Origin of the sequence: Dactylosporangium sp. CA-139066 (assembly GCF_050936175.1) — a bacterium.
Lineage (GTDB): Bacteria > Actinomycetota > Actinomycetes > Mycobacteriales > Micromonosporaceae > Dactylosporangium.
This window is the reverse complement of sequence record NZ_JBNJNH010000001.1, coordinates 3,298,988-3,751,245: the sequence shown is the minus strand read 5'-3', so window position 1 is coordinate 3,751,245 and position 452,258 is coordinate 3,298,988. Positions and strand designations below refer to the sequence as shown.

Below are 452,258 nucleotides of genomic sequence, written 5' to 3'. Positions count from 1 at the left end.
TGGCCGCGCCGCCGATCAGCAGCACCCGGTCGACCGGGGTGCCCTGAGCGCGGAGCGCGTCGAGGGCGTCGGCGAGGCCGCCGAGCATGCCCTCCACCGCGGCCCGCGCCAGGTTCGCCGCCGACGCGTTCGCCCGTGTCAGCCCGGCGAGCAGACCGCGCGCGCCGGGCAGGTTGGGGGTGCGTTCCCCGTCCAGGTACGGCAGGAGCGTCAACCCTCCCGCGCCCGGCGGCGCCGACAGCGCCAACTCGTCGAACTCGGCCGGCGACCGGCCCAGCAGGTCGGCGACCGTGCCCAGCACCCGGGCCGCATTGAGCGTGCACACCAGCGGAAGGAACCGGCCGGTCGCGTCGGCGTAGCCGGCCACCAGCCCGCTCGCGTCGGCGGTCGGAACCTCGCTCAGCCCGAACGCGCACCCCGAGGTGCCCAGCGACACCACCACGTCGCCGGGCCGCAGGCCGACGCCGAGCGCTGCGGCCATGGTGTCACCGGTGCCGGCGGCGAGCACCGCGCCGGACGCGGTCTCGCCGACCGTCTCGGCGGGCCCGGCGACCCGGGGCACCGCCAGGTCCCGGCCGAAGGCGAGCTTCACCAGATCCCGGCGGTACTCCCCGGTCGCCGGCGACCAGTACCCCGTACCGGATGCCTCGCCGCGGTCGGTCGTCGGCTCGCCCCCGTCAGCGCGCAGCCGGTGGGTGAGCCAGTCGTGCGGCAGCAGCACCGTGGTCGTCCGGGCCGCGAGCTGCGGCTCGGCGTGGGCGAACCAGCGCAGCTTGGTGACCGTGAAGCTGGCCACCGGCACCAGCCCGACCGCGTCGGCCCACGCCTGCGGGCCGCCGAACTCGTCAGTGAGGTCGACCGCGGCGCGCGCCGAGCGGGTGTCGTTCCACAGCACGGCGGGACGCACCACTTCGCCGGCCTCGTCGAGGCAGATCATGCCCTGCTGCTGCCCGGCGACGCCGATCGCGGCGACACCGTCCAGCAGCCCGGCGCTGGCCTGCTCGTACGCGGCCCACCACAGGAGCGGATCGGCCTCGGTACCGTCGGGGTGTGGCGCGCGGCCCTCCCGGAGTACCTCGCCGGTGTCCGCGTCGCACACCACGACCTTGGTCGATTGGGTCGACGAGTCGACCCCGGCCACCAGTGTCATCGCACGCCCAGCAGACGTTCCATGGCCGGTTGATTGAGACGCTCGAACGCTTCGACCCGGTCGAGCGGGGCGCGAGTGGCCTCATCGAAGTCGTCGCGGGCGGTCCGGCCGACCGTCCGCAATCCACACGAGAACCTGTCCTGCGCAGCAGGCGTGAAGCCACTCATGGCGGTGCCTCCGTTGTCGGCTGAGGCCGACTTTACGCACTCCAACCGGGTTAGTTCAATACCATTCCAAACCTCCCGGCTGCGCCGGGTGAAGTCGACGACGCTTCATCCGCACCAGCGCCTGCAGTGGGCGGGTGATGCCCGCCCGGATCCGGGAAGGCCTGCTCGCGACGGCCCTCGCCGTGGTGATGGCCGGGGGCACGGGCCGTCATGCTGGGGGCGCTGGCCACCGCCACGACGCTGCCGGTGTTCAAGCCGTGGGGCCGCACCGGGCGCGGCTACGCCGCGGCGCGCAGCGGCGGTAAGGCCGCGGGCATTGCGGGCGCCGCGGCGGCGGCGAGGACGGATTCGGCGTGACGGGCCGGCGGGCACGGGCCCGGCCACCCGCAGGCGGGGCACGGGCCGCCGTCGGCGCCGGGGGCGTGCCGGGCGAGAAGCTCGGCGGCGGTGCCGGCCAGGATGCTGTCGGATCGGATGATGGCGGACACCAGTGCTCCCGGGGGTAGATCAACTGTGACGGCGGGGCACATACCCACCGTACGGTCGAATCAACCAAAATCACTGAACTGCGCAAGGCCGGCCACTCACGGTGACCGGCCTCGGCATCGTGCCGGGTCAGCGCTGGGTCTTGCCCTGGCCCGTGTGCTGCTGGGCGTAGTCGACGCCCTTGTCCACCTGGCTCGAGTACTTCTCGTCCGTGCGCCGGTTCGCCTCGTCGCCCGCCTTGCCGATGGCCTCGTCGACCTTGTCGTCGTGCTCGTCGGCGACCTTCTTGGCCTTCTTCAGGAAGTCGTTCACGACGTCGCCACCTTTCGTTGGACGGGGAATGTCACCCCGAATACCCGCGACGAACGGCGGTAACCAACCACGCGGCGCGGCGGTTCACGGCCCCGTGTGCGTGAACGGCGTCCAGACGCTCGGGCGGTCGGGGTCGCGCCGGCGCAGCTCGCGCACCGCCTCGTGCAGGGCGTGCGCCGAGCGCTCGGGCCGCAGCGCGGCGCCGTCGCGGATGTGCCGGTAGACGGTCTCGGTGACGTCGGCCGCGCTGTCGTCCCACACGGACCACAGCGTGGCGATGACGTGGCGGTACCCGGTGTAGTGCAGCGCGGCGGCGAGCGTGATCGCCTCGTCGGGCAGGTTCAGCCCGCCGGTCGCCGTCTTGCACGCCGACAGGAAGGCGAGGTCGCCACGGTACTGCCGGGAGCTGATGTCATTGACGGTGAGCATCCCGTCGTACAGCAGCAGCCCGCCCCGCGACGGGTCGTCCAGGTGCTGCTGGCCGTGGCAGCTGAAGTGCACCCACCGGTGCGACGGCAACGCGGCGCCAACACCGGCCACGGTGGCGGCGGAGCCCTCCAGCACGACCGGCGTGCCGAGCCGCGACAGCATCTCGACCTCCCGCCGCACGTTGGGCAGCGACGGCTGCCCCGGCGTGTCCGGCAGCGCGACCACGAGCAGCGCGTCGCCGGCCGTGACCTCGGCGTCGGGCCGCGGCCGGCGGGCCTCCAGCAGCGCGCGCAGCGTCGGGGTGTACGACGAGATGACCCGGTCCATGACCGCGGCCCCGTCGGTGCCGTGCCGCCCGGCGGCGTGCAGCGGCAGCAGCGTGAGCGGCCCGGTCGGGCACCACCACAGCTTCGGCCACGGGGCCCCGTCGGCCGGCGCCTCGGTCAGCCCGAGCCGCTCGAGCACCGGCGCGGCGATGCTGTCCCAGCACCACGCCAGCACGTCGCCGAGGTCGGTCTCCAGCCCGCGCAGCTCCCGCGCCACGGCGTCGCGCGAGTTCCCGTCGCGCCCCTTCCCGGCGTCCTCGAAGTGCCCGACGGTGCGAAGGTAGAACCCGACCCGCTCGACCACCTCGTCGAGGCTGAGGTGCGGCAGCGGCACGAGCTCGACGCCCTCACGGGTCACGATGAGCGCGTCGCACCGCCACCGGCTCACGTTGACGATCACCACCGGCCCGTCGGCCGCGGCCGGCAACAGCGTCTCCAGCGACGGCGGCCGCAGGAAGTCCTCGAAGCCCGGCAGCCGCCGGACCTCTTCGACGAGCTCATCCCACTCGCGCGCGAGCGCCATCCGCCGGTCGATCTCGCGCGACGGCCCGCCCCACGCGGGATCGTCAGACGTCACGCCGCCATTCTTCTGACTCGATCCACCCCCGCACAGTCGGCCGAACGTCCGGCCTCTTTCCGGATGCCGGCGTGCGCCTCGTCGGGACCACCGCGCGAAACCGGCTCGGCGCAGCAACCGGACCATCCGACAACGGGCGATCATTGCAGTTGCGGCCCGCCGCAGTGGCGAGCCATGCGGGTCACGCCCCAGCGGAGGCCGCGGCGTGCGCGGCCGGCGGGGTGACCACGTGGTGGTTGCCGCCGTCGACGGCGAACTGGTGGAAGCTCATCGACGCGCTCACGTCCAGTGCCTCGACCCAGTGCCACCAGCCCGCTGGTATGAACAGCATCTCGCCCGGCTGCAGCACGGTCTCCAGCACGGTGGCGCGGGCGAACAGCGGATGGCGCCCCAGGTCCGGGTGTGCGGCGTCGACGGCGCTGAACGTGCCGCCGCGCGGGTACACCAAGTGCCGCTGGAACGACGGCACGAGCCGGACGTGCTTACGGCCCAGCACCTGACCCAGCAGGACGCTGGCGGCGTCGACGTGCAGCGGGGTGACCGTGCCGGCCGGGCCGAGCAGGAGATTGGTCATGTCGGCCGGCCCATTCGGGTCGACGATGCCGGCCGGTGCCCGCACGTCTGAGGCGAGGCCCCGCAGCGCGCCACGGGTGTTGTCATTGCGCGGCACCATGTAGTAGTCGTTGGTCCGCCGGCCGGTGCGCAGCAGGTCGAGGTACTGCCGGAACGGCATGCGTGTGCGGTGCCGGTCGTACTGCCAGGCGTGGTCGGGATTGGCCTCCCGCCCGGTCATCACCTCGACCTCCTCGTCGCCGAACCGTTCGGCGAGGCTGTCGAGGGTCCAGGCGCGCGCCGGCCAGTCCTCCATCAGTCCACACAGGACGACCGGGCGGTGACCGAAGTAGTAGCGGCCGAAGAACTCCTGCGGGTCGATGCCCGTGCGTCGGTCGAGCCGCCGTCCGCCGTCATGGTCGCGCAGCTCAGCATAGAGGTCCATCAGCGCGGCCGCCCAGTCGCTGCGCAGCGCGAGCGTGCGGCACGCGCGGAAGTACGGATGGGCAAGCACGGCCGACAGCTCCTCCTCCACGGCAGCCGAGTCGATCCCGGCGGCAGCGGCGGTGGCGCGCACCTCCTCGGCGGCCGCGCCCAGCGCCAGGTTCTCCGCCATCCAGGCGCGCCAGGTCGCGTCGAGTGCGATCGTGTCGGTGAACGTCACGTGGATTCCTTCCGGGCCGCCCCGGTCAGGTGCCGCCAGGGCACCCGACCGGGTGTGTTGCTTGGGTTTGCGAAACACTTCGGCGACGCCAAGGTCAGCCAGGGTTCTTCTCCGGCGGGGTGTCCTTGGGGTCCACCATGGACAGTGGCGGCGTCTGCTGCGGCGCGGCGCCGAATCCGCCGGGGTCCGTGCCGATGAACAGGGCGGTCGCGGCGGCGAACGCCAACGCCAGCGCCACGACGAACCGCCGCGTCCGGTGTGGGACAGTGCTCATCGGGCGTCCGCCGCCGGCGGCGGCGACGCCGGACGGGTGCGCGGCGTCAGTTCGCAGGTGGGGTAGTTGTTCTTCACGTGGGCCGGAATATGGTCCGGTTCCGGGGGCCCGCCGTTGGGCGGGATCGCGCGGACAGGGCGCATGGTGCACCTTTCGTGTGTCGGGCCGGATGGTCCCGGCGTCGGTCTTCGGGTCGGGACGGTGTCGTTCAGCGTCAGACGGTTCACCCGGCTGACGACCGTGGCTGGTGCGCGGCGGCGGTCGCCGGGTGCACGGCTACCAAACCCAGTCCCAGCCGGCGGTGACAGAGCCGATGCAGGTGCTCATACGCCGCCGGCCCGATCAGCGCCGTCAGCTCCGCGGCGTACCGGTCGACGAGCGGCTCGTCGGCCACGTGGGCGGCCGGAGCGGACGTGCACCACCAGTGGTGCTCCCGGCCGGCGTCGCCCCACGAGCGGCGGCTGTACTCGGTGAGCGTCGTGAGCACGACGGTGGTCCCGTCCTCCTGGATCACCGGGCCGCGCCGCCATCGGATCGGCAGCTGCCAGCACACGTCCGGCTTGTACGTCATCGCCGCAACGCCGTCGTGCTCGGCCAGGACGTGCAGGGCGCACCCGCCGCCACCGGGAAAGTCGGCGTCGTTGAGCAGCACGCACGGCCCGTCCGGGAGGGTGGCCGTCCGGGTCGCCGGCTGCTCGCCCAGCACCGACTCCACGGCGTACCCGTCCACCCCGACGGCGTGGTGCTGCCACGTCCGAGGGGTGAGCCGCCGCACGACCGATCCGACCCGTCGCAGGTCGGCCGGGCCGCTGAAGTAGGCGCCGGTGGAGCAGCAGCCCTCCGCCGCGCGGCCGGGCCGGACACCGGCGCAGCCACGGCCGTAGACGCACGCCCACCGCGACAGCAGCCACGTCAGGTCGGCGCGCACGACGCGCCCACGGTCGGCCGGGTCGACGAACTCCACCCACTCCCGGTCACAGACGGAATCGACCTCCGTCATGCCGTTGTGCTGCATCGCCCTCCCCTCGTCACGCGGCCCGTCGCCGCCTGGGCAACAGAATGCGGTACGGCGCTTGGGAACCGCTGAGAAATCCCCGCCGACCAGCGCGAACGGGCAGGGCTCCGGCGCTCGGGCGATGACGTCGGGCTGTGCTCGCCTCCGCCGCACCCCGGCTCCGGCAGCGCTCAGGCGGTGTGAGGCGCCAGCAGCTCGGCGACCTGCGCGCCGGACAGCCGTCGCCCCTGGGCGACCAGCCGCGCCAGCTCCGGCGGCGACAGCCGCTCGCGCACCGCCGCCTCCCAGCGCGACGCGTCGATCGGGTCCATCCGCCCGGGCACGAACCCGATCCGTTCGCCACGCCCGGCGACCACACCGAGCAACCGCGCACCGGTCTCCGGGTCACCGCCGAGCGCCAGCACCCCGGCGGCGGTATGCAGCATGGCCAGCCACGCGGTGGTGTCACCGGCCCGGCCGGCGGCGAGCGCGGCACCCGCCGCCTGCCGGACCGCCCACGGCAGGTCGTCGAGGTCCACGGCGTTCTTCACAGCCGCCCACGTCGCGGACAGCGCCGCCCAGCCGTACCCACATCCGCCGGCCACCTCCCGCGCGGCGGCGAACGCGGCGTGCGCCTGCTCGTACCGGCCGGCCAGCCGCGCCACCAGCCCGATCGTCGCCTCCACCTCGGCCCGCAGCCACGCCGGACCGCCCGCCCGGGCCAGGTCACCGGCCTGCTCGGCGCGGGCCACGTCGATCGGCCCACCGGCAAGCGCCGCGAAGTACGCCCCGTAGCTCACCGCCTTGGCCAGCGTCACCACATCGCCGACCGCGCGGGCCGGCGCGACGGCCGCCTCGAGGTCCCGCGCGGCGGCGGCCGGGTCACCGGCCAGGTAGTGCAGCCCGCCGAGGGAGATCCGCGCCTTGGCCCATCCGCCCGGGTCGAGGTCCACGGCGACCTTCGCGGCGCGGCGCAGCCACCCGATGCCCTCGCCGATGCCCCCGCTGCGGTACCAGAACAGCCCGAGCGCCGCAGCCAGTCGCAGGTACGACCCGTGGTCGCCCGCTGCCCACGCCGACGTCAACGCCGCACGCAGATTGACCCGTTCCACCCCGAGCCGGACCAGCCACCTGGCCGCGTCCGTGGTAACGAGCCCGGCGTCGGCGCGTTCGGCGAGCGCCGTCAGAGCCTGCCGGGACCGCGCAGCCGCCCACTCCGCGTCGTCGTCGCCGAGCTGCCCTCGGGCGTGCTCCCGGACCAGGTCCAGCAGCACGTACCGGCCGTCGTAGCGGACGTCGCGGGTCAGGCACGACGCACCGGCCAGCCGGGCCACCGCCGGGTCGGCCAGGTCGCCCAGCAGTTCCCGGGCCAGCGCCAGGTCGAACCCGCCGGGCAGCGCGCCGAGCAACCCCAACGCCCGCCGGTCCGGCTCCGACAGCAGCGCCAGCATGTCGTCGAGCATCGTGCGCAGCGTCGCGCGCTGCGCCGGCGCGGGCCCCTGCCGCCGCCTCCAGCAGCAGCACCGGCTCGCCGAGCCGGGCGGCCACCTCATGCACCGGCAGCGTGCGGCACAATCCGGCCAGCAGCTCCACCGCCAGCGGCAGGCCGTGCACGTGCGTGCATACCCGCCGAGCCGCGGCGAGGTCCGCCGCGTCCGGGGTCCGTCCGCCGCTGACCGCCTGCAGCCGCTGCAGGAACAGCTGTACCGCGTCCGGCCGCACCGGCAGCGGAGCGACGTCGAGGACCGCCTCCCCGGGTACGCCCAACGCGACTCTGCTGGTGGTGACGATCCGCACGTGCGGGCTGCCGCGCAGCAGCGCTCCGCATAGCCGGGCCACGGCCTCGGGCGCGACCTCGCACGCGTCGAGGAACAGCATCAGCCGTCGCTGCCGCAGTGCCTCCACAAGGTCTGCCACGTCGTGTGCGGCGCTGAGCCGCAACGCCCGGCCAACCTCCGCGGCCAGGAGCGCCGGGTCGGGCAGCTCCGACAGCTCCACGACCCATGGTCCGTCGTCGTCGCTGCGGGCCCGCGCGAACTCCAGTGCCAGCCGCGACTTGCCCACTCCGCCCGGCCCGGTCAGCGTCACCAGCCGATACCGGCGCAGCAGCTCCCGCAGACGAGCCAGCTCGTCGCGGCGCCCGACGAACGAGTCCAGCCCCGCCGGTACGTTGTGCCGGGGAATACGGTCGGCCGGGACGGGCTGGATCAGCGCCGGATCCTGGGTGAGGATGCGCCGCTCCAGCCGACGCAACGCCGGGCCGGGGTCGACGCCCAGCTCTCGCCGCAACTCGTCGCGCGCCTCGCGCAGGGTATGCAGCGCGTCGCCCTGCTGGCCGGCCCGGTACTCAGCCAACGCCAGCAACTCCCAGCCCCGCTCCCGCAGCGGATGCTCCCGGGTGTGCCCGCGCAGAGCCCCGACGAGCGCCGGATCGTGCCCCAGCACCAGCAGCGCCGCGTAGCGATCCTCGACCACGGCCAGCCGCAGCTCGTGCAGCCGCGCTACCTCAACCGCCGCGAAGTCCTCCGCGTCGAGGTCCGGATACGGTCGGCCCCGCCACAGCCTCAACGCCGCGTCGAGCGCGCGGACCGCCGTCTCCGCGTCGCCGTCGGCGAGGCTCCGCCGGCCACGCCGCCCCAGGTCGGCGAAGCGGGTCGCGTCGACAGCGTCCTCCGGGACCCGCAGTGCGTAGCCGTCGCCGTGCAGCAGCACGCCGTAATCAGCGCCACCGAGGCGGAGCGCCCGGCGCAGCACGGTCACGTACCCCTGGACGGTGTTGACCGCCGTCCGCGGCACCCGGCCCCGCCACAGCAGGCCCACCAGCGCATCGACCGGCACCGGCCGCCCGCCCGCGGCGGCCAGCGCGGCGAGCACCTTGCGCGGCTGCGGCCCGCCGATCGGCAGCGGGTCTGCGCCCCGAGCCACCACCAGGGGGCCCAGGACCCCCACCGTCACGTCCCGCTGCGGCGTCGTGCTATCGATCATGGTGTTTAGACTTCGGCCTGCTGCGATCCGTTGCACGTCGATCGCAGCGATCTGGGTGATGGTTTCCTAGCGCACGGCGAGTCGAGCCGGGTGGCACCGCGCGGGCAGGTCGCATCCACCTCGTGGATTGGCCCCACCGAAGCCGGCGCTGTCCACCTCGTGCCGAGCTCCGTCCCGGACGAAGAGCGTTGCACCAGGTTGCCGCGAGCTACCGAACCGCCCGCGATGCCGGTCGCGCACGGCGACAAGGGAGCACCATCGGAACGCCAAAGTCCTGGTATGCGGAAGATCGCGACACATGCCGGGAAACGTCAAGGCCGCGGCCCGCGTTTTCGCTGGCCACAGCCTTGATCGTGTTGCGCGCCCGAAGGGACTCGGAGCCCTGACCTTCCTTATCCATGGTCGATGCGAACCGAACCGCGCAGGTCGAAACCTTGATCAAACAATGCCACAAGTATCCGATTTCCGTGCAAAAATGACGTTTTTTGTCTGTGACAAGAAACTTCTTGCAGATTTGTCACTTATTGACGCGGTCCCGACGGAGGGGGCAGTCGTCGAACCGACCGAGCACAACGTTGTAAACACACTTCTTTACAACGTCGTAAATCGCCGGTAACGTGGCGCCCGCGGTCAGCCGTCGTGGGTGCCCGGCCATTCACCGAAGGAAGGCAGTGACAACCTTGCAATTGCGTAAAAACTTCCGAAGGGCTCTGATACCAATCGCGGCCGGCGCTCTCGTCGCGGGGCTGGGGCTGAGCCTGCCGAGCGTGGCGTACGCCGAGGACGGGGTCGACCTGACGCCAGGCCCGCACATCATCGCGGATCCCAACTCGCCGACGGGTTACACGGGGCACTTCGTGTACTACAACCCGACTGCGACCAGCGTGCGGTTCGACGCCGACATCCTGCTGCGCAACTGGGCGGACCCCACCGACACGACGGTCTACCAGCCGCAGCAGTACCGCCCGGGTCTGATGCGCGGCGCCGGCGCCTATGACGTACAGATGACAAACGCCGGCAACGGCTACTGGGTCACCGACGTGCCCCTGGCCGCCGGCCCCAACCAGTACTGGTTCTACGTCAACAACAACACGAACCTGTGGGTCACGGATCCGGCGAACTCACCGATCTATGCTCCGGACGGACTCACCGGCACCGCCCGGCGCGCCTTCAACAAAGTCAACGTGCCGTACGACGCGGAGAAGCAGAACTACGCACCGATGGCGGAGCGTGTGATCGCGAACCCGCGGCCGGACACGCCGAAGGGCACGTGGAGCTATGTGCCGGTCCAGATCGGCACGGCCACGCGGACGCTGGGCGTCTACCTGCCGCCCGGCTACGACCCGGACCGCGCCGAGCCGTACAAGACGATCTACCTGCAGCACGGCAGCGGTCAGGACCAGTCCGACTGGATGAACATCGGCAGCGTTCCCGTCATCATGGACAACCTGATCGCCGACGGGCAGACCGAGCCCGCGGTCATCGTGACGACGAACTCCGCATACATGGGGGCCTCGCCGTACACGACCAACCTCGAAGGCATCATCATTCCGTTCGTCCAGAGCCACTACAACGTCTCGACGAACCGGATGGACAGGGCGTTCGCCGGCCTGTCGATGGGCGCGTCGATGACGATCAACATCATCAACAACAACCCACTGCGCTTCGGCTACTACGGCGTCTTCAGCTGGACGCCGCCGCCGCGCACCACAACGCCGAACATCAAGCAGGCCTACATCTACATGGGCTGCGGAGCGTGGGACAATCTCAACCTGTGCGTGACGCCGACACAGCTGAACGCGCTGAACGGTTTTGTCAATTACAAGTTCGACAAGATCGCGGGTGGCCACGACTTCAACGCCTGGCCTCAGCTCTTCGCGAACTTCGCGAGGAACTATGCGTGGCAGCGCGGGGCGTTTGTGAACGGTGCCCCGGTGTTTGCTACCGGTGGCGAGTCGCAGTCGGTCGATGAGAACCGGACGCTCACGTTCGGTGTCTCGGCGACCGATCCCGACGGTGACGCCCTGACGTACTCGGCCAGCGGCCTGCCGGCCGGCGCCGGCTTCGATCCCGCGACGCAACAGTTCTCATGGACGCCGGACTACACCCAGGCGGGAACCTACACGGTCACCTTCACAGCCAGCGACGGGACGAAGTCCTACAGCCTGTCGGGAACCAAGCAGGTCACCATCACCGTGCGAGACGTCACCGTTGCCGAGCAGATCTCGGGCCTGAAAGCATCCGTCGCCGCCCTCAACGTCAACGGCGGCATCAAGAACGCCCTCACCGTCAAGCTGGACCAGGCAACCAAGCTGCTCGACAAGGGCCAGACCGCCAACGCCGCCAGCGTGCTCTCCAACGACTTCATCGGCCAGGTCAACGACCTCAGCGGCGGCAAGCTCACCAAGGCCGACGCCGACGCACTCATCACCGCCGCAAAAGAAACGATCCAGAACATCAATTCATAGCAACCGCTCTCCAATGGCGGGGTTGCCGGCAGTCACAAGCTGCCGGCAACCCCATCGTGCTGTTTTCAGCCCGGTTCGAGAACGCGAACGGATATCGCGATTACTCCTCTGGAAAACGTTGTAGATGACTTCTTTACAACGTCGTAAATCGATTGTAGCGTGACGCCAGGGAGCGCCGCTCGGCGCTCACCGGCCATTCAAGGAGGAACGGTAATGCGCGTTCTGCAATTGAGTAAGCGCTTTCGAGGGGCTCTGAAACCAATCGCGGCTGTCGCTCTCGTCACGGGGTTGGGGCTGGGGCTGCCGAGCGTGGCGCACGCCGAGGACGGGGTCGACCTGACCCCGGGCCCGCACGTCATCGCGAATTCCAACTCGCCGACGGGTTACACGGGGCACTTCGTGTACTACAACCCGACCGCGACCAGCGTGCGGTTCGCCGCCGACATCCTGCTGCGCAACTGGGCGGACCCCACCGACACGACCATCTACCAGCCGCAGCAGTACCGGTCCGGTCTGATGCGCGGAGGCGGCGCGTATGACGTGCAGATGACCAACGCCGGCAACGGCTACTGGGTCACCGACGTGCCCCTGGCCGCCGGCGCGAACCAGTACTGGTTCTACGTCAACAACGACACGAACCTCTGGGTCACGGATCCGGCGAACTCACCGATCTACGCTCCGGATGGTCTCACCGGCACGGCCCGGCGCGCCTTCAACAAGGTGTACGTGCCGTACGACGCCGAGAAGCAGAACTACGCACCCTTGGCGGCGCGGCAGATCGAGCTTCTGCGACCGAACGCGCCCCACGGCACGTGGAGCTACGTGCCGGTCCAGATCGGCACCACCACGCGGACCATCGGGGTCTATCTCCCGCCCGGCTACGACGCCAACCGTGCCGAGCCGTACAAGACGATCTACATGCAGCACGGCAGCGGTCAGGACCAGTCCGACTGGATGAACATGGGCGACGTCCCCGTCATCATGGACAACCTGCTCCAGGATGGTCTCACCGAGCCCGCGGTCGTCATCACGACGAACACTAACTACCTTGGCAGCGCTGCCCAGGGGTACCCCAACCTGCGTGACACCGTGATGCCGTTCGTCGAGCGCAACTACCACGTCTCGACGCAGGCGAAGGATCGGGCGTTCGCCGGCCTGTCCGCGGGCGCCGCGGTCACATCCAACCTCATCAACTTCGACGCGACGAAGTTCGGGTACTACGGGGTGTTCAGCGGTGGCGTGGGAGTCCGCAACACCACACCGAATCTCGGGGTGCCCTACATCCTCTTCGGCGGCGGGGCATGGGACTTCGGGTTGCCCAACCCGAGCCAGGTGGCCGCACTGACCAACGCGCACGTGAAGAACGTCGTGGTCGCCGGCGCTCACGACTTCAACACGTGGGACCAACTGTTCACGATCTTCGCGAGGGACTATCTGTGGCAGCGCGGGGCGTTTGTGAACGGTGCCCCGGTGTTTGCCGCCGGTGGCGAGTCGCAGGCGGTCGATGAAAACCGGACACTCACGTTCGGTGTCTCGGCGACCGATCCCGACGGCGACGCCCTGACGTACTCGGCCAGCGGCCTGCCGGCCGGCGCCAGCTTCGATCCCGCGACGCAGCAGTTCTCATGGACGCCGGACTACACCCAGGCGGGAACCTACACGGTCACCTTCACAGCCAGCGACGGGACGAAGTCCTACAGCCTGTCCGGGACCAAACAGGTCACCATCACCGTCCGAGACGTCACCGTTGCCGAGCAGATCTCGGGCCTGAAAGCATCCGTCGCCGCCCTCAACGTCAACGGCGGCATCAAGAACGCCCTCACCGTCAAGCTGGACCAGGCAACCAAGCTGCTCGACAAGGGCCAGACCGCCAACGCCGTCAGCGTGCTCTCCAACGACTTCATCGGCCAGGTCAACGACCTCAGCGGCGGCAAGCTCACCAAGGCCGACGCCGACGCACTCATCACCGCCGCAAAAGAAACGATCCAGAACATCAATTCGTAACAACCATGGTCCAACGGTGGGTTGCCGGCAGTCACAAGCTGCCGGCAACCCCAATTCCGCGGTGTCCATGAACGTTTGTCAAGGGCAGCTCCCACAAGTGGGTCGAGGCGGCCGCACCGCTGATCTGCCGATCGGGATCGCCTACGACGAGTAAGCGGAAAGAATCACGGGTCTAGTCAGCCAGCGCCGATGGGCTCACGGCCGACGCGAGCGTCGGCTCCGGGTCCAGGAATCCGGTGGACTCGCGTGCCGCGACCTTGAAGTCGGCCAGGACCCGCCGAGGCGGCGCCTTGTCGCCCTTCTCGTTGATCCGCTCGATCAGGAGGTCGACGGCAACCTCGGCGATCTGGTCCCGGCCGGGATCGACGCTCGACATCGACGGAACCGAGAAGCGCGCCTCGTCGATGTTGTCGAACCCGATCACCGCCACGTCTTCCGGGACGCGAACTCCCGCCTGTCCCAGCACTCGGAGCGCTCCCAGCCCGAGCGTGTCATTGAGCGTGAACACGGCGTCGAACTCGACGCGGTCCGCCAGGAGATCGCGCATGGCGGCGGCGCCGTTCTCGCGATGCCACGGGGCGGCGACCCTCACGAGCGCCGGGTCGTACGGGACGTGGGCCGCGGCCAGCGCCTCCCGATATCCGCGCACGCGAAGGTTCGCGGACCGGATGTCGTCCTGATGGGTCGGATGCGCTCCGATCACCGCGATGCGCCGGCGGCCGATCTCGAGCAGGTGCTCGGTGGCCGCGCGTGCCGCGCCCACGTTGTGCATCGTGACGTGGTCGGTGGGGCCGTCAAAGATGCGCTCGCCGAGCAGCACCAGCGGGAAGGGCACCTGCAGCACCGCGACGTCGTCCTGACCGAGCTGCTCGGGACTGAAGAGGAGCCCGTCAGTCAGCCGCAATCGGTGTCCGGACAGCACCGCGATCTCGCCTTCGCGAGTGGCGCTCGTCTGATCCACGAGCACCTCGACGTTCCGCCGGTCGGCCGCGCGGATGACGGCGTCGGCGAGTTCGGCGAAGTAGCTCTGACGCAGCTCCGGGATCGCGAGCCCGATTACGCCGGTCCGGCCCGAACGCAGCCCGCGCGCCGAGAGATTGGGGCGGTAGTCGAGCGCGGCGATCGCTGCGTGCACCCGGGCCCGTGTGGCCGGGCGCACGTACGGATAGTCGTTGATGACGTTCGAAACCGTCTTGATCGATACTCCGGCGACGCGCGCAACGTCGTGCATGGTAGCGGCGATTGCAATCTCCCCTCATCGCGCGGCCACCGCAGAGAAGCGGTTTTGATTCAGTGTAGCGGCGTGGTGTCGGCCATCGGCCGAGCGGGGAACAAGGCCCCCTAGCCGCGACCAACGCCATTGACGACCCTGTTGATGCCTCGGCCCGGCTGTTGGTAAGGCCAGTCTTGGGGGAATAGTACGCTTTCCGGCGCCGTGCCTCGGTCGCGCGGTGAACGTGCGGGCCTCGGGAATGTGCGGCCGCCGGCGGATGCCCCGGCTCGGCGCGGCGACCAGGATCAGCACGGTCGGATGTGGGCCGGGCGGCCCCGTCCGCATCTTCGGCACGGCGGCCGGGCGCAGGCGCTCGCGGCCGGTGAGCAGGCGGTGGCGGTCGGCCCACTCTCGGCCGGCCTTGCGGCCGCGACCGTTTGCGCAGCTCCCACGCGACACCCCGGCGCATGGCGGCGGTGAACGTGATGCGGTGCTCGCTGCGGTAGCGGGAGCTCGGACCCACTTCTCGGCCTTGTTCTGCACGGGACCGGTGCCTCTACGCGAGGCAACCACCCGGCGCGCGGGGAGGTCTCCGATGGTCACTGCGCAGTCTTGACAGCGCGGGCGCGCTCCGCGATAGTCATTTCCTACAACGATGGAAATGCAATGGGAGAAGGCGTCCAGGACACGGAGCGGGTGACTGAAGTAGCCCACTTCGCGGCACGAGGGTTCCCGGATTGCGCCTGCACCGACAATTATGTCCGCATCCGAAAGGAATCGAACAGTGAAGACGAAGCAAGTCCTCGCTGCGTCGCTGCCCCTCCTGCTGATGGGCGCGTTAGCAGCATGCTCGAGCGGAGGAGACGACGGCGGCAATCAGGCGACGAACTGCACCAATACCATCCCGAAGCCCAACCTGCCCGTTGTCACGCTTTGGGCCTGGTACCCGAACACCCAGAAGGTAGTCGACAACTTCAATAACGGGCACGACGATGTCCAGGTTTGCTGGACGAATGCCGGCGCCGGTGGCGACGAATACGACAAGTTCCAGACGGCGGTCACGGCAGGCAAGGGCGCTCCCGACGTGGTCATGCTGGAGGCGGACCGGATCCCGACCTTCCAGGTGCAGAAGGCCCTCGTGGACCTCAAAGACCTCGGCTACAAGGACGTCAAGGCGAACTACAGCGATGGCGCCTGGAAGGACGTCTCGGTCGGCGACGGCGTCTACGGTGCTCCGATCGACGGCGGGCCGATGGGGATGATCTACCGCAAGGACATCTTCGGCAAGTACGGCATCACGCCTCCGACCACCTGGGCCGAGTACGAGGCGGCGGCGCAGAAGGTGAAGGATGCCGGCGGCCCGCTCTTCGGCGACTTCCCCGCGAACCAGCCGGCCTACGTCACGGCGCTGCTGTACCAGAACGGCGCGAAGCCGTTCACGTACGACCCCGCCAACAAGGGTGAGATCAGCATCAAGCTGAACGACGACGCCACCAAGAAGGTGCTCGACTACTGGGCCGGACTGGTCAAGAAGGGCCTGGTCAGCACCCAGGACCAGTTCACTCCCGAGTACATCTCGGGCGTGATCGGCGGCAAGTACGCCACCTACCTCTCCGCCGCGTGGGCGCCGGGCTACCTGCAGGGTGCCGGCGTGGGTAAGGGTGCCGACGCGGACGTGTGGGCGACGGCCCCGCTGCCGCAGTGGGACCCGGCCAACCCGGTCGCGGTGAACTGGGGCGGCTCCGCCTTCTCGGTGACCAGCAAGGCGAAGGACCCGGCGCTCGCCGCCAAGGTCGCGTTCGGAGTCTACGCCGACGACGCCTCGCTGAAGGACGGCTGGCAGAACCAGATCATCTTCCCGCTCAACCTCAAGGTGCTGCACGACCCGACCTTCGTCGACGCCAAGGTCGCCTTCTTCAGCGGCCAGCAGGCCAACAAGGAGGTCTACGTACCCGCCGCCAATGCCTACCAGGGCATGACCTACACCCCGATCGGACAGTACTTCTACTCCGCTTTCACGAAGCAGATCGCCGCGATCAACAGCGGGTCCAAGACCGGGTCCGCCGCCGCGGACGCGCTGCAAGCGGATGTCGTGGCCTACGCGAAGCAGCAGGGTTTCACCGTCAAGTGACCTGACACGGCGGGCCGGTCCGTGAACACACGGACCGGCCCTCCGTCGTACTTCCCAGACCCGGAGGCATCATGACCGGCTCGACCACCGACCCCGTCCGGAACGAGGGGGCAACGCCGATCCACGACCTTCCCAGCTCCGGCGACAGCACGGCCGCCTCGACCGCCGGCCCCGTGCCGTCGAGGGGGCGCCGCCGATCCACGACCTTGCGGCAGAACGTGGCCGGGTGGCTCTTCGTCGGACCCTTCGGCATCATCTTCCTCGCCCTCCTCGTGCTGCCGATCGGCTACGCGCTCTACCTGAGCCTGTTCCAGAAGAGGCTGATCGGCGGGACGACGTTCGTCTTCCTCGGCAACTACCTCAAGGCCTTCAGCGATCCCTCGTTCCTGCACGGGGTGTGGTTCGTCGTCCGGTTCTCGCTGGTGCTCATCCCGATCCAGATGGCCATCTCGTTGGCGATCGCGCTGATCCTCGACATGGTGACGAGCAAGTTCGCACGGTTCTCGCGCCTCATGATCTTCCTGCCGTACTCGATTCCCACGGTCATCGGTGCGCTGATGTGGGGGTTCCTGTACAGCAAGAACTTCGGTCCCATCGCGGACATCTTCGGCGCCTTCGGCGCCACGGGACCGGACTTCCTCAGCAACGGCATGGTCTTCTACGGCCTGCTGAACGTCGTGACCTGGCAATGGGCCGGGTACTACATGATCATCCTGTACGCCGCGCTGCAGGCGATCGATCCGAGCCTCTACGAGGCGGCCCGCATCGACGGCGCATCCCAGTGGCAGATCATCAGCCGGATCAAGATCCGGCTGGTCGCGCCGGCGCTCGTCCTCATCCTCGTGTTCGCCCTCATCGGAACGCTGCAGTTCTTCAACGAACCGAAGATCCTGCAGCAGCTTGCGGCCGGGGCCATCCCGGATGACTTCACGCCGAACATGTACGCGTATCAGCAGGCGTTCACGCTGGCGAACAGTAACTACAGCTCGACGATCTCCTTCGCGCTGGGCGCCGTCGTCTTCATCTCCGTCTACATCTTCATGTTCGCCACCCGCAAGCGAGGGAACTTCCTGTCATGAGCGCTACCGACATCGAGCGCCGGCGAGCTCGCCGGACACCGAGGCACATCCCGCTGCATCTCGTGCTCGCGCTGCTGGTGCTCTACTTCCTGGTCCCCTTCTGGTGGGTCATCGTGAACAGCTCGAAGGACTCGGCCGCGCTGTTCGGGGGTACCAACGCCCTCTGGTTCGCTCCCCACCTCAACTACGGCGAGAATCTGGCGCAGCTCTTCACCTACAACGGCGGCCTCTACGCGCGCTGGCTGGCGAACTCGGCCCTGTACGCGTTCGCCGGGGGCATCGGGGCGACGGTGCTGGCGGTGCTCGCCGGATACGGTTTCGCGACGTACCGGTTCGCAGGCCGTCGTGCCGGATTCTCGATCCTGCTCGGCGCGGTCATGGTGCCGACGACCGCGCTCGTCATGCCGACCTTCATCCTGTTCTCCCAGGTCAATCTGACGAACACGATCTGGTCGGTGATCCTGCCGACCTTGCTCAACCCGTTCGGTGTGTTCCTCATGAATCTGTACGCGCGCGATGCGTTGCCCGAGGAGCTGTTGGATGCCGCACGCGTCGACGGTGCCGGAGAGTTCAAGGCGTTCGTCAAGGTCGCGCTGCCGATCCTGCGGCCGGCGATCGTCACGGTGCTGCTGCTGTCGGTCGTGTCGTCGTGGAACAACTACTTCCTGCCGCTCGCGATGCTCACGGACAACCGCCTTTTTCCGGTGACGGTCGGGATCGGGCTCTGGCAGTCCACCGCATCCACCTACGGGGCCGCGGGAACGAATTTGTGGAGCATTATCATCCTCGGCTCGCTGGTCTCGATCATCCCGCTGATCATCGCGTTCCTCTGCCTTCAGCGCTATTGGCGAGGCGGCCTGACCGTCGGCGCCCTGAAATAGCCCGCTCGCATCCCCGACATCGAACAGCAACTGAGGAAACTGAGGAAACCTTGATCTCCGCGAATCTCACCGTCGACCCGCATTTCGTCGTGGGGCCGATCAACCGCAGGCTCTTCGGCTCCTTCGTCGAGCACCTCGGGCGATGCGTCTACGACGGCATTTACGAGCCGTCGCACCCCGACGCCGACAAAGAGGGGTACCGGCGCGACGTGATCGCGCTCGTCAAGGAACTCGGTGTGAGCACGATCCGGTATCCCGGAGGCAATTTCGTCTCGGGTTACCGCTGGGAGGACGGCGTCGGGCCGCGCGAGAACCGCCCCCGGCGTCTCGACCTCGCCTGGCACTCCACGGAGACGAACGAGATCGGTCTCGACGAGTTCGCGAAATGGCTCAAGAAGGTCGGCAGCGAGCTCATGTACGCGGTGAATCTCGGCACGCGCGGAGTGCAGGAAGCGCTCGATGTGCTCGAGTACACGAACATCCGGTCGGGCACCACGCTCTCCGAGCAGCGGATCGCGAACGGCGCGTTCGAGCCCTACGACATCCGCATGTGGTGCCTGGGCAACGAGATGGACGGCCCCTGGCAGCTCGGACACGGCACTCCGGACGAGTACGCCAAGCTGGCGGTCAAGACCGCACGCGCGATGCGGCAGCTCGACCCGACGCTGGAGCTCGTGGTGTGCGGGAGCTCGAACGCGCAGATGCCGCTCTTCGCGAACTGGGAGCGGGTCGTGCTCGCGGAGGCGTACGACGAGGTCGACTACATCTCGTGCCACGCCTACTACGAGCCGCGCGACGGAGACTACGCGAGCTTCCTGGCGTCCGCGGTGAACATGGACCGGTTCATCGACTCGATCGTCGCCACCGCCGACCACGTCAAGGCGGTACACGGCAGCCAGAAGAGCATCAACATCTCGTTCGACGAATGGAACGTCTGGTACCACTCGCGCTATGCCGAGGTCGACCGCATCACCGGCATCGACGACTGGCCGGTCGCCCCGCGCCTGCTCGAGGACGCCTACTCGGTCGCTGATGCGGTGGTCGTCGGCGGCCTGCTCATCTCGTTGCTGCGGCACGCAGACCGGGTGAAGTCCGCGAGCCTCGCACAGTTGGTGAACGTGATCGCGCCGATCATGACCGAGCCCGGGGGTCCGGCCTGGCGTCAGACGACGTTCTTCCCCTTCGCCCTGACCTCACGGCTCGCCCGTGGAGTGACCCTGGAGCTCAAGCTGGAGAGCCCGACTTACGAAACCGCCCTCTACGGTGAGGTCAGCGTGGTGGACGCCGTCGCGACGCACGACGCGGGCATGGGCGACACCGCGATCTTCATGGTCAACCGCAGCCTCACGGAGGCGGTGGAGCTGGCGGTCGACGTCAGCAACCTCGGCCAGGTGTATGTCGTCGACGCGCAGACCCTCCACGACGACGACATCCACGCGAAGAACACGCTCGATGATCCGGAGCGCGTCGGCCTCAAGCCGAACACCTCCCACTCCATCGGCGACGGCACGCTGCGGATCACGCTGCCGCCGGTCTCCTGGACCGCGGTGACGCTGCGATGACCGGCCTGGGCGGGCGTGGACGCCGGCGTCCATGCCCGCCCAGCCGGGTGCGGCACCGCGCCGCTGTACCGCTGTCGTTTCTGTACAAGACGGCCGCAGTGGGCGCTTCCTAGGGTGAGCAGGCCGGCCTGCCACCGTGCACCAATGTGGTGCACGGCCTGCCTTGTCGGCCTATTTGACCGCTCGTCACGTGCCAACGAGGAGAATCAGTCACATGCGTGAACTGGTCTACACCGGATTCGTGTCGCTCGACGGCGTTGTGGATTCCCCAGGCGGTGGGCCGAGCGAAGAGCACCGCAGCGGTGGCTGGGTGTTCAAGGACGTCGAATTTCTGCCCGAGGCGTTTTCACTCAAGGGCGAGGAGCTTGCGGACACGACGGCGCTGTTGTTCGGCCGCCGAAGCTACGAGGTGTTCGCACCGGTCTGGCGCGACTCGGACGACCACGCCGTCTACAAGGAACTGCCCAAGTACGTGGTCTCGACCACGCTGCCCGACGACGCCCTTGTCGAGGGATGGGGCCCGACCGCGATCCTGCGCTCGACTGACGACGTCGCCGAACTCAAGAACAGCGAGGGCGGCGCGATCTTCATCCACGGCAGCGCGGAACTCGCCCGCCGTCTGTCGGACGCCGGCCTGATCGACCGGTACAACCTTCTCGTCTTCCCAGTGCTGCTCGGAGCCGGGAAGAGCCTGTTCAGCACGAAGGACAAGGAGAAGCAGATGCTGAGCCTCCGGGCTTCCACGGCCTATCCGAACGGTGTCGTCAAGCTGATCTACGACGTCGGCTGATCCAGACTCAGGCCCAGCGCGCCGCCGGCACCCTCGCGGAGTTGTCGCGCTGTACGGCCGACGAACCGGCGCAGTGCGTGGGCCAGATGCGGCTCGTCGAAATACTCCAGCCTGCTGACGACATCGGCGACGTGGACACCGGCGGCCAGGAGCGTTGAGGCCGTGCGCGCACGTTCGATCTGCCGCACGGCCCCCTGGGTGAGCCCGGTCGCCGCTCGGAACCGGCGTTCGACCGTGCGTCCCGAGGCCGCTGGTCGGCGGCCGCGGCGGATCTCGGTCACGAACGGGTCACGGACCACGGCTCCCGCGCGGACGAGACGGTCAACCAGGGCCTCGGCGTCGTCGGGACCGGGGGTCTCCCAGCGGACGCCGTCCAGCCAGAAGCTCTTCCTCGTGGTCCTGGAGAGCTCGGTGCCCCCGTCGACCAGGGACGACATCGGCACGGCCCGCAATGACGTGCCCACGGCGAACTCGATGCCGACGAAGGTCGCGCCCTCCGGCACCGGCGAGGTGCCGCTCCTGGTCGCGGGACCGGAAACGCTCGCGTACGCCCGTCCCCCGCGCTCCCAGAACACCAAGCCCCAGTTCACCGCCGCAACGGACGTCATCTCCGCGACCCGCTCGCTCGTACAGGTCCACACGGTGTCAACCCATGGCGAATCCGATGCGCGCGTCTCGAACCGCAGTCCCACGCGAGCAGGATACGGCCCCGCGCCATCCGCGCCGAGGCCCGAACGCGACGCCGGGGCGGTCAGGCCACGGTGCAGGGGATGCCGTTGAGGGTGAAGGCGGTCGGTTTGGCGGTGTTACCGGTGTGGGTGGCCTGAAAGCCGATGTCGACGGCGGCCCCGGGGGCGAGGGTGCCGTTGTAGCTGACGTTACGGGCGCTCACCTGGCCGCTGGAGGGCGAGAAGGTGGCGTTCCAACCCGAGGTGATGGACTGGCCCGAGGGCAGGGTGAAGCCGAGCGTCCAGCCGTTGATCGTCGAGGTGCCCGTGTTGGTGATGGTGATGCTGGCCGTGAACCCGGAGTCCCAGGTGTTCATCGTGTAGGCAACCCGGGGGCCCGCGCCGGCCGTAGGCGACGGGCTCAGCGTGGCGGTGGGTGTGGTGGAGAGGGAGGGCGACGGACTGGGCGACGTGGTGTCGCTCACGCTGGTGACGAAGGTCATGATGCTTTGAGCGGGGAGCGTGACGGTGAGCGTGCCGTTCGACATGCCGAGCGCACTTTGCGGTGCGACGTTCCTGCTGCCGTCGGTCAGCCAGTTCGAGACACTGCCGGACGCGGTGGTGCTCGCGAGCGTGAACTGCTGGCTCACCGCGGAGGTGTTCTTGTTGACGGCGACGATGACGACGGTGCTGCCGCCCCGGTACGCCGAGACGTAGACGTTCGACGCCGGGTTCGCCGTCGCATCGATCCGCGCATACCCGGGGCGGACGAACCTTGCGAAGTGGGCCATCATGGCGCCGCGCTTGCTGATCTGACCGTCCTCCCGCATGGGGCCGTAGCTGCGCCGGATGGTCCACCAGATGTATGCCTGAAACTCGGCGTCCACCATGGCGTGGTGGATGTGCTCCCCCACGTCGAGCGCCTGGGGCCAGAGGTCCCCCGAGTCGCTGCTGTTGGGGTAGTAGACCTCGGTCATCCAGAGTTCTTTGCCCGCGCCCTTCTGCTTGAACAGGGGGTAGGCGAAGTTCGCGTACGGGGTACCGTAAAGATGCGCCCCGATGATGTCCACATTGGCCAGCGCCGCGGAGTCGTTGAGGATCGGGTCCGACATAGCCTTCACGTACTGGAACGACTCGGGCGCGATGACCCGGGTGCTGATCGAGCCGGCATTCTCCCGCAGGAACCGGACGATCTCCGCGGAGGTCCACCACGTCCAGTCCGTCGCGTAGTCGGGCTCGTTCTGCACCGATATGCCGTAGAGGTTCACCCCGTTGTTGCGCATGTACGCGGTGAAGTCGTTCAGGTGCTGGGCGTAGGCGCCGTACGAGCTGTACCTGAGGCGCTTCGCGTTGGTCTGACTGCCGCGGGTGAAGGTCTCGATCATGCTGGCGGGCGGGTTCCACGGCGACGCGATGACGGTCGCCCCGAGTTCGACCGCGCGCTTCGCCGTCGCCAGATCACGGCTCCAGTCCGACTGATTCTCGCCGACCGGGATCCTCAGCACGGAGAACCCCAGCCGGCCCTCTCCAGCGCCGAACGCCGTGTCCCGCTGGGCTGCTGTGAGGTCACCGATCCAGGCCGCGTGGGCCATGCCACCGAAGCCCCGGATCATCTGCCGCGGTGCCGACGGATTGATGTTTGCCGTCGCGGCCGCGGCTTCCGTGGCCCCCAGGACCGACGCCGCGACCGTGAGGACCGGCACGGCCCCCATCGTGGTCAGCACGGCCCTGCGGCTCAGCAGACTCCTCTCGCCGCTCCCCGGCTTCTTCTGCTCTTGCGTCATGTCCCGTCCTTCTCGTCGTTGGTACGGGTCCGCGGCCCTCTTGGCGCCAACCGCCCGACCGGCCCCCGTCTCCTGCGTCCTGCCGCGATTGACCTGCACCACGGTGTCACGAGGTTCCCGACCGTTCGACTGCCGTAATTGTCGACGCCAATAACTTCACGCATGCACCGACACGGCCGATGAGTGTATTTGCACCGCGCCGCACTGCCGAAGTACCTGCTCAAGCGGCATCGCGGCGGAATACAGCCGCGAATGGCGACCACGGTGGTGAGGTCTGCACTCAGAATCGTCGAGCATTGAAAGTTCCAAATCCGGCGTCACGCGACTTTTCGACACTCGATGCATAACGCTTTCCGCGCTGATCGCCGCACACGGCCCCGAGCGGCGATTCACTCGGTGGGAGTGATCCCACGGCCGAGCGTGCCGTCGCTAAGGTCGCCCCCGTGCTGGCCGTTGTCTGGAGTGCCATCCGCGCCCGCCGCGGGCCCGCCCTCGTCATGGCGCTGCTCGTCGCGGGCACCATCGCCGGATTCGGCGCCGCCGGGTGGGCCGCCGACCGCGACGCCGCCCGCGTGGCCGCCGCGGTCATCGCCGCCGCGCCGCCCGCCCAGCGAACCGTCGCCGTCCGCGGCGGCATCGCGCTCGGCGCGGACCCCGAGCAGGCCCTGACCGGCTTCCGGGCCACGGCGGAGTCGGCGCTGGCGCTGCCGGCGGAGCGGGCCACCGCCGGGGTACAGCTTCCGGGCACCCTCGCCGCCGGCCCGCAGGAGCGCACCATGCTCGTCACGGCCACCGTCGAACCGAACAGCGCCGGGACGATGGACGACGCCGGGTGGAGCCGGCGGCAACCGTGGCGCTGGTGGCCGTCGCCCTGGTCGCCGGGGCGAGCGCGGCGGCCGTGGCGTGGTACGCGATCGGTCGCTACCTGTAGCGCCTCCTCGCGGCGGACGTCGGCGCCGAGGGCGGTGAACTGGGCGCCCAAGGCGGTGAGCAGCGCGACGACGTCGAGGACCTCGGGCTCCAGGGCGGCGTCCCGGCGCCGAGGCGGGCGAAGCCCCGGTAGTGGAAGTCGAGCGCGCGCGTGCCGAGGGCGCAGCCGCCGCAAAATCGGGTGCGGCGCGGCGGGAGGGTCCGTAGCCTGCACGAATCATGCTTGGTCTGGAACGGCTGCTGCCTGCGCGTCTCGGGAGGCCGTTTCGCTGGCTGCTCGGCGCGGCGTGGCTGACCAACCTCGGCGACGGGATCGCCGTCGCGGCCGGGCCGCTGCTCGTCGCCTCGCTGACCACCGATCCGCTGCCGGTGGCGCTGGCCGCGCTGCTGCGGTGGGCGCCGCCGCTGCTGTTCGGGATGCACGCCGGCGTGCTGTCCGACCGGCTCGACCGGCGCCGGATCGTGCTCGTCGCGCACACGTTGCGGGTCATGGTCCTCGGCGGGCTGGTCGCCGCGCTCGTCACCGGCGCGGGCACCGTCCCGGTCGTGCTGGCCGCGCTGGCGCTGCTGGCCACGGCCGAGGTGTTCGCCGACAACACCACGGCGACGCTCGCGCCGATGCTCGTGCCGCGCGAGGACCTCGCCGTCGCCAACGCGCGGCTGGGGGCCGGGTTCATCACGCTCAACCAGCTGGTCGGGCCGTCGCTCGGGGCCGTGCTGTTCGCCGCCGGGCGGGTGTGGCCGCTGCTGGCCCAGCTGCTGCTGGTGGTCGCCGGGGTGCTCATGCTGCTGCGCATGCGCCTGCCGGCGGCGGCCGGGCGGGCCGATGCGAGCGGGGCCGGGATCTGGCGGGACATGGTCGAGGGGTTCCGGTGGACCGCCGGCCATCCGGCGGTGCGCACGCTCGTGCTGACCATCCTCATCATCAACATCGCGTTCGGGGCGGCGTGGTCGGTGCTGGTGCTGTACGCCACCCAGCGCCTCGGCCTGGGCGCGGCCGGCTTCGGGCTGCTCACCACGGCGTCGGCGGCCGGCGGGCTGCTCGGCACCGTGCTCTACGGCCGGCTGACCCGCCACGTCAGCCTCGGCAACATCCTGCGGGCCGGCCTGCTCATCGAGACGTTCACGCACCTCGGGCTCGCGGTCACGACGTCGCCGGGCGTCGCGCTTGCGATCATGTTCGTGTTCGGCGCCCACAACTTCGCCTGGGGCACGACGTCGGTCACCGTGCGGCAGCGGGCGGTACCGTCGCATCTGCAGGGGCGGGTCAACAGCGTCAACACGGTGTGCATGTACGGCAGCCTGGTCGTCGGGTCGGCCATCGGCGGCGTGCTCGCCGGCCGCTTCGGCGTCGCGGCGCCGTTCTGGGCCGCGTTCGGCGGCACGGCGGTGTTCGTCGCGCTGCTGTGGCGGCAGCTGTCCAACGTCGCCCACGCCGACAGCGCCGCCACCGCCGACGCAATGTGACGTCCGATTACCGCGAGCAACCGCGGCCGGCGTCCGGGCACGATATCGGTTGTGAGCACCATTGAGGCCCGCGTGGCCGCCACTGACTGGCCGGAGGTCGCCGCCGGCCTCGACGACGTCGGCGGGGCGAGGACCGGCCGGCTGCTCGAGGACGCCGAGTGCCGCGAGATCGCCGCGCTGTTCGAGCGGGAGGAGTGCTTCCGCTCGACCGTCGACATGGCCCGCCACCGCTTCGGCTCCGGCCGCTACCGCTACTTCCGGCGGCCCTACCCGCCGCTCATCGAGCAGCTGCGGGCGCAGCTGTACCCGCGGCTGCTGCCGATCGCCCGCGACTGGGCCGGCCGCCTGGGGCGCCCGGCGCCGTGGCCGGACGCCCTCGATGAGTGGACGGCGATGTGCCACGCGGCCGGTCAGCGCCGGTCCACCGCGATCCTGCTGCGCTACCGGGGCGGCGACTGGAACGCGCTGCACCGCGACCTGTACGGCGAGCTGGTGTTCCCGCTGCAGGTCGTCATCGGCCTGGATCGGTACGGCACCGACTACACCGGCGGCGAGTTCCTCCTCGTCGAGCAGCGGCCGCGGGCGCAGTCGCGCGGCACGACGGCCGTGCTCGACCAGGGCCACGGCCTGGTGTTCACGACCCGGGACCGCCCGGTGCGCTCGGCCCGGGGCTGGGCCGCCGCCCCGGTGCGCCACGGCGTGAGCGTCGTGCGGAGCGGGACCCGCCACGCGCTGGGGCTGGTCCTGCACGACGCCGAGTAGCGAGTGGCGGCGCGGGGGCCGCGCCGCAACGGTACGCCGGACTTGACAGCTTTCGCGGCGGGGGTGAAGCTCTCGGGAGAGCGCTCTCCCATCACGTCCGGCCACCGCCATCGTCCGGGCGACACCCCATCCCGGCGGTCGCCGCGCGGCCGCACGATCGGAGCCTCATGCTGTCCCGCAGACGTGTGCTGCTCAGCGCCGCCCTGGCCGCGGTGCTGACCGGCGGCCTGGTCGTCGGCGTCCACGCCGCCGACGCCGCCGACCAACCGTGGCTCGATGCCACCCAGACCCCCGCGCAGCGAGCCGACGAGCTGCTCGCCGCGATGACCCAGGCCGAGAAGCTCACCATGCTGCACGGCGGCGCCGGCTGCGGCTTCGCCGGCTGCGTCGACGCCAACACCCGGCTCGGCATCCCGCAGATCCGGCTGCAGGACGGCCCGGTCGGCGCCGGAGACGGGTTCACCGGCGTCACCCAGCTGCCCGCCCCGGTCGCCGGCGCGGCGAGCTGGGACACCGCGCTGCTGCGCCAGTACGGCGAGGTCCTCGGCTCGGAGCAGTGGGGCAAGGGCACCAACGTGGTGCTCGCGCCGACGGTCAACATCCTGCGCGACCCGCGCTGGGGCCGGGCCTTCGAGTCCTTCGGCGAGGACCCGTACCTGGCCGGGCAGAGCGCCGCCGCCGACATCCAGGGCATCCAGAGCCAGGGCCCGATGGCCCAGGTCAAGCACTACGCCGTGTACAACCAGGAGACGAACCGCAACAACATCTCCGACAACGCCGTCATCGCCGCGCGCACCGAGCGCGAGATCTACCTGCCGGCGTTCGAGGCGGCCGTCAAGCAGGGCCAGGTCGACTCGGCCATGTGCTCCTACTCGGCGATCAACGGGGCCTTCGCCTGCGAGAACGGGCCGCTGCAGAACGACACGCTCAAGCGCGACCTCGGCTTCACCGGCTTCATCACCTCGGACTGGGGCGCCACCCACTCGACGGTCGCCTCGGCCAACAACGGCCTCGACATGGAGATGCCCGGCAGCCAGTACTACGGCGCGCCGCTCACCACCGCCGTGGGCAACGGCCAGGTGTCGACGGCCACCATCGACGACCACGTGCGGCGCATCCTCGTGTCGATGTTCAAGCGCGGGCTGTTCGACAAGGCCCAGAGCGTCGACACCGCCGCGGTGGTCACCACGGCCGCCCACGCCGACGTGGCGAAACGGGTCGCTCAGGAGGGTTCGGTACTGCTGAAGAACGCCGGCAACGCCCTCCCCCTCGCCGCGAGCGCATCGGTCGCGGTGATCGGCCCCGGCGGCGGCACCCGCGCCATGGTGCAGGGCGGCGGCAGCGCGGCGGTCAACGCCCCCTACCTCGTCACGCCGTACGACGCGATCCACGCGCGCAACGCCTCGGCGACGTACGCCCCCGGCATCGCCGCCGCCGACGGCGCGCTCCCGCCGGTGCCGGCGAGCGCGTTCACCGGGCTGCAGGCGTCGTACTACAACAACACCGGCATGACCGGCACGCCGGTGCTGACCCGGGCCGAGTCGAACATCGACAAGGTCTGGGGCGGCGCGTCGCCGGTGGCCGGGGTGGCCGCCACCAACTGGTCGGCGAAGTACACCGCCACGCTGCACCCGAGCGTCACCGGCACCTACCAGTTCTCGCTGACCAGCGACGACGGCAGCCGGCTCATCGTCAACGGGCAGCAGGTCATCAACAACTGGTTCAACCAGGGCAGCACCACGCGCACCGGCAGCGTCGCGCTGAGCGCCGGGCAGAACGTGAGCATCGAGGTCGACTACTACCAGGGCGGCGGCGCCAGCAACCTCACCCTCGGCTGGAGCGTGCCCGGCCAGACCGTCCACGACCAGGCGATCGCGGCCGCCCGCGCGGCCGGCACGGCCGTGGTGTTCGTCGACAACTTCGAGAGCGAGGGCTCCGACCTCGCCGGCATCGACCTGTCCGCGGCCCAGAACCAGCTCGTCACCGACGTCGCCGCGGCCAACCCCAACACCGTCGTGGTCGTCAACAGCGGCTCCGCGGTGACCATGCCGTGGGCGGGCTCCGTCAAGGCCGTGGTCGAGGGGTGGTACCCGGGCCAGGAGGACGGCAACGCGATCGCCGCGCTGCTCTACGGCGACGTCAACTTCAGCGGCAAGCTGCCGGTCACCTTCCCGCAGCGCCTGTCCGACGGCCCGGTGACCACCGCGGCGCAGTGGCCGGGGCAGAACGGCCAGGTGCAGTACTCCGAGGCGCTCAAGGTCGGCTACCGCTGGTACGACAGCCAGAACATCGCGCCGCTGTTCCCGTTCGGCCACGGCCTGTCGTACACCACCTTCGGCTACGCCAACCTCGCCGTCGGCGCCCCCGACACGGCCGGCAACGTCACCGTCGCCTTCGACGTGACCAACACCGGCAGCCGCGCCGGCACCGAGGTCGCCCAGGTCTACGTCGGGCAGCCGGCCTCGACCGGCGAGCCGCCGAAGAACCTGCGCGGGTTCTCGCGGGTCACGCTCGCCGCGGGACAGACGCAGCGGGTCAGCGTCACGCTGGATGCGCGCAGCTTCCAGTACTGGAACAACGCCTGGACGACCGCGAACGGCACCCACCAGATCTACGTCGGCTCGTCCTCGCGCGACATCCGCCTCACCGGCCAGGCGACGATCAACGGCGGCAGCACCCAGAACCCGGGCGAGACGCCGCTGCCGCGCACCGGCTGGACGGTGACCGCGTCGGCGACCGGCGGCGCGGACGTGCCGGCCCGCATGATCGACGGCGACGCCGCCACCCGGTGGACCAGCGGCACCCCGATGGCCAACGGCCAGTGGGTCACCGTCGACCTCGGCTCGGCGCAGACCTTCGACCAGGTGCGGATGGACTCCGCGGGCAGCGCCAACGACTACGCCCGCGGCTACCAGATCCTCACGTCGGCCGACGGCACCACCTGGAGCGCGCCGGTGGCCACGGGGGCCGGCACCGGGGCGCTGGTCACGGCCCAGTTCACCGCCCGCACGGCGCGCTACCTGCGCATCGTGCAAACCGGCACGGCGAGCAGCTGGTGGTCGATCGCCGAGCTCAACGTCGACACCGCGGGCACGGTGCAGACGGGCGGCCCGCTCCCCCGGACCGGCTGGACGGCCACCGCATCGGCGACGGGCGGCGCCGACGTGCCGGCCCGCGTCCTGGACGGCGACACCGCCACCCGGTGGAGCACCGGCACCCCGATGGCCAACGGCCAGTGGCTCACCGTCGACCTCGGCGCGCCGCGGACGTTCAAGCAGCTGCGGATGGACTCCGCGGGCAGCGCGAACGACTACGCCCGCGGCTACCAGGTCCTGGTCTCCAACGACGGCACCACCTGGAGCGCCCCGGTGGCCACCGGCACCGGCACGGCGGCGCTGATCACCGCCGCGTTCCCGGCCCAGACCGCCCGCTACGTGCGCGTCGTGCAGACCGGCACGTCGAGCAGCTGGTGGTCGATCGCCGAGCTCAACCTCGACAACTGAACCGGTGACGCGGGCGGGCCGGCGACGGGCCGGCCCGCCCGCGCCCGCTCGTTACGCCACCACGTAGAGGTCGGCCACCGAACCGCGCACGACGCAGTACGCGCCGTAGCCCTGCGAGTTCCACCAGTAGACGTTCCGCGCGGGCGACGCGGCCCGGGCCCGGCGGTTCATGGAGGCCGTCATGGAGCAGGCGCCGCCGGGCCCCGAGCGGGCCGCGGCGGCCTCGGAGCCGGCCGTCATCGTGTTCTTCGAGGGCGGCCCGGCGCAGGCCGGCGAGCTGTGCCGGCGGGCGCTGGAGGAGATCGAGCCCGACACCGTCCTGGCCGCGACCCTGCACCTGCGGCGGGCGTGGTTCAGCACCCACGACGCGCCGCAGCAGTGTGGGTCGGCATCTCCGGCACCGTGCGCAACTGCGCCGGCGGCGCTGGTCACGTACTTCCCGCACAACCCGGCCTCGGAGTCCGAGTCCGGCGCCGCCCCGAAGTACACCGACATGGTCTTCGACGGCCCGGACAACGTGACCGTCACCCCGTGGGGCACCCTCGTGCTGGCCGAGGACGGCGTCAAGGCGTCGCACGTGCTCAGCTCGGTCCCCGGCGGCCCGACCTACGCGATCGCCCGCAACCAGGTCAACATCGCCGCGGCCGGCGCCGCGCCGGTGTACTCGGAGTTCACCGGCCCGACCTTCTCGGCCGACGGCAAGGTCCTGTTCGTGAACATCCAGGACCCGGGCATCATGCTCGCGATCACCGGCCCGTGGGGGAAGTACCTGCGCGGCTGAGCAACATCCGCAGAAGGGGGCCCCGCGAGGGGCCCCTTCTTCGTCTACGCGGGGATACGGCCGATCCGGACCCGCTGCGGATGGTCGCCGACCGGCACGCTCACGACCTTCTGCCCGGTGGCGAAGCTGATCGCCGTGATCTGGTCGGCGCCGGACTCCGAGATGATGCAATCGCGGCCGTCGCCGCTGACCGTGGCCCAGTACGGCTTGCTGGCCGCGATCAGCGCGCCCTCCTGCAGCGTGGAACGGTCCACCACGGTCGCGTAGTCGTCCATCGTGCCGGCCACGCACACCTTCGTGCCGTCCGGGCTCATCGACAGGCCGTGGTGGCGCGAGTCGTTGACCCAGGTGGTCCGGTCCGGGCTGGTCGCCGGGTTCTTCGGCAGCTCCTTGACGCGGGTGATCCGGTCGGCGTTGACGTCGTACTCGACGATGCCGTTGAAGAACGACACCTGGAAGTACAACGTGCGCTCATCGGGGGTGAACACGGCCGGGCGGACCGCGTCGGAGAGGTCGGAGCGGCCGAACGCGTCCAGCCGCGGGCGCATGTCGATCGTGCGCACCACCTGGAACGTGTGCGCGTCGGCGATCGTGATGTGCCGGTCGCCCTTCGTCCAGTCCAGCCACGGGTCGTCCAGCGACGTGTTGACCTCGCCGATGGACATGTTCCACAGGTACCGGCCGTCGCGGGTGTAGATGTTCTCGTGCGGCTTGTCGCCGGCGCCGAACGAGCCGAGCTGCCGGCCGGTGTTGATGTCCAGCACGTGCACCGTGTTCGACGTCGACGCGGACACCGCGACCTGCGTGCCGTCGGGCGAGACGGCCATGTGGTCGGCGCGGAAGCCCGACACCGGGAAGCGCCAGCGCAGGGCTCCGGTCCGGATGTCGATGGAGACGACGTCGGCGAAGCTCGGGCGGGACACGACGAGCGCGGAGCCGTCCGGGGTGGTGTACATGTCGTCGACGAGCTGGTCGTGGCCCTCGCCCGGCCCCTGCTGGATGCCGAGGTAGAAGGCGAGCTTGACCGGGTTGAGGTAGATCTCCAGCAGCCGCTGGCTCTTGTCCGGCACCACGTTGAGCCGGCCGAGCCTGGCGTACGTGCCGCTGGAGCGGACGATGTCGACGGTGCCGTCCCAGTTGTTGCCGACGAACATCACCTCCTGCAGCGCGGGCGCCGCGGCGGCGGGCCGGATCGGGACGAGGACGGCGGCGAGCAGTGCGAGGCCGGCGATGGCGGCGCGCCGGCGCCTGGCGGGGTTCGGTGTCACGCGGGCTCTCCCTGGATGCGTTACCGGGCGGTAGCCTTCAGGAAATCGCCGATCGGCGCCGCTCGATAGGCCGCCGCCCACAACGCGGGGCCGCCCGGTTGTCGCCCGCACACAAGCACCGCAGGGAGAGGGTCATGCTCGCGCCGCTGCTGGCCGCCCTGTCCGGCGACGAGGGCCTCGTCGACGAGCTCGTCGCCGCCGCCCGCGACGCCTCGCCGGAGATCGCCCGCCTGCCCGTCGAGGAGAGCCGCCGCCACGTCGCGCTGCTCTTCGCGGCCGGCCTGGCCGCCTTCCGCCGGCCCGCCGACGGGCTGCCGCCCGCCGACGGGCTCTCGTTCGCCGACGGGCTGTCGTTCGCCGAGGCGGAGAAGCTCGGCGCCGACCGGGCGGCGCAGGGCGTGCCGATCGCCGGCCTGCTGCGCGGCGTGCAGGCGGCCCGCACCCGGCTGCTGGAGATCGCGGTGGCCCGCGGCCGCGCCGCCGGGGTCGCCGACGAGGTGCTGCTGTCGGCGGCGCTGGACTTCGACCGGTACGTGTCGGCCCTGGAGCGGCACGTCGTGGACGGCCACCACGCCGCCGAGCGCACCCTGGCCCGCGGCCGCCGCGACCAGCGCGGCGCGATCCTGCGGGCGCTGCTGCTGCCGGGCGGGCCGCCGGCGTCCGCCGAGGACCTTGCGGCGGTCGGGCTGCGGGAGCACATGGTGTACCGCTGCATGGTCTTCGACGTCACGGACCCCGGCCGGGCGGAGGCGCTCGAGGCCCGGCTGGCGGCATGCGGCGGGGTCTTCGGCACCGTCGAGGGGCGCCTCGCCGGCCTGGTCGCGCGGACGCCGGCCCGGGTCGACCCGGCGGTGCTCGTCGTCGCCGGCCCGCCCCTGCCGCTGCCCCGGGCCGCCGCCGGCTATCGGCTGTGCGTGGCCGCCCTGGCCGGCGCCGCCCGCTTCGGCGGCCCGGGCGGGCGGGTCGCGGCCCTGGACCTGGCCGGTGAGGCCGCCCTGGCCGCCCAGCCGGAGCTCGCCGGGCTGCTCGCCGACGAGCTGCTCGCGGCCCTCGACCCGGGCGACGCGTTCCACCGCGAGCTGGCCGCGACCGCGCTGTCCTATCTGGACCACGGCCAGCGCCTCGACCGCACCGCGGCCGCGCTGCACGTGCACCCGAACACCGTCCGCTACCGCCTGCGGGCCCTGCAGGAGCGCACCGCGCTGCCCCTCGACGACGAGACGGTCCTGGCCACGCTGCGCTCGTGGTGGGCGCTGCGGGCCTGGCTGGACCGCCCCTAACCGGTGAGGCCGGCGCCGGACTCGAGGACGCGCTTCATCGCGCGCAGCACGATCACCGCGTCCCGGCCGTTGACGATCCGGTGGTCGTGGGCGAGGCCGAGGGTGAAGCGGGCCGCCCGCGGCGAGCCGCCGAGGGAGAACATGCACGCCGTGCCGGGCGGGATGATCGGCTGGGTGAGCACCACGTCGGCGTAGTCGGTCACCGACAGGCCGATGTTCGCCCCGGCGAGGTCCCCGGCCCGGAACGTGCCCGCCCGGGCCGCGGCCGGCATCGCGGCGAGCGCCGCGCCGACCTGCGCCAGGGACAGCGCCGCGACGTCGCGCACGACCGGCAGGTACAGCCCCCGCCCGGCGTCGACGGTGACCGCCACGTGCGCGCCGTCGGCCACCACGACGGCGCCGTCGTCCACATAGGACCCGAAGCACAGCGGATGGCGCTCGCGCAGCGTGCCGATCGCCTTCACGACCAGCGCCGTGAGGCTCGCCCCGCCGAGCTCGCGGCGGACCCGGGCGCACGCCGCGCCCTCGATCCACATGGCCGTGAACGCCGCCGGGATGCTCGCGTGCGAGCGGGTGACGACGTCGGCGACCGCGCGCTGCTGGCGGGGCAGCTCGTAGCGGCGCGGCCCGGCGCTCAGCGCCTCGATGTCCGAGCGCTTGACGATCGCCTTGCCCAGGCCGCGCACGAGCGCCGGGTCCAGGCCCAGCTCCTCGATGAGCAGCCGCGCCGGCTCGGTGATGACGGGCACCGGCTCCTCGGGCGCCGCGCTCACCGTCACCCGCTCGGCCTCCGAGTCGAGGAGGTACCCGATGATGTCCCCCGGAGCGCACTCGTCCTTGACCGCGGCCACGCGCTGCAGGACGCCGCCGGCCGGTGCGAGCAGGTCCTCGGCCGTCTTGGACGTCTCCACCAGGGCGAGGACCGCGCCCTCCGCGATCGTGTCGCCGTCGGCGCCGTACCACTGCAGCAGCGTGTATGTCACGTCGTTCGTGTTGAGCTTCGGCAGCCGGATCTCACGCATCGAGGGCCGCCAGGATCCCGCGGCGGATCGCCGCCTCCGACAGCAGCACGCCCGCCTCCAGATGCATGGCGGCCGGGATGACGCTGTCGGCCGACGTCAGGCGCACGACGGGCCGGCGCAGGCGCCCCCAGGCCCGCTCGTACAGCGCCGCGGCCACGTCGGAGCCCCACGTGCCGCCGGGCGTGCTCTCCTCCGCGACGGCCACGACGCCGGCCCGGGCCGCGAGCTCGACCAGCGGGCCCACGTCGAACGGGTACAGCTCGAACGGCACCACCACCTGGCACACCAGCTCCCGCTCGAGGAAGAGCCGGCGGGCCGCGGTGACGGCCCGCCCGGCGACGCCGCCGGGCGCGATGATGAGGACGTCGACCTGCTCCGGGTCGAGGTACACCCGCGCGCAGTCGCCGAGGAAGTCGTAGCGGAACAGCTCGTCGACGACGCCGTCGCCGTGCATCCGCTGCGGGTACAGCGTCTTGTCCTCGAACAGCAGGCACGGCTCGCCCCGCGCGAGCAGCCGGGGCAGCCACGCGACGTGGTCGTGGAACGGGGACGCCTCCGCCACGCGCAGGTGCGGTACCCCCAGGAAATGCTTCTGCAGGCTCTGACTGTGCGTCGGCCCGTAGCCGCGCCCGCCCCCGGTCGGGCAGCGCACCAGCAGCGGCATGGGCACCCGCCGGCCGTACATGCCGACCGACTTCGCCGCGAAGTTCACCAGCTGGTCGAAGGCGAGCGTGGCGAAGTCGGCGAACATCATCTCGACGACCGGCCGGGCCCCGCCCAGCGCCATGCCGATCGCCAGCCCGGTGAACCCGCCCTCGCTCAGCGGCGTGTTCAGCACCCGGCCGGGGAACCGGGTCGACAGCCCGCGCGTGACCTTGAACGCGCCGCCGTACGGGTCCTCGATGTCCTCGCCGAGCAGCACCACGTCGGGGTCGCCGGCCAGCAGCGCGCCGAGGGCCTGGTTGAGGTCCTCGGCGACCCGGGCGCTCACCGCGCGCCCCAGGTCGCCGGCGGCCGCCCCCGCACGTCGGCGACGACGGCGTCGATCCGCTCGCGCGCCGCCCGGTCGAGCCGCTCGAACTGCTCCGGATGCTCCCGCGCGTAGGCCGCGCCCCAGTCCCGCTCCCGGGCGGCCGCGACGGCCTCGGCCGGCCGCGCGTCGTCGCCCTTGCTGTGCGGCCCGAGCCGGTTGGTGCGGAACTCCACGACGAGCGGCGCCGGCTCGCGCCGCGCCCGCTCGAAGCCGCCACGAAGCCGGTCGCGGATCTGGGCCAGGTCGTGGCCCGTCACGAGCAGGTGCGCGATGCCGAACGCCGCCGAACGCTGCGCGATCGAGCCGGCCATGTGCGCCGCGGTCGGCGTCGACTGCGCGATCCCGTTGTGCTCGACGACGACCACGAGCGGCAGCCGCCACAGCGCCGCCATGTTGAGCGCCTCGTAGACCGCGCCCTCGCCCCAGGTACCGTCGCCCATGAACACCACCGCGAGCGCCCCGGCGTCCGTACGCTTGTGCTGCAGCGCGATCCCGGCCGCGATCGGCAGCGTCTGCCCCTGCACGCCGCTGGTCAGGAAGCCGTCGCGGTGCAGGTGCTGGCTCCCGCCGACCCCGCCGCACAGCCCGCCCGAGCGCCCCATGATCTCGGCGAGCAGCCCCTCGGGATCGTCGTAGCGCGCGAGGTAGTGCCCGTGCCCGCGATGGTTGCTCACCACGACGTCGCCGGGCTCCAGCAGCGCGGCGACCGCCACCGCCACGTACTCCTGGCCGAGGCAGGTGTGCGTCGTGCCGCCCAGCTCCCCCTCGTCGAACAGCTCCAACAGCCGGCGCTCGAAATGCCGGATGACCAGCAGGGTGCGCAGGTCGTCGTCGGTCCACATCATGCGCCCGACGCTATGGCGGCGCGCCGGGCCGGCCGAGGGCCGAAGGTCCCGACTTCAGCGCCGGGTGCCCGGGACCTCCAGGCGGTATTCGGCGTCGTCCTGCGCGGCCATCGCCGCCATCGCTGTGTGGTAACGCGCCCGCGCGATCCGCCCGGCCAGCAGCAGCCGCACGGCGTCACGCTCGAACCGACCGCGCCGCCGCTCGCGCCCGCTGGCCAGCCACACGGCCAAGCGCGGGCGATGCCGGTCGTCGGCCGCGCCGCGCCCGCGGATCGCGATGACGTGCATGACGATCACCGCGGCATAGGCACCCGCGCCGATCGCGGCGAACCCCAAGGCCAACCCCACCGGCGCACCCCTTCCATCCGTCGCGCCCTATACAAGATTAGGCGGCGACCGCCACCATCCGCCGCCCCGACATTCGTCGTGTCACCTAGGCGATATCGATCCGAGCTACCGCGACGCCCGCCGTGGGCACGGTCCGTGACTCCCGGGCCTCACCGTCCGCGGCTAGTCGCCCTTCCCCTGCGGCGCGTCCACAAACATTCAGATCCGCATGACAGCGCCGATGATCCGAACGGAAACGCTCACCGGTCTCGGAGTCGGGGCGGGGAAGATGGACGGTGCGGAAGCGGCCGAACAGCGGCGCCGGTGGTTCGGCGACCTTCGCGTCGGCGTGAAGATCTCGATCGCCCTCGGCGTCTCGCTGCCGGCCTGATCGCGGCGGGTGCCGGGTTCGCCGGGCTGCGCTCGGTCGACGGCGCCGCCGCCCCGCTCGTCGACCCGTCAACGCCGCGTTCGAGCAGCTCACCGCGTACGAGGTGGCCAGCGCCAGCCGGGCCGCCGAGCACAGCGGGAGCATCTACCGGTCCAGCAGCGGGCCCGGCGCCACTCGCTTCGGACCTGACGCCTCACCCGGTCCGGGCGGGCCGCCGTCCGATCGCGGTGTCGTCGACGCGCCAGTGCAGCCGGTCCGCGACCGCGGCGACACCGTCGACGGCCCGCACCCCCGCCGCCAGCCGCATCGCGGCGCTGCGCCGCTCGACGTCCCCGCTCAGCGTCACCGTGCCGTCGGCCACGTCGACCGCGATCCGCTCCGGATCGACCCCGAACGCCGGCATGATCACCTCATCGACCACCTGGTGCTCGATGGCGACGTCGCTGCGCAGCGTGCGGCGGATCAGGTCGCCGCGGGTGACGATGCCGACCAGCCGCCCGGTGCCCTCCTCGACGACGGGCAGCCGCTTGACGCGGTGGCGCCCCATGAGCCGCGCGGCCACGGTCAGCGGGGCGTCCGGCCCGATCGTCACGGCGGGCGCCGTCATGAGCTCGGCCGCGGTCCGCTGCGTCACAGCTCCCGCGCCCCCGGCCGCCGCCTCGTCGACGGCGCCGAGCAGCTCGGCCTCGGACACGACGCCGATCACCCGGTCGCGCGCGTCGACCACCGGCAGCCCACTGACGCCGAAGTCGGTGAGCACGTCGATGATCTGCCGCGTACGGCATTCCGCGGTGGCGACGACGACCTCGGGCGTCATCACGTCAGCGACGGACAGCTTCTTCATCGCGCACCTCCTACCGCCACCATCCTCCCGCGGCGGCGCCGCCACCCAGGCCTGAAGTCCCACCGCCCCGGGACCGTCCGTCCCGACCTCCGCGACCGCGCCCGCCCGGGCCGGGTGGCGGTCAGGCGGGTGTCACGGGCAGGTCGGCGATGAGCCGCTCGACGCGGACACGGATCTCGTCGCGGATCGCGCGGACGGCCTCGATGCCCTGCCCGGCCGGGTCGTCGAGCTGCCAGTCGAGGTACCGCTTGCCGGGGAACACGGGGCAGGCGTCGCCGCAGCCCATGGTGATGAGCACGTCGGAGGACTCGGCGGTCTCCCAGTCCAGCTTGCGCGGGACGTTGGCGGTGATGTCGATGCCGACCTCGCGCATCGCCTCGACCGCCACCGGGTTGATCCGCTCCGCCGGCTCGCTGCCGGCCGAGCGGACCTCGACGGCGTCGCCGGCGAGGTGGCGCAGCCAGCCGGCGGCCATCTGCGAGCGGCCCGCGTTGTGCACGCACACGAACAGGACGGTGGGCCGACGGCTCATCGGTGGCGCTCCTCGATCGGACGGACGACGACGTCGCCGGCGGCGGTGCCGGCGGACGGGTACAGGGCGAGCACCAGCCCGGCGCCGACGACCAGGCCGGCGAGCTGGGCGGCCACGAAACCGGGCACGGAGCCCGGGGCGATGCCGGCGAAGGTGTCGGTGAACGCGCGGCCGATCGTCACGGCCGGGTTCGCGAACGAGGTCGACGAGGTGAACCAGTACGCGGCGCCGATGTACGCCCCCACCGCCGCCGGGGCGGCCGCCGCCCGCCCGGACCGGGCCAGCGCGAAGATGAGCAGCAGCAGCCCGGCGGTCGCGACGACCTCACCGAGCCACAGGTCGCCGCCGGCGCGTTGCCGGGCGGAGAGGTCCACGGCGGGCAGCCGGAACATCAGGTCGGCCAGCACCGCCCCGCCGATCGCCCCGCCCACCTGGGCCACGACGTAGCCGGCGAGTTCGCGGCCGGACAGGCCGGTACCGGCGCGGCGGCCGAGAAACCAGTCCGCGGCCGACACGACCGGATTGAAGTGCGCCCCGGAGACGGGCCCGAACGTGAGGATGAGCGCGCCGAGCGCGAACGCGGTCGCGATCGAGTTCTCCAGCAGCTGCAGCCCGGCGTCGGCGCTGAGCCGGGTGGCCATGATGCCGGAGCCGACGACGGCGGTGACGAGCAGCGCGGTGCCGGCGAACTCCGCGAGGAGCCGCCGCCACAGGTTCGGGCTCACGGGCGCGGGTCCCTGTCCGGGGTCATGCGCTGCCCGGCCGGGACGACCGCGGGCGCCAGGCGGGTGATCCGGCCGGCGAGGTCGCTGTAGGCGGCCTCGAACGCCGCGTCGGTGCCGACCCGGGCCGGGTCCGGCACCGACCAGTGCAGCCGCGGGTGCACGGGCGCGCCCGGCCCGGCGAGGTCCTCGTGGGCGTTGTCGCAGACCGCGATGACGAGGTCGCCGTCGTGGACGACGTCGGCGACGTGCGCGGTAGCCGCCGGGTCGAGGGTCAGGCCGTGCCGGTGGGCCACCTTCACCGCCCGCGGGTGCACCCGGGCGGCCGGGTGCGTCCCGGCGGAGGCGGCCGTGCCCCCGACCCGGTCGCGCCACAGCGCGGCGGCCAGCTGCGAGCGGGCGGAGTTGTGCGTGCACACGAACACCACCCGATCGGCCGCATCCAGGGCCGGCGGGGCGAGCGAGGCGAGGACCTCCGGGACGAGCCGCAGGTAGGTCCGGCGCCGGTCACCCTCCGAACGGGCCCGGACGACCAGGCCGGCGTCCTGCAGCACCTTCACGTGGTGCGCGACCAGGTTGGTCGGCAGCCCGAGCCGCTGCCCGACCTCGCCCGGCGAGGCGTCACCCAGCACGAGCGAGTCGACGATGGCCAGGCGCGCCGGGTCGCCGAGCGCGGCGTGCACCTGGGCCCGCCGCCGAAGGTCGTCATTCATTGACTCAATATTGGCTGACCTATCTCGCCCGGTCAAGCGGCGGGATCCGCCACGGCCAGCAGCGCGGCCAGCTGGCGCAGGACCTCGGCCCGGGCGCGGTAGTACACCCACGTGCCCCGCCGGTCCGCGTCGACGAGCCCCGCCTCGCGCAGGGTGCGCAGGTGGTGGGAGATGGTCGGGCCGGACAGGTCGAACGCCGGGGTCAGGTCGCACACACAGATCTCGCCGCCCTCGGCGGAGGCGATCATCGATATGAGCCGCAGCCGGACCGGGTCGCCGAGCGCCTTGAACGCCGGCGCGAGGACCGCGGCGGTCTCGGCCGGCAGGCGCCGCTCGGCGAGGGGCGGGCAGCACGGCTCGGCCGCGTTGAGGTCGGTGAGGGTGAGCACCGCCGGCTGTTTCGACATGCCTCTAGGTTGACAGATCTCAAAACAGCGTGCAACCGTTGATTAGACGAACGTCGAGACAGCCTCGGCGTCGCGACCAGGAGGTCGTCATGTTCCGCACGTTGCGCCGCCCCCGGCCACCGGCCGGGGTCCGGTTCTGCGACGGCTGCGCCTCGGTGTCCACGCCGGACCAGCGCGCCGGCGCCCGGATCGAGCGCACCCGCACCCACCTCACGGCCCTCGCCGGCCCGCGCTGACCCTTCAGAGCTGACCCTTGAGAAAGGACACGATCATGAGCGAGACCAGCCCCACGCCGGCCGGCGGGTTCACCGGCGACCCGGCCGCCGCGCCGACCGTCACCGGAACGGGCGGCTGCTGCGGCAACCCGCCCGCCACCACCCTCACCCCGCCCGAGCCGGCCGCCGCCGGGGCGCCCTGCTGCGGTACCGCGGCCGATGCCACCGCCGAGGGCGCGTGCTGCGGCGGCGCGGCCAAGGCCGGCGCGGTCGCCGCCGGCGAGGGCTGCTGCGGATGAGCACCCCCGCCCGGCCACCCGTCGCGGCCGCGCCCGGCGCCGAGCACCCCGACGCCAGGCGGCTCGACGCCGAGCACCCCGACGCCGGACGGCTCGACGCCGGACGGCTCGACGCGGCACTCAGCCGGATCCGCGGCTACCGGACGGCGGCGACCGTCGCCACGCTGGCCGGCGACCCGTTCGCCGGCCGCCGGGTTGGCAGCCATCGCCGTCCGATACTCTTCATCGCAGATCGGCGATGGACGATGAAGCGGGTGGATGATGGCTCAACTGCTCGAACGGGCGGCCGCGGAGATTTACGCGTCGTGGTTCCGGGCTCTCGCGGACCCCACGCGGGTGCAGCTCGTGGAGTACCTTGCCCGGCAGGGACGGCCGATGAGCGTCGGCGAGCTCGTGGCCGCGGCCGGGCTGGCGCAGTCGACCGTGTCGCAGCACCTGAAGATCCTCACCGCGGTCCGGTTCGTCCTCGTCGAGCCCGTCGGGACGGCCCGGCACTACCGCATCAACGAGGCGTGCATCGGATGCTTCCCGTCCGCCGCCGATGTCGTCATGGGCCGGCCGGCCCCGAACCCGATCGGAGCGTGCGCATGATCCGGCCGATGACCGCCGCCGACGCCGAGCAGGTGCTGGCCATCTACCAGGCAGGGATGGACGAAGGCAACGCCAGCTTCGAGCACACCGCGCCGGACTGGGCGGCGTTCGACGCGGCGCGGCTGCCCGAGCACCGCTTCGTCGCCGTCGACGACGACGGCGCCGTCCGCGGCTGGGTCGCCGTCTCCCCCACCTCGACCCGGGCGGTCTACGCCGGCGTCGTCGAGCACTCCGTGTACGTCGACCCCGCCGCGCAGGGCCGCGGGATCGGGCGGGCGCTGCTCGCCGCGCTCATCGCCTCCACCGAGGCGGCCGGCATCTGGACCATCCAGTCCGGCGTGTTCCCGGAGAACACCGCCAGCCTCGCCCTGCACCGCGCCGCCGGGTTCCGCATCGTCGGCACCCGCGAGCGCGTCGGGCGCCACGCCGGGCACGGCGACCGCTGGCGCGACGTCGTCCTCGTCGAACGCCGCAGCCCTCACGTCATGTAACGCGAAAGGGACCACAGACATATGACCAGCCAGCTCGACGGCCTGCCGGTCGTCGTCATCGGCGCCGGGCCGGTCGGCCTGGCCGCCGCCGCGCACCTCGCCGAGCGCGGCATCGCGTTCACCGACCTCGAGGCCGGCGACCGGCCGGCCGCCGCGATCCGCCGGTGGGGCCACGTCCGGCTGTTCTCGCCCTGGCGGTACAACGTCGACGCCGCCGCCCGCCGCCTCCTGGCCGGCGCCGGCTGGGTCGAGCCCGACCCGGAGGTCCTGCCGACCGGCGCGCAGCTCGCCGGCGACTACCTGCAGCCCCTCGCCGACGTACCGTCGCTGAAGCCGCACGTGCGCTACGGCGCCCGCGTCCGGGCGATCACCCGGCCCGGCGGCGACACCGCGCCCTTCCTCGTCCGCCTCGACGGCGGCGAAGACGTGCCCGCCCGGGCCGTGATCGACGCCTCCGGCACCTGGAACACGCCGAACGGGCTCGGCGCCTCCGGCGAGGACGGCGTCGCCGCCGGCATCGAGCCGGCGCTGCCCGACGTGCTCGGCGCCGACCGCGACCGGTTCGCCGGCCGGCGGACCCTGGTCGTCGGGGCCGGGCACTCCGCCGCCAACACGCTGCTGCTCCTGGCCGAGCTCGCCACGCGGGCGCCGGGCACGTCCGTGGTGTGGGCGATCCGCTCGTCCAGCCCGGCCCGCACGTACGGAGGCGGGGCCGCCGACGCGCTGCCGGCCCGCGGCGCGATCGGCACCCGGCTGCGCGAGCACGTCGAGGCCGGCACCGTCGAGCTGGTCACCGGCTTCACCGTCCGGGCCCTGACCGCCACCGCGGACGGCCGGGTGAGCGCCGCCGACGGCAGCCGGGAGATCACCGCCGACCGGATCGTGTCGGCGACCGGGTTCCGGGCCGACCACACCATCGGCGGCGGGCTGCGCCTCGACCTGGACCCCGACCTCGGCTGCACCCGGGCGCTGGCCCCGCTCATCGACCCGGACCGGCACTCCTGCGGCACCGTCCCGCCGCACGGCGTCGACGAGCTCGCCCACCCCGAGCCCGGCTACTACGCCGTCGGCGGCAAGTCCTACGGGCGGGCGCCGACGTTCCTGCTCGCCACCGGCTACGAGCAGGCCCGCTCCGTCGTCGCGGCGCTGGCCGGGGACTGGGCCGCCGCCCGCGACGTGCGGCTCGACCTGCCGGAGACCGGCGTGTGCAGCAGCAACGTCCCCCTCGACGCGACCACCGTCACCGGCGGCGGCTGCTGCGGCCCGGCTCCGGTCACCACCGCGCTGACCCTGCTGCCGCTCGCCGGCTCGGGCGGGCCGCAGCCGTCCGGCGACGCCTGCTGCGGCTGACCGCGCGGCCGATGGACGCCGCAGCGGCGGTGACCGCGGAGTCGAACGGGCGGCGGATCGTCGCCGCGTTCGCCGTCACCCAGACGGTCGGGTACGGCTGCCTCTACTACCCCTTCGCCGTGCTGCTCCACCCGATGGCGGCGGACCTGCACACCGGCCCGGCCGCGGTCACCGGCGCGCTCACCGTCGCCGTCCTGGCGTGGGCGGCCGCCGCGATCCCGGTCGGCCGGTGGCTGGACCGCCACGGCGGCCGGGCGCTCATGACGGGCGGCGCGATCGCCGGCGCGCTGCTGCTCGTGGCCTGGTCGCGGGTCGGGGCGGTGTGGCAGCTGTACCTCGTCTTCGCCGGGCTCGGCGGGGCGATGGCCATGGCGCTGTACGACGCGGCCACCGCCGTCATCGTCTCCTGGTTCGACGCCGACCGGCGGCCCCGGGCGATCCTGGCGATGATCGTCGTGGCCGGGTTCGCCTCCACCATCTTCATGCCCCTCACCGCCCTGCTCGAGCACCGGTACGGCTGGCGCCCGGCGCTGCTGGTCCTCGCCGCGCTGTATGCCTCGGCCGCCGTGCCGCTGCACGCCGCCGTCGTCCGCCGGCCACCCACCCGGGCCGGCGACCGGCCCCGCCCGGGCCCTGCCGAGCGGGCGGCGGCGGTGCGGGCGGCCCGCCGGGACGGCCGGTTCTGGTGCCTCGCCGTCGCGTTCGTCGCGCACAGTGCGGCGATGAGCGCGATGACCGTCCACCTCGTCGGGTTCCTGGTCAGCCGCGGCCACCCGGCCACGTTCGCGGCCGCCGTGGCCGGTCTGCTCGGCGTGCTGTCGGTGACCGGGCGGCTGCTGCTCACCGGGGCGGGGCGGCGCCGGCCGCTCACCACCGTCGTCGCCGGGATCTTCGCCGTCCAGGCCGTCGCCGCGGCCGCGCTGCCGCTGATCGCGGGCGAGCGGGCCGGCGCGGCCGCCGGGGTGGTCGCCTTCGGCCTCGGGTTCGGCGTCGCCTCCCTCGCCTCGCCCGCGCTGCTCGCCGAGCGCTACGGCACCACCGCGTACGCGACCATCGCCGGCACCCTCAACACCCCGGTCACCCTCGCCAAGGCCGCCGCCCCGCTGGGCGCGGCCGCGCTCGCCGCCGCCGCGGGCTACACCGCCACGCTGACGGCGATCGGCGGGGCCTGCGCGCTCGCCGCGATCGGGATCGTCGCCGGCACCGGCCGGCCCGACCCCGCGCCTGATCACACGGCCTGATCACGCGACGACGGTCACCGGGCAGTCGGCGTTGCGGACGAGGACGCCGGCCCGCCCGGAACCGTGATCGCCGACCACGAGCAGCGCCGCCCCGGCCGCCGCGTCGAGCAGCCGAGCCGCCGGGTCGATCCCGGCCAGCACGTCGACGGCCACCGCAACGTCGGGAAACGCGGCCCGCCAGCCGGCCAGCGCCTCGCTGACCTCCCGCCGCACCTCGGCGTCGGGCGCCCGCCCGTCGTCGTCCGGCCCCCGCACGTGACACACACGCAGCCCGGCGCCGCGCGCCTGGGCGGCGCGGAACGCGTGCGGCACCGCGGCCGCGGCGTGCGCGCCCGCGCCGTAGCCGAGCACGACCGGCCGCCCCGGGTCCCACGTCGGCGCGACACCCGCGCCGACCACCGTGACCGGGCAGGAGGCCCACCGCAGCACGTGCGCCGAGACGCCGGCCGGGCCGGTCCCGCTCCGCCCGACGATCAGCAGGTCGGCTCCGCGGGCCACACGGACCAGCGCCGCGCCGGCGCCGGCCGTGGAGACGACGGCCCGCACGTTCAGCTCCGGATGCTCCCGGCGCACCAGCCCGCGGACGCCGTCCACGAGCCGCCGGGCCTCCTCGTCCGCCGAGCGGACCACGCCCGGCGGCCGCAGCAGCGCATACGCCGGCCGCTCCAGCCGCGCGTGCACGATCCGCAACGCGCCGCCCTCGCCCGCCTCGGCGGCGGCCAGCCGCACGGCGGCCTGCGACCCGGCGGTTCCGTCGTACCCGGCGACGATCCGGCGTCCGGCCATGTCGACTCCCTCGAGGCTCACACGTCGAACGTGTAGCGGTGCTGCAGCGTCGTGTCGTCGAAGCCCCACTCCAGCTCGTCGGTGAGGCCGACGACGCCGTCGAGGGCCCGCACGAGCCGGGCCGCGATCTGCGCCGTACTGCGGCGGTCGACCTTGCCGGTCAGGGTCACGTGCCCGCCGGCGACCGCCACCTCGACCTCGACCGGGTCGAGCCACAGCACGCCGAGCAGCACGCCGTCGATGACGTCGCCGCGGATGTCCTCGTCGGTGCGCAGGTACCGGCGCAGCAGGTCGCGCCGGGAGACGATGCCGGCGAGGTTGCCCTCGTCGTCGACGACCGGCAGCCGCTTGACGTCGTGCTGCTCCATGAGCCGCGCCGCCGCCGTGAGCGTCGCCGTCGCCGGCACCGTGACCGCCGGGCTCGTCATGAGCTCGGCCGCGGTCTCGCCGGTCGCCTTCTCCTTGGCCCGCCGGGTGCGCCGCCGCTCGAACAGCCCGGCGTGCACGTCGGCGCCGTTGTACTCGACCTTGTGCAGCAGGTCGGCCTCGGACACCACGCCCAGCACGCGGCGGTCGCCGCCGACGACCGGCACGGCGCTGACGCCGAACTCGATGAGCAGGTCGGCGATCTGCTTGTACCCCAGGTCCGGCGAGACGGTGACGGGCGTCTTCGTCATCACGTCGCGCACCACCAGTGCATGCATGGTCATCGGCCCCTTCCCGCTGGTCGCGATGCCGCCGTCGAGCGTGCGGTCAGCCGGGCCAGCGCGCCGCTCAGGCCGGCGCCGACCGCGGCGACGGCGAGGCCGAGCAGGACCGGGTGCAGGTTTCGTGACTGTCGCATCGTCGTACCTCCATTCACCCTCGTCCTCACCGTCGCACCCGGCGCCGCCGCGCGCGTGAGGCGGAAGACCCGAACCGTCCGGGCCGCACGCCCCTGTTCGCACCCGGTGCCGCCGGTCGATGCTCGTGATCGAAGGATCTCGCCGAAGGAGCCGACCATGCTCGCCACTCAGCAGAAGACCATCGTCGAGGCGCACGCGATCGAGCACGCCACCGAGCGCCTGATCCAGCGCTACGCGGGCCGGCGCGACCCGGAGACGGTCCGGCGGATCGTCGCCCGCCTCGTGCAGCGCTACTCGACCGCCGACGTCCACGCCTTCGTCCCGGTGCTCGTCGAGCGCGACGCACGCCGGATCCTCGACGCGACGACCGTCGACGGCCCGGCGGCGGATCAGAGCTCGATGACGTCGGCGACCGGGCGGCGGTTGGTGTAGCAGGTCGTCGGCGCGTACCCGAAGCGCAGCACCAGCTGCGGCAGGTCCGGGCGGCCCAGCAGGCGGCGCAGCCGTTCCCGTATCGGCGGCACCTCGATCGGCTGCGAGAACATCCCCGCGGCCAGGCCCAGGTCGGCGGCGGCGAGCAGCACCCGCTGCAGCACCATGCCGGCCCGGACCTCGTCGGCCGGGCCGTCGCCGTACGCGCCGAGGACGGCCACGAGCGGCGTCCGGGCCGGGTCGCGGGTCGCGTCCCGCTCGGGGCCGCCGAAGTCGCGGCGGGTCAGCACCTCGGCCGGGTGCGGCGCGGGTCCGGCCGCCGCGGCGCCGACGCCCTCGACCCGCTCGTCGGCGCCGCTGCTCCAGGCGCGCAGCTCGGCCACGTAGGCGGGGTCCGCGCTCAGCTGCGCGTCCGCGCTGCGGACGAGCGCGGCCACCTCGTACAGCTCCTGCTCGCCCGACATGAACTCGAGCCATCCGCCCTCCTCCCCGGCCCCCGCGGCGAGTACGGCGATGACCCCGGGCTCGACCGGCCGGTCGGCGAACGGGAAGCGGTTGGTGTGCCGCCGCAGGATCTGCCGGTGCAGCCGCACCTCGGTGGGCGTGGCGGGCCGGGGCGGGCCGGGCGTCAGGTGCACCAGCACGTCGTCGCGCCCGAAGGTGTACTCCGCCGGCTCGCCCGCCGCGGCCAGGGCCAGCCGCAGGTTGTAGGCGGCGGCCCCGCACGAGACCCGGGCGGCACGTCCGTGCGGGTCGCAGGCCGGCAGCGCGCGGCCGGCATCGGCGAGGACGTCCACACTCTGCGCGGTACGCCGGAACCGCCACGGCTGGGTGTTGTGGATCGACGGCGCCCACACGGCGTCGCCGACCGTGGCAATGAAGGTCTCCCGGTTCCAGGTCATGGCTGTCCTCCCTTCGGGACACCGATCCGCCCGGCCGGCGCGATGCCGACGACGACCGCCGCCACGCCGGCCCCGGCGGGCAGCCAGGCGGCCGATCCGGCCGCCTCGGGCGCGGTCAGGAACCGCTCGACCGACGTGGCCAGCCCCTCGGCGGCCGCGGTGAGCAGCACCGCCGAGAGCGCCTCCCCCGCGGCGAGCCAGGCGTGCGGCCCGTCGCCACCGGCGGCGATCGCGAACCGCGTCGGGCGGGGGCCAAGCGGCCAGAGCGCCGCCCCGGCACCCTCGGCGGCCTCCCGCAGCGACTCGACGGTCGCGCCGGAAACCAGCCCGTCGGTCGGGGCGCGCCGGTCGCTGTGGCGCAGCGCGATGGCCCGGTGCAGGCGCAGCGCCCGCGCCGGGCGCTCGGCCGGGCCCGTGTGGTGCACGATCGCGAGCAGATCCGGCTGGGCCGCGTCCGGCAGGCGACGCACCGCGACCCCGACGCCGTCCCCGGCGAGCGCGACCGTCGCGTGGTGCAGCGCGGCGCCGCCGCTCACCGTCACCAGCCGGCCGTCGGGGTCGTCGGGCAGCCAGCCGGCCCGGTCGGCGCGCAGCTCCGCCCGGTCGCCGTCGATGCGCCAGCGCCACGGCCGGGCGTCGTGGACCGACGGCGCGTCCATGGCGGCGAGGGCGGCCCGCGCCAGGGCGCTGCCCGCGGCACCGACGCGCACGGCCGGGCCGGAGTCGGTGTACTGGATCGCCACCATGGCGGGCTCCTCGACGATCGGGACGGGTTCCTCCTTCCAACGGTGCCGCGCCCGGGGTGGCCGTGGTCAGGGGCGAAGGTCCCGCGTTGCACCGGGACCGCGACCGCCGGCGTAGCCCCGTGCCGGGCAACCGAAGTCCCGGCCGCTGCGGGACTTCGGTCCCCACCGATGCGGGTGGTTCAGCCCTGCCGCACCACCCGCGCCGACCGGCACGCTTCTTGCGTCGGACATCGATGCAACACCCGAGCCCCGGAGGGCACCCATGAAGCGCAAGACGCTCGACGTCATCGTCGGCCTGGGCCTGGTGATCCTGGCCGGGCTCCTGCTGATCGCCGGCCTGGTCCTGACCAGCAACGCGAACTTCGCCAACGACTATGTCAAGAGCCAGCTCAGCCAGCAGCAGATCACGTTCAAGACGGCGGACACGCTGACCGCCGAGGAGAAGCAGTCCGCGTGCCTGGTGAAGTACGCCGGCCAGCAGCTCAACAGCGGCAAGCAGGCCGAGTGCTACGCCAACGAGTTCATCGGCCTGCACCTGCAGTCGATCGCCGGCGGCAAGACGTACGCCCAGCTCGGCGACGTGCAGACCGACCTCAAGGCGAAGGTCACCGCCGCCCAGCAGGCCAACGACCCGGCCGCCGCCGACCTGCAGAAGCAGCTGACCGACGTCACCGCCCAGCGCGAGACCGTCTTCAAGGGCGAGACCCTGCGCGGCCTGCTGCTGACCTCGTACGGCTTCAGCGAGTTCGGCGCCAAGGCCGGCCAGGCCGCGCTCGTCGCCTACCTCGCCGCCGGCCTGCTGTTCCTGCTCGGCGCCGCCGGCCTGCTCCACGCGGCCCGCACCCCGCGCAGCGAGGGCTTCGCGGTTCCCGAGCCGGCGACCGGCGAGCTCGCCAGCGCCTGAACGGACAGCACGCCGATCGGCCGATGAGACATCGGCCGATCGGCGTCGTCGTTTCCGGCCATGGCCCTGCGCCGGTCGGCCCGGGCGTGGGCCGAACCGGCCGCCCAGCTGCCCGAGACGCACCCGATGCGGGCCGGCGCCGGGAACGAGGCGGCGACCCGGCTGCTGCGGTGCGACGGGACCTGCGAGCACGAGCCGGACCTGGCCGGTGTAGGACGCCGGCACCGCCCTGCTGATGCGCCGCTTCGACCAGCTCCGGCCGGCCGAGGGCCGCTCGCCCGCGACCGCGCTGCGGGCGGCCCAGCAGTGGCTGCGCGACACGCCGCCCGAGCGAGCCCCGCTGCGTGACGCCGTACCGCGGGAGCCAGCACCATCCACTTCGGACGGTCACGAGCATCCGGTGCACTGGGCCGCGTTCAGGTACGTCGGCGGTCAACAGACCGCGAGGCCCGCGGACGTGAACCGGTCGCGGACGCGCTCGACCAGGTCGGCGTCCGGCGGCGCCGTGTCGCGCAGCGGGAACGGGATGCCGAGCCGGTCGTACTTCGCCGCGCCGAGCCGGTGGAATGGCAGCACGTCGACGCGCTCGACGTTGCCCAGCCCGGCGGCGAACGACGCGACGCCGTCGACGTCGCCGGGGTCGTCGGTGACGCCCGGCACCAGGACGTAGCGCAGCCACACCGCGGTACCGCGGAGGGACAGCCGGCGGGCGAAGGCCAGGGTCGGTGCGATCTCACCGCCGGTGAGCCGCCGGTAGCGGGCCGGGTCCCACGACTTGATGTCGAGCAGCACCAGATCGGTGGCGTCCAGCAGCGCGTCGTCGGCCCGGGCGCCGAGCGCGCCCGAGGTGTCCAGCGCCGTGTGCAGGCCCAGCTCCCTGGCCCCGCGCAACAGCGCCCGGGTGAACGCCGGCTGCAGCAGGGGCTCGCCCCCGCTGACGGTCAGGCCGCCGCCGGCGGTGCGCACGAAGCCCGCGAAGCCGGAGGCGGTGGCCAGCACGGCGCCGGCGGTGGTGCGCTCGCCGTCGCGCATGTGCCAGGTGTCCGGGTTCTGGCAGTACAGGCAGCGCAGCGGGCAGCCGGCCAGGAACGCCACGAACCGGGTGCCCGGGCCGTCCACGCCCGTGGAGAGGTCCCACGAGTGCAGACGGCCCGGGACGTCGGCGTTCATCTCGCGCCGTGGAAGGTGCGGCCGATGACGTCGCGCTGCTGCTCCGGGGTGAGCCGCACGAAGTTCACGGCGTAGCCGGAGACGCGGATCGTCAGCTGCGGGTGGCGTTCCGGGTGCTCCATCGCGTCCAGCAGCGTCGCCCGGTCCAGCACGTTGACGTTCATGTGGAAGCCGCCCGCGCCCATGTAGGCGTCGAGGATGCCGGCCAGGTTGGCGGCCCGCTCCCCCGGGGTGCGGCCGAGCCCGTCCGGCGTCACCGTGCTGGTGAGCGAGATGCCGTCGCGGGCGGCGGCGTACGGCAGCTTCGCCACCGACAGCGCCGAGGCCGCCATGCCGTGCACGTCCCGGCCGTTCATCGGGTTGGCGCCCGGCGCGAACGGCTCGCCCGCCCGCCGGCCGTCCGGGGTGTTGCCGGTGTGCTTGCCGTACACCACGTTGGAGGTGATGGTGAGCACCGACTGCGTGTGGATCGCGCCGCGGTAGCTGGGGTTGTCGCGCACCTTCTCCATGAACGTCTCGACCAGCCACACCGCGATGGAGTCGGCGCGGTCGTCGCCGTTGCCGTACGCGGGGTACTCCCCCTCCACGGCGTAGTCCACGACCAGGCCGGTGTCGTCGCGCACCGGCCGTACCGTCGCGTGGCGGATGGCGGCGAGGCTGTCCACGGCCACCGACAGGCCCGCGATCCCGCACGCCAGGAAGCGGCGCACCGGGTAGTCGTGCAGGGCCATCTCGATGCGCTCGTAGGCGTACTTGTCGTGCATGTAGTGGATGATGTTCAGCGCGTCGACGTAGGTGCGGGCCAGCCAGTCCAGCGTGCGGTCGAACGCCGCCAGGACGGTGTCGTAGTCGAGCACCTCGCCGGTGACCGGCGGGCTGGGCGGGGCGACCTGCACGCCCGACATCTCGTCGCGGCCGCCGTTGATGGCGTACAGCAGCGCCTTGGCCACGTTGACGCGGGCGCCGAAGAACTGCATGTCCTTGCCGACCCGCATCGCCGAGACGCAGCACGCGATCGCCGTGTCGTCGTCGCCGTGGCCGCGCAGCAGGTCGTCGTTCTCGTACTGGATCGCGCTGGTGTCGAGCGACACCTGGGCGCAGAAGCGCTTGAACGGCGCGGGCAGCGACGGCGACCACAGCACCGTCAGGTTCGGCTCGGGCGCCGGACCGAGGTTGTACAGCGTCTGCAGGTAGCGGTACGACGTGCGGGTGACCAGGGTGCGCCCGTCGGCGCCCATCCCGCCGATCGACTCGGTGACCCACGTCGGGTCGCCGGAGAACAGCTGGTCGTACTCGGGCGTGCGCAGGAACCGGATGATGCGCAGCTTGATGACGAAGTCGTCGACGAGCTCCTGGGCCTGCGCCTCGCTCAGCGTGCCCTCGTCGAGGTCGCGCTCAAGGTACACGTCGAGGAACGTCGAGGTGCGCCCGAGCGACATCGCGGCGCCGTTCTGCTCCTTGGTGGCGGCGAGATAGCCGAAGTACAGCCACTGGATCGCCTCGCGCGCGGTCGCGGCCGGTTTCGAGATGTCGTACCCGTACGAGGCCGCCATCGCCTTGAGCTCACGCAGCGCCCGCAGCTGCTCGGCCAGCTCCTCGCGGTCACGCACCACGTCCGGCGTCGCGGCGTGGTGGTCCAGCGACGCCTTCTCGCGGCGCTTGGCCTCGACGAGAAAGTCGGCGCCGTAGAGCGCCACCCGCCGGTAGTCGCCGATGATCCGGCCGCGGCCGTAGGCGTCGGGCAGGCCGGTGATGACGCCGGCCTTGCGCGCGGCGAGGATCCGCGGCGTGTAGGCGTCGAACACGGCGTCGTTGTGGGTTTTGCGGTACCGCGTGAAGATCTCCCTGACGAGCGGGTCGAGCTCATAGCCATAGGCCCGCAGCCCGTTCTCCACCATGCGCAGCCCGCCGAAGGGCATGATGGCCCGGCGCAGCGGCGCGTCCGTCTGCAGCCCGACGATGAGCTCCCGGTCGCGGTCGATGTACCCCGGCGCGTGCGCGGTGATGGACGCCGGCGTGCGCGCGTCGACGTCGTACACGCCGCGCTCGCGCTCGGCCGGGAACATCGCGCTCAGCCGCGCCCAGACGTGCCGGGTCCGCTCGGTCGGGCCGGCGAGGAAGTCCCCGTCGCCCTCGTACGGCCGGGCGTTCGCGCGCACGAAGCCGGCCACGTCGACCTCGTCGCGCCACCCCCCGCCCTGAAAGCCGCGCCAGGCGGCGAGTTCGGTGTCAACGGGAATGCTCACGGTGGTCATGCCCCTAGCGTCGTCCGGGCCACCGCGGACGGGCAGGGCCGGAGGTCCCTTGCCCGCGGGACGTCCGCGCCCGCTCCCGGGCTCTACGCTCGTTGTAGACGCCGAGGGAGGTACGTGGTGGAGCAGCCGATGGACGCCCCGCTGACGCCGCTCGGCCCGGCGGTGGGAGCCCATCGACCCTGACCGGGCGCCCGCGACCGTCCTAGCGTCGGCCGCGGACCCCTGTGGAGGTGTGCGATGACCAAGTACGTCTACGACTTCGCCGAGGGCAGCGGCAAGCTCAACGACCTGCTCGGCGGCAAGGGCGGCAACCTCGCCGAGATGGCCCGCCTGGGCCTGCCGGTGCCGCCCGGCTTCACGATCACGACGGATGCGTGCCGGGCGTACCTGCGCACCGGCCGCGAGCCCTACGGCCTGGCCGACGAGATCGGCCTGCACCTGGAGCGGCTGGAGCGGCGGGCCGGCCGCCGCCTCGGCGACCTGCTGGTCTCGGTCCGGTCCGGCGCCAAGTACTCGATGCCGGGCATGATGGAGACGATCCTCAACGTCGGCCTGACCGATGCCACCGTCGCCGGTCTCGCCGCCCGCACCGGCGACGAGCGCTTCGCGTGGGACTGCTACCGCCGCCTCGTGCAGATGTTCGGCCGGACGGTCCGCAACATCCCGGCGGAGGCCTTCGAGGCCGCCGGCGACGAGTCCCCGCGCGAGCTGACGATGCGCTACCTTCGCGTGTTCCGCGAGCGCACCGGCGAGCAGTTCCCGCAGGACCCGCGCGAGCAGCTCGACCAGGCGGTGCGCGCCGTGTTCGGCTCCTGGAACTCCGAGCGGGCGGTGCTGTACCGCCGGCAGGAGCGCATCCCCGCCGACCTCGGCACCGCCGTCAACGTCGTCGCGATGGTCTTCGGCAACCTCGGCGCCGACTCCGGCACCGGCGTCGCCTTCACCCGCGACCCCGCCACCGGCGAGCGCGGCGTCTACGGCGACTACCTGGCCAACGCCCAGGGCGAGGACGTCGTCGCCGGCATCCGCAACACCATGCCGCTGCAGGACCTCGAGGCCCGCGACAAGCACAGCTACGACGAGCTCATGTCGATCATGGCCACGCTCGAGGAGCACTACAAGGACCTGTGCGACATCGAGTTCACCATCGAGCGCGGCAAGCTGTGGATGCTGCAGACCCGCGTCGGCAAGCGCACCGCGGCCGCCGCGTTCGTCATCGCCACCCACCTCGTCGACGAGGGCGTCATCGACCTCGACGAGGCACTGACCCGGGTGAACGGCGCCCAGCTGGCCCAGCTGATGTTCCCGGCGTTCGACCTCTCGCACGGCGCCCGGCCCATCGCCGCCGGCGTCGCGGCCTCGCCGGGCGCGGCCGTCGGCGCCGCCGTCTTCGACGCCCGCCGCGCGGCCGACGCGGACGCACCCGTGATCCTGGTGCGCCAGGAGACCAACCCGGACGACCTGCCGGGCATGATCGCCGCGCAGGGCATCCTGACCAGCCGCGGCGGCAAGACCTCGCACGCGGCCGTCGTGGCCCGTGGCATGGGCAAGCCGTGCGTCTGCGGGGCCTCCGGCCTTGACGTCGACCTCCGCACGGGACGGTTCACCGTGGACGGGCACGTCGTGTCCGAGGGCGACGTCATCTCCATCGACGGCACGAGCGGCCGGGTGTACCTCGGCGAGGTCCCCGTCCAGCCCTCGCCCGTGGTGCGCCACTTCGAGGGCGAGCCGGCCCCCGGTTCCGACCCGCTGATCCGCGCCGTCGACCGGCTGCTCACCCACGCCGACAAGCGCCGACGGCTGGCCGTGCGCGCCAACGCCGACACCGCCGAGGACGCCGCCCGGGCCCGGCGCTTGGGCGCGCAGGGCATCGGCCTGTGCCGCACCGAGCACATGTTCCTCGGCGAGCGCCGCGTCTTCGTCGAGCGGCTCATCCTGGCCCGCTCCGCCGCGCGGCGCGACGCCGCCCTGGCCGACCTGCTGCCGTTGCAGCGCAACGACTTCGTCGAGCTGTTCCGGGCGATGGCCGGGCTGCCGGTCACGATCCGGCTCATCGACCCGCCGCTGCACGAGTTCCTGCCCCCGCTGGAGGAGCTCGCGGTGAAGGTCGCCCGCGCCGAGGAGCGCGGCGAGAACCCTGGCCACGACCGGGAGCTGCTCGACGCCGTGCACCGCATGCACGAGGAGAACCCGATGCTGGGCCTGCGCGGGGTGCGCCTCGGCCTGGTCGTCCCCGGCCTGTTCGCGATGCAGGTGCGGGCGATCGCCGAGGCGGCGGCCGCGGTCCCGGGCGCCCGGGCCGAGATCATGGTGCCGCTCGTCGGCGCGGTGCAGGAGCTTGAGGCCGTCCGCGACGAGGCACAACGCCTCCTCGACGAGATCGGCGTCGACGCCCGCATCGGCACGATGATCGAGGTGCCGCGGGCCGCGCTGACCGCCGGCGAGATCGCCCGCGCCGCCGACTTCTTCTCCTTCGGCACCAACGACCTGACCCAGATGGGCTGGGGGTTCTCGCGCGACGACGTCGAAGGGGCGTTCTTCACGCGGTACCTCGACCTCGGCATCTTCGGCGTCTCGCCGTTCGAGTCGATCGACCGCGACGGCGTGGGCCGGCTCATCCGCATCGCGGTCGACGAGGGCCGCGCCGCCCGCCCGGACCTGCACATCGGCGTCTGCGGCGAGCACGGCGGCGACCCCGCGTCCATCCGGTTCTTCGCCGAGGCGGGCCTGGACTACGTGTCCTGCTCGCCGTTCCGGGTGCCGGTCGCGCGCCTGGAGGCGGGCCGCAGCGCGGTCACCGCCGAAGGCTCCGACACGCGGTGACCGCCGACGGGCTCGCACCGTCGCGGTCCGCCCGGCAACGGGTCGCGCCGGGTGAAGGCCGCGGCGGCGGCAGAGCGCCCGGCGGGACCTAGGTCCCGGCCGGTTGCGCCGATGTCCTCTGCCGAGTCGATGCCGCTCGATCAATGCTGAGGCCAGAAGCCCACCCGAGGAGGACGGGATGAACGCCAACATCAGTGCGCAGCGGATCGTCGTCGGCTACGACGGCTCGGACGAGGCCCGCTGGGCGGTCGACTGGGCCGCCGCCGAGGCCGAGCGCACCGGCGCCCAGCTGCAGATCGTGGACGCGTACCAGATCACCTGGCCGGGGGCGTACTACGCCGTCGCGGCCGAGCAGTTCGAGGCCGCCCGCGAGTCCGCCGAGCAGTGCGTCGCCGAGATCGTCGATCGTGTGCGCGAGCGCGGCACCGGCGTCGACGTCTTCGGCACGGCCGTCGAGGGCATGGGCGCGGCGACCCTGCTCGAGATCGCCGAGGCCGGGGCCCGGCTGGTCGTCGTCGGCAGCCGCGGCGCCGGCGGCCTGGCCAACCTGCTCATGGGCTCGGTCAGCCAGCAGGTCGCCACCCACTCGCCCGTCCCGGTCGCCGTCGTGCGCGGCCGTTCGGCGGCCACCGACGGTCCCGTCGTCGTCGGCGTCGACGGCTCGCCGTCCAGCGACGCCGCGCTCGCGATGGCCTTCGAGGCGGCCCGCACCCGCGGCACCGAGCTCGTGGCGATCCGCGCCCACGCGACGCCGCCGCAGCCGGCGGTCCCGCTCGCCGACCTCGAGGCGCACGAGCGGGCCGCGCTGACCGCGTCGCTGGCCGGTTGGGTGCTGAAGTACCCGGACGTCAAGGTCGAGGCCCTGGTCGCCGCCGGCCGCGCGGCCAAGGTGCTGGTCGGCGTGTCGCACACCGCCCAGCTCGTCGTCGTCGGCAGCCGCGGCCACGGCGGGTTCGCCGGCCTGCTGCTCGGCTCGGTCGGCCAGCAGCTCATGCACCACGCCGAGTGCCCGGTGCTCATCGTGCACCAGCGCAAGGCCGCATAGCCTCGTGCGCGCGATCGCCCGGGTGCCGGGGCCGGGACCTCGGTCCGCCCGGGCGGGACCGAAGACCCTGGAGCAACCCCCGCGGCGGAGATCAAATGATCTCAGGCGGCCGGATCTCACCGTCCGGCCCGGCGAAAGGACGACGACGATGTCCCGCACGCACGACGAGGTCGAAGTCAACGTGCAGCTGCAGCCCGGCATGGAGCCCGCGGTGCAGCGGTACGCCCGCGACAAGGTCAGCGCGGTCCTCGGGCACACTGCCCGGCCGGTGCTGTTCGCCCGTGTCCGGCTGGACCGCACCGCCAACCCGGCGGCCGAGCGCCCGGTGAAGGCACGCGCCGAGATCGACCTCAACGGCCGGGTCCTGCACGCCGAGGCGTGCGCCGACACGCCGTACGAGGCCCTGGACCTGCTGCAGGACCGGCTCCAGGTGCGCCTCGACCGCCAGGACGACCACGCGCGGGCGTACCGGTAGTCCACCGGACCGGCCCGCGGGGGACACGAGGAGGTTGCCATGATGTGGCACCACTACGGCATGCAGGGCTTCATGTTCGACGGCGCCCTGCTCACCCTGCTGCTGCTCCTCGGCGCGGCCGCGGCCGTGCTCTGGGCGCTGCGCCGCCCCGGCCCGCCGGCCCACCGCGACGACGCGGGCGCGATCCTGGCCGAGCGCTACGCGCGCGGCGAGATCGACGACGAGGAGTTCCAGCGCCGCAAGAGCCGGCTGCGCATGCCCTGACGCGCTGCGGGAAGGTTGCTGCCGCCACTTTCCCGGAGGGGGTCGCGATGCCCGGTAACGCCGGCCGGCCGAGCGGCGCGCTGCCGGCGGCCGGGCGAATCGCCGAGCTCCTGCGCACTGAGACCGTCGGCGGCCTGCTCCTGCTGGCCGCCGCGGCCGCCGGCCTGATCTGGGCGAACTCGCCCTGGTCGGCCGCGTACCGCCGCCTCGCCGACAGCCACGTCGGCCCCGGCGTGTGGCACCTGCGGCTGACGGTGGCCGAGTGGGCCGCCGACGGCCTGCTCGCGATCTTCTTCTTCGTCGCCGGCCTCGAGCTCAAGCGCGAGCTCGTCGCCGGCGACCTGCGCGACCGGCGGCACGCGCTGATGCCGGTGGCCGCGGCCGTCGGCGGCATGGCGGCGCCCGCGGTGCTGTACGTCGCGGTGAACGCCCGCGCCCCGGCCGGCGACCTGCGCGGCTGGGCGGTCCCGACGGCCACCGACATCGCGTTCGCGCTGGCCGTCCTGGCCGTCGCGGGTTCGGGCCTGCCGACGGCGCTGCGCACGTTCCTGCTCACCCTGGCGGTCGTCGACGACCTGCTGGCCATCACCGTCATCGCGGTGTACTACACGGCCGCCCTGGCCCCGCTGCCGCTGCTGCTGTCCCTGGTACCGCTGGCCGCCTTCGCCTGGCTCCTGCGCCACTCCCGCCGGTTCCTCGGCGCGCTCACGGCCGCGGCCGCCGCGGCGGTGTGGCTGCTCGTGCACGCCTCGGGCGTCCACGCAACGGTGGCCGGCGTGCTGCTCGCCGCCACCGTTCCGGTCCACCGCCACGAACCGGGCGGCGAGGCCGTCGCCGACCGGCTCGAGCACCGCTGGCGCCCCGTGTCGGCCGGCTTCGCGGTGCCCGTGTTCGCGTTCTTCGCCGCCGGCGTGCCGCTGGCCGGCGCCGGTTCGCTCGGCGCCGCCGCCCGCGACCCGGTGACCGCCGGCGTGGTCGCCGGCCTCGTCGCCGGCAAGCCGCTCGGCGTGCTGGCCGCCGTGTGGCTCGTGCGCCGCGCGACCGGTGCCCCGCTGCCGGCCGGCCTGGGCTGGTGGGGCGTGGTCATCGTCGGGCTGCTGTCCGGCATCGGCTTCACGGTCGCCCTGCTCATCGCCGAGCTGGCCTTCGGCGCCGGCACCCCCGCCGACGACCACGCCCGCCTGGCCGTCCTGGCGGGCTCGTGCGTCTCGGCCGCCGCGGCTTCGGCGTTGCTGTGGCTGCGCCGCCCGCGTCGGGCTTGAGCGCAGCGTCCGCGCAGAGGCGGCCGCCGATCCGGGGATCGGCGGCCGCGCCGGTCACGCGTCGGGGGGCTCGACCGCGATGACCTCGTCGGCCGGCAGCCGCGGGGTGTGCGGCGGCCCGGCGTGGTCCGGGTCGGCGGTCCCGAGCCGCAGGACCAGGTACGGGTAGCCGAGCTCGCCGAGCATCCGCCGCAGGGCCTGCCGCGTGAAGTCCAGCTCCACCGGGCTGCTCAGGGGCAGTACCGCCGCGCCGTGCTCGGTGGCGGTCAGCCACAGCTGCGACAGGGCCTCGCCCGCCCGCAGCCAGTCGGCCGGCTCGTCGCCGTCGCCGTACAGGATGGCGTACGACGCGGCGGTGTCGTGGCCCGCGCCGGCCGCCAGCGTGCCGGAGACGCCGAAGTCGCGCTCGGCGACGGTGGTGAGCGGCAGCTCGGACGGGATGACGGCGTCGGGCAGGCCCGTGCCGCCGGGGCGGTCACCGCCCACCCAGGCCTCCGTCTCGGCCCGCATCCGCTCGTCGTGCCGCTCCGCCTCGCCCGAGTGCTCGATCATGACGGCGAGCTGCAGCACCTGGTCGCGGTTCAGCACGTGCAGGCGGGCGCCGGCGGCGCGGGCCGCTTCGGTGAGCGCCTCGCGCACGGCCTCCGGGACCGGCTCGTCGCTCACCACGCGCCGGTCGGTGTGCCGCACGCGCAGCAGCTGCATGCGCTGCATGGCGTGCGGGTCGGCGTCGGACCGGCCGACCGCGTGCACGACGGCCAGCGGCGCGCCGGCGGGGCGCTCCACGCGGGCCTGCCAGCCCTCGGCGGCCAGGCCGACGAGGGCGTGGTGCAGCGCCGCGCCGCAGCTGAGGGTCATGAGGCGGCCGTCGGGGTCCTGCTCCAGAAGCTGCCTTTGCGGTACCGCATAAAGCTCCGAAGCATCCCCGCGGACCACCCAGCGCCATGGTTGCGTGTTGTGCACCGACGGCGCCAGCCGGGCGGCATCGGCCGCCGCGGCCAGCGCTTCGGTCGCGGTCACGGTCATCACAGGCTCCAGTCCCGCACGTCCGGCATGTCCTCGAGGTGCTCGACCACGTACGTGTCGTGGTCGGCCAGCTTGCGCTCGCACCACGCCTTGAGGTCGGTCGCGCCCGGCGGCAGCCGCTTGGCGTTGTTGATGGCGTCGATCACGAGGTGGTACCGCGAGACCCGGTTGCGCACCGTCATGTCGAACGGCGTCGTGGTCGTGCCCTCCTCGATGAACCCGCGCACCCGGAACCGGTCGGCGTCGGGCCGGCCGTGCACCAGCTGGTGGATCGCGCCCGGGTAGCCGTGGAAGGCGAAGATGACGTCGACGGTGTCGGTGAACAGCTCCGTGAACTGGGTCTCGCTCATCCCGTGCGGGTGGTCCTTGCGCCGCGGCAGCGTCATCAGGTCGACGACGTTCACGACGCGCACCCGGAACTTCGGCAGCCGCTCCCGCAGGATCTGCGCCGCCGCCACGGTCTCCATCGTCACCACGTCACCCGCGCAGGCGAGCACGATGTCGGGGTCGGAGGTGCCGTCGTCGGTGCCGGCCCACTCCCAGATCCCGGCGCCGCGGGCGCAGTGGGCCGCCGCCGTGTCCATGTCGAGCCACTGCAGCTGCGGCTGCTTGTCGATGACGATCAGGTTGATGTACGAGCGGGAGCGCAGGCAGTGGTCGGCGACCGACAGCAGGCAGTTGGCGTCCGGCGGCAGGTAGACGCGGGCCACGTCGCCGCGCTGCGTCAGCACGACCTGGATCAGGCCCGGGCCCTGGTGCGAGAAGCCGTTGTGGTCGTTGCGCCACGCGGTCGAGGTGAGCAGCACGTTGAGGCTCGGGACCTTCGCCCGCCAGGCCAGCCGCTTGGCCTCCTGCAGCCATTTTCCGTGCTGTACCGTCTGCGACGCCGACACCATCGCGAACGCCTCGTAGGTGGCGAAGATGCCGTGGCGGCCCGTGAGGTTGTACCCCTCCAGCCAGCCGTGGCAGTTGTGCTCCGACAGCACCTCCATGACCCGCCCGTCGCGGGAGATCGCCACGTCGTCGGCGGTGACCCGCTCGGCGAACGCGCGGTCGGAGACCTCGAACACCGCGCCGAGGCGGTTGCTGTTGGTCTCGTCGGGGCAGAACAGGCGGAAGCGGTCGGGGTTGTCGCGGTACACGTCGCGCAGCAGTTCGCCGAGGCGGCGCGTGGACTCGGCGCGCCGGGTGCCCGGCTCGGGCACGTCGACGGCGTACTTGCGGAAGTCCGGCAGGTCCAGGTCCTGCGTGAGCACGCCGCCGTTGGCGTGCGGGCTCGCGCTCATCCGCAGGTCACCCTCGGGGGCGAGGTCGCGCACCAGCGGTACCGGGACGCCGTGCTCGTCGAAGAGCTCCTCCGGCCGGTAGGAGCGCATCCACTGCTCGAGCAGCGCCAGGTGCTCCGGGTTCTCCTTGACGCCGGCCAGCGGCACCTGGTGCGAGCGCCACGTGCCGGTCACCTGCACGCCGTCGACCTCGGCCGGGCCGGTCCAGCCCTTCGGGGACCGCAGGATGATCATCGGCCAGCGCGGGCGCGTGCCGTCCCACGCGCCGTCGCGGGCCGCCCGCTGGATCGCCCGGATCCTGCTCCAGGCCTGGGCGAGCGTCTCGGCGAAGCGGTGGTGCATGCCCGGCAGGTCGTCGCCGGACACCTCGAGCACGTCGTAGCCGTGCCCCTCCAGCAGCGAGCGGACCTCGGTCGGGTCCTTACGCCCGAGCACGGTCGGACCGGCGATCTTCGCGCCGTTGAGGTGCAGGATCGGCAGCACGGCGCCGTCGCGGGCCGGGTTGAGGAAGGAGATGCCCTTCCACGAGCCCTCCAGCGGGCCGGTCTCGGCCTCGCCGTCGCCCACCACGGCGATGCTGAGCAGGTCGGGGTTGTCCATCACGGAGCCGAACGCGTGCACCAGCACGTAGCCGAGCTCGCCGCCCTCGTGGATGGAGCCGGGCGTGGTCACCGAGACGTGGCTGGGGATGCCGCCGGGGCTGGAGAACTGCCGGAACAGCCGCAGCATCCCGGCCTCGTCCTGGGAGACCGCGGGGTAGATCTCGCTGTACGTGCCCTCCAGGTAACCGGCGGCGACGAGGGCCGGCCCGCCGTGCCCGGGGCCGGCGAGGTAGATCGCCTGCTGACCGGTGAGCTTGATGAGCCGGGAGACGTGGGCGTAGATGAACGACAGGCCCGGGCTGGTGCCCCAGTGACCCAGCAGCCGCGGCTTGATGTCGCCCGGCTCGAGCGGGCGGCGCAGCAGCGGGTTGGCCTGCAGATAGATCTGTCCGATGGTGAGGTAGTTGCCGGCCCGCCACCACGCGTCGAGCCGTGCGACGTCGTCGTCGCTGAGCTGACCGACCTGGTGTTCCGCGACAGTGGTCACCGCTGTTTCCTTCCGTCGGATTCGGTACCGCCCGGGCCCGGAGGGCCGCGGCAGGCGTCATGATTCGATGCACGGCTGTCCCGGCAGCCGGACCACGTCGGTGCCGGAGCGCCGCGCGGCGGCCGGAACAGGTTCAGTCTCGGCGACGGGGACCCCGATGCGCATCGCAATCGCCGGACTGCTCACGCCGCCGAGCAGGCGCCGCAGCGCGCCGCGCACGGCGTCCACCTCGATCACCTCGCAGATCGGTGAGGCGGCCAGGCCGCGCGCCGTCAGCGTCAGCCACACCTCGGACAGCGCCTCGCCCGCGGCAAGGGCGCGCAGGGCCGCGAGCGACGCCTCGGCGACCTGGTCGACTTCGGCGCGCGGTGGCTGTGCCATGACCTGCTCCCCTCGGCGGCGTGCCTCACTTGCTCCGGATCCAGGATCCCGCCGCGCCCGCACCCGCCGGCAGGGCCGGACGTCACGACCTCACGGGGCCGAGGGTCCCATGGCCGCCGGTGCCGTGCTCGGCGATCGCGGCGGCCCGGGTGCCGTCACGCGCGGCCGTAGTAGGCGGCGCGCATGAGTTCGCGCAGGTCGGCCAGCATCGGCAGGCGCGGGTTGGCCGGGGCGCACTGGTCGAGGTACGCGTTCATCGCCTGCTGCGGCAGCGCCTCGAGGAACGCCCGCTCGTCGACGCCCACCGCCTGGAAGGACGGCTCGATGCCGACGTCGGCGCGCAGCCGCTCGACCGCGCCGGCGAAGGACTCCACGCCCTCCTGCGGGGTGGCGGCGGGCAGGCCCAGCATCCGGGCGATGTCCTGGAACCGTTCCGGCGCGACATAGCGCTCGTACTTCGGCCACGCCGTCAGCTTCGCCGGCACCCGGCCGTTGTGGCGGATGACGTGCGGCAGCAGGATCGCGTTGGTGCGCCCGTGCGCGATGTGGAACGTCGCCCCGAGCGTGTGCGCGCACGCGTGCACGATGCCCAGGAACGCGTTGCCGAACGCCATCCCGGCGATGGTGCCCGCGTTGTGCATCTTCTCCCGGGCCCGCGGGTCGGCGCCGCCGCGGTGCACGGCCGCGGGCAGGTTCTCGAACACGAGCCGGATCGCGTGCAGCGCCAGGCCGTCGGTGTAGTCGCTGGCGTACACCGAGACGTAGGCCTCGATCGCGTGCGTCAGCGCGTCGAAGCCGCTGTCGGCGGTGACGGCCGGCGGCAGGTCGGCGGTGAGCACCGGATCGACGATCGCGACGCTCGGGGTCAGCGCGTAGTCGGCGAGGGGGTACTTCATCCCGGTCCTGGTGTCGGTGATGACGGCGAACGGCGTGATCTCGGCGCCGGTGCCCGACGTCGTCGGGATGCACACCAGGCGGGCGAGGCGCCCCAGCGTCGGGAACGTGAAGGCGCGCTTGCGAATGTCGAAGAACTTCTCGCGCATGTCGGCGAACTCGGTGCCGGGGTGCTCGTACAGCAGCCACATCACCTTCGCCGCGTCCATCGGCGAGCCGCCGCCGAGCGCGATGATGGTGTCGGGCCGGAACGCGCGCATGAGCTCGGCGCCGCGCTCGACGGTCGCCATCGTCGGCTCCGGCTCCACGTTGTCGAGGATCTGCACCGTGACCGGGTTGGGGCCCTGCCGCAGCGCGCCGCGGATGCGGTCGACGTACCCCAGCCGCGTCATCGTCGGGTCGGTGACGATGGTGACCCGGTGCACGTCCGGCATGTCGGCGAGGTAGCGGATCGCGTTGGGCTCGAAGTAGATTCTCGGCGGGATCTTGAACCACTGCAGGTTGTTGGTGCGCCGCCCGACCCGCTTGATGTTGAGCAGGTTGAGCGCCGAGACGTTGCCGGACACCGAGTTGCGCCCGTAGCTGCCGCAGCCGAGGGTCAGCGAGGGCACGAAGGCGTTGTACACGTCGCCGATGCCGCCCTGGGACGAGGGCGAGTTCCAGATGATCCGCACCGCCCTCACCCGCCGCCCGTACTCCTCCGCGGCGGCCGCGTCAGCGGCGTGGATGGCGGCGCTGTGGCCGAGGCCGTCGAGCTCGACCATCCGCTCGGCCAGCGCGAAGCCGTCCTCGCGCGAGGCCGCGCGCAGCACGGCGAGCACCGGGCACAGCTTCTCGCGGGTGAGCGGCTCGGCCGGCCCGACCTCGTCGCACGGCACGAGCAGCACGGACGTGTCCGGCGGCACCTCGAAGCCGGCGGCCTGCGCGATCCACGCGGCCGAACGCCCGACGACGTCGGCGTTGAGCCGGCCCTTGCCGAAGACGAGCTCCTCCAGCCGCTTCTTCTCCTCGGCCGTGGCCACGTGGGCGTGCAGCCGCCCGAACTGCTCCAGCGCCGCCTCGGCGATCGGCTCGTCGAGGATCACCGCCTGCTCGGAGGCGCAGATCATGCCGTTGTCGAACGTCTTGGACACCACGATGTCGTGCACGGCGCGGACCACGTCGGCGGTGCGGTCGACGTACGCGGGCACGTTGCCCGGGCCGACGCCGAGGGCCGGCTTGCCGGCCGAGTACGCGGCGCGGACCATGGCCGCGCCGCCGGTGGCCAGGATGACCGCCACGCCGGGGTGGGCCATCAGCGCCTGCGTCGCCGCGATCGACGGCTCCTCGATCCACTGGATGCAGTGGCGTGGTGCCCCGGCGGCCACGGCGGCGTCGCGCACGACGCGGGCCGCCTCGGCGCTGCAGCGCTGCGCCGACGGGTGGAACGCGAACACGACCGGGTTGCGGGTCTTCAGCGCGATGAGCGCCTTGAACACCGTCGTCGAGGTCGGGTTGGTCACCGGGGTGACGGCGCACACGACGCCGACCGGCTCGGCGATCTCGACGATGCCGTTGATCTCGTCCCGGGCGACCACGCCGACGGTACGCAGGCCGGCCAGGCTGTGCGCGATGTGCTCCGAGGCGAAGACGTTCTTGACCGCCTTGTCCTCGAACACGCCGCGGCCGGTCTCCTCGATCGCCAGCTCCGCGAGCGGCCCGTGCCGGCTCAGCGCGGCGACGGAGGCCTTCTTCACGATGTGGTCCACGCGCTGCTGGTCCAGTCCGGCGTACTCGTCCAGGGCCTCGAGGGCCCGGCTCACCAACCGGTCGATCACCGCCGTCACGTCCCTTTCCGTGTCTGTCAGCGCCGCGGCGATACCGCGGGCCAGCTGCCCCGTATCCGTCGCCCTCACCGTGGCACCGCGCACCGTGCGCCGCCCGGGCCGCAGGTCCCGTCCCGGCGGGACCGCCTACGCGGCCGGCGCGAGCTCGTACCCGGTCACCAGGTCGCAGTCGATGCCGATCACGCAGTTCATGGGCTCGTCGACCCACGGCTCCAGCTCCCGCTCGTAGCGGGCCAGCCGCGCCTCGTCGAGGACCAGCCGGGCGGCGCCGGTGACCACCACCGTCCAGCCCGAGCGGCGCTCGAGGTCGATCACGTCGGCCTCATAGGCGACGACCACGGCACCGTCGGTCGTGGCCGACGCCGCAAGGCTGGTCGCGAGGCGGCTGCGGATCACGATCGTGTCGCCGTCGACGAGATGGTTCACCGGCCGGATCGCGGGCAGCGCGCGCAGTGTGAACACCACCCGGCCGACCGGCACCGAGGCCAGCAGTTCCAGGCAGCGTTCCCGGCCGAGCGGTCGTAACGACGTCATGGGTTTCCCTCCTTGGTACCGCGGCACTCTGCTCCGTGCACGCCCGGCCCGCCAGGGGCGAAAGTCCGCTCCGCACCGGGACCTCGCGACCGCGCGGGCCGTTGCGGCCGGCCCGGAGGGACCAATGCCTCTGCCGCCGGGTGGACGGCCGGACGACGCTGGGCGCATGAACGAGCGGTTGTCCGACAGCGCGGCCGCCGCGGCCCTGAAAGCGGCCGCCGCCGCGCCCTCGATCCACAACACCCAGCCCTGGCGGTTCCGCTTCGACGGCACCGCCTTCGACGTCTTCGCCGACGAGCGGCGCGGGCCCGTGGGTGTTCAGAACATGACGGCCGGGCGGAATGGCCGCGGCTCGTCCTCGATCACCGCCGACAGGTGGCTGACCACGTCCACGACGCCGTCGACCCGCTCGACCTGGCGGACCACCGACGGGATGACCACCGCGTGCTCGACCTGCCCCAGCAGCGTCACCACGCCGTCGTCGACCTCGACGCGCACCTGCGACGCCTCGACGCCGACCAGCCCGTGCAGCGCCTCCTGCCGGATCTCCCGGCGGATGTCGTCGTCGGAGCGCAGGAACACCTTCAGCAGGTCCCGCCGCGTCACCATGCCGATCAGCCGCCCCAGGTCGTCGACCACGGGCAGGCGCTTGAGCTCGGCCGACTCCATGACCCGGGCCGCCGCGACGAGCGACGTCGTGCCCATGACGGTGATGGCCGGCGCGCTCATGAGCTCCCCCGCGGCCGTCGCGTGCGCCTTGCCGCGGGCCTGCCGCGTGTGCCGGCTCTCGAACAGCCGCGGCCGGTCGTCCTCGCCCGCGAACTCGATCTTCGGCATGAGGTCGGCGGAGGAGACCACCCCGACCACCCGCTCGAACGCGTCGACCACCGGCACGGCGTTCACCCCGTGCGCCTCGAGCAGGTCGACGATCTCCTTGAACGGCGTGTCCTCCTGGACCGACACCGCCCCCACGGTCATCACGTCCGCGACGTTCCAGCGGCTCATCTGTGGCCTCCTTCATCGTGTCCTCACGTCACGCCCCGACCGTACGGTCGCCCCGTGCCGCCAGGCAGGGCCCAACGGCACCGTCGCGGCGAGCCGTTGTCCCCTGCCGGGCGGCCGCCGCCGGTGGCAGCGTCCAGAGTGGACAACTCCACCGATGGCAAGGAGGACGGCCATGAACGGCACCGATGTGATCGTCGGCATCGACGGCACCGCAGCGAGCGATGCGGCCCTGCGCTGGGCCGCGGCCGAGGCGGCCCGCGAGGGCGCGCGGCTGCGGGTCGTCCTGGCCGCGCCCCGCGCCGGCGAGTGGGCCACGCTCACCGTCGCGGCGGCCGTGCACGCGACCCGCGCCGCCCGGCCCGGGCTCGAGGTCACCGGCCGCACGGTCGTCGGCGACCCGGCCGACGTGCTCACCTGCGTTGCGGCCGGCCCCGCGCTGGTCGTCGTCGGCAGCCACGACCGCACCGCGCTGGCCGAGGCGCTGCACGGCGCGACCGGCACCCGCGTGGCCATGCGCGCCCGCGGCCATGTCGTCGTGGTGCGCGGCCGCGCCGACGCCGGCACCGGCCCGGTCGCCGTCGGCGTCGACGGCTCGCACACCGACAACCGGCTGCTCTCCACCGCGTTCGAGCACGCGGCCCGGCACCGCTGCGAGGTCGTCGCGGTCCGCGCGGTGCCGGCGCCGGACCCGGACCGGGTGACACTGCTGGCCGAGCTCACCGACGACCTGGAGCGGTGGCACCAGAAGTACCCCACCGTGCCCGCCTTCGCCCGCACGCCCGCCGGCGACCCGGCGAGCGCGCTGGTCGACGTCTCCGGGGAGGCCCGCCTGCTCGTGGTCGGCGGCCGCGCCCACGGACCCGCCGCCGCGCTGCTGGCCGGCTCGGTGGGCCAGCGCCTGCTGTACCACTCGCGGTGCCCGCTGCTGTTCGTCCACAACGGGCTGCGGGACTGACGACCGTACCCCTGGTGGGTCTTCGGTCCTTCCGGGTGGGGCGTTTCGGCACAGGCGCGGACGCGGCGCGGCGGGCAGGCTGAAGCCATCGAAGAGAGCCGAACAGGAGGCCGGAGCCATGAGCACCTCGCACATCCAGCACACCGCCGCCAACCACCTCGAGCGGGTCGAGGCCCCGGGCAGCATGCTCACCCGTACCGCCGCGAAGGCGCTCGCCGTCGTCCGGTACGCCACCGGCTTCGTGTTCCTGTGGGCGTTCGCCGACAAGCTGCTCGGCCTCGGGTACTCGACCCCGTCGGCCAAGGCCTGGATCAACGGCGGCAACCCGACCAAGGGCTTCCTGAGCTCGGTGAAGGCCGGACCGCTGGAGTCCGCGTTCCACTCGATGGCCGGCACCTGGTGGGCCAACGCCCTGTTCATGTTCGGCCTGCTCGGCGTCGGCCTGGCCCTGATCGCCGGCGTCGGCCTGCGCATCGCCGCCGCCTCGGGCACCCTGATGATGGCCATGATGTGGCTGGCCGAGTTCCCGCCGGCCCAGCACACCTCGGCGGGCGCGCCCACCGGCTCGACCAACCCGCTGACCGACTACCACTTCATCTACGCTGCGGTGATGATCGCGCTGGCCGCCGCCTACGCGGGCCACACCTGGGGCCTGGGGCGGCTGTGGGCGAAGCTCCCCTTCGTCCAGCGCAACCGCTGGCTCATCTGATCGCGCCGCTCCTTAAGGCCCGGGCCATACGGCCCGGGCCTTGCGCTGTCGTGTTGCGCCGCTCCTTGCGCCGTCCTCTGCGCCTTCTTCCGCGCCGCTCCTTGCGCCGTCCTCTGCGCCTTCTTCCGCGCCGCTCGTTGCGCCGTCCTCTGCGCCTTCTTCCGCGCCGCTCGTTGCGCCGTCCTCTGCGCCTTCTTCCGCGCCGCCCTTCGCGTTTTCGTTCGCGCCGCCCTTCCCGCAGCCACTCGCGCGGCCACTCGCGCGGCCACTCGCGCGGCCGTCTGCGCCGCTCCTTGCGCTGTTGATTGCGCTGGCCGACCTCACGTCTGGGCGAACTGAACCGCTCGACCGGCCTCGCCAACACCGCCCGCCCCGTCGGCTTTCCGATGCCCCGCGATGGGATGATCCGAACAATTACGGACATTTGAGTCCTCGATCCGTCCCTCCCGCGGGACGACCGGACGCGGGTTGACAGAGAAAGTTTGTAAGTGTGTACTGACTTACATGCGAAGCACCGCCGAGGCCCGCCGGGCCGCCGTCCTCAACGCCGCAGTGGCCACGTTCGCCCGAACCGGCTACCACGCGACCCCGGTGACCGCGGTCGCCGCCGCGGCCGGCATCTCGGAGGCGTACGCACTGCGCCTGTTCGGCGGCAGCAAGCAGGGCCTGTTCGTGGCGGCGGTCGAGGCCTGCTACGACCGCATCTACACGACACTGGAGCGCGCCGTCGCGGAGTCCGGCACGGAAGATGTGGAGCAGCGCATCGAGGCCATGGGCGAGGCCTACGCCAAGCTCATCGCCGACAAGGACCTGCTGTTGCTGCAGGTCCACGCCCAGGGCGCCAGCGACAACGAAGAGGTCAGGGCAACGGTGCGGGCCGGCTACAAGCGGCTGGTGCTCTTCATGGCCAACCTGGGCGCCACCGGTGCACAGATCCAGGAGTTCATCGCGTACGGCCAGCTGTGCCACCTCATCGTCACCGCCGGCCTCGACGACGTGCGGGACTCATGGGCCAAGGCGGTGACGTCCGGCATGCGCCACGTGAAGTAGCCGGCTCGTCCTGTCACCCACGCTTGTAAGTGAGTGCACACAAACAAACCGGACGACCCGGTCCCGAACGCGCAACGTGCTCCACCTTCGACTGCCCGCGGATGTAAGTCAGTCCACACTTACAAACAAGAGCTACGACCCGGACCCCGCAACCAACTGCGACGACAAGCACCGCGAGCCTCGACCAGCCACGCGGCGCCGCAACACCAGCACGACGTGCAGGCACAACACCGACCACCAGCAGACGCAACACAGCGACGAGCAGGCACCACACCGACCACCAAGCAGGCGCGACGACAGTGCCGACTCGCGCCCGGAGTTGTAAGTCAGTACGCACAAACAAACTAAGCAAGCGTCAGGCGGCAAGCGATCAACGCGACACCGCCGGCCGCCGCCCGCCCATGTAAGTCAGTGCACACAAACAAACAAGCAGCGTCGGGCGGCAATGATCAACTCTGCTGGCCGCTGGCCGCTGGGCGCCGATGTAAGTCAGTACACACAAACAAACCAAGCGACGTCAGGCGGCGAGCGACCAGCGCGAGAGAGAGACCGCCGGCTGCTGGGCGCGGATGTAAGTCAGTACACACAAACGAACCAGGCGACGTCAGGCGGCGAGCGATCAACGCGAGAAAGAGACCGCCGGCTGCTGGGCGCCGATGTAAGTCAGTACACACAAACAAACCAAGCGACGTCAGGCGGCGAGCGATCAACGCGAGAAAGAGACCGCCGGCTGCTGGGCGCGGATGTAAGTAAGTGCACACAAACAAACTTGGAGGTCGAGAGGCATGAACGGGATCACCGCCGTTACCGAGGTCGTGTTGCCGGGGGTTGTTGAACCCGAAGGGCTCATCGTGCGAGAGAGGGCGATCGAGGCGCCGGGCGCCGGGCAGGCGCTCGTGAGCGTTGAGGCCACTGGCGTCTCGTTCGCGGAGCAGCAGATGCGGCGCGGCAAGTACTACGACCAGCCGGCGTTTCCGTTCACCCCCGGGTACGACCTCGTGGGGCGGGTCGAGGCGGTCGGCGACGGCGTCGATCCGGGGCTGGCCGGGCGGCGGGTCGCGGCGGTGACCAAGATCGGCGGGTGGGCGACCGTGGCGGTCGTCGACGCCGGGGACCTCGTGCCGGTGCCCGACGGCGTCGACCCCGCGGCCGCCGAGACCGTCGTCGTCAACGGGGTCACCGCCTGGCAGATGCTGCACCGCAGCGCGAAAGTCCAGGCGGGCGGGACGATCCTCGTGCACGGGGCCAACGGCGGCGTCGGCTCCACGCTCACCCAGCTTGCCCGGCACCACGGCATCCGCGTGGTCGGCACCGCCTCGCCGCGCCACCACGACAAGGTCCGGGCGCTCGGGGGCGAGCCGCTCGACTACCGCTCCCCCGACCTCGCCGCCCGCGCTCGGGAGCTGGCGCCGGACGGGTACGACGCCGTGTTCGACCACGTCGGCGGGCCGGGCATCGTGGACTCCTGGCGGCTCGTCCGTCGCGGCGGGGCGCTCGTCTCATACGGTACGGCGGCCACCCGCGACGTCGCCGGCAACGCCCGCCTGCCCGTGCTCGGCCTGTTCGGGCGGCTGCTGTGGTGGAACCTCCTGCCCAACGGGCGCCGCGCCACCTTCTACAACCTGTGGGCCGGGCGGCGCCGGCGCGCGGCGTTCCAGGCGCGGCTGCGCGAGGACCTGACCAACGTGTTCGCGCTGCTGGCCGACGGCTCGCTGACGGCACAGGTCGCCGCCCGCATCCCGCTGCGCAACGCCGCCGAGGCGCTGCGGCTGGCCGAGTCGGGAACGACGGCCGGCAAGGTCGTCCTGGTCCCCGGCGCCTGACCCGCCCTCCGACGTACACGTCCTGCTCGCCCGGCTGCGGTTGCGGGGCTGATCACCCAGGGCGGCGCGCCGAGGCGAGCAGGCCCACGCCCGGGAGGTTCAGGGCGCCGGACGCCTCGGCGTAGGGCGCGACCGCGACCCGCAGGCGGCCTACGATCTCGGCCCGGTCCACCGGGGACAGGCCGGCCATCACGCGGACGAGCGGGCCGGCCAGTGCGGGAGTGCGCGACCACCACTCGTCGAACGACGCGACCCGCATCGGTATCGGCTCCTCGCGGACCTCGACGTCGCTCAGGCCGGCCGCCGCAAGCAACTGCGCCAGACGGCCGGCATCGTCGAGGGCGAACGGGCCCGGACGGCCGGGCGGCGGCAGGGGGCGACCGGCGACCGCGCTCACCGCGTCGAGCACCAGGCCCAGCCACGGGTTCGCGGACCTCGGGCCCCAGGTGGCGAGGGCTACGCGGCCGCCGGGGCGCAGTACACGAAAAATCTCGGCCGCCGCTCGCGAAGGGTCGACCGTGAACTGCAGGCCGTCACGGCACAGCACCGCGTCGAACGTGGCGTCCGGCTCGGCGATCTCCTCGGCGTCGAGGACCTTGGACGTGACCTTCGCGTGTTCACGAGCACGGGCCGCGGCCGCCGAGACCATCGGCGGGGCCACGTCGGAGAGCACCACCTCGGCGCCGAGCGCCGCGGCGGCCAGGCCCGTGCCGCCGGCGCCGCAGGCCAGCTCCAGCACGCGGCGGCCGGGCGCCACGGCGGCGGCGGAGAGCATCGCGGCGGTCAGGGCGGCGGCGCGGGCGTCGACGTACGACGCGTGCTCGGCCCAGCCGGAAGCCACTGCGGACCACATGCCATGGATCTCGGAGCGCACCTCGGTCGTCATCGCTGACCTCCTCGTGATTTGGCTACTCGTAACGAGTAGTGAATACTGTGAGATAGTAGCCAAATGACGAGCGGGGTCAACCCCAAGCGCCGATATGAGTCACCGCGGCGGCGCGAGCAGGCCGAGGCCACCCGCCGGCAGATCAGGCTGGGCGCGCAACGGCTGTTCGAGGAGCAGGGGTACCTCGCCACGACCATGGCGGCCGTCGCCACCGAGGCCGGCGTCTCGCTCAAGACCGTGTATCTGGCGTTCGACACGAAGAGCCGGCTGCTGCGCGCGGTGTGGGACGTGCTGCTGCGCGGGGAGGAGGACCGGCCGGTCGCCCAGGTCGAGTGGTTCACCGAGATGATGGCCGAGCCCGACCCGGTGCGGCAGCTGCGGCTCAACGCGCGCAACTCGCGGCGGGCCAAGGAGCGCATCGGGCCGCTGCTGCGGGCGATCCGCAATGCGGCACCGCAGGACCCGGACGTGGACGCGTTGTGGGAGCTGATCCAGACCGACTTCCACGCCAACCAGCGGGTGATCGTGGAGTCGCTGAAACGCAAGCACGCGCTCAAGAAAGACGTCGACGAGGCGACCGACATCCTGTGGGCACTCAACCATCCCGACGTCTGGCACCTGCTGACCGGGCGGCGCGGATGGACGCCGGAGCGGTACGAGCAATGGTTCGGCGACGCCAGCATCAGTGAGCTCCTGGGGACGCCTGTCGGATGAGCGACAGGGCCCGGCTCTGTGTCGTACGACGCGGAGCCGGGACGCCACGCGCGGTGTCATCGATGCGCATCCGAGCGGAGAGGACACCCCCATGAGACGCACCCTTCTTGCCGCCGCCGTCGCGATCACGCTGGCCGCCCCGGCGCCGGCGTGGGCGGGCGGGCCGGTCGGCACGCCGGCGCTGGACTGTTTCGGCCACCCGTACAGCCCCGCCCGAGCCATCTTCGCCGCCACCGACGGCACGCCGGCCACCCACGGCAAGAACGGCTACGAGGTCCACGGCACGACCGGTGACGACGTCATCTTCGGCTCCGACCGCAGCGACGACATCTACGGCGAGGGCGGTACCGACGTCATCTGCGGCGGCGACGGCGACGACTACATCGCCGCCGGCAACAGCGGCGACTGGCGCGACTACGCCACGATCGACGGCGGGAACGGCGACGACGACATCGACGGCGGCGACGGTGGGGACATCCTCTACGGCGGCCGCGGCAACGACATCATCTTCGGCTGGGACGGCGACGACGACCTGCACGGCCAGGGCGGCATCGACTCGCTGTTCGGCGGGGCCGGCCGCGACACCCTGCACTGCGGCAGCGACGGGGACAGCGGTACGACCCCCTACGGCATCACCGGCGACTACGGCGACGGCGGCATCGAGACCCCATTCGGCATCGACCCGCCAACCGGCACAGACTGCGAGAATCTCTACAACGTTCCATAAATCCCCTGTCAGGGTATAAATCCGAAATGTCGGGCGCGCCAGCGCCCGACATTTCGCGGACAAGCTCCTAGAAGCCGAGCACCAAGCTCCCAGAAGCCGAGCGACAAGCTGTCAGAAGCCGATCGCCGAGCGCAACAGCAGGATCGTCACGCGCGACGGGCGGTGCTCGAAGTGCGAGATCAGCAGGTGGTTCACGGCGCTGGGCTGGCCGTACGCCACCTGGGCCCGCTCGCTCTCCAGCGGCAGCGCGTGCTCCGACAGGCGACGCAGCGCCGTCTCGAGGTCCGGGACCACCTTCTGCCCGCCGACGATCCAGATCGCCCGGGCCGCGCCGCCGGCGTAGGCGGGCAGCTGGCTTCCGCTGGCCGAGGCGACCACCACCGAGCCCGTCTCGGTCACCGCGGCCACGCTCGCCACGACGAAGTCGGGGACGGCGCACTGCCGGCGGATCTCGTCCGCCTGGGTGGCCCGGTCCATGGCGAGGACCCGCGGCCGGACCGCGTCGTACCGGTCGCCGCCGTTGAGGTCCGCCTCGATGCCGGACAGCCGCAGGGTCTCGCTGGCTCCCGTGAACACGCTGGCTCCGGCCGGGATCAGCTCCCGCACACGGGCCCGCGCCGCCGCGGCGTCGTCGAGGAGCTCGGTGGTGAAGCCGTTCGCGGTGAGCGCCTTCGCGGCGCGCTCGAGCCGGTCGGAAGACGCGGGCTCTGCAAATTCAGACATACTCCGACGACGACGCGGGGGCCCAAAGTGTGAGGTCGCTGCCGCGCTTGCCGGCGGCCTTCGCGCGGTACATCGCGACGTCGGCCCGGCGCAGCACCTCCGTCGCGGCACCCGGCGCGTCGCCGACGAAGGCCACGCCGATGCTGGCGCCGACGCGGACGCGGCCCGCGGGCAGGTCGGCCGGGGTGGACAGGGCGGTCACGAGGCGTTCGGCGAGGTCGGCGGCCGCCGCGCGGGTCGGGTGGCCGACCAGCACGACGAACTCGTCGCCGCCGAGGCGGCAGACGACGTCGTCCGGGCCGACCGAACGCCGCAGCCGCGCGGCGATCTCGCGCAGCAGGGCGTCGCCGGCGTCGTGGCCGAGCGTGTCGTTGACCAGCTTGAAGTCGTCGAGGTCGATGAGCAGCACGGCGGTGTCGGTGCCGTCGGCGGCGTGGCGCTCGACCGCGGCGGCGATCTCCCGGGCGTACAGGGCGCGGTTGGCCAGGCCGGTGAGCTCGTCGTACCAGGCCTGCCGCTGCAGCTGGACGTTCAGCGCGCGGTTCTCGGCCAGCAGGCGGTCGTTCTCGCGCAGAGCGACGAGCTGGCGGACGGTCACGAAGCACAGCAGCAGGCCCACGGCGACGAGCACGCCCCACTGCCGCCAGTCCAGGGCGGGCTGCACGACGACGGCGAGCAGGACGAACGCCGCCGCCGAAGCGCCATAGGGCAGCACCGAGAACGAGCGGCGACCGGACCGCTGCGCCGTGCCGCCGGTTGCGGTGGCATTGACGGTGTACTGCAGGACAGCCCCCGTCAGCGAACACAGCTGCGACAGCAGGAGCATCGCGTTGGCCACGACCGGCACGGGCCCGCCGCCGTCGGGCATGGTGGTCCCGGCCGCCGAGAGGGCCACGCACAGCGCGTAGCAGATCAGGGGCCGGCGGGCGAGGACGCCCACGCCCACGAAGGCGATCTTGAGGATGCCGAAGCCGGCGACGAGCAGCATCGAGGGCAGCGCGAGCAGTTCCGACAGCTCGAGCCAGCCGTGGCTTGTGTCCCAGCGGGCGCCCACCACGAAGTACCAGATGAAGGAAGCGCCGCCGAGCAGCACGACGGCGGTGTCCAGCGCGACCGTGATCTTGTCGCCCCGGGTGCGGGCGGTCGTGGGGTAGCGGAACACGGCGTACATCGTGAGCAGGCCGGCAACGGGGTACACCAGCTGCGAGCCGAGCATCGGCACGGGCCGCCCGGACATGGTCTGCGCCACGGCGGCGGCCAGGTCGGCGGCTATGCCGAGGCCGTAGACGGCCAGGGCCAGCGCGAGGCTCGCCCAGAACCGGGCTGTGGCGCGCGGCAGGTCGCTCAGGCGCGACGTGCGGTGTACCACCCATGTCAGCAGCCCGATGAGCACCAGGTTGGCGGTGACGAAGACGATGCGGCCGCCGTCGCGGGGCACGGCTGGGCCGATCGCGGCGGCGAGCACGGCGACCGCGCCACCGGCGGGCACCAACCGCTGTATCCGCATCTGCTTACCTCCCCGGTCACGCTCCGACCGATTCTTATCGGCAGACCGGGCGCCGACTGAACCGGGGCCGACCCGGCGCACAAATGCTCAGGTTCCGGGCGCGACGGCCGATCCGTCGGGCGCACGGAAGGAGTGCCATGGTTCGCAACCTGCCGATCGCCGCGAAGCTCGCGTCCACAGTGGCCGTGGTGTGTGTCCTGCTGGTCGGGGTGGGTGCGCTCGGCATCCACCAGCTCGGCGCGGCCCAGGACCGGCTGCACTGGATGTACTACGACAACCTGCAGGACGTCAGCGACCTCGACGACGTCGCGCTGCAGTTCCGCACGGTCCAGTACCAGGTCGCGAACCTGACGCTGGTGACCTCGCCGGCCGACACGCAGGAGGCCCTCGCCGCGATCGACACCGCCAACAAGGCCCTCGACCAGGCGTGGAAAGAATTCAGGGCGCTGCCGACGGCCGGCGATCCGAGCGACCGCCAGGCGTTCGAGAAGGCCCTGGCCGACTACCGCGCCGTCCTGGACCGGGACCTCATGCCGCTGGCGACGGCGGAGGTGCCGGACGTGAACGCGTTCATCTCGGCGCGCAAGGCGAAGGCCGACCCGCTCAGTGACGCCGCGCAGCGCTCGCTGGACAAGCTCGACGCGAGCGTCGTGAGCAAGGCCGAGGGCACGCTGCGTGACGCCCAGAGCTCCTACACGCGCTCGCGGGCGCTGATCATCGGCCTCATCATCGCGGCCGTACTGCTGGCCGCCTTCCTGGCGATGGCGGTCAGCCGCATGATCTCCCGGCCGCTCAGCGCGACCGTGCGCGTGCTGGAGGCGCTCGCCGACGGCGATCTCAGCGGCCGGCTCGACGTGTCCGGGCGCGACGAGGTCGGCCGCATGGGCGGCGCGCTCAACCGCGGTCTGGAGCGCCTCGGCGCCTCGCTGCGTGAGGTCGACGGCAACGTCGCGCGGGTCTCGACCGCGGCCGAGCAGCTCACCGCGGCCGCCGGGTCGATGAGCGCCAGCGCGGTGCGCTCCTCGGGTGAGGCGCGCACGGCGTCGGCGGCGACCGAGGGGATCAGCCAGGACATCGGTACGGTGGCGACCGGCTCGGAGGAGATCGGCGCCTCGATCCAGGAGATCGCCCGCAGCACCTCCGACGCCGCGGCGACCGCCGACCGCGCCGTGCGCCAGGCCGCCGACGCCGCCGGGGTCCTCGGCCGGCTGGGCCAGTCCTCCGGCGAGATCGAGACGGTCGTACGGCTCATCACGTCGATCGCCGAGCAGACGAACCTGCTCGCCCTGAACGCGACGATCGAGGCGGCCCGGGCCGGCGACGCGGGCAAGGGCTTCGCCGTCGTCGCCACCGAGGTCAAGGATCTCGCCCAGGAGACCGCCCGGGCGACTGAGGACATCGCCACCCGGGTCGGGGCGATCCAGCGCGACTCCGCCGCCGCCGTCGCGGCGATCGAACAGATCAGTGACGTCATCAGCACGATCCGCGACGCACAGGCGAGCATCGCCGCCGCGGTGGAGGAGCAGTCGGCCACCACGTCGGAGATGAGCCGGACGGTCGGGCAGGTGGCGGGGCGGGCCCAACAGATCAACGACAACGTCACCAGCGTCGCCGCGGTGGCCGAGGAGACCACGGGGGTCGCCCGGGGCACCGCCGAAACCGCCGCCGAGTTGAACGGTATAGCTGGCGATCTGCGCCGGACCGTGGCAGTGTTCCGCTACTGAGCGGTGGGCGATTCCATCGCGTAACCGTCGGTCGGATAAGGTCCGGTCGTACGGAAAGATCGGGACCGAAGACTCTCGATACGCGGCGTGCGCTAGGGGACTGACGAGTGCGAGACGAGTTGCAGAAGATCACGGTTGTCGTACCGACCTACAACGAGCGGGACAACCTGCCGAAGCTGGTCGCCGAGCTGGCCGCGCTGGCTATGCCAAACCTGCACATTCTGGTCGTGGACGACAACTCGCCCGACGGCACGGGCGATGTGGCCGACAAGCTGGCCCTCGAGTCCAACGACACGCTCGGTGTCCTGCACCGCACCGCCAAGGACGGCCTCGGCCGCGCCTACGTCGCCGGCATGCTGCGCGCGCTCGACGAGGGCGCCGACATCGTGATCCAGATGGACGCGGACCTGTCCCACCCGAGCTCCGCGATCCCGGCGATGGTCGAGGCCCTGCAGGACCCGAGCGTCGCCGTGGTCCTCGGGTCACGCTACGTGCACGGCGGCTCGGTCGCCGGCGACTGGGGCCTCTACCGCAAGGCGCTCTCGGCGTGGGCCAACTTCTACGTCGGCGCGATCCTGCGCATGAAGGTCAAGGACGCGACCGCCGGCTTCAAGGCGTGGCGCGCCGAGACGCTGCGCCGCATCGACATCGCCTCGATCACGAGCAACGGCTACTCGTTCCAGGTCGAGATGAACTACCGCACCGTCCAGCGCGGCGGGCGGATCGTCGAGGTGCCGATCCGCTTCAGCGACCGGGCCCTCGGCAAGTCGAAGATGAGCATCAAGGTGCAGCTCGAGTCGGCCATGGTGCCGTGGAAGCTGCGCTTCGGCAAGAACGCCGTCAAGTAGCCCCCCAAGCGTCCACTGTGGACGCTCAGCCGCGACCGTGCGCGCCGGGTCGGCAAGCAGGACGACCCGGCGCTCCCACTGGTCCACAGTGGACGATACGCGTCTAGTTCGCGGGACGGACCAGGCCCGACTCGTACGCCAGGACGACCGCCTGCACGCGGTCGCGCAGGTTCAGCTTCGTCAGCAGATTCGACACGTGGGTCTTCACGGTGTGCTCGGTGACGAACAGGGCGGCGGCGATCTCCGCATTCGACTGACCGCGGGCGACCTCGCGCAGGATGTCGCGCTCGCGCGGCGTGAGCGCGTCGAGGCGGCGGTCCGGGGCGGGCGGGACGGCCGCCGTGCGGCGGTGGCGCAGGACGTCGGCGATGAGGCGCCGGGTCACCGCCGGGGCGAGCAGCGAGGAGCCGGCGGCGACGGTGCGCACGGCGGCGACGAGCTCGGTGCGGTGCATGTCCTTGAGCAGGAAGCCGCTGGCGCCGGCGAGGAGGGCGTCGTACACGTACTCGTCCAGGTCGAACGTGGTGAGCACGAGCACCTTCGCCGGTGTCGCGGCGCAGATCTCGCGGGTCGCCGCGATGCCGTCCATTACGGGCATGCGGACATCCATGAGTACCACATCCGGCTCCTGGGTTTTGGTCCTCTCCACGGCCTGGAGGCCGTCGGAGGCCTCGCCCACGACGGTGATGTCGGGCTGCGATCCGAGGATCATGCACAGCCCGCCACGGACGAGGTCCTGGTCGTCGGCGACCACCACACGCAGGGTCACGGCTCAGCCGCCCGCGGGCAGGGTCGCGGCGACCTCAAAGCCGGGGCCGTCGTCACGGGGGCCGGTCTGCAGGCGGCCGCCGACGCTCGCCACCCGCTCGCGCATGCCGGACAGGCCGTGGCCGAAGACGGCGTCGCCGCCCCGCCCGTCGTCGCGGACCGTCACCCGCAGTCCCTCCTCGGTCGCGCCCAGCGTGACGAGCACCTTGCGGGCGCCGGCGTGCTTGACCACGTTGGTGAGCGCCTCCTGCACGACCCGGAAGGCGGTCGCGCCGACCTGCGGATCCAGCGGCGGCACCCGTCCCCGGTCGAGGCTCACGTCCAGGCCCGTGCGGCGGGCCCGCTCGACCAGCGACGGGATCGCCTCCACGCCGGCCGACTCAGGCGCCTGCTCGCGCAGCAGCCCCAGCGCGTGGCGCAGCTGGACGAGGGCCTCCCGGCCGGTCTCGGCGATCGCGTCGAAGGCGGCCTCGGCCCGGTCGGCGTCGGCCCGCACCACGGACGCGCCGCCCTCGGCCTGGACCACCATCAGCCCGACCGAGTGGGCGAGGACGTCGTGCATGTCGCGGGCGATGCGGGCCCGCTCGGCGCCGGCCGCGGCCGCCTGCTCCTCGGTGAGCCGGCGGGTCCGCTCCTCGAGGAACGCGATGCGGTCACGGCGGCCCCGCACGCCGGCGCCGAGGGCGTAGGCGGTGACGAACATCATCCCGACGTACCCGAACGACGGCGGGTTCTCGTCCGGCACGATCAGCGAGAGGGTGACGCCGGCCGCGGTGAGCGCGACGCACGCCACCCGCCAGGCCGGCGTGGCCAGCTCGGCCCACGTGTAGGTGGCCACCAGCTGCCCGTACGGCATGTCCGGCAGCCGGTCGAGCACCGACAGCCACGTCGTGCCGATGCCGGTCATGAGTGCCACCACGATCGGCGCCCGCCGCCGCCAGACCAGCGGCACGGAGGAGAGCAGCGCGAGGACGAGCAGGCCGGCGTTGAAGGGCCAGTAGCAGACGACGGGGTACACCGTCGCGGCGGTGACGGCCGCGGCGATGAGCAGGTCCACGGCCCGTTCGCGCATGGGCTCATTCTGAACTCCCCCGCGCCGGGCCGGCCTCCCTCTTGAGAGCCAGATGCGGGTACGGTCGGATCATGGCCCGAAAGATCGCGACCAACGACCGCGTCGACCGCGAGGCGCTGCTGGCGTTCCTCGCCGAGCGCCACCACGGCATCGTCATCACCACCCGCGCCGACGGCCGCCCGCAGGCCTCGCCGGTGTCGTGCGGCGTCGACGCCGAGGGCCGGATCGTCGTGTCGACGTATCCGGAGCGGGCGAAGGTGCACAATCTTCGCCGCGACCCGCGCTGCTCGGTGCTCGTGCTCTCCGACGAGTGGAACGACGCCTGGGTCCAGGTCGACGGGGTCGGCGAGGTCCTCGACCTGCCGGAGGCGCTCGAGCCGCTGGTGGAGTACTACCGCTGCATCGCCGGCGAGCACCCGGACTGGGACGAGTACCGCGCGGCGATGACCGCCCAGGGCAAGTCCCTGCTGCGCATCACGATCGAGCGCTGGGGCCCGGTCGCGACGGGCGGCTTCCCGGCCCGCCTGGCATGAGCCACGGCGCGCTCGACGCGGCGCTGCGCCGCTGGGCGCCGATCCCGGACGCGGAGCTGGCCCGGGCGCACCGGGTCTTCCGTCCGCACCACGTCCCGGCCCGCACGCTGCTGCAGCGGGCCGGCGAGCCGTCCGACCGGGTGTCGTTCATCGTCCGCGGCCTGGTCCGGCTGTACCTCACCGCCGCCGGCGGCGCCGAACGGGTCCACGCGTTCCGGGCCGAGGGCGAGCTGGTCTGCGCCTACGCGGCCGCGCTGCGCCGCGCCCCGTCGGCCGAGCACATCGAGACCCTCGAGGACTGCGACCTGCTGACCGCGTCGCGCCCCGCGTTCGACGCGCTGTGCGCCGGCCACCCGGCGTGGGCCTCGATGCTGGCCGCGATGAACGAGCGGCTGTTCCTCGACGAGGAGCGCCGCTCCCGCGACCTGCTCGGCGCCGACGCCGCGGCCCGCTACCGCGCGTTCCTGGCCGAGCGGGCGTCGCTGGTACCGCGGCTGACCCAGCGCCAGATCGCCGCCTACATCGGCATCACGCCCGAGGCGCTCAGTCGCCTGCGTCACTCGCTGGCCTTGATGTAGGTCAAGGCCCCTGTTCGGGCCCGCTCCTAGCGTCTGCTTCATGAGTGACGAGTTCATGAGAGCCGCCGGCGTCGAGGCGTTCGGCGCGCCGTTGCGCGATTTGACGGTACCGATGCCGGCCCCCGGCCCCGACGAGGTCGTCGTGCGGGTCGGGGCGGCGGCGGTGAACCCGGCCGACCTGGGCATGGTCGCCGGCCGGTACCGCTGGGCCGACCCCGTCCGCTTCCCCCTGGTCCCCGGCTACGACGTGGCCGGCTGGCGGGTCGACACCGGCGCGCCGGTCGTCGGGTTCACGCTGCACAAGGCGACGCAGCGCGGCGGGTACGCCCAGTTCGTCGCCCTCCCGTCGGCCCTCGTCGCGCCGCTGCCCGCGTCGGCCGACATCACCGCGGCCGCCGCGCTCCCCCTCGCCGGCCTGACGGCGCTGCAGTCGCTGGACGCGCTCGGCCCCGGCATCCGCACGCTGCTGATCAACGGCAGCGCGCGCGGCGCGGTCGCCGGCTTCGCCGCCCAGCTGGCCACCGCCCGCGGCATCACGGTTGTCACGGATGTTTCGGACTTGTCGGTCACGGTCGACGCCGCCCTCGACGTCGCCGGCGGCGCCGCGGCGCGGGCCGCGTTCGACCGGGTGCGCGACGGCGGCCGTTACGTCACGGTCGTCCCCGAGTACTGGATCCCCGGCGGCCCGTTCGCCCCGTCGCGCGGCATCGCCCCGCACGTGGTGTCGGTGGCGTTCGACCGCCCGGCGTTCCTGCAGCTGGTACGCGCATTCGGCGACGGCACGCTGCGCCCGGCGGTCGGCACGTGCTGCCGCTGTCGTCGGCCGCCGAGGCCCATCGCATCGCGGCCCGGGCCCCCGGCGCCCCGCGCATTACCGGAAAAGTGATCCTGGCGCCAGACTTGTGACCGCCGGGCTCAATGCCGATCCTGTGCCGATGGACCTGACTCCGGTCGATGTTCCGTTCTCCGCTGCGGACTCCGGCGAGGGCGAGGCCGCGGTCGTCGCGGAGCTGACGTGGGGCCAGCGGGCGATGGTCGCGGCGATGCGGCGGGAGCGCTCGTGGATGCCGATGGGCGGCCACCGCCCGGTCCCACCCGGCACAACGGTGGCGGACGTGGCGGCCGAGCTGCGGTACACGCTGGAGCGCTACCAGTCCTTCCGCACCCGCCTCGTCGCGCCGCAGGGCCATTCCGCGTGGTCACACCAGGTAGTCGCCGCGTCCGGCGTGGCAAGGCTGGACGTCGCGGAGGCAGACGGTTCGGACCCGAACGACGTCGCCGCCGTCGTGGAGTCGTTCTACCGCAGCACAACCCCGGATCTGACCACCGACTGGCCGTCGCGAATGGCGGTCATCTGCCAGCACGGCACCCCCGCGAGGATGGTCGCGATCATGCCCCACCTGGTCACGGACGGCCTGGGCGCGGCCATCATGATCGACGAGGTGACCCGCCGCCTGACGACCCCGGTCGAGGGCCTGCGCCCGCTGGACATCGTCGAGTGGCAGTCCTCCGCGGCGGGAATCCGCCAGCACACGGCCGCGCTACGCCACTGGGAGCGCCACGCGCCGTCGCTCGGTTCGTTCGCCCCCGAACGTGACGCACCCGCCCCCCGCTACCGCAAGTGCGTCCTCGAGTCCCCCCGCCTGGCCGCCCGCCTCCCGCAGATCGCGGCCCGCACCGGCGTCGACGAGTCCACGGTCCTGCTCGCCGCCTACTTCGCGGCGCTGTCCCAGGTGACCGGCCACGCCACGATCGCGGTGCGCCAGGTCGTCAGCAACCGCTTCCGCCGCGAACTGTCCACAGTGGTCAGCCCGATCACGCAGCTGGGCCTGTGCGTCGTCGACAGCGCCGCCGGCTTCGACGACGTGATCGCCCGCGTCGCCCGCGCCGCGCTCCCGGCCCGCAAGTACGCCTACTACGACCCGTTCGCGATCCCGGACGTCGCCACGGCGTGCTTCAACGACCGCCGCACGACGGGCGCCGCCGCCACCGCCTTCGGCGACCCCGCGAAGGCCGACCGCCCCGGCGTCGCCGAGTGGCTCGCGCCGCCGCCCGGGCCCACGGAGCCGCTGTTCCTGCACGCGGATGACGTCCCCGGCGCGGTCCGGCTCACGCTCGACGTGGACACGGCCTGCTTCTCCCCCGCCGAGATCGAGGCGGTCGCGTACGGCATAGAGGCGGTGGTCGGTTCCACGCCGGTTCGCTCCGAAAAACCGTAGCACGGCCCACATAATCGATCTCCGGACCGATCACACAGCGTCAAGGGCCAGTGGCTCGCGCTGGGTGAGCCAGTCGGGCGGGATGCCGTCCCGGCCGGTGTAGGCGGCGACGACCCCGCCGACGATCGCCGCCGTGGTGTCGACGTCGCCGCCGGCCTCGATGCAGGCGCGGATCGCGGCCGGGTAGTCGTCCAGGCGCGTCGCGGCGACCCACAGCGCGAACGGCACCGTGTCGTAGGCCCGGACCTGCGCGCCGTTGCCCAGCTCCCAGGCCGCCTCGGTCACGCTCGCGCCCAGCAGCCGCCGCGCGCGCCGCAGGCCGTCGCGGACGAGGCCGTCGATGAGGTACCCGAGCACCGCGTCCAGCAGCTCCGCCGGCGTCGGGCGGTTGCGCACCCGGCGGGCCCAGCCGGCCTCGGCCGCGGCGACCGCGACGGCGACCGCGCCCAGGATGCCCTCCGGGTGCGCGTGCGTGACCTCGGCCGAGCGCATCGCCTCGAGCGCCGCGGTCCGCGCGTCGCCGGCGTGCAGCGCGCCGAGCGGGGCGACCCGCATCGCGGCGCCGTTGCCCATGGAGCCCTGCCCGCCGAACGCGTCGCGCGCCACCTCGCGCCACGGCTCGCCGTCGCGGATGCGGCGCAGCACGACCACGGCGCCGCCGCCATATCCGCGATACGGCTCGAAGCGCTCGGCGAACGCCCGCGCCAGGCGGTCCTGGTCGACCCGGCCGTGCGGGCGCAGATGGGCGGCGAGCGTGCACGCCATCTCGGTGTCGTCGGTCCACGGCCACGATCCCGGCGGGGCCGTGCCGTCAAGCAATGTTTCGAAGGTGGTCCCGGGGACGAAGAACTGTGCACCCAGCGCGTCCCCCACGCTCAGCCCGTCGAGGCTGTCGGCGCAGAGCTCGAAATCCGTCATGTCTGACCGCGACGATACCCGTCCGGCTCGACGGCCGCCGTCCCCCTCCCGGGATGCTCCGAAGGCTCCGCTCGCTCCTGATGCAGCGCGAGCCCCGCGGCGACCAGGCCGATGCCGAGCAGGTCGCGCCAGGTCGGCAGCTGGCCCAGCACCACCAGGCCGATCACGGTGGCCGACGCCGGCAGCGCGCTGAGCAGCAGGGCGAATGTGGAACGGCGCACCCGGGCCATGACGAGCTGATCGGCCACGTACGGCACCACCGACGAACACACGCCGACCCCGATCCCCGCGGCCAGCCACACCGGATGCGCGAACGCCGGCGCGGCCGCCGGCAGCCCGAAGGGGGCGGCCACGACCGCCGCGACGAGCATCGCGCCCGCCAGGCGGTCGATGCCGTCGCCGTCCGCGGCGATGCGATGCCCGATGGCGATGTACGCCATGAAGAGCGCACAGTTGGCAAAGGCGAACACGAAGCCGAGCGGCTCGCCGGCCAGGCGCACCTCGGTGAGCGCGGCGACGCCGGCCACGGCGAACCCGAGCGCGGCGGCGTTGCGGCGCGTGCGCACCCCCGCGGCGGCGAGCGCGATCACGCCGAGAAACTCGATCGCGCCGACCGTCGCCAGCGGCAGCCGCGCGATCGCGAGGTAGAACACGGTGTTCATGGCGGCGAGCACGACGCCGAGCGCGAGGGTGGCCCGGCTGCGTACCCACGCGCGGCGCCAGGCGGCGAAGACGAGCGCGGCGGAGGCGATGCGCAGCCACAGCACGCCGGGCGCGGCGATGTGCGCGAACAGCAGCACCGCCAGCGCGGGGCCGAGGTAGTGGAAGACGGCGCTGACGACGATCGGCACGAGGACCGGGATCCGGTTCACGCCGCTATCCTCGCGGGGCCCGAAATTGTCGTACCCCCCGGTTAGCCTCTCCCCGTGAGCGTTGTCCAGGAGTACCGCTATCTCGCCCCGTCCACCGCCGGCGCGGCCGGCGTCGACCTGCAGACCTGCGGCGGCCCCGCGGCCAACCCACGCTTCTTCTCGGGGTTCCTCACGACACCCCCGGCGGCCGCGGCGGGCCTGCTCGCCGTCGCCGACGTGGCCCGCACCCGCTACTACCAGCAGATCAACCTGGCGAGCCTCGACCCTGTCGTCACGGGGAGCTCCGACCGGCTGCGGTTCGAGTCGTTCTCGGGGTGCTGCGGGGTGTACGCGCGCCTGGACGCGCTGCCGGCCGGCCTCGACGGCGACCTCCTGGAGCACGGCACCACCAACATCGACGTCAACCCGCCGCTGCGCGAGGCCCTCGCCCGCATCTCCGGCATCGACCCGCTGCACCTGTCGGTCGGCCCCGACGAGCTCACCGCGTCCACGCTCGACGGCACGGTGGTGGAGAAGAAGGTCCCGCTGCCGGCCCGCTGGCTGCGCGGGTTCGCCGAGGTGCACGTGCTCTCCGCCGCCTTCGACCTGCGCGCGGAGCTGACGCCGGCCGAGGCGACCGCGTTCCTGCGCCGCCTGCCGGGCGCCAACGACCGCTCGGTGCTGTGGGCGGTCCCCGCGGGCCGCAGCCTGCGGCTGACGTCCAGGCCCGTCCCGGGCGCGGTCTGTCTCGCCGGTGCGGGCCGTCTGGCCTCGCTGCGAGCCCTTCTTCGGTACTCCAAAGGCCTCCGCGTCTACGGCCCGCCCATCAAGGCGGGGTCACAACCGGTGGCGAGCGCCTGGGAGCTGGACACCGGCGCGCTGCGCTTGACCCTGACCCTCTCCCCCGAGCCACACCGCGGCTTCTCCGGCGAGGGCGCCGCCCTGACGTCCCTGGCCGGCGACGAGGTGGCCGACGACGCCGACCTGGTCGGCACCCTGCTGTCGTGGGACCCCACGATCGACGTCGCCACGCTCGCCGACGGCGCCGGCATCGACCCCGCGCGCGTCCGCGCCGCCCTGGCCCAGCTCGGCACCGCGGGCCGCGTCGGCTACGACGTCGCCGAAAACGCCTACTTCCACCGCGTCCTGCCCTACGACGCCTCCCGCGCCGAGCGGGACAACCCCCGCCTGGTCGGCGCCCGCACCCTGGCCGAGTCCGGCGCGGTCGCCCTCGACGGCGAGTCGGCCGCGACGGTGCGCAGCGCCGACCAGACGTATCGGGTGCGCCGCCACCCGGACGGCGCGCTGAGCTGCACCTGCCCGTGGTGGGCGAAGCACCGCGGCGGCCGCGGCCCGTGCAAGCACGCCCTGGCCGTCACGATCGTCACCAATGCCCCGGTCCGGCACAAATGACCTTCACCATGAACGCGCTCGATCTTGATCTCGTCCGGCGCGGCCGGGTCGCCGAGGTGTCCGCCGCGGTCGCCGGGCTCGACGACGCGCAGCGCGCGGCGCTGGCCGCCGAGCTGCTCGCGTGGGTCAGGCGGCGCTCCGACAACTCCTGGTCCGGCGACGAACTGACCGCGCTCTGCGTGGCCGTGGCCGCGTCCGCGCCGTCGGCGGCCGCGGCGGCCCGCATCCTCGCGGCCGCCCGGTGGGTGGCGCCGACCCCGGCCATGGCCGACGCCATGATCGAGGCCGCGTCCGCCCGCGGCGTCGACTGGATGCCCGACCTCGCCCACCGCATGGCCGAGCAGCTCATGCGGCGGACCGGTCAGCCCGACCCCCACCTGTGGGGCTTCGTCGCGCGGCTGCTGGGGCACGCGGGAAGCCCGCCGCCGACCCACGACGCGTTCGTCCGCGGCTGGCTGAGCGACCTCGCGTTCCCGTCGATCCCGCGGCTGCGCTCCCGTCCCGTGGCCGAGCGGCTGCGCGACGACCCGTTCCTGGACACGCTGCTGCCGCACGTGTTCACGATCGACGGCGGCGGCGAATGGCTGGCCGAGCTCGAGGCCCCGGGCACCGGCGGCCGGTTCGCGATCGTTCTGGCCATCGCCGGGCTCGCCGCCGAGGGCCGCGCCGACCGCGCGATGCTGCTGCGCGGCTGCCTGAGCCGCCTGCTGCGCGGCGACCGCCCGGCGTCGCTGCGCGGCATCGTCGCCCTGCTGACCGAGCTGGCCCCGACCCCGGACGAGGTCACCGCCGCGGCCGACGACTTGTTGCGCCTGCTCGCCGACGCGCCGCCCTCGGTGGCGACGGCGGCGCAGAAGCTCCTGCGCGCCGCGCCCGGCGTCGAGCTGGACGCGATCCTCGAGGCGTCCCGGGCCGTGCTGCGCCGGCCCGACAAGGGCCTGGTCCGCGGCCAGCTCACGTGGCTGGACGCCCTGGCCCGCCGCCACCGCGACCGCGCGGCCGACATCGCCGGCGTGCTGGGCGAGGCGGCCGATCATCCCGCGATCGAGCTGCGCGACCGGGCCGCCGCCCTGGCCGTCAAGCACGGTGGCGCCGTCCCGGCCGTCACGGCCGCCGGTTCGGTCGTGGCGCGGGACGACGACCTGCCGCCGCCGGCGCCGGCCGCGGCCGCCCCGCCGCCGATCGCCGACCCGGACGAGCTCGCCGAGGAGGTCGCCGCGTTCTACGGCGACCGGCCGTTCGCCGCGCTGCTGCCGCTCGAACGGATCCTCGACGCCGCGGTGCGCCTCGCCGCGGCCGACCGCCCGGGCCTGCGGGCCGCGCTGATGCCGGTGCTCGAGCGGCACCGTCAGGGCATGGGCGAGCACGGCTGGGACCCGCGCTGCCTGTGCGGCGCGTTCACGGGGCTGCTGCACGCCGCCGCCGACGCCGAGCAGGCGAACGCGCGCCGGGGCGGCTGGGCGACGGTGCTCGCCAACGCCCGCCGCGAGCTGGTCCTCGGCGAGGGGCACCCCGACCGCCGCGTGCCGCCGATCCACCGCCTCCTGCGGGCCCGGCTCGCCGAGATCGGCTCCAACGCGGGCGCGCTGCTGCCCGGCGGCCCGCTCTCCGCCCCGACGTCGGCCAACGGCGCCCTCGACGTCGACGCGCTGCTCGACCGCGTCGGCGCCCTCGGCTCGATCAAGCCGTGGCCGTGGGACCTGGCCCAGGCGCTGCTGCGCATCCCGCCCGACCCGGACGAGCCGTCCGCGGCCCGCGCCGAGGCGATCGGCACGCCGACCGCCGCCCGCGTCGCCGCCCGGCTGCGCGAGGGCGGCCTGCCGGCGCCGCAGTGGCACGTCGAACTGGTCGCCCGCCGCCCCCGCGAGCGCGACTGCGATTACGGCTATGACGAGCTTCCCGTCGCCCGCCTTCAGGTCACCACGGGCCCGCCGCCGGCCGGTGCCGAGACCTACGGGCTGCTGGGCGCCCGGCCCGGTCCGGCGGGCGAGAGCGGGTTCGGCTGGCACGAGCTGTGGCCCGGCATGCTGCCCTGGCATCGCGGGCTCGCCGCCGCGTTCGCGCTGCCCGACATCGCCGCCGCCGCCGACATGGACGTCCGCGGCCAGGCCGGCGCCCTGCCGCTGCTCGCCGAGACCGCCGGTGATCCGGGTCCGGCGCTGCCGATCGCCGTCGCCTACGCGCTCGCGGCCCGCCACGAGCAGGACCGCCTCGCCGCCATCGACGCGCTGCTGCTGCTCGCCGCGGCAGGCTCGTTCGACGCGGAGGCGGCCGGCGCGCACCTGGGCACGCTGTCGGCTGCCGGCGCCGTGACCGTCGGCCGCGCCGTCCAGCCGCTGCGCGACGCGGCGTCGGCCGGCGCGCCGCGCACGGTGTGGCGGCTGCTGGGCGCCGCGCTGCCGGCGCTGCTGGCCGCGAAGACTCCCCCGCGCGGCACGCCCGACCTGCTGACGCTCGCCGCCGAGACCGCGGTCGCGGCCCCGGGGGCGGCGCGGATCGAGGGCCTGGAGGCGATCGCCGCGAAGCGCGGCACGTCCCGCCTCGCGACGGAGGCCCGCCGCCTGGCCGCGGCGCTACCCCCACCGCCCTGACCCCCGCGCCGCAACCACCAGGCCCGGACGGCCAACGGCCCGACGGCGACGGCCCGCCGCCTGACCGCGGCGCTACCCACACCGCCCTGACCGCCGCGCACGGCAACCGCCGGGCACGGCCGGCCAAACGCAAGATATCCACAAATCGCGATTCGCCGCGCCCGGGCAGGGTTCCTGGTGGCTCGGCGAAACGCTAATGTCGCAAGCCGCGTGGTGGACAACGGGGAGGTCGGGCGATGCCGCACAACCTGACGCGTCGCCGGATGCTCATCGGGGCGGGCGCGCTCGCCGTCGTGCTGGCCGCCCTCATCACGTGGCTGGCGTGGCCCGAGGACGAGGCGCCGCCGCCGCGGGAGCGGCAGTACAAGGCGACCACCGCCTGCCTGCTCACCGACGACCAGGACCTCAACGGCGAGCTCGCCAGGGCGGCGTGGGCCGGCATGCAGGACGCGTCGGTTGCGACGCTGATCAAGGTGCAGCACCTGGCGATCACCGGGCCGCAGACCGCCGCGAACGGGCTCACGTTCTACAACACCCTCGGCGTGCAGCGGTGCACGGTCATCATCGCGGCGGGAGACGTGCCGGTCGCCGCGATGGCCGCCGGCTACGCGAACTTCCCGTCGGCCAAGCACGTCGCCGTCGGTGGCGGCGACGTCAGGAACAAGCCCATCACCGTCGTCGACGCCTCCACGCCCGACGCGATCCGCAGCGGCGTCAAGGCGATCGTCGCGGCGGCCGCTTGACCGAACCAGCGGCCGCCCATCGTGCCGGCGGCCGCATCGACCTAACCGGCGGCCGCCACATCGTGCCGGCGGCCGCATCGACCTAACCGGCGGCCGCCCGCATCGTGCCGGCGGCCGCATTGACCTAACCGGCGGCCGCCCGCAATCGTGACGTCCTCGTGCTCCGGCCGGGGGCACCACGTCAGAAGCGGCGCTCCGAGTCGAACCAGGGCTCGGCCGAGGCGGCGGGGACGCCGAGGCGCGCGGCCAGGTCGCGGTACGCCAGCCAGGCCTGCTCGCGCAGGTCGGTGTCGATGAGGTCGTAGGCGTCGTTGATCGCGCTCAGGTCCGCGATCAGGCCCCGCAGCGCGCGCTCGGCCGTCTCCGGGGTCGGGTCGGCCAGCGCGCGGGCGGCGCGGCGGTACGCGGCGCAGGCCTCCTCGGCGAACGGGCGCGAGCGGTCGATCCAGTCGCGGAACGGGTTGTCGAGGTTGGAGGTCAGCCACATCGCGGAGCGGGCGCCGCTGATCTCGAGCGCGACGGGGCCGTCGGCGAAGCGGCGGGTGAGGGTGGTGGCGATCGTGCGGCGGGTGAGGGCCAGCACGAGGTGGCGCAGCGCCGGCAGGTCGGGCAGGGCCGCCGGGTCGAGGCCGTAGGCGGCGTCGAGCCACAGGCTGGCGAGCCGCTCGTGGCCGGCGATCGCCGGAAGGTCCACAAGGGACCCGGGGCCGGCGGTGAAGGTCAGGCGCAGCCGCTCCAGGTCGTCGAGGGCGGCCAGCGGCGCGGCCGACATGGTGCCGCCGCCGGTGATCCAGAGCCGGCGCACGCGCCGCAGGCCGGGTGGGACCGCATCGCCCGGCGCGTCGCGCAGGCGCAGATCCAGTTGGTACCCCAGGTCGGGCGCCCCGACCAGGAACCCGGCCCGCGGCGCGAAGAGTCGCAGGACGCGCAGCGTTTCGGGCAGCTCGACCGCCCCGTCGGCGTCGTCCCAGCGCAGCGACGTGATGGCGGGGTGCGCGGCGAGGGCGGCGCACAGCCCGCGGTCGGGGCCGGACCAGTCGATCGCGATGCAGGAGGGCAGCCGGTCCAGCTGGGACCAGTCGACGTCGCCGCCGGCCGGGACCGCCACCGTGGCGTCGCCGCCCGGGCGGAGGTCCAGGTGACGCTGGCCGCGCGCCAGGCGCCGCGGGCCGGCGCCGAGGTCGATCTCGACGTATTCGTCCTCGATGCGGCGCACGTCACGGACGGACCGGAACGAATCCCACGGCGACGGCATGCACGACACGATACGGCCGCCGCGCGGCCGCAGCGCCGCGCGTCGCCCGGACGATGCATCAGGCGATCCGCCGTATGGCGTCGGCGGGCGGGGCGGGAGCGGCGCCGGGATGCAGCGCGGCCGCCAGGGCTTCGACGCCGTCGACGAGCCGGGGGCCGGGGCGCACGACGAGGCCGTCGGCGTCGATCGCCCATACCGGCGTACCGGGAAAATGGGCCGCAACCGGGACGGCCTGCTCGGCGGCGCCCTCGAGGTGGTAGCCGCATGGGCTGACGACGACCAGGTCGGGGTGGGCGGCCCGGAGATCGGGCCAGGCCGCCTCGACCGAACGGGCCCCGGGGTGGGCGGCGACGGGCTCGCCGCCGGCCGCGGTGACCAGGTCGGGGATCCAGTGGCCGGCGGTGAACGGCGGGTCGGCCCACTCCACGACGAGCACCCGCGGGCGGGGCCGGCCGGCGACCCGGGCGGCGACGGCCGACAGGCGGGCGCGCAGGCCGGCGACGAGGGCGGCGGCCCGCTCCGGCACGCCGGCCCGCTCCGCCACGGCGACGATCGTGCCCAGGACGTCGTCGAGGGTGTGCGGGTCGAGCGAGAGCACGTCGGCGCGGCAGCCGAGGTGCTCGAGGGCGTCCTCGACGTGGCCGGACGGCAGCGCGCACACCCGGCACAGGTCCTGGGTGAGGATGAGGTCGGGGGCGAGGGCGGCGAGGGCGCCGGCGTGCAGGGTGTACAAATCGGCGCCCGCGGCGAACTGGGACCGCACGTAGGCGTCGATCTCCGCCGGGGCCATGCCCTTGGTGTCGCGGCCGCCGACGACGACGGTCTTCTCGACGCGGGCCGACGGCGGCTCGTCGCACTCGAACGTGACGCCGACGAGCCGCTCGCCGAGGCCGAGGGCGTAGACGATCTCGGTCGCCGAGGGCAGCAACGACACCAGGCGCATCCCACGACCGTAGCTCGATGGCACGTTTCCGGGATTTGAACCGGCCCGGGGGTCCCTAACGTTCATGTCAACAAGCGACGCCGAAACAGCGGAAACCAGGGGGATACCAAGATGAGCGACATCGACACCGGCTCGTACGACGGCGGCCACGACGTGGACTACGGCCACTACGAGGCCGGTCAGGAGCACGCGGGTCTCGACCAGCTGCACCAGGCCCACGGCTCGGAGTCGGACTACGGCAACCAGTACGGCGTGTACGAGAACGACCACCACGCCGACACCTCGACCGACTTCTCGCAGGGTCACCACACCGAGTTCGACCAGGGCCCGGCCGTGCACTACGAGTCGGACGACTACACCAACTACAGCCACGACGGCTCCGTCGACGACCACGTCTTCGCCGCCGAGGGCAGCGAGCACGCCCACCAGGCCGAGTTCGGCGAGCTCGACGCGCTGCAGCAGCGCTTCGACGCCGCCTTCGCCGAGGGCACCCAGTACCACGGTGGCGACGCCGGCCTCGGCATCGCCGCGAACTAAGACCTGCAAGGCCGACGGCCGGTCACCCCGCGACGGGGCGACCGGCCGTCGCCGTGTTCAGTTCGGGCGGACCTGCAGCTGGTCGTAGGACGCCACCAGCCGGTCGCCGAAGATCAGCGCCGCGTACGTGCCGGAATGCCCGTTCAGCCCGGCCTTCTCGTCGGCCGTCCACTCGTACCGCAGCGTGAACGTCCTTACGGCGCCCGGCGCCAGCGTGTCGATGTGGCACCGGTTCACCTGGTCGTTGCCGCCGGGATCGATCGGCACGATCGGGCAGTCGCCCGACGTCGCGAGCGTGAAGTCGAGCAGGACCCGCACGGACACGTCGTCGACGGCGCCGCTGCCGGTGTTGCGGACCGTCACCGTCAGCGTGCCCGGCCCGGGCTGCGCTGCTGGGCGATCTCGCCGATGGTCAGGTCGGCCAGGTGATGGAGCACGACCGCCCTGCGGTGGTTGACCGGCAGCTTGGCCAGGGCCGCGGCGAGGGCGACCCGGTCGGGGCTCGGCCCGGCCTCGGTGTGCAAGACGTTCACACCGTTCCTCGCCCTCGTGACGGCGGCCGGCATTCAACCGGCCCGATGCCATCCACACGCTCCGGGGGGCCACGACGTTACAGGCGTCAGGCGGCCATATTCCTGGTGGTCTTGGCGAAGGTGTTCTTCGCGGCGGTGATCATCCGGTCCCGCACGTCGTTCTTCTGCTTCTGCGACCAGGCGGCGCCGTCGTTGCGCTGGCCGTTGAAATACTCGTGCAGCACCAGGTTGCTGTCGCGCAGCACCAGGTCGAACTTGAGCGTGCCCTTGGTCTGCTCGGTCGTGCTCGGCGTCTCGTAGATGACGGCCTCCTCGCCGAGGCCGGGCACGGTGTTGTTGGGGCCGGCCAGCTTCGCGGTCTCGGTGTCGGTTTTCTGCTGGTTGACCGCCAGGGAGACGTCGTTGTAGGCGAGCACCTGGAACATCACATACATCGTCTGCGCCTCGGGCTGGCTCAGGTTGTGCGCGTGGCTGTAGACGCACGTGCTGCCGTTGGCGGTGGCGTTGGGCTGGCGCTGCGCGGTCGGCTTGGTCATCTCCGCCTCGAACAGGTCGTACAACGGGGTCGCGTCGGAGGCGTCGCACTCGTTCTCGGGGAGCTTGCTCAGGTCGTACTTGCCGGGGCCCTTGGCGTTGACCGGTGCCTGTCCCCCGCCGGTGGGACCGGAACCCGCCGGCCCGTTCGTCGGGCCGTCCTTGAACAGCAGGGCGGCCCCGACGGCGCCGCCGCCGAGGATCAGCACGCCGATGAGGGCGAGCACAACGATTAACGCGGGCGCCATTCCCTTCCGGGCGGGGCGCGGCGGCTGCGGGAAGACGGGCGGCGGGGCGTACACCGGCGGCGGCGCAACGGGCGGCACGCCGGGCGACACGGGCGACGGGGCGTAGGCCGGCGCGGAGATCGGGGTGGGCGAAGCGGCGAAGGTCTGGGTCGACGGGTACGGCGCGGTGGAGACAGGAGCGGCGGAGACCGGCGCGGCCACGGCTGCGGCGGCGTTGGGCATGCGGTTGACGTAGAGGGAGCCCTCGGCGACGACCAGCTCGGGCTGCTCCGCGACGACGGGGGCGATGCCGAGCGCCTCGTGCAGCAGCGTGGCGACGAGCGGGATGCGGCTGGAGCCGCCGACCAGGAACAGCCCGGCGATCGCGGCGGTGCCGACGCCGGACTCGTTGACCAGCGCGCGGGTCATCGCGATCGTGGGGCGCAGCACCGGGCGGGCCAGGCCCTCGAGCTGCTCGCGGCCCAGCGGCACCTCCTTGCCCAGGGCCGGGACCATGACGACGGTGCCGCTGGCCCGCGACAGCATCTCCTTGGCCGAGCGCACGTCGTCCCACAGCTGGCGGCGCGTCGCCGGGGAGGTCCACAGCTCGCCGTACGTGGCCTGCAGGAAGGCGATGACGGCGGCGTCGACGTCGAGGCCGCCGACGTCGTTGAGGCCGTCGGAGGCGACCGGCTCGAAGCCCGTCGGGGTGCGCCGCAGCAGGGTGACGTCGCAGGTGCCGGCGCCCAGGTCGTACACCAGGACGCACGAGCCGATCGGCAGCGCCCCGCCGCGGGTGTACGCGAAGTAGGTGGCGGCCGCCGTGGGCTCCCCGACGAGCTCGACGGTGACGAAGCCGGCCTGGCGGGCGGCGTCGACGAGCATGGCGCGGCGGCCCTGGCCCCAGCCGGCGGGGTGGGTGAGCACGGCGTCGCGGACCGGCCCGGCGACGCGTTCGGCCTCGCGGGCGACCCGGCTCAGGACCGAGGCGATGAGCTCGCGCACGCCGACCTCGCCGGCGCCGAGCAGCACCACGCCCTCGTCGATGCGCCGCTTCGGGTTGGGCTCGAGCCGCTCGGGGGCGCTGCGGGACAGGTGCGCGGCGTCGCGGCCGGTGTGCAGCTGGCCGTCGGGGCCGAGCAGGACGGCGGAGGACAGCAGCGGCGAGCCGTCGAAGAGCAGCGGCTGCACGCGCGCGTCGGGTCGCTGGAGCATGGCGATGGTGGTGGACGTGCCGAAGTCGACCCCGAGGCGCACGCGCGCAGCTGTCATGGTCGGCGAGCGTAACAGTCGGCCACCTGGCGGAATGCCGGAAGTCTGCCGGCGCCCGGACGAACCGGAGCAACACCTCCGGTCCATCACTACACTTGTAGTCCGCGGTACTACGGATGTAGTCTGGCGGCGTGCCGACGCGCCGCGAACAGCTGCTCGACGCCGCCATCGAGGTCATCGGGGGCGGCGGCATCCGCGCGCTCACCCACCGGGCCGTCGACGCCGCCGCCGGGCTGCCGGCCGGATCGGCGTCGAACCTGTACCGCACCCGCGACGCGCTCGTCGACGGCGTCGTGGAGCGCTTCGCCGAGCGCGAGCGGGCCAACTGGGAGGCGATCGCCGCGGAGGTGGTGCCGACCACGCCGGCCGAGCTCGCCGAGGTGCTGACCCGGTTCGCCCGGCTGAGCACCGGGCCGCAGCGGTCGCTGACCCTGGCCCGCTACGCGATCCTGCTCGAGGCGGCGATCCGGCCCGCGCTGCGCGCCCGGCTCCTGGCCACGGGCGCCCGCGTCAACGCGTGGGCCATGAACTGGATGCGCGCCAGCGGCTCCGCCGACCCGGCCCGCGACGCGCCGATCATCATGAACCACTGGACCGGGATCATGCTGCACCAGCTCGCGATGCCCGACCTGGCGTTCGACCCGTCGGCCCAGGTGCTGCAGCTCGTCCACGCCGTCCTCACCCCGGAGGCTTGGTCATGATCTTCTGGCCCGTCATCGACCAGCAGCGCACCGCCGTCGCGGACCTGCTCGAAACGCTCACCCCCGACGAGTGGCGCCGGCCCTCGCTGTGTGCACAGTGGACGGTCCGCGAGGTCGCCGCGCACCTGACGCTGCAGCAGCTGCGCCCGCGCGACCTGCTCACCGCCCTGCCGGTCCTGCTGCGCGCCCGGGGCGACATCGACCGCCTGACCCACGACCTGGCCGCCGGCACGAGCGACGCGGAGCTGCTGCGCCGGCTTCGCGCCACGATCGGCTCGCGGCGGCACAACGCCGGCGTCACCCCGATGGAGACGCTCACCGACATCCTCGTGCACGGCCAGGACATCGCCATCCCGCTCGGCCGCGACCTGGCCGTGCCGCCCGGCGCCGCGGCCGCTGCCGCGACCCGCAACTGGACGATGCGCTGGCCGCCCCCGTTTCCGATCAAAAAGACGCTGCGGCGGTACTCCCTGAGCGCCACCGACACCGACTGGCGCGCCGGCGACGCCGCCGGCCCCGCGGTCGAGGGCCCGATGAGCGCCCTGCTGCTGCTGACCTGCGGCCGGCTGGTCGCCCTGGACCGCCTGTCCGGCCCGGGCGCGGAGGCCTTGCGGGCCGCCCTGGGCGACGCTCAGGCGGCCTCGACGTCGACGACGGACACGGAGCCGCCGCCGCGATTGGGCTCATAGCGCACGTCGGCGTCGTTGGCCAGGGCCAGGCTGCGCACGATGTACAGGCCAGGGCCGCAGCCGGCGCCCACCAAACTCCGACCGGCAGTCCGGCCGGCGATGTGAGCCCGCGGGGTCAGTCGAGGCAGAACTCGTTGCCCTCCGGGTCGGTCATCACGATGTGCCCGGCCGCGAACGGCGGCGCCGGCTCGTGGCGCACCACGCGGGTGGCACCGAGCTTCACCAGCCGCTCGGCCTCGGCCTCCAGCGCCGCCATCCGCGCCTCCCCCTGCAGCCCGGGCGCGGCCCGCACGTCGAGGTGGGCGCGGTTCTTGACCTGCTTGGGCTCCGGCACCCGCTGGAAGAACACGCGCGGGCCCGCCCCGCCCGGGTCGACCACCGCCGAGGCATCGTTCCAGCGCTCCCGCGGTACACCCCAGGCCTCCAGCGCCTCGTCCCACGTGGCGAAGCCGGCGGGCGGAGCCTGGACCTGGTATCCGAGGGCCGCGGCCCAGAACTCGGCCAGCGCGCCCGGGTCGGCGCAGTCGAACGTGAACTGCATTTCACGGCGATCCGTCATGCCCACAGTCTGCCGCGGATCCCGGACAGTTGCGGTCCGTAATCCGTGGAAAGATCGGAAGGGTGAGCGTCGAGGGGACCACGGAGCGGGTGCTGCGGCTGCTCGCCCTGCTCCAGCGCCGCTCGTCGTGGACCGCGACCGAGCTCGCCGAGCAGCTGCGGGTCACCGACCGCTCGGTGCGCCGCGACGTGGAGCGGCTGCGCGCGCTCGGCTACCCGGTGCACGCGACCCCGGGCGCCGGCGGCGGCTACCGCCTCGGCGCCGGCACCCGCCTGCCGCCCCTGCTGCTCGACGACGAGGAGGCGATCGCGACCGCGGTGTCGCTGCGCCTGGCGTCGGCCGGCACGGTCGCCGGCGCGGGCGAGGCGGCGCTGCGGGCCCTGGCCAAGCTCGACCAGGTGATGCCGCCGCGGCTGCGGGCCGAGGTCCGCGCGGTGCACGGCGCCACCGACACCCTCGTCGGCCCCGGCGTCCAGATCGACGCCGAGCTGCTCGTGACGCTGGCCCGCGCGTGCCGCGACGCGGTGCGGGTCCGCTTCCGCTACGCCGCCCGCGACGGCGCCGAGCGCGAGCGCACGGCCGAGCCGGTGCGGCTGGTCACCACCGGCCGCCGCTGGTACCTCATGGCCTGGGACGTCGACCGCGAAGACTGGCGCACGTTCCGCCTGGACCGCATGCGCGAGCCGGCGGCGACCGGCTGGCACTTCCGCCCGCGCGAGCACCCGGACCCGGTGGGGTACGTGCAGCGGTCGGTGGCCGAGTCGCCGTACCGCCACGTCGCCCGCCTGCGCGTGCACGCCACGCCGGAGCGCGTCCGCGACATGGTCCCGCCGCAGGTCGGGCGCGTGGAGCCCGACCCGGCCGACGGCTGGTGCACGCTGCACCTCGCCGCCGACCACCTGGACTGGCTGGCCGTGTACGTGGCCCGGCTCGAGCGGTTCGACGTGCAGATTCTCGAACCGCCCGAGCTGCGCGAGGCGGTCGGCGCGCTCGCCCGCCGCCTGACCGCGATGGCCCGGCCCTGAGCGCCTTCGAAGCCCCGGCACCGGATTTACGGCCGTCTGATTCCAACTCGTCAATGGCTAGAATGACGCCTGTCCATTCGGGAGGGTGATCGGCTTGTCGCAGGTTGTGACGTACGACGTCGGTGACGTGGCGGTGTCATTCGAGATCGATCCGGTGCCGGGTTTCGTGCCAGCCGGCATGTCCGACGAACTGGTGGGGCGCGTACGTGACGCGGTGCAGCCGGCGGTCCTGGCGGCCCGGGAGGTCCTGGAACAGGTGCGCCAAGCAAGACCTGACCGCGTCGAGGTGAAGTTCGGCGTCAAGGTGACCGGGACGGCGAACTGGCTGGTTGCGAAGGCGGCGACCGAAGGCAACTTCGAGATCACGCTGGCCTGGGGACGGGACTCGGGCGAGGCTGCGGCAGCCGCGTCATGAGCCGCCGCCACCGGCGCGGGCCGCGGTGACCACGGCCGCACCGCGCCGGCAGCCGGAAGACCGCTGGACGGTCGTCATCGAGGCGGTCCGGGCGGAACGCAGGACCCTCGGCGCCGGCGTCGTCATCGATCGGGATCGGGTGCTGACCTGTGCGCACGTGGTGCGGGGCACGCTCGACGCGGGTGTGGCGGTCAGCGTCCGGTTCCCCAAGGCCGGCATCGCCAGGTCGGTGGAGCGGCGCGTGCGCGACGTGCGCTACGCGGCCGACCCGGAGACCGACGTGGCCGTGCTGATCCTGGCCGAGGACGTCCCGGATCAGGTGGTCGCGGCGCCGCTGCGCAGCCCGGCGGCCGCCGACCTGGTGGACGAGCAGTGGTGGGCCTTCGGCTTCCCGCAGGACATGCCGTACGGTGCCGAGGCGCACGGCGTCGTCGGCACCGATCTGGCCTTCGGCTGGCTGCTGCTGCACACCGAGTCGCGCTATCCGGTCCGTCCCGGATTCAGCGGCGGCGGCCTGTGGTCGCCGCGATACGCCGCGGTCGTCGGCCTGGTCGGGCTGGCCAACCAGTCCGGGCAGAACGTCGGCGACGCGATGGCGGTGACGATCCGCCAGGTCATGGCCGAACTGCCGACGGAGATCCGGCCCACGGCGACGGCGTGGCAGCTGCCGGAGGCCGGCGAGGCGGCGCTGGCGGCGTGGGGATGGTCGCTCGACCGCGACAGCGAGGCCGGTCGGCACTGGCGGCCGCGAGGGCGCGGCGTCTCCGTCGACAGCGAGCAGGGTTACCGGTTCCGGGGCCGGACCCAGGCCCTCAGGCGGCTGGTGGCCCACCTTGAGCGGCCGAAGGTCGACGGCCGGGTCCTGGTCGTCACCGGCTCGCCGGGCGTCGGCAAGTCGGCGGTCCTGGGCCGGATCGTCACCACCGCGGATCCCGGGGTACGGGCGCTGCTGCCACCGGAGGACACCAACGTCCGCGCCGTCCTGGGGTCGGTGGCGTGCGCCGTGCACGCCAAGGGCAAGACCGCGATGGACGTCGCGATGGAGATCGCCCGGGCCGCGTCGGCACGGCTGCCGGACGAGGTCGACGAGCTCGTGCCCGCGGTTCGCGAGGTGCTCATGCTCCGGGCGGGCGAGCGGTTCAACGTGGTGATCGACGCGCTCGACGAGGCCGTCGACGCCACCCAGTCACGACAGATCATCACCCGCGTGGTGCTGCCGCTGGTGCAGACCTGCTGGGACGTCGGCGCCCAGGTGGTGGTCGGGACCCGGCGCGGCGACGACGGCGGGCCTCTGGTCGGCGGATTCGGCAGCGCCGCCGACGTGATCGACCTCGATCTCGAGCGGTACTTCGAGCAGGACGACCTCGCCGACTACGCCCTGGCGACGCTGCAGCTCGTCGGAGCGGAACGGCCCGGCAACCCGTACTCGGACGAGGCGATCGCGCGGCCCGTCGCGGTGCGCATCGCGACGCTGGCCGAGCGGAACTTCCTGATCGCCGGGCTCGTGGCCCACGCCCGCGGGCTCTACGACGAGGTGGCGATCGAGCCCACCCGCCTGTCCTTCGACGCGACCGTCGAGGGCGCGTTCAACGACTATCTGCACCGCCTGCCGAACCTGGGCGCCACGCCGGCCCGGCTGGTTCTGGGCGCGTTGGCGTTCGCCGAGGTACCGGGCATGTCGGCCGACATCTGGTCGGTCGTGCTGTCCGCGGTCGGCGCCCACATCGCGCCGGCGCAGCTGGCGGCCTTCGCGGACACGTCCGCGGCGAACTTCCTGATCGAGACCACCGACGACGCCGGTGTCGGCCAGTACCGCCTGTTTCATCAGGCCCTCAACGACGCGTTGCTGCGGGCGTGGGACCGCCGACCGGGCGGGCGGCGCACAGCCGAGCGGAGAATCACCGGCCGGCTGATCACGCTGGGCCAGTCGACCGGCTGGGTCGGCACCGACCGCTACCTGCGCCAGTCGCTGCCCACCCACGCCGACCGCGCGGGCGTGATCGACGCGCTGCTCAGCGACGACGACTACCTCCTCGCCACCGACCTGACGCGGCTCGTCATGTTCGCCGAGCGGGCCGCCACCGGGCCCGGCCAGTCGCGGGCGCGCCTGCTGCAGCTGACACCCCGCGCGATCACCGCCGCCGCCGGGGAACGGGCGGCGTTGTTCAGCGTCACCCAGGCGCTCGAGCAGCTGCACCTGCCCAGCTTCGGCCTCCGCGAGCAGGTGCCCTACCGGGCCCGCTGGGCGGTGGTCGCCTCGCGGGTGGAGCGGTCCGTGCTGGAGGGGCACACCGCGACCGTCTACTGCGTCTGCCCGATCACCGTGGAAGGCGTCACCCAGCTCGCCAGCGCCGGCCGCGACGGCACCGTGCGGGTCTGGGACGTCACCACCGGACGGCAGGAGCGGGTGCTCACCGGGCACCGGGGCGCGGTCAACTCCATCTGCCAGGTCGTTGTCGACGGCTCGTCCCTGCTGGCCAGCGGCGGGCAGGACGGGTCCGTCCGCATCTGGAACCCGGCCACCGGCCACGAGATCCGCACCATCCGGGCCCACGCCGCGGAGGTCAACGCGGTCTGCTCGATCGTGGTCGCGGGCTCCGTGCGCCTGACCAGCGCCGGCCAGGAGGACGCCATCTGCGTGTGGGATCCCGCTACGGGCGCACGCGAGCAGCTGCTCTTCAGCGACCACGGCGGAGAGGTCAACGCGCTGTGCACCGTCGTCGTCGCGGGTACCACCTATCTGGCCAGCGGCGGCGCCGCCGGCCAGGTGAAGCTCTGGGATCTCACGACCGGCACCGCGGTGATGGTCCGCCCGGACTCGCGCGAAGCGCGGCAGAGGGCCGGCACGACCGGGCAAGGCCCTGTGCGTGCTGGAACACGGCGGCGCCTATCACCTCGCCGCCGCGAGCTACGCCGGCGTGGTCTACGTCGCCGAGCCGGGAGGCGAGGGACCGGCGCTCGAGTTCGCCACGCACACCGGGACGATCAACGCCCTGGCCGCCGTGCGCAACGGCCGCCGCCAGTACCTGGCCGGCGCCGGCCAGGACGGCGCCCTGTGGTGCTGGGATCCGCTCGCGGGCCGCCGGGCATCGGCGCGCGTGCGCCGCCGGCAGCTCAACGGCGGGCCGGTCGGCGCGCTCGCCGTCGTTGCGGCCCCGGAGGGGGACCTGATCGCCGCCGGCACCGACCGCACGATCCGGATCGTCGATCCCGTGAAGCTGGAGGTCCGCAGCACGCTGGCCGGCCACGGCCGGGAGATCAAGAGCATCACCGGCTTCCGGCTGGGTGACCGGCAGTACCTGGCCAGCGGCGGCGCGGATCGTACCGTCCGGATCTGGGACCTCCAGGACGATCAGGAGGTCGGGACGCTCGTCGGTCATACCGGCACCGTGAACGTCGTCACCAGCCTGACCTTCGAGGGTCAGGCGTACCTGATCAGCGGCGGCTCCGACCGCACACTGCGGGTCTGGGACCCGGCGAGCGCAACGACGGTGCTGTCCATCCCGCTCTACCACCCGGTCCTGGACTGCACCTGCGTCGGCCTCACGGTCGCCACCGCGCTGTCCGCCGGCGTTCTCGCCCTGGACCTCCACGCCGCGGGGCTCCAGCATCGCCCCGAGCACCGGCGCCGAGGCTGACGCGACCGGCCGAGGCGAAAAGCAACCTGATCGGGCGCTCGTTCCGTCCCGCGGTTAGAGGCAACGGAAGGGAACGGGCGTGCAGCGAAGCGACGAGGCGGCGTACCGCGAGTACGTCACGCTGAGGATGGATGTCCTGCGACGGACCGCCTATCTGCTGTGCCATGACTGGCATACCGCAGACGACCTGGTGGCCACGACGATGGCGAAGCTCTACGACAAGTGGCGGCGGGCCCAGCAGGCCGACAACGTCGACTCCTATGTCCGGGCGATGCTGGTCAACGCCTACCTGGACGAACGGCGCCGGCCATGGCGGCGCGAGGTGTCGACGGACCGGCTGCCCGACGTGGCCGAGGTCGCGCCGGCACCGGCCGGCGAACACGGGGACCTGCTGGCGCTGGTCCGCACGCTGCCGAAGAAGCGGCGCGCCGTGCTCATCCTGCGCTTCTACCTCGACCACTCGGTCGAGGAGACCGCGGAGATGCTGGGCATCTCCACCGGCACCGTCAAGAGCCAGACCGCGCGTGGGCTGGAGACGTTGCGAGCGGCCATCTCCAACGTGTCAGGGGTGCAATCATGAAGACAGAGTTCGATGATGCGATCGGGGTCGTGCCGGCGTCGCCGATCGACGTGGACCGGCTGATCGTCCAGGGGCGCCGGCGGGCGATGGTCCGCCGGCTGGCCGTGGCGGGTGCCGGCGGCGGCGTGGCGGCCGTGGCGGTCGGCGTGGCCATCGCCGCCGGCACCGCCACCGGCAAGAACGGCGGCTCGGCCGTCGCGGACCGGCCGAGCGTGGCCCCGTCCGCGGCCGTGTCCGTGCCGGCCTCCCCGTCCGCATCCGCGGGCCGCAGGCCGCCGCAGCCCGCCGGCACCAACTCGACGCCGGCCGACGTCGCCCGGGAGACCGAGAAGCATCTGTCCCAGGTCGTCAAGGACGTGGTGCAGCAGCACGCGCCCGGGTACACGCTGTCGGCCGGCGCGGACGGCCCGGCGTTCAAGATGAAGTACCTGTACTACTCCGGCAACGACAGCTACTACGGCTCGGCGAACCTGCACGGCCCGACCGGGCAGGGCAACGTGGCGATCAACGTCGGGCGCCGCAGTACGCAATGGAACCCCATGAACCCGTGCACCACCGGCGAGACCGGCGCGTGCACGGACACCACCCAACCGGACGGCACGCACGTGCTGCGCCGCGTCATCCACGAAAACGGCATCGCGGACAACTACGTGATCGTGGACCGCCCGGACGGCATCACCATCTTCATCGTCGCCGCGAACCAGGGCGGGCAGACCGACGTCAACCCGGGCAAGCAGCCCGACCCGGTGCTGCCGTTCGACACGCTGGTGGAGATCGCGCGGGACCCGCGGCTGACCGTGTAGCACCACTCACCGCGGGATCGGCGGCGTGCCCTCGCAAGCGGCCAAGTGCCCGGCGGCCACCGGCGCGGCGGCGACGAGGCCCATGGTCTTTCCGGGAGTCGTTGCCGCCGCCGGGCGCCCGTGATGTTGCGACCGGCGTGCCGCGGGTAACGGACGGGGCTGAACCGACTTGCACCGCAGGAGGGGAGTTCACCATGTCTGAGCGCACAACGGTCCTGCGTTCGATGCACGACACGGGCCTCGCCGCCTGGTTCGGCGGTTCGCTGATGGGCGCGGTAGGCCTCAACGGCGCCGCGGCCAAGGCCCCGCTGCCGGGGGAACGGCTGCAGATCTCATCCGCCGGCTGGGACCGGTGGGCGCCGGTCAACCTCACGGCGATCGGCACACACCTCGTGGGCGCCGCCGGCCTGCTGGTCGACAACCGGGGCCGGATCGCCGGGCAGCGGGGCGTGGGGACCATGAGCGCGGTGAAGACGGGACTCACCGCGGCCGCGCTCGCGGCCACCGCCTACAGCCGCCACCTCGGCCAGCAGCTGGAGGAGGCGGGTGACGTCCCGGTGACCGGGCCGACCGAGCCGGCCGCCGCCACGCCGGCGCCGGTGCGCACCGCGCAGCGCCGGCAGCAGGCGGTCCAATGGGCGATACCCGCGCTGACCGGCGCGCTCATCGCCGTCTCGGCGCTGGCCGGCGAGCAGCAGCGGCCGCGCTCCATCGTGCGCGGCGTCGCCGGCCGGCTGCGGGGCGCCCTGCCGTTCGGCTGAGCCGCGGCCGGCCCTGCCCGATAGCGGATTGCACCCCGGCACCGCCGTGGCGCACACTTTGAACGTGTTCAAGAACCCTGTCGAGGACGCCCCGTGGTGCCTGTGGGTGTTTCTCCACCTCGCGCTGTACCTCGCGCTCGACCTCGGCACCCTCGCCGTCCTGGTGGCGGCGGGCGGCACGGGCGCGCCGGAGGTGTTCGGCGGCGCGCTGGTGACGTTCGTGTGGACCCTGCCGTTACACGTCGCCATGCTCGTCGTGGCCGTCGTGCAGCTGATGGTGCTGGACGTCGTCTCCGCCGACCTGGGCCGCCTCGCCTTCCGCCTCACCGCGCTCGGCGTGTTCGTCGTCCCCGCGTTCGGGTACGCCGCGCTCATCGCCGACCCGGGCTACGGCGACGCGCTGCGGTTCGTCCTGCCGATGCACATCGCGATGGGCCTGCTCGTCGCGCACCGCAACTACCGCTACGCCAACTCGATCGGCCCGTGGTCCTAAGATCGGTCGATGGACACGGGGGTGGTGCCGGCCGTCGTACGGCGGCGGCTCGGCGGGCCGGGGCGGTATCCGGCGGCGTTCTGGTGGGCGGCGGCCCTCGTCACGGGCATCGCGCTGGCCCTGCGGCTCGTCGGCCTCGACCGGCCCCGCGACGTCATGTTCGACGAGGTCTACTACGCCAACGAGGCGCAGGACCTGCTGCAGCGCGGCGTGGAGTGGGTGCCGGAGCAGGGCACGCCCGAGTACGTCGTGCATCCGCCGCTCGGCAAGTGGATGATCGCCGTCGGGGAGGAGGTGTCCGGCTACAACGCCTTCGGGTGGCGCATCATGGCGGTGCTCATCGGGTCCGCCTCGATCCTGCTCGTCACCATGGCCGCGTGGCGGCTGCTGCGCTCCACGATCCTCGCCGCCGCCGCCGGGCTGCTCATGTCGCTGGACGGCATGCACTTCGTGCTGTCGCGGGCGGCGCTGCTCGACGTGTTCCTGATGTTCTGGATCGTCGTGGCGTTCCTGCTGCTGGTGCTCGACCGCGAGCAGCGCCGCCGGCGATGGCTCGCGCTGCTGGAGGCCGGCGGCGACCCCGAGTCCCGGCCGCGGTTCGCCCTTCCGTGGTACCGCATCGCCTGCGCCGTCTCGCTCGGGCTCGCCTGCGGCGTCAAGTGGAGCGGGCTGTGGTACCTCATCCTCTTCGCGCTGCTCGTCGCGGTCTTCGACATGAGCGCGCGCCGCAGCGCCGGCGTGCGGCACTGGGTCGCCGACAGCCTCGCCCCGGCGGCCGGGTGGGGCCTCGCCTTCGCCGCCCTCGCGGCCGTGGCCTACCTGGGCACCTGGACCGGCTGGTTCACCTCCGACGACGGCTATTTCCGGCATTGGTACGCCGAGTCGCACGGCCTGCCGCACGACCGCACGTTCGACGCGCTGGTCAACCTGTGGCACTACCACCAGGAGGCCTACGGCTTCCACTCCACGCTGCAGTCGCCGCACCCCTACCAGTCGTGGCCGTGGCAGTGGCTGCTGCTGGGCCGGCCGGTCCTGTTCGCCTACGACCAGACCGGCCCGTGCGGCGCGGCCAACTGCGTGTCGTCCGTGCTGCTGCTCGGCACCCCGCTGCTGTGGTGGTCGTTCCTGCCGGCGCTGGTGGCGCTCGGCTGGCTGGCGACCGCCCGCCGCGACGGGCGCGCCTGGCTGTTCATGGCCTGCGCCCTCGCGGGGATCCTGCCGTGGTTCCCGTCGATGCTGGCGCACCGCACGATGTACTACTTCTACGCCCTGCCCGCCGAGCCGTTCCTGGTGCTGGCCGTCGTCTACGTGCTCGGCGCGATCATCGGCCCGCCCCGCCGCGAGCGCCGCGTCGTCGGCGCGTGGATCGCCGGCATCTACGTGCTGCTCGTCGCCGCGTGCTTCGCCTACTTCTACCCGATCTACGCCGGCTCCCCCATCACGTACGCCCAGTGGCTGGCGAGGATGTGGCTCGGCAACCGCTGGATCTGAGCCCCTACGCGGTGATCGGGTGCAACGCCGGCTCGGCCAGGCGCTGGTAGTCCTCAGTGGACAGTGCGAGGGAGCGGTCGAGGCGGGCGGCGTTGAAGTACAGCTCAGGATGCTTCAGCAGCGCCGGGTCGGCGATCAGCGTGAGGTCGGGGTGGAAGCTGAACGGCAGGATCGTCCCGCTCGCGCTGCCGGCGAGCGTCTCGGCCTTGTCGGTGGAGGCGAACGCGGCGTAGGTGCCGCCGGCGAGGGCCTTGAGGGCCTGCAGGTCGACCCGGGCGTCGCCGGGCACGACGGCGAGGTAGTAGCGGCTGGTGCGCTTGTCCAGCTTCACCATCACCACGAGACACTTGGCCGCGCACGCCGGGTCGTGCCCGCGCAGCGCGCTCACCTCGTCGGTGCGCCCCTCGGGGTCGTGGTCGATGACGCGGTACCGCGCACCGCCCGCGTCCAGCACACCCATCAGCCGTTCGTACGCGCTACCGGCGTCCACCGGTCACCACCCTCCGCCGAGCATTCGCTGGACCGCCGCGATCCGCTCCTCGTCGCGGCGGTAGAACGTCCACTGCTTGATCCGCCGGGCCCGCAGCAGCCCGGTCGCGGTGAGCAGCCGCAGGTGCTCGCTGGCCGTCGGCGCGCTCACCCCGAGCTTCCCGGCGATGTACACCGAGCAGACCCCGTCCTCGACAAGGTCCCCGTCGCGTTGCGCCGGAAAGTGCGCCACCGGGTCGACGAGCCAGCCGAGGATGGCCAGCCGCTTCTCGTTCCCCAGCGCCTTGAGCACCTCGACGTCGAGCACGGTGAGGGAGTTTGCCAACTCCCTAATTGCCCTGTCAAGCCGGGTGAGATGCGGCCTGCCCCAGCATGAACCGGGGTGGTGGCCCCAGTGGCACGGGCGCCCGCGCCCGGCAGCCTGGAGAGATGCTGCGGTGGCGACTGTTCAAGGCGGCGCTCCTCGGGGCGCTGCTGGCCGGGTCCGGCGTCGTGGGGCCCCGGCCCGCGCCGGTCGAGGCGGCCGATCTGGGCGGCGGCGCGGACGGCGGCGAAACGCTCGCCGAGCGGTGGGCGCCGATCCACCACCAGGCCGTCGACCGGCACGGGCGCCACGCGGCCGGCGGGCGGGCCGACGAGATCACCCGCGTGGACTTCGACGGCGACTGGGACGCCCGCGACAACTGGGCGGACGCGGAGCGGTTCCCCGCCGCGCCGGCCGCCTACGCCTCCGTCGTGCAGACGCCGACGCACTGGTTCGTGGTGTACATGTACTTCCACGCCCGCGACTGGACCAACCGGCCGCTGCTGGACACCGAGCACGAGAACGACGCCGAGGGCCTGCTGCTGGCGGTGCAGCGAGACGGCACGCCGTACGGACGGCTGCGCGCGGCGATCACCGTCGCGCACGACAACTTCTACTCGTACGTCCCGGCCGGCAGCCCGTGGGGTCGCGGCCGGGAGACGATCGACGGGGTGCTGCCGATGCGGGTGTCGCCCGCCGACGGCCGCCCGCACCCGGTCACGGAGCAGGAGGCGCACGGGCACGCGCTGAGGGCGTACTCGGGCTTTGCGGGCGGGACCGTCTACAGCGGGTACCGAATCATCGATCTTCTGGGTCCGGGCGGGCTCTGGGACCGCCGCGCGGACCCGGCGTTGTTCGCGGCCCCCGGCACCTTCGCCGGCGGCTGCGAGCACGGCAGCCTTCGCTGCCGGCGCGACGCCGCGCACGCCCCGTGGGGCTGGGACGATCACGACGACCGCCTGGGCCGCGGCGCCCTGGCGACCGATCCGGCCGCGGTGGTCGCCGACTACTTCACGATCCCGGAGCCGCTGTCGCGCACGTACACCTCGAACGGCTACCGCGGGTCGAAGTGCTGCACGGCGAACGCGATCGCGGCCTCGACGTCCTCCTCGCTCGTACCCCAGGCGGCCTGCACCACCGCGCCCCACGCGCGGCAGGCGTGACGGGCGAACTCGCGCACCTCCGGGTCGTCCTCCCACGTCTCGGCGTCGAGGTCGGCGCCGCGCAGGTGGTGGTCGAGCCCGAGCAGCGCCAGGTCCCAGCCGCCCCCGATGCCGATCGTGCCGCCCGGCCCGTAGGCGCGGACCAGCTCGTCGACGATCCCGGCCGGGGAGGCGTGCTCGAGCTCCAGCACGGTGCGCTGCGGCCCGTCGTCGCTCAGGCGGACCTCGACCTCGGTGGGCATCCCCTCGCCCATCTCCCACGTCACCTTCAGCAGCCGCGGCGGCTCGCAGCGCAGCACCTCGCCGCCGGCGTTGCCCTTCAGCTGGTACCTCCCGCCGAGCCGCAGCTCGCCCTCCACCGGCGCCAGCCAGCGGCCGAGGCGCTCCGCCTCGGTGCAGGCGCTCCACACGTCCTCGATGGGCGCGTCATAGGTGCGCCGCAGCAGCAGCGAGCGCCCTTCGCCCGAGGCGACCGGCGCGTTGCCGAGCTCCCGGTGCGCCGCATTGACCTGGTTGACGATGTCGATCACGAGTCCTCCTCTTCGTTGCCTGTGGTGTTGGTGGCCCGGCGCGCGCGACGGCCGCGGGCCAGCTCGGTGGCCAGGGCGTCGAGGCGCTGGTCCCAGAACCCGCGGAAGCGCTCCAGCCACGCGTCCACCTCCCGCAGCGGCGCGGCGTCGACGGCGTAGAGCCGCCGCGTGCCGTCCGCCCGGACGGTGGCGAACCCGGCCTCCCGCAGCACCTTCAGGTGCTGCGACACGGCCGGCTGCGAAATCCCGAACTCCGCCCGGACGACGTCGCTGACGGCGCCCGCCGGCTGCTCACCATCGGCGAGCAGCTCCAGAATGCGGCGCCGCACCGGGTCTCCGAGCACGTCGAACGCGTGCACGCCCCGAGAATGTCACCGGCGGCTTATATAAGTCAAGCCTGAAAAAGGCTCACGCCGGGCCGATGTACGCCAGCGCGAACCCGATCGTCGGGATACCGAACAGGATCGACACCGCGGCCATCTTCGTGATCGTGGGGCGCACGGTGAGGACCGCGTAGCCGGCCAGCAGGACCGGGACCATGATGAGCTGCGGCACCAGCGTCGAGCGGGGCACCAGCACGCCGAGCCAGGCGCACAGCATCGACACCGCGAGGCCGGCGCCCCACAGCGCCACGCCCAGCCGATGGGCGAAGCGCGCCCCGAAGCGCACCGCGAACGTCGTGCAGCCGGCGCCGCGGTCGGCGGCCAGGTCCGTCACGGTCGTCGGCACGTAGAGCGCCGCCGCGAACAGCAGCCCGATCACCGCGAACAGCCACGGGAACTCCCACGGCGGCCGGCTGATCGCCCAGCCCGCGGCCGGGGACACCACGCCGACCACGAGCGCGTTGACCGCGACGTCCCAGCCGGGCCGGGTCTTCAGCCGCAGCGGGGGCACGCTGTACGCCCACCCGAGCGCCAGCACCCCGGCCACCCCGAGCACGAACAGCGGCCCGACGAACATCGCGGCGCCGACGGCGGCGAGGGCGATCATGCGGTACCACCGCCGGAGCCGCTGCGCCGAAACCGCGCCGGTCACCAGGGGCGCGCTCGCCTTGCGCGGGTTGACGAGGTCGCTGGGCAGGTCATACAGGTCGTTCTGGGCCAGCACGGCGCCCCAGATCAGCGGCCCGAGCACGAGCAGCGCCACCACGGCCCGCGGCGCGTCCTGCGCGGCCGGCAGCCACGAGTGGCTCGCCAGGACGGTGCCCATGTAGGCCGGCACCCAGGAGACCGGCCAGAACCAGGGCCGCGACACGGCAACCAGCAATGCGGTGGGACGTTCCAGCACCCCCGTCATACTTCGCATCATCGTCCTCGATGCCTGTGCGCGCACTGAGAGCCCCGTCATGGACGCGCGCCACAGCACCGGCCCGAAAATCATGGCGCGCCCGGGTCCCGGAAGGGTTGAATTCATCGACATGATTTTGTCCGCGTACCTAGGCTGGCGTCCGTGGTCGTGACGAGCCGCCAGGTGCGGCGCACCTACCTCGTGCTGATGCTGCTGAGCTCGCTGGCGATCTCATTCATCTGGGGGATCAACTCGCTGCTGCTGTACGACGCCGGGCTGTCCAACACCCAGGCGCTCGTGGCCAATGCGTGCTTCACGCTCGGGTGGGCGCTGTTCGAGGTGCCGACCGGGACCATCGCCGACACGTGGGGGCGGCGGGTCTCCTACCTGCTGGGCGGCGTGACCCTCACCGCCACGACGCTGCTGTACTGGCTGGCCTGGCGGCTGCACGCCGGGGTCGCCGTGTGGGCCGGCGTCTCCGTGCTGCTCGCGATCGGGTTCACCTGCTTCTCGGGCGCCACCGAGGCCTGGCTGGTCGATGCGCTGCACTTCCTGCAGCACCCCGGGCCCCTGGAGGACGTGTTCGCGCAGGGGCAGGTGTACAACGGCATCGGCACGCTGACCGGGTCGCTCGCCGGGTCGTTCCTCGCGCAGCTGACCAACGTCGGAGTGCCCTTCCTGGTGCGGGCGGGCCTGCTGCTGATCCTCACGGCGGTGGCGTGGCGGATGATGCACGACATCGGGTTCACGCCGGCGCGCGGCGGGCGGCCGGTGCGGGAGATGCGGCGGGTGCTCAGCGGGTCGATGCAGCACGGGTGGCGCCGGCCCGCGGTGCGGTGGGTGATGCTGGGCGCCTCGCTGACCGTCGGCGTGGCCTACTACGTCTCGTTCACCATGAAGCCGTACTTCCTGAAGCTCGCCGGCGACGAGCACGCCTACGCGCTGCTCGGCGTCATCGCCGCGCTCAACGCCGCCGCGCAGATGGCCGGCGGGTTCCTGTCGCGGGTCTTCCGGTCGCTGTTCCGGTGGCGCTTGTCGGTGGTCATCTCCGGTGTACTGGTCAATGCCGCCCTGCTCGTCGGTTTCGGGCTGACCAGCAACGTGCCGGCGGCGATGGCGCTGATGGCCGGCTACAGCCTCGTCGCGGCCGGGATCATGCCCTCGCGGCAGGCGTACCTCAACGAGATCCTCCCGACCCGGCAGCGCGCGACGGTGCTGTCGTTCGACTCGATGGTGCAGTCGGCGGGCGGGGTGGTGCTGCAGCCGGTGCTCGGCCGAGTCGCCGACGTGTGGCGGTACCCGGCGTCGTACGTGCTCGCCGGCCTCATACAGCTGCTGGCGCTGCCGCTGCTGGCCCTGGCCCGCCGCCACGAGACGAGCCGCGCGGCCGCGCCCGCGCGTTACGAGGCGCCCGCCACGACCCGCTGAACGTAGTCGGCGAAGTCCGCCACCGAGTCGCCGACCCACACCATGCCGTGCTCGCGGATGATGAACCAGTCCCCGCCGCGGAAGCGCAGCTCGGCGAAGTAGCGGCGGCCGGCCGAGAAGTGGCCGCCCTCAATGGTCGAGTCGGTGACCAGCTCGCGGTACCGCGGGCCGCGCGTCAGCTCGCGGTGGTGGAAGTGCACGATCAGCCGCGGGCGCCGCGCGTGGCGGCTCAGCAGGGTGCTCAGCATGAGCAGCTCGGGGGCGTCGGAGGTGGGCAGGCGCGGGCCGGTGTAGGTGACGCTGCGGCGGCCCTCGTCGAACGACGTGATGAGGTCGAAGTCCTCGGCGGTCATCAGCGTCTTGTCGGTGACGGTCTGCGAGGCCAGCCAGGTGCGCCCCTCGTGGCTGAAGAGGATCGCGCCGTCGGTGTAGGGCTTGCGCTGCCACAGGTTGTACTCCCGGTGCAGCCGGGCGAGCTCGGCGATGTCCTCGGCGTGCTCGGCGCGCAGCCGCTCCAGCGCGGCGAGGTCGGCCGGGTCGCGGCTCTCGACCGGGTGGTACTTCACGCGGATCGTCTCGCCGACGACATTGACATAGACGTCATGCCAGGTGTTGGTCCGGATGCCCCGCGCCCGGTCGATCGCATCGGGGTAGATCGCATTGATGTCGAGCTCATCGCACAACCGGGGAACATCTGTTCGGGCCCGCTCGTACCCCGGCTGATCGGTGCCGGCCGCGGTGAGCGGATAGGCGGAGATGATGTTTGTGCGCACCCCGGCAATGGCGAGCGAGGAGAGATAATCGCGCTCCTCCTCGCCCATTTCCAATGGGTTGGTCGGGCCGTATATCGCGTAGGTGACCAGGTCCGGCCGGGTCGCCGGGAGCTCCCCGAACAGCAGCGGCTCGGCGACCAGCCCGTAGTCCCCGCGCAGCGCCCGAAATGCGGGAAGCATGATCTCACGCCACGCCCATTCACCATGCGGTGAATACGGGTTGATAACGAAGTGGCACCGAACTTCCGATGCACGTCTTTTGTATGAGTAGTCCGATGAGAGCGAGATTCCCGGAGCCATCGCGCTGAGCACGGCGGCCACTTTACATTGAGCTACGGTTGGATGTCGCCCCGGTGAACCGGAGTAGACAGCGGCCGCGTCGAATCACAAAACGAAAACGGCTCAGGGTGCCTCGACGCCGCAGATGCGGTACTTTTGCACGTCCGCCGAGCGCAGCGGCGGGAGATCCGGCAGCGGCCCGCCGGAGCCCCGGAAGCGGTGCAGGTCCTCGTCGGACTCCCACCGCTCGTAGACGTTGATCCGCCCGGCGTCGATCGGATCGGCCGCCTGCACGAAGTCGAGGCACCCGGCCGAGGCGCGGGCCAGCCGCGCCACCCCGTCGACCGCGGCGAGATAGGCGTCACGATCCTCGGCGTCGACGTCGAGCCGCCCGGCAATGATGATCACCGCCGGGATTCTACCGGCGCCCGCCCGCGAACTCCTCCGGGTCGCGCCCGGCGGCGAGCGCCACGAGCACCAGGATCACGAGCATCGGCGGCACCGCCGGGGCGATGTCGGACCACTGGAACCGCCAGCCCCACACGTCGGGCGGCCACGTCCACGCGGCTCGCCGGACCGGCTCGTCCGGCTCCTGGCCGCCGTAGACGAGGCCCGGGCCCGCCACCGTCCGATCGTTCGCCACGGCCACGGCCACCACCGCGTCCAGGTCCACCGTCTGCGTGACGGAGTACAGGCCCGGGCGGTCCAGGAACAGGTTGCCGTAGCGGTCCGCCCAGACCGGGTCGCCGTAGCGGTGCATCGCGGCCAGATCGCGGTGGCGGTCGGGCGTGGTCCACGACGCGAGCGGCACGACGGCGACGGCGACGACAAAGGCCACCGCCAGCGCGGCCGCCGCATACGCCCCGGGCCGGCGGCGCAGCACCCAGCCGGCCGTGAGCCCGGCGGCGGCGAGCAGCAGCAGCCCGGCCCAGACGTAGCGGTTCGACTCGCCCGGCTCGGCGCCGAGGGCCGCGAGCGTGGCGGCGCCGACCCCGATCCGCCGCGCCCACCGGGCGATGCGGCGGCCGGGGGCGTTCCAGGCGTACACCAGCAGCGTCAGCAGCGTCAGCGATAACGTCCCCGGGACGGGCGAGCCGACCAGGACGCCGCCGACGTGTACCGTCGCGAGCCCGACGACCGCCAGCCGCAACCATTCCCGCACTCGCACGGCGGCCATCTTGCCAGTGCTTGGCCCGGTCGCGCGTCCCCCTGTCGATCAGAGCCGGGCGGCGCGCTACCGCTTCTCGGGCCGGCTCGCGGCCACCCTGCCAGCACGGGCCGGGCCGCACGCTACCGCTTCTCGGGCCGGCTCGCGGCTATCCTGCCAGCACGGGCCGGGCCTCGCGTCCCCCCGTCGTTCAGAGCCGGGCGGCGCGCTACCGCTTCTCGGGCCGGCTCGCGGCCATCCCGCCAGCACGGGGCCGGGCCGCGCGTCCCCTCGTTGTTCAGAGCCGGGCGGCGCGCTCGATGAGGTACCGCTTCTCGGGCAGGCTCGCGGTCCGCGCCGCCGCGGCCCGGTAGTGCTCGGCGGCCCCCGCGGCGTCGCCGGCCATCTCGAGCAGGTGCCCCCGCACCGCGTGCAGCCGGTGATGATCGCCGAGCCGCGCCGCCAGCGGCTCGAGCAGGCGCAGCCCCTCCGGCGCCCCATACGCCATCGCCGCCGCCACCGCCCGGTTGAGCGCGACGACCGGACTGCCGGTCATGCGCTCCAGCATCTCGTACAGCGCGTGGATCTGCGCCCAGTCGGTATCCTCGACCCGTTCGGCGCGGTCGTGCACGGCCGCGATCGCCGCCTGCAGCTGATACTCCCCCACCGCCCCGGAGCGCACCGCCGCGTCGAGCAGCGCCGTCCCCTCGGCGATGAGCCCCCGGTCCCAGCGCGCCCGATCCTGCTCGTCGAGCGGCACGAGCCGCCCGTCGTCCCCCACCCGCGCCGCCCGGCGCGCGTCGGTGAGCAGCATGAGCGCGAGCAGCCCCGCGACCTCCGGGTCGCCGGGAAGCCGATCGCGCAGCATCCGCCCGATCCGGATGGCCTCCCCGGACAGCTCGACGCGGTGCACCTGCGCCCCGCCGCTGGCCGCATAGCCTTCGTTGAAGATGAGGTACAGCACGTGCAGCACCGACCGCAGCCGCGCCGCCCGCTCGTCGCCGCCCGGCATGCGGAACGGCACCGCGGAGTCCTTGATGGTCTGCTTGGCCCGCGTGATCCGCCGCGTCATGGTCGCCTCGGGCACGAGAAACGCACTGGCGATCTCGGCCGTGCTGAGCCCCCCGACGGCCCGCAGCGTGAGCGCGATCGCGGAGGCGGGCGTGAGCGCCGGATGGCAGCACAGGAACAGCAGCGTCAGCGTGTCGTCGCTCGCGCCCGGCAGGCTGCCCCCGAACAGCACCCCCTTGTGCAACGCTTCATCCTGCGCCGCGGCCACGCTCTCGCGCCGCCGCCGGGCCTGCTCGCTGCGCGCGTTGTCGACCAGCTTGCGCGAGGCGGTAACGACGAGCCACCCGCGCGGATTGTCGGGCACGCCGTCGCCGGGCCAATGCAGCGCCGCGGCGAGGAGCGCTTCCTGCACGGCGTCTTCGGCCGCGGCGAAGTCCCCGTACCGCCGCACCAGCGCCCCCAACACCTGCGGCGCTATCTCTCGCAGCAGATCCTCAAGCTGTGTGTGAGTGTTCACTTACAACTCCCACTCCGCCCTCTCGTCGCCGCCCACCGCCACCTTGCAAGTCAGTGCACACTCACAACCCGCTCCACGCCGCCCCCAACAGCGGCAGGCCGGCGCAGCGCTGCTTGTAAGTCAGTACACACTCACAACCCGCACCACCCCACCCACAACAGCGGCAAACGTCGCGCGCCGCTGCTTGTAAGTCAGTGCACACTCACAACGTGCGCCACGCCGCCCCCAACAACGGCAGCCCGGGCCGCCGCCACGTTGTAAGTCAGTGCACACTCACAACCTGCACCACCCCACCCACAACAGCGGCAAACGTCGCGCGCCACTGCTTGTATGTCAGTGCACACTCTCAACCTGCGCCACGCCGCCCCCAACAACGGCAGCCCCGGCCGCCGCCACGTTGTAAGTCAGTGCACACTCACAACCTGCACCATGCCGCCGACAACAGGGGCAGCCCCGGCCGCCGCCACGTTGTAAGTCAGTGCGCACTCACAACCTGCACCATGCCGCCGGCAACAGGGCAGCGCCGCGCGGCGCCGCTTGTAAGGAAGTGTGCACTTACAACCTGCGCGACGAACGCCGGAGCGCCTGGCCGATGGTTTGTAAGTCAGTGTGGACTTACAAACCGACGTAGAAGCCAACCAACTCCGCGAGTGGTGGTATGTATGTGAGTCCGCACTTACAAACTTGGCGGCGGCCGCGCGGCGAAGCAAGCCCGGCACGCGCACGGCAAGGCAAGCTCGGCACGCGATCCCGACAGGCGCATGGCGAGGCAAGGCCGACGCGCGCGCGGCGAAGCGAGGCCGGCAGGCGCACGGCGAAGCAAGGCCGACGCGCGCGCGGCGAAGCGAGGCCGGCAGGCGCACGGCGAAGCAAGGCCGACGCGCGCGCGGCGAAGCGAGGCCGGCAGGCGCACGGCGAAGCAAGGCCGACGCGCGCGCGGCGAAGCGAGGCCGGCAGGCGCACGGCGAAGCAAGGCCGACGCGCGCGCGGCGAAGCGAGGCCGGCAGGCGCACGGCGAAGCAAGGCCGACGCGCGCGCGGCGAAGCGAGGCCGGCAGGCGCACGGCGAAGCAAGGCCGACGCGCGCGCGGCGAAGCGAGGCCGGCAGGCGCACGGCGAAGCAAGGCCGACGCGCGCGCGGCGAAGCGAGGCCGGCAGGCGCACGGCGAAGCAAGGCCGACGCGCGCGCGGCGAAGCGAGGCCGGCCGGGGCCGCCGAGGCGGGGGCGGCCTAGCGGCTGGGGACGATCAGGTCGAAGTCGGCGTCCGTCATGATGCGGCGGACGCTCACCGGCTGCTCCAGCGGAACGCCGCCCGGCCCAGGAACGCGGGAAAGCGCAACAGCAATCTCCACCGCCCGCTCCTCAGTGTCGACATCCACGACCTGAAACCCGGCCAGCATCTCCTTGAACTCGGCGAACGGGCCGTCCGTGATGACCGGAGCGCCGGCGCCGGCCGTGACCACCTTGGCCACGTCCGGGCTGGTCAAGGCGATGCCGTCCACATGCTCGCCGCGCTCGATCAGGTCCTGGATCAGCGCGCCGTAGTAGTCCATGTGGGCCTTGACCTCTTCCGGCTTCCACTCCTCCATCGGGGCCTCGATCACGCCGCCGTTGTAGTCGATCGACAGCAGGTACTTCGTCATGGGCTCGGCTCCTCCAACGATCACTGCGCAAGCGTGGCGCATTCCGACCGTGGACGGTGCCCGGGGTGGGGACCGGACACCGGAACCAGAGAAAAGCCGAAAAATCCGAGGGGTCAGGACGTGATCAGGTCGAACTTCTCCCACTGGCCGATCGCGGTGCGGTTGGCGATGAGCGCGGCGGCGCCCGCGTTCTCGGCGCAGACGTAGCGGTTGTTCACCGTGGCCAGGAGGCTCACGGTGCCGTCGGGGTTGTTGATGAGCTTGAACGTCTCCCACGGGCCGGCCGCGGTGCGGTTGGCGATGAGCGAGGCGGCGCCGGCGTTCTCGGCGCAGACGTAGCGGCTGTTGACCCGGGCGCGCAGGGCGATGTTGCCGCCGCCGAGGTCGATGCGGTCGAACAGTTCCCACGCGCCGGCCGAGGCGCCGGAGGCCTGCAGCGGCGAAGCGCCGGCGTCGCGGGCGGAGACGAACAGGTTGTTGGCCTTCGAGCGGAACGAGACGGCGCCGGTGGGGGGCGGGGGTGTGGTGGTGCCGCCCATCGGCTGGGTCGGGCGGGTCGCGGTCAGCGGGATCTGGCCCTTGAACATCTTGCCGCCGTCGGCGGTGATGCGCAGGTAGTAGTCGGAGGAGCAGGCGGTGCCGTCGGCGTCGAGGGCCGGGTGGCCGAAGTTCGTCGGCTGCATCGAGGCGTTCTCGGCGGTTTTGGCGATCTGGTTGCCCTCGTTGAACTCGTCGAACATCGACACGTACAGGGCCTGGGCGCCGAGGCGGGTCATGTTGTAGATGTGGTGCCAGTAGAAGTCGCCGTGGGCGCGGGCGCCGGCGGACAGGTCGCCGGGCATGACGCACGGCTGGTAGTCGATGCCGCGGGCGTTGCAGTCGGCCTGGTCACCGACGTTGACGTTGTTGTAGTACGAGTCCAGGCCCGCGATGTCGCCGGTGCGGCCGACCATCCACGGGGAGATCATGTTGAAGGCGTGGTAGACGTCCAGGAACCCGGGCCGGGAGTCGTTGACGCCGGTGCGCCACCAGGTCGGCACGCCGCCGATGACGTAGCAGCCCTGGGCCTTGAACCAGTTGATGACGTCCAGGCAGGGCGCGGGGGCGAACGGGCGGCCGGGGTCGTTGAAGCCGAAGCCCCAGATGCACACGACGGGCTTGCCGTTCTGGCGGGCGTAGGCCGACGACGACGTGTACGCCGACATCTTGTTCGTCCAGTCGGTCTTGATCTCCGACTGCATGTTCGTCCACGAGGTGACGTCGTACATGATGTAGAACTTGCGGCCGTAGGCCTCGGCGGACTGGCGGACCTTGGCGGCCATCGCGTCGCGGGTCGGGCCCTCGCCGCCGAACGGGTTGAAGCGCTGCAGCGCGGCGGTGTCGACGCCGTACTGCTGCATCCACTTGAAGTGGGTGTCCACGGTCTGCTGGTCGTAGGACGAGAACAGCTGGGCGGGCTGTCCGTTGCCGAGGTTGGCGTAGGCGGTCGTGTACTTCTTCGTGAACTCCCGCATGTCCGGCCACGACACGATCGTCGTGTTCGACGGCGACGGGGGCTGGCCGCCGTTGCTGCTCCAGTGCCACCACTGGTTGATCGGCGCACCGTCGCCCGGGCAGGCGAACCAGCCCTGGTAGCCAACGGTGATCTTGCCGACCACGTCACCGGGGGCGCTCGCCGCCTCGGCCGAGCCCATGGTGAGGTAGCCGGTCGCGCCCAGGCCCGTGGCGGCGAGCCCGGACACGATCAGCTGGCGTCGGGTGAGACTCATGAGGTGTAGGTCCTTTCGGCGGGACAGGAGCGCGCCGATCGCACCTGCAGACGTCTAACCTCACGAATTTCGCCGACGTCGATGCCGACTGTCAACATCTTTCATCGGATGATTCGGTACCCGACGCAGAAATAATGACCCTTTAAGGTGCCGCTACGGGATCCAGAGATCGGATCTGCCCGCCCTCGGGGGCGATCGCCGGCGGTCGCGACGGCCACCAGTTGGCCCGGCCGAGCAGCGTCATCGTCGCCGGCACGAGCAGCATCCGCACCACGGTGGCGTCCAGCACGATGGCGAGCACCAGGCCGAGGCCGATCTCCTTGATCGGGGCGAACCCGCCGACCAGGAACCCGGCGAACACCACGACGAGCAGCAGCGCGGCCGAGGTGACGATCCGGCCGGTCTGCTGCAGGCCGACCGCGACCGAGGCGCGGGCGTCGCCGGTCTGGAGGTACCGCTCCCGGATGCGCGCGAGCAGGAACACCTCGTAGTCGACGGAGAGGCCGAACGCGATCGCCGCCACGAGCACCGGCACGGTCAGGTCCACGGCGTCCAGCCGCTGGCTGCCGAACCAGCCGGCGAGGTGGCCGTCCTGGAACACCCACACGACCGCCCCGAACGCCGCGGCGATGCTCAGCAGGCTGGTGAGCACCGCCTTGATCGGCAGCAGCACCGAGCGGGTGAACGCGGCGAGCAGGACGAACGTCGCCACCAGCACGACCAGCGCGGCCCACGGCCCGTACTCGGCCAGCATCGCCCGGTAGTCCACCAGCCGCGCGGCGTCGCCGGCCACGAGCACCTCGAACGGTGCCGGCACGTCCCGGACCGCCTGCAGGGTGGCCCGCCCGGCCGCGGTCCACGGCTCGTGCGCCGGGGTGGCCCGCACGATGCTCACCGCGCCGGACACCGGCACGACCTCGACCCCGGTCACGCCGGGCACCGAACGCACCCGCTCGGCGAACGCCGCGGTCTGCGGCGCCGCGGCCGGCGAGCGCACCACGGCGGCGATGACGTCCGGGCCGACCAGCTGCGGGAAGTGCGCGGCGAGGGCGTCGTACTGGCGGCGGGTCTCGGTCGAGCCCGGCAGCGCGCGGGCGTCGCTGTTGGCCAGCCGCAGGTGTACCGACGGGATCGCCAGCACCAGGACGGCGGCCGCGGTGACGACGGTGGTGAGCAGCGGGCGGCGCTGCACGGCCAGGGCGAGCCGGGCGAAGACGCCGGTGCCGTCGCGGGCGGGTGCGGGCTTGATCCGCTTCCCGGCCAGGCGCAGCACCGCCGGCAGCAGGGTGAGCACGGCCAGCATGTCGACCACCACCACCCCGGCGCCGGCCAGGCCCATCGAGCGCAGGAACGCGTCGGGGAACACGGTCAGGCCGAGCAGGCTGGCGGCCACCGTCAACCCCGTGACCGAGATGGTACGGCCGGCCCGCGCAACGGCGCGGCGCAGCGCCTCGTCGCGCTCGCCGGTGTCGGCGAGCTCGGTGCGGTACCGGCTGATGAGCAGCAGCCCGTAGTCGACCGCGAGGCCCATGCTCAGCATGGTGGCGACCTGGATGGCGTAGACGCTGATGTCGGTGGCGAAGCTGCCGAGGTACAGGATGCCGAACGTCGCCCCGGTGCCGGCGACCGCCACGATCAGCGGCATCACCCCCGCGACGAGGCCGCCGAAGACGACCACGAGCAGCACCAGCACGATCGGCAGGGTGAACAGCTCGGCGCGCTGCACGTCGGACTGGGCCTGCCTGCCGAACTCCAGGTCGGTCAGCGGGCCGCCGGCGACCGTCACCCCCGGCCCGGCGGCGCGGATGTGTTCGGCGACGGCGTCGGCCTGCTCGTCGCTCGCCCCGGGCGTGAGCGCGATGTCGACGAGGACGGCGCGGCCGTCGGCGCTGGGCACCGGCGCCCCGACGGCGGCGACCCCGGGCATGGCGCGCGCGTCCTGCAGTACGCCGTCAAGACCGGTGCCGACCACGGTGAGGTGGGCGCCCTGCGGACCGGCGGCGGCGTCGCGCAGCGCGAGCGCCCGCTCGTTCTCGCTGCCGGGCACCGTGGCGACCTGCGCGGTCAGTTTCGCGAACACCCCGCCGCCGAAGCCGAACCCCAGCCCGACCACGGCGACCCAGAAGACGATGACGAGCACCGGCCGGCGCAGCGCCACATGCGTGAGAACTCGGAACATGCGTCGATGCTCTCGACGGGCGGCCCGGCCGCGCATCGCCGACAGGAGCGGGGAAACCCCGAGTCCCCCTACCTCCTGAGAGTGAGGCGGCCCACCCCCGCCGCGCGCCACAGTGGCGGCGTGCTGCTGGTGCCGGTCCTCGTCGATGCCGGCCTGCTCGTGCTGTACCTGGGCGCGCCGCTGGACAACCCGCTCTCCCCCGGCGGCGTGTTCGTGCTGATGGCGGCGGCGCTGCTCGTCCTGGTGATGGTGCTGTGGGAGCTACGGGCCATGATGGCCGCCCCGCACCCGCGGCGGCGGGCGCTGGGCATCCTCATCAGCTCGTTCCCGATGGTGATCCTGCCCTTCGCCGGCGCGTACGTGTGGCTGGCCAGCCGCGATCCGGCGCACTTCGGCCGGCCGATCTCGCACGTTGCCGGGCTGTACTTCGCGATGACCGTCTTCACCACCACGGGCTTCGGCGACATCGCTCCCCGCACGGAGCCCGCGCAGCTGATGGTGCTCGCGCAGATGCTGGCCGACGTGCTGTACGTCGGCCTGTTCGCCCGCCTGCTCGTCGCCGCCGCCCGGCGGGCTCAGGCCGGCGAGTGAGCCGGGCGCAGCCGGCGCGGGTCGACCTCGCGGTCGGGGAAGCGGCGCAGGTACTCGGCCTCGAGCTCCGCCGTGCGGTCGTCGTGGTTGGCCAGCGCGCGCGACGACGCGTGGCGCAGCGCGTCGTCGCGGGTCTCGTGCAGGTGCCGCAGCTCCCGGCTCAGGTCGTCCGGGGACAGCGCCGAGCCCGGCACCCCGGTCGCGACGGGCGGGCGCTCGTGCAGCTGGACGAGGGCCTCGCCGGCCTCCTCCTGCGCGTAGTCGCCCTCCGGCAGCGTCTCGAGCGCGTTGACCACCTCGGCGGGCAGGTCCATCGCGACCGCCCGGCGGTAGATCTCGCTGCGGCTGACCCGTGTGCGACCGCCGTACAGGTCGTCGAGCAGCTCCTCGATGTCGTGCATGGCGACGGTGCTACCCACCCGGGTTAGTTGTACGCCACCCGCTTCGGCAGCCGGACCGGGTCCGGGCGCGCCGCCACTGACAGGCGCCGCCAGGCCAGGACCGCGGTCAGGGCGAAGCCGAGCGCGTTGGCGGCGCCGTGCGTGGCGACCATCCACGACGCCGGCAGGTGCGGCCACCCGGCCGCGCGGCCCAGGGCCCAGTCGAGGGCGAGCAGCATCGTCGCGACGAGCACGAGCGCCGAGGTGTACAGCAGCCCGCGCGTCAGCCGGTCCGCCGCGATCGGGGCGACCTCGCGCACGGTCAGCCAGGCGGTGATCCACATGCCGGCGGTGAGCACCGCGGCGCCGGCGAGCTGGACCCAATCGCCGAGGAAGAAGCCGGCCAGGACCAGGCCCGTGCCCGCCGGCACCGTCAGCGCCGCGACCTGCCCGGCCCGCCGGGCGGGGTCGAGCCGGCAGACGAGGGCGTCGACCAGGGCCGCGGTGAACCCGGCGTAGTGAAAGTGGGCGACGGTCAGCCCGAGCACGTCCAGCGGGAAGCCGAAGAGGCGGAAGCCGGCCCGCTCGGCGACCAGCGCGCTCGCCGCCACCGTGGGCGAGGCGAGGGCGGTGCACAGGGCCAGGTTCGCCGGCGACCAGTCCCGCCACCGGGGCAGGACGGCCGCCGCCAGCCAGACCGCGGCCAGCACGTAGGGCACGGCCAGCAGCGCCGATCCGCCGCGCGGCAGCCACAGCGAGGCCGCCCCGGCCGCGGCGGCGAGCAGCCATCCGGCCCGCCGGCGATGCACAAGCTGCATTCCCAGCGGTACCACCACCAGCATCCCGACGCCGATCAGCACGTTGAGCAGCACATGTGCCCAGTCCGTCAGCCGCACCGCGATCCCCTCCTTGAACGTGTTCAAATCTCAGGCTAGCGACGAATTTGAACACGTTCAAGTCTCAGGTTAATTTTGAGTGACTCCAGAAGATTTTCTTGACTTACTCCAGAAAAGGGGGCCAGACTCTTCCCCGTGCGCGCTACGTTCGATGCGGAACCCATGCTGCGCGGGGCCGCGCTGCGGGTCACCCGGCCCCGGCTGGCGGTCCTCGCCGCGGTCCACGAGCAGCCACACGCCGACGCCGACGCGATCGCCCGGCGCGTGCGCGCCGAGCTCGGCGAGGTGTCCACCCAGGCCGTCTACGACGTGCTGCGCGCCCTGAGCAACGCCGGCCTGCTGCGCCGAATCGAGCCGGCCGGCTCACCCACGCGCTACGAGACCCGCGTCGGCGACAACCACCACCACGTGGTGTGCCGCCGCTGCGGCGACATCGCCGACGTCGAGTGCGCCGTCGGCGACGCGCCCTGCCTGATCGCCTCCCACAGCCACGGCTACGTCATCGACGAGGCCGAGGTCGTGTACTGGGGCACCTGCCCTGCCTGTTCCTGATTGCCCTTTCGCCCGCACCCACAAGGAGAACAACCGTGAGTGAGCACGCCGCCCGGGCCGCCCGGTCGAACCGGGACTGGTGGCCGAACCAGCTGGACGTCACCGTCCTGCACCAGAACTCGCCCAAGGCCGACCCGATGGGCGACACGTTCAACTACGCCGCCGAGTTCAAGACCCTCGACCTCGACGCCGTGAAGGCCGACATCGTCGCGGTCATGACGACCTCGCAGGACTTCTGGCCGGCCGACTACGGCCACTACGGCCCGCTGTTCATCCGCATGGCGTGGCACAGCGCCGGGACCTACCGCATCAGCGACGGCCGCGGCGGCGCCGGCTCCGGCGAGCAGCGCTTCGCCCCGCTCAACAGCTGGCCGGACAACGGCAACCTCGACAAGGCGCGCCGGGTGCTGTGGCCGGTCAAGAAGAAGTACGGCAAGAAGCTGTCCTGGGCCGACCTCATGGTCCTCGCCGGCAACGTCGCGCTCGAGGACATGGGCTTCACCACGTTCGGCTTCGCCGGCGGCCGCGAGGACGTCTGGGAGCCGGAGCAGATCAACTGGGGCACCGAGGACACCTGGCTCGGCGACGAGCGCTACAGCGGCGACCGCCAGCTGTCCAACCCGCTCGCCGCGGTGCAGATGGGCCTCATCTACGTCAACCCCGAGGGCCCCAACGGCAACCCCGACGCCCTCGCCGCCGCCCGCGACATCCGCGAGACGTTCCGGCGCATGGCGATGAACGACGAGGAGACCGTGGCGCTCATCGCCGGCGGCCACACGTTCGGCAAGGCGCACGGCGCCGGCCCGGCCAGCCACGTCGGCGCGGAGCCGGAGGGCGCCTCGATCGAGGAGCAGGGCCTGGGCTGGAAGAGCACTCACGGCACCGGCAAGGGCGGCGACGCCATCACCTCCGGCCTCGAGGGCGCCTGGACGCCGACGCCGACCAAGTGGGACAACACCTTCTTCGAGACGCTGTTCAGCTTCGAGTGGGAGCAGACCACCAGCCCGGCCGGCGCCAAGCAGTGGAAGCCGACCGACCCGGCCGCCGGCGACCTGGTGCCCGACGCGCACGACCCGGCCAAGCGGCACGCCCCGATGATGCTCACCACCGACCTCGCCCTGCGCGTGGACCCGATCTACGAGCAGATCTCGCGGCGCTTCTACGAGAACCCGCAGGAGTTCGCCGACGCGTTCGCCAAGGCCTGGTTCAAGCTCACGCACCGCGACATGGGCCCGATCTCGCGGTACCTCGGCCCGTGGGTCCCGGCCGAGCCGCAGATCTGGCAGGACCCGGTCCCGGCGGTCACCGGCGAGCTCATCGGCGACGCCGACGTGGCCGACCTCAAGGCCCGCATCCTCGCCTCCGGCCTGACCACCGCCGAGCTGGTGTCCACGGCGTGGGCGTCGGCCTCGACGTTCCGCGGCACCGACAAGCGCGGCGGCGCCAACGGCGCCCGCATCCGCCTGGCCCCGCAGAACCAGTGGGAGGTCAACGAGCCCGCCCAGCTGCGCAAGGTGCTCGGCACGCTCGAGGCGATCCAGCGCGACTTCAACGCCTCCGGCGCGCAGGTGTCGCTGGCCGACCTGATCGTCCTGGGCGGCGCGGCCGCCGTCGAGCAGGCCGCGAAGGCCGCGGGCGTCGACGTCACCGTGCCGTTCACCCCGGGGCGTACCGACGCGAGCCAGGACCAGACGGACGAGGAGGCGTTCGCCGTCCTCGAGCCGACCGCCGACGGGTTCCGCAACTACCTCGGCAAGGGCCAGACCCGCCCGACCGAGCAGCTGCTGATCGACAAGGCCCAGCTGCTCACCCTGACCGCCCCCGAGCTGACCGTGCTCGTCGGCGGCCTGCGGGTGCTCGGCGCCAACTACCAGGGCGCCAAGCACGGTGTGTTCACCGACCGCCCGGGCGTGCTGACCAACGACTTCTTCGTGAACCTCCTCGGCCTCGCCCCGGTGTGGAAGGCCACGGCGGAGGACCAGGAGACGTTCGCGGCCGGCGAGTGGACGGGCACCCGGGCCGACCTGGTGTTCGGCTCCAACTCGGTGCTGCGCTCGCTCGCCGAGGTCTACGCCGCCGACGACGCGCAGGAGAAGTTCGTGCGCGACTTCGTGGCCGCGTGGGCGAAGGTCATGGACCTGGACCGCTTCGACGTCGCCTGATCTCGCGATATCGCGTTGCGGGCCCCGCCTTCCGAGGCGGGGCCCGCGCCGTTTCCGGCCGAAACGGGCATGATGGGATCATGACCGTTCGTGCCGGGCTGCTGCGCGGCGCCGGCCTGCTGGCGCTGGTCGCGATGCTCGTGGCCGCCGCGCTGCTCGTCGGGGTGCCCGACCAGCAGCAGCTGCGCGGCGATGTCGCCGCGCTCGGCCTGTGGGCGCCCGTGGCCTTCAGCGCCCTGTACGCACTGGTGTCGCTCTCGCCGCTGCCGAAGACGGTCTTTACCCTGGCCGCCGGCGCGCTGTTCGGGCTGGCGGCCGGCGTCGTGGTGGTCGTGACCGGGGCGATGCTCGGCGCCGTCGCGGCGTTCTACCTGGGCCGGCTGCTCGGCCGCGACACCCTGCGGTGGCTCACCCGGGGACGCCTCGACGGCATCGACGCCCGGCTGGCCGGTCACGGACTGCGCACGATCATCCTGGCCCGGCTCATCCCGATCGTGCCGTTCACCGCCGTCAACTATCTCGCCGGGTGCACCGCGGTCCGGCTGCGCGACTTCACCGCGGGGACCGCCATCGGCATCCTCCCGACCACCACCGCCTACGTCACGGTCGGCGCCTACGGCTGGCAGCCGGGGGCGTGGCCGATGTGGGCGGCGCTGGCCGCGCTGCTGGTGCTCACCGTCGGCGGTCTGGCCGCCGACCGGTACCGCCGCCGGGGTTCGTTTCCGCGGCCGAATCGAGACACTCCGTAAAGCTACTCGCCAGTACGATCTCCCACACGCCGCCTTCAAGCGAGTGGAGGGAATCGATGGCACCGCCGGCTCGTCGCGCCCGCTCCGGATACTGGCTGCTGACCGTCCCCACGGTCGCGCCGCTGCTCACGCCGCTGTACGACCGCGCCACGCCCATGCTGTGGGGCATCCCGTTCTTCTACTGGTACCAGATGGCCTGCATCCTGCTGGCGATCGTCATCCTCGTCGGCGTCCACCTGGCCAACCGGTCGGCGCGGGAGTTCCCGCGGTGAGCGTCGAGACGGCCGTCTTCACCGCGCTGATGGCCTTCATGCTGCTGCTGGGCGTCGTCGCGGCCCGCTGGCGGCGGCCCCGGGACATCCACAACCTCGAGGAGTGGGGCGTCGGCGGGCGCGCGTTCGGCAACTGGACGACGTGGTTCCTGCTCGGCGGCAGCATGTACAGCGCCTACACCTTCGTCGCCGTCCCGGCCCTGACCTACGGCGTCGGCGCGATGGGCTTCTTCGCCGTGCCGTTCGCCACGATCACCACCCCGCTGTCGTTCGTGTTCACCACCCGGGCCTGGTCGGTGGCGCACCGGCACGGGTTCCTGACCCCGGGCGAGTTCTCCGCCGCCCGGTTCGGCTCGCGCGGGCTCGGCGCCGCCGTCGCCGTCACCGGGATCGTCGCCACCATGCCGTACATCGCCGTGCAGCTCGCCTCGCTGCGCGCGGTGCTGCAGACCGTCGGCATCCCGGGCGAGTGGCCGCTGCTGGCCGCCGTCACCATCATCTCGCTGAGCACGTTCCGGTCGGGGCTGCGCGCCCCGGCGCTGCTGTCCATCGCCAAAGACGTGCTGCTGGGCTGGGTCGTCGTCGCCGCGCTGCTGGTCGTGGCCATGTCCGGCGGCTGGGGCGACGCGTTTCGCAAGGCCGGCGAGCACTTCGCGGCGACGCCGTCGAAGACCGACGGGCTGCTGCTCGGCGGGTCGTCCGGCCAGGCGGCGTACCTCACCCTCGTCATCGGCTCGGCCCTGTCCATCTTCGCCTACCCGCACGCGCTCACCACGATGCTCGCCGCGAAGGACCGGGCGACGGTCCAGCGCAACGCCGCCGCCCTGCCGATCTACTGCCTGGTGCTGGGGCTCATGGCGATGCTCGGCATCTTCGCGCTGTCCCAGGGCGTCCGGCCGGCCGGCCGCGACCTCAACACGGTCATGCCGCAGATGTTCCAGAGCCTGTTCCCGTCGTGGTCGGCCGGGATCGCCCTCGCGGCGTTCGGCATCGCGGCGCTCATCCCCGCCGCCGTCATGTCGATCGCGGCGGCCAACGCGTTCACGCGCTCGATCTACCGTGCCTACCTGCGCCCGGCCGCCACGCCGGCCGAGGAGGCCCGGGTCAGCCGGTGGACGTCGCTGGTGGTGAAGCTCGGGGCGGTCGCCTGCATCCTGCTGCTCGACCCGGCGTTCTCGGTGGACATGCAGCTCATCGGCGGCGTCATCATCCTGCAGACCATCCCGGCCGCGTTCGTGGGGCTGATGACGAACTGGTTCCACCGCCTCGCGCTGGTCGCCGGCCTCGTGGTGGGGCTCGGGGTGGGCGTCTTCCAGCTGTACGGCATCCCGCAGCTCGGCGCCGGCGGCACCGTGGTCAAGGCGCACTTCGGCGGGTCGATCACGACGGTCGGCGGGACCCCGGTGTACGTCGGGGTGACCTCCCTGCTCGTCAACCTCGCGGTCGTCGTCCTGGGCACGGCGATCCTGCGCCTGGCCCGGGTGCGCGCCGGCCGGGACGCGACCCGGCCCGACGACTACGACGCGGACGCCGACGACCCGATGGTGAAACGGCTCGAGGCCCTGCTCGACGGCCTGCCCGCCAATCAGGCCGGCGTGCACGCCGCCGGCCGCGGACCGGGATACCGGCGCAATTTCGGGTAGACGGGCGGTCGTGGAGGAACGAAACAGCGCGCCGGCGACCGGCGTCACCCCGAACCTCTTCGGCGTCGCGTACGGCCTGTCCGGCCTCGCGATCGGCTGGCGGTACGCGGCGCAGGTGGGCCTCGCCTCGGGGCTCGTGTCCGACGTCCTGTTCGTCATCGCCGCCGCCGTCTGGCTGGCGCTGCTGGCCGGCTACGTCGCGCAGGTGCCGCACCGGCCCGGGGGCTGGCGCGCCGAACTGGCCCATCCGATCTTCGGGCCGTTCGTCTCGCTGATCCCGATCGTCGGCATGCTCCTGGCGATCGGCCTGCTGCCCGCCAGCCCGGACGCCGGGCGCTGGCTGCTCGGGCTGTTCACCATCGTCACCATCGCCCTGGCCGGCTGGCTGACCGGCCAGTGGGTCACCGCCGGCATCGAGCCGGAGCGGCTGCACCCCGGCTACGTGCTGCCCGCCGTCGCGGGCGGGCTCATCGCGGCCATCGGGGCCGCCCAGGCCGGCTGGCCCGGCCTCGCCCAGACGTTCTTCGGCTTCGGCCTGGTGTCGTGGCTGGTCCTCGAGGCGATCATCGTGGCCCGGCTGTACCTGCGGGGCCCGCTGCCGCCGCCGTTGCGCCCGACCCTCGCGATCGAGACGGCGCCGCCCGCCCTCGCCGGCCTGGCGTACCTGGCCATCACGCGCGGCCGGGCCGACACCATCGCCTTCGTGCTGGCCGGCTACACCCTGCTCGCCGTCCTGGTCCAGGTGCGGCTCATCGGGATGTACCGGAAACTGTCGTTCACGCTCGGGTTCTGGTCGTTCGCCTTCCCCTACGCCGCCGTCGCCACCTTCACGCTGCACTGGATCCAGTACGCGCGCCCGCCCGGCTACCAGGTCTGGTCCTGGATCGTCATCCTGGCGATCAGCGCGTTCATCGCCGCCCTCGCCGTGCGCACGGCCCTCGTCGTCGCCCGCCACCGGCTGCCCCGGCGCCGCCTGCGCCTGACCCACTGAGCCCGGCGGCCCATGCGGGTCACGGCTCCAGGAGCATCTGCGCGATCTCGGTGAGCACGCTGGAGTCCGCGCCGGCGGCGCGGACCCGGTGCCGTCCGCGGTGCTGACCGACCGGGCCCGCGCCGCCGCGGCCGGGTGGTTCCCGGGACTGCGAAGGGGGCCGGGCGGCCCGGCCCCCACGTAACAGCGCTCAGCCGAAGGCGCGCAGCTCGTAGATGCGGGTCGCGATGTCCGTCGTCTGGGTCGGGGTGGTCACGTTGAGCCGGACGTAGCGGCCCGACACGCCGCTCACCGGGTGAACCGTGGTCGCGGCGGTGTTGGTGGTGACGCTCACCGCCTGGCTCCACGTGGTGCCGTCGTTGGAGACCGAGATGGTGAACGCCTTCGTGTTGTAGCTCGCCGACTCGCCGCCGGCCTGGGCGTGGGCCACCTCGAAGCGGGAGATGGACTTCGTCGCGCCGAGGTCGACCTGCAGCCAGGCGCCGGAGACCGCGGAGCAGAACTTGTCCGAGTTCCCGCCGGAGACGCTGCCGTTGACGGCCTTCTCCGGGCCCTCGGAGGCGGCGCAGGCGGCCGTGCCGGTCGCCGGGCGGCCCTGGGCCAGGTTGGTGCCCTGGCCGGTGGGGGCGCCGACGGCCACGTTGTCGAACGCGGCGGCGGCGTTGAAGACCCGCACGCCGTCCGCGCCGGAGGCGTAGGTGCCGTCCGTCGCGGAGATCTTCGGGGTGGCCATGTCGTCGACGTACACCTTGATGGACGACCCGACCGCGGTGACCCGCAGGTGGTAGGTCATGCCGGCCGCCACCGCCAGGTCGGCCGTGCCCAGCTGGGTCCAGTTGTTGGCGGCGCGGCCGAGCACGACGCGGCCGGCGGGGCTGATGCCGGCGTAGTAGCCGTTGTACGCGTCGGTGCCGGTCGCCGGCGACGTGACCCGGAACGTGAGGCCGGCGTCGCCGGAGCCCGACGTGACGGTGACGTCGGCGTCGTAGCTGAAGTCGCCGAAGTTGGTGTCCAGCAACGACTTCCCGCCGAGCGAGCTGCCGGCCACGTAGCGGCCGCCGGTCGCCGTCCACGTCCCGCCGTACGTCTTCCAGCCCAGGGCGTTGTTGTCGGCGAAGTTGTCCTTCACCCGCATCGCCACGCGCTGGATGGTGCCGTCGGCGTTGAAGTTCATCCGGTCGTACGCCAGCTGCCGGTGGTTGCCGTCGGTCTCGCTGAGCGGGCGGCGGTGGTAGACGATGTACCACGTGTCGGTGCCCGGCACGTTGACCACCGAGTTGTGCCCGGATCCCTTGGCCACCGCGGCGTCCTGGGCCAGGACCTTGTCCAGGCGGGTGAACGGGCCGGTCGGCGAGCTCGACATGGCGTAGGAGACGGAGTAGTCCGAGCCGGTCCAGGCGCCCTCGGACCACATGAGGTAGTACTTGCCGTTGCGCTTGAACATCTGCGGGCCCTCGACGTACCCGGCCGGTGTGATCTCCTTGTAGGTGCTGCCGTCCGGGAACGTGCCGATGCTCGTCATGTCGGCGCCCAGGCGGGCGACGTTGGCGTGGCCGTGGCCGCCGTAGTAGATGTACGCCTGGCCGTCGTCGTCGATGAAGACGTCCTGGTCGATGGGCTGGGCGCCGTTGTAGTACTGGCCGATGAGCGGCGGCCCAGCGCGTCGGCGAACGGGCCGGCCGGGTTGTCGGCGACGGCGACGCCGATGCCGCCCAGCGCCGAGTTGTTCTGGATGTCGTTCGCGGCGAAGTACAGGTAGTACTTGCCGTTGCGCTGGATCGGGGCGGGCGCCCACATCGCGTACGACGCCCAGGAGACGCCGGCGGTCGTGAGCACGTTGCTGTGCTTGGTCCAGTTGACGAGGTCGGTGGAGGAGAAGGCGTCGAGGTACGTCTGCTCGCTGTAGCCCTTCGACGTGGTCGGGTAGACCCAGAACGTGTTGTTGTACACCGCGATGTCGGGGTCGGCGTACCAGCCGTCGACGAAGGGGTTGCCCGCCTCCGCCGTCGTGTAGTCGGGGATGGCGGCCGCGGCGGGTGCCGTCGGCGCGAGCGCGGCGAGCACGCCGGTCGCACATGCGGCGGCGGCCAGGCGCAGGGTTCGGGGGGTCATCGGTGGCGGCTCCGACGTTGATGTCGAGCACGAAAGCGCTCGGGTTCCGTAAAGATTGCACATAACCCAACGGTCAAGTCAACGCTCCGACAGTTCGACTTTGGGGAAATCGACCGGCGTGAACGGCCGGCCCGCCTGCACGACCTACGCCCGCCCCGTCTCCCCGTCCCCGGCGAGGGTTTCGACGGCCTCGGCGACCAGATCCGGGTCGGCGATGGCCAGGCCCAGCCGCTCGGCCTCCGGCCGCAGCCCGTCCAGCAGCGGCGTGTCGGTGAGCCCCGGGCAGACCGCGTCGACGGTGACGCCGGTGCCGGCGACGGCGAGCGCGACCGAGCGGACCAGGCCGATGAGGGCGTGCTTCGTCGCGGAGTACACCGGGTCGAACGGCGCCGGCGCGATCCCCGCCATGCTGGAGGTGACCACGATCGCGCCGCCGGCGCCGCGACGTTGACGAGCAGGTTGCTCACGACCGACCGGCGCGTTGATTGCTTCATGCCGGCAGCGTGTGCCGCGGCCGTCTCCGCGCGCATCGGCGCCCGGTTGGAGCCGCGGATGCAACCACAGTTGGATTTCAGGCGCCGTTAAGGCCCGCATCCGGGGCCGGCAACTACCCTCGCGCCGTGACGCGCATGCACCGGGCCGCCGCGATCCTCGCCGCACTCCTGAGCCTCGCCGCCTGCTCGGCGAAGGCGACCGGCGCCGCCCCGCCGTCCGCGCCCGCCTCGGCCGCCGATGCCGCGCCCGCGCCCGCGTCCGGGGCCGGCTCCCCCGACCCTTCGGCCGACGCGCGGCTGCGCAAGGCCTCGCCGTCGCCGAGCGCCAGGGCCGCGAGCGTCTCGCTGCCGCTGCGGGCGACGTTCTACTACCCGTGGTACCCCGAGAACTTCGCCGGCAACGGCAGCCACTACACGCCGAGCGCCGGGAAGTACAACGGCGACGACCCGAAGGTGGTGGACCGGCAGATCGCCGACATGCAGTACGCGGGCCTGCAGGCCGGGATCGCCTCGTGGTGGGGGGCCGGCAAGCGCGAGGACCGCCGCTTCGCCGTGCTGCTCAAGGAGGCCGAGCGCCTGCATTTCCAATGGACGGTGTACTACGAGAACGAGGGCTTCGCCGACCCGTCCCCGGCCACGCTCGCCGCCGATCTGGCCTACCTCGGGAAGTACACCTCGAGCCCGGCCTTTCTGCATGTCAACGGACGGCCGGTGATCTTCGCCTACGGCGACGGCACCGACGGCTGCTCCATGGTGGACCGCTGGCGGACCGCGAACACCGCCGGCTTCTACGTGGTGCTGAAGGTCTTCGGCGGCTACCGCGACTGCCGCAGCCAGCCCGACGGCTGGCACCAGTACGCGCCCGGCGGCGGCCTGGACGTGCAGAACGGCTACTCGGCCGTGTGCTCGCCGGGCTTCTGGAAGAACGACACCGGCACGCCGCTGCTGGCCCGCGACCCGGACCGCTTCCGCCGTGACGCGACCACGGTGGCCACGTCGAAGGCGCCGTTCCAGCTCGTCACCACGTACAACGAGTGGGGCGAGGGCACGTCGGTCGAGTCGACCACCGACTGGCCGAGCACCTCGGGCCACGGCGTGTACGTCGACATCCTGCACGAGGTGTTCGCCGCCCATCCGCGCTGAGCGGTTTCGATCAGCAGGCTTCGTCCGGCGTACACCGGATGGCCATCGTCGTTCATCGATAGATCCCGGCCGGCCAGCGCCGGCCATGGGAGCGGCGCCCGCGGCTCGGCGGACGGCGTGCTGCGCGCCGCCGTGACGGTCGCGCACAGGAACGCCCGCCCAGATCGGTGGCGGCCGGTCCGGGCGGGCACACCTGGCATTGTTCTACGTCTATATTCCCAGTCTGTCAAGCACGGGCCCCCGCGCGAGATCAACCGCGTCTATGCTGCCCGTCATGCTGGTGCGACGGCTGATGACGGTGATGGCCCTTTCCGTGATGGCGGGGCTGAGCGCCGCCTGCGGGGCGGACGACGATCTCGACGCCGGCAAGGGGGTCGCCGCGAGCGCGGCGGCGACGGCGTCGGCGGCCGGCGGGGACGGCAAGGCCGGCACCGAGGAGGTGTGCAAGACGGTCGTCGACATCTTCACGCGGGAGAAGCTCAACCTCGCCGAAGTCATGCTGGCGCTGGCCACGGCCAACATGGACGGCACCCAGGCCGAGAAGGACAAGGCGAAGGCCGACGCCGAGGCGCTGCTCGCGCGGCTCAACCCGGAGGTCGGCGCCGCGGCCGCCAAGGCCGCCGACCCGAAGCTCAAGGCGGCGCTCGACGGGTTCATGGCGACCATCTCGAAGCTGCTCACCCTGGAGGCGGTCGCGGACCCGGACTTCGAGCAGAAGTTCACGGCGGCGTCGGACGAGGCGACGAAGTACTGCCCGGCGCTCAAGGACGCATGATCGAACGCCGGTGAACCGGCTACCTTGGCCACATGACCTTCGGTGAGCGGCTGCGCCGGCTGCGCGAGCGGCGCGCGCTCACCCAGGAGGAGCTGGCCGAGCGCGCCGGGCTCAGCGTCAACGCGATCGGGTCGCTGGAGCGGGGGCTGCGCCGCCGGCCGTATCAGCACACCGTCCGCGCGCTGGCGGCCGCCCTCGGCGTCGACCCGGCCGACCTGGCCGAGCCCGCCAGGCCCGCCGAGCCGGCCGAGCCGGCGCCGCCCGCACCCGCCCGGGCCTCGGCGCTGATCGGCCGCGACGCCGAGGTGGCCGCCGTGACCGCCCTGCTGCGCCGGCGGCGCCTCGTCACGCTCACCGGGCCCGGCGGCGTGGGCAAGACCAGCCTCGCCCTGGAGGTCGCGGCCGCGTCGGACTTCCCGCACGGGTACACCGTCGTCGAGCTCGCCGCCCTGCGCGACGCGGGCCGGGTGCTCGACGAGATCGCCGCGCGGCTGGGCATCGCCGAGCAGCGCCGCCGCGGCGAGGTCCTCGACGCGCTGGCCGCGCACCTCGACGGGCGCGCGATGCTGCTCCTGCTCGACAACCTCGAGCACCTGCCCGGCTGCGCGGCCGGCGTGGCCGCGCTCCTGCAGCGCTGCCCGGGGCTGACCGTCCTGGCCACCAGCCGCTCGCCGCTGCGGGTGCGGGCCGAGCACGAGGTCGTCGTCGAGCCCCTGGAGGTGCCCGACGCGTGGGCGGTCGCCGCCGGCGCCGACGACCTCGCCCGCGTCCCGGCCGTGGCCATGTTCCTCGACCGGGCCGCCGCGACGGGCGCGCCGCTGCAGGTCACCGCGGCCAACGCGGCCACGCTCGCCGCGATCTGCTGGCGGCTCGACGGGCTGCCGCTCGCCCTCGAGCTGGCCGCCGCCCAGGCCCGGGTCCTCGACCCGGCCGCCCTCCTCGAGCGCCTCGACGAGGCGCTGGAGCGCCGCGGCGGGCCCCGCGACCTGCCGGAGCGGCAGCAGAGCGTGCAGGACACCGTCGACTGGAGCTACGAGCTGCTCGACCCGGCGCCGCGGGCGCTGTTCGCCCGGCTCGCGGTGTTCCGCGGGCCGTTCACCCTGGCGGCGGCCGAGGCGGTCGGCGACGGTGACGTGCTGGGCGACCTCTCGACCCTCGTCGAGCAGTCGCTCGTCGCCCGCGGCCCGGGCTTCCGGCTGCTGGAACCGATCCGGCAGTACGCGCTGCGCCGCCTCGCCGCCGAACCCGACGCCGGCGCGGTCGCCGACCGCCACGCCCGCTACTTCCGCCGGGTCGCCGCCGAGGCCCGGCCGGCGCAGCGGGGCGAGGACCTGCCGGCCGTCCTCGACACGCTGGAGGCCGCCCATCCCGACCTCACGGCCGCCGTCGAGCGCCTGCTGGGTGCCGACCCGGACGAGGCCGCGGCCATGATCTGGGACCTTTGGCTGTACCTCGCCCTGCGCGGCCACGCCGCCGAAGGCCTCGCCTGGCTCGCCGGCGCGGCCGGTTCCCCGGCCGCGCCCGGCGCCTCGGCCGCCCTGTCCTACGTCCTCGGCGACCTCGACCGGGCCCGCGCCGACGCCGCCGTCGCGTTCGACACCGCCGGACCGGAGGCCTTCGCCGAGACGGCGACGGTGGCGGCGCTGGCCGCCGTGTTCGTCGGCGACACGGACGCGGCCCGGCGGGTGCTCGCCGCCGTGCCCGACCGGCCGGCCGCCGACGAACGGTTCGCCGGGGACCGGTGCGCGGACGCGCTGCTGCACGGGGTCCGGGCGCAGATCGCGATCCTGTCCGGCGACCTCGACACCGCGTCCCGGCACCTCGACGCGGCCGAGGCGGCGGCCCGCGCGGGCGGCAACCCGTTCGCGATCCCGACCGTGCTCAACATGCGGGCCACCGTGACGGAGGCCGCCGGCGACCATCGCGCCACCGCGCGGCTGCTGGCCGAGTCGGTGGCGCGATCGGTCGCCGCGGGAAACCGCTGGACCCTCGCCTACGCGGTGCCGGCGCTGGCCGCGGTCGCCGCCCGGCTCGGCCGGTTCGAGGCCGCGGCCACGCTGCTCGGCGCCGTCTCCGCGGCCGGCGCGACGACCGTCACCGCCGGCGGCCGGGTGCCCGCGTCGCGGCGGCACGCGCCCGCCGACGTCGACGCCGTGCGCGCGGCGCTCGGCGAGGACGCGTTCCGGGCCGCGTTCGAGGACGGCCGGCGGCTCGGCCCCGCGCGCCTGGCCGAGGTCGCCGCGGCGATCAGCCGTGGCGCAGCCGGGTGACGTGGTTGCGGTACTGCCGGGCCCCCGCGGTACGCAGGAAGAACCGAATCGGCGCGGGCACCGCCCCCAGCAGGGCGGCCCGCTCCGGCGCGGTCGCCTCCTCCAGGATCGCCCCGAACACCAGCGGCAGGTGCTTGCGCGGCGTGTGGCTCTTGCCGTGCTCGGCCAGCGCCGCCCACTCCGCCGCCGTCACGTGCCGCGTGACCAGCGGCAGGATCTCGCGCTCCTCGAGGTCCAGGTGGACCAGCAGCGCGGTCCGCAGCCCGTCGACCGCCGCCGCGAGCCGCTCCCCCGCCGCCGCCGAACGGCTCGCGGTCCACTCCCGCAGCGCCGCCCCGGCCGCCTCCGCGTGCCCCTCGATCCCGTGGTGCTGCTCCTGCATGGTCTTCACGAGCCCGGCCGCCGGCGCCGCCCGCTCCAGCAGCAGCGGCCACAGCAGCTCGTCCTCGCCCTCGTGGTGGGCGTGCAGGAACCCCAGCACGAACGCCGTGTGCTCGGCCACCACCTTTACCCGGTTCGCGTCGCCGTCGGCCACGGCCCGGGCCAGCCGCGGGATGGCCGCCAGCTCGCGGCGGAACACGCGGTGGATGACCACCATCTCCTGAATATCGGGCAGCGCTCGCGCGCTCGTCGTCATGCCACGAGCCTGCGCCCCGGGCCGCTCCGGCCCCACCACCAGCGCCCACACACTGCCCACACAGTGCGCGGCGGGTGCGGTCAGGCCGGGTGCAGGTTGGTCCACGATCGGGTGCCGGGACCCTCGGCCGCCCAGGCGCCGAGCAGCTCGCGGGCCTCCCGCTCGGCGGCGCCGAGGAAGAGCCGCTGCTCCCCGTCGAACTCGCGGCGCTCCTGCTGGATCGACGACCGGCTGCAGCAGGCGCACAGGTCGACGCGGCTCGCGAGCACCTCGAGACCGAGGCCGCGGCGGTTGAACGCCGCGGCGAGCTCGTCGAGCTCGCCGGGGCCGCAGGTGACGAGCACGGACAAGGTGGCCGTTTCCGACGGTTCGAACAGGGCGACCTCGTCGAACACCGGCACGGTCATGGTCCCGTAGGTGCGTTCGCCGCTGGGGGCGCCGTCGTGGACGACGACCTCCCCGAAGCGGCGGGACGGGTCGAACGGCACGTTGATCACGCGGGCGCGGGTCGGGCACAGCCGCATGGCCCACACGACCTCGTCGACGCCGGCGAGCCGGATGCAGGCCGGGCCGAGCTGCGCGTCGATCTGCTCGGTGCCGGGGAAGGGCGGCAGGCCGTAGCCGGCCCACGCGTCGCGGGCGGTGGCCCAGTCGCGCAGGACGGTCGCGGCGGTGCCGAGGTTCCAGTAGGCGGGCTCCTCGGCGCCGCGCTCCACGAACGTCACGGCGACCTTGCCGGTTTCGTACGCCCGGGGCCAGTCGCGCGCGAACTTGTAGGCGAGGGCGGCGTCGAACCAGACCGCCTTCGCCAGCTCGCCGCCGAGCCCGGCCGCGGCCGCGGCGAGGAGGTCACCGGCGCGCGGCCAGTCCTCCGCCTCGAAGGCCTCCTCGCCCTGCGTGAGCGCGGCGACCGTGTCCGGGCTCGGGTTCGACCCTTCCGAATGCATGCGCGGACGGTACCAGCCGGCCGCGTGGCCGATCGCGGCGGTGACCGGCGGATCCGCGCCCGTCAAGGCCTGCACCGCCGGGTAGATTGCTGCCATGGCCACCGCCACCACGCTGCTGGTGCTCGGCCGCGGCGTCGTGCCGGTCGCCGGCCGGTACGAGCTGTCGCCCGGCAGCGCCGCCCGGGTGCGAGCGGCCGTCGAGTACGCCCGGCGGCACTGGGGCGACGCGCCCGGCGCGGTCGCGGTGTTCGCCGGCGGATGGGCGGGGGCGGCCGAGGGCGCGCCGGCACCCCCCGAGCGGTACCGGGAGGGCGCGCTGATGCTCGCCGCGGCCCGGGCGGCCGGCCTGGCCGGGCTGGCCGAGCTGCGGGCCGAGACGCGCTCGCGCAGCACGCTGGAAAACCTGCTGCACGTCGCCGAGCAGCGCCTGCTCGGCGACGGGCCGTACACGGCGGCCCGGCCGCTGGGCATCGTGTCGCACGCCTGGCACCTGCCCCGCGTGCGTGACCTCGCCGGCAAGGTCCTGGCCCTGCGGGGCGCGGCGCTGCTGGACGTCCCGGTCGCCGGCGACGGGCCGGAGGGGCCGCGGGGCTGGGCCCTGCTGCGCCTCGGTTCCCGGCTGTGCTTCGCCGGCGCCACCAGCCCGCCGGCGCTGCGCCGCCGGGAGCGCCTGGTCGTGGCCGCGGCCCGCGCGGCCCGCCGCTGAGCCGTGCATGAACACCCGGCCGATGGGGCATCGACGTGGGTAACCGCCCGGCGAGGAGGCCCCCATGATCGTGCTGCTGCCCGTGTACCTCCCCGACAGCCGGCTGACCGAGCTCGCGGCCGCGCTGCGGGCCGAGGCGCCCGCCGCCCACGTCGTGATCATCGACGACGGCAGCGGCCCGTCGGCGGCCGGCGTACTGGACGCGGCGGGCCGGACCGGCGCCGCCGTGCTGCGCCAGGCGGCGCACCGGGGCAAGGGCGCGGCGCTGAAGGCCGGCCTGCGCCACGTCGCCGACGCCGTGCCGGGACGCACCGTGGTGACCGCCGACGGCGACGGCCAGCACCGCGTCGAGGACATCCTGCGGGTCGGCCGGCACGCCGGCGCGACGAACCGGATCGCGCTCGGCGCCCGCCGCTTCGACACCGCCGTCCCGCCGCGCAGCCGGATCGGCAACGCGCTCACCGGCGCGCTGTTCCGTGCGGCGACCGGCCGGCGGATCCGCGACACCCAGACCGGGCTGCGCGGCTTCCCGGCCGCGACGCTGCCCTGGCTGTGCTCGATCCCCGGCGACGGGTTCGACTACGAGATGAACGTGCTGCTGGCCGCCGTCGCCGCCGGCCGCGAACTCGACGAGGTCGAGGTCTCGACCACATACCTCGACGGGAACTCCGGCTCGCATTTCGCCCCGCTCGCCGATTCGCTGCGGGTGTACCGCCCGCTGCTGCGCCACGCGCTGTCCCGGGCCACCGGCGCGCCTACGCAGCGTGCGGCGCCGGGCGCGGAAACAGCGTCACCAGACGCTGCACGAGGTCGCGGTCGCCGCTGACGGTGACGGAGCCGTCCAGCGGCGCGCCGGCGAAGATGAGCGACCGCCACGCCGCGGCGGACGTCTCGACGGTCGCGTCGGGCGCGCCGGCCGGGCCGCGGGTGATCCGCAGCGCGCCGCCGGCGATCTCGCACGCCAGCGGGTCGCCGTCGAGGATTAGCGCCCAGCGCGCTTGGAGGCCGGCCGCGGCCGGGGCGTCGAACGTCGTGCGCATCGCCAGCGCGAGGGCGTCGACGCTCAGCTCGGCCGTCGTGGCGAGTTCGGCGCGGCTGCCCCACCGGGCCAGTTCCAGCAGCGCCGGCTCGAGCTCGCGGCCGCGCTGCGTCAGCTCGTACGCCCACGCGCCCGTCGGCGGCCCGAAGTACACGCGGCGGAGCACCCCCGCCTCCTCGAGCTCGGTCAGGCGGCTGGTGAGCATGCTCTGGCTCGCGCCGGGCAGGCCGCGGCGCAGCTGGGCGAAGCGCTTCGGGCCGAGCAGCAGCTCGCGCACGACCAGCATCGCCCAGCGGTCGCCGACGAGGTTGAGGGCCCGGGCGAGGCCGCACGGATCGTCATAGGTTCGCGCCACGCCGACGATTGTACTAGCATCACACCTAGTGGTACTAAATTAGCACCAAGATGTGGAGGTGCGGCGATGACGAATCTTGCGCAGGGTTCCCCGGGGCTGCTCGAGCACGAGGTCGCGGTGCGGCTGCTCGGCTCGCGGGAGCTGGCCCGGCTCGCCTACGTGGCGGCCGACGGCACGCCCCGGGTGATGCCGATGATGTTCCACTGGACCGGCGAGGAGCTGGTCATGTCGACGTTCGCGGGCGCCGGGAAGATCGCCGCGCTGCGGGCCCGGCCGGCGGTGGCCGTCACGATCGACGTGCCCGGCCCGCCCCCGGAGGTACTGCTGCTGCGCGGGGACGCCGAGGTCACCGACGTCGACGGGATCGTGCCGGAGTACGCGCTCGCGCACCGGCGCTACTACGGCGCGCAGCAGGGCGCGGCCAACGTGGCCGCGGTGGACCACCCGGGCACGCGGATGGCCCGCATCGCGCTGCGCCCGTCGTGGGTCGGGGTCCTCGACTTCACCACGCGCCTGCCCGCCGTGCTGGCCGGGGCGGGCGCCGGGGGTGCGTCGTGAGGTACGTGCTGGTGCCCGGGGCCGGCGGCGCGGCGTGGTACTGGCACCGGGTCGTGCCGCTGCTGCGCGACCTCGGCCACGACGCGATCGCCGTCGACCTGCCCACCGGGGACGACAAGGCGGGCCTGCGGGAGTACGCCGACGCGATCGTCGCCGCCGCGGGCAACGAAGGCGACGTGGTGCTGGTCGCGCAGTCGATGGGCGGGTTCAGCGCGCCGCTGGCCTGCGACCGGCTGCCGGTGACGCAGCTGGTCCTCGTCAACGCGATGATCCCGGCACCGGGCGAGACCGCCGGCGAGTACTGGGCCAACACGGGCCAGGAGGCGGCGCGGCGCGCCCTGGACGTGCGCGAGGGCCGCGACCCGGACGCCGAGTTCGACCTGCTCGTGCACTTCTTCCACGACGTGCCGCCCGCCGTCACCGAGGAGGCGATGCGGGGCCAGCCGCCGCAGTCGGACACGCCGTTCGGCGAGCCGTGGCCGCTGCCGGCCTGGCCGGACGTGCCGACGCGGGCGCTGAGCGGCCGCGAGGACCGGCTGTTCCCGCTGGAGTACCAGGAGCGGGTCGTCCGCGAGCGCCTGGGCCTGGCCGTGGAGCCGATCCCCGGCGGCCACCTGTGCGCGCTGAGCCGCCCGGCCGACCTCGTCGCCCACCTCACCTCGTGAGTCAGGCGCCGCCCCCGGGCGCCCGCGGGTCGGAGACGTCCTCGGAGGGCGACTCGAACCGGCCCAGGACCGCGCCGGTGTGCGGGTTCACGAGGTACCGCTGAAGCCACTCCTCCTCGTCCTCGGTCTCCCCGGCGACGGTGACCACGGCGGTGCCGACATCGAGGTAGCCACCGATCCACTCGACGAACGCCTCGTCCGGGTCGTGGCCGAGCGCCTCGACCGCCACCCGGGCGACGACATCGCCGTCCGGGTAGGTGTGGAACGCGGCGTCGGCCTGCCCGTGGTCGACGGTCATGAAGTGCCGCCCGTCCGGCGCGATCGCGACGAGGGACCGGTCCGTCCACGGGTACTCGTGCAGCTCGATCCGGCCATCGTCGATGCGCGCGCGGTAGGTGCAGCAGCCGTCCTGGCCCTCGCCGACGTCGAGCAGGAGGTGTACGGCATCCGGGTGCGCGAAATGCCTCGCGCCCTGCCCGACCGTCGGCAGGGCGGCCGCGTCGATGAGCCTTCCGGTGGCCCCGTCGAGCGCGAGCCAGCGATCCGGGCCCGCGTCGCGGGCCATCGCATCCGGCATGTACACCCACACCGTGGCGCCGTCGAGCGAGTACGCGCAACCGGCGCGCGCGCCCGGCCGGGGCTTCGCGGGCGGCGCGATCTCGAACCGCCAGACCTCGCCGCGGCCGTCGACGCAGACGACGAGGTCCGGCGTCACGTACACCGCACGGCGCCCGCCGGGCGCCACGACGAAGCCGTCCGGCCGGGCGTCGCCGATCGGGAAGGCCGCGGCCTCGGGCCACGGTAAGGTCGCCATGGGCGGCGACCTTACCGGAGCGGGGTCAGCGGAAGTTGGTCACAGCGAGGCCGGCGCCGCTCTGCCACGTCCATGAGTTTCGAAATTTAGACGTCCTCGCCGAGGTACTGCCGGCAGCCCGCGGCGCCGGGGTGGCCCGACGGCGGGGCGCCCCGGCGCAGCTCGAGGTCCGTGGCGGCGGCCGTGCCCGCATCCAGGCCGGGGAAGCGCCGGAACAGCAGCGCCGATCGGTCGGCCGCGTCGAGGCGGCCCAGCGACGCCACCTCGGCGTCGGTGAGCGGGCCGGCCGCCCGGTACGCGGCGATCATCCGCGCCGCCTCCTCGTCCGGGAAGAGGGCGTGCAGCGCCGCGCGCAGATCGGCCGCGTCATCGGGGCGCCGGAAGACTTGCCACATCGGACATCACCTTGGACCAATTCGTCCGTAGCCCTGAGCCTGCGCCCGGCCCGGGGCGTCGGCAAGCGGAGGCCGCGCATGTCTACCCGGCGGGTTCGGTCGTTCGGGCCCGGCCGCGGCGAAACGGTGGAGGGCGCTGCGGCCGTACGGCAGGCGGGACCGCACGGCGAGCGGCGGACCGGTAGCCTCCCTCCGGCGCCGCCGCCCAGCGGGTGCGGCGGGCCGCAATCAGGGAGGCATGATGAAGTACCTGCGCGTCCTGCTCGTCGCCGCACTGGCGAGCGGCGCCCTGGCCGGGTGCGGTGGTGACGAGCCGCTGGACACGAGCGCGGCCGGTGCCCCGGCGTCGACCGCGCCCGCGCCCAAGGACGTGTTGCTCAAGGCCGTCCAGACCCTCGACAAGGCCTCGTTCACCTTCACCGTCAAGCAGGCCGGCATGTCCGGCGGCGGCCGCGTGGACGCCAAGGCCAAAGCGGCGTCGGTCGAGATGAGCGGCAAGGTGGAGGGCACGACCATCTCCCTCGCGTACATCGTGATCGCCCCCGACGTATGGCTCAAGGCCGACCTCGGCGCCGCCGGGAACAAGCAGCTCGGTATCACCAAGACGAAGTGGATGCACCTGGACCCGGCGAAGGTCGAGGACAAGACGCAGCTGCCGATCGACACCGACGGCAACCCGGCCATCGGCACCGCCGGCATGCTGCAGGGCGCCGCCGACGTCAAGCAGGCCGACGCCACGCACTTCAGCGGCGTCGTCGACGTCACCGCGGCCGACAGTCTGGTGGCGCCGGACGAGCAGCTGCTCAAGAAGGTCGGCGACAAGGCCAAGGCGGTGCCGTTCACGGCCACGGTCGACGACCAGGGCCGCCTCACCGCCCTCAAGCTCGACGGCTCCGCGATCGACCCCGGCCTCACCATCGACCTGGTGTTCAGCGGCTTCGACGCGGTCAAGCCGATCACCAAGCCGTCCGGGGCGATCAACGCGCCGGCCTCGCTCTACGCGATGTTCACCACCTCCTGACGCAGGAGCGGGTGACGTACGATCGGACGGTCATCGATCCGCAACGGATCGACGACCGTCCGTAACGCGAATGGGGGGAGACGATGGCCGACGACCACGACGGCGTCTCCCCCTGGGCGCGCCCCGTCTACCAGCCGCCGCGGCGCCCCGACGACCCGTTCTACGCCCCGTCGCCGTGGGCCGACCCGCCCGCGGCCGCCGCGCCCGCCGAGGTCTGGGAGGCCCCGGCGCCCCCGCCGCCGGCCCCCGCCGCGCCGCCGGCGCCACCGGAGCCCGAGGCGCCGCCGGTCTGGGACGCGCTCGACGCGGCCCCCGCGTGGGACACGCCCGCACCGCCGGTATCGGCACCGCCATTGCCGGCGCCGCCGATGCCCGGGCCCCCTCCGGCGAGGCCGCCGGCGTCACGCAACAGTGTGCTGATCGGGCTGCTCGGGGCCGCCTTCGTCGCCGTCGCGCTCGGCATCGCCGGCATCGTCGTCGCGGTGGGCGGCGGCCCGGACGGCGACGCCGCCGACGCCGCCGTCGAGGCCCTCACCGGCGCCAACGGCGTCCACAGCCGGGTCACCTTCAGCAGCCCCGGCGGCGCGTCCGTCGACGCCGACCTCACGTTCACCGCCGACGGCATCGGCAGCGGCACCATCACCGACCCCGGCGGCGGCACGGCCGAGGTGCGCAACAACGGCCTGCACACCTACGTGCGCGGCGACGCCGACTGGTGGTCGCGCCGCTCCCCGGAGACGGCGTCCGCGCTCGCCGGCCGCTGGGTCGAGCCCCGGCCGGGCGTCGCCGTGCCGGTCAACATCGCGCTGTCGCTCACGCCGAAGGCGCTCGGCGCGGCGGCCGGCAACGCCATGTCGGGTCACGACCCGAAGGCGGCCGGGACCGCCGTGTGGCGCGGCCAGGTTGTGGACGTGCTGCAGTACGGCGACTGGACCCTCGCCCTCACGAAGTCCGCCCCGCGGTCGTTGGTCTGGCTCGGCGGCCCGCTGGGCGCGGTCGGCCGCCTCGAGCCGGAGGGCCGCCTCCCGTCCGGCGCGCGGGTCGCCATCGCCCTGGACGCCCCCGACGACGCCACCCTGGCGCAGACCCGGGCCGCGGTCGCCGACGTGCTCACCCCGGCGGCCGCCGGCCTGTCCGGCAGCGGCGCGGCGCCCGGGCCCGCCGCCTCGCCCGCGCCGGCCGAGCTGGTGTCGCAGTTCAAGGTGGTCAACGTGCCGGCGCCGCGGTTCGCGATCCGGGTCAACGCGCCCGCCTGCGCCACCCCGCAGTGCCAGTGGAGCGTCACCGTGACCAACGTCGGCAGCGCCAACGGCGACGCCACGGTCCTGGCCGGCGTCGCCCCCGGCACCCCGGTGCGCACCGTCCACCTCGGGGCGCTGCAGCCCGGCGCCTGGTCGAGCACGCCGGTGATGACGTTCGCCAACCCGGGCACGGTGCGCTATTCCGTCCAGGTGTACTCCCCCGCGCTCGACGGCCCCGACCCCGCCGTTCGTCAGCGCCTCCAGGCCCTCGGCGTCGACCCGTCGCAGTCCCCGGTGATCAACGAGCTCGACCCCGCCCTGCAGCGCCAGATCCTGCTGGCCGCCGACGCGATGACCCGCGGCCGCGGCACCCTCGGCGCCGACGAGCCGTCCCGCGTGGTCGGCGCCCTCGAATGGCTGGTCAGCGACCACCTGCTGCCCGAGCTGCAGACGCTCGTCACGTCCGGCCGCCTCGACGACCCGGAGCACATCGCCGCCCGCCTCGGCCAGCCCAGCGCCCGCCGCGCGGTCGAGTTCGCCGCCGCGCTGCTGCGCGCGGACCCGGCCGTCCACGTCCGCATCGGCGCCGCGGGCGCAGCGGTCCAGGACGTGACGAACCAGCGCGCCTACCGCCTGCTGCCCGACCGGGCACAGGTTCCCGACGGCTTCACGGCCGTCGCGGTGCTGTTCGTCGAGCCGACCGGCCCCGAGTACGACCTGGACCGCGCCGGCCTCGAGGCCTTCTACGGCGCGCCGGAGCGCCACCACCGCCTCGACGACGCGCTGTGCCCGGGCGGCACCGCGGCCGGCGCCGAGCTGCTCGTCGTCAACGGGGCGGGCCGCGAGCGCTGGAAGCGCGACCAGTTCCACGGCCTGGCCGCCGCCTGCCCCTGAGCCGATCGCCACCGGGCGGGGCTTAGCCGCCGCGCGGGCGGGTACGAGGTGACCATGGACGACAACACACCGATCATCTCGGGCGTCCCGGCCGCGGCCCGCACCGTGGACGCCAACGGCCGGCACGAGGCCCGCACCGGGGCGGACCAGGAGTGGACCGCGGAGGACCTCGCCGCGGCCGAGGGCCACGACCCGACACCGGAGAACATCCGCCGCGCCCAGGCCGAACTCGACGAGCTCGGGCCGGCGGCCATCGAGAAAACCGTCCCGTAGCCCGGACCGCCCGGCCCGCGCACGGCGGCTTGCCCGCGACACGGTGGCGCCCTCGCGACACCGCGGCCCCCTCGCGACACCGCGACGCCCCCGCAACACGGCGACGCCCCCGCAACACGGCGGCGCCGTCGAAAGGCGGCGCCCAGCGACAGCGCTGCAAGCCGTTTGCCGCCGACTGCGGCTGCCTCCGCGCCTCGTCGCGGCGACCCGGCGCGACCTCTTGCCGCCGGGTTGCCGCGATGTTACGGTCCACCCGTCGAACTGATTCGACAGTTCGACGCGCCGGCCTCACCCGGGGCGCCCGGACGGTGGCGGGAGGAGGAGACTCGGGCAATGGCAGTGACCATCGCGGACGTGGCCCGGCACGCGGGGGTGTCGCGCAGCACGGTGTCGTACGTGCTCAGCGGCAACCGCTCCATCTCGCCCGAGACGATCGCCCGGGTCGAGGCGAGCATCGCCGAGCTGCAGTTCCGGCCGCACGCCGGGGCGCGCTCCATCCGCACCAAGCGCACCGGGGTCATCGCCATGGCGCTGCCGCTCGTGCACGGGCCCCACAACCAGGTCCAGATGCCGTACGTGTGGGCGGCCCTCACCGCCGCCCAGGACGCCGGCCTGAAGCTGCTCATGCTCACCGACGACGACGGCACGTCCGCGATCCGGGACGCCGTCGGCACCGCGCTGGTCGACGGGGTGATGCTGATGGAGGTACAGCAGAAGGATCCCCGGGCCAAGCTCCTGCGCGCGCTGCAGTGCCCGGCCGTCCTCGTCGGCACGCCGGACAACCCCTACGGCCTGCCGTACGTCGACTTCGACTTCGTCGCCTGCGGGCGCGCCGCCGCCGAGCACCTCGTCGAGCGCGGCCACACGCACGTGGGCTTCCTCGGGCAGCACCCCGAAACCTACCGCCGCGGCGCAGCCTACGCCGCCCACGCCCGCGACGGGGCCCTCGACGCGCTGCGCGAGCAGGGCGCCGCGGCGACCTGGACGCCCTGCCTGCCGACCGCCGGCGGGGTCGTCGACGCGCTGGGCGAGCTGCTCGAGGGCGACCCCGGCATCACCGCGATGGTCGTCTACAACGAGTGGGCGCTGCCGCTGGTGGCCGACCGGCTCGCCGGGCTCGGCCGGCCCGACGTCGACATCGTCGCCATCTGCCCCGACGACGCCGTCGACCGGCTCGCCACGCCGGTCACCTCGGTGTCCCTGCCGGTCGAGGAGCTCGCCCGCACCGCGGTGCAGCGCCTCGCCGGGCTGCTCAACAACGAGGTCCAGCCCTCCGTCACGATGCTGGCCCCGCTGCTCAAGGTCCGCTGAACCGACGCCCCCCGAACACCCCGCTCCCTTCCGCAGTTTGTCGAATCAGTTCGACAAATCGAGAGAGGCTCACCCCCACATGAGAAAGCTCGCGGCCGCCGTCCTCACCGCCCTCGCGCTCACCGCGTGCGGCAACGGAGCCGGCGGTACCAAGGACGGCACCGACACCCTGACCGAGATCGACTACTACGAGGCCGCGCCGCAGAACACCCAGCTGCCGAAGCTGCTCGACGAGTGCGGCGCCCAGGTCGGCGTCAAGGTCCAGCACCAGCAGGTGCCGCGGGCCCAGTTCATGCCGAAGCTGCTGCAGCAGGCCTCGTCGCGCTCGCTGCCCAACCTGGCCCTCGTCGACAACCCCGACCTGCCGCAGCTGGCCGCGACCGGCGGCCTGGTGGCACTGAAGGAGCTGTCCACCGACGGGCTGTACCCCTCCATCGTGGCGGCCGGCAAGTACAAGGGCGACACCTACGGCATCGCGCCCGGCGTCAACGGCCTGGCGCTGTACTACAACCAGGACCTCTTCACCGCGGCCGGCATCCAGCCGCCGAAGACCTGGGACGAGCTGACCGCCGCCGCGAAGGCGCTCACCAAGGGCACGCGCTACGGCATCGCCTTCTCCGCCGTCGGCACCGAGGAGGGCAGCTTCCAGTTCGAGCCGTTCTTCTGGACCGCCGGCGCCAGCCTCGGCAAGCTCGACTCCCCCGAGGCGATCAAGGCCCTGGCCCTGTGGAAGGACCTCGTCGAGGCCAAGGCCGCGTCCAAGTCCGTCGTCACCTGGACCCAGGCCGACGTCAACGACCAGTTCATGGCCGGCAACGCCGCGATGATGGTCAACGGGCCGTGGCAGCTGCCGACGCTGAACAAGAAGAGCGACCTCAAGTTCGGCATCGTGCCGATCCCGATCCCCTCGCCCACGGCGAAGCCGGTGACCCCGCTCGGCGGCGAGATGTGGACGGTCGGGCACAGCAACCCGCAGCGCGAGGCGAAGGCCCTGTCGGTGCTCAAGTGCCTGCTGAGCCAGGACAAGAGCCTCGAATGGTCGAAGGCGGCCGGCTACATCCCGAGCAACCAGGCCGCCGCGGCCCAGCTCGCGCAGAGCGACCCGCAGCTGTCGGCGTTCGTCGAGGAGGTCGCCACCGCCCAGGCCCGCACCGCCGAGCTCGGCACCGGCTACCCGAAGGCCAGCGAGGCGCTGTTCAACGCGATCCAGGCCTGCCTCGCGGGCGGGAAGTCGCCGGAAGAGGCGCTCAGGGCGGCTGCCCAAAAGTGAAGCGGCTCGCCTTCGTCGTCCCGGCGTGGCTGTACCTGATCCTGTTCTACCTCTATCCGCTCGCCACCAACGTGCGGATGGGCTTTCAGGAGTACACGGTCTCGTCCTTCTACACGGGCGTCGCGCCGTTCGCCGGGCTGCGGAACTACCGCGAGGTGTTCCGTGACCCGGCGTTCGCCGGCACCTTCACGAACACGGTCCTGTTCACCGCCGGTTCGCTGGCCTTCCAGTTCGGCATCGGCCTGGCCCTGGCGGTGTTCTTCCGCCGCCGGTTCCCGCTGGGCGGCGTGCTGCGCTCGCTGCTGCTGGTGCCGTGGCTGCTGCCGCTGGTGGTGTCCGGCACGGCGTGGCGGTGGATCCTCGAGACGGACTCGGGCGTGCTCAACCAGTCGCTGCTCGGCCTGCACCTCATCGACGAGCCGATCCCCTGGCTGGCCAGCACGAGCATGGCGCTCACCGCCGTCACACTGGTCAACGTCTGGGTCGGAATTCCTTTCAACATGGTGATCCTGTACGGCGGGCTGCAGTCCATCCCCGACGAGCTCTACGAGGCCGCCGCGCTGGACGGCGCCGGGGCGTGGCGGCGGTTCCGGCACATCACGCTGCCGCTGCTGCGGCCCGTCACCTCGGTCGTGCTCACGCTCGGGCTGATCTACACGCTGAAGGTGTTCGACGTCATCATGGTGCTCACCCAGGGCGGCCCGGCCGACTCGTCGCAGACCCTGACGACCTACTCCTACGACCTGTCGTTCCAGCAGCTCGCGTTCGGGCGCGGCGCGGCCGTCGGCAACCTGCTGATCGTCGTCGCCGTGGTGTTCGCGATCGGCTACCTGCGCGCGGAACGGCGCTCGTCGTGAGGCGCGCTGATGCCAAGTCTGGCTCGGTTCGGCTTCGCAAAGACCGACCCAGACCCGGCACGAACACCACGATCGGCGTGATCGTCCTCGCGGTCATGCTGTTTCCGTTGTACTGGATGGTGAACGCGTCACTGCTGCCGTCCACCGACCTCATCAAACCCACGCCGGTCTGGCTGCCGATCCACGGCACCCTGGACGGTTACCGCAACGCCCTGTCCAGCCAGGGCAGGCACCTGCTGACCAGCGTGTACGTCGCGCTCGGCACGGTCGGCGTCACCCTCGCCGTCGCCGTGCCGGCCGCGTTCGGCCTGGCCCAGCTCGGCGCCCCGCTGCGCCGCTCGCTGCTGTTCGGCCTGCTGGTGGCGCAGATGATCCCGGGCATCGTGATGGCCAACGCGTTCTACGTGGCCGCCAACGAGCTCTACCTGCTCGACACCCCGCTCGCGCTGATCCTGGCCGACTCGACGCTGTGCGTGCCGTTCGCCGTGCTCATCCTGCACGCGTTCATGCGCGGCATTCCGGCCCAGATCCGCGAGGCGGCCCAGCTCGACGGCGCCTCGGCGCTGCGCACACTGTGGTCGGTGATCCTGCCGGTGAGCCGCAACGCGGTCATCACCGCCGGGCTGTTCTCATTCCTGTTCGCCTGGGCGGACTTCCTCTTCGCGGTCACGCTGACCACCCGCGACGAGGCCGCCCCCATCACCGTCGGCATCTACCGCTTCATCGGCGCGCACATCAGCGACTGGAACAGCGTGATGGCCACCGGGGTCATCGCCTCGCTGCCGGTCGCCGCGCTGCTCGTCGTCGCGCAACGGTACGTCGCGGCCGGCATCACCAGCGGCAGCGTCAAGGATTAGGAGAGCAATGACCACTGCGCTGACCTGGCGGCACGGCCACGACGTGCTCGTCGCCGAGCCCTGGGGCGCCGACAGCGTGCGGGTCCGCGCGGGCCGGCACCGCATCGCCGACGACCGGCCCGGCGCCCTGCTCGACCGGCCCGCCGACCCGGGTGCGTCCATCGTGGACGGTGCGCTCGTCAACGGCCGGCTGCGGGTCGAGGTGAGCGCCGGCGGGCTGCTCACCGCCCGCCGCGCCGACACCGGCGAGGAGCTGCTGCGCGAGGCCCCGGCCCACTTCTGGTGGCCGGGCCCGCGGCACTTCGAGCCGGCCGGCGGCGGGGGCCACCGCGTCGAGCAGCGCTTCGCCGCCTACGACGGCGAGCGCTTCTACGGCCTCGGCCAGCACGGCCACGGCCGCTTCGACCAGAAGGGCATGGTGCTCGAGCTGCAGCAGCGCAACGGCGAGGTGAGCATCCCGTTCACGGTGTCCAGCCGCGGCTACGGGCTGTTGTGGAACACCCCGGCCGTCGGGCGCGTGGAACTGGCCGCCAACGGCACCCGCTGGGTCGCCGACCGGGCGCCGCAGATCGACTACTGGCTCACCGCCGGCGAGCCCGCCGAGATCCTGCGCCGCTATGCCGAGGTGACCGGGCCCGCGCCCGAGCTGCCGGCCTGGGCGTCGGGCTTCTGGCAGAGCAAGCTTCGGTACCGCGGGCAGGCCGAGCTGCTCGAGGTCGCCCGGGAGTACCGTCGCCGCGGCCTGCCGTTGTCGGTCATCGTCGCGGACTACCTGCACTGGCGCCACCTCGGCGACTGGGACTGGGACGGCGAGGACTGGCCCGACGCGCCCGCGATGGTCCAGGAGCTGCGCGGGCTCGGCGTCGAGCTGGCGGTGTCGGTGTGGCCGTCGGTCAGCCCGCTGTCGGCGAACCACGCCGCGATGCGCGACGCCGGGCTGCTGGTGGCGACCGACAGCGGCAGCGGCGTACACGCGGAATGGCCCGACGGCGAGACCGACGCGCCGATCGGGGTCTCGTTCTACGACGCCACGGACCCGCGGGCGCGGGAGTTCCTCTGGGCGCGGGTGCACGAGTCGTACGGCAAGGACGGCATCCGCGTGTTCTGGCTCGACGCCTGCGAGCCCGAGATGCGCCCCGGCCACTTCCACAACCTGAGCCTGGCCGCCGGGCCGGGCGCCGAGGTCGCCAACCTGTACCCGCGCGAGCATGCCCGGGGCGCGTTCGAATACCTCGGTCAGCAGGGCGAGACGGAGGTGCTGTCGCTGGTCCGCTCGGCCTGGGCCGGTTCGCAGCGCTACGGCGCGGCGCTGTGGTCCGGCGACATCCCGGCGACGTTCCCGGCGCTGCGGGCGTCGGTGCGGGCCGGGCTGAACGTCGCGATGAGCGGCATCCCGTGGTGGACGACCGACATCGGGGGCTTCCACGGCGGGGACCCGGACGACCCGGCGTACCGGGAACTGCTCGTGCGGTGGTTCCAGTTCGGCGCGTTCTGCCCGCTGTTCCGCCTGCACGGCCACCGCGAGCCCCGCACCGGCCGGGCCGGCGTCGGGGTCGGTGGCGGCCCGAACGAGGTGTGGTCGTACGGCGACGAGGCCTACGCCATCCTCGCCGCCTTCCTGCGCCTGCGGGAGCGGCTGCGCCCGTACCTGCACGAGCAGCTGCGCTCCGGCCTGCCGCTGCTGCGCCCGCTGCTCGTCGAGTTCCCGTCCGACGCCGCCGCCTGGGACGTCGAGGACGCCTTCCTGTTCGGCCGCGACCTGCTCGTCGCGCCCGTCCTGTACCCCGGCGCGCGTGACCGCGAGGTGTACCTCCCGGCCGGCGCCCGCTGGACGCACACCGACACCGGCACCACCTTCCCGGGCGGGCGCAGCGTCACCGTCGACGCTCCGCTGGCCCGGATCCCCTTGTTCCTGCGAGACGACGCCCGTCTCCCCATCCATCAGGAGGATTGATGTCCCGCGCCGCTCCGCCAAGCCGCCTCGTCGCCGTCCTGCTCCTCGCTCTGGCGCTCGCCGCCGTGCCGTCGGTCGCTTCGGCCGCCGACACCACCGTCAGCGTCGACTTCTCCGCGGTCGGCAAGACGCCCACCTTCGCCGGGTCCGGGTTCCTGTATGGACTCAACCAGGACGGGTCCGGACCCGCCGACTCCCTGCTGCAACCCTTGCACCCGACGCTGTTCCGCGGCGGCGGGGCCCGCATCGCCGGCCACGGCTGGATCGGCGACGGGTACGCCGCCGGATCCGGCTACCAGGTGCGCCTCAACTCCGCCATCGGGCAGGCCCGCCGGGTCACCGCCGCGCCCTACAACGCCACCTACCACCTGCTCGTCTCCGACGTGTGGGGCGCCGACACCGAGCAGCCGTCCAACACCGTGTACCCGTGCGACAACGGCGACTGCACCAACTGGCGCGCGTTCGTCAACCGGCTCGCCACGGACGTGAAGGCGTCGGGGGCGCGGGTGCAGTACGACATCTGGAACGAGCCCGACGGCACCGGCTTCTGGCCGCGCGGGGTCAACAGCGCGCAGTACTACCAGATGTGGAACACCGCGGTGACGGAGTTCCGCCGGGTCGACCCGGCGGCCGTCATCGTCGGCCCGTCGTACTCCGGCTACAACCACGCCTGGCTCGACGCCTGGATCACCCGGACCAAGGCCGACGGCACCCTGCCGAACGTCCTCAACTGGCACTTCGGCAACGACCCGCTGGCCGACTCGGCCGACGCGGCCGCGATCGTGAGCGCACACGGGGTCGCGGCGCTGCCGCTCACCATCGACGAGTACCTCTTCTCCGGGCAGCAGCAGCCGGGGTACCTCGCCTGGTTCCTGTCCCGCCTGGCCGCGTCCAACGTCTCCGCGGCCGCGCACGCGATCTGGTCGGACTGCTGCGTCGCCGGCACGCTCGACTCGGTGCTGTGGAACGGGCAGCCCACGGGGCAGTGGTGGACGTACCGCGCCTACGCCCAGATGACCGGGAACCTCGTCGCGGCGACCGGCTCGGGCCCGATCGGCGTCGCCGCAAGCATCGACCGCAACGCCGGCCGCGCGGTGGCGCTGCTGGGCAACCAGACGGGCCAGACCGGCACCACCACGGTGGCGATGCGCGGCGTGCCGTCGTGGCTCGTCACCAACGGCCGCGCCCGCGTCACGGTGGCCCGCATCGCCAACCAGTCCCCGCTGACCGGACCGGCGATCGTCTCCAGCGCCGACGTCACCGTCACCGTCGGCACGCTGAACGTGGCGGTGCCGATGACGGCGGGCTCGGACGCGTACACCGTCACGCTCGGCACCCCGCTCGACGGCGGCACCACCGGCGGACCGACCATTGTGGACGCCGCCGCCCCGGACTTCACCTACGACGCCAACTGGGGCCTCACCACCGGCGTCCCCGACATGTTCAACGGCACGGCGAACTGGAGCCACGTCGCCGGCGCCACGGCCACGTTCCGCTTCTCCGGCACCCAGGTCGCGCTGCACGCCGTCCGCGACGTCGACCAGGGCCGCATGACGGTCGCGGTCGACGGTGGTACCCCGGTGACGCTCGACAACTACGCCGCCACGCGCAACGCATCGGGCGTCGTGTGGACCAGCGCCGTCCTGGCGTCCGGCCCGCACACGCTGACGATCGTGAACACGGGCCAGCGCAACCCGTCGAGCACCGGCATCAACATCGCCCTCGACCGCGCCGACGTCACCCAGGCGGCGGCCGCGAGCACGTACGACGGCACCGACGCCCGCTTCGCCTACGGCTCCGGCTGGGGCCTGACCACGGGCGTGCCGGACATGTTCAACGGCACCGCGAACTGGAGCTTCACGGCCGGTTCGACGGCGACGTTCACCTTCACCGGCACGCGCGTCGCGCTGCACGCGGTCCGCGACGCCGACCAGCAGATCATGGCCCTGTCGCTGGACGGCGGCGCGGAGACCCTGGTCGACAACTACGCCGCGGCGCGCAACGCCTCGGGCGTGGCGTGGACGAGCCCGGTGCTCGCCGCCGGTTCGCACACGCTGCGGATCCGGGTGACCGGCATGAAGAACGCGGCCAGCAGCGGATGGAACGTGGCGATCGACAGCGCCGACGTCACGCCGTAGCCGCTCCTCCCCGGTCCCGGCCGTGCGGCGTCACGGCCGGGACCGCACCGGCACCAGGCAGTACAACGCCTCCCCCTTGATGACGAACGGCTGGTTGCGGTCCGGGCAGCGCTCGGACCGCGGCACCTGCTCGGTGATCTCGAACGCGCCGCGGGCATCGCAGTCGACGACGGTGGCGCGGTCGGCCTGCTGCGCCACGCACTCCCCCACCTGGAAGTCGTGATCGGGCATCGACCCGGTGAGCTTCAGCGCCGCGAGGGTACCGCCGCCGAGCGCGACCAGCGCGACGACGAGCGTGATCGCGGCGCTGACCCCCGGCCGCATCCGCTGCCGCCGGTGCCCGCGGGGCCCGGACGGCTCCGGCCGGCGCCTGGCCCGCGCCTCCCGCCACCGCCGCACCCGCTCCCGCGCCGACGCCGGCCGGGAGCGGTCGGCGAGGGTGAGCTTGGGCGCCGGGAACAGCGGCGAGGGCGAGACGGCGACGTCGGACAGCGGCAGCTCGGCGTCCGCGTCCCAGCCGTCGCGCTCGTGGAGCGGCTCCTTCTCGGCCACGGCCCCGCGGCGCGCCGACTGCATGTACCGCCGCACGACCCGCACAACCGCCCCGAAGTCCTCGACCTCGCCGGCACTCTCGCGCTCGACGACCACCTGGGGTTCAGGTTCAGATTCAGGTTCCGGCTGCGGTTCCGGCTCTGGTTCGGTAATGGCTCTGAGCGTGGCCAGCACGTCGGGCTCGGCCACGGCCTGGTTCGGCTCGGGCTCGTGGGGGATGGTTGCGGGCTCCGGGGTGACGGCGTCCGGGGGCGGCTCGCGCCGCGTGCGGAACTTCGTCACCATCAGGTCGAGCTCGGCCTCGAACTCGTCCAGCTCGGCGCCCGCGGCGCGCAGACCGACGGCGGCCGCGTGCAGGTCGGTGGAGGCCAGGTCCATCTCGCTGCGCAGCTGGATGACCTCCTGCGCGGCGGACACCAGGTCGGCCTTGACCGCCCGGTACTCGGACTGCGCGGCCCGGCACTCGGCGCGGATCTTCAGCAGCTCCTGCTCGAAGCGCCACGGCTTGTCCTGCTCCAGCACCCAGAGCTCGGCGCGGATCTCCCACGGCTCGAGCTGTACCGGGCGGGGCTGGGCGGCCGCGACGACCGGAGCCGGTGCGACCGGGGGTGGCGCCGCCGGCGCGGGAGCGGTCGGGGCGGCCGCGGCCATCGGCGGCGCGACCGGGGTCTGGCGCAGCGCCGTGGTCCGGGCGTCGCGGGGCGCCGGCCGGGCCGCCGCCGGGCGGGCGGCGGCTGGGGGCGCGGCGGGGGCCGGGGCGTGGGCCTGGGCCCGGGTCGCCTCGCGCTGCAGGGCCGCCCACGGGTCCTCCGAGGACGGCCAGGCGGACCGGGCCTGGAACTGCGGGCTCGGCGCGGCGGGCGACTGCGCGCCGGGCTGCTGCTGCAGCGCCGCCCACAGGTCGTTCGGGTCGACGCGCGGGCCGGTCGGCACCGCCGGCGCCTCGGGGCGCCGCGGGCGGCGGGGGACGGCGGAGGGCTCGGCCAGCAGGGCGCCTTCGGCGAGGATGGGGCCCTCCAGGTGTACCGGCAGCAGGCCCAGCGTCTCGACCAGCATCTCGGTGACGAGGGGGGTGTCCGCGACCCCGCCGGTGAGCAGCAGGCCGGCCAGGTCGCCGACGCCCGCGCCGGCGACGAGCGACGCCAGGGACTGCATGGCGCGTTGCAGCGGCGGGCGGGCCAGCGCCTCGAACTGGGTCCGGGTCAGCGTCATGCCGGAGGCGGACCAAGGTACCGGGATGGTCGACGCCTTCGCGGCGGTCAGCTCCTCGCGGCCGGCGCGGGCGCCATCGAGCAGCGCCTGGTCGGGGCGCCACTGGCCGACCGTCCGGCGGGCGAAGGCGGAGCCCAGGTAGGCGAGGATCGATGCGTCCAGCGCCAGGCCGCCGGCCTCGGGGACGGTGGTCGAGGCGATCAGGGACACGGTGCGGCCGGTGCGGGCCACGACGGCCGCGTCGAACGAGCCGGCGCCGACGTCGACGACCACGGCCGAGGCGCCCTCGGGCAGCGGGAGCCGGCCGGTCTCGTCGGCGTGCAGGGCCGCGGCGACGGGCTCGGCGACCAGGCGGGCGGGGCGCAGGCCGACCAGGTTGGCCGCCTTCTCCAGCACCGTCGTGTGCGGGCGGTGCCAGGCCGCGGGGTGGGTGAGGGCGACGCTGGCGAGGGGGCCGCCGACGACCCGGCGGGAGGCGGCGGCGACGTGGGTGAGCACGGCGGCGAACAGGCTGCGCACCGGGCACTCGACGCCGCCGAGGACGACGGCGCCGCGGTCGATGCTGCGGCGCGGGTACGGCTCGAAGCGGTCGGGGCTGGCCGCGCCGGCCTCGATCGCGTCGTGGCCGGCGGCGAAGTGGGGCGCGTTGTCCAGGCACACCGCGGACGGCTCGAGCAGCAGCTGCTCTCGCCGCCCGTCCGGCCGGGCCAGCACCGCGGCGGTGCGCGCGGTGCCGAAGTCGATGCCGAGGTGGTATCCGCCCACCCTTGCAGGCTAATACGACGAAACCGGGCCAAAGCGTGGTTTCTCGCCCATGACGATCGGACCTGCGGCGCAAGGCCGGACAAAGGGGCCGAATCCACGCGGCGCGGCGGCCCGGGCGGTCGTACTTTGGTCGGATCCGCGCCGGCCGGGCGGCCAATACGATGGACAGCGATGCCCGGCCTGCTGCGCTCCGTCTGGGACGAGCCGAGCCCGGCCGCGCCGCCCGCCCGGGTCTGGCGCGACTGGGTCCTCGTCGGCGGCTTCGCGCTCGCGGTCGTGGTCGAGACCCTGGCCCGGCCCGATCTGCCGTGGCGCTGGTTCGCCGCCGGGGTGGCTCTGGCGGTACTGCCGACGCTGCTGTGGCGGCGCACGCACCCGCTGCCGGCGGTCGCGGCCGCGTTCGGCGCGTGCGGCCTGGCCCCGATCGTCACCGGGCACGACCTGGGGCTCAACGCGTTCGCGTTCGTGCTGTTCCTGGCCTACGCGCTGCTGCGCTGGGGTTCGGGGCGCGAAGCGGTCGCCGGGTGCGCGATCATCGCCGCCAAGGTGCTGCTCGCGCTGCTCATGGGGTGGATGGCGGCCGGCGACGCGATCGGCGCCTTCGGGGTCCTGTTCGCGGTGTCGGCGCTGGGCTCCGCGTTCCGGTACCGCGCCCGGGCCCGGCAGCGCGAGCTCGACCAGGTCAAGCTGCTCGAGCGCGAGCGGCTGGCCCGGGACCTGCACGACACCGTCGCCCACCACGTGTCGGCCATGATCATCCGGGCGCAGGCGGGCCTGGCCACGGCGCCGTCCGACCCGGCGGCGGCGACCGACGCGCTGCGGGTCATCGAGGCCGAGGCGTCGAAGGCCCTGGCCGAGATGCGCGGGATCGTGCGCGTGCTGCGCACCGACGAGCCGGCCGAGCTGGCACCGGCGCCGCGGGTCGCCGACCTGCACGGCCTGGCCGGGCGGCACCTCGTCGGGCCGGCCGTCGAGGTCGCGGTCTCCGGCGACGTCGAGGACCTGCCCGCGCCGATCGGCACCGCGGTCTTCCGGCTCGCGCAGGAGTCGGTCACCAACGCGCGCCGGCACGCCCGCAACGCGACCCGGATCGAGGTCAGCGTCGTCGCCGACGCCGCCTCGGTGCGCCTTCAGGTCAGCGACGACGGCGAGTCCGCGCCGGCCCGCGCCACCGCGACCGCCGGCGGGTTCGGGCTGGCCGGAATGGTCGAGCGCGCCGGGCTCGTCGGCGGCACCTGCGAGGCCGGGCCGGGCCCGGGCCGCGGCTGGACGGTCACCGCGGTCCTCCCCCGGGCCTGACCGCGCGCGTACCGCTCGGCGACCGCGGCCGGCTGCTCGAGCGCTCACGCCGTCAAACGAACGGGGGCGGCGCGCCGAAAGTACGGGAAATCCGCGGCCCATGTGCCGATGAGGACGATCACGGCCGCCGCGAGCATCGATGGCATGAAGGCGATCGTTCAGGAGCGGTACGGGTCGGCGGAGACGCTGCGGCTGCGCGAGGTCGAGCCGCCGGTGGCCGGCGACGGGGAAGTGCTGGTGCGGGTGCGGGCCGCCGCGGTCAACGCCCGGGACTGGCACATCATGCGCGGGGACCCCTACTTCGCGCGGATGGCGATGCCGTCCAACTTCGGGCGGACCGGCCCGCGCAGAACCGTGCGGGGCAGCGACCTCGCCGGCGTCGTCGAGGCCGTCGGGCCGGGCGTCACCGGCTACGAGCCGGGCGACGAGGTGTACGCCGACCAGCGCGAGGACGACGGGGCGTTCGCGCAGTACGCCCGCGTGCCCGTCGCCCGGCTCGGCCGCAAGCCGGCCGGGCTCACGTTCGAACAGGCCGCCGCGGTGCCGCTGGCCGGCACGACGGCGCTCGCCGCGGTGCGCGACGCCGGCCGGGTGCGGCCCGGCGAGCACATCCTCGTCAACGGCGCCTCCGGCGGCGTCGGCACCTTCGCCGTACAGCTGGCCAAGGCCTTCGGCGCGACGGTCACCGGCGTGTGCAGCACCCGCAACGCCGAGCTGGTCGCGCACCTCGGCGCCGACCACGTCGTGGACTACACCCGGGAGGACTTCGCGCGGGCCGGCCGCCGCTACGACGTCGTGCTCGACCTCGTCGGCAACCGCACCCTCGCCGACTACCGCGCCGTCCTCGCCGACGACGGCCGGCTCGTCCTGGCCGGCGGCGGCGTCTCCGGCGGCGGCCGCCCGACCGTCTTCGGCCCGATGGCGCTGCTCATCCGGGCATCGCTGGCCGCGCGCCGCGACAAACGGATCGTGTCGCTCAACAACGTCCCGCCCAGCGCGCAGAGCCTGGCGACGCTGCGCGAGTACCTCGAGTCCGGCGAGGTCACCCCCGCCGTCGACCGCACGTTCCCGCTGGAGCGCGCCGCCGACGCCGTCCGGTACCTCGAGATCGAACACGCCCGCGCCAAGGTCGTCATCACCGTGCAGTAGCGACCACGGCTTATGTTGGTGCCATGCGCCGGCGCACCTGGTGGTGGTTCCTCCTGCCGCTCGTCACTTTCGGTTTCGCGACCTCGCCGATGGTCCTCGTCGGCGGCGTGAAGCTGCGCAACCGCAAGCACAGCGCCGCCGCCCTGGCCTACCTGGCCCTCACGCTGTTCTTCTTCGTCGCCGTGCAGTTCACCCCCGAGAACGGCGGCACCCTGTCGGACGCGATCGTCATGCCCGCGTTCGCGATCCCGTGGTTCGCCGGCACCATCCACGTGCTGTACCTGCAGCTGAAGGTCGCGGAGCTCGGCCGCCCGCCGTTCGCGGCGCCGCCACCCCGGCCCGCCCCGCCCACCGACCCGGCGATCGCCGCGGCCCAGTGGCGCCTGGACCGCCGCCGGGAGGCCCGCGCGATCCTCGGCGGCAACCCGCCCCTCGCCGCCGAACTGCGCATCGGCCGCCCGGACCTGCAGCGCCAGTACGACGACGGCGGCCTCGTCGACGTCAACCACGTCCCGGCCCCGGTCCTCGCCACCGAGCTGGACCTCTCCCCACAGGTGGCGGCCGCGATCACCACCGAGCGCGAACGCCTCGGGGGCTTCGGCAGCGCCGAGGAGATCATGGTGTACTGCGAGGGCCTCACCCCCGACCGCCTGGAGCTCATCCGGGACCGGCTCATCTTCGTCCCGCTGTAACCTTCCGCCCCCGCCGCGCTCACCGCCCGCCGTAGCGTCGCGCGATGCGAGGCATCCGCGCCCTGGCCGCCACCGCGGCCGCGCTGGCTGCCCCGTTCGCCGCGCCGCCGGTCGAGTGCGGCTACCAGCTCGTCACGTGGCCGGGCGGGTTCATGGGCGGGCTCACGGTGATCAACCGCAGCGTCCAGGACGTGTTGCGATTCCTCGCCCGACCCGAAGGCCGGGCGCAGCGCGATCGGATGACCATGCCGATGAGCGCGCATCCGGCCAGGATGATCCCGTTCGACGAGCGGGAGGCGGCCGAGAGCGAAGACGTAAACATGCATCGACAGCAGCGCCTGGCGGCGGGTGTCGACCGACCAATCACCGGAACGTCTTGCGGCACATCACGGCGTCGTACCGGTCATGTCTCCCGGCGCTGTGTCCGGGCGGGGCAGCGCGGACAACTCGCGGTACGCGGCGAGTACCGCCGCGGTTCGGTCCGCGACCTCGGCGACCACGTCAGGCCTGTCCGTAGCGCCCTCGTCCGCCCATCGGGCCCGGCGCAGCGCCCTGCGGGCCTGCTCGGCGCGGTGCTGTTGGTGAGCATGCTCGCCGGAAATCTCGGCGAGCCGGCGCAGCGCGCCGAGCCGCTCGGCTATCCGGCCGATGTGGGCGGGGTCGGCCATCACGCCGAGGGCCGGCCATGCCGCGCGGATGCGCCCGATCGACTGTCTGGCCTCGTGCCACGCGCCCCGCTCGTTCTGCGGCACGAAGATCAGCCCGTCTCGGGGACCGCGCGTGTATGGCGCCAGCCCGCGGGTGCTGACGCCAAACCCGTATAGCGACACTGTCAGACCGATCGCCAGCAGTGGCGAGATCGGCCACAGCGCCAGGCCCAGCGGCGGAAACAGCCACCACCAGCGCCACCGCCGCAGAGCCCAGGGGGCGTCCGGATCGCCGACCACGAACTCCGCCGCCTCGCGGGATGTATGCCTACCCACGAGCAGATCATCCTCTACCGGCACCACCCCACAGCCGCCCTCCTGAGCTGCGGCCAGGTTCAATGCCCTGAATGGGCCGTTATCGCCGCCGTACGCCCCAGCGGTCTGCGGCCTGCCACGATCAGCAGCGCTTGATCAGCTGCGCGCTCAAGCCGCCGACCGTGAGCGCCGCTCGTAACACTCGGTGACCAACATTCCGCGTTGGCTGGCACCCTGAACCGCCGATGCCGCGCGGTGATCATCCCGTGACCCGGTCCTTGATCGCATTGGCCGAAATCGTCGATGATTCCCGGGAACGGCGCCGCCGTCCGGCGGCTCGTCATGGATATGAAGCGTCGGGAACTGCTGGGCCTGGGCGGTGTGGCATTCCTCGCCGGGTGCACGTCGCCCCGCCCTGTTACAGAATTTCAGCCGGGGGAGCTGATCGCCGTGTCCCTGCGTGACGGGCTGGCGGTGCTGGACTCCGGTACTGCCGGCCGGGTCGCGAGCGGCACGCTCCTTACTGGCAACCGCCTGGTCAGCGTTGATGCGGATGGGCGCATCGTGGTCCGCGACGCGACGACCGGCGTCGTTGTCACCGCGACCGCGGTGCGCGGCCGGATGCGGCTCGCGGCGGTCGCGCCGGATGCGAGCCTCGTCGCGCTCGTCGACGGCAACCCTGCGGGCCGCACCGAGACGACGATCGTGGTCGCGGGGCCGACCGGGGAGCGGCATCGCCTGACGCTTCCGGGGTTCGTCCAGCCCGAGGCGTTCTCCTCGAGCGGTACCTCATTGTTCGTCCTCGACATGCTCCCGCCGGAGCATCCGGATCGGTACCGCGTGCGTGTGCTGGACCTCGCCGCCGGCCAGATCAAGGCGTTGAACCTGCCCGGGGAGAACGCCGGGTTGAAGGTCCTCGTGCCGGAGGGCGCCGAGGAGGAGATGCGCGGCGAGGGCCGGCAGGCGGTGTTCGACCCCCGCCGGGAGCGGCTGTTCACGCTGTACAGCCACCAGCCCGACCACCAGCACGTGCGTGACATCCTGCATCCGGGCGCCCGCGACGGCAAGCCCGACGTGCACGCGTTTGTGCACACCCTGAGCGTGCGGGACGGCTGGGCGGTCTGCGTGGACCTGCCCACGACCTTCGGCACCGGGCTGGTCGAGGGCCTGACCATCACGCAGACCGCCGAGGAGGTGTGGGTGGCCGACGCCGGCAACGGGGTAGCTGCGGTGATCCACGCCGACGCTCTCGCGGTGACGCAAGAACTGACCTTCGAACCGGTCGCCGGTCGCGCCGCGCTCGCGGCCGGCGTCGACCAGATCCATCTCGCCGTGGGCACGCGGGTCCTGACCTTCGCCCGGGACACCAAAGCCCACGTGGCGACCTGGACCCTGCCTGCCGACGCACGGGGGATCGCGGTTTCGAATCGGCACGTGTACGTCGGGCAGCCGGACGCCGTCCTGCGCATCGATCCAGCGACCGGTGCGGTCACCGGGACCGTCGGCGTGGCCGGGCTCGGTGGCGTGGAGCGCGTCATCATGTGACAACACACGAGAACGGGCCCGAGATTCCAGCGGCTATGACCGGAAAGACCGTGATCCCTGGTTGCCGGTCCGGGACGCGATCATTGAGGCCGGACGGGTTGATCGCATCCACTGATCGGTTGATCCGGTGGCTCACCGATCGTCGTGTCGCGCGGTCGATCCGCTGCGGCGCGCGGTCGCGCAGGCTGAAGCGCGTGGACATCATTACAGTCACCGATCTGCGGAAGCGGTACGGTGAGCGGGACGTGGTCGACGGCGTCTCGTTCGCCGTGCGGGAGGGTGAGATCTTCGGGATCCTCGGCCCGAACGGTGCGGGCAAGACCACCACGGTCGAGTGCATCGCCGGGCTGCGCAGGCCCGAGAGCGGCACGATCAGCGTGCTGGGGCTGGACCCGCGCCGCGACGGCGGCGAGCTGCGGCACCGGCTGGGCATGCAACTGCAGGAGAGTCACCTGCCGGACCGGATCACCGTCGCTGAGGCGTTGCGGCTGTACTCGAGCTTCTACCGCGACCCGGCCGACTGGCGGGTGCTGCTGTCCGACCTGGTCCTGTCCGAGCAGCGGCGTACCCGGTTCGGCAAGCTCTCCGGCGGGCAGAAGCAGCGGGTGTCGATCGCGCTCGCGCTGGTCGGCAACCCGCGGGTGGCGGTGCTCGACGAGCTGACCACGGGCCTGGACCCGCAGGCCCGCCGCGACGCCTGGGAGGTGGTCGAGCAGGTCCGCTCGCGTGGCGTGACGGTCGTGCTCGTCACCCACTTCATGGACGAGGCGGAGCGGCTGTGCGACCGGGTGGCGCTCATCGACGCCGGCCGGGTTGTGGCGCTCGACTCCCCCGCCGGGCTGGTGTCCAGCGTGGACGCTCCGCAGCGGATGCGGTTCCGCCCGGCGAGCCCGCTGGACGACCGGCTGCTCACCGAGCTGCCCGAGGTCACCGGCGTGACCCGGCAGGGCACGCAGGTGATCGTGACCGGCACCGGCAACCTGGTGCACGCCGTGACCGCCGTGCTGGCCCGCAACCAGATCATCGCCGCCGAGCTGCGGGTGGACCAGTCCGGTCTGGACGACGCGTTCCTGGCGCTGACCGGGCGCCGGGCCGGGACGCAACCGGATGAGCGGGGAGCCTGAGGTGCCGGCACTGTACCGATTGGCCGTGGCGGAGCTGCGGTTGTTCCTGCGTGAACCGAGCGCCTACGTCTGGTGCACGGCCTTCCCCGTGGTGCTGCTCGTGGCGTTGGGCAACGTACCGCCGTTCCGCCGCCCGGATCCGGCGCTGGACGGGCTGCGGGTCATCGACCTGTACGTGCCGATCATCGCGATCATGGGTCTGGCCGCCATGGCGCTGCTGGTGACGCCGCTGTTCCTCGGGCAGTACCGTGAGAAGGGCGTGCTGCGCCGGCTGGCCACGACGCCGATCGGCCCCGGGCGGGTGCTCGGCGCCCAGGTCGCGGTGCAGGCGTTGCTCGCCGTCGCCACGCTGCTGGTGCTGTACGCGGTGGCCGGCGTCGCCTTCGACGTGCGCCCGCCTGCGCAGGTCCTCGGGCTCGTGTCGGTACTCCTGCTCACCGCGGCGGCGATGTTCGGGCTGGGCCTGTTCGTCGGCGCGGTGGCGCCTTCCAGCCGCGCGGCGAGCGGTATCGGCACCGCACTGTTCTTCCCGCTGATGTTCTTCGCCGGCCTGTGGGTGCCGCGCGAGACGATGCCGGACACGCTGGTCCGCGTCAGCGACTTCACCCCGCTCGGCGCGGCGGTGCAGGGGCTGCGCGACACCACGGACGGCGGCTGGCCGTCCGTCCAGGGCATCGCGGTGCTGGCGGCGTACGCGGTGCTCGCCGCGCTGCTCGCGATCCGGTGCTTCCGCTGGGACTGAATGTACGGTGGGGTGGGGCCATGACGAGCGCGCCGGTCGAGCTGCCCGAGACTCCAGCGTACCGGCTGCGCCTGCGGCGGCTGCTGGTGCCGCTGCCGTACATCCTGCTCGGCGTGTCGGCGGTGCTGGCCCTGCTGAGCCCCGGCCAGAGCACGGGCGACCGGCTGGTCACCGTGGCCCTGGTCGCGGCGACCGCCGTTTGGGCGCTGGGCATGTACACCCTGCGCCCGCCGTCGTGGACGCAGCGGACCGGTCCGATGCTGCTGTACGTCGGCGTCCAGCTGGCCCTGGCGGCGGTGCTGATGTCCTGGCGACCGGCCTTTTTCGTCTTCGGCATCATCGGCCTCGTGCAGGCCTACGAGGTGCTGCCGCCGCGGTGGGCGTTCGTCAGCATCTTCCTGACCTCCTGCCTGGTCAACGTCCTGCCGGGCGGCGTGCCCGACACCGCGGAGTGGGCCACCATGGTGGTGCTGATCGTGGCCCTGCAGACGTTCCTCATCGGCTGGTTCGGCTACCTGGGCTACCGATTCAGCGACGAGACCGAGCAGCGTCACCGGGCGGTGGCGCAGCTGCGGACCGCGCTCGCCGAGAACGCGGGCCTGCACGCGCAGCTGCTCGAGCAGGCCCGGGAGGCCGGCATCCATCACGAGCGGCAGCGGATGGCCCGCGAGATCCACGACACCCTCGCCCAAGGACTGACCGGCATCATCACGCAGCTGCAGGCCGCCGAGCGGGTACGCGACGAACCGCGGCTGTGGCGCCACCACGTCGACCAGGTCTACACGCTAGCCCGGGAGAGCCTGGCCGCGGCCCGCCGCTCGGTCGCCGCGCTCGGCCCGCGGGAGCTGGAGAACGCCCGGCTGCCCGACGCCCTGGCCGACCTCGTCGCACGGTGGTCCCGGACCTCCGGCGTGCCGGTACAGCTGGAATCCACCGGGGATGCGCGCACCCTGCACACCGAGATCGAGGTCACGCTGTTCCGCGCCGCGCAGGAGGCGCTGGCCAACGTGGCCAAGCACGCCGGCGCCGGCCGGGTGGCCGTCACGCTGTCGTATCTGGACGACGTGGTGATGCTCGATGTACGCGATGACGGCGCCGGCTTCGATCCGGTCGCGGTACCGCCCGGCGGCGGCGCGGACGGCAGCGGCTTCGGCCTGCACGGCGTACGCCAGCGGGCGGAGCGCGTGCAGGGCACCCTCACCATCGAGAGCGAGCCCGGCGACGGCACTACCCTCAACGTCACCGTGCCGGCGCTGACCCCGGAAATGAGGCCGACGTGACCCACCCCATCCGCCTGCTCATCGTCGACGACCATCCGATCGTGCGCGACGGGCTGCGGGGCGCGTTCACCGGCACCGCCGAGTTCGAGGTCGTTGGCGTCGCCGGCGACGGCGCCGCCGCGGTCGAGCGGGCCGTCGAGCTGCGGCCGGACGTCGTGCTCATGGACCTGCGCATGCCGGTGGTGGACGGCGCCGAGGCGATCCGGCGGCTGCGGCAGCAGGCACCGCAGGTGCGGGTGCTGGTGCTGACCACGTTCGACACCGACCACGACGTGCTGCCCGCGATCGAGGCCGGCGCCACCGGGTACCTGTTGAAGGACGCCCCCGTGGAGGACCTGCTGCGCGCGGTGCGCTCAGCCGCACGGGGCGAGTCCGTGCTGGCGCCGACGGTGGCCGGGCGGCTGATGAGCCGGGTCCGCCGCCCGGTGTCGGGCACACTGAGCCAGCGCGAGCTGCAGGTGCTCAAGCTCATCGCCGACGGAGCCAGCAACCGTGAGGCGGCTGCCGGCCTGCTCATCAGCGAAGCGAGCATCAAGACCCACCTGCTGCACATCTACGACAAGCTGGGCGTACGGGACCGGGCCGGCGCGGTCGCCGAAGCGTTCCGCCGCGGCCTCGTCTCATAGTGTCGTGTGGGGCGCCTACCGGGTCGGCACCGGCTGCTCGAGGTACCGCATCCAGTACAAGGATTCGTATCCTCGTACCGTGACCGAGGAACTGCGGCCCAGGTCGACGAGACCCCCGACACCATCGACGAGGACCGGCGATGAGCACCTCCCAGGATCGTGATAACGGCCAGCCGGAGTGGGACGCCGTCCGGGCCGACGACCGTTACCTTGGCTGGCGTGACCTGACGGTCTGGAAGAGCCCGTTCGGCCGGGTCGCGGTGGCGCTGGCACGCCGGGCTGCGCGATGGATCGGCCCGTATCCGGTGCTGGCGCTGACCTTGCTCATCGGCGTCGTGCTCGCCGTCGCTCTGACCGCCGCTTCGGTAGAAATCTATGAGGCGGTTGCCGAAGCCGACGGTGTCGCGGGCCTCGACAAGCCGGCCCTGCAGGCGGCCATGGCCGCCCGTACGCCGCAGCTCAACACGGCAGTTACCGCGTTCACCAACCTCGGCGGTCCGGTCATCATGCCGATCCTCGCCGCGGTCGCCGCGATCGCTCTGGCGATCCGGCGCCGGCAGGTCAGCCCCGTGGTGCTCATGGCAGTGGCCACCGCCGGGTCACTGCTGATGACGATCGTCGGGAAGGCCCTCGTCGGGCGCATCCGCCCGCCGCTGGCCGACGCGGTCGCACCGTACGAGACCTCCGCGTCGTTTCCCAGTGGGCACGCCCTCAACGCCGTGGTCGTCGCCGGAGTCGTGGCCTACCTGCTGGTACTACGCCAGCGGCGGTGGCGCAGCCGGACGGCCACGGTCGCCGCGGCGGTGGTGTTCGCTGTCGCCATGGGCTTGAGCCGGGTGTTCCTCGGCCATCACTGGCTCACCGACGTGCTGGTGGCGTGGACCCTCGGGCTGGCGTGGCTGGCTGTCGTCATCACCATGCACCGCCTGTATCTGAGCGTGCGGCACATGCCGCTCGAGGCGGGTCGACGGGCTCGACGTGCTCAGCTGTCCCGCCCGGGCCCGCGGGTGTATTGACGAGCGACTGTGCGCCTGAGTACCGTTCTTCAATTAAGTAACTTTGTTTCCAGTAGCGCTCTGCTGACCTGACCCCCGCCCACACCCCTTACGGAGCACGGCATGAGGACCCGAATCTCGTTCAGGCGCAGGGCCGCAGTGGCGGCCGCCGCCTTGCTACTGCCCGTTGCCGCCAGCCTGGTGGCCCTTCCAAACGCGGCCGCGGCGGCGACCGCGCCCATTCGCGCCAACTCCGGCGGACCGGCGTTCACCGACGGCGCCGGCGCGACCTGGTCGGCGGACCAGGCGTACAGCTCCGGCAACTGGGGCTACGACACGCTGTACGGCGGCTCGTCGACCGCCTCGCCGATCGCCGGCACGACCGACGACCCGCTGTACCAGAATTACAACCTGTTCAGCAACTGGACCGGCTACAAGTTCGACGTTCCCAACGGCACCTACCAGGTCACGCTGAAGATGGTGGAGGACTGGGCCAACGCGGCCGGCCAGCGCAAGTTCGACGTGCGCATCGAGGGCGTGACGGTACTGAGCGCGTTCGACATCTTCGCGTCCTGCGGCTCGCTCACCGCCTGCGACCGCACCTTCAGCACCACCGTCAGCGACGGTCAGCTCAACGTGCAGTTCAACATGAACGGTGGCGCCAACTACGCGACCGTCTCCGCCATCTCGGTGACCGGTGGTGGTGGCGGCGGTGACACGACGCCGCCGAGCACACCCGGGAACCTGACCGTCACCGGCACCACCTCGTCGAGCGTCTCGCTGTCGTGGAACGCCTCCACGGACAACGTCGGCGTCACCGGCTACGACATCCTGCGCGGCGGCACGACCATCGCAACAGTCACCGGCACCTCGTACACCAACACCGGACTCGCCGCGAGCACCACGTACACCTACACCGTCAAGGCCCGCGACGCCGCCGGGAACCTCTCCGCGGCCAGCAACCAGGTCTCGGCGACCACGCAGGGCACCGGCGGGGGTGACACGACGCCGCCGAGCACACCCGGGAACCTGACCGTCACCGGCACCACCTCGTCGAGCGTCTCGCTGTCGTGGAACGCCTCCACGGACAACGTCGGCGTCACCGGCTACGACATCCTGCGCGGCGGCACGACCATCGCAACAGTCACCGGCACCTCGTACACCAACACCGGACTCGCCGCGAGCACCACGTACACCTACACCGTCAAGGCCCGCGACGCCGCCGGGAACCTCTCCGCGGCCAGCAACCAGGTCTCGGCCACGACGCAGTCCGGCGGCGGTGGCGGAGGCGGCAACCGGGTCGTCGGCTACTTCGTCGACTGGGGTGTCTACGCCCGCAACTACCACGTCAAGAACATCGACACCAGCGGTACCGCCGCAAAGCTGAACGTCATCAACTATGCCTTCGGCAATGTGACGAACGGTCAGTGCGCGATCGGCGACAGCTACGCCGACTACGACCGGTTCTACGACGCGGCGTCCAGTGTGGACGGTGTCGCGGACACGTGGGACGCGGGCGCGCTGCGCGGCAGCTTCAACCAGCTGCGCAAGCTCAAGCGGAAGTACCCGAACCTCAAGGTGGTCTGGTCGTTCGGCGGCTGGTCCTGGTCCGGCGGCATCGGCCAGGCGGCCGCGAACCCGACCGCGTTCGCCAACTCGTGCTACAACCTTGTCAAGGACCCGCGGTGGGCCGACGTGTTCGACGGCATCGACATCGACTGGGAGTACCCGAACGCCTGCGGCCTCACCTGCGACAGTAGCGGGGCGGCCAGCTTCCGGACCCTGATGTCGGCAGTGCGTTCCCGCTTCGGCTCCGGCAGCCTGGTCACCGCCGCGATCACCGCGGACGGGACCAACGGCGGCAAGATCGACGCGGCCGACTACGGCGGCGCGGCGCAGTACGTCGACTGGTACAACGTCATGACCTACGACTACTTCGGGGCCTTCGCGGCGCAGGGCCCGACGGCGCCCCACTCCCCCTTGACCTCCTACAGTGGGATCCCGACGCCCGGATTCTACTCCGACGCGGCGATCCAGAAGCTCAAGAGCAAGGGGATCCCGGGGAGCAAGCTGCTGCTCGGCATCGGCTTCTACGGCCGCGGCTGGACCGGCGTCTCGCAAAGCGCCCCCGGCGGCAGCGCGACCGGCCCGGCGCCCGGCACGTACGAGCAGGGCATCGAGGACTACAAGGTCCTCAAGAACAGTTGCCCGGCGAACGGCACCGTGGCCGGCACCGCCTACGCGTACTGCGGCAGCAACTGGTGGAGCTACGACACGCCGAGCACCATCGCCGGCAAGATGAGCTACGCCAAGAGCCAGGGCCTCGCCGGCTCCTTCTTCTGGGAGATGTCCGGCGACACCGGCAACGGCGAGCTGGTCACCGCGATGCGCAGCGGCCTCGGATAACGAGAAGTTCCATCCCGCCGGCGGCCCGGGTACGCATCGTACCCCGGCCGCCGGCGGCGCAACGTCGCCGTTGCATTATGGGATCGTTGGACGCGTTGAACCTTGATCGGGTCGGCGGTCCGATCGCTTGGGCGGGTTCGGTGAACGCGGCGGCGACTCGCATTGCCGGCGGAGCGTCCACGGCGAGTTCGTAGTGGCCGCGTCGAAGGTTCTGCATGAAGGCGTGCACAGCGCCTGCTACGAGGGCTGTTCAAGCCGCGACCGATGAGTTCGGCGGCCGCGGGCGGTCGTACCGGGATGGGCACCGAGACGAGGTTCCGGCTGGGCGCGGCGGTCACTCGCGCGGACATTCCGGTCCTGTGCGATGACCTCGCGCGGCTGCTGCGCGGCACCGGCCCTGGCGTCGTGCACTGCGACGTGGCGGCCGTCGCGCATCCGGACGCGGTCACGGTCGAGGCGCTGGCCCGGCTGCACCTCACCGCGCGCCGGCACGGCCGGCGGCTCGTCATCACCGGCGCCGGACCTCACCTGCGGCAGCTCATCACGCTGATCGGGCTCGACGCCACGCTGCTCGAGTGCCCGTGACGAGCCCGACGGCGTTTAGGCGGAGGCCGTGAGCACCGCCGGCGGCACCGCGAGGCCGGCGTTGAAGACGTTGTCCGGGTCGTAGGCGGCCTTGATCCGGCGCAGCGCCGCCCAGTTCCGGGCGGTGAACGCCGAGGCGGCCCGGGACGGATCGTGCAGGAAGTTGAGGAAGCCGCCGCCGATGCCGCAGCGGCGCAGCGCCGCCGCGGTCCCAGCCGACAGCGCCGGCGGGGCGGTGTCCAGGACGATCGACAGCGGCGCGTCGCGGTGGGCGGCCGCCCCGCTGTCGCGGGCGATCCGGCCGCCCCAGTGGCGGATCTCGACGGTTGTGTCCGGCTCGGCCACCAGCGCGGCGATCAGGTCGTCGTCGAGCGTGTGGACCTGATCGAAGGTACGGGCGAAGATGCCGCCCATCGCCGCCTGCGCGTAGTCGACGACCCGCAGGCCGTCCTCGCGGACCGGCCCGGCGACCGCGAACAGCGGATCCAGTAACGCACGGCCGCGGCCGGCGTCCCCGGCGTACATCGCCTTCACCACGAGCGAACCGTCGCGGGTCAGCACCACCGCGGTGCTGAGCGCGTCCGGCACCCGCTCGACCCACTGCCGGTAGTAGGCGAGCGTCTCGCCGGCCCGTTCCCGTCCGAACCTGACCGCTCCCGCGTACACCCGCGACAACGCCACGAGCCGGAACTCCAGCGCGGTCACCACCCCGAACGAGCCTCCGCCGCCGCACAGCGCCCAGAACAGCTCCGGGTGGTGGTCGGCGTCGACCGTCAGCAGTTCGCCGTCGGCGGTGACGACCTGGGCCCGCACCACGCTGTCGGACGCCAGGCCGTGCTGCCGGGCCAGCCAGCCCAGCCCACCACCAAGCGTGTACCCGGTCACTCCGACGTCCGGTGACGAGCCGGACAGCGCAGCCAGGCCATACGGCGCGGCGGCCCGCAGGACGTCACCCCATCGGGCCCCGGGGCCGACCCGGGCGACCAGTCGGTCCGGGTCCACCAGCACCGACGCCATCGCGGCGGTGTTGAGCAACAGCGCGTCGTCGTGGGCGACGTGGGTGCCGTGGCCGGTGGCCTGGACGGCGAACGGCAGCGCACGACGGCGGGCGGCCAGCACCGCCGCACGCACGTCGGCCGCGTTCGCGCCACGGACCACGACGGCCGGGTGTGGGTCGAGCGCCGGGTCGAGCGGCTTGCGGTACTCGTCGTAGCCGGGGTCCCCGGGCAGGAAGACCGATCCGGCGGTACCTGAGGTCAGCAGCATCGTCATGCCGCTCAGACCGCCGAGCCTTGCCGAACTCATCGCTGCCGGCGGCAATCGGCCGGACGAGGGCCCGTCAGCCCAGGTGGGTGGGCAGGTCGAACAGCGGGAACAGCCGCTGTGTGTCGAGGAAGTTGTTGACCGCGGCGATCCGCCCACCGGACAGCTCGAGCACGATCAGCGCCCACGGGTCGTGTCCGGCGCCGGTGAGGCTCGGGCGGTACTGCCCGAACGCCGGCATCCCGTTCGCCGTCACCGGCACCAGGCGGGATCCGCGGCAGCCGCTGCCGGTACCCAGCATCCACGCGACGATGTCGTCGGGGCCGCGCAGCCACAGCGGCACGGGCGGCATCGACAGGGTCGCGTCCTCGCGCAGCAGCGCCGTGAGCGCCTCCAGGTCGTACGCCTCGAACGCTTCCACATACCGCGCCAGCAGCTCCTTCTGTTCCTCGTCGAGAGGGTCGGCGAGGTCGGCGGTGACGTTGGTGGCCGCGAGCGTCGCCCGGGCCCGCTGCAGGGCGCTGTTGACGCTGGGAACCGACGTGTCGAGCAGGTCGGCGACCTCCTGCGCCGACCAGGCGAGGACCTCCCGCAGGATCAGCACGGCCCGCTGCCGCGGCGGCAGGTGCTGCAGCGCGGCGACGAACGCCAGCTGGACCGACTCGCGCGCGGCGACCACGTCGGCCGGGTCGGCTATCTCCGGCAGCACCCGCCCGTCCGGCACCGGCCCCAGCCAGATCTGCTCGGGGCGTGGCTCACCCGGATCGGTCGCCCGACCCGACCCCGCCGGCCCGAGATCCATTGGCCGTACCCGCCGCTGCGCGCTGCTGAGCATCGTCAGGCACACGTTCGTCGCGATGCGGTACAGCCACGACCGCAGCGCAGAACGCCCCTCGAAGCGCTCGAAACCCCGCCAGGCCCGCACGAACGTGTCCTGGACGGCGTCCTCGGCCTCGAACGCCGACCCCAGCATCCGATAGCAGTACCCGGTCAGCTCCGTGCGGTACAGCTCCAGCTGCGACTCGATCGAGGTGCTCGTAGCCACATCGCTCATCACCCGAACCTAGCCGAGGGGTGCGGAAAATTCTCCCCGCCCCGAACGATGAGTTCTCAACGCACGCCTGGTCTGAACCGGCGATAGTACGCACCGAACACCTTGAACAGACGTTGAGGAGCAGATCATGACCACCACCGAGTGGAGCGCCGACACCGCCGGATCCGGGCAGTACGCCGACGTCAACGGCATCAACCTGTACTACGAGACCCACGGCGACGGACGCTCGATCATCCTGCTGCACGGCGGCCTCGGCTCAGGCGAGATGTTCGGGCCGATCCTGCCCGTCCTGGCCGGCCACCACCAGGTCATCGCCGTCGACCTGCAGGGCCACGGCCGCACCGCCGACATCGACCGGCCGCTCGAGATCCCCCTGATGGCCGACGACGTCGCCGCCCTCATCGACCACCTCGGCCTGGACAAGCCCGACATCGTCGGCTACTCCCTCGGCGGCGGCGTTGCGCTCCAGGTCGCGATCCGGCACCCGGAGAAGGTCGGCCGGCTGGTCTCCGCGTCGGCGAACATCCGCCGGGACGCGATCTACCCGGAGATGCTGCAGCAGCAGGGCCAGGTGAGCGCGGCCGCTGCCGAGTTCATGAAGGACACCCCGATGTACGAGCTGTACCAGCGGGTCGCGCCCCGCCCCGAGGACTTCCCGCGGCTGCTGGACAAGATCGGCGAGGCCATGGCGAAGGACTTCGACTACACCGAGGAGGTTCGCGGCCTGCAGGTCCCCGCCCTCATCGTCGCCGCCGACGCCGACATGGCGCCCCCGAGCCACTATGTCGAAGTCTTCAACCTCCTCGACGGCGGCCTGCGCGACGGCGGCTGGATGGGCGAAGGCCGCCCGAAAGGCGGCCACGCGCTGGCGATCCTGCCCGGCACGACCCACTACGACATCTTCCAGTCCCCGCTGTTCGCCGCCGCCACCCTCGCATTCCTCGACCAGGACCGCTGAGCCGGGACGGCACCGGCCGCCGCCGCACGAGGCGCTGAACGCGAGGACGCCTGGACCGAGTGGGCCAGGCGTCCTCGCACTGCCGGGATCGACCCGGCACCCGACAGGGCTGCCACCACCACCTGGACCGACTTCCTGCACTCCCAGGCCCACGCGCTACTGGCCGCGGACTTCATCGAGACCGTGACGCTGACCGGAACCCGGATGTACATCCTGACCGTGATCGAACACGCCAGCCGCCGGATCCACGTCCTGGGTGTCACGGCGCACCCGACCGCCGCCTGGGTCGGCCAGGCCGCACGCAACCTCGTGATGGATCTCGAAGACGCCGGCTGCAAGGTCAGGTACCTGATCCGTGACCGGGACGGCAAGTACCCGGGCATGTTCGAGGCGATTCTGGCCGACGCGGGGATCAAGGTCGTGCTCAGCGGTATCCAGGTGCCCCGCATGAACGCGATCATGGAACGGTGGGTGCGGACCTGCCGCCGCGAGTTGCTGGACCGCACGCTGATCTGGAACCAGCGGCATCTGGTGCAGCCGCTGGCCGAGTACGAGCGGTCCTACAACTTGCATCGGCCCCATCACGGGATCGCGAACGTGCGGCCGCTGAAGCCGCTGCCCGAACCGATCACCGACCCGGACCAACTCGCCCGGCTCAACATCCGCCGACACGACCGCCTCGGCGGTCTCCTCCACGAATACGAACACGCCGCCTGAGCTGCCCGGATGGCATTCTCGGCAGCTACACCACCAGTCGGACAGAGCCGGAACCAGCACCACCCGCCGAGCCCGGAGCCCCCTCTTTGGCCGGCGGGCCGAGAACAGAGGCTGCGATAACCATCCAGTCCCGCCTAGCCGTACGCCGCGTCCGCCGGCGCCGATCCGCCGGTCACCGCAAAGGCCCCGTCGCTGGCCGCCAGCGCGGCCAGCCCGACGCCCAGCGCGGCCAGCAGCGCCACTCCCCGGGCGCTCACGGGGTCACCACCAGCTGCAGGAGCATCGTTTCGGGGTTGTCGTCGCTGATGCCGTGGCCGACCTGTGTGCTGCCCGACGGGTTGATCGTCACCGGGGGCAGCTGGCCCGCGTCGGTGCGCACGATCGCGGTCGTCTTGTGCCCGGTGCCCGACCGCTGCCCGCTGCTGGGCCGACGCCGCCCGATTCGCCCGCCACGCACCGGGCGACAGAGCGCAGGTCATCATCGCCGGACACGCCTTCATGCAGAACCTCCGACGCGGCCACTACGAACTCGCCGTCGACGCTCCGCGGGCTACACGGGTGGCTGCGGCGATCGCCGAGCTCGCCCAAGCGATCTGACCGCAGCCGAATAGGGGATCAACACGTACGTCGATCCCGCAACGGCGCCGGCCAACCGGCGTGTCGACCGGCCACCGCGCAGCGGCCCCGAGGGCCTCGTGGCGGTCCGCCGCTCGGGCGCCGCAGGCTACCGCTACGACCTCTGGCTGCTGGAACGCCTCGCCGACGCGTGTTGAAAAGATCTCCTTGCGCATTCCGCACGCAGATCGTTTGATGTCCCGGTGTCCATACGAGAGTACGGCGCGGTGCTCGCGCTTGTCGCATTGTGCTCGACCGCCGGCTGCGCCAAGTTCGACTCTCCGGCCGCCTCGCCGTCCTCGGCCGGGTCGCCCTCGCCGTCGGCCGCCGCGCCGCTCGTGCCCCAGGTCGGCCAGTGCTTCGAGCACACGCTGGACGCCGTGATCATGACCCCGGTCGCGACCGACTGCGCCAAGGACCACGTGGCCGAGATCGCCTCCATGGGAGCATTGAACCTCGGCGCGGCCGGCCGGCCGAAGCCCGGCGCCCCGGAACTGGCCCCGGCCGACGCCGAGTGCCGCACGAAGGTCGCCGCCTACGTCGGGGCCCCGCTGGGCCGCCGCGGCATGACCTACGAGGTGGGCCTGCCGACCTCCGCCGACTGGGACGGCGGCCAGCACTGGTTCGCCTGCGAGGTCATCGTCGTGGACTCCTTTCCCGGCATTCCGCAGCTCGCGACCGTCGACGGCTCCTACGCCGCAGGCAAGACGGCCCCGCTGCCGCGCTGCTTCACCCTCGACCATTCCACGCACGACCTGAGCCCCGAGGACTGCGCCAAGCCGCACAGCGCCGAGTACGTCGGCGCGGCCAGCCCGGCCTATGGCAGCCCGTCGCCGAAGAACAAAGACGACCCGGCAATGGACGCCTACCAGGTCGCCTGCCGCGACGAGATCGCCGGCGAGATGGGCGTCACGGCGAAGACCCTCGACGCGACCTGGGGATACAACTTCTGGGCGGGCAGCAACCTCGAGCAGTCCGGCGTCGCCGTGGCGCAATGCTACTTCGTGCTGTGGAACGGCAAGACCATCACGGGCTCGGTCTTCGGCACGAAGGGCAAGAACATCCCGAAGGGCTAACGGCGCTGCTCGAGTACCTGGCCCGGCCAGGTGCCGGCCGTGAAGGTCTCCGAGGGCGTGAGGCCCTGGCGCTCGTACCAGGCGACCAGGGCCCGGTCGTCGCCGGCGTAGCAGTCCACGCGCAGCAGCGGCAGGCCGCGTCGCACGGCCAAGGCGCGGGCGGATTGCGTGCAGACGGTCAACGAGGGCTCGCGCGGACTCGGTGAAGACTGGCCGCGTAAGAGCGATCCGCGGCGGCCCATTCGGACAGTTCTAATATCCGGCGTAACCAGTTGTCTTGTCGTGCAACTTGTCGTTGTCTGGGTGGTGCATCGTCGGTGGCCGTCCGCCGCAGCCGAAGGTCTGGTTCAGGCCTTCGGCTGCGGCAGGTAGCGATTCTCGATGCTCAGCCCGCGGAGCAGGGCTCCCGCCAATTGGCCGGTGAGCGCGTCCGGCGTGGTGAACAGCGCAGCGGTGTCCGCGCTGAGGATCCGTTCGTAGATGTCGTCGTCGTACGGCGGCACCGTGTCCTCGTCACCGTTCTCCAGGTGGTCGTAGGCGATCGCGCCTCGGATGCCGGTGAGGCGTAGGCCGATGCCCCAGGGGCCGTCGTATTCGGCGTAGCGCTGCGCGAGGTCGCCGGCGAGCCGGAGTGTGCCGTGTACGAGCCCGATCACCAGGGCCGGCAGGATCACGCGTTGCAGATCGGGCACGCTCGTATCCCCGAGCCGACGCCACCTCGGGGGCGCCATGGCAGTCGCACGGCCGCAGATCACCCCGATCTGGCCGTTCTCCGCGATCTTCACGACCAGCAACTGGTCCTCCCGGACCGAGCCGTCCTCGCGCACTCCGCTCTCGCTGACCATGCCGTTGCTGCGGCGCCGCCACATCCCCTTACCGAGATCAGGGGAGAAGGACGATCCGCCGCGGGCGGTGAGCGCACGCTGGATCGCGGCGTTCAGCTCACCGGCCGCGGTCGAGCTGCTGACCTCAGCGAGCGCGTCCACCGCCGTGCCCGCAGGGTGGACGACGAGGAAGAGACGCCCGTTCTTCCGTCCGGCGGTGTCCGGCGTGGGATCGCTCGTGGCGAGCTCATCCAGCAGCGATCTGATGTCGGCCGCAGTTGGAGGGGAGACGCGCACGGGCGCGGCGACGGCAACGCTGAACGCGGCCGGTCGTTCGGCGGAGTCGATCACGTCCGGCGCTGCGACGGCCTCGCCGGGCACCAGCTCGGCGAGCAGCGCGAACATCACCTGCGCCGAGGCTCGGGCGGCGAACTGCTTGTAACGGTCGTCCTTCTTGGTGTCGGCGTGATCCATCACGCCCTTGGCGACCAGCCAGGGCAGGCGACGCTGTTGGGCTATGGTCGCGACCGTCGCGGCCTCCATTTCGATCGCAGTGATCTTCCGGACGCCCATCGCCTCTAGATCCGCCCATTGTTTGGGGTCGGAGATGACCGAGCTGCCGCTGGCCATGGGGGAGGCCTTGACCCGGAACGGCAGTTGCTGCGGGCCGTCGACGTCCTCGTAGAGCCGCTGTTGCACACGATCGGTCCCGGCGGTAGTCAGCGTCGGCCTGCCGGCCGCGTCACGGACGATGAAGCCGTCTTTCTCGAGACGGTCCAGGCGCGGCTTCCAGGTCCCCGCCGGGAAGTAGGCTTCGCGGGCGGGATGGTAGCGGGGCTGCTGATCCCGGTGCAGTTGCTCCAGGACCCACAGCATCGCCTCCTCGTCGGTGGCGTCGCCGTAGCTCGGCAAGCCGGTGGGATCGAACTCCTGAGCGGCACGCAACCAGGCGACATCCATCGAGAGCTGTCGGTGATCGCCTTGGAAGCCTGCCGGTGAGCGTTTGCCTTCATCCCACTCGTAGACCGGCTCACCGACCACGACGTCACCCAGTGCCGTCTCCTCAGGATTACCGGCGCACACTCCGGACATGGCCAGCGCCGCCGGACGCAGACGGTCGGCGATCGTCGCGGCGAACGTCCCCGTCACCCGGCCGCCCATCTGGGTCGGCCTGGCCAGCGCCACGGTGAACCGGCGTCCACCGGCGATGCGGTACTCACCCCACAAATACGGCAAACCGTCCTGACTCCGAGGCTCCCACCGGGCTACGCCAGAACCCGCCGGGCCGGTGGCCAGTGCGGCATCGCGAGCCGCCTCGAACTCTTCCCGCAACGCCGCGATGATCAGCACATCGACGCGGTTTGCGGTTCCTCCGGATCCTTCAGGACCGTCAGCGTGCGACTCGCGTCCGGCCGAGGCGGCAGAGTCGACAGCGGGGGCGGGCACGTCACCGGATCCTTGTGTCGACGGCGCTGCCTGCGCCGGGTTGGGCGCTGTCGGCCCGGGATCGGATTCCCAGAACTTTGGTCGCAGCTCCCAATACCTGTCCAGATTCTCGACCTGCCGGAACCTGCGAACCTCCCGGCCGATCGAGGCCTGCCAGGAGGCAGACCCGACACCCCCGAAACCGGTGGATCCCCATTGCTCCGTCACAAGGAGCGCACCGAGCCGATTGAGCACCTCCTGGTCCTGCGCCGACGTGAGGCCGAGTAGCTCCGCTGCGTCGGTAGCGGTCAGGACCGGCCGCAGATGAGGGTTGTCGGTCGGCGGGTCGAAATCGCGTTCCAGTTCGACCGCGTGGCGCACGATATCGAGGAAAAGACCAAGCTCGCGCTGTGCCCGTCCGGTCGCCGCGGCGCCCGCGATCGTCAGCCCGACCCGGGTTTCCGTACCGATAAACACGTTGCTGCCGTGGCCGACGCCGTAGAGGAGGCCTGGCGGCATCCGAGGAAGCAACTGTGCCGCGTCGAGGTCGTGCTCTCGGTTAAGCCGCTGATCGAGCTCGTGGAACGTGGGCCAGCGGCCATCGCGGACCAGGAAGTCCCAGATCGCCGTCAGAGCGAGCTTCTGGGCATCGTCGGCCGGCTCGGGCATCGTCACAACGCGATTGTCCGCCAGCGCGACCTGCGCCGGTGACCCACCCTCCACCACGCCATCGTAGAGGTCGTCGAGCGTGCGCCGGCCTCCCTCGCGGGCCTGTCGGCGCAGCGCCGACCGGTAGTGCTCCCGAACGTCGTCGTCCATCGCCGGCTCCAGCCCGGACAGCCAGCCCGGCGGCGGGCTCACGTGATCCACACAGGCGCGGATGGCCGCTCCGGCAAGGTCGGGGTCCCTGCTGAGCAGGCCGCTGACCAGGCGGTACCGATCGGCGTCGGGCGCGGCCCGCACGGTCGCCACGATCGCGCCGTACCAGTGCCGGGCCATGCGTTCCCGCCAGCGAGTGGCCTCGGGCTGGTCGGCGTGCAGACGCCGCGCGACGTCCAGCAGCAGGTCCACAGCGGTCGCCTTGTCGGGCAGCCGGCGGATAAGGTGGCCGGTGTCGCGTATGCAGGCCGCAAGGGCGATCCGGTCGGCCTCCTTGCGCAGGTCGTAACCGGACTCCCAGAGCAGTTCGAACACCCGCCGGGCCGCGGCCCGGCGGGGCCCCGGCGTGCCGGGCAGCGGGGACAGGCGCGAGCGCGCAGCGATGAGCGCCTCCCGGGCGATCATCGCGTGCGTCCGCCGCAGTGATGCGCCGCGATCCCGCGGCTTGGCGCCCGCGCCGGCGCCGGCCGGCGTTCCGGCCAGCGACCTGTGGAGCGCCTCGTCGAGCTCGTCGACCAGCGCCGCCGGGTCGCAGTCGGCCCAGTCCGAGGACCGGACGCAGCAGAGCGCGAACTCGAGTACGCCGGTCAGGACCGGACCCGCCGCCCGGGACACCGCCGCGGCGACGTGGTCGACCTCCGGCGGGATGTCGATCAACCGCTCGACGAGCAGCCGCCAGAGCACATAGCCGTCGTGCGGGTCATGTTCCGGACCGGCGCTGGTCAGCCGCCGGCGGAGGGCGACGAGGCGATCGTGCTGGTCGGGCTGCAGCTGCACCGTCGCGATCGTCGACTCGCGAAGCGCCCGGCATAGGTGGCCGACGTCGCCGGTGGCCTCGGCGTGGTCCACGAGGTGGGCGAAGGCGTCCCGGGCCTCGGCCGCTGGCGACACGGCCACGACGTGCAACCGCTGCAACACCTTGGCGAGCTGCCTCGGCGGGATGACGCTGCGGCCGAGCACCATGTCCCGCATCACCCGCCGGGCGCCGGGATGGTCCGCCAGCGCCGCGAAGACCAGCAGGGGCAGCAGCGCCGACCGATCCGACCACGGCTGATCCGGCACGTCGGTGGGCAGCGCCGCCAGCAGTTGCCGGCCGCCCACATCGGCGCCGTGCAAGGCATTGACGAACAGCATCGGCATCGGCCGGCTGCCATCGGGGCCACGCTGGGCGGGCAGCAGTCGCAGCTGCCGCGCGGAGATGTCGCGAGCCACCACCGTGATCGGTGCCGCGTCGGCACCCGCCAGGACCTCGCCGAGCAGCGCGCACACTCCCTCCTGCCGCTCCGGGTCCCGCTCGGTGAGGAGCGCTTCCAGATAGGCCCGGGCCTCCGGCGCCGCCAGGCCGGCCGCGGCGCGGGCGCACGCCCGCAGCTCGGCCCGCCGTCCCTGGACGGTCCACGCCGATGCGATCGCCGGATCCTCGCCAGGACCGGGCCGGTCGCGGATTGCCGCCCAGGTGTGCTCGAGCAGCTCGGCCGGGGTCAGCGCGGCCAGCATCTCGCCGCGCAGGAAGGCGTACTGGCGTTCCAGCTCGGCGGAGGTCTTGGTGCTGGCCAGCCGCCGCATGGTGGCCGTCACCGGCCCGGTCACCTCGACGGGTAGGACCGTGTGCTCGGCGATCGAGGCGAGCAGCTGCACGATGCCGGCCATCGCGGCGACGTGCGCCGGCCGCGGCCGCGTGGACCGGGGGTCGGCGGAGTCACCGGCGAAGGCCGCGAAGAACGGGAGCAGCTGCTCGGCGCACCACGCCGGGTGCGCGGTCCGCAGCGGATCGAGCAGCTGCAGGTGGAGGCTCTCCCGGCCGATCTCGGCCGGGGTTTGGGCGAGCAGCCACCGCAGGCAGCCGTGCTCCTCGAGGAAGCCCCGCGTGTCCCGCGGGAAGACCGGCGCGGCCCGGGCGAGCGCCCGGAGCACGTCGAAGCCGAGCCCCGGATCGCCGCCGGTGCCGGTCACCCGGGACCAGAGCAGCCCCAGCTCGGCCCGCACGCGCTCGAAGCGCGGATGCCGCGTCGACGGCAGCAGACGCAGGTAGTGCCGGACCGTTCCGGCGTCGCAGGTGGCGAGGATCTCGGCGGCCCGCGCGCGGACCGGCAGGGCCGGGTGGGACAGCCGGGCATACGAGCGAAGCCCCAGCAGCTGCAGGTGCGCATCGCCGTCGAACCAGGTCAGCAGCGCCTTCCGGGCGAACGAACCGGGCAGCCGAGGGTCGCGCCCGGCCAGGAGGACCACCTGCGCGGCCACCTCGCCGACGAACAGGTCGTGCGAGTCGGCGGCCGCGTGGCCGACCAACCGGTCCGCCGGGTCGCGGCCGCGCCCCACCACGCCGCGCGCCGCCACGTACTCGAAGAAGGTCTGATGGAAGAACCGGTGCAGCCGGCTGTCGCGGGGCTCCAGCAGCACGCCGCGCGCCCGCAGCTGGTCGATCGCCGTGCGGACCTCGCCGGGCGTCGTCGCGGTGAGCGGGGCGGCGCGCTCGGCCAACCGGGTGACGTCCGCCTCGATGCTGCCGTCGGTCAGCATGACGAAGCCCGCCGCCTCCGCGTACGGGGTCAGATCCGGACCCTTGGCGGTCCCGTCGGGGCCGCGGTCGTCATGGTGGATGCGGCGGCTCCAGTACTGTTCGAACAGGCCGATGGCATCCACGTCCTCGGGTGGGTCATCCGGGACGAAGAGCTCGAACAGCAGGCGCAACTGCAGCGGATTGCGCGACAGCTCCCGGGCCGGCAGCCCGCGGACCGACGCGTCGCTCACCCGCGCCGCGGCCTGCGCGGCGCGGTCCGGCGGATAGAACGCCCTGGCGTACGTCGTGATCGCCGTGGCCTGCTCGACCGGGGTGAACGCCTCCAGCCGTACACCCGAGATCGGCGCCGCGTCGTCGTCGTAGTCGATGGTCAACCAACGCGACTCCACCGGCCGGCTGGTGACCAGGGTGGGCACCCGGTGGCCGGCGGCGGTCCGCAGGAGCGACCGCACCAAACGGCGCGTCGCGTCCTGCCGCAGCAGCAGGTCGAGCGTGTCCACCAGCAGGATGAGCGGCAGACCGTCGCGCCGCCCTTGGGCCAGGGCGGCGGCGACGGCGTCGACCGTGAGCACCGCGGGCCGCTCCGGGCCAGCGAGCAGGGCCGACGCCGGCACCACCAGCGGCTCCCGGCCCAGCGCGGACAACAGTCCATGCATGCGCCACACCATGGCGGTCTTGCCGTGCCCGGCGTCGCCGACCAGCGCGGTGACGGATGGCTGGGCCAGCCGCTCCACCAGGCGCAGCTCGGTGCTCTCCCGGGCGACGTACACCCCCTCGCTGAGCCGCACCACGCCGCCGCCCAGGTGCGAGACCAGGACGTCGCTGTCCGCGATGTGTCCGGCGGAGACCTCCCGGAGCAGCGCCAACGCGCGGGCACCGGCCGAGTTGCCAAGATCAGTCACGTTCGCTCCAGTATTCGCTCTACGGCCACGTTATACAGACCGAGGCATCGGTGGAGTTCACGTTCGCGACGTGACCGCCGGCGGCGTCGCCCACGGCGTGCCGGTCGCGCAGGAGTGCGTCGAAACTGGTAGACGGCGCAGTCCGGGACTGTCATTCGGGTTCGCGCGCGCGTCGCCGGACGGGGGCGGCCCGACGCGGGCGGACAACGCCGCCCCGGTCAAGAAAACCGGTAGCGCCGACGACCATGGAAGAATCTTCTTGTGACGTCGGAACCGCGGTGGGCAACGGCCAGCCGGGGCGGGGTCTATCTGCTCGTCTCGCTGCTCACCGGCGTCGTCACGGTGCTCACGCTGCCGCTGCTGTGCGTGCCGCGGCTGGCCCGGCTCTGGGCGGGCGTGCACCACGACCGCGCCGGCCGCATGCTCGCGACAGCGTCGACGGCACCGCCACCGATCCGTCGCCGGTGGGCCGAGCCCGCGCCGGGACGCACGCTGCGCGCGCTGCTCTGGCTGCCGGTGAACGCCGTGACCGGACTGCTGTTCGGCCTGCCCGCCCTGCTCTGCGTGGGCAACATCGTGGTCGCGGTGATCGCCACCTCGCTGTGGTGGGCGTTCACCCCGGCGGAGCGGCCCCGACTGTTCGTCGACGTCGCGGTAACCGGCTGGACGACGGCGGTGGCCCTCGGTCCGCTGCAGATGATCATTCTTTCCTTCGTGGGGTACGTGGCATTCGCCCCCCTCGCCCGCGCACACGCCCGGATCTGCGTGGCGGTGCTGGCGCGCTCGACCAACGACCAGCTCGCCGAGCGGGTCGCCGAGCTCACCCGCACCCGCGCCGACGTGCTCGACGCCCACGGCGCGGAGCTGCGCCGCATCGAGCGGGACCTGCACGACGGCACCCAGGCCCGGCTCGTCGCCATCGCGATGCGCCTGGCGGTGGCCCGGCAGGCGTTCGACGACGACCCGCGCGACGACGCGTTCGTGGCCGGGCTGCTCCGCGACGCCCACGAGGGCACCGAGGCGGCGATGACCGAGCTGCGGGAGGTGATCCGGACGGTGTACCCGCCGATCCTCGCCGACCGGGGACTCGACGGTGCGCTCAGCGCCGTCGCGGCGGGCTGCGCCGTGCCGACCCGGCTGGACATCGGCGCGCTCGAGCGGGTCCCGGCGGCGATGGAGGCCGTCGTGTACTTCGCCGTCGCCGAAGCCCTCACCAACGTCACCAAGCACAGCCGGGCCACCACCGCCCGGGTCCGGGTCGGCCGGACCGCCGACCGGCTGACGGTCGCCGTCACCGACGACGGCATCGGCGGCGCCGACGACCGGCGGGGCACCGGCCTCGCCGGGATCCGCCGCCGGGTGCTCGCCTTGGACGGCACCGTCGCGGTCGACAGCCCGGCCGGCGGACCGACCACGATCACGATGGAGCTGCCGTGCGGGTGGTGATCGCCGAGGACAACGTGCTGCTGTCCACCGGCCTGGAGCTGTTGCTGGGCCGGGCGGGCTTCCAGATCGCCGCCGTCGCCGAGGACGCCGACGCGTTCCTCACCGCCGTGCGCGAGCATCGGCCCGACGTCACGATCGTCGACGTCCGGCTGCCGCCGTCGTTCCGCGACGAGGGCATCCGGGCCGCGCTGCAGGCCCGCCGGGAGCGGCCCGGCCTGCCGGTGCTGGTGCTGTCGCAGTACGTCGAGCAGCAATACGCCGCCGAGCTGCTCGCCACCACCGGCGGCGGGGTCGGCTACCTGCTCAAGGACCGGGTCAGCCGGGTCGAGGAGTTCGTCGACGCGCTGCGTCGCGTCGCCGCCGGCGGCACCGCGATGGACCCGGAGGTGATCGCCCAGCTGGTGCAGCGTGCCGGCGACCCGATCGCCGTCCTCACCGCCCGCGAACGCGAGGTCCTCGGGCTGATGGCCCAGGGCCACGACAACACCGCGATCGGCGTACAGCTCGTCATTACCGACAACGCCGTGCACAAGCACATCGGCAACGTCTTCGCCAAGCTCGGCCTCGCCGTCACCGACAGCGGACACCGCCGGGTCCTGGCCGTGCTCGCGTACCTCAACGCGGCGGGCCGGACCGCCAGCGGCTGATCCGGCCCGCGCGCTCTTCTTGGCGCACGCCGATCGCGGCGGCCTTTATTCGCGCACGCCGATCGCCTCGACGGGCCGGGGCCGCATGGCGATCCGGGCCGAGGTCATCACGGCGGCCCAGCCGAGCAGCGCGGCGACCCCGACGATTCCCAGGTACGCCAACGGCGGCACGGCCGGCAGCAACGTCCGGGTCAGCGCGAGGCTCGTGCCGACCAGCGACGGGATCGCCGCGAGGGTGCCGATGAGCACGGCGGTCACCACGATGATCCGGGTCTCGCTGCGCATCATCGCCCGCACCTGCCGGCGGGTCGCGCCGACCAGCCGCAGCAACGCGAACTCCCGGAACCGGGCCGCGGTCGCCATCACCAACGTGTTCACCACGGCGATCGCGAGGTAGCCGAGCAGCACCGCGTTGAGGATGAGCCCGACCGCCGACTCGCCGGCGGCCGCCTCACGCTGCGCGCCGACGAACGCGGCACGGTCGCTCACCCGTACCGTCGGCAGCCCCGCCACGGCCGACCGCAGCGCCGCACCGACCACCCCGACGTCGGCGCCCGGGGCCGCCGCGACGAGCACCGCCAGGTCCAGCCGGTCGGTGGTGTGCGCCAACACGACGTCGTGCGGCAGCGTGACGTCGCCGAGGCCGAGGCCCCGCTCGTAGATCGCCACCACCGTCGGGGTGACGGGCGTGCCGTCGCCGAGCCGGAGCGTGACGGTGTCGCCGAGCGCGACGTCGAGGGTGCCGGCCGCGATCCGGCTCAGGGCCACGGTGTCGCCGCGCAGGGCGTCGAGGTCGCCGTCCAGTACCCCCGGATCCAGGGTCGTGGTGAGCCGGTCGGCGGTGATCCCCTGCGCCGCGTAATGGCGCCACTGCACGTCCTCGCCCGAGCGGAAGGTCACCAGGGTCCGCGTGCGCACCACCGGGGTCACCACCGCCACGCCTGGCACGCGACGCAGCGTCTCGGCGAGCTCCGGCGACACCCCGGCCGACGTGGACGTGACGACGAAGTCCGCCCGCAGCGCGTCGGCGGCCTGGTCCTGGGCGGCAGCGCTGGCCGTCGTGTCGCTGAACAGCTGCCCGGCGGCCAGGGTGATGCCCATGATGAGCGGCGTGGTCGCCGCGGCCAGCCGGCGGGCGTTGGCGTGCGCGTTGGCCGTCGCGAGGAACCCGCTGACGCCCGCCCTCCGGTTCAGCCACGGGCCGAGCACGGTGACGGCGCCGGCAAGCAATTTCGGCCCGAGCAGCCCGACGGCGAAGATGAGCAGGAACGCGGAGAAGGCGGCGCTCTCCGCGGCCCCCTCACCGCGCAGCCGCAGCGGCGGCACCAAGGCCATCGCCAGGCCGGCCGGGATCAGCAGTACCCCGACGGTCAACCGGAGCCGGCCGAGCCGGGGCGGCTCGAGGACCGCCTCGCCAAGCGCGTCCACCGGCCGGAGCCGGGCCGCCCGCCGGGCCGCGACCCAGCTGCCCAGCCGGGCGCCGATCAGGCACAGCACGACCGAGACCAGCACCGGCAGCGGGCCGATCGACAGCGTGAAGTCCGCCGGGATCGCACCGACCGCCACGAACGCCGCCCGGAACGCCAGACTCAGCCCGATCCCCGGCACCACGCCGAGGACCGCCCCGAGCGTGCCGACCACCATCGTCTCCGCGGTGATCATGCGCAGCACCTGCTTCGGGGTCGCGCCGATCGCCCGCAGCAACGCCAGCTCCCGCAGCCGCTGCCGGACCGACAGCGCCAACGTGCTGCCCACCACGATCATGATGACCAGGACCATGCTGCCGCCGAACGCCAGCGTCAGCTCGCTGACGAACGACCGGGTGCCGCCCAGGTCGAGGAACTCGGCCTCGCTGCGCTCGCGTCCCTGGTACACGACCACGTCGGGCACCGCCGCCCGGATCGCGTCGGCCACCTCCTCGACGCCGGCTCCGGGTAGGAGCAGCACCCCGATCACCGCCACCCGGTCGGCCCGCCCGGACAGCTCCCGGACTCGCTCGTCGACGAAGAACACAGCCGGCTGCCGGGACGCCCGACCGTCCGGCAGGCGCACCTCGCCGCTCACCCGGAACGTCGCGACCGTCGACCCGACGGCGAGGCGGACCGTGCCGCCGACGGGGACGCCGGCCCGCTCGGCGAGGGCTGCGTCGAGTACCACATCATCAAAGGCTGTCGGGGGACGACCGGCGCTCATCGTGAACGGGCCGAGCACCGTGGACCCCCAGCCGTGCCCGCGCGTCGCGGCGTCGCCCAGCACCGCGCCGTCGGCCGTCAGCAGGCTCACCGCGACACTGACGTCGGCGACCGCAGCCCGCACACCGGGCACCCGCGCCACGTCGGCGATCCTGTCGGCCGGCAGGGTCGCCCGCTCGACGAACCGCGGGTCCACGTCGTCGGCCACCGGCATCGCCTGCGGGGCACCCACCACCAGCTCGGCGGCGCGGTACCGCTCGGTCGGCACCCCGGACCGCTCGGTGCTCTCCAACAGGATCCCGCAGGCGGTGATCACCGCCGAGCCGAGCAGCACCGCGACGAACGCCGCGACGAACCCACCCGTGCGCCCCCGGACCGTGCTCCAGGCCAGCGCCAACATGCGCCGGCTCACCGCTCCCCCAGGTGGGTCATCCGCTCGGCGACCTGTTCGGCCGACGGGCGGTGCAACTCGCCCGCCAGCCGACCGTCGGCCAGGAACAGCACCCGGTCGGCCTGCGCGGCAGCGACCGGATCGTGGGTGACCATGAGCACCGTCTGCCCGAACTCGTCGACGATCCTGCGCAGCAGCGCCAGCACCTGCCGGCCGCTGCGACTGTCCAACGCGCCGGTCGGCTCGTCGGCGCAGACCAGATCGGGCCGGGTGACCAGCGCCCGGGCGATCGCCACCCGCTGCTGCTGCCCGCCGGAGAGCTGGCTCGGACGGCGATCGCGGAGCTCGGCCAGCCCGACCGCCGCGAGCACCTCGCTCAACCGCGCCGGCTCGACCGACCGCTCGGCCAACCGGACCGGCAGTGTCACGTTGTCGGCCACACTCAACGCACCGATCAGGTTGTACGCCTGGAAGACGAACCCGATCCGGTCCCGCCGCAGCTCGGTCAGCTCCGTCTCGGACCGCCCAGACAGCTCGGTGTCGCCCAGCATCACCCGGCCCGACGTCGGCCGGTCCAGCCCTGCCGCGCAGTGCAGCAGCGTGCTCTTGCCCGAGCCGGACGGGCCCATCACCGCGGTGAACGTCCCCCGCCCGAAGCTCGCCATCACCGCGTCCAGCGCGCGGACCCGCTGCTTCGCCGGGCCGTACTCCTTCGACACCGCGTCCAGGCGCACCGCGTCGGGCGACGTCACGGCGGTCTCGGCCGGTCGTCGCGACCCGGCCCTCGTAGTTCTCATGTCCATCGAGGCTAGGCACGACGACGGCCCGGACCGATACCCCGCGCCACCGGAGTCGGACTACAGCCAGCTGTAGTGACCGTCGAGCGTTCTCACGTCGACGGCGCCGGGCATGGCGACGATCATGCCGGGTTCGCCGACGCCGTTGCCACTACCCCGGATGTGGTACCGATGACGCGATCGTGCACGGCCCGGGTCCGCGGGGGCGACTGGCGCTCTACGCGGCGCGGGAACGGGTGGTGCTATGCGCTCAGGCCGCCGCCGCGGAGTGCGTCGAGGAAGCGCACTGCGGCGTCGGTGTTCTCCAGCCGCCAGATGAGCAGGACCCGGTTGAAGGCTGTCGCTGTGGCGTGCTGGCGGCGCAGAGCGTCGCGGACCGGCGTGAGGATCGCATGCTGGGCGGCGAGGAGGTCGGTGGTGTCGCGGCCACCGATGTTCGGATGTCCGATCGTGCCGTCAACGCCGAGCCGACGGCTACGCCTCGTCACCGGCGCCGTACCACTCGGCCTCGCCGCCGTCGGTTTCGTGCTGCGCTTCCTGGTGCGCACGGCGGCTGCCCCTGAACGCCGCCCAAGGTCAGGACGTGGACGGCCGCGGGCTGGCGTTGGGGCTGTCCTGCCCGGTTGGCCCGAGGTAGTAGGCCTCGACGTCCCACGCGGTGATGCTCTTCGGCCGGTCGACGGCGATGGTGACCGTGCCGTGGTCCTGGTTGGCGACATCACTGCCGCTCGCCGGAATCCAGAAGCCCGAGAACTCCCACCGGTCGGAGCAGCGCCATCCGAAGGTCATCTTGAACGGGTACGGGGTACTCACGGCGGTGCGGAACTCGCCGGTGCCCGTGCAGCGCACCCGGAGGCGGAGTGACCCGCCGGCGGGTATCGAGACCTCGACGTGGCTCTCGCGGTAGACCGTCGAGCTCCACGCTCCGGCCAGATGGTCGTACGAGCCCGGCGTCTGGTCGGTCTGGGGTGTCGGGGCGGCCGTCTGGTCGGGCCCCGGTGCCGAGGCGGCCGCCCGGTCCGGCCCGGGTTCCGAATCGGACGACCAGGGTGAGCTGGTGCACGCGGCCAGCCCAAGGAGCGCGGCGGGAGCCGCCACGACCGCCGATCCACGCAACCGCCCAATGCGCTGCCCCCGCATGGCGACAGGGTACAGGCGACCGGCAACCCTCATCGCCGTGGTGGAACGTCGCCGAGACCACCGCGAGGCTGTCGGCCAACATCAACGACTTCGCCCTGGTCGCGCTCCTGGGCCTGCTCGGACTGCGGATCTTCGAGACGTGCGGGTCGAGCGTCGCCGACCTCGGCGAGGAACACGGCCACCGCGTGCTGCGGGTCCGCGGTAAAGGGGCAAGGTCGTGCCGATCCCGCTGCCACCGGCCGTCGCTCGCGCGATCGACCGTGCCGTGGATGGACGCACCGAAGGACCGATCCTGCGCAACACGCTCGGCGGCCGGATGGACCGCCACGCCGCATGCCGCCGGCTCCGACACCTGGCCGCAGCCGCCGGCGTCCGCATGCCGCGGATGCACCGTCAGGGCCCTTGACTCGCCCGCATTCGGGGACGGCGACCATGCAACCCACTTCTGGCCCGCAGTGCTCGACCGGTGGCTCTACTGATCGATGCAGACGTCCTCTTCTGCCGCCGTTGGTGCGCGATAGCCGGCCTGAGCCCATCACGGGCTGTGACCAGCCTCGGCGAAGCCGAGGCTTCCTGTCCTGCCGGTGAGCGGTGAAGTCCGCTCCGCGCTCATCGATCGTGGTCTGCCCGCCGGGTAGGTTCGAGCGATCTGCTGTGGACCGCCGAGCAGCGTCAGACCTAGCCACAGCCGAGGTCTCGACGGTCCGGCTCGAAGGCGATTTCGAGCTGGTACTGCGGTGAGTCGTTCGATCCGTGCAGGGTGAACCGGACTTGCTGGCTGTCGAACCGCTGGTCGGCGCAGACCAGCGCGGCCAGGCCGTCGGCCGCGACGCTCCACCCGCCGTCTTCGAGCAGGCCCCGGTAGTACGCGATCACCGCGTCCCGGGTGACGGACTGGTCGGCGGCAACCGCGGCCGACGCGATACCCGAGTGATCGCTGTCGCCCTCGCACGGCGCCGCGTGGTAGCTGCCCGTGCGGGTCAGGCCGGGCCGAAGCCTGGTGAGGACCGGGCTGGCCGCGAGCTGTTCGGCAAGCCGCCGGTCGTGTTCGGTGCACTCGGGGACGGCGAACGCCGACAGCATGGGCGACACGCCCATCCACGCGATCGTCCCCAGGGCCACCACGATGACAGCGGTCGTCACCGCCGCGGCGGCGACAGCCCATCGCAGCCACCGTTCCGGCGGCTCAGCTGCGTCCGCGGGATCCCACACTCGGACATCATTGAGCGCAACAGGCGACCGGTCAAACCCCGCCCGGCCATCGTTTCTGTGTTCGTCGCCGCTCGGCGGGGTGTACGACGTTGCGATGTACGGAGAGTCGGCGCGCTCAGCCGGCGCCAGACTTCATCGTCCCGGCCGCCCGCTGCGAACAGGGCGGGACATGAGACAGGGCGACGGGCTCGAGACGTACGAAGCGCCGTCAAGGACCGTCAATCGTCGTGACAGATCGACGACGACGGTCCCCCGTTGGGATGACACAGCAGATCGGCGTCCGCCGTATCACGCCGACACTCATCCTGTGGACGCCGCCAGTCGCGGCACACTTCAGGTGTGCCAGCGATGACCGAGAACGAAGCGATCGCCTTCCTGGCGGAGGAAAACCACACCGGCAAACTCGCCACGGCCGGGACGACGGGCGACCCGCACGTGGCGCCGATCTGGTTCATCGTCGACGGCCCTGACATTGTCTTCAGTACCGGCCGTGACTCTGTGAAGGGGCGTCACCTGCGCGCCAATCCCAGAGCCGCGCTCACCGTCGACGTCGAGCAGTTCCCGTACGACTTCGTTGCGGTGCGCGGCGGCGTCTCCATCGCCGAGGATCCGTCGGACCTGATCACCTGGGCCACCCGGATCGCCGAACGCTACGTCCCGGCCGGGGAGGCGGAGACGTACGGTCAGCTCAACAGCCAGTCCGGCAACTTGTTGTGCCGGCTGCGTATGAACCGGGTCGTCGGGGTCCGCGACATCGCAGCGATCTAGAGCCCTGGCGACGGGACGGTTCAGTCCGAGGAACTCGCGTTCCTTGCCTCGACACCGGCCGCACTCGACGGTCGACGAATGCACTTGACACCGCCGCGCGCTCAGGTGTAGCCGCGCTGTCATGCCGCTGAGATGCGCTCGGCGGTGGGCCGAAGGGCGTTGCCGACGGTAACTGGCCCTCACTCAGCGGAGCGCTGCGACGGCTTCTACCTCGACGAGCTGGTCGGGGTAGCCGAGGACCGCGACCCCGAGCAGGGTGCTGGGCGCATCGTGGTCGGCGAAGTGCCGGCGGACCACGTCCCATGCCGTGACGAGGTCGGTGCGGTCATGGCTGGCGACGTAGACGGTCGTCTTGACCACATCGGTGAGGGTGGCGCCGGCGGCCGCCAACGCCGTGCGAAGGTTCGCCATCACCTGTTCGGCCTGCCCGGCCACGTCACCAACGGCGACGGTCGCGCCGGCCTCGTCGAGCGGGCAGGCACCGGCGGTGAACACCAGCCGCCGGACGTCGGAGGCCACCGCGGCGTAGGCTCCTCAGCGGCGACATTACCGGTCCATGGCGCGACTGGTAGTCAGGCTCGGTCCTCATGCACGAAGCGCTAGATCAGTTTCTGACTGGTGCACGCTCATGGGGTGGACGGGTGCGGTGAGTAGCGAGTGACCGTTGCGCTCTGTTCGTCACTACGACCGGCCATGCCGCGCGGGACGGCACACGATCGCGCCGACGCCCGTCCAGCATTTCAACGCGGCTGGCAAGGTTGGCATCGGCCTGCCAGGCCCGCCGAACACCGATCGGAAATGCCGTCTCAGTGGTGCTGCCCGCCCGCCGACGTGCCGTGATCTCGGTCGGACGGCGACCGGACGTCCCACCGCAGCGGGTCAGACGAACGCTCGAGCTTGGGGGCGCGGTCGATGCCCCGCCGGACGGACTCCGGGAAGGTGTCGGTGTGCACGTCCGCGGCGAAATCGCACGGCAGGAACTTCGCGATGGCCTTACCGATCTTCACGCCGATGTAGTGGTCGAGGTCCGGCTGCCGGGCTGCGCGCAGCAGCGCATCGAGTGCCCGTAAACGTGCGCCATGTCGGTCCTGCTCGAGGTCATGATCCCGCACGGCACCTCCGGGTCCGGCGGAGGAACTACCCGGGCACATCCAGGCACTTCGCTCGTCTGACAGCACCGTGCGTCGCGCGGCGCTGAGCGAGTTGGCGGGTGCCGTCGTGCATCAGGGCACCCGATGGCAGTTCAGCGCCCACGTTGTGCCGTTCCTCGTGCTGTTGGTCGACGATCCCGCGACCGCTGACCGGCGTACGCTCACGGCGTTGTTGCGGCATGTGGGCCTCGGACCGCGTGACGATGATGACCTGCCGTTCGATCCGGATACCGCCTTCGCCCGTTGCCCCGCAGCTGGCGGTGGGCCGCCGCGCTCACCGCCACGATCGTGACCGGCGCCGTGCTCGGCGCCGCCGGGCCGCTGCTCAACGGCGCGGGGTAGCTTGGGGATTGTTGTCGGGGTGTTCCCCGTGCGCCTTGGCGTTTCGCACGTTGCCACGGCCACGGTATTTCCGTGCCGCATCACCGAGGCACGAGGAGCGACATGAAGAGGGCGTTGGGTGGGCTGTTCCGCCGGATGGTCCTGGCCGCCGCAGTGCTCCTGCTCATCGTCGGTGGCGCCTTCAGCATCCTGCTCATCTCGATCAGCGAGCATCGCGCTACGGCCGCCAATGCGCGCCACACCGGCGAGGTCTTCACGACCGCCGACGACGTGCACCGGCTCGTGGTCGAGATGCAGGCGGCGCAACTGCAGTACACCATCTCCCGAAACGACGCATTCCTCAGCAGCTGGCAGGCCGCCCACGCCGGCTTGGCCGCCCTGACGCCGCGCCTGGAGCAGCTCGCCGTGACGCCGGCGGAGCGCAGCCAGGCGCAGCGCATCGCCCAGGTCGCCCAGTCGTACGCCGACGACTACTCGGCGCCGGCGCTGGACGCGGCGCAACGCGGCGACTCATCGGCGTCGAGCATGGCGACGCTGCAGGAAGGTGACCGCCGCATTGGCGAGCTGCGGGCGGAGCTCGACACATTCCGGCGAAACGAACAGGCCATGATCATCGCCCGGGACGCACGCGCCGACCGCCACGCCGACAGGGAGATCATCGCGGTCGTCGCCGGCATGGCCGGGTCGCTGCTGATCGTCGTCGCAATCGGCTGGTACCAGGCGCGGCTGATGATCGGGCCGATCCGCCGAGCGGCCGTCATGGCCAACCGGCTGGCCGGCGGCGACTTCACCCCCCGCATGCCGGAGACCGGCACGGCGGAGATCGGCCAGCTGGAGCGGTCGTTCAACGTCATGGCCACCACCCTGCAGCGCAACCACGATGAGCTCGCCCAGTTCGTCGATACGCAGACGGCCCTGCGGCGCATCGCCACGCTCGTCGCTCGGGGCGTCCTGCCGGCGGCCGTCATGGAGACGGTAGCCACGGAGCTGGCGCGGCTGATCGGCACGGAGTCCGTGCGGATCCTGCGCTACGAGTCCGACGGCACCGGGACGATCGTCGCGGCTTGGGGCTGTCCCGACCTGGACCTGCCGCCCGGGCGGCAGGTGCCGATCGAAGGTGACAACATCGCGTCCATGGTACTGCGGACCGGCTGCGGCGCCCGGATCGACAGCTACCAGCACGCGGCCGGACCACTCGCCGCCCACCTGCGCGAGCACGGGATACGGGCGACGGTCGGCGCCCCGATCCACGTCGAGGGCCGTCTGTGGGGCGTCGTGGCCGCCGCGACGACCCGCGATGAGTCGCCGCCACCGGACACCGAGGCACGGCTCACCGAGTACACCGACCTCATCGGCACCGCCATCGCCAACACTCAGGCGCGCGCCGACCTCGTCGAGTCGCGGGCCCGGTTCGTGCTCGCCACCGACCAGGCCCGCCGGCGGATCGAGCGCAACCTGCACGACGGCGTTCAGCAGCGGCTCATCTCGGTCGGGCTGGAGGTGCGCCGGGCCGAAGCAAGCGTGCCTCCGGAACTGTCGCAGCTGCGCGAGCAGCTGTCCGCGGTCGTGACCGGGCTCACCGACACGGTCGACGACGTGCGCGAAATCTCCCGCGGTGTGCACCCGGCGATCGTCACCGAGAGTGGCCTGCGGCCCGCCCTGCGCGCGCTGGCCCGCCGCTCCGCGGTGCCCGTGCACCTGGACGTCCAGCTGGACAGCCGCCTTCCGGAACCGGTGGAGGTAGCGGCCTACTACGTGGTGGCAGAGGCGCTGACGAACGCGGCGAAGTACGCCAACGCCTCGCTCGTCGCGGTGAGCGCCGCCGTCGACGACGGTCACCTGCACCTGTCGGTCCGCGACGACGGCGTCGGCGGCGCCGAACCGGAACACGGCTCGGGCCTTCTTGGCCTCACCGACCGGGTGGAGGCGCTTGGCGGCACGTTGATGCTCGACAGCCCGCCCGGCGGCGGCACCTGCCTGGAGGTCAGGCTCCCGCTCGACGAGCGCGCCGCCCTAGACGATCACTTCGACGGCGGATCGCGTTCCATCGTGTGAGCAATCCTTACTCGCTCCGGCAGCCATCGCGATCGTATGCTCGAACGTCCGACCGTCAGTGCGGATGCAGACGGTACGACGATTCATCCGCCGACCCAGCAGCGGTTCCACCAGTGCCCGACCGACCGGTCATACCGGGCAGCCGGCGATGAGGGCGAGTGCCTTCCGTCATGGCCGCCGTTGTGTGTTCGCCGGGTTGAGGCGCGTCATCGACGGTGATCGTGGACCGCGGCACGCCGATTGTCGCCGTTGTGGTCGCTCCCGTCGTCAAAGCGATTGCACAGGGAGTTGGGCCTGCGCTGTTGGGCCGGCGTAGGGATGTGGTGGTTGCGAAGCCGTGTGGGAGGCGGTTCGATGGGTTAAGGAGGTTCGATGCCGTTGGAGGTCAGACCGTTCCAGGTGTACGTGCCGGAGGCCGATCTGGAAGACCTGCGTAGCAGGCTGGCGCGCACTCGATGGCCCGAGGCGGCACCCGTGCCCGGGTGGGGACACGGCATACCGGTGGAGGTGCTGCAACATCTGTGCCGCTACTGGGTCGACGGTTACGACTGGCGGGCCGCTGAGGCGAAGCTGAACGCGGTGCCGCAGTACCTCGTCAGCGTCAACGGTGTCGACCTGCATGTGCTGCACGCGCGGTCGCCTCACCCGAAGGCCCTCCCACTGGTCCTCACCCATGGCTGGCCAGGTTCGGTGCTTGAACTGGTCGATCTCATCGGTCCATTGACCGACCCGACCCGCTACGGCGGCGATCACCTGGACGCTTTCGACGTGGTGATCCCCTCCCTGCCCGGATACGGCTTCAGCGCCAAGCCCGCCGAACCAGGTTGGGGAGTCGAGCGGATCGCGGACACTTGGGCCGAGCTCATGAGCGGGCTCGGCTACACCCGATACGGCGCCGCAGGCACCGATTGGGGCACCAGCATCTCCAGCTGCCTTGCCGCACGCCACGACCCCCACCTGGCCGGTATTCACCTCGTTCCGCCGCTGGCCGGACCTGACCCGGCGGGAGCCGAAGACCTCACCGATGCCGAGCAGGCGGCACTCGCGGATCTGCATCATCGCGCCCGGTTCTCTTCGGCCTACTCCGAGATGCACCGCACCGCGCCGCAGACAGTCGGCTACGCCCTGCTCGACTCTCCTGCCGGTCTCTGCGCCTGGATGGCGGAGAAGTTTCTGACGTGGAGCGATTCAGCTCCGGCCCGGGTCGGCGCGGAATCGGCCCAGCTGTCTCAGGACCAGATCCTGGACCAGGTCACGCTGTACTGGGTGACCGGCACGGCGGCGTCGTCGGCTCGCCTGTACGCGGAAAGTATCGACAAGGTCTCCGCGTGGATCACCGGTGCGGACGCCGACCCGATCCGGGTGCCCGTGGGCGCGTCGATCTTTCCGGCCGAGGTACCCCGGCCCTCAAGACGTTGGGCGACGCGACGGTACCCGGACATCCGATACTGGGCCGAGCACCAGCGCGGCGGTCACTTTCCCGCCCTGGAGGAACCAGCACTGTTGGTAGCGGACCTGCGCGCCTTCTTCCGGCAGGTACGCTGACCCGCGCAGCCGGCGAACCACGGCCAGTTGCTGCTACGCAGCAATCCGGCCGACGACGAGGACGACACAACCATCGACCTGCTGTTCAAGCCCGCCGAGGCGGTTAAGATCCGGGACGGATACGCCGGACTGGTGGTCAGATGCGCGACCACGTCGGAGGCGGACGCGATCACCGTGTCCATGTCTGGCATGCGCGCCGATCTCGGCTACCGCGCCAGAACACCCGTGGGAAGCGGCCGCGATCCAGCTCGAGGCCGAACTATGGGCAGCACGATTCCGCACCAATACTGATACGGCAGCTCTGCAACACCGCGCCGAACAGGTCTGCGCCGCGTACGAGGCCGTCGGCGGCAGACGACCACCGCCCTGGCGAGGGATCTGACAACGCCGGCGCGGCGGGCGGCCCTGCACGCGCTGGGTTACTGGCGCCGGAGCCGGCTCCCCGCATTACTGCAGCGGGGCGATCCGGGCGCCCACGAGATCGACGCCGTAGTGTCGGCCTGTTTGGCGGCCGGCGGCCCGTTGTCGGCCGAGCACCGCCAGCTGCTGAACGGCGCGGTTGAGCAGCTGCGGCACCGCATCGCCGAGTGTCTGTACCACGACGACACCGTGGCGTACTTCCGGGCGCAGGACCTACTACGGGTCGCTGCTCTCGTCGCGACCGCCGAGGGATGACGTCGCCCGGCGCGATGCTTCGCATGCGTCGCGGTGTGCTCGCTGGATGGTGGCGGTCGCCCGGTCATGCCGGCCGGCCGTGGTCGCGGCTCGATACCGGCGCACAAACCCACGATCAACGCGGCAGATCAGCGCGCCGGTTCAGCGCGGGGATTGGTGGTCACGGTGCCCTGGACGTCAACGGCTGGACAGCCGGTCAGTGCTGGGCGTACGGGCTGGCCCACGACGACTGCTCGGCCGCGTTCAGTAGCTGCAATTGCTCAGTGGTGAGCTTGAGCCCGACCCCGTCGAACGCGCTGTCCAGTTGGGCGAGCTTGCTACCGCCCAGCATCGGCCGCACGCCCCGACTCAGCAGCCAGGCCAGCACGACTTGGCCGCGGGCGGCGCCGACCTCGGCAGCCACCGCGTCAAGGGCCGCCAGCCGGGCGGTGTTGCCGGGGTGGTCGTAGACCTCCGGAATCGGTTTGGTGGGGTTGTCGTAGGCGCCAGACAGCAACGGCGTGTATGCCCACAGGTCCATCGCGTGCTCCGCGGCGTAGTCGGCCTGCTCATCGCTGAGCACGCCGAACCGGTGCACCACGCCGGGCGGCAGCGTACCGGGGCGCGGGCGCAGGTAGGTGGCGCTGAGTTGCAGCGCGTCGAACGGCCGCACCCCGATCGTCCGGGCGTGCGCACGGCCGCGCTCGACCAGCCACGCCGGGTGATTCGAGACCCCGAACCGGTCGGCAGCCAGCCCGGCGAGTGCGCCGACGGTCTCCTCGATGGGCACCGAGCGGTCCTCCTGGTGCAGCCAGAGCAGGTCCACCCGGTCGATCCCGAGCCGGTCGAGGCTCCCGGCGAACGCAGCCCGTACCGCGCTCGCGGACAACCCTTCCCGGCCGTCCGGCCAGGAGCCCGGCTCGACCGGCTCGGCGCCCAGCTTCGTGGAGATCCGCACCCGGTCGCGGATGCCGGGGCGGGCGGCCAGCCAGCGACCGAGCACCCGTTCGCTGTCGCCCCCAAGACCGGTGTCGCTTGCCCAGAACGCGTAGCAATCGGCGGTGTCAATCCACACGCCGCCGCGCTCGACGAACCGGTCAAGCAGGGCGAACGCCGTGGTCTCGTCGATCCTGGTGCCGAACATCATCGCCCCGAGCACCAGCGGGGACTGGGTCGCTGCCACCATGGCGCCCACCTTGTCACCTGGAGCGCGCTCCAGGTCAAGCGCTGATCCTGCGTCAACGCACTCATCCGTCAAGCACTCATCTCGGCAGATCTGGGGACAGCTCACCGACGCCGCCCTCGAGGTCGGCCTCAGCCCGGCCGAAGCCCGGCGCACCAGGGTCCCCGCGGCCGGGCCCGCGCCACTCGCGCGGGTCGCTGAGCCCCAAGGTATGTCTATCCGGCGCTGCGGTCGGTGCCGTCTGCGTCCGGACCGGGGGTGTCCTGTCCGAGGCCCCGGCGGATCGCGATCTCCACGGGTGAGTACGCGCCGTCGGCTCGCTCCAGTTCGTACGGGATGGCCGGCATCAGTGGCGGCTGGGCCATGAAGCGCGGCCGGACCCCATGGTGCGGTTGCGCCGCGTGCACCAGGAACGGATGGCACAGGAAGACGTCGCCCGGGGAGCCGGTGGCGAGGGCGAGTGGCCGGTGGGCGGACGCCGCCGCCAGATCGGGCGCCAGGGCCAGCCCGCTCGCCCCGTCCTCCCCGTACTTCTCCAGCACCTTCGGCACGTCGATGTGTGAGCCGACCCGGATCCGGGTCGGGGCGTCCTGCTCGCCGACCTCGCTGAACAGGAACAGCATCAGCAGCGCCCGGCCTCGAGAGCGCACATTTGTGAAGTACCAGGTCTCGCCCTCCGGCAGATAGCTGCCCTCGATGTGCCAGCCCGCGTCATCCGGCTCCTGTTCGTGCGGGAAGCGCAGCGGGAACGTGCCCAGGGAGTAACGCGGCTCCCAGCGTCCCGCACCGACGAGCAGGTCGTACGCGTGGTGGAGGAACGGGGAATTGGGCGCGGCGGCGAACGGCCCCTGCGCCATGCCGGGCACCCAGTGCACGGGCTGCGTCCACGTCGCTGGATCGTCCGGGTCGCAGCCCGTCTCTCGCCATAACAGCCGCGCGCAGTCCGCGGCCACCCGCGGCGCGACGGCGCCATCCAGCTTCACGAAGCCGTCGCGAAGAAAGCGGGATACCAGGGTCGTGTCATCCATGCCGCTATCGTGCGGGGACACTTTCCCGATCACCCGATATGTTCCGCGCAACCTTTGTCGGGCCGGCCCTCGAAGCGCGCGTCCGTGTCGCGACGGTGCCGGCCATGATCGGATCGGGCCACAACGATCGGGCGCGACCGGCGTGCCTCGGCCAAGGTTGACATGAGGGAGGCTTCATGATCGCGGCACTCAACCGGCTCGTCGACCTCGTCGAGGAGAGCCTGACCGGGGACTTCGACGTCAAAGAGGTGGCCAGGACGCTGGGCACGACCGAATATCACCTCCGTCGGATGTTCTCGTCGTTGGCCGGCATGCCGCTGTCGGAGTATCTGCGCCGCCGCCGCATGACCGTCGCCGCCGCCGATGTCGTCCGCGGCGAGGAGGACCTGCTGAGCATCGCCGTCCGGCACGGATACGGCTCGACCGAGGCGTTCGGGCGGGCGTTCCGGGCGGTCCACGGCGTCGGCCCCGGAGCGGTGCGCCACGCCGGAGGGCCCCTGCGCAGCCAGCCACAGCTCAGGTTCCGCCTGACCGTGGAAGGCAGCGAACGCATGGAGACCCGCATCGTCGACCACCGCGAGTTTCGGCTCGTGGGGCACGCTGCCCGCGTTCCGCTGGTCCACCAGGGCACCAACCCGCACATTCGGCAGCACATCGCCGCACTGCCAACGGAGGAGCACCTGCGCTTGAAGGCCCTCGGTGACACCGAGCCGGCGGGCCTGCTCGCGGTCAGCGACGACCTCGACCCCGACCGCGCCGAGGGCAGCGAGCTGACCTACCTTCACGGGGTCGCCGTGTCCCCTGACACACCGGTCCCCGGCGGTCTCGACATCATCAAGGTCCCGGCCGGCAGATGGGTGGTCATCCGAACCGCGGGGCCACATCCGCAGACCCTGCAGAAGACCTGGGCCACCACCGCAACCGAGTGGTTCCCCTCCAACCCGTGGCGGCTGCGGCCAGGTCCGGAGATCGTGGCGGTGCTTGAACATTCCGATGACTTCCGCACCGCGACCTGTGAGCTCTGGCTGCCCGTCGAACCGGCATGACGACCCGGCAAGCACCCCGGCGGACAAACTTCGACGGCACAAACCCCCACCGGGACAAAGTTCGGGACTGAGTCGCATCCCCATGACCAGGAAGGATTCACGGAGACCGATCAAGCGCGCACGGCTGCTGCTACCACCGACCGCGCCCTCGCGACCCTCGACACACTGCTGCAGCGGTACCGCTGGACAGGCCGGCGGCCGGTGGTGGTCCACCCCGGTGAGCCGACCCCGGGACTCGCGGCGGTGGCCGACCGGCACAGCGTCGCGCCCTCTGCCATGCGAGCCCGTTCCCCAGCGCTCGATGTAGGGAACGCCGTCGACGGTGACCGCCCAGATCCAGGTGCGTGCTTCGCCGCCGGCACGCACCGGCGTCGCGATGACGACGGTCTCGGTGCGGTCGAGATACTCGACCGTGGCGTCGAACGTCGCGGCCGGGCGGTCCGAGTCGGCCTTCCAACACCTCGTGCAGGTTCTGTGAGCCAAGTAGTTGGTTTAGTGTCCTGCCCGTGTGCTGAACAGTCGACACTGGGGGTAAGGCCGTTGACCAGCTCTCTTCCGTATGTCTGTCCCGTTTGCCGGGCCGGCTTCGCAACGCACGACGGGTTCTACTGCACGGGTTGCAACGTACGGTATCCCGTCATCCGCGGCATGCCTGTGCTGTGCCCCGCCCCGTATCGCCATCTCGGGGAGGAGGCTCTGCGCATCGTCGAATACCGCCAGAGCAACCGTGCTCACGGGAAAACGGTCCAACCGGACACGACACTGCTGAACGACATCTGCGACAAGATGACGGAGGCGATCAGCCCGTTGCTGACCGTGCGGTCCGTCCTGGCCACCGCGGCCGCCCGGTCGCCGGTAAGGTCTCGAAACCCGTACTCACCGGTGCAGTCCCTGCATTACCTGCGTCGAGACTGGAGCGGCACACCAGAGTGTGAGGAGGAGATCCAGGACGTCACCCAGGCGGCCCTCAAGGCGCTGGACAACGCCGGCGGTGAGCGTTCGAGGATCCTGCTCCTGGGGGCGGGCACCGGACGGTTCGCGAGCGTCTTGTCGCCGCATTTCGCATCGACACACGCCATGGAGCTGTCAGTTCCCATGGGCCTCCTCAGAGATTTTCTACGCGACGGACCGCTGCGCTTCACCGTTGTAGACCGGCTGAACCGGCGATCTGAGGCCGACCTACGCCAACAGCACACCGCGTCGAACCTTGGCGTCGACCTGGATTCGGTGGCCTGGGCGATAGCGGACGCCCTGCACTGCCCATACCCCGACGGCTATTTCTCGACTGTGGCATCGCTGTACTTCTCCGACGTCGTGCCGCCCAGTCGGTTATTGCCCGAGGTGGCTCGCATACTCGCTCCGGGGGGAACCTTCGTGCACGTCGGTCCGCTGGGGTACCAGTTCGACCGGCCCGCCGACGATCATTGGCCGGCCGAGCGATGGCCCGGCGAGGTCGAGAAGTTCGGCCTGCGAGCGGTGTTCACCGACTGGGTTCGATCGACCCATCACGTCGATGCGTCGTCGATGTTCACCTCGCTGGTGGACAACTTCGTGCTCGCCTGCGAGAAGCGCGTCTGAGCGCCCCGCCCCCGAGAGGTTCATGGGTGCCCCAAAGCGGCGCCTACCCACAACGAAGCCGCGAAACACGCAAGCGACGGACGACCGCGAAAACGCAAAGCGGCACCGAACAAGGACGATGCCGCGAAACACGCAAAGAGGGCGGAAGGCCACCGAGCGGCCGTGGAAGCACAAAAGGGTGGCGGCACGCGACGAGGCCATGGAAGCGCGAAGCGGCGGGCGAGCGCGGCGAGGGCGCGAAAGCGTCAGCCCCTGGGCTGATTCCGTGGTCAGCCCGGCGAGGCGGCGGCGGTTCCGCCCGTGGGTCGACGCGTCGGGGCGGGGCGGGAACGCACGATCGTGGCCATGCGATCCACATATCGAGTGTTTGCCTACCTCGTCGCGGGCGGCGTGGTGGTACAGGCGGCCAGCGTCGCCTTTGCGTGGTTCACCGTGCTGCAGGACATCGACGCGGGCGGCGTCTTCGACAAGAACGCGGGGGCCAACCCGGGGCACTACACGCACGCCATCGTCGGCATGGGGCTGATCCCGCTCCTCGCCATCATCTTCCTCATCGTGTCGTTCTTCGCGCGAATCCCGGGCGGCGTGACGTGGGCGGGCATCACGTTCGGGCTGACCGCGCTGCAGGTGGGCCTCGCGTTCGCCGCGTTCAGCGCGCCCGTCGTCGGGACGCTGCACGGGTTGAACGCGTTCGCGCTGCTGGTGGTGCCGGTCGTCGCCGCGCGCCACGCCAAGCGGCCCGTCGCCGTCACCGCATGAGGCGCATCGGGTGGCGGGCCGTCATTCCCGTGGTGGCGGCCCTGGCGATCGTCGGGACGCTGGGATGGGCGTGGTTCGACAGCCTGCTGCCGGAGTCGTACTCCGTGATGGACATGGGACCGCCGCCCGGCCACGGCGGCATGCACCATCACGACGGCGTCTCGGTCGCGGCGCTCACCGGGCCGCGCGACGGGCCGGCCGACGTGTCGGTCACGCTCGTGGCGCGGGCCGAGCGGGTCACCCTGGCTGACGGTCGCAGCGTCATGGGGTACACCCTGAACCACACCTCGCCGGGGCCGCAGATCCGCGCCCGGCGCGGGCAGCTGGTCGAGGTGCGGCTCGTCAACGAGTCGGTGGCGGGCGGCGTGACGCTGCACTGGCACGGCTACGACGTGCCCAACGCCGAGGACGGGGTCGCCGGCGTGACCCAGGATGCCGTCGCGCCGGGGCACGACCACGTGTACCGGTTCGTTGCGGCGGACGCGGGCACGTACTGGTACCACTCCCATCAGCTCTCGCACGAGCAGGTCCAGCGCGGGCTGTTCGGCGCGCTGATCGTCGACGCGGCCGACAGCGACCGGGTCGCGCTCGTGCACACCTACGCGGGGCGGCGCACGATCGGCGGGCGCGCCGGCACGACCGCGGTGAGCGCGGCGCCGGGCGCGACCGTGCGGGTGCGGGTGGTGAACACCGACCAGGGCACGATGCGGGCGTGGGTGTCGGGCGCGGCGTACCGCATCGGAGCCGTCGACGGGCATGAGCGCGCCGATGCGCCGCCGGTGCGCGACCTCGCGCTCGTGGTGCCGGCCGGCGGGCGGGCCGACCTCGAGGTCGTGGTGCCGGACGGGGGCGGGGCGGTCCGGGTCGACGTCGGCGCGGGTGCGGGCCTGCTCGTCGGGCCCGAGGGCGCCGGCGTGGAGGCGAGCGCCGAGCCGCGCGCGAGCGTGGACCTGCTGTCGTACGGCGCGCCCGAACCGCTCGGGTTCGATCCGGGCGCGGCCACGCAGCGCTTCGAGTACCGCATCGGGCGGCGGCCGGGCTTCCTCGACGGGCGGCCGGGGCTGTGGTGGACGGTCAACGGCCGGCTGTACCCGGACGTGCCCATGTTCATGGTCGGCCTCGGCGACGTGGTGCGGATGACGATCGAGAACCACAGCGGCGAGACGCACCCGATGCACCTGCACGGCCACCACGCGGTCGTGCTCAGCCGCGACGGCGTCGCCGCGACCGGGAGTCCATGGTGGACGGACTCGCTCGAGGTTGCCGACGGCGAGACGTACGAGATCGCGTTCGTCGCCGACAACCCGGGCGCGTGGGTCGACCACTGCCACAACCTGGCCCACGCCGCCGAGGGGCTGATGGCGCACCTCGCCTACGAGGGGGTCACCACGCCGTACCGGATCGGGGGCGGCAATCAGCCGGAGTAGGAGCAGGGGGCGCCGGACTTGCCGGCGTTCTCGGCTCGAATAGGACAAGGTCACTGTGGAGTCCGAAAACCTGTTCGCGGCGGGCCGCGAAAGTTTCACCGGCAGGGTAGGTTCACCGCATGGTCGAGTTCCAGGACGCGGACCTGCGCCAGTCGCGGTTCCACAACGTGCACCTCGGCGGCACCCAGTTCCGCCACGTCGACCTGAGCGAGGCCGAGTTCCGCGGCGCGCGGATGCAGGCGGTCGTGATGCGCGGCGTCGAGGTGGTCGACGTCGACATCGAGGGCGAGATCCGCGGCCTGACCGTCAACGGCGTCGAGGTCTCCGAGTTCGTGGAGGCCGAGCTCGACCGCCGCCAGCCCGACCGCAAGCTGATGCGCCCCACCGACGCCGACGGGTTCCGGCGCGCCTGGGAGGCCCTGCAGGCGCTGTGGGACGGCACGGTCGAACGGGCCCGCAGCCGGCCGCCGGAGCAGCTGCACGCGTCCGTCGGCGGCGAGTGGTCGTTCATCGAGACGCTGCGGCACCTCATCTTCGTCTCCGACTGCTGGGTGCTGCGCGCGGTCCTCGGCGACCCGGCGCCCTGGCACGCGCTGAGCCTGCCGTGGGACGAGATGCCGCAGGCGCCGGGCGTTCCCCGCGACCGGGCGGTGCGCCCGTCGCTGGACGAGGTCCTCGCCGTGCGCGCCGACCGGCGGGCGCGGGTGCGGGCGGTGATCTGGGAGCAGACCGACGAGTCGCTCGATCGCACGCTGGAGCCGGTGGAGGGGCCGGGCTGGCCCGAGCCCTATGCGTTTCCCCTGCGCGAGTGCCTGCAGGTGGTCATCAACGAGGAGTACATGCACCGGCTGTTCGCCGAGCGCGACCTCGCCGCCCTGCCGGAGCAGGCCGTCGGCGGGTGACCGGTCAGTTCGTGGCGACCAGGTTGAGGTGGCCGGCGACGAAGGCCGGGACCTGCTCGGTGCGCACGGCGTCGAACAGCTCGAGGGTGGTCTTGTCCAGGGCCTCGGCCTGCCGGTTGTTCGGGTCGTTGTTGAACGTGCCGTTGTTGGTCTTGATCGTGAGCAGGTCGTCGCCGCCGATGCCGCGCATCGCGTAGAGCCAGTCCTCGATGTCGATGCCGCCGCTGTCGATCGTCATCGCCTTGCCGACGACCTGCAGGACCTGGTTGAGCTGCGCCGGGTTGGTGAGCACGTCCCGGCTCAGCATCTTCTTGAACACCGCCTTGAGGAACTGCTGCTGGTGGCGCTGCCGGTCGTAGTCGCTGTTGGGCAGCAGCTCCCGCTGCCGCACGTAGTCCAGCGCCTGCCACGGCTCGAGGTGCTGGTAGCCGACGTGGTACACGACCGGCGTGACGCCGGGGATCGGGGACAGGCCCTGGCCGCCGTCGGCGCGGGTGTACTGCCGGAAGGGGACCTTCGTCTCGCCGTTGGCGTCGTGGCCGATGTGGATCGACGTGGTCTCCTCGTCGACGTACATGTCCACGCCGCCCAGCACTTCGACGACCTGCTGGAAGCCGGTGAAGTCGACGATCGCGGCACCGTCGAAGGTGATGCCCCACAGCGACTTGATGGTCAGGGCGAGCAGCTCGACGGCGTGGGCGCGCTGGTTGGTGCCGGTGAGCCCGTCGCCGCCCCAGGCGTAGGCGCCGTTGATCTTGTCGTAGCCGCCCTCCCAGCGTTTGGCGCCGTTGTTGTACTCCGGGATCTTCACCCACGTGTCGCGCGGGATCGAGATGAGGTACGCCTGGTCATGGCTCGCCGGGATGTGCAGGATGATGATCGAGTCGGCCCGCACCAGCTCCTTGGGGTCCTGCCCCGGATGCGCGTCGATGCCGATGAGCAGGATGTTCTTGGCCCCGGTGACGTCCACGTGGCCGCGCTGCGCGGCCTGCTTCCCGCCGTCGCCGAGCAGGTTCTGCTGCTCGACACCGCGGGTGGCGTAGGAGAACAGCGCCTCCTTGCCGGCCAGGACGCCCCCGGCGAGCAGCGCCAGCACCACGCCGACGACGACGAGCACGCGCGCCCAGCGCGGATCCTTGCCCGGCAACGGCTCCGGCGCGCCGGACTCGGTCTCGGCATCCGGCAGCGGCTCCGGCGCCTCGGGCGCGCTCACGGCTGCGGCCGGTAGACGTCGGGCTCCACGAAGATGAGCGTGGCGATCGGCACCGCGTCGCGGATGCGGGCCTCGGCGCTGTTGGTCGCCCGGCTGATGTCCTCGGCCACCGTTCCTTCGGCGACGGTCACCTTGGCCGCGACCAGCAGGTCCTCCGGGCCCAGGTGCATGGTGCGCAGGTGCACGACCCGGTCGAACAGCGGCTCGGTCAGCAGCGACGAGCGGATCCTCGCGATGTTGGCCTTCGACGCCGCCTCGCCGACGAGCAGGCTCTTGGTCTCCATCGCCAGGATGACCGCGATCGCCACCAGCAGCGCGCCGATGATCAGGGTACTGATGCCGTCGAACACCGCGTTGCCGGTCAGCACGGTGAGCCCGACGCCGAACAGCGCGACGACCAGGCCGGTGACCGCGCCCGCGTCCTCGAGCAGGATCGTCGGCAGCTCCGGCGCCTTGGCGTGGCGGATGTACTGCCACCACGACCGGTCGCCGCGGGTCTCGTTCGCCGACTTCGCCGCGGTGCGCAGCGCGTAGCCCTCCAGGCCGATCGCGATCACCAGGATGATCACGGCCACCAGCGGCGACGTGAGGTCCTTCGGCTCGATGATCTTGTGATAGCCCTCGTACAGCGCGAACAGCCCGCCGAGCGTGAACAGCACGATGGAGACGATGAACGCGTAGATGTAGCGCTCGCGCGCATAGCCGAACGGATGCTGCTCGTCCGCCTCCCGCCGCGCCCGGCGCCCGCCGACGAGCAGCAGCGCCTGGTTGGTGGTGTCGGCCAGCGAGTGCACCGCCTCGGCCAGCATCGACGACGACCCGGTGATGAGCGCGGCGACGCCCTTGCTGACCGCGATGCCCAGGTTTGCGGCCAATGCGGTCAGGACCGCCCGCGTGCTGCCACCCTCCGCCGCCACAGCCACCAGCCTTCCCGCCCGAGTCGGATCAACAGTGTGGCAGAACTTCAGCCGCCGAGCACGACCACGGACCGCAGGTCGCGGTGGGCGTGGTGGACCTCGACGATCCCGGCGAGGGCGTCGCGGCCCAGCGGGAAGCGCTGCCGCATCGTGGCGAGCGCCGCCCGCTGGTCATCGCGCATGAAGATCAGGGTAGTCGGCCGTCGTACCAGTCGAGCACCCGCAGCGCGCGCAGCGTGTTCCAGCGGCTCGGCGCGCCCGGCTCGGCGTCGAGCGCGAAGTGCACCCGCCCGGGGTGGACGCGGTCCTGGAGCCAGCGGCCGTCGGGCTGCCGCTTCGCGCGCACGACCTCGACGGCCTCGGCCATCCTCGGGTCGGGGGCGGCGCCGGCCGCGCGGAAGTAGTCCAGCGCCCGCAGCACGTCGTAGTGCCAGTAGTACGGGAACGCGAACGCCAGATAGGACGGGCGGGCGACCTCGCCGGTGCTGAGCCGGCGGAACAGCGACCGCTCCAGCAGGTACTCCTCGCCGCGACGCCGCGCCGCCGCCACCGCAGGCGCGCCGAACTCGAGCAGCCCGTCCAGGACGTTGATGGTCGTGTCGAACGAGGAGCGCACCGAGCCCCGCTCCGCCTCGCAGTTCCAGCCGCCGTCGGCGAGCTGCTCGCCGAGGACGCGCTGCACCAGGGGCGCGACGTCGACGCCGAAGTAGGCGCCGGCCTCGATCGTGCGGCCGTTGATGCACGGCTCGACCTCGCCGTCGAAGTACCGCTGGCCCTCGTGCTCCCAGCGCCCGTGCGCGGCAACGAGCGCCACCGCCCGCCGCGCCGCGGCGCCGTGCGGGTCGAGGCCGAGCAGGCGCAGCGTCTGCAGGCTGTGCATCGTCGCCGTCCATGGCTGCCCGGGCTCCTCGCCGGTCCAGCCGGCCGGGAAGCACGCGCCGCCGGCCCACAGCCCGTCGGGGCCGGCGGCGGCGAGCAGCCGGGCGCCCCAGCCCTCGGTCGCCACCCGCGCCCGTTCGGCCTCGACCTCGGCGGCCGGCGCGCCGGTGAGGTCGCGCAGCACCTGCCAGCGGATCGCCGGGTCGGCGTCGAGCAGCCAGTCGACCACGCTCATGAGGGCAGCCTAGCCGGGCGCGGCGGCGAGCACGTCCCGCAGCGGCGACTCCCGGCCGTCGGCCACCGCGGCCGCGAACGCCTCGGGGCCCAGCGCCGCCGCGACCGCGCGGCGCTGCCCCACCACGTCCCAGAACCACTCCAGGGCCGCGATGTACCGCCAAGGCCGCGTCCCGGTCGCCGATGTCCGTGCGGTACCGCAGCGCCGCGCGGACGTTCGGCTGCTCCGACGCCAGCCGCCCGAGCCAGGTCGAGACGGCCTCACCGGCTTGTCGCGGGCGCCGGCCCGGGCCGCCGGTTAGGCTGGCGCCCGTGGACTCCGAAGATCGGATCGCGCTGTTCCTGGACTACGAGAACCTGGCCCTCGGCGCCCGCGACCACCTGGGCGGGATGGCGTTCGACTTCCGGCCGATCGCCGACGCGCTCGCCGAGCGGGGCCGGGTCGTGGTCCGCCGGGCGTATGCGGACTGGTCGTACTTCGACGAGGACCGCCGGATGCTCACCCGCTCCCACGTCGAGCTGATCGAGATGCCGCAGCGGATGGGCGCCGCCCGCAAGAACGCCGCCGACATCAAGATGGCCGTCGACGCGATGGAGCTGGCGTTCGAGCGGGAGTACATCTCCACGTTCGTGCTCTGCACCGGCGACAGCGACTTCACGCCCCTGGTCGACAAGCTGCGCGGCCTCAACAAGCGGGTCATCGGCGTCGGCGTCGAGAAGTCCACCTCGGCGCTGCTGCCGCCCGCGTGCGACGAGTTCCTGTACTACGACCGGCTGGAGGGCGTCGAGGCCCCCGCGGCCCCGGCCCGCGCCGGCCGCCGGCGCGCCGAGCCCGAGCCGGCGCCGCCGCCGGAGCGGCCCCGCGACACCGACGCCCTCGCCGAGCTCGTCGCCCAGACCGTCGCCGGCCTGCTCGGCAGCTCCGGCGGCGAGGTCTCCGCGTCGACGCTGAAGCGCACGCTGCTGCGCAAGGACCCGACCTTCACCGAGTCCGACTACGGCTTCCGCGCCTTCGGCGAGCTGCTGCGCCACCTGGCCGACCGCAACGTGATCGAGCTGTCCGACGGGCCGGCCAAGGGCGACCCGGAGGTGGCCCTGCCCGAGCACGGCGACCAGGAGTCGGCGTTCGCGCTGCTGCGCTCGGTCGTGCAGGACGCCACGAACGGCGACGGCGGCGTGGCCCTGTCGGGCCTGAAGAACCAGGTCCGCCGCGTGCGCCCCGACTTCAGCGAGAAGAAGCTCGGCTACCGCACGTTCCTGCAGTTCTGCAAGGCCGCCTCGACCGCCGGGGCCGTGCAGCTGCGCTGGAGCCCGGACGCCGACGACTACCTGCTCACCGCCGCCTGACCGGCCCCTGCACGGACTCAGCCGGAGCCGGAGTCCATCGGCCGTTCGGGGGCGGGAACCGTCCGCGTCGCGCCTTCACCGTCATCGGGGTGCTTCATACAGTCGCGGCATGGACGCAGCGCGGGTGCGCCTCGGCATCGACTTCGGCACCTCCAACACGGTCGCCGCACTCACCGGGCCCGACGGGCGGATCCGGCCGCTGGTCGTCGACGGCTCGCCGCTCGTGCCGTCGGCCGTGTTCGCGGCCGGGGCCGGCGAGCCGCTCGTCGGGGTCGACGCGGTGCGGGCCGCGGCCGGAGAGCCGGCGGCGTTCGAGGGCAACCCGAAGCGGCGCATCGACGAGGGCAGCGTGTGGCTCGGCGGGCACGACCGGCCCGTGGTCGAGCTCATCGCGGCCGTGCTCGGTCGGGTCGGCGGCGAGGCGATGCGGGTGGCCGGCGGGCCCGTCGGGGAGGTCGTGCTGACCCACCCGGCGGCGTGGGGCGCGCCGCGGCTCGCCGTCCTCGCCGCGGCGGTCGCCCGGGCCGGGCTGCCGGCGGCGCGGTTCGTGCCCGAGCCGGTCGCCGCCACCGCGTACTTCGTCTCCGCCCTCGGCCAGCCGATCCCGCCCGGGCGGGCGATCGTCGTGTACGACCTCGGGGCGGGGACGTTCGACGTGAGCGTGGTCTGCCGTACCGCCGGCGGGTTCGACGTGCTGGCCGCCGACGGGCTGGCCGACGCGGGCGGGCTCGATCTCGACGCCGCCCTCGTCGCGCACGTGCGGGCCGCGACGGCGGCCGGGGACGCGGCCGGCGAGGCGTGGCGGCGGCTGGACCGGCCCGCGACCGAGGCCGACCACCGGGCCCGGCGGCTGCTGTGGCACGACGCCAAGGCGGCCAAGGAGCAGCTGTCCCGGCACAGCACGGCGACGCTCAACGTGCCGCTGCTCGACCGGCCGGTCCACGTCACCCGCGATGAGTTCGAGGCCGCGGCGGCGCCGCTGCTGGGGCGGACCGCGGAGCTGACCCTGGCCGTGCTGCAGCGGGCCGGCGTGCCGCCGGAGCAGGTCGCCCGCGTGTTCCTCGTCGGCGGGTCCTCGCGCATCCCGCTCGCCGCCACGCTGCTGCACCGGACCCTGGGCATCGCCCCGACGGTCATCGACCAGCCCGAGCTCGTGGTCGCCGAGGGCGCCCTGCACGCCCGGCCCGCGCAGGCCCCGGCCCCGGCGCCGCCGATGCCCGCCGTGGTCCCGGTGCCGCCGCCCGCACTGCCGCCGGGGCCGGCAGTAGCAGCCGGGCGATCCGGTCGGGGCTGGTGGGCCGCCGTGGCGGCGGTGGTCGCGATCGCGGTCGCCGCCGTGGCGCTGGTGTCCTGGCAGACGTTCAGCGCCGACACGCCGGCGGCCGGCCACAGCGCGCCGGCTGCCCGGTCGGCGACGCCGCAGGCGGCTGCGCCGCCGAAAAGCGCGACGGCGGCCGACAACCTGCCGGCGGGGTGGGTGCTGCACGACGACCCGAGCGGCTTCAAGGTCGCGGTGCCGGGCAAGCTCACGGCGACCTTGACGGGCACGCGGCTCACGTTCGCCGAGCCGGCCCGGACCATGTTCCTGATCGTGGACCAGACGACGACGCCGAAGGGCGATCCGTACACGGACTTCCTGGACAAGGTGAAGGCGAAGAACATGCGGTGCGCCGACGGGTTCGACGGCGGCGGGTACCACGAGATCGGGATCAACCGGGTGACGTACAACCCGCCGCACCGCAACGGATCGCGGCCCGGCGCGTCGGCGGCCGACTGGGAGTACACCTGCAGGCTGGGTGATGCCCGGTTCCACGTCCGGTACCGCAACGTCGTCACCGGCCCCCACCACGCCTACGCCGTCATCTGGATGACCACGACGATCGCCTGGGACGGGCTGACCTCGAGCCTCGACACCATCCTCGGCTCGTTCGTGGCCGCGGACGACTGACGCCCGCGGCCCGGGAACCGCGTCGACGGCGGCGCGGGCCGGTGGCACCATCGGCCCGTGGTACCGCTACGGATCATCAAGGGCGACGCGACCAGCCCGCAGGCCGCCGGGCCGAAGATCATCGCGCACGTCTGCAACGACCTCGGCGCGTGGGGCAAGGGCTTCGTCGTGGCCGTCTCCAGGCGCTGGCCGGAGCCGGAGCGGGCGTTCCGGCAGTGGCACCGCGAGCGCGCCGGCAACGACTTCGGCCTCGGCGCCGTGCAGCTGGTCCAGGTCCGCCCCGACATCTGGGTGGCCAACATGGTCGGGCAGCGCGGCATCCGCCCGAGCCGCAACGGCCCCCCGATCCGGTACGACGCCGTCGCCGACGCCCTGCGCCTGCTCGCCGGCCACGCCGCGCGCCTCGGCGCCTCGGTGCACATGCCGCGCATCGGCTGCGGCCTGGCCGGCGGCCGCTGGGACCGCGTCGAGCCCCTGGTCGTCGCGGCCCTGTGCGAGCGCGACATCGCCACCACCGTCTACGACTACGACTGACCCGCCGCCGGGGAGCGTCGGCTCCACGACGTCAGTGGTGGTAGCGGTCGCCGGCGTAGGCCTCCAGCGACTCGCGGACCAGCTGGTCGCCGAAGCCGCTGGTGCTGGTCAGGAAGAACACGCTGTGCGGGCGGGACCAGAAGCGAGCCGTCTGGTGGTCGCTGCCCAGCGACGAGTTGCTGCCCGGCGTGCAGACCAGCCAGCGGCTGAAGCGGTGCTCCAGGAAGTACACCGTGGCCATCTGCGACCACGGGAACACCGCGTCGTGGCCGTTGCGCGTGACGGTGATGCCGTTGGGGTCGATGGTGGTCGGGCGGGTGTCGCGCGAGGCCAGGAACCACTGGAACAGCTTGTACCCGGTGCCGGCCAGGCCCACGGCGAGCAGCAGCCAGCTCAGCGCGGTCATCAGCGCGCCGTCGAAGGCGCCGGCGATGAGGCCCGCGACGACCAGGGCGGCGAAGCGGAACGTCGCCGCGGAGTGGTGCCGGTACGGGTTGGGGACCAGCTTGCGCTTGTCCAGCTGCCGCGGGGCCGGCGGGCCGTAACCGGGAGCGGGGGCCGCGGCCGGCACGGGCGGCATGACGACGGTCACCGACTCCCGCGCGGTGCCGCCGTCGCGGACCGGGGCCGGCATGGCCGGGGTGACGGGGGTGACCGGGTTGGACGGGATGGCCGGGATGGACGGGGTGGCGTCGACCAGGGTGCCCGGCGCGGGCATCTGACGCGTGCGAGCCCGGGGCGCGGGCTCGTTGTTGGCCATCGCGAGGTACTGCAGCGCCCCCTCGGCCACCACGAGCTCCGGGTGCTCGACCCGCCGCGGCGAGCGGCCCGTGGCCTGGCCCAGCAGGGTGGCGACGAGCGGGGTGCGGGTGGCGCCGCCGACGAGGAACAGCTCCGCGCGGTCCTCGCGGCCGATCTTCGCCCGGCGCAGCACCGAGTCCGTCATCTGCACGGTGCGCTGCAGCAGCGGGCGGGCGTCGCGTTCGAAGTCGCCGCGGGTGACCGACGCGTCCTCCTCGATGAGCGGCACGGAGACGCGGGCCAGGCGCTCGGCGCTCAGCCGCTCCTTGGCCAGGCGGCAGTCCTCCCACAGCAGCCGGGCCGACCAGCGGTCAGGGCCCTCGGGCTCGACGAGGCGGGCCCACTCGTCGGGGTGGCGGTCGCCGACGGTGCGCCCGACGCGGCGCAGGACGACCTCGTCGAGGTCGAGGCCGCCGACGTCGTCGAGGCCGGCCTTGGCCAGCTGCTGGAACTCGCGGCCGGTGCGCATCACGGCGGTGATGTCGCAGGTGCCGGCGCCGAGGTCGTACACCACGAGCGGGTCGCCGTCGGCCACCGCGGCCCCGTGGGCCAGCAGGTGCGCGGCGGCCGCCTCGGGCTCGCTGACCATGGCCGGCTGGTGCAGGCCGGCGTGCCCGGCGGCGGCGCGCAGGACGTTCTGGCGGTCGGCGTTCCAGGCGGCGGGGTGGGTGAGCACGACCCGCAGCCGGTCGGTGCCGGCCCGGCGGATCGCCTCGGCCTGGACCTGGGCGAGGGTCGCGCCGATGAGCTGGGCGATCTCGAACTCGTCGCCGCCGAGCAGCACCCGCCGGTCGCCGATGCGCCGCTTCGGGTTGGGCTCGTAGCGGCCGGGGTCGAGGCGGGCGGAGCGCACGGCGGCGTTGCCGGTGACGAGGGTGCGGTGCTCGTCGGCCCACACCGCGGAGGGCAGCAGCGGGCGGCCGTCGAACAGCAGCGGATACGGCGCCTCCCCCGGCGGCTGGAGGTAGGCGACGGTGTTGGTGGTGCCGTAGTCGATGCTCAGCCGGAACTCGCTCACTGGGACCCTCCCTGCAGGCTGAAGATGACGACGGCGACGAGGGCCACGATCACGAGGCCGATCGCGGCGGCCGCGATCAGGGTGCGCGGCGTGGGCCGGGCGCGGGCGGCCGCCTGCACCACGCCGGACGTGGCCGAGGGCGCGGGCAGCGTGCGGACGCGGGTGCGGCGCTCGGCGAGCATCAGCTCCACCCGCTCGGGCCACACGTCGGGCAGGCCCGCGGCCAGATACCGGTCCCGGGCGGCGAGCTGGTCGACTCGCGCCTTGCCGGCCAGCGTCGGCTGGAAGCGCCGAAGTGCGAAGAGCAGCGCCGGCGGTACCTCGGAGATGGCATCGCGCGCGAGGAACTTCAGCACGTCGTGGAGCATCCGCCCGTCCTCGGCGCCGAGCTGCGGGCCGAAGACGGCGTGCAGCACGCGGTACCACCGGTCGTGGGCCAGCACCGCGTCGCCGGGCAGGAACGGGATGCAGTGCACGAGGTAGTCGGTGCGCTCCAGCGCCGTGTGGGTGACGTCGAGCTGCTCCGGGTCGAAGCGGCGGCCCTCGGCGGCCGACAGCAGCAGCTCGGTGATGTGCACGTCGGAGCCGGTGTGCCGGTCGGCCAGCTCGATGAGGTCGGCGAGGGCGATGCGGTCCATGAGGGCGCGGATGCCGGGCGACTGCAGGGCCGGCGGCACCCCGAAGGCGACGGCGCGCTGGGCCAGCTCGACGACGGTCGCGGGTGCGGCGGACGAGTTGCGGCCGTGTGCGGCCCAGGCGCGCAGGTAGTCGTCGACGACGGCGGGGTCGAACGCGGAGTTGCGCAAGGCCTCGCGCAGCGCGTTGCTCGCGGTGGAGCGCATGCAGCGCTGCACGGTGTACCGCGTGATGGCCGCCGCCGCGCCGGGGTGGCTCGAGGCCAGCCGGCCCGAGGGCTGCCACGCCAGGTACACGGTGCGCAGGTCCCCGTCGTTGAGCTTGGCCAGCTCCGCCTCGACCTGGCGCAGCCCCTCCTCGGTGTGCAGCAGCTCGATGTGCTCGGGGGCGGCCTGCCCGGAGGTGACCGCGTCGATGAGCGTGGTCTGCAGGATGCGGCCGCCGACGAGGACCTCGCTCTGCCACTGCCGGACCTCGGCGGCGCCGGCGAGGCGGCGGGCGCCGCGCAGCGGGGCGAGGGCGCCGGCCCCGCCGCGGCGCCACACGTCGGCGAGCTGCCGCGCGAAGTCCGACGGCGCCGTGCCGCCCGGCTGCAGGCGCAGGCGGGTGGTGGCGTAGCCGGGGGCGCCGGCGACGGCGTCGAGGAACACCAGCCGCGGCAGGTCCGGATCGGTGTCGTCGTCCTCGTTGGTGGCGAACGTCAGGCCGCGGGCGTCGCCGATCACGTCGACGAGGCCGCGCACGAGCGCGGTCGCCGGCGCGTCGGGCATGACGAGGGTGAGCGGGGCGTCGGGGCTGTCCAGGACCCGGGTCAGCACCTCGTCGAAGACCGGGCCGGGGTCGGGCACCGGGCGGGCGTAGGCGGCGGAGGCGTGCTCGCGCAGCGCGGTCGCGGCGGCGGGCTCCAGGCGGCCCGGCGCGTACGCCTCGGGGCCGTTGCGCCCGGCCCAGCCCGGCCAGTCCTCCAGGCCGAGCGCGAGCTGGGCGGTGACGACGTCCTCGGCGCCGATGAGCGCGTGGGCGATCGCCGCGCCGGGCCGGTTCTTGTCGTCGCGGGCCGGCACCTTGTGCAGGATCACGCCCGCGCCCTCGATGCGCAGGTACGCCAGCGACGGCCGCTCGTTGCGCCCGCCGGCCCGGGTGATGCGCAGCGCGAGCCGCTCGTCCCACCAGTCCACGGCGGACGGCGGCAGCGACGTGGCGTCCGGCCCGACGCCGTCGTGCCCGGCACCTTGCGACCGGGCCCGCCAGCGGAACACGATCTGGTCGATCCGCATCGCGGCCTCTCCTCAGTTGCCCAGCAGTGAACGGTCGATGACCCCGGTCATGGCGAACAGCGACAGCAGCGGCCGCAGCACCCGCTTGGGCCCGAAGCCCTCGGCCGGGAAATGGCCGTCGACCGGCGCGACGCCGGCCGCGGAGGCGAAGTGCAGGCTCACGTCGCTGACCCGGTTGACCGGCGACAGGAAGCGCTCGGCGCCGTTGGTGGCAAGGAACTCGTACACCTCCTCGCTCTCCTCGGCGACCGTGTACAGGTTGGCGGTGTCGTCGCGGGACAGCCACCCCTCCACCTCGGACCGGCGCGCGGCCAGCAGGTCCGACTTGGCCACCACCATCGCCGCCGGGATCGGCAGGAACTGCGTGCCCGACTCGCCGCGGACCTCGACGAGGCGGTCCAGGACGGCGTTGAAGGCCGGGTCGCCGTACACCGTGGCGGGCTCCCCCAGCACCGTCGGCAGCGCCTTCTCCGGGTCGACGACGAACAGCAGCGCGCTGACCGCGGACAGGAACGACGTGTCGAGGAACCGGTCGCCCGAGCGGCGGCGGCGCAGCTGCTCGCCGGCCACGTCGAAGAACGCGACGGCGAAGTCGCGCTTGGCGTGCGCGCTGTACACCTTGGCGACGTACGAGAACGCGATCGGGCTGATCTGGGTCAGCGGCAGCTGCTCGCGCCGGTGGCAGAACGGCTCCACGAACCGGGTCATGTAATTGTGCTCGATGGCCTCGTCGAGCCGCTCGACGCGCAGCCCGAGCTCGGCGAGGTCGAGGCTGCTGCGCAGCGCCTCGACCATCGCGGCCAGCAGCAGGGTCTTGCCGGCGGCGCGGTGCCCGACGAGGCCGATGACGATCGGGTCGCCGTAGTCGCCGTACCGGTCGGGCAGGTAGTGGGTGGTGGCGACGCCGTCGCGCATGAGCGTGCAGGCGCGCTGGGCGCCGAGGCGCCGCTCGGCGAACGCCTCCCGGGTCTCGTCGGCGCCGCGCGGGCGGAACGGCCGGCGCTGCTGGGTCTCCACGTCGAGCTCGACCCGCTGGGCCTTGCTCCAGTGCACCCACTGCAGGCAGATCGGGCACATCACGCGGCCGAGCAGCCGGCTCGGGCTGGGCAGGATCACTTCGCTCCTCCCAGGAGGGAAACGACATACACGATCAGCAGCAGGGGCAGGCCGACGAAGACCAGGCCGCCCACGCCGAGCAGGATCTTGCTGGACAGCTCGTCGCGGCTGTACCACAGCACGTCGAACGTCTGCCGGGCGAAGCGCCAGGCGACGGACCCCGGCGCGGCGCGCTGGGCCCGGTACTGCCGCTTCGCCGCGACCAGCCGCCGGAACTCGTCCCGGGCCGGGCTCGCCGGCACCGCGGCACGGGCGGATCCCGAGAATTGGGCGCTGCTCGGCGGGGCGTACTGCTGCGGGATCGGATGCAGCCGGATGGTCACGTCGGTGGCGTCGGCCGGGTCGGGGCTCTGCCACACCGGTTCGTAGCGGGCCTCCTCGATGCGCCGCAGCAGCCGGTGCGGGTCGGGCCGCTCCCGCGGGTCGTCGGCGAACACGCCGTCGAGCAGCGCCGAGAGCGCCGAACCGCCGCCGCGGGCGAGCTCGGCCCGGACGTCGGCCGCGCTTGCCGGGCCGCTCTGCAGGGCGATGCAGTACACCACCATGCCCGCCTGGTAGACGTCGTGCGCCTCGGCGGCCAGCCGCAGCCCCTCCGGCCCCGCCGGCGGCAGCCACAGCGGGTCGAGCGCGGCCCGGGCCGGCTCGCCGACCGCGACCGCCTCGCCGAGGTTGACCAGCTGCGCGTGGGCGCCGTCCCACAGCACGAACTCGGGCAGGATCGCGCCGTGGGTGAGACCGGCCTTGGCCAGGGTGCGGATGGCGACGAGCAGGTCGGAGAAGATCGTGAGCAGCGTCTCCGGCGCGGGCGCGCCCGGCTGGGCGGCGACCGGCGTGCCGCGGTAGGTGGTCGTGACGTGCGCGCGGTCCCCGGTGAGGTCGTGCTCGACGACCCGGCACAGCTGCAGCGGGTACATCGTGTCGCCCAGCGCCCAGATGAGGTTGCCCGCGTTGACCTCGGCGTGCACGAGCCGGTTGGCCTCGGCGACGCGGGCGGTCTTGCGCAGCACCCGCTCGCCGGTGGCGCCCAGCCGGCCCCACTGCAGCTCGAACTGGTCGGTGAAGCGCCGGTCCGGATCGAACTCGATGTGCACCGTCATGTGGGCAGTCGCTCCCCGTCGTCGGCGTTGATGGCGAACAGTGTGTAGCCGTTGTCGAGGTACACGACACCGTCGCCGAGGACCGGCGCCCGGGTGGCGTGGATGTCGGGCGCCGACCAGCGCAGGCGGCCGTCGGCCCGCGAGTAGGCGTGCAGGATGCCGGCGTCGACCACGTACACCAGTGTCGGACCCACGCGCACGTCCGGCCACAGGGCGACGCCGGGGGCCCGCCAGAGCACCCGCCCCTCGGGGTCGAGGGCGGTCAGGGCGCCCGGCTCGGACACGAAGACGCCGCCGGGCACGGCGTGCGGGGTGCCCGCGCCGGGCATCCGCCAGCGCAGCGACCCGTCGAGCGGGTCGAGGCCGAGCAGCTCGGGCCCGGCCGGCTGGACGATGATCTCGGCGGTGGCGGCCGGCTCGGCCCGCGGCGGCAGCCCGGCGCGGCGCAGGCGCGCCCGCCCGTCGCGGGCGTCGATGCCGAGCAGCTCCTCGCCGACCCGGACCAGCACGAGGTCGCCGGCGGCGGCCAGGGCGCTGGCCGGGGCGGGCAGCTCGCCGAAGCGCCAGCCCTCCCCGCCGTCGCCGAACCGGGCCAGCACCACGCGGTTCTGCACGAGCGCGACCCCGCCGGGCACCGGCACCGGGCGGACGCCGGCCGCGGTGGTGCGCCAGCGCGGCTCGCCGGTGGCGGCGTCGACGGCGTGCAGGTTGCGCAGGCCGGGGCCGAGGACGTGCACGACGCCGCCGGTGTGCACCGGCTCCCCGTGCGGCGCCACCGGCAGCTCCCAGCGCGGTGCGCCGGTGCGCAGGTCGAGGGCGGTGACGCCGGAGCGGGTCGGGCTGACCACGACGTCGCCGGCGACGACCGGCCGGTAGCCGGGGGCGGTCGGGGCCGGGTGCCGCCAGCGCTCGGTGCCGTCACCGGCCTCGAGCACGTGCACGCCGTCGTCGGCGCTGACCACGACGGCGTCGCCGGCCACGACGGTCTCGCTGCGGGCCATCGCGTGGCGGGCGACCCGCCAGGGCCGCGGGCCGGCGGCGCCGCGCAGCAGCCGGGCCACCGCGCGGCCGCGCTCGGCGAGCTCGGCCAGGACGGCGACCGGCAACCAGGGCCCGGTGACGTCGGCGAGGCCGGTGGCGAGCCGCTCGCGGACCTGGCGGGCGGTCGGGCGGTCCTCCGGGGCGGCCTCGAGGCACTTGCGCAGCGTCCAGGTCATGCCGACCGGGACGCCGGTGAGGTTGGGGGCGCTGTAGTGCACGGCGTACAGGTACTGCTCCATGGACTGGCCCTCGAACGGCAGCCGGCCGGTGGCGGCGCGGACCAGGATCGCCGCCAGGGCGAACACGTCGGAGGCCGGCGTGCCGGGCTGGCCGGCGAACCGCTCGGGCGCCATGTAACCGACGGTGCCGTGGAAGTGACGCGACGCGGTCAGGCGGGGCGCGTCGTCGGGCCGGGCGATGCCGAAGTCGATGATCCGCAGCCCGTCGGCGAGGACGAGCACGTTGCTCGGCTTGAGGTCGCGGTGCACCACCCGGGCGGCGTGAATCGCGGCGAGCCCGTCGGCCAGGCCCGCGCCGAGCCGGCGGACGAGCTCCTCCGGCAGCGCCCCGGCGATGTCCTCGACCTCGGCGAGGGTGAGGCCGGGCAGGTACTCGGTGGCCAGCCACGGCGGCGCGCCGGCCGGGTCGGCGTCCAGCAGCCGCGCCGTGTGCCCGGAGCGGATCTTGGCGACCAGGTCGACCTCGCCGCGGAAGCGCCGCACGAGCTCCTCGTCGTGCCCGTAGCCGACGTGCAGGGTCTTGACCGCCGCGACGGCCCCCGAGCCGTCCCGGCCCAGGAAGACCTGCCCCATCCCGCCGGCGCCGAGCCGCCCGAGGATGCGGTACGGCCCGAGTCGGCGCGGGTCGTCGCGCCGTAACGGGTCAACCACCGCTGCTCACGAGCCCCATGGTGCTACCCCGGCGCAACCCGGGTCCCGGCCGTGAGGATCTCCCGGCCCGCCGCCAGCAGGCCCGCATAATCCGGATCCGGTACTGCGGGCAGCCCCTCCGGCCCGGCATCGTCGTACGAGATGCCGTCCAGCCCGACGGCCGGCTCGGGCGCACCGCGATGGGTCCACTGGCCGGTGCCCTCATCGAATTGGTATTCCCCCAGGAGGCGGGGGCCGTAGGTGGCAATCAGGTGAACCGCCTCGACGATGTAGTCGACCTGCGCCTCGGACAGGTAGTACGCGAAGCTCACCCGCGCCCACCCCGGCTTCACCCCGAGCCGGCCCTTGACCGCCTCGGCGGCGAGCCACCGCGCCCGCTCGGGCCCGATGCGCAGCAGGTCGTGGCCGTAGGGCCCCGCGCACGAGCACCCGCCGCGGGCCTGGACGCCGAAGACGTCGCTGAGCAGGGCGACGACGAGGTTGTGGTGCAGCCGCCCGCCGCCCGGGCCGTGCACGACGAACGACACGATGGGCAGGCGGTCGCCGTCCACATCGCCGAGGATCTCGATCGCCCGGTTGCGGCCCCACGAGTGCAGGGCCCGGCGCACGTAGGCGTCCTCGCGCTCGCGGATCACCTCGTCGCCGACCGCCCCGTGCAGCTGCATCACGAGCCCGGCCCGGATCGACTCGATGATTGCCGGGGTGCCGCCCTCCTCGCGGTGCTCGACGTCGTCGAGGTAGTACGCGGCGCCGTCGTGGACGTAGACGATCGTCCCGCCGCCCGGCACGGTGGGGACCGCGTTGCGGACCAGCTCCCGGCGCACCACGAGCACGCCCGGGGTGCCCGGGCCGCCCGGGAACTTGTGCGGGGACAGGAAGATCGCGTCGCGGTGCCCGAGCGCGTACCGTCCGTCGCCGCGCATGCGCAGCCCGCCGTGCGGCCCGGCCGCCGCGTAGTCCCAGCAGGCGAGGGCCCCGTGGCGGTGCAGCAGGTCGCTGACCGCGTCGACGTCGGTGCGCACGCCGGTCACGTTGGAGCCGGCCGAGAACGACCCGATGACGAGCCCGCGGCCCTGGCGGTCGCGCAGCGCCTCCTCGAGCCGGTCCGGCGCGACGCGGACCACCTCGGCGCCGGACTCGCGCCACGGCAGCTCGTTGGAGTGGTGCTCGTACGGCCCGATGAACACCACCGCCGGCGTCAGGATCCGCCGCAGCTTGTCGATCGCCGCCGTCGACCCGGACCCGCAGAAGATGACCGCGTGCTCGTCGCCGCCGCCGACGGCGTCGCGGACCAGCCGCCGCGCCTGCTCGCGCAGCGCGGTCGTGCGCCGGCCGGTCGCCGACGCCTCCGTGTGGGTGTTGGCGTACCACGGCATGACCTGCGCCCGGATGAAGTCCTCGACGAAGCCGAGCGCCCGCCCCGAGGCGGTGTGGTCGGCGTAGACGAGCGGCCGCACCCCGAACGGCCCCGGCAGCCCGGCGCCGTCGCCGATCGCCCCTTCCCGCACCCGCCGCACGAGCGACGGCTCCTTCCGCTCCATGACGCCCTCCCGCGGCCGACGTGGTCTGTGACAGCGGTCACGTCCAGGCCCGCGGGTCCGGTTCGATCCCCGTCGGTCAGGTTGGCGACTCATCGGCGGCGCGGATCGCGGTGAGCCCCCACGTGGCGTAGGGCAGCGCGACGGCGTCGCCGAGCCCGTCGAGGGCGGCCGCCACGCCCGCGAGGACCTCCGCCACGAGCCCGGGTGCCAGGGCGGTCAGGCCGCCCGACGTCGCCACCAGCTCCAGCAGCTCCTCGCGCGTATAGGTGCGCTCCCAGTCGTACCGCCGGATCTCCGGCTCCTCGAAGCCCCCGGCCGCGCGGATGCCGTCGGCGGCGCGCGCGTACAGGGCGCGGTACCCGTCGAGCATCGAGCCGGCCGGCGGGGCGGAGCGGTTGAGCGGCGCGTCGGGGGCCACCCGCCGGTACGCGGCGGCGAGGGCCTCGGCGACCGGGGCCGGCAGCTGGTACACGTGCCCGAACGGCGCCAGCACCCCGCCCGGGCGCAGCACCCGGGCCGCCTTCGCCGCGCCGGCGACCGGGTCGACCCAGTGCCACGCGGTGCCGCAGACGACCGCGTCGAACGCGCGCCCACCCGGCTCCCACTGCTCGAACGCGGCGACCTCGACGTCCACGCCGGTGCCGCGGGCGTACTCGGCCATGCGCGGGTCGGGCTCCACGCCGAGCACGGTGCGGCCGGCGGCGAGGAACTGGCGCGCCTCGATGCCGGTGCCGCAGCCCACGTCGAGGAAGTCCGGCCCGGGCGCGGCGGCCACGATCCGTGCGATGAGGGCGTCGGGGTACGGCGGCCGCCCCCGGTCGTACCGTGCCGGGTCGACCCCGAACGACTCGGCCATCGAGCGCTGCTCGTGCGGTAGAGTGGGCATGCGCCCACTCTAGTGGGCACGTGCCCACTTACGGAAGGACCCGCGGTTGCCCACCGGCGTTGCGTTGCAGGATCCGCGCCAGCAGCTCTTCGAGGCCGCCCTCCGGGTGCTGGTGCGCGAGGGCGTCACCGGCCTCACCAGCCGGGCCGTCACCGCGGAGGCCGGCGTCGCGAAGGGCGTGCTGCACCGCCACTTCGCCGACTTCGACGCGTTCCTCACCGAGCTGGTGCTGGACCGCATCGCCCGCGTGCGGATCCTCGCCACCGACCTGGTCGACGCGGCCGGCACCGGCGACGTCGCCGACAACCTGACCCGCGCGCTGCTGGTCCTCTTCGACCCGGTCATGACCGCGATCGTCGTGCTCATCATCGCCCGCGACGAGCTGCGCGCGCGGCTGCGCGCCGCCGGCACCGCCCGGTTCCCGCTCGTCGGGGAGGGCACCGCGATGGTCGCCGGCTACCTGCGGGCGGAGCGGGACCGGAGCCGGATCGCCCCGGACGCCGACATCGACGCCCTCGCGCCGACACTGATCGGCGCCGCGCACCTGCTGTTCACCGAGCAGACGGGCGGCGCACCGCCTCCCGGGTCCGTCCGCCGCGTGGTGGTGACGGTCCTAGGCGGCGCGGCGCGCTGACCGGGCCATGGCCAGCCGCTTGAGGACCGGCACGAGCACCGCGCCGAGGGACATCGCGATCAGGGCCGCCGCCCACCAGGCCAGCGGCGGGATCAGCAGCAGGCAGAAAAACAGCAGGAGCGCGAGAAACGCTCCGCCGATGGCCACGTCGGCCGCGGGGTGCCGGCGCGTCAGGCGCCACAGCCCCGTCGCCGGCCAGGCCCCGAGGGCGAACACGGTCCCGTAGGTGACGAACGCCAGCAGCGCGAACACGTGTCCCCGCTGCCGGTCCATGCCGTTCGTCATGATGACCGTCATGGCCGCCCCGACGCCGAGCCGCATCCATCGACTTCGGATCACGCCCGCAACGATACGATCCCCGGGTGCGGCAGGCGTACCGGCCGGCCGTCCGGGCGGTACTCGAAGTGCCACCATTCGTTGTCGTAGGTGCGGTACAGGCCGTGCCGGTGGCCGTGGCGCTCCAGCCACCGGGCACCCTCGGTCGGGCGCACGTCGAGCGCGGTCCCGGCGACGTGCCGCGAGGCGTGCGGCGGCAGGACGTGGCGCGTCGCGGCGGCGACCGAGCCCTCCCGCGCCACCGCGGCCCGGAAGAGGCGCGCCTGCTCGAGTGGGTGGCGGTATCCGGACGTGAGCCCGATCAGCTCGCCGTGGCGCCACAGCGCCTCGGTCCGGGCCGCCTCGAACGCCGCCCGCGCGTGGTTCGTCAGGCCGTCGAGGTCCTCGGCCGGGAACCGGGCCGAGAGCGCCCACTGGCACGCCGTGTGGCGCGCCCGCCCCGGCGCCGCGAACCAGGCCACCGGCACCAGGCCGACCGCGAGCAGCCGGGTGATCCGCCGGTACACCCCGTCCCGCCGCCGGGCGGGTTCCTCGATTGCGTGCGGCATGCCAAGACAATGCCGGGCGCACGGATTCGCGGTCTTGAGTCACATCCCTCATCCGGCGCTAGGTAGCCTCACTCAGCCCGGCTGGTGGCGGTGATGACGTACGGCACGCCGCCGCCGACGTCGAGCTCGGGCCTCGGTTCGGCCGCCGGGCCGGCGAAACCGCCGCGGCGAGGGTCGGCTCGGGCCCGTCGAGCTGCATGAACGGCAGCGCCGCCCGGGTGCCGGCGGTGTAGTGCTCGGCGAACAGCGGCGGCCCGTCGTCGCCGCCGGTGAACCAGAAGCCGTCCACGGCGACGAGCCGGCCGCCGGGCCGCAGCAGCCGCCGCCAGTTGGCCATCGCGATGGCCGGCTCGCGCAGCGTCCAGCGCAGGTGCCGGCCGGCCGTCCTCGACCACCGCTTGACAGCCGTCGACCTGGCGCGTTCACCCAGCCTCCCACTGTGCCGGTCCTTGACGCCGAGGGCCAGGTGGCTCAATACTCCTAATCGTGTTAGGTGAACCGAAGCGCGATAGGAAGTCCGAACGGCGTACGGCCACGCGTCGGGAGATCATCGACGCCGCGTGGCAGGTCGCCCGGGACAAGGGGCTGGCGCAGGTGACGCTGCGGGAGGTGGCCGATCTCGTGGGGATGCGGGCCCCCTCGCTGTACACCCACTTCGCGTCCAAGCACGCCATCTACGACGCGATGTTCGGCGACGCCTGGACGCAGTTCCTGGAGTACTCGAAGACGGTCGAGTCCGGCGAGCCCCGCACGAGCCGGGCCGCCATGCGCTTCTACGCCCGCGTGTTCTTCGACTTCGCCGTCGCCTTCCCGGCCCGCCATCAGCTGATGAACCTGCGCACGATCCCCGACTTCGCCCCGAGCCCCGAGGCGTACGCCCCGTCGATGGCCGTCATGCAGGACTTCATCGCCCGGATGGCCCGCCACGGCGTGCGCGGCCAGGACGACATCGACCTCTTCGTCGCCGTCGTCTCCGGCATGATCGACGCCCAGCTCGCCAACGACCCGGGCGGCACGCGCTGGTCCGGGCTGCTCGACCGCGCCATCGACATGTTCGCCGACAACGTCGGCATCACCGACGAGAGGAGCCGGCCATGACCGCACGGCAGCCACGCATCGAGCGCGAGGTCGCGATGCGCCTGGCCCGCGACGAGTACACCCGCTGCGCCGACCTGATGGCCCGCCTCGAGCCGGCGCAATGGTCGGCCCCGACGGCCAACTCCGGCTGGAGCGTGCGCGACACCGCCGGCCACATGCTCGGCATGGTCCAGATGATGGCCGGCCTCCCGCAGTTCATCGGCCAGATGTCGACGTCGCTGCGCCAGGCCCGGAAGGCGAAGGCGGCCGTCTCCATCGACTTCCTGACCGCGCTGCAGGTCAGGCGCAACGCCGCCCTCACCACGGACGAGCTGCTCGAGCGCTGGCGCGAGCTGACCCCGAAGGCCGTGCGCGGCCGCCGCCGCGTGCCCGGCTTCCTGCGCGGCCGCGCCCTGCCCGAGGCCCAGATGGTCGACGGACGGCTGGAGCGCTGGACGTTCGCGTTCCTGGTCGACGTGATCCTGACCCGGGACCCGTTCATGCACCGCCTCGACATCTGCGCCGCCACCGGCCTGGACCCCGCGCCCACCGCCGAGCACGACGGCCGGCTGGTCGCCGACATCGTGCAGGAGTGGGCCGACCGCCACGGCGAGCCGTACACGCTCTCGCTCACTGGCCCCGCCGGCGGCACCTGGGGCACCGGCGGCGAGCACATCACCCTGGACGCGCTGGAGTTCTGCCGCATCGTCTCCGGCCGCGGCGAGGCCGCCGGCCTGCTCGCCACAGCCGTCCCCTTCTGACCCGCCGTGCCCGGGCAGGTCGCACACGACAACGCGGTGACGACTGCCGGCGAGCGGCTCCACCTGCGGCCGCCACATCAGCGCGGTTCTCGCGACGGCCGCGCGTTACAGCCACCACCAGACGTACATGTGCTGGTCGGGGCCGTTGACCTGCCTCGCCAGGTCGCGGAGGCCTTCGAGCGTCGGGTCGAGCTCGTTCGGTTCCCACGAGCCGATCCACTCCTGCGCGGTGGCCCACCGCGCAGCCACCGGCGGGATCCCGGCCGGGTCCGCCGGGCCCTCGACGAACGCGGTGAACTCGGCGCGGCCGGCCACCTGGTACTGCGGTCCGGCCGTCAGGCAGTACCCGGCGGCAATGTGATCTCGGGCGGGCCGGGGTTCTCCCGCACGACGCGAAGGGCCGCGTACGCGACGGCGTCGCGCGCCTGCGCCCGCCCGGGCCCGGTGCGCGCGATCCCGCCCGCGGCAAGCCCGAGCAGCAGGGTCCGACGGTCGGTCCGGCGCACAGCATGATCGTAAGCTCGCCGGGCCGCCCGCGGCGCCTGGTTCGCCGGCACCGGCGACCTGATACTCGGTCAGGGCCTCCCGCCCCAGGCACCCGGCCACGCAGGCGAACGCGTGGCGCGCCCCGGCGGTCCAACTCGGCCCGATGGCTCGGCGGCTCGGCGCGATCGAAGGCGGCGCGGCCGTACGCGGCGGGGTTCTTCTGGACCGCGACTGTGCGCGGACGTGGCTGGCCCGGGAGTCACGGGCAGCGCCCACGGCGGGCGTCGCGGTAGCTCGGATCTGGCTTTGGCCCTTCTAGGAAGCGCGTTGGATGGTGATCGTGCCGTACCACGTGCGGGCGTGGATCGTGGCCTGCTCGGCGAAGCCGGCCGGGCCGTCGCGGACCTCGAGGAGGTTGTGCACCGAGCCCAGGCGGCTGCGGGCGTCGACGTGGGCGGCGGTGCCGGCGCCGATGCCGATGTCGACCGAGCCGCGGGCCGTGGTGAGGCGGGCCTCGCCGCGCAGCAGGGCGCCGACGGTGATGTCGCCGTTTGCGGTCTTCGCGGTGACGCCCGCGGAGGGGCGGGTCACGGCGATGCCGCCGTTCGCCGTCGCCACGGTGACGTCCTCGGTGCACTCGCGGATGTGCACCGACGACGTGGCGCCCTGCACGTCGGCGGGGCCGGCGACGCGCTCGACGACGACGTCCGAGCCCGACGTCGACACGGTCAGGGGGCCCGTCTCCCCGAGGCGGATCGGGCCGGAGACCGTCGAGAAGCGGCACGCGCCCAGGCGGCCCTCGGCCTGCACGTCGGCCAGCACCGCGGTCACCGTGAGGCCGGAACCGGCGGGCAGCTGCAGGTGTACCTCGATGCCGCCGCCCGGTCGCAGGAACGCCCGATGCGGGGCCGCCACGGTCAGGGCGCCGGCGGCGAGCTCGACCGTCGTCTGTTCGGCGGCCGCGATCGCGGAGGACGCCGGCCCCGCGGGGCGCACCTCGACGACGGTGTCCGCACGCTCGGTCGCGACCACGCGGACGCGGCCGGTGTCCATGACGACCCGGACCGCGATCGGCTCCGGCGTGGCGAACGTGGGCATCGGGCTCCTCTCGTGGCTTGGCCGGTTCCAGTATGGCGCCACGGTGGCGCCACGCGCGGGCCCGGTGGGGTCACGGTGCGAGGGTCTCGTTCCAGTCGCGGATCTCGTAGGACGCAACGACGCCGTTGAGCACGAACGGGTCGCCGGCCACGAACGACTCGGCGGCCTCGCGGGTGCGGAAGATCGCCATCGAGCCCTCCTTCTGCGGGTCGCCGAAGGTGCCGACGAGCAGCAGGTCGCCGCGGGCGTGGTACTCGTCGAGGCGCGCCCGGTGGGCCGGGAAGTGCGCGGGCGCCCGGCTCGCGACGTCCTCGGCAGAGGTGTAGAGCACCACGTACTTCACGCCGCCTCCTCGGTGCGCGCCGCGTAGGCGGCCAGGGTGCCGTGCCAGGCGCCGGGCTGCTCGAACGTCACGCGCATGGCGGCCGCGTCGGCCCCGAACGCCTCGAGGTCCCGGTGCTCCAGCCGGACGCGGGTGCGGCCGGGGGCTTCCTCCTCGAACCGGACGTCCACGGTCGTCACGAGGTCGTCGTGGTACTTCCAGTCGCTCCCGATCTGCCACGTGACCACGAAGCGACCGGGCGGGTCCCACACGACCACGACGCCGGTGCAGGTCTCCGAGCCGTCCTGGTGCACGGTGTACCAGCGGCCGCCGACGCGGGGCTCGATGACGATCCGCTCGATGGGTGCGTCGCCGATGTGGTGGGCGCTGGGCCACCAGGACGTCATCTCGGCGGTGAAGATCTCGAAGGCGCGCTCGCGGCCGATGTTCACCACGATGTCGCGCTTGACGGCCTCAACTGTCTCGATCATCGTTCTCAACCACTTCCTGCTCAACCCGCTGTTGGAATGCGCTGAGGGACCGAGCCCACATGGCGTCGAGGTGCGCGCGCAGCGCCGCGACGCCCTCCGGGTCGACCTGGTAGAGGCGGCGCGTCCCCTCCTGGCGATCCGTGACGAGCCCCACGTCCTTGAGCACCCGCAGGTGCTGTGAAACCGCCGGTCGGCTGATCGGCAGCACGTCGGCGAGGCGGCCCACCGGCATCGGCCCGTCCGATAGCCGGTCAAGGATCGACTGCCGCATGGGATCACCGAGCGCGACCAGCATCGCGGTTATGTTCGTCATGGCGAACCGTAAGTTACCACTTACCGAGGTGTACCGGCAAGCAACCCGTTAGCTCTTCAGCTCGGGCGTTCTCCGGCCGATAGGCGTTCGTGTCCCGTTTCGCTGTGGTCGCGGCCGTCGGTGCACGGCTGCTCAACGCCGCGCCTGACGAGGACCGGTTGCTGGAGTACCTGACGAGCCAGCTCGCCGCTGAGGTCGCCAACCGGTGCGTGGCGGCCGCCGTGGTACCCGAGGACGGCACGGCGGCCCTCGTGCGCTTCGCCGGCGCCGATCCCGGCTCCGCCACGGCCATGGCCCTGCGCCGGACCGCGGTCGCCGCGCTGGACGACCGGGCCGGGCGCCGCGCGCCGGCCGACGCCGCGGCCGCCGGCGTCGTCGTGGCCCCCATCGTCGTACGCGGGCGGACGGTCGGCTCGCTCGCCGTGCAGGCGCCCGGCAGCGGCCCGATGCCCGCCGCCGACGCCGAGTTCGTCGAGGCGATCGCCGCCGTGGCCGCCACCGCGCTCGAGCACGGCCGCGCGCTGCTGGCCACCATGACGCTGCTCGACGACGCCCGCCGGCAGGGCGACCTGCTCGACGCCATCTCCGACGCGGTCATCTCCTGCTCCGCCGACAACGTCATCGACTCGTGGAACGCCGGGGCGGAGCGGCTGTACGGGTACCCGGCCGGCGAGGCCGTCGGCTGCGACCTCTTCGCGCTGCTGGCGACGACCTGCGCCAACGAGAACGGCGAGGAGATCGGCGTACGCCAGGTCCTCGACGACCTCGACGACCTCGGCCGCTGGAACGGCGAGCTGCGCGAGCGGCGCTTCGACGGCGCCCCGCTGACCGTGCTGTCGTCGGTGTCGACCCTGACCGGTCCCGACGGCGGCCGCTCCGGCTTCGTGTACGTCAACCGCGACGTCACCGAGCAGCGCCGCCAGGAGCACGCCGCCTCGCACGACGCCCTCACGGGCCTGGCCAACCGCCGCCGCCTGGTCAACCGCATCCACGACGCCGCCGGCCGCGTCCACCGCGGCGGCGGCCCCATGGCGGTACTCTTCCTCGACCTCAACGGCTTCAAGCCGGTCAACGACCGCTACGGCCACGCCGCCGGCGACGAGCTCCTCGTGGCCGTCGCCGGCCGCCTGGTCAGCACGGTCCGCGGCACCGACTTCGTGGCCCGCGTCGGCGGCGACGAGTTCGTCGTGCTGCTGGAGCAGATCGGCTCGGCGGAGCGGATCCCGGCCGTACTGGGGCGCATCCTTGACGCGGTCGCCGAGCCCGTCGTGCTGTCCTCGGCGGACACGGTGAGCGTGACCACCAGCATCGGGGTGGCGGTCGTGGAGACGCCGGACGAGGCCGCGGTCGACCCGGAGCGGCTGGTGCAACTGGCGGACGAGGCGATGTACCGCGCGAAGCACCGGCCGTCCCACGTGGCGTACGCGGACGAGGAACGCGACGAACGATTCTTGTCGTACCCCGGCGGTAGCTTGCAGGTGTGCTGAGCCGGATTTGGCCGCAGGCGCCGTCAGAGCTGGCCGTGGGCGTAGCCGCGGATGTAGGCGGTCAGGTAGCCCTTCGGGATGTCGGCGGTGAACCTCACGCCCCATGTCCAGCACGGCACGCGGACGTGGGTGGGAGACTCGGTGATCTTGCCGGTGACGACCACGATGTGGGTGCCGGTGACCGGGGGCTTGGCGATGTAGCGGGCGTGCGGCGTCGGCGCCACGTCGAACGGGGTGGCCTCGCCGCGCTTCGCCGCCTGCCAGTTCACCGAGCTGTCGACGAACGCGTAGACGAACGGGTGTGGCTGGTCGAACTCGGCGTTGACCGTCTTGATCGCGTCGAGGCCGTCGAGGAAGCTGTGCTCGAAGCGGCACGACTTTGCGCCGAGGACGTCCAGCATCAGCCACGACATGCCGGTCGGGCCGACGCCGAGGTCGCCGTCGCGCTGGTAGCTGCCGGGCTCGCCGAACGGGTCGTAGGTGACCTGCAGCGCGCCGCCGCTCGTCGCCTTGATGGTCAGCGTGCGGGTCTTGCGGTCGGGGATCGTGTTGCCGGCCAGCAGCAGCGTCCAGTGGCTGCCCGGCGTCACCGTCGTCACCGTGGCGCCGGCGGTGTGGATGGCGAAGCCCCAGTACATCTGCGCGACGAGGTCGTTCATGCGCAGCTCGTGGGCAAGGCGGTCGGAGATCGTCCCGGCGTTGAGCTCCGCCGCGTAGGCGGGGCTCAGCTCGCAGATCACCGCCACCGAGGTGCCCTCGCGGGCCTTGAAGTTGGCGACCATCCAGCTGGACTCGTCGAGGGCGGCGCTGTAGATCAGCGGCGACTTGATCTTCAGGAGCTTGCCGAGGCTGCGGGCGAGGATGAAGTCCAGCTCGTAGTCCGAGTCCGGCAGGTTGCCGCCGACGACCGAGCGATGGTCCTTCTTGCGGTCGAACTGCTTCTGCCGGCCCTCGAGCAGCTTGCCGGGCGGGGCCTGGATGCCGTTGAACGGGGCGTCGGCGAAGACCGCGTCGAGCAGGGCGACGAACTTCGTCAGGTCGGCCTGGTGCAGCAGGCTCCAGACCATGCTGGTCATGGCGCAGACGCCGAACGCGCCCTGCATCAGGTCATCGGGGTCGTTGAGCAGCTCGACGGCGCGCTCGTGGTAGTAGTCGGCGAAGTCGGTCGACGACGACGCCAGCCGGTCGGCGTGGGCGATGGCCTGGTTGCGGTCCATGCGGCGCTCCCTGCGGGTCGGGGTTGGAGATACCTCGACGAGGACCGGCCGGGCGGGGCGGGGAATACCGACTGTCCAGTAGGCGACACGGCGCTATGTGGCCTGCGGGCCGGTGCCGTGGACGAAGCGGTCCGGGCGCAGCACCGCCAGGGCGACGCCGTGCCGGTCGAACCATGCGCCGAGCACGCCGCCGGTGTCGACCACGTTGACCACGTCGTGGGCCGGGGCGAGCGGCGACCCGGACGAGGCGGCCGGCAGCACCCGGACGAACGTCGCGGCCGGACCGGCCCAGGCGGCCGCCGTGTGCTCGTCCACCGCCGGGCCGATGACCGCGAAGGCCGGTCCGAGCACGTCGTCGAGCCGCCGCGGGGTCGGCGAGCCCGCGGTCGTGACCTGCGGCTGGGGAAACATCGTGCCGACCGGGCCCCGGGCGGCGCGGCCGGCCAGCGCCGGGGCCGGCTTGAACTCGAAGTGCCGCACGAAACGGCGGACCCGGGGCACGGTCTGCACCGCGCGCAGCAGCGCATCGCGCGCGGCGGCGGCGTAGCGGCTGCGGACCAGGAAGACCTTGCCCAGGCGGACACTCGTGGCCGCCATCGCCTCGGTGTGCGGGCGCCGCTCGGCCTCGTACGTGTCGAGCAGGTCCGGGCCCGCGGCGCCGTCGAGGACCAGCGCGAGCTTCCAGGCGAGGTTGGCGGCGTCGCGCAGGCCGCTGCACAGGCCCTGGCCCAGGAACGGCGGCATCTGGTGGGCCGCGTCGCCGAGCAGGAACACCCGGCCGTGCCGCCATCGATCGGCGATCAGATGGTGGAAGGTGTAGACGACGGCGCGGGTGACGCTGAAGCGGTCCGGGTCGACGTACGGGGCCACCAGGCGGGCGATCGTCTCCGGCCGGGTCATCTCCTGCGGCGTCTCGCCGTCGCGGAGCATGAACTCCAGGCGGTACGTGCCGAACGCGCCCGGCGAGACGAACGCGGGGCGGCGCCAGTCGCAGACGAACCGGGTCCGCGGCAGCCGGACGCCGCCGTCCGCGACATCGCCGGAGACGGCCAGCCACGGCTCCTCGTACGACGTGCCGGCGAGCCGGATGCCCGCGGCGGTCCGCGTCGCGCTGCGGGCGCCGTCGCAGCCGAGCACGTAGCGGGCGCGCACCGGCCATGCCTCGCCGGTCGCGACGTCGCGCAGCGCGAGCGTGACGCCGTCGCCGTCCTGGGTCAGGCCGGTCAGCTCGACCCCGGTGCGCAGGGTCACGTGCGGGAACCGGCCCAGGCCCGCGCGCAGCGTCTCCTCGAGGCGCGGCTGGTCGAAGAAGTGCAGGGGCGCGGCGCCGAGCCCGAAGTCGATCTCGTCGAGGGCGATCGTGGCGAAGGGCCGGCCGTCGCCGCCGACGTAGTCGACGACCGGCGGCGCGTACATGTCCGCGGCCACCTCGTCGCGCAGCCCGGCCTGCTGGTACACCCGCAGCGCCTCGTCGTCGCAGGAGAACGCGCGCGGCTGCCGGTGCGGCTCGGTGCTGCGCTCGACGACCAGGGTACGCACGCCGCGCGTGCCGAGCAGGTTGGCGGTGAGCGCGCCGACCGGCCCGCAGCCCACCACGACGACGTCGAAGTCCATGCCCCCTAGGCAAGACGGCGGCTGTTGAGATCCTGTTGAGGCGGTACTCCACAGCGGGCCGCCAGCAGCCCGGCACCCTGTTCGGCGGCGATCGCGGCGCCGTGGCGCAGGTCCCGCTCGTCGCCGCGGGCCAGGCCCCGCACGCGGCGCAGCTCGGCGGTGAGCACCCGTTCGCCGACGGCCTCGGCCGCGGCGAGGCCCTCGTCGGCCAGCTCGGCGGCGGTCCGCCGGTCGCCGGCGGCGAGGTACGCGTCGGCCATCGCGGCGATCGCGATCGTGCGGGTGGAGCGCAGCCCGTGGCGGTAGATGGCCTCGCCCTCGGCTCGCATCGCGCCGAGCCGCGCCGCGTCGCCGTCGTGCACCGCCGCCCAGCTCTCCAGGAACTCCCCGATGCCCACGAAGTGCGCGATGTGCTGCCGGGCGCCGATCTCCCGGCAGCGCCGGGCGGCCTCGCGGCCGGCGGCGGCGTCGCGCTCCTGCAGGGCCGTCCAGGCCGCGAACAGCACCGCGTTGCCGCGGCCGTACGGATCGTCGGCGCGCTCGGCCAGCTCCCGCGCCGCCGCCAGGTCGGCCCGCGCCGCCGGCCGGTCGCCGCGCAGCGAGCGCACCAGCGCCCGGAAGTTGTACGGCGACAGCGTCGGGGTGCGCCCGATCTGCCCGCGCAGCCGTCGCGCATCGACGGTGCGCAGCCGGTCGACGGCGGCGGTGAGCCGCGCGTCGGCCTCGGCGAGGCGGCCGGTGAAGTAGGCGACGACGCCCTGCAGGTAGGGCCCGGCGGCGCCGAGCAGCGGGTCGTCGTGCGGCGCGGCGCCGGTGAGCCGGTGGGCCAGGTCGGCGGCGATGACGAACTCGGCGCGGTTGCAGGCGACCTCGCCGAGCGTCCACAGCGCGGTGCTCAGGTCGGCGCCGGGGCCGGCCAGCGGCAGCAGCGAGCGGGCCCGGGCCGCGGCGTGTTCGACCGCGTCGCTGCCCACCCCGGCGGTGATCTGCAGCAGCGAGGTGCGGTGCAGCTGTACCGCGAGCTCGGCCTCGGCCGCCTCCGGCGAGGTGGCGGCGCTGGGCGCGAGCCGGTCGGCGGCGCGGTCGAGGTGGGCCAGGGCGTCCTCGTACGCCAGCCGCCACGTGGCCTCGTCGGCGGCCCGCAGCGTCCAGCGCAGGAAGTCCTCGCCGTGGCCGAGCCCGGTCGCCTGGCCGTAGTGACGGGCCAGCTCGGCCGCGGTCAGGCCGCCGAGGCCGGGCATGACCGCGGCGGCGCCGGCGAGCCGGGCGTGCAGCACGGCCCGGCGCGGCGCGGCCAGCTCGGCGTAGGCGACCTCGGCGAACAGCGGGTGGCGGAAGCGCACCGCGCCCGGGCCGGCCCCGGCGATCAGGTGCGCGGCGGCCGGGGCGGCCAGCCGCGCGGCCGCGTCGGTGCCGCCGGCCGCGCTCAGCAGCCGCAGGTCGAGCTCGCGGCCGGCGACGCCGAGCAGGTCCAGGCACTCGCGGGTGGCCGGGTCGGGCGCGTGCAGCCGCAGCCGCACGGCGTCGCGCACGCTCGGCGGCAGCGCGTCGTGCTCGTCGGGCGGCCCGGCCGGCGCGAGCAGCTCGGTGAGGAAGAACGGGTTGCCGCCCGTGCGGTGCAGCAGCCGCTCGACGAGCCCGGCGGCCGGCGCCGCGCCGGTCCGCTCGTGCACCAGGTCGGCCACGGCGGCGGTGCCGAGGCCCTCGAGGCGCAGCCGCCCGCCGGGGGCGCGGGCCAGGTCGGCGAGCGTGGCGACGAGCCCCGCGTCGTGGTCGTGGGGCCGCGCCGTGACGACGAGCAGCGCCCGGCTGCGGTGCACGGCGGTGGCCAGGTAGCGCAGCAGCAGCCGCGAGTCGGGGTCGGCGGCGTGCAGGTCGTCGAGGACGACGACCAGCCCGCGCGGGCCGGCGGCCGCGTGGACGAGCGCGGCGACGGCCTCGTAGGCGCGGAACCTGGCCGCCGGGTCGGGCCCGTCACCGCCGCCGGCCGCGTCGGCGGTGAAGCCGGCCAGGGCCGCGCGCGCCCCCGGATCACCGGCGCCCGGCAGCGCCGTCAGCTCGCGCACGACCTGCGTCCACAGCCAGAACGGCGGCGCCTGCCCGAGGTCGGGGCAGCGGCCCCACACGACCGGGACCCCCGCCCGCGCGGCCCGCTGCGCCACCGCGGAGGCCAGGCTGGTCTTGCCGATGCCGGGCTCGCCGACGACGATCGCGACCCGGCCGCCGTCGCGCCCCGCCGCCGCCAGCAGTTCCGCCAGCCGGGCCAGCTCGGCGTCCCGGCCGACCAGCGGCGCCGGGCGGTCCACGGCGGGGACGGCGGGGCCCGTGACGGTGTGGGTGAGGATGCGCCGGTGCAGCTCGCGCAGTCCCGGGCCGGGCTCGACGCCGAATTCGTCCGCGAGCAGCCGGCGGCCGGCGTCGAACGCGGCGAGCGCCTCGGTCGCCCGGCCGGCGCGGTACAGGGCGAGCATGAGCTGCTCGCGCGCCGCCTCCCGGGCCGGGTGCCGGTCAACCAGGCGCCGCAGGTCCGGCAGCACCGCGTCGTGGCGCCCGGCGGCCACCCCGGCGGTGAGCCGGCCCTCCTGCGCGCCGAGCCGGGCCTCGGTGAGGCGGGCGACGTCGGGGCGGACGGCGGCGAGGTCGGCGACCGGCAGGTCGCCGCGCCACAGGGCCAGGGCCTCGGCGTAGCACCGCTCGGCCGTGCCGGGATCGCCGCCGGCGAGCGCCCGCGCACCGTCGGCGGCGAGGGCGGTGAACCGTTCGGCGTCGATCGCCTCGGGCGGGACACACAGCTCGTAGCCGCCGTCGTGGGAGCGCACGACCCGGCCCGGCGAGCGCGGACCGCGGCCGGGTTCGAGGGCGCGGCGCAGGCCGGCGACGTAGGTCCGCAGCGTCACGGGCGCGCCGGGCGGCGGCGCGCCGTCCCACAGGGCGTCGACGAGCCAGTCGGTCGTGACCGGCCGGTTGGGGCGCAGGAGCAGCAGCGCCAGCAGCGTGCGCTGCTTGGGGGCGCCGAGCGCGACCGGCTCGCCGTCGCGCAGCACCAGCAACGGCCCCAAGACCCCGAACCGCACGGCGCTTCCCTCGTCGCTGTCTGCACGAACCCGCCGATGGTACCCCCGGCGGCCCTACAGCGCCGTCCACCCGAACTACTGGATGGTGATCGTCCGCTTCTGCACGCCCCAGCTGTCGGCCTCGGCGCCGGGGAGCCACACGTCCACGATCTGGCCCTGGATCCAGGTGCCGATGTCGGCCGCGTAGCAGTAGCCGTACCCGTCCACCTTGAAGCGGGTTCCCCACGGGATGTACCGGGTGTCGACCGCGCAGATGCCCAGCGCCGTGTTGATGCCGCTCGCCGTCTGGCCGAGGTCGTTGTACGACGTGATCTCGTACTCGAACCGGGTTCCGGCGGGAATGGCGTACGGCTGGACGGCCCCGCTGTCGGCGAGGATGTACGGCTGGGACAGCGCGCCGGTGGAGGCGTCGCTCCCGTCGGAGCGCAGTGCCGCGACCGTGTAGTGCGCGTTGCGGCACGGTGCGGTGTCGGTCACGGACAGCGTCGCCTGGCCCCAGTCGTCGACCCAGCCGATCGACTGGCTGTTGCGCCACACCCGGTACGCCGCGGCGCCCGTCACCCGGCTGAACGTGATCGTCACGCTGGAGCCGCTGAGCGCACCGGTGACCGTCGACGGTGCGGGAAGCCGGCCGCTCAGGCTGATCAGCGGCCCCTGGCTCACCGAGTTGTGGCTCGGCCCGATGACCCGGGCCGGCGGGGTGACGGTTGACCAGAACGCGCAGGCCGCGAGGCTCGCGCCGGGGCCCGTGCCACCGGTCGGCGACGGGCTCTTCGTCGGCGAGGGGCTCGTTGTCGGCGACGGGCTCTTCGTCGGCGACGGGCTGGCCGGAGCGGAGGTCGGCGGCGTGGAAGTGGGCGGCGCCGTCGTGCCGCCGCCCGAGCCGGCCGTCAGGACGAAGTCGTCGGCGTAGTACGTCGGCTGCCCGTACCACCCGTGCACGAACACCGTCACGCTCGTGGTCGTGGATGATGTCGTGAAGGACGTCGCGAGCTGCTGGAACGCCCCGCCCGTGGACGGGGTCCAGATGCTCGCGCCGGAGGCCCCGACGTACACGTAACTGCCGTTCACCCAAGCCGTCAGCGTGTACGTCGTGTTCGGCGAGACCGGTACGGACTGGGTGCACTGGGCCGTGTCACCGGCGCTGGGCGTCGCCTTCAGCGCGTACGTCCCGGAGTGGACCGTGCCCGTCGCGGCGCTCGTCGTGCCGCTGCACGACCACCCGGACAGGCCGGACTCGAACCCCGGATCGCCGACCGGGTTCGTGCCGGCGCTGGCCGGCAGCACCATCGCGGAAATCGCCACCACGGCGGCCGTCACGCACCCGGCGCCGACCGCCAGACCTCTCCACCCACGCATACATCGATGAGAATGGTCGCCCCGGCTAATGTCAAGGTTTGTTAACTGTTTCTGGAGGTGGCAACTCCGTCGTGATCGCTGATGGCGGTACCGTCCGCTGTGTCGCATCGTCCGTGTGATGCCGCCGGAAGGTTGCCGGATCACGAACGGAGGAAACACGAACAGAGGAAAACGGAGCATGAACGACACGGGGGCCGCGTTCCTGCCGGGGCTGGAGCTGTGCCGGGCGTTCTACGCCGAAGCGGTACGGCCGCTGCTCGACGGCGCGTTCCCGGGGCTGCGGCACGCGGCCGCGCGGGTCGGGCCGGGGTCCGAGGTGCTCGGGTTCGACGGCGAGCGGTCGGTCGACCACGACTGGGGGCCGCGGCTCGAGCTGTTCCTGTCCCCCACCGACGCGCAACAGCACGGCGCGGCGATCGATGCGCTGCTGTCGCAGCGGCTGCCGAAGCGGTTCCGCGGGTGGCCGACGCACTTCGAGCCGCCGGGGGCGCGGGTGCGCTCCATGGCGTACACCGACGGGCCGGTCGCGCACCGCGTGGTCGTCACCGACGTCGGGACCTGGTCGCAGCGGCAGCTCGGGTTCGACGGGCGCGGCGGCGTCACGGTGTTCGACTGGCTGGCCACGCCGGGGCAGCGGCTGGCCGAGGCGACCGGCGGGGCGGTGTACCACGACGGGATCGGCGAGCTGAGCGCGCTGCGAGCCGCGCTCGCCCGGTATCCGGACGACGTCTGGCGGTACATCCTGGCCTGCCAGTGGCTGCGCATCGGCGAGGAGGAGGCGTTCGTCGGGCGGGCCGCCGAGGCGGGCGACGACGCCGGGAGCCGGGTGGTCGCGGGGCGGCTGGTCCGCGAGGTGATGCGGCTGAGCCTGCTGCTGGCCGGGCGCTTCCCGGTGTACAGCAAATGGCTCGGCACCGCCTTCCGCACCCTGCCCGAGGCGGCCGGCATCGCCGAGGGCTGCCGCACGGCCCTCGCGGCCGAGCACGCCGGCGCGCGGCAGGCGGCGCTGTGCGACGCGTACGAGCTCGCGGGCGAGTGGCAGAACCGGCTCGGCCTCGCCCCGCCGGTCGACGCCACCCGCCGCCCGTACTTCGACCGGCCCTACCCCGTGATCGGCGCGGGCCGCTTCGCCGAGGCGCTGCTGGCCGAGGTGGCCGACCCCGAGGTGGCCGCCCTGCCGCCCGTCGGCGCCGTGGACCAGTATGTCGACAGCACCGCCGCGCTGACCGAGCCCCGCCTCGCGCGGGCCCTGATGGCCGCGGTCCGGCCGGCCGTACAGCCTTAACCGCCGACGGCGGCGAGGGCGTGCAGGCGCTCCTCGGCCCGGTCCGGCACCTCCGGGCCGAGCTCGCCGAGCACGCCGATCGTCCAGCGCAGCGCCGACAGGTACGCCCCGACCACCGCGCCCGGGCCGCCGTGCGGGTCCTGCGGGAAGCTCGGGGCGTCGGGGTCGGTGTAGGCGCGGGCGGCGGCCAGCACGCCGCCGAGGGGGCCGTCGCCGGACTGCAGCGCCGAGCGCAGCGGCGGGCTCAGCGGCAGGCCCGACATGACCCGGGACACGTCGACGCCGAAGTGGTCGGCGGTGGCCGAGAGCAGGCCGCCGAGGTACGCCGCGTCGGCCTGGCCGGCCGCCTCCGGGTACTCCGCCGACCCCGCCAGCAGCTGGCACAGCCGGGCCCGGACCAGGATGCGCACGAGCTGCTCGTGGTCGGCGGTCGTCAGGTCCGACACGAGCATGAGCGTGACCCACTGGCGCAGCCGGTTGAGGCCCATGGCGACGATGCCCTCGCGGATCGAGGAGACCGTGCGGGACAGGCCGAACGCCGCCGCGTTGGTGGCCCGCAGCAGGCGCATGCTCAGGCCCGCGTCCTGGCTGACCTGCGCGATGACCTCGTCGATGTCGATGTCGTCGGCCGACAGCGCGGCCAGGACCCGCAGCCGGGCCAGGCGGCCGGGCGTGAGCGCCACCGTGGAGTCAACGTGCGGGCGGCCCAGGATGTGGCCCTGGAAGAGGTCGAAGCCGACCTCGAACGCCAGGCGCAGGGCCTCGGTGCTTTCCAGGCGTACCGCCACGAGCTGGACGTGCTTGTGCCGGCGGCACTGCTCGACGGCCGCGCGGACGCCGGCCTCGTCGGCGGCCCGCATGTCGATCTTCACGTAGCTCACCAGCGGCAGCAGCACCTCGCGCGGGTCGTCGACGACGAAGTGGTCCAGGGCGATGGTGAAGCCGCGCTCGGACAGCACGGTGATGCCGGCCACGAGGTCGTCGTCGACCTCCGACAGGCTCGGCACCTCGAGCACGGCCTGGCTGTAGTCGAACGGCAGCGGCAGCATCCCGGTCAGGAACGCCCGCGTGACGTTGAGGAAGCACACCCGCCCGCCGGTCAGCTCCTCCAGCCCGAACTCGGTGAACGCCGCCACGAGCACCCGGGCGGTGGCGTGCTCGTCCGTACGGTCGGCGACGCTCGCGTCGGTCCCGGCCCGGAACAGCAGCTCGTAGCCGACGACGGCGCCGTCGCGGTCGTAGATCGGCTGCCGGCCGACGTGCGCCGTCGTGCTTGCGCCGGGCTTCGGCGCCATGTCCGCTCGCTCCACCGGATCATTGTCGCGCACAGTGACGGCAAATCGGGCAAAACTCCTTAGATGACCGGAGCCCGCCGGGCCGATCTCGCGCTGCGTTACCGACCGGTCGACCGATTGCCGCCCCTGTACGCCAGGGCCGGTCCGGCGCCGTGGGCGCGCGACCTGTCGTGCAGGTCGCAGCGCTGAGAGGCCCGGCCCCGCCGGGCCGCCCGAGGCGGTCGGGTGCACGCGTCCCGCCGTTGCCGCATCCGGTACCCGGGGCCGGACCTCTTGGGAAGCGGCGTTCCATCCCGTTCCATCCGGGCCGGCGCCCGTCAGCGCGATCGACAGGTCGCGGTTGTTGCCGGTGGACCTTCGCTGTCACGATCGTTGGAACGGGTCAGCCACATTCGCCTTCGGGGGCGCGCATGACACATGGCACCGAGCAGACCGCGGTCATCGTCGCCGTCGAGGCGGTCGAGCCGCTCGTCGGCCGGTTCCGGGCCGCCTATGACCCGGCCGCGGGCTGGGGCGTCGGCGCGCACGTGACAGTCCTGTTCCCGTTCGTGCCGGCGGACGCGCTCGACGCCGCCGCGCTGGCGGAGCTGGCCGCCGCCGTCGCCTCGGTGCCGCGGTTCAGCGCCGCGCTGACCGCCGCCCGCTGGTTCGGCGATCGCGTGCTGTGGCTGGCCCCGGAGCCGGCCGACGGGTTCCGGGCGCTGACCGCCGCCGTCTGGGCGCGGTTCCCGGACTATCCGCCGTACGGCGGGCAGCATGCCGAGGTGATTCCGCACCTGACGGTCGGCGACAGCGCGCCCGTCGACCTGATGCGCGCCGCGCAGGCCGCGATCGAGCCGATGCTGCCGGTCCCGTTCGAGGTCGCCTCGGCCCGCCTGATCCGGGGCCGCGCCGCGCCGGACTCCTGGACGACGGTCGCCGACCTGCCACTGGCCGGCTGAGGCCAGGCCCTCTGGACACGCTCGGCCGGCGCGCCGGGTAGCCTGCCGTTCGGCACGAACTGTTGCGAGGTGCCCCGGCGGCGACGGCGGGGAGAATCGGGAAGCCGGTGCAAGTCCGGCACGGGCCCGCCGCGGTGACCGGGGAGCTGCCGCCCACCACGTGTTTGCGTGAGCCACTGGCCATACCGGCTGGGAAGGCGGGCGGTGAGGTGACGATCCGGGAGTCCGAAGACCGGCCTCGCGTGGTGGCCCCGGCGTGCGCCGGGGCATGATCGCAGCGGGAGCCTGCCCATGACGCACGACCTGTACGAGATCATCCACCGCCGGCGCGACGTGCGCGGCGAGTTCACCGGCGAGCCGATCCCGGACGCCGTCCTCGATCGGATCCTGACCGCCGCGCACGCCGCCCCGAGCGTCGGCCTGTCGCAGCCGTGGGACTTCGTCGTCGTGCGGGACCCGGCGCTGCGCGGGGCCTTCCATGCCCACGTCCGCGACGAACGCGACGTCTTCGCCGCCACGCTGGACCCCGACGCGGCCGCCCGCTTCGCCCGAATCAAGATCGACGGCGTGCTGGAGTCGACGCTGTCGATCGTGGTCACGTACGACCCGCAACGCGGCGGACCCGCGGTCCTGGGCCGCCACGCGATCGCCGACGCCGGGCTGTACTCCGTCTGCCTGGCCGTGCAGAACCTGTGGCTGGCCGCCACCGCCGAGCACCTGGGCGTGGGCTGGGTCTCGTTCTACCGCGAGGACTTCCTGCGCGACCTGCTCGGCATCCCGGCCGGCATCCGCCCGGTGGCCTGGCTCTGCGTCGGCCCGGTCGCCCGCCTGCAGGAGGTCCCGGACCTGGAGCGCCACGGCTGGCGCCGCCGCCGCCCGCTGGAGCTGGCCCGCCACGACGACCGCTGGGGGCAGCGCACCTGACTGCCCGCAGCTGCTGCAGGCAGCACGGCGGTCACCCCGCCGAGCGGTCCCCGCCGCCCCGTGCATCGAGGTGGCGGCGGACCCGGTCCAGGCGGTCCGCCAGGTCCGGCGCCTCCTCGCGCAGCCGGCCGAGGTCCGAACGGCGGTGCAGCTGGTGGGTCCACAGCACCGCCCGGCCCTGTTCGAGCACGGTGACGGACGCCGCCGCGTCGCCCGCCTCGACCTGGGCGGCTGCGGCGTGTCCGGCGACGCCGACGGCCTCGGTGGCCAGGTGGCGCTCCTGGACCCGCCGGTCCAGGCCGACCCAGGCGACCAGAGGGAGCTCGGCGACGGCGCGGGCCAGCAGCGCCGCCGCGTCCGGCCCTTCGCCGCGGGCGTGGGCGATGTCCCCGGCGACGACGGCGGCCTGCAGCCGCTGGCGCGGGCTGGCACCGGGCAGCGCCGATGCCTCACGCAGGCGTTCCAGCGCGGATGCCTGATCGTCGCCGCGGGCATCCCGTGCATAGCGCAGCATGAGGAACGCCGCGTGATCACGCAGGGCCGGCGCGCGCTGGGGATGATCGGCGGCCAACCGGTCCGCAGCCTGACCGGCGAGACCGATCGCCTCGTCGAGGGCGGGGTTGGTGGCGGTCGGGTCCCGCATGATCAGCGCGAAGGCCAGGTTCAGGGCCAGGCCGGCCCACCAGGCCGAGCCCGCCGCCGCGGCCAGGCCGGTCCGCAGCGTGGCGACCGCGTCATCCGCGTCGCGCTCGTCGCCGCGCCGCCGGTACCGCTGCATGAGCTTGCCGCCCAGGTTCGACAGCAGCACCAGCCGGTCGACGTGGGTCGCCGGTTGATCCCGCAGCGCGTCGCGGAGTTGGTCGATCGCCTCGTCGAGATCGGCCGGGCGGTCCAGTTCGGCCGCGCGCTCGGCGAGGGCCTCGGCGAGCGCGGCCCGGCGTTCGCTGCGCCGCTCGGGCGGTTCGCCCGCCGCCTCGGACTCGGTTACCGCTCGCCGGCCGGCTTCGACGGCCGCCTCCAGGTCCTCCGGCGCGCCGTGGTACGCGAACCGCATCCGCAGGCTCATGCTCAGCACGGCCAGGCAGTACGAGCGGCCGTCGGCGCTCGGCCGGAGCGCCACGGCCTCGCGGCCCAGCGCGATGGCCTCGTCGAGGTCGGCGATGCGGCCCGACGTGTCATACCGGACCCGCATCAGGTCCGCCAGTTCGCTGGTCAATCCGGCGCGCTCCGCGCCGGCCGGCTCGGCGTCCGCCAGCCGGGACCGGATGATCCGTTCGGACTCGGCCAGCATCTCCGGCGCCGCGCCGATCCGCTGGCACCACGCGAGGAGCAGCCGGGCCAGCCGCACCGCGCGGCGCTGTTCGCCCAGATCGGCACCGGCCGCGCGGTCGCCGGCGGCGACCCGGGCCGCGGCCACCGCGGTACCGAGGTCGTCGAGCGCGCCGGTGCTCGCGAACCGCGACTCGAACACGTCGGCCCACGCGCCGGGTCAGGACGATCGCGCCGCGGACCGCGTTCAGGGCGTCGTCCAGGTCTTCGGGAGCTCCAGTCCGATCGAACCGCGCGAAGATCAGGCCGCCGAGATCGCTGAGCCCGTCGGCCCGCTGCGGTACCGCCCGGCCCGGCAGATCGGCGGCGGTCCGCGCGTGGCCAATGGCCTCGTCGATGTCTTCGATCGGGCCGCCGTGCTCGAAGCGGATCCGCAGGGCCGTGGCCAGCATGCCGAGCTGCATCGCCCGTTCCTCGGGCTCGCCGGCCGGCTCGGCGACCACATCCCGGCTGATCTGCAGGCACTCGTCGAGCAGGTCCGGGTCCGGGTCGGCCTCGTACCAGGCCCGCAGCGCATTCGCCAGCGCGATCCGCGTCAGCGCCGCCCTCCGGTCGTCGCCGGACACGGCCACGGCCCGGCGGAAGTTCACCACCGCGGCCTCGACGTCGGCGGCATCGCCGGTCTGCGCGAACCGGTCCTGGAAGGCCCGCCCGCGACCGACGATCGCGTCCAGCGAGGACAGGTACGCGGTGATCTGCGGCGGTACCGCGTCCGGCGCGACCCGGCCGATGCCCTCGAAATAGCTGACCGCGGCCTGGAACTCCGGTTCCCGCGGCCGCGGGGTGGAGATCACCCGGGCCCAGTACAGCCGGGCCAGGGCGTAGGCGCTCTCGAGGTCGATGCCGCCGTCGGCGTCCATGGCGCATTCCCGCAGGGCGTCGGCCTCGGCCAGCGCGGCGCCGCCCTGAACGGCGTCGGCGTCGCCGGTCTCCGCCAGCCGGGCCACCCGCGCGTGCAGCGCCTCGATCAGCGTTTCACGGTCGGTCACGCGACGGTCCCACACCAGGCCCCGCGCTACGCCGCGGCGCCGAACGAGGTCCAGTCGACCAGGCGGTCGTCGAACGCGCCGCCGTCCTTGAGGATGCCGGCGATCCCGTCGCGCAGGGGCGTGCTCATCTCGCGCAGCTGGCCGGCGATCAGCGGCTGGAACATCGACGGCTGCAGCAGCCACCACCACGCGACCAGGTGCTCCGGGCCGAATTCGGACGGGGCGGAGAGCAGGGCGCGCCACTCGTCGCGCAGCATCGGGTACTCCTGCGGCAGCCGCTCCAGCACCCCGAACCAGTTCTCCCAGCTCACGACCATGAACAGGCGCAGGCGGTCGCGGGCCCAGCGCAGCGCGGACGGGTGGTCCGGGGCGCCCGCGTCGCGCAGGACGGCCGCCAGGTAGTCCTCCACCACCCGGGCGGCGCCGGGCACGTCGGCCGGGCCGCGGCGGCGGATGGAGTCGCGCAGCGCGGCGAGCTCGGGATCGGACACGACGCCATTGTGGGCCCGGCGCGTCCGGCATCACATCGCCGTTCAGATGCCGCATTCCGGGTCTTCGAAGCGTTTCGAACTGTACATTTCATCGCGGCTCGACGCGTTTATGCACGTCAGACCGGCTGTCCCGGGACTTTCGCCGAATCGGCGCTTGGGCGGAGCCGGTCAGGCACGTGACGATCCCCGGCCAGGGACGGGCCCGCCCGCCCGTCCCGTCCGTACATCCCGGAGGAACCTCGTCATGAGCCTGCTCAAACGCCTGCCGCGCGGCCGCACCCTCGGTGTGGCCGGCGCCGTCGGGGCCCTCGTGGCCGGCGGCCTGATCCTTGCGCCGATGGTGAGCGCCTCGGCGTCGGCCGGCTGCCGCGTCACATACACCACCAACCAGTGGCCCGGCGGCTTCACCGCCAACATCGGCATCACCAACCTCGGTGACCCGGTGAGCTCGTGGACGCTCGGCTGGACGTTCCCCGACGCCGGGCAGAAGGTCGGCCAGGGCTGGTCGGCGACCTACACCCAGAGCGGCTCGGCCGTCACCGCCAAGAGCATGGACTACAACGGTTCGCTGGCCACCGGCGCCACGACCAGCATCGGCTTCAACGGGACCTGGACCGCCTCCAACCCGACGCCGAGCTCCTTCACGCTCAACGGCGTCGCCTGCACCGGGTCCACGACCGGGTCGCCGTCGCCGTCCAAGAGCACCAGCCCGAGCCCGAGCACCAGCCCGTCCACGCCGCCGCCCCCGACGGGCGGCACGCCGCTGGCCATCAACGGGCAGCTGCACGTCTGCGGCGTCAATCTCTGCAACCAGTACAACAAGGCGATCCAGCTGCGCGGCATGAGCACGCACGGCATCCAGTGGTTCGCGTCCTGCATCAACGGGACGTCCCTCGACGCCCTCGCGAACGACTGGAAGGCCGACCTGCTGCGCATCGCCATGTACGTGCAGGAGCAGGGCTACGAGACCAACCCGGCCGGGTTCACCGCGCAGGTCAACAACTACGTCGACCTGGCCGAGGCCCGCGGGATGTACGCCATCATCGACTTCCACACGCTGACCCCGGGTGACCCGAACTACAACCTCGACCGGGCCAAGACCTTCTTCGCCTCCGTGGCCCAGCGCAACGCGGCCAAGAAGAACGTCATCTACGAGATCGCCAACGAGCCCAACGGCGTCTCCTGGCAGGGCATCAAGAACTACGCCGAGCAGGTCATCCCGGTGATCCGGGCGGCCGACCCGGACGCGGTCGTCATCGTCGGCACCCGCGGCTGGTCCTCGCTGGGCGTCTCGGACGGCTCGAGCGAGACCGAGATCGTGAACAGCCCGGTCAACGCGACGAACATCATGTATGCGTTCCACTTCTACGCGGCCTCGCACAAGGACAACTACCGCACGGTGGTCGCCCGCGCGGCGAAGCTGCTGCCGCTGTTCGTCACCGAGTTCGGCACGGTGAGCGCGACCGGCGGCGGGGCCACCGACCTGTCCAGCACCAGCACCTGGCTCGACCTGCTCGACCAGAACAAGATCAGCTACGCCAACTGGACGTACTCCGACGCCAACGAGAGCAGCGCCGCGTTCAAGCCGGGCACCTGCTCCGCCGGCTCCTACACGAACACGTCGCAGCTGACGGAGTCCGGGACGTACGTGCGCAACCGGATCCGCACCGCGGACAACTTCCCGACCTCCTGAGTGCTCACGCGGTTCCCAGCGCCGGCTCGACCGGCCGGCGCTGGGCCGCCCGCGGCGCGAGATGCGCCTAGCAGCCGACCCAGCCGCGAGCCATGGCGCAGGTCGCGGCAATCGCCGGCGCCGAGCCCGCGGAACCAGTGCATCGCCGGACCGTACAACCCTTGCACCGGGCGGCATCCAGCGGCGTCCGTCGGTAACTTTTGCCCGATTTGTGCGTTTGAACCAATGTGCAGTCACCACGCCGTACGGCCGTTGCAACGCTCCTCGCCGTGGCCGGGACGGCATTGGGACTCGGCACCCCGACCGCCGCCGCCGATCCCGGCGCGAGCCCGCTGGGCGCGGCCCCGCTCGGTGATCCCCGCCAGCTGGCGACCGACCTCGCCGGAAACGTCTACGCGGCCGACCGCGACCACGGGCGGGTCGTGCGCATCAGCCCGGGCGGCGAGACCTCGACGGTGGCCGACGGCCTCGACGCCCCGGACGGCCTGGCCGTGGACGGCGCCGGCACGGTGTACGTCGCCGACCGCGCCGCCGGCGTCTCCCGCATCACGGCGACGGGCCGCTCGGCGGTGGCCCCCGCCCCCGCGGACGCGGCCCTGGCGGTCGACCCGGGCGGCAACCTCTACGTCGCCGACCGCGACGCCGGTCTTGTGTGGCGGGTGACCCCGGCCGGCGTGCGCTCCCTCGTCCTCGGCGGCGGCGCCACCCCCGGCCCCCTGACGGGCCCGACCCCCGCCCTGGACGTGCGCATCGACCCGTCCGGCGTGACGGTCGACGGGGTCGGCAACCTGTACGCCGCCGACCGCTCCGCCTGCTACGTCCTCAAGGTCGACCCGGCCGGCACGGCCACGACGTACGCCGGCCGGGCCGCCGGCTGCGGCGCCCCGCCCGAGGCCCCGGCCCGGGCCACGTCGGCGAGCGTCGGGCGGATCGGGCACCTGGCCGCGGACCCGGCCGGCAACGTGTACCTCGCCGACCGCTCCAACCGCACCGTGGAGCGCGTCGGGCCGGACGGCACCCTGACCGTCCTCGCCCCGTCCCCGCTCGGCCCGGTGTCGTCGGTCACCGCCGGCCCGACCGGCGTCGTGTACTTCACCGCCGACGGCGACGGCTCCGTCTCCCGCCTCGGCCCGGCCGCCGCGAGCCCGCCCCGGGACCTGCGCGCCACCCCCCGCGACCGCGCCCTGGCCCTGTCGTTCCTGCCCCCGCTCGACCCGGGCCTGACGCCGGTCACGTCGTACGACGTCAGCCTCGACGGCGCCCAGACCTGGCGGACCCTGTCCACGACGGTGTCGTCGGGGCGCCTGACGGGCACGGTGGCCGGCCTGCGCAACGGGGTGCAGTACAGCGTGCTGGTCGCCGCCCGCAACACCGCCGGCCGCTCGCCCGGCAGCGCCATCATCCCGGCCGTTCCCGGCGTCCCCGCGCCCGCGACGGCCGCCGCCCGCCCGCTGGCCGCCGGCCGGGAGCTCGACACCCCCGCCGCGCCCGCGGGCGCCCCGCACGCGCCCGGCCACTCGCTCGCGGTGACCGGCCCGGCAACGCTGGCACTGGCCGGCGCCGGCCTGGCCCTGCTGATCACCGGGGCGCGACTGGCCGGCGTCGGAAGAGCGGGTCTTCGGCCAGGATCAGGCACTCCCAGGTGTCGTCGCGGCGCCGCCGCGGGCCCCGATCCGGACACCGCCCCGGCCCGTCGAGCTGGCTGAGCATCGCCGGGCCGGGTAGGCCCGCGCCGCAGCCGCGCGCGCAGATCCGGCGACGCCGACGGCCGCAGCCCCGCCTCGCGCCGGCAGACGACGAGGTCGGCCAACCCACCAACGCCGCCGACAACAATTCGGCGAGCGAGGAACAAGGCCGGGACGGTCAGTCCATTGCCGTCCGTCCCGGCCCTCTGTGGTGCCGGTTGGGTGGCTGTCGATGTCGGGTGCGCATCCGTATAGAATTTCGCTCATGCGAGCTGAGGGCTGGTACCGCGACCCGTTCGACTCGCACGAAGATCGTTGGTTCTCGGACGGACGGCCGACCGCTCTCGTCCGCGACGGCGGTGTCGACTCCTATGACGCCCCGCCGGCACACGATTGGTCTGGTCCGCTTGCTCCGGTGGCGCCCGTTGGACCGGCCAACGGTGACGATCTGAAGCGCGCAGATCAATCCGTTCCTCAGCGGGACGTCCCGCCCACGGGGACGTGGTGGGCGTGGCCGTCATCTTGACACAGAGGGCCTGACGCCAGCCGAGTGTCCGGTCTCGGGACCTGCGGCTTGCTGTCAACCGCTGTTTGCTGGTGGCTCAAACCGGCTGGACGAGGTACGCAGACTGGACGGTGTGATCGACATAACCGCTGATCTCGTACGCGCCTTGGTCGCTGAGCAGTTCCCCGAGTGGTCCGGCCTGCCCGTCACGCCGGTGGCTCGCCAGGGCTGGGACAATCGGACCTTCCGGCTCGGCGATCATCTGGCCGTGCGTCTGCCCAGCGCGGAGGGCTACGTCGCCGGCATCGCCAAGGAGGACCGCTGCCTGCCCGTCCTGGCTGCGCACCTGCCGGTGCCCGTACCGGCGCCGATCGCCACTGGGGAACCGGGGGCCGACTATCCGTTTCCGTGGTCGGTGCGCCGCTGGCTGCCCGGAGACACCGTCGAGGTGGCGCGGGACGTCGACCGTAGCGTGCTGGCGCAGGACCTCGGTGCTGTCCTGTCCGCGCTGCGGGTGGCCCCGCCGTGGCAGGGTCCGGCCTGCGGTCGTCACTCCTGCTTCCGGGGCTGCCACCCCAGCGTCTACAGCGACGAGGTCGAGTACGCCCTGACCAAGCTTGCCAGCGTCGTCGACGTCGCCGCCTGCCAGGCCGTCTGGGACGAGGCGTTGACCTCGGCCTGGCCGTCCGCGCCGGTGTGGTTCCACGGCGACGTGGCGGTCGGCAACCTGCTCACCGTCGACGGGAGGTTGTCTGCGGTCATCGATTTCGGTACGTGCGGCGTCGGCGACCCCGCCTGCGACCTGGTGATGGCCTGGACCTACTTCATCGGTGACGAGCGCAAGGTCTTCGCGGAGGCCGTCGGCCTGTCCAAGGACACGTGGCGACGAGCACGCGGCTGGGCGTTGTGGAAGGCGCTCGTGACGATCGCCGGCCAGTCCAGCCCTGACCCCGAGGGCTTCCAGGAACGCGCCCTGGTCCAAGTCCTTCAGGATCCAGTCGCGAGTTGACAGGAGCCGTAGACCTCTTCCGGTGTCAGGGAAGAGGTCAGTGTCCTGCGGGGCTGTCGTACAGCTCCGGCCGGGCCAAGGCTTCCTGCGGTACCGCCGCCAGATCGAACGCATAGTGCAGCAGGCCGTCGGCGTAGGTCGGGCCCGGGTCCGTGCCGGCCAGGGCGCGCACCAGGCCGCGGGTCGGGGCGTTGGAGCCGGCCACGTCCGCATGAATGGTCGTCACGCCCGCCGCGATCATGCGCTGGACCAAGGCTCGGATCAGCGCCTTGGCCAGGCCGGTGCGCTGCCACGGATCGGCGACCAAAACCGCCAGGTCGGCCTCCGGGCCGCCGCCGGGAAGCCGGCCGTACTCGGCCCAGCCGCACAGCACCCCGCCGTCCACGGCGACCTGGGCGTCCCACTCCGCGCGCGGGCCGGCGGCGATGTGCGCCAGGTACGACGCGGGCAGGCGGCCGCCGCTGCCGACCAGGAAGCGGCGGTCGATGGTGCGGGGCGAGAGGTACGCCTGCGCGGCGATCACGAGGGCCCGGTCGCCGTCGCGCCACGGTCTGATGAGCATCGGTACCTCCCCCGGAGTCGGGCTGAGTCCAAACGCTAGACCCAGTCCGCGGGCGGAAGCTACCCTGAGTCTGGTTTCGAGACCGTGAAGGTGACGGAGCCCACACGCAGCAACCCGTCGTCGAGCGGGGTGCAGCGCACGCCGCCGTGGCCGCGCAGCGCGCGCCAGGCGCCGGGGGCGATCGTCACGTCCATCCATGCGCACGGGTTGGCGCGGCGCCGCACGTGCAGGCGCACCGGGCCGTCGCCGGAGTCCAGGGTCAGCACCGTGCCGACCAGATCGTCGACCGGGATGCCCGACACGAGGACGTTGCGGCGGGCCTCGGCCAGGCCGGCACCGGGCGGCAGCCACTCGCGCGCGATGACGGTGACGCTCGCGTCGCGGTGGGCCGGGTGGGCGAAGTAGCGGTCGCCGACGATGCCCAGGCCGGCGCGGATCTCGATCGCGTCGACGAGCTCGCCGGGCGGCGCCGGCGCCGGGCCGTCCTGGGGGCGCCCGGACAGGCGGTGCCGCGGCGAGGCGAGCAGCTCGACGATGCGCGAATCGGGACCCACCGAGACCATTGAACACCCGCGGGCCATCCCCCGGTCGCCGCGGCGCCATGCGCCTGGGGTACAACAGCGGATCATGTTTGCCCTCGTGCTCGCGGTCCTCGCCGCCGCCATGTTCGCCGTGTCCGCGGCGATGCAGCAGCGGGCCGCGCAGCGGGCGGCGCCGGACGTGCACGACCGCGCGCTGCCGGTGCGGGTGCTGCTGCTGGTACGCCGGCTGGTGCGCGACCGCTGGTGGCTCGCCGGGTGGATCCTCAACGTCGTCGCGTTCGCCGCACACGCGGTCGCGCTGCACCTGGGCTCGCTGACGGTGGTGCAGGCGCTGCTCGTCTCGCAGCTGCTCTTCGCCATGTTCACCGTGCGCCGGCCGCCGGCCCGGGCGTGGCTGGGCACCGTGTCCGTCTGCGCGGGGCTGGCGCTGCTGGTCGTGGCGCGTCCGGCGGTACCGCAGACGCTCCAGCGCGGCGACGTCGCCCCCGCGGTCGGCGTGGCGGCGGCGGTCATGGTCGCGTTCATTGCGCTCGCCCACGTGCTGCCCAAGCGCGCGGAGGCCCGGGTGCGCGGCGCCCTGGCCGGCGTGGCGGCCGGCGTGTGCACCTGCCTGACCGCGGTCTTCGTCGTGCTCGTCACCGACACGCTGGCCCGCGACGGCGTGACCGGGCTCGCCCACGACTGGGCGACGATCGGCCTGATCGCCTCGACGAGCGCCAGCGGCCTGCTGACCCAGGACGCGTTCGCGGCCGGCTCGCTGCCCACGGCGCTGACCGCGATCAGCATCGCCGACCCGCTCAGCAGCGCCGTGTTCGACGCGAGCGTCTTCCACGCCGGCTGGCGCGGGGCGCTGTGGTGGCCGTGGAGCCCGATCGCCGTCGTCGCCCTGCTGGTGACGGGCGTGGCGCTGCTCGCGGCCGCGCGGGTCGCCCAGCGCGCCGCCGCCCCGCAGGGCGAGCTGGCGACGCTGCCTTAGGGCACGGGCTGACGGCTGCCGGTTGCGGCGGCGAAGACGTCGAGCAGGCCGTGCACCGTGGCCGACCACGGGAACTGCTCGGCGCCGGCGCGGGAGTCGGCCTGGCGCAGCTCGGCCGGGACGGTGAGCAGCGACTCGACGCCGTCGGCGAGGCCCTCGGGCGTGCCGTCGGTGACGCGGCCGGACTGCGGGCGCAGCAGCAGCTCGCCGGCGGCGCCCCTGGCCGGCACGACGACGGGCACGCCGCAGGCCAGGGACTCGAGCGTCGCCAGCCCGAACGTCTCGGCCGGCGACGGTGACAGCGACACGTCGGCGCCGGCGACCAGGTCGGCCAGGCGCTGCCGGTCGGCGACGTGGCCGAGGAAGCGCACCGGCAGTCCCTCGGCGGCCCGCTCGAGCTTGCGCAGGTTGGGGCCGGTGCCGATCACGTCGAGCGTGGCCGGGACGCCGCGGCGGCGCAGCTCGCGCAGGGCCGCCACGGACAGGTCGGGGTGCTTCTCCGTGGACAGGCGGGTCACGGTCACCAGGCGGATCTGCTCACCGCCGGTGCGCGGGGCCGGGCGGAACGTGTCGAGGTCGACGCCGAGCGGCACGCGGTGCGTCTTGACCGGCTCGAAGGCGGCGAACTCGGCGGCCGAGAAGGCGGAGGTCAGCACGATGTGGTCGACGAGGCGGTGCAGGCGGCGGTTGATGGCGGTGGCCGCGGAGTCCAGCGGGAACCAGCGCGGCACCCGGGTGCGCAGGATCGCGTTGATGCGCTCGTGCGAGACCAGCACCAGCGGTACGCCCCGGCTGCGCGCCCACGGCGACAGCCAGCCGATGCTGAGCTTGTCGTTGGCCTCGATCACGTCCGGCTCGACCGCGTCGAGCAGGCGGCAGATGCGGGTGCGGGCGGTGAGCACCCGGTAACCGCCGGAGCCGGGCAGCAGCGGGCTGCGCACGGTGAGGTGGCGCCCGTCGGGCAGCGTGATGTCGCGGTCCTCGGTGCCGGGCACGAGGGTCACGCGTTCGTGGCCGGCGGCGATGTACCCGCGGCCGGTCTGCTCCACGCAGGTGCGAAGCCCGCCCGACACCGGCGTGTAGAAGTTGGCGAGCTGGACGATCTTCACGATGCCGCCGCGCCCACGACGGCGCCGTAGGTGGTGGCGCGGGCGCCGGCCTTCAGCGCGCCCTCGACGGCCCGCAGGGTGTCGTCGCGCAGGCCCGGGCGCTTGAGGTCGTCGGGGTGCAGCGCGACACGCACGAGGCCGCGGCGCCGGCGGGCCGCCCACGACGCGCCCGCGCGCAGGATCGCCGAGCCGAGCCGCTCGCCGGTGCCGCCGGGGCGGTGCGACAGGGCGAAGCCGCGGCGCGACCGGCCGGACGTCAGGTCCTTCACGCCGAAATGATCCGTGGTGTACCGGAACCCGGCGCCCTTCAGCGCCCGCAGCGCGGCCGGCGAGGCGAGCCAGCCGGGCGGCGTGAAGCCGGTGGTGGCCAGCCCGAGGGCGTCGAACACGGCGCGGGCGTCGGCGAGGCGCCGGGCCGCCTGGGCCTCGTCCAGCGCGGCGAACTCGGCGGCGCCGCGGGCCACGGCCCGCCCGACCGCCCGGCGCACCGCGGTGCCCTCCGGACCGGCCTGGTGGCACCAGCCGTGCAGCACGATCTCGTCGCCGCGCGCTTCGCGCTCGCGCAGCACCTCCGCGTAACCGGCGTCCTCCGACAGCGCCATCCCGCGCCACGGTCCGGGAATCACCAGCAGTGACACCGGGATCCCCAGAGCGTCAGCATCGGCGCACCAGCGCGCCGTCTCCTCGGCACTGGCGGGCGCCACGTCGTGCACACTCACCACCATCAACGGGGCTTGCGCCTCGCCGGAGTCCTCCGCGGACGGTTCCACAACCATCACCAACGCCCATCACACCAGGTCAAGGCGGCGTACAGCAGCCGAGTCGGGGTACCTGTCGCCGGACGGTAGCACGTGACGGCGGGCACCCTGGGACCTCGGGCGTCCGCCGCGGACAATGCGGCGCAGGTCACGATCGCATCGATGAAGCAAAACCCACAAAAACGTGAATCCGACGTGTACGAGTGGCGGGAACCCGACAAAACGACGGGTTTTGTCAAGTCTTGACAGTTATCGCGAGTTACAGCGACCCTTGTCGATACTCGCCGCCATCCGCCACATGGGGGTACCTCGATGGGCCGACTCCGCCCGCTCGCCGCACTACTATTCGCCCTAGTCGCCACGGTGCTCGTCGCCCCGGCGCACCCCGCCGGCGCCGCCGTCGCGTCCCGCCCGATCCGCATCATGCCGCTCGGCGACTCCATCACCTACGGTGTCGGCAGCCCATCCAGCTCCAGCTACCGCGCCGCGCTGTGGAACCGCCTCGCCGTCCAGGCCGGCTACAACATCGACTTCGTCGGCTCGCAGCGCTCCGGCGCCCTGCCCGACCAGGACAACGAGGGCCACTCCGGCTGGCGCATCGATGAGATCGCCGCCAATATCGACGGCTGGCTGGCCACGTACCAGCCCGACGTGGTGCTGCTGCACATCGGCACCAACGACATGAACCAGAACTACCAGGTCGGCACCGCGCCGCAGCGCCTGTCCGCGCTCGTCGACCGCATCCTCGCCGACCGGCCGGCCGCCACCGTGCTCGTCGCGAAGATCATCCCGGCGCTGGACGCCGGCATCCAGGCCCGCATCGACGCGTTCAACGCCGCCATACCGGGCGCCCTGGCCGGCAAGGCGCGCACCCGCCTCGTCGACCTGTCCGGCCTTGCCCCCTCGGACCTGAACGACACCCTGCACCCCAACGACACCGGCTACGCCCGGATGGCCGTGCGCTGGTACACCGGCCTCGAGCCCGTCCTCGGCGACGGCCGCGACTGGCCGCTGTTCGGCACCGCGTTCGAGGCGGGCGACCCGGCCCAGACGTGGCTGGACAGCGCGGGCGCCTCGGTGGGCGTCGGGGGGTCGCCGGCTGCTGTCGCGTCAGTGTGCTGTGGCGCTCGTAGGTGGTCGGTAGTCGGGCGGGTGGAACGGGTGTGAGCGAAGTCCAGAATTGTCGTACCCCTCGTCGATACTGGTCATCGTTCGGCAAACGACGGGGGTGATGGCGGTGCGGACGATGCAGGCGTATCGGTTCGCTCTGGACCTCACGCCGGTGCAGGTGCGGAGTGCGCTGGCGCATGCGGGTGCGGCCCGGGTCGCGCATAACTGGGCGCTAGGCAGGGTGAAGGCGGTGCTGGACCAGCGGGCGGCGGAGCGTTCCCACGGGGTGGCGGAGGCGGACCTGACGCCGTCGTTGTCGTGGTCGTTGCCGGCGCTGCGTAAGGCGTGGAACGCGGTGAAGGGTGAGGTGGCGCCGTGGTGGCCGGAGGTGTCGAAGGAGGCGTTCAACACCGGCCTGGACGCACTCGCCCGCGGGCTTAAGAGCTGGTGCGGTTCCCGCACCGGGGCGCGTGCCGGGCGTAGGGTGGGGTTTCCCAGGTTCAAGTCTCGGCGGCGGACGACGCCGTCGATCAGGTTCACGACCGGGACGATGCGGGTTGAACCGGATCGGATGCATGTGGTGCTGCCGCGGATGGGCCGGCTGAAACTGCACGAGTCCGCCCGGAAACTGGCGCGTCGTCTGGAGGCGGGGACCGCGCGGATCCTGTCGGCGACCGTCCGGCGTGATGGTGGGCGGTGGTTCGTGGCGTTCACCGTCGAGATCGAACGCCAGGTCACGCGTCCGGCCCGACCGGGGTCGGTGGTCGGCATGGACGTCGGGATCACCCACCTTGCTGTGCTGTCCACCGGTGAGCTCGTGCCGAACCCTCGTCACCTCGACGCGGCACGTGACCGGTTCCGGGCGCTGGGGCGGGCGATGTCCCGTAAGCGCGGCCCGGACCGGCGCACCGGGCGGCAGGCGTCGAAGCGGTGGCTGCGCGCCGCTGCGCGGGTCGGCCGGGCGCATGCCCGGGTGGCGAACCTGCGCCGTGACGGGCTGCACCAGCTCACCACCTGGCTCGCGACCGAGTACGGCACGGTCGTGGTCGAGGATCTCAACGTGGCTGGGATGCTGCGTAACCGGCGTCTGGCCCGGCGTGTTGCCGACGCTGGGTTCGCCGAGCTGCGGCGCCAGTTGGCGTACAAGACGGTGTGGAACGGTGGGCGGCTTGTGGTGGCCGACCGGTGGTTCCCGTCCTCCAAGACCTGCTCGGGCTGTGGTGTGGTGAAAACCAAACTCGCCCTGTCCGAGCGTCAGTACCGGTGTGCAGGGTGTGGTCTGGTTCTGGACCGGGACCTCAACGCCGCGCGGAACCTGGCCGCCCTCGCGGCCGAGTTCGACACCGCCGGGAGTGGCCCGGTGGCAGGACGTGGAGCCAACCACAAGACCCGCACCTGCGGGCAGGAGGCTGCGAAGCGTCAACCCGGCGCCGCCCTGGCGGGTAAGACCGGGACCGTTCTGCCGAAAGGCAGAACTGCCGCGTGAGCGCCAAAGAACACTCAACGGCAACGGTACTGCTGCGGCCTGACGGCCATGGAGTCCTCCCCGCGCGCCGAGCTGGCCCGCAGCGGCACCCGGGCGCGGATGTACTCCGGCGCCGACAACTCCACCACCGTCTCGTACTCCTACCAGCGCCTCTTCGCCGCCGACCTGCCGCTGGGCCCGTCGAGCGTGCTGTCGTACTGGATCTACCCGCAGCAGGCGACCGGCACCTTCGCCGGCGTGGACCTGCAGTTCACCGACGGCTCGGCGCTGCGCGACTCCGGCGCCGTGGACCAGTTCGGGGTGCGGGCGCATCCGCAGTACCAGGGCGAGGGCGGCCATCTGGCGGTGAACCAGTGGAACCTCGTGCGGGTCAGCCTGGCCGGCCTCGCCGGCAAGACCGTCGCCCGCATCGACCTCGGCTTCGACCGCCCCACCGGCACGGGCGCGTTCCGCGGCTACCTCGACGACCTGACCATCGGCGACGAGTCCGGCTCCTACCCCGGCGCCAACCTGGCCCGCGGCGCCGCCGTCACCGGCTCGTCGCCGTGCGTCGCGGCCGAGTCGCCGGCCCTGGCCGCCGACGGCGTCGTCACCGGCAACAGCAAGTGGTGCAGCGGCGTGGCCGGCGCGAGCCTGCAGCTGGACCTGGGCGCGGCCCGCACGGTGCGCCGCTTCGTGGTCCGGCACGCGGCGGCGGGCGGGAGGCTCTGGCGTACAACACCCGGGCCTTCACCATCCAGGTCAGCACCGACGGCACGGCCTGGACCACCGCGGTGACGGTGACCGCCAACACCGACGGCGTCACGACGCACGCCATCGCGGCGACGACGGCCCGCTATGTGCGCCTGACGGCCACCACCCCGACCCAGGGCGTCGACGGCGCCACGCGCATCTACGAGCTGGAGGTCAACGGCACCTAGCCGGCCCGGGGGCGCTCTCTAGAATGGCCAGGCCACCTCGTCACCTGGAGAGCGCCCATGACCGCCGAGTTCACCCCGCTGCGGCGCTCCACGGCCGCGGCCGAGGCGATGCGCAGCATCCAGGAGATGATCGTCGACGGCCGCCTCTTCCCCGGCCAGCGCCTGCCGGCCGAGCGAGAGCTGAGCGAGCTGCTCGGCATCAGTCGCCCCACGCTGCGCGAGACGATCCGCTCCCTGGTGAGCCTGAACATCCTGGAGAGCCGCCACGGCTCGGGCACGTACGTCGCCGCGCTGTCCACGACGGACCTGCTCGAGCCGCTGCAGTTCGTGATGGCCCTCAACCGGCAGACGGTCGACTCGCTGTTCGAGGCGCGCCTGGTGATCGAGCCGGCCCTGGCCGCCCTCGCGGCGGCGCGCGCGGGCTCGGCGGACGTCGCGGCGATGCGGGCCGCTTTGGCGGACCCCGACAAGGTTGCGGCGGACGTGACGCTGCACCGGCTGATCGCCGAGGCCGCGGGCAACTCACTGCTGGCGACGATGCTGGAGACCCTGTCGACGCTGGGCCGGGCCTCGCGGGCCCGGACGGCGGCGCGCCCGGGCGTGCTGCGGCGCACGGCCGCCGAGCACAAGGCGATCGTGGACGCCATCGACGCCCGCGACGCCGAGGCCGCCCGCGCGGCGATGACGGCGCACCTGACGAGGATCGCCGCGGTGGCCCGCCAGCCCTGACCCTGTCCGTCAGACATCGGTGTGCTGGAGAACTGTGACGACCTCGGCCCCGACGCGCCCCCGCACCTGATCGACGCGGCCATCGCCCGGCTGGCGGCGCCCGCGGACGAGGGGGACCTCTTCTGCCGGGCGTCGCTGCTGCTGTTCCGGCACATCCAGAGCACGTTCATGCCGGATCGCACCGCCGCGCCGGACGATCTCGACCGGGCGGTGCACGACGGCATGGAGCTCCTGACCCGGCTGCGGCGCGACGATGCGGGCGTTGCGCAGTTCGAGGCGGCGGTGCGCCAGGTCCTCGCCGAGGCGCTGCAGCTGCGCGACGCACCGGGCGACGCCGACGGCGCCATCGAGGTCATGGCCGAGGCGACCCGGCGCTTCCCGGCCGGCTCGCCGGAGTGGGTCATGGCGGTGAGCGGGCTCGGCGACCGGCTTTTCGCCCGGTACACCACCCAGCACCGGCCCGACGACTTCGCCGCGGCCGAGCGGGCGATCCGGTCCGCGCTCGACGCCGGCTCGCCGGACCGGCCGTCGCTGTGGATGCGGCTCGGCTCGCTCTTTGAGGAGCGGTTCCGGGCCGAGGGCGCCGTGGCGGACCACCGGCGGGCCCTCGAGACCCTGCGAACCGGATGGGCCGAGGGCTCGCGATATCCGATGCTGGCCGTCTCGTACGCCGACGCGGTCGTCAACTCGGGGGCGGAGCCGACCCCCGACGAGCTGGACACCGCCATCGCCCTGCTGTCGGCGATCGACGGCGCCGATCTGCCCGCGATGGTGGAGCCGCAGGTCCAGTACCTCGTGACGGTGGCACACTTCCGCCGCCTCAACGCGCGCCACGACCCGGCCGATCTGCGGGCCACGGTGGCGGCGGCCGGCCGCGTCATCGACCACCCGGGCACCGAACCCCTCCTGCGCGCGGAGACCCGATGGATTCGCGCGACCGCCCGGCTCGACCATGCGGCGCGCACCGGCGAACGGATGGCCGACATCGACCCGATCATCGCGGACCTCACCGCCGCCGTCGGGCTGCTGAAGCCGGCCCAGCGCCGGTACGCCGACACCCAGCTCACCCGCATGCTGGCCGAGCGGGCCCGCCGGACGGGCGACGAGCGTGACGCCGCCGCGGCCGAGGAGCAGGCGACGCAGGCGCTGCAATGGATGCCCGAGGGTTCGGCCGAGCGCGCCGAGATCCTCTACCACCTCGCAGTGTTCGCACTGGGCCGGTCCGAGCGGGGCCGGGCCGACCCGGCCGCCGTGGACCGGGCGATCGGCCTCCTCCGGCAGGTCGTTGCGGACGCCGCCGCCACGCCAACGGTGCGGGCGACCGCGGCCGGCCAGCTCGCCACGGCGACCGCCGGGCGGGCCTACTACCGGGGCGGCGACCCGACGGCCGTCGACGCCGCCATCACCCTGGCCGCCGGCGCGCTGCGCGCGACGAGCCTCGGCGACATGAACCGCGTCGCCCTGGCCGCGTCGGTCGCCGGCGCCCTGCTCGTGCGGTACGAGACGCGCGGCGACCTCACCGACCTGCGCTGGTGCCTCGAGCTGCTGCAGGACGCGCGGGACGAGGCGCCCGGCGACCCGAACCGCCGCGAGCTGATCCTGACGCTCGCCCAGGCCCAGATCATGTGGAGCCAGGCCGCCGGCGAAGCGCCGCCGGCCCAGACCCTGGCCGTCCTGAGCGACGTGCTCTCGGCGCCGCCGGGCGACCCGCGGCGGGTCCAGGCCCTGCGCAGCCTTGCCGGTGGCTATGCGATGCGCGCCGAGCGAACCGACGACCCGGGCGACTGGCGCCAAGCCGTCGGGTACACCCGCCAGCTGCTCGCCGGGCTGGCGCCGGGCGCCCCCTTCACCGCCCTCATGCGGATGAGCGCGGGCGGCACGCTGATGCTGGCCGGCCGGGGGCTCAACGACATCGGCCTCGTCCGGGAAGGCACCGAACTCACCGGCGCCGCGCTGGACGAACCGGCGGGCCGGCTGCTGCGCGGCCGGTACCTCGCCGCATACGGCGCGGCGCTGCTCGAGCTGCACCGGCACGCGCCGCGCCCGGGCGACCTCGACCGGGCCGTCGCCGCCCTGCGCGAGGCGAACGATGCGGCCGCCGCCGAGCCGGGGCAGCGCGGCGCCGCCGAGATCGGGCTGGGCCTGGCCGCGGCCCTCGCCCTCGCCGGCGATTCGGTCGCCGCCGCCGACGCCGGCCGGGCGGCGCTGCGGGCGCGGGCCTGGCAGGTGCTGCTGCAGTCCGGCACGCACGACGCCATGACCGCCGCCGGGCGCAGCGCGGCCGATGCGCTGCAGGTGGCCCGGGCCGCGTTGGACGCGGGCGACCGCCCCGGCGCCTGGCTCGCCCTGGAGACCGGCCGCGGCCTCGTGCTGCACGCCGCGACCGTCGCCGCGACGGTGCCCGAGCTGCTGCGCGGCGCCGGCGAACCCGGCCTGGCCGAGCGGTGGAACGCCGCCGCCGTGGACCCGGACGGCGGGCGATGGCGTACCGCCGACCCGGACCTGCCGCGCGACGACCGTTTCCGGGCGCTCGAGATCCTCGCGCGCGAAAGTGCGTTGTTCGATCCCCCGTCGCTCGAGGCGGTCGGCGATGCGCTCGCTGCCGTCGGCGCCGATGCGCTCGTCTACCTGTTCCCGGGTACCGACGGCGGGCCCGGTCTGGCGCTGGTCGTCGACCCGGACGGGCGGGTCGACCCCCTCGACCTGCCCGGGCTGACCGGCGACTGGGCGGTCCCGGAGGCGGTCCAGCAGGCCGTCGCGACGCGGGAGGTGGAGCCGGTGCCGGACGACTCCGCCCTCGGGCGGGGCCTCGCCGACGTGTGCCGGGCCGCGTGGGACGTGGCGATCCGGCCGCTGCTCGACCGGTGGCACGAGCGCCACCCCGGCGAGCCGCACCTCGTGCTCGTGCCCGGCGGCGCCCTGGCCACGGTGCCGTGGCACGCCGCACACGGCGGCGGCCGCTGGGCGATCGACGAGGCCGCCTTCTCGTACATCGCGTCGGGCCGCCTGCTGGTCGAGGTCGCCCGGCGGGCCGCCCCGCCGCGCGGCGACGTCGGCCTGATCATCGGCAACCCGGACACCGGCCGCCCACGGGAGGCGCTGCCGAACGCGGGCGCCGAGGCGAGCGCCATCTTCCGGGCGCACTACGCCGCCGGCCGGTACTGCGGCCGCCCCGACGGCCCGGCCCTCACCGCCGACGGTCCCGGCCGGCCGCAGGACGTCCTCGAATGGCTGGCCGCCGCCGGATCGCCGCCCGCCACCGTGCTGCACCTCGCCTGCCACGGCGTCGTCCGGGCCGACGGGCCCGCCTCCTCCTACCTGTTGCTGGCCGGCGGCGCCCGCATCTGCGCCGAGGAGATCCTGCGCGCCGCCGCGGCCCGCCCGGCCGGCCGCTCGCCGGGGCTCGTGTCGCTCGCCGCCTGCACCACCCACCGCGCCGGCCGCGCCTACGACGAGGCGGTGACGCTGTCTACGGCGTTCCTGGTGGCCGGCGCGACGACGGCGATCGGGTCGCTGTGGCCGGTCCCGGACCGGGAGACCGCTCGGCTCATGGTCGCGTTCCACGACAACCTCGCCGGCCGCGGGATGCCCCCGCGCACCGCCCTGCGCGAGGCCCAGCGGGCGATGCGCGACGCCGCCGACGACGCGACGCTCGGCCACTGGGCCGGCTTCGTCCACCTCGGGCAGTGATCGAGTCGGACGACAGATTGGCTTGACCACTTGGCCGCTTGGTCACTACGTTGGCCGCCATGAGATTTGCGCGACTTGGGCCGGCCGGGTCCGAGCGGCCCGTCGTGGTCGCCGAGGACGGCACCTACCTCGACCTCACCGGGGTCACCGACGACATCGACGCCCGCTTCCTCGCCTCCGGCGGGCCCGAGCGGGCCCGCGCCGCGCTCGCCTCGCTCCCCCGGCTCGACGTGCCGGAGGGCATGCGCGTCGGGGCGCCGATCGCGCGGCCCGGCAAGATCGTGTGCATCGGGCTCAACTACGCCCGGCACGCGGCCGAGACCGGCGCGCAGCCGCCGGCCGAGCCGGTCGTGTTCATGAAGGCGCCCGACACGGTCGTGGGGCCCGACGACGACGTGCTCATCCCGCGCAAGAGCGCGAAGACCGACTACGAGGTCGAGCTCGCCGTGGTCATCGGCAGCACGGCCCGCTACCTCGACTCGACGGATGACGCGGCGGCGCACATCGCGGGGTACGCGATCAGCAACGACGTCTCCGAGCGGGAGTTCCAGCTCGAGCGCGGCGGGCAGTGGGACAAGGGGAAGAACTGCGAGACGTTCAACCCGCTCGGGCCCTGGCTCGTCACGCCCGAGGGGCTCGACGTACCGGCGTTGCGGCTGCGGTCCTGGGTCAACGGGGAGGCGCGGCAGGACGAGACCGCCGCGGACATGATTTTCGATGTCCCGCATCTCGTCTGGTACCTCAGCCAGTTCATGGTCCTGCACCCCGGCGACATCGTGAACACCGGGACGCCGGCGGGCGTGGCGATGGGGCTGCCGGGGCAGCCGTACCTGCGGCCGGGGGACGTCGTCGAGCTCGAGATCGACGGGCTCGGCAAGCAGCGGCAGCGATTGGTCTGAACAGGACCACCGAGGGCTGCGCACCGGCCGGCCGCGCGGGGTGGCCCGGGTCCGTCAGCCGCTGAAGACGCCGTCCAGCAGCAGGGCGATCGAGCGCTCCTCGGGCGCCGCCGACAGCATCGTGAAGAGCCGGACGAGGTCCTCCGGCGTCAGATCGGGGCGGACGTCGCCGGCCGCCTGGGCGCGCCGCAGCGCCGGCGTCAGCATCACCACGACCCGGTGGGCGAGGCGGTCCAGGCCCCCGATGCGCTCGACGAGCGGCCGCATCGCCACCTGGGTGCGCAGCACCCGCGTGAGCAGCGGGCGGAAGTCGGCGTTGGCGTGCACGGACGCCTCGAGGCGGTCGAGCTGGTCGGCGACCACGGCGGCGATGAGGGCGTGGCGGTCGCGGAAGTGGCGGTACAGCGTGGCCTGGCCGACCCCGGCGCGCCGCGCGATCTCCGGGATCTGCGCGCCGGCGGGTTGGTCCATGAGCAGCTCGCTGGCCGCGCGCAGGATCGCCGAGCGGTTGCGCTGGGCGTCGCGGCGCTGCGGGATCGGGGCCCCGTACAGCACGGGAGCCAATGTTACCGGCCGGTAATGATAATGTCACGAACTTCTGTTTCTCGGTACGGCCTCCTACGCTGCGCGCACTTCCATCCCCGCCAGGAGGAGTGCGCATGCGCCGTTTCCTGCTCGTGAGCCTGCTGCTCGTGTTCGCCCTCACCGGCGTGGCGTCGCCCGCGCACGCCGCCGCCACCACCGCCACCACGTTCGTCGACATCCAAGGGGCCGGCGTCACCCTGAAGGCCAACGTCGTCGCGCCCACGACCCCCGGCAGACACCCCGCCATCGTGTTCCCGTCCAGCTGGGGGCTCAACGACCTCGAGTACCTGGCCCAGGCCGGAACCCTGGCCAACCGCGGCTACGTCGTCGTGTCCTACACCCCGCGCGGGTGGTGGGCCTCCGGCGGCGAGATCGACACCGCCGGGCCGCTCGACATGGCGGACCTGTCCAAGGTGATCGACTGGACGATCGCCAACACCGCGGCCGATCCGGCCCGCATCGGCGCCGCCGGGGTCTCCTACGGCGCCGGGATCAGCCTGCTCGGCTCGGCGTTCGACAAGCGCATCCGCGCCGTGGTGATGATGAGCGGCTGGAGCGACCTGGTGTACTCGCTCTACGGCGACAACACGCGCCACCAGCAGTCCGCCGGGCTGCTGAGCCTCGCCGCGAGCCTGCTGGGGCACCCCGGCGCCGACCTCAGCGGCAAGCTCGCCGACTTCAACGCCAACCGCAACGTCGACGAGGTCAAGGCGTGGGCGCGGGCGCGGTCGGCGGCGACGTATCTCGACGCCATCAACGCCAACCGGCCCGCGGTCATGATCGCCAACGCGTGGGGCGACTCGTTCTTCCCGCCCGACCAGCTGGTCGACTTCTTCGGCCGGCTCTCCACCCCCAAGCGGCTCGAGCTGCGCCCCGGCGACCACGCGATCGCCGAGTTCACCGGCATCGTGGGGCTGCCCAACGACGCCTGGACGAGTCTGTACCGCTGGTTCGACCAGTACCTCGCCGGCACCGACACCGGCATCGGCGCGGAGCCGCCCGTGCTCGTCAAGACGCTCAACGCCGCCACCGAGCAGTACGCGGCGTGGGCGTCGCTGAACACCTCCACCCGGCGGTACGGCCTGGGCTCGATCCGCTGGATCGACGGCACCGGCCTGCTCGGCGGCGCGCCCAGCACCGGCTGGAGCAAGACGCTCCCGTCCGACCTGGACACGACGGCGAACGGCGGCGTGGTGCTGCTGACCAACGGCGTGTCCGCGTTCACCGGCCAGCAGCCGCAGATCTGGCTGCCGAGCGTGGACCGGCTGCGGGCCGGGGTGTGGGCGTCGGAGCGGCCGAGCACCGCGCTGCGCATCCGCGGCATCCCGCAGGTGCACCTCAACCTGACCGGCACGGCGGCGCAGGGCACCGTGGTCGCGTACCTCTACGACCTCGACGCGCTCGGCACCGCCAAGCTCATCACGCACGCCCCGGTGACCTGGCTGGGCACCTCGGGCGGCAGCCGCAGCGTGGACGTGGCGCTGTCGGCGACGGCCTACGACGTACCGGCGGGGCACTGCCTGACCCTCGTCGTGGACACCGTCGATCCGCTGTACTACGACGCCAACACCCTCGGCGGCTCGGTGACCGTCGCCGGCGGGTCCTATGTGGACGTGCCCGTCAGGTAGGACGTGCACGACGAAGGGGCGGGCGCCGGTCGGGCGCCCGCCCCCTATCCCCATCCCGAAGAAAGCTAACGGCGCGGCTTCTGCGCCACGCGCGGCTGGACCAGCGGCGGGCCGGCCGCGGCCAGGTCGCCCTGCACGGTGCGCAGGGACTTCTTCGGCTGGTAGCTGGCGTCCCACAGGCAGCCCGAGCCCTCGGGCGGGTCCTTGAACCAGTTGGGGATCCACGAGTACTTGTCGGTGAAGCCCCAGACCGTGAACGACAGGCAGTGCCGGTTGAGCAGGCAGGCCTGCAGCAGGACGTGGTAGTTGTACGCCGAGGCCTGGTCGCGCGCGTTGACGTCCTGGCCGGCGGCGGCGACCGTCGGGTCGGTCGCGTTCTTGGTCAGGCTGCGCGCGTCCACCTCGGTCAGCGCGACGGCGAGGCCGAGGTCGGTGAAGCGGTCCAGCGCGTCGGCCACGGCGAAGACGTCGTAGTTGCCGTACTGGGTGCTGAGGTGGCCCTGGCTGCCGACGCCGTCGATCGGCACGCCCTGTGCCCGCAGGCGCTTGACCATGTCGTAGACGAACTGCGTCTTGTCGCCGGGGCCGCCGTCGCCGAACGCCTCGATGTTGTAGTCGTTGTAGAACAGCAGGGCGTTCTTGTCGGCGGCGCGGGCCCAGCGGAACGCGTCGGCGACGTAGTCGGGGCCGAGCAGGTCGGCGAACTTCTGCTTCAGCGAGCCGGTGTTGCCGCCGAGGTGGATCGCCGACGGGGTCTCCCACGGGTCGGAGACGGCCTCGTTGACCACGTCCCACTGCCAGATCTTGCCGCGGAAGTGGGTCACGACGTCGGTGATGTGCTTGTGCAGCAGCTGGCGCAGCTGCGGGCCGTCGATCGAGCCGTCCTGGATGCCGGCGTTGAGCCAGCCGGGCAGCTGGCTGTACCAGGCCAGGACGTGGCCGCGCACCAGCTGGTGGTTGCGCGCGGCCTGGTCGACGAGGGCGTCGGCGGCCGCCCAGTCGTAGGTGCCACGGGTGGGCTCGAGGCTCTCCCACTTCATCGCGTTCTCCGGGGTGACGGTGGAGAACTGGCTGTCCGTCAGGCTCTTGTACTGCGCGTCGGCGGCGTAGGCGGCCGGGTCCACCGCCGTGCCGAAGTAGAGGCCGTTGCGGGCGGCCAGCCCGCGCAGGCTCTGATCCTTCGGCGACGGCGCGTGCGGCCCGTTGGCGGAGGCCGAAACGGCACTGAAGGTGACCGCGACAACCGCCGCCAAGAGGCCGGCCGTGGCGATTCTCGGTAATCTCATGTGTCCAACGTTGGTCTATTCCAATTTGTTTCGTCAACGGTTTCGATTATCGAAACATTGCCAATCACTGGGAGGAGTTCGACAGGCGCTTGCTGACGATGTCGAACGCGACCGCGGCGATGAGCACGAGGCCCTTGATGGCCTGCTGCCAGGCGGCGTCGGCGCCCAGAATCGACAGGCCCATGTTGAGCACGCCCATGATGAGCGCGCCGATCACGGCCCCGGTGATCTTGCCGATGCCGCCGGTCACGGCCGTGCCGCCGATGAACGCCGCGGCGATTGCGTCCAATTCGTAGTTGGTGCCCGCACCGGCCACGCCGGCGCCCGCGCGGGAGGTCGTGACAACGGCGGCAATGGAGGCGAGCACGCCCATGTTCACGAAGATCAGGAAAGTTACACGCTTCGTCTTCACGCCCGAGAGTTTCGCCGCCGCGAGATTGCCGCCCATCGCATAGATGTGCCGGCCGAAAACGGTGTTTCCCATGATGTACGTGTAGAGGACCACGAGCGCCCCGACGATGATGAGGACGTTGGGGGTGCCGTCGGTGCTCTCGGCGAGCAGGTAGGTGATGTAGGCGGTGAGCAGGGCGAAGACGACCAGCTTGCCGGCGAATGCGGCCGTCGGCTCCAGGCGCAGGTCGTAGCGGATCAGCTCGCGCCGGGAGCGCACCTGGGTCAGGACGAGCCCGCCGATGGCCACGACGCCGACGAGCAGCGTCATGCCGTCGAGGTTGCCGACGAAGCCCAGCGCGTTGGGCAGCGACTTGGCGGCGATCGCGCCGAAGCCCTTGTCCTGCACCGGCACCGTCTGGCTGACGGCCAGCACAGCGAGGCCGCGGAAGAGCAGCATGCCGCCCAGCGTCACGATGAAGGCGGGGATGCCGACGTACGCGATCCAGAACCCCTGCCAGCAGCCGACCACGATGCCGATGGCGATGGACGCGGCGACCGCCAGCGGCCAGGGCCAGTGATAGTCGGTGATCATGAGGGCGCAGTAGCCGCCGATGAACGCCACGATCGAGCCGACGGACAGGTCGATGTGCTGGGCGACGATCACCATGACCATGCCGATGGCGAGGATCAGCACGTAGGCGTTCTGCTGGACCAGCGCGGCGACGTTGTCCGGATAGAGCAGCCGGCCGTCGGTGAGGATCTGGAAGGTGATGACGATCGCGATGAGGATCGTGAGCATCCCGTACTGCCACAGGTTCTGGCCCAGGTATCCGCGCAGCGACGACGTCTGCGCCGGCGCCGGCTCCTGTTTGGTCGCCTCGAGGGTGCTCACCGTGATACCCCGCTCTTGTCCATCGTCATGTACCGCATCAGGCCCTCCTGGGTCGCCTCGGCGCGCGCCACCTCGCCGGTGATCCGCCCCTGGCTCATCGCGTAGATCCGGTCGCAGATCCCGAGCAGCTCCGGCAGCTCGGAGCTGATCACCACGACCGCCTTGCCGGCGTCCGCCAGCGCGTTGATGATTTCGTAGATCTCGTACTTGGCGCCGACGTCGATGCCGCGCGTCGGCTCGTCGAGGATGAGCACCTCGGGCTCGGTGAAGAGCCACTTGCTCAGCACGACCTTCTGCTGGTTGCCGCCGGAGAGCTTGCCGGTGAGCACGGCGACGCTGTCAGCCTTGACCCGCATGTCCCTGCGCAGCCGCTCCGCCCGGTGTACCTCGGCGCCGGCGCTGACCACGCCGAGCCGGGAGACCGCCGACAGCTTGGCCGCGGTGATGTTGCGCTTGATGTCCTCGATGAGGTTGAGCCCGTAGCGCTTGCGGTCCTCGGTCGCGTAGGCGATGCCGTGGCCGATCGCCTCGTCGACGCTGCGCGCCCGGATCTCCCGGCCGTGCAGGAACAGCCGGCCGGAGATGCCGGTGCCGTAGCTGTGGCCGAAGACGCTCATCGCCAGCTCGGTGCGGCCGGCGCCCATGAGCCCGGCGACCCCGACGATCTCGCCGGCCCGCACGTTGAGGTTGGCGCCGTCGACGACCACGCGGCCGCGGTCGATCGGGTGGTGCACGGTCCAGTCCTCGATCCGCAGTACCTCGTCACCGATCTTCGGCGTGTGCTCGGGGAAGCGGTGCGCGAGGTCCCGCCCGACCATGGCCCGGATGATCTGCTCCTCCGTCACCGGCTGCGCGCCGTGCATGTCGAAGGTGGCCACGGTACGGCCGTCGCGGATCACGGTCGTCGTGTCGGCGATGGCGGCGATCTCGTTGAGCTTGTGCGAGATGATGATCGAGGTGATCCCCTGGCTCTTGAGCTGGCGGATCAGGTCGAGCAGGTGGGCCGAGTCGGCGTCGTTGAGCGCGGCGGTCGGCTCGTCGAGGATGAGCAGCCGCACCTCCTTCGACAGCGCCTTGGCGATCTCCACCAGCTGCTGCTTGCCGACGCCGATGTCAAGGATCTTCGTGTCCGGCGCCTCATGCAGCCCGACCCGGGCGAGCAGCTCCGCGGCCCGCCGGTTGGTCTGCGGCCAGTTGACGATGCCGCGGCTGGCCCGCTCGTTGCCGAGGAAGATGTTCTCCGCGATCGACAGGTACGGGCTGAGCGCCAGCTCCTGGTGGATGATGACGATCCCGCGGTGCTCGGAGTCGCGGATGGATCGGAAGTGGGCGACCTCGCCGTCGAGGCGGATCTCGCCGTCGTAGCTGCCGTAGGGGTACACCCCGGAGAGAATCTTCATCAGGGTGCTCTTGCCGGCGCCGTTCTCGCCGCAGATGGCGTGCACCTCGCCGGCCTCGACGCTCATGGTGACGTCCTGCAGCGCCTTCACGCCGGGGAACGTCTTGGTGATGCCGACCATCTCAAGAATGGGCATGGGTGCTCCTCGATCTCTGCCCGCTCGCGACGATGGCCGGGCCCGCTGTCGCGGACCCGGCCCGGCTCGTTGCTGGGGCTACAGCCCCAGGTCGGAGGCCTTCAGGAAGCCGGAGTCGACGAGCTTCGACTTCACATCGTCCTTCGTCACGACGACGGGCGGAAGGAGGTAGGAGGGGACGACCTTGACGCCGTTGTTGTAGGTCTTGGTGTCGTTGGTCTCCACGGTGCCGCCCTTGCTGATCGCGTCGACCATCTTGGCGACCTGGTCACCCAGGGTCCGGGTGTCCTTCCACACGGTCATGGACTGTTTGCCGGCGAGGATGTTCTTGGTGTTGGCGAGGTCGCCGTCCTGGCCGGTGAGGATGGGCCAGTCACCGCCGGGCTTGTAGCCGTGGGAGTCGAGGGACTGCGCGATGCCCAGGGCGAGGGAGTCGTTCGGGGAGAGCACGACCTGGACCTTCTTGCCGCCGGTGTAGAACGAGTTCAGCCGGTTGTCCATCTCGGCCTGGGCACCCTCGGACTTCCAGCCGTTGATGGAGACCGTCTTCCAGTCGTCGTTGCTGGCCAGCTTCTTACCCGACGGGATGACGAGCTTGCCGCTGTCGACGTACTGCTTGAGCACGTCCCAGGCGCCGGCGAAGAAGAACTTCGCGTTGTTGTCGTCGGAGGAGCCGGAGAACGGCTCGAGGTTGAACGGGCCCTTGCCCTGGTCGAGGCCGAGCTGGGAGACGATGAACTGGCCCTGCAGCTGCCCGACCTTGTAGTTGTCGAACGTGGCGTAGTAGTCCACGTTCGGCGTGGAGTTGATCAGCCGGTCGTACGCGATGACCTTGATCTTCTTGTCGGCCGCGGTCTGCAGCACCGGGGCGAGCGCGGTGCCGTCGATCGAGGCGATGACCAGGATCTTCGCCTTGTCGTTGATCATGTTCTGGATCTGCGTGATCTGCTGGTCGACCTTGTTGTCCGCGTACTGCAGCGAGGTCTTGTACCCGGCCTTCTTCAGCAGGTCCTCGAGGTGGGCACCGTCATTGTTCCACCGCTCGAGGCTGCGCGTGGGCATCGCGATGCCCACCAGCGCGGGTCCACTGTCGGCGGCGGTGTCGCCGTTGTCGTTACGGGTCTTGCTGCAGGCGGAGGTGGTGGCCAACAGCGCCGCCAACGCGGTGGCGGCCAGGAGCCGGAGTGTCTTGGACATCCTCGACGCCTCCTTTCGTATGTCGGGAGGGTGTGCGGCGGGGTTTGTTATCGCCGCGAACATACCTGTCCCGACCGAACATCGTGCGTAACAGATCGGTAACACCATGGTCCACTTCCTTGCGGTGCAAGGGTTTTCGAAACATCCGCGGATCGTGATACGACCCACACTGCATTAGCTCTAATCTAGTTAGTGCTAATGTACTTCCCATGAGCGTGGATCTGCGCCGGGTCTTCGACGACCTCGTGCGCTTCGAGACCGACCTGTGGAACGGCATCGACGCCCGGCTGCGCCAGGCCGGCGCGGTGCCGCTCGGCAGCCTCAACGTGCTGCAGGTCGTGCAGCGCACCCCGGGGTGCCGGGTCAACGACGTCGCCGACGCCCTGTCGATCACCATCGGCGGCGCGAGCCAGGCCGTGGACCGCCTGACCGCCCGCGGCCTGTGCGAGCGCCGCCCCAACCCGGACGACCGGCGGTCGTCCATTGTGGATCTCACCGAGGCCGGCTCGTCCGCGATCGCCGCCGCCGAGACGGTGTTCGACGCCGAGCTGGCCGTGCGGTTCGGCGCGCTTTCCCCGGCCACGCTGCGGTCGCTGGCCCGTGCGCTGTCCACGTTGCGCCATGGAGGTTGAGAAGATGCCCCGCGCTGTTCGCTTCGACCGGTTCGGCGACCCCTCGGTCCTGTACGTCGCCGAGATCCCCATGCCCGAGCCCGCCCCCGGCGAGGTGGTGGTCGCGGTCCGCGCCGCCGGCATCAACCCCGGCGAGAGCGGCATCCGCACCGGCGCGCTCGAGCGGCGTTACCCCACCACATTCCCGTGCGGCCAGGGCAGCGACCTCGCCGGCGTCGTCACCGCCACCGGCCCCGGCGTCACGCGGTTCGCGGTGGGCGACGAGGTGCTCGGCTTCTCATGGCGCCGCTCCAGCCACGCCACGCACACGGCGGTGCCCGTCACCCAGCTCATCCCCAAGCCGCAAGCCCTTTCCTGGGAGGTCGCCGGCGCCCTCTACGTCGTGACGGCGACCGCGTTCGCCGCCGTGCGTGCCGTCGCCGCCCGCCCCGGCGAGACGGTCGCGGTCTCGGCCGCGGCCGGCGGCGTCGGCACGGTCACCGTGCAGCTGCTGCGCCACGCCGGCGCCCGGGTCCTCGCCATCGCCTCACCGTCCAATGCGGACTGGCTGGCCGCGCACGGCGCCGAGCAGATCTCCTACGGCGACGGCCTCGCGGACCGGCTGCGCGCCGCGGCACCTTCGGGCATCGACGCGTTCATCGACCTGTTCGGCCCGCAGTACGTGGAGCTCGCCCTCGAGCTGGGCATCCCCCGCTCGCGGATCGACACGGTCATCGCCTTCGACGCCGCCGAGCGCCTGGGCGTGAAGGCGGAGGGCAGCGAGCAGGCGTCCACAGTGGAGGTGCTGCACCACATGACGGACCTCGTGACCGCCGGCGTCATCGAGATCCCGATCGCCGGCACCTATCCCCTGGACCGCGTCGCCGACGCCTTCCACGAGATCGACCGCCGCCACACGCGGGGCAAACTGGTATTGCTGCCGTGACGTCGTCCCTCGCCCTGTCGGTGGAGCGCAACCGGGTGATGATCCGGGTCGGCGGCGAGAACATCGCGACGCTCGGCAGCGGCCTCGCACTACGACGCCGAGGTGGCCCGCTTCGGGTCCGACCACGCGTGGGAGAGCCCGCTGCGCCGGACCCGGCCGGCTGACCCTGACCGGCCTGACGCTGCCGCACGGCCTGCGCGGCGTCAGCGTCGGCACGGACGGGCCGGCGACGCTGCAGGTGGAGCTGGAGCATGACGAATACCAGGTCTGGGTCACGGCACCGTGGGACGAGGTGCGGATCCCGCCGCCGTTCGTCGGCCCGTCCTGGGTCCGCTTGACGTTCCCCGGGGACGACTGACCGTCCAGGCGGCCGTGGATGAGGGCGGCCGGGATGCCGCGGGGTGTCACCAGGCCGGCGGCGGCTGCGCCGGGCCGGTCGCACCGTAGGCGGACAGCAGGGCCGCGGTGACCGCCTCGACCGTCACGCCCGGGGCGCCGTCCTCGGCGGCGCCGACGGTGGGCGGGTCGAAGTCGTAGCCGAGGGCGGCGTAGGCGGCGATCAGCGGCTCGCGGAGCGCCGCCGCGCCGGTGACCTGGACGACGGTGCTGAACAGCCAGCCGTCGCGGGTCACCCGCTGCGCGGAGCCGACGAGCTTGCGGGTTCCGGCGAGGCTCACGCTGTAGTCGCCGGGGCAGTACTCGCCGGGCACCGCGCCGATCCTGGCGTCGATGCCGAACCCGCGCAGCGCCTCGGCGTGCAGTGCGGCGAACCGCTTGAAGCGCTCGGTCGTTCCCTGGGCCGCGTCCGGTGTGCGGAACACGTGGTCGACCACGACGCTGCCGGGGTGGTACGCGGCCAGGCTGCCGCCCTGCGGCCGGACCACGGGCGCGAAGTCGGACGCGCGGACCGCCTCGACGGCGGCGAGATATCCGGGGCGCAGGCTGTCGCGGCGGCTGAACGCGGCGGTCGGCGCCGGGGAGTACACCCGCAGGAACTCCCGGGCGGCGCCGAAGCCCTCCCGCAGCAGCCGCTGACCGAGCGCGACGTCCTGCTCCGGGCCGCCGGGGAGCGGATCCCCGGCAAACAGCAGGGTCACAGCCTGGCGATGATCGTGGCCGGGTCTTCGATCGCGTCCGCGACGACGCGCATGAACCCGGCGGCGGTGCCGCCGTCGCACACACGGTGGTCGAACACGAAGCTCATCTGCGCGATCTTACGGACGCACAGCCGGCCGTCCACGACCCACGGCCGGTCGATGATGCGCCCGAGGCCGAGGATCGCGACCTGCGGGTGGTTGATGATCGCGGCGCTGCCGTCGACCCGGAACGCGCCGTAGTTGTTGAGCGTGAACGTGCCCGCCGAGAGCTCCCGCGCGGTGCTGCGGCCCTCGCGGGCGCTCGCGGTGAGCCGGCGGATCTCCTCGTCGAGCCGCGCGGTCGTCATGGTGTCCGCGCCGATGACGGCGGGCACGACGAGCCCGCGCTCGCCCTGCACCGCGATGCCGAGGTTGACCTGGTCGAGCTCGACGATCTCCTGGCGTTCGGCGTCGAGGCGCGCGTTGAACACCGGGTACTCGCGCAGCCCGGCGACGACGAAGCGGGCGACGTAGGCGAGCAGCCCCGGTCCGGCCTTGGCGCTCTGGCGCAGCTGCCACAGGTTCGTCGCGTCGACGTCGACCCACACGGTCGCCTCGGGGATCTCGGCGCGGCTGCGGGTCAGCGCCGCCGACACCGCCTTGCGGAACCCGTTGAGCGGCGTCCGGCGCTCGCCCGGTACCGCCGCGGCAACGGTGGCCGTCGCGGCGGCGCGCTCGACGTCGGCGCGGGTGATGACGCCGCCCGCGCCGGTCGCCTCGACGGTGCGCAGGTCCACCCCGCTGGCGCGGGCCAGGTTGCGAACCAGCGGCGAGGTCACCAGCGGCACGCGCCGCGACGCGGGCTCGGGTCCGGGCGGGGCCGGCGGACGGACGCTGCCCCGGGGGCGGCGGTTGCGGCCGGTGGCGGTGCCGCCGGTGGTGCCGTAGCCGATGAGGACGTTGCCGGACCCGGCGCGCTCCTCCTCCCGATAGGCCGCCACCGCGGCGGGCTCCCGGTCCGCCGCGGCCACCGTGATCAGCGGCTTGCCGACCTGGACGGTGGCGCCGGGCGCGGCGTGCAGGGTCGCGACCCGGCCCGCGAACGGCGACGGCACCTCGACCATCGACTTGGCGGTCTCGACCTCGACGATGCTCTGGTCGACGGCGACGACGTCGCCCTCGGCCACCAGCCACCGCACGATCTCCGCCTCGGTGAGGCCCTCGCCGAGGTCGGGCAGCAGGAACGTCCGCGCCGCCATCACTGCTCCCACTGCAGATCGTCGACGGCGTCGAGGACCCGGTCCACGCCGGGCAGCTGGAAGTGCTCCAGCTTCGGCGGCGGGTAGGGGATGTCGAACCCGGTCACCCGCCGGATCGGCGCGGCGAGGGCGTTGAAGCAGCGCTCCGTGACCCGGGCGACGATCTCCGCCGAGACGCCGGCGAACCCGGCGGCCTCGGCGACGACGACGGCCCGGCCGGTGGAGCGGACCGCGGCGCAGACGGTCTCATCGTCGAACGGCACGATCGAGCGCAGGTCGACCACCTGCAGGCTCCGGCCCTCGGCGGCGGCGGCCTCGGCGGCCTGCAGGGCAACGGGCACGGCCGGACCGTAGGCGATCAGGGTGGCGTCGGTACCGCGCCGGCGCACGACGGCCGCGCCGATGCCGGGCGCCCGGGACGGCAGCTCGACGTCCTCCTTGCTCCAGTAGAGCTTCTTCGGCTCCAGGAAGACGACCGGATCGGGCGACGCGATCGCCGCGCGCAGCAGCGCGTACGCGTCGGCAGGCGTCGACGGGGCGACGACGTGCAGCCCCGGCGTGTGGGCGTAGTAGGCCTCCGACGAGTCGCAGTGGTGCTCAACGCCGCCGATCCCGCCCGCGTAGGGGACGCGAATCACCATCGGCAGCGCGACCCGTCCCCGGGTGCGGTTGCGCATCTTCGCGACGTGGCTGACGATCTGCTCGAACGCCGGGTAGGCGAACGCGTCGAACTGCATCTCCACGACCGGGCGCATCCCGTTCATCGCCATGCCGACGGCCATCCCGACGATGCCGGACTCGGCCAGGGGCGTGTCGAAGCAGCGGGCGTCGCCGAAGTCGGCGGTGAGGCCGTCGGTGATCCGGAAGACGCCGCCGAGCGCGCCGACGTCCTCGCCGAACACCACCACGGACGGGTCCTCGGCCATGGCGTCGCGCAGGGCCCGGTTGAGCGCCTGCGCCATCGTCAGCCTGACGGGGCCCGGGGCGGGTCGCGGGGCGGGCGCGGTCCTCGGCTCGGCGACGGTGGTCATCGGGCTGCTCCTTCGCGGCTGAGCTCGTCGGCCACGAGCGCCGCCTGCTCGCGTAGCTGCGCAGTGGGGGTCGCGTACACGTGGGCGAACAGGTCGGCGGGGTCGGGTTCGACATCGCGGTTGAGCCCGTCGCGCAGGTGCGCGGCGACGCGTTCGGCCTCGTCGGTGAAGCCGGCGAGCTGCTCGTCGCCGAGCAGGCCGCGCTCGCGCAGGTGGGTCCGCAGCCGGGTGATCGGGTCCCGCTCGACCCACGCGGCGACCTCAGCGTCGTCGCGGTACCGGGTGGCGTCGTCGGCGTTGGTGTGCGCCTGCATCCGGTACGTCAGGGCCTCGACCAGCTGCGGCCCGCCGCCGGCGCGGGCCCGCTCGACGGCGGCGCCGAGCACCGCGAGCAGCGCGGCCATGTCGTTGCCGTCGACACGCTCGCCGGGGATGCCGTAGCCGACGCCCTTGTGCGCCAGGGACGGCGCCGCCGTCTGCCGGGACAGCGGGACGCTGATCGCGTAGCCGTTGTTCTGGATGAAGAAGACGACCGGCGCCCGGAACACGGCGGCGAAGTTGAGCGCCTCGTGGAAGTCGCCCTCGCTGGTGCCGCCGTCGCCGCACATGGCCATGACGACGGTCGGCTCGCCGCGCAGCCGGGCCGCGTGGGCGACCCCGACGGCGTGCGGCAGCTGGGTGGCCAGCGGCGTGGCGTGCGGCGCGACATTGTGCTCGTAGGGGTCGTACCCGCAGTGCCAGTCGCCCTTGAGCAGGCTCAGCGCCTCGACGGGGTCGACGCCCTTGCCGACCGCGGCGACGGTGTCGCGGTAGGTGGGGAACAGCCAGTCGCCGGCGTCGAGGACCTGCGCGGCCGCGACCTGGCAGGCCTCCTGCCCGTGCGAGGACGGGTACACGGCGAGCCGCCCCTGCCGCACGAGCGCATACGCCTGATCGTTGAGCCGGCGCGCGGTGAGCAGCGCCCCGAGCGCCCGGACCAGCGCCTCGGCGTCCGGCGCGGGGTACCGGTCCGACTGAAGGGCCCGGCCCCGCGCGTCGATGAGGGAGACCGGCTCCGCGGACGGCAGCAGGTGACTCGGCTCACGTGTCATGCCGCAATCCTGGGCCTCTTGCCAATCGCGTTCCACATTGCGGCGAAGAACGAGAAAATGTACACCTGAATCGGCATTTTGAGGGCCAGACGTCCAACCCGAGGCATCGTTCAGGAAGGGGTGCGAGACAGGTGGTCATCCCGCTCGACGACATCGACCGGCGGATCCTGGTGGAGCTCAGCCGAGACGGCCGCATGTCGATGCGGACGCTCGCCGAGCTGCTGCACATCTCGCGGGCGAACGCGTATGCCCGCGTCCAGCGGCTGCGGGACACCAACGTCATCCGCGGCTTCCGGGCGGACATCGACCACGTGGCCGCCGGGATGGGCACGTCGGCGTACGTGACGGTGAACCTGCGCCAGGCGGAGTGGCGGCTGGTCGGCGAGCAGCTGCGTGCCCTGCCGGGGGTCGTGCACATCGCCCTCGTCGGCGGCGAGTTCGACGTGATCCTGCTCGTGCGCGCCAAGGACAACGCCGACCTGCGCCGGCTGGTCCTGGACGTGATCCAGGGCATGCCCGGGGTGGTGAACACGCGGACGCTGCTGGTCTTCGAGGAGTTCGAGCCACCGACCTCGGCGGCGATGTGGGAGGCCCGCTGACCTTTCGGCCTGCCTGCGCTGGAGCCAGTTGGCCGCGGCCACCAGCGCCGGCCCGTCGCGGCGCAGGAGCTGTAACTCCGGACGGTAACGCGTTCTTACGAACGGTCATCGCCGAGGCCCCGGATTTGGCGGGGCCTGTTACGGTGGTGATGAAGCAGGAGCCGCACCGGCAGCGTTACCCGACAGCCACGACCGCCCCGCGCAGCGCCGCAAGAGACGCCTCGACATCGGCCTCGTCGGTCGACCAGTTGCTCACGGAGACGCGCAGGACCGCGCGCCCGCGCCATCGCGAGCCGGACATCCACGCGGTGCCGTCCGCGAGGAGCGCCCGGGTCACCGCCGCCGTCCGCTCGTCGTCGCCGAACGTCGCGCACACCTGCGTGAACACGACGTCGTTGAGCACCTCGGCGCCGTCCAGCGCCGCGATCCCGTCGGCCAGCCGCCGCGCGTGCCCAGCGAGCCCGTCGACCAGCTCCGCCACGCCGCGCCGGCCGAGCGAGCGCAGCGCCGCCCACACCGGCACGCCGCGCGCCCGGCGGGACAGCTCCGGCACCTTCTCGAACGGGTCCGCGGGCCCGCCCGGCCCGGCCGGCTCGATCAGGTAGCTGGCCTGCACCCCCATCGCCGCCCGCAGCGCGGCCGGGTCGGCGACGATCACGATCCCGCAGTCGTACGGCACGTTGAGCGTCTTGTGCGCATCCGTCGCCCACGAGTCGGCCGCCGCCAGCCCCGGCAGGCGGTCGCGCAGCGCGGGGGTCGCGGCCGCCCACAGCCCGAACGCGCCGTCGACGTGCACCCAGGCGCCGTGGCGGTGCGCGAGCTCGGCGGCCTCGCCGATCGGGTCGAACGCTCCACTGTGGACGTTCCCGGCCTGCAGGCACACGATCACCGGCGCGTCGCCGGCCGCCGCGAGGGCCTCGGCGAGCGCGTCGAGGCGGATGCGGCCCTGCTCGTCGGCGGCGACCGCGGTCGGGGCGCCCAGGCCGAGGTGGCGCAGCGCCAGGTCGACCGTGTCGTGGCGCTCCTCGCCGACCAGGACCCGGATGCGCGGCGCGCCGCTGAGGCCGAGGGTGTCGAGGTCCCAGCCGCGGCGGGCGAGCACGTGGCGGCGGGCGGCGGCCAGGCCGGTGAAGTTCGCCATCGTGGCGCCCGTGACGAACCCGACGTCCGAGCCCGCGGGCAGGCCAAGCAGGTCGACCAGCCAGGCGCCGGCGGCCTCCTCGATCGCGGCGACGGCCGGCGTCGGGTACCGCATCGCGGCATTCTGGTCCCAGGCGCTGACGAGCCAGTCGGCCCCGAGCGCGGCCGGCAGCGTGCCGCCGATCACCCAGCCGTAGAAGCGCCCGGACGGCATGGCCATGAGGCCGGGCTCGGCGGTGCGGGCGAGCGCCTCGACCACCTCGGCCGGGTCGGTCGGCCCGTCGGGCAGCGCGCCGCCGAACGCCGGGACGAGCGCGTCGGCGTCGGTGAGGGGCGGCACCGGCCGGTCGGGCAGCGTGCCGAGCCAGGCACGGGCGTGCGCGGCGGCGGTGTCGAGGGCGGCGTCGTAGGCGTCCTTCTTCGCGCTCATGCCCCCACTCTGCCCCCGCGCCCTCCTCGCCTCGACGACCACTCCGAAAAAAGTGGCCGGCTCCTACCTCCCGAAACGGTTCAGCAGGATCGCCAGGCGCCGGTCGCGGGCCGAGGCTGGCAGCCGCCCGCCGCGCGTCAGCGTCGCCAGCCCGTGCAGCGCCGCCCAGTACGTCTCCGTGAGCAGCCCGAGGTCGTCCCCGCCGGCGAAGGGCCGCAGGGCCGCGACCAGCTCGTTGAATGCGGCCCACATCGGCGCCGGCGTGTCCTCGGCCGCGAACGGCAGGTCCACCGCGCGGTTGAACATGGCCTCGTACAGCGCGGGCCGCTGCTCGGCGAACCCGACGTACGCCGCGCCGACCCCGGCCAGCGCCCGCACCGCGTCCGCCTCTCCCGCCCGCGCGGCCTCGAGCCGGGCGGCCAGCTCCGCGAACCCTTCCAGCGCGACGGCGGCCATGATCGCGCCCATGCCCTTGAAGTGGCTGTACAGCACCGGCTGGCTGTACTCGACCCGGTCCGCCAGCCGCCGCGTCGTCACCGCGTCCCACCCCTCGGCCTCGGCCAGCTCGCGGGCCGCGGTCACGATCAGCCGCTCCCGTTCGGCCCGGTCCCGATCCCGCCGCTCCCGGATGCTCATGCTCGACATCCTAGCATTGCTAGTGTTAGCGTCGCACCTGTTCCTAGCAGCGCTAGATTCCTGGGAGAACCGAGATGACCCCCCTCGCGTACGGCCTGGCCATTGCCCTCAACCTGATGATCCTGTTCATCGGCGTGCGCTTCCTGCTCACCCCGATCGCGTCCGCGGCCGGCTACGGGGTGCCGGCCAAGCCCGACGGCGACCGCGCGTACCTGACGATCAAGGGCCTGCGCGACGCCACGTACGGCGTGCTCGGCCTCGCCCTGCTGGCCTTCGCCGGCGCCCGCGCCGAGGCGTGGTACATGCTCGTCGTCGCGCTGGTCCCGCTGTTCGACACGGTGATCGTGCTGCGCAACGGCGGCACCCGCGCGGTCGCGTTCGGCATCCACTTCGCGACCGCGGTGGTGGTCCTGATCAGCGCCGCCCTGCTGTTCGCGATCTGACCCGTCCAAGCGTGATCACATTTTCGACGAGGCCCTGGACGAGCTGACCTGCAGGGCGAGTTGGAGCGACAGGCGGGTGTCGGGGTCGTCCAGGGACGGGCCGAAGAGTTCGCGCAGGCGGCGTAGGCGGTAGCGGACCGTCTGCGGGTGCGTGTGCAGCAGTGCGGCCGCCGGGATCACCTCGCCCTGCGAGCGCAGCCAGGCGTGCAACGTCTCGGCCAGGACCCGGCGCGAGCGTGGGCCGGCCGCCGCCAGCGGGGCCAACGCGCGATCCGCCAGCCGGTCGGCCACGCCCGGCTCCCAGGCGAGCAGCAGCGCCACCAGGTGGTCGTCGCAGTTCAGGACGCCGTCGGGGAGGGTGCCGGACTGCTGCAGGGCCAGGGCGCGGCGCGAGATCCGGTACGACTCGCGGGCCGAGCGCAGCGGGACCAGCGGGCCGATCGCGGCGCGGCGGCCGGACAGGGCGCGCTCCAGTGTGGACGGTGACGGGCACAGGAGGCGGGTGGCGCCGTCGATGACGGTGGCGATCGTGGCGGCGCCCGCGGCGCGCGCGAGGTGCTCGGCGTCGGTGCCCTCGACGCTGACCGCGCACAGGCGCGGCGGCAGGGGCCAGCGGGCGGCCTCCGCGGCCGACTGCAGGGCGGGCTCCGGCGGCGGGTCGGGCTGAACGAGCAGGGTGATGAGGCGGCGGCGGACCTGGGCCCAGTCGTGGGCGGCGTCGCGCTGCTCGTCGAGGTAGCCCTCCGCGGCGGCGCCGGCCAGGGCGTCGACGTAGCCGAACAGGGCGGCGGCGATGACGTACAGCTCGGGGGGCTCGGCCGGGCCGGGGTGCTCGACGAGCGTGGCCCAGAGCGTCTGGGCGCCGATGGTGAGGATCGAGCGCAGGGCGTCGACGCGGTGGCCCTCGCGGTACTCCGTGCGGCCCAGGTCCGTGAACGCCGCCAGCACGAAGGCCAGGTCGCCGCCCGACGTGAACGTGGCCACCGCCGTCTCCACGCCGAACGTGAGGCCGTGGCCCTGGCCGCCGGAGAGGGAGCGGGACTGGGCGCGCATCGCGGTGCGGACGGCGGTGAGGACGCGTTCCTGGAGTACCGGATGCAGGGTCTTGAGGTGGGTTCTTGTCACCGCGGTGACAAAATCCTGCGCGGGTTGTGGCGAAGGCACCAACGATTTTGGCATGCGGGTGCCTAGCCTGGTCGGGTGGATGCGGATGTGATCGTGGTCGGGGCGGGGCTCGCGGGGCTGGTGGCGGCGGCCGAGGTGGCCGAGGCCGGCAAGCGGGTGATCCTGCTGGACCAGGAGCCGGAGCAGAGCCTCGGCGGGCAGGCGTTCTGGTCGTTCGGCGGGCTGTTCCTGGTCGACTCGCCCGAGCAGCGCCGGATGGGCATCCGCGACTCCGTCGACCTGGCCTGGCAGGACTGGCTCGGCAGCGCGGGGTTCGACCGCGCCGAGGACGAGTGGCCGCGGCGGTGGGCGGAGGCCTACGTGCACTTCGCCGCCGGTGAGAAGCGGGCCTGGCTGCGGGCCATGGGGCACCGGCTGTTCCCGGTGGTCGGGTGGGCCGAGCGGGGCGGCGGGGCGGCCGACGGGCACGGCAACTCGGTGCCGCGGTTCCACATCACGTGGGGCACGGGGCCGGGTGTGGTCGAGCCGTTCGTACGCCGGGTCCGCGCCGCCGCCAACGTCGAGCTGCGCTTCCGGCACCGCGTCGACGAGCTGCTGCCCGGCGGCACCGTGCGCGGCACGATCCTCGAGCCGAGCGACGTCCTGCGCGGGCAGACGAGCTCGCGCACGGCGGTCGGCGAGTTCGAGCTGTCGGCGCAGGCGGTCATCGTCACCTCGGGCGGCATCGGCGGGGACCACGACCTGGTGCGCAAGGCGTGGCCGGCCCGGCTCGGCGCGCCGCCGCGGCGGATGGTCGCGGGGGTGCCGGCGCACGTCGACGGGCGGATGCTCGGCATCACCGAGGCGGCCGGCGGGCGGGTCATCAACCCGGACCGGATGTGGCACTACACCGAGGGGCTGCGCAACTGGGACCCGGTGTGGCCCAACCACGGCATCCGCATCCTGCCGGGGCCGTCGTCGCTCTGGCTCGACGCGACCGGCAAGCGGCTGCCGGCGCCCTGCTTCCCCGGCTTCGACACGCTGAGCACGCTGGGGCACATCACCGCCACCGGGTACGACCACAGCTGGTTCATCCTGACCCAGAAGATCATCGAGAAGGAGTTCGCGCTGTCGGGCTCCGAGCAGAACCCGGACCTGACGAACAAGAGCGTCCGGCAGGTGCTGCAGCGGGTGAAGAAGGGCGCGCCCGGGCCGGTCGAGGCGTTCAAGCGCCACGGCGAGGACTTCGTCGTGGCGGCCACGCTCGACGAGCTGATCGCCGGGATGCAGCGGCTCGAGCCCGGCGTGCCGCTCGACGCCGCCGACATCCGCCGCACCGTCGAGGCCCGCGACCGGGAGCTGACCAACAGGTTCACCAAGGATGCGCAGGTCACGGCGGTCCGGGGCGCCCGGTCGTACCGCGGCGACAAGCTCATCCGCGTGGCCACCCCGCACCGGCTGCTGGACCCGAAGGCGGGCCCGCTGATCGCCGTACGCCTGAACATCCTCACCCGCAAGACCCTCGGCGGCCTGGAGACCGACCTGCAGGGCCGCGTGCTGCGCGCCGACGGCACTGCGCTGCCCGGCGTCTACGCCGCCGGCGAGGTCGCGGGCTTCGGCGGCGGGGGCATGCACGGGTACAACTCCCTGGAAGGCACCTTCCTCGGCGGCTGCCTCTTCTCAGGCCGCACCGCTGGCCGCGCGGCCGCCGCCGCCGTGTAGCGCACGGCGGGACTGCAGGGCCACGACCACCTCGGCGGTGCCGAGGATCAGGGCCGTGATGCCCGTCAGCAGCACCAGGGCCTCGACCGACAGGCTGCGCCACGACAGGAACACCAGGCCCACCACGATGGACGCGGCGGCCAGGACGGACAGGCCCAGCCGCACCCGGCCCCGCGCCATCATGCCCAGCAGCATCTCGGCGAGGCCGCTCAGCACCCACGCCAGGCCGATGAAGACGGACAGGCCGATCACGCCGTTGGTCGTGTGGCGCAGGCAGGTCGCGCCGACCACGAGCAGGATCACGCCCAGGGCGCCGTCCAGGACCTGCCGGGTGAGGCCGCCCGCGCGGCGGAAGGCACTCACCACGCGCATCACGCCGAGGACGATGAGCCACGCGCCGGCCAGGATGCCGAGCAGGCGCAGGGTCGCATCCGGCTGGACCAGGACCGCCACGCCGAAGACCAGCGTGACCGCGCCCACCGCGAGCAGCTGCCGGTACGGCACGGAGTCGGACGTCATGAAGTACCCCTTACGGCTTTGCGCCAGGAAACGGCGATCGCGGTGACGGGTGGGGCCAGGAACACGCCGAACAGGCCGCCGAGCACGGCGCCGAGGATCGTCACGCCGAGCACGACCACCGGGTGCAGGCCGAGCGCGCGGCCGAAGACCGTCGGGCGCAGGATGCCCTCCAGGATGTTCTGCGTGATGAGGACGATGAGCAGCATCCACAGCGCCGACGGCAGGCCGCCGGCGCCGAGGGCCACGAGGACCGCGAACGCGGCGGAGATCCAGGCGCCCAGGTAGGGCACGTAGGCGGCGACGAACGTGAGTACCGTGATCGTCCCGACCATCGGCAGGCCGAGCAGCAGCGCGCCGAGGGTGATGACGGCGGCGTCCATCAGGGCGATGACGGTGGTGCCGAGCATGTACCGGCGGAACTGGTAGGCGGCGTTGTCGACCAGTTCGCGGGCCAGGCCCGGGCGCAGCGGCAGCCTCGACTCGAGCACCGCGAAGGCGCGGGCGCCGTCGTGGAAGACGTAGAAGAGCAGGTACCCGCCGATGAGGACGCCCACGGCGAGCTGCCCGACCACGACCGCGGTGCTGACCACCGCCGTGCCGATGCCCGTCAGCGCCGTGCGCCAGCCGGGCCACTGGCGCAGCGCCTGCACCGGGTCGGCGCCGAACTGCTGATGCAGCCAGAGGCCGGCGCGCTCGATCACGTGCGTCCACTCCGGAGCCTCCTGGGCGACCGCGAGACCGAACAGGAGCAGCAGCGCGAACAGGCCCAGCGGCACGGCAAGGGCCCCGGCCAGGGCCGCCACCCCGGCCGGGACCCCGCGGCGGCGAAGGCGGTCGACGGCGGGTTGCAGGGTCGAGCCGACGACCGCCATCACCAGCAGGGGCAGCACGAGCGGGAGCAGTACGCCGACGGCGATCACCAGCAGTGCAGCGCCGATGACCGCGCCGGCGGTGGACCAGCCCAGCCGCCCGTACCGCCCGAGGAGGTCACCCACGGGTGGCGGCGGCGGTGCCGTTCACACCAACCTGTGCGGCTCCTCCCAGCAGGGCCGACTTCGCGCGGTTGTACTCGGCCTCGGTCAGCACGCCGCGCTGCTTGAGATCGGCGAGCTTGGCCAGTTCGTCGGCGGCGCTCGGGGCGGGCGCCACGTCCCGCACGTAGTCGCGGAACCGGGCCTCCTGGCGAGAGGCGCGCTCGGCGGCGCGTGCGTTCATCGACTTGCCCCGCGCGATGAGGTAGACCAGCGCGCCCAGCCACGGAAAGACGATGAGGAACACGGTCCAGGCGGCCTTCGCCCAGCCGTTGAGGGAGTGGTCCCGGAAGACGTCCGTGAGGATGCTGACCATGAGCCAGATCCAGGCGAACACCACCATGAACCACAGCGTCGACAGCACGATGTCGCCGAACGAGATATCGTCCATTGTCTGCCTCCCAGCTGTACATCACCAAGTGGTGACCCGACGGATCCAGCGTCTGACCCCGGCGCCCACCCGGCCTCCCCCGGTGCGGGCGAGTGGGCGGTAAAGTGGGCGCACATGCGACGACCGCCGCTCTCCGGCCTGCTCGCGCTTGCCTCGACCGTGCCGGGCGTCGTGGTCGCGCTCGCCGGCATCGAACCGCCCGCGGCGGTGGCGGCGCTTGTGTTCGGGGCCGCGATCGTCGGTGCGGCGTTCCTGCTGGCCTGGGCCGCCGAGGCCGCGCAGGTCGACGTGTCGGCCGGGCTCGCCGTCGCGGTGCTGGCGCTGATCGCCGTCCTGCCCGAGTACTCCGTCGACTTCGTCTTCACTTGGCGCGGCGGCGAGGCCGCGGCCCAGTACGGCGCCGCCTGCGGCCCGCCCGGCGCGGCGACGCCGGCCTGCTCCCTCGCCCTGGCCAACATGACCGGGGCCAACCGCATCCTTGTCGGCGTCGGCTGGGTCCTCGTCGTGCTCATCGCGTGGCGGCGCTCGAGGAGCCGGGGCATCCGGCTGGGGCGCGCGGACGCGGTACCCCTCGCGTTCCTCACCATCGCCTCGCTGTACTGCCTGCTGCTGCCGTTCAAGCGCACCCTGACGCTGTGGGACACGGCCGTGCTCGTCGCGGTGTTCGCCGCCTACAGCTGGCGGGTGTCGCGGGCGCCGGCCGGCGAGCCCGACCTCGTCGGCCCGTCGGCGTGGGTCGGCGACCTGCCGAAGGCGCCGCGGCGCACCGCCGTCATCGCGCTCTTCGTCGTCTCCGCCGGCGTCATCCTGCTCGCCGCCGAGCCGTTCGCGCAGAGCCTCGTCGACACCGGCGCGCAGCTGGGCATCAGCCAGTTCCTGCTGGTGCAGTGGGTCGCGCCGCTGGCCTCGGAGGCCCCGGAGCTGCTCGTGGCCGGCCTCTACGCGTGGCGGCTGCACACCACCGAGGCCCTCGGCGCGCTCGTGTCCTCGAAGGTCAACCAGTGGACCCTGCTGGTCGGCACGCTGCCGCTGGTCTTCGCGATCTCCGCCGGCACGACGTCCGGGCTGCCGATCGAGATGGCCCAGCGCGGCGAGCTGCTGCTGACCGCCGCCCAGTCGCTGCTGGCGATCGCGCTGCTGCTCGGGCTGACCCTGAGCCTGCGCTCGGCGCTGCTGCTGGCCGGGCTGTTCGTCGCCCAGTTCGTCCTCGCCGCCGTCGTGCCGGCGCGCTGGCACGACCGGGAGCTGGTGTGGCTTTCGGTGCTGTACCTCGCCCTGGCCGCCGTCGCCGTGATCCGCAAGCGGCGCGAGGTGCTGCCGATGCTGCGCGACGGGCTGCTGACCCGCTACGACGAGCTCGGCGACAACCTGCACTGCACCACGACCGGCGGCGGCCGCCTCCGCCTGCGCAGCCGCCGCCTTGTTCGATTGCGTTGACGTGCTAGGGGTGGTAGTTGCCGTCGGCGCCGAAGTGGTGCATCGCCGTGGAGGTCCAGTGGCCGTAGGAGCCGGCGCTCTGGCGCGACTCCCGGCTCCAGCGGCCGCCGTCGAGCAGGCCGCCGCGCACGGCCAGCACCGGCGCGACGGCCAGCAGCGCGGCGTTGCCGAACAGCGCGACGGCGAGCCCGGCCCGCCGCGGGTCAAGGTCCGCGGCGGCGGCGAGGCCGGCGTGCTCCGACCGCAGCCACTGCAGCCGGCGCATCCCCGCGAGCGTGCGGCGCGGGATGAACCACATCGCGGCGACGACGCCGGCGAGCACCACGGGCATCGCGACGAGCGGTGGCGCGCCGAACCGGGCCACCGCCCACGCGGGCAGCGCCAGCAGCGCGGCCGGGACGCATACCCGCACCCACGGCCAGCGCAGCTCGCCGTCGCGGCGCAGGCCGGTGCGCAGATCCGCCAGGGCCGCCCGCACGCGCGGCAGGGTCGCCAGCTCGCGCGGGCCGATCCAGCCGAGCAGGCCGTTGTACAGCGCCCGCTCGAACGGCTCGCCGTCGCGCGGGTCGGCGCCGGTGCGGTTCACCCGGCCGCGCTCGTCCGTCTCGAGGCGGCCGCGGCGGTACAGCATGATGAGCCCGGCCCGCACCGCCGCCCGCTCGCCGCCGGCGAGGTACGCGACCTCGGTCGCCTTCAATCCCCCGTCCATGCCCGCAGTGTGGGCCATGCGCGCCAGCGGGCCCTGCCGTAATGTCCTCGCGTGACTGATCGACGGCGACTGACGAGCCAGCGGCTGTTCGCGCTCACCATCGGCGCGATGACGCTGCTCATCGCCCTCGGCTCGTGGGCCGGCTGGGCGTCGCTGGCCGACACCACCCGGGTCTCCGACCGGCTGCAGCAGCGCATCTCCCCCGCCGCCACGGCCGTCGTCGAGCTCGGCGCGGCGCTGGTCGACCAGGAGACCAGCGTGCGCGGGTACCTGCTGACCAGGCAGGCGCAGTTCCTCGACCCGTACCACGCCGGCCGCGACACCGAGCGGCGCACCCTCGCCGACCTGCGGCGCCTGCTCGCCGACGAGAAGGGGGCGCCGGCGCTGCTCGACCGGGTGGAGTCGGGCGCCGCGCAGTGGCGGCAGCAGTACGCCGAGCCGCTCATCGCCGCCACCGATCCCGAGTCGCCGCTGGTCGGGGCGGGCAAGGCCGCCTTCGACGCGCTGCGCGGCGACGTCGGGGCGCTGCAGCAGCGGGTCGACCGGGCCCGGGCCGACGGCCGGCGGGCCCTGGAGGACTCCCGGCACCGGCGGGACACGATCTTCGCCGTGATCGTCGGCGGCCTGCTCGGCGGCCTGCTGATCCTCGCGCTGCTGCTGCAGCGCACGGTGCTGCGCCCGCTCGAGCGCCTGCAGACGGCCGTGCGGCGGGTCGCCGACGGCGAGTTCGAGCACCGGGTGCCGGCCGGCGGCCCGCGCGACCTGGCCAACCTCGGCGCCGACGTGGAGGCGATGCGCGGGCGGATCGTCGCCGCCCTCGCCGACAGCCGCGACCAGCAGGAGCAGCTGCGCCGCTCGAACTCCGACCTGGAGCAGTTCGCCTACGTCGCCTCCCACGACCTGCAGGAGCCGCTGCGCAAGATCGCGTCGTTCTGCCAGATGCTCCAGCGGCGGTACTCCGGCCAGCTCGACGAGCGCGCCCAGCAGTACATCGCCTTCGCCGTCGACGGCGCGACCCGCATGCAGGCGCTCATCAACGACCTGCTGGCCTTCTCCCGGGTCGGCCGCGTCTACGACAACGTCACCGACGTCGACCTCGGCGCCACGCTGCGCCGGGTCCGCTCCGACCTGGCGGTGCGCCTGGAGGAGGTCGGCGCCGAGATCGAGGCCCCCGAGCTGCCGGTCGTGCGCGGCGACTCGACCCTGCTGGCCATGCTCTGGCAGAACCTCATCAGCAACGCCGTGAAGTTCCGCAAGCCCGACCTCACCCCGCGCATCGTGATCGGCGTGTCCCCGGAGGAGGACGGCTTCTCCCGGTTCTGGGTCCAGGACAACGGCATCGGCATCGAGCCGCAGTTCGAGGACAAGATCTTCGTGATCTTCCAGCGCCTGCACCCGCGGGACGTGTACCCCGGCACGGGCATCGGCCTGGCCATCTGCAAGCGCATCGTGGAGCACCACGGCGGCCGCATCTGGCTCGACGCCGACCACAACGACGGCGCCCGCATCTGCTTCACGCTCCCGGCCGCCGCCTGAACCGTCCCGGCGGAGGGCCGGCTGCCGTTCGTGCCGGGCACGGAGGTCGTCGGCCGCACGGGCGACGGCCGCCGCGTCCTCGCCCCTATCTTCGCCGGCGGCGGCTTCGCCGAGCGTGCGGTGATCGACGCGGCGGACGCGGTCACGGCGGCGCCCTCGCGCTGCTGGTGCAGGGCCTGACCGCCTGGCACGTGCTGCGTAGCTGCGCCCCGACCGCCGTTCAGAAGCGCGGGCCGTTGCCCTTGCCGTACGTGAGGTACAGGAAAGGGCCGATCGGGAACGACAGCACGATGATGAGCGCCCACGTGTTGCGGTCGAAGTAGCGCAGCTGCCGGTCGCTGGTGCCGGCCAGGTCGGCCAGGACCCGGCGGTCGAACCACACCACCGCGCTCAGCAGCGCCACCGCGGTGACCAGGGCGATCGTCGTACTGTTCACCCCCTCAGCGAACCCCTTCCGGACGACCCGGTCAAGTGGGCTTGGCCGGCGGTTCAGCGCGGGACCTGGGCCGCATTGCGGCTCACGGGTTGCGCCGCTCGCCGCGCCGCGGCGACGACCGCCGGCTGGTCGACCGCCGCGACGCCCGAGGCGGCTACACCGCGGCCAGCGCCGAGCGGACCGCGGCGGTGAACGACCAGAACAGGCCGGTCGTCGAGGTCCGCCGGCCCGCGCGGGTGAAGCTGGTGAACATCGCCTGCCGCAGCGGCGTGGTCAGCTCCAGCTGGGCGCCGCCGCCGCTGAGCGTGCGGTTGGCGATGTTGGCCGGGTCGTCGCCGTCGAGCTCGCCGACGCCGGCCGCGTCCCGGGTGGTGAAGCCGGCGGCGGACAGGGCCGAGCGCAGCGCTGAGCGCAGGGCGGCGTCCGCGCCGCCGACCAGTGCAGCCGCCGTGCCGTCCGCGAAGCCCGCCTGCTGCGGCGTGCAGCCGTGCAGCGAGACCGCCCGCCGCACCCCGCCGCAGAGCGCCAGCGCCACCGGGTCGTCGCAGTGCGTCGACGTGACGTGCAGGACGCCGTTGTTCGACGCTCGCAGCCCCTCGAACATCCAGAAGTCGTACACCGGCCCGCCGGCCGGGGTCGCCGCCATCGTCGCCGGGTCGTAGCCGGCGATGGCCAGGCACAGCTCGGAGGTCCCGGGTTCGATGCCGCCGCCGTGCGGGGCGATGACCACCGCCGCGGGCAGCGCCGGCGACGGCGCCGTCTCGCTGTCGTCGCTCACGCCGTGGCGCCGGAACCGCTGCCCGTAGTCCACGCCGGCCACGAGGGCCGGGTCGGCGTAGAGCGCCGTGTTGGACGGGTAGGTGTCGGCCGCCGCGGCCACGCGAGCCCCGAACGCGGGCGCCGCGAGCGCCGCCCCTCCGGCCGCGAGCATCACACGCCTCGATATCCCCATGGGGGCACCATACGTCGTACCGCCCGGCCGCGGTTCCCCGTCACGGCCGGCGGCCGGCTGCTGCCCCCGTCCTGGCCGAGCAGCGCGCCGCCGACGCCCTGATCGACCACGAACTGGGCGGTCCGGGGGTATGACTGTGGGGTGCAGACCTTCCTGCCGTACGCGGACTTCGCGGCCAGCGCCCGGGTGCTGGACCGGCGGCGCCTGGGCAAGCAGCGCGTGGAGGCGCTGCAGGTGCTGCGCGGGCTCGTCGTGCCCGGCTACGGCTGGCGCCACCACCCGGCGGTGAAGATGTGGGCCGGGTGCGAGGAGGCGCTGGTGCGCTACGGCCTGGAGATGTGTGCCGCGTGGACCGCCCTCGGGCACACCGACACGGTCGAGGCGACCCTGCTCGGCGAGCGCGGCCCGGCCCGGACGCAGGCGGAGCTGGCCGCGGCCGGCGCGCTGCCGGTGTGGCTCGGGCGCGAGGACGTGCACCGCAGCCACCGCTCGGCCCTGGTCCGCAAGGACCCCGGGTTCTACGGCCCGCTGTTCCCGGACGCCGACCCCGAGGAGCCCTACGTCTGGCCGGACGCCGCCGGCCCCGCGTGAAGGCCAGACGAAGAACCGGGCGGCGGATGACCTGCGACTGGACGAAGTGGCTCCATCTGGTGGTCACGCTCAACGGCAGCCGCACCTGGCGCTCTACCCGGCCGCGCTCACCGCGGCCCAGGTCGACGACCACTGCCGCGCCACCGGGCGGTTGCCGTAGCGGAGGCGGCCGGGACGGGGCGGCGTCTAGGCTGAACGGCAGGTGCGCCGGGAAGTCTGGTCGGCAGGCGATGTCGGCTGGGCGAGGGAGGCGGACCGGTGGAGCGCGTCGAGATCGTCCTCGCCCTGGTCGTCCTGGCCACCGTCGTGGCCGTGTCGGCGCGGCGGCTGCGGCTTCCGGCGCCGTCGCTGCTCGTCGCCGCCGGCGTTGCGGCCGGTCTGCTGCCGTTCGTGCCGCGGGTCACCGTCGACCCGCAGGTCGTGTCGTTCGTGGTGCTGCCGCCGCTGCTGTACGCCGCCGGGGAGGACCTGTCGTGGCGCGAGCTGCGCCGGGTCTGGCGGCCGGTGACGGTGCTGGCGTTCGGCCTGGTGCTCGCCTCGGCCGCGGCCGTCGGAGCGGTCGCCGCGGCAGTCACCGGCCTGCCGGCCGCGATGGCGTTCGTCCTCGGCGCGATCCTGGCCAGCACCGACCCGGTCGCCGTGACGGCCCTGGGGCGGCGGCTGCCGCTGCCGGCCCGCGTCCACACGCTGCTGCAGGGCGAGAGCCTGTTCAACGACGCCACGAGCCTGGTGCTCTTCCGGGTCGCGGTCGCCGGCGCGGCGGCCGGCGGCGCGGTGTCGTGGACGCACGCCGTCGGGCTGTTCGCGCTGCTGGCCGGCGGCGGCGCGGCGGCCGGCGCCGCGGTCGCCGCCTGCGTGGCCGTGATCCGCCGCCGCACCGAGGACCCGGTGCTGGAGACGGTGATCGCGCTGCTCACCCCGTACGTCGCGTACGTCGCCGCCGAGGCCGCCCACGTCTCCGGCGTCACCGCGGTCGTGGTCGCCAGCGTCATCCTCGGCGGCCTGGCCCCCAGCCTGACCAACCCGGGCATCCGCCTGCAGCTGCACGCCGTGTACGGCACGGTCGTCTTCCTGCTCGAGTCCGTCGTCTTCGCCGTCATCGGCCTGACGCTGCCCGGGTTCGTCCGCGACCTGGCCACGGCCCCCGTACACCTGCTGTGGCAGGTCCTCGCGGTCGCCGCGACGCTGCTCACCGTGCGGTTCCTGTGGGTGGCGCCGCTCGCGCTGTTCCTCGCCGACCGCCCCCGCCGCGCCGCCTGGCGCGCCGCCGCGGTCGTGTCGTGGGCCGGCGCCCGCGGCGTGCTGCCCCTCGCCGCCGCCCTGTCGCTGCCGCTGCTCACCGACGCCGGCCACGCGCTCCCCGGCCGCGGGCTGACCATCACCATCACGGCCGCGGTCATCGTGCTGACCCTGACCGTGCAGGGCTTCACGCTCAGCCCGCTGGTGCGCCGTTCGGGGATCGCCGCCTCCGGCGCCGCCCTGAGAGCCGAGGAGGCCCTGGCCGACGTCCGCACGGCCCATGCGGCTCTGGCCCGCCTGGAAGAGCTGGATAGGGTACCCCCGGAAGCCCACGCCGCCCTGCAGCGCGCCCTGCGGCACCGCATCGACGAGCACCGCGAGCCGACGCCGGAGCACGACTCGGCGGACCTGTCCCTGCGCGCGGCCCGCCGCGAGCTCATCGCCGCCGAGCTGCGCGAGCTGGACCGCCTGCACGAGACCGGCGAGATCTCCGACGCCACCCGCCGCCGCGTCCAGCGCACCCTCGACCTGCGCGACTCCGCCCTGGGCGAGCCGTAGCGGCGGCCGCATCGCCAAGCCGGGCGGTCAGCACTCGCGGGCGAGCAGGTCGTCGATCGACTCGCGGCGCAGCAGGGTGCGGGCGCGGCCGGCGGACACGGCCAGCAGCGCCGGGTGCGGCACCAGGTGGAAGTTCGACGCCCGGGCGTGGTGGTAGGCGCCGGTCCCGGCCACCGCGAGCAGGTCGCCCGGGTGCACGTCGGCCGGCAGCTCCAGGCGCGGCACGACGAAGTCGCCCGGGTCGTTGTGGCGGCCCAGGACGGTCGCCGGCACCGGCGGCGCGACGGAGGCGCGGCCGACGAGGACCGCGGTGTGGCGGTCCGCGCACTGCGCCGCCGGGCAGTCGGTCATCCCGCCGTCGGTGGCGACGAGGAGGCGGCCGTCGCGGCGGGCGGTGACGGAGAGGATCCGGTACACCGTGACGCCCGCCCGTCCCACGACGGCCCGCCCGGGCGAGACGCCGAGCCGCGGCGCCGGCACCCCGCGGCGCTCCGACTCGAGGGTCATCATTGCCCGCATCCGGCCCGCGAACGCCTCCAGCGCGAAGTCGTGGTCGGTGTGCCCGCCGCCGAGGTCCACCCAGCCGACGGCGGCGCCGTGCGCGCGATGGATGTGCGCCGAGAACTCCGCGATGCGGCGCAGCTCCGTTTCGTACCGCTGAAATCGCTCGATCTCGTGCCCCACGGAGCAGTCGAGGCCCGCCAGGCGCAGGCCCGGCTGGCCGGCGATCCGGGCGACCGCCGTGGCCGCCTCGCCGGTGCCCACGCGCAGCCCGAACGCCTCGCCCTCGGCCGGCCCGGCGAGCAGCCGCAGCAGGACCCGCTGCCCGGCCGGCGCGGTGGCGGCGAGCCGCGTGATCTCGGACAGCGACTCGACGACGATCGCCCCGACTCCCGCGGCGCGGGCGACGGCGAGGTCCTCGGGCGTCTTCGCGCTGCCGTACAGCACGATCCGGCTCGGGTCGACGCCGCCGGCCAGCGCGACGCGGATCTCGCCGGCCGAGCCCGCGTACAGCCCGAGCCCCTCCGCCGCGACCCAGCCGGCGACGCCGGCGGTGAGCAGCGCCTTGCCGGTGTAGGCGACGTTCTCGGCGCCGAACGCGGCGGCGTAGGCGCGGCAGCGTTCGCGGACCGCGGCCTCGTCGAGCACGTACAGCGGGGTGCCGTGCGCCTCGGCCAGCGCGGCCAGCCCGGCGCCGGCGACGAGCAGCTCGCCGCGCCCGCCCCAGCGGGCGGCCGGCGGCCAGGCGCCGGGCTCCAGGTGGGCCGGGAGGGAGGAGCGTAGCGAGGGCAGGATGTCGGCGAGCGTCATGCCCCGACCGTGGCACCGGCGGCGAGGGCGCGGGAAGGGCTCCTGACGCAATCCATACGCGCAAACCGTTGCCCCGTATGGATTGCGTCAAGGACCGATGACGGAGGCGCCGGGCGGTGCGAGCGTCGAGGCATGCCCACCCAGACCGTGACCCTCGACCCCGCCGCCGCCTGGCTGATCGACCGGACGGCCGGCGGCCCGGCGCCCGCCGTCGTGCTCGGCGCCGGCACCGTGCCGCCCGGCGCGCTGCGGCTGCTCGTCACGCCCGGCTCGCTCGGCGCCGGCCGCCCGCTCGTCGTGCACGGCGACACCGCGACCGGGACGCCGACGCTGCGCGTGCTCGCCCCGGACCTGGTGCCCGCGGTGGCCGCCGTCCTGCTCGCCGTCCGCGACCGGACCGGGCGGGTACCGCGGCTGTCGTGCACCTGGCCGGCCCGCCGCGCCCTCAGCGAGGTCGTGAGCCTCATCGACCCGGCGGTGTTCTCGGTGCCGCGGCTGCGCAACCTCCTGCGCCGCGCCGAGCCCTCCCCCGCCCGCCGCCCGCTGGTCTGCGCCGACCTGCCCTGAGTGGTCAGACGCGGAACTGCCCGACGAGGCCGCGCAGCTCGCGGCTCATCGCCGACAGCTCCTCGGCGGCCGTGCGGGTGTCCTCGACGCCGCCGGTGGTGACCTGCGCCGCCTCCGAGATGGTGGAGATGTCCGCGGCGATGTCGGCCGAGCCGGCCGCGGCCCGGGAGATGTTGCGGCTCATCTCGTCCGTCGTGGCCGTCTGCTCCTCGACCGCCGCCGCGATCGTGTGCTGGTAGTCGCCGAGCCGACCGGTGATCTCCACGATCCGGTTGATCGCCTCGGTCGCCTCGGTGGTGTCGGACTGGATGCTCTGCACCTTCGCGGCGATGTCGCCGGTGGCCCGGCCCGTCTCCTGGGCCAGCTCCTTCACCTCGTTGGCCACGACGGCGAAGCCCTTGCCGGCCTCCCCGGCCCGGGCCGCCTCGATCGTCGCGTTGAGGGCCAGCAGGTTCGTCTGCTCGGCGATGTCGGTGATGACCTTCACCACGTCGCCGATCTGCCGGCTCGAGCCGGACAGCCGGCCGATGAGGTCGAACGCGGACTGGGTCAGCTCCGCGGTCTGGCCGCCGACGCGGGCCGCCTCCGCCGCGGTACCGGAGATGCGCTGGATGGAGGCGCTCATCTCCGCGGCGCCGGTCGCCACGGTGTGCACGTTGTCCGACACCGCGCCGGCCGACGTCACGATCCGCCCCGACTGCGCCGACGTCTGCTGGGCGCTGGACATGATGCGGGCCGAGGTCTCGGTGAGCCGCTCGCTGGCCACCGCGACCGTGGAGGCCGAACCGCTGATCGCCCGTACCGTGGCGGCGATCTTGTCGACGAACGTGTTGAACTCGCGGCTCACGTCGGTGAACTCGTCGTTGCCGGTCACCACCAGCCGGCGGGTCAGGTCGCCCTCGCCGTCGGCGATGTCGGCCAGGCGCTCGTGGATCGCCCGCAGCGGCCGGATCACCGACAGCGACAGCGCGATCGCCATGAGGATCGCCACCGCCAGGGCGGCGCTGCCGACGACGCTGGCGAAGCGGCTGGTCCGCGACGCCGTCGAGCGGCCGGCCCGCTGCGCGGCGGCCGCCCGCTGCTGCGCGTTGGTGAGCAGCTGGTCGACGGAGTCGGCGATGCGCTGGTACACCTCCAGCCCCTCCCCCGTCACCAGGTCGTTGGCGGCGCCCGTCTGGGCGGGCGTGCCGGCCCGGTACGCGGCGATGGCCCGGCCGTCCATCGCCTTGAAGTCCGCGAACGCGGCCCGGATCGCCTGCACCGACGCCTGGTCGGCCGCCGGCAGCGGCAGCTTGGCGATGTCGTCGAGCTCGGCGGCGAAGTCCTGCATCGACTTGAGGAACGCGGCCCGCGTCTCGGCCGTGTCCTGGGCCGCGCCGGGCACGCCGCGCACGATGTCGAGCGCGTAGCCGGCCTGCCACCCGGAGATGTCGGTGATCCGGTACTTCAGCTGCTCGGCCCCGTCCAGCTGGGCCTGCGCCGCGGACAGGTCGGCGACGGTGTCGCGCGTGCCGTGCGCCGCCGAGATCGCCGAGAGCCAGATGCCGACGATGCACAGCGACACGATGGAGAAGCCGACTATCAAGCGCGTGGTGACCCGGGACCGTCGCAGCGCGTTCATGCCCGACCAATCGGCCCAGGGAGGGTGACCTTTTAGGCGATTGCGTCGGCGATCACGTTGGCGACGGCGACACGGGTGGGGTCGGGGTTGGCCCAGCTCCAGTTGGGGTGGGCGCGGTTGGTGAGCAGGACGAGGACGAGCTGGCGGCGGGGGTCGACGACGAGTTCGCAGCCGGTGAAGCCGGTGTGGCCGAAGGTGCCGGGTGCGGCGAGGCGGCCCATGAACCAGGGCTGGTCGAGCTCGAGGCCGAGGCCGTGGGTGGAGGAGCGGTTGGGCCGGTCGACGTCGGTGGCGGGCAGGCCGGCGTTGTAGTTCTTGAGCATCCGGCCCACGATCGCCTCGGACAGGATGCGCTTGCCGCCGGTCTGGCCCTTGCCGAGGAGCATGCGGCCGATGACGGCGAGGTCGGCGGCGGTGGTGAAGATGCCGGCGGAGCCGGCGACGCCGCCGAGGACGTTGCAGATGTCGTCGTGGACGGTGCCGCGCAGCAGGCCGCGGGAGGTGCGGGCGTCGGTGGCGACGAGCCGGTTGGCCTTGGCGTCGGCCGACAGCCAGCCGAGGGGCTTGAACCCGGTGTCGCGCAGCCCGAGCGGGCCGGTGATTTCGTTCTTGACCTGCTGGTCGAGGGGCTTGCCGGTCAGTTTTTCGAGGATCTGCTGGGTGAGCAGCAGACCCAGGCTGGTGTACCGGAACAGGGTCCCCGGCGCCACCCCGTCGGCCAGGGGCGTGGAGACGATGTAGGCCCAGCGGGCGGCGATGTCCGGTTTCTTCGACGTCTCCGGGATCGACGGGCCGACCGGCAGGCCGCTGGTGTGGGTGAGCAGCATCTGTACCGTGACGCCGGCTTTGCCCGGCCCGTCGAAGGCGGGCAGGTACTGCGCGACTGGCGCGGAGAGGTCCAGGGCGCCGCGGTCGACCTGCTGCAGGGCGAGGATCGTGGTGTAGATCTTGGTGCAGGAGGCGACGTCGAAGATGGAGTCGGGGCGCATCGCGACCCGCTTGCCCGCCGCCAGCTCCACCGGCCCGGCCCCGTAGCGCAGGGCGTCGCCGACGGCGGCGTGGGTGGTCACCTTCCCGGCGACGTCGGTGAGCACGACCGCGCCCGCGTAGCCGGGGTGCTTCGGGTTGTCCGACGTCGGCACGAGGTAGCGCTTCATGACCTCGACCAGCTTCGCGCTGTACGGGGCGGCGAGCACCGTGCCCGGCGGCGGCGCGGACGCACCCGCCGACGCCAGCCCGGCGAGGCCCTCGTCGCCCACCGGCGCCGCGGCCGCGTCGGACCCGCCGGCGACCGGATCGGAGCCGGACGGTCCGGCGGCCGGCGCCCCGGCCGGGTCGTCACCGCAGCCGGCCAGCGCCGCGGTCGCCGCGGCGAGACCGGCCCCGAGCAGCCCACGCCGCCCGATACCCCGCTCACCCAACATGGCCGCGATCCTCGCACCCGCCGGCCGCTGCCACAATTGGCCGGTGAGCGGCGAACATACGGGCGCGCGGCGGCGGGCATGGACCGGTGCGGCGGTTGCGGTCGCCGGGCTCGCCGTCGCGACCGCGGTGCTGGAGCCGCTGCGCGGGGACCTGTCGCTGGCGTCGGTGGCGCTGCTGTACCTCGTGCCGGTCGCCGCCGCGGCCGCCGTGGGCGGGCTGTGGCCCGCGCTCGGGGCCGCCGTCGGGGCCGATGCGCTGGTCAACTTCTTCTTCGTCCCGCCGTACCACACCCTGGCCGTCGCCAGCACCGACAACGCGATCGTCCTCGTCGTCTACGTGGTGGTCGCCGCCGCCGTCGCCGTCGCCATGGACGTCGTGGCGCGCCAGCGGGCCGCGGTCGCCCGCCGCGACGTCGAGTCCCGGCTGCTCGCCCAGCTCACCGCCGCCCCCGCCGCCGGCGACGCCCTCGCCGGGATCCTCGCGCAGGTCCGCGACGCCTACCGCATGGACGCCGTCGCGCTCGTCGAGCACGACCGGGCGGTCGCGGCGGTCGGCGAGGTGCCCGGCGGCGACCCGGCCCTGCGCATGCCGGCCGCCGCGGGTGTACACCTGGACGCCTGGGGCCCGCCCGTCCAGCCCGAGGAGCGGCGCACCCTGGGCCGGCTCGCCGCCGCCGCGGCCCGCCTCCACGAGCGGCAGCGCCTCGCCGACGACGCCGCCCGGGCCCGGGAGCTGGCCGAGATCGACCGGCTGCGCACCGCCCTGCTCGACGCCGTCAGCCACGACCTGCGCACGCCGCTGGCCGGCATCAAGGCGGCGGCGTCCAGCCTGCGCCAGGCCGACGTGCAGTGGTCCGAACAGGACCGCGACGACCTGCTCGCCACGATCGAGGACGCCACGGACCGCATGACCGCCCTCGTGGAGAACCTGCTGTCGCTCAGCCGGCTGCGGGCCGGGGTGCTGTCGGCGACCCCGGAGCCGACCGCCCTCGACGCCGTCGCCGCCGAGGTCGTCCTGCACCTGCCCGACCGGGAGCACAACCGCGGCCGCGTCGCCGTCGACGTGCCCGACGACCTCCCGCTCGCCCACGCCGACCCCGGCCTGCTCGAACGGGTCGTCGCCAACCTCGTCGCCAACGCCCTCGCCGCCGCGCCCCGGGTGCGCATCACCGGCGAGCGGGCCGGTGACCGCGTCCGCCTCGTCGTCGCCGACAATGGCCCCGGCGTTCCACCCGCCGACCGGCCCGGCCTGTTCGAGCCGTTCCAGCGGCGCGGCGACCGCGGCGGCACGGGCCTCGGCCTCGGCCTCGCGATCGTGCGCGGCTTCACCGAGGCGATGGGCGGGACGGTGACCCCCTCCGAGACCCCCGGCGGGGGCCTGACGATGACCGTGGAGCTGCCGGCCGTATGACGAAGGTCCTGATCGTCGACGACGACGAGCCGCTGCTGCGGGCGCTGCGGCTCAACTTCGCCGCCCGCGGCTACGAGGTGCGCACCGCCGGCAGCGCCGCCGCCGGCCTGGCCGCCGCCGCCGACCACCCGCCCGACCTCGTCGTGGTCGACCTCGGCCTGCCCGACCTGGACGGCCTCGACGTGGTGACGGGCATCCGGGAGTACAGCACCGTGCCCATCATCGTCCTCTCCGCCCGCCACGGCGGCCCGACCAAGGTCGCCGCCCTCGACGCCGGCGCCGACGACTACGTCACCAAGCCGTTCGGCATGGACGAGCTCCTCGCCCGGATGCGGGCCGCCCTGCGCCGCGCCGCGCCCGCCCCCGCCGAGCCGGTCATCGAGGCGTCGTCGTTCCGCCTCGACCTGTCCACGAAGCAGGCGACCGGCCCCGACGGCCGCCCGGTGCGCCTCACCCCGACGGAGTGGCACCTGCTGGAGGTGCTGGTCCGGCACGCGGGCAAGCTGGTCGAGCACCGGCAGCTGCTGCGCGAGGTGTGGGGCCCGCAGTACGAGACGGAGACCAACTACCTGCGCGTGCACTTCGCCAACCTGCGCCGCAAGCTCGAGGCCGACCCGTCGCGCCCGCGCCACCTCATCACCGAGCCCGGCATCGGCTACCGCCTCGACCTCACCGCCCCGGGCCCGTCGTGACCGAGGGGCCACCGGTGGCGGACGGGCACGACACCCGCGTGCTGACCCACGGCGGGCGGCGGCCGCGGTCGGTGCTGCTCCTGCACGGGTACACCCACTCCCCCGCCCAGCTCGACGCGCTGGCGGCGCGGTTCTTCGACCGGGGGTACAACGTCCTCGTCCCCCGCGCCCCCGGGCACGGCCTCGTCGACCGCGACGCCCACGCCACCGTCACCGCGGCCGGCCTCATCGCCTACGCCGCCGCGGCGCTGGACGAGGCGGCGGCGCTCGGCGAGGAGACCGGCGTCGTCGGCGTCTCCGGCGGCGGCGTCCTCGCCACGTGGCTCGCCGCGCACCGGCCCGGCACCGTGCGCCGGCTGCTCGTCCTCGCCCCGCTCTACGCACCGCACGCCGGCCAGGTCCCGGCCGTCGTGCGGCGGCCGATGCAGGCGCTGTACGGGTGGCGGGTCCTGCCCGACCGGCGCAACGCCCGCGGCTACTCCTACCGCGCCGTCGCCCAGTACCTGCGCATCGCCGCCCGGCTCCCGGCCCGGTTCCCGGCCGCCGGGGTGCGCCGGGTCGCCGCCGTCCTCGCGCCCGGCGACACCACCGTCGACGCGCGTCTCGCGTTCGACGTGCCGGCCCGCCTCGCCCGCGCCGCCGGGGCCTCCCTGCACCTCGAGACACTGCCGGCCGAACTGGGCCTGGGCCACGACATCATCTCGGCGCACCGCCTCGGCACCCACGCGGCGGCGCTCAACGAGCGGTACGTCGGGCTCTACGAGGACGACTGTCCGCCGCAACCATCACCGAACGGATGATGCCGGCCTGGATTCGGGCCACGCGATCCCGTTCGGCCCGTACACCGTGAACTCCACCGGCGTGAGCCGCCGCGAGCGGGGCGCGCTGTGGTCCGAATCGCCTCCGTGCGGGTCGAGAACGTCGGCGGCCGCCAGATCCGCGACCTGCCGAACTACGCCACGTTCGTGTGCCTGGTCGACTCCCTGGCGCTGGATCAGGTGTAGCTCTGCGGCGCCCGCCGCAGCGTCGCCCACTGCTCGATGTCGTGGTTGTGGACGACCAGCGCGACACCGAGCTCCTCGGCGAGGTCGGCGAGGCGGCGCTGTGACCGGCGGGTCGCCGCCTCGTCGACGTCGAACGGCGTCATCGGCCGGGTCTCCGCCTCGGTGCCGCGCATCCAGGCGTCGCCGGCCAGCAGGACGCGTCCGGTCTCCGGCAGCTCGACGAGGACGGCCTGGTGCCCGGGCACGTGCCCGCCGCACTCCAGCAGGGTCAGGCCGGGCCGCAGCTCGACGTCGCCGTCGACCTCCCGGTAGCGCAGGCGCGGGTCGTCCCACTGGTCGCGGTACCACTCGTAGCGGAACAGCCCCGAGGACCGTGCGTGCTCCCGTTGCGCGCGCTGCACGATGAACTCGGCGTGCGGAAACTCGTCGTTGGCCCCCGCGTGGTCCGGGTCGAGATGGCTGACCACCACCGTCGTGACGTCCCCGGTCGTGAGCCCCAGCTTCTGCAGCTGCCCGGCGATGTGATCGTCCTCGGTCACCACGAAGTGCGACTCCGGATCGCCGATCACCCGCCGCGCGCATCCGGTGTCGACGAGCACGTACTGGTCGTCCGGCCCGACTTTCAGCAGGTACGCCGGGATCGGCACCCCCACCTCGCGGACGGTCCCGAGCTGGAGCAGGAAGAGTTCCCTCACCTCAGTCATGCAGTGACTATAAACATGAACGACTTCAAAATTCCGCCCCCTATGCTGTCGTGGTGGAGAACGGACTGCGGGCGCGCAAGAAGCAGCGCACCCGCCAGGCCCTGAGCGAGGCCGCGACGGAACTGTTCGCCGCCCGCGGCTTCGAGTCGGTCACGATCGCCGAGATCGCCGCCCGCGCCGACGTCGGCGTCGGCACGGTGTTCAACTACTTCCGCTCGAAGGAGGAGCTGTTCTTCGACCGCGCCCACTCGCTGGAGCAGTCCCTGGTCTCGACGGTGGCGTCGCGCCCGCCGGGCGAGAGCATGGCCTCGGCATTCCGCCGCTGGCACGAGTCCGAGCTGTCGTTCCTGCTGGACCCGCGCGGCGCCCCACAGGTCGCGCGGTACTTCTCGGCCATCGCCGCCAGCCACGCCCTGCAGACCGCGGAGCACGCACTGTTCGACCGCCTGCAGGCCGCACTGTCCCCTTTGGACCCTTCCTCGGGCGTGCTGGCCGCGCTGCTGATGGCCATCCACCGGACCACGCTGACCGCGTTCCGCGACGCCCTCCCTCACGGCCACCCCGAGGCCGAGGCGCGCGCCCGTGACACGTCAGCCACCGGCTTCGCCGCCCTGTCCCCGACAGCCCTGACTTGGGGCACAGCGTGAGCTTTCGAACACGGAGCGCATGAATCGATGATCGGCTTTTTCGTGATGGTGTAAGGTGCTTGAAAGCGGTACGGCACCCGGGGACCCCACGTTGTCCGTTCTCCGATCGCCGCCATTCGCCCACGTCTCCCGACCACGACAGCGGCCCCACGCAGGCGCGCGCGGATCGCACCGCCCATGATCATCAGACGTTCTCGGCCAGAAACTCCTCCCACGTGCGGCGCCCGACCGCCCGCTCGGGGGCCAGGTTCGCACCACCCCGGATCGCCCGGTACGCACCACCGCCCATCCGCAGCCGCACAACCGGCCGCCGCTTGCCGGCGGCAGCGAGGTAGCTGCGAACCAGCTCATCCATCCCATAGATCTTCGGCCCGGCCAGGTCCGGCACCAGCCCGGCCGGTTCGCCCGCCGCCAGCTCGGCCAGCCGCCGCGCAACCTCGGCCCCGTCGACCGGCTGGAACCGCACCCCGGCCGGGACCGGCACCACCGGCATCCGGGCCATCTGCCGGATCGTCGTGAGCGTAAGCTCGTGGAACTGGCTCGCCCGCAGCGTGGTCCACGGGATGCCGGACTCCGCGACGAGAACCTCCGCGGCGCGCTTCGCGGCGAAGTAGCCGAACATGGCCCGGTCGGCGGCACTGCGCACGGGGACGCGGTCGGCGCCCACGACCGAGATGTAGACGAGGTGCTTCGCGCCGGCGCGGGTCGCCTCGCGGACCAGGTTGCGGGCCTTGACGTCGTCGCCCTTCGCCGAGCCGGCGCAGTGCACGATCGTGGCGGCGCCGGCGACCGCCTCCGCGACGCCCGCGCCGGTGGCCAGGTCGCCGACGACGTACTCGACGCCGTCGGCGACCGGCGCGGCCCCGGCGTTGCGGGTCAGGACGCGGAGGTCGCAGCCCGCCCCGCGCAGCAGCGGGAGCAGCAGGCGGCCGAGGGTTCCCGTACCGCCGGTCAGCAGGATTGGTGTCGTCGTCATGGCGCCGTCTCCGTTCACATCGGGGTCTCACCACGCAGACCCGCGGGAGAGCGCCGATGTGACGTGATCCAGGCCACGCCCCCGACAACCGCAAAAGGCGAAGCGGCTAGCGGGCGTTGAAGGTGCGCAGCGTCCACGAGTCGAGGCGGCGCCACGCGGCGCGGACCAGGCGGCGGACCTCGGCGGGCTGGACGTACGGCAGCGGAAGCATCAGCATCCTCCTCGTTCTGGATCGATTCAGTTGCCGTCAGGTCCAGGCTATGCGTCGCTCCGTGATCGAATCCAGCTCACCGGCTGTGTGCCGCCTCACGGGGCGCCGAGTCGCGGGCATCCAGGTCCTCGGCCAGAGGTGGCGGGAAATGCCGTGGTGGTTGCCGGTGCCGGCCTGCTATCAACATCGGCGTGATCGCCATTGAGCCGTAGCCTGCGCACCGACCCGTATCCCCTGCGCGCCGCGCGCCGGGCCCGCGACACCGGGCCCGTGCGGGTACGGGCGGCGCGGCCCGGGTTCGTCCATCCCGCGAACCCGGCCGACATCCGGCAGGTCCTCGCGTTCTTCGGACCGGCCGCGACCTACGGCGTGCGCGGCGTCGAGCTGCGGCAGCGGCCGCCGGGCGCCGGGGCCGTCGCGGTCGCGGCGCTGCGGGTGCCGGGGATCGTGCTGCTGTACGAGCAGCCGGAGCCGCCGTGGGTGCTGCCCGGGCGGCTCACGGACCCGGGCGCCGCGCGGCTGCGGCGGGCGGGGGCGATCGTCACCGCCGGAAGCGCCGCCACGCGGGTCGACTGGCCGGGCGGGGAGCTGCGCGACTTCATGCTGTTCGACGGGCTCATGCACGAGCTGGGGCATCATGTCGTACAGCAGGAGGCCCGTCGCCGCCGCACCCCCGCCATGCGCACGGCCGATCACGAGCGGCGCGCGGACGCCTACGCGGTGCGCGCCCGGGCGGCCTGGGCGGCGGCGTGGTGAGGCTGGTCGGCGACGGGGTCGAGAACCCGGCCAACGCCGAGGCGCTCGTCGCCGCGGCGGCGATGTTCGGGGTGGCGTACGGGTTCCGGGACGAGCGCGGGCTGCTCGCCGGCGTGTCCAAGGTCGGCACCGAGGCGCTGCTGGCGACGCCGATCGTCGCCGTGGACAACGCGGACGGCGCCGAGTCGGTGTACCGCCGCGGAAGCCTCCACAGTGCAGCGTCCATTGTGGTCGGGAACGAGCGCAAGGGGATCCGGCCCGACCTGTTGCGGGCGGCGGCGCGGACGGTGTGCATCCCGATGCCGGGGCGCGGGGTCAACACGCTCAACGTTGCCACCGCGGCGGCCGTGGCGCTGTACTACCTGGGCGGCGCGAGCGGGCGGCGCACGGTGCGGGGGCCGCGGCCGGAGTCGCAGCGCCCGGGCGTGCTGCTGGCCGGGCCGCGCGACCACGTCGAGGCGGGCAGCTCGCTGCGCTCGGCGGCCGCGTTCGGCTGGACGAGCGTCGGGCTCGACGACCGGGACAAGGTGTGGTTCGGCACGCCGCGGCCGGTGCGCGCCGAGGGGCGGGCCGCGGCGCGCAGCCACCGCAACCCGTTGCGCGTCGTGCCGGGCGGGGGCGTGCAGGGGTACACCCGCGTCATCGTCTGCACCGAGGACGCCGACGGGCCGCCGGTGCACCGGACCGACCTCACCGGCGCGGGCACGCTGCTCGTCGTGCCGGACGGCGACTTCGACGCGCCCGCCGGGGCGCAGTTCGCGCGGGTCGGGGCGGCGGGGGCGGCCGGGCGGTACCGGTTCCTGACCGGGATCGTGCTCGCCGAGGCGGCCCGGCAGCTCGGGCCGCGCCCGGAGGGGTCGGCGGGGCGGCCGCCGCGGCGGGGCCTGTCCTACCGCAGCGAGCTCGGCCTCGACGCGGCCGGGGATCTCGTCGAGCCGTGGGAGCTGCTGGAATACTGATCCCGGTGAGCGAGCAGGAGTGGCTGGGCGAGGAGTTCCAGCGGCACCGGGGCCGGCTGCGGGCCGTGGCGTTCCGGATGCTCGGCTCGACCGCCGAGGCCGACGACGCCGTGCAGGAGACGTGGCTGCGCGCGAGCCGCGCCGGTGCCGAGGGCGTCGGCAACCCCGAGGCGTGGCTCACCACGATCGTCGCCCGCGTCTGCCTCAACCTGCTGCGCGCGCGGGCGACGCGGCGCGAGGACCCGCTCGACGTGCACGTGCCAAATCCGATCGTCAGCCCCGCGGCCGGCGTCGACCCCGAGCACGAGGCGCTGCTGGCCGACTCGGTCGGCCTGGCGCTGCAGGTGGTACTGCAGACCCTCGCCCCGCCCGAGCGCCTCGCGTTCGTGTTGCACGATATGTTCGCGGTGCCGTTCGAGGACATCGGGCCGCTGGTCGAGCGCTCCCCCGCGGCCGCGCGGCAGCTCGCGAGCCGGGCCCGCCGCCGCGTCCAGGCCCGCCCGACGGCCCCGGACCGCGACACGGCCCGCCAGCGCGCGGTGGTGGAGGCGTTCTTCACGGCCTCGCGCGAGGGCGACTTCGCCGCGCTGGTCGAGGTCCTGGACCCCGACGTGATCCTGCGCTCCGACGGCGGCGAGTCGCGCCCGCGCCTCACGTTCACCCTGCACGGCCCCGAGCAGGTGGCCACCCAGGCCCTGGCTTCGTCGCGGCTCTCCCCGTTCGTGTACCCGGCCCTGGTCAACGGCGCCGCGGGCGTGGTCGTCGCCTCGGCGCCGGACCGCCCGCTGTTCGTGATGGCGTTCACGGTCGTCGACGGCCGCATCGCCGCGGTCGACGTGCTGGCCGACGCGGACCGCCTGCGCGGCCTGGACCTGTCGATGCTCGGCGGGTGAGCCGCGGGCCCCTACGATGGGCCGTGTCGCATCCGAGCCTGCCCGCGGCGATCGCCGTCAATGTGATCGGCGGCGCGGTCGTGTTGCTGGTCCTGGTGCTGGTGGTCCGGGAGGCGCGGCTCGCGGCGTCCCGGCTGCGCCTGCGTTTCACCACGATCGCGGCGCTGCGGGCCGCGCCGGCGAGCGCCGGCCGCTGCCTGCTGGCCGGCCGGCTGCACGCCGCGTCTCCGCCGTCTCCGGCCCGCGGCGGCCGGAGCGTCGCGTGGTACCGCACCGTACGGACACGAACGGTCATCGAGCCGGGCGGCGAGTGGCCGGTCACCAGGACGCTGTCCGCGCACACCGGCCCCGAGCGGATCGCGCTCGACGACGGCACGGCGACCGCGTTCGCCCGGCCCGGCCTGGTCGACCTGGACGCGTGGCGGCCCGCGGTGGTCAAGCACCGCGACGAGCACCACGGCGACGAGCGCACCGAGGAGTGGATCATCCCGGACGGCACGCCGGTCGTGTTCGTCGGCGAGTGGGCGCGCCGCGGCGACGTCGTCGAGCTCGGCTCGTCGCGCGCGTGGCCGGCCGAGGTGGTCGCCTTCCGCCGGGGCGCCCGCCAGCTGGTGGTGCTGCGGGGCGCGTCCGCCGGGCTGCGCGCGCTCGGGCTGACGTGCGCGGGCGTGGCCATGGCCTTCGTGATCGTCGCCGTCGACCTCGCCCGCCGCTGACCGCCGTCCCCGTTGCCGCAACGGGGAACGACGGCCGCGGCGCATTCCGTCTTTGGCTTCCTGAGCTTAGCCCACTACAAAAAATCGACCTTGGCCGTATCACCGACCGTGGTCGGAGTATCACGATTGGACCACGGTGGCGTCGGTGTGGATGACGTCGGTGGTCCGGCCGTCGCCGCCCCAGCGGATCAGGCTGAACATCTCCCAGGACTGCAGGCGGGTGGCGTCGGAGTGGATCATGTCCGTGGTGCGGCCACCGCCGGCAGCGAGCGCGGGACCGGCCGCAACGCTGATCACACGCCACAGATGCATTACGGCGTTCCAGGGCGTTCCAGCAGGCGGAACCGCTGTAAAGCGACCGTCCCGAACCACTCGCAGCGCTGCTCGATCAGCTCCTCGTAGCCGGAGCGGGCGCAGCCCTGCGCGGACGGGGCGTCGAAGAGGATGTGGCCGAACTCGTGGCCGATGATCTGGGCGCGGCGCAGCGGCGGGGCGGCGGCGTCGACGAACACGTAGTCGACCCGCTCCCCGGCCACCCACAGGCCGTGCGGGCCCTCGGCCGGCATCGGGCGGGGGTGGATCTGGATCGGGCGGCCGCGGCGGGCCTCGATGCGGGCCTGCAGCTCGGCGAGCGTGAACGAGCCGGGCAGGCCCAGGTCGTCCAGGACCGCCCCGGCCTGCCGGACGAGGGTCAGCACAAGATCGTCGTCACTGTACCGGGCCACGGTCGGCCTGACCGGCGACCGCCCGGCGGCGCTGGGCCGCCTCGAGCCGGGCCACCTCGTCGATGATGCGGATGACCGCGGCCGCGCCCTCCGGCGAGAGCCGCCGCTGCACCATGCGCAGCATCACCTGCGAGACGCCGGGCTGGCGCAGCGCGGCGGCCAGGGCGGCGCTGTGCTCGTCGGCCTCGCGCCGCTGCCGCGGGTCGGCCGCGACGAAGTGGTCGATGGGCACGCCGAAGAATCGGGCCAGGGCCTCCATCTCCGACCAGCGCGGGTCGCTGGCGGTGCCGGAGCGCAGCTTGTTGAGGTGGGTGTGCGACAGCCCGCACGCCGCGGCGACGTGCCGCACGCTGTAGGGCTTGCCGGTCACCGGGTGGCGCACCGTGCGGAACAGCTCGTCGAGCCGCTCGGCGAACGTGGCCATGAGCCAGAGGCTAGCATGGGTCATCATCAATCGGCGCGAGCTCGGTGCCGGGGCCCTGACGATGATCCTCATCAGCGCCTCCGGGCCGCTCACCGTCCTCGTCGGCGGGCTCGTCACCACGTTCGCGGTGAGCGGCAATGTGGGCACCCCGCTGGCGTATCCGATGGTGGCCGCCGTCCTCGGGCTGTTCTCCGTCGGCTACGCCGCGATGAGCCGCCTGGTGCGCAGCGCGGGGGGCTTCTATCCGTACGTCGCGCTCGGGCTGGGCCGCGCCTGGGGCGTCTCGGCGTCGTTCGTGGCCGTCGTCGCGTACAGCTCGTTGCAGACCGCGCTCTACGGGCTGCTCGGCGCCGTCGCCCGCGACTTCGCCGCCGCGCACCTGGGGCTGTCGCTGCCGTGGTGGGCGTGGTCGGCGGCCGCGCTGGCGGCGGTCGGGGCGCTCGGGCTGTACGGCATCGACCTGACCGCGAAGGTCCTCGCCGCCCTGCTGGCGCTGGAGATCGGCGCGGTCCTGCTGTTCGACGCGGCCGCGCTGACCGACCCCGCCGGCGGCGCGCCGGACTACGTCGGCTTCGAGCCGGGGCAGCTGCTCGGGCCGGGCATCGGCGTCGTGTTCGCCCTCGCCATCATCGGCTACCTCGGCTTCGAGCAGGGCGCGGTGTACAGCGAGGAGACCCGCGGCAACGCCGGCACCGTGGCCCGGGCCACGTACCTGACGCTGATCGTCACCGGCGGGCTGTACACCCTGACGGCCTGGGCCCTGACCGTCGGCGCCGGCCCGCACGACGTCGTCGTCCTGGCCCGCGACCCGGGCTCGGAGCTGCCGGCCGCGATGATCGGCGCGGTGTTCGGCGCGCCGCTGGCCGTGATCGCCGGCGGGCTGCTCGTCACGAGCGTCTTCGCGTGCATGCTGAGCATCCACAACTGCGTCGCCCGGTACGCGTTCGCGATGTCCCGCGACCGGCTGCTGCCCGCCCGGCTGGCCCGCACCGGCCGGCACTACGCGGCGCCGGTGACCGCCTCGCTCGCGCAGAGCGCGGTGTCGGCCGTGGCCGTGGCGGCGTTCGCGGTCCTGGGCCGGGATCCGGTGCTCGACATGTTCACCTGGCTGTCGTACCTCAGCGCGCTCGGCGTCCTGCTGCTGCTCACGCTCACCTCGGCGGCCGTGATCGGCTTCTTCGCCCGCCGGCCCGGCGCCGCGCGGTGGCGGACCCGCTATGCGCCCGCCCTGGCGATCGCCGGCCTCGCCCCGATCGCCGCCGCGACCGTCGCCAACGCCGGATCGGTCCTCGGCACCGTCCTCGTGGCCCTCGTCGCCGGCGCCGGGCTGCTCTACGCGCCCGTGTTCCGCCGGGCGCACCCGGCCGCGTACGCGGCGGTCGGCACCAACGCGCTGCGCACCGCGAGCGCCGGGGGGCCGCTCGTCGTCGCCGGGGGGCGGGCGGACCTCGAGCCCGTGGCCGCGCCCCGCGCGAACGGCCGGCGCGCACCGCGGCACCGGCTGCACGCCCTGTACACCGTGGCGCGGCTCTGGCCGCTGTGGCGCCGCGTCCGGGCGGCGGTGCCCGAGGTCGCGCTGCTGCCGCGGTACCGCGGGCCGGCCGCCCTGCGCTCCCTGGCCCGCCACGCGCCGCTCGCCGCGCTGCGCATGCCGGTCGAGATCCTCGACGCCTACGCGGTGCTGGCCGCGTGGGCGCCGCCGGAGGCGTGGCGGGTGGCCCGCGCGGAGGCGGGGCGGCGCTGCCGTCCGGCCGACCGGCCCGTCCAGGTCGAGGCGGCGGTCCTCGCCGTGGCCCTGCGCGCCCGCACCGGCCCGGGCGCGGCGCCGGCCGGGCCCCCGGCGGAGCCGCTGCTGCCGGCCGGCCTCTCGCCTTCGGCGACGATCCCCCATCTGGTACTCGTGGGTCGCGCCCTGCGCCGATCGCCCGTGGTGCGCGCCACCCTGCGTGACGTCGCGACGGCGCAATAGCCATGCCACCGCGGCTCCCTCTGCCGGCCGAGTACTTCCTGCTGGCCCACGACGGCTACACCGGCCGCCCGCACATCGGCGCCGCCGTGCTCGGCCTCGGCGTCGCGGGCGCCCTGCTCGCCGAGCTCGCCTTCACCGGCGACGTCCGGCTCGACGGCGACGTGGCGTCCGACGTCGAGCGGCTGGCCCCGGAGGCGTACACCATGATCGGCGACAGTCTCGTCGGCTCCGGCGTCGTCCACCGCCCGCCGGTGGGGCGGCTGGAGCGGCTGGCCCGGGCCCGCCCGCGCTACGTCGCCGCCGACGCCCTCGCCGCGGCCGCCCCGCGGATCCTGCTGCGCCACGCCGCGGAGGCGGCCGGGCCGGAGGCCGACGAGCGCACGAAGACCCTCGCCGCCCTCGCCGTGATCACGGGGCTCGAGCCGGTCGTCGCCGACGCCGCCAACCGCGCCGCGCTGGGCCGGCTGCGCGCCATGGCGGCCGCAGTGACCGGCGACGCGCGCACCGTCGCCGAGGCGGTCGCCGCGGCGGCCGCCCGCATCGCCCTCACACCCCGCCGCGGCACGTGAACCGACGGCCGCCCCCGCGGACGGCCGCATCGCCCTCACACCCCGCCGCGGCACGTGAACCGACGGCCGCCCCCGCGGACGGCCGCATCGCCCTCACTCCCGGCCGCGGCACGTGAGCGACGATAGGGTGGATGCCGTGATCGCACGGGTTTGGACGGGGTGGGCGGCCCGCGGGGCGGACGCCGAGGCCTATCAGCGGCACTACGAGACCGAGGTCGCCGGCCACCTGGGGCAGGTCCCCGGGTTCCGGGGCGCCCGGCTGCTGCGCGTCGACGACGGCGGCGAGGTCCGCTTCACCTCGATCACCTACTTCGCGAGCATGGACGACGTGCGCGGCTTCGCCGGCGACGACCCGGGCGCGGCCGTGGTCGAGGACGCGGCCCGGCGGGTGCTCGCGCGCTGGGACGACCGGGTCGTCCATCATGAGGTCGCGGTGGCGGTCCCCGGCGGTACGGTCGAGTGATGGTCCGCAAGCGGGTGCTCGTCTCGGGGCTGGTGCAGGGCGTCTTCTTCCGTGACACGTGCCGGCGGGTCGCCGAGGCGCGCGGGGTCGCCGGCTGGGTCCGCAACCTCCCCGACGGGCGCGTCGAGGCGGTGTTCGAGGGCGGCGACGAGCCGGTCGGCGCGCTGGTCGCGTGGGCCGGCGAGGGCCCCCGGTCGGCGCGGGTCACCGGCGTCGTCGTGCACGACGAGCCGGCGGAGGGCATCAGCGGTTTCAGTATTCGATGAATCGGCCGCGCCGGGCCATGTCGGCGGTGACCCGCGTCACGACGGCTTATGCTTTGGCCGATCCCCACAACTTTCGGGGCTCCGGGGTGGTGGGTCCCACGGTTTCCATTACCGACCGGTAGCGTCGAAGGTTACACGGGGGCTCCGGCCGGACAGGCGGTCCCCGTTTGTCGTGATCGGAGGCTTACTCGGTGTTCAGTCGCATCGCCATCGTCAACCGGGGTGAGGCAGCCATGCGGCTGATCCACGCCGTGCGCGAGCTCAACGCGGAGACGGGCGCGTCGTCGATGGAGACCATCGCGCTCTACACCGACGCCGAGCGCACCGCGACGTTCGTGCGCGAAGCGGACCACAGCTACTGCCTCGGCCCGGCCTCGGCCCGGCCGTACCTCGACCACGCCGTGCTCGAGCGCGCTCTCGTCGAGACCCGCGCCGACGCGGCCTGGGTCGGCTGGGGCTTCGTCGCCGAGGACCCGGCCTTCGCCGAGCTGTGCGAGAAGATCGGCGTCACGTTCATCGGGCCGAGCGCCGACGCGATGCGCAAGCTCGGCGACAAGATCGGCGCGAAGCTCATCGCCGAGGAGGTCGGCGTGCCCGTCGCGCCGTGGAGCCGCGGCGCCGTCGAGAGCCTCGAGGCGGCCACGCGGGCCGCCGCCGAGATCGGCTACCCGCTCATGCTCAAGGCGACCGCCGGCGGCGGCGGGCGCGGCATCCGGGTCGTGCGCAGTGACGAGGAGCTCACCGACGCCTACGAGCGCACCAGCCTCGAGGCGGCGCGCGCGTTCGGCAGCGGCGTGGTGTTCCTGGAGCGCCTCGTCACCGGCGCCCGCCACGTCGAGGTGCAGGTCATCGCCGACGGGCAGGGCACCGCGTGGGCGCTGGGCGTGCGCGACTGCTCCGTGCAGCGGCGCAACCAGAAGGTCATCGAGGAGTCCGCCTCCCCCGTGCTCGCGCCCGAGCAGGCGCTGGAGCTCAAGCGGGCGGCCGAGCGGCTCGCGCTCGCGGTGCAGTACCGCGGCGCCGGCACCGTCGAGTTCCTCTACCACCCCGGCGAGCGGCTCTTCGCCTTCCTCGAGGTCAACACCCGGCTGCAGGTCGAGCACCCGATCACCGAGGAGACGACCGACTTCGACCTGGTCAAGGCCCAGCTGCACGTCGCCGCCGGCGGCCGCCTCGGCGACGGGCAGCCGCCCGAGGCCGGGCACGCCGTCGAGGCCCGGCTCAACGCCGAGGACCCCGACCGCGACTTCGCGCCCTCGCCGGGGCGGATCGTGCGCCTGGCGCTGCCGGCCGGCCCCGGCATCCGGGTCGACACCGGCGTCAGCGAGGGCGACGTCATCCCGGCCGACTTCGACTCCATGATCGCCAAGATCATCGCGTACGGCCGCACCCGCGACGAGGCGCTGGGCCGCCTGCGCCGGGCCGTCGCCGAGACCACCGTCATCATCGAGGGCGGCGCCACCAACAAGAGCTTCATCCTCGACCTGCTCGACCAGCCCGAGGTCATCGACGGCAGCGCCGACACCGGCTGGATCGACCGGGTCCGCGGCGAGGGCCGCCTCGTCTCCACCAAGCACTCCGGCATCGCCCTGGCGGCCGCCGCGATCGAGGCGTACGAGGACGAGGCCTTCGTCGAGCGCCAGCGCCTGCTGTCGACCGCGCACGGCGGCCGACCCCAGGTGCAGCACAAGAGCGGCCGGCCGATCGACCTCAAGCTGCGCGGGGCCACCTACCGGGTCACGGTCGCGCAGACCGGGCCGCGGCGCTTCCGGGTCGGCATCGGCGACGCGCCCGGCGTCGACGCCGAGCTCGAGCGCTTTGACGAGCACACCGGCCGGATCATCGTCAACGGCCGGCGCTTCCGGCTCGTCACCGACACCCACGGCCCGATCCACCTCGTCGAGGTCGACGGCGTCACCCACCGCGTCAGCCGCGACGAGGGCGGCGTGCTGCGCTCCCCCGCGCCGGCGCTCGTCGTGGCCACCCCGCTCGCCGTCGGTGACGAGGTCGAGGCCGGCGCGCCCGTCCTCGTGCTGGAGAGCATGAAGATGGAGACGGTGCTGCGCGCGCCGTTCAAGGCCCGGCTCAAGGAGTGCCTGGTCGCCGTCGGCAGCCAGGTCGAGACCGCGGCGCCGCTGCTGCGCCTCGAGCCGATCGGCGACGGCGACGCCGAGGCCGCCGCGGCCGGCGACGCCGTCGACCTGGACCTGCCGCCCGAGCTCGACGGCCTGTCCCCCGAGCACCGGGTCGCCCACGGCATCGCCGACCTGCGCAGCCTGCTGCTCGGCTACGACCTCGACCCGCGCGACGAGCGCCGGGCCCTGTCGAGCTACCTGGCCGCCCGGGCCGAGCTCGGCCGCCGCCCGATCGAGGAGGAGGTCGGGCTGCTGCGGGTGTTCGCCGACCTCTCCGAGCTCATGCGCAACCGGCCGGCCGGCGAGGAGTCGCGGGCCGACACCCGGGTGCACAGCCCGCGGGAGTACTTCCACGCGTACCTGCAGAGCCTCGACGTCGAACGGGCCGGCCTGCCCGAGACGTTCCGCACCCGCCTGGCCCGGGTCCTCGCCCACTACGGCATCACCGACTTCGAGCGCACCCCCGCGCTCGAGGAGGCCGTGTTCCGCATCTTCCTGGCCCAGCAGCGCGCCGCCGCCGACGTCACCGTCATCGTGACGTTCCTGCAGCAGTGGCTCACCGAGCCGCTGCCCGGCAACGGGCTGCGCGAGCTGGTCGGGCAGACGCTGGAGCACCTCATCTTCGCCACCCAGCTGCGCTTCCCGGCCGTCGGCGACCTCGCCCGCAGCATCGTGTTCCGGTGGGCCGCGCAGCCGATGCTGCGGCGCAAGCGGGCCGAGGTGTACGCCGACGTCCGCCGCCACCTGCGCCACCTCGACGAGCACCCCGACGCCCCGGACCGGGCCGAGCGGATCGCGAAGATGGTCACCTCGCCCGAGCCGCTGGTGCGCCTGCTCGGGCAGCGCATCGGCAAGCCCGGCGCCGACCACCGCCCGATGCTGGAGGTGCTCAGCCGGCGGTACTACGGCAACCGCGGCGCCAAGGAACCGCACTCGGTCGAGGTCAACGGGAACGCGTTCTTCACGGCGGAGTACGACCGCGACAACGAGCACTTCAAGCTCGTCGCCGCCGCCACCGACTTCGCCGACCTGCCCGCGACCCTGTCGCAGGTGGCCGCCCTCGGCGACGCCGACACGGTCGCCGACGTGTACCTCACCTGGACCGACCAGCCCGAACCGGAGGCGATGGCGGCCATCCTCGCCGAGGTCGTCGAGCAGGCCGGCCTGCTCGACAAGCTCGACCGGGTGACGATGTCGGTCGCCGGGCGCACCGGCGCCGAGCTGCACCACCACTTCACCTTCCGGCCCGGCATGGGCGAGGACCTGGTCATCCGGGGCCTTCACCCGCTCATCGCCCAGCGCCTGCAGCTGCCGCGGCTGCGCAACTTCGACCTCACGCGGCTGCCGTCGGCGGACGAGGAGGTGTACCTCTTCCACTGCGTCGCCCCGAACAACCCGGCCGACGAGCGGCTCGCGGCGATGGCCCAGGTGCGCGACATCACCCCGCTGCGCGACGCCGACGGGCGCATCCTGGCCCTGCCGGCGATCGAGGGGGCGCTGGACGCCTGCCTCGACGCGATCCGCAACGTCCAGGCCCGGCGGCCGGCCAAGAAGCGGTTCGACACCAACCGGATCACGATCTACGTGTGGCCGTCGAGCGAGCTGACCGTCGAGGAGCTCAGCGCCGTCGCCCAGCGCCTGCTGCCGATCACCGCCGGCGCCGGCCTGGAGGAGGTGCTGTTCCTCGGCCGCCAGCGCGACGCCGCCACCGGCGAGCTCGCCGACATCGCGGTCAAGGTGTCGTACGACCAGGGCATGCAGATGTCGGTCGGCGAGCCCACGACCGAGCTCATCCAGCCGCTGGACGACTACCGGCAGAAGGTGCTCTCGGCGCGGCGGCGCGGCACGACGTACCCGTACGAGCTCACCGAACTGCTGGCCGGCCCGCGCGGCACGTTCGTCGAGCACGACCTCGACGACACCGGAGTGCTCGTCCCGGTGCGCCGCCCGCGGGGCCAGAACAAGTCCGGCATGGTCGCCGGCGTCGTCAGCACCCCCACCGAGCGGTACCCGGAGGGCGTGACCCGCGTCGTGCTGCTCGGCGACCCGACGAAGTCCCTCGGCGCCCTCGCCGAGCCCGAGTGCAGCCGCGTGATCGCCGCGCTCGACCTCGCCGAGCAGATGCGGGTCCCCGTCGACTGGTTCGCCCTGTCGGCCGGCGCGCGGATCTCGATGAGCTCCGGCACCGAGAACATGGACTGGGTCGCCGCCGCCCTGAAGCGGATCGTCGAGTTCACCCAGGCCGGCGGCGAGATCAACATCGTCGTCGCGGGGATCACCGTGGGCGCCCAGCCGTACTGGAACGCCGAGGCCACCATGCTCATGCACACCAAGGGCATCCTGGTCATGACCCCCGACTCGGCGATGGTCCTCACCGGCAAGCAGTCGCTGGACTTCTCCGGCGGCGTGTCGGCCGAGGACAACTACGGCATCGGCGGCTACGACCGGGTGATGGGCCCCAACGGCCAGGCCCAGTACTGGGCCCCCGACCTGCGCGGCGCCCGGAACGTGCTCATGAGCCACTACGAGCACACGTACATCGCCCCCGGCGAGACCCGCCCGCGCCGCGCGACGACCACCGACCCGGTCGACCGCGACATCTCGCCGTTCCCGCACTCGGTGCCGGACAGCGACTTCACCACCGTCGGCCAGATCTTCTCCAAGGAGCGCAACCCCGACCGCAAGAAGGCCTTCGACATCCGCACCCTGATGCGGGCCCTGGCCGACCAGGACCACGCGGTGCTGGAGCGCTGGGCCGGCATGGCCGACGCCGAGACGGCGGTCGTGCAGGACGTCCACCTGGGCGGCATCCCGGTGTGCCTGCTCGGCATCGAGTCCCGCTCGGTACCGCGGCGCGGCTTCCCGCCCACCGACGGCCCCGACACCTACACGGCCGGCACCCTGTTCCCGGCGTCGTCGAAGAAGGCGGCGCGGGCGATCAACACGGCCAGCGGCAACCGCCCGCTGGTGGTGCTGGCCAACCTGTCGGGCTTCGACGGCTCGCCGGAGTCGATGCGGCGGCTGCAGCTGGAGTACGGCGCCGAGATCGGCCGCGCGATCGTGAACTTCCGCGGCCCGATCGTCTTCTGCGTCATCTCCCGCTACCACGGCGGCGCGTTCGTGGTCTTCTCGAAGGCCCTGAACCCCAACATGACGGTCCTGGCGGTGGACGGCTCCTTCGCCTCGGTCATCGGCGGCGCCCCCGCGGCCGCGGTCGTCTTCTCCGGTGACGTGGACGCCCGCACCGCCCGCGACCCGCGGGTGGCCGAGCTGGAGTCCCAGATCGCGTCGGCCACGGGCGGGCAGCGCGCGGCGCTGGCCACGAAGCTGGTCGAGGTCCGCGCGTCGGTCCGGGCGGAGAAGCTGAGCGAGGTGGCGTCGGAGTTCGACAGCGTGCACAGCATCCAGCGCGCGGTCGACGTCGGCTCGGTCGACGCGATCATCCGCCCGGAGGAGCTGCGCCCGCAGATCATCGCGGCCATCGAGCGCGGGCTCGCCTAGCGGTCCGTCAGTAGCGGGTACGGCCCCGCCGCTGGATGTCACGCTGATCGTGTCCGGCCCGGCGGTACGTCTCGTCGGCGCCGGCGTGGACGTCTCGGCCGCGCACGACGGTGTGCGGCCGGGCCTGCGCAACGCGCTGCACGACGTGCGCCGGGAGCGCAGCCGCCGCGGCGGCGGCACCCCGCTGGTCCGGGACGTGGTCCCGGACCAGGAGGCCCGCCCGGGCCTGGTGTCGCTGCGCCGCGCCGGCGAGCTGCTGACCGAGTCGTTCCTGCCGGCCCCGGTCGCGCAGGCCGACGCGGACAGCTATGCGAACCTCAGCGCCATGATCGATGAGGTCACGGCACGACCGTGACCGGCCAGCGGGCGCAGCGGACCAGCTTCACCGCCACCGAGCCGGCGACGCGGTGCCACACGTTTGCGGAGCGGCCGACGATCACGGCGTCGGCCTGGAGTTCCTCGGCCACGCCGACCAGCTCCGTGAAGGGCTCGCCGGTGCGGACGATCAGGCTCGCGTGGTCGACCAGGGCCGAGCGTAGCTGGTCCTCCACCGCGTCGTGGGCGTCGACCGTGGCCGCGGCCGCGTGGCCGCCCGAGTCGATCAAGGAGAGCGTGGCGGCCGGCAGCGTGCGCACGTACACGGCGACCAGGCGGCACTGCTCGCGGCGGGCCAGGCCGACGGCGTAGGCCGCGGCGCGCAGCGAAGACGTCGAGCCGTCGATGCCCACGACGATGGTGCGTTCGATCACAGACAGAAGCATAAGCTTCGAATATAAGAACATGATATAAAAGTTTCATGACCAAGATCCGGCTCGACGGGGCGGCGCTTGCCGGTGGGCTGGAGCGGGTCGTGTCGTTGCTGCGGCGGCTCGCGGCCGGGGACCGGATCTCGCTGACCACCGCGGACACGCTGCGCACGCTCGACACCGGCGGGCCGTGCCGCATCTCGGAGCTGGCGGCGCTCGAAGGGGTCACCCAGCCGGCGATGACGCAGCTGGTCTCGCGGCTGGAACACGACGGGCTCGTCGAACGGCGGTCACACCCCGACGACGCGCGGGTCGTCATGGTCCATCTCACGGCCGCGGGCGCCGAGCGGCTGCAGGCCCGGCGCGAGGCGCGCGCCCGGCTGCTCGACGAGCTGGCCGGGCGGCTCAGCGGTGACGACCGGGACGCGCTCGCGGCCGCGCTGCCCGCGCTGGAGCGGCTGGTTGCCGCGCAAACCACCTATTCCGGGAGTACCACCACATGAAAAGTCAGCAGAGCCCGTTCCGCCAACCGAGGGCGGTGTGGGCGGTCGCGTTCGCCTGCGTCGTGTCGTTCATGGGGATCGGGCTGGTCGATCCGATCCTGCCGGCGCTCTCGACCAAGCTGCACGCCTCGCCCAGCCAGGTGTCGCTGCTGTTCACCAGCTACCTGCTCGTCACCGCCGTCGCGATGCTCGTGACGAACGTCGTGTCCAGCCGCATCGGGCCCAAGCGCACCCTCATCGCCGGGCTGGTGCTGATCGTCGTCTTCGCCGCCCTCGCCGGTACGTCGAACACGATCAGCGGCATCGTCGGCTTCCGCGCCGGGTGGGGGCTGGGCAACGCGCTGTTCATCGCCACCTCCCTCGCCGTCATCGTCGCGTCGGCGAGCGGCGGGTTCGGCGGGGCGATCATCCTGTACGAGACCGCGCTGGGCATCGGCATCGCCGTCGGTCCGCTGCTGGGCGGCACCCTCGGCGGGATCAGCTGGCGCGGGCCGTTCTACGGCGTGAGCGTGCTGATGTTCATCGCCCTCATCGCCACGATCACGCTGGTGCCCAAGACGCCCAAGCCGGCCGAGCGGACGTCGATCGCCGCCCCGATCGCCGCGCTGCGCCACCGCGGGCTGCTCATCATGAGCCTGACGGCGGTGTTCTACAACTGGGGCTTCTTCACCATGCTCGGGTACGCGCCGTATCCGATGCACCTGTCCGAGCACAAGCTCGGCCTCGTGTTCACCGGCTGGGGCCTGCTCGTCGCGATCTTCAGCGTGGCGGTCGCCCCGCGGCTGCAGCGGCGCTTCGGCACGGCCAAGACGTTGTACGCCAACCTGTTCCTCCTCGCCGTCGTCCTCGCCGTCATCGGCGCGTTCACGGACTCGGCCACCACGGTCATCGTCGCCGTCATCGTCTGCGGCGCCTTCATCGGCATCAACAACACCCTGACCACCCAGGCCGTCATGACGGTCGCCCCGGTGCCGCGCCCGGTCGCCTCGGCGTCGTACGGCTTCGTGCGCTTCATCGGCGGCGGCCTCGCCCCGTTCGTCGCGGGCAAGCTCGCCGACCACTACAACATCCACGTCCCGTTCTACGCCGGCGCGGCCGCGTTCCTCATCGCGATCGCCGTCCTGGCCACCGGCCACCGCCTGCTGTCCGCCGCCGAGGCCGACGCGGACGAGGCCGCCGCGGGGCAGGCCGTCGGCGAGATCGTCACGGTCGGGCGCACCGGCGAGGCGAACGGCAGCGCGCCGGTCGTCGTCGCCGTCGACGCCGGCCCGCACGCCGCGGCGGTGACCGCGGTGGCCGCCGAGCTGGCCGGCCGCTTCGACGCTCCACTGGAGCTGTTGCACGTCCACGAGATCGCCGTCGTGGGCGACGACGCGGTCGACCGCGTGAGCTACGACGAGGCCCGGGCCCGCGTCCAGGCGTACCTGGACGACCTGGCCGCCCGCGGCATCCCCGCCTCCGGCCACGTCCTGCGCAGCGTCGCCGACCACGGCCACGCCGGCAGCCTGATCGCCCGCCACGCCGACGCCGTCCACGCCCGCGCGGTCGTGATCGGCGCCCCGTCCCACGGCGGGGTGGCCCACCTGCTCGACGGCAGCGCCAGCGAGCGCCTCAAGGCCGACGCGCACTGCCGCGTCGTGGTCGTCCCCCGCCCCGCGGTGTCAGCTGCGGCAGCGGACGAGCGCGAGGACAGCGTCGCCCGGGACTGAGTCCAGCCGGTTCCGGTCCGTCAGGATCGAATATGGCACCGCTGGATGTCACACTGACCGTTTCCGATTCGACGGTTCGCTCAGCCAAGATGGGCAACCTGTGCACGGAGACCGGCCAGTTCGTCGACGCTGTCCATCTGCACCTGCAGGCCCTCGCCATCCGCGTCGCGCTGGGCACGACACGGGCCGCCTACACCGTCGACGGCTGAGGTCAGCAGGGCCGTGCGACGATCCGGTCGACGCGTTCGGTACCGCCGAGCAGCGAGCCGCAGCCGCCAACGCGCCGGCGCACCGGCGGCTGCTCGCGGTCCTCAGGCGGGAGCTGCCCTAACGGCTCACCGGGGTCTCGCGCTCGATGCGGGCGAGCTTCTCCGGGTTGCGCACGGCGTAGACGCCGGAGATCAGGCCGTCGTCGATGCGCAGGGCCAGGACGGTGTCGACCTGGCCGTTGTGGCGGAACGTCAGCGCGGGCTGGCCGTTGACCTCGGTCGGGTGCACCGACATCAGCTCGGCGACGCGGGGGACGCCGGCCGCCAGCAGGCGGGCCACCCTGTCGGCGCCGGTGATGGGGTGCAGGACGGCCTGGACCACGCCGCCGCCGTCGCCGAGGAAGACGACGTCGGGGGCCAGGATGTCGAGCAGGTGCTGCAGGTCGCCGGTCTCGACGGCGCGCTGGAAGGCCGCCAGCGCGTCGCGGGTCTGGGACTGCGAGACCGTGCTGCGCGGGCGGCGCGCGGCCACGTGCGCGCGGGCGCGGTGGGCGATCTGGCGTACCGCCGCGGGGGTCTTCTCGACGGCCTCCGCGATCTCGTCGTACTCCAGCGCGAACACCTCCCGCAGCACGAACACCGCGCGCTCGGCGGGGGTCAGGGTCTCCAGCACCAGCAGCATCGCCATCGAGACGCTGTCGGCCAGTTCCACGTCCTCGGCCACGTCGGGGGCGGTCAGCAGGGGCTCGGGGAGCCACGGGCCGACGTACGACTCCTTGCGGCGGCGCAGCGTGCGCAGGCGGATCAGGGCCTGGCGGGTGGTGATCCGGACCAGGTACGCGCGGTTGTCCTGCACCGCGTCGAGGTCGACGCCGGACCAGCGGACCCAGGTCTCCTGCAGGACGTCCTCGGCGTCCGCGGCGGAGCCGAGCATCTCGTAGGCGACGGTGAAGAGCAGGTTGCGGTGGGCGACGAACGCCTCGGTGGCCGGGTCCATGCCCACGAGATGCCGGTCGGGGGCGTTCTGTGACACGGGCGGCTCGTGGCCCTCGTCACGCCGGGGCGCCGTCACAGGGGCGGGGACGCCGGCATCTTCATGAGCGTCACGGTACGCCACGAAGAGGGAGCACGAGCATGGACGAGCGGAAGATTGCGCTGGTCACCGGGGCCAACAAGGGGATCGGGCGGGCGATCGCCGGGCAGCTCGCGGCGCTGGGGATGACGGTGCTGGTGGGAGCGCGCGACGATCGGCTGGGCGAGGAGGCCGCGGCGGCGCTGCGGGCCGAGGGCGGGGACGCGCACGCCGTGACGCTCGACGTGACCGACGCCGCGACGGCGCGCAGCGTCGCCGAGCTGATCGACGAGCGCTACGGGCGGCTGGACGTGCTCGTCAACAACGCCGGGATCAGCGGGTCGGGCGGCGTCGCGCCGCAGGAGGCCACCAACCAGATCCCGAGCGGCGTCGACATCGACACGGTGCGGGCGGTGTTCGAGACGAACGTGCTCGGGGTGATCGCGGTGACGAACGCGATGCTGCCGCTGCTGCGGCGCTCGGCCGCGCCGCGGGTGGTGAACGTGAGCAGCCACGCCGGGTCGCTGACCGTGATGAGCAGCGAGCAGTGGCGGGCGGCCGGGTTGCCGCAGTCGGCGGCGTACGCGCCGTCGAAGTCGGCGGTGAACGCGCTGACCGTGCAGTACGCCGACGAGCTGCGCAAGGACGGCATCCTCGTCAACGCGGCGGCGCCCGGCTTCTGCGCCACCGACGCGAACGCCCACACCGGCACGCTCACCCCGGCGGACGGGGCCGCGGTCGCGGTCGGCCTGGCGACGCTGGGCGCCGACGGGCCGACCGGCGGTTTCTTCGGCGCGGACGGCCCACTGCCCTGGTAACGGGCGGGGGCTCCGGCCGGAGCCCCCACCACGGCTGGGCTAGGGGACGGTCGTGGTCGCGAGCTCCTTCGCGTCCGCGGCCGCCTCGTCCGGCACCTTGGCCAGCTTGCTCGGCCACCACATGTGGCGGCCGACGTCCAGGTTGAGCGCGGTCACCAGCACCGAGCGGACGATGATCGTGTCGAGCAGGACGCCGAACGCCACGGCGAAGCCGATCTCGGCGAACGCGGTCAGCGGCAGGGTGCCCAGGACCGCGAACGTGCCCGCCAGGACCAGGCCGGCGCTGGTGATGACGCCGCCCGTCGCGGCCAGGCCGACCAGGGCGGCGCGGCGGGTGCCGTGGCGCGCGGACTCCTCGCGGACGCGGGTCATCAGGAAGATGTTGTAGTCGATGCCCAGCGCCACCAGGAACACGAACACGAACAGCGGGAACGACGTGTCGGCGCCGCCGAAGCCGAAGATGTGGCGGAACACCAGCGCGCTCACGCCCATCGCGGCGCCGAAGGACAGCACGACCGTCGCGATGAGGATGAGCGGGGCGACGATCGAGCGCAGCAGCAGGATGAGGATGAGCAGTACCACCGCGAGGACCACGGGGATGATGACGTCGCGGTCGCGGCCGGCCGCGCGCTGGACGTCGAGGTTGATCGCCGTGGTGCCGCCGACCTTCGCGTCGGCGCCGGCGATGGCGTGGACCTTGTCGCGGAGGCGGTCGATCGTCGCGTACGCGGCGGCGCTGTCGGGCTCGTCGACGAGGAAGGCGTTGACGTACGCGTGTCCGCCGACCGGCGGGATCGCGGTGACCGACTTGGCCTCGATGCCTTCGGTGCCGCGGACGGCCGCGGCGATCGCGTCGGACCTGTCGGCGGCGCCGATGATGACGACCGGGGTGCCGGCGGCCGCGGCGCCGTGGTCGGCCAGGACCTGCTCGCCGACGACCGAGTCCTGCGTGCCGCGGAACGACTCCGCATTCGTCAGCCCGGTCGCGCCGAGCTGGACGATGCCGATCGTGGCCAGGCCGAGCACGACGGCGGTGACGACCCAGACGCTGTGGGGCCGGCGGCCGATGCGCGCGCCGACGCGGGCCCACAGGCCGGTCGTGGTCGGCTCGGGCGAGCCCACCTTCGGGCGCAGCGGCCAGAAGATCCAGCGGCCGCAGATGGTCAGCAGGACCGGCAGCAGGGTGAGCATGACGGCCAGGCCGACGGCGATGCCGATCGCGGCGACCGGTCCGAGGCCCTTCGTCGCGTTGGTCTCGGCGAAGAACAGGCACAGCATGCCCAGCACGACGGTGGCGGCGCTGGCCACGATCGCCGGGCCGGCCCGGTGCAGCGCCTCCGTCATCGCCTCGTGCCGGTCGGCGTGGCGGCGCAGCTCCTCGCGGTAGCGGGCGATGAGCAGCAGCGCGTAGTCGGTCCCGGCGCCGAAGACGAGCACGGTCAGGATGCCGGCGCTCTGGGCGTTGACGACCAGGCCCGCGTGCTTGGCGAGCAGGTAGATCACGGCCTGGGCGGCGGTCAGCGCGACGCCCGAGGAGATGACGGGCAGCAGCCAGAGCAGCGGGCTGCGGTACGTGATGAGCAGGATCACCACCACGACGATCACGGTGCTCAGCAGCAGGTTGGTGTCGATGCCCTGGAACGCCTTGCCCGAGTCGGCGGCGCTGCCCAGCGGGCCGGCGATGTGCACGGTCATGCCGTTGGCGCCGGCCTCGGCGGTCTTGCGCAGCCGGTCGGCGATGTCGCCGGCCTTGTTCCAGCCGTCGCTGCCGAGGTTGACCGGCACGATGATCTGCGCGGCCTGCTGGTCGCCCGTCACCCGCGGCTCGGAGACCTTGCCGTCGATCTCCGGCAGGGCCGCGAAGGCCTCGGAGTCGGCGTCGAGCTTGTTCTTGTCGGCGCCGGTGAAGCCCGCCCGGCGCTCGTAGACGACGACGGCCGGGATCGTGTTCGGCGAGGTGAAGCTCGACTGCACATCGAGGACCTGCACCGACTCCGCCTTGCCCGGCAGCCACGACTTGTTGTCGTTCTTCTCGGCATCCGCGAGCTTCTGCGACAACGGGAAGGCGACCGCGACGACGGCCAGCCACAAGACCACGAAGACGTACTTCACCCACCGCCCCGCGATGAGCCCCGCGACAGATCTGGTCATGGGATCGATGCTGCCCTTCCCCTAGGTAGCGACACTACATATTGTGACACGGGACACTGCATCACAAGGCCCGGGTGCCACGCGGTCGCTGACCTGCGGAATCGTCAGACAAATCGCCCTCGGCGCCACCACGGCGCCACCCACCGGCGGCGTCAGGCCGCGGGCTGCGACTCGAGCGTCGAGCGGATCTCCTCGAGGCCGCGCTCGACGCGCGCCCGCACCGCGGCCGCGCGGTCGTGGGGCAGCACGTCGGTGGTCCAGACGAGCCGCGCCCGCCCGCCGTCGTGGTCGAAGACCTCGAACGCGGCATGGTGGTGGGCGAGGGTGAGGCGGCCGGGTCCCTGCACGGAGTACGCCATCCGGCGCCCGTCATGGTCGACGGCCACGATGAGCTCGCGGACCTCGGTGCCGTCGGGCATCGTCAGGATGCGGACGTCGCCCTCGATGCGGGCGTCGCGCACGCGGCCGGGCAGCAGCCGCCGGTGCACGGCCCCGACGTCGGCGATCGCGGCCCACACGGCCGCCGGTTCCGCCGCGACGATCGTCTCCACCCGCACCGATGCCACGGCGGCAGCCTACCCGTCGCGCCGGCGGGAAAATTCCGCGACGGTGATGTCGAACCGGCGCCGGCGGCACCGACCTACCGGTACAGACGACGAAGGAGCAGGACATGCGCAAGGTCATCTACTGGGTGCACACCTCGGTCGACGGATTCATCGACGGGCCGAACGGGGAGTTCGACTGGCCGGTCATGGGGCCGGAGCTGTCGGCCTACTCCGAGGGGCTCGACCGGCGGGTCGACACGCTGCTGTTCGGGCGGCCGGTGTGGGAGATGATGGTCGGCTTCTGGCCCAACGCCGAGGCGATCTCCGACGACCCGCACACCGCCGCGTTCGCGCCGTTCTGGCGGGCCACCCCGAAGATCGTGTGCTCCCGCTCGTACGCCGGCGACGAGTGGACCGAGCGGGTCATCCGCACCGACCTGGCCGCCGAGATCGGCGCGCTCAAGGCCCGGGACGGCGCCGGCCTGCTGCTCACCGGCGGGGCAGGCCTGGCCGCCGCCCTGACCGAGGCGGGGCTCATCGACGAGTACCACGTCGCCGTGCACCCGGTCGTCCTCGGCGGCGGGCGGCGGCTCTTCGCCGAGCCGCAGCAGCGCGTGCGCCTGCGGGCCGCCGGCTCCCGGCTGCTCGACGGGCAGGTCGTCGTGACGCAGTACCACCCGGCCTGAGCGTCAGTGCGCGACGGCCACCGCGGGCTCGGCGATCGCGTCGGCCGGCAGGCCGCGGGGCCGCACGACGAGCCACAGGGCCAGGCCCGCGGCGGTCATGCCGCCGAACACGACGATCGCCATCGCGACGGCGCCCACGCCGAGCACGCCGACCAGCGGCGCGGCGAGGGCACCGACGCCGAACTGGGTGGCGCCGAGCAGCGCGGCCGCGGTGCCGGCGGCCTCGCCGTGGCGCGACAGCGCGATCGCGGGGGCGTTCGGCATGGCCAGGCCGACCATCGCCAGCACCGTCCACAGCGGGATCAGCACGCCGGCCAGGCCGCCGGTGTGCGTCGCGGCGAGGACCAGCATCACGGCGCCGGCGACCACGCCGGCCACCAGCGCGCCGGACAGGATGCGCTGCGGGGTCCACCGGCGCAGCAGCCGCACGTTGAGCTGTGTGGCGCCGATCAGGCCGACCGCGCCGCCGGCGAAGACGAACGCGAACGCCTGCTGGCCCATCCCGAACTCGTCCTGGAACACGAAGCTGGAGCCGCTCACGTAGGCGATCAGCGCGGCCATCGCCAGGCCGGCGACGAGGATCAGGCCGACGTAGACGCGGTCGGCGAAGAGGCGGCCGTAGTCGCGGGCGGTGCCGGCGATCCCGCCGGAGCGGCGCCGCTGCCGGGGCAGCGTCTCGGGCAGCGCGACCGCGGTCGACACCAGGATCGCCACGCCCACCGCGCACAGCACCACGAACACGCCGCGCCACTGGGTCAGGCGCAGCACCTGCCCGCCGATCGTCGGGGCCAGGATCGGGGCGACGCCGACGACGAGCATCAGCCGGGAGAACAGCCGGGCCGCGGCGAGCCCGCTGAACAGGTCCCGCACGATCGCCATCGCGACCACCGACGCGGCGGCGGCGCCGAGGCCCTGCATGACCCGCAGGGTGCCGAGCGCGACCAGCCCGGGCGCGAACACGCACAGCGCCGAGGCGAGCACGTGCACGCCGATGCCGGCCAGCAGCGGCAGGCGCCGGCCCAGCGCGTCGGACAGCGGCCCGATGAGCAGCTGGCCGACGGCGATCCCGGCCAGGGTGCCGGTCAGGGTCAGCTGGACGGCCGCCGCGGAGGCGTGCAGGTCGGCGGTGATCGTCGGCAGCGACGGCAGGTACATGTCGATGGTGAGCGGCCCGAGCGCGGTCAGGAAGCCGAGCAGGAGCACGAGCCGGAACCGGCGCCCGGCCGGCAGCAGGTCGCCGGGTGAGCGTTCGGTTGCGGGCGGGGTCGTCGTCAGGGTCTCGGCCACGACCAATGACAAGGCGCCGCTCCCCCGCCTTCTTCCACCGCCCCGCGATTGGTAATCGTGCTCACTCTTTACCGATCAAGCTTGACAGTCGTGCAATAGTCACGGCCATGGAGGTCTGGCATCGAAGGCCGTACCTCTGGGGCGCATTGCGGGGCGTCGCGGTCGGCGTCGTCGCCCTTGCCGCCGCGGCCGGCGTCGGGTGGCTGTTCCTGTCGGCCTACCCGGTCGACGACGGCGTGGCTGCTCGGCGCGCCGCGGCGGGCGCTCTACGCGGCGCCCGCCGCCTGGGCGGTGGCGCTCGCCTGCGTCGCGAGCGGATCCGCGACGCAGCAGAGCACCCTGCCCGTCATGCTGGCCATACAGTTGGCCCTCTACGTGGCGATCGGCCTGTACGAGGCCCGCGCCGGTCAGAGCGAGACGGCCCGGCCGCCGAGCGTGACCACCAGGTGGCCGTCCGAGGCGAACGACCAGGCGAGCGCGCCCGAGTCGTTGGCGCAGCGGGAGCCGTTGGTGCCGGACCAGAACTGGTTGGACGAGTCGGCGTCGCCGACGATCTTGTCGGTGGAGCCGCCGGACGCGAACCGGCACGACGTGTCGCCGCGGAACACCGACGAGCCGGCGTCGAAGGAGTAGTTACGCTCGGTGTTGTCGATGCTCAGGTTGTTGGAGATCGACATCGTGCCGAGGTTGCGGTTGTACGTGAAGCCGTGGTGGCCGTTGTGGTAGGCGATGTTGCGGCGGATGACGTGGTTGACGGAGATGTCCTCGCCGCCGAGCTTGAAGCCGTTGCGGTCACCGTTGGCGTTGACCGTGCCGTTGCTGAGGGTGCCGTTGTTGTACGACAGCGAGTCCTCGATCGTCACCGGGCCGATGGGGCCGGTGTCGGTCTTGGTGAACAGGTCCCAGCCGTCGTCGATGTTGTTGTGCGACACCGCGTACCGGAACACGTTGCCGGAGCCGACCGTGAGCTTGGCCGCGAACCCGTCGGCGTTCTCGCCGCCGGAGTCGGCGTTGTCGTGCGACTCGGCGCTGAGGACGAGGTTGTTCGCCGGCCACTGGCTCTGCGGGGTGTCGGAGGCGATCCGCGAGATCTGCAGGCCGCTGTCGCGGTTGTAGCGGGTGATCGTGCGCTCGATGACGTTGTTGCTGCCGCCCACGAAGATGCCGTTGTCGCCGGCGTGCTCGACCACGATGCCGTACACGTGCCAGTAGTTGCCGTTGACGGCGAGGCCGCGGTTGGCGGGGTCCTCGGCCTGGGCGGAGAAGTTCAGCACCGGGGTTTCGCCGGGGTACGCCGAGAGCGTCTTGCGAGCGCTGGACGTGCCGTTGTTGCCGGGCGCGATCGTGACGGTGCTCGACAGCGCGTACGTGCCGCCGCGCAGGTAGATCGTCCCGCCGGCCGCGATGCGGGTGACGGCCGACGGCAGCGTGGTCGGCTGGGCCTGGGTGCCGGGCGCGCTCGCGCTCCCGCCCGGTGACACGTACAGCGTCGAGGAGGGCGGGACGCTCGTCGACGAGGAAGGTCCGGCCGAAGCGGACGCCGAGGCGGAGGCGGACGCGGACGGCGACGGCGACGTGCCGCCGGTGGTCACCGTGACGTCGTCGAAGTCGGCCGTGGAGTAGCTCGTCTGCAGGCCGATGCGGCCCTTCGCGACGACGCTCGACGTGCCCGGGCCGATCGTGGCGCCGTCGACCGCGCCGCTGATCTGGGCACCCTTGACCGTGAGCGACAGGGTGTACCACGTGCCGGTCGACACCGTGCGCGAGGCGCCGGCCAGCACGGTGACCGAGCCGCTGTTCACCGCCTGCAGCTGCACGCTGTTGCCGGGCAGCAGCGCAAGCCGGTAGAACGTGGTGGCGCCGCCGGCCCGGGCGAGCAGGCCGGCGAAGCCGCCGGAGCCGAGCGCGAGCGGCTTGACCCGGGCCTGCACCGTGTAGTCGGCCCACCCGCTGTCGCCGGCGAAGAAGCGGGCGTTGTTCGTGGTGGCGTTGGACTGCTGGACGACCTGGGAGCCGTCGGTGACGACACTCCAGGTGCCGCCGGACTTCGACCAGCCGCTGGTCGAGCCGTTCTCGAAGTTCGCGCTGAACGCGGTGTCGGCGAAGGCGGCCTGGGTCGCCGCGACCACGCCGGCGGCCACGGCGGCGGCCGCGACCAGCCACCGGCGCACGCGCAGGCGGGAACGGAGCTGGGATGTCATGGAACCTCCGTTAGGAAAGCGCGTTCCCGGGCCCGGAGCCGCATATATCGAAGAAGGCCAGTGTAAGGAAAGCGTTTTCCTAGGGACAAGACCGCGCGTTTGCAGGTTTGTTGCAGCCGGTTACCGTGGCGCTGTGATGCGGCTTCGGTCCCCGACGTGACCGAGCTCCGGGCGAGGCATCTGGTCGTGCAACGGCCTACCCCGCGGCGACCAAGGCCCAGGTCACCCCCGGCGAGGCATCTGGTCGTGCAACGGCCTACCCGCGGCGACCAAGGCCCAGGTCACCCCCGGCGAGGCATCTGGTCGTGCAACGGCCTACCCCGCGGCGACCAAGGCCCAGGTCACCCCCGGCGAGGCATCTGGTCGTGCAACGGCCTACCCCGCGGCGACCGAGGCCCTGGTCACGGCCGCGCAGGCCGAGTTCGCCGCGCAGCCGGACGGCACGCACGCGATTTACTTGGACGAGGGGCTGACAAACGACGCTCGGCCGATGGTGGCGGGCGCTGGCGCGCCCGCTGCAACGCATTAGCGTGGTCCGGGTCCGTCGTTGCCCACCGGACATTCCTCCAGGCCGTCTGCCGCCGGCGGGCTCGCGCGGGTCATCATTCGGTGGTCCGGGCCGTTAGGGGTTTGCGTCATCTGAATTTTGGATGGTGCTCGGGGCGGTTTTTTTGGGCGGGTGCTGGGATAATTCTTGTATGGGGTCGAGTAGCCGGGGGCATTTCAGCCCCCGGCTCTCACAGAACCGTACGTAACGATCTCTCGTTATACGGCTCTTGTTGCCCTGGTCACCAGACCGCGGGAACGGTGTTCACCCAAGCCCAGTGGGCGAAGAACCGGGGCCTTGTGGTGACGGCTCGGGTCCAGGCTTCCTGTGCTCTCTTTCGTTCGCGCAGCCGTTTGTGCTTCTTGCGGAGCCAGCGCATCACGTAGGCGTTGATACGCGTCAGGAGGGGATACAGCGCTGAACGGTAGAAGGCGCCGTAGTACTGCATCCAGCCTCGCACCTTGGGGTTGACCCATGCTGCGAGGTCCGTTTCGGAGATCTGGGTGTGCCGATGCAGCCGCCAGGACCGCACCTGACGACTGATCCTCTTCAAGGCGTCGCTGCTGATCGCCGGGTTGAACCCGGTGAACCGCTTGCCGGTCTTGGGCCGTACTTCCCGACCTCGGAACGTGTACCCGAGGAACGTGAACGCGGTGTGCTCGTAGGAGCCGCGCCGGTTGCTGTCCTTGCAGTACACGATCCTGGTCTTGTCCGGATGCAGTTCCAAGCCGACCTCACGCATCCGTTCCTGCAGCGCCGCCAGCACATGCCGTGCCTGAGCCTGGCTGACGCAGTGCACTACCGCGTCGTCCACATAGCGTTCGAAGGTGACGCCGGGGAACTGCCGGGCCATCCAGATGTCGAACGCATAGTGCAGGAACATATTCGCCAGCACAGGTGAGACCGCGGACCCCTGTGGAGTTCCCCGGTCTCTGGCTTGCAACGACCCGTCGGGTAGTGCCAGCGGTGCATGCAACCACCGTTTGACATACAGCACCACCCACGGCAGGTCGGTGTTCGCCTCGACAGCCTTGACAACCAGGTCCCACGGCACGCTGTCGAAGAACTTGCGGATGTCCAGATCGATCACCCAGTCCGTCTTCCAGCACCGTGTCCGGCAGGTAGCCACGGCGTCGAGTGCGGAGCGCCCTGGCCGATAGCCATAGGAATCCGGGTGGAAGACCCGTTCGACCTTCCGCTCCAACTCCATAGCCACAACCGTCTGCGCGACGCGATCCGACACGGCCGGCACGCCAAGGATTCTCGTGCCGCCCCCATGCGCCTTTTCGATCTCCACCGCACGCACCGGTGGTGGGAAGTACGACCCCGAGGACATCCGATTCCAGATCTTGTACAGGTTGTTCTTCAGATCCGCCTCGAACTGCTCGATCGTCTGTCCGTCCACACCGGGCGCGCCCTTGTTCGCCTTGACCTTCTCCCACGCCTCCCAGACTGCCCGCTTCGAAATCTGAAACGGCTTGTCTGCTGCTTTCAGCTCGCCCACGCGACTCCTTCCGGAGAACATCCGGTTGATCGGACAGACCAGCCACGGACAACCCGGCCCCTTCGCTCCAGCCCCATTACAGGGCCCTCACCACTACTACGGGCCGGTCCGCCAGCGCACCCGGCATCGGTACTCGATCCCTTACGGTGTCGCCGCTTGGGACACTCCCTCTCCCCTGCCCGCACGAGCACGGCGTATCCGGGCACGCCTTCTCCTGTTCCACACGGAAGCCGCAGACCAGGCTCACGTCGTCTCCATGCCGGACACCGCCTGGCCAGAAAGCGGCACACCCGCCAGGCTGTCCCGCACCGGGTTTGATGGAGACATCCAAACCTGGGAGAAGATCAGGCTATGCCGGCACCGAAGAAGTACCCCGATGAGCTGCGTGAGCGTGCGACTCGACTGGCGTTGGAAGCCCGCCGGGATCCAGCGTCCGCGGTGGGGGCGATCCGGCGGATCGCCGGTCAGCTCGGCGTTCATCCGGAGGCGTTGCGGGTCTGGGTGAAGCAGGCCGAGACCGATGCCGGTGCGCGGCCGGGCACGAGCAGCAGCGACGCGGAGCGGATCGCGGCGTTGGAGCGGGAGAATCGTGAGTTGCGGCGGGCGAACCAGATCCTGAAGTCCGCGGCGTCTTTCTTCGCGGCGGAGTTGGACCGTCCGTCGCGATGAAGGTCGCGTTCGTCGACGCTCAGCAAGAGGAACACGGTGTCCAGCCGGTCCTGCAGGCCCTTGAAGACACGCCGGCACAGATCGCACCGTCGACCTACTATGCCGCCAAGACCCGCCCGGTCTCGGCCCGCTCCCGGCGCGATGCGGAGCTGACCGCGTTGATCCGGCAGGTCCACGCGGAGAACTACGGCGTCTACGGCGCCCGCAAGATCTGGCACGAGCTGCACCGTCGCGGTGTGCGGGTGGCCCGGTGCACCGTCGAGCGGCTGATGCGCGCCGTCGGGCTGCGTGGGCTGCTGCGCGACACGTCGCCTCGCACGACCCGACCCGCGGCCGAGACGGACAGGCCTCGTGACCTGGTCAAACGTGACTTCACCGCCGCTGGGCCGAACCAGTTGTGGGTGGCCGATCTGACCTACGTGCGCACCAGCGTGGGCTGGGTCTATGCCGCGTTCATGCTGGACGTGTTCTCCCGCATGATCGTCGGCTGGCAGGTATCCACGTCGCTCTACACCGATCTGGCGTTGGACGCGTTGAAGATGGCGGTCTGGCGTCGCGAGGCTCAGAGCGCTGACCTGCAAGGACTGGTCCACCACTCCGACCGCGGAGTCCAGTACCGAGCGATTCGCTACAGCCAGCGCCTCGCCGAGGCCGGCGCCGTCGCCTCGGTCGGCGCGAAGGGCGACTCCTACGACAACGCCATGGCCGAGGCGTTCAACTCCCTCTACAAGGCCGAACTCGTGCGCAACAAAGGCCCCTGGCGCGGCCTCGACGACCTGGAGATGGCCACCGTCGAGTACATCGACTGGTACAACAATCGGCGCCTGCACGGCGAGCTCGGGCACGTCCCGCCTGCCGAGTACGAGGCACTACACGCGATGACCCAGCCGGTCACCGCACCTCTGAAAACCAGCTAACCAACTCTCCACCAAACCCGGGGCTTGACAGGCTCATCCCGGGATCAGCTGCACACCCCGGTTTCGATGTCGTCTGTAATTGTTTCGACACGTCAGCAACGATTCACTTACGTTCGTCTTCCTGATCCCTACCTGACACCTCTCGGGCGCCTTTTCCTCATCGCTCACCACGACGGTCTTCAGCCAACGCAGCATAAGGTGGTTTGAAGCCTCCCGCCGCCGGGCGACTCCGAAGGGCCAACAACCTTCATCTTCCGTGCAGCACCGCTTCCAAAGCTCGACCTACCGAACCTCCTCCACGTTCAGGACACACGCAGCTGCAGTTGTTTACCAGGCAGGAAATGGCTGCCATGCGTGATCGGAGCAGGGCGCGAGGTTATTCTCCTGTGAATCTGCGTCGGGCTCACGAGAAGGCCGCAGCGGTGGCCGCGGGCGCCGATCATCGGACCGAACCGGCGCCGCCCCCAGCCCCAGCTCCGCCGCCAGCGCCTGCGCCGGCCCCAGCTCCGGCACCATCACCGGCTGCGACTTCCGACCCCGTCGGACCAGCCGCAGGCGACAGCAGTCAGAACGATCGCGCAACCGCGACGCTGCCGCGCAAGGCCGCACCCAAATGCGGCCCGGCATCCCCGACGCCATTGTTGTCGGCCCGGTCAGGCTCCGAGAATACGCAGCCCGTGACGCAAATCCGCCGTCTTCAAAAATTGAGGGCACGCGCACTCGGAAAACCAATATCCCAACGCCCCACCACATTTCAACCTGGGCCACCGAATGATGACCCGCGCGAGCCCGCCGGCGGCAGACGGCCCGGAGGAATGTCCGGTGGGCAACGACGGACCCGGACCACGCTAATGCGTTGCAGCGGGCGCGCCAGCGCCCGCCACCATCGGCCGAGCGTCGTTTGTCAGCCCCCCGTCCAAGTAAATCTGCGGACTTGCCACCACGGCCGGAAGCAAGGCAAGGGCTGAGGGGGGCGTAGCCGGCCTCGAGGAGCAGCCGGCGAGCCGTCGTGGCCGAGCCTCCTCGTGCGTGGCCGCCACCCGGCCGCGGAGCCGAGGATGCGGATCTGCTCGGCCTGGGTGAGGGCGGCCGGCCCGGTCGGCGCGTACATCGCGCCGGCGTGGACCGGCTGTCGCCGTGGCGGCGCAGCGCCGCCTCGACCTCACCCCACACGCCGCCGACCCCGATGACCGCCGCGACGGCGCCGATCCGGACGTCCCCGACGACCGGGCGAGGACCCCCGTACCGCCGCGCCCCGCACCGAAAGAGCATCCAGGGCATGCCGGCAGTCTGCGACCTCAGCCGCGGTTGAGGTCGAACCCCCGGCGGTGCAGGGCGAGCAGCAGCGCGAGGGTGAGCGCCTCCGCGGCGGCGGTGGCGCCGGCCGCGCCGAACGGGCCGAAGCGCGGTACGCCGACCGCGACGCAGACGGTCGTGACGGCGGCGAGCAGGGCCACGGCGCGGGTCGCGCGGCCGTAGCGGCCGTCGCCGATCCACTCGAACATCAGTGCCCGGGTGACCGCCATGAACGGCAGGGCGAGCATGAACAGCGTCAGCCAGGCGGCCGCGGAGCGGTGCGACAGGGACAGGATCGTGCCGGTCAGAAACGGGGCCAGCGCCGCGACGGCGGCGGCCATCGGCACCGCGCAGACCAGCGCCACCCCGATCGCGAACGATGCCCGGTGGTGTGAGAAGCCGATGCCGAGCCGCGCGCGGGTGCGGGCGATCATCGGCACCTGCAGCGCCGCCTGCACGACGTTGCCGATCGCCTGGTACGCGGCCGCGACCGCGCCGAACGGGCCCAGCACGGCGGGGCCGGCGGCGAGAGACAGGGCGACGGTGCCGAGCCGGGCCGTGTACAGGTCGCCGGTGGCGTAGCCGAACAGCGGGCCGCCGGCGCGGTAGGCGGCGCCGACGTCCCGCAGCGACGGGCGGCGCAGGGTCCCGCGGCGCAGCGAACCGTCCTTGCCCAGCGCGAGCTCGCCGGCGACGAGCTGGGCCACGCCGGCCACGGCCAGCGACACCGTGAGCGGGACGCCGGCCAGCACCAGGACCAGCGACGCCGCCTTGCTGCCACACTGCAGCACCGCGTTGGCCAGGAAGCGCATCCGCCGCGTGTAGTCGGCGATCTGCAGCGTCGCCAGGCCGTTGCCGAGGGCGACGACACCGGCGGCGGCGAGGGCGCCCGGGTCGTACCCCCGGTGCGCGTAGAACACCGCGGTGCCCACGGCGCCGAGGACCAGCCCGGGCACGACGACGATGCTCCACTGGCTGCGCACGAGGGCGCGCTCGTGCTCGGTGCCGTTGAGGTACAGCATCGCCGACCCGCCGCCGAGCAGGATCGTGACGAACGCCAGCACCGACGTGACGACGGTGTAGGCGGCGATCTGCCCGGTCTGGTGCAGCGCCGAGCACACGGCGAGGACGGCGGCGCTGAGCAGCCCGTTGACGACGACGGCGCCGCCCGCGATCGCGGAGCCGCGCGCGAGCCTGGACAGGCCGCCCTGGTCGGCCGGGCTCGGCGAGGTCACGGCCGCATCGTAACGGCACGAACAGCCGCGGGTGCGCGGATTGGGTACGGTGTGCGGGGTGGTGACACCGGAGCAGGCGATGAACCGGCTGAACAGGGACGTCGGCGCGGCGGTCCGGCCGCTCGGGTTCCGGGGCTCGCGCGGCACCTGGATACTCACGACCCCGGACGGGATCGCGCAGGTCGGCACCGGGCGGCGCAGCCTGCCGGCGCCGGGCGGGCGCGGCACCATCTTCGTGGGCGTCGGCTACGTCGTGGTGCCGCTGGCCTGGTGGGAGTACGTGAACTGGCGCGGCGCCCGCTGGGGGCAGCCGGCGATCCCGCTGGACAAGCACGCGCTGTCGCACCGGATCGGGTTCGTGGAGGCCCGCCGGCGGCCCGACCACGACCACTACCACATGAAGCTGGACCCGGACGCGTATCCGGCCAACGTCACCACCGCCGACGAGCTGGAGCGGGCCGCGGCCGCGCTGGGCGACGCCGCCGGCACCCTCGCCCGGACCGCGATCGACCTGCTGCGCCCCGGCCGCTACCTCGAGGCGATGCTCGGCATCGACGACATCGGCTACGGCATGTGGGAGTCGGTCGTGGTGCTGCTGGCCGAGCGGGGCCCGTCGCCGCAGCTGGACCGGGCGATCGACGACATGTGCGACTCCTACGCCGCCAGCGGCGCCGAGCGGCCCGAGCAGATCATCCACTACGCGCGCACCCGCGCCGGGGACAAGGCCGCGCAGTGACCGACGAGTGGCGCGCCGGCGCGGTCGTCGCCGGCACGTATAAGGTGCTCGGCGAGCGCGGCCGGGGCGGAATGGGCGTCGTGCACCGGGTGCGGCACCTCGGCTGGGGCGTCGACCTGGCGGTGAAGGCGCCGCTGCCGGGCGCGCTGCGCTCGCCGGCCGGGCGGGACCTCTTCGTGTCCGAGGCCGAGACGCGGGTGTCGCTGGGCCTGCACCCCAACGTGTGCGCGTGCCACTACGTGCGCAACCTCGGCGGCGGGCCGCGCCTGTTCGCCGAGTTCGTGCCCGGCGGCACGGTCAAGGACCAGATCAAGAGCCGGATGTTGTACCGCGGGAGCCGCGACCGCGCGCTCCCCCGCGTCCTCGACCTCGCGATCCAGGCCGCCTGGGGTCTCACCCACGCGCACGGCCGGGGGCTCGTGCACGCCGACGTGAAACCGGCCAACGTGCTGCTCGACGACGACGGCACAGCCAAGGTGACCGACTTCGGGCTGGCGCGTGCGGCCGGTCTCGCCGCCGGCGGGATGACCCCCGCGTACGCCTCCCCCGAGCAGGCGGCGGGCCGGCCGGTCGGCGACGTGTACAGCCTCGCCGTGTCCGTCCTGGAGATGCTCACCGGCGACGTGACCTGGCCGGCCGGCTCGGTCGCCGGCGCCGCGCTGCGCGAGGAGATGGCCCGCCCGAGCGGGCCGCTGCCGGTCCCGCCCGCTGATCCCGAGCGCCGACCCGAGCGGCCCCGCCTCGACCGCCGTGCGCTGGAGCCCGGTCGACGGCGTCTGGCTGCAGCTCACGGGCCGCTTCGACGAGCCCGGCCTGCTGTCCCTGGCCGCCATGGTGAGCATCGAGCGCACCTTCCGCTGCGGCCCGTCGTTCCGCCTGCCGAGCCCTCCGGCCGGCTTCCGGTGGGGCGGCTGCATCCTGAACTTCAACCAGGGCGAGCTCGACATGGCCATCGTCAACGCCGGTTCATCGGCCGGCGCCTTCGCCTTCATCACGTACAACGGGCGGCGTTATCCTGAGTGGCGGGGCGGCGAGAGCCCCGGCGCCCCCGTCAGCGCCACGGTCAACGGCCGCACGGCCCTGGTGAGCCACGAGGGCAGGACCATCGACTGCGCAACGGCAACGCCCGCTGGGTCATGACGGCCCCCGGCAAGGAAACGGCCGAGTCACTGGCCGGCACGGTCGTCCTGGGCGACCTCGACCCGGCGACCTGGCCTTTGTGGACGCCTTTCACCGTCGGTAGCATCAAGTGACGCAGGGCAATCGGAGGACGGGGGAATTTGGTGGAGTGGGGTAAGGTGGGAAAGCAGGAAGGCCCACCGCCGAAATCTTCCTTGTCCGACACGGCCGACGAGTACCGGTTCTTCGCCAAGTCGATGGCACACGGCAGCTCCCCGCTCTACGAACACCTTGCCCTCTCGGTCGCGGACGACCCCGGCGTGCTGGCGATGCTGGGCTCCCTGCCGCCGGCCAAACGCCAGCCCAACCTGCTCCTGGCCGCCGCCCGTTACGTCGCCGGCACCCCGCGGGACTACGCCGCCTTCCGCGAGGTCGTCCTCGACGCCCGCGAGGCCGTGGTGTCCACGATGCTGTCCCGCCGCACCCAGACGAACGAGCCGGCCCGCTGCGCCGCGCTCTACCCCGCCCTGGCCGCCCTCCCCCAGCCCGTGGCCCTGCTGGAGGTGGGCGCCTCGGCCGGCCTTTGCCTGCTGCCCGACCGGTACTCGTACGAGTACATCGCCCCGGACGGGACCACCGTCCACGCCGGCGCCCCGCCCGCCGACGACGGCGTGTCGCTGCGGTGCCGCGTCGACGGCCCGCTGCCCGCGGTCGCCCCGGGCGCGGTCCGGGTGGCCTGGCGCGCCGGCATCGACCTCAACCCGCTGTCGGTGACCGACGAGGACGACGTGCGGTGGCTGCGCACCCTCGTCTGGCCCGAGCAGCACGACCGGCTCGCCCGCCTCGACGCGGCCCTCGCCATCGCGCGGCGCGAGCCGCCGGCCGTCGAGAGCGGCGACCTCAACGAGCGCTTCGAGGAGGTCGTGGCCCGCGCGCCGGCCGGCGCCACGCTCGTGGTGTTCCACACGGCCGTGCTCGACTACGTGCCCGAACCGGGGCGCGGCGCGTTCGTCGAGCGGATGCGGCGGCTGGACGGGCACTGGCTGTCGCAGGAGCTGCCCACGGTGTTTCCGCAGCTCGCGGCCCGGTTGCCGGAGGAGGCGCCGGGCGACATCCTTGCGTACGCGATCCACCTCGACGAACGGCCGCTCGCCTTCGCGGGCCTGCACGGGAGCTGGATGCGCACGTTCGGCGCCCAGCCCTAGGACGGCAGCGCGATCCAGGTCGCCCGGGCCGTGGCCAGCACCGTCCCCTGTGGACTGTACACAGTGGACAACACGTCGGCCTTGCGGCCCGCGCTGGCGAGGTGCCGGCCCATCACCACGCACTCGTCGGACGGCGACGGCAGCGCGTCCAGCCAGACCGCCAGGCGGCCCAGCACGTACGGGCGGCCGCCGTTCGGGGCGATCACCGACCAGCCGCCGGGGCAGTCCAGCGCCGCCCACATCGTGACCTCGGACACGTCCGCCGGGACCGACCACGGGGCGGCGGTCCGGCCGTCCGGCAGCACGCCCGGGAACAGGCCCAGGCCGTCGGAGCGCGCCGGCCCGCAGACGTAGCAGGTCGGGAACGGGTGGTCCGCGAAGCCCGCGTACCGCTTCGCCGCCTCCCTGGCCTCCGCCTCCGACACCGGCGGCACCGGCTCCGGGCGCTGCCCCGGCGCCGGCCGCGCCTCCGCGATCAGGTCCTCGCCGGCGACCGCCCGCGCCACACCCGACCCGTCGCTCACGACCGAAATGTCCGTATCGAGCGGCGGCGGGAGGCGCAGCGTCACCTCGACCGGGGATGTGGACAGCGAGACGGCCAGCAGGCCGGCGCTGTAGCCGCCGTTGCCCGAGCCGGGCGGGCCGTTGTACCGCGCCGCGATCCGCATCCCGTGTCCTTTCGTTTGTGCCCCCTACGGTGTATCAGACATCGGGCCGCCGGTGAGCGGCGCGGTGTCGACGTACCGCACCTCGTAGGCGCGCTCGGCAAACCGCCAACCCTCCGCGGTACGCCGGTAACGATCGTGATACACGGAGTAGTTCACGTGGGACGTGCCATCGCGGAACCGGCCCAGCTCGCTGACGTACACCCGGGCAAAGGCCGTGTCGCCGTCAACCCGCAGCGTCCCGGGATGGACGTTCTGGATGAGGAACTCCCATGCGACCTGGAGCCGCTCGATGCCGGCGCGGATCTCGGCGCGGCCGCGGAAGTCCACGTTCGCCCCGGGGATGCGCCACACGCCGTCGTCGGTGAACAGCGCCGCGAACCGCTCGAAGTCGCGCGAGCTCGCGGCGTCGGTGAACTCGCCGGGCAGCGCCGCGATGTCGAGGCGGTCGGCGAGCTCCTGCAGCGTGCTCATGCCCGGCCCACCGCGACGACGGCGGACAGCACGAGCAGGGCCGCGGTGACCGCGATGCCCTGGGTCTCGCGGCGGCGCAGGTGGAACACCAGCGCGCCGGCCATGAGCAGCACCAGGCCGGCGGCGGCCGCCGGCCTGAGCGCCGGGGCGATGTCGAGCGCGGCGGGCAGGACGAGCCCGGCGGCGGCGAGGATCTCCAGCCCGCCGATGGCCCGCACGACGGCGGGGCCGAAGACCGCGGTGATGGGCTGCTCGCCGGTGCGGGCGAGCTTCGTCACGCCGCTGGCCAGGAAGAGCGCGGCCAGCACACCGGCGACGATCCAGAGGGTTAGGTTCATGACGGATGCTCCTTCCAGTTCCGTCGGTACCGACGAACCGGGGCCGCGAAGTGTGAGCCTCACAGTTGCGGGGGCTGCGTCGTCGTACCGGGGACGAAGGAGGTGCCATGAGCCTGAGCGCGATCATGAACGAGCGGCGGCAGCTGATCAACCTGGCGTACCGGCTGCTGGGCTCGCTCGCCGACGCCGAGGACGTGGTCCAGGAGACGTACGCGCGCTGGTACGCCATGTCGCCCGAACAGCAGGCGGCCATCGAGTCCCCGGGGGCGTGGCTGACCCGGGTGGCCAGCCGGATCTGCCTCGACCTGCTCGGCTCGGCCCGGGCGCGGCGCGAGCGCTACGTCGGCGAGTGGATCCCGGAGCCGCTGCCCGGCAGTGCCGAGTCGGCGGCCGCCGCCGGCGACCCGGCCGACCGCGTGACGCTCGACGAGTCGGTCAACATGGCGTTCCTGGTGGTGCTGGAGTCGATGACGCCGGCCGAGCGGGTGGCGTTCATCCTGCACGACGTGTTCGGGTACCGCTTCCCCGAGGTCGCCGAGATCGTCGGGCGGACACCGGCCGCGTGCCGCCAGCTGGCCACGTCGGCCCGCCGCCGCATCCGGGACGCGCAGGCCCCGGCGGTCCCGGCCAGAAAGCGGGCGGACGCGGTGCGCGACTTCAAGCGGGCGTGGGAGGCGCGCGACATCGCCGCCCTCATCAGGCTGCTCGACCCGGCCGCAACGCTGGTCCCCGACAGCGGCGGCCTGGTGCCGGCGCGGCTGGTCCCGGTCGTCGGCGGCGAGCAGATCGCGCACGCCGCCGTCGAGCTGCTCGACGTCGCGCCCGGGCTGGCCTTCGCCGAGCGCCTGGTCAACGGCCAGCCGGGCCTGATCGCCGAGTTCGACGGGGCCCTGACGGCCGTCTTCGCGTTCGGCTTCAAGGGCGACCGGATCACGCACATCTGGGCGGTGCGCAACCCCGAGAAGCTGCGCCCCTGGATGGACTAGAAGCCGAACATCGCCGGTGTACCACACGTTGTCGATCCGCACGCGCCGCATCACCCACCGGGCGCCGTCCCGGACGAGCTCGACGTCGTAGCCCGCGGCCCGACGAGCAACGACCCGGCGCGCATCGACCCGGCCGCATCGCCGCCCCCAGCGACGCCACCCTCGCCTCGGCGAATATTGCCCGGATTTATCGCCTGGCAGGGTATAAATCCGACAAGTCGTGGCGCGGAGCGCCCGACTTGTCGCAAAGTCCCCCGGCTCAGCGGCGCAGGACGGACGGCGGCAGTACCAAGGCCCTGAGGCGCGTCCAGCGGGAGGCCGCCCGCGCCAGGCCGGACCGGACCGCGTCGACCGCGGCGCTCAGGTCGCGATCGGCCAGCGGGCGAGCGGCATATCGCGCATGTTCCTCCGCCGCCCGCAGCGCGCACACGCCGTCAAGAGCCCGCTCCCCCAGGTCCGTCCGCGCGAACAGGCGCTCGGCGGTCGCCCGCGGGGTCTCGGCGGAGCCGGCCGGCATCCGGTAGTCCGCCATGATGTCGAGCAGCTCGTCCCAGGCCTCGTGGGCGTCGGACCGCGCCGCGCGGGCGAGCCGCCGGCGGCGGGTGCGGGACCGGAACCAGGCCGGCAGGGCGAGCAGCGCCAGCAGCAGCGCGCTGAGGCTCCACGCGGCCGGGCGGTGGGCGGTGTCCCCGCGGGACGGGGCGGCGGCGACGGCCGCCGGCGAGGCGCTCGGGGTCTGCGGCGCCGGGGCTTGGGTGGCCGCCGCCGGGACGGACGGGGCGGCCGTGGCGGGGGCGGGAACGGCGCCGGGCGGGGTCGCGTCGAAGGGGAGCCAGCCGAAGCCGGGGAAGAAGACCTCGGTCCAGGCGTGCAGGTCGTGGTTCGTCAGCGTCGTCGTGTTGCCCGTGCGGAACGTGCCGCGCGTGAAGCCGATCGCGACCCAAGCCGGGATGCCGGCCGCGCGCAGGAGCCAGGCGTAGGCGGCGGCGTACTGGGTGCAGAAGCCGCGGCGGTTGCGCAGGAAGTCGGTGATGGCGACGCCGCTGGTGTCGGGGCCGGTCGTCGTGTCGTAGACGAAGTGGTTCGCCGGGGAGAAGAAGCCGCGGATCGCCATCGCCTTGTCGTACTGCGTCGCGCGGCCCTCGACCAAGGGCGGCAGCAGCGAGTTGACCACCAGGTTCGGGGGTGCCGACAGGGTGTCGCGCAGCGACGGGTCGGCGGGGTCGACGGGCGAGGCGCGGCGCAGGTCCTCGGGTGTCGGGGCGGGGCGCGTGTACTCCACGGTGTAGTGCAGGCCGGCCGTCGTGTGCCGGTCCGAGTACACCATCTGGGTCCTGGGATCGTAGACCCAGCTCGGGTCGAGGCCCCGGATCGCCGTCGGGGTCCGGTAGATCGGCAGGACGCCGGCGGCGAGGCGGTCGCCGATGTCGACCCTCGCCCGGTGCACCGGGCCGTCGGCGGTGGGCAGGGGGGCCGCGGCGCCGGGCGCGAGCGGCTCGAAGCCGCGGGGCGTCAGCTGTTCCAGGGCGGCCAGGCGCAGGTTGGGCGGGGCCGGGTCGTCGAGGTCGGTGACCGTGAGCAGGTCGACGGTCCGGGTGCGGTTGAGCTCGCCCGACAGCAGGGCCAGCAGGTCGACCGGCGCGGGGGCGGGGGCGCCGAGGAGGCCGGGGCCGGCGCCGGCCTGGCGCGGCAGCGCGGCCGGGAGCAGGAACGGCAGCGCCACCGCCAGGGCCACGCCGGCGAGGCCGAGGCGGCGGGCGGCGGCGGCCAGCGACGTGCGGCCGTTGCCGCCGACGCGGCGGCCGAAGCCGCGGACGCGGGCCAGGCGGTCGGCGGCGAGCAGCCACACGAAGCCGAGCGCGCCGAGCGCGAACGGCCACGACGCCGTGGGGCCGGGGACCGCCGTGACCGGGATGGTGTACACGGCGAGCATCGGCAGGCCGGCGAGGGCCGGGCGGCGCCACTCGACGACGATGGCGTCGACGAGCAGCGCGAACGCGGCGACGCCGGCGACGGTCAGGAACAGCACGGGGCGGAGGTCGCCGATCGGGGCGGCGAAGCGGCGGATCTCGGTCGCCGCCTCGCGCAGCAGGCCGGCGGGGTGCCGCGTGGGGAACAGCGCGGCGAGGGCGAGCGCCGCCGCGCCCGCCATGGCGGCGGTCGGGATGCCGGCCGGGGCGCGCCGGGCGCGGGCGAGCAGGCCGGCGCCGCACATGGCCGCGAGGACCAGGGCCGAGGGCCAGAGCCAGGTGTACCGCGCGAAGACATTCACCAGCGGCAGCGCGGCCAGGGCGGCCGAGCCGACGGCGACGGGCGTGAGGCGCGCGCGCTCGTTCATGACGGTAGAACGCCGTGCGCTCGGCGCCGCGTTGTCCCCCGATCGGGCGGCGCCCGGCTAGCGCCGCCGGCGGGCCGGGACCGTCACGCGTTTCGCCTCGTACATCTTCGAGTCCGCGTGCGCGATGAGCGCGTCGGCGTCGAGGCCGCCCGCGCGGGTCCACGCCACGCCGATGCTCGCCTTCGGGCGCAGCTGCTCGCCGGCGATGTCGAGGGCCGCCCGCTCCAGGGCCTCCCCCAGCGACGCGGCGATGCGCCCGGCGTGCTCCAGGCGCGGCACGTCGCGGCACACCACCACGAACTCGTCGCCGCCGAGCCGGCCGACCACGTCGCCGTCGCGGACCGCGGCGCGCAGGGCCTGGGCGACGTGGCCGAGGACGCGGTCGCCGGCGGCGTGGCCGAAGCGGTCGTTCACGAGCTTGAAGTCGTTGAGATCGACGAACACGACGGCGGTACCGCGGGTCGCCTCCGCCAGCGCGTCGCTGAGCGCCGTGAGGGTCGCGGCGCGGTTGCGGCAGCCGGTGAGCTCGTCGTAGGTGGCGCGGCGCTGCAGCTCCTCGCGCATGCGCACGTCCTCGGTGACGTCGGCGACGCAGATGACGGCGCCGGCGACCTGGCCCTCGGCGGTGGTGAGCGCGCGGACCTTCGCGTTGGCGCGGCGCAGGCCCTGGTGCGGGTCGCGGTAGCCGTACTCGACGTCGGCGTCCTCGCCGTCGCGCAGCACGCGGTCGAGGGCCGCGTCGACCATCGGGCGGTCGCCGGGCACGACCGCGGCCAGCTGCGCCTCGCCGAGCTCGCCGCCGGCGGCGGTGCCGATCATGCGCCCGCCGCGGGCGTTCTGGTAGACGACCCGGCGGTGCGCGTCGATCTGCACGACGCTCATCGGCAGCGCCTCGGTGAGCCGGCGCAGCAGCTGCTCGCTGGCGCGCAGCGCCTCCTCGGCGGCCATCTCGTCGGTGATGTCGAGCATCTCGGCCACGACGCACGGCGCTTCGGCGTCGCCGAGCAGGCTGTGGTTGGTGATCTCGAACCAGATGATCCGGCCGTCGCGGTGCAGGTGGCGCAGCCGGATGCGGCGGGCCTCGCCGGACGGGGCGGCCAGCAGGTCCATCCAGCCGGCGATCGCGCGCTGCTGGTCGTCGGGGTGGACGAGGTCGAGCGAGCGGCGCCCGGCCAGCTCCTGCGCCGTCCAGCCCAGCACCCGGTGGATCTGCGGGTCGGCGTCGATGATGACGGCGACCTGGTCCTTGCGCACGGTGACCAGGCGCGGCCGGATCGCCTCGTGGTCCAGGACGGTGACCTCGTCCGCCAGGCCGGTGATGACGACGACGACCACGCCGTGGCGGTGGGTGACGTCGATGAGGTGCAGGCGGGCGGCGTGGCCGGGCCGGGCGCGGGGCTGGAAGCGGCAGTTGGCGACGCCCTCGGCGAGCAGCCGGTGCCACGCCTCGACGATCGTGGTGTGGTCCTCGACGAGGGCCAGCCCGAGCGCCGAGGAGGGCCCCTCGATCGGGCGCAGGCCGCGCTCGCGCAGCTCGGCGGGGAGCTCGACGAACAGGCCGTTGGCGGCGACGGCGCCGATGAACGCGCCCGGATGCTGCGCGAGGGTCGCCTCGAGCACCGCGTCGCGACCCGCCGGCTCGACCCTGTCCGTCCCGGAAACCATGACCCGCCATCGGCGGGCCGGCGCCGGACTCAAGCGTTTGCGGTACCGGGGCGGATGAGACCACTCTCATAGGCGAAAGCAACCGCCTGGACCCGGTCGCGCAACCCGAGCTTGGTCAGCATCCGCGACACGTAGGTCTTCACGGTCGCCTCGCCGAGGAACAGCGCGGCGGCGATCTCGGCGTTGGACAGGCCCCGGGCGACCAGGCGCAGCACCTCGGCCTCCCGCTCGGTGAGCTCGCCGAGGCGGGCCGCGGCGCGCGGATCGGCGACGGAGGCGGTCGCGTAGGACTCGATGACCCGCAGCGTCACCGCCGGGTCCAGCAGCGCCTGCCCGGCCGCGACCGTGCGCACCGCGTGCACGAGCTGCTCCGGCGGCGCCACCTTGAGCAGGAACCCGCTGACCCCGGCCCGCAGCGCCTCCCGCACCGCCTCGTCCTCGTCGAACGTGGTGAGGATGATGACCCGCGCGGCCGACTCGGCCACGATGTGCCGGGCCGCGGTGATGCCGTCGGCCCGGGGCATCCGCACGTCGAGCAGCACGACGTCCGGCGCGGTGCGGCGGACCTCGGCGCGGGCCTGCTCGCCGTCGGCCGCCTCGCCCACGACCTCGATGTCGCCCTGGTGGTCCAGCAGCATCTTCAGGCCGGCCCGGATCATCGCCTCGTCGTCGGCCACCACGACCCGGATCATGCCGCGGCACCTTTCCAGGCCCCGGATTCGGTACCGAGGGGGAAGACGGCCTGCACGGTGTACCCGCCCGCGCGCGGTCCCGCGTCCAGCGAGCCGGAGAACGCGGCCACCCGCTCCCGCATGCCGATCAGCCCGTGGCCGCCGGGGGAGGCACCCGCAGTACCGCGGCCGGGGCTTGGCAGTTCGTTGTCGACCGTGAGCGACACTCTTCCGGGTTCGCGGCGCACGTACACCGTGGTCGGCGCGGGCCCGGCGTGGCGCAGGACGTTGGACAGGGCCTCCTGCAGCACACGGTACGCCGAGATGTCCTGCGCCCGCGGGATCCCGGCCAGGTCGCCGTCGACGGTCAGCTCGACCGGCAGCCCGGCGGCGCGCACCTCGGCGACGAGCTCCTCGGCCCGCTCCAGCGACGGCTGCGGCGCCGGCCCCGTCGCCGCCTCGGCGCGCAGGATGCCCACCAGGGCCCGCAGCTCGTGCACCGACTCCCGGCCGAGCCGCTCGATGCCCGCCATCATCTCGGCCTGCGGCGTGCCCGCCGGCAGGGTGCTGCGCACGGCCCCGAGCTGCAGCACCATCACGCTGATCGAGTGGGCGACGGCGTCGTGCATGTCGCGGGCGATGCGCTGGCGCTCCTCGGCGACGGCGGCGTGCTCGCGGGCCTCGCGCTCGGCGTCCAGGGCGGTGTTGAGCCGCGCGAGGAGATCGGCGCGCTCACGCAGCCGGCGGGCGAGCAGCCCGACGCCCCACGCGCCCCAGCACAGCAGCCCGAAGAACAGGTTCTCCCACGCCTGGCTGCCGAGCCCGGCGACGGTCGAGCCGGCCGCCCGCCCGGCCACCCAGGTGCCGGCGCTGGCCATGAGCTGCACGGCCAGGGGCGCGGGCCACGACGTCCTCGCCTTGCGGTAGCCGGCCCAGCCGGGCGCGACGAAGAACCCGAGCACCGCCGCGCCGGTCGGCCCGTCGAGGTTACCGGCGATGGCGATCGGGAACGCGAGCCCGACGACCGCGGCGCCGGTCACCGGCCGCCACGCGCACAGCAGCATCCCGCCCACGACCGCGGCGAGCGCGGCGGCGGGCACGGCCGGGGCGGCGGAGAACTGGGCGTCGAGGAGGATCTCGACGGTACCGATGACGGCCAGCGCGGCGGCGAGCACGACCGCGATGTTGGGGCGGGGCATGCCGAGGATCGTAGTATCGGCTGGTCAACTGCCGGGTCGGCCGTACGACGGACAGCGTGACGGCCCGGCGTCCCCCGCGCGGCGGACGGCGTTTTCCGACGCACGCAGGCATCGCTCAAGGGGTGTCCGGCCATAGCGTTCTGGGCATGACGAACACCAACTCCCCCGCCCCGCGGGTCATGCAGATAGCCGCCGGTGCCGCCCTCATCGCGGGCGCCGCCTCCTTCTTCGCCGGCCTCGCCACCTCGCCGCCGCAGGGCGACGACAGCAAGGTCACGTACCTGCACTCCCTCGCCGCCAACCCGTTCATGACGCAGCTGTCGGCGCTGCTGCTGCACTATGGCAACCTGCTCATGGGCGCCGGCCTGCTGGCCGTGCCGCTGCTGGTCCGCGGCCGCCGCGGCGGCGTGCTCACCCTCATCGGCGCGCTGCTCGGCGCGCTCGGCCTCATCGAGATGTCCGGCGCGCTGATGTCCGACTGGTTCCACATGGAGATGGGCCGCAACCTGCCGGCCGAGCAGGCCGCCGCGCTCTCCGACAAGATCCTCGCCCACCCGGCGCTGACCCTGGCGTTCACGCCCGGGCCGCTGGTCTCGCTCGCGCTGGTGCTGACGTTCGTGGGCCTGTCCCGGGCCGGCGTGATCGGCTGGTGGTCGGTGCCGGCCGTGGTGCTGGGCTACGCCGGGCTGCTGTTCATGCCGTACGACACCCCCATCCTCCCCGCCGTCGGCACCCTGCCGATGCTGGCCGTGATGGTCTTCGCCGGCACCCGCGTCCTGGGCCGCCTACGCCCCCGCGTCGTAGAGCTCGCGGGCCTGCAGGATCTCGCCGATGTGTGACTCGGACCAGCGCTTCAGCGCGGCGAGGATCGGCACCAGCGGGTGACCGAGCCCGGTCAGCTCGTCGTCGACCCGCACCGGCACCGACGCGGTGACGGTGCGGGTCCGCGGTCGCCATCATGACGGACCCGGCGTCGTACCCCGGCGGATGCGTACGGTCCTGATGGCGACGATGGTGCTGGTCGGAAGGGCCACCGCGTGGGGCAGGCAGATCATCGGGTCGCGGACGAGGAGCCCGTAGGTGAGCCAGCAGGCGCTGGCCGCGGCGGCGAGGACGTACATGCGCGCTGACACCCCGGCCGCGCCCTCGCCCGTTCGAGGGGTGAGCAGTTGCGGCACGGCGGTGAGCGCCGCGCTCGTGACGGCCACGACGGTCAGGAGCGGGAGATAGCGAGCCATGCTGAGCATCGCAACGCTGAGCAGCCCGAATGAGATTGCCACCCGGGCCCGCCGCGCCGGTCGTCGACGAATCAAGATCACCGCCAGCATGAGCAGAGCCACCAGTGGTGGAATCTGCCCGGCCAGCAGGCCGAGGTCGTGGCGAACCACCGCGTAGCAGGCCCAGGCGAGTCGGGACATGTAGCCGACAAACACTGTCCCGAGCGAGAGACCCGCCACGGTGCGCAGTGCCCTGGCGACCTGAGGCCAGGCATAGGCAGCGTTCAACGCGGTGCCGGCAGCGCCGGCCAACGTGGCGGCGTCCAAGCTCATCACGGCAGGTGCCTGCATGTCGATCGACGCTATGGGCCGGCACGACGCCCCGGCGATGCGAGAATCACTCAGTGAGTCGCCAGGCACCCTCCTCGATGATCAGCCGCGTCTTGACGCTGCTCGACGCCGTCGCGGAATCCGACATCACCAATCGCCGCGACCTCGCCCGAGCGACCGGATTGCCTCAGGCGTCCTGCAACCGGATCGTCGCCAGGCTCATCGCGGAGCGCATGCTCGCCGAGGGGCCCGCGGGCCTGCGCCTGGGGTTGCGGCTCTTCGAGCTCGGCACTCAGGCCGCTCAGGCCGGCCTCACCCTTCTCGACGTCGCAGGCCCGTACCTGCTCGACCTGCACGGCGCGCTGGGCTGGACCGTTCAGCTCGCCGTCCTGGACGGCGACACCGTGATCTATCTGCTCAAGATCAATGCCAGCCATCGCCCCCGGCTCGACACCCGCGTCGCCGGACGCTTCCCACCGCACTGCACAGGAGCGGGCAAGGCCCTGCTCGCGTTCAGCCCTCCCGAGCTGGTCGACGGCATCCTCGACCGAACCGCCCTCACCGCCCGCACGCCTTCGACCATCACCGACCGCCCACGCCTGCTGAGCGAACTGCAGGCGACGAGACGGCGTGGCTACGCCATCGATCGCGGCGAGTTCCAGATCGGCCTGACCGGTGTCGCCGTACCCATCCGCCAACGCACACGACTCGTCGGTGCGGTGACGCTCAGCGGACCCACCGAGTCGTTCGACCCGCCACGCGCCGCCCACGCCGCACGGGTCGTCGCCCAGTTGATCGCATCCCGACTGACCCCGGGTCCGTGACGATGCGCAGGCGCAGTCCACACGGCGAGGTCGAACGTCAGTGCGTCGACGTGATCGAGCGTGGGCTTCGTCGTGGACGTGCCGCGGGCCGTCGTCGTGGTGGCGGTGGATCCGCAGGACGCGGGGCCGCCATCGTACGCGCTCGCCTGGCGCCTCACGCCGGGCCGCGGGCGATCAGCGGGGGCGCGCCGTCGCGCAGGACGACGGTGCTGCGCCAGTCGCCGTACAGGATCTGGACCAGGCTGACCCGCTCGCCGGTCGCCAGGGCCGCGGCCAGGTCCTCGCGGCCCTCGGTGAGCAGGTCGAGCCGGCCGTAGTGCCGGGCGATGTCGGCGCCGCGGCCGCTCAGCCACAGCGTGATCTCGGCCCCGCGCTCCAGGGCCGCGGCCAGTTCGTCGCGCGCCGGGCCGGGCGCCGCGGCGGCGATGAGGGCGTGCAGGCGCTCGTGCCCGCCGGGCTCGCGCGGGGCGGACAGCGCGAGGTCGCCGCAGCGCGGGCACGAGTCGCCGCGGCGCGGGGTGAACAGGTGGAGGTAGGTAATGGCGTCCCGGCGCGGGATGCCGCACAGCGTCGTCTCCCCCGGGCCGACCGCGTGCTCGGTGTCGCCGGCGCGGCCGGCGGTGAACGACGGGGCCGCCGTTCGGCCGCGAACGAGAACCCGGGCGGCGGCGGGCCGGCCCGCCGCTCGAGCGGGCGGCGCACGACGGCGGGCGGCCCCGCGTCGGGCAGGATCGCCACGAGGCCGGACCCGCCGACGGCGACCTCCGAGACCCAGATCATCTTGCTCGGGTGCGCCAGCGCCGCCACGGCCTCGGGTCGCCCTTCGAGGACCTCGTGCAGCCGGACCAGCACCGCGGCGCGCTGCGGGCCCGCGCCCGACGACGGGTGGATCGTGGCCCGGCGCGCAGCGCGGCGATGAGCTCGTCGCGCAGGTGGGCCGGCTCGGCGTCGAGGATGCGCCGGTACAGCTGTTCCTGCGGCGACGGTGGCGCCGGGGTCGCGGCGACCGCCTCCGAGCAGCGCGCGCAGGCCCCCTCGCGGCCGGGCTCGAATGCGCCCGAGGCGGAGGCGAGCTGCCGCGCGGACAGCGGGATGCCGCACCGCGTCGTCCTGCGCGTGACGGCGTGCGCGACGCCCTTGACGTCGACGCGCTCGAACCGGACGAGCGTCCGCCGCCACTCGTACTCGCTCACGCGCGTATTTCTACACCGTCGCGGCCTCAGCGGGAGCCCGGTGCGCCGCCGCGGGCCGGGGCGGTGCGGGTGTCGACGGGCACGGTCAGTGACACCGCGAAGCCGCTCGCGACGTCGCCGGTCACCGTGCCGAGCTGGTGCGCCGCGCCGTCGTCGCCGAACACGTTGTCGCGCTGCAGCGACACCCGCGCCAGGTTCGTCACCGAGGCCTCATACCCCGATTGCTTGTACACCGTCTCGCACGCGGCCTGCGGCAGCGCGACCTGGGACGTGGCGATGGCGTTGGAGGATGCGGCGATGTCGGCCTGGTTGCGGTACACCTCGAAATGGATGTGCGGCCAGCGCCCGTCGTAGCAGGCGGGGAAGATGCTGGTGAAGCGCACCTTGCCCGCCGCGTCGGCGATCTGCGCCCCGCGCAGGTAGTTCTGGTCGGTGACGGCCTGCGAGTAGAGCGAGTAGCGGCCGGCCCGGTCGCAGTGCCACACGTAGACCGCGACCCCGGCGAACGCTCCCCCGCCGCCGGCAATGTCCACAATGGACAGTTCGAGAGTCATCGGTACCCCCTCGGCGGTCCCGGTCGACCCGCCGAAGCTGGAGCGGATGTCGGCGCGGACGATCCCGCTCTGCGTGAGGACGTTCGGCCCGTTGGAGCCGTCGCCCGGGTACGGCCCGGCGGTCTCGTCGGGGATCTCCGTCGTGGCGTCGGAGGCCGCCGTCGCGCCGGAGCTCGCCGCGGCGCCGGTGGTGGCCGGGGCGTCCGCGTCGGCCGGCGAGCACGCGGCGAGGCCGGCGACGGCGGCCGCGCCGAGCCCGACGGCCCGCAGCAGGTTCCGGCGCCCCATCACCGTCACGAGGTCGAATCCGAGGCCCTGATCCTCGATGTCGGCGCCGGGGCGGGCGAGCGGCCGCCCCTCATACGTGTTCGTCATGCCGGGAAGCGTCGCCGCCGGGCCTGCGAGGGCGCTGCGCCGGACCTGGGAGCCGGCTGTGGGGCACGGCCGGGGCCTCTACAGCGGCGGCTGCGGCAGCGTGACGGTGACGACGGTGCCGCCGCCGGGGTTCTCGGCGATGTCGATGGTGCCGCCGTGGCGCTCGATCACCCGCTGGCAGATCGCCAGGCCCAGGCCGGTGCCGGCGTAGCCCTCGCCGGTGTGCGCGCGGTGGAACTGCGACAGGACCTTCTGGCGCTGGTCGGCGGGGATGCCGATGCCGTGGTCGGCGACGCTGATGCGGGCCACGCCGGCGGTGTGCTCGGCGGTGACGCTGACCTGCGCGCGGCTGCCCGGGCGGGTGTACTTCACCGCGTTGCCGATCAGGTTGTCCAGCACCTGGCGCAGCATCCCGGCGTCGGCCCACACCGTCGGCAGGTCACCGGCGACGATGTCGGGCCGGTCCGGGCCCGCGAGGTGGCCGGTACGCACCATGACGATGTGGGCCACCATCGCGCCCAGATCGGCCCAGGCCGGGCGCAGCGGGGCGTCGCGGGCCGTGGCGAAGGCGAGGAGGTCGTCGATGAGCTGGTCCATGTGCTGAGCGTTCTCCTTGACCCGGGTCACGTAGCGGGCCGCCATCGCCGCGCCCGGCGGGCTGTCGTGCAGCAGGTCCGCGGCCATCTCGGCGAAGCCGATGATGCCGGTGAGCGGGTTCTTGAGGTCGTGCGCGACCACGCCGGCGAACCCGGCCAGCTCCGCCTCGCGGTCGCGCAGCGCGGTGACGTCGAACGCGGTGCAGATCGCCCCCGCCGTGGTGCCGTCGGGGTCCTGCAGCGGGCGGGCGTCGACGATGAGGGCACGGTCGCGGCCGTTGTCGCCGAACAGCACCATCTGGGCGGCCTCGATGACCTCGCCGCGCAGCGCCCGCGCCAGGGGGTGAGTCGCCGGGGTGGGCTCGTCGCCGGCCGGCGCGACCCGGTGCAGGTGCTCGATGCGGGTCGGCGCCGGCCCGTCGGGCACCGACCGGCCGGCCCGGTTGAGGTGCACGAGGTTGCCGCGGTGGTCGCACGTCATGACGTACACGTTGATCATGTCGAGGATCTCGTTGAGGTACGCCTTCTGGGCGGCCAGCTCGACGTTGCGCTGGGCCAGCTGCGCGGCGGCGGCGTCGCGGGCCCGCTCGGCGTTGCGCCGGTCGGTGATGTCGGTGACGACGACCACGAGGTACAGCGGGCGCCCGCCCGGGTCGCGGACGGCCGAGATGGTGCTGTGGTAGTCCAGCCAGCCCCCGTCGAGGCGGTGCAGGCGGCCCTCGCTGGTCACCGACTCCAGGTCGCCGGCCAGCAGCGCGGCCACGTTGGCCTGGCTGGACGGCAGGTCGTCGGGGTGCATGAGGTCGTTGACGTTGAGCCCGACCAGCCGCTCCGGTGTGGTGCCGAGCATCGCGGCGAAGGCGGGGTTGGCCTCCAGCCACGTGCCGTCGGGGGCGCGCAGCACCTGGCCCGCCGCCGAGTGCATGAACTGGGCCCGCAGCCGCTGCTCGCTCGCGCTGACCGCCTGCTCGGCGGCGCGCAGGGCGGTGATGTCGGTGTCGACCTGCAGTACCGTGCCCGGGCCCCGGTGGCCGTCCGGCTCGTCGGCGTCGTCGAGGCCGTGCTGCAGTACCTGCCGGCTCAGCACGGTGATCGCCCGGCCGTCGGCGGCGCGGTGGGTGAGCTCGCCGGTCCAGTGCCCGTCGCGGCGCAGCGCCGCGGTGATGTCGGCCGGCGCGGCGCCGCCGCCGTCGGTGGCCAGCAGCTCGTGTACCGGCCGCCCGAGCGCCGCACCGGCGGCGAAGCCGTAGGTGGTCTCGGCGCCGCCGTTCCAGCCGCGGATCGTGCCGTCGAGGTCGTGCACGATGACCGGGGTCGGGATGAGCCGCAGCAGCCGCGCCTGCTGCTCCACGGCGGCCTGCTCGGCCCGGCGCCGGGTGATGTCCTCGATCTGCGCGACCAGGCACAGCGGCCACCCGGCCGGGTCGCGGATGATGCCGACCCGCGCGGCGACCCACACGGTACGGCCCTGCGCGTGCCGGTAGCGCCGCTCCACCGACAGGGTCTCGATGCCGCCGGTCATGAACTTGTCCATCGTGCTCTCGACGTCGGCGAGGTCGTCGGGGTGCGTGAGGTCGAAGTAGCTCAGGCCGACCAGCTCTTCGTGGCGGTACCCCGTGATCTGCGACATCATCGGGTTGGCCTGCAGGATCCGGCCGGCCGCGCCGGATCGCAGGTCGATGAGCAGCATGCCGACCGGGCTGTTGTCGAAGCTGGCCCGGAACCGCCGCTCGCTCACCTCCAGCAGCGACAGGGCCTCGGTGCGCTCGCCGAGCAGGGTCTGGTTGGCGGCGTAGTCCTCGGCGTGGCGCAGCGCCGCGCCGAGGCTCCCGGCGAGCAGCTCCAGCTGGTGCGCGTCGCCGTCGTCGAACGCGCCGGCCCGCTCGCTGGACACCTTGAGCACGCCGATCGCCTCGTCCGCGGCGTACAGCGGCGCAATGCACATCGACCCGATCCCGGTGCGCCGGCACGCCTCGGCGTTGACCCGCGGGTCGGTCTGGGTGTCGGTGCAGCGCACGGTGGCCCGCTGCTGCATCGCCAGGCCCGACAGCGAGCCGGACGCGGGCAGCACCAGGCCGACGTGCCCGGCCAGGGCGCCGGCGGCCGCCGCGTACCGCAGCGTCCCGCCCGGCTCGAGCAGCTCCACGACGGCGCCGTCGGCCGGCGGGAACGCCGACACGGCCCGGTCGGCGACGACCCGCAGCACCTCCTGCCGGTCGTGCACGGCGGCGGTCACCGCCCGCTGCGCCTCGATGGTGGCGACCAGCGCCCGGGTGTGCCGGTCGGACTGCTCCTGCGCGGCGACCGCCTCGGAGACGTCGCGCATCGACACCACGGCGCCGATGACCCGGCCGTCCTCGTCGCGCAGCTGCCGGCCGCTGGCGACCACGGTGCGGATCGGCTGCCCGCGCGGCGCGACGAGGATGCTGACACCGGTGACCGCCTCGCCGCGCAGCGCCCGGTACAGCGGCACGTCCCGCAGCAGCATCGGGGTTCCGTCGGGGTTGAGCAGGTGGTAGCGCTCGGCCCAGCGCTCCGGCGGCAGCGGCTCCACCGGCAGCCCGTGCAGCCGTTCGGCCGCCGGGTTGAACACGGTGAGCCGGCCCTCGCCGTCGCAGGCCACGACGGCGTCGGAGAGGTGCTCGAGCACGGCGTGCAGGAAGGAGCGCTGCCGTTCGAGCTCGGCGGTCTGCCGCCGCAGCCGCTCGTTCAGTGCGGCGTCCGCCGTGTACGAGTCCCCACGGGGTTGGGACTGTTGCACCACGACGGCTCCATGACTCGTACGCCTGGCGACGCCGGCCGACGCCCCCATCCGACGTCCGGCCCATCGTCCCGGGCCGGCCGATCCTGAGGCGAATCAGTCTCACAGTCACGTAGCCATTACTTTCGGTGTACCTTCGGATCGTGGGGACACCCGACGATGGGCTGAGCCGGTGGGCGCTCGGGCCGATGACCGCGCTCAACCGGCAGATCATCGAGGGCGCCCGGCCGGCCGCGGACTTTCCGCGGGCCGCCGCGACCGCCGTCGCTGCGGTCCTCGCCGGCGGCGACTGCGACGAGGCCACCGCCCGCCGCCTGGTCGTGCTGCTCGGCCTCGTCGGCGCCGGGCTGGCCCGCCACCACCAGGAACTCGACCCGGCCCACAAACACGACCCGGAGGCCTCCTTCGCCACCGTCCCCGGGTTCCTCGACGCCTTCACGCGACTGGCCGCGCGCACCGGCACCGGGCACCCGCCGCGGGACGCCTACGCGTCACTCACACGGTGGAATCTGCCGCCGAGCGAGGTGCGGTGGCGGGGCGCGGCGGTCGCGGTGCTGCCCAGCGCGTTCGACGACGGCGAGGTGCGCACCTACACCGGCGCCACCGACGAGGTGCGCTTCTTCGAGCTCATCAAGCTCAGCGAGACCTACGAGCGGGCCGTCAACGACGCCCTCGACCCGATCGCCGCCGGCGCCGTCGACCCGGCCGGGGCGGAGGCGACCGAGCGGCTGTCGCGGGCCGCGGTGCTGCTGGAGGGAATGCGCCGGCTCAACGCCGACTTCGCCGCCCTGCCGCCGGCCGACGGCCTGCGGATCGGGCACTTCCTCGACGTGTTCCGCCAGTTCGCGGTCCACTGGCGCCCGGGCGACCTGCCGCCGAGCGGCGCGCTGGACCCCGAGGCGATCGAGCGCGACTTCCGGCTCGGCGTGGACCCGCCGGGGTACCGCCGCCACGTCCGGCGGCTGCTGCCCGGCATGCTGGACGCCGAGCGCGCGCGGCTCGACACGGTGCAGCACCAGCCCTCCGTGCCCGACCTGGTGCTGACCCGCTGCGGCCGCCCGGCCGGGCTCGGCGGCCTTTCGGACGCGGCGCTGCGCTCCCTCGTGGCCGCGCACCCGGTGCTCGCCGCGCTGTTCCTGGCGCAGCAGGCGCATGCGCGCGTCGCCGGCGTACACCTGCTGCTGGCTCGGCGGTTCCTGTTCGGGCCGCAGCAGGAGCGCGACCGGTCCGGCCACGGCGACCCCGGCGTGGTGTCCAACCGGCGCGGGACGACCGGCATGGACGAGTCCGCGCTGCGGCACCTGACCCGGCTGCGCCAGCAGCACCACCTGTCGGCGCTGCGCGCGCTGCCGCTGTCCGAACTGGAGCGCATCGCCGGCGTCACCGGCCTGCTGCACGGCGGCGGCCTGTCGGCGACGCTGTCGCTGCCGTGCACCGCCGGGTTCGTCCGCAACGGCCGTTGGCGCCGCCCGGGCTGGCCGGTGCCGCGCCCGCGGGCCGCACCGGACGTGGCCGCGTCACCCGCATGGAGGCAGGCCTCGTGAGCACCGAGACGGCCCCGGCCGAGCCGCGCCACGACCCCCGGGTCGGCACCGACCAGCTTCTTGCCCTCATCGACCACACGTCCGCCGTGGTGTACATGCGCGACCCCGAGGGCCGCTACATGCTCGTCAACCGGGAGTACGAGCGGCTCTTCGACGTGCGCCGCGAGAACATCGTCGGCCTCACCGACCACGACCTGTTCCCCGCCGAGATCGCGGACGCGTTCCGGGCCAACGACCTGCAGGCGATGCGCCGCGGCGGCCCGATCCAGCTCGAGGAGATCGCCCCCGCCGACGACGGCCCGCACACCTACATCACCGTGAAGTTCCCGCTCGTCGACGACAGCGGCGAGCCCTACGCGGTGTGCGGCATCTCCACCGACATCACCGACCGCAAGCGGGCCGAGGAGCGCGTCAGCGACCTCAACGCCGAGCTCGAGCACCGCATGCTGCAACGCAACGCCGAGCTGCAGGCCGTGACCCGGCAGCTGGACACGTTCGGCTACGCGATGGCCCACGACCTGCGCCGGCCGCTGGAGTCGCTGCGGGAGTCGACCCGCCGCCTCGAGCAGGAGCACTCCGCCGGCCTCGACGAGGCGGGCCGGGCCGTGCTCGCCGGCATCCGCGCCGACGTCGCCCGGATGGCCGGCCTCAGCGACGACCTGCACACGCTGCTCGGCGTGACGCAGGCGCCGATGCGCCGCTCGCTGGTCGACCTGACCGAGCTGGCCCGGGCGGTCGCCGACGAGCAGCGGGCCGCGGACCCGGGCCACCCGGTCGCCTTCGACGCCGCCGAGGGGCTCACCGCCAACTGCGACGTCAACCTGGCCCGCCTGCTGCTGCAGCAGCTGCTGAGCAACGCGTGGCGGTTCACGCGCGGGCGCGCCGATCCGGCGGTCCAGGTGGGCGTCGAACGCCCGGGCGGCCCCAGCATCTTCGTGGTCCGCGACAACGGGTGCGGCTTCGACGTGCGCCTGGCCGACGAGCTGTTCGAGCCGTTCCAGAAGGTGCACGCGCCGACCCCGGGCGGCGGCAGCGAGGGCAACGGCATCGGGCTGGCGATCGCCCGCCGCGTCGCCATCCGCCACGGCGGACGCATCTGGGCCGACGCCGTGCCGGGCTCCGGCGCCACGTTCCGGTTCACGCTGGCCCCGGAGCGCCGCCGGGCCGGATAGCTCTCGCCTTGACCGCAAGAGCGCGTGTGCTACGGACCAGCGCCGCGCTCAGCCTCACGCTGGCCCCGGAGCGCCGCGGGGCCCGATAGCACTCACCTGCGGGGCGGGCGCTAGGGACCAGCGCCGCGTTCAGCTTCAGACTGACCCCGGAGAGCCGCGGGGACCGAGAGCTCTCACCTGCGGGCCGGGCCGAGGAAGCGCGGGCGCTCAATGCCGACGCCACGCTGCGCTTCACGCTGACCCCGGAGGCCCACAGGGCTGGATAGCTCTCGCCCCGGCCCCGCGAGTCCAGCGGCCGCCCCCGCGGCCGGCACGCGGCCGGCGGGCGAGCGCCTCGGCGCGGGCAGCGTCGCGGGCGGCCCGACGGCGGGCGGCCGGCGGACGGGAAGCGCCTCGGCGCGGGCAGCGACGGGGGCGGCCCCGCGGCGGGCGACGAGGGTGGTGGCCGATGTGGCGGCGGGCCGAGGAGAGCGCGGGCGCTAATTACCAGATCCCCCGCTTGCGCGGAGGTTCCCGAGTCGAACGGATAGCAGGAAGCGCCCACATGGCCTCGGCTGTCGCCGCCTACAGCGGGATCAGCTCATTGAGCCGGTTCAGTGTATAGGTTTCCGATCCCTCCGGCAGTCCCTCCGGGGCCTCGATGCCGATGAACGTGACCGGCTCGTCGGGCGCCCGGCCGTCCCACGCCAGCACCTCGGCCCGTGAACGCCACCGGTCGACGAGGTAGGAGACGGTGAGGTACCGCCGCTCCATCAGGGCCCGCACCCGATCGGCCGTGGTGAACGTGTTGTCCTCGACCCGGTTGAACGACGGCCGGCCCCGCAGGTACAGGTGCAGCCACACCGCCTGCCAGCCGTCCTCGCCCCGGGCGAAGACCATCGGCAGCGCGATCCGGCCCGGGCCGCGCATCTGCGAGCGGGCCCGCACGGTCCGCGCGTCGAACGGGGCGCCGCGCTGCTCGCGCTCCCGGGTCTGGTACCCGAACATCGACTCGGCGACCTCGTCGAACGACTCGCCGGCGTAGATGTACACCTGCGGCACCACGTAGGGTCCGCCGACCGTCAGCGGCACGTCGATGAACTCGGTCGCCCCGTCCTTCGCGTCGGTGATGTCGCCGGAGTGCACCACGCCGTCGTGGTGGTAGTTCGTCCACGACACCTGGCCGGCGGTGTGGAACTCGTCGTCGAGCAGCAGCACCGACAGGTCGTAGTCGGTGCGGCGGCCGGCCTGGCGCCAGTACGTGAAGAAGCGCAGCAGCTCACCGGAGACCGGCGCCCGCGAGCCGCGCGGCAGCACCGCGAACCCGTCCGCGGACGCCTTGCCCGACAGCGGCAGCGCGACGTCGAGCACCTCCGGGTCCACCAGCAGCGGCCGGTCGAGCTCCGGCAGCCGGGCGGCGATCTCCGCGTCCAGCAGCGCCGTCAGCTCGTCGACGAGCCCGGCCGGCAGCGGCGCCCGCCGGTCCGGCCCGACCCACGCGCGCTGCGAACGGCTCGCGTACATCCGGGCGGACGCGGGCGCCATCCGGTTGCCGACGTGCTCCCGCAGCGAGCAGAGCACCCGGCCCGACGCCGAGCCCAGCGCGCCCGTGACGGCCTCGAGCACGGCGGGGCGCTGCGCCGCCGTGGCCCGCCGCAGCAGCCGGTCCGCGGAGCGCAGCAGCAGCCCCGGCGCGGCCGACAGCGCCGACGCGGCCGAGTCGACGGCCCCGGCGCGCATCGCCGACTCCGCGCGGCCGGCGAGGCTGCGGACCCGCCGCTCGCCGCGGGCGACGGCGAACACGTCGCGGGCGCGCGGCCACTGGCCGTGCTCGTGCGGGTGCAGCCGCTCCCCGAGCCGCTTCCACCGCTCCGCGTAGCGGGCCACGTCCCCGAGCTTGTCCGGGCTCGCCGCGACGATGTCGTGCAGCGCGGCCAGCAGCACGCGCCGCTCCGGCCGCCGGAGGGCGCGGAACCGCGTCGGCGTAGCGAGCGAGACGTCGCCGCCGGAGACCTGGCAGGCCAGGCGCAGCACGTCGGTCGTCGTGTCCACGGCGACCAGCGGCCGGCCGAGGACGAGCCGGACGCCGTTGAGCACGGCGCGGTTCTCCCGCACCGGCACCTCGGCCGGCTGCTCGCCGTCCATGCAGGCGACCGCGAGCTCGCCGAGGATGGCGAGGTCCGCCGCCCCGAGCGGCGTCGGGCTGCCGGCCATGGCCAGGTAGAGCCGCTGCGCCTCCTCCTCGGCGGTGTCGCCGAGGTGCAGCAGGGTCACCCGGTCGCCGGCCGCGGCGACCAGCGCGTCGTGGGCGGCCAGCAGCTCGGCGTAGGTGTGCTGGTAGGTGCCGTAGCCCGGCAGGTCGAGCAGGTTGACCCCGCCGGCGAGCACCGCGTCGCGCAGCTGCGCGTCCGTTGCCGTGCCGCCGCCGGTGAGCACGGCCGCGCGCAGCCGCTCGATCCAGAACTCGACGGTGTCCGGCACGCCGTCCGGGAAGCCGATGAAGTAGGCGTTGTGCTCGACGTAGTCGCCGACCAGCTCGCGCACCGCGGACACGACCGTGGCCGCGAGGTCCATCGCCGGCCCGTGGGCCAGCGCCCCGACGTGCTCCAGCATGGCCCGCGACGCCGAGAACCCGGCGTCGAGCAGCGCCGCATCCAGCTGCCGCGCCACCGCCGCGCCGTCGCCGGCCGCGCCCGTGCTCGCCGGCACGCGCAGCGTCTTCTGGATGATCACCTTCTCCAGCACGGGCCCCTCCGCTGCCTGGTGGTCATTGCCGCGGACGGAAAACGCCCGAGCTCGTGGGTCGCCGGGGACTCGAACCCCGAACACTTCGGTCCAGCAAGGAGAAGGAAGCGCCTCCATCGCCGCACAGGCGGGGAGCGGACGCGCTACTCAGCCGAATGCTCTGCCAGTTGAGCTAGCGACCCAGGGCATCGATCATCGCACGGGCGAAACCGGGCGGACCAACGGTTTTGCGCCTCCGAAACGGCGTTGCGCGGCTCGTCCCCGGTCCCGGCGCGGCGATGCTTCCTCCTGCCGGGCGGGCAGGGCTGAACCCGGCGCTACTCGATTCCGGCCGACCGCAGCGCCTCGGGCCACGCTCCTGATCGTCAGGATCCCGCCTGCCGATCGGGGAGGGCCGCGGCGATCCGGGCCAGCATTCCGCCGTCGACCCGGATATCGGCGCCGGTGATGAAGCTGGCTCGGGGGCCGGCGAGAAAGGCGATCACGGCGCCGACCTCCTCCATGGTCGCCACCCGGCCGAGCGCGTGCGCGCTGCCCCACGTCGCGATGAGGCGTTCGACCGCGTCGGCCGTGCCGTCGGTGAACAGGGCGGCGGCATGGCGCAGCATCGGAGTGTCCACCGAACCCGGGCTGACGGTGTTGACCCGCACGCCGTACGCGGCCTCGTCGACGGCCATTGCGCGAGCCATGGCGACCAGCGCGCCCTTGCTGGCGGTGTAGGCGACGACGCTGGCCTGGGACGCCGTGGCCTGCACCGAGGCGACGATGACGACGCTGCCGGCCGGGCTGGCGCGCAGGTGCGGCAGCGCCGCCTGGGCGGCAAGGAAGACGCCCTTGGCATTGACGTCCATCACCTCATCCCACAGCTGCTCGGTGGTCGACACGGCATCGCCGTACCGCTGGATGCCGGCCGAGGTGACCAGCGTGTCCAGCCGCCCGAACGCCGCGACCGTCGCCTCCACGGCGGACGCCGTCGTGGCTGCGTCCTGGATCGGGCCGGACAGCGCGAGAGCCCGCCCACCGGCGGACCGGACGGCTTCGGCCAGCGTCTCGGCTTCGGCGTGTTGCGCACCGTGAATGGCGACGGCGGCTCCTTGCCGCGCCAGCTCCAACGCCGCGCCGGCGCCGATGCCACTGGACCCACCCGTGATCAGCGCGACCCGGCCGTCATGCTCACCCATCATGCTGCTCCCTCGGTCGTGCTGAGCGTGATCCTCATCGGCATCTGGACGGCCTGATGCGCGGCCAGTCGCAGGGGCACCTACCGGAGCACCCCATCGGACTACCACAACTCCTGCGTGAGCCGTACCCAGTCGCATCTTGCGTCGCCCGCCTACTTGACCGCAGAGCAGACGGTGCCCGCGAGCGCGACCAGCACGCTGAACAGACGTGCCTGCGAACCCGATGGCAAGGAGCGGCGAAGACCGCCGCTGCATCGGCGCGGGGCACGGCCGCCGACCAGCGTGGGGCACTCGTCGTCCTCTCGAAGGCAGACAACGGCAGGCGCGACACCTGACACGCGCGCCTGCCTCATTGTGGCCTTTCAGTCCTTCGGTGCGACCCGGATACGGTTCCCGTCAGGATCGGCTGCGAGGAAGGTCAGCCCGAACCCCGCATCGTGAGGCTCGTGCAGGATCGTGACGCCCTTGGACTGCCACTGCTTGAAGATCGTGTTGATCTCGTCGGGTCGTCCACCTTCGATGGCCAGGCAAACCTCACTGGTACGCGGGACGTCCGGCGACAGATCCTCGAACCGGCCGGACCACAGGGCGAGCTCAGCGCCAGGCCCGAGGTCGAAGGTGATGTATCCCGAAGTCTCGAACGTAGGGCTCATGCCGAGGAGATCGCCGTAGAAACGAGCTGCGGCGGGCGCGTCGTTCACGTAGACGATGGACACGACGGATGTGGTCATGGTTGTTCCTTCTCGCTGGTCGTAGGTACGCATCCACCAGCCTGGCCGGAATATGCGCCGCATCATGTCGCAATTTCTTGAGAAACTTGGTGGGTGACCCCGGACCGTTTCTTCGCCCTGATGCTGCTTCTCGAATCGAGGGATGGCGCGACCACACAGGAACTCGCCTCGGCGCTCGGGGTTTCCCTCCGAACCATCACCCGGGACCTGAACTGGCTGCGGGACGCCGGTCTGCCGGTGACCGCGCACCGGGGCCGCCTCGGCGGCGTCGCCATGCTGCCCGGGTCCGGGCTCGACCTCACGCGGCTCACGCCTGGCGAGCGTGATCATCTCTCGCTCATCGGGCTGGATGAGCAGCAGCGCACGGAGCTCGACGCATCGGTCGAGAGCCGGCGCGCGCTCGCCAAGCTCGCCGCTACACAGTCACGTCGAGTTCATGAGCTCCTGCCGCTCACCGATGTCGTGCACGTGGACAGCCGTCCCTGGCTCCAGTCGCGAGCTTCCGGCACGACTCCGGCTTCGCTGATCGGATCGGTGCGACGAGGTCGCCGGCTACGGATCGCGTACGACAGTCCACGCGAGCCATGCCCACGTGACGTGGTCGTGGATCCCTACGGGCTGCTCGCCAAGGCCGGCATCTGGTATCTCGTCGCCGACTGTGCCCGAGTGCCACGGATGTACCGACTCGAACGGATCACGGCGTGGAAAGAAGTCGACCGGCCACGACGGATCCGCCAGAACCAGACCCTGGCCACCGTCGCTGCAGCGCTCATCGACCAATGGGCACACAGCCACGCGATAGAGGTCAGCGCCACCATCGACCAGACCCAGATCGAGCGAGCGCAACGGATTTTCGGCCTACGACTCGTCCGGGACAACGACGAAGAATCCGCCACCGCCACAAGGTGACAATCCGCTTCAGGCATCTTGAGGACGTACGAGCATTGCTGCCGTTCGGGAGCGCCATCACGGTGCACGGCCCCACCGAAGCCAGGGCTCACCTCCGCGCCCTCGCCACCGACCTTGCCCGCCACTATGCGCCGTCACCAGCGTCCTGACCAGTAATACCTGGTTGTCCGCGAGGATGCACACCCTGACGTCAAGATCAACTCACGCTCGTGCCACCGAGGGTCAGGGATGGCGCTCCGCGGCCGATCCGGTCACGCAGAACTCGTTGCCCGCCGGGTCGGCCAGGACGACCCAGCCGGCGCCGTCGGCCGTGCGGTGGTCGGCGACCGTCGCCGCGCCGAGGGCGAGCAGGCGGTCGACCTCCGCGTCCAGGCCGACGTCGCTCGGCTCCAGGCAGACGTGCATGCGGTTCTTGACGACCTTGGCCTCCGGCACCGCCTGGAAGTACAGCCGGGGGCCGGCCGGCGGCTCGATGACCACCTCGGCGTCGCCCGGCGCGCACTCCGGGTGGACCGGGTGGCCGATCACGCCGCTCCAGAACCGGGCCAGCGCGTAGGGGTCCGAGCAGTCGAAGGAGACGTTACGAATCAGCGAGACCATGATTCGTACGATATCCGGGCCGCTCTTCAGGCAACGCCCCGGCCGAGGGCGGTGATGCCGGCGAGGATGAGGTCCACGCCGGCGAGGAACTGGGCCCGGTCGTCGTGCTCGCGCAGCTGGTCGGCGACGTTGCGGATGAACGGGAACTCGGCCGGGTCGAGGCTCGCCCACAGGGCCGACTCGGCGCCGAGGACGTCGCTGCGGCTCGTCCCCGGCTCCTGCGCGCGGGCGTTCGCGGCGTTCTGGCCGGCGACGCCGAGGATGTAGTTCAGCAGCGCCGAGGCGGAGTCGAACTGGGCGGCGTCGGGCACGCCGAGCGCCTGCAGCTGCCGGCCGAGGCGCTCGAAGAGCCGCAGCGTCGCCGACTGCGAGGCGAGCCGGGACAGCTGCGTGCCGATCCACGGGTGTTCGTCGATCGCGTCGAACACGCCGAGGGCGACCGACCGGACGGCGTCCTGCGGCGTGGCTCCGGCGGGGTCCGCGGCCAGCAGGCCGGCCAGGACGCTGTCGGTGGCGGCGGCCAGGAGCTCGTGCTTGTTCGCCACGTGCCAGTAGATCGCGCCGGGCCCCGTCTTGAGCTGCGCGCCGAGCGCCCGGAAGGTCAGCCCGCCCTCGCCGTCGGCGTCGAGCAGCTCCACGGCGGCCTCGACGATCCGCTCCCGCGACAGCGCGTCCTCGCGGCGCTCGGTGTGACGCGTCCTACTTGCCATGCCCTCCATCTTGACATGCCTGGAACAACGTTCCAATCCAGGTTGTGGCGCGCCGGGGACCACGGCCGCCGACGAGGGCGCTGCGGCCGGGTGAGCCGCGATCGCGGTGTTAGGGTCGATGGCCATGACGGAGCGGATCATCGACGACGTACGGTTCCAGCCCGTCGAGGTGCAGCTCCTTGAGCCCTTCGCGATCGCCGGCGGCGCGCCGGCGATCGCGCGCAACGTCTTCGTACGGATCCGGCTGCGCGACGGCACGGTCGGCTACGGCGAGGCCGCGCCGTTCGAGGCCGTCTCCGGCGAGACCCAGGCCAGTACTCTCGCCGCCCTGGACGGCATCGCCGAGCTCGTCCTCGGCCGCGACGTCGCCCAGTGGCGGCGGCTGCACGCGGCGCTGCGCCCGGCGCTGGCCGGTGCGCCGGCCGCCCTGTGCGGCGTCGAGCAGGCGCTGTTCGACGCGTTCGCCCGCCACGCCCGGGTCGCGCTCGTCGACCTCTTCGGCGGCCGCGCGGGCGCGCTGCGCACCGACATCACCATCCCCGCCGGCGACGCCGGGCACGCGCAACGCTCGGCCCGCCGGGCGGTCGCCGCCGGGTTCGGCACGCTCAAGGTGAAGGTCGGCGCGGGCGGCTGGGAGGCCGACGTCGCCCGTCTGCGCGGCATCCGCGACGCCGCGCCGGGCGCCGGGCTGATCGTCGACGCCAACGCCGGGTACACCTTCGAACAGGCCCGCGCGTTCCTGGCCGGCCTGGCCGCCGAGGGCATCCGGCTGCGGCTGTTCGAGCAGCCGGTCGCCGCCGACCGGCCCGACGAGCTGCGCGCACTCGAGCGCGAGTCCGGGGTGCCGGTGTGCGCCGACGAGTCGGTGCGCAGCCCCGCCGACGCGCTGCGGGTCGCCGCCATGGGCGTCAGCTCGCTCAACGTGAAGCTCATGAAGTTCGGCGTCGTCGACGCGCTCGACGTGCTGGCCATCGCCCGGTCCGCGGGCATGACGTGCATGATCGGCGGGATGGTCGAGACGGCCGTGTCGATGTCCTTCTCGGCGGCGCTGGCCGAGGCGATGCAGCCCCTGTGCGGGTACGTCGACCTCGACACGCCCCTGTTCATGGCCGACGGCATCGTCGAGGGCGGCCTGCGCTACGCCGGCGAGGCCGTCTCCCTGCCCGCCGCCCCCGGCACCGGCGTCGACCTCGAGCGCTGGTTCTAACCGCAGCTCTCTTGCTATTGGGGCCACACGCCCATACGATGTCGGGCGTGGAGCAGATCGGCGATGCGCTCGGCCGGTTGCGGGCGGCCCAGGTGGTAACCCTGGCCGGTGTCGCAGCCCATGTCGAGCAGCCGCCGCGCCTGGGCCGCGGTCTCGATGCCCTCGGCGGTGACGGCGAGGTCGAGGTCGCGGCCGAGCTTGATCATCGCGTCGAGCACGATGCGATCGGCGTGGTGTTCGGGCTCCGGGTCGCGCAGGAACCCGATGAAGCACGCCGCGATCTTCACCGTGTGCACGGGCAGGTGGCTCAGCTCGCCCAGCCGGCAGTTGCCGGTCCCGAAGTCGTCCAGCGCGATTCGCACGCCGAGGCGGGCGAGCTCGTCGAGCGTGCCGAGGCTCGGCGGGTCGAGGAGCACGTTCTCGGTGACCTCGATCTGCAGCAGGCCGGGCGGCAACCCCGTCTCGTCGAGCACCGCGCTGACGGTGGCGGCCAGGCCGGGCCGGGCCAGCTGGGCGGCGGCGATGTTCACGCTGACGTACAGCGGATGCTCCGGGTCCAGCGCGCGCCACTCGGCGGCCTGCGCGCAGGCGTGACGCAGCACGTGCTCGCCGAGCGGCACGATCAGGCCGGTGTGCTCGGCCAGGTCGATGAACTGGCCCGGGCCGAGCAGGCCGCGGACCGGATGCCGCCAGCGCACCAGCGCCTCCGCCCCGGCGAGGCGCCCACCGGCCAGATCGATCAGCGGCTGGTAGTACACCACGAACTCATCGCGGGTGAGCGCGTCGGGAATCTCGGCGCTCAGCGCGTGCCGGGCCGCCTCGACGCCGGCCCGGACGGGATCGAAGACCATCCAGCGTCCGCGGCGCTCGGCCTTGGCCCAGGCGAGCGCCCGTTCGGCGGCGCCGAGCAGAGCGGCGGCATCCGCGTCGGCCACCGCCTGCTCGGCCACGCCGATGCTCGCCCCGATCGGCAGGTTGTGGCCGTTGTTGATGGGGAACGTGTGCGCGATCGCCTCGAGCGCCGAGGCGGCGAACTTCGTGACCTCCTCCGGCCCGGCGGTGTCCTCGATGAGCAGCGCGAAGGTGTCGGCGCCCAGGTGCGCGGCGAAATGACCGTAGGTCACGGCGAGCCGGTCGAGCCGATGCGCGACCGTGCGCAGCACCTGGTCGCCGATGTGGTACCCCAGGCTGTCGTTCACCGTCTTGAAGCGGTCCAGGTTGATCAGGCACAGCCCGAGCCGGGCGTGCGGCGGGTGCCCGGCCACGGCGTCGGTCAGCCGCTGCAGCATGGCGTTGCGGTTGGGCAGGTCGGTGAGCCGGTGGCGCAGCATGGCCAGGCTGGCCCGCCGCTCGCTGCGGGCGAGGGCCCGCTCGATGCTCTGCCGGTCGGTGAGCTCGGCCCGGCGCAGGTTCTCCTGCGCCGCCACCGTGTGCTCGATCAGGGCCGCCGTCCAGCCGGTCAGCATCGCGCCGAGCACCTCGTCGAGGCGCGTCCGGGCGTCGGGATGCGCCAGCGGCACGTCGTCCAGGAACCGCCGGCCGAACAGCGTCGCCGTGCGCCCGATCAGCTCGGGCGTGGCGATGCCGGCCGCCACCAGGTCGGCGCCGATGCGCTGCCCCGGCTCGGCCGCGAACGGCTCCGCCCGCAGCGCGTCGGCGACCCGCCGCACGAAACGACCCAGGAGGGTGTACACCTCGCCGCGACTGTGGCGTAGCACTATGTGATCGGTGACGACTCGGCTCCAGGCTCGCGTGAACTCGTCCACGCCGGCAAGGGGTTCGGGCCTCATCGCCGTCCTTCCGCACACCGCTTCAGCCGGAGAGTATGCCAGACGGACGTCGATGTCTTGGTCAATTGCGGCCGAACGGTTTCCTTCCCACGGCGGCCAGGACCTCCGGCCGCGCCTCGGTGCCGGCGTCCTCCGGCTCGGGGTGCCAGTCGGTGACCGGCACGACACCCGGCGCGACGATCTCGAGGCCGTCGAGCAGCCCGGCGATCTGGTCCGCGGTCCGCAGGTGCAGGGGCGTGGACGTGCGCTGGTACACGTCGCTGACCGCGTCGGCGGCCTCCGGGCGCAGCGGCGGCGGCGAGCCGTGCGAGATCGCGATCATGCTGCCGGGCCGGATCGCCTCCCGGAACCGGCGCACGATCCCCGCCGGGTCGTCGGCGTCCGGCACGAAGTGCAGGACCGCGATGAGCAGCACCGCCACGGGCTCGGTGAAGTCCAGCAGCCCGGTCACCTCGGGGTGGCGGACGATGTCGTCCGGGCGGCGCACGTCGCCGCGGATGGCCTCGGCGCGTGGGTTGCCGGCCAGGATCGCGCGGCCGTGTGCGACGGCGACCGGGTCGAAGTCGACGTACATGACCCGGGCCTCCGGATCGACCTCCTGCGCCACCTCGTGGACGTTGGCGAGGGTCGGGATGCCGGAGCCGACGTCGAGGAACTGGCGCACGCCGTCGGCGACCATCCGGCGCACCACCCGGCCCAGGAACGCCCGGTTGGCCAGGCCGATCTGGCGCGCGTTCGGCGCGAGCGACACGACCTTCTCGACCATCTCCCGGTCGGCGGCGAAGTTGTGGAACCCGCCGAGCGAGTAGTCGTACATCCGGGCCGCGTTCGGCACATTGATGTCGACCTCTTCCGGTGCCCATTCCGGACGCGTCATGCCCCCACCTGTCCCGGTCTCCTCGCGCCTTCGTCGTTTCGGTGCGTCGACAATCGCCGGGCCACGCAGCATTGTCAATCCGCGCCGGGCGGTCAGGTGATCACCGGCACGCCGCCGTCGCGCGGCAATATCCGGACCTGGTACGTCTTGTCCTTCGGCGTGCGCTGCACGTAGCAGAACTGCGCAAGCTCCTCGCCGACCGGGGCCAGCTGCCCCGTGTCGTGTCGGACCTCGCGGGACCGTAGCCGATCCATGCGGCCGGCGCGGCCCGCGCTGATCCCGGGACGCCCCTCGCCCCGTACACCAGGGCAGGAGGTGCAACGTGACCCGAAGGAGACGGCCCACGGACGACGCCGACCCGCCGGCCTGGTACGCGAACCGGGAGACGGCCGCCGGGATCTTCCACCGCCCGCCCGGGCCGGTCGGCGACTTCGACTACGAGCGGTACCGCCGCGCCGAGCCCGACCGGCCCCCGCCACCGGCGTCCCCGGAGCCCTCGGCCGAGCCCACGGTCATCACGTGGCTCGACGAGTGATGTCGGTTTCCCCGCCGTCAACGGGCGTACATGCGGCCGGCGACCTGACGCCGGGCGATCCGTCCGGGGCCGGCGCCGCCCGGGTCGGCTACGGCTCGCCGGCCACCCCGTGCTCCCACGCCCACGCCGCGATCTCGACCCGGTTGCGCAGCCCGAGCTTGGTCTGGACCGTCGACACGTGCCCCTTGACGGTGCTCAGCGAGATGAACAGCTCGGCGCCGATCTCCTGGTTGGTGCGCCCGCGGGCGATGAGCCGCACGACCTCGACCTCCCGCCCGGACAGGCGCGCGTCCGCCGCCAGGGTCCGCCCCGGCGGTTTCAGGTGCCGCAGGAGTCGTACCGTGATCGACGGCGACACCAGCGCATCGCCCGCGTGCGCGGCCCGCACCGCCTCGACCAGCAGCGCCGGCCCGGCGTCCTTGAGGATGAACCCGGCGGCGCCCCCGCGCAGCGCACCGTAGACGTAGTCGTCGAGGTCGAACGTCGTCACCACGATGACCCGCAGCGGATCGGCCACGCCCGGCCCCGCCAGGGCCCGGGTCACCTCGAGCCCGTCGAGGCGCGGCATGCGGATGTCGACGAGGCACACGTCGGGCCGCAGCCGCCGGGCCGCCTCGATCGCCTCGACCCCGTCGGCGGCCTCGCCCACGACCGTAATGTCGTCCTGGTCCTCGAGGATGAGCCGCAGCCCGCCGCGGATCATCGCCTGGTCGTCGGCGATGAGCACCCGGATCGGCGCGCTCATCGCGGCAGCCGGGCCCGCACCGACCACCCGCGCGGCGCGACCGGCCCGGCGGCGAGGCTCCCGCCGAGCGCCTCGACCCGCTCCCGCATGCCGATGAGCCCGAACCCCTTGTCCCCGGGCGGCGGGGCGGCCCCGTCGTCGGCGACCTCGACGGTCACCTCGTCGCCGTCCCGCGCTATCCGCACGCCGACCGTCGAGGCCTGCGCCGCGTGGCGGGCGACGTTGGTCAGCGACTCCTGCACGATGCGGTACACCGTGCTGGTCAGCTCCGGCGCCCAGCCCTCGGCCCCGGCCGCCAGCTCGAGGCGCACGTCGCGCGCGGCGTTGCGGTCCTGGAAGCGCCGCACGAGGTCCGCGATTCCCTCGGGCGCGCTGGTCGTGGCCGCGGCGTCGGCGTTGTCGCGCAGCAGCCCGACGACCCGGCGCATCGCGGCGAGCGCCTCCGACCCGGCCGCCTCGATGCCGGCGACCGACTCCTCGAGCCCATCCGGCCGCCGCCGCGCCACGACGCGGGCCGCCTGCGCCTGCACGACGATGCCGGTGACGTGGTGGGCGACGACGTCGTGCAGCTCGCGGGCGAGGGCGAGGCGCTCCTCCCGGCGTACGGCCTCGGCGGTCCGCCGCCGGGCCTGCCCGACCGAGCGCAGCCACAGCCCCGCGCCGGCGCCGGCCACCCAGATCAGCACGTCGGCGACGGCGACGACGGTCGCGCCACCCGACGTGGGCCGGGCCGACAGCAGCGGCCCCGCGGCCAGGGTCGCCAGCGCGGCCCCGGCGACGGCGGCGGCGGGCCGCACGCCCAGGCGCCGCACCGCGCTCGCGACGAGCGCCGCGAGCCCGACGGCCAGGGCCGGCTGCGGCTCGACCGGCAGCCCCGCGACCCGCGCCGCGATGACGCCGCCCGCGGCGACCACGAGCCCCGCGACGGCGGCCGGCAGGGGCGAGCGCCGGCGCAGCAGCGCGATCGCCCCTACGGCGGCGCCACAGGCCAGCCCCGGAAGCCAGAACAGGCCGCCCCAGCTGGCCGCGAGCGCGAGCGCCGTCGCGGCCAGCAGCGCCGCGACCACCAGCGCGAGCGCGGCGTCGACGAGCCGATCAACCATCCTCACGGCTCCAGGTTAGGAAACGCGAGGTCGGCCCGGACCGGCCGAAAGTACCGCCACCCCGTGGAACGCGGCGTCCGAACGGTCATCGTGCACCGGGCCGAGCGCGGCAAGCCCCGGGCGAACGGCTGTTCAAGCCGATCACCAGCAACAACAACAATCGGCGCAGAACCGGAAACCCAACGTGATCGAGGTCGGTGTGGCGGCGACGGTACTGCGGACTCCCGTGCTGGTGGTAGGAGCCGGCCCGGTCGGCGCCGTGCTGGCCCTCGAGCTCGCCCACCACGGCGTGCCGTCGCTGGTGGTCGACCGGGGCGACCCGCCCCCGCGCCACGACGCCCTCGACCACCTGGGCGGCCGCAGCATGGAGCTGCTGCGCCGCCTGGGCCTGAGCGCCGGCATCCGCCGCGCGGGCGTGGACGCCGACGCCGCCACCGACGTCGTGTGGAGCCGCCGCCTGGACCGCCCGCCGGTTCTCGTCGCCCAGCGCCCCTCGGTCAACCAGCTACGCCAGCGGTACGCCACCGTCAACGACGGCAGCGCCCCCGCCGAGCACCACCAGCCCGTCTTCGGCAGCCACCTGACCGCGACCCTGCGCGCGGCCCTGCGCGCCGCCCCGCTCGTCGACCTGCGCGAGGGCTGGACGTGCACGCAGCTGCGCGTCGACGCCGACGGCGCGACCGCAACGCTGCACGACGCCCGCGACGGCGCCCCGGTCACCGTCGCCGCGCGCTACGTCGCCGGCTGCGACGGGCCCGCCAGCATCGTGCGTTCCTGCGCGGACATCGGCCTGGAGGGCCTGGGGACCCCGGTGCCGTACCGGGCGATCTCCTTGCGCAGCAAGGAGCTGGCGCTGCGCTCCCGCGGCCCCGGCCTGTCCACGATCGTCGTCGGCGGCCTGACGCTGCTCTCCCGCGACGAACGCGACGCCTGGGTCGCCCACGTCGCCGTCGACCCGCTGTCGCGCCCCGACCCGGCGTCCCTGCTGCACGGCTTCCTCGACGACGGCTCGCTGGAGGTGCTCGGCGTCCAGGACTGGACCGACGCCCTGGAGGTCGCTTCGTCGTACCGCCGCGGCCCCGTCTTCCTGGCCGGCGAGGCCGCCCACCGCTTCCGCCCCGCCGGTGACACGTCCGACACCGGCATCGCCGACGCCGTCGACCTCGGCTGGAAGCTGGCCGCCGTCCACAATGGATGGGCGGCCCCGGCGCTGCTGGACAGCTACGAGGCGGAGCGCCGCCCGGCCGCCCTGATGGACCGCGAAATCCTGTCGCGCGGGCTGGAGACCCGCCGCCGCTTCGCCCGCCTGGCCGCGGCCGGCGCCCCGCAGGACTACCTGGCCGGCGTGCTGCGCCAGGAACCGCACGTGGTCGACGACGCCGGCATCGGCTTCGGCGCCCGCTACGCCACGTCGCCGGTCATCTGGCACGAGCGCGGCACCCCGCCGAGCCTGCACGGCCGGCGCATCACCCCGAGCACCTGGCCCGGCGGCCGCCCGCCGGCGGTCCGCCTGTCGGACGGCGCCCAGCTCTTCGACCGCCTCGGCGCGCAGTTCACGCTCGTCGACCTGACGGACGACGGCGCCGGCGCGCCGCTCTGCGCGGCCGCGGTGTCGCGCGGCATCCCCATGGCGCATCTTCCGCTGACGGACCCGGCGGTCCGCGCCTGCTGGGGCCGGCGCCTGGTCCTGGTCCGCCCCGACCACCACGTGGCGTGGCGCGACGACACCCCACCGGACAACTGGCTCACCATCCTGGACACGGTCCGCGGCGCGACCACCCACGCGCTGCCCACCGCCCGTTCGTGACGCCACCTGCCGCCGGAGAATTTCCTGGCCTGCCATGGTCGTGTTTGGCTCATCCCGGCAGATCGCTGCCGGCGCAGATCGCCGGGTACGGTTCGTCGGCGAGGCGCCGGAGCAGCGTCGCGCGCGTGTAGGCCCACACGGCCGAAAGGAACGAGGCCTTCGACGAGAACAGACTACGAACCGGCGCCTCGCTCAGGCGTCCGCCGAGCGGTCGTATTCGCCCGTGGCCCGCGCCGACCAGGGCCTCGGCAGCATGAGCCCGTTCCAGCCGGAGGTATTCGCGCCAGGTGAACGGCTCCGGTATCGGCGCGCTGTGGGCCAGGTTCACCGTCGCGCTGTCGCGTGCCTGGCGGATCACGGCACCCGGCATCACGACCAACCCGGCCAGCGCATGTCCGTAGGAGCCGGCGGTGAGCCGCCATGGCGGTTCGATGCCGCCGGCTGGGCCGAGGATGGGCAGATGGCCGGGCGGCGCCGCGGAGGTCCACCGCGCCTCGGAGTAAAACACCCAGTGCTCGCGCGGGTGCCAGCCGACCCGGTTGGCGAATGCGGTGGCATCCCAGGCAGACAGCTCGGCCGCCTCGAGCTGGGCCAGGAACCCGAACCGCCCGCCGCTGTGCCGGCGCCAACAGTCGTCGATGTCCAGCAGGTCGTCGACCGAGGTCGCCGCGACGTCGTCCGGGCTGAGCAGGTGGGTGCGGATGGACTGCGGGTCACGGCCGGCCGACTGCAGCACCAGGCGCAGTGTCTCCCGGTCGGCGTCGCGGAGCCGGCCGTGTCTGATCAGGTCGTCAAGCTTGTCGAGATCCAGCGCGGACGCCGACGACGCCGGGCGCGGCCGACGTCTCCCGCCGATCCGGCGGCGCAGCGGCCTGGTGAACAGGTCGGCGTCGTCGGTGTGGACCGCCGCATGGGACAGGTTCTCGAACAGCATTGCCGCGGACAGGTCGTCTTGGACCTCGCGGCTGTGGCTGTGCAGCTCGACGATGTCCGCGTGGTGCAGCAGTTGCGGTGCGAGGAGCAGGCCCTCCACCAGCTCCGCCGGTTCGGCCATGATGGTCGGGGACTGGCGCCAGTTGATGTTGAGCTCGCGGGAGCGGGCCAGGACACGCTGGGCCAGCGGGCCGTTCAGTTCGGCAAGCGTGCGGGGCCGCGAGGGAGGCGTCATGAGATCGACGAATGCCTCCGTGAGCAGGCCCAGGCCACGTTCGTGATCCTCGAAGGACAGCTGCCCCTCGGGACAGCCCGAGATCACCACGGTTCCGGATGGTTTCGTGTCGATCAGCGCGCGCAAGGCGTTGGCGAAGTCGAGATCGGCGGAGCGTCCGCGAGTGGACGGCCGGCTCCGGCACGCGTCGAGCAGCATGATGATGTTGGGCTTGTCCCGGGGCGGCCGATGCCGGGGCTCTCCCACCGGCGCGCGCAGGCGGTCGATGACCTCACCGACGACGACGCTGTTGCGCAGACGGGAGCCGGATTCCCGGTAGGTGTCGTGCACGAGCAGGTGGCCCCGGCCGTCGAGATCGATCAGGCCGTGGCCGCTGAAGCAGAACCAGATCCGGTCGCCGGCGTCGAGCTGCGGGAACCGCTGCGGCAGGTCGGTGACGACGCCCATGACGGCCGCGCGGGTGGCGTCGCCCCCGATGAGCACCTTGATGCGATCGGCGGCCAGCCCCAGGTGCCCGAACAGCTCGGCCAGCGCCACGGCGTCCGCCTCCGCGCACGACAGGACGCCGGTTGCCATGGTGACGTTGCGGTTGACGCCGACGATGACGGCGACATCGCGGGAGCGCGGAACCGGCGGCGACGCCTCGTTCACCGGCACCGCCCCGCGCGACGATCGTCAGTGACGCTCGACACGATCATCCGCCTCACCGGCGGCGTCGATCGCCTGGGCGATCTCGGTCACGGGCACCACGTCCGCCGAAGGTGCCGCGGTGCCGGCGGGCAGCGCGACGCCGTACTTCTCGGCCAGGAACACCTCGCGGTAGAGGTGCCGTGCGTGATCCGCGGTGCGATGCAACAGGTACGCGTTCTGTCCGGCACCGAGCACGATACCCAGCAGCGGCAGCACCTTGGCCAGGTTCTTCGCGCTGGCCTGATAGCCGAACCGGGTGAGGACCTTGGCCAGCAGCCGCACGGCGACCGGGTCCGACCGGCCGATCACCAGCGGAGCCGGTGCGCGCGTGATCCCGATGCCCAGCTTCGCGATCTGCCGGGCGAACCAGCCGGGTTTCTGCGTCCAGCCTCGGCAGCAGCCACTGAGCGGCCCTGCTCACCTCGGCGAAGGAAGCCACCTTCACCGCCGACTCGGCGGCGAACACCGGCCCCAGCATCGACAGCGCAAGGGTGAGCTCCCGCCGGTCCCGCACACCGTAGCCGTAGTACAGGCCGATGTGACCGACCGCGCGCACGGTCGCCATGAGCGTCACCGCCAGGTCGGCGCCGACCGCGCCCACGACCGCCGCCGGCCCCACCCCGGCCCCGGTCGCGATCTCGCCGCCGCTGATCACCAGACCGGCGGCGGCTCCTTCGATCGCCGCCAGCGAGCTGTACATGAGGTCGAGGGGCGGCATGACCTCCTCGATCTCGGCCAGGCTCAGGCGGCGAATGTCGCTGAGGCGCTCCACGGCATGGCCCTTGCGCCGATATGCGTCCATCACGCGCTGCTCATCCAGCGTATGCAGCGCCAGCTTCGACCCGTGCACCGCAAGGGACTCGACCGACCGCCCCACCGCGGCCAGGAACTCGTGCGAGTCCTGCACCGTGCGGATCCGCTCAGCCGCCGCTCTCTTCCATCGTTCGATGGACTCACGAGCTCGCGCCGGAAGCAGGTGCCGGCCCGCCCTGCGGATCTGGCTCTCCTTCCACTGCTGAATCTCGGCCCACGCGGCAATGTCATACGCGGACCAGCCGGACTGGTCGAACTGCTGATCGGAGAACGGACCGCTCATCGCCGGGCCTCCTGTACATCGCGCCGGGTGCCGAACGCACTTCCCTCTGCGATGTTCTGACGGACGGCACGCCAGGAGCGCCACGGCGTCCTCGCCCTTCCGAACCCGGAAGATCGCCGGTTGCCAGCCCTAGCGAATCACGCGGTAGTGCAGGAGCAGCGAGCCGGTCGGTGAGGTCTCGCTGCCGACCGGTTCGAGCCGGATCGAGGGCAGGCCCTCGAGGAGTCGTCGTCCCTGGCCGGCGATCCTCGGCGCCACCACGAGCCTGAGTTCGTCGACGACGTCGGCGGCGAGCAGTGCCTGCGCGACCGAGATGCTCGCGTGGACGCCGACGTCGCCGCCGGGCTGCTGCTTGAGGTCCCGGACGAAGTCGACCAGCCCGCCGTCGAGCGCCGTCGCGTTGGCCCAATTCTGGTCAAGGGGCGTCGACGTCGCGACGTACTTCGTGACGCCGTTGATGAACGTCGCGAACGGCTGGATCTCGCTGGTCGGCCAGAACCGCGCCCACTCGGTGTAGCTGCGGCGGCCGAGGATGACCGCGTCCTGGGTCGCGATCACAGCGGCCAGGTTGGCGTCCATCGCGTCGTCCCAGTCGGCGACGAAGCCGTCCGGGTCCTCGGCAACCCCGTCGAGGGACAACAACTCGTACACGACGATCTTTCGCACGTCCCGCACCTCCGATCGGTCCCGATGCTACCGGTTGACCGACTGAGGCTCACGCTCACCTAACAGTACATTGGCAATAGGCGATTCCCGAACCGGCGCAACCCCGACGGGATGCGTACCGCCGATGTGCGGGGACATCCGGCTCCAGCTGCGAAGACGCGGCAATCGACGGCGGTCTTCTCCCGTTTCGGAAACGTTCAGACTACGGTTCCTGCCCGTGTCGATTCGTGATCCCTAGGTTCGTCTCGAAGGGGACGAAAAGAGGGGTTTCATGGATAGACGCCGTGCAATCCGGGGACGTGGGATCACCAAGTGCTTCGGCGAGGTCGTCGCGCTCGACGGGGTTGACCTCGACGTGGCGCGGGGGCAGATCCACGGGCTCGTCGGGCCCAACGGCGCCGGCAAGACGACGCTGCTCGGGCTGCTGCTCGGGCTCGCCGTCGCCGACAAAGGGCGGCTCGAGATCCTCGGGACGGCGGTCGGGCGGGGGCCGGCCGCCGTCGACGGCGTTGCCGGGTTCGTGGACGGGCCGGGGCTCTACCCCTCGCTCACCGCCCGGCAGAACCTCGCCGCCCTTGCCGCGCTCTACGGACGCGACGCGAAGACCATGCCGATCGACGAGGCGCTCGACCAGGTGGGGCTCACCGACGTCGCCGACGACCGGGCCGGCGGGTTCTCGCTGGGGATGCGCCAGCGGCTCGGGCTCGCGGCGGCGCTGCTCACCCGGCCGCGGCTGCTCGTGCTCGACGAACCCTCCAACGGGCTCGATCCGGCCGGCAAGCAGCACGTCCACGGGGTGCTCACCGGGTTGGCGAGCAACGGCACCAGCGTCGTGCTCTCCAGTCACCGCATGGACGACCTCGAGGCGCTGTGCTCCGAGGTCACCATCCTCAACACCGGGCGGGTCGTCTTCTCCGGACCGCTGAGCAAGCTCGCGGCCGAGCATCGCGAGCTCGACTACCGGCTGGTCACGTCCGACCCGGCGCAGGCACGAAGGCTGGCCGGCGAGACGGCCGGGATCGTCGTCAAAGAACAGCCGGGAAGCGAGCATCTCGTCGTACGCGCGCTGGTGCCGGCCCTCGACGCGCTGGTGGTGCGGCTCGTGCAGGGCGGCGTCGCGCTGCGCGAGCTCGCCCCCGTGGTGTCGCCGCTCGAGGCCGCGTTCCTGGCACTGACCGAACAACCGGAGGCCGGCGCATGACCGCAGCAGCCGTACAGGACACCGAGGCCGGCGCCGAGGTCGCAAGGCCGGTGCCGGTCGCGCGCGGGTACCGCTTCGAAGTCGTCAAGCTGGTCGCGCAGTGGCGCATCCGGTTGCTGGTGCTCGCGTGCTGGGTCGCGCCGGGGCTCTTCGTCGCCGCGGTCGGCCAGCAGAGCACCCTTCCCAGCGACACGCTGTTCGGCCGGTGGATGCTCGCCACCGGATGGGCCTGCTCGCTGGTCATGCTCGGGTTCGCCGGCACGTGGGCGCTGCCGCTGCTGACGTCCGTGGTCGCCGGCGACGTGTTCGCCGCCGAGGACCGGCTCGGCACGTGGCGGCACCTGCTCGTGGCCGTCCGCTCGCCGCGGCGGATCTTCGTGGCCAAGGCGCTGGCCAGCCTCAGCGTCATCCTGCTGCTCGTGGCCGGGCTGGCCGTGTCGAGTACCGCCGGCGGGCTCCTGGCGGTCGGCAACCGGCCGCTGGTCGGGCTCGACGGGCATCTGCTGGCGCCCGGCGACGCCGCCGGCAAGGTGCTGCTCGCCTGGGTCTGCGTGCTCGCGCCGACGCTGGCGCTGGCCGCGATCGGGCTGCTCGGCTCCGTCGCGCTGGGGCGCTCGCCGATGGGGCTGCTGCTGCCGGCGCTCGTCGCCCTCGGGATGCAGGTCGCCCAGATGCTGCCGCTGCCGGTCGCCGTGCGGCTCGCGCTGCCGGGGTACGCCTTCATCGCCTGGAACGGCCTGTTCACCAGCCCGGCGCAGCCCGGTCCGCTGCTGGTCGGCGTCGCGGTCAGCCTGGTGTGGGCGGTGGCCGCGACGGCGCTGGCCTACCTGCTCTTCATGCGGCGCGACTTCACCAACCCGGCCTACGACGGCGCGGGGCGGCGGGCCGTGACCGCGGGGCTGCTGCCGCTGGCCGGGCTGGTCGCCGTGACGGTCGCGGTCGTCGCGACGGCGGCCGGGAGCGGCGCGATGGGGTCCGGGATCACGCAGGACAAGGTGGAGCGCTCGACCGCGACCGCGTTCGCCCACCTGTACCGCATCCAGACCCGGCAGCTCAACCGGCCCGACGTCACCGAGGCGCAGCTGGGCGCCACGGCGGCGTGCACCAAGGGCGGCGGCCAGGCCGGCCCCGAGGGGGCGGGCAACGACTGGCGTTGCGTCGTCTCCTGGCATCTCCCCGGCGTCGAGCCTGAGGCCGTGGGTTCGGCCATCTACCAGCTCGACGTCACCGCAGACGGGCGGTACATCGCCGACGGCGACGGACCGAAGGAAGTGAACGGCTACTTCCTGGTGCACACCCCGACCGGGGACGCACCGAACCCGCTCTGGCAGTTCGACGGCAACGTCGAGCTGCTCCCAACCACCCGAAGGGGATAGCCCGATGCAAGTAACACGCCGCCGCAGGCGTGTCGAGAAGCAGCATCTCGGCCAGCGCATCTCCCGTCAGATTCCCATCGTGGCCGGCACCACGGCGGTCGCCGTCGTCGCCGGCGGCGCCGGTGTCGGCTACGCCGGCACGCAACAGTTCGGCACCGACCAGGTCGGCCAGCTCACCGATCGGGGTCTGGTCGTCTCCGACGACCAGTACGTCAGCCCGATCGGCGAGCGCCTGCAGATCAACAACGGCAAGATCATGTCGTCCTCGGTCAGCCCGGACGGCACCCACCTCGCGGCGAACGTCGCCGACGGCGGCGAGGCGCTCGCCGTCGTGGACCTCAGGAACTGGAAGGTGCAGCAGCTCGTCGGCAACAACGCGGCGGCCGACCTGCGCATCAGCGGCAACGACGTGGGCCAGGAAGGCCCCACGTACTCCCCCGACGGCAAACAGCTGTGGCTGGGCCAGGCCGACGGGTACCGCCGCTTCACCGTGAACCCGGACGGCTCCCTCGCCAACCCGGCGTTCGTCGCGATCCCGGCCGACGGGGCCAGGCGCGCGCTCGTGGGCGAGGCCGTGTTCTCGGCCGACGGGTCCACGGTGTACTCCGCCGTCAACGGCCAGAACCGCGTCGTGGCCATCGACGCGGCGACCGGCGCGATCAAGCAGAGCTGGGCCGTCGGCAACGCGCCGCGCGACCTGCTCATGGTCGGCGGCAAGCTCTACGTCAGCAACGAGGGCGGCCGCCCGGCCAAGCCCGGCGAGAGCACCATCAACTCGTACAACACGCAGGTGCCGGCCAGCGCCGTGACCGCGGCCACCACCACCGGCACCGTCAGCGTCATCGACGTGGCCGACCCGTCGGCGGCCGTCGGGACCATCGACGTCGGCCTGCACCCGACCGCGTTGTACGCCAAGCGCGGCGCGCTGTTCGTCACCAACACGGCCACCAACGACGTGTCCGTCATCGACACCGCCCGCAACAAGGTCGTGCAGACCATCGCCACCCAGCCGTGGCCGGAGGCAAGCGTCGGCTACGAGCCCGACGCGGTGACGCTCACCGACGACGGCCACCTGCTGGTGACGCTGGGCCGGGCCAACGCGGTCGCCGTGTACCGGTACACGTCCCCGAAGGAGCCGGTGAGCTTCATCGGCCTGCTCCCGACGGACTACTTCCCCGCGGAGATCACCACCGTCGGCAACCAGGTGCTGGTGTCCAACACGCGCGGCGTCGACGCCCGCCGGCCCAACAACCCGGCCGGGCACGGTACCCACGACACGACCTCGAGCCTGCAGCGGTTCACGCTGCCCAACGACCGTGTCATCCGGGCCGAGACGGCCAAGGTCTTCGCGCAGAACGGCTGGTACGGCAACGCGGTCGCCGTGGCCGAGGGCCGCAATCGCCCGAAGCCGGAGCCCGTCCCGCAGCGCCTCGGCGACGCCTCGACGATCAAGCACGTGTTCCTGATCGTCAAGGAGAACCGGACCTACGACCAGCAGTTCGGCGACGACCCGCGCGGCAACGGCGACCCGGCGCTGGCGCAGTACGGCGAGAACGTGACGCCGAACCAGCACGCGCTGACGCGGCAGTTCGGGTTGTACGACAACACGTACGACATCGGCACCAACTCCGCCGAGGGGCACAACTGGCTGATGCAGGCCGACGACCCGGAGTACACCGAGTCCTCGGCCGGCGAGTACCTGCGCAGCTACGACACCGAGGACGACGCCCTGGGCCACCAGCGCAGCGGCTTCCTCTGGACGGGCGCGCAGGCGGCCGGCAAGACGGTGCGGGACTTCGGCGAGTTCCAGCAGTTCCTCACCAAGCCGGCCGGCGCCACCTGGCAGAACCTGTACTGCGACACGAAGAACATGGCCGCGACCGGTCAGGACACCGCCTACCCGCTGGTGTCCTCGTCGCCGATCCCGTCGCTCAACGACGTGTCGGTGCACGGCTTCCCGAAGTTCGACACCGACGTGCCGGACATCTACCGGTACGAGATCTGGAAGCGCGACTTCGAGCAGCACGGTCCGGCCAACCTCAACATGTTCTGGCTGTCCAGCGACCACACCGGCGGCCCGCCGAGCGGCGCCGCCCAGGTCGCCGACAACGACCTCGCCACCGGCAAGATCGTCGACGAGATCTCGCACAGCCCGTACTGGAAGGACTCGGCCATCTTCGTGGTCGAGGACGACTCCCAGGCCGGCCTGGACCACGTCGACGGCCACCGCGCCCCGATCCAGATCATCAGCCCCTGGGCGCAGCACGGCGTCGTCGACAGCCACTACTACTCGCAGATCACGATGATCCGGACCATCGAGCAGATCCTCGGTATCCGGCCGATGAACCAGAAGGACAGCGCGGCCACCCCGATGCGCGCGGCGTTCACCCAGCGCCCCGACTTCACGCCGTTCACCGCGCTGCCCAACCAGACCTCGCTGACCGCGGGCCTGACGACCCTGCCGTCCTGCGGCGCGGACGTCCCGGCCCCGGCCGACCCGAGCGCCGCACCGGCGCCGACGGCGACGGTGCCGGCGGACAAGAAGGCGGTCGCGGACACATGGGCGCAGTGGAAGTCGCGGCAGCGGCTCACCGGCCCGGGCGCCCGGGCCGACTCCTCCAACCCCGCCCAGATGAACCACTTCGACTGGTACGAGGCGCACGACTGGTCCAAGCCGTACCCCGGCGAGGACAAGATCTACGCCCCCGACGACGTGCCGGGCGCCTACATCCCGGCGGCCGACTCGGACGGGTGATCGCGTGAAGGGAGGGTCCCCGGCCGTTCGGGGACCCTCCCGATGTCATGCCGCGGGGCGGCCGTAGCGGGTGAGGACGGAGGCGCCATCGGGCTCGACGGACAGGGTCCGCAGGTCGGCGGGTGTGCCGCCGTCCGGGAAGAGCCGCGCGCCGGTGCCGAGGACGGTGGGGAACGCCTTCAGCCGGTACTCGTCGATCAGGTCGGCGGCCATCAGCCGGTGCACGATGCTGAGGCTGCCGGTGATGACGACGTCGCGCCGCTCCTGCTGCACGACGTCGACGAGGTCGCCCTCCATGAGCCGGGAGTTGGCCCACGCGCCGGTGTCGCTCAGCGTGCCGGACGCGACCAGCTTGGGGATGGCGTTCATGTGCGCGGAGAACTCGTCGTCGCGGCCCGGCCAGATCTGCGCGAACAGCTCCCAGGTCCGCCGGCCCAGCAGCATGACCCCGCTGTCGAACAGGGGGCCGAGGCGGAACTTGTCGCCGGCGACGGCGTCCGGGCCGAACCGGAACGCCCAGCCGCCGCCGGGCGTGCCCCCGCGGCCGTCCGGGTCCTCGACCACGCCGTCCAGGGTGATGAACTCGATGACGATGACGCTCACGGTGGATCTCCTCTTCGCTCGATGCTCGCCGGTACATACCGGCGGCACCGGCGGGACTCATCGCGCCGCGAAGAAATGCTCGGCCGGCAGGCCGAACGCGGCGAACACGGCCGGGTCGGCGAAGACGACGTTGGCCGCGACGAGGCCCTCGACGACGGTGAGGACCTGCAGCGTGTGCCGGCGGTGCCCGCCGCCGGGGCGCGGCACGTAGGCGGCCAGCGCCGGCTGGCCGTTGGCGGTGAGCGCCGTCATGCGCCAGCCGGTGCCGTTCATGTCGAAGACGCGCTCCATGAACCGGCCGTAGTCGGCGCGGCCGCGGTACCACAGCGGCACCGGCGGCATCTCCAGCACCGCGTCGTCGGTCAGCAGCCGCACGAGCGCGGCGACGTCGGCCGCCTCGAAGGCCTCCATGTAGCGCGCGACCGCGTCGCGGGTCCGCTGGTCGCCGGGCTCGGCGATCTCGCCGGGGTCGCCGACGGCGGCGAGCGCGCCGCGGGCCCGCCGCAGGGCGCTGTTGACCGCCACGGTCGTGGTGTCGAGCTGGGTGGCGACCTCGGCGGCGCTGAACTCCAGGACGTCGCGGAGCACGAGCACGGCCCGCTGCCGGGCCGGGAGGGTCTGCATCGCCGCCACGAGGGCCAGGCGCAGGTCGGCGCGGGCCTCGACGTCGAAGCGGGCGTCGGGGAACGGCTGCAGCCACGGGATGTCCAGGGCCGGCGTGAGCGGCGCGCCCGGGTCGTCGCTGGGCGCGCCCAGTCCCGAGGGAAGCGGCCGCCGCGCGGTGCCCTCCAGGGCGGTCAGGCAGGCGTTGGTGGCGATGCGGTACAGCCACGTGCGCACCGACGCGCGGGTGGCGTCGTAGCGGTCGCGGGCCTTCCACGCGCGCAGCATGGTCTCCTGCACCAGGTCCTCGGCGTCGTGGATCGAGCCCAGCATCCGGTAGCAGTAGGCGGTCAGCTCGCCCCGGTGCGCCTCCAGGTCCACCCCACCATCCTGCCTCGCTACGCCGGCTGGCTGGCGAGCGGGAGCGGCACCGGGGTGAAGCCGGGCGCCTCCGACGGCCGGCCGAAGAGGAAGCCCTGCACGTAGCGGTAGCCCATGCGGTACAGCGCCTCGGCCTGCTCCCGGGTCTCGACGCCCTCGGCGATCGCGGTCAGGCGCAGGTGGTTGGACACGTCGATGAGCGCGGTGGCGATCACGGCCTGGTCGCCGGGCTGCGCGACGTCGTCGACGAAGGACTTGTCGACCTTGAGCACGTCGACCGGGGCGGTGCGCAGCAGGCCCAGCGAGGAGTGCCCGGTGCCGAAGTCGTCGAGGGCGATGCGCACGCCGAGGGCCTTCACGGCGCGCAGCGCGTCGAGGGCCGTCTCGCTGTCGAAGACGGCCGTCTCGGTCACCTCGACGGTGAGGCAGGCGGCGGGCAGGGCGCTGTCGTGCAGTACCGATGCGACGAAGGAAGGGAACGTGGGCTCCGACAGCTGCCGGGCCGAGACGTTCACGCTGACCCGGCCGGGGGCGGCCGCGCCCAGCTCGGCCCGCCAGGCCTGCATGCGGGCGCACGCCTCGCGCAGGATCCACGCGCCGATCTCGACGATGAGGCCGTTGTGCTCGGCGACCGGGATGAACTCGGCCGGGTTGACCAGGCCCCGCTGCGGGTGGCGCCACCGCACCAGGGCCTCCACGGCCGCCACGCGGCCCGCGGGCAGTTCCACGATCGGCTGGTACACCAGGAAGAACTGCCCGTCGTCGAGTCCCGTGCGCAGCTGCGCGCCGAGCTCGGCGTGCTCGCCGGCGCGGGCGTCGAGGGCCGGGGTGTAGCGCAGCTGGCGGCCGCCGTTGACCTTGGCGGCGTACATGGCGACGTCGGCGCGGCGCAGCGGCTCGAACGGGTCGCCGGCGGCGTCGGTGCCGGCGACGCCGATGCTGGCCCGCATGAGCAGCCGGTGCGGCCCGGCGGTCAGCGGCTGCTCCAGGGAGGCGACGATGCCGGCCGCGATGCGGTCGGCGACCCCGGCCGAGGTGCGCGGCATGAGCACCGCGAACTCGTCGCCGCCGAGGCGGGCCACGGTGTCGCCCGGCCGCACGACCCGGCGCAGGCGCTGCGCGACGGCCGCGAGCAGCCGGTCGCCGACGTCGTGGCCGAGCCGGTCGTTGACGCCCTTGAAGTCGTCGAGGTCGATGAGGGCGACCTGGGCGCACGGCCCGCCGCGGAGCTCGGCGCGGATGCGGGCCTCCAGCGCGCGCCGGTTGGCCAGGCCGGTGAGCTCGTCGCGCAGCGCGAGCGTGCGCACCCGGCGCACCAGGCCGCCCATGCGCAGGACCACCAGGAGGAACAGCGCGGCGGCGCAGATGCCGATGGCGAGCCACTCGATGTGGCCCGGGTCGAGGAACCCCTGGACGATCAGCACCGCCGGGGCGAGCAGGGAGGAGCAGGCGAGTGCGACCAGCCGCCACGAGCCGGCCGGCAGCGTGTCGTCGCGCGGCGGCGGGGCCTCGGCGCGCACCGACGGGTGCAGCGCGGCGGCCGCCCACAGGATGTACTCCAGCAGCCAGCCCACATCGAACAGGCCGTCGCCGTAGTCGGTGAAGGAGGTGACGACCGAGTACGCGACGTCGGACACGAGCAGCAGCACGAGGGCGGCGATGAGCAGCCGCGTGCTCGCGTCGCGGGCCCCGCCGACGATCACCAGGCGCGCGACGAGCACGAGCAGCAGGACGTCGGCGGCGGGGTACACCATCGCGATGAACCGTGCCGTGACCGTCGACGTGCTGTCCTGCGCGATCGGCTCCATGACGAACGTCCACAGCACGAGCCCGGTGCCCGCCGCCAGGATGAGCGCGTCGAGCACCGCCGGCCAGCCCGACCCGGGGGTGCGCCGCCGGCCGAGGATGAACAGGCTGCCGAACATCAGCGGATAGGCGCTGATGTAGAACACGTCGGCCAGCGACGGGAAGGGCTCGGTGTGCGCGACGTACTGGAAGTACGTGTAGACCCAGTCGCCGATCGACCACAGCGCGGTGCCGGCGCCGGCCAGCAGCCACGCCGTGCGGCGGGCCCGGTCGGTGCGCCGCGCGCCGGCGAACATCACGACGGACGCGACCGCGCCGATCGTGTCGTAGGCCACGCCCCGGGCCAACGAGTCGCCGGGCAGCAGGAAGTATCCGCCGACCGCCAGCAGGCCGGCGAGGAGCCACCACAGCCACCGTCTGTCTCGCACCTGATCTGCATCGGCAGGGACGGCGCGCGGATGAGTGTGATCGGTACCATCTCGGCATGGCGCTGCTGTACCGTGCGGATCTCACTCCCGGCAAGCTCGACCACATCGCCGCCTGGCTGCCCGGCCGGCCCTGGTACGGCGGACCGGCCTCGCCGTCGCTGGAGCGCGTCGCCGCCTGCCGCTTCGACGACCCGGCCGGCGAGGTCGGCGTGGAGACGATCCTCGTGCGCGCCGAGCCCGGCGGCCCGATCTTCCACACCCCGCTGACGTACCGCGGCACCCCCCTCGACGGCGCGGACGCCTGGCTGCTGGGCACCTCCGAGCACTCCGTCCTCGGGCAGCGGTGGATCTACGACGCGGCCGGCGACCCCGTCTACGCCGCCGTCCTGGCCGCGGCGATCCTCACCGGCGGCACCGAGGCCGCGGAGCAGATCTCGACCGACGACGGCCTGATGGCGCGCGCACCGATGATGTCGGTGCGCGGCACCGGGTCGGCCGGGACGCCCGTGCCCGCCGTGACGGCGGTGACGGAGGTGGTCGACGACGACCCGACGCTCGTCACCACCGACGGCCCGGCGCTCGCCCTGGTCCGGGTGCTCGGTGGCGATCGGCCGCACGGCCCCGCGCTGCTGTGGGACGAGCAGGTTCTCGCGGTAATTCGGGACATGTAAAAAGTCCCGAAACCGGTACAGTTCCTGCATGACCGTCGACCGGGCGGTTGCCCCCGCCGCCCTCGGGCGGGCCGTGCTGCTCGGCCGCGGCGCCGTCACGCTCGCCGCCGCCGGCACCGGGCTGCGCCTCGTTGCCGACCCGCGCCCGCTGCTGCTGGCCGCGGCCGTCGTCGCCGCGACGAGCGCCGCCGGCCTCGCCGTGCTCGCCCGCAACCCGTACGTGGTGCGCCACCCCGTGCCGCTGCTCGCCCTCGACGCCGCGGCGGTGCTCGGGGTGCTGGCCGCCGACCCCGGCATCGCGTACTTCTGCGCCGCCGCGGGCGCCTCCGCCCTTGCCGGCGTGGTGCTCGGCGGCCCCGGCACGGTAGTCGGCGCCCTGCACGCCGCCCTCGGGTACGTCGTCGCCGCCCGCGTCCTGGCCGCCAACCCGGCCCACGCCGAGTTCGTCCTCGCGTTCCCGATCGCCTGCGTGCTCGCCGCCGCCGGCGCGGCCGTCGCCACCGCCGCGCTGGCCCGCCACGTCGAGCTGTCCGTGCGCGTGGTCGCCTCCGCGCAGCGCGCCGCCGCGGCCGGCGAGCGCGCCCGCCTGGCCCGCGAACTGCACGACTCGGTGGCCAAGACGCTGCGCGGGGTGTCGTTCGCAGCCCTGGCGCTGCCGCAGAGCCTGCGCCGCCACCCCGACCTGGCCGAGCGCCTCGCCGGCACCGTCAGCGCCGGCGCCGCGGCCGCCGCCCGCGAGGCCCGCGACCTGCTCGACGGCCTGCGCGCCGACGAGCCGGACCGGCCCTTCCGCGACGTCGTCGCCGGGCTGTGCGCCCAGTGGCAGGCCGCCACCGGCGTGCCGGTCGCCGTCGACCTCGCCGCCGTCGAGCCGCCGGTCGCGGTGCGCTACGAGCTGTGCCGCATCCTCCAGGAGGCGCTGCGCAACGCGGCCGCACACGCCGCACCCACCGTGGTCACCGTCCGGTTGAGCGCGGCGGCGGGCCGGGTCGAGCTGCGCGTCACCGACGACGGCCGCGGCTTCGAGCCGGCCGCGCCCGGGGCCGCCGACCGCTACGGCATCCGCGGCATGCGCGAGCGGGCCCGCGCCGCCGGAGGGTCGCTGCGGGTCCTTTCCACCCCCGGCCGCGGTACCGCGGTCGAGGCCGACCTCCCGGCGGCGCTTGCATGATCGGCGTGCTGGTCGTCGACGACAACCCGATCGTCCGCGCCGCGCTGCGCGGCTACCTCGACGCGACCACGGACGTGGAGGTGCTCGGCGAGGCCGCCGACGGCCTCGAGGCGGTCGCCGAGGCCCGCCGCCACGCGCCCGCGGTCACGCTGCTCGACCACCGCATGCCGGTCGCCGACGGGCTGTCGGTCCTGGCCGAGCTGTCCCGGCTGACCTCGGTGCTCGTACTGACCAGCGACCCCGACCCGGCGCTCGTCGCGCGGATGCTGCACGGGGGCGCCCGCGGGTACCTCATCCACGGCGCCTTCACCCCCGGCGAGCTGCACCGGGCGGTCATCGCCGTGGCGGCCGGCTACGGCTGGCTCTCCCCCGCGGCCGTTGCGGTCGCCACGGCGACCATGCGCTCGCGGCCGGTGCTGCGGCCCCGCCCGCGCTACGGGCTCACGCGCCGCGAGCAGGACGTCCTGGACCTGCTGGCCGAGGGCCTGTCCAACGCGGCGATCGCGCACCGGCTGCTGCTGACGGAGAAGACGGTCAAGAACCACCTGCACCGGGCGTACGCCAAGCTCCGCGTCACCAACCGCACCGAGGCCCTGCTGCGCTGGACCGGCCGCACGTGAACGGCCGGCGGATCGGCTGGGCCGGCGTGGCGGTCCTCGTCGCCGCAACGGTCGCGGTCGTACCGCCGCTGGTGCTGCCCCGTTCGTCCGCGCCGCCACCGCCGCCCCCTGCGGCGCCCGGCACCGGCTCGGCCGGGCTCTCGCCGGCGCCCGTGCTCATCACGCTGCACGCGGCGGACGACGCCAACCTGCGCAAGGGCGCGCGGGTCATCGACTGCGCCAGCTGCGACGGGGGCCGGCGCGTCGGGTACATCGGCGGCCCGAACACGCTGGCGATCCGCGTCGCCGGCGTCCCCAGCGCCGGCGAGCGGACCCTCCTCATCGTGTACGAGACCCAGGACCCACGAACCCTGAAGGTCGCCGTCGGCGACGGTCCCGTGCACGTCCTGCCGTCGCTGGCCGGGGCCGGCGACTACCTCATTCCCGCGCGCACCTCCCTCACCGTGTTCGTGCCCGCCGGCACGAGCTGGATCCGGTTCTTCAACGACGCGGGTGACGCACCCGACATCAACCGCATCGAGCTGTACTGATCGCCTAGAAGGTGCCGGCCGTGTTGCACTTGGCCTTCTGGACGATGCAGTTCTTCACCCGGTGCCCCTGGGCGGCGTTGTCCCACGCGAGGAACGCGTCGCCGTGGAACGACGACGCCATGCCCGACGAGAGCGTGAACCCGTCCGCGGTGCCGCTCGTCGGGTAGGCGAGCAGGAACGAGATCGACGGGATCGCGACCGGGTAGGCGCCGCCGCAGGCGCCGTTGTAGGTGTACGCCACATGGGACTTGTGGTCGGGGCTGTCCAGGTGCGTGCCGTCCCAGCAGTCGGGGAAGACCAGCTGGAACATGAGCGTCGCGCCGGGCGCGCACAGCGGCCAGTTGCCGTCGGCGCTGCGCCCGGTCTCCCCGCCCGGCCCGGCGCAGTAGAACTGGTTGACCGAGCCGGCCGGCGTCGCCTGCTGCAGCTTCGCGTTACCGGCGATCATCCGGAACCCCTGCGGGAACGGCACCGTCCCGGTGGGGTCGCTCAGGCGCGAGCCGTAGTACACGACGACGGCCTTCGGCTCGACCGCAACCCCGTGCTCGTACAGCGTCGGCACCCAGTACGCCGACAGGTCCGGCGCCGGCGCGCAGCTCGTGCCGGCGTTGGCGAGCAGCGTGTCGGTCGTCGTGGCGGCGTTGGTGCTGTGGTTGCCCATGAACGTGTGCATGTGCGACGCGCCGGGCAGCCCGGGGAAGACGATGGGGTCGTCCTTGAACGAGTGGCTGTAGGTGCAGGAGGCGTTGAACTCCGAGACCCGCACGGCGTTTGCGGGCGCCGGGTCCATCGGCATCGCCCGGAAGTCGGCGAGCTGCGCGTTCCACTTCGCCGCGTCCACGTTGACCCACCCGGTGGACGACGCCGTGGCGGTCGGCGAGCTCGTCGCGCCCTGGGTGAACGAGAACCAGTTGATGTTGACGAAGTCGCGGGGGCCGGTGCTGTTGCGCATGACGGCGTACACCGTCTGCGCCCCGATCGGGTGGCCCGCGGCGGCGGTGGCCGTGAGCGTCGTCCAGGCCTGCCAGCCGCCGGTCGGGGCGACGGTGACCTGCGCGAGGACCGGCCCGGTGAGCGAGCCGGTGCGCAGCTCGACCGTGCCGGTGCCGCCGGTGCCGGCGGAGGCGACGCGGAAGCCGACGGTGAGCGCGCCGGCGGGGCCGAGGTCGACCCCGTCGTAGCGCATCCAGTCGCCGTCGGCGAGGTAGGCGACGTCCTGCCCGCCGCCGGCGTCGACGGTCGTTTCGAGCTGCACCCCGGACTGGGCGGCGTACGCCTCCGCCTGCACGGTCACCGCCGTGGCGGCATCGGCGGACGTCACCATGGCGGCGGCGACGACCAGGAGCGCGGCCGCCGCCACACCGGCGGCGGCCACGGGGCCTCTGACGTTTGGCACGTGGATCTCCTTACTGCTGCGTGCGCGAACGATGGCGAGGGCGCGCACACGGTACGGCCGATCCGCTGGGCCGAAAGTCCCAGCCCGAGGTCCCAATTTCCGGGCGGTCACCCCTCGGTCACGAAGTCCCCCATCATCGCCATGTCCTCGTGCTCCAGGTTGTGGCAGTGCAGCATGAACGTCCCCGTGTAGTCGGTGAACCGGACCGCCACCTCGAGCGCCTCGGCGGCGCGCAGGTCCACGGTGCCCTTCCAGCCGGCGTCGTACGGCCCCGGCTCCTGCTCGTTGCGCGACAGCACCTGCAAGTGGTTGAGGTGCAGGTGGATCGGGTGGTGGAAGTCGGTGACGAACCGCCACCGCTCCACCTCGCCGAGCCTGGGCCGCGCCAGCGCCCGGCCCGGCCGGTACTCAAGGTCGTTGATCCGCCAGGTGCCGTCCCGCGCCTCGGTGAACTTGAACGTCCGGGTCCGCACGGGCGCGGGCAGGGCGGCCGCGCCGGCGCTGAGCCGGTCCGGGATCGCCGAGTCGTCCCCGCGCCCGCCGCCGGTGACGTCGAAGCGCATGACGTCCCCGCCGTCGCGGTCGACGAGCCGGACGCGGGTGCCCGGCCTGTACCGCCCGAAGTCCACGACCACGTCGAACCGCTCGGCCGGCGCGATCTCGAGCGTGTCGTGCCGCCGCGGCCGGTCCAGCAGCCCGCCGTCGCTGCCGATCTGCACGAAGGCGCCGCCACCGGCCGGCTGCGGGTCGAGCCGGAGCCGGTAGCGCCGCGCGTTGGACGCGTTGAGCACCCGCAGCCGGTACCGCGCCGGGTCGACCTCGTGCACCGGCCACGGCAGCCCGTTGACGAGCACGACGTCGCCGAGGACGCCGCTCATGTACGCCTTGTCCCCCGCCGGATACCGGAACGACCCGTCGGCCTCGAACGCCCGATCGGTGATCATCAACGGCAGCTCCCGCTCCCCCCGAGGCAGCGGCAGCGCGTCCTCCTCGTCGTCGCGCACGAGGTGGAAGCCGGCGAGCCCGCGGTACACGCTGGGCCCGGTGAACCCCATCCGGTGGTCGTGATACCAGAGCGTGGCCGCGCGCTGCTGCATCGGATAGGTGTACGTCCGGCTGCCCGCGCTCACGTCCCCGGTCATCGACGCCATGTCGTGGTGATGCGCGGCCGGCGCGCCCTCCGGCGTGATGAGGTCGATCGGGTAGCCGTCGCTGGCGGCCGGGGTGTGCCCGCCGTGCAGGTGCACCACGACGGGCTCGGGCAGCCGGTTGCGGTGGGTCACCGCCGCCGGCCGCCCCGAGCGGGTCACCACGGTCGGCCCGGGAAAGCTGCCGTTGTACGTCCAGGCGCGCGTCGTCAGCCCCGGCAGGATGCTCAGGTCGGCCTCGCGCTGGACGATCTCGTCGCCGGAGAGCACCGGCGGGATGGTGAGCCGCGCCTGGAACTTCGGCGGCAGCGGCGCCCGGCTGTGCAGCAGCCTGCCGGTCCGCTCGGGTTCCAGGATCGACCACCCGAGCCCGGCGGCGACGAGCCCCGCGGCCCCGACGCCGAGCACGGCCCGCCGCTTCACGCGACCGCTCCGGCCGGCACCGGCTCCTCGGCCCGCGGCCGCGTGCGGGCGGGCAGCGGGGTCTTCCAGGCCCAGGAGGCCATGTGCGTCAGCCCGACCACCATCAGCACCCCGATCGGCACGTGCAGCTCGAGGATCCGGAACATGCCGAGCACCCCCTGCACCGCGATCGCGACGGGCAGCGCGATGCCTTCCTGCAGCACGTTGCGGGGCCGTTCCCGCCGCCCCGGCAGGAACACCAGGACCGTCTGCACCAGCGCGAGCACCACCATCGACATCCCGGTGACGAGATGCCACTGCAGCACCGCGTAGTGCCCGCTCAGGAAGCTTCCGGCGAGGAGCACCTGGAGCGCGGCCAGCGCCGCGAGCAGCCCGGTCGTCCCCCGCAACGCCATATGGACCATTCGTGCGTTCATGACCGCCATGGTTCGCCGAATCCAAGATCGAGTCGTCAGCCCGCGGTCGCGAGCGTGTACGACCGTGGCCGTACGTCACGAATACGACCACGGTCGGACGCGCCCGCCCGGCCGATCGAATACCGTCGGAGCATGAACAGGCAGGCATGGCGGGACGTGGCTCTGGCGGTGGCGGCGGCCCTCGCGGCCGTGGCCGGCGCCGTCACGGCCCCCGCGGCACGGGCCTCGCTGGACACCCGCGGCGTGGTGTTCCTCGTCGCCGCCGGCCTGGTCCTGGTGGCGCGCCGCCGCTACCCCCGCGCGGTCATGGCGGCCGCGTCCGCCTGCCTGCTGGCCTACCTGATCCTGGGTTACCCCGGCGTCGGCCCCGCCCTGCCGGTCCTCATCGCCATCTACGCGACGGTCCGCATCGGCGCGCGGCGCACGGCCGCCGCCGGCATCGGCGCCATCCTGGTCGGCGGCATGACGGGCGAGATCCTGAGCTCGGGCGCCCACCCGCCGGACGTCTTCCAGCGCTGGTTCCTGCTGATCGGCTGGATGGTGGCCGCGGCGGTGCTGGCCGAGGTCGCCCGCCACCGCAAGGCCTACCTGGAGCAGGTGGAGCAGCGCGCCGAGGAGGCCGAGCGCACGCGCGAGGAGACGGCCCGCCGCCGCGCCGACGAGGAGCGCCTGCGCATCGCGCGGGAGCTGCACGACTCGCTGACCCACAGCATCTCCATCATCAAGGTCCAGGCCGGCGTGGCGGTGCACCTGGCCCACAAGCGCGGCGAGCCGGTCCCCGACGCGCTGCTGGCCATCCAGCACGCCAGCGGCGACGCGATGCGCGAGCTGCGCAACACCCTCGAGGTCCTGCGCACCGACCCCGGACCCGCCCCGAGCGCCGGCGACGGCCCGGACTCGGCCTGTCTGGCCCGCCTGGAGCACCTGGTCGACGGCGCGCGGCTGTCCGGCCTGGCGGTGACGGTCCAGATCGACGGCCACACCCGGCCGCTGCCCGAGGACGTCGACGCCACGGCCTACCGGATCGTCCAGGAGTCGCTCACCAACGCCGCCCGCCACGCCGGCCCGGCGACGGCGACGGTCCGCGTCGAGTACGGCGACGAGGCGCTGACGCTGCGCATCGACGACGACGGCCGCGGCAGCGCCGAGCTCGTCCCCGGCGTCGGCCTGACCGGCATGCGCGAGCGCGTCACCGCGCTGGGCGGGACCCTGACCACCGGCCCGCGCCCCGGCGGCGGCTTCTCCGTCCACGCCGAGCTCCCCCTGGCGACGGTGCGCGCATGACCGCCCCGATCCGCGTCCTGCTCGTCGACGACCAGGCCCTCATCCGGGCCGGGTTCCGGGCGCTGCTCGGCGCCGAGGAGGACATCGAGGTGGTGGCCGAGGGCAGCGACGGCGCGCAGGCCGTCACGCTCGCCGCCGAGCACCGCCCCGACGTGGTGCTGCTCGACATCCAGATGCCCGGCGTCGACGGGATCGAGGCCACCCGGCGCATCGCGGGCGACCCGTCGCTCGACGGCGTGCACGTGGTCATCCTGACGAACTACGGTTTGGACGAGTACGTCTACGCGGCGCTGCGCGCGGGCGCCGCCGGTTTCCTCGTCAAGGACACCGAGCCGGCCGACCTCCTCTACGGCGTCCGGGTCGCCGCCCGCGGCGACGCGCTGCTGTCGCCCGCGATCACGCGCCGCCTCATCGGCGAGTTCGTCGCCCGCCCACCACGCGGCCCGCTGCACGGCGCCGTGAACGCGCTGACCAACCGGGAGCGCGAGGTGGTGGCGCTGGCCGCGCGGGGCCTGTCCAACGACGAGATCGCCGAGCGCATGGTCATCAGCCTCGCCACCGCCAAGACCCACGTCAGCCGCGCCATGACGAAGCTGCACGCCCGCGACCGCGCCCAGCTGGTCGTGTTCGCCTACGAGTCAGGCCTCGTCACCGCCTGACCACCCGCCGTCCGCACCACCCGAGCCGGCGTGACGATGTGGTGCGCGCCCTCGCCGCGACGCCGTCAGCTCGGCAGGATGTCACCATGTTTGCGGGCGCCTGCGCGGTCAGTCCATCCCGGCGTGGCCGCGGGGCGTCTCCTCCTCCTCGACGCGCTCCGGACCGCCCTGCTCGTCCTCATCGATGCTCGTCTCGTCGTGCTCTCCGGCGAAGTCACCCTCCCCGGCGGCGTCGAAGTCATTGTCGAAGGCATCCCGTCCGGTGTCGTTGTCACCCATGAGCACGGCTTACCCGCGGTCCGGACCGTTATTCACGGCTGCCACTCGGCCTGCGGAAGCGTCGACTGTGCGGCGCCGCCGTGCGCTGCACGAACTCGCGGCAGGCATCGCACCGGTGAATCAGATGGGCGGGTGTGGGCGGCGGTGGGATGTCCGTGAGCGGCGGGCTCGCGGTCCGGCGCCGGGCGGTCGATACAACCGGTGTGTGACAGTTGCCGCCGAGCCGGACAGGTAGGGGGTATGAACCGAGAAGGAGTACCAGGATGAGCGGAGCCGATCCCCGCGCACGCGAGGAGCGCTTCCGTTCCCTGCACCGCGGCACCTATGCCGACCTGCTGCGCTTCGTCGAGCGCAGGGTGCCGGTCAGCGAGGCCGAAGACGTCGTGTCGGCGGTCTTCCTCACGGCGTGGCGCCGCTTCGACGAGGTGCCCGCCGATGCCCGGCCGTGGCTGTTCGCGGTGGCGCGCAACTTGATGGCGAACCGGGCCCGCAGCTGGCTACGGCGCCGGGCGCTGGACGTACGGCTGGAATCGCTTGAGGCTGGCGAGCACGCAGACGACTCCGCCGGCGCGGCGGTCCGCATCGACCTGGAACGCGCCTGGCGTGCGATGACCGCGGCTGACCGCGAGGTTCTCGCGCTGATCGCATTCGACGGTCTGACCGCCGAACAGGCCGCCACAGTGCTGGGCTGCCGCCGCTCGACCTTCGCCATGCGACTCAGCCGAGCCCGCGCACGCCTGCAGGCAGCCCTCGAACCGGCCGGACCGCACACCCGCTCATCCTCCCGCCCCCACGCCCTCAAGGAGCAGTCGTGGACACGATCATGAAGGACCTGCAGCAGCTGGCCGTTCTCGATCCGGCGCGCGGACGCATGCCCACCGATATGCAGTGGGCCCGCTCGCAAGCGTTCATCGAGCGAGTGATCGCCGGCGAGGTCACCGGCAGGCCGGCTCACCAGCCGTTGCAGCGCCGGCTGCTGATCGGGGTCACCGCCGCGGTGGCGGCGGGTGGCGCCGCCGCCGTGGCCGTGCCCGCGCTCCTGCCGGGCGCGGCCGACAAGGCGGTCGCCTCCTGGACGGCCGTGCCCAGTGCACGCACCGGTGAGCAGGTGCTGCCACAGGCGCGGGCGTGCGCCGGCAACGACGTGGGTGGCAGCTCCTCGACGGTACAGCCGTCGGACGTGCTCCTCGCCGAGCAGCGTGGCGTCGCAACACTGCTCATCATGCGCAAGAGCAGCGGCACCACCGTCGAATGCCTCAGCGTCGGCGACGACACGCTCGCCTCGATGGGGCTGGCCGACAACCGCCCGCGGCCGGCCCCGCCCGCCGGCGTCGCGACCCTGGAGACGATGAGCTCCCTCGGCGACGGCGACAGCATGTGGTCGAACATCGTCGGCCGGGTCGGCCCGGGAGTCACCGGCGTGGAGGTCCGCCTCGACAACGGCCGGATCGTCCAGGCCAGCGTGCAGGCCGGCTGGTGGGCAGCCTGGTGGCCGGGCCCCGAAGGCGGCGAGGCCGAGGACCACTTCACCGTGACCGTGCACACCGCCGACGCGACGACCGGCTACCGCCCCTCCCAACTGCCGCGATGATCCGATCCGGCCGCGGCGGCCGGCGGGACCGCCGCGGCCGGCCGTTACCAGGTCCGCCACTACGACGCCTGGTACGCCCACATCACCCTGGCCACGCTCGCCGCCGCGTTCCTGGCCGCCACTCGCGGCCTCGCAGCCGGCGCCGGTCCGGTACCTGCTGCAGCCGGTTGAGCCGCGACGATGCCTTCGACAACGGATCGGTGGCCACCGCATCCGCATCCGTCACGATGTCAGCGGATCTCGGGAAGGTCCCGGAGCTGTCTGCGTGAGGTGAGGCCGAGCTTGCGGAAGATGTTGCGCAGGTGTGCGTCGACGGTGCGTGGGCTGAGAAACAGTCGGGCGGCGACCTCTTTCGAGGTCGCGCCGTCGGCGACGAGGCGCGCGATGTGTACCTCCTGCAGGGTGAGCTGGTCGCTCGCCGGCGACGTGCGGCTGCGGGTGTGCTCGCCCGTGGCGCGTAGCTCGCCGGCGGCGCGGTCGGCGAACGCTTCCGCGCCGATGTCGGTCAGGAGGTCGTACGCGTGGCGCAGCCGCTCGCGGGCGTCGCGCCGCCGTCCCTGCCGCCGCATCCATTCCCCGTAGAGCAGGTGCGCCCGGGCGCGGTAGACGACGGCGGTGCAGCCGTCGAGGTGCTCGACCGCCTCGCGGTGGTCGTCCTCGTCGTCGGTGACCAGCGCCCTGGCGTACGCTTCGACGCCCAGGCCCCAGGCGGCGCCGCTGGCCCGGGTACGCTCGGCCAGCGACTTCAGTGCCGCTGCGGCCAGGTCGTGCTCGCCGCAGCGGACAGCTGCTTCGACCAGCTCGGGAAGCGCCAGCCCGCTGACGCCGAGGTCGTCGTGGGCAACGGCCTGCCTTGCCGCTCGTAGCGCGGCTGGATAGTCGGCGAGGCCGTTGTACAGGACGGCTTCCGCCAGGTAGACGCTGAGACTCATGCGCTGGCCCGCCGCGCGCACAGACTCGAACAGTGTCGTGGCTTCCTGCCTGCGCCCCATCGCGGCGGCCAGGTAGAGGCGGGGGTAGACGAGCGGGGCTGCGCCCGTGGCCTCGGCGATCGACTCCTCCTCCGAGATCATCTCCATGGCCGCGCCGAAGGCGCCTGCCTGCACCGATACGGTGGCCTGCATGGCCAGCCCGATGGGCAGCAGATGGAACGAGCCGGACTCGCGACCCCTCTCGACGGTGCGGTGGGCGATGCCGGCGAGTGCGTCGAAGTCCCACAGTTCGGTCGACAGCAGGAACCCCAGCGACGGGCGCTGCGCCCACACTTCGTCGTCGATCTCGGCGATCAGCGGCCCTAACACCGGGGCCGCCGATTGATGCCCCTCGGTGATCAGCCGGACGAGGCCGTCGAGGGCCGCGTCGGCGGTGGACGGCGGCTGTGGTGCCGGCGGAGCGGTGCGGGCCGAATCCGCGATCGCGGCGACGCCGCCGATCAGGATGCCCATCTCCAGCGCGTCAAGATAGCAGGCGCGTGACCACCGGGGATCCGAGCCGGCCAGGCGGTCGGCCGCGCGGAGTATGTGTGTCGGGGCCCCTTCGCCACCCCGGTAGCGCACAAAGGAGATCCGGCCGCGCAGCAGGTCGAGCCGCGCGCGTTGCCGCTGGTCCGGGGAACCGCCGTCCACGGCGGTGAGCAGCTCGGCGGCCACGTCGAAGGCGCCGACCGCGAGTTTTGCCTCGGCCGCGGCGAGCGTCCGCTCCACGCGTCGGTCCGGGTGGAGCGACAACGCCGCGGATCGTTCGAGGAAGGCCGACGCGGCTGCCACTCCGCCGCGGCGCTGCGCCCGGGTCGCCGACTGTTCGAGCTCGGCGGCGACGTCCTCGTCGGGGCCGGCACTGGCCTGGGCGTGGTGCCAGGCCAGCCGATCGGGATCCGCCACCGGGTCGGTGGCCGCGGCCAGGGCGTGATGCGCCTGCCGGCGTTCATCGAGACTGGCGGCGCGGTACGCCGCCGACCGAGCCAGCGGGTGACAGAACCGCACGCGGGTGCCGAACTCGACCAGACCGGAGGACTCCGCGTACCCGGCACTCGTCCTGTCCAGGCCGATGAGCTCGGTGGCTCGCCAGAGCAGGGCCGGATCGCCGACCGGCTCGGCGGCGGCAAGCACCAGCAACTGCCGCGCCGCCTCGGGCAAGCGCTCCAGGCGGGCCTGGAAGCTCTCCTCGATTCGGCTCGACACCGGTACTGCGTCGGGCAATGCGAACCCGCCCGCCATCCCCGTCAGCCCGGCGCTGCGCGGCAGTTCCAACAGGGCGAGAGGATTGCCGCGCGCCTCGCCCAGGATGCGGTCGCGGACGCGCTCGTCGAGCGGAGCGCGCACCTCCGCGGCCAGCAACGCGCGCGCCTCGGGCTCGCTCAGCCCCTCGACGGTCAGGCCGGGCAGGCCGGCAAGCTCAGGCGGGGTGCCGGGCTCGCGTACGGCGAACACCACGGCCACCCGCTCCGCGGCCACCCGGCGGGCGAGGAAGGCCAGTGCTGCGGCCGAAGCGCCGTCCAGCCACTGGGCGTCGTCGACCACGCAGAGGAGCGGAAGTTCCTGCAGCGACTCGGCCAGCAGCCCCAAGGTGGCGATACCGATTAGAAAGGGATCGGGTGTGCCGGTATCCAGGCCGAACGCGATCTCCAAGGCCTTGCGGTGCCGCGCCGGCAACGCCGGAAGATGGCCGAGGACCGGCGCGCACAGGTGGTGCAGGGCGGCGAACGGCAACTCCATCTCGAACTGCGCGCCAGAGGCATTCGTGACGCGGAACCCGGACGCGGCCTCCCGCACATGGGCCAGCAGCGCCGACTTGCCGATGCCGGGCTCGCCACGAACGACCAGGACACCGCCCCGCCCCTGCCGCGCCTCGTCGACCAAGGCGCCGAGGCGCCGGATCTCCCGTGCCCGGCCGACCAGAGGTGAAGGTGCATCTGAACGCATGGTCCAGCATGGCACAACCACGCCCGTCCCGGCCGTGTCCGGCCTCACCGCAGCGCCCATCGAATGCGTGTTCGCGTCAGCGACGGTCGCCGAATTCGCGCTGCCAGACGCCGTGAACGGTCGCCGAACTCGAACAGCCACCAGGCGATCCGGCCGCTGGCGGTCCCGGCGACCGCGCAGCGCCCGTCGTGCTGAGCACGTCGATCGTCGACTTCGGCGGCCCACCGGGCCCGTTGCCGGCGACCACGATCACGGTGCGTCGTGGTCGCCGTGCACCACGTCGGGCGGTGCGGGCGTGGGCGGTGGCTCGCTCACGCGTCGTCCGGTGTTGTGCTGAGGTTGCGAGGGATCGCCGTTGGTGCTCAGTCCCAGAGGCTGAGCGCGACGACGAACGTGATCACGGGGATCAGCAGCCACGGTTCGGCGAGGATCAGCAACCCGGTGAACGCGACGGCGGACCAGGCCAGGCCCTTGGCGATCCGGCGCTTCAGCTTCCGCCTGCCGGTGCGGGCCGGCGCGGCCACCGCGACTGTGTCGGTCGGTGCATGGATGGACATGGCGACTCCTCAGTCGGATGCGTTCTCGGCGGCCGTGCGGAGGTCTTCGAGCCAGGATGCAAGGGATGTGTCGAGGGCGTTGCGCAGGTTCTCCCGGTCGGCGTGGACCGGTTCGCCGTCCCAGGACTCGGCGGTACGGACGACGGTGGTGTCGCCGTCGGCGGTGAACGTCCACTCGTGGATGCCGGTGATGCCGTGTGCCGGGCCGCCCCACAGGATGCGGTGCGGGGCGTCGACCGCGTACACCGTGGAGGCGATGGACAGCCCGGCGGTGCTCCAGCGGAACGTGGCTCCGGGTTCGAGCGGGCCGTCGGCGCGAGCCGTGTCGATGTCGTTCTGCCAGGTGGTCCAGTCGTTGACGTTGGTGTGCAGCCGCCACACCCGGTCGATCGGTGCGTCGATGCGGACCTCGCGGCGGACCACCACGGCGGCTTGCTCGTCGATCTCAGTGATCATGTTCATCCTTGCAGGTCGGTGTTGGGAATTGGGGAGCTGCGGATGCCGGCCGGGACGGCGGGCCTCAGCATCGCCCGCTGCCCCTCACGCTCCCAGGAGGCCGGTCACGCCCGCGTCGGTAGCCATCACCTATCCGGCCGCCGCGATACGTACGTCATGTCGACCGGCAGCGTCGGCGATACGCCACACACCTGGGTGCGGCTGCGGTGGCTGCTGGCTCGGTACGCCGCACCGGGATGTCCGAGTACGACCACTCGGCTACCGCCACTCGAAATACTCGCGGCGGATCCGCCGGGAGGGGATGCCGGCTCGGCGAAGCTCTCGCTGGAACATGCACACCATCCCTTGCGGGCCGCACAGGAACACGGACAGCTCACGGGGCCGACCTCCCGAGGCGGCCAGGACGGCCCGTGGCCGTAGCGTCCAGAAGCCCGTGCACGAACCCGGCCGCAACGAACAGGCCGGTCAGCCGTTGGACCGCACGCCAGCGTTCGTATCCGCCCAACCACCGGCGCAGGTGCCGGATCCCCCCGACGTCGCGGATCCGCAGGACGAAGCGGTGCAGCGGTGCGGGGACGAACGTGCGCCAGCGTGGGAGTACTGACCACACCGCGAGTGCGGACAGGCCGAACGTGCCGCCGAGTGCCAGTGCACGCCCCGTGGTGTGGCCGGCCGGGGTGGACGTCAGGAGCGCGTGGGGTACGACCAGCGCGATGCCGGCAAGGGCAAGGCCGCGGTGCCAGATTGCGGCGTGGTCGATACCGGCGAACCATTGCTCTACCCACGGCAGGGCGCTGATCAGGACGAGGGCGACCGACAACAGGAGCATCGACTCCGCACCCAGGAGCTGCCCCAGATAGACCCAGGTCGGCTCGCCGGCTGGCTTGGCCACCCACCAGGTCGCGGCGTATGCGACGGCAAGCAGCAGCACCGTGGCGGGCCCGGCCTGGTGGGCGGTGAGCCGCCCACCAGGCCGTGTGGATCGGGCACGGGCCGCAGCCGCGTGGCTCATCGGTCACCGACCACCGGCGCCGGCAGGTCGAGCGCCGGTGTGTCGATCTCCGTGGTCAGGTTCATTGTTCCAGGTCGGTGTCGGGGATCCAGGAGCCGTGGATGCCGGCGGGGACGCGGCGGGGCAGTTCGACCGCGGCGACGGTGGCGAGGTCCGAGGCGTCGAGGATCAGCAGTTCGGAGGAGTTGGAGCCGAGGTCGCTGACGATGCTGAGCAGGTAGCCGTGGTCGTCGCTGGTGCCGCCCTCGGCGGGAACGAAGTACGGTTCGCCGGGCAGCCGGTCACGGCCGAGTTCGGCGATCCGCCGGGTGCCGCTGTGGTGGTCGTACTTGACGACGGCCCAGTCGGTGCGGCCGCTGCCGGGGAACGCCAGGGCGTACGAGTGCCGGTTGGGCAGGCCGGTGCGGCGGTTGTCGATGGTGGGGAACTCGGTGACCAGGTCGTCGGTGATCTCTTCGGTGGCCTTGCCGGTGGCCGGGTCGAGGGTCCAGCGGTAGGCGGTCATGCCGGTGCCGGGCACGGTGCTGTAGCCGGGGGCGCCGACCCACCATTTCCAGGTCGACTCCCACGACGTACGGTCGTAGCGCGGACCGTCCAGGACGATGCGACCGGCGGCGTCGATGTAGGCGTTGGTGCTGTGCAGCAGCGCGCTGGGCGCCACGTCGAACCACTGCACGACGGCCGGCCCGGTACGCGGCATCACGCCGATCCGCGGCGGGTAGTCGTCGTTCCAACGGTACGGGATGCCGGACTGCTCGGCCGGGTTGAAGGTCACCGGCAGGTCGAAGAAGATGACGTGGTCGGTGGTGATGGCGAAGTCGTGCATGAGCGACGGGCCCGCACCGTCGATGATCTCGGCGCGGGTGATGTGCCCGGCCGGGGAGGCGGTGTAGTAGATGAGGTGCGGCGGGAACGGCGAGTAGCACAGGAAGTGCAACTCGCCGGTGACCGGGTCTTCCTTGGTGTGTGCGGTCATCGGCGTCTTGAGCTCGCCGTGGAAGTCGAACACGCCAACGGTGTCCAGCTCCGGGGTGACCTGCCAGGGCAGGTTCACCTCCTGCAGCGCCAGCAGCCGCCCGCCGAACTCGATGATGTGGGTGGCGGCGGCGCTGGCCGCCAGGTCCATCGACCCGTCCGGGCGGAACAAGGGCGCGTCCTGATCCAGGGCGGTGGTGTGCACCCAGCGGTTGCGGTACCACTCGGCCCGGCCACCGGACAGCCGCACACCGTGCAGCATGCCGCTGCCGCGGAACCAGTGCGTCGGCACCACCCCGGGCTTCGGGTTGTGCCCGTTACGGATGTAGCGACCCTCCAGCTCCGGCGGAATCGTGCCCCGCACGACCAGAGCGGTCGCGGAGGTCTCATCGGTGACGGGGGTGTAGTGCCCACTGATGTAGGGCTTGGCGAACTCGGTCATGTGCTACCCCTTCTCGTGTTGGATGGTTGTGGTGCAGTCCGCTCGGGCGGCCACGTGCATGGACACCGGTGGGGAACGCAGTGGGACAGGCCGGGCCGGCCGAGGACGACGTTGTCGACCGTGGCGCTGGAGGTCAGGAACGGACGATCGCCAGGGACAGCAGGGTGGTCAGCGCCGCGGTCAGCGCCGCGGCGGTGAACGCCGCGCCGTACCCGGCCGCGGCTGCCAGCGCGGTGAGCACCGCGAGACCGCAGGCCCCGCCGACCTGCCGGGTGGCGTTGACGAGACCGCCGGCGAGGCCGCTGTCCTGCGCCGCAACGCCGGCCGAGGATAGCGTCGTCAGTTCGACGAAAGCCACACCGAGCCCGGAACCGATGAGCAGCGACGGACCGAGCAGATCACCGAGGAACGTGCCGTCGGCGGGCGCCCGCGACAGCCAGGCCAGCCCCGCGGTCAGCGCGACCAGGCCGCCGGCGAGGACCACCCGCCGCGGTAGGACCCGGTCCAGCCGCGGCGTCGCCCACGACAGCGCGGTGATGCTCAGCGCCAACGGCAGCTGCGTCAGCCCCGCCCGGATCGGGCCGTAACCGAGGGTCTTCTGCTGGTACAGCGGCAGAAAGAAGAACAGGCCGACCCACACCGCACCAAGCAGGCCCATCAGAACGTTCGCGGCACCGACCCGACCGACGACAAGGACCCGGGGCGGCACAAGCGGATCCGGCCCGCGCAACTGCCGGACCACGAAGACGGCCAGGAGCACCACACCCCCGGAAAGGAACGTCCAGGCCGCCCCGCCACCCCAGGTGGACAGCCCGTAGGTGAGCGAAACCAGCCCGCCGGTGACGGTCAACGCATCGACGAGGCCCACGCTGCCGCCACGCGGCCGATCGGCTGCGACCCACAGCCAGGCCGCGGGCAGCAGCACCGCCGCCACCGGCAGTGTCACGAAGAACACCGCCCGCCAACCCAACGCGCCGCTGAGCAGCCCACCGAGCAGGACACCAGCAGCGCCGCCGGCACCCGACACCGCTCCCCAAACACCCATCGCGGTGCCCCGCGCCCGCCCAGCCGGGAACAGGACGAGTACCAGCGCCAGCGCGGTCGGCGCGAGCAGCGCCGCACCGACACCCTGCCCGGCGCGGGCGGCGATCAGGACGGCGGGGCCGGTCGCCAGACCCGCCACCAACGTCGCCGCGGCGAACAGCGCCAACCCGGTCAGGAAGACACGCCGCAAGCCGTACACATCACCCAGCCGACCGCCGACCAGCAGCAGCGCACCGAACAACAGCACATAGCCGTTCACGACCCAGGACAGACCAGCCGGCGACAGCCCCAACCCGGCGCGTACCTGCGGCAGCGCGACATTGACGATCGAGGTGGTGAGCACGACGAGGAACTGTGCGCTGGCCAGCACGGCCAGCGCGCGGCCCCGGGAACGGGTCGGGCTGGCAGGCACATCATGGTTGACGCTCGTCACGACGCGCTCCTTCGACAGGCGGGCCTCGGCATCACCCGCTGCCCCACACGCTCCAGGAAGCCAGCCATCGCCCGCGTCGGTAGAAATCACCTATCCAGCGGCCGAGTGCGATACGTACGTCATGCCTCGCTGCGACGGAACACTGCGTACACGACGCCGCGGAACCGCTCGTCGTCACCTACACAACGCTGCCTTGCGGTGTAGGTGACTTCTACCGACGCGGGGTCCGCGATACCGGCACCAGACTCGACACCGTTCACAGCCCTTCCTCGAACACTCTCGATCCAGGAGTAGCGCCATGACCATCGAGCACTCTTCCGGCCGGCGTCGGCTCATCAAGGGCCTGCTGCTCACGTCGCTGGCCGCCGTCGCGACGACGACGGTGGCCGGGCCCACTGCCGCCCATGCCGCTCAGGACTCCCAATGCCCCACCGTTGATGTCGACCGCAACGCACAGGTCATCGTCGACCTGTCCATCCTCATCGACGCGCCGCTGCCGAGCGTGTGGCGGCTGCAGACCACCATCGACCAGTGGCCGACCTGGCAGACGAACGTCACCCGCGCGCACCTGACCGGTCCCCTCGCCGTGGGCAGCACATTCAGTTGGGAGACCCACGGGTTGCCGGTCGACTCCACCATCCGCGAGGTCCGCCCCATGCGGCGCATCGTCTGGGGCGGTCCGGCCCTCGGCATCGACGGCGTACACGTGTGGGCCTTCACGCCGACTCGCGACGGGGTCCTCGTGCACACGACCGAATCCTGGGACGGCCCTCCGGTTGCGGCCGACCCCGACGGGATGCGCGCCGCCCTGACGGCGTCGCTGAGCACTTGGCTCGCGGACCTCAAGGCGGCGGCCGAGGCGCCCAAGCGCGGGCGGTGATCCCGGCTGAAACTCATTGCGGCGCCCACGGCCCAGCCGTGGGCGCCGAAGCGTAGGCGCGAACGTGTTCCGCTGGGAGTTCGCTGGCCCAGTCTCTGAAGGAGGCCCTCGTCTGCGCCGCCAAATTTCGGAACCGACAAAAGGGCTCCCCGATCGCGTCGGCGCACGCGCCGCCGCCGTGTCGGGCAGGTGCGCCCGGAAGCTACCCCGGGTCGGGGCGGCCGGCGATCAGCTCGGTCAGCCCGGTCAATGCGAGCGCGACGAACGGCAGCCGACCAGTGTCCACGATGGTCGCTCGGAACCAGCCGGTCACAATGTGCGCTCCGGCATCGGGCCCCGAGCCAGGAAGCCGCGGGCGACCCGGCCGGCAAAGAAGGCGCCGAAGCGCAGGACCGTCGCCGCACCGGCCAGCACGGCGGTGGTTCCGGTCGGCCGGATCGTCGTCACCAGGCGCACGGCGTCGCGGAAGGAGATGGTCAGCCGACCGGTGGGTACGGTGCCTTCGTATCGGTCCTCGGGGCTGGTGATGGCGACGTCGAGCCGGGTGGTGGCTCGCCACGGGTCGGTGCCGCGATGGCGCCACACGTGTTTACTTCCGCGTAGCAGCCATGGGGTGCCGTCGGCGGCGGCGAACGGGACCAGGTACTGCATGGTGCGCGCTGGGCCCCCGTCGACGGCTGCGAGCAGGTGCAGCGTGCCGCCGGTGACGGCCGCGGGCCGTCCGGTCAGACCCTCGACCTCGATCGTCCCGTCGATCCGGGCGGCGTGCAACGGATCGGCGAGGAACGCCCGCAGGTCCGGGACTCGTATCCCCAGCCGCAGGACGACGCGGCGGCGTCCCTCGAAGCCGCGCATGGTCTCCCGGAACTGGACACCGCATGGCACCGCCGGGCGGGGCCCCCGGACGACGATCGCACGGACGGCGGCGTCCTCCGGCACGGCACGAGGTGTCACGTCCGCACGTTGTGGCGCCGCCCAGTCACGGTTGCCGGTGATGCGGCGCACAGCGGTCTCGATGCACCGCTCGGCGACGGCGGCGATCGTCAGCGACGGGTTGCCCCCGGTCGCGCCCGGCAGGATCGCGCCGTCGACGACGTAAAGTCCGGGGTGGCCGAACACTTCCGCGTCGGCGTCGACGACGCCGGTATCCGGGTCGGTGCCCATCGGCGCGCCGCCGAGGTTGTGGACGGTGACGGGCTGGCGAAACAGCCGCCAGGTCGGTGTCGCGTACGGCCGGCCGCCGGATACTCGTACGACCGCGGCGGCGAGGGCCTGCTCCTCGGCGTACAACCGGCTGTTGCGCGGCACGTCCCAGCTCACCCGCAGCCGGTGTGCCGGTCCGCGCAGCTCGATCCGTCCGTCGGCTCGGTCACGACCCATCGCCAGCAGTACGGCCGTGTCGGCCTGGGCGTCGTCGAGTTCGGCAGCAAGACCGCGGGGCCGCGGCGATGACCCGCGAGGTGCCGGCGCTGACCCGGCTCGCGACGTACGCCGGCAGTCGGGACAGGTGCAGGCTGCGAATCAGGCCGGCCAGGTGCGGGGAATAGCCGCCGTCTTCCAGCACGAACCAGCGCTCGTCGCCGTCCTCGCCGTCGGCGCCGGTGCGGATCAGTGACGCGGTGGTGATGGTCGGGCCCGCGGCCGGCTGGAACGCTTCGGTGACGCCGTGCCCGAAGCTGAGAAAGTCGCCGTTGCCGGAGTACCCGCTGCCCAGGGCGGCGGGGAGGTGCGGCAGTGTGCCGTACTGGTCGCGGCTGCGCAGCAGCAGCTCGGTGCTGCCCAGTGCGCCCGCGCACACGAACACGTACTGCGCCGTCACGTCCCGCTCGGTGCCCTCGCGCCCCGAGCCGGGGCGGCCGTACTCGCGCAGCCGGACCCGGTAGCCGCCGTCGGGCCCGCCCAAGCGTCCGATGTGGACGGCCTCGGTACGTACGCCGACGGCCGCGCCGTGCTGCTCGGCCAACGCCAGGTAGTTCAGGTCGAGGGAGTTTTTCGCGCCCACGTTGCAGCCGATGTCGCACTCGCCGCAGAAGGTGCAGCCGCGCTGCCCGACGCCGAACGTGTTGACCTGGCCCGGACCTCGATCCTCGAAGGTCACCGCCAGGTTGGGGTGGAAGAACCCGTCCGCATGGCCGAGCCGCTCCGCCGCCCGCTGCATGAAACGCGCCTTGGGTGGCAGCTCACCCGTGCGCGGATCGGCCGCGACCGGCTGTGCCCCCAGCATGTACGACGCCAGTTCATAGTAGGGGTCGAGCGCCGCCCGGGTGTACGACTCGGGCCATCTGCTGTCGAAGACCTCCGCGGGCGCCCGCACCGCCACGTTGGCGTAGACCAGCGACCCGCCGCCGTACCCCGCCGCCCGTACCGCGAGGATGTCATTCAGCGGCAAGGCGTCGTAGAGCCCGTGGTTACACAGCCACAACCAGCCGTCGTCCAGCCGGGACAGGTCGCGCGGGAAGCTACCCGGCCGCCAACGCCGGCCCCGCTCCACGATCGCGACGTCCACGCCCGCTTGAGCCAGCCGGCACACCGCCACAGCACCGCCGAAGCCGCTGCCGATGACCAGCGCCTGATAATGGTCGCGGGTGAGGTACTCGGTGTCGTACTGCTGCCGTGGCGCCATAGTCTCCCCCAGGGAATGCGGTCACGATCAGCGTCGCGAACAGCCGGGCGCGCTCGCGTCGGCGAAAATCGCCTAATCGCAGAGAGCGGCATCGCCCCCGCACACGAGCGCATCCCCTCGCCCGAGGACCGGATAGGCGAAAACTACCGACGCGAGCCGCAGCATCGGGCTGGCCATACTGGCTGTGGTCCCAGACAGGAGGGCAATCTGATGGCGACCGAGAAGTTGGGGCTTGCTCGGGCCAGCGCCGAAGCGGTGCTCCGCGATGAGATCTGCCGCGCTCTCCGGGCCCGACGATCGTGAGCTTCGTGAACGCGTTCGCGGGCCACGCCGACATCGTGTTGCGGGTGCAGCGGGGCGGTGGCTCCTGGTCGGTCCGGCGGATCTGGGTCGTCTTGGTCGACGACGACGCCTATATCCGATCCGCCTTCGCGCACCGCAGCGGCTGGTACCGCAGTGTCTGCGCCGGCGCCGCGGTGGAGATCGAGGCGGCCGGCACGATCCTGCCGGTGCGACTGGAGCCCGTGAACGACCCTGAGCTCGTCCGGCGGATCTCCAAGGGCTATCGGGAGAAGTACGCGCTCAGCTGGCCGGGCCCGGTGGAGACGATAACCGGAGGCGCGGCGTCGGCTACCACGATGCGCGTCTGCGCCGACTCAGCCTAGTGGGCGGCCACCGGGCGGGCCAGGACTACCGCCTGACCCACCCGGCCACACTTCACGCAACACCAATGGCTTCCTGGCGGTCCCGGGACGCTACGGTTTCGATGACGCGGCCGAGGCTCATCGGCAACGTCCGTTGGCGGGTACCGGTGGCGTGCCACACCGCGTTGGCGATCGCCGCGGCGGTCCCGGTGTTGCCGATCTCGCCGAGGCCGTTGAATCCGGATGGGTCCTGGGGCTCGTAGTCGGCTACGAAGTCGGCCTCGATGTTGGGTACGTCGGCGTGCGCGGAGATGTGGTAGCCGGCCCAGTCGGCGGTGACGAGACGGCCCGTCAGCGGGTCACGAACCGACTCTTCGTGCAGCGCCATCGACAGGCCTCCGATCATGCCGCCGATCAGCTGGCTGCGGGCCAGCAGCGCATTGATCACGCGGCCTACGGCGAACATGCCGAGCAACCGGCGTACCCGCACCTCTCCGGTTGCCGGGTCGACCGTGACTTCGGCGAATACGGCACTGTAGGTGTTTCGCTCTTCGGCCGGCTGCCAATTGATCAGCGGCGTGGTGTCGACCGAAGCGGTGACCGGCCTGGCGGGGTCGCCGAGCTTCTCGCGCAGGGCCTTCGCGGTCTCGGTGATGGCGAACGCGCATGACGTCGTACCGCGGGATCCGCCGGCTCCGGGGTTCGCGCCCAGATCGCTGTCGCCGATGTGCAGGCGGATCCGCTCGGTGCCGACACCGAGGGCGTCCGCGGCCACGGCGATCAGCGCGGTGCGTGCTCCTGTGCCGATGTCGGAGGCGCCGATTTTGACGGAGAAGGTCCCGTCGGCCTCGGCGGTGATCGTCGCCGTGGCGGGGAAGGACCCCGCGACGAATGCGGCGGCGGCGACGCCGGTGCCAACGAGCAGGTTGCCCTCTCGGCGGACCCGGGGGCGGGGGTCGCGCTGGGCCCAGCCGAACCGGCGCGCGCCTTCCTCGAAGCACGTGACCAGGCGCCGGGTGCTCCATGGGCGGCCGGACACCGGGCTGACCGCGGGCTGGTTGAGCAGCCGCAGTTGCAGAGGGTCCATCTGCAGCCGTTCGGCTACCTCGTCGATGGCCGACTCGTAGGCGAACGAACCGGGTGTCGCGCCCGGCCCGCGCATGGTGCACGGAGGCAGGAGGTCAAGGGGTACCGCGCTGAGTTCCGTGCGGATCGCCGGCGCCGCATAGAGTGTCCGAGCCTGCTCCGTGCACCATTCGATGTACTCAGCCAGCGTCGACTGCGCGAACGCCGCGTGATGGTGGACGGCTCGGAGGCGCCCGTCGGCATCGGCGCCGATTCGGACACGCTGTTCGGTCGGCGGCCGCGACCCGATCGCCAGGAATACCTGTTGACGGGTGAGAGCGACCCGTACCGGCCGCTCGAAGTGCTCGGCGGCCATCGCGGCAAGAATGAGCTGTGCGCCACAGATGGTTTTGGCGCCGAATCCGCCGCCGACGTGCTCGGCGCGGATGTGCACTCGTTCCCGATCCATGAAGAACAGCGAGGCCAACACCTGGGAGATGCTGAACGGCGCTTGGTTGGAGTCGAGGGCGTAGAGATCGCCGTCCTTCCACCATGCGGTCGCGACGTGCGGCTCCATGGCGCTGTGGTTTTCTTCGGGCGTGTGGTAGACCTCGTCCACAACCACTGTGGATGCCGCGAGCTCGGCCTCCAGGTCACCGATGTTGGCCTCCGGGCCGAACAGGGTGGACGCCGGGCGTATGGCGGGGTGGTTCATGGAGAAGGCAGTCTCGTGGGGCTCCGCGTCGTAGGTCACGCGCAAGGCTGACGCTGCCGCACGTGCCTGCTCGGGTGTCTCCGCCACCACGAGTGCGACGGGGCGGCCGGCGTATTCGATGACCTCGTGCTGGAGCATCGGGAGGCTGCGGTCCGGGCCGAAATGGTGGGCGACGTCGGGGTTGAGGCGCCGCGCGTTGCGGTGGTCCAGCATTCCCAGGACTCCTGGCATGGCGAGAGCGTCCGTGGCGTCGATGTCCCGGATCCGGCCGCGTGACACTGTGGCCGTGACCATCCAGCCGTACACGAGGCCGGGCATCGGCAGGTCCGCGACATAGGCGGCGGAGCCGGTGACTTTGAGGCGGCCCTCGACCCGGGGCCGCGGTTCGCCTACCGCAGCCGTGATCCCGTTGGCGTTCATCTGCTGGGCCCCTCTCCCATATCTGCGACGAGGTCGCTCAGAACCGCTTCGATCAGATTGCGGGCAAGGGTCACTTTGTATCCGTTGTCCCGCAGCGGCTGGGCGACGGCCAGCTCGAGGTCGGCCGCCGCGCTGATTCGCTCGGCCGTGAACGGGCCGCCGCGCAGTGCGGACTCGGCAAGTCGCGCCCGCCACGGCCGTGACGCCACGCCGCCGAGCGCGAGCCGCACGTCCTGTACGAGGCCGTCCTGAATGTCGAGTGCCGCCGCCACGGACACCGTGGCGAACGCGTATGACGCGCGCTCGCGGACCTTGCGGTACCGCGACGTTACGGCCACCTTGGCCGCCGGTAGCACCACTGCCGTGATCAGCGCCCCGTCGGGCAGGACGGTCTCCAGGTCCGGGCGGTCACCCACCGGGAGATAGAACTCCGACAGCGGGACCTCCGCAGTGCCGTCCAGGGTCTCGTATCGCACCACCGCGTCGAAGGCGGCCAGCGGAACCGCCATGTCGGAGGGGTGGGTAGCCACGCAATGCTGCGTCCAGTCGAGGACCGCGTGGTTGTGGTGTGCCCCGTTGAGCGCCGAGCATCCGCTGCCGGGAACCCGCTTGTTGCATGCTTCCGACGGATCGGCAAAGTAGCTGCACCGGGTGCGTTGCAGGAGGTTACCCCCGACCGTCGCCATGTTGCGCAACTGGCCCGAGGCCCCTGCCAGGATCGCCTGGCTCAACGCCGGGTACCGACGCCGCACCCGCGGGTCGGCGGCGACCGCGCTGTTGGTGACAGTCGCGCCGAGCACCAGGCCGCCCTCCGGCGTTTCGCTGATCTCGCCCAGCGCCAGGCTTCGTATGTCGACCAGCCGGGCGGGTGACTCGACTCCGGCTTTCATGAGGTCGACAAGATTGGTGCCACCCGCCAGGAACCGCGCCCCATCATGCTCGGCTACCAGGCTCAGGGCGTCGCGGACCTCTGTTGTCCGCTGATAGGCGAACGCTCTCATCCGGCCACCGCCTCGCGCGCTGCGGTCTCGAGGATCGCGCGCACGATCGACGGGTACGCGCTACAGCGGCACAGGTTGCCGCTCATCCGCTCGCGCACCTCCGCTTCGGTCAGTTCCGGCGTGTGCTCCGGTGAGCCGTCGCAGGTGACCGCGCTGGGCCAGCCCGCCGCATGCTCGGCGAGCATCCCGACCGCGGAGCAGATCTGCCCCGGTGTGCAGAACCCGCACTGGAATCCGTCGAGACGGACGAATGCCTCCTGGATCGGACGCAGTTCGCCGTCGCCGGCCAGTCCCTCGATGGTCGTGACATCAGCGCCGTCGGCGGCGACAGCAAGGGTCAGGCAGGACAACACTCGCTGCCCGTTGAGCAAGACGGTGCAGGCGCCGCACTGTCCATGATCACAACCCTTCTTGGTCCCGGTGAGGCTCAGATCGTCCCGCACAGCATCGAGAAGTGTTCTGCGGTTGTCCACCGCCAACTGGTAAGGCTTATCGTTGACTCGCAGTGAGATATCGCTGCGCGTGTCATCGTTCATCTCGGTCCCCTCACCAGCTTTTGTCCAAGCCAAGCGGCCATCCCGGCTGCCTCCAGAACTACGGTCCGGCGTCATTTCAATGGATGACCGGACTCTCAGTCGCGCTCCCTGCCCAATCTTTCCCGTGCTGTCCGGAACTACATCAGTCATTCGACTGCGATGACCCTGGCCAGCCAGCAGGAGTACTTGACAAAAATCAACGCACCTTCGGTAAGTCACACCGTCGACGGCCGGCCGCACCCGAAGCGGCAGCCTTTCCGGGCGGCGCGAAATGGCAATGAGTCGCTTGACAGTGGCCAACATACGCCGGTTCGCCGGATCCACCTTGCTCATAACTCTTGAGCTTGTGCCCGATCCTGCGTCATTTTTCTCGATGATCGTGCAGAACGGTCGCAGCACCGCGGTCGCGCAGGGTCGGCAGCCGCAGGGTGCCGCAGGCGGCGTCGAGTGGTGGACTGCCGATGGACCTGCGGACCGGCATCGAGTGCTCGCCCAGCGACCATTCGACGATCGTCGTGGGCCGGAAGCGATCCGCCTCAACTGGTCCGTTATCCTCCGCCGATGGCATCGAAGCGCAACGCGACGCTCGAAGCGATGATCGAAGAGGCCACCGTCGACGCGTACGGTGACGATGAAGAGCTCACCGGCCTGTTCACCATGCTCGAGGAGCATCTGTCGGTGCCGTTCACCACCACCGTCCTCGACGCGGAGGTGACCGTATGCAAGATTGACCTGACCGACGACTCGATCGTGGCGATCTGTTCCCGGGGCCGCGAACGGCAACGCATCGACCTGCTCGACCTGCCGCTGCCCACCCCGCTACCGGACGGCGCGGCGTGGATCGACGCCTACCGGTACTGGGCCGGGCGATAGGGCTGGCGAGCGAGTACCAGTACTACGAGTTCACCCCAGTACGTCGCGAGCAGACGGGTCGAGCGACTCGTGCCGAGCATGGGTTAACGTCGCGGGTGGCAGACGCGACGCGGCTGGCCAGCCAGCGTGACGAGCGTGCGGCAATATGCCACGGAGACGTCGCCACCGGCGACATCGACATACGGCACAGTTGAGGTCCGCCGATCCGGCCGCCTGGTTGGGTTGGCCGGACCGGCGGAAGCTTGCCTACTTCACAGAGCCGGCGAGCACGCCCTGCACGAAGTACCGCTGGAAGGCGAAGAACACGATCAGCGGCAGGAGCATCGACAGGAACGCGCCGGGCGCGATCACGTCGACGTTGGAGGAGAACGTGCCCATCTGCTCCTGCAGAACGTAGGTGATGGGCTTGCTGGACGCCCCGGCGAAGACCTTCGCGACCAGCAGGTCGTTCCAGACGAACAGGAACTGGAAGATGGTCAGCGAGGCGATCGCGGGCCAGCCGATCGGCAGCACCACCCGCGTAAAGATCATGAACTCGGTGCCGCCGTCCATCCGGGCCGCCTCGAGCAGGTCGCGTGGGATGCCGAGGAAGAAGTTGCGCAGCAGGAAGATGGCGAACGGAAGCCCGAAAGCCACGTGGAACACGATCACACCGGCGAGTGTGCCGAAGATGCCGAGCGCACCGAACAGCTTCGCGTCGGGGATGATCGCCATCTGGATCGGTACCACGATGAGCGCAACGACTACGGCGAACAGCGTGTCGCGGCCGCGGAAGTCCTGCCACGCGAGGGCGTAGGCGGCCAGCGCCCCGATCGCCACGACCAGGATGGTCGACGGCACGGTGATGAGCACGCTGTTCCATAGGCCGCCGACCATGTCGCGGTTGTGCAGGAGGTTGGTGTAGTTGGCCAGGGTCAGCTCGCTGGGCTTGGTGAAGACGTGCCACCAGCCGGTGGCGGCGCTGGCCGAGGCGGGGCGCAGGCTGGCGACCAGCAGGCCGGTCGTGGGCAGCAGCCAGATGAGTGCGATGAGCACGACGACGGTGTACATCAGCCCGCCGCCGACCCGGGTGACGATCCTGGACACGATGCTGCGCCTCGGTGGGCCGGTCACGGCGGTGCCGGCCGGTTCGAGCGTCGGCACTCTGGCTGTGGATACGAAGCTCATCGGTCCCTGTCTCCTCGCAGCCGGCGGACGTTGTACAGCATGGCGGGCACGACGAGCGCGAAGAGCAGCACGGCCAGTGCGCTGCCCAGGCCGGTGTTCTGGCGCGCGAAGGCCGTCTGGTACATCTGCAGCGCCACGACGTTGGCGTGGTCCTGGGTCACCGGGTCGGGGGCCAGGATGTACACCAGGTCGAAGATCTTCAGCACGTTGATCACCAGCGTGACCAGCACGACCACCAGCACCGGGCGGACCAGCGGGATGGTCACCCGCCGGAACACCTGCCACTCGGTGGCGCCGTCGACCCGGGCGGCCTCCAGCGCGTCGCGCGGGATGGCGGACAGGCCCGCCGAGATCAGCACCATCGCAAAGCCGGCCCAGATCCAGATGTAGGCGACAATGATCGCGGGCGTGACGACGCTGCCGCCGAGCCAGGTGACGCCGTTGAACGGGGGCGCGAAGTTCGACGCGGCCAGCCGGACCGTGTACCCGTCACCGACGAGCTGGGGGAACGCGAAGCCTCCCGACCCGTCAGTGTGAGTCGTGGCGACAACCTTGCCGTCGTGGACTGCCTCGACGACCATGCCGGGCAGGCCCTTCTCCCCCGGGTCGACGGCGCCGGGCCGGCCACCGCCGCCGGGGCTGAAGTCGAGCCAGACCACGCCCCGCAGGCCGGTCCCGCGGACGTCCGGCGCCGCGTTGACCGCCTCGGCCGGGAGCCGGTCGGGCGGGAGTCCGACTATCGGCAGCAGCACCGGCGCGGCCGGGACGGCCGGCTGCTCGGTCTGCACGGCGCCGTCCACGGTTACCAGGCCGGCCTCCTCGCGTGGGCTGGTCCCGTAGTACTTCGACGGCGGCTTGAACACGTCGTGGATCGACACGATGGCGGCGTTGAGTGCGCCGCGATCCTTGTCGGCCTGGTACACCAGGGTGAACGTGACGCCGGCCGCGAGGAACGAGATGGCCATCGGCATGAACAGGACGGTCTTGAAGGCGGTGGCCAGCCGGATCCGCTCGCTGAGCACGGCGAAGACCAGCCCGAGCGCGGTGACCATCGTCGGGGCCACGACGACCCAGACGACGTTGTTGACGATGGCCCGGCGGGTCGCCGGCCCGGTGAACATCTCGACGTAGTTGGCCCAACCGACGAAGCGGGTGCCGTCGGCGTTGAAGAAGCTGTACCAGACCGTGGCGACGATCGGGTACGCCACGACGGCGGCCAGGATGACCAGCGCCGGGCCGAGGAAGAGCGCCGTGATCAGGCCGGGAATCTCCCAACGGCGCCTTCCCCGGCCCCGTTGCCAGGGTTTGCCGTTCGGCGCGTCCGGCCGGGGGGCGGGCGTGTCGCCCCGGACCGGTTGGGCGATCAGCCGACCCTCGTTCCTCGCCGCCGGTGCGGCCCTGAATCCGCCTGCCGGCTCGGACGCGCGCACCATCAGTTGCTCCCGAAGTCCTTCTTGGCGGCGTCTTCGAGCCGGCCCGCCAAGGCGTTGACATCCATCGAAGGGTTTCCCAGGAACTCCTGGAGCAGCTCCCACTCATCGGCGTTCGTGCCGCCGCCGAAGGACGCACGCGCCAGGTCCGACATGTCGAACTTGATCACGTCGGCGTTGACGACCAGGTTGGCCAGTCCGCGCACCGTATCATCCGGGTACGCCGACGCATCGACGGCCTTGTTCGGGGTGATGAACCCGCCGCCCCTGGCGAAGATCTCGGCCGAGTCCTTGGAGGCGAGGTATGCCATGAGCGCCATCGTCGCCTTGTCGCCCTTGAACGCCACCGCCTGGTCGCCGCCGACCACCACGGACGGCTTGGCGCCCTTGATCGTCGGGAACGGCAGGTACTTGGCCGTGTCGCCCACCTTGTACTTGCCCGCCTTGGTGATCTCCGAGCCGACGAAGTCACCCTCGCACAGCATCGCGGCCTTCGGCTTCTCACCGAACACCTCGGCAACGGACTGCGAAAAGTCGATCTTCAACGCACCGGCGTTGCCGCCGTCGATCATCCGCGGCGTCGACCACAGCTGCCCGATGATCTTCAGGGACTCCACCACGGTCGGGTCGGTCCACGGGATCTGGTGTTTGGACAGCTTGTCGTAGTTGCCCGGGCCGCCGACCTGGATGTACACGTTCTCGAAGAAGTCCGTCAACGTCCAGGCCGACCCCCCGGGCACCGCGAACGGCGTGATGCCGGCGTCCGCGAGGGTCTTGGCCGCGGCGACGAACTCCTCCCACGTCTTCGGCGCCTTCACCCCGGCGGTGGCGAACGCGTCGGTGCGGTACCAGCAGATCGACTTCTCGGCCGCCTTCAGATAGAGGCCGTACACGTTCCCATCGACCGTGCCGAGGTCCTTCCACGCGGGACTGTAGTTCGCGTTGACCGCCTCGAGCGCCGCACCGGACAGCGGCACGAGGTTGCCCTTCTTCGCCAACTCGGCGACGGTACCGGGCTGCGGGATCAACGCGATCGACGGCGGCGTACCGCCAGAGATCTTCTGGTTGAGAAACGACGCGACGTCGTCGCCGGCGGAGGTGTAGACGGTCTTGACGCCGGTCTTCCTCTCGAAGTCCGCAAGCACCTTCTTGAAGTTGGCCTGCTCGACGCCCGACCACTTCGCCACAACCTCGACGGTGCCGGTCAGGCTCGGTGTGCCGGACGGATCGGACGTGGTGCCCCCGCAGCCGGCGGCGAGCGCGACCGCGACCAGCGCTGTGGACAGCCGTGCCATTCGTGCCATGCAAGGTCTCCTTCGTGTCAGGGGTGTCATGTCGATCGGAGCCCGCGCCGGGGCCAGCGGGGGCGTTGGCGGTCCATCGCGCGGCGGGTCGCGCGGATCAGAGGATCGACCGGCCGGTGTCCAAGTCGAATACGTGCAGGCGGGCGGTGTCGACGGCGACCCCGACCACTTCCTCTTTGCGGATGCGGGAACGCGGGCTGAACCTGGCGACGAACTCGGTCAGCGGCCCGCCGGAGCCAGCCGGGCCGACCGGGTCCAGGCCGGCGTCGCGGGCCAGTTCGCGGGTGTCGTCGGTGACGACCCCGGCCGCCGCAATCCTCAGGTGCACGAGCAGTTCGGAGCCGAGCGCCTCGACGAGGTCGACGACGGCATAGAGCATCGCGCTGTCATGCGGTACCAGGCTCATGTCCTGCATGTCCTCGGGCCTGATGCCGACGGCGACCGGGCGGTCGAAGTACGCCCGCACGCCCGGCCGGTTCCGCAACAGCGCCGGGTCGACGTGCAGGGACTGGTCGCCTATTCGCAGCACCACCTCGTCTGCCGATGTCGTGAAGACGCCGGTGACCAGGTTCATCGCGGGCGAGCCGATGAAGCCGGCGACGAACACGTTGACCGGCCGGTCGTAGAGTTCCTGCGGGGAGGCCACCTGCTGCAGCACCCCCTTCTTCATGACCGCCACCCGGTCGCCGAGCGTCATCGCCTCGGTCTGGTCGTGGGTGACGTAGATGGTCGTGACGCCGAGCCGCCGGGTGGTGCGCGCGATCTCGGTGCGCATCTGCACCCGCAGCTTGGCGTCCAGGTTGGACAGTGGCTCGTCCATGAGGAATGCCTGCGGCTCCCGGACGATCGCGCGCCCCATAGCGACCCGCTGGCGCTGCCCGCCCGAGAGCGCCCGCGGACGGCGGCGCAGGTGATCCTTCAGCCCCAGCGCCGCCCCGGTCGCGGCGACTCGGCGTTCGATCTCGCCGCGCGGCACCTTGCGCAACTTCAGGCCGAAGGCGATGTTGTCGTACACGTCGAGGTGCGGGTAGAGCGCATAGCTCTGGAACACCATCGCGATGTCGCGGTCGCGCGCCGGCACCCGGTTGACCACGCGACCGCCGATGCTCAGGACACCCCCACTGATGTCCTCGAGCCCGGCCACCATGCGCAGCGCCGTTGTCTTGCCACAACCGGATGGACCGACAAGCACAAGCAGCTCACCGTCGGCGATGTCGAGGCTCAGCCCGTCAACGGCCCGTGTCCCGTCGGCGTACACCTTGCTCACCTCGTCGAGCTTGACCTCCGCCACGGACCACTCCCAATCTGCTGGGTTCGTCTGGATTCGGCTGATGGCCTCACGCGTTCACAGATTGGCCGTGACAGCTCATGAATCAAATTGTGTGGCGAGTGTTGTCGCGTTCATGAGGCGGTGACCAGACCGCGTAACGATCCGCAACAGAAACGACGTCTTCCTCACAAGATCACTACCGGAATCCGGGGAGAGACGCACCATGTATGTCCGTTTCGACCTGATTGCCGAGCTATCGCTCCTCAATGAGGGCGCAATCAAGCCTTCGCAGTTCTGGCGACGCATTCATTTTTGCAGCATCCGGGCTCTGAGCGAAATCAGTGAGCGGAGATTTACCGTATCGTGACTCTCCTCCGGCGCATTTCCTGGCACGGTAGACGACAACCCGACGACCGCCTGGAACCGGTTGCCGCCCCCGTTCCCCGGGCCGTCCCGCACGTTCGCCCACCGTTGCCCACGTTGCGCCACCGTCGACGACGCCGGGTGTGCCTGCCGCCAGTCCAGCGGAGGTGAGAGGAGTACGCCGTGGCGCCACCGCCAACCGACCCGCGGCGAGCTGCTGCTGGGTACGCCACGGCCGGCTCCGGGGGACCGGCCAACGCGGCTATCGCACCGCTGACGGGGTACACGGTGGCGCTGGCGACGGAGCAGCGGCGGCCGGCGCTCGCCGTCCCTCTGGAGGAGGCCGGGGCGAAGGTCGTCGCCGTGCAGGCCCTGCGGATCGTCGCCCAGCCCGGCGAGGACGAGCTGCGCGCGGCCACCGAGCAGTGCCTGGCCGCACCGATCGAGGACCTCATCGTCACCTCGCCCTTCGGCTTCCGCACCTGGCTCGCGTCGGCGCAGCGGTGGCAGCTCGCCGACCAGCTGGCCGCCGAGTTCGGCCGCGCCCGGCTACTGGCCCGTGACGGCGCCGCGGCCGACAGCCTGCGCGAGCTCGGCCCGCGCGAGATCTGGTCGACCGCCGCCGCCTCGACCGAGGAGCTGCTGCGGTACCTGCTCGCGCATCCGGTCGCGGGCCGGCGCATCGTCGTGCAGGTCGACACGCCGTCGCTGCGCGAGCTGTGCCAGGCACTGCGCCGCCACGGCGCCGACGTGGTGGAGGTGCCGACCTACCGCGCGTGCCCACCGAGCCACACCGAGCACCTACGGCGCCTGGCCGACCAGCTGATCCGCCGGCAGATCGACGCGATCGCGCTGACCAGCCCGGAGGCGACCGAGAACCTGCTCGAGCAGGCCGAGGCCGACCGGCGGCTGCCCGACCTGCTCAACGCCCTGTGCGACGACGTGACCGCCGTCTGCCTCGGCCCGCTGACCGCAGCCGCACTGCTCGCCCAGGGGGTGCGACCCCTGATCGGGCCGGTCGGCTACACCGACGACTTCGTGGCGACGCTGATCGCCGTGCTGCCGGCCAACGCCGTACGGGTGGAGCTGGGCCCGCACCGGGTCGAGATCCGCGGGCAGGCCGTCATCGTCGACGACCAGCTGATCCGGGTCCAGCCGGTCCCGATCGCGGTGCTGCGAACGCTGGCCCGCAGCCCGGGCCGCGTGATGTCGTGCGCCGACATCCGCCGCGGCATGCCCACCGGCGCCGCCGTCGACGACCACGCCATCGAGATGGCGATATCCCGGCTGCGCCGGGCCCTCAACGGCGCGCAGCTGATCCACACGGTCATACGGCGCGGCTACCGGCTCGCCTGCTGATCCGCTGCGCCGAGTTGGGCGAACGTCCACGTCGTACGGCCGTCGGGGTTGAGCCGGCTCAGGGGGCGAGGCGATACCCGTGCCTGATCACCGTCTGCACCATGTCGGCGTCCGGTAGGGAACGACGCAGCCTGGACACGGCCATCTCGATCGCATGGTCGTCGACGTCGGTCAGGCCGGGCACCAGACGCCGGACGTCCGCGCTGGAGAGGACCCTCCCCGGATCCAGGGCGAGGGCCCGAAGGACGTCGATGGGTCCCTGCTGAATCGGGTAGACCCGGCCATCGAGCAGCACGGCGTGCCCCCGTACCTCCAGCGCTCGGCCGCCGACGGTTGCGTGCACGGCTCGGTCGAGCACCGCCCGCGCCAGCAGCGCTGCGGCCTCCTCGTCGAACGGCAGCGACGGCACGAGCGGCTGCACGCTGTGCCGGCGCAGCACGGCGGCGGCCAGTGGGCCGCGGCACACGGCCGGGATCTGCAGCCGGTCCTGAGAGCCGAGCTGCGAGCTCACGGCCGGTAGCCGCCCGTGGTCGGCGGCGAAACGCAGCACATGACCGGTCGCGATCGGGTCGAGCCAGGCGACGGCGTCGAGCTGGCGGCGGCTCATCAGTTCGACGACCCGGCGCACCCCGACGACGTCGTTCGGTGGTGCGGTGACGAACGTGGGCACCTCGACCACGTCGGCGCCGCCGATCCGGAGCGACTCGCATGCCTCGGCCTGGACCGGCGCGTCGAGTTGCGCAACGATCCGCCGCCCGGCCAGTGCGTGGGTCAGCAGATACCGGTACAGCTCGTCGGCGGATCCAGCCGCCGTCGAAAGGATGTCGCGCAGGCCGTAGGCCCGAAGGGCGTCGGCGGTGCGGGCGTCGGCCGCCAGGAGGCGGGCCGAGCGAAACACCTCCAACAGCCGCTCAGGGTCCGGCATCGTCCGCAGCCAAGCTCGCACGCCACCCGCGGATGCGGCGACGACGTCGTCCAGGGGCCCGTCGAGACACGCGCCGAGGGTCCCGCGTACGGCGTCCGGATCCGGTTGCGGCACCGCCCGGACGCCCTGTACCGAGACGACCCGTGCGCCGTGTCGTTCGAGCAGGTCGGCCAGGCGGTGGCGGCGACGGTGGCCGATCACGGCGACGGTGAATCCGGCCAGGAGGGTCGGATGGCCCGCGGCCTCGTTCACGCTGGTGGTCTGCGCCCGTTTCGGAGTCACGCACTCTATACGGACAAGGGACAACAGCGGGTCACGTTTCAGGTCGAGCCTTCTGACGGAACCGTTGGGACCCGCCGATCCGGCCGCATCGGCCGGTTAGGCCGGACCGGCGCAAGCTTGCCTACTGCACATGCCGTCGGCTCGGACATCGGCCGGACCGTGGCCAGGAACGAGATCATGCCGGGCCTCTCGGCGTGGACGATCTGGACGCCCTGGCCTGTGCGGACCCGGCAGACGACCCCGAGCACCCGCGCGGCCCGCACCAGTAGGCGGACCGCCGACCGGTCCCGCGTGCGCAGCCGAAGACCGGCCGGTGACACCCTCGGCGCCCCGGTCAGCAGCGCCGAGCGCCACACCGCCGCGGCTCGCGTCCACAGCGTCATGTCGTCCAGCGGGCCGTCGCCGAGCAGGAGCCCGACGTTGTGTGTCCACTCGCCGTGCAGCCGGCCGACCACGCTCGACGGGTCGGCGCCGCCGACATCGACGATGAATGTCTCGTAGCGCCGGCGGATGCCGGCCACCCGCCGGCCCGTCCAGCACGTAGCTTCGGGCACGGTTCGCATCACTTCGGTGAACCGGACCTGCGCCTCCTCCGTCTCGAACTCGACCCGCAGTGAGGCGGCAGCGCCGGCATGGACCACCGCCCACACGTCCCGGCCGCGCGCAGCGCCCGTGCCGAGGTGCGGCCGCCGGGTGCCCGCCAGCAGCATCAGGCTCGCCTCGAACACATCGGCATCCCGCTCATCGAACATCGGCACTCCCCCGGCGCCGGCTCGGCGGCAGAATGCGGAACCAGTACGAGCCGTGGCCCGGCAGGGTCAGCAGATACGGCCGGAGGCCGATGTTGGGGAACCGGGTGTCGCCGGTGAGCTCGACCGGTGTGTGGCCGTGGAATCGTGAGCCGAGCGGCAGCTGGACCGGCTGCGGGTGCCGGGACAGATTGTGCACGCACAGCAACACCTCATCCGTGTCCCCGTCGTGGTACTCGCGCAAGAATGCCAGCACCGCGCCGTTGGAGCCGCCCAGGTCGGTCAGGTCACCGAGGGCGAACGCGACGTGCCGCTTGCGGATCGCCAGCATCTTGCGAGTCCAGTGCAGCAGCGATGCCGGCTCTTCCAGCTGTCGTTCGACGTTGACGGACTGGTAGCCGTACACCCAGCCGCTGTTCATCGGCAGATACAGCTGGCTGGGGTCGCAACGCGAGAAGCCGCCGTTGCGGTCGACGTTCCACTGCATCGGGGTACGCACCCCGTCACGGTCGCCGAGGTACACGTTGTCGCCCATGCCGATCTCGTCGCCGTAGTAGATGACCGGCGACCCGGGCAACGACAGCAGCAGTGACGTGAACAGCTCAATCTGGTTACGGTCGTTGCCGACCATCGGCGCGAGCCGGCGGCGGATGCCGAGATTGAGGCGCATGCGCGGGTCGCGGGCGTACTCGTTGTAGAGGTAGTCGCGCTCCTCGTCGGTGACCATCTCCAGGGTGAGCTCGTCGTGGTTGCGCAGGAACGTGCCCCACTGGCAGCCGTCGGGTATCTTCGGCGTCTGCGCGAGGATCTCCGAGATCGGCACTCGAGACTCCCGGCGCACCGCCATGAAGATGCGGGGCATCAGCGGGAAGTGGAACGCCATGTGGCACTCGTCGCCGCCAAGCGTGGGATCGCCGAAGTACTCCACGAGATCCGTCGGCCACATGTTCGCCTCGGCCAGCAGCACCGTGCCGGGGTACTCGTCGTCGACGACCTTCCGAATGCGTTTGAGGTAGGCGTGTGTCTCCGGCAGACCGGCGCATTCGGTGCCTTCGCGCTCGAACAGGTACGGCACCGCGTCCAGCCGGAACCCGTCGATGCCGAGGTCGAGCCAGAACCGCACCACGTCGAGCATCGCGTCGGCGACGGCGGGGTTGTCGTAGTTGAGGTCCGGCTGGTGGTGGAAGAACCGGTGCCAGTAGAACTGCTGCCGCAGCGGGTCGAAGGTCCAGTTCGACGGCTCGGTGTCGGCGAAAATGATCCGCGCGTCGGCGTACTCGGTGTCCGTGTCGCGCCAGACGTAGAAGTCGCCGTAGGGACCGGTCGGGTCACGGCGTGACTCCTGGAACCAGTGGTGGGTGTCGGAGGTGTGGTTGAGCACCAGGTCGGTGATGACCCGGATGCCGCGGGCGTGCGCCTCCTCCAGCAGGGTCACGAAATCCTCGATCGTGCCGTACTCCGGGCAGATCGCGTAGTAATCCCGGATGTCGTACCCGCCGTCGCGGCGGGGCGAGTCGTAGAACGGCGGCAGCCAGATGCAATCGATGCCCAGCCAGGCCAGATAGTCGAGCTTGGACACCAGTCCCAGCAGATCACCGACGCCGTCGTTGTTGGAGTCGAAGCCGGCCTGCGTGAGGACCTCATAGAACACCGCGCGCTTGTACCAGTCCTGGTTGATCAGGGCCTTGTCGGGCGCTAACCGTGCCGGACGCTGTGTATTGGGTTCGTGAGTCATCGAGACGTCCCGTCTGAGGCGGTGGCGGGGCCGCGCGGCCGGCCCGGTCGGCGTCGACAGGCGGTCGCGGGGGGCTGTGGCGGGTTACCGGACCGAGCCGGCGAGCATGGTGTGCAGGAAGAACAGTTGGAACACGATGAAGACCAGCAGCGGTACCGCCATCGACACGAACGCACCGGGGGCGATCACGTCGATGTTCGACGGGAACGAGCGCATCTGCCCCCGCAGCGGCCGCCACATGCTCGCCCCAGTGCCTCCACCGAACTGCTCGATGGCTCGCCGGCGACCAACGAGTCGGCGACCCGGTCCAGCAACGTTGCTGACGCTCATCCACCTCCCCCAATCGCGTGCGCAGCGTGTCAGACGAGTGTTGGTGCTCGGCGGGGTAGCGCACCAGCGGCGGCCACGACGTGTGACCGTTCTGCAAAACGCCTCACAAGATCACGATGGCAAGTCCAGTGCCGGAGCATCGGCACGACCAGCGCCGCGAAGCGCGCGTTTGGCGGCGACCACCCGCCATGCTCATCGGTGTCTTCCACCACCGGCCGGCGAACCGTTGACCATCCACCGTGGACACAGCTCGGATCGGGTTCGTCCGTGGCCTACCGTCAAGGGAGCCTAGTATCCATCGGATACTGTGTCGACGCGGGAACCGCGGGCATCGGGCGGGAGCTCGCGGCGGCAGCGGCCGCCCGCCCAGCCCAGCGCGGTGTTCAACCGGGACGCGGCGTTCACGCTCGTCCTCGCCGGCATCGGCGCGCCCTCGGACACCGACGCGATCAGGAGACCGGTGGCTACCCGGCTCCGAAACGGATCCGGGTAGCCACCCAACTCCTGCCTCATGGCAGAACCCGGCCGCTGTCTACGTCGAACACCATCAGGTGCTGGATGTCGAACGCGAGCATGATCGGCTCGTCCACGCCGGCCCGCGATCGACCGCTCACCAATGCCACCAGGGTCGGTGCGGGCGACCGGTCACCGTCGGTATCGGCCAGTTCAAGATGGATGAACTGCTCCGGGCCGACCGGCTGGATTCGCCGGACCACACCGTGCAACACCACGACTGCCGGTCCCGCCGCGGCGGGACGCCCGACCATCGCGTCCTGCAGGTGTTCGGGCCGGACCCCGACGACAACCGGCCGGCCGAGGTAGCGGCGCAGGAAAGGGCGAAGCTGCAGTAGTCCCGGCATCGGCACCTGTTGCCCGGACACGGCGAGGACCGCGGTACCGAGATGCTCGACGAGTGTCGCCGACACAAGGTTGGTCGGTGGCTCGTCCGCGGCCAACGGGTCGGTGTTCCGGTCCAACACGTTGCTGATTGGCATTGGCCTCCCCGATCGCGTGCGCACCGTGTCAGACGAGTGTTGGTGCTGCGCCACGCGGCGCACCAGGGATGGCCACGACGTGTGACCGTTCCGCAAAACGCCTCACAAGATCACAATGCTCGGGCGGGCGCCGCTGCGGCCAGACGGGGCAGCGATGGGATTGCCGCAACGGTTGTCCGGTCCGGCGACAACCCCGCGGCACTGCCCGAGACCCCGATCATCGCGATCCACCGCTCCGACTCCTCGGGCACGACCGACAACTTCACCACGTACCTCGACACCGCCGCAGACGACTGGCCACACGGCCACGGCAAGGACTGGAAGGCCCCCGGCGGCCTCGGTAAGGCAGGCACCAACGGCGTCGCCGACGCGATCACCACCAAGCGCGGTTCCATCGGGTACGTCGAATGGGCCGCCGCCCGGCACCGCAACCTGAGCACGGTCGGCGTCTTCAACGGTGGCGGAGCCTACGCACGGCTCAGTGCCGAAGCGGCGAGCGCGACGATCGCCGCTTCCACCATGCTGGGCAGCGATGATGACCTGAGGCTTCAGGTCAATTACCAGACGACGGCACGCGATGCGTACCCGATCGTCATGGTCGTCTTCGAGATCGTCTGTACGCGCGGCATCCGGGCCGACCGGCTTGCCCTGCTGGCGGCGTTCCTCGGGTATGTCATCAGCGACCCCGGGCAGGAGCTCGCGACCGATCTCGGGTACGCCCCGGTGCCCGCGTCCCTCCGTACCAAGGTGGCGTCCGCTATCGCCGGAATCCGGTCCTGACGACAGAGCGGTCCACGACGTAGCAGTGCCGGCGACCGAGGTTTCGGTCGCCGGCACTGTTGTGGAACTGTTCCGCTGGGCCAGGCATTGTGGATGTCGTATTCGGGCTTGGTTCGACCACGTCAGGGTGCTGCGCTCGCCGCGTCGAGCGTGAGGCTGCGGTGGAGCACCGCCAGCAGCGCGTCGCGTACCGAGGCTCGGCTGCGCGCGTCGAAGGTGACCAGCGGGACATCCTCGTCGACGTCGAGCGCCCATCGCACGTCCTGCAGGTCGTGGCTGATCATTCCATCGAACATGTTGATCGCGACGATGAAGGGCATGCCGGCTCGCTCGAAGTAGTCCACGGCGGGATAGCAGTCGTCGAGCCGTCGGGTGTCCACGATGACGAGAGCGCCCAGCGCTCCCTCGGTCAGGTCGTGCCACATGAAGCCGAAACGGTCCTGGCCCGGCGTGCCGAAGAGGTAGAGCCGTGTCCGGCGATGATCACCTGTGCTGTCTTGTCCGTTCGCACCCCGCGCATCGGTCTCACCGGTGTTTCACCTGGCTGTGATCTGGGTGAAGGCCCAGTCGGACTGGGCGATGCCGGAGCAGGTCTCCTGGACGCCGCCGCCAGCACACCCGCGGTCGCCGTTGACCGACCAGAACGCGGGCCGGGCGATGTGGTTCGCGTTCGTCCAGTTGCGGATGTTGGTCCAGATCGCTGTCGTGGTGATCTCGGACTGGTCGGAGTAGCCGTTCATGCCGGAGATGCCGACATGGGTGTACGCCGTGGCGTCGGACCAGCCGAACGCCGTCTTGAGCTGCTTCTTCAGGCCGTTGGCGGCATTGACGGTGCTGCCGTACATTTCGGCACCGCCGCCGAAGTCGAACGGCATGATGGTGAAGACGTCGATGTTCGCCCCGAGCGCGGCGCGCATTCTCGGCGCGCTGAAGATCGTCAAGCAGAACAACCCGGGCATCAAGACGATCGTCACATTCGGTACGTCGACCACCGACCCGAGCTACTGGGCCAGGCAGGCTTCCCTAGGAGGCGGCTGGTTGGTATCCGGGGCGGTTCGCGGTCCGGTGTGAACGGAACTTCGCGCGGTACTGCTGGGCCGAGATCCCGACCTCGCGGCGGAAGATCTGGCGCAGATTGCTGGCTGAGCCGATGCCGGTCAGCGCGGCGATCCTCGCGATCGGTTCGTCGCCTGCCTCGAGCAGTCGCTGTGCGGCGAGTATCCGTTCCCGCGTGAGCCATTGCTGCGGGGTGGTGCCGGTGAGGCGCTGGAATCGTCGGGTCAGGGTCCTCGGGCTCATGTGCATTTGTGCGCCCATTGACCGTAGGGACCACCGCTGGTCCAGGTGCTGGCGCATCCAGTCCAGGAGGTCCGGCAGCGGGTCGCCCGGGTCGGGGCTGAGCGGGATGTCGACGAACTGGGCCTGGCCGCCGCTGCGGTAGCCGGCGAGCACCATTCTGCGGGCGAGGGTGGCGGCGGCGTCCGCGCCGAAGTCTCCACGTACGACGTGCAGGGCGAGGTCGATGCCGGCTGACATGCCCGCGGCCGTGAGGATGCGGTGATCGTCGATGAACAGGGCGCGCGAGTCGACGGTGGCGGTGGGGAACAGTGAGGCGAGCAGCCCGGCGGTCGACCAGTGGGTTGTGACCCGACGGTGGTCGAGCAGGCCGGCGTGTCCGAGGATGAAGGCGCCGGTACAGATCGACATGAGCCGCGCTCCGCGCCGGTACGCGCGGCGCAAGGTCGTCAGCAGCGCCGGGGGTGGGGAGTCCTTCTCCGGTATCCAACCTGGAACGATCAGCAGGTCGGCCCGTTCCGCTTCTTCGAGCGCGTACGGCGCGTGAACGCTGACCCCGCTGTCGAGTTCGACCCGGCCGGGCATGACGGCACAGTTCTTCGTCTGGTACCAGGACCCGAACCGGTCGGAGTAGTCGATGCCGAAGATCTCGTTGACGGTGATGTAGTCGAAGCTGCCCGCGCCGGTGTAGAGCAGCATGGCCACACGTGGGCCGTCGGGCGGCATCGCGCACCTCCTGCGCCTCGCATGCTGTCGGGCCCCTCGGGCGAGATGGGGCTAATGCTCACATCGTAGGAAGAGCCACCGGCCGGATGGTGACAGTGTCCGGTCAAGGATCGACAGGATCACGCCAGTCGTCCGCGCGGGTAGCAACCGGCACACCGCCATCGTTCTAGCGTCGGTGTGGACGATCGGCTCGGTCGGATCGACAGAGGCGCGCTGCGACGAACGGCGGCGATATACGTGAGACAGGCGGGCGACATGCGTGAGGCGCTTGCCGGGCTTCGGCGCAGGGGCTTGCCCACTGCTACGGCCGCCACGGTCGCCGGTTCCATGGGCATCGCCGGACGGGCGGGTGCTGTTCCGGCCCGATGGAGGGAGCGGACGGCGGTGCTGTCACGATCAGTCGGCGCGTTCAAGGTGGTACCACTGCTTGACGCCTCAGGGCCGTTCTTCCTCGACCGGCAGCAGGCGTTCCCCGGGGCGACGCCGCGCGACTGGGACCTCGCCCGGCGCGTCGATCCTGACGCGTTCGGCTCCGGCGAGACCTGGCGGCTGGATTTCCGCTGCTTCCTGGTCTGCGGTCCAGGGGACCGGCTGACGCTCGTCGACACCGGGGTGGGGCCGGCCGGCGGCCCGGCCGCTGGCTGGGCACCGACCCCGGGTCAGCTCCCATCCGAATTGAGCCGGGCCGGCATCGACGAGGCCGACATCGACGTCGTGGTGGTGACCCATCTCCACGAGGACCACTACGGCTGGTCCGTCAGGCCAGATGGCACGCCCATGTTCCCCAACGCTCGGTACGTCATCCAGCGAGGCGAGATCGCCGCGCTGCCGGCCGGCGATGCGGCCATCGCATACGTCGTCGATCCACTGCGTGCCGCCGGGCAGCTCGACCAGATGGATGGCGCCGCACGGCTCGCAACCGCCCGCGGGGAACCGGGCGGGGCGATCCGCGTGACACCGACGCCCGGGCACACGCCCGGCCACCAGTCGGTGATCGTCGACGGTGACCGCGACCAGGTCATCATCACCGGCGACGCGCTGGTACATGCGGTCCAGCTGGTCGCCCCGGCGGTGGCGTACCGGTACGAGGCAGACCCGGAGGCCGCGCGCAGGACCCGTGAGCGGCTTGTCGAGACCGCCTGTCGCAGACACGCGGTGCTGGCTACCGCACACCTGCGCCAGGCATGGACAGTGCTGCGGTGATGGCGACCGCCCCGTGCGCCCGGCGGTGGGGTACGGCGGCACTGGCCGCCGGCCTCGCCGCACCCGCAATCCTCCGACCTTGTCGCGCTCAGGCAGTGCCGCCAGCGCCCCGAGCCGACCAGTGGTGGTTCACGTTCTGGCATGTGGATACGAAGATCTGGGCAGTCACCGGCACCTTCAAACAACTCGATCAGCGGCACCAGCCAGGCGTCGGCGCTGACCGCCGCCGTCGCGCTGGTGCACTCCCGGCCGACCTGTCTCCGGCGACATGGCAACAAGCGCCTCCGTAGGCCGTTTGACACGCAGAAAGGATTCCCTGGCCAGCGACGGGATGTGTTCCCCGACCTCTCAGGGCCGCTTTGACAGCGACGACACAGGCGGCCCGCACCTTCCGGAAAGGACTCATGAATATGCGACCAAGGCAACTCGCCTGGCTCCGGCGGCTGCTGATCGTACCGTTACTGAGTCTGTAGTCAGACATCAGCATTCCATGCGTTTCCGCGCGGAAGGTCCTTAGACCGCGTCTCATTTGGGGTTGTTTGTCGCAATAAGGTGGAGTCGTGTGGCGCGGCGAAAGCAGATGACGGCGCAGGCGAGGTGCAGGAAAGCAGTGAAGTGGGCGGCTTTGCGTTCGTAGCGGCGGGTCAGGCGCCGGAACCGGGAAACCCACTCGAGGGTGCGTTCGATGACGTAGCGGTGCCGGCCGAGGCGGGTGGAGGATTCGATGCCCTTGCGGGCGATCCGGGCGATGATGCCCCGCTTGGCCAGGGCCCTGCGGCAGGAGGAGTAGTCGTAGCCTTTGTCGCCATGCAGTTTGCGTGGGCGGCGGCGAGGCCGGCCGACCGGCTGACGGATCGGGGCGATCGAATCGACCACCGCTTCGAGCATCCGGTGGTCGTTGACGTTGGCCGCCGATACGCACACGGTCAGCGGTATCCCGGCCCGGTCGCTGCACGCATGGATCTTGGAACCCGGCTTGCCGCGGTCCACCGGGCTGGGACCGGTCAGATCCCCCTTTTCAACGCCCGTACGTGCATCGCGTCAACCGACGCCCGTGACCAGTCGATCCGCCCGGCAGCGCCGAGGATGTCCAGCACCGCCCGGTGCAGCGCGACGAACACCCCCGCCTCGACCCACTCGGTGAACCGCCGGTGCGTGGTCGCCCGCGACACCCCGAACGACGCCGGCAACGCACGCCAGGAACACCCGCTCTGCAGCACATACAACATTGCCGCCAGCAACGCCCGGTCATCACCCCGGCGGCGTCCACCGCCCTGGTGCCTTTGCGGCGCAGCCGGCAGCAACTCACGAGCCAGCAGCCACAACGATTCCGGACAATATTTATCTACATCGGTCACAGCCATCGACCGAACACCTTACCCGGCCTGCAACCCAAATGAGACGCGGTCTTAACGGTGTCACCACAGTCCGGGTTGGGTTGTGGTGTCCTGTTGAAGGTCTCGCGTTTCTGTCCGACTGTGGGTCGGTGTTGCGCCACCTGCCCGCGCCGCCGGGTCCTTGCGGGCCTGGCGGGTGGTGCGGGTCTTCTGGTCGGCTCCACGCGGTTTCGGCACGTGCGTGCCCAGGTCTCCGGCCACTCCGGTACCTGTACTGCAAGCCGCAGCGAGGGCGGCGAGGTTACTGGCTGCGTTCTCGTCCCGGTCCATGACCAGGCCGCAGCCGTCGAGGCCGGCGCAGCGAAATACTCGGATGTGCAGCGGCAGCTTGGCTTTCACTGCGCCGCAGTTCGAGCAGGTCTTTGAGGACGGGAACCAGCGCGAGGCGACGACGGTGCGGCATCGGTTCCACTGGCTTTTGTAGGTGAGTTGGCGCCGGATCTCCCCGAACCCGGCATCAGCGATCTTCCGGGCGAGGCGCCGGTTCTTGAGCATCCCGGCGACATTGAGGTCTTCCACCACGACCGTGCCGTACTCGCTGCCGATCGTGGTGGTCAGTTTGTGCAGCGCATCAGCCCGCAGGTTCGCGACCCGGTGATAGATACGAATACGTTCGGCGTTGGCCTCGACCCATCGCTTCGACGGCTGCTGCCCACTACGGCGATCCGGGCCCTGACGGCGGCAGACGCGGCGGGAGAGCCGTTTGAGCACCTTGAGCACGCTGTCGTAGTGGGCCGGGTTCGGGATGGAGCGGATCTCACCAGCCGAGTCGGCCATGACCGCGAGTACCTTCACCCCGAGGTCCACGCCGACCGTCACATCGGAACGGGCGACCTTGGTGGGCTCGCGCTTGACCTCCACCTGGAACGAGACGAACCATCGGCCACGGTCCTGCCGCACAGTGGCGGACAGGACACGAGCCGTCCCGTTCACGATGCGACGCTGGAGCTTGCGGGTCTTCTCGTGCGTGCGGATCGTGCCCAGCCGGGGCAGGGTGACGTGCCGGCGGTCAGGCTCGACGCGGATGGTTCCGGTGGTGAACCTGCAGGCGAGCCTTGCTCGGTGCTTCGACTTGCGGCGCGGCATGCCCATACGGGCGCCCTTGCGTTTGCTGTTCTTCGACGTCGCGTAGTTGTCGAACGCCGCGGCGGCGTTGGCAAGGCCGGTGTTGTACGCCTCCTTGGAGTTCTCCTGCCACCAGTCCGCGAAGCGCGGGTCGGTCCGCTTGACCGCATTGAACGTCTTGCGCAGCGCAGGCAAGCTCCATGGCCGCCACGGCGTCAGCTCGGCTTCGGGGATGCCGTAGGACTCCTCCGCCTTCCGCTGCCACCACGCCGCTGTCACCCAGCCAACAGCCCAGTTGTACGCGGCCCTGGCAGCACCGCAATGCGAATGCAGCGCGGCCTCCTGGCTCACGTTCGGGTCCAACGCAAACTGGTACGCCTGGACCACGAAACCGGGCTGCGGCTGGAACGTCTTCACGCCGCGCAGTCCCCCCGGTGCACGATCCACGTCGAGTGGTCGCCTGGGTCGATCCCGGCCCACCGCAGGGCGGCGATGTCGAGGTCAGAGAGGAGTTCGGGGATGATCTTGCCGCACACCTCGGTGTGGGCGCGGCACAGTTCCTTGCTGGCACGCAACGCCATGTCCTGAGCGATCAGCTCGGCATCCGGGTTACGGAAGTGCTTCGCCCCGGCCAACAGCCGCTTGGCGACCTTCTCCGTCAGGTTGAGCATGCGGTGCTCGTACTCGATGTCGGCCCGGCGCTCACGGTACGCACGCTCGGCTTGCCACTCCGGCGCGTTGCGTGGGTCGACCGTCCACGCCGTGGCCTGCTGCGGAGCCAGCGTCGCGGTCACGCCAGCGCCACGCATCCACCGGGCTATCTCGTGGACCTTCATGTGCATAACGTTCGCTGTGGGCACGGGACACAGGGCGCGGTCCGCCGTCTTCTGCAGGCTGAGGGGCTTCCTCGGCACTACTGGTCTTCCTTTGTGGTCGCCGCGGCGATGGCACGGGCGGCGCGGTTTTTCGCGGCCCGCTGCCCGTACAGGCGGGCACACATTGAGGCGAGCACGTCGGTCATGTCCTCGTCGGTGGTCTCCTCCGGGTCGAGGACCACCAGCTCGCGACCGGTCGCCGATAGGGTGGCTTGCAGGTGCTCGACGCCAAACCGGGCGAGGCGGTCCCTGTGCTCTACGACGACCACGGCAACGTGCGGGTCGGCGAGCACACGTTGCAACTTACGACGCTTGCCGTTCAAGCCCGAGCCAACTTCGGTCACAACCTCGCTCACGGCCAGGCCGCGCATACCGGCTTCGGTGACGACGCGGGCGACCTGCCGGTCAACGTCCGGCTCCTGATCCGCCGACGACACCCGGCAGTACGCGACAACACGGCCGGAAACCTGCTTGCGCGACTCCTCCACGATCCACGCGCCCGGAGGGTGCCTGGCGGACGGGGACGGGCATCTGCCCATCCTTCACCCACCGCCAGGCGGTAGCTCACACCTTGCCGGCGTGCCCACTCCGCGAGCTTCACCCAGCCAGCATATACGACCACAGATGACTATGTTTGCCCATAAAGTCCGGAGCAGTTGTTACCCCCTCGCCCTTGCGACGGTGGCATCCCTCGGCATGTTCGCGCCCCCCGCGTTCGCCGACGACCCGGCTGACCCCGCCGTGGCGGCCGCCCTGGCGAGGATTAACGACGGCACCTACACCCAGGCGGACATCGATCTGATCAAGACGGATCCGGTGCTGGCCGACGAGGTCCCCGACCCCTCAACCAATCTGGCCGCGATGGATGTGTCGGGCGGCGACGCTAGTCCGGTCTACACCATCGACGCCACATCGTGCTGGCACGTCACGGTCACCGTCCGGCGGCGTAGCCTTCTCGGCAGCACACTGTACAAGTGGCACCACTACGTCGAGTGGTGTGGCACGAGCTCCGGCAAGAAGGTCACCAAGTGGCGGCAGCGGTACGATTACGTGACCAACGCGTCGAGCGTCGTCTACGTCCGCGAACTGAATGCCGAGTCGCACAGCTCCACGCCCGTCTACAACGTGGCGACCTCGTTCCGCCAGCGGCACATCGAGTACTGCGTCGTCAAGTACGGCTGCTACACGAGCCACTACCCGCACAGCAAGATCTGGGTCTACTGGTGGGGCGGATACGCCTACACCGCTTCCAACGCGTAGGCGTCCGCCCAGGGCTCGCCAACAGCTGGGGTGCCTGACCCCACACCTGGATTACCCTGGCGGCAAGTTGCCGGTGGGCATGCCCACGCTTGACATGCAGGTCGGCCGGACGCGCTGCGACCGCGTCTGGCCGATCTCTGCTTCCGCAGCGTCTTCACGGTGCCCCGATCCAGGCGACCGGTCGCCGGCCGACATGGTCTTCGGTTCACGTCGACGACCGCACGCCCGGCGGTTGCGCACCAGCAACGGCACGCGCCAGCGGCAACCCACCAAGATCAGGTGCGCGCAACTGCGACCGCGGCCCGCCACCGGCTTGAACCGGATCGCACCCGAGCATCCACGAGCAGACGCCCCGAGCCGCCGTCGTCTGCTTACGACCGGTCCGTTGATACGCCGGCGTCGTGTCGCAGAAGGAACGAGTCGGCATCGGTGCCGCGCAGCACGGCTGACCGCAGGGTCGTGGCGGCCGATGAATTGCGAGTGCGCCTGTCGTCTCAATCGCGTCAACCGAGGCGAGCTCTCCTGAAAGGCAGGTTCGATGGATGGATCGGCATCCCCGGATCCGCGTCGTTGGTGGGTCCTGGTCATCTGCTGTCTCTGCATGGTCGTGCTGGTCATCGACACGTCGGTGCTCAACGTTGCCATCCCCACGCTGATCCGCGAGCTGGGTGCGAGCAGCTCGGACATCCAGTGGATCCTCGACTCGTACATCCTGGTGTTCGCCGGTTTGCTACTCACCGCGGGCGGCCTGCTGGACCGCCACGGCCGCCGCCGCGGTCTCGTCATCGGCCTGGCGCTCTTCGGAGTCGCCTCCCTGGCGGCGTCGTTCGCCGCCTCTCCCGGCCAGCTCATCGCCGCGCGGGCGGGGATGGGTGTGGGCGGGGCGCTGGTCATGCCGGGAACCCTGGCGATCCTGACCGCGGCGTTCGACCCGGCCGAACGTAAGCGGGCTTTTGCCGTCTGGAGTTCGACACTGGTCCTTGGCGCGCTCGCCGGGCCGGCTGTGGGCGGTCTGCTGTTGCGGTACTTCTGGTGGGGTTCGGTGTTTCTGCTCAACGTGCCGGTGGCGATGGCCGGCGTGCTCGCGGCGGTGCTGATCATTCCTGAGTCACGAGCGCCGGCGCGTCGCCCGGACCTGGTCGGGGCCCTGCTGTCGATCATCGGGCTGACGGCCCTGGTCTGGGCCGTCATCGCCGTGGCCGGGAACGGCTGGTCTTCCGTCGTCGTCCTCACCGGGTTCGGGATCGCGGCGCTCGGCCTCACTGCGTTCGTGCTGTGGGAGCGGCGGCAATCCGAGCCCATGCTTGCCCTCGAGCTGTTCAAGGACCGGACCTTCAACGGCGGAAGCCTCTCCATCGTGCTGCTGTCGTTCGCGGGCGGTGGCGTGATGCTCGCGCTCACCCAGTACCTGCAGTTCGTCCTCGGATTCGACGCCCTGCGAGCGGGTCTGGCACTCGCGCCGCTGCTGGTGTCCGTCATGCTGTTCAACGCCGTCGGTGTCGCCGTCGACAAGCGGTTCGGAGCGCGGGTTGCGGTGAGCGGGGGCCTCCTGCTGCTCGCCGCCGGGTTTGCCCTGCTCGCCACAACCGCCGCCGGCGATAGCTACCTGCGGCTGGTGCCGGCACTCGTGCTCACCGGTGCGGGCAGCGGCATGGCCGTGCCGGCCTCGTACGGCACCGTCCTGGCCGCGTTGCCTCGGGAGCATGCGGGCGTGGGATCGGCCGTCAACGAGACGGTCCAACAGGTCGGTCAGGCACTCAGCGTCGCCGTCCTGGGAAGCATCCTCACCGCGGCGTTCACCGCCGCGATGCCCCGCGGTGCCGGCTCCGCGGCCCGGCAGTCGATCGGCGACGCGCTCGCTCTCGCCGCGGCTACCGGCGACGCCGAGCTCACCCACGCCGCCAAGCGAGCGTTCGTCCAGGCCATGTCGCTGACGACCCTGGTCGGTGCCGTCGCCGCGACCATCGCCGCCGCGGCAACAATCGTGCTGCTCCGCCCCGGCAACCGATCGAGCCGGATGCCGCCCGTGTCCGCCGCGGAGCACGCGCCCGCGGCCGCTTCCCCCGAGATGAGGTACCCGTCATGACGCTCAACTGGGCAGTGACAGATGCACGCTCCGACCGCTGGACACCAGGCCGGCCCCGAAGCGGCTGCCGGCCCGTCGGCGTCGCCGGTTGTCACTGGGTAGCGTCGCCCACGGCGGGCGCCCGCGTCGTGAGGGGATGAGATGCCGCGCGAGGACAACGTACAGCTGCCGTCTGTCTTTCACGAGCTGGCGGCCGCGCGGTCGATGGGCCCTCAGATCCGCGCCATGCAGACCAGCTCCCGGCTGCAGGCGGCGCGGAACAAGGTCCTGGCCATCGGCATCTTCGGGCAAGGGGCGGTGGTCGGCTTCCGGACGGACCAACAGCCATTCCATTTCCGGTACGACGAGGTCACAGAGTTCAACCAGTTCGTGGTGCGCAAGCACTACAACAGCATCTATCGAGGCACCGACATCACGTGCTGGTTCAAGCTCAGCGACGGCCGCGGGTACCGGGTGGGCGGAGAGACGACCCTGAAGGTGCGGCACATCGTCGACGACCTTCGCCAGTTCGTCGACCCCCGAATCGCGACGGCGCAGTTGCCGCGGATGCAGGCTGCGCTGCGGCAGGGACACAGCATTGATTTCCGGGGCTACGTGATGGAGCCCGGTGGTCTGCATCTGCCAGCCCGGTTCGGCAAGGGGAAGCGGCTGATGTGGGCCGAGATCCAGCAGGCGCGCCTCAAGGCGGGTGCCGTCCAGGTGATGGCTCGGGGAAAGCGCTGGCCGTGGGCGTCGGTCGGCGTCCACCGCGTTCCCAACCTGACCGCCTTCATGACCCTGGTCCACGCCGCAACATCCAACTGACCCGCGCCGGCACAGACATTGCCCGGCTCCCGATCACGGCGGTTGATTCGATCCACCCCGGCCTACGGCCGGGGCGGATCCCGGCACGTCCGCGCCAGGCGCAGCTGGTGCCGGCGCGCATCGCGGCGGCGCGGGCGTCGCAGCGGCCGAGGTTGCTGACAGTGCGTCCAGGCGCAGCTTGACGAGCTGGATCAGCTCGCGGCGGGCGGCGCGCAGGCCGGCCGGGTCGGCCGGAGGCAGGCAGGCGCCTTTGACCGTCAGGATCACGAGCCGCGCGATAGGCCCGCTCCGCCGGCGCGGGAGCGGTGCCATCATGCGCTCCAGCGCCAGCCGCCAGCGCTCCTGCGCCTGTACCACGGTCTGCGCGACGAGCGGGTCCCGGCGTGCGTGCACGGCGACCTCCGCCAACACGTGCGCCAGCCGCGGATCGTTCTGCAGCAGCGCGAAGACCCGGTCCAGGTGCGCCGACACCCGCCGGGCCGGGTCGGTGAGCTCCGGCGCCGCGGCGTGCCGGAGAAACACGTCGTGCCCGTGCTCGACCACGGCCCTGATCAGGTCACCCTTGCTCGTGAGGTGGTAGTGCACGGTGGCGATGTTCACCCCGGCCGCGGCGGCGACATCGCGCATCCGTAGCCCGTACAACCCTTTGTCGGCCACGCACCGGTAGGCCGCCTCGACGATCGCGTCGCGGCGCCCGGACTCCCGCTGTGATGTCTCCACCCGGTGACGGTACCGCTGACAGGCGATACGATCCAATCAATCAGTTGATTGGAGCCCTGGCATGCAATCGGCATTGAACCTGGCCATGCGGGCAATCCTCGCCACCCCGCTACTGCACCGCACCGTCAGCAACCGCGTGCTGCTCCTCGACGTCATCGGGCGCAAGTCGCAGCGGCGGTACCGAATCCCGGTCGGCTACGTCGCGACCGCGGACGGCCTGCTCATCGGCACCGCCGGCCGCTGGCGGCGCAACCTGCGCCCAGACGTGCCGGTGCGGGTCACGGTCGGCCGCCGGCGGCGCGACATGCTGGCGGAGGTGGTCACCGACGAGGAATCGTGCACCGAGCTGTACCGTGCGATCCTGGCCCACAACCCGGTCCACGGCCGCTACGCACGGATCCGCCCCACGCCCGGCGGCGCACCGGACCCCGGCGACCTCCGCGCAGCCCTCGCCCGGGGCGTCGCAGTCGTCCGCCTCCACTAGAAGCCGCGGTACTGGGCGGACTGGGCACCATCCGCGCCACCCACCGACGAGCCGCGGGTGGAATCGCCGCCGACGCGTGCGGGCCGGGTAGCGCGGCCGCCTGATGCACCGCAACCAGCGGGTTGACGCGCTCGGCATTCAGCCAGGCGGTCACCTCCGCCACCCACCCACCGGTGGGTCCCCGACGCCGGGTCCGGACAGCCACCTGTCCGGACCCGGCGTCCCGAAAACGAGATTCATTCGGATGACCTCCAGCTGACCCTGGGCTACGACGGTGTCACGGCCCAGCTGTCGGCCGGCCGGGCCAATGCCCTACTCGGCGTCGCCTTCGCCGCGAGGCACGGCGACCGGGCTATCCGTGGATTCGGGTCTGCGGGCGCGCCCGCCACGGCCGGGTCCTGCCTGGACCGAATCCGGCCGTGGCGTCATGATGCGGCGAGTGCTTCGGTGGGCGAGAGGCGGGCGGCCCGCCACGCTGGGTAGATGCCGGCGCAACCGCCGATCACCAGTGTGGCCAGCACGCCACCGACGGTGGCCCAGGCCGGCACGACGGTAGGCCAGTCCTGGTAGCCGGCGTAACCGGTCGTGACCGCGATGCCGATCAGCGCGCCGCCGACGCCGCCGAGCGCGGACAGCAGTTGCGACTCGGCGAGGAATTGCAGCCGGATGTGTCCCCGGGTGGCCCCGAGGGCGCGGCGCAGGCCGATCTCGGCGCGTCGTTCCAGTACCGAGATCACCATGGTGTTGGCCACGCCGACGCCGCCGACCAGCAGGGCGACAGCGCCGAGTCCGAGGAGCAGACCCGACAGTGCGGTGTCGGTGGCCTCTCTGGCGGCGAGGGCATCCGACGGCCGTGACACCTTTACCTCGTTCGGGTGTTCCGGATTCGCTGTTCTGGCCAGCATCGCCTGTACTGACACGACGGCGTTGTCGCGGGTACGGGCGTAGATGACCGTCGGGTAGCCGTCGAAGCGCAGCTGGGCGGCCGCCACTTGCCAGCCGATCAGCGCGGCGTTGTCCAGTTCGGGTGCGAGGGGTACCTGGTCGAGCACGCCGACCACGGTGAACCATTGGCTGTCCAGCCAGACCTTCACGTCGGGGCTGGGTGCGGCGATGCCGAGTCGCTTCGCCGCGGTCGAGCCGAGCACGATCGCGGGGTAGGTAGCGGTCGCGGCGTTGAGCCACGTCCCGTGGATCACGCGGGCGTGGACGGCGTCGAGCAGGTCGGTTCGCGCGGCCAGCACGGCGATGCTGCCGGTCTGGGCCGACGGTATGTGTTCGCTGCGGTAGACGTGGGCGTCGGTCTTCCCGATGGCGGTCACCGAGGTGACGTCGGGTATCCGGCCGACCATCGCGACGGCGTCGGTGGGCAGGTGTGACTCGTCACCGAGGACCGACTCACCCGGGTTGATCTTCAGTAGGTTCGTGCCGAGCTGGGCGAGCTTCTGATCGATGTGCGCGCGGCTGGAGCTGGCGATGCCCACGACACAGACCATGGCGGCGATACCGATCGCGATGCCCAGCGCGGCGAGCATCGCGCGAAGCGGGCGGGTGCGCAGACCGGTGGCACCGACCCGGGCGACGTCACGCGGCAGCAGGCGGGATCGCGCCGTCATTGCATCCACCCCGCTGGCTCGTCGCTCGAAGACTCCAGGTCGGTGCGTGCGGCGCCGCGCAGCGAGCCAGGGTCGTCGCTCACGCCGCGCGGCGGCCGGCAGTCGGTCACCTGCCCGTCGCGGATTTCCACGCGTCGCGGCATGCTTGCGGCGATGTCACGGTCGTGGGTGATCACCACGATCGTGGTACCCGCTGTGTGCAGCTCGTGCAGCAGTTGCAACACGTATGCCCCGGACTCGGAGTCGAGGTTTCCGGTGGGCTCGTCCGCCAGCAGCAGCGATGGGTCGCCGATGACCGCGCGGGCGATGGCGACTCGCTGCCGCTCGCCGCCGGAGAGTTCGTGCGGTTTGTGGGTGAGTCGATGGCCGAGCCCCACCCGGCGCAGGGCTTCCCCCGCGCGGCGCCGCCGCTCCCGCAGCCTGACGCCCGCATACAGCAAGCCGTCCGCCACATTGTCCACCGCTGGTATGCCCGCCGCGAGGTGGAACTGCTGAAAAACGAACCCGATCGTGCGCCCGCGCAGCGCCGACAGCTGCCGGTCGGACAGGCGCGAGACGTCTTGGCCGCCAATCGTCACCGAGCCGGTCGTCGGCAGGTCGAGCGCCCCCATCATGTGCAGCATCGTCGACTTCCCGGAGCCGGACGGCCCGACGATGGCGACCAGCTCACCCGGTCCGATGGCCAGCGACACGTCCCGCAGCGCCGTGACGCCCCCCGGGTACGACTTCCCGACCCGATCCAGCGTGATCATGAAGGAACCCCGACCAGCGTGCCCTCGACGATGCCGTCGCCGGTGACCTGCACCCGCCCGTTGGCGAACATGCCCAGCTGTACGGTCACGTAGTGGCTGGTCGAACCGTTCATCACCTGGACGGCGGTGCCGCCCTCGGCGAGCGCGACAAGCGCCGCCACCGGCACGGTGAGCACGTTCTCCACAGTCGCCGCGACCAGCGTGACCGTGACCGGCGCCTGGTCGAGCGTACCGAGCTTCGACTGGTCGGCCACGGTCACCGTGACGTCGATCGTCGCCGGGTCGGTTTCCAGCCGGCCCGCTACCGCCACCGACCCGACGTTTCCGACCGTCCCGGCCAGATTGCTCCCGTCGGGCAGTGTGACCGTCGCCGAGCTGCCCTGCTTGGCTATCGATTGCAGGGCCACGTCAAGCGCGACCTGCACGACTCTGGTGGTACCGGAATAGCTGAGCACCTGGCCGTCGGCCGGGTCACCGAGCTGCAGATCGACGGTCGCGACCCGTACCGCGGTGGGCGCGAGCACGACCGCGGCCGGATCGAAGACGCCGGTCTGCGTCAGTGAGCGGTCCTTCTGCCACCTACGCACCGCCGTCGCGGTCGCCGACGTGTACGTCGTGTCGACAGTGATTCCGGTGTAGCCGAGGGCGGTGAGGTTCTGCTCGAGCACCTTCACGTCCGCCCCTGTGTCCCCGGTCTGCAGCGAGCGGTAGAACGGGCGGTCGCCGTAGAACAGCGACACCGGCCGGTTGTCGACCTGGTAAAGCTGCTGGCCACGGTTGACCACCACGCCCAGCGCCGGTAGCCAGGTGACCGTTCCGCTTCCGTGCGCCTTGACCCGCACCGGCGTTCCATAGCCGAGCGTTCCATTCACCTGCTGCGTCTGGGTCAGCGTGCTCCGGGTGACCGGGGTGGTCGCAAGCGCCGGACCGCTGCTCTGCGGCGAAGGGTTCCCGCCGCCACCGACGCCGCCGAACCCGACCGAGGCCGCTACAACCGCCGCGGCCACGAGAAGGGTCGAACCGGCAACCGCGGCAACACGCAGCCGGGTCACTTGTGGCCCTCCTTCCCGTCCGTTCCCAGCTTGTCCTTGCACGCCGCATCGGCCGCCTTGTAGATCGGATCGTTGAGGATCTGATCCTTGCCCACGTTCGCGAACCGGCCTCCAAAATGGCTCTTGCCGGTGTCCGGGTCGGGATCGCTCACCTCGACGCCGTGATCCCGCATGCACGCGGCGTACGCCCGCAAGCCCTCCAACCCCTGCGGGTTCATGCCGGCCGCTTCCCCACCGTTGGGCAGGAACTGCCGGCAGGCGCCCATTGCCGAGTCCCAAGCGCCGCGGTCGACGGCCGGTGGCGTCAACGCCACGTTGCCGGAGTTGGGATCGGGGTCCGGCACGTTCTGACCATGCTCACGCATACACGCCGCAAACTGCTGGAACGACCCGGCGCTGGTGGGTGACGCCCCACCGTCCGGCGATCCGCCACCGGGCTTGTCGCCGCACGCCGCTGCAGCCGCGAGCGCCGCCAGCAGGAACGGCACAACGAGGATTCGTCTCATGGCCCTGAGGTGTACGCCCGGGGGTGCGGCACGGGCGCGTCGCCGCATGTCGGACGGATGCAAACTGCACCGACGCACAATGGGCAGATGCGAGTACTCGTGGCCGAAGATCACGTTACGCTGGCCAATCGGATCGCCGAGGGATTGCGCGATGCCGGGATGGCGGTGGATGTCGTCCACGACGGTGCGGCCGCGCTGGCCCGGGCCGGCTACACGGCGTACGACGTGATCGTGCTCGACCGGGACCTGCCGGCGGTACACGGCGATCAGGTCTGCCGGTCGCTGGCCGCCGAAACGGAAGGGCCGCGCATTCTCATGCTCACAGCCGCCTCAAGCGTCGACGACCGAGTCGACGGGTTGGAACGCGGGGCCGACGACTACCTGGGCAAGCCGTGCGCGTTCGAGGAACTGGTGGCGCGGGTACGCGCGCTGGGCCGGCGTGCCCCGTCCGCGCCGCCGGTCGCGCGCCGGGGCGACGTCACCGTCGACCGGGCCCGCCACCGGGCCAGCCGCAGCGGGCGGACGCTGTCGCTGACCCGTAAGGAATTCGGCGTGCTGGAGATGCTCGTGGCGGCCGACGGTGCCGTGGTCAGCGCGGAAGAGTTGCTCGAACACGTCTGGGACGAGCACACCGACCCGTTCACGACCGCGGTGTCGGTGACAATGGCCCGGCTGCGACGCAAACTCGGTCCGCCGCCGGTGATCGAGACCGTCGTCGGAAAGGGATACCGGATGTGAGGCGACCGAAACCAACCCTCCGGGTACGCCTCACACTGCTGTACTCCGGCCTCTTCGCCGGCGGCGGCGCCCTCCTCGTGGTGATCACCTATGCCCTCGTGGCGAACCTGCCGACGGCCTCGGAAGCGCGCCAGGTCCGAGTGCCGGGCGGTGGGGTGGACCGCTCGGTGGTGCAGGCGCCGGACCGGCAGACGTTCGAGCCGATCTGCGAACGGGCCTTCAGCACGAACACGAAACAGATCGACCCGAATCTGCGGGACAAGTGCGCGTTGGCCTACCAGGTCTGGGGGGCGCAGAGTCAGCGCGAGGCGACGCTGTCCCATCTGGTCCAGTACTCACTGACCACGCTGGCGGCAGTCGTGGCCCTCGCCGCGGCGGCCGGCTGGCTCGTCTCGGGACGGGCGTTACGGCCGGTCCACAAGATCGCCGCCGCGGCCCGGACGGCCTCCGAGCACAACCTGTCCGCACGGGTCGCGCTGACCGGCCCCCGCGACGAACTGCGGGAACTGGCCGACACGTTCGACGAGATGCTCGGCCGGCTGGAAGCGGTATTCACCAGCCAGGAGCGGTTCATCGCCAATGCCAGCCACGAACTGCGGACCCCGCTCATGGTGATGCGCGCCGCCGTGGACGTGGTCCTCGCCAAGCGGGCGCCCACCCAGGACGAACTGCACGAGATGGCCCGGGACGTCCGCGAAGCCGTCGAGCACGCCGAGGCGCTCATCGAAGCCCTGCTCACACTGGCTCGCAGCGGTCGCGGGCTGACCGCCCACGAGGACGTCGACCTGGCCGCGATTGCCGAGGAGGTCCTGGACTCGGTCGAACCGCGCGACCGTGCCGCGCATGCGTCGCTGGCCCCCGCCATCACGACCGGCGATCCGGTGCTCCTGGAACGCCTCGTCGCGAACCTCGTCGACAACGCCGTACGGTACAACGATCCCGGCGGCCACTTCTGGATCACCACGTCCACCCAGCACGGCCAGCCGACGCTGGTCGTGGCCAACACCGGCCCGGTCGTCCCATCCGAGGCGACCGACGCCCTGTTCGAGCCGTTCCACCGCCTGCACGACCGCACCACCCGTGACGGTTTCGGGCTCGGCCTGGCCATCGTCGCGTCGATCGCCACGATGCACCACGGCACCGTCACCGCCCGCCCCCGACCGGCCGGCGGCCTCGAAATCGTGGTCACCCTGCCGCCATCGACCACACCGTGGCTCGATCAGCCATTCGATGAACCGGACACATCCACATGCGCCATCCCGACCGCGAACTGACAGTCCGCCGACGCGATACCGGGAATCGGCGCCCCGCTGGGTTTCGGCGCCGCTGGTTCGGCGGCTTGCTGGCCGGCCGCCGGAATTGCCCGCGGCACCGGGACACTGCCGCACCACCCACCCGGTTGACAGCATGACCTGCAAGCCGATCCGATGGCTTCGTGAAAGCCGTCATTTACAGCCGCTATGGAGGGCCTGAGGTCCTGCATCTGGCGGACGTGCCCATGCCGGTCCCGGGCGATCAGGACGTCCTGATCAGGGTACGGGCGGCGGAGACGACCAAGTCCGACTGCGAGTTCAGGAGCTTCCGGTACTCGGTGAAATGGCTCTGGCTGCCGCTACGGATCGCGGTTGGGATCAGAAAGCCGAGACGTCGCGTCCTGGGCGGCTACTTCGCCGGTGAAGTGGTGTCGGTGGGCGGGCGGGTCACCCGCTTTGCCCCGGGCGATCAGGTCTACGGCTCCGCCAGCCTGCGCTTGGGTGCCTACAGCGAGTACCTCGTCCTTCCCGAGCGGGCCGCCATCGCACCCAAGCCACGGAATATGACGTTCGCTGAGGCCGCCGCGGTCCCACTCGGCGGACTCAACGCTCTGCACTTCATGCGGCGCGCCAGTATCAAGCCCGGGGAGCAGGTGCTGATCAACGGGGCCGGCGGCAGCATCGGCGCCCATGCCATCCAGATCGCCCACTCCTTTGGCGCACAGGTCACCGCGGTCGACCACGGGATCAAGGAGGACCTCGTCCGACGCCTCGGGGCCAGCGATTTCATCGACTACACCACCGACGACGTCACGACCACAGGCCGCAGGTTCGACGTCATCTTCGACATGGTCCCCGGGAGTCCGTACCGCCGTCTCGTCGGCATGCTCCAACCGGGCGGGCGGTATGTCAACGGTAACCCCCGCCTGTCGGTCCTCGTCCGCTCGGTGCTGACAACTCGTTTCACCGACAAGACCGTCACCGTGGCATTCGCCCCCGAAACGAAGGAAGCCCTGGCGACGATCACCGAAATGATCGAAGCCAGTAAGATCCAATCAATTGTCGACCGGGTTTACCCGATGTCGGAGGTGACCGCCGCCCACCGCCGGGTCGAGACCGAGCAGCGGCTGGGCGCAGTCGTGATCACCATCGGTGAGCCGGACGAGCTGGCCGGCCTCTGATGGATTCAGGCGTACGAAGCGACCCGCGGACGCCGCGCATCGAGACCTAGGAGGTGACAAACGTAGAGCCGGCAGCATCCGCTATGCCGCAGACAAGGCGTGCCCTGTCTCAGGCAGGCGTCACCGTGCGTGAACGGCGAGGCCCGGCCGACGACGCGTGAGCGGGTCTCGCTGGGGTGGGGCCCAAACTCGCGAACATCGAAATCGGTGAGATCTCGGTGGCGCCGAAACTCAGCGACATCTGGTGCCCAAACTCGCGAACAAAACCAGGTCGCGCCGTCGGCGGGCTGTTGATCCAGGTTGCACCCGTGGTTGGGGATCGGCGGCGGATCCGGGCCTGCCAAGCGTGGTCAGGTGGTGAGGCGGTGGGTGAGGGCGGTGTGGCGGCGGCCGGCGCCGACGGTGCGCACGGCGGCGGCGAGGGCGCGTCGGGAGCCGACGAGGACGACGAGCTGTTTGGCTCGGGTGACGGCGGTGTAGAGCAGGTTGCGTTGCAGCATCATCCAGGCGCTCGTGGTCAGGGGTATGACGGCAGCCGGGTATTCGGAGCCCTGGGAGCGGTGGATGGTCATGGCGTAGGCGTGGGCGAGCTCGTCGAGTTCGTCGAAGTCGTAGTCGATGGACTCGTCCTCGTCGGTGCGCACGGTGAGGGTCTGCTCGTCGGTGGACAGGGCGGTGATAACGCCGAGGGTGCCGTTGAACACCCCGGCCTGCCCTTTGTCGTAGTTGTTGCGGATCTGGGTGACCTTGTCACCGATACGGAACACCCGGCCCCCGGACCGACGCTCCGGCTGGCCGTCACGGCCGGGGGTGAGCCGCTGCTGCAGCAGGGAGTTCAGCGCGCCGGCGCCGGCCGGGCCGCGGTGCATCGGGGTGAGGACCTGGATGTCGCGGCGCGGGTCGAAGCCGAATTTGGCCGGGATGCGGGTGCAGGCCACGTCGACGGTGAGCGCGGCGGTGGCTTCGGTGTCGTCGCAGGAGAACAGGAAGAAGTCGGTCATGCCCTGCAGCTGCGGTGGTTTGCCGGCGTTGATGCGGTGGGCGTTGGTGACGATCCCGGATTGGGCGGCCTGCCGGAACACCTGGGTGAGCCGCACCTGCGGAATGTTGTCGGCGGCGAGGACGTCGCGGAGGACTTCGCCGGCGCCGACGGACGGCAGCTGGTCGACGTCGCCGACGAGCAGCAGGTGCGCGCCGGGCGGGACGGCTTTGATGAGCTTGTTGGCCAGGATCAGGTCGAGCATGGACGCTTCGTCAACGACGAGGAGGTCGACGTCGAGGGGGTTGTCCCGGTCGAACGAGGCGTCGCCTCCGGGGCGCAGCTGCAGCAGGCGATGGACGGTGGCGGCGGGGTGGCCGGTGAGCTCGGCGAGGCGTTTCGCGGCCCGGCCGGTCGGCGCCACCAGCGTCACCTTGGCCTTCTTCGCGGCAGCGAGGGTGACGATCGAGCGGACGGTGAAGCTTTTCCCACACCCCGGACCGCCGGTGAGGACAGCCACCTTCGACGTCAGCGCCAGCCGCACCGCCTGTTCCTGCTCCGGCGCGAGAGTCGCTCCAGTGCGGGCATGCAGCCAGGTGAGGGCTTTGGGCCAGTCGACGTCGGTGAAGTGCGGCATCCGGTCGGCCCGATCCCGTAGCAGCCGGGTCAACGCGCCGGCGAGGGCGGTTTCGGCGCGGTGGAACGGCACCAGGTACACCGCGGTCACCGGCCCGTCCGGTCCGGGCACCAGTTCCCGGACGACGCCTTCCTCGGCAGCGAGCGCGTCGAGGCAGGTGCCGGCGAGGGGCGCCGGCACGTCGAGGATCTTGACCGCGTCGGCGATGAGCTGTTCCTGGGGCAGGTAGCAGTGCCCGGCGTCGGTCGCCTCAGACAGTGTGTACTGCAGGCCGGCCTTGACCCGTTCCGGGCTGTCGTGCGGGATCCCGACCGCCTGGGCGATCGTGTCAGCGGTCTTGAACCCGATCCCCCACACATCGGCCGCGAGCCGGTACGGCTCGGTCCGTACCACCGTGATCGACGTGTCGGCGTACTGCTGGAAGATCCGCACCGCTAGGGACGTGGACACGCCGACGCCCTGCAGGAAGACCATCACCTCCTTGATCGCCTGCTGTTCCTCCCACGCGGCGGTGATCTTCGCGGTGCGTTTCGGGCCCAGGCCGGGGACCTCGACCAGCCGGCCGGGTTCCGCCTCGATGACCCGCAGTGTGTCGAGGCCGAAGTGCGCGACGATCCGCTCGGCGAACACCGGTCCGATGCCCTTGACGAGGCCGGAGCCGAGGTAGCGCTGGATGCCCTGGATCGTGGCGGGCAGGACCGTGGTGTAGGACTCGACCTCGAACTGCCGCCCGTACTTCGGATGGCTCGACCAGCGGCCGACGAGGCGCAGGCTCTCGCCGGGTTGGGCGCCCAGCAGCGCCCCGACCACGGTCAGCAGCTCGTCGCCGCTGCGGCTGGTCGCGACCCTGGCAACAGTGTAGCCGGTGTCCTCGTTGACGTAGGTGAGCCGTTCCAGGACGGCCTCGAGCACGGCGCCCGGCGGACGGGTGGAGGCGGCGGTCGCGGTCACGGCGACCATCGTGCCCGCTCGCCGGTCCATCTCGCCAGACCACCCAGGGCACGTGTAAAAGCCCGCCGTCGCGCGGGATCTGGCGCGCTGGCGAGCCGTTCTCCCAGCTCGGCTAGGACCACGAGGAAGTGCCGGCTGTGTGGTTGCGGCCGTCTCGCCTCCCGCAACGCCAACATCCCCGCCAACCTCCCCGCCGTGTGGGCCATCCTCGGCCAGCCGGTCCGAGCCGAATCCCTCGCCCGCGGCATCACCAACCCGTATCGGCACGCGGAGGCGTTGGCCGCACTCGTCCGGACGCTGGCCGAGGCCGGTGACGCCGACCGGGCCCGGCGGCTGGCCGCCGACGCCGAGGCGATCGCCCGCAGCGTCACCGACCCAGTCCGGCAGGCGTGGGCGCTGGCCGGGCTCGTCCGGGCGGTAGCCGAGGTCGGTGACGCCGACCGGGCCGAGGCGATCGCCCGCGGCATCACCGACCCGTACCAGCAGCGGGCGGGCGTGGACGCCGACGTCCATGCCCGCCGCAGCCGGGATCACCTCGGACGTTCGGCGCGGCGCTCCCCTGAGCGGGCTTCGCCCGGTGCGCCATTCGGAGATGCCGGGCCGGCACGGCCCTAACATCGCTCATATTTCGGTATGTGTGGATGGGGCCGGCGTGGCGGCAGGTGTCTCCCGCCGGGTGACACCGCCTACCGCAGCACGGCAGCCGCCGCGCCGGCCCACCACCCCGCGTGCCTCGCGCGCCACGAACAAGGGGGCAGCTCGCGCTGCCCGCCCGGTCACTCGCAGGCAACCCCATCCCCGTCACGGTCCAGGCCGGACCGATAGCCGGGGTCGCCCCGGTGCAGCGGCGCCGCGCCGACCGCTCTCGCCGCCGCGCAGTTCTTGTAGTAGAGGTCGTCCGCATCGGTCCGGGGATGATCGTCTGGGCGGTGCGGTCGGTCCGTAGGCCGCGCATCGGTCTGAGCCGCTGTTTGAGCTGGTCGTGGTTGGCCTCGACCCGGTTGTTGGCATGCCGTTCGATGTGGTGCAACGCCGAGGGAACGAGCTCATCGAGCACCGCCGGGTACACCGGCGCCGCGTCGGTGATGACTTCGGTGGGTCGCACCTTCAACGTGGCTATCGCCCGGCGGAAGAACCGGCGTGCCAGCACCTCAAGGTCAGGATGCATCGGGGCGATGATCATCACCGAACCGGTCGGCCGGAGAACCATCGTCATTGAGACCGAACCGTCTGATGCGTTTCGCGCCAGTTCGGTCGCCGGTCAGCTCGTGGAGGTGCGCGAGGTACCGCAGAGCGCGTCTGTCGCCGGAGTTCACGGCGCCGAGGGCAAACGAACGAGCGCCGGGTAGGTCGCCAGTCTGCTCGCAATGCCGAGACAGAAAGCGCATCGCTGCTGTGTCGCCGCTGTCTGCGGACCGCTCGTATAGGTCGACGGCCGCAGCGCGGTCGCCGGCGCGCCAGTGATATTCGGCCAAGCTGCGCAGACCGATGCCGTCGCCGTGGTCGGCAGCGCGTCGGGCAAGTTCTGCTGCACCGGTGCGGTCACCGATGTTGATTCGCAGCCGGGCAAGCGACCGCAGCGCCACCGTGTCGCCGAGTTCTGCCGCCCGGCGATACAGCGCTTCTGCACCTGTCGGGTCCCCGTTTCGTTCGCGCATCCGAGCGACATGGCGCAGTCCGACCGTGTCGCCGCGATCAGCGGCTCGGTTGGCGATCAGTTCAGCGCCGGGCCTATCGCCTGCCAGTTCGCGCATTTCGGCCAAGCCGCGAAGCGCCACGCCATCGCCGCGATCGACCGCCTCGCGGTAGAGCTCTTCTGCTGTGTCAAGATCACCGGACCGGCGGGCCAGGTCACCCAGCGCCCGCCATGCGACCGCGTCGCCGCGCTGCGCGGCGTCACGGTAGAGCGTCTCCGCAGCCGCCACATCGCCCGCTCCCGCTCGTAATTCGGCCAGCGCGCGTAGGCCGACGGTGGCGTTCCGGTCAGCAGCCTGCCGCGCCAGGTTTTCCGCGGCCGACCGGTTGCCGGACTGCTCGCGCCATCGGGCGGCAACCCACAACCCGGCGACAGCGCCGCGATCGATGGCGTGTCGGATGAAAACCTCAGCCACGGCGGGTTGTCCTGCCTGCCGGTGGAGCATGGCAAGCAGCACGAGGGCCAGCGCGCTTCCCTCGTCGGCGGCACGCCGGAACAATTGAGCGGCACGGTTATACCTGCAACGCGCAGCCGCATGTTCGCCGACGATGCACAACGTGTCTGGATCGATGTCCGCCATGACGAACGCGTCCCAGAACGAGTGCGGTGGAAAGACGTTCGCGCGCGCTGCGGCGACGGTCTGTTCGAGGTGATCGGCGAGGCGATAGACCCCATCACCGGTTGCCGGCCCAGGGCCGGGACGCGGACGGGCCCTCGTGAGTGGACCGGGCGTCCCGTGACACGGTCGTGCGGTGAATGCGAGTGCATCGGTGAGCCAGTCGTCGTCGAGTTCGTTCCACTCGAGGTCGGTCATGTATCCAGGCGCAGCGAACGCCAGCAAGGCGCGCGGCAGGTGAACGGGACCACCGAACCGACGAGCGTCGATGGCGACGTGGATGACTGCGCGTGCGGTGACGGGTGCGTTGCGGTAGCGCTGGAGCAGCTCCGGAACGCCGGCAAGGTGCTGGGTGACCCGGCCGGCCGAGGCATGCTCGAATGCGTGGCGCAGCCGGACGTCGGTGGATGCGACGCGCTGCAGCGCCGTGAGATCTGCTGGATTAAACGCGTCCGGCACCGGCAGGTCGTGACCACCGAGAAGTTCGCGGGCCTGCGCATGTGGGTCAGGCCGCCCCGGTGTCGGCGGCGACATCAGCGTCGCCCAATACTGCGGCCACATTGTGCCGATCACAAGCACTGGCCCACGTTCGGGCTCGGTGATCAACGTGCGCAGCCTGGCCGATACCCGCTCACCAAGATCCGCGTTCGCCGGTAGTAGGTAGTGCTGCGCCTCGTTCAGCCACACAACCGTGCACGGCCCTACCCGATCCAATTCCTCGGCCGCCGCGAGCGGCCGACTTGGATCAATCGGATGCCATAGCCGCCACCGATCCGATAGATCCTGGATCGCCTCCCAACACGCGCGGGTCTTGCCGGTCGAAGATTCGCCAACCAGTACCACCAACTGGCTCCGCCCGCCCGCAGCAGCCTGCACCGCACTGCGGAGACGGGCGTCGTGAGCGCGGGGCACGTATGGCGGGAGTTCCGGTAGGGTTTCGTGCTGGCCCGGCACTTCGATTGCCCGGTGCACCTCGAGGGCGAACGGGCTACAAGCTCCGATGGGCTTGCCCAGCCGCGTTGCATCCGCAGCGGTCGATGTCTGGCCGGTGCGTGGCCGTCCGGCGCGGCCAGCCGTGTCCTGCCGGGCCTGCTCGTGCAAGTGTTGCCACCAAGACCAATTCCGCGGCACGAAATCACTGCTGTGGCTGGCAGCCATGGGCTGCAGGAACGTCACAAGAAACCGCAACGCGCCTGGATCCGCCGGCAGATGCCTGCCGCCGAACCAATCACTGAGGCTCCTCGGAGCCAACCGCACCGGCGGCTCCTGGCGCTCGGCCTGCCTGATCAGCAATCGATGCTCCGGTCTGCCGGCCGCCTCGTACAACTCCTGCAGCGCCGCAGCGAACCGCTGCCCGGCCGACCGCTCCACATTCACGGGATCACTACCACGATGCAGCATCCGGACCGGATCCGGACCGGAGTACTTCTCACCGAATGTGAGCTGGCCACTCTCGCACCGTAGCCGAAAACGCCTCATCGGAAATCGACCGGACCGACATAACCGAGGGACGCCAACGCCCACCAAGAACGATGGAGTCCCCGATGCCGGCCCCTGCCGACCTGCTCAACGCGACGACCTTGACCACCAGCGCCGCTGGCGTCATCTACGCTGCCGCCATCGCCACCACAGCACTCACCGCGATCTTCGCCCGAACGTCTGCCCGCCGCCGTGCCGCCATTGAAATCCTCAAGATCCTCCTTCGCCGCAACCGCTCGCGTTGACCAGGGCGGATTCGCCGTGTGAGCGTTCGTGCAGGCTGCGCCCTCCGTACGAGGCGAGCAGCGACCCGCCCGGCCCACTGTCGAGTCGCTCGATCTCGGTCGCGACGTTGTAGAACGACTCGGCGCGTAGGAAGAACCCGGTGCGTGGCTTGCTGATCGGAAGGGCCGGCCGAACCTGTTCGAGTAGCGGATCAAGGCTCGCTACCGTTCGTTCGAACCTCTGGTAAGTGGCTGCGGCCATGCTGGTTGGCCTCCGCCCACGGGACCTGACAGGCCCGTCACGGATCGTAGGAGATGAGGTAGATCCCGCGGTCGCTGACGGCGCACACGCCGCTGCCGTCGGGCAGACAGCAGAAGTCGCTGAGCGCTTCGTCGACCCGGATCGCGGCGACCGCGACTCCGTCGGCTGGCGTCCAGGTGCACAGCAGGCCGTCGGTGCCCGCGGTCACGAGCCAGCTTCCGTTCGGTGCGACGGCGCAGCCGGCGACCGGGCCCGTGTGCCCGCGCAGCGTGCGGTGCTCCAGGCCGGTGCAGGGGTCCCAGATGCGTGCGGTGCCGTCGTCTCCGGTGGTCACGACCCAGCTTCCGTCGGGGGCGATGGCGCAGGATGTGACCTCGCCAGCATGCCCGCCGAATGTCGCCGTGTGCGTACCGGTGGCCGTGTCCCACACCCGTGCCGTCCCGTCCCGGGAGACCGTGACAATCTTCGCGCCGTCGGGGGTGATGGCAGCGCCAGTGATGCGGCTGTCGTGGCCGGCGAGATCGGTGCGGGCCTGGCCGGCGTCGAGATCCCACACCGTGGCGCCGCCGTCAGCGGCGCCGATGATGAGCCACCGGCCATCCGGTGCGATTACGCAGGCAGCCACCGATGGATGTCCGTGTATCGGCGTGTCGACGATGTCACCGGTGGCGGTGTCGTGAATGCTAACCGTCCCGTCACGGGTAGCGGGTGACGAACCAGCTGCCGTCAGGGGCGAAAGCGCAGTCCGTCAAGGGCTCTCGGTAGGGCGCCGTTGCGTTGTCTGATCGGGTGACACGCTGAGCCAGCATTCCTGTCTGGCTCAGATGGCGCCGACGAGTTCGGTGAACGCCGCGGCTACGCGGAGTCCGCGTGGGGCGTCAAGTCCCAGTTCGTAGTTGCCGCGGCGGACGTTTTGCATGAAGGCATGCCCGGCGATGATGATCTGCGCGGTCCGGTCGGTGCGCAGGCCGCGCATCGGTCTGAGCCGGTGCTTCAGCTGGCTGTGATCGGCCTCGATCCGGTTGTTGGCATAACGTTCGACGTGATGCCACGCCGACGGGACCAGCTCGTCGAGGACCGCGGGGTACACCGATGCCGCATCGGTGATGACCTCGTTGGGCGTCACCTTCAACGTGGCCAACGCTCGACGGAAGAAGCGGCGGGCCGTGACGAGCACGTCGATGACCTGGCCGTACTGGTCGAGGGCGCGGTACACGTACCGCCACCGGCCGTTGACCTTGACGTAGGTCTCGTCGACATACCACCTGTCGCTCGGGGAATGCCGGCAGAACCGGGCGGCGTCGGCCAGCAGCGGCGTGAACCGCTGGACCCAGCGGAACGCCGTCACGTGGTCGACATCAACATCCCGCTCGAGGAGCAGTTCTTCGACATCGCGGTACGAGAGGTTGTAACGCAGGTACAGCCGGACGGCGACCACGATCACCTCCGGCGGGAACCGGAACCCCGATGAACGCTGACCGTGGTGGCGAAGGCGGAAGCCGGCTCGGAACCTTCATTGCTCAAGCCTCGATCTTGCCGGCAGCGAACGGAACAGAGCCCATTCTTCTGCTCGACCGCAGCCACACCGAGAAGATCCTTCGCGACTACGTCCGCCATTTCAATGACCACCGGCCCCACCAGGGCCGAAACCAGCTCGCCCCGAACGACGACCCCACCGTCATCCCCCTGTCAGCAACTCGGGTCCAACGCCGTCATGCCGTCGGCGGCCTCATCTACGAGTACCTCGCAGCAAGCTGACTGCAGGCCGGAGCCCCAGCTCACAGCCGGTGGAGCCATTCTGGAGCATTACGGCCGGGCGCTGTAGTCCGTGGCGCGGCGATGGTTAGGGCAGTGGCTCAGTGAGGTACCGCTGGATGGCCGGTGCGCAGAACGCGACGAGCGTGGTGCGGTCGAGGTCGACGAGGGGTTCGACGCGCACGACGTAGCGGGCCAGGGCGATGCCCATGAGGTGCGCCCCGGCGAGGGCGGCGCGCACGTCGGCGTGGTCTTCCGGCAGGTGGGGCAGGGCTTGGCGGAAGAGGTTGGCGCCGAGGATGGCGCGCAGCCGGTCGGCGGCCTTGTCCGAGGAGATCGCGGAGCGGGCGATGGCCAGGATCGGCTCGGCGGTGGCCGGGTCTTCCCAGAGGTGCAGATAGGTGTCGACCATCCGCTCGCCGAGCCGCTCCGCGTCGCCGGCCAGGGCGGTCAGCATCCGCTGCACGATGCTGTCGGGGATGTGCAGGGTGGCGGCGAACAGGTCGTCCTTGCTGCCGAAGAAGTGCCGGATCAGGCCGGTGTCCACCCCGGCCGCCGCGGCGATGACCCGCAGTGACGCCCCGTCGAAGCCTTTCGCGGCGAACTGATCGCGGGCGGCGGCCAGGATCGCCTCGCGAGTGCCGCTGTCCCCGCCGGCCCGCCGGCCGGTGCTCCGCCGGCCGCCAGGCTTTCCGGCGGTCTGTCCGGCAGTTTCGCCGTGCGTAGGTGCTGTGCTCGCCACCGCTGTAGCGTAGCTCATCATGCGTTGACTTCCACAGGTGTGGAGTTTACGGTTGGTGAGAACTCCTCAACCGTGGAATTGCAATGTCGGCAGCTCAGGGAAGGGCATCCGTCATGAACCAGTCGAGCTCCGCGACGTCGCCGGACGGCGACGCGGTCATCGAAGTCGCCGGGCTGGTCAAGTCGTTCGGCGCGTTCAAGGCCCTCGACGGCCTCGACCTGCGCGTCACCCGGGGCGAGGTGCACGGCTTCCTCGGCCCGAACGGTGCGGGGAAGTCGACCACCATTCGGGTGCTGCTGGGCCTGCTCAAGGCCGACGCCGGCCTGGTCCGGGTGCTCGGCGGCGACCCGTGGCGCGACGTCGTGACCCTGCACCGCCGTCTGGCCTACGTGCCCGGCGATGTGTCGCTGTGGCCGGGCATGACCGGCGGTGAGGCGATCGACCTGCTCGGCAAGCTCCGCGGCGGCCTCGACGAGGACCGCCGCGAGGAACTCATCGAACGCTTCGAGCTCGACCCGACCAAGCGCGGCCGGCAGTACTCCAAAGGCAACCGGCAGAAGGTCGCCCTGGTCGCCGCGCTCGCCTCCGACGTCGACCTGCTCATCCTGGACGAGCCCACCTCCGGCCTGGACCCGCTGATGGAGGCGGTCTTCCAGGAGGAGATCGCCAAGGAGAAGGCCCGCGGCCGCAGCGTGCTGCTGTCCAGCCACATCCTGTCCGAGGCCGAGGCCCTCGCTGACCGGATCAGCATCATCCGCGCCGGCAAGGTCGTCGAGACGGGCACGCTGCAGCAGCTGCGGGGACGGACCCGCAGCACCATCCACGCCGTGTTCACCGGCCCGCCCGCCAGCCTGGACGGGCTGACGTCCATCCACGACGGCACGCTGCAGGACGGGCGGTTCACCGGCACCGTCGACGCCGACCAGCTCACGACGGCGATGGCCGAACTCAGCCGCTACCCGCTCACCTCGCTGACCGTGGCACCCCCGTCCCTGGAAGAGCTGTTCCTGCGCCAGTACGGGACCGACACCGAGGTTGAGGCGGCGCGCTGGGGTACCGCCGTCACGGGCGGTGCGGCATGAACCAGACCCTGACCGGCGCGCGGCCGCTGCTGCGCGCCGCACTCAAGCAGGACGCCCGCAACATCGGCCCGTGGATCGTGCTGATCACCGCCCTGTCCGCATCGTCGGTCCTCGCCTACGCCTGGGTGTTCCCCGACCTGCCGGCCCGCCAGCAGCTGTCGTCGACCCTCGGGTCGAACCCGGCGCTGAGCCTGATCTTCGGCCCGGCCCGGGACCTGCTCACCGCCGACGGGTTCAACGCCTGGCGGGCCGGCGCCCTCGGCGGGTTCTTCGCCGCGCTCATGGCAATCTTCATCGTCGTACGGAACAGCCGCGCCGACGAGGACTCCGGCCAGGCCGAACTCCTCGCCTCCGGGGTCATGGGCCGCCAGACCCGCCTCGCCGTCGCCATGCTCATGGCCGTCCTCGCCTCGATCGCGCTCGGTGTCGTGTCGTGGCTGGTCACCGTCGCGTTCGGCGGCGGCTGGACCAACTCGCTCGCACTGTCGGCGACGTTCACCGCGTCGGGCCTGATGTTCGCCGGGGTCGCCGGGATCGCCGCGCAGATCGGCTCCGACGCCCGCGCCGCCAACAGCATCGCCGTGGCCACCCTCGGTATCGCCTTCATCGTCCGCGGCTACATCGACGCCAGCCAGACGGGCGGCTGGGCGGTCTGGCTCACCCCGCTCGGCTGGCTCGAGCAGGTCCGCCCCGCCACCGCGAACAACGGCTGGCCGCTGCTGCTCGCCCTCGGCCTCGCGATCGTCCTCGCCGGGGTCGCCCTGGCCCTGCACGCCCGCCGCGACTTCGGCCTCGGCATGATCGCCCCGCGCCGCGGCCCGGCCCGCGGCGGCCTCGTCGCCTCGGTGTGGGGCCTGGCCCTGCGCATCAACCGCGGCTCGCTCATCTCGTGGCTGGTCGCGTTCGCCGGCCTGGGCCTGGTATTCGGGTTCCTGGCCACCTCGATCGGCGACGTGTTCGCGTCCAACCCGAACATGGGCGGGCTGATCAAGTCCGGCGCGACCACCCAGGCCGGGCTGATCTTCGGGTTCCTCGTCACCATCCTGCAGCTGGTCGGGATCATCGCCGCCGTCCTCGGAGTCCAGGTCGTCATGCGCATCTACGCCGAGGAGACCGACTACCGCGTCGAACCGGTCCTCGCCGGGGCGTTGAGCCGCGTCAAGTACCTGGCCAGCAACGCGATCATCGCGTTCGCCGCCCCGGCGGTCGCGCTGCTCGTCGCCGGGACCGTCATCGGCCTCGTGGCCGCGAGCGCCGAACCCGGCATCGCGGTCGGCGACGTCGTCCTGCAGGCCCTCGCCACCATCCCCGCGGTGTGGACCCTCGTCGGGCTCGCCCTCGCTGTGGTCGGC

At 72.7% G+C, this 452,258-nt stretch carries 415 protein-coding genes, 1 tRNA gene, 15 pseudogenes and 1 riboswitch (2 of these 432 running past the window's edge); of the genes and pseudogenes, 207 read left to right on the top strand and 224 right to left on the bottom strand.

Annotated features, from left to right (window positions below):
- Together xylB and ACQEVU_RS17140 are read right to left on the bottom strand one after the other, a co-directional pair.
- Positions 1-1,150: the 5' portion of a xylulokinase gene (xylB, locus tag ACQEVU_RS17145; RefSeq protein ID WP_433324546.1), read on the bottom strand. 236 nt of this gene lie to the left of the window's left edge; the window shows 1,150 of its 1,386 coding nt (coding positions 1-1,150); the start codon lies at positions 1,148-1,150; the stop codon falls past the left edge of the window.
- Positions 1,147-1,317, bottom strand: coding sequence for a hypothetical protein (locus ACQEVU_RS17140; protein ID WP_433324544.1), 171 nt, complete (start codon positions 1,315-1,317; stop codon positions 1,147-1,149). The genes xylB and ACQEVU_RS17140 overlap by 4 nt, the downstream gene beginning before the upstream one ends.
- Positions 1,318-1,527: 210 nt before the next feature.
- On the opposite strand from ACQEVU_RS17140, the gene ACQEVU_RS17135 reads away from it, so the two are divergent.
- Positions 1,528-1,674 (top strand): hypothetical protein, encoded by a 147-nt coding sequence (locus ACQEVU_RS17135; protein WP_433324542.1) that lies wholly within the window; start codon positions 1,528-1,530, stop codon positions 1,672-1,674.
- A gap of 258 nt (positions 1,675-1,932) precedes the next feature.
- On the opposite strand, the gene ACQEVU_RS17130 is transcribed toward ACQEVU_RS17135, so the two are convergent.
- The 6 genes from ACQEVU_RS17130 to ACQEVU_RS17105 all read right to left on the bottom strand — a co-directional run bounded on the left by ACQEVU_RS17130 (position 1,933) and on the right by ACQEVU_RS17105 (position 7,394).
- Complete coding sequence (locus ACQEVU_RS17130) at positions 1,933-2,115, bottom strand: antitoxin (protein WP_433324540.1); 183 nt, start codon at positions 2,113-2,115, stop codon at positions 1,933-1,935.
- 84 nt (positions 2,116-2,199) lie between these two features.
- On the bottom strand, positions 2,200-3,447 hold the full coding sequence (locus ACQEVU_RS17125) for a CHAT domain-containing protein (protein WP_433324538.1): 1,248 nt from the start codon (positions 3,445-3,447) through the stop codon (positions 2,200-2,202).
- 181 nt (positions 3,448-3,628) lie between these two features.
- The gene (locus ACQEVU_RS17120; protein ID WP_433324536.1) at positions 3,629-4,663 is read right to left on the bottom strand and encodes a cupin-like domain-containing protein; all 1,035 of its coding nucleotides are present in this window, start codon (positions 4,661-4,663) and stop codon (positions 3,629-3,631) included.
- Positions 4,664-4,757: 94 nt separating this feature from the next.
- Complete coding sequence (locus tag ACQEVU_RS17115; RefSeq protein ID WP_433324534.1) at positions 4,758-4,937, bottom strand: hypothetical protein; 180 nt, start codon at positions 4,935-4,937, stop codon at positions 4,758-4,760.
- A 223-nt stretch (positions 4,938-5,160) separates the two neighbouring features.
- Positions 5,161-5,937 carry a hypothetical protein gene (locus ACQEVU_RS17110; protein ID WP_433324532.1) on the bottom strand — a complete coding sequence of 259 codons (777 nt, stop codon included), beginning with the start codon at positions 5,935-5,937 and terminating at the stop codon, positions 5,161-5,163.
- A 185-nt stretch (positions 5,938-6,122) separates the two neighbouring features.
- The gene (locus tag ACQEVU_RS17105) at positions 6,123-7,394 is read right to left on the bottom strand and encodes a hypothetical protein (protein ID WP_433335382.1); all 1,272 of its coding nucleotides are present in this window, start codon (positions 7,392-7,394) and stop codon (positions 6,123-6,125) included.
- On the opposite strand from ACQEVU_RS17105, the gene ACQEVU_RS17100 reads away from it, so the two are divergent.
- Positions 7,381-7,761: a hypothetical protein gene (locus ACQEVU_RS17100; RefSeq protein ID WP_433335380.1), complete on the top strand. Its 381-nt coding sequence runs from the start codon at positions 7,381-7,383 to the stop codon at positions 7,759-7,761. The two genes, ACQEVU_RS17105 and ACQEVU_RS17100, sit on opposite strands and share 14 nt — an antisense overlap.
- Positions 7,762-7,803: 42 nt before the next feature.
- On the opposite strand, the pseudogene ACQEVU_RS17095 reads toward ACQEVU_RS17100, so the two are convergent.
- A pseudogene (locus tag ACQEVU_RS17095) lies at positions 7,804-8,916 on the bottom strand (BTAD domain-containing putative transcriptional regulator); the annotation flags it as partial.
- A 767-nt stretch (positions 8,917-9,683) separates the two neighbouring features.
- Between ACQEVU_RS17095 and ACQEVU_RS17090 the strand changes: the two are divergent.
- The gene (locus ACQEVU_RS17090; protein WP_433324530.1) at positions 9,684-11,384 is read left to right on the top strand and encodes a putative Ig domain-containing protein; all 1,701 of its coding nucleotides are present in this window, start codon (positions 9,684-9,686) and stop codon (positions 11,382-11,384) included.
- Between the two features lie 288 nt (positions 11,385-11,672).
- A complete protein-coding gene (locus ACQEVU_RS17085) occupies positions 11,673-13,388 on the top strand; it encodes a putative Ig domain-containing protein (RefSeq protein ID WP_433324528.1) in 1,716 nt (571 codons plus the stop codon).
- Positions 13,389-13,560: 172 nt separating this feature from the next.
- On the opposite strand, the gene ACQEVU_RS17080 is transcribed toward ACQEVU_RS17085, so the two are convergent.
- Positions 13,561-14,619, bottom strand: a complete 1,059-nt coding sequence (locus ACQEVU_RS17080) for a LacI family DNA-binding transcriptional regulator (RefSeq protein ID WP_433324526.1) — start codon at positions 14,617-14,619, stop codon at positions 13,561-13,563.
- 766 nt (positions 14,620-15,385) lie between these two features.
- Here ACQEVU_RS17080 and ACQEVU_RS17075 point away from each other — a divergent pair.
- From ACQEVU_RS17075 to ACQEVU_RS17055, 5 genes are all read left to right on the top strand, one after another.
- Entirely contained in the window at positions 15,386-16,732 is a 1,347-nt protein-coding gene (locus ACQEVU_RS17075) for an ABC transporter substrate-binding protein (RefSeq protein ID WP_433324524.1), read from the top strand.
- 71 nt (positions 16,733-16,803) lie between these two features.
- A complete protein-coding gene (locus ACQEVU_RS17070) occupies positions 16,804-17,811 on the top strand; it encodes a carbohydrate ABC transporter permease (RefSeq protein ID WP_433324522.1) in 1,008 nt (335 codons plus the stop codon).
- On the top strand, positions 17,808-18,692 hold the full coding sequence (locus ACQEVU_RS17065; protein ID WP_433324520.1) for a carbohydrate ABC transporter permease: 885 nt from the start codon (positions 17,808-17,810) through the stop codon (positions 18,690-18,692). Before ACQEVU_RS17070 ends, ACQEVU_RS17065 begins: the two co-directional genes overlap by 4 nt.
- A gap of 50 nt (positions 18,693-18,742) precedes the next feature.
- Positions 18,743-20,254: an alpha-N-arabinofuranosidase gene (locus ACQEVU_RS17060; protein WP_433324518.1), complete on the top strand. Its 1,512-nt coding sequence runs from the start codon at positions 18,743-18,745 to the stop codon at positions 20,252-20,254.
- A 214-nt stretch (positions 20,255-20,468) separates the two neighbouring features.
- A complete protein-coding gene (locus ACQEVU_RS17055; RefSeq protein ID WP_433324516.1) occupies positions 20,469-21,044 on the top strand; it encodes a dihydrofolate reductase family protein in 576 nt (191 codons plus the stop codon).
- On the opposite strand, the gene ACQEVU_RS17050 is transcribed toward ACQEVU_RS17055, so the two are convergent.
- Both ACQEVU_RS17050 and ACQEVU_RS17045 read right to left on the bottom strand, forming a co-directional pair.
- Entirely contained in the window at positions 21,029-21,736 is a 708-nt protein-coding gene (locus ACQEVU_RS17050; RefSeq protein ID WP_433324514.1) for a helix-turn-helix domain-containing protein, read from the bottom strand. The genes ACQEVU_RS17055 and ACQEVU_RS17050 overlap by 16 nt on opposite strands.
- 59 nt (positions 21,737-21,795) lie before the next feature.
- Positions 21,796-23,496, bottom strand: coding sequence for a cellulose binding domain-containing protein (locus ACQEVU_RS17045; RefSeq protein WP_433324512.1), 1,701 nt, complete (start codon positions 23,494-23,496; stop codon positions 21,796-21,798).
- A gap of 1,149 nt (positions 23,497-24,645) precedes the next feature.
- Here ACQEVU_RS17045 and ACQEVU_RS17040 point away from each other — a divergent pair.
- From ACQEVU_RS17040 to ACQEVU_RS17025, 4 genes are all read left to right on the top strand, one after another.
- Positions 24,646-25,893: an MFS transporter gene (locus ACQEVU_RS17040; protein WP_433324510.1), complete on the top strand. Its 1,248-nt coding sequence runs from the start codon at positions 24,646-24,648 to the stop codon at positions 25,891-25,893.
- 51 nt (positions 25,894-25,944) lie between these two features.
- Positions 25,945-26,655, top strand: a complete 711-nt coding sequence (locus tag ACQEVU_RS17035) for a 2OG-Fe(II) oxygenase (protein ID WP_433324508.1) — start codon at positions 25,945-25,947, stop codon at positions 26,653-26,655.
- Between the two features lie 167 nt (positions 26,656-26,822).
- The gene (locus ACQEVU_RS17030; protein ID WP_433324506.1) at positions 26,823-30,158 is read left to right on the top strand and encodes a glycoside hydrolase family 3 C-terminal domain-containing protein; all 3,336 of its coding nucleotides are present in this window, start codon (positions 26,823-26,825) and stop codon (positions 30,156-30,158) included.
- 181 nt (positions 30,159-30,339) lie between these two features.
- The gene (locus ACQEVU_RS17025; RefSeq protein ID WP_433324504.1) at positions 30,340-30,939 is read left to right on the top strand and encodes an alkaline phosphatase PhoX; all 600 of its coding nucleotides are present in this window, start codon (positions 30,340-30,342) and stop codon (positions 30,937-30,939) included.
- A 44-nt stretch (positions 30,940-30,983) separates the two neighbouring features.
- On the opposite strand, the gene ACQEVU_RS17020 is transcribed toward ACQEVU_RS17025, so the two are convergent.
- Complete coding sequence (locus ACQEVU_RS17020; RefSeq protein ID WP_433324502.1) at positions 30,984-32,207, bottom strand: YncE family protein; 1,224 nt, start codon at positions 32,205-32,207, stop codon at positions 30,984-30,986.
- Between the two features lie 134 nt (positions 32,208-32,341).
- Between ACQEVU_RS17020 and ACQEVU_RS17015 the strand changes: the two genes are divergently transcribed.
- Positions 32,342-33,487 (top strand): helix-turn-helix domain-containing protein, encoded by a 1,146-nt coding sequence (locus ACQEVU_RS17015; RefSeq protein WP_433324500.1) that lies wholly within the window; start codon positions 32,342-32,344, stop codon positions 33,485-33,487.
- Here ACQEVU_RS17015 and ACQEVU_RS17010 read toward each other — a convergent pair.
- Genes ACQEVU_RS17010 through ACQEVU_RS16995 form a run of 4 tightly spaced genes read right to left on the bottom strand, consistent with a single transcriptional unit; the run spans position 33,484 to position 36,723 of the window.
- Complete coding sequence (locus ACQEVU_RS17010) at positions 33,484-34,509, bottom strand: 2-oxo acid dehydrogenase subunit E2 (protein WP_433324498.1); 1,026 nt, start codon at positions 34,507-34,509, stop codon at positions 33,484-33,486. The genes ACQEVU_RS17015 and ACQEVU_RS17010 overlap by 4 nt on opposite strands.
- Complete coding sequence (locus ACQEVU_RS17005; protein ID WP_433324496.1) at positions 34,502-35,500, bottom strand: alpha-ketoacid dehydrogenase subunit beta; 999 nt, start codon at positions 35,498-35,500, stop codon at positions 34,502-34,504. The genes ACQEVU_RS17010 and ACQEVU_RS17005 overlap by 8 nt, the downstream gene beginning before the upstream one ends.
- Positions 35,497-36,387 (bottom strand): thiamine pyrophosphate-dependent dehydrogenase E1 component subunit alpha, encoded by an 891-nt coding sequence (locus ACQEVU_RS17000; protein ID WP_433324494.1) that lies wholly within the window; start codon positions 36,385-36,387, stop codon positions 35,497-35,499. Before ACQEVU_RS17000 ends, ACQEVU_RS17005 begins: the two co-directional genes overlap by 4 nt.
- Before the next feature lie 54 nt (positions 36,388-36,441).
- Positions 36,442-36,723: a hypothetical protein gene (locus ACQEVU_RS16995; RefSeq protein ID WP_433324492.1), complete on the bottom strand. Its 282-nt coding sequence runs from the start codon at positions 36,721-36,723 to the stop codon at positions 36,442-36,444.
- A gap of 232 nt (positions 36,724-36,955) precedes the next feature.
- On the opposite strand from ACQEVU_RS16995, the gene ACQEVU_RS16990 reads away from it, so the two are divergent.
- Positions 36,956-37,105, top strand: coding sequence for a hypothetical protein (locus ACQEVU_RS16990; RefSeq protein WP_433324490.1), 150 nt, complete (start codon positions 36,956-36,958; stop codon positions 37,103-37,105).
- Positions 37,106-37,298: 193 nt separating this feature from the next.
- On the opposite strand, the gene ACQEVU_RS16985 is transcribed toward ACQEVU_RS16990, so the two are convergent.
- The 5 genes from ACQEVU_RS16985 to ACQEVU_RS16965 form a co-directional block, all read right to left on the bottom strand.
- Complete coding sequence (locus ACQEVU_RS16985; protein ID WP_433324488.1) at positions 37,299-37,949, bottom strand: CBS domain-containing protein; 651 nt, start codon at positions 37,947-37,949, stop codon at positions 37,299-37,301.
- A gap of 121 nt (positions 37,950-38,070) precedes the next feature.
- Positions 38,071-38,481, bottom strand: coding sequence for an arsenate reductase ArsC (locus tag ACQEVU_RS16980; RefSeq protein ID WP_433324486.1), 411 nt, complete (start codon positions 38,479-38,481; stop codon positions 38,071-38,073).
- Positions 38,478-39,206 carry an aquaporin gene (locus ACQEVU_RS16975; RefSeq protein ID WP_433324484.1) on the bottom strand — a complete coding sequence of 243 codons (729 nt, stop codon included), beginning with the start codon at positions 39,204-39,206 and terminating at the stop codon, positions 38,478-38,480. The genes ACQEVU_RS16980 and ACQEVU_RS16975 overlap by 4 nt, the downstream gene beginning before the upstream one ends.
- Complete coding sequence (locus ACQEVU_RS16970; protein WP_433324482.1) at positions 39,203-39,916, bottom strand: MarR family transcriptional regulator; 714 nt, start codon at positions 39,914-39,916, stop codon at positions 39,203-39,205. Before ACQEVU_RS16970 ends, ACQEVU_RS16975 begins: the two co-directional genes overlap by 4 nt.
- A gap of 32 nt (positions 39,917-39,948) precedes the next feature.
- Entirely contained in the window at positions 39,949-40,323 is a 375-nt protein-coding gene (locus ACQEVU_RS16965; protein ID WP_433324480.1) for an ArsR/SmtB family transcription factor, read from the bottom strand.
- 89 nt (positions 40,324-40,412) lie between these two features.
- Between ACQEVU_RS16965 and ACQEVU_RS16960 the strand changes: the two genes are divergently transcribed.
- From ACQEVU_RS16960 to ACQEVU_RS16935, 6 genes are all read left to right on the top strand, one after another.
- Positions 40,413-40,559: a hypothetical protein gene (locus ACQEVU_RS16960; RefSeq protein ID WP_433324478.1), complete on the top strand. Its 147-nt coding sequence runs from the start codon at positions 40,413-40,415 to the stop codon at positions 40,557-40,559.
- 35 nt (positions 40,560-40,594) lie between these two features.
- A complete protein-coding gene (locus ACQEVU_RS16955; RefSeq protein WP_433324476.1) occupies positions 40,595-40,837 on the top strand; it encodes a hypothetical protein in 243 nt (80 codons plus the stop codon).
- Between the two features lie 258 nt (positions 40,838-41,095).
- On the top strand, positions 41,096-41,428 hold the full coding sequence (locus ACQEVU_RS16950; protein ID WP_433324474.1) for an ArsR/SmtB family transcription factor: 333 nt from the start codon (positions 41,096-41,098) through the stop codon (positions 41,426-41,428).
- An 8-nt stretch (positions 41,429-41,436) separates the two neighbouring features.
- Positions 41,437-41,919: an N-acetyltransferase family protein gene (locus ACQEVU_RS16945; RefSeq protein WP_433324472.1), complete on the top strand. Its 483-nt coding sequence runs from the start codon at positions 41,437-41,439 to the stop codon at positions 41,917-41,919.
- A gap of 21 nt (positions 41,920-41,940) precedes the next feature.
- Complete coding sequence (locus ACQEVU_RS16940; RefSeq protein ID WP_433324470.1) at positions 41,941-43,269, top strand: NAD(P)-binding domain-containing protein; 1,329 nt, start codon at positions 41,941-41,943, stop codon at positions 43,267-43,269.
- An 11-nt stretch (positions 43,270-43,280) separates the two neighbouring features.
- Entirely contained in the window at positions 43,281-44,510 is a 1,230-nt protein-coding gene (locus ACQEVU_RS16935) for an MFS transporter (RefSeq protein WP_433324468.1), read from the top strand.
- Here the strand turns inward: ACQEVU_RS16935 and ACQEVU_RS16930 are convergent, their stop codons facing one another.
- Genes ACQEVU_RS16930 through ACQEVU_RS16920 form a run of 3 tightly spaced genes read right to left on the bottom strand, consistent with a single transcriptional unit; the run spans position 44,511 to position 46,140 of the window.
- Entirely contained in the window at positions 44,511-45,317 is an 807-nt protein-coding gene (locus ACQEVU_RS16930; protein WP_433324466.1) for a universal stress protein, read from the bottom strand. It lies immediately after the preceding gene.
- Positions 45,314-46,006 carry a CBS domain-containing protein gene (locus ACQEVU_RS16925; RefSeq protein ID WP_433324464.1) on the bottom strand — a complete coding sequence of 231 codons (693 nt, stop codon included), beginning with the start codon at positions 46,004-46,006 and terminating at the stop codon, positions 45,314-45,316. The genes ACQEVU_RS16930 and ACQEVU_RS16925 overlap by 4 nt, the downstream gene beginning before the upstream one ends.
- Positions 46,003-46,140, bottom strand: coding sequence for a hypothetical protein (locus tag ACQEVU_RS16920; RefSeq protein WP_433324462.1), 138 nt, complete (start codon positions 46,138-46,140; stop codon positions 46,003-46,005). Before ACQEVU_RS16920 ends, ACQEVU_RS16925 begins: the two co-directional genes overlap by 4 nt.
- Before the next feature lie 157 nt (positions 46,141-46,297).
- Between ACQEVU_RS16920 and ACQEVU_RS16915 the strand changes: the two genes are divergently transcribed.
- On the top strand, positions 46,298-46,573 hold the full coding sequence (locus ACQEVU_RS16915) for a three-helix bundle dimerization domain-containing protein (RefSeq protein WP_433324460.1): 276 nt from the start codon (positions 46,298-46,300) through the stop codon (positions 46,571-46,573).
- On the opposite strand, the gene ACQEVU_RS16910 is transcribed toward ACQEVU_RS16915, so the two are convergent.
- Both ACQEVU_RS16910 and ACQEVU_RS16905 read right to left on the bottom strand, forming a co-directional pair.
- Positions 46,531-47,475, bottom strand: a complete 945-nt coding sequence (locus tag ACQEVU_RS16910; protein ID WP_433324458.1) for an Acg family FMN-binding oxidoreductase — start codon at positions 47,473-47,475, stop codon at positions 46,531-46,533. The genes ACQEVU_RS16915 and ACQEVU_RS16910 overlap by 43 nt on opposite strands.
- Entirely contained in the window at positions 47,472-48,221 is a 750-nt protein-coding gene (locus tag ACQEVU_RS16905; RefSeq protein ID WP_433324456.1) for a hypothetical protein, read from the bottom strand. The genes ACQEVU_RS16910 and ACQEVU_RS16905 overlap by 4 nt, the downstream gene beginning before the upstream one ends.
- A 262-nt stretch (positions 48,222-48,483) precedes the next feature.
- Between ACQEVU_RS16905 and ACQEVU_RS16900 the strand changes: the two genes are divergently transcribed.
- Positions 48,484-49,125, top strand: a complete 642-nt coding sequence (locus tag ACQEVU_RS16900; protein ID WP_433324454.1) for a hypothetical protein — start codon at positions 48,484-48,486, stop codon at positions 49,123-49,125.
- Between the two features lie 226 nt (positions 49,126-49,351).
- Positions 49,352-49,543: pseudogene (locus tag ACQEVU_RS16895) on the top strand (CHAT domain-containing protein); the annotation flags it as partial.
- Between the two features lie 14 nt (positions 49,544-49,557).
- Here the strand turns inward: ACQEVU_RS16895 and pflA are convergent.
- Both pflA and pflB read right to left on the bottom strand, forming a co-directional pair.
- Positions 49,558-50,295, bottom strand: a complete 738-nt coding sequence (gene pflA / locus ACQEVU_RS16890; protein ID WP_433324452.1) for a pyruvate formate-lyase-activating protein — start codon at positions 50,293-50,295, stop codon at positions 49,558-49,560.
- A complete protein-coding gene (pflB, locus tag ACQEVU_RS16885) occupies positions 50,292-52,550 on the bottom strand; it encodes a formate C-acetyltransferase (protein WP_433324450.1) in 2,259 nt (752 codons plus the stop codon). Before pflB ends, pflA begins: the two co-directional genes overlap by 4 nt.
- Positions 52,551-52,787: 237 nt before the next feature.
- On the opposite strand from pflB, the gene ppdK reads away from it, so the two are divergent.
- The 5 genes from ppdK (at position 52,788) to nhaA (ending at position 58,419) form a co-directional block, all read left to right on the top strand.
- Positions 52,788-55,373 carry a pyruvate, phosphate dikinase gene (gene ppdK / locus ACQEVU_RS16880; RefSeq protein WP_433324448.1) on the top strand — a complete coding sequence of 862 codons (2,586 nt, stop codon included), beginning with the start codon at positions 52,788-52,790 and terminating at the stop codon, positions 55,371-55,373.
- A 178-nt stretch (positions 55,374-55,551) separates the two neighbouring features.
- Entirely contained in the window at positions 55,552-56,418 is an 867-nt protein-coding gene (locus ACQEVU_RS16875) for a universal stress protein (protein WP_433324446.1), read from the top strand.
- Positions 56,419-56,566: 148 nt separating this feature from the next.
- A complete protein-coding gene (locus ACQEVU_RS16870; protein ID WP_433324444.1) occupies positions 56,567-56,893 on the top strand; it encodes an HPF/RaiA family ribosome-associated protein in 327 nt (108 codons plus the stop codon).
- A gap of 39 nt (positions 56,894-56,932) precedes the next feature.
- The gene (locus ACQEVU_RS16865) at positions 56,933-57,157 is read left to right on the top strand and encodes an SHOCT domain-containing protein (protein ID WP_433324442.1); all 225 of its coding nucleotides are present in this window, start codon (positions 56,933-56,935) and stop codon (positions 57,155-57,157) included.
- 47 nt (positions 57,158-57,204) lie between these two features.
- Positions 57,205-58,419: a Na+/H+ antiporter NhaA gene (gene nhaA / locus ACQEVU_RS16860; RefSeq protein WP_433324440.1), complete on the top strand. Its 1,215-nt coding sequence runs from the start codon at positions 57,205-57,207 to the stop codon at positions 58,417-58,419.
- Between the two features lie 54 nt (positions 58,420-58,473).
- On the opposite strand, the gene ACQEVU_RS16855 is transcribed toward nhaA, so the two are convergent.
- The 6 genes from ACQEVU_RS16855 to ACQEVU_RS16830 form a co-directional block, all read right to left on the bottom strand.
- The gene (locus tag ACQEVU_RS16855) at positions 58,474-59,445 is read right to left on the bottom strand and encodes an Acg family FMN-binding oxidoreductase (protein ID WP_433324438.1); all 972 of its coding nucleotides are present in this window, start codon (positions 59,443-59,445) and stop codon (positions 58,474-58,476) included.
- On the bottom strand, positions 59,445-61,820 hold the full coding sequence (locus ACQEVU_RS16850) for a phosphoketolase family protein (RefSeq protein ID WP_433324436.1): 2,376 nt from the start codon (positions 61,818-61,820) through the stop codon (positions 59,445-59,447). Before ACQEVU_RS16850 ends, ACQEVU_RS16855 begins: the two co-directional genes overlap by 1 nt.
- Positions 61,821-61,877: 57 nt before the next feature.
- Positions 61,878-62,201 (bottom strand): hypothetical protein, encoded by a 324-nt coding sequence (locus ACQEVU_RS16845; protein WP_433324434.1) that lies wholly within the window; start codon positions 62,199-62,201, stop codon positions 61,878-61,880.
- A 155-nt stretch (positions 62,202-62,356) separates the two neighbouring features.
- Positions 62,357-64,990 (bottom strand): bifunctional acetaldehyde-CoA/alcohol dehydrogenase, encoded by a 2,634-nt coding sequence (adhE, locus tag ACQEVU_RS16840; RefSeq protein WP_433324432.1) that lies wholly within the window; start codon positions 64,988-64,990, stop codon positions 62,357-62,359.
- A 57-nt stretch (positions 64,991-65,047) separates the two neighbouring features.
- Positions 65,048-65,455 carry a pyridoxamine 5'-phosphate oxidase family protein gene (locus ACQEVU_RS16835; RefSeq protein ID WP_433324430.1) on the bottom strand — a complete coding sequence of 136 codons (408 nt, stop codon included), beginning with the start codon at positions 65,453-65,455 and terminating at the stop codon, positions 65,048-65,050.
- A gap of 318 nt (positions 65,456-65,773) precedes the next feature.
- Positions 65,774-66,460, bottom strand: a complete 687-nt coding sequence (locus ACQEVU_RS16830) for a CBS domain-containing protein (RefSeq protein WP_433324428.1) — start codon at positions 66,458-66,460, stop codon at positions 65,774-65,776.
- Between the two features lie 172 nt (positions 66,461-66,632).
- Between ACQEVU_RS16830 and ACQEVU_RS16825 the strand changes: the two genes are divergently transcribed.
- The 4 genes from ACQEVU_RS16825 (at position 66,633) to ACQEVU_RS16810 (ending at position 70,997) form a co-directional block, all read left to right on the top strand.
- Positions 66,633-67,415, top strand: a complete 783-nt coding sequence (locus tag ACQEVU_RS16825) for a universal stress protein (protein WP_433324426.1) — start codon at positions 66,633-66,635, stop codon at positions 67,413-67,415.
- Positions 67,416-67,533: 118 nt separating this feature from the next.
- The gene (locus tag ACQEVU_RS16820) at positions 67,534-68,124 is read left to right on the top strand and encodes a hypothetical protein (RefSeq protein ID WP_433324424.1); all 591 of its coding nucleotides are present in this window, start codon (positions 67,534-67,536) and stop codon (positions 68,122-68,124) included.
- Between the two features lie 504 nt (positions 68,125-68,628).
- Entirely contained in the window at positions 68,629-69,174 is a 546-nt protein-coding gene (locus tag ACQEVU_RS16815) for a TetR/AcrR family transcriptional regulator (RefSeq protein WP_433324422.1), read from the top strand.
- A gap of 851 nt (positions 69,175-70,025) precedes the next feature.
- Positions 70,026-70,997 (top strand): medium chain dehydrogenase/reductase family protein, encoded by a 972-nt coding sequence (locus tag ACQEVU_RS16810; protein ID WP_433324420.1) that lies wholly within the window; start codon positions 70,026-70,028, stop codon positions 70,995-70,997.
- 52 nt (positions 70,998-71,049) lie between these two features.
- On the opposite strand, the gene ACQEVU_RS16805 is transcribed toward ACQEVU_RS16810, so the two are convergent.
- Positions 71,050-71,883 carry a class I SAM-dependent methyltransferase gene (locus tag ACQEVU_RS16805; protein WP_433324418.1) on the bottom strand — a complete coding sequence of 278 codons (834 nt, stop codon included), beginning with the start codon at positions 71,881-71,883 and terminating at the stop codon, positions 71,050-71,052.
- Between the two features lie 63 nt (positions 71,884-71,946).
- Here ACQEVU_RS16805 and ACQEVU_RS16800 point away from each other — a divergent pair, with 63 nt between their 5' ends.
- The gene (locus tag ACQEVU_RS16800; protein WP_433324416.1) at positions 71,947-72,597 is read left to right on the top strand and encodes a TetR/AcrR family transcriptional regulator; all 651 of its coding nucleotides are present in this window, start codon (positions 71,947-71,949) and stop codon (positions 72,595-72,597) included.
- A gap of 91 nt (positions 72,598-72,688) precedes the next feature.
- Positions 72,689-73,324 (top strand): calcium-binding protein, encoded by a 636-nt coding sequence (locus ACQEVU_RS16795; protein WP_433324414.1) that lies wholly within the window; start codon positions 72,689-72,691, stop codon positions 73,322-73,324.
- Between the two features lie 111 nt (positions 73,325-73,435).
- On the opposite strand, the gene ACQEVU_RS16790 is transcribed toward ACQEVU_RS16795, so the two are convergent.
- Together ACQEVU_RS16790 and ACQEVU_RS16785 are read right to left on the bottom strand one after the other, a co-directional pair.
- Entirely contained in the window at positions 73,436-74,047 is a 612-nt protein-coding gene (locus tag ACQEVU_RS16790; protein WP_433324412.1) for an LUD domain-containing protein, read from the bottom strand.
- Positions 74,040-75,554, bottom strand: a complete 1,515-nt coding sequence (locus tag ACQEVU_RS16785; protein ID WP_433324410.1) for a diguanylate cyclase domain-containing protein — start codon at positions 75,552-75,554, stop codon at positions 74,040-74,042. The genes ACQEVU_RS16790 and ACQEVU_RS16785 overlap by 8 nt, the downstream gene beginning before the upstream one ends.
- Before the next feature lie 137 nt (positions 75,555-75,691).
- Between ACQEVU_RS16785 and ACQEVU_RS16780 the strand changes: the two genes are divergently transcribed.
- Positions 75,692-77,278, top strand: coding sequence for a methyl-accepting chemotaxis protein (locus ACQEVU_RS16780; RefSeq protein WP_433324408.1), 1,587 nt, complete (start codon positions 75,692-75,694; stop codon positions 77,276-77,278).
- Between the two features lie 107 nt (positions 77,279-77,385).
- The gene (locus ACQEVU_RS16775) at positions 77,386-78,126 is read left to right on the top strand and encodes a polyprenol monophosphomannose synthase (protein ID WP_433324406.1); all 741 of its coding nucleotides are present in this window, start codon (positions 77,386-77,388) and stop codon (positions 78,124-78,126) included.
- A 103-nt stretch (positions 78,127-78,229) separates the two neighbouring features.
- On the opposite strand, the gene ACQEVU_RS16770 is transcribed toward ACQEVU_RS16775, so the two are convergent.
- Both ACQEVU_RS16770 and ACQEVU_RS16765 read right to left on the bottom strand, forming a co-directional pair.
- Complete coding sequence (locus tag ACQEVU_RS16770) at positions 78,230-78,895, bottom strand: response regulator (RefSeq protein WP_433324404.1); 666 nt, start codon at positions 78,893-78,895, stop codon at positions 78,230-78,232.
- Between the two features lie 3 nt (positions 78,896-78,898).
- Positions 78,899-79,966 (bottom strand): sensor histidine kinase, encoded by a 1,068-nt coding sequence (locus tag ACQEVU_RS16765; protein ID WP_433324402.1) that lies wholly within the window; start codon positions 79,964-79,966, stop codon positions 78,899-78,901.
- 71 nt (positions 79,967-80,037) lie between these two features.
- On the opposite strand from ACQEVU_RS16765, the gene ACQEVU_RS16760 reads away from it, so the two are divergent.
- The 4 genes from ACQEVU_RS16760 to ACQEVU_RS16745 are packed head-to-tail and all read left to right on the top strand — an operon-like array spanning position 80,038 to position 83,296.
- Complete coding sequence (locus ACQEVU_RS16760) at positions 80,038-80,499, top strand: PPOX class F420-dependent oxidoreductase (RefSeq protein ID WP_433324400.1); 462 nt, start codon at positions 80,038-80,040, stop codon at positions 80,497-80,499.
- Positions 80,496-81,077, top strand: a complete 582-nt coding sequence (locus ACQEVU_RS16755) for a Crp/Fnr family transcriptional regulator (RefSeq protein WP_433324398.1) — start codon at positions 80,496-80,498, stop codon at positions 81,075-81,077. Before ACQEVU_RS16760 ends, ACQEVU_RS16755 begins: the two co-directional genes overlap by 4 nt.
- Positions 81,078-81,117: 40 nt before the next feature.
- A complete protein-coding gene (locus ACQEVU_RS16750) occupies positions 81,118-81,963 on the top strand; it encodes an alcohol dehydrogenase catalytic domain-containing protein (protein ID WP_433324396.1) in 846 nt (281 codons plus the stop codon).
- A gap of 49 nt (positions 81,964-82,012) precedes the next feature.
- The gene (locus tag ACQEVU_RS16745) at positions 82,013-83,296 is read left to right on the top strand and encodes a condensation domain-containing protein (protein ID WP_433324394.1); all 1,284 of its coding nucleotides are present in this window, start codon (positions 82,013-82,015) and stop codon (positions 83,294-83,296) included.
- Positions 83,297-83,326: 30 nt separating this feature from the next.
- On the opposite strand, the gene ACQEVU_RS16740 is transcribed toward ACQEVU_RS16745, so the two are convergent.
- Positions 83,327-84,214, bottom strand: a complete 888-nt coding sequence (locus ACQEVU_RS16740) for an ADP-ribosylglycohydrolase family protein (protein ID WP_433324392.1) — start codon at positions 84,212-84,214, stop codon at positions 83,327-83,329.
- Positions 84,211-85,086, bottom strand: a complete 876-nt coding sequence (locus ACQEVU_RS16735) for an EamA family transporter (RefSeq protein WP_433324390.1) — start codon at positions 85,084-85,086, stop codon at positions 84,211-84,213. Before ACQEVU_RS16735 ends, ACQEVU_RS16740 begins: the two co-directional genes overlap by 4 nt.
- A gap of 54 nt (positions 85,087-85,140) precedes the next feature.
- On the opposite strand from ACQEVU_RS16735, the gene ACQEVU_RS16730 reads away from it, so the two are divergent.
- The 3 genes from ACQEVU_RS16730 to ACQEVU_RS16720 all read left to right on the top strand — a co-directional run bounded on the left by ACQEVU_RS16730 (position 85,141) and on the right by ACQEVU_RS16720 (position 89,812).
- On the top strand, positions 85,141-86,478 hold the full coding sequence (locus ACQEVU_RS16730) for an SWIM zinc finger family protein (RefSeq protein ID WP_433324388.1): 1,338 nt from the start codon (positions 85,141-85,143) through the stop codon (positions 86,476-86,478).
- Between the two features lie 8 nt (positions 86,479-86,486).
- Positions 86,487-89,069: a DUF6493 family protein gene (locus ACQEVU_RS16725; RefSeq protein ID WP_433324386.1), complete on the top strand. Its 2,583-nt coding sequence runs from the start codon at positions 86,487-86,489 to the stop codon at positions 89,067-89,069.
- Positions 89,070-89,305: 236 nt separating this feature from the next.
- Entirely contained in the window at positions 89,306-89,812 is a 507-nt protein-coding gene (locus tag ACQEVU_RS16720; protein ID WP_433324384.1) for a hypothetical protein, read from the top strand.
- Between the two features lie 181 nt (positions 89,813-89,993).
- On the opposite strand, the gene ACQEVU_RS16715 is transcribed toward ACQEVU_RS16720, so the two are convergent.
- A complete protein-coding gene (locus tag ACQEVU_RS16715; protein WP_433324382.1) occupies positions 89,994-91,067 on the bottom strand; it encodes a hypothetical protein in 1,074 nt (357 codons plus the stop codon).
- 58 nt (positions 91,068-91,125) lie between these two features.
- Entirely contained in the window at positions 91,126-92,010 is an 885-nt protein-coding gene (locus ACQEVU_RS16710; protein ID WP_433324380.1) for an ABC transporter substrate-binding protein, read from the bottom strand.
- A gap of 111 nt (positions 92,011-92,121) precedes the next feature.
- Here ACQEVU_RS16710 and ACQEVU_RS16705 point away from each other — a divergent pair, with 111 nt between their 5' ends.
- Positions 92,122-92,547, top strand: coding sequence for a hypothetical protein (locus ACQEVU_RS16705; protein WP_433324378.1), 426 nt, complete (start codon positions 92,122-92,124; stop codon positions 92,545-92,547).
- A 57-nt stretch (positions 92,548-92,604) separates the two neighbouring features.
- Here the strand turns inward: ACQEVU_RS16705 and ACQEVU_RS16700 are convergent, their stop codons facing one another.
- The 3 genes and pseudogenes from ACQEVU_RS16700 to ACQEVU_RS16690 form a co-directional block, all read right to left on the bottom strand.
- Complete coding sequence (locus ACQEVU_RS16700) at positions 92,605-92,910, bottom strand: hypothetical protein (protein WP_433324376.1); 306 nt, start codon at positions 92,908-92,910, stop codon at positions 92,605-92,607.
- Between the two features lie 26 nt (positions 92,911-92,936).
- Positions 92,937-93,059: pseudogene (locus ACQEVU_RS16695) on the bottom strand (sigma factor-like helix-turn-helix DNA-binding protein); the annotation flags it as partial.
- Between the two features lie 107 nt (positions 93,060-93,166).
- Complete coding sequence (locus ACQEVU_RS16690; RefSeq protein WP_433324374.1) at positions 93,167-95,113, bottom strand: Hsp70 family protein; 1,947 nt, start codon at positions 95,111-95,113, stop codon at positions 93,167-93,169.
- Positions 95,114-95,244: 131 nt separating this feature from the next.
- Between ACQEVU_RS16690 and ACQEVU_RS16685 the strand changes: the two genes are divergently transcribed.
- Together ACQEVU_RS16685 and ACQEVU_RS16680 are read left to right on the top strand one after the other, a co-directional pair.
- A complete protein-coding gene (locus ACQEVU_RS16685) occupies positions 95,245-95,814 on the top strand; it encodes a TetR/AcrR family transcriptional regulator (RefSeq protein WP_433324372.1) in 570 nt (189 codons plus the stop codon).
- Positions 95,811-96,503, top strand: a complete 693-nt coding sequence (locus ACQEVU_RS16680) for a maleylpyruvate isomerase family mycothiol-dependent enzyme (protein WP_433324370.1) — start codon at positions 95,811-95,813, stop codon at positions 96,501-96,503. Before ACQEVU_RS16685 ends, ACQEVU_RS16680 begins: the two co-directional genes overlap by 4 nt.
- A 115-nt stretch (positions 96,504-96,618) precedes the next feature.
- Here the strand turns inward: ACQEVU_RS16680 and ACQEVU_RS16675 are convergent, their stop codons facing one another.
- Positions 96,619-97,062, bottom strand: coding sequence for a VOC family protein (locus tag ACQEVU_RS16675; RefSeq protein WP_433324368.1), 444 nt, complete (start codon positions 97,060-97,062; stop codon positions 96,619-96,621).
- 62 nt (positions 97,063-97,124) lie between these two features.
- Between ACQEVU_RS16675 and ACQEVU_RS16670 the strand changes: the two genes are divergently transcribed.
- The 9 genes from ACQEVU_RS16670 (at position 97,125) to ACQEVU_RS16630 (ending at position 106,268) form a co-directional block, all read left to right on the top strand.
- Positions 97,125-98,087 carry a helix-turn-helix transcriptional regulator gene (locus ACQEVU_RS16670; protein WP_433324366.1) on the top strand — a complete coding sequence of 321 codons (963 nt, stop codon included), beginning with the start codon at positions 97,125-97,127 and terminating at the stop codon, positions 98,085-98,087.
- An 85-nt stretch (positions 98,088-98,172) separates the two neighbouring features.
- The gene (locus tag ACQEVU_RS16665) at positions 98,173-98,502 is read left to right on the top strand and encodes a CU044_2847 family protein (RefSeq protein WP_433324364.1); all 330 of its coding nucleotides are present in this window, start codon (positions 98,173-98,175) and stop codon (positions 98,500-98,502) included.
- Positions 98,503-98,527: 25 nt separating this feature from the next.
- On the top strand, positions 98,528-101,791 hold the full coding sequence (locus tag ACQEVU_RS16660) for a trypsin-like peptidase domain-containing protein (protein ID WP_433324362.1): 3,264 nt from the start codon (positions 98,528-98,530) through the stop codon (positions 101,789-101,791).
- Positions 101,715-102,140: a hypothetical protein gene (locus ACQEVU_RS16655; RefSeq protein WP_433324360.1), complete on the top strand. Its 426-nt coding sequence runs from the start codon at positions 101,715-101,717 to the stop codon at positions 102,138-102,140. The genes ACQEVU_RS16660 and ACQEVU_RS16655 overlap by 77 nt, the downstream gene beginning before the upstream one ends.
- A 79-nt stretch (positions 102,141-102,219) precedes the next feature.
- Positions 102,220-102,720, top strand: a complete 501-nt coding sequence (locus tag ACQEVU_RS16650) for a SigE family RNA polymerase sigma factor (RefSeq protein ID WP_433324358.1) — start codon at positions 102,220-102,222, stop codon at positions 102,718-102,720.
- Entirely contained in the window at positions 102,717-103,523 is an 807-nt protein-coding gene (locus tag ACQEVU_RS16645) for a hypothetical protein (RefSeq protein ID WP_433324356.1), read from the top strand. The genes ACQEVU_RS16650 and ACQEVU_RS16645 overlap by 4 nt, the downstream gene beginning before the upstream one ends.
- 194 nt (positions 103,524-103,717) lie before the next feature.
- Positions 103,718-104,284 carry a hypothetical protein gene (locus ACQEVU_RS16640; RefSeq protein ID WP_433324354.1) on the top strand — a complete coding sequence of 189 codons (567 nt, stop codon included), beginning with the start codon at positions 103,718-103,720 and terminating at the stop codon, positions 104,282-104,284.
- Positions 104,285-104,348: 64 nt separating this feature from the next.
- Positions 104,349-104,777: a hypothetical protein gene (locus ACQEVU_RS16635; RefSeq protein ID WP_433324352.1), complete on the top strand. Its 429-nt coding sequence runs from the start codon at positions 104,349-104,351 to the stop codon at positions 104,775-104,777.
- A gap of 9 nt (positions 104,778-104,786) precedes the next feature.
- On the top strand, positions 104,787-106,268 hold the full coding sequence (locus tag ACQEVU_RS16630) for a dolichyl-phosphate-mannose--protein mannosyltransferase (protein ID WP_433324350.1): 1,482 nt from the start codon (positions 104,787-104,789) through the stop codon (positions 106,266-106,268).
- 4 nt (positions 106,269-106,272) lie between these two features.
- On the opposite strand, the gene ACQEVU_RS16625 is transcribed toward ACQEVU_RS16630, so the two are convergent.
- Together ACQEVU_RS16625 and ACQEVU_RS16620 are read right to left on the bottom strand one after the other, a co-directional pair.
- Entirely contained in the window at positions 106,273-106,758 is a 486-nt protein-coding gene (locus tag ACQEVU_RS16625) for a YbaK/EbsC family protein (RefSeq protein WP_433324348.1), read from the bottom strand.
- Positions 106,759-106,761: 3 nt separating this feature from the next.
- The gene (locus tag ACQEVU_RS16620) at positions 106,762-107,082 is read right to left on the bottom strand and encodes an ArsR/SmtB family transcription factor (protein ID WP_433324346.1); all 321 of its coding nucleotides are present in this window, start codon (positions 107,080-107,082) and stop codon (positions 106,762-106,764) included.
- A 104-nt stretch (positions 107,083-107,186) separates the two neighbouring features.
- Here ACQEVU_RS16620 and ACQEVU_RS16615 point away from each other — a divergent pair, with 104 nt between their 5' ends.
- Positions 107,187-108,224, top strand: coding sequence for a hypothetical protein (locus ACQEVU_RS16615; protein WP_433324344.1), 1,038 nt, complete (start codon positions 107,187-107,189; stop codon positions 108,222-108,224).
- On the opposite strand, the gene ACQEVU_RS16610 is transcribed toward ACQEVU_RS16615, so the two are convergent.
- From ACQEVU_RS16610 to ACQEVU_RS16600, 3 genes are read right to left on the bottom strand one after another with little or no spacing between them, the layout of a single operon-like run.
- Positions 108,116-108,754 carry an SRPBCC family protein gene (locus tag ACQEVU_RS16610; RefSeq protein WP_433324342.1) on the bottom strand — a complete coding sequence of 213 codons (639 nt, stop codon included), beginning with the start codon at positions 108,752-108,754 and terminating at the stop codon, positions 108,116-108,118. The two genes, ACQEVU_RS16615 and ACQEVU_RS16610, sit on opposite strands and share 109 nt — an antisense overlap.
- On the bottom strand, positions 108,751-109,113 hold the full coding sequence (locus ACQEVU_RS16605; RefSeq protein WP_433324340.1) for an ArsR/SmtB family transcription factor: 363 nt from the start codon (positions 109,111-109,113) through the stop codon (positions 108,751-108,753). Before ACQEVU_RS16605 ends, ACQEVU_RS16610 begins: the two co-directional genes overlap by 4 nt.
- A gap of 49 nt (positions 109,114-109,162) precedes the next feature.
- Positions 109,163-110,050, bottom strand: a complete 888-nt coding sequence (locus tag ACQEVU_RS16600) for a UbiA prenyltransferase family protein (protein WP_433324338.1) — start codon at positions 110,048-110,050, stop codon at positions 109,163-109,165.
- A gap of 153 nt (positions 110,051-110,203) precedes the next feature.
- On the opposite strand from ACQEVU_RS16600, the gene ACQEVU_RS16595 reads away from it, so the two are divergent.
- Positions 110,204-111,469: an MFS transporter gene (locus ACQEVU_RS16595; RefSeq protein WP_433324336.1), complete on the top strand. Its 1,266-nt coding sequence runs from the start codon at positions 110,204-110,206 to the stop codon at positions 111,467-111,469.
- Here ACQEVU_RS16595 and ACQEVU_RS16590 read toward each other — a convergent pair.
- From ACQEVU_RS16590 to ACQEVU_RS16560, 7 genes are all read right to left on the bottom strand, one after another.
- Positions 111,442-112,422, bottom strand: a complete 981-nt coding sequence (locus ACQEVU_RS16590) for a hypothetical protein (RefSeq protein WP_433324334.1) — start codon at positions 112,420-112,422, stop codon at positions 111,442-111,444. The genes ACQEVU_RS16595 and ACQEVU_RS16590 overlap by 28 nt on opposite strands.
- A gap of 222 nt (positions 112,423-112,644) precedes the next feature.
- Positions 112,645-112,929 carry a putative quinol monooxygenase gene (locus tag ACQEVU_RS16585; protein WP_433324332.1) on the bottom strand — a complete coding sequence of 95 codons (285 nt, stop codon included), beginning with the start codon at positions 112,927-112,929 and terminating at the stop codon, positions 112,645-112,647.
- A gap of 10 nt (positions 112,930-112,939) precedes the next feature.
- Positions 112,940-113,689, bottom strand: coding sequence for a hypothetical protein (locus ACQEVU_RS16580; RefSeq protein WP_433324330.1), 750 nt, complete (start codon positions 113,687-113,689; stop codon positions 112,940-112,942).
- 277 nt (positions 113,690-113,966) lie between these two features.
- On the bottom strand, positions 113,967-115,196 hold the full coding sequence (locus ACQEVU_RS16575) for an RNA polymerase sigma factor (RefSeq protein ID WP_433324328.1): 1,230 nt from the start codon (positions 115,194-115,196) through the stop codon (positions 113,967-113,969).
- Between the two features lie 1,229 nt (positions 115,197-116,425).
- Positions 116,426-116,839 carry a YciI family protein gene (locus ACQEVU_RS16570; RefSeq protein ID WP_433324326.1) on the bottom strand — a complete coding sequence of 138 codons (414 nt, stop codon included), beginning with the start codon at positions 116,837-116,839 and terminating at the stop codon, positions 116,426-116,428.
- A gap of 113 nt (positions 116,840-116,952) precedes the next feature.
- On the bottom strand, positions 116,953-118,608 hold the full coding sequence (locus ACQEVU_RS16565; protein ID WP_433324324.1) for a lectin: 1,656 nt from the start codon (positions 118,606-118,608) through the stop codon (positions 116,953-116,955).
- A 142-nt stretch (positions 118,609-118,750) separates the two neighbouring features.
- Positions 118,751-120,787 carry an MMPL family transporter gene (locus ACQEVU_RS16560; RefSeq protein WP_433324322.1) on the bottom strand — a complete coding sequence of 679 codons (2,037 nt, stop codon included), beginning with the start codon at positions 120,785-120,787 and terminating at the stop codon, positions 118,751-118,753.
- Positions 120,788-120,907: 120 nt separating this feature from the next.
- Between ACQEVU_RS16560 and ACQEVU_RS16555 the strand changes: the two genes are divergently transcribed.
- Positions 120,908-121,378, top strand: coding sequence for a potassium channel family protein (locus tag ACQEVU_RS16555; protein WP_433324321.1), 471 nt, complete (start codon positions 120,908-120,910; stop codon positions 121,376-121,378).
- Here the strand turns inward: ACQEVU_RS16555 and ACQEVU_RS16550 are convergent.
- Together ACQEVU_RS16550 and ACQEVU_RS16545 are read right to left on the bottom strand one after the other, a co-directional pair.
- Entirely contained in the window at positions 121,363-121,797 is a 435-nt protein-coding gene (locus ACQEVU_RS16550; protein WP_433324319.1) for a DUF6158 family protein, read from the bottom strand. The genes ACQEVU_RS16555 and ACQEVU_RS16550 overlap by 16 nt on opposite strands.
- A gap of 5 nt (positions 121,798-121,802) precedes the next feature.
- On the bottom strand, positions 121,803-122,681 hold the full coding sequence (locus tag ACQEVU_RS16545; protein ID WP_433324317.1) for a YndJ family protein: 879 nt from the start codon (positions 122,679-122,681) through the stop codon (positions 121,803-121,805).
- Positions 122,682-122,816: 135 nt separating this feature from the next.
- On the opposite strand from ACQEVU_RS16545, the gene ACQEVU_RS16540 reads away from it, so the two are divergent.
- From ACQEVU_RS16540 to ACQEVU_RS16515, 6 genes are all read left to right on the top strand, one after another.
- Positions 122,817-123,206, top strand: a complete 390-nt coding sequence (locus ACQEVU_RS16540) for a Fur family transcriptional regulator (protein WP_433334964.1) — start codon at positions 122,817-122,819, stop codon at positions 123,204-123,206.
- A 35-nt stretch (positions 123,207-123,241) separates the two neighbouring features.
- Positions 123,242-125,368: a catalase/peroxidase HPI gene (gene katG, locus ACQEVU_RS16535; protein ID WP_433324315.1), complete on the top strand. Its 2,127-nt coding sequence runs from the start codon at positions 123,242-123,244 to the stop codon at positions 125,366-125,368.
- A gap of 80 nt (positions 125,369-125,448) precedes the next feature.
- On the top strand, positions 125,449-126,117 hold the full coding sequence (locus tag ACQEVU_RS16530) for a TVP38/TMEM64 family protein (protein WP_433324313.1): 669 nt from the start codon (positions 125,449-125,451) through the stop codon (positions 126,115-126,117).
- 56 nt (positions 126,118-126,173) lie between these two features.
- Positions 126,174-126,389, top strand: coding sequence for a DUF3311 domain-containing protein (locus ACQEVU_RS16525; protein ID WP_433324311.1), 216 nt, complete (start codon positions 126,174-126,176; stop codon positions 126,387-126,389).
- A gap of 29 nt (positions 126,390-126,418) precedes the next feature.
- Positions 126,419-128,032, top strand: coding sequence for a sodium:solute symporter family protein (locus tag ACQEVU_RS16520; protein ID WP_433334962.1), 1,614 nt, complete (start codon positions 126,419-126,421; stop codon positions 128,030-128,032).
- A gap of 10 nt (positions 128,033-128,042) precedes the next feature.
- Positions 128,043-129,023 carry a hypothetical protein gene (locus ACQEVU_RS16515; RefSeq protein ID WP_433324309.1) on the top strand — a complete coding sequence of 327 codons (981 nt, stop codon included), beginning with the start codon at positions 128,043-128,045 and terminating at the stop codon, positions 129,021-129,023.
- Between the two features lie 190 nt (positions 129,024-129,213).
- Here ACQEVU_RS16515 and ACQEVU_RS16510 read toward each other — a convergent pair whose 3' ends face one another.
- From ACQEVU_RS16510 to ACQEVU_RS16500, 3 genes are all read right to left on the bottom strand, one after another.
- The gene (locus tag ACQEVU_RS16510; protein ID WP_433334960.1) at positions 129,214-130,596 is read right to left on the bottom strand and encodes a family 43 glycosylhydrolase; all 1,383 of its coding nucleotides are present in this window, start codon (positions 130,594-130,596) and stop codon (positions 129,214-129,216) included.
- Positions 130,542-131,135 carry a family 43 glycosylhydrolase gene (locus ACQEVU_RS16505; RefSeq protein WP_433324307.1) on the bottom strand — a complete coding sequence of 198 codons (594 nt, stop codon included), beginning with the start codon at positions 131,133-131,135 and terminating at the stop codon, positions 130,542-130,544. Before ACQEVU_RS16505 ends, ACQEVU_RS16510 begins: the two co-directional genes overlap by 55 nt.
- Before the next feature lie 144 nt (positions 131,136-131,279).
- Positions 131,280-131,729, bottom strand: a complete 450-nt coding sequence (locus ACQEVU_RS16500; RefSeq protein ID WP_433324305.1) for an SDR family NAD(P)-dependent oxidoreductase — start codon at positions 131,727-131,729, stop codon at positions 131,280-131,282.
- Between the two features lie 35 nt (positions 131,730-131,764).
- On the opposite strand from ACQEVU_RS16500, the gene ACQEVU_RS16495 reads away from it, so the two are divergent.
- From ACQEVU_RS16495 to ACQEVU_RS16485, 3 genes are all read left to right on the top strand, one after another.
- A complete protein-coding gene (locus tag ACQEVU_RS16495) occupies positions 131,765-132,772 on the top strand; it encodes a hypothetical protein (protein ID WP_433334958.1) in 1,008 nt (335 codons plus the stop codon).
- 274 nt (positions 132,773-133,046) lie between these two features.
- Entirely contained in the window at positions 133,047-133,547 is a 501-nt protein-coding gene (locus tag ACQEVU_RS16490) for a hypothetical protein (protein WP_433324303.1), read from the top strand.
- A 32-nt stretch (positions 133,548-133,579) separates the two neighbouring features.
- Positions 133,580-135,817: an ATP-binding protein gene (locus ACQEVU_RS16485; protein ID WP_433324301.1), complete on the top strand. Its 2,238-nt coding sequence runs from the start codon at positions 133,580-133,582 to the stop codon at positions 135,815-135,817.
- On the opposite strand, the gene ACQEVU_RS16480 is transcribed toward ACQEVU_RS16485, so the two are convergent.
- Both ACQEVU_RS16480 and ACQEVU_RS16475 read right to left on the bottom strand, forming a co-directional pair.
- Positions 135,795-136,454 carry a hemerythrin domain-containing protein gene (locus ACQEVU_RS16480; protein ID WP_433324299.1) on the bottom strand — a complete coding sequence of 220 codons (660 nt, stop codon included), beginning with the start codon at positions 136,452-136,454 and terminating at the stop codon, positions 135,795-135,797. The genes ACQEVU_RS16485 and ACQEVU_RS16480 overlap by 23 nt on opposite strands.
- Positions 136,455-136,534: 80 nt before the next feature.
- A complete protein-coding gene (locus ACQEVU_RS16475) occupies positions 136,535-137,503 on the bottom strand; it encodes a hypothetical protein (protein ID WP_433324297.1) in 969 nt (322 codons plus the stop codon).
- Here ACQEVU_RS16475 and ACQEVU_RS16470 point away from each other — a divergent pair.
- Both ACQEVU_RS16470 and ACQEVU_RS16465 read left to right on the top strand, forming a co-directional pair.
- The gene (locus ACQEVU_RS16470) at positions 137,496-138,107 is read left to right on the top strand and encodes an ElyC/SanA/YdcF family protein (protein WP_433324295.1); all 612 of its coding nucleotides are present in this window, start codon (positions 137,496-137,498) and stop codon (positions 138,105-138,107) included. The two genes, ACQEVU_RS16475 and ACQEVU_RS16470, sit on opposite strands and share 8 nt — an antisense overlap.
- A 64-nt stretch (positions 138,108-138,171) precedes the next feature.
- Entirely contained in the window at positions 138,172-138,933 is a 762-nt protein-coding gene (locus ACQEVU_RS16465) for a glycosyltransferase family 2 protein (RefSeq protein WP_433324293.1), read from the top strand.
- Here ACQEVU_RS16465 and ACQEVU_RS16460 read toward each other — a convergent pair.
- On the bottom strand, positions 138,863-139,501 hold the full coding sequence (locus ACQEVU_RS16460) for a winged helix-turn-helix transcriptional regulator (protein ID WP_433324291.1): 639 nt from the start codon (positions 139,499-139,501) through the stop codon (positions 138,863-138,865). The genes ACQEVU_RS16465 and ACQEVU_RS16460 overlap by 71 nt on opposite strands.
- Before the next feature lie 66 nt (positions 139,502-139,567).
- Between ACQEVU_RS16460 and ACQEVU_RS16455 the strand changes: the two genes are divergently transcribed.
- Positions 139,568-140,059, top strand: coding sequence for a pyridoxamine 5'-phosphate oxidase family protein (locus ACQEVU_RS16455; RefSeq protein ID WP_433324289.1), 492 nt, complete (start codon positions 139,568-139,570; stop codon positions 140,057-140,059).
- Complete coding sequence (locus tag ACQEVU_RS16450; protein ID WP_433324287.1) at positions 140,056-140,724, top strand: alpha/beta fold hydrolase; 669 nt, start codon at positions 140,056-140,058, stop codon at positions 140,722-140,724. The genes ACQEVU_RS16455 and ACQEVU_RS16450 overlap by 4 nt, the downstream gene beginning before the upstream one ends.
- Position 140,725: 1 nt before the next feature.
- Here ACQEVU_RS16450 and ACQEVU_RS16445 read toward each other — a convergent pair whose 3' ends face one another.
- Positions 140,726-141,538: a hypothetical protein gene (locus ACQEVU_RS16445; RefSeq protein ID WP_433324285.1), complete on the bottom strand. Its 813-nt coding sequence runs from the start codon at positions 141,536-141,538 to the stop codon at positions 140,726-140,728.
- Positions 141,539-141,624: 86 nt separating this feature from the next.
- A complete protein-coding gene (locus ACQEVU_RS16440; protein WP_433324283.1) occupies positions 141,625-141,933 on the bottom strand; it encodes a hypothetical protein in 309 nt (102 codons plus the stop codon).
- 241 nt (positions 141,934-142,174) lie between these two features.
- Here ACQEVU_RS16440 and ACQEVU_RS16435 point away from each other — a divergent pair, with 241 nt between their 5' ends.
- The 9 genes from ACQEVU_RS16435 (at position 142,175) to ACQEVU_RS16395 (ending at position 153,749) form a co-directional block, all read left to right on the top strand.
- A complete protein-coding gene (locus ACQEVU_RS16435; protein WP_433324281.1) occupies positions 142,175-142,954 on the top strand; it encodes a hypothetical protein in 780 nt (259 codons plus the stop codon).
- Between the two features lie 83 nt (positions 142,955-143,037).
- On the top strand, positions 143,038-145,089 hold the full coding sequence (locus ACQEVU_RS16430; RefSeq protein WP_433324279.1) for a hypothetical protein: 2,052 nt from the start codon (positions 143,038-143,040) through the stop codon (positions 145,087-145,089).
- Positions 145,090-145,143: 54 nt separating this feature from the next.
- A complete protein-coding gene (locus tag ACQEVU_RS16425) occupies positions 145,144-145,362 on the top strand; it encodes a hypothetical protein (RefSeq protein ID WP_433324277.1) in 219 nt (72 codons plus the stop codon).
- Positions 145,363-145,695: 333 nt separating this feature from the next.
- Positions 145,696-146,673, top strand: coding sequence for a LacI family DNA-binding transcriptional regulator (locus tag ACQEVU_RS16420; protein WP_433324275.1), 978 nt, complete (start codon positions 145,696-145,698; stop codon positions 146,671-146,673).
- Positions 146,674-146,752: 79 nt separating this feature from the next.
- Positions 146,753-147,943 (top strand): ABC transporter substrate-binding protein, encoded by a 1,191-nt coding sequence (locus tag ACQEVU_RS16415; protein ID WP_433324273.1) that lies wholly within the window; start codon positions 146,753-146,755, stop codon positions 147,941-147,943.
- Complete coding sequence (locus ACQEVU_RS16410; protein WP_433324271.1) at positions 147,940-148,800, top strand: carbohydrate ABC transporter permease; 861 nt, start codon at positions 147,940-147,942, stop codon at positions 148,798-148,800. Before ACQEVU_RS16415 ends, ACQEVU_RS16410 begins: the two co-directional genes overlap by 4 nt.
- 77 nt (positions 148,801-148,877) lie before the next feature.
- Complete coding sequence (locus tag ACQEVU_RS16405) at positions 148,878-149,657, top strand: carbohydrate ABC transporter permease (RefSeq protein ID WP_433324269.1); 780 nt, start codon at positions 148,878-148,880, stop codon at positions 149,655-149,657.
- Positions 149,658-149,664: 7 nt separating this feature from the next.
- Positions 149,665-151,611, top strand: a complete 1,947-nt coding sequence (locus ACQEVU_RS16400; protein ID WP_433324267.1) for a glycoside hydrolase family 31 protein — start codon at positions 149,665-149,667, stop codon at positions 151,609-151,611.
- A complete protein-coding gene (locus ACQEVU_RS16395) occupies positions 151,611-153,749 on the top strand; it encodes a hypothetical protein (RefSeq protein ID WP_433324265.1) in 2,139 nt (712 codons plus the stop codon). The genes ACQEVU_RS16400 and ACQEVU_RS16395 overlap by 1 nt, the downstream gene beginning before the upstream one ends.
- A gap of 30 nt (positions 153,750-153,779) precedes the next feature.
- On the opposite strand, the gene ACQEVU_RS16390 is transcribed toward ACQEVU_RS16395, so the two are convergent.
- Positions 153,780-156,278 carry an Hsp70 family protein gene (locus tag ACQEVU_RS16390; RefSeq protein ID WP_433324263.1) on the bottom strand — a complete coding sequence of 833 codons (2,499 nt, stop codon included), beginning with the start codon at positions 156,276-156,278 and terminating at the stop codon, positions 153,780-153,782.
- Positions 156,279-156,449: 171 nt separating this feature from the next.
- Between ACQEVU_RS16390 and ACQEVU_RS16385 the strand changes: the two genes are divergently transcribed.
- The 12 genes and pseudogenes from ACQEVU_RS16385 to ACQEVU_RS16330 all read left to right on the top strand — a co-directional run.
- Complete coding sequence (locus ACQEVU_RS16385) at positions 156,450-157,577, top strand: sensor histidine kinase (protein WP_433324261.1); 1,128 nt, start codon at positions 156,450-156,452, stop codon at positions 157,575-157,577.
- Positions 157,578-157,721: 144 nt separating this feature from the next.
- A complete protein-coding gene (locus tag ACQEVU_RS16380) occupies positions 157,722-158,726 on the top strand; it encodes an NAD(P)-dependent alcohol dehydrogenase (RefSeq protein WP_433324259.1) in 1,005 nt (334 codons plus the stop codon).
- Positions 158,727-158,749: 23 nt separating this feature from the next.
- The gene (locus tag ACQEVU_RS16375) at positions 158,750-159,418 is read left to right on the top strand and encodes a ComEA family DNA-binding protein (protein WP_433324257.1); all 669 of its coding nucleotides are present in this window, start codon (positions 158,750-158,752) and stop codon (positions 159,416-159,418) included.
- A 44-nt stretch (positions 159,419-159,462) separates the two neighbouring features.
- A complete protein-coding gene (locus tag ACQEVU_RS16370; protein WP_433324255.1) occupies positions 159,463-160,242 on the top strand; it encodes a hypothetical protein in 780 nt (259 codons plus the stop codon).
- 486 nt (positions 160,243-160,728) lie between these two features.
- A complete protein-coding gene (locus ACQEVU_RS16365) occupies positions 160,729-161,925 on the top strand; it encodes a hypothetical protein (protein ID WP_433324253.1) in 1,197 nt (398 codons plus the stop codon).
- 194 nt (positions 161,926-162,119) lie between these two features.
- On the top strand, positions 162,120-163,049 hold the full coding sequence (locus ACQEVU_RS16360) for an ABC transporter ATP-binding protein (protein WP_433324251.1): 930 nt from the start codon (positions 162,120-162,122) through the stop codon (positions 163,047-163,049).
- 25 nt (positions 163,050-163,074) lie between these two features.
- Positions 163,075-163,791 carry an ABC transporter permease gene (locus ACQEVU_RS16355; protein ID WP_433324249.1) on the top strand — a complete coding sequence of 239 codons (717 nt, stop codon included), beginning with the start codon at positions 163,075-163,077 and terminating at the stop codon, positions 163,789-163,791.
- A 20-nt stretch (positions 163,792-163,811) separates the two neighbouring features.
- Positions 163,812-165,071, top strand: a complete 1,260-nt coding sequence (locus ACQEVU_RS16350; protein ID WP_433324247.1) for an ATP-binding protein — start codon at positions 163,812-163,814, stop codon at positions 165,069-165,071.
- Positions 165,068-165,697 (top strand): response regulator, encoded by a 630-nt coding sequence (locus ACQEVU_RS16345; RefSeq protein ID WP_433324245.1) that lies wholly within the window; start codon positions 165,068-165,070, stop codon positions 165,695-165,697. Before ACQEVU_RS16350 ends, ACQEVU_RS16345 begins: the two co-directional genes overlap by 4 nt.
- A 140-nt stretch (positions 165,698-165,837) precedes the next feature.
- On the top strand, positions 165,838-166,713 hold the full coding sequence (locus ACQEVU_RS16340) for a phosphatase PAP2 family protein (RefSeq protein ID WP_433324243.1): 876 nt from the start codon (positions 165,838-165,840) through the stop codon (positions 166,711-166,713).
- 102 nt (positions 166,714-166,815) lie between these two features.
- Positions 166,816-167,889 (top strand): annotated as a pseudogene (locus tag ACQEVU_RS16335) (malectin domain-containing carbohydrate-binding protein); the annotation flags it as partial.
- Positions 167,783-169,098, top strand: a pseudogene (locus ACQEVU_RS16330) (glycosyl hydrolase family 18 protein); the annotation flags it as partial. The pseudogenes ACQEVU_RS16335 and ACQEVU_RS16330, both read left to right, overlap by 107 nt.
- A gap of 121 nt (positions 169,099-169,219) precedes the next feature.
- Here the strand turns inward: ACQEVU_RS16330 and ACQEVU_RS16325 are convergent.
- Positions 169,220-169,330: pseudogene (locus tag ACQEVU_RS16325) on the bottom strand (IS6 family transposase); the annotation flags it as partial.
- Positions 169,331-169,395: 65 nt separating this feature from the next.
- Here ACQEVU_RS16325 and ACQEVU_RS16320 point away from each other — a divergent pair.
- Positions 169,396-169,683 (top strand): STAS domain-containing protein, encoded by a 288-nt coding sequence (locus ACQEVU_RS16320; protein ID WP_433324241.1) that lies wholly within the window; start codon positions 169,396-169,398, stop codon positions 169,681-169,683.
- A 15-nt stretch (positions 169,684-169,698) separates the two neighbouring features.
- On the opposite strand, the gene ACQEVU_RS16315 is transcribed toward ACQEVU_RS16320, so the two are convergent.
- Positions 169,699-170,955, bottom strand: a complete 1,257-nt coding sequence (locus tag ACQEVU_RS16315) for an FAD-binding oxidoreductase (RefSeq protein WP_433324239.1) — start codon at positions 170,953-170,955, stop codon at positions 169,699-169,701.
- A gap of 67 nt (positions 170,956-171,022) precedes the next feature.
- Complete coding sequence (locus tag ACQEVU_RS16310) at positions 171,023-172,000, bottom strand: sigma-70 family RNA polymerase sigma factor (RefSeq protein WP_433324237.1); 978 nt, start codon at positions 171,998-172,000, stop codon at positions 171,023-171,025.
- 127 nt (positions 172,001-172,127) lie between these two features.
- Between ACQEVU_RS16310 and ACQEVU_RS16305 the strand changes: the two genes are divergently transcribed.
- Together ACQEVU_RS16305 and ACQEVU_RS16300 are read left to right on the top strand one after the other, a co-directional pair.
- Positions 172,128-172,958, top strand: coding sequence for an alpha/beta fold hydrolase (locus tag ACQEVU_RS16305; RefSeq protein WP_433324235.1), 831 nt, complete (start codon positions 172,128-172,130; stop codon positions 172,956-172,958).
- A gap of 204 nt (positions 172,959-173,162) precedes the next feature.
- The gene (locus tag ACQEVU_RS16300; protein ID WP_433324233.1) at positions 173,163-173,675 is read left to right on the top strand and encodes an integrase core domain-containing protein; all 513 of its coding nucleotides are present in this window, start codon (positions 173,163-173,165) and stop codon (positions 173,673-173,675) included.
- A gap of 134 nt (positions 173,676-173,809) precedes the next feature.
- Here the strand turns inward: ACQEVU_RS16300 and ACQEVU_RS16295 are convergent, their stop codons facing one another.
- Both ACQEVU_RS16295 and ACQEVU_RS16290 read right to left on the bottom strand, forming a co-directional pair.
- On the bottom strand, positions 173,810-173,932 hold the full coding sequence (locus ACQEVU_RS16295; protein WP_433324231.1) for a hypothetical protein: 123 nt from the start codon (positions 173,930-173,932) through the stop codon (positions 173,810-173,812).
- Entirely contained in the window at positions 173,929-174,054 is a 126-nt protein-coding gene (locus ACQEVU_RS16290) for a hypothetical protein (protein WP_433324229.1), read from the bottom strand. Before ACQEVU_RS16290 ends, ACQEVU_RS16295 begins: the two co-directional genes overlap by 4 nt.
- A gap of 92 nt (positions 174,055-174,146) precedes the next feature.
- On the opposite strand from ACQEVU_RS16290, the pseudogene ACQEVU_RS16285 reads away from it, so the two are divergent.
- Positions 174,147-174,272, top strand: a pseudogene (locus ACQEVU_RS16285) (IS6 family transposase); the annotation flags it as partial.
- Positions 174,273-174,493: 221 nt separating this feature from the next.
- Positions 174,494-175,366 (top strand): septum formation family protein, encoded by an 873-nt coding sequence (locus ACQEVU_RS16280; protein ID WP_433324227.1) that lies wholly within the window; start codon positions 174,494-174,496, stop codon positions 175,364-175,366.
- Here the strand turns inward: ACQEVU_RS16280 and ACQEVU_RS16275 are convergent.
- Together ACQEVU_RS16275 and ACQEVU_RS16270 are read right to left on the bottom strand one after the other, a co-directional pair.
- Complete coding sequence (locus ACQEVU_RS16275) at positions 175,363-175,518, bottom strand: hypothetical protein (RefSeq protein WP_433324225.1); 156 nt, start codon at positions 175,516-175,518, stop codon at positions 175,363-175,365. The genes ACQEVU_RS16280 and ACQEVU_RS16275 overlap by 4 nt on opposite strands.
- A gap of 195 nt (positions 175,519-175,713) precedes the next feature.
- On the bottom strand, positions 175,714-181,917 hold the full coding sequence (locus ACQEVU_RS16270) for a hypothetical protein (RefSeq protein ID WP_433324223.1): 6,204 nt from the start codon (positions 181,915-181,917) through the stop codon (positions 175,714-175,716).
- A 261-nt stretch (positions 181,918-182,178) separates the two neighbouring features.
- On the opposite strand from ACQEVU_RS16270, the gene ACQEVU_RS16265 reads away from it, so the two are divergent.
- Positions 182,179-183,363 carry a histidine kinase gene (locus ACQEVU_RS16265; protein ID WP_433324221.1) on the top strand — a complete coding sequence of 395 codons (1,185 nt, stop codon included), beginning with the start codon at positions 182,179-182,181 and terminating at the stop codon, positions 183,361-183,363.
- Positions 183,351-184,010 carry a response regulator gene (locus tag ACQEVU_RS16260; RefSeq protein WP_433324219.1) on the top strand — a complete coding sequence of 220 codons (660 nt, stop codon included), beginning with the start codon at positions 183,351-183,353 and terminating at the stop codon, positions 184,008-184,010. The genes ACQEVU_RS16265 and ACQEVU_RS16260 overlap by 13 nt, the downstream gene beginning before the upstream one ends.
- A gap of 45 nt (positions 184,011-184,055) precedes the next feature.
- On the opposite strand, the gene ACQEVU_RS16255 is transcribed toward ACQEVU_RS16260, so the two are convergent.
- The 5 genes from ACQEVU_RS16255 to ACQEVU_RS16235 form a co-directional block, all read right to left on the bottom strand.
- A complete protein-coding gene (locus tag ACQEVU_RS16255) occupies positions 184,056-186,614 on the bottom strand; it encodes an FtsX-like permease family protein (protein WP_433324217.1) in 2,559 nt (852 codons plus the stop codon).
- On the bottom strand, positions 186,611-187,390 hold the full coding sequence (locus ACQEVU_RS16250) for an ABC transporter ATP-binding protein (protein WP_433324215.1): 780 nt from the start codon (positions 187,388-187,390) through the stop codon (positions 186,611-186,613). The genes ACQEVU_RS16255 and ACQEVU_RS16250 overlap by 4 nt, the downstream gene beginning before the upstream one ends.
- A gap of 242 nt (positions 187,391-187,632) precedes the next feature.
- Entirely contained in the window at positions 187,633-187,878 is a 246-nt protein-coding gene (locus ACQEVU_RS16245; protein WP_433324213.1) for a hypothetical protein, read from the bottom strand.
- Positions 187,879-187,966: 88 nt separating this feature from the next.
- Positions 187,967-188,530: a hypothetical protein gene (locus ACQEVU_RS16240; RefSeq protein ID WP_433324211.1), complete on the bottom strand. Its 564-nt coding sequence runs from the start codon at positions 188,528-188,530 to the stop codon at positions 187,967-187,969.
- Between the two features lie 678 nt (positions 188,531-189,208).
- Entirely contained in the window at positions 189,209-189,742 is a 534-nt protein-coding gene (locus ACQEVU_RS16235; protein WP_433324209.1) for a hypothetical protein, read from the bottom strand.
- Between the two features lie 348 nt (positions 189,743-190,090).
- Between ACQEVU_RS16235 and ACQEVU_RS16230 the strand changes: the two genes are divergently transcribed.
- On the top strand, positions 190,091-190,510 hold the full coding sequence (locus tag ACQEVU_RS16230; protein ID WP_433324207.1) for a PPOX class F420-dependent oxidoreductase: 420 nt from the start codon (positions 190,091-190,093) through the stop codon (positions 190,508-190,510).
- 183 nt (positions 190,511-190,693) lie between these two features.
- Here ACQEVU_RS16230 and ACQEVU_RS16225 read toward each other — a convergent pair whose 3' ends face one another.
- Entirely contained in the window at positions 190,694-191,029 is a 336-nt protein-coding gene (locus ACQEVU_RS16225; protein WP_433324205.1) for a RidA family protein, read from the bottom strand.
- A 287-nt stretch (positions 191,030-191,316) separates the two neighbouring features.
- On the bottom strand, positions 191,317-191,622 hold the full coding sequence (locus ACQEVU_RS16220; RefSeq protein WP_433324203.1) for a hypothetical protein: 306 nt from the start codon (positions 191,620-191,622) through the stop codon (positions 191,317-191,319).
- Between the two features lie 483 nt (positions 191,623-192,105).
- On the opposite strand from ACQEVU_RS16220, the gene ACQEVU_RS16215 reads away from it, so the two are divergent.
- From ACQEVU_RS16215 to ACQEVU_RS16200, 4 genes are all read left to right on the top strand, one after another.
- A complete protein-coding gene (locus tag ACQEVU_RS16215; RefSeq protein WP_433324201.1) occupies positions 192,106-194,058 on the top strand; it encodes a HAMP domain-containing protein in 1,953 nt (650 codons plus the stop codon).
- Positions 194,059-194,430: 372 nt separating this feature from the next.
- The gene (locus ACQEVU_RS16210; RefSeq protein WP_433324199.1) at positions 194,431-195,603 is read left to right on the top strand and encodes an epoxide hydrolase family protein; all 1,173 of its coding nucleotides are present in this window, start codon (positions 194,431-194,433) and stop codon (positions 195,601-195,603) included.
- Positions 195,604-195,630: 27 nt separating this feature from the next.
- Positions 195,631-195,894 carry a hypothetical protein gene (locus ACQEVU_RS16205; protein WP_433324197.1) on the top strand — a complete coding sequence of 88 codons (264 nt, stop codon included), beginning with the start codon at positions 195,631-195,633 and terminating at the stop codon, positions 195,892-195,894.
- A gap of 213 nt (positions 195,895-196,107) precedes the next feature.
- Positions 196,108-196,278, top strand: a complete 171-nt coding sequence (locus ACQEVU_RS16200) for a hypothetical protein (protein ID WP_433324195.1) — start codon at positions 196,108-196,110, stop codon at positions 196,276-196,278.
- Positions 196,279-196,474: 196 nt separating this feature from the next.
- Here the strand turns inward: ACQEVU_RS16200 and ACQEVU_RS16195 are convergent, their stop codons facing one another.
- Both ACQEVU_RS16195 and ACQEVU_RS16190 read right to left on the bottom strand, forming a co-directional pair.
- The gene (locus ACQEVU_RS16195; RefSeq protein WP_433324193.1) at positions 196,475-197,443 is read right to left on the bottom strand and encodes an aldo/keto reductase; all 969 of its coding nucleotides are present in this window, start codon (positions 197,441-197,443) and stop codon (positions 196,475-196,477) included.
- A gap of 212 nt (positions 197,444-197,655) precedes the next feature.
- Positions 197,656-198,468, bottom strand: coding sequence for a phytanoyl-CoA dioxygenase family protein (locus ACQEVU_RS16190; protein ID WP_433324191.1), 813 nt, complete (start codon positions 198,466-198,468; stop codon positions 197,656-197,658).
- Positions 198,469-198,644: 176 nt separating this feature from the next.
- Between ACQEVU_RS16190 and ACQEVU_RS16185 the strand changes: the two genes are divergently transcribed.
- The 6 genes from ACQEVU_RS16185 (at position 198,645) to ACQEVU_RS16160 (ending at position 204,180) form a co-directional block, all read left to right on the top strand.
- On the top strand, positions 198,645-199,514 hold the full coding sequence (locus ACQEVU_RS16185; protein ID WP_433324189.1) for an AraC family transcriptional regulator: 870 nt from the start codon (positions 198,645-198,647) through the stop codon (positions 199,512-199,514).
- 322 nt (positions 199,515-199,836) lie between these two features.
- Positions 199,837-199,992 (top strand): hypothetical protein, encoded by a 156-nt coding sequence (locus ACQEVU_RS16180; RefSeq protein WP_433324187.1) that lies wholly within the window; start codon positions 199,837-199,839, stop codon positions 199,990-199,992.
- A gap of 170 nt (positions 199,993-200,162) precedes the next feature.
- Entirely contained in the window at positions 200,163-201,092 is a 930-nt protein-coding gene (locus ACQEVU_RS16175) for a class I SAM-dependent methyltransferase (protein ID WP_433324185.1), read from the top strand.
- A gap of 345 nt (positions 201,093-201,437) precedes the next feature.
- Positions 201,438-201,851: a hypothetical protein gene (locus ACQEVU_RS16170; protein ID WP_433324183.1), complete on the top strand. Its 414-nt coding sequence runs from the start codon at positions 201,438-201,440 to the stop codon at positions 201,849-201,851.
- Positions 201,848-203,278, top strand: a complete 1,431-nt coding sequence (locus tag ACQEVU_RS16165; RefSeq protein WP_433324178.1) for a multicopper oxidase family protein — start codon at positions 201,848-201,850, stop codon at positions 203,276-203,278. The genes ACQEVU_RS16170 and ACQEVU_RS16165 overlap by 4 nt, the downstream gene beginning before the upstream one ends.
- A 119-nt stretch (positions 203,279-203,397) precedes the next feature.
- Complete coding sequence (locus ACQEVU_RS16160; protein WP_433324176.1) at positions 203,398-204,180, top strand: DinB family protein; 783 nt, start codon at positions 203,398-203,400, stop codon at positions 204,178-204,180.
- A 4-nt stretch (positions 204,181-204,184) separates the two neighbouring features.
- On the opposite strand, the gene ACQEVU_RS16155 is transcribed toward ACQEVU_RS16160, so the two are convergent.
- Genes ACQEVU_RS16155 through ACQEVU_RS16140 form a run of 4 tightly spaced genes read right to left on the bottom strand, consistent with a single transcriptional unit; the run spans position 204,185 to position 207,424 of the window.
- Positions 204,185-205,393: an LCP family protein gene (locus tag ACQEVU_RS16155; RefSeq protein WP_433324174.1), complete on the bottom strand. Its 1,209-nt coding sequence runs from the start codon at positions 205,391-205,393 to the stop codon at positions 204,185-204,187.
- A complete protein-coding gene (locus ACQEVU_RS16150; RefSeq protein WP_433324172.1) occupies positions 205,390-206,316 on the bottom strand; it encodes a cation diffusion facilitator family transporter in 927 nt (308 codons plus the stop codon). Before ACQEVU_RS16150 ends, ACQEVU_RS16155 begins: the two co-directional genes overlap by 4 nt.
- 41 nt (positions 206,317-206,357) lie before the next feature.
- Positions 206,358-206,492 carry a hypothetical protein gene (locus ACQEVU_RS16145; protein ID WP_433324170.1) on the bottom strand — a complete coding sequence of 45 codons (135 nt, stop codon included), beginning with the start codon at positions 206,490-206,492 and terminating at the stop codon, positions 206,358-206,360.
- Positions 206,493-206,497: 5 nt separating this feature from the next.
- Positions 206,498-207,424 (bottom strand): hypothetical protein, encoded by a 927-nt coding sequence (locus ACQEVU_RS16140; RefSeq protein WP_433324168.1) that lies wholly within the window; start codon positions 207,422-207,424, stop codon positions 206,498-206,500.
- Between the two features lie 311 nt (positions 207,425-207,735).
- On the opposite strand from ACQEVU_RS16140, the gene ACQEVU_RS16135 reads away from it, so the two are divergent.
- The 3 genes from ACQEVU_RS16135 to ACQEVU_RS16125 all read left to right on the top strand — a co-directional run bounded on the left by ACQEVU_RS16135 (position 207,736) and on the right by ACQEVU_RS16125 (position 211,252).
- The gene (locus tag ACQEVU_RS16135) at positions 207,736-208,770 is read left to right on the top strand and encodes an NYN domain-containing protein (protein WP_433324166.1); all 1,035 of its coding nucleotides are present in this window, start codon (positions 207,736-207,738) and stop codon (positions 208,768-208,770) included.
- Positions 208,771-208,879: 109 nt separating this feature from the next.
- Positions 208,880-210,718, top strand: coding sequence for an Hsp70 family protein (locus ACQEVU_RS16130; RefSeq protein WP_433324164.1), 1,839 nt, complete (start codon positions 208,880-208,882; stop codon positions 210,716-210,718).
- A gap of 57 nt (positions 210,719-210,775) precedes the next feature.
- A complete protein-coding gene (locus ACQEVU_RS16125; protein ID WP_433324162.1) occupies positions 210,776-211,252 on the top strand; it encodes a macro domain-containing protein in 477 nt (158 codons plus the stop codon).
- Between the two features lie 31 nt (positions 211,253-211,283).
- Here ACQEVU_RS16125 and ACQEVU_RS16120 read toward each other — a convergent pair whose 3' ends face one another.
- From ACQEVU_RS16120 to ACQEVU_RS16090, 7 genes are all read right to left on the bottom strand, one after another.
- A complete protein-coding gene (locus tag ACQEVU_RS16120; RefSeq protein WP_433324160.1) occupies positions 211,284-213,071 on the bottom strand; it encodes an Hsp70 family protein in 1,788 nt (595 codons plus the stop codon).
- The gene (locus ACQEVU_RS16115) at positions 213,068-214,984 is read right to left on the bottom strand and encodes a hypothetical protein (RefSeq protein WP_433324158.1); all 1,917 of its coding nucleotides are present in this window, start codon (positions 214,982-214,984) and stop codon (positions 213,068-213,070) included. The genes ACQEVU_RS16120 and ACQEVU_RS16115 overlap by 4 nt, the downstream gene beginning before the upstream one ends.
- Positions 214,985-214,996: 12 nt before the next feature.
- Positions 214,997-216,100 carry a hypothetical protein gene (locus tag ACQEVU_RS16110; RefSeq protein WP_433324156.1) on the bottom strand — a complete coding sequence of 368 codons (1,104 nt, stop codon included), beginning with the start codon at positions 216,098-216,100 and terminating at the stop codon, positions 214,997-214,999.
- On the bottom strand, positions 216,097-217,197 hold the full coding sequence (locus ACQEVU_RS16105) for a hypothetical protein (protein ID WP_433324154.1): 1,101 nt from the start codon (positions 217,195-217,197) through the stop codon (positions 216,097-216,099). The genes ACQEVU_RS16110 and ACQEVU_RS16105 overlap by 4 nt, the downstream gene beginning before the upstream one ends.
- On the bottom strand, positions 217,194-219,128 hold the full coding sequence (locus ACQEVU_RS16100) for a protein kinase domain-containing protein (RefSeq protein WP_433324152.1): 1,935 nt from the start codon (positions 219,126-219,128) through the stop codon (positions 217,194-217,196). The genes ACQEVU_RS16105 and ACQEVU_RS16100 overlap by 4 nt, the downstream gene beginning before the upstream one ends.
- A gap of 23 nt (positions 219,129-219,151) precedes the next feature.
- Positions 219,152-220,669, bottom strand: a complete 1,518-nt coding sequence (locus ACQEVU_RS16095) for an aminotransferase class V-fold PLP-dependent enzyme (RefSeq protein ID WP_433324150.1) — start codon at positions 220,667-220,669, stop codon at positions 219,152-219,154.
- A 76-nt stretch (positions 220,670-220,745) separates the two neighbouring features.
- The gene (locus ACQEVU_RS16090) at positions 220,746-221,555 is read right to left on the bottom strand and encodes a class I SAM-dependent methyltransferase (protein WP_433324148.1); all 810 of its coding nucleotides are present in this window, start codon (positions 221,553-221,555) and stop codon (positions 220,746-220,748) included.
- Positions 221,556-221,601: 46 nt separating this feature from the next.
- On the opposite strand from ACQEVU_RS16090, the gene ACQEVU_RS16085 reads away from it, so the two are divergent.
- Positions 221,602-222,189 (top strand): TetR/AcrR family transcriptional regulator, encoded by a 588-nt coding sequence (locus ACQEVU_RS16085; protein ID WP_433324146.1) that lies wholly within the window; start codon positions 221,602-221,604, stop codon positions 222,187-222,189.
- On the opposite strand, the gene ACQEVU_RS16080 is transcribed toward ACQEVU_RS16085, so the two are convergent.
- Genes ACQEVU_RS16080 through ACQEVU_RS16070 form a run of 3 tightly spaced genes read right to left on the bottom strand, consistent with a single transcriptional unit; the run spans position 222,169 to position 223,548 of the window.
- On the bottom strand, positions 222,169-222,528 hold the full coding sequence (locus ACQEVU_RS16080; RefSeq protein WP_433324144.1) for a hypothetical protein: 360 nt from the start codon (positions 222,526-222,528) through the stop codon (positions 222,169-222,171). The two genes, ACQEVU_RS16085 and ACQEVU_RS16080, sit on opposite strands and share 21 nt — an antisense overlap.
- Positions 222,525-223,073, bottom strand: coding sequence for a D-alanyl-D-alanine carboxypeptidase family protein (locus tag ACQEVU_RS16075; RefSeq protein ID WP_433324142.1), 549 nt, complete (start codon positions 223,071-223,073; stop codon positions 222,525-222,527). The genes ACQEVU_RS16080 and ACQEVU_RS16075 overlap by 4 nt, the downstream gene beginning before the upstream one ends.
- Positions 223,074-223,131: 58 nt before the next feature.
- Complete coding sequence (locus ACQEVU_RS16070) at positions 223,132-223,548, bottom strand: hypothetical protein (RefSeq protein ID WP_433324140.1); 417 nt, start codon at positions 223,546-223,548, stop codon at positions 223,132-223,134.
- Between the two features lie 11 nt (positions 223,549-223,559).
- On the opposite strand from ACQEVU_RS16070, the gene ACQEVU_RS16065 reads away from it, so the two are divergent.
- Both ACQEVU_RS16065 and ACQEVU_RS16060 read left to right on the top strand, forming a co-directional pair.
- A complete protein-coding gene (locus ACQEVU_RS16065) occupies positions 223,560-224,171 on the top strand; it encodes a TetR/AcrR family transcriptional regulator (RefSeq protein ID WP_433324138.1) in 612 nt (203 codons plus the stop codon).
- Complete coding sequence (locus tag ACQEVU_RS16060; protein WP_433324136.1) at positions 224,168-224,911, top strand: maleylpyruvate isomerase family mycothiol-dependent enzyme; 744 nt, start codon at positions 224,168-224,170, stop codon at positions 224,909-224,911. The genes ACQEVU_RS16065 and ACQEVU_RS16060 overlap by 4 nt, the downstream gene beginning before the upstream one ends.
- A gap of 105 nt (positions 224,912-225,016) precedes the next feature.
- Here the strand turns inward: ACQEVU_RS16060 and ACQEVU_RS16055 are convergent, their stop codons facing one another.
- From ACQEVU_RS16055 to ACQEVU_RS16030, 6 genes are all read right to left on the bottom strand, one after another.
- Positions 225,017-225,226 carry a hypothetical protein gene (locus ACQEVU_RS16055; protein WP_433324134.1) on the bottom strand — a complete coding sequence of 70 codons (210 nt, stop codon included), beginning with the start codon at positions 225,224-225,226 and terminating at the stop codon, positions 225,017-225,019.
- Positions 225,227-225,246: 20 nt separating this feature from the next.
- The gene (locus ACQEVU_RS16050; protein ID WP_433324132.1) at positions 225,247-225,417 is read right to left on the bottom strand and encodes a hypothetical protein; all 171 of its coding nucleotides are present in this window, start codon (positions 225,415-225,417) and stop codon (positions 225,247-225,249) included.
- A 295-nt stretch (positions 225,418-225,712) separates the two neighbouring features.
- Complete coding sequence (locus tag ACQEVU_RS16045) at positions 225,713-226,495, bottom strand: DUF4097 family beta strand repeat-containing protein (RefSeq protein WP_433324130.1); 783 nt, start codon at positions 226,493-226,495, stop codon at positions 225,713-225,715.
- A 70-nt stretch (positions 226,496-226,565) separates the two neighbouring features.
- Positions 226,566-226,838, bottom strand: a complete 273-nt coding sequence (locus ACQEVU_RS16040; RefSeq protein WP_433324128.1) for a YciI family protein — start codon at positions 226,836-226,838, stop codon at positions 226,566-226,568.
- Positions 226,835-227,308 carry an SRPBCC family protein gene (locus ACQEVU_RS16035; protein ID WP_433324126.1) on the bottom strand — a complete coding sequence of 158 codons (474 nt, stop codon included), beginning with the start codon at positions 227,306-227,308 and terminating at the stop codon, positions 226,835-226,837. The genes ACQEVU_RS16040 and ACQEVU_RS16035 overlap by 4 nt, the downstream gene beginning before the upstream one ends.
- Positions 227,292-227,603: an ArsR/SmtB family transcription factor gene (locus ACQEVU_RS16030; RefSeq protein ID WP_433324124.1), complete on the bottom strand. Its 312-nt coding sequence runs from the start codon at positions 227,601-227,603 to the stop codon at positions 227,292-227,294. The genes ACQEVU_RS16035 and ACQEVU_RS16030 overlap by 17 nt, the downstream gene beginning before the upstream one ends.
- Positions 227,604-227,710: 107 nt before the next feature.
- Between ACQEVU_RS16030 and ACQEVU_RS16025 the strand changes: the two genes are divergently transcribed.
- Positions 227,711-229,108, top strand: coding sequence for a diguanylate cyclase domain-containing protein (locus ACQEVU_RS16025; RefSeq protein ID WP_433324122.1), 1,398 nt, complete (start codon positions 227,711-227,713; stop codon positions 229,106-229,108).
- 23 nt (positions 229,109-229,131) lie between these two features.
- Here ACQEVU_RS16025 and ACQEVU_RS16020 read toward each other — a convergent pair whose 3' ends face one another.
- The 4 genes from ACQEVU_RS16020 to ACQEVU_RS16005 form a co-directional block, all read right to left on the bottom strand.
- Positions 229,132-230,325 carry a hypothetical protein gene (locus ACQEVU_RS16020; protein ID WP_433324120.1) on the bottom strand — a complete coding sequence of 398 codons (1,194 nt, stop codon included), beginning with the start codon at positions 230,323-230,325 and terminating at the stop codon, positions 229,132-229,134.
- 93 nt (positions 230,326-230,418) lie between these two features.
- Complete coding sequence (locus tag ACQEVU_RS16015; RefSeq protein ID WP_433324118.1) at positions 230,419-231,939, bottom strand: bifunctional 3-(3-hydroxy-phenyl)propionate/3-hydroxycinnamic acid hydroxylase; 1,521 nt, start codon at positions 231,937-231,939, stop codon at positions 230,419-230,421.
- A 5-nt stretch (positions 231,940-231,944) separates the two neighbouring features.
- The gene (locus tag ACQEVU_RS16010; RefSeq protein WP_433324116.1) at positions 231,945-235,013 is read right to left on the bottom strand and encodes a BTAD domain-containing putative transcriptional regulator; all 3,069 of its coding nucleotides are present in this window, start codon (positions 235,011-235,013) and stop codon (positions 231,945-231,947) included.
- 75 nt (positions 235,014-235,088) lie between these two features.
- Entirely contained in the window at positions 235,089-236,372 is a 1,284-nt protein-coding gene (locus tag ACQEVU_RS16005; protein WP_433324114.1) for a carbohydrate binding domain-containing protein, read from the bottom strand.
- A gap of 178 nt (positions 236,373-236,550) precedes the next feature.
- Between ACQEVU_RS16005 and ACQEVU_RS16000 the strand changes: the two genes are divergently transcribed.
- Complete coding sequence (locus ACQEVU_RS16000) at positions 236,551-237,657, top strand: DUF4037 domain-containing protein (RefSeq protein ID WP_433324112.1); 1,107 nt, start codon at positions 236,551-236,553, stop codon at positions 237,655-237,657.
- Here ACQEVU_RS16000 and ACQEVU_RS15995 read toward each other — a convergent pair.
- A complete protein-coding gene (locus ACQEVU_RS15995; RefSeq protein WP_433324110.1) occupies positions 237,654-238,967 on the bottom strand; it encodes an EAL and HDOD domain-containing protein in 1,314 nt (437 codons plus the stop codon). The two genes, ACQEVU_RS16000 and ACQEVU_RS15995, sit on opposite strands and share 4 nt — an antisense overlap.
- Positions 238,968-239,362: 395 nt before the next feature.
- Here ACQEVU_RS15995 and ACQEVU_RS15990 point away from each other — a divergent pair, with 395 nt between their 5' ends.
- Together ACQEVU_RS15990 and bluB are read left to right on the top strand one after the other, a co-directional pair.
- Positions 239,363-239,893, top strand: a complete 531-nt coding sequence (locus tag ACQEVU_RS15990; protein ID WP_433324108.1) for a 2'-5' RNA ligase family protein — start codon at positions 239,363-239,365, stop codon at positions 239,891-239,893.
- 50 nt (positions 239,894-239,943) lie between these two features.
- A riboswitch (cobalamin riboswitch) is annotated at positions 239,944-240,148 on the top strand.
- Between the two features lie 36 nt (positions 240,149-240,184).
- Complete coding sequence (bluB, locus tag ACQEVU_RS15985) at positions 240,185-240,817, top strand: 5,6-dimethylbenzimidazole synthase (protein WP_433324106.1); 633 nt, start codon at positions 240,185-240,187, stop codon at positions 240,815-240,817.
- Positions 240,818-240,848: 31 nt separating this feature from the next.
- On the opposite strand, the gene ACQEVU_RS15980 is transcribed toward bluB, so the two are convergent.
- Positions 240,849-242,288 carry a hypothetical protein gene (locus ACQEVU_RS15980; RefSeq protein WP_433324104.1) on the bottom strand — a complete coding sequence of 480 codons (1,440 nt, stop codon included), beginning with the start codon at positions 242,286-242,288 and terminating at the stop codon, positions 240,849-240,851.
- 873 nt (positions 242,289-243,161) lie between these two features.
- Positions 243,162-243,626: a hypothetical protein gene (locus tag ACQEVU_RS15975; protein ID WP_433324102.1), complete on the bottom strand. Its 465-nt coding sequence runs from the start codon at positions 243,624-243,626 to the stop codon at positions 243,162-243,164.
- Positions 243,627-243,870: 244 nt separating this feature from the next.
- Here ACQEVU_RS15975 and ACQEVU_RS15970 point away from each other — a divergent pair, with 244 nt between their 5' ends.
- From ACQEVU_RS15970 to ACQEVU_RS15960, 3 genes are all read left to right on the top strand, one after another.
- A complete protein-coding gene (locus ACQEVU_RS15970) occupies positions 243,871-245,319 on the top strand; it encodes a cellulase family glycosylhydrolase (RefSeq protein WP_433324100.1) in 1,449 nt (482 codons plus the stop codon).
- Positions 245,320-245,588: 269 nt separating this feature from the next.
- A complete protein-coding gene (locus ACQEVU_RS15965) occupies positions 245,589-247,025 on the top strand; it encodes a fibronectin type III domain-containing protein (RefSeq protein WP_433324098.1) in 1,437 nt (478 codons plus the stop codon).
- A gap of 617 nt (positions 247,026-247,642) precedes the next feature.
- Positions 247,643-248,518: an aminoglycoside phosphotransferase family protein gene (locus ACQEVU_RS15960; protein ID WP_433324096.1), complete on the top strand. Its 876-nt coding sequence runs from the start codon at positions 247,643-247,645 to the stop codon at positions 248,516-248,518.
- 37 nt (positions 248,519-248,555) lie between these two features.
- On the opposite strand, the gene ACQEVU_RS15955 is transcribed toward ACQEVU_RS15960, so the two are convergent.
- Positions 248,556-249,080: an N-acetyltransferase family protein gene (locus tag ACQEVU_RS15955; RefSeq protein ID WP_433324094.1), complete on the bottom strand. Its 525-nt coding sequence runs from the start codon at positions 249,078-249,080 to the stop codon at positions 248,556-248,558.
- 59 nt (positions 249,081-249,139) lie between these two features.
- Complete coding sequence (locus ACQEVU_RS15950; RefSeq protein ID WP_433324092.1) at positions 249,140-249,634, bottom strand: molybdenum cofactor biosysynthesis protein; 495 nt, start codon at positions 249,632-249,634, stop codon at positions 249,140-249,142.
- A 73-nt stretch (positions 249,635-249,707) separates the two neighbouring features.
- Between ACQEVU_RS15950 and ACQEVU_RS15945 the strand changes: the two genes are divergently transcribed.
- Positions 249,708-250,598: a DMT family transporter gene (locus ACQEVU_RS15945; protein WP_433324090.1), complete on the top strand. Its 891-nt coding sequence runs from the start codon at positions 249,708-249,710 to the stop codon at positions 250,596-250,598.
- Here ACQEVU_RS15945 and ACQEVU_RS15940 read toward each other — a convergent pair.
- Positions 250,595-251,707: a glycosyltransferase gene (locus tag ACQEVU_RS15940; RefSeq protein WP_433324088.1), complete on the bottom strand. Its 1,113-nt coding sequence runs from the start codon at positions 251,705-251,707 to the stop codon at positions 250,595-250,597. The genes ACQEVU_RS15945 and ACQEVU_RS15940 overlap by 4 nt on opposite strands.
- On the bottom strand, positions 251,704-252,477 hold the full coding sequence (locus ACQEVU_RS15935; RefSeq protein WP_433324086.1) for a DUF2334 domain-containing protein: 774 nt from the start codon (positions 252,475-252,477) through the stop codon (positions 251,704-251,706). The genes ACQEVU_RS15940 and ACQEVU_RS15935 overlap by 4 nt, the downstream gene beginning before the upstream one ends.
- Before the next feature lie 300 nt (positions 252,478-252,777).
- Here ACQEVU_RS15935 and ACQEVU_RS15930 point away from each other — a divergent pair, with 300 nt between their 5' ends.
- From ACQEVU_RS15930 to ACQEVU_RS15900, 7 genes are all read left to right on the top strand, one after another.
- Positions 252,778-253,632 (top strand): SGNH/GDSL hydrolase family protein, encoded by an 855-nt coding sequence (locus tag ACQEVU_RS15930; RefSeq protein ID WP_433324084.1) that lies wholly within the window; start codon positions 252,778-252,780, stop codon positions 253,630-253,632.
- A 64-nt stretch (positions 253,633-253,696) separates the two neighbouring features.
- On the top strand, positions 253,697-255,061 hold the full coding sequence (gene tnpB / locus ACQEVU_RS15925; RefSeq protein ID WP_433324082.1) for an IS607 family element RNA-guided endonuclease TnpB: 1,365 nt from the start codon (positions 253,697-253,699) through the stop codon (positions 255,059-255,061).
- A 48-nt stretch (positions 255,062-255,109) separates the two neighbouring features.
- Complete coding sequence (locus ACQEVU_RS15920) at positions 255,110-255,838, top strand: discoidin domain-containing protein (protein WP_433324080.1); 729 nt, start codon at positions 255,110-255,112, stop codon at positions 255,836-255,838.
- Positions 255,769-255,981, top strand: coding sequence for a galactose-binding domain-containing protein (locus ACQEVU_RS15915; RefSeq protein WP_433334956.1), 213 nt, complete (start codon positions 255,769-255,771; stop codon positions 255,979-255,981). The genes ACQEVU_RS15920 and ACQEVU_RS15915 overlap by 70 nt, the downstream gene beginning before the upstream one ends.
- A 57-nt stretch (positions 255,982-256,038) precedes the next feature.
- Positions 256,039-256,710, top strand: a complete 672-nt coding sequence (locus ACQEVU_RS15910; RefSeq protein ID WP_433324078.1) for a FadR/GntR family transcriptional regulator — start codon at positions 256,039-256,041, stop codon at positions 256,708-256,710.
- Positions 256,711-256,731: 21 nt separating this feature from the next.
- Positions 256,732-260,400, top strand: coding sequence for a CHAT domain-containing protein (locus ACQEVU_RS15905; protein WP_433324076.1), 3,669 nt, complete (start codon positions 256,732-256,734; stop codon positions 260,398-260,400).
- A 59-nt stretch (positions 260,401-260,459) separates the two neighbouring features.
- Positions 260,460-261,299 carry a fumarylacetoacetate hydrolase family protein gene (locus tag ACQEVU_RS15900; RefSeq protein WP_433324074.1) on the top strand — a complete coding sequence of 280 codons (840 nt, stop codon included), beginning with the start codon at positions 260,460-260,462 and terminating at the stop codon, positions 261,297-261,299.
- Between the two features lie 54 nt (positions 261,300-261,353).
- On the opposite strand, the gene ACQEVU_RS15895 is transcribed toward ACQEVU_RS15900, so the two are convergent.
- Positions 261,354-261,854 (bottom strand): TetR family transcriptional regulator, encoded by a 501-nt coding sequence (locus ACQEVU_RS15895; RefSeq protein ID WP_433324072.1) that lies wholly within the window; start codon positions 261,852-261,854, stop codon positions 261,354-261,356.
- Between the two features lie 104 nt (positions 261,855-261,958).
- Between ACQEVU_RS15895 and ACQEVU_RS15890 the strand changes: the two genes are divergently transcribed.
- Positions 261,959-263,512, top strand: coding sequence for a CocE/NonD family hydrolase (locus ACQEVU_RS15890; RefSeq protein WP_433324070.1), 1,554 nt, complete (start codon positions 261,959-261,961; stop codon positions 263,510-263,512).
- A 65-nt stretch (positions 263,513-263,577) separates the two neighbouring features.
- Here the strand turns inward: ACQEVU_RS15890 and ACQEVU_RS15885 are convergent, their stop codons facing one another.
- The 4 genes from ACQEVU_RS15885 to chvE all read right to left on the bottom strand — a co-directional run bounded on the left by ACQEVU_RS15885 (position 263,578) and on the right by chvE (position 268,815).
- Entirely contained in the window at positions 263,578-264,798 is a 1,221-nt protein-coding gene (locus tag ACQEVU_RS15885; protein WP_433324068.1) for an endo-1,4-beta-xylanase, read from the bottom strand.
- A 64-nt stretch (positions 264,799-264,862) separates the two neighbouring features.
- A complete protein-coding gene (gene mmsB / locus ACQEVU_RS15880; protein WP_433324066.1) occupies positions 264,863-266,083 on the bottom strand; it encodes a multiple monosaccharide ABC transporter permease in 1,221 nt (406 codons plus the stop codon).
- Positions 266,080-267,618, bottom strand: coding sequence for a multiple monosaccharide ABC transporter ATP-binding protein (gene mmsA / locus ACQEVU_RS15875; protein ID WP_433324064.1), 1,539 nt, complete (start codon positions 267,616-267,618; stop codon positions 266,080-266,082). The genes mmsB and mmsA overlap by 4 nt, the downstream gene beginning before the upstream one ends.
- Positions 267,619-267,696: 78 nt before the next feature.
- A complete protein-coding gene (gene chvE / locus ACQEVU_RS15870) occupies positions 267,697-268,815 on the bottom strand; it encodes a multiple monosaccharide ABC transporter substrate-binding protein (protein ID WP_433324062.1) in 1,119 nt (372 codons plus the stop codon).
- 209 nt (positions 268,816-269,024) lie between these two features.
- Between chvE and ACQEVU_RS15865 the strand changes: the two genes are divergently transcribed.
- Positions 269,025-269,447 carry a MarR family winged helix-turn-helix transcriptional regulator gene (locus tag ACQEVU_RS15865; RefSeq protein ID WP_433324060.1) on the top strand — a complete coding sequence of 141 codons (423 nt, stop codon included), beginning with the start codon at positions 269,025-269,027 and terminating at the stop codon, positions 269,445-269,447.
- Between the two features lie 4 nt (positions 269,448-269,451).
- Entirely contained in the window at positions 269,452-270,372 is a 921-nt protein-coding gene (locus tag ACQEVU_RS15860) for an NADP-dependent oxidoreductase (protein WP_433324058.1), read from the top strand.
- 404 nt (positions 270,373-270,776) lie between these two features.
- Here the strand turns inward: ACQEVU_RS15860 and ACQEVU_RS15855 are convergent, their stop codons facing one another.
- The 4 genes from ACQEVU_RS15855 to pdhA all read right to left on the bottom strand — a co-directional run bounded on the left by ACQEVU_RS15855 (position 270,777) and on the right by pdhA (position 274,829).
- Positions 270,777-271,469 (bottom strand): lipoate--protein ligase family protein, encoded by a 693-nt coding sequence (locus tag ACQEVU_RS15855; protein ID WP_433324056.1) that lies wholly within the window; start codon positions 271,467-271,469, stop codon positions 270,777-270,779.
- Positions 271,466-272,707, bottom strand: coding sequence for a dihydrolipoamide acetyltransferase family protein (locus ACQEVU_RS15850; protein WP_433324054.1), 1,242 nt, complete (start codon positions 272,705-272,707; stop codon positions 271,466-271,468). The genes ACQEVU_RS15855 and ACQEVU_RS15850 overlap by 4 nt, the downstream gene beginning before the upstream one ends.
- On the bottom strand, positions 272,707-273,669 hold the full coding sequence (locus tag ACQEVU_RS15845; RefSeq protein WP_433334954.1) for an alpha-ketoacid dehydrogenase subunit beta: 963 nt from the start codon (positions 273,667-273,669) through the stop codon (positions 272,707-272,709). The genes ACQEVU_RS15850 and ACQEVU_RS15845 overlap by 1 nt, the downstream gene beginning before the upstream one ends.
- 65 nt (positions 273,670-273,734) lie before the next feature.
- Complete coding sequence (pdhA, locus tag ACQEVU_RS15840) at positions 273,735-274,829, bottom strand: pyruvate dehydrogenase (acetyl-transferring) E1 component subunit alpha (protein ID WP_433324052.1); 1,095 nt, start codon at positions 274,827-274,829, stop codon at positions 273,735-273,737.
- Positions 274,830-274,960: 131 nt separating this feature from the next.
- Between pdhA and ACQEVU_RS15835 the strand changes: the two genes are divergently transcribed.
- A complete protein-coding gene (locus tag ACQEVU_RS15835) occupies positions 274,961-275,428 on the top strand; it encodes an Lrp/AsnC family transcriptional regulator (protein ID WP_433324050.1) in 468 nt (155 codons plus the stop codon).
- A gap of 175 nt (positions 275,429-275,603) precedes the next feature.
- Here the strand turns inward: ACQEVU_RS15835 and ACQEVU_RS15830 are convergent, their stop codons facing one another.
- Positions 275,604-276,998, bottom strand: coding sequence for a pyridoxal phosphate-dependent decarboxylase family protein (locus tag ACQEVU_RS15830; protein ID WP_433324048.1), 1,395 nt, complete (start codon positions 276,996-276,998; stop codon positions 275,604-275,606).
- Positions 276,999-277,061: 63 nt separating this feature from the next.
- A complete protein-coding gene (locus ACQEVU_RS15825; RefSeq protein WP_433324046.1) occupies positions 277,062-277,634 on the bottom strand; it encodes a TetR/AcrR family transcriptional regulator in 573 nt (190 codons plus the stop codon).
- A 74-nt stretch (positions 277,635-277,708) separates the two neighbouring features.
- On the opposite strand from ACQEVU_RS15825, the gene ACQEVU_RS15820 reads away from it, so the two are divergent.
- Positions 277,709-278,077, top strand: a complete 369-nt coding sequence (locus ACQEVU_RS15820; RefSeq protein WP_433324044.1) for a DUF4267 domain-containing protein — start codon at positions 277,709-277,711, stop codon at positions 278,075-278,077.
- Positions 278,078-278,092: 15 nt separating this feature from the next.
- On the opposite strand, the gene ACQEVU_RS15815 is transcribed toward ACQEVU_RS15820, so the two are convergent.
- Complete coding sequence (locus tag ACQEVU_RS15815; RefSeq protein WP_433324042.1) at positions 278,093-279,202, bottom strand: helix-turn-helix domain-containing protein; 1,110 nt, start codon at positions 279,200-279,202, stop codon at positions 278,093-278,095.
- A 75-nt stretch (positions 279,203-279,277) separates the two neighbouring features.
- Between ACQEVU_RS15815 and ACQEVU_RS15810 the strand changes: the two genes are divergently transcribed.
- On the top strand, positions 279,278-280,903 hold the full coding sequence (locus ACQEVU_RS15810) for an FAD-binding dehydrogenase (protein WP_433324040.1): 1,626 nt from the start codon (positions 279,278-279,280) through the stop codon (positions 280,901-280,903).
- On the opposite strand, the gene ACQEVU_RS15805 is transcribed toward ACQEVU_RS15810, so the two are convergent.
- Genes ACQEVU_RS15805 through ACQEVU_RS15795 form a run of 3 tightly spaced genes read right to left on the bottom strand, consistent with a single transcriptional unit; the run spans position 280,862 to position 282,844 of the window.
- Positions 280,862-281,422 carry an HdeD family acid-resistance protein gene (locus ACQEVU_RS15805; protein WP_433324038.1) on the bottom strand — a complete coding sequence of 187 codons (561 nt, stop codon included), beginning with the start codon at positions 281,420-281,422 and terminating at the stop codon, positions 280,862-280,864. The genes ACQEVU_RS15810 and ACQEVU_RS15805 overlap by 42 nt on opposite strands.
- Positions 281,419-282,417 (bottom strand): AI-2E family transporter, encoded by a 999-nt coding sequence (locus ACQEVU_RS15800; protein ID WP_433324036.1) that lies wholly within the window; start codon positions 282,415-282,417, stop codon positions 281,419-281,421. Before ACQEVU_RS15800 ends, ACQEVU_RS15805 begins: the two co-directional genes overlap by 4 nt.
- Positions 282,410-282,844 carry an SHOCT domain-containing protein gene (locus tag ACQEVU_RS15795; RefSeq protein WP_433324034.1) on the bottom strand — a complete coding sequence of 145 codons (435 nt, stop codon included), beginning with the start codon at positions 282,842-282,844 and terminating at the stop codon, positions 282,410-282,412. Before ACQEVU_RS15795 ends, ACQEVU_RS15800 begins: the two co-directional genes overlap by 8 nt.
- A gap of 114 nt (positions 282,845-282,958) precedes the next feature.
- On the opposite strand from ACQEVU_RS15795, the gene ACQEVU_RS15790 reads away from it, so the two are divergent.
- Positions 282,959-284,281: a sodium:proton exchanger gene (locus tag ACQEVU_RS15790; protein WP_433324032.1), complete on the top strand. Its 1,323-nt coding sequence runs from the start codon at positions 282,959-282,961 to the stop codon at positions 284,279-284,281.
- Positions 284,282-284,285: 4 nt separating this feature from the next.
- Here ACQEVU_RS15790 and ACQEVU_RS15785 read toward each other — a convergent pair whose 3' ends face one another.
- Positions 284,286-284,990, bottom strand: a complete 705-nt coding sequence (locus tag ACQEVU_RS15785) for a TIGR04222 domain-containing membrane protein (RefSeq protein ID WP_433324030.1) — start codon at positions 284,988-284,990, stop codon at positions 284,286-284,288.
- A 51-nt stretch (positions 284,991-285,041) separates the two neighbouring features.
- On the opposite strand from ACQEVU_RS15785, the gene ACQEVU_RS15780 reads away from it, so the two are divergent.
- Both ACQEVU_RS15780 and ACQEVU_RS15775 read left to right on the top strand, forming a co-directional pair.
- Entirely contained in the window at positions 285,042-286,526 is a 1,485-nt protein-coding gene (locus ACQEVU_RS15780) for a sensor histidine kinase (protein WP_433324028.1), read from the top strand.
- A gap of 30 nt (positions 286,527-286,556) precedes the next feature.
- Entirely contained in the window at positions 286,557-286,706 is a 150-nt protein-coding gene (locus tag ACQEVU_RS15775; protein ID WP_433324026.1) for a hypothetical protein, read from the top strand.
- A 40-nt stretch (positions 286,707-286,746) separates the two neighbouring features.
- Here ACQEVU_RS15775 and ACQEVU_RS15770 read toward each other — a convergent pair whose 3' ends face one another.
- A complete protein-coding gene (locus tag ACQEVU_RS15770) occupies positions 286,747-286,962 on the bottom strand; it encodes a hypothetical protein (RefSeq protein WP_433324024.1) in 216 nt (71 codons plus the stop codon).
- Positions 286,963-287,116: 154 nt separating this feature from the next.
- The gene (locus ACQEVU_RS15765; protein ID WP_433324022.1) at positions 287,117-287,914 is read right to left on the bottom strand and encodes a poly-gamma-glutamate hydrolase family protein; all 798 of its coding nucleotides are present in this window, start codon (positions 287,912-287,914) and stop codon (positions 287,117-287,119) included.
- Between the two features lie 141 nt (positions 287,915-288,055).
- On the opposite strand from ACQEVU_RS15765, the gene ACQEVU_RS15760 reads away from it, so the two are divergent.
- Both ACQEVU_RS15760 and ACQEVU_RS15755 read left to right on the top strand, forming a co-directional pair.
- Positions 288,056-288,505, top strand: a complete 450-nt coding sequence (locus ACQEVU_RS15760; protein ID WP_433324020.1) for an MSMEG_6728 family protein — start codon at positions 288,056-288,058, stop codon at positions 288,503-288,505.
- Positions 288,506-288,763: 258 nt separating this feature from the next.
- A complete protein-coding gene (locus tag ACQEVU_RS15755) occupies positions 288,764-290,302 on the top strand; it encodes a Na+/H+ antiporter (RefSeq protein ID WP_433324018.1) in 1,539 nt (512 codons plus the stop codon).
- 27 nt (positions 290,303-290,329) lie between these two features.
- On the opposite strand, the gene ACQEVU_RS15750 is transcribed toward ACQEVU_RS15755, so the two are convergent.
- The gene (locus ACQEVU_RS15750) at positions 290,330-291,613 is read right to left on the bottom strand and encodes a diaminopimelate decarboxylase family protein (RefSeq protein WP_433324016.1); all 1,284 of its coding nucleotides are present in this window, start codon (positions 291,611-291,613) and stop codon (positions 290,330-290,332) included.
- Between the two features lie 132 nt (positions 291,614-291,745).
- On the opposite strand from ACQEVU_RS15750, the gene ACQEVU_RS15745 reads away from it, so the two are divergent.
- A complete protein-coding gene (locus ACQEVU_RS15745) occupies positions 291,746-292,180 on the top strand; it encodes a hypothetical protein (RefSeq protein WP_433324014.1) in 435 nt (144 codons plus the stop codon).
- A 4-nt stretch (positions 292,181-292,184) separates the two neighbouring features.
- Here ACQEVU_RS15745 and ACQEVU_RS15740 read toward each other — a convergent pair whose 3' ends face one another.
- A complete protein-coding gene (locus tag ACQEVU_RS15740; protein WP_433324012.1) occupies positions 292,185-293,801 on the bottom strand; it encodes a methyl-accepting chemotaxis protein in 1,617 nt (538 codons plus the stop codon).
- A 32-nt stretch (positions 293,802-293,833) separates the two neighbouring features.
- Positions 293,834-295,225: a serine hydrolase domain-containing protein gene (locus tag ACQEVU_RS15735; RefSeq protein ID WP_433324010.1), complete on the bottom strand. Its 1,392-nt coding sequence runs from the start codon at positions 295,223-295,225 to the stop codon at positions 293,834-293,836.
- 43 nt (positions 295,226-295,268) lie between these two features.
- Between ACQEVU_RS15735 and ACQEVU_RS15730 the strand changes: the two genes are divergently transcribed.
- The 3 genes from ACQEVU_RS15730 to ACQEVU_RS15720 are packed head-to-tail and all read left to right on the top strand — an operon-like array spanning position 295,269 to position 298,128.
- A complete protein-coding gene (locus tag ACQEVU_RS15730) occupies positions 295,269-296,636 on the top strand; it encodes a sensor histidine kinase (protein WP_433324008.1) in 1,368 nt (455 codons plus the stop codon).
- The gene (locus tag ACQEVU_RS15725; RefSeq protein ID WP_433324006.1) at positions 296,633-297,328 is read left to right on the top strand and encodes a response regulator; all 696 of its coding nucleotides are present in this window, start codon (positions 296,633-296,635) and stop codon (positions 297,326-297,328) included. Before ACQEVU_RS15730 ends, ACQEVU_RS15725 begins: the two co-directional genes overlap by 4 nt.
- A 14-nt stretch (positions 297,329-297,342) precedes the next feature.
- Entirely contained in the window at positions 297,343-298,128 is a 786-nt protein-coding gene (locus tag ACQEVU_RS15720; RefSeq protein ID WP_433324004.1) for an alpha/beta fold hydrolase, read from the top strand.
- 194 nt (positions 298,129-298,322) lie between these two features.
- Here ACQEVU_RS15720 and ACQEVU_RS15715 read toward each other — a convergent pair whose 3' ends face one another.
- A complete protein-coding gene (locus ACQEVU_RS15715) occupies positions 298,323-299,036 on the bottom strand; it encodes an N-acyl homoserine lactonase family protein (RefSeq protein ID WP_433324002.1) in 714 nt (237 codons plus the stop codon).
- Positions 299,037-299,089: 53 nt separating this feature from the next.
- On the opposite strand from ACQEVU_RS15715, the gene ACQEVU_RS15710 reads away from it, so the two are divergent.
- Positions 299,090-299,683, top strand: a complete 594-nt coding sequence (locus ACQEVU_RS15710; RefSeq protein ID WP_433324000.1) for a TetR/AcrR family transcriptional regulator — start codon at positions 299,090-299,092, stop codon at positions 299,681-299,683.
- A 184-nt stretch (positions 299,684-299,867) separates the two neighbouring features.
- Here the strand turns inward: ACQEVU_RS15710 and ACQEVU_RS15705 are convergent, their stop codons facing one another.
- A complete protein-coding gene (locus ACQEVU_RS15705; protein ID WP_433323998.1) occupies positions 299,868-300,659 on the bottom strand; it encodes an SDR family oxidoreductase in 792 nt (263 codons plus the stop codon).
- Between the two features lie 412 nt (positions 300,660-301,071).
- Here ACQEVU_RS15705 and ACQEVU_RS15700 point away from each other — a divergent pair, with 412 nt between their 5' ends.
- Genes ACQEVU_RS15700 through ACQEVU_RS15685 form a run of 4 tightly spaced genes read left to right on the top strand, consistent with a single transcriptional unit; the run spans position 301,072 to position 304,194 of the window.
- Positions 301,072-301,626 carry a hypothetical protein gene (locus ACQEVU_RS15700; protein ID WP_433323996.1) on the top strand — a complete coding sequence of 185 codons (555 nt, stop codon included), beginning with the start codon at positions 301,072-301,074 and terminating at the stop codon, positions 301,624-301,626.
- Positions 301,620-302,585 carry a TrmH family RNA methyltransferase gene (locus ACQEVU_RS15695; RefSeq protein WP_433323994.1) on the top strand — a complete coding sequence of 322 codons (966 nt, stop codon included), beginning with the start codon at positions 301,620-301,622 and terminating at the stop codon, positions 302,583-302,585. The genes ACQEVU_RS15700 and ACQEVU_RS15695 overlap by 7 nt, the downstream gene beginning before the upstream one ends.
- 5 nt (positions 302,586-302,590) lie before the next feature.
- A complete protein-coding gene (locus ACQEVU_RS15690) occupies positions 302,591-303,478 on the top strand; it encodes a sigma-70 family RNA polymerase sigma factor (protein ID WP_433323992.1) in 888 nt (295 codons plus the stop codon).
- A gap of 23 nt (positions 303,479-303,501) precedes the next feature.
- Positions 303,502-304,194, top strand: coding sequence for a hypothetical protein (locus ACQEVU_RS15685; RefSeq protein ID WP_433323990.1), 693 nt, complete (start codon positions 303,502-303,504; stop codon positions 304,192-304,194).
- 120 nt (positions 304,195-304,314) lie between these two features.
- Here the strand turns inward: ACQEVU_RS15685 and ACQEVU_RS15680 are convergent, their stop codons facing one another.
- From ACQEVU_RS15680 to ACQEVU_RS15670, 3 genes are read right to left on the bottom strand one after another with little or no spacing between them, the layout of a single operon-like run.
- Entirely contained in the window at positions 304,315-304,506 is a 192-nt protein-coding gene (locus tag ACQEVU_RS15680) for a hypothetical protein (RefSeq protein WP_433323988.1), read from the bottom strand.
- Positions 304,506-304,919, bottom strand: a complete 414-nt coding sequence (locus tag ACQEVU_RS15675) for an ImmA/IrrE family metallo-endopeptidase (protein WP_433323986.1) — start codon at positions 304,917-304,919, stop codon at positions 304,506-304,508. Before ACQEVU_RS15675 ends, ACQEVU_RS15680 begins: the two co-directional genes overlap by 1 nt.
- The gene (locus ACQEVU_RS15670; RefSeq protein WP_433323984.1) at positions 304,903-305,343 is read right to left on the bottom strand and encodes a helix-turn-helix domain-containing protein; all 441 of its coding nucleotides are present in this window, start codon (positions 305,341-305,343) and stop codon (positions 304,903-304,905) included. Before ACQEVU_RS15670 ends, ACQEVU_RS15675 begins: the two co-directional genes overlap by 17 nt.
- Between ACQEVU_RS15670 and ACQEVU_RS15665 the strand changes: the two genes are divergently transcribed.
- The 6 genes from ACQEVU_RS15665 to ACQEVU_RS15640 all read left to right on the top strand — a co-directional run bounded on the left by ACQEVU_RS15665 (position 305,342) and on the right by ACQEVU_RS15640 (position 314,601).
- The gene (locus ACQEVU_RS15665; protein WP_433323982.1) at positions 305,342-307,312 is read left to right on the top strand and encodes a DUF6545 domain-containing protein; all 1,971 of its coding nucleotides are present in this window, start codon (positions 305,342-305,344) and stop codon (positions 307,310-307,312) included. The two genes, ACQEVU_RS15670 and ACQEVU_RS15665, sit on opposite strands and share 2 nt — an antisense overlap.
- 2 nt (positions 307,313-307,314) lie before the next feature.
- Complete coding sequence (locus ACQEVU_RS15660; RefSeq protein WP_433323980.1) at positions 307,315-307,881, top strand: GPP34 family phosphoprotein; 567 nt, start codon at positions 307,315-307,317, stop codon at positions 307,879-307,881.
- A gap of 136 nt (positions 307,882-308,017) precedes the next feature.
- Positions 308,018-308,344: an antibiotic biosynthesis monooxygenase family protein gene (locus ACQEVU_RS15655; RefSeq protein ID WP_433323978.1), complete on the top strand. Its 327-nt coding sequence runs from the start codon at positions 308,018-308,020 to the stop codon at positions 308,342-308,344.
- Positions 308,344-308,610, top strand: coding sequence for an acylphosphatase (locus ACQEVU_RS15650; protein ID WP_433323976.1), 267 nt, complete (start codon positions 308,344-308,346; stop codon positions 308,608-308,610). The genes ACQEVU_RS15655 and ACQEVU_RS15650 overlap by 1 nt, the downstream gene beginning before the upstream one ends.
- Before the next feature lie 191 nt (positions 308,611-308,801).
- Positions 308,802-314,246 (top strand): carboxyl transferase domain-containing protein, encoded by a 5,445-nt coding sequence (locus ACQEVU_RS15645; protein ID WP_433323974.1) that lies wholly within the window; start codon positions 308,802-308,804, stop codon positions 314,244-314,246.
- Between the two features lie 49 nt (positions 314,247-314,295).
- A complete protein-coding gene (locus ACQEVU_RS15640; RefSeq protein ID WP_433323972.1) occupies positions 314,296-314,601 on the top strand; it encodes a hypothetical protein in 306 nt (101 codons plus the stop codon).
- Here the strand turns inward: ACQEVU_RS15640 and ACQEVU_RS15635 are convergent.
- Complete coding sequence (locus tag ACQEVU_RS15635) at positions 314,585-314,995, bottom strand: universal stress protein (protein ID WP_433323970.1); 411 nt, start codon at positions 314,993-314,995, stop codon at positions 314,585-314,587. The genes ACQEVU_RS15640 and ACQEVU_RS15635 overlap by 17 nt on opposite strands.
- A 47-nt stretch (positions 314,996-315,042) precedes the next feature.
- Here ACQEVU_RS15635 and ACQEVU_RS15630 point away from each other — a divergent pair, with 47 nt between their 5' ends.
- The 3 genes from ACQEVU_RS15630 to ACQEVU_RS15620 are packed head-to-tail and all read left to right on the top strand — an operon-like array spanning position 315,043 to position 317,413.
- The gene (locus ACQEVU_RS15630) at positions 315,043-315,495 is read left to right on the top strand and encodes a MarR family winged helix-turn-helix transcriptional regulator (protein WP_433323968.1); all 453 of its coding nucleotides are present in this window, start codon (positions 315,043-315,045) and stop codon (positions 315,493-315,495) included.
- A complete protein-coding gene (locus ACQEVU_RS15625) occupies positions 315,492-317,204 on the top strand; it encodes an MFS transporter (RefSeq protein ID WP_433323966.1) in 1,713 nt (570 codons plus the stop codon). Before ACQEVU_RS15630 ends, ACQEVU_RS15625 begins: the two co-directional genes overlap by 4 nt.
- 32 nt (positions 317,205-317,236) lie before the next feature.
- Complete coding sequence (locus tag ACQEVU_RS15620; RefSeq protein ID WP_433323964.1) at positions 317,237-317,413, top strand: hypothetical protein; 177 nt, start codon at positions 317,237-317,239, stop codon at positions 317,411-317,413.
- Positions 317,414-317,531: 118 nt separating this feature from the next.
- On the opposite strand, the gene ACQEVU_RS15615 is transcribed toward ACQEVU_RS15620, so the two are convergent.
- The gene (locus tag ACQEVU_RS15615; RefSeq protein ID WP_433334952.1) at positions 317,532-318,410 is read right to left on the bottom strand and encodes an RNA polymerase sigma-70 factor; all 879 of its coding nucleotides are present in this window, start codon (positions 318,408-318,410) and stop codon (positions 317,532-317,534) included.
- 137 nt (positions 318,411-318,547) lie between these two features.
- On the opposite strand from ACQEVU_RS15615, the gene ACQEVU_RS15610 reads away from it, so the two are divergent.
- Complete coding sequence (locus ACQEVU_RS15610) at positions 318,548-319,303, top strand: SDR family NAD(P)-dependent oxidoreductase (RefSeq protein ID WP_433323962.1); 756 nt, start codon at positions 318,548-318,550, stop codon at positions 319,301-319,303.
- Between the two features lie 39 nt (positions 319,304-319,342).
- On the opposite strand, the gene ACQEVU_RS15605 is transcribed toward ACQEVU_RS15610, so the two are convergent.
- Together ACQEVU_RS15605 and ACQEVU_RS15600 are read right to left on the bottom strand one after the other, a co-directional pair.
- Positions 319,343-321,454, bottom strand: coding sequence for an MMPL family transporter (locus ACQEVU_RS15605; RefSeq protein ID WP_433323960.1), 2,112 nt, complete (start codon positions 321,452-321,454; stop codon positions 319,343-319,345).
- 152 nt (positions 321,455-321,606) lie between these two features.
- Positions 321,607-322,020: an SRPBCC family protein gene (locus tag ACQEVU_RS15600; protein ID WP_433323958.1), complete on the bottom strand. Its 414-nt coding sequence runs from the start codon at positions 322,018-322,020 to the stop codon at positions 321,607-321,609.
- Positions 322,021-322,124: 104 nt separating this feature from the next.
- Between ACQEVU_RS15600 and ACQEVU_RS15595 the strand changes: the two genes are divergently transcribed.
- A complete protein-coding gene (locus ACQEVU_RS15595) occupies positions 322,125-322,685 on the top strand; it encodes a dihydrofolate reductase family protein (RefSeq protein WP_433323956.1) in 561 nt (186 codons plus the stop codon).
- Between the two features lie 3 nt (positions 322,686-322,688).
- On the opposite strand, the gene ACQEVU_RS15590 is transcribed toward ACQEVU_RS15595, so the two are convergent.
- The 3 genes from ACQEVU_RS15590 to ltrA all read right to left on the bottom strand — a co-directional run bounded on the left by ACQEVU_RS15590 (position 322,689) and on the right by ltrA (position 328,224).
- A complete protein-coding gene (locus ACQEVU_RS15590; RefSeq protein WP_433334950.1) occupies positions 322,689-323,972 on the bottom strand; it encodes a multidrug effflux MFS transporter in 1,284 nt (427 codons plus the stop codon).
- A gap of 407 nt (positions 323,973-324,379) precedes the next feature.
- The gene (locus ACQEVU_RS15585) at positions 324,380-326,173 is read right to left on the bottom strand and encodes a family 16 glycoside hydrolase (RefSeq protein ID WP_433323954.1); all 1,794 of its coding nucleotides are present in this window, start codon (positions 326,171-326,173) and stop codon (positions 324,380-324,382) included.
- A gap of 788 nt (positions 326,174-326,961) precedes the next feature.
- On the bottom strand, positions 326,962-328,224 hold the full coding sequence (gene ltrA / locus ACQEVU_RS15580) for a group II intron reverse transcriptase/maturase (RefSeq protein WP_433322421.1): 1,263 nt from the start codon (positions 328,222-328,224) through the stop codon (positions 326,962-326,964).
- Between the two features lie 351 nt (positions 328,225-328,575).
- Here ltrA and ACQEVU_RS15575 point away from each other — a divergent pair.
- A pseudogene (locus ACQEVU_RS15575) lies at positions 328,576-329,810 on the top strand (IS3 family transposase).
- 1,298 nt (positions 329,811-331,108) lie between these two features.
- On the opposite strand, the gene ACQEVU_RS15570 reads toward ACQEVU_RS15575, so the two are convergent.
- The gene (locus ACQEVU_RS15570; protein ID WP_433323952.1) at positions 331,109-332,341 is read right to left on the bottom strand and encodes a polysaccharide biosynthesis C-terminal domain-containing protein; all 1,233 of its coding nucleotides are present in this window, start codon (positions 332,339-332,341) and stop codon (positions 331,109-331,111) included.
- A gap of 58 nt (positions 332,342-332,399) precedes the next feature.
- On the opposite strand from ACQEVU_RS15570, the gene ACQEVU_RS15565 reads away from it, so the two are divergent.
- From ACQEVU_RS15565 to ACQEVU_RS15555, 3 genes are all read left to right on the top strand, one after another.
- Positions 332,400-333,077, top strand: a complete 678-nt coding sequence (locus ACQEVU_RS15565; RefSeq protein WP_433323950.1) for a hypothetical protein — start codon at positions 332,400-332,402, stop codon at positions 333,075-333,077.
- The gene (locus ACQEVU_RS15560; protein ID WP_433323948.1) at positions 333,074-334,096 is read left to right on the top strand and encodes a serine/threonine-protein kinase; all 1,023 of its coding nucleotides are present in this window, start codon (positions 333,074-333,076) and stop codon (positions 334,094-334,096) included. The genes ACQEVU_RS15565 and ACQEVU_RS15560 overlap by 4 nt, the downstream gene beginning before the upstream one ends.
- 315 nt (positions 334,097-334,411) lie before the next feature.
- Entirely contained in the window at positions 334,412-335,401 is a 990-nt protein-coding gene (locus ACQEVU_RS15555) for a DUF2332 domain-containing protein (RefSeq protein ID WP_433323946.1), read from the top strand.
- Here the strand turns inward: ACQEVU_RS15555 and ACQEVU_RS15550 are convergent.
- Genes ACQEVU_RS15550 through ACQEVU_RS15540 form a run of 3 tightly spaced genes read right to left on the bottom strand, consistent with a single transcriptional unit; the run spans position 335,398 to position 336,878 of the window.
- Complete coding sequence (locus ACQEVU_RS15550) at positions 335,398-336,069, bottom strand: hypothetical protein (RefSeq protein WP_433323944.1); 672 nt, start codon at positions 336,067-336,069, stop codon at positions 335,398-335,400. The two genes, ACQEVU_RS15555 and ACQEVU_RS15550, sit on opposite strands and share 4 nt — an antisense overlap.
- Positions 336,070-336,093: 24 nt before the next feature.
- A complete protein-coding gene (locus ACQEVU_RS15545) occupies positions 336,094-336,540 on the bottom strand; it encodes a nuclear transport factor 2 family protein (RefSeq protein ID WP_433323942.1) in 447 nt (148 codons plus the stop codon).
- Entirely contained in the window at positions 336,537-336,878 is a 342-nt protein-coding gene (locus ACQEVU_RS15540; protein WP_433323940.1) for a DoxX family protein, read from the bottom strand. The genes ACQEVU_RS15545 and ACQEVU_RS15540 overlap by 4 nt, the downstream gene beginning before the upstream one ends.
- A gap of 107 nt (positions 336,879-336,985) precedes the next feature.
- On the opposite strand from ACQEVU_RS15540, the gene sigJ reads away from it, so the two are divergent.
- On the top strand, positions 336,986-337,864 hold the full coding sequence (gene sigJ, locus ACQEVU_RS15535) for an RNA polymerase sigma factor SigJ (protein ID WP_433323938.1): 879 nt from the start codon (positions 336,986-336,988) through the stop codon (positions 337,862-337,864).
- A gap of 259 nt (positions 337,865-338,123) precedes the next feature.
- Here sigJ and ACQEVU_RS15530 read toward each other — a convergent pair whose 3' ends face one another.
- The 4 genes from ACQEVU_RS15530 to ACQEVU_RS15515 are packed head-to-tail and all read right to left on the bottom strand — an operon-like array spanning position 338,124 to position 343,737.
- Positions 338,124-340,202 carry a transglutaminaseTgpA domain-containing protein gene (locus ACQEVU_RS15530; protein WP_433323936.1) on the bottom strand — a complete coding sequence of 693 codons (2,079 nt, stop codon included), beginning with the start codon at positions 340,200-340,202 and terminating at the stop codon, positions 338,124-338,126.
- A gap of 57 nt (positions 340,203-340,259) precedes the next feature.
- Positions 340,260-341,867: a diguanylate cyclase gene (locus tag ACQEVU_RS15525; protein ID WP_433323934.1), complete on the bottom strand. Its 1,608-nt coding sequence runs from the start codon at positions 341,865-341,867 to the stop codon at positions 340,260-340,262.
- Positions 341,868-341,896: 29 nt separating this feature from the next.
- Positions 341,897-342,559: a response regulator gene (locus tag ACQEVU_RS15520; protein WP_433323932.1), complete on the bottom strand. Its 663-nt coding sequence runs from the start codon at positions 342,557-342,559 to the stop codon at positions 341,897-341,899.
- Entirely contained in the window at positions 342,556-343,737 is a 1,182-nt protein-coding gene (locus ACQEVU_RS15515; RefSeq protein WP_433323930.1) for a sensor histidine kinase, read from the bottom strand. The genes ACQEVU_RS15520 and ACQEVU_RS15515 overlap by 4 nt, the downstream gene beginning before the upstream one ends.
- Positions 343,738-343,883: 146 nt before the next feature.
- On the opposite strand from ACQEVU_RS15515, the gene ACQEVU_RS15510 reads away from it, so the two are divergent.
- Positions 343,884-344,576 carry a hypothetical protein gene (locus ACQEVU_RS15510; RefSeq protein WP_433323928.1) on the top strand — a complete coding sequence of 231 codons (693 nt, stop codon included), beginning with the start codon at positions 343,884-343,886 and terminating at the stop codon, positions 344,574-344,576.
- Here the strand turns inward: ACQEVU_RS15510 and ACQEVU_RS15505 are convergent.
- Positions 344,523-344,660 (bottom strand): hypothetical protein, encoded by a 138-nt coding sequence (locus tag ACQEVU_RS15505; protein ID WP_433323926.1) that lies wholly within the window; start codon positions 344,658-344,660, stop codon positions 344,523-344,525. The two genes, ACQEVU_RS15510 and ACQEVU_RS15505, sit on opposite strands and share 54 nt — an antisense overlap.
- 33 nt (positions 344,661-344,693) lie before the next feature.
- Positions 344,694-345,305: a hypothetical protein gene (locus ACQEVU_RS15500; RefSeq protein WP_433323924.1), complete on the bottom strand. Its 612-nt coding sequence runs from the start codon at positions 345,303-345,305 to the stop codon at positions 344,694-344,696.
- Positions 345,306-345,397: 92 nt separating this feature from the next.
- Between ACQEVU_RS15500 and ACQEVU_RS15495 the strand changes: the two genes are divergently transcribed.
- A complete protein-coding gene (locus ACQEVU_RS15495; protein WP_433323922.1) occupies positions 345,398-346,108 on the top strand; it encodes an IclR family transcriptional regulator in 711 nt (236 codons plus the stop codon).
- 776 nt (positions 346,109-346,884) lie between these two features.
- On the opposite strand, the gene ACQEVU_RS15490 is transcribed toward ACQEVU_RS15495, so the two are convergent.
- The 3 genes from ACQEVU_RS15490 to ACQEVU_RS15480 all read right to left on the bottom strand — a co-directional run bounded on the left by ACQEVU_RS15490 (position 346,885) and on the right by ACQEVU_RS15480 (position 351,590).
- Positions 346,885-347,301 (bottom strand): hypothetical protein, encoded by a 417-nt coding sequence (locus ACQEVU_RS15490; protein WP_433323920.1) that lies wholly within the window; start codon positions 347,299-347,301, stop codon positions 346,885-346,887.
- A gap of 26 nt (positions 347,302-347,327) precedes the next feature.
- Positions 347,328-348,230, bottom strand: a complete 903-nt coding sequence (locus ACQEVU_RS15485; RefSeq protein WP_433323918.1) for a 3,4-dioxygenase subunit beta — start codon at positions 348,228-348,230, stop codon at positions 347,328-347,330.
- Positions 348,231-348,308: 78 nt separating this feature from the next.
- Positions 348,309-351,590, bottom strand: a complete 3,282-nt coding sequence (locus ACQEVU_RS15480) for a PAS domain S-box protein (protein WP_433323916.1) — start codon at positions 351,588-351,590, stop codon at positions 348,309-348,311.
- Positions 351,591-351,730: 140 nt separating this feature from the next.
- Between ACQEVU_RS15480 and ACQEVU_RS15475 the strand changes: the two genes are divergently transcribed.
- Together ACQEVU_RS15475 and ACQEVU_RS15470 are read left to right on the top strand one after the other, a co-directional pair.
- The gene (locus ACQEVU_RS15475; protein WP_433323914.1) at positions 351,731-353,131 is read left to right on the top strand and encodes a hypothetical protein; all 1,401 of its coding nucleotides are present in this window, start codon (positions 351,731-351,733) and stop codon (positions 353,129-353,131) included.
- The gene (locus ACQEVU_RS15470) at positions 353,128-354,303 is read left to right on the top strand and encodes a sensor histidine kinase (protein WP_433323912.1); all 1,176 of its coding nucleotides are present in this window, start codon (positions 353,128-353,130) and stop codon (positions 354,301-354,303) included. Before ACQEVU_RS15475 ends, ACQEVU_RS15470 begins: the two co-directional genes overlap by 4 nt.
- Positions 354,304-354,867: 564 nt before the next feature.
- Here ACQEVU_RS15470 and ACQEVU_RS15465 read toward each other — a convergent pair.
- The 4 genes from ACQEVU_RS15465 to ACQEVU_RS15450 form a co-directional block, all read right to left on the bottom strand.
- Positions 354,868-357,027, bottom strand: a complete 2,160-nt coding sequence (locus tag ACQEVU_RS15465) for a hypothetical protein (RefSeq protein WP_433323910.1) — start codon at positions 357,025-357,027, stop codon at positions 354,868-354,870.
- 54 nt (positions 357,028-357,081) lie between these two features.
- A tRNA-OTHER gene (locus tag ACQEVU_RS15460) sits at positions 357,082-357,209 on the bottom strand.
- A 183-nt stretch (positions 357,210-357,392) separates the two neighbouring features.
- Positions 357,393-358,211, bottom strand: a complete 819-nt coding sequence (locus ACQEVU_RS15455; protein WP_433323908.1) for an SDR family NAD(P)-dependent oxidoreductase — start codon at positions 358,209-358,211, stop codon at positions 357,393-357,395.
- Positions 358,212-358,570: 359 nt separating this feature from the next.
- Entirely contained in the window at positions 358,571-358,939 is a 369-nt protein-coding gene (locus ACQEVU_RS15450; RefSeq protein ID WP_433323906.1) for a VOC family protein, read from the bottom strand.
- Between the two features lie 93 nt (positions 358,940-359,032).
- Between ACQEVU_RS15450 and ACQEVU_RS15445 the strand changes: the two genes are divergently transcribed.
- Positions 359,033-359,848, top strand: coding sequence for a helix-turn-helix transcriptional regulator (locus ACQEVU_RS15445; protein ID WP_433323904.1), 816 nt, complete (start codon positions 359,033-359,035; stop codon positions 359,846-359,848).
- A 222-nt stretch (positions 359,849-360,070) separates the two neighbouring features.
- On the opposite strand, the gene ACQEVU_RS15440 is transcribed toward ACQEVU_RS15445, so the two are convergent.
- Both ACQEVU_RS15440 and ACQEVU_RS15435 read right to left on the bottom strand, forming a co-directional pair.
- Positions 360,071-360,448, bottom strand: coding sequence for a VOC family protein (locus ACQEVU_RS15440; protein WP_433323902.1), 378 nt, complete (start codon positions 360,446-360,448; stop codon positions 360,071-360,073).
- Between the two features lie 26 nt (positions 360,449-360,474).
- The gene (locus ACQEVU_RS15435; protein WP_433323900.1) at positions 360,475-361,158 is read right to left on the bottom strand and encodes a TetR/AcrR family transcriptional regulator; all 684 of its coding nucleotides are present in this window, start codon (positions 361,156-361,158) and stop codon (positions 360,475-360,477) included.
- A 124-nt stretch (positions 361,159-361,282) separates the two neighbouring features.
- Here ACQEVU_RS15435 and ACQEVU_RS15430 point away from each other — a divergent pair, with 124 nt between their 5' ends.
- Complete coding sequence (locus tag ACQEVU_RS15430; protein ID WP_433323898.1) at positions 361,283-362,365, top strand: dipeptide epimerase; 1,083 nt, start codon at positions 361,283-361,285, stop codon at positions 362,363-362,365.
- 14 nt (positions 362,366-362,379) lie between these two features.
- Here the strand turns inward: ACQEVU_RS15430 and ACQEVU_RS15425 are convergent, their stop codons facing one another.
- The 3 genes from ACQEVU_RS15425 to ACQEVU_RS15415 all read right to left on the bottom strand — a co-directional run bounded on the left by ACQEVU_RS15425 (position 362,380) and on the right by ACQEVU_RS15415 (position 365,286).
- The gene (locus ACQEVU_RS15425) at positions 362,380-364,155 is read right to left on the bottom strand and encodes a putative bifunctional diguanylate cyclase/phosphodiesterase (RefSeq protein WP_433323896.1); all 1,776 of its coding nucleotides are present in this window, start codon (positions 364,153-364,155) and stop codon (positions 362,380-362,382) included.
- 61 nt (positions 364,156-364,216) lie between these two features.
- Positions 364,217-365,032: an SAM-dependent methyltransferase gene (locus ACQEVU_RS15420; protein WP_433323894.1), complete on the bottom strand. Its 816-nt coding sequence runs from the start codon at positions 365,030-365,032 to the stop codon at positions 364,217-364,219.
- Positions 365,033-365,124: 92 nt separating this feature from the next.
- The gene (locus ACQEVU_RS15415; RefSeq protein ID WP_433323892.1) at positions 365,125-365,286 is read right to left on the bottom strand and encodes a hypothetical protein; all 162 of its coding nucleotides are present in this window, start codon (positions 365,284-365,286) and stop codon (positions 365,125-365,127) included.
- 68 nt (positions 365,287-365,354) lie between these two features.
- On the opposite strand from ACQEVU_RS15415, the gene ACQEVU_RS15410 reads away from it, so the two are divergent.
- Positions 365,355-365,567 (top strand): hypothetical protein, encoded by a 213-nt coding sequence (locus ACQEVU_RS15410; protein ID WP_433323890.1) that lies wholly within the window; start codon positions 365,355-365,357, stop codon positions 365,565-365,567.
- 88 nt (positions 365,568-365,655) lie between these two features.
- Here ACQEVU_RS15410 and ACQEVU_RS15405 read toward each other — a convergent pair whose 3' ends face one another.
- Both ACQEVU_RS15405 and ACQEVU_RS15400 read right to left on the bottom strand, forming a co-directional pair.
- On the bottom strand, positions 365,656-366,312 hold the full coding sequence (locus tag ACQEVU_RS15405) for a response regulator (protein ID WP_433323888.1): 657 nt from the start codon (positions 366,310-366,312) through the stop codon (positions 365,656-365,658).
- Positions 366,309-367,415: a sensor histidine kinase gene (locus tag ACQEVU_RS15400; protein ID WP_433334948.1), complete on the bottom strand. Its 1,107-nt coding sequence runs from the start codon at positions 367,413-367,415 to the stop codon at positions 366,309-366,311. Before ACQEVU_RS15400 ends, ACQEVU_RS15405 begins: the two co-directional genes overlap by 4 nt.
- 184 nt (positions 367,416-367,599) lie before the next feature.
- Here ACQEVU_RS15400 and ACQEVU_RS15395 point away from each other — a divergent pair, with 184 nt between their 5' ends.
- Positions 367,600-369,222 carry an FAD-dependent monooxygenase gene (locus tag ACQEVU_RS15395; protein ID WP_433323886.1) on the top strand — a complete coding sequence of 541 codons (1,623 nt, stop codon included), beginning with the start codon at positions 367,600-367,602 and terminating at the stop codon, positions 369,220-369,222.
- A 49-nt stretch (positions 369,223-369,271) separates the two neighbouring features.
- Here ACQEVU_RS15395 and ACQEVU_RS15390 read toward each other — a convergent pair whose 3' ends face one another.
- Together ACQEVU_RS15390 and ACQEVU_RS15385 are read right to left on the bottom strand one after the other, a co-directional pair.
- Positions 369,272-371,041 carry a GUN4 domain-containing protein gene (locus ACQEVU_RS15390; RefSeq protein ID WP_433323884.1) on the bottom strand — a complete coding sequence of 590 codons (1,770 nt, stop codon included), beginning with the start codon at positions 371,039-371,041 and terminating at the stop codon, positions 369,272-369,274.
- 24 nt (positions 371,042-371,065) lie between these two features.
- Positions 371,066-371,362, bottom strand: coding sequence for a hypothetical protein (locus ACQEVU_RS15385; RefSeq protein WP_433323882.1), 297 nt, complete (start codon positions 371,360-371,362; stop codon positions 371,066-371,068).
- A gap of 256 nt (positions 371,363-371,618) precedes the next feature.
- Here ACQEVU_RS15385 and ACQEVU_RS15380 point away from each other — a divergent pair, with 256 nt between their 5' ends.
- Positions 371,619-372,236, top strand: a complete 618-nt coding sequence (locus ACQEVU_RS15380; protein WP_433323880.1) for a hypothetical protein — start codon at positions 371,619-371,621, stop codon at positions 372,234-372,236.
- 69 nt (positions 372,237-372,305) lie between these two features.
- Here the strand turns inward: ACQEVU_RS15380 and ACQEVU_RS15375 are convergent, their stop codons facing one another.
- On the bottom strand, positions 372,306-372,842 hold the full coding sequence (locus ACQEVU_RS15375) for a dihydrofolate reductase family protein (RefSeq protein WP_433323878.1): 537 nt from the start codon (positions 372,840-372,842) through the stop codon (positions 372,306-372,308).
- 271 nt (positions 372,843-373,113) lie between these two features.
- Between ACQEVU_RS15375 and ACQEVU_RS15370 the strand changes: the two genes are divergently transcribed.
- From ACQEVU_RS15370 to ACQEVU_RS15360, 3 genes are read left to right on the top strand one after another with little or no spacing between them, the layout of a single operon-like run.
- Positions 373,114-374,043 (top strand): ABC transporter ATP-binding protein, encoded by a 930-nt coding sequence (locus ACQEVU_RS15370; protein WP_433323876.1) that lies wholly within the window; start codon positions 373,114-373,116, stop codon positions 374,041-374,043.
- The gene (locus ACQEVU_RS15365) at positions 374,040-375,419 is read left to right on the top strand and encodes an ABC transporter permease (RefSeq protein ID WP_433323874.1); all 1,380 of its coding nucleotides are present in this window, start codon (positions 374,040-374,042) and stop codon (positions 375,417-375,419) included. Before ACQEVU_RS15370 ends, ACQEVU_RS15365 begins: the two co-directional genes overlap by 4 nt.
- 4 nt (positions 375,420-375,423) lie before the next feature.
- Complete coding sequence (locus ACQEVU_RS15360; protein ID WP_433323872.1) at positions 375,424-378,174, top strand: alkaline phosphatase family protein; 2,751 nt, start codon at positions 375,424-375,426, stop codon at positions 378,172-378,174.
- Positions 378,175-378,219: 45 nt separating this feature from the next.
- Here ACQEVU_RS15360 and ACQEVU_RS15355 read toward each other — a convergent pair whose 3' ends face one another.
- The 3 genes and pseudogenes from ACQEVU_RS15355 to ACQEVU_RS15345 all read right to left on the bottom strand — a co-directional run bounded on the left by ACQEVU_RS15355 (position 378,220) and on the right by ACQEVU_RS15345 (position 381,995).
- Positions 378,220-378,777, bottom strand: a complete 558-nt coding sequence (locus ACQEVU_RS15355; protein WP_433323870.1) for a dihydrofolate reductase family protein — start codon at positions 378,775-378,777, stop codon at positions 378,220-378,222.
- A gap of 57 nt (positions 378,778-378,834) precedes the next feature.
- A pseudogene (locus ACQEVU_RS15350) lies at positions 378,835-379,785 on the bottom strand (sigma-70 family RNA polymerase sigma factor); the annotation flags it as partial.
- A complete protein-coding gene (locus ACQEVU_RS15345; RefSeq protein ID WP_433323868.1) occupies positions 379,779-381,995 on the bottom strand; it encodes a putative bifunctional diguanylate cyclase/phosphodiesterase in 2,217 nt (738 codons plus the stop codon). The gene ACQEVU_RS15345 and the pseudogene ACQEVU_RS15350, both read right to left, overlap by 7 nt.
- 56 nt (positions 381,996-382,051) lie before the next feature.
- Here ACQEVU_RS15345 and ACQEVU_RS15340 point away from each other — a divergent pair, with 56 nt between their 5' ends.
- Genes ACQEVU_RS15340 through ACQEVU_RS15325 form a run of 4 tightly spaced genes read left to right on the top strand, consistent with a single transcriptional unit; the run spans position 382,052 to position 384,987 of the window.
- Positions 382,052-382,666 (top strand): CG0192-related protein, encoded by a 615-nt coding sequence (locus ACQEVU_RS15340; RefSeq protein WP_433323866.1) that lies wholly within the window; start codon positions 382,052-382,054, stop codon positions 382,664-382,666.
- Between the two features lie 28 nt (positions 382,667-382,694).
- Positions 382,695-383,837 carry a sensor histidine kinase gene (locus tag ACQEVU_RS15335; RefSeq protein WP_433323864.1) on the top strand — a complete coding sequence of 381 codons (1,143 nt, stop codon included), beginning with the start codon at positions 382,695-382,697 and terminating at the stop codon, positions 383,835-383,837.
- Positions 383,834-384,457: a response regulator transcription factor gene (locus tag ACQEVU_RS15330; protein WP_433323862.1), complete on the top strand. Its 624-nt coding sequence runs from the start codon at positions 383,834-383,836 to the stop codon at positions 384,455-384,457. The genes ACQEVU_RS15335 and ACQEVU_RS15330 overlap by 4 nt, the downstream gene beginning before the upstream one ends.
- Entirely contained in the window at positions 384,454-384,987 is a 534-nt protein-coding gene (locus ACQEVU_RS15325) for a hypothetical protein (protein ID WP_433323860.1), read from the top strand. The genes ACQEVU_RS15330 and ACQEVU_RS15325 overlap by 4 nt, the downstream gene beginning before the upstream one ends.
- Before the next feature lie 4 nt (positions 384,988-384,991).
- Here ACQEVU_RS15325 and ACQEVU_RS15320 read toward each other — a convergent pair whose 3' ends face one another.
- The 3 genes from ACQEVU_RS15320 to ACQEVU_RS15310 form a co-directional block, all read right to left on the bottom strand.
- The gene (locus ACQEVU_RS15320; RefSeq protein ID WP_433323858.1) at positions 384,992-386,383 is read right to left on the bottom strand and encodes a DUF1996 domain-containing protein; all 1,392 of its coding nucleotides are present in this window, start codon (positions 386,381-386,383) and stop codon (positions 384,992-384,994) included.
- Positions 386,384-386,490: 107 nt separating this feature from the next.
- Positions 386,491-387,954, bottom strand: a complete 1,464-nt coding sequence (locus tag ACQEVU_RS15315; protein WP_433323856.1) for a multicopper oxidase family protein — start codon at positions 387,952-387,954, stop codon at positions 386,491-386,493.
- Positions 387,951-388,370, bottom strand: a complete 420-nt coding sequence (locus ACQEVU_RS15310) for a hypothetical protein (protein ID WP_433323854.1) — start codon at positions 388,368-388,370, stop codon at positions 387,951-387,953. Before ACQEVU_RS15310 ends, ACQEVU_RS15315 begins: the two co-directional genes overlap by 4 nt.
- 132 nt (positions 388,371-388,502) lie before the next feature.
- Here ACQEVU_RS15310 and ACQEVU_RS15305 point away from each other — a divergent pair, with 132 nt between their 5' ends.
- Together ACQEVU_RS15305 and ACQEVU_RS15300 are read left to right on the top strand one after the other, a co-directional pair.
- Entirely contained in the window at positions 388,503-389,654 is a 1,152-nt protein-coding gene (locus ACQEVU_RS15305) for a sensor histidine kinase (RefSeq protein ID WP_433323852.1), read from the top strand.
- On the top strand, positions 389,651-390,313 hold the full coding sequence (locus tag ACQEVU_RS15300; RefSeq protein ID WP_433323850.1) for a response regulator: 663 nt from the start codon (positions 389,651-389,653) through the stop codon (positions 390,311-390,313). Before ACQEVU_RS15305 ends, ACQEVU_RS15300 begins: the two co-directional genes overlap by 4 nt.
- Before the next feature lie 108 nt (positions 390,314-390,421).
- On the opposite strand, the gene ACQEVU_RS15295 is transcribed toward ACQEVU_RS15300, so the two are convergent.
- The gene (locus tag ACQEVU_RS15295) at positions 390,422-390,592 is read right to left on the bottom strand and encodes a hypothetical protein (RefSeq protein WP_433323848.1); all 171 of its coding nucleotides are present in this window, start codon (positions 390,590-390,592) and stop codon (positions 390,422-390,424) included.
- Positions 390,593-390,855: 263 nt separating this feature from the next.
- On the opposite strand from ACQEVU_RS15295, the gene ACQEVU_RS15290 reads away from it, so the two are divergent.
- The 3 genes and pseudogenes from ACQEVU_RS15290 to ACQEVU_RS15280 all read left to right on the top strand — a co-directional run.
- Positions 390,856-391,419 carry an RNA polymerase sigma factor gene (locus tag ACQEVU_RS15290; protein ID WP_433323846.1) on the top strand — a complete coding sequence of 188 codons (564 nt, stop codon included), beginning with the start codon at positions 390,856-390,858 and terminating at the stop codon, positions 391,417-391,419.
- Positions 391,404-392,183: a hypothetical protein gene (locus ACQEVU_RS15285; protein ID WP_433323844.1), complete on the top strand. Its 780-nt coding sequence runs from the start codon at positions 391,404-391,406 to the stop codon at positions 392,181-392,183. Before ACQEVU_RS15290 ends, ACQEVU_RS15285 begins: the two co-directional genes overlap by 16 nt.
- Before the next feature lie 42 nt (positions 392,184-392,225).
- Positions 392,226-392,354, top strand: a pseudogene (locus ACQEVU_RS15280) (IS701 family transposase); the annotation flags it as partial.
- 59 nt (positions 392,355-392,413) lie between these two features.
- Here the strand turns inward: ACQEVU_RS15280 and ACQEVU_RS15275 are convergent.
- The 6 genes from ACQEVU_RS15275 to ACQEVU_RS15250 all read right to left on the bottom strand — a co-directional run bounded on the left by ACQEVU_RS15275 (position 392,414) and on the right by ACQEVU_RS15250 (position 400,023).
- Positions 392,414-395,104, bottom strand: a complete 2,691-nt coding sequence (locus tag ACQEVU_RS15275) for an ATP-binding protein (RefSeq protein ID WP_433334946.1) — start codon at positions 395,102-395,104, stop codon at positions 392,414-392,416.
- A gap of 362 nt (positions 395,105-395,466) precedes the next feature.
- Entirely contained in the window at positions 395,467-395,661 is a 195-nt protein-coding gene (locus ACQEVU_RS15270) for a hypothetical protein (protein WP_433323842.1), read from the bottom strand.
- 9 nt (positions 395,662-395,670) lie between these two features.
- A complete protein-coding gene (locus tag ACQEVU_RS15265; RefSeq protein WP_433323840.1) occupies positions 395,671-396,117 on the bottom strand; it encodes an SRPBCC family protein in 447 nt (148 codons plus the stop codon).
- Positions 396,118-396,490: 373 nt separating this feature from the next.
- Complete coding sequence (locus ACQEVU_RS15260) at positions 396,491-397,129, bottom strand: hypothetical protein (RefSeq protein ID WP_433323838.1); 639 nt, start codon at positions 397,127-397,129, stop codon at positions 396,491-396,493.
- A 61-nt stretch (positions 397,130-397,190) separates the two neighbouring features.
- Positions 397,191-398,546: a carotenoid oxygenase family protein gene (locus ACQEVU_RS15255; protein ID WP_433323836.1), complete on the bottom strand. Its 1,356-nt coding sequence runs from the start codon at positions 398,544-398,546 to the stop codon at positions 397,191-397,193.
- A gap of 133 nt (positions 398,547-398,679) precedes the next feature.
- The gene (locus ACQEVU_RS15250) at positions 398,680-400,023 is read right to left on the bottom strand and encodes an MFS transporter (protein ID WP_433323834.1); all 1,344 of its coding nucleotides are present in this window, start codon (positions 400,021-400,023) and stop codon (positions 398,680-398,682) included.
- A gap of 298 nt (positions 400,024-400,321) precedes the next feature.
- Between ACQEVU_RS15250 and ACQEVU_RS15245 the strand changes: the two genes are divergently transcribed.
- Positions 400,322-400,903 (top strand): SRPBCC family protein, encoded by a 582-nt coding sequence (locus ACQEVU_RS15245; RefSeq protein WP_433323832.1) that lies wholly within the window; start codon positions 400,322-400,324, stop codon positions 400,901-400,903.
- Positions 400,904-401,212: 309 nt separating this feature from the next.
- Here the strand turns inward: ACQEVU_RS15245 and ACQEVU_RS15240 are convergent, their stop codons facing one another.
- On the bottom strand, positions 401,213-402,283 hold the full coding sequence (locus ACQEVU_RS15240; RefSeq protein ID WP_433323830.1) for a GMC family oxidoreductase: 1,071 nt from the start codon (positions 402,281-402,283) through the stop codon (positions 401,213-401,215).
- Positions 402,273-403,526, bottom strand: a complete 1,254-nt coding sequence (locus ACQEVU_RS15235) for a GMC family oxidoreductase N-terminal domain-containing protein (RefSeq protein ID WP_433323828.1) — start codon at positions 403,524-403,526, stop codon at positions 402,273-402,275. Before ACQEVU_RS15235 ends, ACQEVU_RS15240 begins: the two co-directional genes overlap by 11 nt.
- Before the next feature lie 308 nt (positions 403,527-403,834).
- On the opposite strand from ACQEVU_RS15235, the gene ACQEVU_RS15230 reads away from it, so the two are divergent.
- On the top strand, positions 403,835-404,191 hold the full coding sequence (locus ACQEVU_RS15230; RefSeq protein ID WP_433323826.1) for a DUF2255 family protein: 357 nt from the start codon (positions 403,835-403,837) through the stop codon (positions 404,189-404,191).
- 52 nt (positions 404,192-404,243) lie between these two features.
- Here the strand turns inward: ACQEVU_RS15230 and ACQEVU_RS15225 are convergent, their stop codons facing one another.
- Genes ACQEVU_RS15225 through ACQEVU_RS15215 form a run of 3 tightly spaced genes read right to left on the bottom strand, consistent with a single transcriptional unit; the run spans position 404,244 to position 407,907 of the window.
- On the bottom strand, positions 404,244-406,370 hold the full coding sequence (locus ACQEVU_RS15225; RefSeq protein ID WP_433323824.1) for a xanthine dehydrogenase family protein molybdopterin-binding subunit: 2,127 nt from the start codon (positions 406,368-406,370) through the stop codon (positions 404,244-404,246).
- Positions 406,367-407,371, bottom strand: coding sequence for an FAD binding domain-containing protein (locus ACQEVU_RS15220; protein ID WP_433323822.1), 1,005 nt, complete (start codon positions 407,369-407,371; stop codon positions 406,367-406,369). Before ACQEVU_RS15220 ends, ACQEVU_RS15225 begins: the two co-directional genes overlap by 4 nt.
- Positions 407,368-407,907 (bottom strand): (2Fe-2S)-binding protein, encoded by a 540-nt coding sequence (locus ACQEVU_RS15215; protein ID WP_433323820.1) that lies wholly within the window; start codon positions 407,905-407,907, stop codon positions 407,368-407,370. The genes ACQEVU_RS15220 and ACQEVU_RS15215 overlap by 4 nt, the downstream gene beginning before the upstream one ends.
- 561 nt (positions 407,908-408,468) lie before the next feature.
- Between ACQEVU_RS15215 and ACQEVU_RS15210 the strand changes: the two genes are divergently transcribed.
- A complete protein-coding gene (locus ACQEVU_RS15210; protein ID WP_433323818.1) occupies positions 408,469-408,780 on the top strand; it encodes a calcium-binding protein in 312 nt (103 codons plus the stop codon).
- Between the two features lie 246 nt (positions 408,781-409,026).
- Here ACQEVU_RS15210 and ACQEVU_RS15205 read toward each other — a convergent pair whose 3' ends face one another.
- The 4 genes from ACQEVU_RS15205 to ACQEVU_RS15190 all read right to left on the bottom strand — a co-directional run bounded on the left by ACQEVU_RS15205 (position 409,027) and on the right by ACQEVU_RS15190 (position 413,972).
- On the bottom strand, positions 409,027-409,947 hold the full coding sequence (locus tag ACQEVU_RS15205) for a carbohydrate ABC transporter permease (RefSeq protein WP_433323816.1): 921 nt from the start codon (positions 409,945-409,947) through the stop codon (positions 409,027-409,029).
- Positions 409,944-411,380, bottom strand: coding sequence for an ABC transporter permease subunit (locus ACQEVU_RS15200; protein WP_433323814.1), 1,437 nt, complete (start codon positions 411,378-411,380; stop codon positions 409,944-409,946). Before ACQEVU_RS15200 ends, ACQEVU_RS15205 begins: the two co-directional genes overlap by 4 nt.
- Positions 411,380-412,681: an ABC transporter substrate-binding protein gene (locus tag ACQEVU_RS15195; RefSeq protein WP_433323812.1), complete on the bottom strand. Its 1,302-nt coding sequence runs from the start codon at positions 412,679-412,681 to the stop codon at positions 411,380-411,382. The genes ACQEVU_RS15200 and ACQEVU_RS15195 overlap by 1 nt, the downstream gene beginning before the upstream one ends.
- A 97-nt stretch (positions 412,682-412,778) precedes the next feature.
- Complete coding sequence (locus ACQEVU_RS15190; protein ID WP_433323810.1) at positions 412,779-413,972, bottom strand: ABC transporter ATP-binding protein; 1,194 nt, start codon at positions 413,970-413,972, stop codon at positions 412,779-412,781.
- A gap of 525 nt (positions 413,973-414,497) precedes the next feature.
- On the opposite strand from ACQEVU_RS15190, the gene ACQEVU_RS15185 reads away from it, so the two are divergent.
- A complete protein-coding gene (locus tag ACQEVU_RS15185) occupies positions 414,498-415,673 on the top strand; it encodes a uroporphyrinogen-III synthase (RefSeq protein ID WP_433323808.1) in 1,176 nt (391 codons plus the stop codon).
- A 58-nt stretch (positions 415,674-415,731) separates the two neighbouring features.
- Here ACQEVU_RS15185 and ACQEVU_RS15180 read toward each other — a convergent pair whose 3' ends face one another.
- From ACQEVU_RS15180 to ACQEVU_RS15160, 5 genes are all read right to left on the bottom strand, one after another.
- Complete coding sequence (locus ACQEVU_RS15180) at positions 415,732-416,880, bottom strand: uroporphyrinogen-III synthase (RefSeq protein WP_433323806.1); 1,149 nt, start codon at positions 416,878-416,880, stop codon at positions 415,732-415,734.
- 38 nt (positions 416,881-416,918) lie between these two features.
- Positions 416,919-417,632, bottom strand: coding sequence for a hypothetical protein (locus ACQEVU_RS15175; RefSeq protein WP_433323804.1), 714 nt, complete (start codon positions 417,630-417,632; stop codon positions 416,919-416,921).
- Positions 417,622-419,364: a maltose alpha-D-glucosyltransferase gene (gene treS / locus ACQEVU_RS15170; RefSeq protein ID WP_433323802.1), complete on the bottom strand. Its 1,743-nt coding sequence runs from the start codon at positions 419,362-419,364 to the stop codon at positions 417,622-417,624. The genes ACQEVU_RS15175 and treS overlap by 11 nt, the downstream gene beginning before the upstream one ends.
- An 84-nt stretch (positions 419,365-419,448) precedes the next feature.
- Complete coding sequence (locus ACQEVU_RS15165) at positions 419,449-419,604, bottom strand: hypothetical protein (protein ID WP_433323800.1); 156 nt, start codon at positions 419,602-419,604, stop codon at positions 419,449-419,451.
- Positions 419,605-420,203: 599 nt separating this feature from the next.
- On the bottom strand, positions 420,204-420,689 hold the full coding sequence (locus tag ACQEVU_RS15160; RefSeq protein ID WP_433323798.1) for a TOBE domain-containing protein: 486 nt from the start codon (positions 420,687-420,689) through the stop codon (positions 420,204-420,206).
- Between the two features lie 81 nt (positions 420,690-420,770).
- Between ACQEVU_RS15160 and ACQEVU_RS15155 the strand changes: the two genes are divergently transcribed.
- Positions 420,771-421,469 carry a substrate-binding domain-containing protein gene (locus ACQEVU_RS15155; RefSeq protein ID WP_433323796.1) on the top strand — a complete coding sequence of 233 codons (699 nt, stop codon included), beginning with the start codon at positions 420,771-420,773 and terminating at the stop codon, positions 421,467-421,469.
- A gap of 122 nt (positions 421,470-421,591) precedes the next feature.
- Here the strand turns inward: ACQEVU_RS15155 and ACQEVU_RS15150 are convergent.
- The 3 genes and pseudogenes from ACQEVU_RS15150 to ACQEVU_RS15140 all read right to left on the bottom strand — a co-directional run.
- Positions 421,592-421,942, bottom strand: a pseudogene (locus ACQEVU_RS15150) (GTP-binding protein); the annotation flags it as partial.
- 63 nt (positions 421,943-422,005) lie between these two features.
- The gene (locus tag ACQEVU_RS15145; RefSeq protein ID WP_433323794.1) at positions 422,006-422,443 is read right to left on the bottom strand and encodes a hypothetical protein; all 438 of its coding nucleotides are present in this window, start codon (positions 422,441-422,443) and stop codon (positions 422,006-422,008) included.
- Between the two features lie 49 nt (positions 422,444-422,492).
- A complete protein-coding gene (locus ACQEVU_RS15140; RefSeq protein ID WP_433323792.1) occupies positions 422,493-423,464 on the bottom strand; it encodes a GlxA family transcriptional regulator in 972 nt (323 codons plus the stop codon).
- Positions 423,465-423,668: 204 nt separating this feature from the next.
- Between ACQEVU_RS15140 and ACQEVU_RS15135 the strand changes: the two genes are divergently transcribed.
- The gene (locus ACQEVU_RS15135) at positions 423,669-424,694 is read left to right on the top strand and encodes an MBL fold metallo-hydrolase (RefSeq protein ID WP_433323790.1); all 1,026 of its coding nucleotides are present in this window, start codon (positions 423,669-423,671) and stop codon (positions 424,692-424,694) included.
- 525 nt (positions 424,695-425,219) lie between these two features.
- Here the strand turns inward: ACQEVU_RS15135 and ACQEVU_RS15130 are convergent.
- The 4 genes and pseudogenes from ACQEVU_RS15130 to ACQEVU_RS15115 form a co-directional block, all read right to left on the bottom strand.
- A protein-coding gene (locus tag ACQEVU_RS15130; protein ID WP_433321780.1) for an IS5 family transposase occupies positions 425,220-426,058 on the bottom strand; the annotation gives its coding sequence in 2 pieces (ribosomal slippage) (positions 425,220-425,711 and positions 425,714-426,058; 837 coding nt in all).
- Positions 426,059-426,112: 54 nt separating this feature from the next.
- On the bottom strand, positions 426,113-427,573 hold the full coding sequence (gene tnpB, locus ACQEVU_RS15125) for an IS607 family element RNA-guided endonuclease TnpB (RefSeq protein ID WP_433323788.1): 1,461 nt from the start codon (positions 427,571-427,573) through the stop codon (positions 426,113-426,115).
- Positions 427,570-427,992 (bottom strand): hypothetical protein, encoded by a 423-nt coding sequence (locus ACQEVU_RS15120; RefSeq protein WP_433323786.1) that lies wholly within the window; start codon positions 427,990-427,992, stop codon positions 427,570-427,572. Before ACQEVU_RS15120 ends, tnpB (ACQEVU_RS15125) begins: the two co-directional genes overlap by 4 nt.
- Before the next feature lie 77 nt (positions 427,993-428,069).
- Positions 428,070-428,632 (bottom strand): annotated as a pseudogene (locus ACQEVU_RS15115) (IS607 family transposase).
- Between the two features lie 95 nt (positions 428,633-428,727).
- On the opposite strand from ACQEVU_RS15115, the gene ACQEVU_RS15110 reads away from it, so the two are divergent.
- From ACQEVU_RS15110 to ACQEVU_RS15100, 3 genes are all read left to right on the top strand, one after another.
- The gene (locus ACQEVU_RS15110; RefSeq protein WP_433323784.1) at positions 428,728-429,291 is read left to right on the top strand and encodes a hypothetical protein; all 564 of its coding nucleotides are present in this window, start codon (positions 428,728-428,730) and stop codon (positions 429,289-429,291) included.
- Positions 429,292-429,892: 601 nt separating this feature from the next.
- The gene (locus ACQEVU_RS15105; RefSeq protein ID WP_433323782.1) at positions 429,893-431,377 is read left to right on the top strand and encodes an MFS transporter; all 1,485 of its coding nucleotides are present in this window, start codon (positions 429,893-429,895) and stop codon (positions 431,375-431,377) included.
- Positions 431,378-431,518: 141 nt separating this feature from the next.
- Positions 431,519-432,181 (top strand): DUF6585 family protein, encoded by a 663-nt coding sequence (locus ACQEVU_RS15100; protein ID WP_433323780.1) that lies wholly within the window; start codon positions 431,519-431,521, stop codon positions 432,179-432,181.
- Positions 432,182-432,214: 33 nt separating this feature from the next.
- Here ACQEVU_RS15100 and ACQEVU_RS15095 read toward each other — a convergent pair whose 3' ends face one another.
- Complete coding sequence (locus tag ACQEVU_RS15095) at positions 432,215-432,901, bottom strand: TetR/AcrR family transcriptional regulator (protein ID WP_433323778.1); 687 nt, start codon at positions 432,899-432,901, stop codon at positions 432,215-432,217.
- A 61-nt stretch (positions 432,902-432,962) separates the two neighbouring features.
- Here ACQEVU_RS15095 and ACQEVU_RS15090 point away from each other — a divergent pair, with 61 nt between their 5' ends.
- On the top strand, positions 432,963-433,385 hold the full coding sequence (locus tag ACQEVU_RS15090; protein WP_433323776.1) for a nitroreductase/quinone reductase family protein: 423 nt from the start codon (positions 432,963-432,965) through the stop codon (positions 433,383-433,385).
- A gap of 425 nt (positions 433,386-433,810) precedes the next feature.
- On the opposite strand, the gene ACQEVU_RS15085 is transcribed toward ACQEVU_RS15090, so the two are convergent.
- The 4 genes from ACQEVU_RS15085 to ACQEVU_RS15070 are packed head-to-tail and all read right to left on the bottom strand — an operon-like array spanning position 433,811 to position 437,311.
- The gene (locus tag ACQEVU_RS15085) at positions 433,811-435,001 is read right to left on the bottom strand and encodes an ABC transporter permease (protein ID WP_433323774.1); all 1,191 of its coding nucleotides are present in this window, start codon (positions 434,999-435,001) and stop codon (positions 433,811-433,813) included.
- Positions 434,998-435,753: an ABC transporter ATP-binding protein gene (locus ACQEVU_RS15080; protein ID WP_433323772.1), complete on the bottom strand. Its 756-nt coding sequence runs from the start codon at positions 435,751-435,753 to the stop codon at positions 434,998-435,000. Before ACQEVU_RS15080 ends, ACQEVU_RS15085 begins: the two co-directional genes overlap by 4 nt.
- Positions 435,750-436,805 carry a peptidoglycan-binding protein gene (locus tag ACQEVU_RS15075; RefSeq protein ID WP_433323770.1) on the bottom strand — a complete coding sequence of 352 codons (1,056 nt, stop codon included), beginning with the start codon at positions 436,803-436,805 and terminating at the stop codon, positions 435,750-435,752. The genes ACQEVU_RS15080 and ACQEVU_RS15075 overlap by 4 nt, the downstream gene beginning before the upstream one ends.
- Complete coding sequence (locus ACQEVU_RS15070) at positions 436,802-437,311, bottom strand: hypothetical protein (RefSeq protein ID WP_433323768.1); 510 nt, start codon at positions 437,309-437,311, stop codon at positions 436,802-436,804. Before ACQEVU_RS15070 ends, ACQEVU_RS15075 begins: the two co-directional genes overlap by 4 nt.
- Positions 437,312-437,398: 87 nt before the next feature.
- Here ACQEVU_RS15070 and ACQEVU_RS15065 point away from each other — a divergent pair, with 87 nt between their 5' ends.
- The 3 genes from ACQEVU_RS15065 to ACQEVU_RS15055 all read left to right on the top strand — a co-directional run bounded on the left by ACQEVU_RS15065 (position 437,399) and on the right by ACQEVU_RS15055 (position 440,483).
- On the top strand, positions 437,399-438,049 hold the full coding sequence (locus ACQEVU_RS15065) for a response regulator transcription factor (RefSeq protein WP_433334944.1): 651 nt from the start codon (positions 437,399-437,401) through the stop codon (positions 438,047-438,049).
- Positions 438,046-439,323: a sensor histidine kinase gene (locus ACQEVU_RS15060; RefSeq protein WP_433323766.1), complete on the top strand. Its 1,278-nt coding sequence runs from the start codon at positions 438,046-438,048 to the stop codon at positions 439,321-439,323. Before ACQEVU_RS15065 ends, ACQEVU_RS15060 begins: the two co-directional genes overlap by 4 nt.
- Before the next feature lie 161 nt (positions 439,324-439,484).
- Positions 439,485-440,483, top strand: coding sequence for an NAD(P)-dependent alcohol dehydrogenase (locus ACQEVU_RS15055; protein ID WP_433323764.1), 999 nt, complete (start codon positions 439,485-439,487; stop codon positions 440,481-440,483).
- 350 nt (positions 440,484-440,833) lie between these two features.
- Here the strand turns inward: ACQEVU_RS15055 and recD2 are convergent, their stop codons facing one another.
- Positions 440,834-443,059, bottom strand: coding sequence for an SF1B family DNA helicase RecD2 (gene recD2 / locus ACQEVU_RS15050; protein ID WP_433334942.1), 2,226 nt, complete (start codon positions 443,057-443,059; stop codon positions 440,834-440,836).
- A gap of 186 nt (positions 443,060-443,245) precedes the next feature.
- Here recD2 and ACQEVU_RS15045 point away from each other — a divergent pair, with 186 nt between their 5' ends.
- Positions 443,246-443,665, top strand: coding sequence for a hypothetical protein (locus tag ACQEVU_RS15045; protein ID WP_433335378.1), 420 nt, complete (start codon positions 443,246-443,248; stop codon positions 443,663-443,665).
- A gap of 161 nt (positions 443,666-443,826) precedes the next feature.
- On the opposite strand, the pseudogene ACQEVU_RS15040 reads toward ACQEVU_RS15045, so the two are convergent.
- The 3 genes and pseudogenes from ACQEVU_RS15040 to ACQEVU_RS15030 all read right to left on the bottom strand — a co-directional run.
- Positions 443,827-443,925: pseudogene (locus ACQEVU_RS15040) on the bottom strand (excalibur calcium-binding domain-containing protein); the annotation flags it as partial.
- A gap of 44 nt (positions 443,926-443,969) precedes the next feature.
- Positions 443,970-444,218, bottom strand: a pseudogene (locus ACQEVU_RS15035) (DDE-type integrase/transposase/recombinase); the annotation flags it as partial.
- The gene (locus ACQEVU_RS15030) at positions 444,208-446,739 is read right to left on the bottom strand and encodes a tetratricopeptide repeat protein (RefSeq protein ID WP_433323762.1); all 2,532 of its coding nucleotides are present in this window, start codon (positions 446,737-446,739) and stop codon (positions 444,208-444,210) included. The gene ACQEVU_RS15030 and the pseudogene ACQEVU_RS15035, both read right to left, overlap by 11 nt.
- Before the next feature lie 167 nt (positions 446,740-446,906).
- Here ACQEVU_RS15030 and ACQEVU_RS15025 point away from each other — a divergent pair, with 167 nt between their 5' ends.
- A complete protein-coding gene (locus tag ACQEVU_RS15025) occupies positions 446,907-447,086 on the top strand; it encodes a hypothetical protein (protein ID WP_433323760.1) in 180 nt (59 codons plus the stop codon).
- Between the two features lie 278 nt (positions 447,087-447,364).
- Here ACQEVU_RS15025 and ACQEVU_RS15020 read toward each other — a convergent pair whose 3' ends face one another.
- Positions 447,365-447,970 (bottom strand): WD40 repeat domain-containing protein, encoded by a 606-nt coding sequence (locus tag ACQEVU_RS15020; protein WP_433334940.1) that lies wholly within the window; start codon positions 447,968-447,970, stop codon positions 447,365-447,367.
- Positions 447,971-448,147: 177 nt separating this feature from the next.
- Positions 448,148-448,795: pseudogene (locus tag ACQEVU_RS15015) on the bottom strand (IS6 family transposase); the annotation flags it as partial.
- On the opposite strand from ACQEVU_RS15015, the gene ACQEVU_RS15010 reads away from it, so the two are divergent.
- The gene (locus ACQEVU_RS15010; protein WP_433323758.1) at positions 448,795-449,085 is read left to right on the top strand and encodes a hypothetical protein; all 291 of its coding nucleotides are present in this window, start codon (positions 448,795-448,797) and stop codon (positions 449,083-449,085) included. The pseudogene ACQEVU_RS15015 and the gene ACQEVU_RS15010 sit on opposite strands and share 1 nt — an antisense overlap.
- A gap of 85 nt (positions 449,086-449,170) precedes the next feature.
- On the opposite strand, the gene ACQEVU_RS15005 is transcribed toward ACQEVU_RS15010, so the two are convergent.
- Positions 449,171-449,824 (bottom strand): TetR family transcriptional regulator, encoded by a 654-nt coding sequence (locus ACQEVU_RS15005; protein ID WP_433323756.1) that lies wholly within the window; start codon positions 449,822-449,824, stop codon positions 449,171-449,173.
- A 113-nt stretch (positions 449,825-449,937) separates the two neighbouring features.
- Between ACQEVU_RS15005 and ACQEVU_RS15000 the strand changes: the two genes are divergently transcribed.
- Positions 449,938-450,906 carry an ATP-binding cassette domain-containing protein gene (locus tag ACQEVU_RS15000; RefSeq protein ID WP_433323754.1) on the top strand — a complete coding sequence of 323 codons (969 nt, stop codon included), beginning with the start codon at positions 449,938-449,940 and terminating at the stop codon, positions 450,904-450,906.
- A protein-coding gene (locus tag ACQEVU_RS14995; protein WP_433323752.1) for an ABC transporter permease crosses the window boundary here: on the top strand, positions 450,903-452,258 show its 5' portion. 237 nt of this gene lie beyond the right edge of the window; 1,356 of the gene's 1,593 nt are visible here — the first part of the coding sequence; it begins with the start codon at positions 450,903-450,905; its stop codon lies beyond the right edge, outside the window. The genes ACQEVU_RS15000 and ACQEVU_RS14995 overlap by 4 nt, the downstream gene beginning before the upstream one ends.

Excerpts from the sequence above, each read along its gene's own strand:
- ACQEVU_RS17140 (WP_433324544.1), bottom strand. The coding sequence starts at position 1,317 with ATGAGTGGCTTCACGCCTGCTGCGCAGGACAGGTTCTCGTGTGGATTG.
- ACQEVU_RS17135 (WP_433324542.1), top strand. The coding sequence starts at position 1,528 with ATGCTGGGGGCGCTGGCCACCGCCACGACGCTGCCGGTGTTCAAGCCG.
- ACQEVU_RS17115 (WP_433324534.1), bottom strand. The coding sequence starts at position 4,937 with ATGAGCACTGTCCCACACCGGACGCGGCGGTTCGTCGTGGCGCTGGCG.
- ACQEVU_RS17110 (WP_433324532.1), bottom strand. The coding sequence starts at position 5,937 with ATGACGGAGGTCGATTCCGTCTGTGACCGGGAGTGGGTGGAGTTCGTC.
- ACQEVU_RS17100 (WP_433335380.1), top strand. The coding sequence starts at position 7,381 with ATGTCGTCGAGCATCGTGCGCAGCGTCGCGCGCTGCGCCGGCGCGGGC.
- ACQEVU_RS17105 (WP_433335382.1), bottom strand. The coding sequence starts at position 7,394 with ATGCTCGACGACATGCTGGCGCTGCTGTCGGAGCCGGACCGGCGGGCG.
- ACQEVU_RS17080 (WP_433324526.1), bottom strand. The coding sequence starts at position 14,619 with ATGCACGACGTTGCGCGCGTCGCCGGAGTATCGATCAAGACGGTTTCG.
- ACQEVU_RS17070 (WP_433324522.1), top strand. The coding sequence starts at position 16,804 with ATGACCGGCTCGACCACCGACCCCGTCCGGAACGAGGGGGCAACGCCG.
- ACQEVU_RS17065 (WP_433324520.1), top strand. The coding sequence starts at position 17,808 with ATGAGCGCTACCGACATCGAGCGCCGGCGAGCTCGCCGGACACCGAGG.
- ACQEVU_RS17055 (WP_433324516.1), top strand. The coding sequence starts at position 20,469 with ATGCGTGAACTGGTCTACACCGGATTCGTGTCGCTCGACGGCGTTGTG.
- ACQEVU_RS17045 (WP_433324512.1), bottom strand. The coding sequence starts at position 23,496 with ATGACGCAAGAGCAGAAGAAGCCGGGGAGCGGCGAGAGGAGTCTGCTG.
- ACQEVU_RS17040 (WP_433324510.1), top strand. The coding sequence starts at position 24,646 with ATGCTTGGTCTGGAACGGCTGCTGCCTGCGCGTCTCGGGAGGCCGTTT.
- ACQEVU_RS17030 (WP_433324506.1), top strand. The coding sequence starts at position 26,823 with ATGCTGTCCCGCAGACGTGTGCTGCTCAGCGCCGCCCTGGCCGCGGTG.
- ACQEVU_RS17025 (WP_433324504.1), top strand. The coding sequence starts at position 30,340 with ATGGAGCAGGCGCCGCCGGGCCCCGAGCGGGCCGCGGCGGCCTCGGAG.
- ACQEVU_RS17015 (WP_433324500.1), top strand. The coding sequence starts at position 32,342 with ATGCTCGCGCCGCTGCTGGCCGCCCTGTCCGGCGACGAGGGCCTCGTC.
- ACQEVU_RS17010 (WP_433324498.1), bottom strand. The coding sequence starts at position 34,509 with ATGCGTGAGATCCGGCTGCCGAAGCTCAACACGAACGACGTGACATAC.
- ACQEVU_RS17000 (WP_433324494.1), bottom strand. The coding sequence starts at position 36,387 with ATGATGTGGACCGACGACGACCTGCGCACCCTGCTGGTCATCCGGCAT.
- ACQEVU_RS16990 (WP_433324490.1), top strand. The coding sequence starts at position 36,956 with ATGATCCGAACGGAAACGCTCACCGGTCTCGGAGTCGGGGCGGGGAAG.
- ACQEVU_RS16985 (WP_433324488.1), bottom strand. The coding sequence starts at position 37,949 with ATGAAGAAGCTGTCCGTCGCTGACGTGATGACGCCCGAGGTCGTCGTC.
- ACQEVU_RS16980 (WP_433324486.1), bottom strand. The coding sequence starts at position 38,481 with ATGAGCCGTCGGCCCACCGTCCTGTTCGTGTGCGTGCACAACGCGGGC.
- ACQEVU_RS16970 (WP_433324482.1), bottom strand. The coding sequence starts at position 39,916 with ATGAATGACGACCTTCGGCGGCGGGCCCAGGTGCACGCCGCGCTCGGC.
- ACQEVU_RS16965 (WP_433324480.1), bottom strand. The coding sequence starts at position 40,323 with ATGTCGAAACAGCCGGCGGTGCTCACCCTCACCGACCTCAACGCGGCC.
- ACQEVU_RS16960 (WP_433324478.1), top strand. The coding sequence starts at position 40,413 with ATGTTCCGCACGTTGCGCCGCCCCCGGCCACCGGCCGGGGTCCGGTTC.
- ACQEVU_RS16955 (WP_433324476.1), top strand. The coding sequence starts at position 40,595 with ATGAGCGAGACCAGCCCCACGCCGGCCGGCGGGTTCACCGGCGACCCG.
- ACQEVU_RS16950 (WP_433324474.1), top strand. The coding sequence starts at position 41,096 with ATGATGGCTCAACTGCTCGAACGGGCGGCCGCGGAGATTTACGCGTCG.
- ACQEVU_RS16945 (WP_433324472.1), top strand. The coding sequence starts at position 41,437 with ATGACCGCCGCCGACGCCGAGCAGGTGCTGGCCATCTACCAGGCAGGG.
- ACQEVU_RS16940 (WP_433324470.1), top strand. The coding sequence starts at position 41,941 with ATGACCAGCCAGCTCGACGGCCTGCCGGTCGTCGTCATCGGCGCCGGG.
- ACQEVU_RS16935 (WP_433324468.1), top strand. The coding sequence starts at position 43,281 with ATGGACGCCGCAGCGGCGGTGACCGCGGAGTCGAACGGGCGGCGGATC.
- ACQEVU_RS16925 (WP_433324464.1), bottom strand. The coding sequence starts at position 46,006 with ATGACCATGCATGCACTGGTGGTGCGCGACGTGATGACGAAGACGCCC.
- ACQEVU_RS16920 (WP_433324462.1), bottom strand. The coding sequence starts at position 46,140 with ATGCGACAGTCACGAAACCTGCACCCGGTCCTGCTCGGCCTCGCCGTC.
- ACQEVU_RS16915 (WP_433324460.1), top strand. The coding sequence starts at position 46,298 with ATGCTCGCCACTCAGCAGAAGACCATCGTCGAGGCGCACGCGATCGAG.
- ACQEVU_RS16910 (WP_433324458.1), bottom strand. The coding sequence starts at position 47,475 with ATGACCTGGAACCGGGAGACCTTCATTGCCACGGTCGGCGACGCCGTG.
- ACQEVU_RS16905 (WP_433324456.1), bottom strand. The coding sequence starts at position 48,221 with ATGGTGGCGATCCAGTACACCGACTCCGGCCCGGCCGTGCGCGTCGGT.
- ACQEVU_RS16900 (WP_433324454.1), top strand. The coding sequence starts at position 48,484 with ATGAAGCGCAAGACGCTCGACGTCATCGTCGGCCTGGGCCTGGTGATC.
- pflA (WP_433324452.1), bottom strand. The coding sequence starts at position 50,295 with ATGAACGCCGACGTCCCGGGCCGTCTGCACTCGTGGGACCTCTCCACG.
- pflB (WP_433324450.1), bottom strand. The coding sequence starts at position 52,550 with ATGACCACCGTGAGCATTCCCGTTGACACCGAACTCGCCGCCTGGCGC.
- ppdK (WP_433324448.1), top strand. The coding sequence starts at position 52,788 with ATGACCAAGTACGTCTACGACTTCGCCGAGGGCAGCGGCAAGCTCAAC.
- ACQEVU_RS16875 (WP_433324446.1), top strand. The coding sequence starts at position 55,552 with ATGAACGCCAACATCAGTGCGCAGCGGATCGTCGTCGGCTACGACGGC.
- ACQEVU_RS16870 (WP_433324444.1), top strand. The coding sequence starts at position 56,567 with ATGTCCCGCACGCACGACGAGGTCGAAGTCAACGTGCAGCTGCAGCCC.
- ACQEVU_RS16865 (WP_433324442.1), top strand. The coding sequence starts at position 56,933 with ATGATGTGGCACCACTACGGCATGCAGGGCTTCATGTTCGACGGCGCC.
- nhaA (WP_433324440.1), top strand. The coding sequence starts at position 57,205 with ATGCCCGGTAACGCCGGCCGGCCGAGCGGCGCGCTGCCGGCGGCCGGG.
- ACQEVU_RS16855 (WP_433324438.1), bottom strand. The coding sequence starts at position 59,445 with ATGACCGTGACCGCGACCGAAGCGCTGGCCGCGGCGGCCGATGCCGCC.
- ACQEVU_RS16845 (WP_433324434.1), bottom strand. The coding sequence starts at position 62,201 with ATGGCACAGCCACCGCGCGCCGAAGTCGACCAGGTCGCCGAGGCGTCG.
- ACQEVU_RS16835 (WP_433324430.1), bottom strand. The coding sequence starts at position 65,455 with ATGACGTCGTTACGACCGCTCGGCCGGGAACGCTGCCTGGAACTGCTG.
- ACQEVU_RS16830 (WP_433324428.1), bottom strand. The coding sequence starts at position 66,460 with ATGAGCCGCTGGAACGTCGCGGACGTGATGACCGTGGGGGCGGTGTCG.
- ACQEVU_RS16825 (WP_433324426.1), top strand. The coding sequence starts at position 66,633 with ATGAACGGCACCGATGTGATCGTCGGCATCGACGGCACCGCAGCGAGC.
- ACQEVU_RS16820 (WP_433324424.1), top strand. The coding sequence starts at position 67,534 with ATGAGCACCTCGCACATCCAGCACACCGCCGCCAACCACCTCGAGCGG.
- ACQEVU_RS16815 (WP_433324422.1), top strand. The coding sequence starts at position 68,629 with ATGCGAAGCACCGCCGAGGCCCGCCGGGCCGCCGTCCTCAACGCCGCA.
- ACQEVU_RS16805 (WP_433324418.1), bottom strand. The coding sequence starts at position 71,883 with ATGACGACCGAGGTGCGCTCCGAGATCCATGGCATGTGGTCCGCAGTG.
- ACQEVU_RS16800 (WP_433324416.1), top strand. The coding sequence starts at position 71,947 with ATGACGAGCGGGGTCAACCCCAAGCGCCGATATGAGTCACCGCGGCGG.
- ACQEVU_RS16795 (WP_433324414.1), top strand. The coding sequence starts at position 72,689 with ATGAGACGCACCCTTCTTGCCGCCGCCGTCGCGATCACGCTGGCCGCC.
- ACQEVU_RS16790 (WP_433324412.1), bottom strand. The coding sequence starts at position 74,047 with ATGTCTGAATTTGCAGAGCCCGCGTCTTCCGACCGGCTCGAGCGCGCC.
- ACQEVU_RS16785 (WP_433324410.1), bottom strand. The coding sequence starts at position 75,554 with ATGCGGATACAGCGGTTGGTGCCCGCCGGTGGCGCGGTCGCCGTGCTC.
- ACQEVU_RS16780 (WP_433324408.1), top strand. The coding sequence starts at position 75,692 with ATGGTTCGCAACCTGCCGATCGCCGCGAAGCTCGCGTCCACAGTGGCC.
- ACQEVU_RS16765 (WP_433324402.1), bottom strand. The coding sequence starts at position 79,966 with ATGCGCGAACGGGCCGTGGACCTGCTCATCGCCGCGGCCGTCACCGCC.
- ACQEVU_RS16760 (WP_433324400.1), top strand. The coding sequence starts at position 80,038 with ATGGCCCGAAAGATCGCGACCAACGACCGCGTCGACCGCGAGGCGCTG.
- ACQEVU_RS16755 (WP_433324398.1), top strand. The coding sequence starts at position 80,496 with ATGAGCCACGGCGCGCTCGACGCGGCGCTGCGCCGCTGGGCGCCGATC.
- ACQEVU_RS16750 (WP_433324396.1), top strand. The coding sequence starts at position 81,118 with ATGAGTGACGAGTTCATGAGAGCCGCCGGCGTCGAGGCGTTCGGCGCG.
- ACQEVU_RS16745 (WP_433324394.1), top strand. The coding sequence starts at position 82,013 with ATGGACCTGACTCCGGTCGATGTTCCGTTCTCCGCTGCGGACTCCGGC.
- ACQEVU_RS16740 (WP_433324392.1), bottom strand. The coding sequence starts at position 84,214 with ATGACGGATTTCGAGCTCTGCGCCGACAGCCTCGACGGGCTGAGCGTG.
- ACQEVU_RS16725 (WP_433324386.1), top strand. The coding sequence starts at position 86,487 with ATGAACGCGCTCGATCTTGATCTCGTCCGGCGCGGCCGGGTCGCCGAG.
- ACQEVU_RS16720 (WP_433324384.1), top strand. The coding sequence starts at position 89,306 with ATGCCGCACAACCTGACGCGTCGCCGGATGCTCATCGGGGCGGGCGCG.
- ACQEVU_RS16715 (WP_433324382.1), bottom strand. The coding sequence starts at position 91,067 with ATGCCGTCGCCGTGGGATTCGTTCCGGTCCGTCCGTGACGTGCGCCGC.
- ACQEVU_RS16710 (WP_433324380.1), bottom strand. The coding sequence starts at position 92,010 with ATGCGCCTGGTGTCGTTGCTGCCCTCGGCGACCGAGATCGTCTACGCC.
- ACQEVU_RS16705 (WP_433324378.1), top strand. The coding sequence starts at position 92,122 with ATGAGCGACATCGACACCGGCTCGTACGACGGCGGCCACGACGTGGAC.
- ACQEVU_RS16690 (WP_433324374.1), bottom strand. The coding sequence starts at position 95,113 with ATGACAGCTGCGCGCGTGCGCCTCGGGGTCGACTTCGGCACGTCCACC.
- ACQEVU_RS16680 (WP_433324370.1), top strand. The coding sequence starts at position 95,811 with ATGATCTTCTGGCCCGTCATCGACCAGCAGCGCACCGCCGTCGCGGAC.
- ACQEVU_RS16675 (WP_433324368.1), bottom strand. The coding sequence starts at position 97,062 with ATGACGGATCGCCGTGAAATGCAGTTCACGTTCGACTGCGCCGACCCG.
- ACQEVU_RS16645 (WP_433324356.1), top strand. The coding sequence starts at position 102,717 with ATGAAGACAGAGTTCGATGATGCGATCGGGGTCGTGCCGGCGTCGCCG.
- ACQEVU_RS16640 (WP_433324354.1), top strand. The coding sequence starts at position 103,718 with ATGTCTGAGCGCACAACGGTCCTGCGTTCGATGCACGACACGGGCCTC.
- ACQEVU_RS16630 (WP_433324350.1), top strand. The coding sequence starts at position 104,787 with ATGGACACGGGGGTGGTGCCGGCCGTCGTACGGCGGCGGCTCGGCGGG.
- ACQEVU_RS16615 (WP_433324344.1), top strand. The coding sequence starts at position 107,187 with ATGCTGCGGTGGCGACTGTTCAAGGCGGCGCTCCTCGGGGCGCTGCTG.
- ACQEVU_RS16600 (WP_433324338.1), bottom strand. The coding sequence starts at position 110,050 with ATGACGGGGGTGCTGGAACGTCCCACCGCATTGCTGGTTGCCGTGTCG.
- ACQEVU_RS16590 (WP_433324334.1), bottom strand. The coding sequence starts at position 112,422 with ATGCTTCCCGCATTTCGGGCGCTGCGCGGGGACTACGGGCTGGTCGCC.
- ACQEVU_RS16570 (WP_433324326.1), bottom strand. The coding sequence starts at position 116,839 with ATGACGAAGTACCTGCTGTCGATCGACTACAACGGCGGCGTGATCGAG.
- ACQEVU_RS16565 (WP_433324324.1), bottom strand. The coding sequence starts at position 118,608 with ATGAGTCTCACCCGACGCCAGCTGATCGTGTCCGGGCTCGCCGCCACG.
- ACQEVU_RS16560 (WP_433324322.1), bottom strand. The coding sequence starts at position 120,787 with ATGTTCCGAGTTCTCACGCATGTGGCGCTGCGCCGGCCGGTGCTCGTC.
- ACQEVU_RS16540 (WP_433334964.1), top strand. The coding sequence starts at position 122,817 with ATGCTGCGCGGGGCCGCGCTGCGGGTCACCCGGCCCCGGCTGGCGGTC.
- ACQEVU_RS16530 (WP_433324313.1), top strand. The coding sequence starts at position 125,449 with ATGACCGTTCGTGCCGGGCTGCTGCGCGGCGCCGGCCTGCTGGCGCTG.
- ACQEVU_RS16525 (WP_433324311.1), top strand. The coding sequence starts at position 126,174 with ATGGCACCGCCGGCTCGTCGCGCCCGCTCCGGATACTGGCTGCTGACC.
- ACQEVU_RS16520 (WP_433334962.1), top strand. The coding sequence starts at position 126,419 with ATGGCCTTCATGCTGCTGCTGGGCGTCGTCGCGGCCCGCTGGCGGCGG.
- ACQEVU_RS16505 (WP_433324307.1), bottom strand. The coding sequence starts at position 131,135 with ATGACCCCCCGAACCCTGCGCCTGGCCGCCGCCGCATGTGCGACCGGC.
- ACQEVU_RS16500 (WP_433324305.1), bottom strand. The coding sequence starts at position 131,729 with ATGCGGGCCTTAACGGCGCCTGAAATCCAACTGTGGTTGCATCCGCGG.
- ACQEVU_RS16495 (WP_433334958.1), top strand. The coding sequence starts at position 131,765 with ATGCACCGGGCCGCCGCGATCCTCGCCGCACTCCTGAGCCTCGCCGCC.
- ACQEVU_RS16490 (WP_433324303.1), top strand. The coding sequence starts at position 133,047 with ATGCTGGTGCGACGGCTGATGACGGTGATGGCCCTTTCCGTGATGGCG.
- ACQEVU_RS16485 (WP_433324301.1), top strand. The coding sequence starts at position 133,580 with ATGACCTTCGGTGAGCGGCTGCGCCGGCTGCGCGAGCGGCGCGCGCTC.
- ACQEVU_RS16480 (WP_433324299.1), bottom strand. The coding sequence starts at position 136,454 with ATGACGACGAGCGCGCGAGCGCTGCCCGATATTCAGGAGATGGTGGTC.
- ACQEVU_RS16470 (WP_433324295.1), top strand. The coding sequence starts at position 137,496 with ATGGCCACCGCCACCACGCTGCTGGTGCTCGGCCGCGGCGTCGTGCCG.
- ACQEVU_RS16465 (WP_433324293.1), top strand. The coding sequence starts at position 138,172 with ATGATCGTGCTGCTGCCCGTGTACCTCCCCGACAGCCGGCTGACCGAG.
- ACQEVU_RS16455 (WP_433324289.1), top strand. The coding sequence starts at position 139,568 with ATGACGAATCTTGCGCAGGGTTCCCCGGGGCTGCTCGAGCACGAGGTC.
- ACQEVU_RS16445 (WP_433324285.1), bottom strand. The coding sequence starts at position 141,538 with ATGGCGACCTTACCGTGGCCCGAGGCCGCGGCCTTCCCGATCGGCGAC.
- ACQEVU_RS16440 (WP_433324283.1), bottom strand. The coding sequence starts at position 141,933 with ATGTGGCAAGTCTTCCGGCGCCCCGATGACGCGGCCGATCTGCGCGCG.
- ACQEVU_RS16435 (WP_433324281.1), top strand. The coding sequence starts at position 142,175 with ATGAAGTACCTGCGCGTCCTGCTCGTCGCCGCACTGGCGAGCGGCGCC.
- ACQEVU_RS16430 (WP_433324279.1), top strand. The coding sequence starts at position 143,038 with ATGGCCGACGACCACGACGGCGTCTCCCCCTGGGCGCGCCCCGTCTAC.
- ACQEVU_RS16425 (WP_433324277.1), top strand. The coding sequence starts at position 145,144 with ATGGACGACAACACACCGATCATCTCGGGCGTCCCGGCCGCGGCCCGC.
- ACQEVU_RS16420 (WP_433324275.1), top strand. The coding sequence starts at position 145,696 with ATGGCAGTGACCATCGCGGACGTGGCCCGGCACGCGGGGGTGTCGCGC.
- ACQEVU_RS16415 (WP_433324273.1), top strand. The coding sequence starts at position 146,753 with ATGAGAAAGCTCGCGGCCGCCGTCCTCACCGCCCTCGCGCTCACCGCG.
- ACQEVU_RS16400 (WP_433324267.1), top strand. The coding sequence starts at position 149,665 with ATGACCACTGCGCTGACCTGGCGGCACGGCCACGACGTGCTCGTCGCC.
- ACQEVU_RS16395 (WP_433324265.1), top strand. The coding sequence starts at position 151,611 with ATGTCCCGCGCCGCTCCGCCAAGCCGCCTCGTCGCCGTCCTGCTCCTC.
- ACQEVU_RS16385 (WP_433324261.1), top strand. The coding sequence starts at position 156,450 with ATGCCCGGCCTGCTGCGCTCCGTCTGGGACGAGCCGAGCCCGGCCGCG.
- ACQEVU_RS16380 (WP_433324259.1), top strand. The coding sequence starts at position 157,722 with ATGAAGGCGATCGTTCAGGAGCGGTACGGGTCGGCGGAGACGCTGCGG.
- ACQEVU_RS16375 (WP_433324257.1), top strand. The coding sequence starts at position 158,750 with ATGCGCCGGCGCACCTGGTGGTGGTTCCTCCTGCCGCTCGTCACTTTC.
- ACQEVU_RS16370 (WP_433324255.1), top strand. The coding sequence starts at position 159,463 with ATGCGAGGCATCCGCGCCCTGGCCGCCACCGCGGCCGCGCTGGCTGCC.
- ACQEVU_RS16365 (WP_433324253.1), top strand. The coding sequence starts at position 160,729 with ATGAAGCGTCGGGAACTGCTGGGCCTGGGCGGTGTGGCATTCCTCGCC.
- ACQEVU_RS16350 (WP_433324247.1), top strand. The coding sequence starts at position 163,812 with ATGACGAGCGCGCCGGTCGAGCTGCCCGAGACTCCAGCGTACCGGCTG.
- ACQEVU_RS16340 (WP_433324243.1), top strand. The coding sequence starts at position 165,838 with ATGAGCACCTCCCAGGATCGTGATAACGGCCAGCCGGAGTGGGACGCC.
- ACQEVU_RS16320 (WP_433324241.1), top strand. The coding sequence starts at position 169,396 with ATGGGCACCGAGACGAGGTTCCGGCTGGGCGCGGCGGTCACTCGCGCG.
- ACQEVU_RS16315 (WP_433324239.1), bottom strand. The coding sequence starts at position 170,955 with ATGACGATGCTGCTGACCTCAGGTACCGCCGGATCGGTCTTCCTGCCC.
- ACQEVU_RS16310 (WP_433324237.1), bottom strand. The coding sequence starts at position 172,000 with ATGAGCGATGTGGCTACGAGCACCTCGATCGAGTCGCAGCTGGAGCTG.
- ACQEVU_RS16305 (WP_433324235.1), top strand. The coding sequence starts at position 172,128 with ATGACCACCACCGAGTGGAGCGCCGACACCGCCGGATCCGGGCAGTAC.
- ACQEVU_RS16300 (WP_433324233.1), top strand. The coding sequence starts at position 173,163 with ATGTACATCCTGACCGTGATCGAACACGCCAGCCGCCGGATCCACGTC.
- ACQEVU_RS16250 (WP_433324215.1), bottom strand. The coding sequence starts at position 187,390 with ATGAGAACTACGAGGGCCGGGTCGCGACGACCGGCCGAGACCGCCGTG.
- ACQEVU_RS16240 (WP_433324211.1), bottom strand. The coding sequence starts at position 188,530 with ATGCGGGGGCAGCGCATTGGGCGGTTGCGTGGATCGGCGGTCGTGGCG.
- ACQEVU_RS16230 (WP_433324207.1), top strand. The coding sequence starts at position 190,091 with ATGACCGAGAACGAAGCGATCGCCTTCCTGGCGGAGGAAAACCACACC.
- ACQEVU_RS16215 (WP_433324201.1), top strand. The coding sequence starts at position 192,106 with ATGAAGAGGGCGTTGGGTGGGCTGTTCCGCCGGATGGTCCTGGCCGCC.
- ACQEVU_RS16210 (WP_433324199.1), top strand. The coding sequence starts at position 194,431 with ATGCCGTTGGAGGTCAGACCGTTCCAGGTGTACGTGCCGGAGGCCGAT.
- ACQEVU_RS16195 (WP_433324193.1), bottom strand. The coding sequence starts at position 197,443 with ATGGTGGCAGCGACCCAGTCCCCGCTGGTGCTCGGGGCGATGATGTTC.
- ACQEVU_RS16190 (WP_433324191.1), bottom strand. The coding sequence starts at position 198,468 with ATGGATGACACGACCCTGGTATCCCGCTTTCTTCGCGACGGCTTCGTG.
- ACQEVU_RS16185 (WP_433324189.1), top strand. The coding sequence starts at position 198,645 with ATGATCGCGGCACTCAACCGGCTCGTCGACCTCGTCGAGGAGAGCCTG.
- ACQEVU_RS16175 (WP_433324185.1), top strand. The coding sequence starts at position 200,163 with ATGCCTGTGCTGTGCCCCGCCCCGTATCGCCATCTCGGGGAGGAGGCT.
- ACQEVU_RS16170 (WP_433324183.1), top strand. The coding sequence starts at position 201,438 with ATGCGATCCACATATCGAGTGTTTGCCTACCTCGTCGCGGGCGGCGTG.
- ACQEVU_RS16165 (WP_433324178.1), top strand. The coding sequence starts at position 201,848 with ATGAGGCGCATCGGGTGGCGGGCCGTCATTCCCGTGGTGGCGGCCCTG.
- ACQEVU_RS16160 (WP_433324176.1), top strand. The coding sequence starts at position 203,398 with ATGGTCGAGTTCCAGGACGCGGACCTGCGCCAGTCGCGGTTCCACAAC.
- ACQEVU_RS16145 (WP_433324170.1), bottom strand. The coding sequence starts at position 206,492 with ATGCGCGATGACCAGCGGGCGGCGCTCGCCACGATGCGGCAGCGCTTC.
- ACQEVU_RS16140 (WP_433324168.1), bottom strand. The coding sequence starts at position 207,424 with ATGAGCGTGGTCGACTGGCTGCTCGACGCCGACCCGGCGATCCGCTGG.
- ACQEVU_RS16130 (WP_433324164.1), top strand. The coding sequence starts at position 208,880 with ATGGACGCAGCGCGGGTGCGCCTCGGCATCGACTTCGGCACCTCCAAC.
- ACQEVU_RS16115 (WP_433324158.1), bottom strand. The coding sequence starts at position 214,984 with ATGCGGATCGACCAGATCGTGTTCCGCTGGCGGGCCCGGTCGCAAGGT.
- ACQEVU_RS16105 (WP_433324154.1), bottom strand. The coding sequence starts at position 217,197 with ATGACGGTGCACATCGAGTTCGATCCGGACCGGCGCTTCACCGACCAG.
- ACQEVU_RS16095 (WP_433324150.1), bottom strand. The coding sequence starts at position 220,669 with ATGGAGCGGAAGGAGCCGTCGCTCGTGCGGCGGGTGCGGGAAGGGGCG.
- ACQEVU_RS16090 (WP_433324148.1), bottom strand. The coding sequence starts at position 221,555 with ATGCCCACTCTACCGCACGAGCAGCGCTCGATGGCCGAGTCGTTCGGG.
- ACQEVU_RS16075 (WP_433324142.1), bottom strand. The coding sequence starts at position 223,073 with ATGCCGCACGCAATCGAGGAACCCGCCCGGCGGCGGGACGGGGTGTAC.
- ACQEVU_RS16060 (WP_433324136.1), top strand. The coding sequence starts at position 224,168 with ATGACCGCACGGCAGCCACGCATCGAGCGCGAGGTCGCGATGCGCCTG.
- ACQEVU_RS16045 (WP_433324130.1), bottom strand. The coding sequence starts at position 226,495 with ATGCCCACGTTCGCCACGCCGGAGCCGATCGCGGTCCGGGTCGTCATG.
- ACQEVU_RS16035 (WP_433324126.1), bottom strand. The coding sequence starts at position 227,308 with ATGATCGAGACAGTTGAGGCCGTCAAGCGCGACATCGTGGTGAACATC.
- ACQEVU_RS16030 (WP_433324124.1), bottom strand. The coding sequence starts at position 227,603 with ATGCTGGTCGCGCTCGGTGATCCCATGCGGCAGTCGATCCTTGACCGG.
- ACQEVU_RS16020 (WP_433324120.1), bottom strand. The coding sequence starts at position 230,325 with ATGGACCGCAACCAGGCCATCGCCCACGCCGACCGGCTGGCGTCGTCG.
- ACQEVU_RS16015 (WP_433324118.1), bottom strand. The coding sequence starts at position 231,939 with ATGGACTTCGACGTCGTCGTGGTGGGCTGCGGGCCGGTCGGCGCGCTC.
- ACQEVU_RS16005 (WP_433324114.1), bottom strand. The coding sequence starts at position 236,372 with ATGCGTGGGTGGAGAGGTCTGGCGGTCGGCGCCGGGTGCGTGACGGCC.
- ACQEVU_RS16000 (WP_433324112.1), top strand. The coding sequence starts at position 236,551 with ATGAACGACACGGGGGCCGCGTTCCTGCCGGGGCTGGAGCTGTGCCGG.
- ACQEVU_RS15990 (WP_433324108.1), top strand. The coding sequence starts at position 239,363 with ATGACACATGGCACCGAGCAGACCGCGGTCATCGTCGCCGTCGAGGCG.
- bluB (WP_433324106.1), top strand. The coding sequence starts at position 240,185 with ATGACGCACGACCTGTACGAGATCATCCACCGCCGGCGCGACGTGCGC.
- ACQEVU_RS15970 (WP_433324100.1), top strand. The coding sequence starts at position 243,871 with ATGAGCCTGCTCAAACGCCTGCCGCGCGGCCGCACCCTCGGTGTGGCC.
- ACQEVU_RS15955 (WP_433324094.1), bottom strand. The coding sequence starts at position 249,080 with ATGCTCATCAGACCGTGGCGCGACGGCGACCGGGCCCTCGTGATCGCC.
- ACQEVU_RS15945 (WP_433324090.1), top strand. The coding sequence starts at position 249,708 with ATGTTTGCCCTCGTGCTCGCGGTCCTCGCCGCCGCCATGTTCGCCGTG.
- ACQEVU_RS15930 (WP_433324084.1), top strand. The coding sequence starts at position 252,778 with ATGGGCCGACTCCGCCCGCTCGCCGCACTACTATTCGCCCTAGTCGCC.
- tnpB (WP_433324082.1), top strand. The coding sequence starts at position 253,697 with ATGGCGGTGCGGACGATGCAGGCGTATCGGTTCGCTCTGGACCTCACG.
- ACQEVU_RS15920 (WP_433324080.1), top strand. The coding sequence starts at position 255,110 with ATGGAGTCCTCCCCGCGCGCCGAGCTGGCCCGCAGCGGCACCCGGGCG.
- ACQEVU_RS15910 (WP_433324078.1), top strand. The coding sequence starts at position 256,039 with ATGACCGCCGAGTTCACCCCGCTGCGGCGCTCCACGGCCGCGGCCGAG.
- ACQEVU_RS15900 (WP_433324074.1), top strand. The coding sequence starts at position 260,460 with ATGAGATTTGCGCGACTTGGGCCGGCCGGGTCCGAGCGGCCCGTCGTG.
- ACQEVU_RS15890 (WP_433324070.1), top strand. The coding sequence starts at position 261,959 with ATGCGCCGTTTCCTGCTCGTGAGCCTGCTGCTCGTGTTCGCCCTCACC.
- ACQEVU_RS15885 (WP_433324068.1), bottom strand. The coding sequence starts at position 264,798 with ATGAGATTACCGAGAATCGCCACGGCCGGCCTCTTGGCGGCGGTTGTC.
- mmsA (WP_433324064.1), bottom strand. The coding sequence starts at position 267,618 with ATGCCCATTCTTGAGATGGTCGGCATCACCAAGACGTTCCCCGGCGTG.
- chvE (WP_433324062.1), bottom strand. The coding sequence starts at position 268,815 with ATGTCCAAGACACTCCGGCTCCTGGCCGCCACCGCGTTGGCGGCGCTG.
- ACQEVU_RS15865 (WP_433324060.1), top strand. The coding sequence starts at position 269,025 with ATGAGCGTGGATCTGCGCCGGGTCTTCGACGACCTCGTGCGCTTCGAG.
- ACQEVU_RS15860 (WP_433324058.1), top strand. The coding sequence starts at position 269,452 with ATGCCCCGCGCTGTTCGCTTCGACCGGTTCGGCGACCCCTCGGTCCTG.
- ACQEVU_RS15850 (WP_433324054.1), bottom strand. The coding sequence starts at position 272,707 with ATGGCGGCGCGGACGTTCCTGCTGCCCGACCTCGGCGAGGGCCTCACC.
- ACQEVU_RS15845 (WP_433334954.1), bottom strand. The coding sequence starts at position 273,669 with ATGGCGCAGGCGCTCAACCGGGCCCTGCGCGACGCCATGGCCGAGGAC.
- pdhA (WP_433324052.1), bottom strand. The coding sequence starts at position 274,829 with ATGACACGTGAGCCGAGTCACCTGCTGCCGTCCGCGGAGCCGGTCTCC.
- ACQEVU_RS15830 (WP_433324048.1), bottom strand. The coding sequence starts at position 276,998 with ATGAGCGCGAAGAAGGACGCCTACGACGCCGCCCTCGACACCGCCGCC.
- ACQEVU_RS15825 (WP_433324046.1), bottom strand. The coding sequence starts at position 277,634 with ATGAGCATCCGGGAGCGGCGGGATCGGGACCGGGCCGAACGGGAGCGG.
- ACQEVU_RS15820 (WP_433324044.1), top strand. The coding sequence starts at position 277,709 with ATGACCCCCCTCGCGTACGGCCTGGCCATTGCCCTCAACCTGATGATC.
- ACQEVU_RS15805 (WP_433324038.1), bottom strand. The coding sequence starts at position 281,422 with ATGACGTCCGACTCCGTGCCGTACCGGCAGCTGCTCGCGGTGGGCGCG.
- ACQEVU_RS15795 (WP_433324034.1), bottom strand. The coding sequence starts at position 282,844 with ATGGACGATATCTCGTTCGGCGACATCGTGCTGTCGACGCTGTGGTTC.
- ACQEVU_RS15790 (WP_433324032.1), top strand. The coding sequence starts at position 282,959 with ATGCGACGACCGCCGCTCTCCGGCCTGCTCGCGCTTGCCTCGACCGTG.
- ACQEVU_RS15785 (WP_433324030.1), bottom strand. The coding sequence starts at position 284,990 with ATGGACGGGGGATTGAAGGCGACCGAGGTCGCGTACCTCGCCGGCGGC.
- ACQEVU_RS15765 (WP_433324022.1), bottom strand. The coding sequence starts at position 287,914 with ATGGGGATATCGAGGCGTGTGATGCTCGCGGCCGGAGGGGCGGCGCTC.
- ACQEVU_RS15750 (WP_433324016.1), bottom strand. The coding sequence starts at position 291,613 with ATGACGCTCGCCGACATCCTGCCCTCGCTACGCTCCTCCCTCCCGGCC.
- ACQEVU_RS15745 (WP_433324014.1), top strand. The coding sequence starts at position 291,746 with ATGCCCACCCAGACCGTGACCCTCGACCCCGCCGCCGCCTGGCTGATC.
- ACQEVU_RS15740 (WP_433324012.1), bottom strand. The coding sequence starts at position 293,801 with ATGAACGCGCTGCGACGGTCCCGGGTCACCACGCGCTTGATAGTCGGC.
- ACQEVU_RS15735 (WP_433324010.1), bottom strand. The coding sequence starts at position 295,225 with ATGTTGGGTGAGCGGGGTATCGGGCGGCGTGGGCTGCTCGGGGCCGGT.
- ACQEVU_RS15725 (WP_433324006.1), top strand. The coding sequence starts at position 296,633 with ATGACGAAGGTCCTGATCGTCGACGACGACGAGCCGCTGCTGCGGGCG.
- ACQEVU_RS15715 (WP_433324002.1), bottom strand. The coding sequence starts at position 299,036 with ATGACTGAGGTGAGGGAACTCTTCCTGCTCCAGCTCGGGACCGTCCGC.
- ACQEVU_RS15705 (WP_433323998.1), bottom strand. The coding sequence starts at position 300,659 with ATGACGACGACACCAATCCTGCTGACCGGCGGTACGGGAACCCTCGGC.
- ACQEVU_RS15680 (WP_433323988.1), bottom strand. The coding sequence starts at position 304,506 with ATGCATCTGTGGCGTGTGATCAGCGTTGCGGCCGGTCCCGCGCTCGCT.
- ACQEVU_RS15665 (WP_433323982.1), top strand. The coding sequence starts at position 305,342 with ATGAGCCAGAGGCTAGCATGGGTCATCATCAATCGGCGCGAGCTCGGT.
- ACQEVU_RS15670 (WP_433323984.1), bottom strand. The coding sequence starts at position 305,343 with ATGGCCACGTTCGCCGAGCGGCTCGACGAGCTGTTCCGCACGGTGCGC.
- ACQEVU_RS15660 (WP_433323980.1), top strand. The coding sequence starts at position 307,315 with ATGCCACCGCGGCTCCCTCTGCCGGCCGAGTACTTCCTGCTGGCCCAC.
- ACQEVU_RS15650 (WP_433323976.1), top strand. The coding sequence starts at position 308,344 with ATGGTCCGCAAGCGGGTGCTCGTCTCGGGGCTGGTGCAGGGCGTCTTC.
- ACQEVU_RS15630 (WP_433323968.1), top strand. The coding sequence starts at position 315,043 with ATGACCAAGATCCGGCTCGACGGGGCGGCGCTTGCCGGTGGGCTGGAG.
- ACQEVU_RS15625 (WP_433323966.1), top strand. The coding sequence starts at position 315,492 with ATGAAAAGTCAGCAGAGCCCGTTCCGCCAACCGAGGGCGGTGTGGGCG.
- ACQEVU_RS15620 (WP_433323964.1), top strand. The coding sequence starts at position 317,237 with ATGGCACCGCTGGATGTCACACTGACCGTTTCCGATTCGACGGTTCGC.
- ACQEVU_RS15615 (WP_433334952.1), bottom strand. The coding sequence starts at position 318,410 with ATGGACCCGGCCACCGAGGCGTTCGTCGCCCACCGCAACCTGCTCTTC.
- ACQEVU_RS15610 (WP_433323962.1), top strand. The coding sequence starts at position 318,548 with ATGGACGAGCGGAAGATTGCGCTGGTCACCGGGGCCAACAAGGGGATC.
- ACQEVU_RS15605 (WP_433323960.1), bottom strand. The coding sequence starts at position 321,454 with ATGACCAGATCTGTCGCGGGGCTCATCGCGGGGCGGTGGGTGAAGTAC.
- ACQEVU_RS15595 (WP_433323956.1), top strand. The coding sequence starts at position 322,125 with ATGCGCAAGGTCATCTACTGGGTGCACACCTCGGTCGACGGATTCATC.
- ACQEVU_RS15585 (WP_433323954.1), bottom strand. The coding sequence starts at position 326,173 with ATGACATCCCAGCTCCGTTCCCGCCTGCGCGTGCGCCGGTGGCTGGTC.
- ACQEVU_RS15550 (WP_433323944.1), bottom strand. The coding sequence starts at position 336,069 with ATGCGGATCGCGGCGCGGTACAACGGCCCGCCCGGCTCGGGCAACGGC.
- ACQEVU_RS15545 (WP_433323942.1), bottom strand. The coding sequence starts at position 336,540 with ATGAGCACGCTGCAGGAGCTCGCCGACCGCCTCGACATCGCGGCGCTG.
- ACQEVU_RS15540 (WP_433323940.1), bottom strand. The coding sequence starts at position 336,878 with ATGAACCTAACCCTCTGGATCGTCGCCGGTGTGCTGGCCGCGCTCTTC.
- sigJ (WP_433323938.1), top strand. The coding sequence starts at position 336,986 with ATGAGCCTGAGCGCGATCATGAACGAGCGGCGGCAGCTGATCAACCTG.
- ACQEVU_RS15530 (WP_433323936.1), bottom strand. The coding sequence starts at position 340,202 with ATGAACGAGCGCGCGCGCCTCACGCCCGTCGCCGTCGGCTCGGCCGCC.
- ACQEVU_RS15525 (WP_433323934.1), bottom strand. The coding sequence starts at position 341,867 with ATGGTTTCCGGGACGGACAGGGTCGAGCCGGCGGGTCGCGACGCGGTG.
- ACQEVU_RS15520 (WP_433323932.1), bottom strand. The coding sequence starts at position 342,559 with ATGATCCGGGTCGTGGTGGCCGACGACGAGGCGATGATCCGGGCCGGC.
- ACQEVU_RS15515 (WP_433323930.1), bottom strand. The coding sequence starts at position 343,737 with ATGCCCCGCCCCAACATCGCGGTCGTGCTCGCCGCCGCGCTGGCCGTC.
- ACQEVU_RS15510 (WP_433323928.1), top strand. The coding sequence starts at position 343,884 with ATGACGAACACCAACTCCCCCGCCCCGCGGGTCATGCAGATAGCCGCC.
- ACQEVU_RS15500 (WP_433323924.1), bottom strand. The coding sequence starts at position 345,305 with ATGCAGGCACCTGCCGTGATGAGCTTGGACGCCGCCACGTTGGCCGGC.
- ACQEVU_RS15485 (WP_433323918.1), bottom strand. The coding sequence starts at position 348,230 with ATGACGAACACGTATGAGGGGCGGCCGCTCGCCCGCCCCGGCGCCGAC.
- ACQEVU_RS15455 (WP_433323908.1), bottom strand. The coding sequence starts at position 358,211 with ATGATGGGTGAGCATGACGGCCGGGTCGCGCTGATCACGGGTGGGTCC.
- ACQEVU_RS15450 (WP_433323906.1), bottom strand. The coding sequence starts at position 358,939 with ATGACCACATCCGTCGTGTCCATCGTCTACGTGAACGACGCGCCCGCC.
- ACQEVU_RS15440 (WP_433323902.1), bottom strand. The coding sequence starts at position 360,448 with ATGGTCTCGCTGATTCGTAACGTCTCCTTCGACTGCTCGGACCCCTAC.
- ACQEVU_RS15435 (WP_433323900.1), bottom strand. The coding sequence starts at position 361,158 with ATGGCAAGTAGGACGCGTCACACCGAGCGCCGCGAGGACGCGCTGTCG.
- ACQEVU_RS15430 (WP_433323898.1), top strand. The coding sequence starts at position 361,283 with ATGACGGAGCGGATCATCGACGACGTACGGTTCCAGCCCGTCGAGGTG.
- ACQEVU_RS15425 (WP_433323896.1), bottom strand. The coding sequence starts at position 364,155 with ATGAGGCCCGAACCCCTTGCCGGCGTGGACGAGTTCACGCGAGCCTGG.
- ACQEVU_RS15420 (WP_433323894.1), bottom strand. The coding sequence starts at position 365,032 with ATGACGCGTCCGGAATGGGCACCGGAAGAGGTCGACATCAATGTGCCG.
- ACQEVU_RS15415 (WP_433323892.1), bottom strand. The coding sequence starts at position 365,286 with ATGGATCGGCTACGGTCCCGCGAGGTCCGACACGACACGGGGCAGCTG.
- ACQEVU_RS15405 (WP_433323888.1), bottom strand. The coding sequence starts at position 366,312 with ATGAGCGCGCCGATCCGGGTGCTCATCGCCGACGACCAGGCGATGATC.
- ACQEVU_RS15400 (WP_433334948.1), bottom strand. The coding sequence starts at position 367,415 with ATGGTTGATCGGCTCGTCGACGCCGCGCTCGCGCTGGTGGTCGCGGCG.
- ACQEVU_RS15370 (WP_433323876.1), top strand. The coding sequence starts at position 373,114 with ATGGATAGACGCCGTGCAATCCGGGGACGTGGGATCACCAAGTGCTTC.
- ACQEVU_RS15365 (WP_433323874.1), top strand. The coding sequence starts at position 374,040 with ATGACCGCAGCAGCCGTACAGGACACCGAGGCCGGCGCCGAGGTCGCA.
- ACQEVU_RS15360 (WP_433323872.1), top strand. The coding sequence starts at position 375,424 with ATGCAAGTAACACGCCGCCGCAGGCGTGTCGAGAAGCAGCATCTCGGC.
- ACQEVU_RS15340 (WP_433323866.1), top strand. The coding sequence starts at position 382,052 with ATGGCGCTGCTGTACCGTGCGGATCTCACTCCCGGCAAGCTCGACCAC.
- ACQEVU_RS15335 (WP_433323864.1), top strand. The coding sequence starts at position 382,695 with ATGACCGTCGACCGGGCGGTTGCCCCCGCCGCCCTCGGGCGGGCCGTG.
- ACQEVU_RS15330 (WP_433323862.1), top strand. The coding sequence starts at position 383,834 with ATGATCGGCGTGCTGGTCGTCGACGACAACCCGATCGTCCGCGCCGCG.
- ACQEVU_RS15310 (WP_433323854.1), bottom strand. The coding sequence starts at position 388,370 with ATGAACGCACGAATGGTCCATATGGCGTTGCGGGGGACGACCGGGCTG.
- ACQEVU_RS15305 (WP_433323852.1), top strand. The coding sequence starts at position 388,503 with ATGAACAGGCAGGCATGGCGGGACGTGGCTCTGGCGGTGGCGGCGGCC.
- ACQEVU_RS15300 (WP_433323850.1), top strand. The coding sequence starts at position 389,651 with ATGACCGCCCCGATCCGCGTCCTGCTCGTCGACGACCAGGCCCTCATC.
- ACQEVU_RS15295 (WP_433323848.1), bottom strand. The coding sequence starts at position 390,592 with ATGGGTGACAACGACACCGGACGGGATGCCTTCGACAATGACTTCGAC.
- ACQEVU_RS15290 (WP_433323846.1), top strand. The coding sequence starts at position 390,856 with ATGAGCGGAGCCGATCCCCGCGCACGCGAGGAGCGCTTCCGTTCCCTG.
- ACQEVU_RS15275 (WP_433334946.1), bottom strand. The coding sequence starts at position 395,104 with ATGCGTTCAGATGCACCTTCACCTCTGGTCGGCCGGGCACGGGAGATC.
- ACQEVU_RS15270 (WP_433323842.1), bottom strand. The coding sequence starts at position 395,661 with ATGTCCATCCATGCACCGACCGACACAGTCGCGGTGGCCGCGCCGGCC.
- ACQEVU_RS15265 (WP_433323840.1), bottom strand. The coding sequence starts at position 396,117 with ATGATCACTGAGATCGACGAGCAAGCCGCCGTGGTGGTCCGCCGCGAG.
- ACQEVU_RS15260 (WP_433323838.1), bottom strand. The coding sequence starts at position 397,129 with ATGAGCCACGCGGCTGCGGCCCGTGCCCGATCCACACGGCCTGGTGGG.
- ACQEVU_RS15255 (WP_433323836.1), bottom strand. The coding sequence starts at position 398,546 with ATGACCGAGTTCGCCAAGCCCTACATCAGTGGGCACTACACCCCCGTC.
- ACQEVU_RS15245 (WP_433323832.1), top strand. The coding sequence starts at position 400,322 with ATGACCATCGAGCACTCTTCCGGCCGGCGTCGGCTCATCAAGGGCCTG.
- ACQEVU_RS15240 (WP_433323830.1), bottom strand. The coding sequence starts at position 402,283 with ATGGGTCGTGACCGAGCCGACGGACGGATCGAGCTGCGCGGACCGGCA.
- ACQEVU_RS15235 (WP_433323828.1), bottom strand. The coding sequence starts at position 403,526 with ATGGCGCCACGGCAGCAGTACGACACCGAGTACCTCACCCGCGACCAT.
- ACQEVU_RS15225 (WP_433323824.1), bottom strand. The coding sequence starts at position 406,370 with ATGAACGCCAACGGGATCACGGCTGCGGTAGGCGAACCGCGGCCCCGG.
- ACQEVU_RS15220 (WP_433323822.1), bottom strand. The coding sequence starts at position 407,371 with ATGAGAGCGTTCGCCTATCAGCGGACAACAGAGGTCCGCGACGCCCTG.
- ACQEVU_RS15215 (WP_433323820.1), bottom strand. The coding sequence starts at position 407,907 with ATGAACGATGACACGCGCAGCGATATCTCACTGCGAGTCAACGATAAG.
- ACQEVU_RS15210 (WP_433323818.1), top strand. The coding sequence starts at position 408,469 with ATGGCATCGAAGCGCAACGCGACGCTCGAAGCGATGATCGAAGAGGCC.
- ACQEVU_RS15205 (WP_433323816.1), bottom strand. The coding sequence starts at position 409,947 with ATGAGCTTCGTATCCACAGCCAGAGTGCCGACGCTCGAACCGGCCGGC.
- ACQEVU_RS15200 (WP_433323814.1), bottom strand. The coding sequence starts at position 411,380 with ATGGTGCGCGCGTCCGAGCCGGCAGGCGGATTCAGGGCCGCACCGGCG.
- ACQEVU_RS15195 (WP_433323812.1), bottom strand. The coding sequence starts at position 412,681 with ATGGCACGAATGGCACGGCTGTCCACAGCGCTGGTCGCGGTCGCGCTC.
- ACQEVU_RS15175 (WP_433323804.1), bottom strand. The coding sequence starts at position 417,632 with ATGTTCGATGAGCGGGATGCCGATGTGTTCGAGGCGAGCCTGATGCTG.
- treS (WP_433323802.1), bottom strand. The coding sequence starts at position 419,364 with ATGACTCACGAACCCAATACACAGCGTCCGGCACGGTTAGCGCCCGAC.
- ACQEVU_RS15165 (WP_433323800.1), bottom strand. The coding sequence starts at position 419,604 with ATGTGGCGGCCGCTGCGGGGGCAGATGCGCTCGTTCCCGTCGAACATC.
- ACQEVU_RS15160 (WP_433323798.1), bottom strand. The coding sequence starts at position 420,689 with ATGCCAATCAGCAACGTGTTGGACCGGAACACCGACCCGTTGGCCGCG.
- ACQEVU_RS15140 (WP_433323792.1), bottom strand. The coding sequence starts at position 423,464 with ATGCTGCTCTACACCGGCGCGGGCAGCTTCGACTACATCACCGTCAAC.
- ACQEVU_RS15120 (WP_433323786.1), bottom strand. The coding sequence starts at position 427,992 with ATGAAGGTCCACGAGATAGCCCGGTGGATGCGTGGCGCTGGCGTGACC.
- ACQEVU_RS15110 (WP_433323784.1), top strand. The coding sequence starts at position 428,728 with ATGTTCGCGCCCCCCGCGTTCGCCGACGACCCGGCTGACCCCGCCGTG.
- ACQEVU_RS15105 (WP_433323782.1), top strand. The coding sequence starts at position 429,893 with ATGGTCGTGCTGGTCATCGACACGTCGGTGCTCAACGTTGCCATCCCC.
- ACQEVU_RS15100 (WP_433323780.1), top strand. The coding sequence starts at position 431,519 with ATGCCGCGCGAGGACAACGTACAGCTGCCGTCTGTCTTTCACGAGCTG.
- ACQEVU_RS15090 (WP_433323776.1), top strand. The coding sequence starts at position 432,963 with ATGCAATCGGCATTGAACCTGGCCATGCGGGCAATCCTCGCCACCCCG.
- ACQEVU_RS15085 (WP_433323774.1), bottom strand. The coding sequence starts at position 435,001 with ATGACGGCGCGATCCCGCCTGCTGCCGCGTGACGTCGCCCGGGTCGGT.
- ACQEVU_RS15080 (WP_433323772.1), bottom strand. The coding sequence starts at position 435,753 with ATGATCACGCTGGATCGGGTCGGGAAGTCGTACCCGGGGGGCGTCACG.
- ACQEVU_RS15070 (WP_433323768.1), bottom strand. The coding sequence starts at position 437,311 with ATGAGACGAATCCTCGTTGTGCCGTTCCTGCTGGCGGCGCTCGCGGCT.
- ACQEVU_RS15065 (WP_433334944.1), top strand. The coding sequence starts at position 437,399 with ATGCGAGTACTCGTGGCCGAAGATCACGTTACGCTGGCCAATCGGATC.
- recD2 (WP_433334942.1), bottom strand. The coding sequence starts at position 443,059 with ATGGTCGCCGTGACCGCGACCGCCGCCTCCACCCGTCCGCCGGGCGCC.
- ACQEVU_RS15025 (WP_433323760.1), top strand. The coding sequence starts at position 446,907 with ATGCCGGCCCCTGCCGACCTGCTCAACGCGACGACCTTGACCACCAGC.
- ACQEVU_RS15010 (WP_433323758.1), top strand. The coding sequence starts at position 448,795 with ATGAACGCTGACCGTGGTGGCGAAGGCGGAAGCCGGCTCGGAACCTTC.
- ACQEVU_RS15000 (WP_433323754.1), top strand. The coding sequence starts at position 449,938 with ATGAACCAGTCGAGCTCCGCGACGTCGCCGGACGGCGACGCGGTCATC.